The sequence below is a fragment of the Caballeronia arvi genome (genome assembly GCF_001544695.2).
Lineage (GTDB): Bacteria > Pseudomonadota > Gammaproteobacteria > Burkholderiales > Burkholderiaceae > Caballeronia > Caballeronia arvi.
This window is the reverse complement of sequence record NZ_FCOM02000001.1, coordinates 229,290-678,204: the sequence shown is the minus strand read 5'-3', so window position 1 is coordinate 678,204 and position 448,915 is coordinate 229,290. Positions and strand designations below refer to the sequence as shown.

392 protein-coding genes and 1 tRNA gene (1 of these 393 running past the window's edge) are annotated in these 448,915 nt (G+C 64.3%); 213 read left to right on the top strand and 180 right to left on the bottom strand.

The genetic code is table 11. The annotated features are described in order from the left end of the window. The 19 genes from AWB74_RS02960 to AWB74_RS02870 all read left to right on the top strand — a co-directional run. Window positions 1-687: citrate/2-methylcitrate synthase (locus AWB74_RS02960; protein ID WP_327361147.1), on the top strand; the 687-nt coding region annotated here is incomplete at its 5' end. 136 nt (window positions 688-823) lie between these two features. Then, a complete protein-coding gene (locus tag AWB74_RS02955) occupies window positions 824-1,021 on the top strand; it encodes a type II toxin-antitoxin system VapB family antitoxin (protein WP_061145309.1) in 198 nt (65 codons plus the stop codon). Beyond that, window positions 1,018-1,389: a type II toxin-antitoxin system VapC family toxin gene (locus AWB74_RS02950; protein ID WP_061145210.1), complete on the top strand. Its 372-nt coding sequence runs from the start codon at window positions 1,018-1,020 to the stop codon at window positions 1,387-1,389. Before AWB74_RS02955 ends, AWB74_RS02950 begins: the two co-directional genes overlap by 4 nt. Before the next feature lie 196 nt (window positions 1,390-1,585). After that, entirely contained in the window at window positions 1,586-2,995 is a 1,410-nt protein-coding gene (gene leuC / locus AWB74_RS02945) for a 3-isopropylmalate dehydratase large subunit (protein ID WP_061145209.1), read from the top strand. Window positions 2,996-3,019: 24 nt separating this feature from the next. Then, a complete protein-coding gene (gene leuD / locus AWB74_RS02940; protein ID WP_061145208.1) occupies window positions 3,020-3,670 on the top strand; it encodes a 3-isopropylmalate dehydratase small subunit in 651 nt (216 codons plus the stop codon). 16 nt (window positions 3,671-3,686) lie between these two features. Continuing rightward, window positions 3,687-4,754 carry a 3-isopropylmalate dehydrogenase gene (gene leuB / locus AWB74_RS02935; protein ID WP_061145207.1) on the top strand — a complete coding sequence of 356 codons (1,068 nt, stop codon included), beginning with the start codon at window positions 3,687-3,689 and terminating at the stop codon, window positions 4,752-4,754. Between the two features lie 384 nt (window positions 4,755-5,138). Continuing rightward, window positions 5,139-6,260 (top strand): aspartate-semialdehyde dehydrogenase, encoded by a 1,122-nt coding sequence (gene asd / locus AWB74_RS02930; RefSeq protein ID WP_061145206.1) that lies wholly within the window; start codon window positions 5,139-5,141, stop codon window positions 6,258-6,260. 147 nt (window positions 6,261-6,407) lie between these two features. After that, window positions 6,408-8,438 carry a FimV/HubP family polar landmark protein gene (locus AWB74_RS02925; RefSeq protein WP_061145205.1) on the top strand — a complete coding sequence of 677 codons (2,031 nt, stop codon included), beginning with the start codon at window positions 6,408-6,410 and terminating at the stop codon, window positions 8,436-8,438. Between the two features lies 1 nt (window position 8,439). Beyond that, window positions 8,440-9,243 carry a tRNA pseudouridine(38-40) synthase TruA gene (truA, locus tag AWB74_RS02920; RefSeq protein ID WP_061145204.1) on the top strand — a complete coding sequence of 268 codons (804 nt, stop codon included), beginning with the start codon at window positions 8,440-8,442 and terminating at the stop codon, window positions 9,241-9,243. Beyond that, complete coding sequence (locus tag AWB74_RS02915; protein ID WP_061145203.1) at window positions 9,240-9,908, top strand: phosphoribosylanthranilate isomerase; 669 nt, start codon at window positions 9,240-9,242, stop codon at window positions 9,906-9,908. The genes truA and AWB74_RS02915 overlap by 4 nt, the downstream gene beginning before the upstream one ends. A gap of 48 nt (window positions 9,909-9,956) precedes the next feature. Next, entirely contained in the window at window positions 9,957-11,150 is a 1,194-nt protein-coding gene (trpB, locus tag AWB74_RS02910) for a tryptophan synthase subunit beta (protein WP_061145202.1), read from the top strand. A gap of 11 nt (window positions 11,151-11,161) precedes the next feature. Further along, a complete protein-coding gene (locus AWB74_RS02905) occupies window positions 11,162-12,040 on the top strand; it encodes a DNA-methyltransferase (protein WP_061145201.1) in 879 nt (292 codons plus the stop codon). Between the two features lie 74 nt (window positions 12,041-12,114). Beyond that, entirely contained in the window at window positions 12,115-12,918 is an 804-nt protein-coding gene (trpA, locus tag AWB74_RS02900) for a tryptophan synthase subunit alpha (protein ID WP_061145308.1), read from the top strand. A 68-nt stretch (window positions 12,919-12,986) separates the two neighbouring features. Next, on the top strand, window positions 12,987-13,859 hold the full coding sequence (gene accD / locus AWB74_RS02895) for an acetyl-CoA carboxylase, carboxyltransferase subunit beta (RefSeq protein ID WP_061145200.1): 873 nt from the start codon (window positions 12,987-12,989) through the stop codon (window positions 13,857-13,859). A 78-nt stretch (window positions 13,860-13,937) separates the two neighbouring features. Beyond that, window positions 13,938-15,248: a bifunctional tetrahydrofolate synthase/dihydrofolate synthase gene (gene folC / locus AWB74_RS02890; RefSeq protein ID WP_061145199.1), complete on the top strand. Its 1,311-nt coding sequence runs from the start codon at window positions 13,938-13,940 to the stop codon at window positions 15,246-15,248. 28 nt (window positions 15,249-15,276) lie between these two features. Then, a complete protein-coding gene (locus tag AWB74_RS02885) occupies window positions 15,277-16,137 on the top strand; it encodes an SPOR domain-containing protein (protein ID WP_061145198.1) in 861 nt (286 codons plus the stop codon). A 9-nt stretch (window positions 16,138-16,146) separates the two neighbouring features. Further along, window positions 16,147-16,680 carry a CvpA family protein gene (locus tag AWB74_RS02880; RefSeq protein WP_061145197.1) on the top strand — a complete coding sequence of 178 codons (534 nt, stop codon included), beginning with the start codon at window positions 16,147-16,149 and terminating at the stop codon, window positions 16,678-16,680. 143 nt (window positions 16,681-16,823) lie between these two features. Beyond that, the gene (purF, locus tag AWB74_RS02875; RefSeq protein WP_061145196.1) at window positions 16,824-18,371 is read left to right on the top strand and encodes an amidophosphoribosyltransferase; all 1,548 of its coding nucleotides are present in this window, start codon (window positions 16,824-16,826) and stop codon (window positions 18,369-18,371) included. A gap of 91 nt (window positions 18,372-18,462) precedes the next feature. Continuing rightward, the gene (locus tag AWB74_RS02870; RefSeq protein ID WP_061145195.1) at window positions 18,463-19,653 is read left to right on the top strand and encodes an O-succinylhomoserine sulfhydrylase; all 1,191 of its coding nucleotides are present in this window, start codon (window positions 18,463-18,465) and stop codon (window positions 19,651-19,653) included. Here the strand turns inward: AWB74_RS02870 and AWB74_RS02865 are convergent. From AWB74_RS02865 to AWB74_RS02810, 11 genes are all read right to left on the bottom strand, one after another. Then, window positions 19,643-20,407 carry an AraC family transcriptional regulator gene (locus AWB74_RS02865; protein ID WP_061145194.1) on the bottom strand — a complete coding sequence of 255 codons (765 nt, stop codon included), beginning with the start codon at window positions 20,405-20,407 and terminating at the stop codon, window positions 19,643-19,645. The genes AWB74_RS02870 and AWB74_RS02865 overlap by 11 nt on opposite strands. Before the next feature lie 27 nt (window positions 20,408-20,434). Next, window positions 20,435-20,776, bottom strand: a complete 342-nt coding sequence (locus tag AWB74_RS02860) for an FKBP-type peptidyl-prolyl cis-trans isomerase (RefSeq protein WP_061127992.1) — start codon at window positions 20,774-20,776, stop codon at window positions 20,435-20,437. A gap of 79 nt (window positions 20,777-20,855) precedes the next feature. After that, complete coding sequence (locus AWB74_RS02855; RefSeq protein WP_061145193.1) at window positions 20,856-22,268, bottom strand: hypothetical protein; 1,413 nt, start codon at window positions 22,266-22,268, stop codon at window positions 20,856-20,858. A 529-nt stretch (window positions 22,269-22,797) separates the two neighbouring features. Continuing rightward, on the bottom strand, window positions 22,798-25,149 hold the full coding sequence (locus tag AWB74_RS02845; protein WP_087038763.1) for a polysaccharide biosynthesis tyrosine autokinase: 2,352 nt from the start codon (window positions 25,147-25,149) through the stop codon (window positions 22,798-22,800). A gap of 498 nt (window positions 25,150-25,647) precedes the next feature. Beyond that, window positions 25,648-26,742 carry a glycosyl hydrolase gene (locus AWB74_RS02840; protein WP_061145191.1) on the bottom strand — a complete coding sequence of 365 codons (1,095 nt, stop codon included), beginning with the start codon at window positions 26,740-26,742 and terminating at the stop codon, window positions 25,648-25,650. A gap of 30 nt (window positions 26,743-26,772) precedes the next feature. Beyond that, window positions 26,773-27,975 (bottom strand): glycosyltransferase, encoded by a 1,203-nt coding sequence (locus AWB74_RS02835; protein ID WP_061145190.1) that lies wholly within the window; start codon window positions 27,973-27,975, stop codon window positions 26,773-26,775. A gap of 49 nt (window positions 27,976-28,024) precedes the next feature. Next, on the bottom strand, window positions 28,025-29,104 hold the full coding sequence (locus AWB74_RS02830) for a glycosyltransferase family 4 protein (protein WP_061145189.1): 1,080 nt from the start codon (window positions 29,102-29,104) through the stop codon (window positions 28,025-28,027). Between the two features lie 10 nt (window positions 29,105-29,114). Continuing rightward, complete coding sequence (locus AWB74_RS02825; protein WP_061145188.1) at window positions 29,115-30,266, bottom strand: glycosyltransferase; 1,152 nt, start codon at window positions 30,264-30,266, stop codon at window positions 29,115-29,117. A 515-nt stretch (window positions 30,267-30,781) separates the two neighbouring features. Continuing rightward, window positions 30,782-30,970 (bottom strand): hypothetical protein, encoded by a 189-nt coding sequence (locus AWB74_RS02820; protein WP_061145187.1) that lies wholly within the window; start codon window positions 30,968-30,970, stop codon window positions 30,782-30,784. Between the two features lie 156 nt (window positions 30,971-31,126). Next, entirely contained in the window at window positions 31,127-32,404 is a 1,278-nt protein-coding gene (locus AWB74_RS02815; protein ID WP_061145186.1) for a flippase, read from the bottom strand. A 492-nt stretch (window positions 32,405-32,896) separates the two neighbouring features. Further along, entirely contained in the window at window positions 32,897-33,982 is a 1,086-nt protein-coding gene (locus tag AWB74_RS02810; protein ID WP_061145185.1) for a glycosyltransferase family 2 protein, read from the bottom strand. Between the two features lie 136 nt (window positions 33,983-34,118). On the opposite strand from AWB74_RS02810, the gene AWB74_RS46340 reads away from it, so the two are divergent. From AWB74_RS46340 to AWB74_RS02800, 3 genes are all read left to right on the top strand, one after another. Next, complete coding sequence (locus tag AWB74_RS46340) at window positions 34,119-34,286, top strand: hypothetical protein (protein WP_160110225.1); 168 nt, start codon at window positions 34,119-34,121, stop codon at window positions 34,284-34,286. Between the two features lie 332 nt (window positions 34,287-34,618). Then, entirely contained in the window at window positions 34,619-35,743 is a 1,125-nt protein-coding gene (locus tag AWB74_RS02805) for a sensor histidine kinase (RefSeq protein ID WP_235024461.1), read from the top strand. A 61-nt stretch (window positions 35,744-35,804) separates the two neighbouring features. After that, window positions 35,805-37,169 carry a hemolysin family protein gene (locus AWB74_RS02800; RefSeq protein ID WP_061145184.1) on the top strand — a complete coding sequence of 455 codons (1,365 nt, stop codon included), beginning with the start codon at window positions 35,805-35,807 and terminating at the stop codon, window positions 37,167-37,169. 645 nt (window positions 37,170-37,814) lie between these two features. Here AWB74_RS02800 and treY read toward each other — a convergent pair. The 9 genes from treY to AWB74_RS02755 all read right to left on the bottom strand — a co-directional run bounded on the left by treY (window position 37,815) and on the right by AWB74_RS02755 (window position 59,855). Continuing rightward, a complete protein-coding gene (gene treY, locus AWB74_RS02795) occupies window positions 37,815-40,751 on the bottom strand; it encodes a malto-oligosyltrehalose synthase (protein ID WP_061145183.1) in 2,937 nt (978 codons plus the stop codon). Beyond that, the gene (gene malQ, locus AWB74_RS02790; RefSeq protein ID WP_061145182.1) at window positions 40,748-42,955 is read right to left on the bottom strand and encodes a 4-alpha-glucanotransferase; all 2,208 of its coding nucleotides are present in this window, start codon (window positions 42,953-42,955) and stop codon (window positions 40,748-40,750) included. The genes treY and malQ overlap by 4 nt, the downstream gene beginning before the upstream one ends. Beyond that, entirely contained in the window at window positions 42,952-44,850 is a 1,899-nt protein-coding gene (gene treZ / locus AWB74_RS02785; RefSeq protein ID WP_061145181.1) for a malto-oligosyltrehalose trehalohydrolase, read from the bottom strand. Before treZ ends, malQ begins: the two co-directional genes overlap by 4 nt. Window positions 44,851-44,899: 49 nt before the next feature. Next, window positions 44,900-47,125, bottom strand: a complete 2,226-nt coding sequence (glgX, locus tag AWB74_RS02780; RefSeq protein ID WP_061145180.1) for a glycogen debranching protein GlgX — start codon at window positions 47,123-47,125, stop codon at window positions 44,900-44,902. Between the two features lie 706 nt (window positions 47,126-47,831). After that, entirely contained in the window at window positions 47,832-50,057 is a 2,226-nt protein-coding gene (glgB, locus tag AWB74_RS02775) for a 1,4-alpha-glucan branching protein GlgB (protein WP_061145179.1), read from the bottom strand. Next, a complete protein-coding gene (gene treS, locus AWB74_RS02770) occupies window positions 50,044-53,430 on the bottom strand; it encodes a maltose alpha-D-glucosyltransferase (RefSeq protein ID WP_087038761.1) in 3,387 nt (1,128 codons plus the stop codon). The genes glgB and treS overlap by 14 nt, the downstream gene beginning before the upstream one ends. A gap of 60 nt (window positions 53,431-53,490) precedes the next feature. Beyond that, window positions 53,491-56,895, bottom strand: coding sequence for a maltotransferase domain-containing protein (locus tag AWB74_RS02765; protein ID WP_087038807.1), 3,405 nt, complete (start codon window positions 56,893-56,895; stop codon window positions 53,491-53,493). 359 nt (window positions 56,896-57,254) lie between these two features. Beyond that, complete coding sequence (gene glgA / locus AWB74_RS02760; protein ID WP_087038805.1) at window positions 57,255-58,916, bottom strand: glycogen synthase GlgA; 1,662 nt, start codon at window positions 58,914-58,916, stop codon at window positions 57,255-57,257. A 282-nt stretch (window positions 58,917-59,198) separates the two neighbouring features. Beyond that, window positions 59,199-59,855, bottom strand: a complete 657-nt coding sequence (locus AWB74_RS02755) for a DUF1345 domain-containing protein (RefSeq protein ID WP_061145176.1) — start codon at window positions 59,853-59,855, stop codon at window positions 59,199-59,201. Window positions 59,856-60,145: 290 nt separating this feature from the next. Between AWB74_RS02755 and AWB74_RS02750 the strand changes: the two genes are divergently transcribed. Continuing rightward, window positions 60,146-60,883 carry a metallophosphoesterase gene (locus tag AWB74_RS02750; protein WP_061145175.1) on the top strand — a complete coding sequence of 246 codons (738 nt, stop codon included), beginning with the start codon at window positions 60,146-60,148 and terminating at the stop codon, window positions 60,881-60,883. A gap of 93 nt (window positions 60,884-60,976) precedes the next feature. Then, the gene (locus tag AWB74_RS02745) at window positions 60,977-62,296 is read left to right on the top strand and encodes a DNA topoisomerase IB (protein WP_087038758.1); all 1,320 of its coding nucleotides are present in this window, start codon (window positions 60,977-60,979) and stop codon (window positions 62,294-62,296) included. Between the two features lie 37 nt (window positions 62,297-62,333). Here the strand turns inward: AWB74_RS02745 and AWB74_RS02740 are convergent, their stop codons facing one another. From AWB74_RS02740 to AWB74_RS02730, 3 genes are all read right to left on the bottom strand, one after another. Next, the gene (locus AWB74_RS02740; protein ID WP_061145174.1) at window positions 62,334-63,059 is read right to left on the bottom strand and encodes an RES family NAD+ phosphorylase; all 726 of its coding nucleotides are present in this window, start codon (window positions 63,057-63,059) and stop codon (window positions 62,334-62,336) included. Between the two features lie 5 nt (window positions 63,060-63,064). Next, on the bottom strand, window positions 63,065-63,502 hold the full coding sequence (locus AWB74_RS02735; RefSeq protein WP_061145173.1) for an MbcA/ParS/Xre antitoxin family protein: 438 nt from the start codon (window positions 63,500-63,502) through the stop codon (window positions 63,065-63,067). Window positions 63,503-63,595: 93 nt separating this feature from the next. Then, on the bottom strand, window positions 63,596-63,868 hold the full coding sequence (locus AWB74_RS02730; RefSeq protein ID WP_087038756.1) for a DUF2866 domain-containing protein: 273 nt from the start codon (window positions 63,866-63,868) through the stop codon (window positions 63,596-63,598). A gap of 276 nt (window positions 63,869-64,144) precedes the next feature. Here AWB74_RS02730 and AWB74_RS02725 point away from each other — a divergent pair, with 276 nt between their 5' ends. Together AWB74_RS02725 and AWB74_RS02720 are read left to right on the top strand one after the other, a co-directional pair. Further along, window positions 64,145-64,381 carry a hypothetical protein gene (locus AWB74_RS02725; protein ID WP_061145172.1) on the top strand — a complete coding sequence of 79 codons (237 nt, stop codon included), beginning with the start codon at window positions 64,145-64,147 and terminating at the stop codon, window positions 64,379-64,381. Window positions 64,382-64,398: 17 nt separating this feature from the next. Beyond that, window positions 64,399-64,707, top strand: coding sequence for a hypothetical protein (locus tag AWB74_RS02720; protein WP_061145171.1), 309 nt, complete (start codon window positions 64,399-64,401; stop codon window positions 64,705-64,707). A gap of 85 nt (window positions 64,708-64,792) precedes the next feature. Here AWB74_RS02720 and AWB74_RS02715 read toward each other — a convergent pair whose 3' ends face one another. Together AWB74_RS02715 and AWB74_RS02710 are read right to left on the bottom strand one after the other, a co-directional pair. Further along, on the bottom strand, window positions 64,793-64,951 hold the full coding sequence (locus AWB74_RS02715; RefSeq protein ID WP_041731911.1) for a DUF3309 family protein: 159 nt from the start codon (window positions 64,949-64,951) through the stop codon (window positions 64,793-64,795). Window positions 64,952-65,269: 318 nt separating this feature from the next. Then, window positions 65,270-66,853 carry an inorganic phosphate transporter gene (locus tag AWB74_RS02710; protein ID WP_061145302.1) on the bottom strand — a complete coding sequence of 528 codons (1,584 nt, stop codon included), beginning with the start codon at window positions 66,851-66,853 and terminating at the stop codon, window positions 65,270-65,272. A 177-nt stretch (window positions 66,854-67,030) separates the two neighbouring features. On the opposite strand from AWB74_RS02710, the gene AWB74_RS02705 reads away from it, so the two are divergent. After that, on the top strand, window positions 67,031-68,506 hold the full coding sequence (locus tag AWB74_RS02705; RefSeq protein ID WP_061145170.1) for a CHAD domain-containing protein: 1,476 nt from the start codon (window positions 67,031-67,033) through the stop codon (window positions 68,504-68,506). A 39-nt stretch (window positions 68,507-68,545) separates the two neighbouring features. Continuing rightward, on the top strand, window positions 68,546-69,370 hold the full coding sequence (locus AWB74_RS02700; RefSeq protein WP_061145169.1) for a TOBE domain-containing protein: 825 nt from the start codon (window positions 68,546-68,548) through the stop codon (window positions 69,368-69,370). Between the two features lie 34 nt (window positions 69,371-69,404). On the opposite strand, the gene AWB74_RS02695 is transcribed toward AWB74_RS02700, so the two are convergent. Further along, entirely contained in the window at window positions 69,405-70,091 is a 687-nt protein-coding gene (locus AWB74_RS02695) for a phosphatase PAP2 family protein (protein WP_061145168.1), read from the bottom strand. A 333-nt stretch (window positions 70,092-70,424) separates the two neighbouring features. Here AWB74_RS02695 and AWB74_RS02690 point away from each other — a divergent pair, with 333 nt between their 5' ends. Both AWB74_RS02690 and AWB74_RS02685 read left to right on the top strand, forming a co-directional pair. Next, on the top strand, window positions 70,425-71,591 hold the full coding sequence (locus AWB74_RS02690; RefSeq protein ID WP_061145167.1) for an extracellular catalytic domain type 1 short-chain-length polyhydroxyalkanoate depolymerase: 1,167 nt from the start codon (window positions 70,425-70,427) through the stop codon (window positions 71,589-71,591). Between the two features lie 139 nt (window positions 71,592-71,730). Then, on the top strand, window positions 71,731-71,904 hold the full coding sequence (locus tag AWB74_RS02685; RefSeq protein WP_087038754.1) for a DUF3563 family protein: 174 nt from the start codon (window positions 71,731-71,733) through the stop codon (window positions 71,902-71,904). Between the two features lie 118 nt (window positions 71,905-72,022). Here the strand turns inward: AWB74_RS02685 and AWB74_RS02680 are convergent, their stop codons facing one another. From AWB74_RS02680 to AWB74_RS02665, 4 genes are all read right to left on the bottom strand, one after another. Then, on the bottom strand, window positions 72,023-72,484 hold the full coding sequence (locus AWB74_RS02680; protein ID WP_061145166.1) for a MarR family winged helix-turn-helix transcriptional regulator: 462 nt from the start codon (window positions 72,482-72,484) through the stop codon (window positions 72,023-72,025). Between the two features lie 114 nt (window positions 72,485-72,598). Then, window positions 72,599-73,420 carry a BPSS1780 family membrane protein gene (locus AWB74_RS02675; protein WP_061145165.1) on the bottom strand — a complete coding sequence of 274 codons (822 nt, stop codon included), beginning with the start codon at window positions 73,418-73,420 and terminating at the stop codon, window positions 72,599-72,601. 7 nt (window positions 73,421-73,427) lie between these two features. Further along, complete coding sequence (locus AWB74_RS02670; RefSeq protein WP_061145164.1) at window positions 73,428-74,396, bottom strand: homoserine kinase; 969 nt, start codon at window positions 74,394-74,396, stop codon at window positions 73,428-73,430. 116 nt (window positions 74,397-74,512) lie between these two features. Beyond that, entirely contained in the window at window positions 74,513-74,923 is a 411-nt protein-coding gene (locus AWB74_RS02665; protein WP_061145163.1) for a hypothetical protein, read from the bottom strand. 231 nt (window positions 74,924-75,154) lie between these two features. Here AWB74_RS02665 and AWB74_RS02660 point away from each other — a divergent pair, with 231 nt between their 5' ends. Beyond that, window positions 75,155-76,681, top strand: coding sequence for an AMP nucleosidase (locus AWB74_RS02660; protein WP_061127111.1), 1,527 nt, complete (start codon window positions 75,155-75,157; stop codon window positions 76,679-76,681). A gap of 55 nt (window positions 76,682-76,736) precedes the next feature. Here AWB74_RS02660 and AWB74_RS02655 read toward each other — a convergent pair whose 3' ends face one another. After that, complete coding sequence (locus tag AWB74_RS02655; protein ID WP_061145162.1) at window positions 76,737-77,486, bottom strand: LOG family protein; 750 nt, start codon at window positions 77,484-77,486, stop codon at window positions 76,737-76,739. 1 nt (window position 77,487) lies between these two features. Here AWB74_RS02655 and polA point away from each other — a divergent pair, with 1 nt between their 5' ends. The 3 genes from polA (at window position 77,488) to AWB74_RS02640 (ending at window position 82,819) form a co-directional block, all read left to right on the top strand. Next, the gene (gene polA, locus AWB74_RS02650) at window positions 77,488-80,226 is read left to right on the top strand and encodes a DNA polymerase I (RefSeq protein WP_061145161.1); all 2,739 of its coding nucleotides are present in this window, start codon (window positions 77,488-77,490) and stop codon (window positions 80,224-80,226) included. Window positions 80,227-80,386: 160 nt separating this feature from the next. Beyond that, complete coding sequence (locus tag AWB74_RS02645) at window positions 80,387-81,751, top strand: NAD(P)/FAD-dependent oxidoreductase (protein WP_061145160.1); 1,365 nt, start codon at window positions 80,387-80,389, stop codon at window positions 81,749-81,751. A gap of 192 nt (window positions 81,752-81,943) precedes the next feature. Then, window positions 81,944-82,819, top strand: coding sequence for a dienelactone hydrolase family protein (locus tag AWB74_RS02640; protein WP_061145159.1), 876 nt, complete (start codon window positions 81,944-81,946; stop codon window positions 82,817-82,819). A 7-nt stretch (window positions 82,820-82,826) separates the two neighbouring features. Here AWB74_RS02640 and AWB74_RS02635 read toward each other — a convergent pair whose 3' ends face one another. Both AWB74_RS02635 and AWB74_RS02630 read right to left on the bottom strand, forming a co-directional pair. Continuing rightward, the gene (locus tag AWB74_RS02635; protein ID WP_061145158.1) at window positions 82,827-83,696 is read right to left on the bottom strand and encodes a sulfurtransferase; all 870 of its coding nucleotides are present in this window, start codon (window positions 83,694-83,696) and stop codon (window positions 82,827-82,829) included. A gap of 106 nt (window positions 83,697-83,802) precedes the next feature. Beyond that, the gene (locus tag AWB74_RS02630; RefSeq protein ID WP_061145157.1) at window positions 83,803-84,909 is read right to left on the bottom strand and encodes an aromatic ring-hydroxylating oxygenase subunit alpha; all 1,107 of its coding nucleotides are present in this window, start codon (window positions 84,907-84,909) and stop codon (window positions 83,803-83,805) included. Between the two features lie 312 nt (window positions 84,910-85,221). Here AWB74_RS02630 and AWB74_RS02625 point away from each other — a divergent pair, with 312 nt between their 5' ends. The 4 genes from AWB74_RS02625 to folE2 all read left to right on the top strand — a co-directional run bounded on the left by AWB74_RS02625 (window position 85,222) and on the right by folE2 (window position 89,401). Continuing rightward, entirely contained in the window at window positions 85,222-85,557 is a 336-nt protein-coding gene (locus AWB74_RS02625) for an exodeoxyribonuclease VII small subunit (protein WP_061145156.1), read from the top strand. Beyond that, the gene (locus tag AWB74_RS02620; RefSeq protein ID WP_061145155.1) at window positions 85,554-86,441 is read left to right on the top strand and encodes a polyprenyl synthetase family protein; all 888 of its coding nucleotides are present in this window, start codon (window positions 85,554-85,556) and stop codon (window positions 86,439-86,441) included. The genes AWB74_RS02625 and AWB74_RS02620 overlap by 4 nt, the downstream gene beginning before the upstream one ends. Window positions 86,442-86,534: 93 nt before the next feature. Then, window positions 86,535-88,451, top strand: coding sequence for a 1-deoxy-D-xylulose-5-phosphate synthase (dxs, locus tag AWB74_RS02615; protein WP_061145154.1), 1,917 nt, complete (start codon window positions 86,535-86,537; stop codon window positions 88,449-88,451). 143 nt (window positions 88,452-88,594) lie between these two features. Continuing rightward, window positions 88,595-89,401, top strand: a complete 807-nt coding sequence (folE2, locus tag AWB74_RS02610; protein WP_061145301.1) for a GTP cyclohydrolase FolE2 — start codon at window positions 88,595-88,597, stop codon at window positions 89,399-89,401. A 6-nt stretch (window positions 89,402-89,407) separates the two neighbouring features. On the opposite strand, the gene AWB74_RS02605 is transcribed toward folE2, so the two are convergent. Then, window positions 89,408-90,325, bottom strand: coding sequence for a LysR substrate-binding domain-containing protein (locus tag AWB74_RS02605; protein ID WP_061145153.1), 918 nt, complete (start codon window positions 90,323-90,325; stop codon window positions 89,408-89,410). Between the two features lie 92 nt (window positions 90,326-90,417). On the opposite strand from AWB74_RS02605, the gene AWB74_RS02600 reads away from it, so the two are divergent. After that, window positions 90,418-91,650: an MFS transporter gene (locus AWB74_RS02600; RefSeq protein ID WP_407642383.1), complete on the top strand. Its 1,233-nt coding sequence runs from the start codon at window positions 90,418-90,420 to the stop codon at window positions 91,648-91,650. A gap of 36 nt (window positions 91,651-91,686) precedes the next feature. Continuing rightward, window positions 91,687-92,313: a glutathione S-transferase family protein gene (locus AWB74_RS02595; protein ID WP_061145152.1), complete on the top strand. Its 627-nt coding sequence runs from the start codon at window positions 91,687-91,689 to the stop codon at window positions 92,311-92,313. A 3-nt stretch (window positions 92,314-92,316) separates the two neighbouring features. On the opposite strand, the gene tsaD is transcribed toward AWB74_RS02595, so the two are convergent. Continuing rightward, window positions 92,317-93,342, bottom strand: coding sequence for a tRNA (adenosine(37)-N6)-threonylcarbamoyltransferase complex transferase subunit TsaD (gene tsaD / locus AWB74_RS02590; RefSeq protein WP_061145151.1), 1,026 nt, complete (start codon window positions 93,340-93,342; stop codon window positions 92,317-92,319). Window positions 93,343-93,417: 75 nt separating this feature from the next. Here tsaD and AWB74_RS02585 point away from each other — a divergent pair, with 75 nt between their 5' ends. The 5 genes from AWB74_RS02585 to AWB74_RS02565 all read left to right on the top strand — a co-directional run bounded on the left by AWB74_RS02585 (window position 93,418) and on the right by AWB74_RS02565 (window position 99,881). Continuing rightward, window positions 93,418-94,644 (top strand): BaiN/RdsA family NAD(P)/FAD-dependent oxidoreductase, encoded by a 1,227-nt coding sequence (locus tag AWB74_RS02585; RefSeq protein WP_061145150.1) that lies wholly within the window; start codon window positions 93,418-93,420, stop codon window positions 94,642-94,644. 212 nt (window positions 94,645-94,856) lie between these two features. Next, window positions 94,857-95,303 (top strand): GatB/YqeY domain-containing protein, encoded by a 447-nt coding sequence (locus AWB74_RS02580; RefSeq protein ID WP_061145149.1) that lies wholly within the window; start codon window positions 94,857-94,859, stop codon window positions 95,301-95,303. A gap of 20 nt (window positions 95,304-95,323) precedes the next feature. Further along, complete coding sequence (gene dnaG / locus AWB74_RS02575; protein ID WP_061145148.1) at window positions 95,324-97,201, top strand: DNA primase; 1,878 nt, start codon at window positions 95,324-95,326, stop codon at window positions 97,199-97,201. Window positions 97,202-97,620: 419 nt separating this feature from the next. Then, window positions 97,621-99,678, top strand: a complete 2,058-nt coding sequence (rpoD, locus tag AWB74_RS02570) for an RNA polymerase sigma factor RpoD (RefSeq protein ID WP_087038752.1) — start codon at window positions 97,621-97,623, stop codon at window positions 99,676-99,678. A 126-nt stretch (window positions 99,679-99,804) separates the two neighbouring features. Continuing rightward, a tRNA-Ile gene (locus tag AWB74_RS02565) sits at window positions 99,805-99,881 on the top strand. A gap of 35 nt (window positions 99,882-99,916) precedes the next feature. Here the strand turns inward: AWB74_RS02565 and AWB74_RS02560 are convergent. Both AWB74_RS02560 and AWB74_RS02555 read right to left on the bottom strand, forming a co-directional pair. After that, entirely contained in the window at window positions 99,917-100,870 is a 954-nt protein-coding gene (locus AWB74_RS02560; RefSeq protein ID WP_143749136.1) for a M23 family metallopeptidase, read from the bottom strand. Window positions 100,871-101,030: 160 nt separating this feature from the next. Then, window positions 101,031-101,777 (bottom strand): hypothetical protein, encoded by a 747-nt coding sequence (locus AWB74_RS02555; protein ID WP_235024460.1) that lies wholly within the window; start codon window positions 101,775-101,777, stop codon window positions 101,031-101,033. On the opposite strand from AWB74_RS02555, the gene AWB74_RS47145 reads away from it, so the two are divergent. Continuing rightward, window positions 101,776-101,964, top strand: a complete 189-nt coding sequence (locus AWB74_RS47145; protein WP_235024459.1) for a hypothetical protein — start codon at window positions 101,776-101,778, stop codon at window positions 101,962-101,964. The two genes, AWB74_RS02555 and AWB74_RS47145, sit on opposite strands and share 2 nt — an antisense overlap. Before the next feature lie 134 nt (window positions 101,965-102,098). On the opposite strand, the gene AWB74_RS02550 is transcribed toward AWB74_RS47145, so the two are convergent. After that, on the bottom strand, window positions 102,099-102,437 hold the full coding sequence (locus AWB74_RS02550) for a zinc ribbon domain-containing protein YjdM (protein ID WP_061145297.1): 339 nt from the start codon (window positions 102,435-102,437) through the stop codon (window positions 102,099-102,101). Between the two features lie 217 nt (window positions 102,438-102,654). Between AWB74_RS02550 and AWB74_RS02545 the strand changes: the two genes are divergently transcribed. Then, window positions 102,655-104,106 (top strand): aldehyde dehydrogenase family protein, encoded by a 1,452-nt coding sequence (locus AWB74_RS02545; protein ID WP_061145146.1) that lies wholly within the window; start codon window positions 102,655-102,657, stop codon window positions 104,104-104,106. A 96-nt stretch (window positions 104,107-104,202) separates the two neighbouring features. Here AWB74_RS02545 and AWB74_RS02540 read toward each other — a convergent pair whose 3' ends face one another. Beyond that, window positions 104,203-104,541, bottom strand: coding sequence for a hypothetical protein (locus tag AWB74_RS02540; protein WP_061145145.1), 339 nt, complete (start codon window positions 104,539-104,541; stop codon window positions 104,203-104,205). 97 nt (window positions 104,542-104,638) lie between these two features. After that, entirely contained in the window at window positions 104,639-105,583 is a 945-nt protein-coding gene (locus AWB74_RS02535) for a LysR family transcriptional regulator (RefSeq protein ID WP_061145296.1), read from the bottom strand. A 420-nt stretch (window positions 105,584-106,003) separates the two neighbouring features. Between AWB74_RS02535 and oxlT the strand changes: the two genes are divergently transcribed. From oxlT to AWB74_RS02515, 5 genes are all read left to right on the top strand, one after another. After that, window positions 106,004-107,350, top strand: coding sequence for an oxalate/formate MFS antiporter (gene oxlT / locus AWB74_RS02530; protein WP_061145144.1), 1,347 nt, complete (start codon window positions 106,004-106,006; stop codon window positions 107,348-107,350). A gap of 10 nt (window positions 107,351-107,360) precedes the next feature. Next, complete coding sequence (locus tag AWB74_RS02525; RefSeq protein ID WP_061145143.1) at window positions 107,361-108,299, top strand: LysR family transcriptional regulator; 939 nt, start codon at window positions 107,361-107,363, stop codon at window positions 108,297-108,299. A 161-nt stretch (window positions 108,300-108,460) separates the two neighbouring features. After that, window positions 108,461-109,474 carry a 2-dehydropantoate 2-reductase gene (locus tag AWB74_RS02520; RefSeq protein WP_061145142.1) on the top strand — a complete coding sequence of 338 codons (1,014 nt, stop codon included), beginning with the start codon at window positions 108,461-108,463 and terminating at the stop codon, window positions 109,472-109,474. Window positions 109,475-109,588: 114 nt separating this feature from the next. Continuing rightward, window positions 109,589-109,810 (top strand): hypothetical protein, encoded by a 222-nt coding sequence (locus tag AWB74_RS45495; protein ID WP_143746492.1) that lies wholly within the window; start codon window positions 109,589-109,591, stop codon window positions 109,808-109,810. Next, entirely contained in the window at window positions 109,800-110,531 is a 732-nt protein-coding gene (locus tag AWB74_RS02515; RefSeq protein WP_061145141.1) for a GntR family transcriptional regulator, read from the top strand. The genes AWB74_RS45495 and AWB74_RS02515 overlap by 11 nt, the downstream gene beginning before the upstream one ends. A 72-nt stretch (window positions 110,532-110,603) precedes the next feature. Here the strand turns inward: AWB74_RS02515 and AWB74_RS02510 are convergent, their stop codons facing one another. The 3 genes from AWB74_RS02510 to sucC form a co-directional block, all read right to left on the bottom strand. Next, entirely contained in the window at window positions 110,604-110,951 is a 348-nt protein-coding gene (locus tag AWB74_RS02510; RefSeq protein ID WP_061145140.1) for a hypothetical protein, read from the bottom strand. A gap of 114 nt (window positions 110,952-111,065) precedes the next feature. Then, window positions 111,066-111,941 (bottom strand): succinate--CoA ligase subunit alpha, encoded by an 876-nt coding sequence (sucD, locus tag AWB74_RS02505; protein ID WP_061145139.1) that lies wholly within the window; start codon window positions 111,939-111,941, stop codon window positions 111,066-111,068. Continuing rightward, on the bottom strand, window positions 111,938-113,143 hold the full coding sequence (sucC, locus tag AWB74_RS02500) for an ADP-forming succinate--CoA ligase subunit beta (protein ID WP_061145138.1): 1,206 nt from the start codon (window positions 113,141-113,143) through the stop codon (window positions 111,938-111,940). Before sucC ends, sucD begins: the two co-directional genes overlap by 4 nt. 334 nt (window positions 113,144-113,477) lie before the next feature. On the opposite strand from sucC, the gene AWB74_RS02495 reads away from it, so the two are divergent. From AWB74_RS02495 to AWB74_RS02475, 5 genes are all read left to right on the top strand, one after another. Continuing rightward, a complete protein-coding gene (locus tag AWB74_RS02495; RefSeq protein WP_061145137.1) occupies window positions 113,478-115,244 on the top strand; it encodes a thiamine pyrophosphate-binding protein in 1,767 nt (588 codons plus the stop codon). A 43-nt stretch (window positions 115,245-115,287) separates the two neighbouring features. Further along, on the top strand, window positions 115,288-116,550 hold the full coding sequence (frc, locus tag AWB74_RS02490) for a formyl-CoA transferase (RefSeq protein ID WP_061145136.1): 1,263 nt from the start codon (window positions 115,288-115,290) through the stop codon (window positions 116,548-116,550). An 87-nt stretch (window positions 116,551-116,637) separates the two neighbouring features. Next, window positions 116,638-118,845: an acetate--CoA ligase family protein gene (locus AWB74_RS02485; RefSeq protein ID WP_061145135.1), complete on the top strand. Its 2,208-nt coding sequence runs from the start codon at window positions 116,638-116,640 to the stop codon at window positions 118,843-118,845. 78 nt (window positions 118,846-118,923) lie between these two features. Beyond that, complete coding sequence (locus tag AWB74_RS02480; RefSeq protein ID WP_061145134.1) at window positions 118,924-119,712, top strand: fumarylacetoacetate hydrolase family protein; 789 nt, start codon at window positions 118,924-118,926, stop codon at window positions 119,710-119,712. Further along, the gene (locus tag AWB74_RS02475; protein ID WP_061145133.1) at window positions 119,709-120,386 is read left to right on the top strand and encodes a hypothetical protein; all 678 of its coding nucleotides are present in this window, start codon (window positions 119,709-119,711) and stop codon (window positions 120,384-120,386) included. Before AWB74_RS02480 ends, AWB74_RS02475 begins: the two co-directional genes overlap by 4 nt. A 69-nt stretch (window positions 120,387-120,455) precedes the next feature. Here the strand turns inward: AWB74_RS02475 and AWB74_RS02470 are convergent, their stop codons facing one another. From AWB74_RS02470 to AWB74_RS02460, 3 genes are all read right to left on the bottom strand, one after another. Beyond that, window positions 120,456-120,710, bottom strand: a complete 255-nt coding sequence (locus AWB74_RS02470) for a CsbD family protein (protein ID WP_061145132.1) — start codon at window positions 120,708-120,710, stop codon at window positions 120,456-120,458. A 95-nt stretch (window positions 120,711-120,805) separates the two neighbouring features. After that, entirely contained in the window at window positions 120,806-121,162 is a 357-nt protein-coding gene (locus AWB74_RS02465) for a response regulator (RefSeq protein WP_061145131.1), read from the bottom strand. Then, window positions 121,159-122,670, bottom strand: coding sequence for an ATPase domain-containing protein (locus AWB74_RS02460; RefSeq protein WP_061145130.1), 1,512 nt, complete (start codon window positions 122,668-122,670; stop codon window positions 121,159-121,161). The genes AWB74_RS02465 and AWB74_RS02460 overlap by 4 nt, the downstream gene beginning before the upstream one ends. A gap of 376 nt (window positions 122,671-123,046) precedes the next feature. Here AWB74_RS02460 and AWB74_RS02455 point away from each other — a divergent pair, with 376 nt between their 5' ends. From AWB74_RS02455 to AWB74_RS46335, 3 genes are all read left to right on the top strand, one after another. Then, the gene (locus AWB74_RS02455; RefSeq protein ID WP_061145129.1) at window positions 123,047-123,322 is read left to right on the top strand and encodes a hypothetical protein; all 276 of its coding nucleotides are present in this window, start codon (window positions 123,047-123,049) and stop codon (window positions 123,320-123,322) included. Window positions 123,323-123,432: 110 nt separating this feature from the next. Then, on the top strand, window positions 123,433-124,074 hold the full coding sequence (locus AWB74_RS02450; protein ID WP_061145128.1) for a DUF2968 domain-containing protein: 642 nt from the start codon (window positions 123,433-123,435) through the stop codon (window positions 124,072-124,074). A 461-nt stretch (window positions 124,075-124,535) separates the two neighbouring features. Then, window positions 124,536-124,988 (top strand): OmpA family protein, encoded by a 453-nt coding sequence (locus AWB74_RS46335; protein ID WP_160110224.1) that lies wholly within the window; start codon window positions 124,536-124,538, stop codon window positions 124,986-124,988. Window positions 124,989-125,071: 83 nt separating this feature from the next. On the opposite strand, the gene AWB74_RS02440 is transcribed toward AWB74_RS46335, so the two are convergent. From AWB74_RS02440 to AWB74_RS02430, 3 genes are read right to left on the bottom strand one after another with little or no spacing between them, the layout of a single operon-like run. Next, entirely contained in the window at window positions 125,072-125,587 is a 516-nt protein-coding gene (locus AWB74_RS02440; protein WP_061145126.1) for a methylated-DNA--[protein]-cysteine S-methyltransferase, read from the bottom strand. Between the two features lie 46 nt (window positions 125,588-125,633). Then, the gene (locus AWB74_RS02435) at window positions 125,634-125,894 is read right to left on the bottom strand and encodes a hypothetical protein (protein WP_061126758.1); all 261 of its coding nucleotides are present in this window, start codon (window positions 125,892-125,894) and stop codon (window positions 125,634-125,636) included. Next, a complete protein-coding gene (locus AWB74_RS02430; RefSeq protein ID WP_061145295.1) occupies window positions 125,887-126,645 on the bottom strand; it encodes a DNA/RNA non-specific endonuclease in 759 nt (252 codons plus the stop codon). Before AWB74_RS02430 ends, AWB74_RS02435 begins: the two co-directional genes overlap by 8 nt. A 224-nt stretch (window positions 126,646-126,869) precedes the next feature. On the opposite strand from AWB74_RS02430, the gene AWB74_RS02425 reads away from it, so the two are divergent. Next, the gene (locus AWB74_RS02425) at window positions 126,870-127,877 is read left to right on the top strand and encodes an alpha/beta fold hydrolase (RefSeq protein WP_235024466.1); all 1,008 of its coding nucleotides are present in this window, start codon (window positions 126,870-126,872) and stop codon (window positions 127,875-127,877) included. Here AWB74_RS02425 and AWB74_RS02420 read toward each other — a convergent pair. Further along, a complete protein-coding gene (locus tag AWB74_RS02420; RefSeq protein WP_061145293.1) occupies window positions 127,866-129,197 on the bottom strand; it encodes an MATE family efflux transporter in 1,332 nt (443 codons plus the stop codon). The genes AWB74_RS02425 and AWB74_RS02420 overlap by 12 nt on opposite strands. A gap of 93 nt (window positions 129,198-129,290) precedes the next feature. On the opposite strand from AWB74_RS02420, the gene AWB74_RS02415 reads away from it, so the two are divergent. Next, a complete protein-coding gene (locus tag AWB74_RS02415) occupies window positions 129,291-129,611 on the top strand; it encodes a YnfA family protein (protein ID WP_061145292.1) in 321 nt (106 codons plus the stop codon). A gap of 13 nt (window positions 129,612-129,624) precedes the next feature. Here the strand turns inward: AWB74_RS02415 and AWB74_RS02410 are convergent, their stop codons facing one another. Then, the gene (locus tag AWB74_RS02410) at window positions 129,625-130,647 is read right to left on the bottom strand and encodes a DUF2891 domain-containing protein (RefSeq protein WP_061145125.1); all 1,023 of its coding nucleotides are present in this window, start codon (window positions 130,645-130,647) and stop codon (window positions 129,625-129,627) included. A 329-nt stretch (window positions 130,648-130,976) separates the two neighbouring features. On the opposite strand from AWB74_RS02410, the gene AWB74_RS02405 reads away from it, so the two are divergent. Continuing rightward, a complete protein-coding gene (locus AWB74_RS02405; protein WP_061145124.1) occupies window positions 130,977-132,272 on the top strand; it encodes an MFS family transporter in 1,296 nt (431 codons plus the stop codon). 218 nt (window positions 132,273-132,490) lie between these two features. Continuing rightward, window positions 132,491-133,162, top strand: a complete 672-nt coding sequence (locus tag AWB74_RS02400) for a hypothetical protein (RefSeq protein WP_061145291.1) — start codon at window positions 132,491-132,493, stop codon at window positions 133,160-133,162. Here the strand turns inward: AWB74_RS02400 and AWB74_RS46815 are convergent, their stop codons facing one another. Together AWB74_RS46815 and AWB74_RS02395 are read right to left on the bottom strand one after the other, a co-directional pair. Next, the gene (locus tag AWB74_RS46815) at window positions 133,163-133,324 is read right to left on the bottom strand and encodes a hypothetical protein (RefSeq protein WP_200821912.1); all 162 of its coding nucleotides are present in this window, start codon (window positions 133,322-133,324) and stop codon (window positions 133,163-133,165) included. Window positions 133,325-133,398: 74 nt separating this feature from the next. Continuing rightward, the gene (locus AWB74_RS02395; RefSeq protein WP_061145123.1) at window positions 133,399-134,421 is read right to left on the bottom strand and encodes an AraC family transcriptional regulator; all 1,023 of its coding nucleotides are present in this window, start codon (window positions 134,419-134,421) and stop codon (window positions 133,399-133,401) included. A 171-nt stretch (window positions 134,422-134,592) separates the two neighbouring features. On the opposite strand from AWB74_RS02395, the gene AWB74_RS02390 reads away from it, so the two are divergent. The 4 genes from AWB74_RS02390 to AWB74_RS02375 all read left to right on the top strand — a co-directional run bounded on the left by AWB74_RS02390 (window position 134,593) and on the right by AWB74_RS02375 (window position 139,422). Next, on the top strand, window positions 134,593-135,726 hold the full coding sequence (locus tag AWB74_RS02390) for an acyl-CoA dehydrogenase (protein ID WP_061145290.1): 1,134 nt from the start codon (window positions 134,593-134,595) through the stop codon (window positions 135,724-135,726). A 29-nt stretch (window positions 135,727-135,755) separates the two neighbouring features. Further along, a complete protein-coding gene (locus AWB74_RS02385) occupies window positions 135,756-137,462 on the top strand; it encodes an AMP-binding protein (protein ID WP_061145122.1) in 1,707 nt (568 codons plus the stop codon). A gap of 3 nt (window positions 137,463-137,465) precedes the next feature. Next, window positions 137,466-138,587, top strand: a complete 1,122-nt coding sequence (locus tag AWB74_RS02380) for an enoyl-CoA hydratase/isomerase family protein (RefSeq protein ID WP_061145121.1) — start codon at window positions 137,466-137,468, stop codon at window positions 138,585-138,587. A 109-nt stretch (window positions 138,588-138,696) separates the two neighbouring features. Further along, the gene (locus AWB74_RS02375) at window positions 138,697-139,422 is read left to right on the top strand and encodes a hypothetical protein (RefSeq protein ID WP_061145120.1); all 726 of its coding nucleotides are present in this window, start codon (window positions 138,697-138,699) and stop codon (window positions 139,420-139,422) included. A gap of 81 nt (window positions 139,423-139,503) precedes the next feature. On the opposite strand, the gene AWB74_RS02370 is transcribed toward AWB74_RS02375, so the two are convergent. Together AWB74_RS02370 and ydiK are read right to left on the bottom strand one after the other, a co-directional pair. Beyond that, the gene (locus AWB74_RS02370; RefSeq protein WP_061145119.1) at window positions 139,504-140,040 is read right to left on the bottom strand and encodes a DUF6572 domain-containing protein; all 537 of its coding nucleotides are present in this window, start codon (window positions 140,038-140,040) and stop codon (window positions 139,504-139,506) included. A gap of 191 nt (window positions 140,041-140,231) precedes the next feature. Next, on the bottom strand, window positions 140,232-141,404 hold the full coding sequence (gene ydiK, locus AWB74_RS02365) for an AI-2E family transporter YdiK (protein WP_200821910.1): 1,173 nt from the start codon (window positions 141,402-141,404) through the stop codon (window positions 140,232-140,234). 319 nt (window positions 141,405-141,723) lie between these two features. On the opposite strand from ydiK, the gene AWB74_RS02360 reads away from it, so the two are divergent. From AWB74_RS02360 to AWB74_RS02350, 3 genes are read left to right on the top strand one after another with little or no spacing between them, the layout of a single operon-like run. Beyond that, window positions 141,724-143,463, top strand: coding sequence for a pyrroloquinoline quinone-dependent dehydrogenase (locus tag AWB74_RS02360; RefSeq protein WP_061145118.1), 1,740 nt, complete (start codon window positions 141,724-141,726; stop codon window positions 143,461-143,463). Next, entirely contained in the window at window positions 143,463-144,077 is a 615-nt protein-coding gene (locus AWB74_RS02355) for a c-type cytochrome (RefSeq protein ID WP_061145117.1), read from the top strand. The genes AWB74_RS02360 and AWB74_RS02355 overlap by 1 nt, the downstream gene beginning before the upstream one ends. Further along, window positions 144,074-144,709, top strand: coding sequence for an ankyrin repeat domain-containing protein (locus AWB74_RS02350; RefSeq protein WP_061145116.1), 636 nt, complete (start codon window positions 144,074-144,076; stop codon window positions 144,707-144,709). Before AWB74_RS02355 ends, AWB74_RS02350 begins: the two co-directional genes overlap by 4 nt. Window positions 144,710-144,712: 3 nt before the next feature. Here the strand turns inward: AWB74_RS02350 and AWB74_RS02345 are convergent, their stop codons facing one another. From AWB74_RS02345 to AWB74_RS02315, 7 genes are all read right to left on the bottom strand, one after another. Further along, window positions 144,713-145,861 carry a DUF1501 domain-containing protein gene (locus tag AWB74_RS02345; protein WP_061145115.1) on the bottom strand — a complete coding sequence of 383 codons (1,149 nt, stop codon included), beginning with the start codon at window positions 145,859-145,861 and terminating at the stop codon, window positions 144,713-144,715. 4 nt (window positions 145,862-145,865) lie between these two features. After that, complete coding sequence (locus AWB74_RS02340; RefSeq protein WP_235024458.1) at window positions 145,866-147,275, bottom strand: DUF1800 domain-containing protein; 1,410 nt, start codon at window positions 147,273-147,275, stop codon at window positions 145,866-145,868. Window positions 147,276-147,289: 14 nt separating this feature from the next. After that, the gene (locus tag AWB74_RS02335; RefSeq protein ID WP_061145113.1) at window positions 147,290-147,772 is read right to left on the bottom strand and encodes a periplasmic heavy metal sensor; all 483 of its coding nucleotides are present in this window, start codon (window positions 147,770-147,772) and stop codon (window positions 147,290-147,292) included. Next, entirely contained in the window at window positions 147,769-148,209 is a 441-nt protein-coding gene (locus AWB74_RS02330; RefSeq protein WP_061145112.1) for a hypothetical protein, read from the bottom strand. Before AWB74_RS02330 ends, AWB74_RS02335 begins: the two co-directional genes overlap by 4 nt. Beyond that, window positions 148,206-148,790, bottom strand: coding sequence for an RNA polymerase sigma factor (locus AWB74_RS02325; RefSeq protein ID WP_061145111.1), 585 nt, complete (start codon window positions 148,788-148,790; stop codon window positions 148,206-148,208). Before AWB74_RS02325 ends, AWB74_RS02330 begins: the two co-directional genes overlap by 4 nt. Window positions 148,791-148,946: 156 nt before the next feature. After that, window positions 148,947-149,291 carry a YXWGXW repeat-containing protein gene (locus AWB74_RS02320; protein WP_087038797.1) on the bottom strand — a complete coding sequence of 115 codons (345 nt, stop codon included), beginning with the start codon at window positions 149,289-149,291 and terminating at the stop codon, window positions 148,947-148,949. Between the two features lie 95 nt (window positions 149,292-149,386). After that, window positions 149,387-150,301, bottom strand: a complete 915-nt coding sequence (locus AWB74_RS02315) for a LysR family transcriptional regulator (RefSeq protein WP_061145287.1) — start codon at window positions 150,299-150,301, stop codon at window positions 149,387-149,389. A 106-nt stretch (window positions 150,302-150,407) separates the two neighbouring features. On the opposite strand from AWB74_RS02315, the gene AWB74_RS02310 reads away from it, so the two are divergent. Next, entirely contained in the window at window positions 150,408-151,379 is a 972-nt protein-coding gene (locus AWB74_RS02310) for an alpha/beta fold hydrolase (protein WP_061145110.1), read from the top strand. Window positions 151,380-151,401: 22 nt separating this feature from the next. After that, the gene (locus AWB74_RS02305) at window positions 151,402-152,352 is read left to right on the top strand and encodes a glutathione S-transferase family protein (RefSeq protein ID WP_061145109.1); all 951 of its coding nucleotides are present in this window, start codon (window positions 151,402-151,404) and stop codon (window positions 152,350-152,352) included. Here AWB74_RS02305 and AWB74_RS02300 read toward each other — a convergent pair. Beyond that, window positions 152,340-153,191: a 3-hydroxybutyryl-CoA dehydrogenase gene (locus tag AWB74_RS02300; RefSeq protein ID WP_061145108.1), complete on the bottom strand. Its 852-nt coding sequence runs from the start codon at window positions 153,189-153,191 to the stop codon at window positions 152,340-152,342. The two genes, AWB74_RS02305 and AWB74_RS02300, sit on opposite strands and share 13 nt — an antisense overlap. Before the next feature lie 114 nt (window positions 153,192-153,305). Then, window positions 153,306-153,797 (bottom strand): 2,4'-dihydroxyacetophenone dioxygenase family protein, encoded by a 492-nt coding sequence (locus tag AWB74_RS02295; RefSeq protein WP_061145286.1) that lies wholly within the window; start codon window positions 153,795-153,797, stop codon window positions 153,306-153,308. Between the two features lie 119 nt (window positions 153,798-153,916). On the opposite strand from AWB74_RS02295, the gene AWB74_RS02290 reads away from it, so the two are divergent. The 6 genes from AWB74_RS02290 (at window position 153,917) to AWB74_RS02265 (ending at window position 158,474) form a co-directional block, all read left to right on the top strand. Further along, window positions 153,917-154,843, top strand: a complete 927-nt coding sequence (locus tag AWB74_RS02290) for an ABC transporter ATP-binding protein (protein WP_061145107.1) — start codon at window positions 153,917-153,919, stop codon at window positions 154,841-154,843. Then, window positions 154,840-155,601, top strand: a complete 762-nt coding sequence (locus AWB74_RS02285; protein WP_061145106.1) for an ABC transporter permease — start codon at window positions 154,840-154,842, stop codon at window positions 155,599-155,601. The genes AWB74_RS02290 and AWB74_RS02285 overlap by 4 nt, the downstream gene beginning before the upstream one ends. A gap of 43 nt (window positions 155,602-155,644) precedes the next feature. After that, window positions 155,645-156,127 carry a peptide-methionine (R)-S-oxide reductase MsrB gene (msrB, locus tag AWB74_RS02280; protein WP_061145105.1) on the top strand — a complete coding sequence of 161 codons (483 nt, stop codon included), beginning with the start codon at window positions 155,645-155,647 and terminating at the stop codon, window positions 156,125-156,127. 36 nt (window positions 156,128-156,163) lie between these two features. Then, the gene (locus AWB74_RS02275) at window positions 156,164-156,745 is read left to right on the top strand and encodes a hydrolase (protein WP_061145104.1); all 582 of its coding nucleotides are present in this window, start codon (window positions 156,164-156,166) and stop codon (window positions 156,743-156,745) included. A 61-nt stretch (window positions 156,746-156,806) separates the two neighbouring features. Then, window positions 156,807-157,853: a patatin-like phospholipase family protein gene (locus tag AWB74_RS02270; protein ID WP_061145103.1), complete on the top strand. Its 1,047-nt coding sequence runs from the start codon at window positions 156,807-156,809 to the stop codon at window positions 157,851-157,853. Window positions 157,854-157,964: 111 nt separating this feature from the next. Next, a complete protein-coding gene (locus AWB74_RS02265; protein WP_143749135.1) occupies window positions 157,965-158,474 on the top strand; it encodes a hypothetical protein in 510 nt (169 codons plus the stop codon). 201 nt (window positions 158,475-158,675) lie between these two features. Here the strand turns inward: AWB74_RS02265 and AWB74_RS02260 are convergent, their stop codons facing one another. Then, window positions 158,676-159,839, bottom strand: coding sequence for a metallophosphoesterase (locus AWB74_RS02260; protein WP_061145101.1), 1,164 nt, complete (start codon window positions 159,837-159,839; stop codon window positions 158,676-158,678). A 259-nt stretch (window positions 159,840-160,098) separates the two neighbouring features. Between AWB74_RS02260 and AWB74_RS02255 the strand changes: the two genes are divergently transcribed. After that, window positions 160,099-160,707 carry a hypothetical protein gene (locus AWB74_RS02255; protein ID WP_327361100.1) on the top strand — a complete coding sequence of 203 codons (609 nt, stop codon included), beginning with the start codon at window positions 160,099-160,101 and terminating at the stop codon, window positions 160,705-160,707. A 67-nt stretch (window positions 160,708-160,774) separates the two neighbouring features. Here AWB74_RS02255 and AWB74_RS02250 read toward each other — a convergent pair whose 3' ends face one another. Continuing rightward, window positions 160,775-162,235: an NAD-dependent succinate-semialdehyde dehydrogenase gene (locus tag AWB74_RS02250; RefSeq protein ID WP_061145100.1), complete on the bottom strand. Its 1,461-nt coding sequence runs from the start codon at window positions 162,233-162,235 to the stop codon at window positions 160,775-160,777. A gap of 665 nt (window positions 162,236-162,900) precedes the next feature. Then, the gene (gabT, locus tag AWB74_RS02245) at window positions 162,901-164,184 is read right to left on the bottom strand and encodes a 4-aminobutyrate--2-oxoglutarate transaminase (protein WP_061145284.1); all 1,284 of its coding nucleotides are present in this window, start codon (window positions 164,182-164,184) and stop codon (window positions 162,901-162,903) included. 136 nt (window positions 164,185-164,320) lie between these two features. Between gabT and pdxR (AWB74_RS02240) the strand changes: the two genes are divergently transcribed. Both pdxR (AWB74_RS02240) and AWB74_RS02235 read left to right on the top strand, forming a co-directional pair. Further along, entirely contained in the window at window positions 164,321-165,808 is a 1,488-nt protein-coding gene (gene pdxR, locus AWB74_RS02240; RefSeq protein ID WP_061145099.1) for a MocR-like pyridoxine biosynthesis transcription factor PdxR, read from the top strand. Window positions 165,809-165,910: 102 nt separating this feature from the next. Next, window positions 165,911-167,107, top strand: a complete 1,197-nt coding sequence (locus tag AWB74_RS02235; RefSeq protein WP_061145098.1) for a M20 aminoacylase family protein — start codon at window positions 165,911-165,913, stop codon at window positions 167,105-167,107. 9 nt (window positions 167,108-167,116) lie between these two features. Here AWB74_RS02235 and AWB74_RS02230 read toward each other — a convergent pair whose 3' ends face one another. The 5 genes from AWB74_RS02230 to AWB74_RS02215 form a co-directional block, all read right to left on the bottom strand. Next, the gene (locus tag AWB74_RS02230; protein ID WP_061145097.1) at window positions 167,117-168,658 is read right to left on the bottom strand and encodes a methyl-accepting chemotaxis protein; all 1,542 of its coding nucleotides are present in this window, start codon (window positions 168,656-168,658) and stop codon (window positions 167,117-167,119) included. 142 nt (window positions 168,659-168,800) lie between these two features. Then, complete coding sequence (locus tag AWB74_RS46810) at window positions 168,801-168,962, bottom strand: hypothetical protein (protein ID WP_200821909.1); 162 nt, start codon at window positions 168,960-168,962, stop codon at window positions 168,801-168,803. A gap of 42 nt (window positions 168,963-169,004) precedes the next feature. Beyond that, a complete protein-coding gene (locus AWB74_RS02225; RefSeq protein ID WP_061145096.1) occupies window positions 169,005-169,598 on the bottom strand; it encodes a glycosyltransferase family 9 protein in 594 nt (197 codons plus the stop codon). A 329-nt stretch (window positions 169,599-169,927) separates the two neighbouring features. Further along, window positions 169,928-170,422, bottom strand: a complete 495-nt coding sequence (locus AWB74_RS02220; protein ID WP_061145283.1) for a hypothetical protein — start codon at window positions 170,420-170,422, stop codon at window positions 169,928-169,930. A gap of 139 nt (window positions 170,423-170,561) precedes the next feature. Continuing rightward, on the bottom strand, window positions 170,562-172,061 hold the full coding sequence (locus AWB74_RS02215) for a UdgX family uracil-DNA binding protein (protein ID WP_061145095.1): 1,500 nt from the start codon (window positions 172,059-172,061) through the stop codon (window positions 170,562-170,564). A gap of 208 nt (window positions 172,062-172,269) precedes the next feature. Between AWB74_RS02215 and AWB74_RS02210 the strand changes: the two genes are divergently transcribed. Continuing rightward, window positions 172,270-172,980, top strand: coding sequence for a glycosyltransferase (locus AWB74_RS02210; protein ID WP_061145094.1), 711 nt, complete (start codon window positions 172,270-172,272; stop codon window positions 172,978-172,980). Between the two features lie 15 nt (window positions 172,981-172,995). Here the strand turns inward: AWB74_RS02210 and AWB74_RS02205 are convergent, their stop codons facing one another. From AWB74_RS02205 to AWB74_RS02195, 3 genes are read right to left on the bottom strand one after another with little or no spacing between them, the layout of a single operon-like run. Then, window positions 172,996-173,517, bottom strand: coding sequence for an SRPBCC family protein (locus tag AWB74_RS02205; RefSeq protein WP_061145093.1), 522 nt, complete (start codon window positions 173,515-173,517; stop codon window positions 172,996-172,998). Beyond that, the gene (locus tag AWB74_RS02200; RefSeq protein WP_235024457.1) at window positions 173,495-173,899 is read right to left on the bottom strand and encodes an ArsR/SmtB family transcription factor; all 405 of its coding nucleotides are present in this window, start codon (window positions 173,897-173,899) and stop codon (window positions 173,495-173,497) included. The genes AWB74_RS02205 and AWB74_RS02200 overlap by 23 nt, the downstream gene beginning before the upstream one ends. Before the next feature lie 37 nt (window positions 173,900-173,936). Continuing rightward, on the bottom strand, window positions 173,937-174,848 hold the full coding sequence (locus tag AWB74_RS02195; protein WP_061145092.1) for a LysR substrate-binding domain-containing protein: 912 nt from the start codon (window positions 174,846-174,848) through the stop codon (window positions 173,937-173,939). A gap of 107 nt (window positions 174,849-174,955) precedes the next feature. On the opposite strand from AWB74_RS02195, the gene AWB74_RS02190 reads away from it, so the two are divergent. From AWB74_RS02190 to AWB74_RS02170, 5 genes are read left to right on the top strand one after another with little or no spacing between them, the layout of a single operon-like run. Beyond that, window positions 174,956-176,179, top strand: a complete 1,224-nt coding sequence (locus tag AWB74_RS02190) for a CaiB/BaiF CoA transferase family protein (RefSeq protein WP_061145091.1) — start codon at window positions 174,956-174,958, stop codon at window positions 176,177-176,179. Further along, window positions 176,172-177,311 carry an acyl-CoA dehydrogenase family protein gene (locus AWB74_RS02185; protein ID WP_200821908.1) on the top strand — a complete coding sequence of 380 codons (1,140 nt, stop codon included), beginning with the start codon at window positions 176,172-176,174 and terminating at the stop codon, window positions 177,309-177,311. The genes AWB74_RS02190 and AWB74_RS02185 overlap by 8 nt, the downstream gene beginning before the upstream one ends. A gap of 34 nt (window positions 177,312-177,345) precedes the next feature. Further along, entirely contained in the window at window positions 177,346-178,095 is a 750-nt protein-coding gene (locus AWB74_RS02180; RefSeq protein WP_061145090.1) for an electron transfer flavoprotein subunit beta/FixA family protein, read from the top strand. 13 nt (window positions 178,096-178,108) lie between these two features. Next, window positions 178,109-179,041 (top strand): electron transfer flavoprotein subunit alpha/FixB family protein, encoded by a 933-nt coding sequence (locus tag AWB74_RS02175; protein WP_061145089.1) that lies wholly within the window; start codon window positions 178,109-178,111, stop codon window positions 179,039-179,041. 26 nt (window positions 179,042-179,067) lie between these two features. Next, a complete protein-coding gene (locus tag AWB74_RS02170; RefSeq protein WP_061145088.1) occupies window positions 179,068-180,501 on the top strand; it encodes a purine-cytosine permease family protein in 1,434 nt (477 codons plus the stop codon). A gap of 25 nt (window positions 180,502-180,526) precedes the next feature. Here the strand turns inward: AWB74_RS02170 and AWB74_RS02165 are convergent, their stop codons facing one another. The 8 genes from AWB74_RS02165 to AWB74_RS02130 all read right to left on the bottom strand — a co-directional run bounded on the left by AWB74_RS02165 (window position 180,527) and on the right by AWB74_RS02130 (window position 189,027). After that, complete coding sequence (locus tag AWB74_RS02165; protein WP_061145087.1) at window positions 180,527-181,258, bottom strand: maleate cis-trans isomerase family protein; 732 nt, start codon at window positions 181,256-181,258, stop codon at window positions 180,527-180,529. A gap of 11 nt (window positions 181,259-181,269) precedes the next feature. Beyond that, window positions 181,270-182,649: an amidohydrolase family protein gene (locus AWB74_RS02160; RefSeq protein ID WP_407642389.1), complete on the bottom strand. Its 1,380-nt coding sequence runs from the start codon at window positions 182,647-182,649 to the stop codon at window positions 181,270-181,272. A 30-nt stretch (window positions 182,650-182,679) separates the two neighbouring features. Continuing rightward, window positions 182,680-184,020, bottom strand: coding sequence for a nucleobase:cation symporter-2 family protein (locus AWB74_RS02155; protein WP_061145085.1), 1,341 nt, complete (start codon window positions 184,018-184,020; stop codon window positions 182,680-182,682). Between the two features lie 63 nt (window positions 184,021-184,083). Continuing rightward, on the bottom strand, window positions 184,084-185,130 hold the full coding sequence (locus tag AWB74_RS02150) for a CobW family GTP-binding protein (protein WP_061145084.1): 1,047 nt from the start codon (window positions 185,128-185,130) through the stop codon (window positions 184,084-184,086). Window positions 185,131-185,152: 22 nt separating this feature from the next. Then, the gene (locus AWB74_RS02145; protein ID WP_061145083.1) at window positions 185,153-185,725 is read right to left on the bottom strand and encodes a UbiX family flavin prenyltransferase; all 573 of its coding nucleotides are present in this window, start codon (window positions 185,723-185,725) and stop codon (window positions 185,153-185,155) included. Continuing rightward, complete coding sequence (locus AWB74_RS02140; protein WP_061145082.1) at window positions 185,722-187,107, bottom strand: UbiD family decarboxylase; 1,386 nt, start codon at window positions 187,105-187,107, stop codon at window positions 185,722-185,724. Before AWB74_RS02140 ends, AWB74_RS02145 begins: the two co-directional genes overlap by 4 nt. A 55-nt stretch (window positions 187,108-187,162) precedes the next feature. Further along, complete coding sequence (locus AWB74_RS02135) at window positions 187,163-188,095, bottom strand: amidohydrolase family protein (protein ID WP_061145081.1); 933 nt, start codon at window positions 188,093-188,095, stop codon at window positions 187,163-187,165. Continuing rightward, entirely contained in the window at window positions 188,095-189,027 is a 933-nt protein-coding gene (locus AWB74_RS02130; protein WP_061145080.1) for an amidohydrolase family protein, read from the bottom strand. Before AWB74_RS02130 ends, AWB74_RS02135 begins: the two co-directional genes overlap by 1 nt. 245 nt (window positions 189,028-189,272) lie before the next feature. Between AWB74_RS02130 and AWB74_RS02125 the strand changes: the two genes are divergently transcribed. Beyond that, entirely contained in the window at window positions 189,273-190,166 is an 894-nt protein-coding gene (locus AWB74_RS02125) for a LysR substrate-binding domain-containing protein (protein WP_061145079.1), read from the top strand. Here the strand turns inward: AWB74_RS02125 and AWB74_RS02120 are convergent. Then, window positions 190,144-191,049: a LysR substrate-binding domain-containing protein gene (locus AWB74_RS02120; protein ID WP_061145078.1), complete on the bottom strand. Its 906-nt coding sequence runs from the start codon at window positions 191,047-191,049 to the stop codon at window positions 190,144-190,146. The genes AWB74_RS02125 and AWB74_RS02120 overlap by 23 nt on opposite strands. A gap of 103 nt (window positions 191,050-191,152) precedes the next feature. Between AWB74_RS02120 and AWB74_RS02115 the strand changes: the two genes are divergently transcribed. The 3 genes from AWB74_RS02115 to AWB74_RS02105 all read left to right on the top strand — a co-directional run bounded on the left by AWB74_RS02115 (window position 191,153) and on the right by AWB74_RS02105 (window position 195,633). Beyond that, window positions 191,153-191,608, top strand: coding sequence for a (2Fe-2S)-binding protein (locus tag AWB74_RS02115; RefSeq protein WP_061145077.1), 456 nt, complete (start codon window positions 191,153-191,155; stop codon window positions 191,606-191,608). After that, on the top strand, window positions 191,609-193,846 hold the full coding sequence (locus AWB74_RS02110) for a xanthine dehydrogenase family protein molybdopterin-binding subunit (RefSeq protein WP_061145076.1): 2,238 nt from the start codon (window positions 191,609-191,611) through the stop codon (window positions 193,844-193,846). Between the two features lie 140 nt (window positions 193,847-193,986). Next, window positions 193,987-195,633 carry an EAL domain-containing protein gene (locus AWB74_RS02105; protein ID WP_087038747.1) on the top strand — a complete coding sequence of 549 codons (1,647 nt, stop codon included), beginning with the start codon at window positions 193,987-193,989 and terminating at the stop codon, window positions 195,631-195,633. Window positions 195,634-195,674: 41 nt separating this feature from the next. Here the strand turns inward: AWB74_RS02105 and AWB74_RS02100 are convergent, their stop codons facing one another. After that, window positions 195,675-196,454, bottom strand: coding sequence for a hypothetical protein (locus AWB74_RS02100; protein ID WP_061145075.1), 780 nt, complete (start codon window positions 196,452-196,454; stop codon window positions 195,675-195,677). A 232-nt stretch (window positions 196,455-196,686) separates the two neighbouring features. Between AWB74_RS02100 and AWB74_RS02095 the strand changes: the two genes are divergently transcribed. Then, entirely contained in the window at window positions 196,687-198,459 is a 1,773-nt protein-coding gene (locus tag AWB74_RS02095) for an ATP-binding response regulator (RefSeq protein WP_061145074.1), read from the top strand. A gap of 32 nt (window positions 198,460-198,491) precedes the next feature. On the opposite strand, the gene AWB74_RS02090 is transcribed toward AWB74_RS02095, so the two are convergent. From AWB74_RS02090 to tssJ, 8 genes are all read right to left on the bottom strand, one after another. Next, window positions 198,492-199,199: a response regulator transcription factor gene (locus tag AWB74_RS02090; protein WP_061145073.1), complete on the bottom strand. Its 708-nt coding sequence runs from the start codon at window positions 199,197-199,199 to the stop codon at window positions 198,492-198,494. Window positions 199,200-199,235: 36 nt separating this feature from the next. After that, window positions 199,236-201,017 carry a murein transglycosylase A gene (gene mltA, locus AWB74_RS02085; protein WP_061145072.1) on the bottom strand — a complete coding sequence of 594 codons (1,782 nt, stop codon included), beginning with the start codon at window positions 201,015-201,017 and terminating at the stop codon, window positions 199,236-199,238. A gap of 33 nt (window positions 201,018-201,050) precedes the next feature. Next, the gene (locus AWB74_RS02080) at window positions 201,051-202,916 is read right to left on the bottom strand and encodes a serine/threonine-protein kinase (RefSeq protein WP_061145071.1); all 1,866 of its coding nucleotides are present in this window, start codon (window positions 202,914-202,916) and stop codon (window positions 201,051-201,053) included. Continuing rightward, the gene (tagF, locus tag AWB74_RS02075; protein ID WP_061145070.1) at window positions 202,913-203,683 is read right to left on the bottom strand and encodes a type VI secretion system-associated protein TagF; all 771 of its coding nucleotides are present in this window, start codon (window positions 203,681-203,683) and stop codon (window positions 202,913-202,915) included. Before tagF ends, AWB74_RS02080 begins: the two co-directional genes overlap by 4 nt. Then, window positions 203,680-207,309, bottom strand: coding sequence for a type VI secretion system membrane subunit TssM (gene tssM, locus AWB74_RS02070; protein ID WP_061145069.1), 3,630 nt, complete (start codon window positions 207,307-207,309; stop codon window positions 203,680-203,682). Before tssM ends, tagF begins: the two co-directional genes overlap by 4 nt. A gap of 1 nt (window position 207,310) precedes the next feature. Further along, entirely contained in the window at window positions 207,311-208,639 is a 1,329-nt protein-coding gene (locus AWB74_RS02065) for a DotU family type VI secretion system protein (RefSeq protein WP_061145068.1), read from the bottom strand. Between the two features lie 21 nt (window positions 208,640-208,660). Further along, the gene (tssK, locus tag AWB74_RS02060) at window positions 208,661-210,001 is read right to left on the bottom strand and encodes a type VI secretion system baseplate subunit TssK (protein ID WP_061127755.1); all 1,341 of its coding nucleotides are present in this window, start codon (window positions 209,999-210,001) and stop codon (window positions 208,661-208,663) included. Between the two features lie 76 nt (window positions 210,002-210,077). After that, on the bottom strand, window positions 210,078-210,575 hold the full coding sequence (gene tssJ / locus AWB74_RS02055; protein WP_061145067.1) for a type VI secretion system lipoprotein TssJ: 498 nt from the start codon (window positions 210,573-210,575) through the stop codon (window positions 210,078-210,080). Window positions 210,576-210,734: 159 nt separating this feature from the next. On the opposite strand from tssJ, the gene AWB74_RS02050 reads away from it, so the two are divergent. From AWB74_RS02050 to AWB74_RS01985, 14 genes are all read left to right on the top strand, one after another. Further along, window positions 210,735-212,981 (top strand): CHAT domain-containing protein, encoded by a 2,247-nt coding sequence (locus tag AWB74_RS02050; RefSeq protein WP_235024456.1) that lies wholly within the window; start codon window positions 210,735-210,737, stop codon window positions 212,979-212,981. Window positions 212,982-213,019: 38 nt separating this feature from the next. Next, entirely contained in the window at window positions 213,020-214,765 is a 1,746-nt protein-coding gene (locus tag AWB74_RS02045; protein ID WP_087038745.1) for a ShlB/FhaC/HecB family hemolysin secretion/activation protein, read from the top strand. Between the two features lie 32 nt (window positions 214,766-214,797). Then, entirely contained in the window at window positions 214,798-221,031 is a 6,234-nt protein-coding gene (locus tag AWB74_RS02040; protein ID WP_061145066.1) for a two-partner secretion domain-containing protein, read from the top strand. 11 nt (window positions 221,032-221,042) lie between these two features. Continuing rightward, entirely contained in the window at window positions 221,043-222,062 is a 1,020-nt protein-coding gene (gene tssA, locus AWB74_RS02035) for a type VI secretion system protein TssA (RefSeq protein WP_061145065.1), read from the top strand. A 55-nt stretch (window positions 222,063-222,117) separates the two neighbouring features. Further along, window positions 222,118-222,594 carry a DUF6484 domain-containing protein gene (locus tag AWB74_RS02030; protein ID WP_061145064.1) on the top strand — a complete coding sequence of 159 codons (477 nt, stop codon included), beginning with the start codon at window positions 222,118-222,120 and terminating at the stop codon, window positions 222,592-222,594. Between the two features lie 12 nt (window positions 222,595-222,606). After that, window positions 222,607-223,704 (top strand): DUF2169 family type VI secretion system accessory protein, encoded by a 1,098-nt coding sequence (locus AWB74_RS02025; RefSeq protein WP_061145063.1) that lies wholly within the window; start codon window positions 222,607-222,609, stop codon window positions 223,702-223,704. Continuing rightward, window positions 223,701-224,732 (top strand): hypothetical protein, encoded by a 1,032-nt coding sequence (locus tag AWB74_RS02020; protein WP_235024455.1) that lies wholly within the window; start codon window positions 223,701-223,703, stop codon window positions 224,730-224,732. The genes AWB74_RS02025 and AWB74_RS02020 overlap by 4 nt, the downstream gene beginning before the upstream one ends. Next, entirely contained in the window at window positions 224,725-225,921 is a 1,197-nt protein-coding gene (locus AWB74_RS02015) for a PAAR-like domain-containing protein (protein ID WP_061145062.1), read from the top strand. Before AWB74_RS02020 ends, AWB74_RS02015 begins: the two co-directional genes overlap by 8 nt. A 23-nt stretch (window positions 225,922-225,944) precedes the next feature. Continuing rightward, window positions 225,945-226,844, top strand: coding sequence for a hypothetical protein (locus tag AWB74_RS02010; protein WP_143749134.1), 900 nt, complete (start codon window positions 225,945-225,947; stop codon window positions 226,842-226,844). Window positions 226,845-226,855: 11 nt separating this feature from the next. After that, window positions 226,856-228,082, top strand: a complete 1,227-nt coding sequence (locus AWB74_RS02005) for a TIGR02270 family protein (protein ID WP_061145277.1) — start codon at window positions 226,856-226,858, stop codon at window positions 228,080-228,082. 59 nt (window positions 228,083-228,141) lie between these two features. After that, window positions 228,142-228,669, top strand: coding sequence for a type VI secretion system contractile sheath small subunit (tssB, locus tag AWB74_RS02000; RefSeq protein WP_061127752.1), 528 nt, complete (start codon window positions 228,142-228,144; stop codon window positions 228,667-228,669). A gap of 65 nt (window positions 228,670-228,734) precedes the next feature. Continuing rightward, window positions 228,735-230,201, top strand: a complete 1,467-nt coding sequence (gene tssC / locus AWB74_RS01995) for a type VI secretion system contractile sheath large subunit (protein ID WP_407642388.1) — start codon at window positions 228,735-228,737, stop codon at window positions 230,199-230,201. 617 nt (window positions 230,202-230,818) lie between these two features. Continuing rightward, window positions 230,819-231,499 (top strand): PAAR domain-containing protein, encoded by a 681-nt coding sequence (locus AWB74_RS01990; protein WP_087038743.1) that lies wholly within the window; start codon window positions 230,819-230,821, stop codon window positions 231,497-231,499. Next, window positions 231,430-232,188, top strand: a complete 759-nt coding sequence (locus AWB74_RS01985) for a peptidoglycan recognition protein family protein (RefSeq protein ID WP_061145275.1) — start codon at window positions 231,430-231,432, stop codon at window positions 232,186-232,188. The genes AWB74_RS01990 and AWB74_RS01985 overlap by 70 nt, the downstream gene beginning before the upstream one ends. Window positions 232,189-232,817: 629 nt before the next feature. Here AWB74_RS01985 and AWB74_RS01980 read toward each other — a convergent pair. The 7 genes from AWB74_RS01980 to AWB74_RS01950 form a co-directional block, all read right to left on the bottom strand. Next, window positions 232,818-233,606, bottom strand: a complete 789-nt coding sequence (locus AWB74_RS01980; RefSeq protein ID WP_061145060.1) for a PP2C family protein-serine/threonine phosphatase — start codon at window positions 233,604-233,606, stop codon at window positions 232,818-232,820. A 13-nt stretch (window positions 233,607-233,619) separates the two neighbouring features. Further along, a complete protein-coding gene (gene tagH, locus AWB74_RS01975) occupies window positions 233,620-235,005 on the bottom strand; it encodes a type VI secretion system-associated FHA domain protein TagH (protein ID WP_061145059.1) in 1,386 nt (461 codons plus the stop codon). 3 nt (window positions 235,006-235,008) lie between these two features. Then, entirely contained in the window at window positions 235,009-237,642 is a 2,634-nt protein-coding gene (gene tssH, locus AWB74_RS01970) for a type VI secretion system ATPase TssH (protein ID WP_061145058.1), read from the bottom strand. Window positions 237,643-237,715: 73 nt separating this feature from the next. After that, window positions 237,716-238,810, bottom strand: a complete 1,095-nt coding sequence (tssG, locus tag AWB74_RS01965) for a type VI secretion system baseplate subunit TssG (RefSeq protein ID WP_061145057.1) — start codon at window positions 238,808-238,810, stop codon at window positions 237,716-237,718. After that, complete coding sequence (gene tssF / locus AWB74_RS01960) at window positions 238,786-240,672, bottom strand: type VI secretion system baseplate subunit TssF (RefSeq protein ID WP_061145056.1); 1,887 nt, start codon at window positions 240,670-240,672, stop codon at window positions 238,786-238,788. Before tssF ends, tssG begins: the two co-directional genes overlap by 25 nt. 14 nt (window positions 240,673-240,686) lie before the next feature. After that, window positions 240,687-241,193: a type VI secretion system baseplate subunit TssE gene (gene tssE / locus AWB74_RS01955; protein ID WP_061145055.1), complete on the bottom strand. Its 507-nt coding sequence runs from the start codon at window positions 241,191-241,193 to the stop codon at window positions 240,687-240,689. A gap of 29 nt (window positions 241,194-241,222) precedes the next feature. Next, entirely contained in the window at window positions 241,223-241,822 is a 600-nt protein-coding gene (locus AWB74_RS01950) for a type VI secretion system tube protein Hcp (protein ID WP_087038795.1), read from the bottom strand. 164 nt (window positions 241,823-241,986) lie between these two features. On the opposite strand from AWB74_RS01950, the gene AWB74_RS01945 reads away from it, so the two are divergent. Further along, window positions 241,987-242,469, top strand: a complete 483-nt coding sequence (locus AWB74_RS01945) for an Hcp family type VI secretion system effector (RefSeq protein WP_061145273.1) — start codon at window positions 241,987-241,989, stop codon at window positions 242,467-242,469. A 19-nt stretch (window positions 242,470-242,488) separates the two neighbouring features. Next, on the top strand, window positions 242,489-244,843 hold the full coding sequence (locus AWB74_RS01940) for a type VI secretion system Vgr family protein (protein ID WP_061145054.1): 2,355 nt from the start codon (window positions 242,489-242,491) through the stop codon (window positions 244,841-244,843). Window positions 244,844-244,845: 2 nt separating this feature from the next. Here AWB74_RS01940 and AWB74_RS01935 read toward each other — a convergent pair whose 3' ends face one another. The 8 genes from AWB74_RS01935 to AWB74_RS01900 form a co-directional block, all read right to left on the bottom strand. Next, entirely contained in the window at window positions 244,846-247,167 is a 2,322-nt protein-coding gene (locus tag AWB74_RS01935; protein WP_061145053.1) for a M48 family metalloprotease, read from the bottom strand. Window positions 247,168-247,174: 7 nt separating this feature from the next. Next, window positions 247,175-247,660, bottom strand: a complete 486-nt coding sequence (locus tag AWB74_RS01930) for a hypothetical protein (RefSeq protein ID WP_061145052.1) — start codon at window positions 247,658-247,660, stop codon at window positions 247,175-247,177. A 161-nt stretch (window positions 247,661-247,821) separates the two neighbouring features. Next, a complete protein-coding gene (locus tag AWB74_RS01925) occupies window positions 247,822-248,412 on the bottom strand; it encodes a nucleotidyltransferase family protein (RefSeq protein WP_061145272.1) in 591 nt (196 codons plus the stop codon). 115 nt (window positions 248,413-248,527) lie between these two features. After that, on the bottom strand, window positions 248,528-250,750 hold the full coding sequence (locus AWB74_RS01920; protein WP_061145051.1) for a xanthine dehydrogenase family protein molybdopterin-binding subunit: 2,223 nt from the start codon (window positions 250,748-250,750) through the stop codon (window positions 248,528-248,530). After that, window positions 250,747-251,745, bottom strand: a complete 999-nt coding sequence (locus AWB74_RS01915; RefSeq protein ID WP_061145050.1) for an FAD binding domain-containing protein — start codon at window positions 251,743-251,745, stop codon at window positions 250,747-250,749. The genes AWB74_RS01920 and AWB74_RS01915 overlap by 4 nt, the downstream gene beginning before the upstream one ends. A gap of 11 nt (window positions 251,746-251,756) precedes the next feature. Then, window positions 251,757-252,449, bottom strand: coding sequence for a (2Fe-2S)-binding protein (locus AWB74_RS01910; protein WP_061145049.1), 693 nt, complete (start codon window positions 252,447-252,449; stop codon window positions 251,757-251,759). 376 nt (window positions 252,450-252,825) lie between these two features. Then, a complete protein-coding gene (locus AWB74_RS01905) occupies window positions 252,826-253,341 on the bottom strand; it encodes an isochorismatase family protein (protein ID WP_061145048.1) in 516 nt (171 codons plus the stop codon). Between the two features lie 3 nt (window positions 253,342-253,344). Then, window positions 253,345-254,685, bottom strand: coding sequence for a hypothetical protein (locus AWB74_RS01900; protein ID WP_061145271.1), 1,341 nt, complete (start codon window positions 254,683-254,685; stop codon window positions 253,345-253,347). A 62-nt stretch (window positions 254,686-254,747) separates the two neighbouring features. Here AWB74_RS01900 and AWB74_RS01895 point away from each other — a divergent pair, with 62 nt between their 5' ends. From AWB74_RS01895 to AWB74_RS01860, 8 genes are all read left to right on the top strand, one after another. Next, window positions 254,748-255,170 (top strand): GFA family protein, encoded by a 423-nt coding sequence (locus tag AWB74_RS01895; RefSeq protein WP_061145047.1) that lies wholly within the window; start codon window positions 254,748-254,750, stop codon window positions 255,168-255,170. Between the two features lie 236 nt (window positions 255,171-255,406). Next, the gene (locus tag AWB74_RS01890) at window positions 255,407-256,984 is read left to right on the top strand and encodes a S53 family peptidase (protein ID WP_061145046.1); all 1,578 of its coding nucleotides are present in this window, start codon (window positions 255,407-255,409) and stop codon (window positions 256,982-256,984) included. Between the two features lie 57 nt (window positions 256,985-257,041). Continuing rightward, complete coding sequence (locus AWB74_RS01885; protein ID WP_061145045.1) at window positions 257,042-258,736, top strand: S10 family peptidase; 1,695 nt, start codon at window positions 257,042-257,044, stop codon at window positions 258,734-258,736. A gap of 485 nt (window positions 258,737-259,221) precedes the next feature. Then, the gene (katE, locus tag AWB74_RS01880) at window positions 259,222-261,645 is read left to right on the top strand and encodes a catalase HPII (protein WP_407642382.1); all 2,424 of its coding nucleotides are present in this window, start codon (window positions 259,222-259,224) and stop codon (window positions 261,643-261,645) included. Window positions 261,646-261,772: 127 nt separating this feature from the next. Next, complete coding sequence (locus AWB74_RS01875) at window positions 261,773-265,063, top strand: ATP-binding protein (RefSeq protein WP_087038741.1); 3,291 nt, start codon at window positions 261,773-261,775, stop codon at window positions 265,061-265,063. 154 nt (window positions 265,064-265,217) lie between these two features. Next, window positions 265,218-265,751: a hypothetical protein gene (locus AWB74_RS01870; RefSeq protein ID WP_061145269.1), complete on the top strand. Its 534-nt coding sequence runs from the start codon at window positions 265,218-265,220 to the stop codon at window positions 265,749-265,751. 241 nt (window positions 265,752-265,992) lie between these two features. Then, window positions 265,993-266,259, top strand: a complete 267-nt coding sequence (locus AWB74_RS01865) for a hypothetical protein (RefSeq protein WP_061145043.1) — start codon at window positions 265,993-265,995, stop codon at window positions 266,257-266,259. Between the two features lie 143 nt (window positions 266,260-266,402). Beyond that, a complete protein-coding gene (locus AWB74_RS01860; protein WP_061145042.1) occupies window positions 266,403-267,623 on the top strand; it encodes a L,D-transpeptidase in 1,221 nt (406 codons plus the stop codon). A 29-nt stretch (window positions 267,624-267,652) separates the two neighbouring features. Here AWB74_RS01860 and AWB74_RS01855 read toward each other — a convergent pair whose 3' ends face one another. Together AWB74_RS01855 and AWB74_RS01850 are read right to left on the bottom strand one after the other, a co-directional pair. Then, window positions 267,653-268,546, bottom strand: coding sequence for a DMT family transporter (locus AWB74_RS01855; RefSeq protein WP_061145041.1), 894 nt, complete (start codon window positions 268,544-268,546; stop codon window positions 267,653-267,655). A 91-nt stretch (window positions 268,547-268,637) separates the two neighbouring features. Continuing rightward, on the bottom strand, window positions 268,638-268,823 hold the full coding sequence (locus tag AWB74_RS01850; RefSeq protein WP_061145040.1) for a hypothetical protein: 186 nt from the start codon (window positions 268,821-268,823) through the stop codon (window positions 268,638-268,640). A gap of 183 nt (window positions 268,824-269,006) precedes the next feature. On the opposite strand from AWB74_RS01850, the gene AWB74_RS01845 reads away from it, so the two are divergent. From AWB74_RS01845 to AWB74_RS01820, 6 genes are all read left to right on the top strand, one after another. Further along, complete coding sequence (locus AWB74_RS01845) at window positions 269,007-269,762, top strand: DeoR/GlpR family DNA-binding transcription regulator (RefSeq protein WP_061145039.1); 756 nt, start codon at window positions 269,007-269,009, stop codon at window positions 269,760-269,762. A gap of 765 nt (window positions 269,763-270,527) precedes the next feature. Continuing rightward, window positions 270,528-271,601 (top strand): 2-aminoethylphosphonate ABC transporter substrate-binding protein, encoded by a 1,074-nt coding sequence (gene phnS, locus AWB74_RS01840; protein WP_061145038.1) that lies wholly within the window; start codon window positions 270,528-270,530, stop codon window positions 271,599-271,601. A 1-nt stretch (window position 271,602) separates the two neighbouring features. After that, complete coding sequence (gene phnT / locus AWB74_RS01835; protein WP_061145037.1) at window positions 271,603-272,664, top strand: 2-aminoethylphosphonate ABC transport system ATP-binding subunit PhnT; 1,062 nt, start codon at window positions 271,603-271,605, stop codon at window positions 272,662-272,664. Then, window positions 272,642-273,571, top strand: a complete 930-nt coding sequence (phnU, locus tag AWB74_RS01830) for a 2-aminoethylphosphonate ABC transporter permease subunit (RefSeq protein WP_061145036.1) — start codon at window positions 272,642-272,644, stop codon at window positions 273,569-273,571. The genes phnT and phnU overlap by 23 nt, the downstream gene beginning before the upstream one ends. Window position 273,572: 1 nt before the next feature. Next, on the top strand, window positions 273,573-274,382 hold the full coding sequence (gene phnV, locus AWB74_RS01825) for a 2-aminoethylphosphonate ABC transport system, membrane component PhnV (RefSeq protein ID WP_061145035.1): 810 nt from the start codon (window positions 273,573-273,575) through the stop codon (window positions 274,380-274,382). A 255-nt stretch (window positions 274,383-274,637) separates the two neighbouring features. Continuing rightward, the gene (locus AWB74_RS01820) at window positions 274,638-277,091 is read left to right on the top strand and encodes a glycogen/starch/alpha-glucan phosphorylase (RefSeq protein WP_061145268.1); all 2,454 of its coding nucleotides are present in this window, start codon (window positions 274,638-274,640) and stop codon (window positions 277,089-277,091) included. Window positions 277,092-277,112: 21 nt separating this feature from the next. Here the strand turns inward: AWB74_RS01820 and AWB74_RS01815 are convergent, their stop codons facing one another. Continuing rightward, window positions 277,113-277,427, bottom strand: a complete 315-nt coding sequence (locus tag AWB74_RS01815; protein WP_061145034.1) for a hypothetical protein — start codon at window positions 277,425-277,427, stop codon at window positions 277,113-277,115. 109 nt (window positions 277,428-277,536) lie between these two features. Next, entirely contained in the window at window positions 277,537-277,941 is a 405-nt protein-coding gene (locus AWB74_RS01810; protein WP_061145033.1) for a DUF6232 family protein, read from the bottom strand. A 245-nt stretch (window positions 277,942-278,186) separates the two neighbouring features. Between AWB74_RS01810 and AWB74_RS01805 the strand changes: the two genes are divergently transcribed. From AWB74_RS01805 to AWB74_RS01780, 6 genes are all read left to right on the top strand, one after another. After that, entirely contained in the window at window positions 278,187-278,537 is a 351-nt protein-coding gene (locus AWB74_RS01805) for a DUF6152 family protein (RefSeq protein WP_061145032.1), read from the top strand. A gap of 6 nt (window positions 278,538-278,543) precedes the next feature. Then, window positions 278,544-279,035 (top strand): hypothetical protein, encoded by a 492-nt coding sequence (locus AWB74_RS01800; RefSeq protein WP_061145031.1) that lies wholly within the window; start codon window positions 278,544-278,546, stop codon window positions 279,033-279,035. Window positions 279,036-279,147: 112 nt separating this feature from the next. Continuing rightward, window positions 279,148-279,453: an ArsR/SmtB family transcription factor gene (locus tag AWB74_RS01795; protein ID WP_061128312.1), complete on the top strand. Its 306-nt coding sequence runs from the start codon at window positions 279,148-279,150 to the stop codon at window positions 279,451-279,453. Between the two features lie 57 nt (window positions 279,454-279,510). Beyond that, window positions 279,511-280,572 (top strand): alkene reductase, encoded by a 1,062-nt coding sequence (locus AWB74_RS01790; RefSeq protein ID WP_061145030.1) that lies wholly within the window; start codon window positions 279,511-279,513, stop codon window positions 280,570-280,572. A 258-nt stretch (window positions 280,573-280,830) separates the two neighbouring features. Further along, window positions 280,831-282,522 (top strand): aspartate-alanine antiporter, encoded by a 1,692-nt coding sequence (gene aspT / locus AWB74_RS01785; protein WP_061145029.1) that lies wholly within the window; start codon window positions 280,831-280,833, stop codon window positions 282,520-282,522. Window positions 282,523-282,571: 49 nt separating this feature from the next. Next, window positions 282,572-284,221, top strand: a complete 1,650-nt coding sequence (locus AWB74_RS01780; RefSeq protein ID WP_061145028.1) for a bifunctional aspartate transaminase/aspartate 4-decarboxylase — start codon at window positions 282,572-282,574, stop codon at window positions 284,219-284,221. Between the two features lie 70 nt (window positions 284,222-284,291). Here AWB74_RS01780 and AWB74_RS01775 read toward each other — a convergent pair whose 3' ends face one another. Then, window positions 284,292-285,488 (bottom strand): porin, encoded by a 1,197-nt coding sequence (locus tag AWB74_RS01775; protein WP_061145027.1) that lies wholly within the window; start codon window positions 285,486-285,488, stop codon window positions 284,292-284,294. Window positions 285,489-285,732: 244 nt separating this feature from the next. On the opposite strand from AWB74_RS01775, the gene AWB74_RS01770 reads away from it, so the two are divergent. Beyond that, window positions 285,733-286,116, top strand: a complete 384-nt coding sequence (locus AWB74_RS01770; protein ID WP_235024454.1) for a nuclear transport factor 2 family protein — start codon at window positions 285,733-285,735, stop codon at window positions 286,114-286,116. Window positions 286,117-286,126: 10 nt separating this feature from the next. On the opposite strand, the gene AWB74_RS01765 is transcribed toward AWB74_RS01770, so the two are convergent. From AWB74_RS01765 to AWB74_RS01755, 3 genes are all read right to left on the bottom strand, one after another. Beyond that, the gene (locus AWB74_RS01765) at window positions 286,127-287,242 is read right to left on the bottom strand and encodes a succinylglutamate desuccinylase/aspartoacylase family protein (protein WP_061145025.1); all 1,116 of its coding nucleotides are present in this window, start codon (window positions 287,240-287,242) and stop codon (window positions 286,127-286,129) included. A gap of 204 nt (window positions 287,243-287,446) precedes the next feature. Continuing rightward, a complete protein-coding gene (locus AWB74_RS01760) occupies window positions 287,447-288,241 on the bottom strand; it encodes an ABC transporter substrate-binding protein (protein ID WP_061145024.1) in 795 nt (264 codons plus the stop codon). A 205-nt stretch (window positions 288,242-288,446) separates the two neighbouring features. Beyond that, the gene (locus AWB74_RS01755; RefSeq protein ID WP_200821907.1) at window positions 288,447-289,973 is read right to left on the bottom strand and encodes an MDR family MFS transporter; all 1,527 of its coding nucleotides are present in this window, start codon (window positions 289,971-289,973) and stop codon (window positions 288,447-288,449) included. Window positions 289,974-290,103: 130 nt separating this feature from the next. On the opposite strand from AWB74_RS01755, the gene AWB74_RS01750 reads away from it, so the two are divergent. From AWB74_RS01750 to AWB74_RS01740, 3 genes are all read left to right on the top strand, one after another. Next, complete coding sequence (locus AWB74_RS01750) at window positions 290,104-290,781, top strand: TetR/AcrR family transcriptional regulator (protein WP_061145023.1); 678 nt, start codon at window positions 290,104-290,106, stop codon at window positions 290,779-290,781. 199 nt (window positions 290,782-290,980) lie between these two features. After that, a complete protein-coding gene (locus tag AWB74_RS01745) occupies window positions 290,981-292,426 on the top strand; it encodes an NAD-dependent succinate-semialdehyde dehydrogenase (RefSeq protein WP_061145022.1) in 1,446 nt (481 codons plus the stop codon). Between the two features lie 155 nt (window positions 292,427-292,581). Then, complete coding sequence (locus AWB74_RS01740) at window positions 292,582-293,478, top strand: ferritin-like domain-containing protein (RefSeq protein ID WP_061145021.1); 897 nt, start codon at window positions 292,582-292,584, stop codon at window positions 293,476-293,478. Here the strand turns inward: AWB74_RS01740 and AWB74_RS01735 are convergent. Beyond that, window positions 293,468-294,199, bottom strand: a complete 732-nt coding sequence (locus tag AWB74_RS01735) for a TetR/AcrR family transcriptional regulator (protein ID WP_061145020.1) — start codon at window positions 294,197-294,199, stop codon at window positions 293,468-293,470. The genes AWB74_RS01740 and AWB74_RS01735 overlap by 11 nt on opposite strands. A 164-nt stretch (window positions 294,200-294,363) precedes the next feature. Between AWB74_RS01735 and AWB74_RS01730 the strand changes: the two genes are divergently transcribed. From AWB74_RS01730 to AWB74_RS01720, 3 genes are read left to right on the top strand one after another with little or no spacing between them, the layout of a single operon-like run. Next, on the top strand, window positions 294,364-295,545 hold the full coding sequence (locus tag AWB74_RS01730; RefSeq protein WP_061145019.1) for an isovaleryl-CoA dehydrogenase: 1,182 nt from the start codon (window positions 294,364-294,366) through the stop codon (window positions 295,543-295,545). A gap of 10 nt (window positions 295,546-295,555) precedes the next feature. Then, entirely contained in the window at window positions 295,556-297,163 is a 1,608-nt protein-coding gene (locus tag AWB74_RS01725) for a carboxyl transferase domain-containing protein (protein ID WP_061145018.1), read from the top strand. A 4-nt stretch (window positions 297,164-297,167) separates the two neighbouring features. Continuing rightward, window positions 297,168-299,165 (top strand): acetyl-CoA carboxylase biotin carboxylase subunit, encoded by a 1,998-nt coding sequence (locus AWB74_RS01720; protein ID WP_061145017.1) that lies wholly within the window; start codon window positions 297,168-297,170, stop codon window positions 299,163-299,165. On the opposite strand, the gene AWB74_RS01715 is transcribed toward AWB74_RS01720, so the two are convergent. Continuing rightward, window positions 299,162-299,686, bottom strand: a complete 525-nt coding sequence (locus tag AWB74_RS01715; protein WP_061145016.1) for an OmpA family protein — start codon at window positions 299,684-299,686, stop codon at window positions 299,162-299,164. The two genes, AWB74_RS01720 and AWB74_RS01715, sit on opposite strands and share 4 nt — an antisense overlap. 175 nt (window positions 299,687-299,861) lie before the next feature. Between AWB74_RS01715 and AWB74_RS01710 the strand changes: the two genes are divergently transcribed. Further along, complete coding sequence (locus AWB74_RS01710) at window positions 299,862-300,950, top strand: AI-2E family transporter (RefSeq protein WP_061145015.1); 1,089 nt, start codon at window positions 299,862-299,864, stop codon at window positions 300,948-300,950. A 12-nt stretch (window positions 300,951-300,962) separates the two neighbouring features. On the opposite strand, the gene AWB74_RS01705 is transcribed toward AWB74_RS01710, so the two are convergent. The 3 genes from AWB74_RS01705 to pcaH form a co-directional block, all read right to left on the bottom strand. Beyond that, window positions 300,963-301,268 (bottom strand): DUF2288 domain-containing protein, encoded by a 306-nt coding sequence (locus tag AWB74_RS01705; RefSeq protein ID WP_061145014.1) that lies wholly within the window; start codon window positions 301,266-301,268, stop codon window positions 300,963-300,965. A gap of 88 nt (window positions 301,269-301,356) precedes the next feature. Continuing rightward, window positions 301,357-301,965: a protocatechuate 3,4-dioxygenase subunit alpha gene (gene pcaG / locus AWB74_RS01700; protein ID WP_061145013.1), complete on the bottom strand. Its 609-nt coding sequence runs from the start codon at window positions 301,963-301,965 to the stop codon at window positions 301,357-301,359. 6 nt (window positions 301,966-301,971) lie between these two features. Continuing rightward, window positions 301,972-302,673 carry a protocatechuate 3,4-dioxygenase subunit beta gene (gene pcaH / locus AWB74_RS01695; protein WP_061145012.1) on the bottom strand — a complete coding sequence of 234 codons (702 nt, stop codon included), beginning with the start codon at window positions 302,671-302,673 and terminating at the stop codon, window positions 301,972-301,974. Window positions 302,674-302,788: 115 nt separating this feature from the next. Between pcaH and pcaQ the strand changes: the two genes are divergently transcribed. Next, window positions 302,789-303,727 carry a pca operon transcription factor PcaQ gene (gene pcaQ / locus AWB74_RS01690; RefSeq protein WP_061145011.1) on the top strand — a complete coding sequence of 313 codons (939 nt, stop codon included), beginning with the start codon at window positions 302,789-302,791 and terminating at the stop codon, window positions 303,725-303,727. Between the two features lie 225 nt (window positions 303,728-303,952). Then, a complete protein-coding gene (locus AWB74_RS01685) occupies window positions 303,953-304,309 on the top strand; it encodes a response regulator (RefSeq protein ID WP_235024453.1) in 357 nt (118 codons plus the stop codon). Between the two features lie 7 nt (window positions 304,310-304,316). Here the strand turns inward: AWB74_RS01685 and AWB74_RS01680 are convergent, their stop codons facing one another. Beyond that, the gene (locus AWB74_RS01680; RefSeq protein ID WP_061145266.1) at window positions 304,317-305,030 is read right to left on the bottom strand and encodes a lysophospholipid acyltransferase family protein; all 714 of its coding nucleotides are present in this window, start codon (window positions 305,028-305,030) and stop codon (window positions 304,317-304,319) included. Window positions 305,031-305,177: 147 nt separating this feature from the next. Here AWB74_RS01680 and pip point away from each other — a divergent pair, with 147 nt between their 5' ends. Continuing rightward, entirely contained in the window at window positions 305,178-306,158 is a 981-nt protein-coding gene (gene pip / locus AWB74_RS01675) for a prolyl aminopeptidase (protein WP_061145009.1), read from the top strand. A 4-nt stretch (window positions 306,159-306,162) separates the two neighbouring features. On the opposite strand, the gene AWB74_RS01670 is transcribed toward pip, so the two are convergent. Beyond that, on the bottom strand, window positions 306,163-307,467 hold the full coding sequence (locus AWB74_RS01670) for an EAL domain-containing protein (RefSeq protein ID WP_061145008.1): 1,305 nt from the start codon (window positions 307,465-307,467) through the stop codon (window positions 306,163-306,165). Between the two features lie 245 nt (window positions 307,468-307,712). Between AWB74_RS01670 and AWB74_RS01665 the strand changes: the two genes are divergently transcribed. The 4 genes from AWB74_RS01665 to AWB74_RS01650 all read left to right on the top strand — a co-directional run bounded on the left by AWB74_RS01665 (window position 307,713) and on the right by AWB74_RS01650 (window position 313,918). Beyond that, window positions 307,713-308,135, top strand: a complete 423-nt coding sequence (locus tag AWB74_RS01665) for a hypothetical protein (protein ID WP_061123351.1) — start codon at window positions 307,713-307,715, stop codon at window positions 308,133-308,135. 552 nt (window positions 308,136-308,687) lie between these two features. After that, on the top strand, window positions 308,688-309,464 hold the full coding sequence (locus AWB74_RS01660) for an N-acyl amino acid synthase FeeM domain-containing protein (RefSeq protein WP_061145007.1): 777 nt from the start codon (window positions 308,688-308,690) through the stop codon (window positions 309,462-309,464). Window positions 309,465-309,618: 154 nt separating this feature from the next. Next, entirely contained in the window at window positions 309,619-312,588 is a 2,970-nt protein-coding gene (locus tag AWB74_RS01655; RefSeq protein WP_061145006.1) for a putative bifunctional diguanylate cyclase/phosphodiesterase, read from the top strand. Between the two features lie 109 nt (window positions 312,589-312,697). After that, window positions 312,698-313,918: an ROK family transcriptional regulator gene (locus tag AWB74_RS01650; RefSeq protein ID WP_061145265.1), complete on the top strand. Its 1,221-nt coding sequence runs from the start codon at window positions 312,698-312,700 to the stop codon at window positions 313,916-313,918. A 1-nt stretch (window position 313,919) separates the two neighbouring features. Here the strand turns inward: AWB74_RS01650 and AWB74_RS01645 are convergent, their stop codons facing one another. Beyond that, the gene (locus AWB74_RS01645) at window positions 313,920-314,546 is read right to left on the bottom strand and encodes a LysE family translocator (RefSeq protein ID WP_061145005.1); all 627 of its coding nucleotides are present in this window, start codon (window positions 314,544-314,546) and stop codon (window positions 313,920-313,922) included. A 130-nt stretch (window positions 314,547-314,676) separates the two neighbouring features. On the opposite strand from AWB74_RS01645, the gene AWB74_RS01640 reads away from it, so the two are divergent. Continuing rightward, complete coding sequence (locus AWB74_RS01640; RefSeq protein WP_061145004.1) at window positions 314,677-315,141, top strand: Lrp/AsnC family transcriptional regulator; 465 nt, start codon at window positions 314,677-314,679, stop codon at window positions 315,139-315,141. A gap of 108 nt (window positions 315,142-315,249) precedes the next feature. Here AWB74_RS01640 and AWB74_RS01635 read toward each other — a convergent pair whose 3' ends face one another. Continuing rightward, window positions 315,250-315,504, bottom strand: a complete 255-nt coding sequence (locus tag AWB74_RS01635) for a GlsB/YeaQ/YmgE family stress response membrane protein (protein ID WP_061145003.1) — start codon at window positions 315,502-315,504, stop codon at window positions 315,250-315,252. Between the two features lie 208 nt (window positions 315,505-315,712). Between AWB74_RS01635 and AWB74_RS01630 the strand changes: the two genes are divergently transcribed. Further along, window positions 315,713-316,210 carry a hypothetical protein gene (locus AWB74_RS01630; RefSeq protein ID WP_061145002.1) on the top strand — a complete coding sequence of 166 codons (498 nt, stop codon included), beginning with the start codon at window positions 315,713-315,715 and terminating at the stop codon, window positions 316,208-316,210. A gap of 100 nt (window positions 316,211-316,310) precedes the next feature. On the opposite strand, the gene AWB74_RS01625 is transcribed toward AWB74_RS01630, so the two are convergent. Both AWB74_RS01625 and AWB74_RS01620 read right to left on the bottom strand, forming a co-directional pair. Then, window positions 316,311-318,110 (bottom strand): OmpA family protein, encoded by a 1,800-nt coding sequence (locus AWB74_RS01625; protein ID WP_061145001.1) that lies wholly within the window; start codon window positions 318,108-318,110, stop codon window positions 316,311-316,313. A 130-nt stretch (window positions 318,111-318,240) separates the two neighbouring features. Then, window positions 318,241-318,477 carry a hypothetical protein gene (locus tag AWB74_RS01620; RefSeq protein ID WP_061145000.1) on the bottom strand — a complete coding sequence of 79 codons (237 nt, stop codon included), beginning with the start codon at window positions 318,475-318,477 and terminating at the stop codon, window positions 318,241-318,243. A 151-nt stretch (window positions 318,478-318,628) separates the two neighbouring features. Between AWB74_RS01620 and AWB74_RS01615 the strand changes: the two genes are divergently transcribed. Further along, entirely contained in the window at window positions 318,629-318,925 is a 297-nt protein-coding gene (locus tag AWB74_RS01615; protein WP_061144999.1) for a YciI-like protein, read from the top strand. 14 nt (window positions 318,926-318,939) lie between these two features. Here AWB74_RS01615 and AWB74_RS01610 read toward each other — a convergent pair whose 3' ends face one another. Continuing rightward, window positions 318,940-319,932 carry a LysR family transcriptional regulator gene (locus AWB74_RS01610; protein WP_061145264.1) on the bottom strand — a complete coding sequence of 331 codons (993 nt, stop codon included), beginning with the start codon at window positions 319,930-319,932 and terminating at the stop codon, window positions 318,940-318,942. Between the two features lie 189 nt (window positions 319,933-320,121). Next, the gene (locus AWB74_RS01605; protein WP_061144998.1) at window positions 320,122-321,387 is read right to left on the bottom strand and encodes a mechanosensitive ion channel family protein; all 1,266 of its coding nucleotides are present in this window, start codon (window positions 321,385-321,387) and stop codon (window positions 320,122-320,124) included. A 176-nt stretch (window positions 321,388-321,563) separates the two neighbouring features. Here AWB74_RS01605 and AWB74_RS01600 point away from each other — a divergent pair, with 176 nt between their 5' ends. The 16 genes from AWB74_RS01600 to AWB74_RS01525 all read left to right on the top strand — a co-directional run bounded on the left by AWB74_RS01600 (window position 321,564) and on the right by AWB74_RS01525 (window position 337,362). Continuing rightward, a complete protein-coding gene (locus AWB74_RS01600) occupies window positions 321,564-322,538 on the top strand; it encodes a MurR/RpiR family transcriptional regulator (protein ID WP_061144997.1) in 975 nt (324 codons plus the stop codon). Further along, the gene (locus AWB74_RS01595; protein ID WP_061144996.1) at window positions 322,535-323,500 is read left to right on the top strand and encodes an isoaspartyl peptidase/L-asparaginase family protein; all 966 of its coding nucleotides are present in this window, start codon (window positions 322,535-322,537) and stop codon (window positions 323,498-323,500) included. Before AWB74_RS01600 ends, AWB74_RS01595 begins: the two co-directional genes overlap by 4 nt. Then, window positions 323,497-325,395, top strand: coding sequence for a dipeptide ABC transporter ATP-binding protein (locus tag AWB74_RS01590; protein WP_061144995.1), 1,899 nt, complete (start codon window positions 323,497-323,499; stop codon window positions 325,393-325,395). Before AWB74_RS01595 ends, AWB74_RS01590 begins: the two co-directional genes overlap by 4 nt. Window positions 325,396-325,442: 47 nt before the next feature. After that, entirely contained in the window at window positions 325,443-326,996 is a 1,554-nt protein-coding gene (gene gsiB, locus AWB74_RS01585; protein WP_061144994.1) for a glutathione ABC transporter substrate-binding protein GsiB, read from the top strand. A 46-nt stretch (window positions 326,997-327,042) separates the two neighbouring features. Then, window positions 327,043-327,963, top strand: a complete 921-nt coding sequence (gene gsiC / locus AWB74_RS01580) for a glutathione ABC transporter permease GsiC (RefSeq protein ID WP_061144993.1) — start codon at window positions 327,043-327,045, stop codon at window positions 327,961-327,963. Between the two features lie 7 nt (window positions 327,964-327,970). Beyond that, window positions 327,971-328,861: a glutathione ABC transporter permease GsiD gene (gsiD, locus tag AWB74_RS01575; protein WP_061144992.1), complete on the top strand. Its 891-nt coding sequence runs from the start codon at window positions 327,971-327,973 to the stop codon at window positions 328,859-328,861. Then, window positions 328,858-329,850: a P1 family peptidase gene (locus AWB74_RS01570; protein ID WP_061144991.1), complete on the top strand. Its 993-nt coding sequence runs from the start codon at window positions 328,858-328,860 to the stop codon at window positions 329,848-329,850. Before gsiD ends, AWB74_RS01570 begins: the two co-directional genes overlap by 4 nt. After that, window positions 329,847-330,668 (top strand): M55 family metallopeptidase, encoded by an 822-nt coding sequence (locus tag AWB74_RS01565; RefSeq protein ID WP_061144990.1) that lies wholly within the window; start codon window positions 329,847-329,849, stop codon window positions 330,666-330,668. Before AWB74_RS01570 ends, AWB74_RS01565 begins: the two co-directional genes overlap by 4 nt. 89 nt (window positions 330,669-330,757) lie before the next feature. Continuing rightward, window positions 330,758-330,976, top strand: coding sequence for a hypothetical protein (locus AWB74_RS01560; protein WP_061145263.1), 219 nt, complete (start codon window positions 330,758-330,760; stop codon window positions 330,974-330,976). Between the two features lie 32 nt (window positions 330,977-331,008). Further along, window positions 331,009-331,386: a fluoride efflux transporter CrcB gene (gene crcB / locus AWB74_RS01555; protein ID WP_061144989.1), complete on the top strand. Its 378-nt coding sequence runs from the start codon at window positions 331,009-331,011 to the stop codon at window positions 331,384-331,386. 127 nt (window positions 331,387-331,513) lie between these two features. Next, complete coding sequence (locus AWB74_RS01550) at window positions 331,514-331,993, top strand: GNAT family N-acetyltransferase (protein WP_061144988.1); 480 nt, start codon at window positions 331,514-331,516, stop codon at window positions 331,991-331,993. Window positions 331,994-332,116: 123 nt separating this feature from the next. Then, window positions 332,117-333,646, top strand: a complete 1,530-nt coding sequence (gene hutH, locus AWB74_RS01545) for a histidine ammonia-lyase (RefSeq protein ID WP_087038738.1) — start codon at window positions 332,117-332,119, stop codon at window positions 333,644-333,646. Next, the gene (gene hutC, locus AWB74_RS01540; protein ID WP_061144987.1) at window positions 333,643-334,338 is read left to right on the top strand and encodes a histidine utilization repressor; all 696 of its coding nucleotides are present in this window, start codon (window positions 333,643-333,645) and stop codon (window positions 334,336-334,338) included. Before hutH ends, hutC begins: the two co-directional genes overlap by 4 nt. Window positions 334,339-334,524: 186 nt before the next feature. Next, on the top strand, window positions 334,525-335,916 hold the full coding sequence (locus AWB74_RS01535) for a formimidoylglutamate deiminase (protein ID WP_061144986.1): 1,392 nt from the start codon (window positions 334,525-334,527) through the stop codon (window positions 335,914-335,916). An 8-nt stretch (window positions 335,917-335,924) separates the two neighbouring features. Beyond that, entirely contained in the window at window positions 335,925-336,728 is an 804-nt protein-coding gene (gene hutG / locus AWB74_RS01530) for an N-formylglutamate deformylase (protein WP_061144985.1), read from the top strand. 310 nt (window positions 336,729-337,038) lie between these two features. Continuing rightward, the gene (locus AWB74_RS01525) at window positions 337,039-337,362 is read left to right on the top strand and encodes a DUF4148 domain-containing protein (RefSeq protein ID WP_061145261.1); all 324 of its coding nucleotides are present in this window, start codon (window positions 337,039-337,041) and stop codon (window positions 337,360-337,362) included. Window positions 337,363-337,557: 195 nt separating this feature from the next. On the opposite strand, the gene AWB74_RS01520 is transcribed toward AWB74_RS01525, so the two are convergent. Beyond that, the gene (locus AWB74_RS01520) at window positions 337,558-338,262 is read right to left on the bottom strand and encodes a TetR/AcrR family transcriptional regulator (protein WP_235024452.1); all 705 of its coding nucleotides are present in this window, start codon (window positions 338,260-338,262) and stop codon (window positions 337,558-337,560) included. Between the two features lie 375 nt (window positions 338,263-338,637). Here AWB74_RS01520 and AWB74_RS01515 point away from each other — a divergent pair, with 375 nt between their 5' ends. The 8 genes from AWB74_RS01515 to AWB74_RS45485 all read left to right on the top strand — a co-directional run bounded on the left by AWB74_RS01515 (window position 338,638) and on the right by AWB74_RS45485 (window position 347,788). After that, window positions 338,638-339,918 carry a Zn-dependent hydrolase gene (locus tag AWB74_RS01515; protein WP_061144984.1) on the top strand — a complete coding sequence of 427 codons (1,281 nt, stop codon included), beginning with the start codon at window positions 338,638-338,640 and terminating at the stop codon, window positions 339,916-339,918. An 87-nt stretch (window positions 339,919-340,005) separates the two neighbouring features. Further along, complete coding sequence (locus AWB74_RS01510; RefSeq protein ID WP_061144983.1) at window positions 340,006-341,340, top strand: NAD(P)-dependent oxidoreductase; 1,335 nt, start codon at window positions 340,006-340,008, stop codon at window positions 341,338-341,340. A gap of 20 nt (window positions 341,341-341,360) precedes the next feature. Beyond that, window positions 341,361-342,647, top strand: a complete 1,287-nt coding sequence (preA, locus tag AWB74_RS01505; protein WP_061144982.1) for an NAD-dependent dihydropyrimidine dehydrogenase subunit PreA — start codon at window positions 341,361-341,363, stop codon at window positions 342,645-342,647. A gap of 26 nt (window positions 342,648-342,673) precedes the next feature. Then, window positions 342,674-344,161: an NCS1 family nucleobase:cation symporter-1 gene (locus AWB74_RS01500; RefSeq protein ID WP_061144981.1), complete on the top strand. Its 1,488-nt coding sequence runs from the start codon at window positions 342,674-342,676 to the stop codon at window positions 344,159-344,161. 719 nt (window positions 344,162-344,880) lie between these two features. Beyond that, window positions 344,881-346,344 (top strand): dihydropyrimidinase, encoded by a 1,464-nt coding sequence (gene hydA / locus AWB74_RS01495; protein ID WP_061144980.1) that lies wholly within the window; start codon window positions 344,881-344,883, stop codon window positions 346,342-346,344. A gap of 125 nt (window positions 346,345-346,469) precedes the next feature. Then, window positions 346,470-347,240, top strand: coding sequence for a CDP-diacylglycerol diphosphatase (locus tag AWB74_RS01490; protein ID WP_061145259.1), 771 nt, complete (start codon window positions 346,470-346,472; stop codon window positions 347,238-347,240). 106 nt (window positions 347,241-347,346) lie between these two features. Further along, window positions 347,347-347,625: a BrnT family toxin gene (locus AWB74_RS01485; protein ID WP_061144979.1), complete on the top strand. Its 279-nt coding sequence runs from the start codon at window positions 347,347-347,349 to the stop codon at window positions 347,623-347,625. Next, window positions 347,606-347,788 (top strand): hypothetical protein, encoded by a 183-nt coding sequence (locus AWB74_RS45485; protein WP_143749132.1) that lies wholly within the window; start codon window positions 347,606-347,608, stop codon window positions 347,786-347,788. Before AWB74_RS01485 ends, AWB74_RS45485 begins: the two co-directional genes overlap by 20 nt. A 4-nt stretch (window positions 347,789-347,792) precedes the next feature. Here AWB74_RS45485 and AWB74_RS01480 read toward each other — a convergent pair whose 3' ends face one another. The 3 genes from AWB74_RS01480 to AWB74_RS01470 form a co-directional block, all read right to left on the bottom strand. Next, window positions 347,793-348,125, bottom strand: a complete 333-nt coding sequence (locus tag AWB74_RS01480; protein ID WP_061144978.1) for a hypothetical protein — start codon at window positions 348,123-348,125, stop codon at window positions 347,793-347,795. A gap of 93 nt (window positions 348,126-348,218) precedes the next feature. Next, on the bottom strand, window positions 348,219-349,460 hold the full coding sequence (locus AWB74_RS01475) for an aspartate carbamoyltransferase (protein WP_061145258.1): 1,242 nt from the start codon (window positions 349,458-349,460) through the stop codon (window positions 348,219-348,221). 69 nt (window positions 349,461-349,529) lie between these two features. Further along, window positions 349,530-349,949, bottom strand: a complete 420-nt coding sequence (locus AWB74_RS01470; RefSeq protein ID WP_061145257.1) for a secondary thiamine-phosphate synthase enzyme YjbQ — start codon at window positions 349,947-349,949, stop codon at window positions 349,530-349,532. Between the two features lie 142 nt (window positions 349,950-350,091). Between AWB74_RS01470 and AWB74_RS01465 the strand changes: the two genes are divergently transcribed. From AWB74_RS01465 to AWB74_RS01455, 3 genes are all read left to right on the top strand, one after another. Next, the gene (locus tag AWB74_RS01465) at window positions 350,092-350,571 is read left to right on the top strand and encodes a hypothetical protein (protein ID WP_061144977.1); all 480 of its coding nucleotides are present in this window, start codon (window positions 350,092-350,094) and stop codon (window positions 350,569-350,571) included. Between the two features lie 74 nt (window positions 350,572-350,645). Then, entirely contained in the window at window positions 350,646-352,040 is a 1,395-nt protein-coding gene (locus tag AWB74_RS01460; RefSeq protein ID WP_061144976.1) for an NfeD family protein, read from the top strand. A 25-nt stretch (window positions 352,041-352,065) separates the two neighbouring features. Next, window positions 352,066-352,836 (top strand): slipin family protein, encoded by a 771-nt coding sequence (locus AWB74_RS01455; RefSeq protein ID WP_061144975.1) that lies wholly within the window; start codon window positions 352,066-352,068, stop codon window positions 352,834-352,836. Here the strand turns inward: AWB74_RS01455 and AWB74_RS01450 are convergent. Beyond that, window positions 352,833-353,369, bottom strand: a complete 537-nt coding sequence (locus AWB74_RS01450) for a carboxymuconolactone decarboxylase family protein (RefSeq protein ID WP_061144974.1) — start codon at window positions 353,367-353,369, stop codon at window positions 352,833-352,835. The two genes, AWB74_RS01455 and AWB74_RS01450, sit on opposite strands and share 4 nt — an antisense overlap. Window positions 353,370-353,551: 182 nt before the next feature. Here AWB74_RS01450 and AWB74_RS01445 point away from each other — a divergent pair, with 182 nt between their 5' ends. The 5 genes from AWB74_RS01445 (at window position 353,552) to AWB74_RS01425 (ending at window position 359,271) form a co-directional block, all read left to right on the top strand. After that, on the top strand, window positions 353,552-354,493 hold the full coding sequence (locus tag AWB74_RS01445) for a LysR family transcriptional regulator (RefSeq protein ID WP_061144973.1): 942 nt from the start codon (window positions 353,552-353,554) through the stop codon (window positions 354,491-354,493). Between the two features lie 173 nt (window positions 354,494-354,666). After that, on the top strand, window positions 354,667-355,758 hold the full coding sequence (locus tag AWB74_RS01440; RefSeq protein WP_061144972.1) for an HlyD family secretion protein: 1,092 nt from the start codon (window positions 354,667-354,669) through the stop codon (window positions 355,756-355,758). Window positions 355,759-355,768: 10 nt separating this feature from the next. Next, entirely contained in the window at window positions 355,769-357,343 is a 1,575-nt protein-coding gene (locus tag AWB74_RS01435; RefSeq protein WP_061144971.1) for a DHA2 family efflux MFS transporter permease subunit, read from the top strand. A 27-nt stretch (window positions 357,344-357,370) separates the two neighbouring features. Next, on the top strand, window positions 357,371-358,825 hold the full coding sequence (locus AWB74_RS01430; RefSeq protein WP_061144970.1) for an efflux transporter outer membrane subunit: 1,455 nt from the start codon (window positions 357,371-357,373) through the stop codon (window positions 358,823-358,825). Then, window positions 358,822-359,271: a PaaI family thioesterase gene (locus AWB74_RS01425; protein WP_061144969.1), complete on the top strand. Its 450-nt coding sequence runs from the start codon at window positions 358,822-358,824 to the stop codon at window positions 359,269-359,271. The genes AWB74_RS01430 and AWB74_RS01425 overlap by 4 nt, the downstream gene beginning before the upstream one ends. 42 nt (window positions 359,272-359,313) lie before the next feature. Here AWB74_RS01425 and AWB74_RS01420 read toward each other — a convergent pair whose 3' ends face one another. Further along, window positions 359,314-360,642 (bottom strand): aspartate aminotransferase family protein, encoded by a 1,329-nt coding sequence (locus AWB74_RS01420; RefSeq protein WP_061145256.1) that lies wholly within the window; start codon window positions 360,640-360,642, stop codon window positions 359,314-359,316. A 154-nt stretch (window positions 360,643-360,796) separates the two neighbouring features. On the opposite strand from AWB74_RS01420, the gene AWB74_RS01415 reads away from it, so the two are divergent. Then, window positions 360,797-362,212 carry an aminotransferase-like domain-containing protein gene (locus AWB74_RS01415; protein WP_061144968.1) on the top strand — a complete coding sequence of 472 codons (1,416 nt, stop codon included), beginning with the start codon at window positions 360,797-360,799 and terminating at the stop codon, window positions 362,210-362,212. Window positions 362,213-362,261: 49 nt separating this feature from the next. Here AWB74_RS01415 and AWB74_RS01410 read toward each other — a convergent pair whose 3' ends face one another. From AWB74_RS01410 to AWB74_RS01380, 7 genes are all read right to left on the bottom strand, one after another. Next, entirely contained in the window at window positions 362,262-362,522 is a 261-nt protein-coding gene (locus AWB74_RS01410; RefSeq protein ID WP_061145255.1) for a hypothetical protein, read from the bottom strand. Between the two features lie 219 nt (window positions 362,523-362,741). Then, window positions 362,742-363,413, bottom strand: coding sequence for an H-NS histone family protein (locus tag AWB74_RS01405; protein ID WP_061144967.1), 672 nt, complete (start codon window positions 363,411-363,413; stop codon window positions 362,742-362,744). 30 nt (window positions 363,414-363,443) lie between these two features. Continuing rightward, window positions 363,444-364,223: an ABC transporter substrate-binding protein gene (locus AWB74_RS01400; protein WP_061123399.1), complete on the bottom strand. Its 780-nt coding sequence runs from the start codon at window positions 364,221-364,223 to the stop codon at window positions 363,444-363,446. Between the two features lie 137 nt (window positions 364,224-364,360). Further along, the gene (locus AWB74_RS01395; protein WP_061144966.1) at window positions 364,361-364,765 is read right to left on the bottom strand and encodes an Hsp20/alpha crystallin family protein; all 405 of its coding nucleotides are present in this window, start codon (window positions 364,763-364,765) and stop codon (window positions 364,361-364,363) included. Between the two features lie 13 nt (window positions 364,766-364,778). After that, entirely contained in the window at window positions 364,779-365,213 is a 435-nt protein-coding gene (locus AWB74_RS01390; RefSeq protein ID WP_061144965.1) for an Hsp20/alpha crystallin family protein, read from the bottom strand. A 199-nt stretch (window positions 365,214-365,412) separates the two neighbouring features. Beyond that, complete coding sequence (locus AWB74_RS01385) at window positions 365,413-365,772, bottom strand: DUF934 domain-containing protein (RefSeq protein ID WP_061144964.1); 360 nt, start codon at window positions 365,770-365,772, stop codon at window positions 365,413-365,415. After that, window positions 365,769-367,532, bottom strand: a complete 1,764-nt coding sequence (locus AWB74_RS01380) for a nitrite/sulfite reductase (protein WP_061144963.1) — start codon at window positions 367,530-367,532, stop codon at window positions 365,769-365,771. The genes AWB74_RS01385 and AWB74_RS01380 overlap by 4 nt, the downstream gene beginning before the upstream one ends. Window positions 367,533-367,725: 193 nt before the next feature. Here AWB74_RS01380 and AWB74_RS01375 point away from each other — a divergent pair, with 193 nt between their 5' ends. Next, window positions 367,726-367,914, top strand: coding sequence for a DUF2970 domain-containing protein (locus tag AWB74_RS01375; RefSeq protein WP_061144962.1), 189 nt, complete (start codon window positions 367,726-367,728; stop codon window positions 367,912-367,914). A 70-nt stretch (window positions 367,915-367,984) separates the two neighbouring features. After that, window positions 367,985-368,968 carry a 2-dehydropantoate 2-reductase gene (locus AWB74_RS01370; protein WP_061145254.1) on the top strand — a complete coding sequence of 328 codons (984 nt, stop codon included), beginning with the start codon at window positions 367,985-367,987 and terminating at the stop codon, window positions 368,966-368,968. Between the two features lie 7 nt (window positions 368,969-368,975). Here the strand turns inward: AWB74_RS01370 and AWB74_RS01365 are convergent, their stop codons facing one another. After that, window positions 368,976-370,181 carry an NAD(P)/FAD-dependent oxidoreductase gene (locus AWB74_RS01365; protein ID WP_061144961.1) on the bottom strand — a complete coding sequence of 402 codons (1,206 nt, stop codon included), beginning with the start codon at window positions 370,179-370,181 and terminating at the stop codon, window positions 368,976-368,978. Between the two features lie 252 nt (window positions 370,182-370,433). On the opposite strand from AWB74_RS01365, the gene AWB74_RS01360 reads away from it, so the two are divergent. Next, the gene (locus AWB74_RS01360; protein WP_061144960.1) at window positions 370,434-370,814 is read left to right on the top strand and encodes a nucleotide pyrophosphohydrolase; all 381 of its coding nucleotides are present in this window, start codon (window positions 370,434-370,436) and stop codon (window positions 370,812-370,814) included. Between the two features lie 48 nt (window positions 370,815-370,862). Continuing rightward, window positions 370,863-372,044, top strand: coding sequence for an acyl-CoA dehydrogenase family protein (locus tag AWB74_RS01355; RefSeq protein ID WP_061144959.1), 1,182 nt, complete (start codon window positions 370,863-370,865; stop codon window positions 372,042-372,044). Window positions 372,045-372,055: 11 nt separating this feature from the next. Here the strand turns inward: AWB74_RS01355 and AWB74_RS01350 are convergent, their stop codons facing one another. Beyond that, complete coding sequence (locus tag AWB74_RS01350) at window positions 372,056-372,307, bottom strand: DUF4148 domain-containing protein (protein ID WP_061144958.1); 252 nt, start codon at window positions 372,305-372,307, stop codon at window positions 372,056-372,058. 267 nt (window positions 372,308-372,574) lie between these two features. Here AWB74_RS01350 and AWB74_RS01345 point away from each other — a divergent pair, with 267 nt between their 5' ends. From AWB74_RS01345 to AWB74_RS01325, 5 genes are all read left to right on the top strand, one after another. After that, window positions 372,575-373,612, top strand: a complete 1,038-nt coding sequence (locus AWB74_RS01345) for a M14 family zinc carboxypeptidase (protein ID WP_061144957.1) — start codon at window positions 372,575-372,577, stop codon at window positions 373,610-373,612. Further along, window positions 373,609-374,427 carry an alpha/beta fold hydrolase gene (locus AWB74_RS01340; RefSeq protein WP_061144956.1) on the top strand — a complete coding sequence of 273 codons (819 nt, stop codon included), beginning with the start codon at window positions 373,609-373,611 and terminating at the stop codon, window positions 374,425-374,427. Before AWB74_RS01345 ends, AWB74_RS01340 begins: the two co-directional genes overlap by 4 nt. Beyond that, complete coding sequence (locus AWB74_RS01335) at window positions 374,424-374,930, top strand: cupin domain-containing protein (RefSeq protein WP_061144955.1); 507 nt, start codon at window positions 374,424-374,426, stop codon at window positions 374,928-374,930. Before AWB74_RS01340 ends, AWB74_RS01335 begins: the two co-directional genes overlap by 4 nt. Window positions 374,931-375,212: 282 nt before the next feature. Further along, the gene (locus AWB74_RS01330; RefSeq protein ID WP_061144954.1) at window positions 375,213-375,452 is read left to right on the top strand and encodes a DUF3622 domain-containing protein; all 240 of its coding nucleotides are present in this window, start codon (window positions 375,213-375,215) and stop codon (window positions 375,450-375,452) included. A gap of 139 nt (window positions 375,453-375,591) precedes the next feature. Continuing rightward, on the top strand, window positions 375,592-376,485 hold the full coding sequence (locus AWB74_RS01325; protein ID WP_061144953.1) for a GNAT family N-acetyltransferase: 894 nt from the start codon (window positions 375,592-375,594) through the stop codon (window positions 376,483-376,485). Window positions 376,486-376,502: 17 nt separating this feature from the next. Here the strand turns inward: AWB74_RS01325 and AWB74_RS01320 are convergent, their stop codons facing one another. Next, window positions 376,503-376,697 (bottom strand): DUF1059 domain-containing protein, encoded by a 195-nt coding sequence (locus tag AWB74_RS01320; protein WP_061123414.1) that lies wholly within the window; start codon window positions 376,695-376,697, stop codon window positions 376,503-376,505. Between the two features lie 124 nt (window positions 376,698-376,821). Between AWB74_RS01320 and nthA the strand changes: the two genes are divergently transcribed. The 3 genes from nthA to AWB74_RS01305 are packed head-to-tail and all read left to right on the top strand — an operon-like array spanning window position 376,822 to window position 378,960. Next, window positions 376,822-377,481 carry a nitrile hydratase subunit alpha gene (gene nthA / locus AWB74_RS01315; RefSeq protein WP_061145253.1) on the top strand — a complete coding sequence of 220 codons (660 nt, stop codon included), beginning with the start codon at window positions 376,822-376,824 and terminating at the stop codon, window positions 377,479-377,481. Next, window positions 377,478-378,152 (top strand): nitrile hydratase subunit beta, encoded by a 675-nt coding sequence (gene nthB, locus AWB74_RS01310; protein WP_061144952.1) that lies wholly within the window; start codon window positions 377,478-377,480, stop codon window positions 378,150-378,152. The genes nthA and nthB overlap by 4 nt, the downstream gene beginning before the upstream one ends. A 1-nt stretch (window position 378,153) precedes the next feature. Continuing rightward, entirely contained in the window at window positions 378,154-378,960 is an 807-nt protein-coding gene (locus AWB74_RS01305) for a nitrile hydratase accessory protein (protein WP_061145252.1), read from the top strand. On the opposite strand, the gene AWB74_RS46805 is transcribed toward AWB74_RS01305, so the two are convergent. Further along, window positions 378,951-379,310, bottom strand: coding sequence for a hypothetical protein (locus AWB74_RS46805; protein ID WP_200821915.1), 360 nt, complete (start codon window positions 379,308-379,310; stop codon window positions 378,951-378,953). The two genes, AWB74_RS01305 and AWB74_RS46805, sit on opposite strands and share 10 nt — an antisense overlap. Between AWB74_RS46805 and AWB74_RS01300 the strand changes: the two genes are divergently transcribed. Together AWB74_RS01300 and AWB74_RS01295 are read left to right on the top strand one after the other, a co-directional pair. After that, complete coding sequence (locus tag AWB74_RS01300) at window positions 379,194-388,694, top strand: hemagglutinin repeat-containing protein (RefSeq protein ID WP_087038781.1); 9,501 nt, start codon at window positions 379,194-379,196, stop codon at window positions 388,692-388,694. The two genes, AWB74_RS46805 and AWB74_RS01300, sit on opposite strands and share 117 nt — an antisense overlap. Then, window positions 388,691-388,918 carry a hypothetical protein gene (locus tag AWB74_RS01295; RefSeq protein WP_061144950.1) on the top strand — a complete coding sequence of 76 codons (228 nt, stop codon included), beginning with the start codon at window positions 388,691-388,693 and terminating at the stop codon, window positions 388,916-388,918. Before AWB74_RS01300 ends, AWB74_RS01295 begins: the two co-directional genes overlap by 4 nt. Window positions 388,919-388,970: 52 nt before the next feature. Here AWB74_RS01295 and AWB74_RS01290 read toward each other — a convergent pair whose 3' ends face one another. Together AWB74_RS01290 and AWB74_RS45480 are read right to left on the bottom strand one after the other, a co-directional pair. Beyond that, window positions 388,971-389,174 (bottom strand): SymE family type I addiction module toxin, encoded by a 204-nt coding sequence (locus AWB74_RS01290; RefSeq protein ID WP_235024451.1) that lies wholly within the window; start codon window positions 389,172-389,174, stop codon window positions 388,971-388,973. Between the two features lie 117 nt (window positions 389,175-389,291). Beyond that, window positions 389,292-389,591: a helix-turn-helix domain-containing protein gene (locus AWB74_RS45480; protein ID WP_061144949.1), complete on the bottom strand. Its 300-nt coding sequence runs from the start codon at window positions 389,589-389,591 to the stop codon at window positions 389,292-389,294. Between the two features lie 266 nt (window positions 389,592-389,857). Between AWB74_RS45480 and AWB74_RS01275 the strand changes: the two genes are divergently transcribed. The 3 genes from AWB74_RS01275 (at window position 389,858) to AWB74_RS01270 (ending at window position 391,264) form a co-directional block, all read left to right on the top strand. Continuing rightward, window positions 389,858-390,187 (top strand): DUF2489 domain-containing protein, encoded by a 330-nt coding sequence (locus AWB74_RS01275; RefSeq protein WP_061144948.1) that lies wholly within the window; start codon window positions 389,858-389,860, stop codon window positions 390,185-390,187. A gap of 90 nt (window positions 390,188-390,277) precedes the next feature. Continuing rightward, window positions 390,278-390,451, top strand: a complete 174-nt coding sequence (locus AWB74_RS46330; protein ID WP_160110223.1) for a hypothetical protein — start codon at window positions 390,278-390,280, stop codon at window positions 390,449-390,451. A gap of 114 nt (window positions 390,452-390,565) precedes the next feature. After that, a complete protein-coding gene (locus AWB74_RS01270) occupies window positions 390,566-391,264 on the top strand; it encodes a 4'-phosphopantetheinyl transferase family protein (RefSeq protein WP_061144947.1) in 699 nt (232 codons plus the stop codon). A 16-nt stretch (window positions 391,265-391,280) separates the two neighbouring features. On the opposite strand, the gene AWB74_RS01265 is transcribed toward AWB74_RS01270, so the two are convergent. After that, the gene (locus tag AWB74_RS01265) at window positions 391,281-391,787 is read right to left on the bottom strand and encodes a M48 metallopeptidase family protein (protein WP_061145251.1); all 507 of its coding nucleotides are present in this window, start codon (window positions 391,785-391,787) and stop codon (window positions 391,281-391,283) included. A gap of 258 nt (window positions 391,788-392,045) precedes the next feature. Between AWB74_RS01265 and AWB74_RS01260 the strand changes: the two genes are divergently transcribed. Both AWB74_RS01260 and AWB74_RS01255 read left to right on the top strand, forming a co-directional pair. Then, window positions 392,046-392,561: a metal-dependent hydrolase gene (locus tag AWB74_RS01260; RefSeq protein WP_061144946.1), complete on the top strand. Its 516-nt coding sequence runs from the start codon at window positions 392,046-392,048 to the stop codon at window positions 392,559-392,561. A gap of 27 nt (window positions 392,562-392,588) precedes the next feature. Next, window positions 392,589-393,083, top strand: a complete 495-nt coding sequence (locus AWB74_RS01255) for an LEA type 2 family protein (RefSeq protein ID WP_061144945.1) — start codon at window positions 392,589-392,591, stop codon at window positions 393,081-393,083. On the opposite strand, the gene AWB74_RS01250 is transcribed toward AWB74_RS01255, so the two are convergent. After that, window positions 393,080-393,493, bottom strand: coding sequence for a cupin domain-containing protein (locus tag AWB74_RS01250; protein ID WP_061145250.1), 414 nt, complete (start codon window positions 393,491-393,493; stop codon window positions 393,080-393,082). The genes AWB74_RS01255 and AWB74_RS01250 overlap by 4 nt on opposite strands. 224 nt (window positions 393,494-393,717) lie before the next feature. Between AWB74_RS01250 and AWB74_RS01245 the strand changes: the two genes are divergently transcribed. Both AWB74_RS01245 and AWB74_RS01240 read left to right on the top strand, forming a co-directional pair. Then, window positions 393,718-398,583 carry an NAD-glutamate dehydrogenase gene (locus AWB74_RS01245; protein WP_061144944.1) on the top strand — a complete coding sequence of 1,622 codons (4,866 nt, stop codon included), beginning with the start codon at window positions 393,718-393,720 and terminating at the stop codon, window positions 398,581-398,583. A 402-nt stretch (window positions 398,584-398,985) separates the two neighbouring features. Further along, entirely contained in the window at window positions 398,986-400,374 is a 1,389-nt protein-coding gene (locus tag AWB74_RS01240) for an FAD-binding oxidoreductase (protein WP_061144943.1), read from the top strand. A gap of 51 nt (window positions 400,375-400,425) precedes the next feature. Here the strand turns inward: AWB74_RS01240 and AWB74_RS01235 are convergent, their stop codons facing one another. The 3 genes from AWB74_RS01235 to AWB74_RS01225 all read right to left on the bottom strand — a co-directional run bounded on the left by AWB74_RS01235 (window position 400,426) and on the right by AWB74_RS01225 (window position 404,645). After that, a complete protein-coding gene (locus AWB74_RS01235) occupies window positions 400,426-400,782 on the bottom strand; it encodes a host attachment protein (RefSeq protein ID WP_061145249.1) in 357 nt (118 codons plus the stop codon). A 123-nt stretch (window positions 400,783-400,905) separates the two neighbouring features. Next, a complete protein-coding gene (locus AWB74_RS01230) occupies window positions 400,906-402,402 on the bottom strand; it encodes an acetyl-CoA hydrolase/transferase family protein (RefSeq protein ID WP_061145248.1) in 1,497 nt (498 codons plus the stop codon). Window positions 402,403-402,650: 248 nt separating this feature from the next. Then, complete coding sequence (locus tag AWB74_RS01225; RefSeq protein ID WP_087038777.1) at window positions 402,651-404,645, bottom strand: FUSC family protein; 1,995 nt, start codon at window positions 404,643-404,645, stop codon at window positions 402,651-402,653. Between the two features lie 154 nt (window positions 404,646-404,799). On the opposite strand from AWB74_RS01225, the gene AWB74_RS01220 reads away from it, so the two are divergent. Next, window positions 404,800-405,759 carry a LysR family transcriptional regulator gene (locus AWB74_RS01220; protein WP_061144941.1) on the top strand — a complete coding sequence of 320 codons (960 nt, stop codon included), beginning with the start codon at window positions 404,800-404,802 and terminating at the stop codon, window positions 405,757-405,759. Window position 405,760: 1 nt separating this feature from the next. Here the strand turns inward: AWB74_RS01220 and AWB74_RS01215 are convergent, their stop codons facing one another. The 12 genes from AWB74_RS01215 to AWB74_RS45475 all read right to left on the bottom strand — a co-directional run bounded on the left by AWB74_RS01215 (window position 405,761) and on the right by AWB74_RS45475 (window position 423,925). Next, a complete protein-coding gene (locus AWB74_RS01215) occupies window positions 405,761-406,444 on the bottom strand; it encodes a Fe2+-dependent dioxygenase (protein ID WP_061144940.1) in 684 nt (227 codons plus the stop codon). Between the two features lie 53 nt (window positions 406,445-406,497). Then, window positions 406,498-408,762 carry a TonB-dependent receptor gene (locus AWB74_RS01210; protein ID WP_061144939.1) on the bottom strand — a complete coding sequence of 755 codons (2,265 nt, stop codon included), beginning with the start codon at window positions 408,760-408,762 and terminating at the stop codon, window positions 406,498-406,500. Between the two features lie 442 nt (window positions 408,763-409,204). Further along, complete coding sequence (locus AWB74_RS01205; RefSeq protein ID WP_061145247.1) at window positions 409,205-410,158, bottom strand: LysR family transcriptional regulator; 954 nt, start codon at window positions 410,156-410,158, stop codon at window positions 409,205-409,207. Window positions 410,159-410,219: 61 nt separating this feature from the next. Next, a complete protein-coding gene (locus AWB74_RS01200) occupies window positions 410,220-414,797 on the bottom strand; it encodes a cellulose synthase subunit BcsC-related outer membrane protein (protein ID WP_061144938.1) in 4,578 nt (1,525 codons plus the stop codon). After that, the gene (gene bcsZ / locus AWB74_RS01195) at window positions 414,791-415,942 is read right to left on the bottom strand and encodes a cellulose synthase complex periplasmic endoglucanase BcsZ (protein ID WP_061144937.1); all 1,152 of its coding nucleotides are present in this window, start codon (window positions 415,940-415,942) and stop codon (window positions 414,791-414,793) included. Before bcsZ ends, AWB74_RS01200 begins: the two co-directional genes overlap by 7 nt. 1 nt (window position 415,943) lies before the next feature. Continuing rightward, entirely contained in the window at window positions 415,944-418,439 is a 2,496-nt protein-coding gene (bcsB, locus tag AWB74_RS01190) for a cellulose biosynthesis cyclic di-GMP-binding regulatory protein BcsB (protein ID WP_096032005.1), read from the bottom strand. After that, the gene (bcsA, locus tag AWB74_RS01185) at window positions 418,439-420,655 is read right to left on the bottom strand and encodes a UDP-forming cellulose synthase catalytic subunit (RefSeq protein ID WP_061144936.1); all 2,217 of its coding nucleotides are present in this window, start codon (window positions 420,653-420,655) and stop codon (window positions 418,439-418,441) included. The genes bcsB and bcsA overlap by 1 nt, the downstream gene beginning before the upstream one ends. Continuing rightward, window positions 420,652-421,437, bottom strand: a complete 786-nt coding sequence (bcsQ, locus tag AWB74_RS01180; RefSeq protein ID WP_061144935.1) for a cellulose biosynthesis protein BcsQ — start codon at window positions 421,435-421,437, stop codon at window positions 420,652-420,654. Before bcsQ ends, bcsA begins: the two co-directional genes overlap by 4 nt. Next, window positions 421,434-422,195 carry a cellulose biosynthesis protein BcsP gene (gene bcsP, locus AWB74_RS01175; protein ID WP_061144934.1) on the bottom strand — a complete coding sequence of 254 codons (762 nt, stop codon included), beginning with the start codon at window positions 422,193-422,195 and terminating at the stop codon, window positions 421,434-421,436. Before bcsP ends, bcsQ begins: the two co-directional genes overlap by 4 nt. Window positions 422,196-422,316: 121 nt before the next feature. Continuing rightward, window positions 422,317-422,772: a cellulose biosynthesis protein BcsD gene (bcsD, locus tag AWB74_RS01170; protein ID WP_061144933.1), complete on the bottom strand. Its 456-nt coding sequence runs from the start codon at window positions 422,770-422,772 to the stop codon at window positions 422,317-422,319. Between the two features lie 494 nt (window positions 422,773-423,266). Next, window positions 423,267-423,464 carry a hypothetical protein gene (locus AWB74_RS01165; protein ID WP_061144932.1) on the bottom strand — a complete coding sequence of 66 codons (198 nt, stop codon included), beginning with the start codon at window positions 423,462-423,464 and terminating at the stop codon, window positions 423,267-423,269. 2 nt (window positions 423,465-423,466) lie between these two features. Next, a complete protein-coding gene (locus AWB74_RS45475; RefSeq protein ID WP_143749131.1) occupies window positions 423,467-423,925 on the bottom strand; it encodes a hypothetical protein in 459 nt (152 codons plus the stop codon). On the opposite strand from AWB74_RS45475, the gene AWB74_RS01160 reads away from it, so the two are divergent. Then, complete coding sequence (locus AWB74_RS01160; RefSeq protein WP_061144931.1) at window positions 423,906-424,520, top strand: NAD(P)-dependent oxidoreductase; 615 nt, start codon at window positions 423,906-423,908, stop codon at window positions 424,518-424,520. The two genes, AWB74_RS45475 and AWB74_RS01160, sit on opposite strands and share 20 nt — an antisense overlap. A 67-nt stretch (window positions 424,521-424,587) precedes the next feature. Here the strand turns inward: AWB74_RS01160 and AWB74_RS01155 are convergent, their stop codons facing one another. The 5 genes from AWB74_RS01155 to AWB74_RS01135 form a co-directional block, all read right to left on the bottom strand. After that, window positions 424,588-425,052 carry a DUF3331 domain-containing protein gene (locus tag AWB74_RS01155; protein ID WP_235024450.1) on the bottom strand — a complete coding sequence of 155 codons (465 nt, stop codon included), beginning with the start codon at window positions 425,050-425,052 and terminating at the stop codon, window positions 424,588-424,590. Window positions 425,053-425,636: 584 nt separating this feature from the next. Continuing rightward, on the bottom strand, window positions 425,637-426,476 hold the full coding sequence (locus AWB74_RS01150) for an ABC transporter permease (RefSeq protein ID WP_061144929.1): 840 nt from the start codon (window positions 426,474-426,476) through the stop codon (window positions 425,637-425,639). 6 nt (window positions 426,477-426,482) lie between these two features. Then, window positions 426,483-427,754 (bottom strand): ABC transporter permease, encoded by a 1,272-nt coding sequence (locus AWB74_RS01145; RefSeq protein WP_061145245.1) that lies wholly within the window; start codon window positions 427,752-427,754, stop codon window positions 426,483-426,485. Window positions 427,755-427,818: 64 nt separating this feature from the next. Continuing rightward, the gene (locus AWB74_RS01140; RefSeq protein ID WP_061144928.1) at window positions 427,819-428,853 is read right to left on the bottom strand and encodes an ABC transporter substrate-binding protein; all 1,035 of its coding nucleotides are present in this window, start codon (window positions 428,851-428,853) and stop codon (window positions 427,819-427,821) included. Between the two features lie 69 nt (window positions 428,854-428,922). After that, window positions 428,923-430,047 (bottom strand): ABC transporter ATP-binding protein, encoded by a 1,125-nt coding sequence (locus tag AWB74_RS01135; protein WP_061144927.1) that lies wholly within the window; start codon window positions 430,045-430,047, stop codon window positions 428,923-428,925. A 175-nt stretch (window positions 430,048-430,222) separates the two neighbouring features. Between AWB74_RS01135 and pdxR (AWB74_RS01130) the strand changes: the two genes are divergently transcribed. Next, on the top strand, window positions 430,223-431,716 hold the full coding sequence (gene pdxR / locus AWB74_RS01130) for a MocR-like pyridoxine biosynthesis transcription factor PdxR (protein WP_061144926.1): 1,494 nt from the start codon (window positions 430,223-430,225) through the stop codon (window positions 431,714-431,716). A 172-nt stretch (window positions 431,717-431,888) separates the two neighbouring features. On the opposite strand, the gene AWB74_RS01125 is transcribed toward pdxR (AWB74_RS01130), so the two are convergent. Beyond that, window positions 431,889-432,473 (bottom strand): TetR/AcrR family transcriptional regulator, encoded by a 585-nt coding sequence (locus AWB74_RS01125; RefSeq protein WP_061144925.1) that lies wholly within the window; start codon window positions 432,471-432,473, stop codon window positions 431,889-431,891. An 88-nt stretch (window positions 432,474-432,561) separates the two neighbouring features. Here AWB74_RS01125 and AWB74_RS01120 point away from each other — a divergent pair, with 88 nt between their 5' ends. Beyond that, window positions 432,562-433,029, top strand: a complete 468-nt coding sequence (locus AWB74_RS01120) for a nuclear transport factor 2 family protein (RefSeq protein WP_061144924.1) — start codon at window positions 432,562-432,564, stop codon at window positions 433,027-433,029. A gap of 27 nt (window positions 433,030-433,056) precedes the next feature. On the opposite strand, the gene AWB74_RS01115 is transcribed toward AWB74_RS01120, so the two are convergent. Beyond that, a complete protein-coding gene (locus tag AWB74_RS01115) occupies window positions 433,057-433,236 on the bottom strand; it encodes a CsbD family protein (protein ID WP_061145244.1) in 180 nt (59 codons plus the stop codon). A gap of 61 nt (window positions 433,237-433,297) precedes the next feature. After that, window positions 433,298-434,320, bottom strand: a complete 1,023-nt coding sequence (locus tag AWB74_RS01110; RefSeq protein ID WP_061144923.1) for a transporter — start codon at window positions 434,318-434,320, stop codon at window positions 433,298-433,300. Window positions 434,321-434,585: 265 nt separating this feature from the next. On the opposite strand from AWB74_RS01110, the gene AWB74_RS01105 reads away from it, so the two are divergent. The 3 genes from AWB74_RS01105 (at window position 434,586) to AWB74_RS01095 (ending at window position 436,007) form a co-directional block, all read left to right on the top strand. Continuing rightward, window positions 434,586-434,927, top strand: coding sequence for a hypothetical protein (locus AWB74_RS01105; protein WP_061145243.1), 342 nt, complete (start codon window positions 434,586-434,588; stop codon window positions 434,925-434,927). Window positions 434,928-434,992: 65 nt separating this feature from the next. Continuing rightward, window positions 434,993-435,424, top strand: a complete 432-nt coding sequence (locus tag AWB74_RS01100; protein WP_061144922.1) for a response regulator — start codon at window positions 434,993-434,995, stop codon at window positions 435,422-435,424. 307 nt (window positions 435,425-435,731) lie between these two features. Next, entirely contained in the window at window positions 435,732-436,007 is a 276-nt protein-coding gene (locus tag AWB74_RS01095) for a hypothetical protein (RefSeq protein WP_061144921.1), read from the top strand. Window positions 436,008-436,115: 108 nt separating this feature from the next. Here the strand turns inward: AWB74_RS01095 and AWB74_RS01090 are convergent, their stop codons facing one another. Then, window positions 436,116-437,075 carry a chemotaxis protein gene (locus tag AWB74_RS01090; RefSeq protein WP_061144920.1) on the bottom strand — a complete coding sequence of 320 codons (960 nt, stop codon included), beginning with the start codon at window positions 437,073-437,075 and terminating at the stop codon, window positions 436,116-436,118. Between the two features lie 307 nt (window positions 437,076-437,382). Between AWB74_RS01090 and AWB74_RS01085 the strand changes: the two genes are divergently transcribed. From AWB74_RS01085 to AWB74_RS01075, 3 genes are all read left to right on the top strand, one after another. After that, entirely contained in the window at window positions 437,383-437,823 is a 441-nt protein-coding gene (locus AWB74_RS01085; RefSeq protein WP_061144919.1) for a CBS domain-containing protein, read from the top strand. A gap of 141 nt (window positions 437,824-437,964) precedes the next feature. Then, window positions 437,965-438,969: a diacylglycerol/lipid kinase family protein gene (locus AWB74_RS01080; protein WP_087038773.1), complete on the top strand. Its 1,005-nt coding sequence runs from the start codon at window positions 437,965-437,967 to the stop codon at window positions 438,967-438,969. After that, the gene (locus AWB74_RS01075) at window positions 438,966-439,811 is read left to right on the top strand and encodes a metallophosphoesterase family protein (protein WP_061144918.1); all 846 of its coding nucleotides are present in this window, start codon (window positions 438,966-438,968) and stop codon (window positions 439,809-439,811) included. Before AWB74_RS01080 ends, AWB74_RS01075 begins: the two co-directional genes overlap by 4 nt. Here AWB74_RS01075 and AWB74_RS01070 read toward each other — a convergent pair. Continuing rightward, a complete protein-coding gene (locus AWB74_RS01070; RefSeq protein WP_061144917.1) occupies window positions 439,795-440,190 on the bottom strand; it encodes a PPC domain-containing DNA-binding protein in 396 nt (131 codons plus the stop codon). The genes AWB74_RS01075 and AWB74_RS01070 overlap by 17 nt on opposite strands. 101 nt (window positions 440,191-440,291) lie before the next feature. Here AWB74_RS01070 and AWB74_RS01065 point away from each other — a divergent pair, with 101 nt between their 5' ends. Further along, window positions 440,292-440,681 (top strand): MAPEG family protein, encoded by a 390-nt coding sequence (locus AWB74_RS01065; protein ID WP_061144916.1) that lies wholly within the window; start codon window positions 440,292-440,294, stop codon window positions 440,679-440,681. A gap of 16 nt (window positions 440,682-440,697) precedes the next feature. Continuing rightward, window positions 440,698-441,372, top strand: coding sequence for an alpha/beta hydrolase (locus tag AWB74_RS01060; RefSeq protein WP_061144915.1), 675 nt, complete (start codon window positions 440,698-440,700; stop codon window positions 441,370-441,372). On the opposite strand, the gene AWB74_RS01055 is transcribed toward AWB74_RS01060, so the two are convergent. From AWB74_RS01055 to AWB74_RS01040, 5 genes are all read right to left on the bottom strand, one after another. Next, entirely contained in the window at window positions 441,361-442,326 is a 966-nt protein-coding gene (locus AWB74_RS01055) for a nucleoside hydrolase (protein ID WP_061145240.1), read from the bottom strand. The two genes, AWB74_RS01060 and AWB74_RS01055, sit on opposite strands and share 12 nt — an antisense overlap. Further along, window positions 442,323-444,335: a hybrid sensor histidine kinase/response regulator gene (locus tag AWB74_RS01050; RefSeq protein WP_061145241.1), complete on the bottom strand. Its 2,013-nt coding sequence runs from the start codon at window positions 444,333-444,335 to the stop codon at window positions 442,323-442,325. The genes AWB74_RS01055 and AWB74_RS01050 overlap by 4 nt, the downstream gene beginning before the upstream one ends. A gap of 247 nt (window positions 444,336-444,582) precedes the next feature. Further along, window positions 444,583-444,741 carry a hypothetical protein gene (locus AWB74_RS46325; protein WP_157696177.1) on the bottom strand — a complete coding sequence of 53 codons (159 nt, stop codon included), beginning with the start codon at window positions 444,739-444,741 and terminating at the stop codon, window positions 444,583-444,585. Between the two features lie 158 nt (window positions 444,742-444,899). Further along, window positions 444,900-447,698, bottom strand: a complete 2,799-nt coding sequence (locus tag AWB74_RS01045) for an Hsp70 family protein (RefSeq protein WP_061144914.1) — start codon at window positions 447,696-447,698, stop codon at window positions 444,900-444,902. Beyond that, on the bottom strand, window positions 447,699-448,915 hold the 3' portion of the coding sequence (locus tag AWB74_RS01040; RefSeq protein WP_200821906.1) for an Hsp70 family protein. Its footprint extends 670 nt past the window's final position; the window shows 1,217 of its 1,887 coding nt (coding positions 671-1,887); its start codon lies beyond the right edge, outside the window; its stop codon occupies window positions 447,699-447,701.

Here is a 448,915-nt window from a genome sequence, read left to right as displayed (position 1 = left end):
ATGTTCTCGAACCCGTGCGAAGAGTACAAGGTCAACGACGTGCTCGTGCGCGCGCTCGACCGCATCCTGATCCTGCACGCGGACCATGAGCAGAACGCGTCGACGTCGACGGTGCGTCTCGCAGGTTCGTCGGGTGCGAATCCGTTCGCGTGTATCGCGGCGGGCATTGCGTGTCTGTGGGGTCCGGCGCACGGCGGCGCGAACGAAGCCGCGCTGAACATGCTGGAAGAGATCGGCTCGGTCGACAACATCGCCGAGTTCATCAAGCAAGTGAAGGACAAGAACTCGGGCGTGAAGCTGATGGGCTTCGGTCACCGTGTGTACAAGAACTACGACCCGCGCGCGAAGCTGATGCGTGAGACGTGCCACGAAGTGCTGAACGAACTCGGCCTGCACGACGACCCGCTCTTCAAGCTCGCGATGGAACTCGAAAAGATCGCGCTGGAAGACGAATACTTCGTGTCGCGCAAGCTGTATCCGAACGTCGATTTCTATTCGGGCATCGTGCAGCGCGCGCTGGGCATTCCGACGTCGATGTTCACGTGCATCTTCGCGATGGCGCGCACGGTCGGCTGGATTGCGCAGTGGAACGAGATGATTGCCGATCCGGAGCAGAAGATCGGCCGTCCGCGTCAGTTGTTCATCGGTCAGACGCCGCGTGAAGTGAAGCCGCTGGCGAAGCGATAAGCGGTTTAGAAGGTTCAGTGCTTGAGGGGCCCCGGCGAGTGATCGCCGGGGCTTTTTGCTTTCCGGCTGGTCCTGCCAATGGCACGAATATTCGCATCAAACGATGCTATAATAAATGCCTAAAAAGGAGGATGCCATGCGAACCACGATCGCACTTGACGACGATTTACTCGAAAAAGCTCAGGCCTACACGGGCTTGATGGAGAAATCTGCGCTCGTTCGCGAAGCGTTGAAAGCATTAGTGCAGCGCGAAGCCGCGCGCAGACTTGCCAACCTAGGCGGTAGTCAGCCGGGTATCGAAGGCGCACCGCGTCGTCGGCGGGAGGACGAATGATTCTTGTCGACACGTCGATCTGGATCGATCACATCAATGCCTCCGAGCCGTTGCTGGCGCAACTGCTAGGCGAGGAGCGCGTCCTGGCGCATCCGTTCGTGATCGGCGAAATCTCGCTTGGGAGTCTTCGTGATCGCCAAAGCGTGCTCGGCGCACTGAGAGACTTACCCAGTGCGCCTGTCGCGACGCCTGACGAAATCTTTTTCCTCATCGAGCGTGAGCGCTTGTTCAATCGCGGGATCGGCTACGTCGATACTTCGCTTCTCGCGTCTGCCCGTCTGCAACCAGGCATTCAAATCTGGACGCGCGACAAGCGTCTGAAAAACGTCGCCGACGAACTTGGCCTCGTGGCGAAGTTGGAGCACTAGCCCTGTGCGGGTTCGGTGATTCCGCGGCCAATTGACGGGTACTACCCATCCGGGTACCACGACCACTACGATAACCCACTGTTTTTAATGGGTTTTTACCCGCATCCTAGTACCCGCGCCGCACGCGAAAGTGGCATAATCGTCCAACAAGCCGTACAACGACCCTTCCCCGCAGTCCCACACGAAAGCGCTCATCATGGCTCAGACTCTCTACGACAAATTGTGGAACACACACGTGATCCACACGGAAGAGGACGGTACCTCGATCCTCTACATCGACCGTCACCTGCTGCATGAAGTGACGAGCCCGCAGGCCTTCGAAGGCCTGAAGCTGGCCGAGCGCCCGGTGTGGCGCATCAGCGCGAATCTGGCGGTGTCCGACCACAACGTGCCGACCACCGACCGTTCGCACGGCATTGCCGATCCGGTGTCGAAGCTGCAAGTCGATACGCTCGATGCCAACTGCGATAGCTTCGGCATCACGCAATTCAAGATGAACGACCTGCGCCAGGGCATCGTGCACATCATCGGGCCGGAGCAGGGCGCCACGCTGCCCGGCATGACCATCGTCTGCGGCGACTCGCACACGTCCACGCACGGCGCGTTCGGCGCGCTCGCGCACGGCATCGGCACGTCGGAAGTGGAGCACGTGCTGGCCACGCAAACGCTCTTGCAGAAGAAGAGCAAGAACATGCTCGTGAAGGTCGAAGGCCCGCTGCCGCGCGGCTGCACGGCGAAAGACATCGTGCTCGCGATCATCGGCAAGATCGGCACTGCGGGCGGCACCGGCTACGCGATCGAATTCGGCGGCTCGACCATCCGCGCGCTGTCGATGGAAGGCCGCATGACCGTCTGCAACATGGCGATCGAAGCGGGCGCGCGCGCCGGCATGGTCGCTGTCGACGACACGACGATCAACTATCTGAAGGACCGTCCGTACTCGCCGCAGGGCGTCGAGTGGAATCAGGCGGTCGAGTACTGGCGTCAGTTCAGGTCGGATGACGGCGCGCAGTTCGATCGCGTCGTCGAGATCAACGCGGCCGAGATCGTGCCGCAAGTGACGTGGGGCACGTCGCCGGAAATGGTCACGTCGATCGACGGCCGCGTGCCCGATCCCGAGAAGGAAAAGGACCCCGTCAAGCGCGACGCGATCGAGCGCGCGCTCAGCTACATGGCGCTCACGCCGAATACGCCGATCGAATCGATCCAGCCGGACAAGATTTTCATCGGCTCATGCACGAATGCGCGCATCGAAGATTTGCGTGCGGCGGCGTATGTCGTGAAGTCGCTCGGCAAGCGCGTCGCATCGAACATTCGTCTTGCGATGGTCGTGCCGGGCTCGGGTCTCGTGAAGGCGCAAGCCGAGCGCGAAGGTCTGGACAAGATTTTCACGAACGCCGGTTTTGAATGGCGCGAGCCGGGCTGCTCCATGTGCCTCGCGATGAACGCCGACCGCCTGGAACCGGGCGAACGCTGCGCATCGACGTCGAACCGCAACTTCGAAGGCCGTCAGGGCGCGGGCGGACGCACGCACCTCGTGAGCCCGGCAATGGCCGCAGCCGCCGCGATCGAAGGCCATTTCGTCGACGTGCGCAAGCTCGCTTAATCGACCGGGACACTGAGAAAGATCATGGAAAAATTCACCGTACATAGCGGCCTCGTCGCGCCGCTCGATCGCGAAAACGTCGACACGGACGCGATCATCCCGAAGCAGTTCCTCAAGTCGATCAAGCGCACCGGTTTCGGCCCGAATGCGTTCGACGAATGGCGTTACCTCGATGTCGGCCAGCCTGGCCAGGACAACAGCAAGCGTCCGCTGAATCCGGATTTCGTGCTGAATCAGCCGCGCTATCAAGGCGCGTCCGTTCTGCTCGCGCGCAAGAACTTCGGTTGCGGCAGCTCGCGCGAGCACGCGCCGTGGGCGCTGGATCAGTACGGCTTTCGCGCGATCATCGCGCCGAGCTTTGCGGATATCTTCTATAACAACTGCTTCAAGAACGGCCTCTTGCCGGTCGCGCTGACCGAGCAGCAAGTCGACAAGCTCTTCAACGAGACGTATGCGTTCGTCGGGTTCCAGCTGACGATCGATCTCGAAGCGCAAGTCGTGCGCACCGGCGACGGCACCGAGTACGCGTTCGAAGTGCCGGGCTTCCGCAAATACTGTTTGCTGAACGGCTTCGACGATATCGGCCTCACGCTGCGTCACGCGGACAAGATCAAGGCGTTCGAAGCGGAGCGCCTCGCGAAGCAGCCGTGGTTGAATAACCGCCTGATCGGATAAATCAAAGGAAGACACGATGAAAATTGCAGTGCTCCCCGGCGACGGGATCGGTCCGGAAATCATGGCCGAAGCGGTCAAGGTGCTGAATGCGCTCGGCGAGAAGTTCGAGCTGGAAGAAGCGCCTGTCGGTGGCGCGGGTTATGAGGCGCAAGGCCATCCGCTGCCCGAATCGACCCTGAAGCTCGCGAAGGAAGCCGACGCGATTCTCTTCGGCGCCGTCGGCGACTGGAAGTACGACAAGCTCGAGCGCGCGCTGCGTCCGGAACAGGCGATTCTCGGTCTGCGCAAGCACCTGCAACTCTTCGCGAACTTCCGTCCGGCGATCTGCTATCCGCAACTGACGGGCGCGTCGTCGCTGAAGCCGGAGATCGTGTCGGGTCTCGACATCCTCATCGTCCGCGAGCTGAACGGTGACATCTATTTCGGTGCGCCGCGCGGTCTGCGCGATGCGCCGGACGGTCCGTTCGAAGGCGCGAAGGAAGGCTTCGACACGATGCGCTACTCCGAGCCCGAAGTGCGCCGCATCGCGCACGTCGCGTTTCAGGCGGCGCAGAAGCGCCAGAAGAAGCTGACGAGCGTCGACAAGGCGAACGTGCTCGAAACGTCGCAACTGTGGCGCGACACGATGATCGACGTCGCGAAGGAATATGCGGACGTCGAGCTGTCGCACATGTACGTCGACAACGCCGCGATGCAACTCGTGAAAGCGCCGAAAGCGTTCGACGTCGTCGTGACCGGCAACATGTTCGGCGACATCCTGTCCGACGAAGCCGCGATGCTCACCGGCTCCATCGGCATGCTGCCGTCGGCGTCGCTCGACAAGAACAACAAGGGCCTGTACGAGCCTTCGCACGGTTCCGCGCCGGATATCGCGGGCAAGGGCGTCGCCAATCCGCTCGCGACCATCCTCTCCGCCGCGATGATGCTGCGCTACTCGCTCGGCAAGACGGAGCAGGCCGACCGCATCGAAAGCGCGGTGAAGAAGGTGCTGGAGCAAGGCTACCGCACCGGCGATATCGCAACGACGGACGGCAAGGTCGTCGGCACGAAGGAAATGGGCGATGCGGTGCTGAAGGCGCTGTAAGCGCCGGAACGACGATCGGCCGTTCGAAGCAATAAAGCGGCCGATCCTCTCTTTTTGCCGATGTTCATGCACGATCCACCCGATTTTCATACGCATGCCGCAGGCGCGTAACGAAAACATCGGGTTATCGTGTATATTCTTTTGTCATGGCGAAGAACTCTCAATTCTCTCTGGATTCCATCGGAAACGGCTCAAACGCCGTCGCGACGGAACTCGCCATCGGCACGCGCATCGACGCAATTAAACGCGTCGTGAAAACGCGCATTACGAAAATTTCCGCCAAAACGATCACGATTCGCTGATCGTCCGTCGTGTCCGAGCGTCTTCCCCGCGCGGCCACGCCGGGTAAAGATGCGGGGAAGTGTCCACTGTCAAAGGTTAGTCATGAACGTAGGTCTCGTTGGTTGGCGCGGTATGGTCGGCAGCGTCCTGATGCAACGCATGCAGCAGGAAGGCGATTTCGACTTGATCGAACCGGTGTTTTTCAGCACCAGCAATGCGGGCGGCAACGCGCCGTCGTTCGCTAAAAACGAGACGAAGCTCAAAGACGCGACGAGCATCGACGACCTGAAGAAGTGCGACGCCATTATCACGTGTCAGGGCGGCGACTACACCAACGAGGTGTATCCGAAGCTGCGCGCGGCGGGCTGGAAGGGCTACTGGATCGACGCGGCCTCGGCGCTGCGCATGAAGGACGACGCCGTCATCATCCTCGATCCCGTCAACCTGAACGTCATCAAGGATTCGCTCGTCAAGGGCGGCCGCGACTTCATCGGCGGCAATTGCACGGTCAGCCTCATGCTGATGGCGCTCGGCGGGCTGTTCCGCGAGAACCTCGTCGAATGGACGACCGCGATGACCTATCAGGCCGCCTCCGGCGCGGGCGCGCAGAACATGCGCGAACTGCTTCAGCAAATGGGCGTGCTCTACGGTTCGGCGAAGGAAGATCTGGCCGATCCGTCTTCGGCGATTCTCGACATCGACCGCCGCGTGCTCGCCGCAATGAACGGCGAGCGCATGCCCGTCGACAATTTCGGCGTGCCGCTCGCAGGCTCGCTGATTCCGTGGATCGACAAGGATCTCGGCAACGGCATGTCGAAGGAAGAGTGGAAGGGCGGCGCGGAAACCAACAAGATTCTCGGCAAGCCGGCGATGGGCACGCCGGGCTCGATTCCCGTCGACGGCCTCTGCGTGCGTATCGGCGCGATGCGCTGCCACTCGCAGGCGCTCACCATCAAGCTCACGAAGGACGTGCCGCTGGACGAAGTGGACGGCATCCTCGCATCGGCGAACGACTGGGTGAAGGTCGTGCCGAACGAGCGCGAAGCATCGATTCGCGATCTGTCGCCCGCAGTCGTCACGGGTACGCTGACGGTGCCGGTCGGACGTCTGCGCAAGCTGGCGATGGGCGGCGAGTATCTGTCGGCGTTCACGGTCGGCGATCAACTGTTGTGGGGTGCGGCCGAACCGCTGCGCCGCATGCTGCGCATTCTGCTCGACAAGTAAAGTAAACTACGCGCCTGGAAGCGCGTGTCATGCCCGAAAGCGCCGCGTTTCCGCGGCGCTTTTTGTTTTTGTGCCTTTTGTTGCAAAACCGTCCTCATCCGACGGTTTTGGCCGTATGTTTCAATTTTTGCCGCACCCGGAGCCTCAATGATCCAACGACCTCGCCGGTCCCGCTTTTCGTCATCGCGTGCGGCGCTCGCCGCGACAGGTTTCGCCGTATGCGCGGCGTTCTGGGCGAATCCCGGCGATGCGCTCGCCCAGGCCAGCGATCCGGCGGCTCCCGCGGCGAGCAAACAAATTTACGCGGTCAAGCCGGGGCAATCGCTTAGCGATATCGCCGGCGAACTCACCGGATCGAAGGATCGCGATGTTCGCGCGCGCGCGGCGCGTGCGCTCTTCGACGCCAATCCGAACGCGTTCGGCAGTCACGATATCAACAAGCTGAAGCTCGGCGCGATGCTCATCGTGCCGCCTGATCTGGGCGGCGCAGCGGCGCCTTCCGCTCCCGCGGCGCAACCCAGTACGCCGGCCCCGACCGAAGCGCCTGCGGCTGCCGCGCCAGCGTCCGAGAGCGCGATGGAGGGAACATCGGCGGCTTCGGCCGTCGAACCGCAGGCGAGCGCGCCGGAAAACGTCGCGTCCGCGCCGGAGCCGCAGCCTGTAGCCGAACCCGCATCGGAGGTGCCGGCGAGCGCGCCTGCTCCAGCGGCGGCCAGCGGCAGCGGCGTGGTGCCGGCCACCATTGGTCTGGCACCGGTTGTCATCGCAATCGTAGTCGCGCTGATCGGCATCTTGCTGCTCCGGAAGCGGCGCAACAAGCGGCGTACGGTCAAAGCCGAAGACGCCGATCGCGCGCCGCGGACGTTCGCAAGCCTCGAAGAAGCTCAGGCCGACGCCGACAGGCGCAACGAAGCGATGCGCAAGGCGCGCGCGGCTGCGGCAGCGGGCGGCGCTGCCGCTCTTCAGGGCGAAGCCGTTGCGCGCGGTCAGGCGGAGCCAGATGCAGAAAGCGCGGACGCATCCCGGGCACGCGCGACTTCCTCCGAAGGCGAACCGCCACCGGCGGCCGAAACGAAGCCCGTCGAGCCGCTCACGCCCGCTGCGCCGGCTGCGCGGCATGCCGCCTTCGTTCCGCCATCGCCCGGAGCGCAGGTCAGCGGGGCCGAATTGCAGGAGCCGCACGAGCAGCACGCTCGCGAGATCGCCGCGCGTGAGGCGGCCCGGCGCGAGGCCGAAAAATGGGAGAGCGAGGAGCGCGAAGCCGCAGCGCGTCAGGCTGCGGCGCGTGAAGCCGAAGAGCATGAGATCCGCGCGCGCGAAGCTGCCGCGCGCGAGGCGCTTGCGCGAGATCTGGCCGCGCGTGAAGCCGGACAGCGCGAAGCCGAGATGCGTCAGGTGACCGAGCGCGAGGAGCTGGCGCGCGAGGCAGCCGCACGCGAAATCATCGCGCGCGAGGCTGAACTGCGCGAACTCCAGACGCGCGCTGCCGAAGAGCAAGCCGCTGAACAGCGCGCCGCCGAGCAGCGCGACATCGAGGAGCAAGCGGCGCGCGAAGCCGAAAAGTCGGGCGTCGCGCCGGACGAAGAACCCGTGGCGCCGCATCGTTTCCCGATGCCGAAATTTCCGCAGGACGCGATTCAGGCGCTGGGTTCGCTCGAAATGGAGCTGCCGCCGCGCATGGAGTTGACGATCAAGCCACCGGCCATTTCGGAACCCGCGACGCCGCCGCAGGACACGCGTCCAGCAGCGCTGGAGCCGCCGCCGGCAGCAATCCAGCCGATCGGACACGTTCCATTCGTCCCGCACGTTCCGCAGCCCTTCGTCCGCCCCGAAGACGCGATGAATTCGCAGTCGCAAAGCCAGTCGGTCGCAGCGCAGATCGAAGCGGGCACCGCTGGCGCGGCGTCGGTTGCCGGGCTCGGCGCGACGCGCTTCGGGCCGCTCAGTCTCGATTTCGATCGCGGGCAGGCGTCGAACGCAACCGAGCCGCTACCTGCGCTGACGCGGGCGCAACTGGCGACGATCGCACGCAACAAGCTCGAACTGGCGGCCGAATATATCGAATTGGGCGATCTTTCCGGTGCGCGGACCTTGCTCCAGGAAGTCATCGAATCGAACGATCGGGCGACGCGCCAGCAGGCCGCCACGCTTCTGTCGACGCTCGCTCCGCATTCCTGAGATGCGGCTTGCTTTAGGCATTCAGTACGACGGCTCGGCGTTTTGCGGCTGGCAGTCGCAGCCGCACGGCAAGACCGTGCAGAACGAGCTGGAGCGTGCACTCGCCGAGTTCGCGCAGACGCCGCTCGCCACCGTGGTCGCCGGCCGCACGGATACGGGCGTGCATGGCATCGGCCAGGTCGTCCATTTCGATACCGATCTCGACCGCACCGATTTTTCGTGGGTGCGCGGCACGAACGCATTCCTGCCGGAGACGGTCGCGGTGCAGTGGGCGAAGCCGATGCCCGACGATTTCCACGCGCGCTTCGCGGCCTTCGAACGGACTTATTTTTACGTTCTGTACGTCAATCCGGTGCGTTCACCCATGCTGGCGAAACGCGCGGGCTGGGTGCACACGCCCCTCAACGTCGATGCGATGCGCGATTCCGTCGCGTGCCTTATCGGCGAGCACGATTTCTCGTCATTCCGCGCCGCTGATTGCCAGTCGAAGACGCCCGTGAAGCACGTCTATCAGATCGACATTCGCGAGCAGGGTGACTTCATTCACTTCCGGTTTCGCGCCAATGCGTTTCTGCATCACATGGTGCGCAATCTGATGGGATGCTTCGTCGCGATCGGACGCGGCCGTCATCCCGCGTCGTGGATGGCCGACGTCCTCGCCGCTCGCGACCGCCGCGCCGCCGCGCCGACCTTCATGCCCGACGGGCTGTATCTGGCCGGGGTCGGTTATCCTGAACACTTCGCGGTGCCGCCGCCGCACATCGCCAGCATGCCTTGGAGCGCAATCTGGGCAGAGCCGAAATGATCGAAAAAGATTTGCATCGCACCCGCATCAAACTGTGCGGACTGTCGCGCGTCGAGGACGTGCAGCACGCCGTGGCGCTGGGCGCCGACGCCGTGGGCTTCGTGTTTTATCCTCCGAGCCCGCGCTCGGTGAGCGTCGCGCAGGCCGTTGAACTGGCGCGTCATGTGCCGCCGCTCGTGTCGGCGGTCGGCCTCTTCGTCAACGCGACGCCCGAGTGGATCCGCGAAGTCACATCGAACGTCCCGCTGTCGCTGCTGCAATTTCATGGCGATGAAACGCCCGAACGATGCGAAGAACTGGCCGCAATTGCGGGTTTATCCTATTGGCGCGCACTGCGAATTGGGGCTGATGCGTCAACAAGCCATTTGATAGAATCGTCTCTTGAATTCAAGGCCGCAGGCGGCATTCTGCTCGACGCACTCGTCGAGGGCTTCGGCGGCGGTGGAAAGGTATTCGATTGGTCACTTATCCCAACAGATCTCGGGCATCGGGCCGTTTTGAGTGGTGGGTTGAACGCGCAAAACGTCAGTGAAGCCATTCGGCGCGTGCGCCCGTACGCGGTCGATGTCTCGAGCGGCATCGAAGTGCCGGGCGCCAAGGGCGTGAAGGATCCCGCCCGAATGGCGGCGTTCGTGCGCGCGGTGCGCGCCGCGGACGCCGGATGATTCGAACGTGAGCCCGCTAGCGGCTCGCGTAACCGAGAGAGTGACGCAATGTACAACTTGCCAGACGAAAGAGGCCACTTCGGCCAGTATGGAGGCGTGTTCGTCTCCGAAACGCTCATCCACGCGCTCGATGAATTGCGCGTCGCGTATGAAGCGGCACAAAAAGATCCTGAGTTCCAGGCCGAATACGAGTACGAGCTGAAGCATTACGTCGGCCGTCCTTCGCCCATTTATCACGCAAAGCGCTGGAGCGAAATGCTCGGCGGCGCGCAGCTTTATCTGAAGCGCGAGGATCTGAATCACACCGGCGCGCACAAGGTGAACAACGTGATCGGCCAGGCGCTGCTCGCCCGCAAGATGGGCAAGCCGCGTGTCATCGCCGAAACGGGCGCGGGTCAGCATGGCGTCGCGACCGCGACCATCGCCGCGCGCTTCGGCATGGAGTGCGTCGTCTACATGGGCGCGGAGGACGTGCGGCGTCAGGCGGCGAACGTCTATCGCATGAAACTGCTGGGCGCGACGGTCGTGCCGGTCGAATCCGGATCGAAGACGCTCAAGGATGCGCTCAATGAGGCCATGCGCGACTGGGTGACGAACGTCGAAAACACGTTCTACATTATCGGCACGGTGGCGGGTCCGCATCCTTATCCGATGATGGTGCGCGACTTCCAGCGCGTGATCGGTGACGAATGTCGCGTGCAAATGCCCGAAATGGCTGGCCGGCAGCCGGATGCGGTGATCGCTTGCGTCGGCGGCGGATCGAACGCGATGGGCATCTTTTATCCGTATATCGACGATAAAGACGTCAGGTTAATCGGCGTCGAAGCGGCAGGCGACGGCATCGATACGGGCCGCCACGCGGCCTCGCTGATGGGCGGGAGCCCAGGCGTGCTGCACGGCAACCGCACGTATCTGCTGCAGGACGCGGACGGCCAGATCATCGAGACGCATTCGGTGTCGGCGGGCCTCGACTATCCGGGCGTCGGTCCCGAGCACGCGTGGTTGAAAGACGCGGGTCGCGCGGAGTACGTCGGCATCACGGATGAGGAGGCCCTCAAGGCTTTCCACGACTGCTGTCGCATCGAGGGCATCATCCCGGCGCTCGAATCGAGCCACGCGCTTGCTTACGGCGCAAAGCTCGCAAAGACGCTACCGCGCGACAAGGTGCTGCTCGTCAATCTGTCGGGCCGCGGCGACAAGGACATGCATACGGTCGCCGAGCGATCGGGCATCCAGTTCTAAGCCACTAGCCGATGCGCACGATCATCGACGAACCGTTGTCCGCCGGCGCTCTCCAGGGCGCCGGCAGCGACATCCGTAACCGCGATTTTCTGGCCGATGCCGAAAACATTCCCGACGCGTCGATCGATCTGATCGTCGTGGACCCGCCCTATGGCCTGGGCAAGGATTACGGGAACGACTCGGACATGCTGTCCGGCGACGCTTTTCTGGAGTGGACGTTTCGCTGGCTCGATCTGGCGATCCCCAAGCTCAAGTCCAGCGGTTCGCTGTACATTTTTTGCACGTGGCAATATTCGCCCGAACTGTTCGTGTTCCTGAAACGCCGTCTTTTGATGATCAACGAGATCGTCTGGGACCGGCGCGTACCGAGCATGGGCGGAACGACGCGCAAATTTACGTCAGTGCATGACAACATCGGCTATTTCGCGGTATCGAAGGATTACTACTTCGATCTCGATCCGGTGCGCATCCCCTACGACGCAGAGACGAAAAAGGCGCGTTCGCGCAAGATTTTCGAAGGCAGCAAGTGGCTCGAGCTCGGCTATAACCCGAAGGATGTCTGGTCCGTGTCGCGTCTGCACAGGCAGCACGCGGAGCGAGTCGATCATCCGACGCAGAAGCCGCTCGAAATCGTCGAACGCATGGTGCTGGCGAGTTGTCCGCCGGGCGGCCGCGTGCTGGACCCGTTCATGGGCAGCGGCACGACGGGTGTCGCATGTGCGCGTCACGGCCGGCAGTTCACGGGTTACGAGATCAACGCGGACTACTGCGCGATCGCTGAAGCCCGGATCGCCGAGGCGCGGGCCGCGAAACTCGCCCCGCAGACCCCGGAACGCACGCGTCGCAAGACGCTAATGGCGGCCGACGCCACGGCGCAAACTGCCGAATAAAGCCTTTTTCGTTGCTGATCGCGTCAGATGCGTGCGAAAGCATCGGCGCCAACGAATCCGAAGCGAGAAATCTCATGTCCCGTATCAAGAACACTTTTGCGGCATTGACCGCGCAGGGCAGGAAAGGGCTGATCCCGTTCATCACGGCGGGCGACCCGAATCCGGAACAGACCGTCGAGTTCATGCACGCGCTGGCCAAGGGCGGCGCGGATGTCATCGAACTCGGTGTGCCGTTTTCCGATCCGATGGCCGATGGCCCCGTCATTCAGCGCTCGTCGGAGCGGGCGCTCGCACGCGGCGTGACGCTCAAGAGCGTGCTGGCCGATGTCGCGCGCTTCCGCGAAACCGACGACAAGACGCCCGTCGTGCTGATGGGCTACGCGAATCCGATCGAGCGCATGGGCGCCGACGCCTTCGCGAAAGCCGCGAAGGAAGCGGGCGTCGATGGCGTGCTGGTCGTCGATTACCCGCCCGAGGAAGCCGAAGACTTCGGCGCGGCGATGCGGGCCGCAGGCATCGATCCGATCTTCCTGCTCGCGCCGACTTCCACGGACGATCGCATCGCGGCGGTCGGCAAGATCGCGAGCGGCTACGTCTATTACGTATCGCTGAAAGGCGTGACCGGCGCGGCAAATCTGGACGTTTCCAGCATCGCGAGTAAAATCCCGGCCATCAAGTCGCACGTGCCCCTGCCGGTCGGCGTCGGTTTCGGCATTCGCGACGCTCAAACCGCACGTGCCGTCGCCGATGTCGCGGACGCCGTGGTCATCGGCAGCCGCCTCGTGCAATTGCTCGAGGACGCGAAGCCGGACGCCGCGGCCGCGTCGCTGACGAGCTTCATCGCCGAAATTCGTCAGGCGCTCGACGCCGCACAGTAAAATACGCGCCGCCGCGGGCCGCTCGATTTTGAGCGCCGCGCGGCGCCCCGATCAGTCAAGGAAAAACGATGAGCTGGCTCGACAAACTGCTGCCGCCCAAGATCAAGCAAACGGATCCCAAAAGCCGCAAGGGCATTCCCGAAGGGCTGTGGGTGAAGTGCCCGGCGTGCGAGGCAGTGCTGTATCGCAACGACGTCGAGGCGAACCTGCACGTTTGCCCGAAGTGCAGCCATCACATGCGCATCGGCGCGCGCGAGCGGCTCGATCGCCTGCTCGATCCGGAAGGCCGTTACGAGATCGGCCAGGAAGTCGTGCCGGTCGACGCGCTCAAGTTCAAGGACAGCCGCAAGTATCCGGACCGCATCAAGGAAGCGATGGAGGATACCGACGAGACCGACGCGATGGTCGTCATGGGCGGCGCGATCCATACCATTCCGTGCGTGGTCGCGTGCTTCGAATTCTCGTTCATGGGCGGCTCGATGGGCTCGGTCGTCGGCGAGCGCTTCGTGCGCGGCGCGCGCAACGCGCTGGAACAGAACGTGCCGTTCATCTGCTTCACGGCGTCGGGCGGCGCGCGCATGCAGGAGAGCCTGCTTTCGCTGATGCAGATGGCCAAGACCACGGCGCTCCTGACGCGGTTGTCGGACGCGAAGCTGCCGTTCATCTCCGTGCTGACCGATCCGACGATGGGCGGCGTCTCCGCGAGTTTCGCCTTCCTCGGCGATGTCGTGATCGCCGAGCCGAAAGCGCTGATCGGCTTCGCAGGCCCGCGCGTGATCGAGCAGACCGTGCGCGAAAAGTTGCCCGAGGGTTTCCAGCGCGCAGAATTCCTGATGCAAAAGGGCGCGGTCGATATGATCGTGGATCGCCGCAAGATGCGCGAAGAAATCGCCCAGTTGATGGCTTTGATGACGCGGCAGCCGGCGGATTCCGTCGCCTGAGTATCCGCTACGCAGCGCCGCGCCGCGCGTGAACCCCGCGAGGTTCCGCGCGGCGCTTTTGCTTTCTTGATCTCGAAAATGAACACTTTCCCCACTCTCGACGCCTGGCTTGCCCATCTGGAAGCGGCGCACCCGGTCGGCATCGACATGGGCCTCACGCGCATCGGGCGCGTGAAGGACGCACTGGGCCTCTCGTTCGCATGCCCGGTGATCACGGTCGGCGGCACGAACGGCAAAGGCTCGACGTGCGCGATCATCGAAACGATTCTGCTGCGCGCGGGTTATCGCGTCGGTTGCCATACGTCACCGCATCTGCTGTCGTTCAACGAGCGTGCGCGCATCGACGGCGCAGAAGCGACCGACGCCGATCTGCTCGAGCACTTCGAAGCCGTGGAAAAGGCGCGCGCAAGCCTTGCAGAGCCGGTTTCGCTGACTTACTTCGAATTCACGACGCTGGCGATCCTGCATCTCTTCGCGTCGCGCGGACTAGATGCGGTCATTCTCGAGGTGGGGCTCGGCGGGCGGCTCGACGCCGTCAATATCGTCGATACGGATTGCGCGGTTATCACGAGCATCGATATCGACCATACGGACTATCTCGGCGATACGCGCGAGAAAATCGGTTTCGAAAAGGCGGGCATCTTCCGCGCGGGCAAGCCCGCGATTTGCGGCGATCCGTCCGCGCCGCAAAGCCTGATCGATCACGCCGAAGCGATCGGCGCGGACCTGTGGCTCGTCGGGCGCGATTTCCGCTATGAGGCGCAACCGGGCAACGAGCGGCAGCAATGGAGCTATATTGGGCGCGAGCAGCGGCGCTCGGCGCTGGCGTATCCGGCGCTGCGCGGCGCGAATCAGCTGATCAACACGTCGGCGGCGCTGGCGGCGCTCGAAGCGCTGCGCGATCGTCTGCCGGTATCGGCGCAGGACATTCGTCTCGGGCTGGCGAATGTGGAACTGGCGGGGCGCTTCCAGGTGCTGCCGGGCAAGCCGCAGATCATCCTGGACGTGGCGCACAATCCTCACGCTGCGGCGGTTTTGGCGCAAAATCTCGGCAACATGGGCTATTTTCCGTACACCTACGCGGTGTTCGGCGCGATGAGCGACAAGGACATCGAAGGCGTCGTGAAGCATCTGAAAAGCGAGATCGACCATTGGAACGTAACGGCATTGCCGACGCCACGTGCGGCCTCGGCGGAGCATCTGGAACACGCGTTGCGCGAGTCCGGTGTCAACGACGGCCCCGATAGCAGCGTTTCTCGCTTCGAAACGCCTGCGGCAGCTTTTCAAGATGCGTTAAGCCGGGCGTCTGAAAATGATAGAATTTTGGTTTTCGGCAGTTTCTACACGGTAGCCGGCGTGATGGCTTACCGCAAATCGCAGCATCACTGAGACGGGCGGCCGTCAGCACCAAGCGTACATGGGACTCTTTTCGTTCGGCAAGAAAGACGACTCCGGTCGCGACGCACAATCCGATTCCTCGCGCGGCTCGCGTCACACCGTCCGCACGGAGCGCCGCACGCGCAGAACCGACCGAAGCGAGCGCCCCGCCGCCGACGCGATGATGCTCGATCCCACGCTTCCCGAGAAACAGCGCGCGCGCCGCAGGCTCGTCGGCGCGATCGCGCTCGTGCTGGCCGCCGTCATCGTCCTGCCGATGGTGCTGGATTCGCGCCCGAAGCCCGTCACCGACGATATTTCCATCGACATTCCGAACCGTCCGTCGCCCGCCGCGAAGCAGTCGCGCGACACGACCGACGCTGACTCGCAAGCCGGCGTCGCGCATGAAGCGCCGGCGGCCGCATCGGGCAATGTCGCCGCGGGCGTGACGCAGCCTCAGCCCGCCGCTCCAGCAGCGACGGCGCAGGCGAAGCCCGAACCGAAAGAACAACCCAAGCCCGAAGCGAAGCCTTCGGCCTCGAAGCCCACCGCTGTCGCGAGCCAGAACGCGAAGCCGCAGGCCGCCGAACCCTCCGAAGAAGCGAACGCGAACGCCGCGGCACATGCAGCGGCGGGCGCTGCGAACACGCCGTCATCGCCGGCCGGCAGCCGCTTCGTGCTGCAGATCGGCCAGTTCGACGACGAAACCGCCGCGCAGAACTGGGTCAACAAGTTGAAGTCCGCGGGCGTGCCCGCATATCTCGAACATCGCAAGCAGTCCGACGGCGGAACCAAGTCGCTGTTGCGCGCCGGCCCGTTCCCGGATCGCGCGTCCGCGCAGGCGGCGCTCGTGAAAGTGCGTCAGGCCGGCCTGGGCGGCGGCACGCGAGCATCGAACTAAGCAGATTCGATGTTCACCGCTTTCGACTATGCCGTGATGGCCGTGATCGGCTTGTCCGCACTGCGCGGCATGTGGCGCGGCCTGCTGGCCGAAGCGTTCGGTCTCGTCGGCTGGGTTGTCGCCATCCTGATCGCCGGGCGCTTCGTCGGGCTCGTCGTGCCCTATATTCCGGCGACGTGGCCGGGCGGCGCGCTCACGCAGTGGCTGGTGGCGTTCGTGATCGTGGTCGCGGCGGTGCTGCTGGTGTCGAGCGTGCTGTCGTCGCTCCTGACGCGCATCACGGAAGTCACCGGGCTGCGCGGCGTGGACCGTTCGCTGGGCCTGCTGTTCGGCCTCGTCAGAGGGGCTATATTGGTAGTGATTCTGGTCGCCCTGGCTGGCTTGACCGAACTGCCGGAAAAGGATTTTTGGCGCAATGCGCTGCTGCGGCCGATGGCCGAGCAAGGCGTGCGCGAACTGAAACCGCTGCTCCCCGATACGCTCGCCGCGTACGTGCACGTCGCTCCTGAACCGAGCGCATTGGCGCCAGGCGCCGCACAATAGACAAACGGCCGGCTACACGAGGAACCCGCGACGGCTCGAAGACGTTTCGCCCCGGCCTCTTTTCGGCCGAATTTCGAGAGAAGCGCCCCTCAGAGCCGGGCAACGCCTTGTCTACCTGTTTCGACTCTTTGAAGGACCATGCCATGTGCGGCATCGTAGGTGTAGTTTCCCAAAGTCCCGTCAATCAGCTGATCTATGACAGCCTGCTCCTGCTCCAGCATCGCGGACAGGACGCGGCCGGCATCGCCACGGCGGACGGCAACAACTTCCACATGCACAAGGCCAACGGCATGGTGCGCGACGTGTTCCGCACGCGCAACATGCGCAGCCTGCCGGGCAACGTCGGTATCGGCCAGGTGCGCTATCCGACCGCCGGTTCAGCATCGAGCGAAGAAGAAGCGCAGCCGTTCTACGTGAACGCGCCGTTCGGCATCATCCTCGCGCATAACGGCAACCTCACGAACTGGATGCAGCTGAAGGACGAGATGTTCCGCATCGACCGCCGGCACATCAACACCGCATCCGACACCGAAGTGCTGCTCAACGTGTTCGCGCATGAACTGCAGCTCGCGAGCTCGGGTCTGCAACTCGATGCCGCCGCGCTGTGGAAGGCGGTCACGGGCGTGCATCGCCGTGTGAAGGGCTCATACGCGATCGTCTCGCTGATCGCGGGCTACGGCCTCGTAGCCTTCCGCGATCCGTTCGGCATTCGCCCGCTCGTGCTGGGCAAGATGGAAACCGCGACGGGCGTCGAGTGGATGGTGGCGTCGGAATCGGTGGCGATCGAAGGGATCGGTTTCGAGTTCGTGCGCGACGTCGAACCGGGCGAGGCGATTTTCATCGACGCCGAAGGCAATCTGCACAACCACCAATGCGCGGACAAGCCGGCGCTCAATCCCTGCATCTTCGAACTCGTGTATCTCGCGCGTCCGGACTCGTGCCTCGACGGCGTGCCGGTCTACAACGCGCGCCTGCGCATGGGCGACTATCTCGCCGAAAAGATCAAGCGCGTGTTGCCCGACGTGCCGATCGACGTCGTGATGCCGATTCCCGATTCGTCGCGCCCGGCCGCGATGCAGGTCGCGGCGAAGCTCGGCGTGGAGTATCGCGAAGGCTTCTTCAAGAATCGCTACGTGGGCCGCACCTTCATCATGCCGGGTCAGGCGGTGCGTAAGAAATCGGTGCGCCAGAAGCTGAACGCGATGGCCATCGAGTTCAAGGGCAAGAACGTGCTAATCGTCGACGATTCGATCGTGCGCGGCACGACCTCGCATGAAATCGTGCAGATGGCCCGCGATGCAGGCGCGAACAAGGTGATTTTCGCGTCCGCCGCGCCGCCGGTGAAGTTCCCGAACGTGTACGGCATCGACATGCCGACGCGCGGCGAACTCGTCGCGCATGGCCGCAGCGATGAAGAAGTGGCGCGCATGATCGGCGCGGACTATCTCGTCTATCAGGACGTCGAAGACCTGAAGAGCGCGATCCGCGACATCAATCCGAACCTGCACGAATTCGAGGCCTCGTGCTTCGACGGCAACTACATCACCGGCGATGTGACGACCGATTATCTCGATCGCATCGAGACCGCGCGTCTCGCGCCGCAATCGCAGTCGGATCGCGATGCGGCGAGCGAAGCGCAGGAAGGCGGTATGACGCGTTCGCAATTGCATCTGCAGCTATCGGTCGAGTAAATCTTCGGCGCTTCCTGAAAGCCCGCTTCGTCTGCAAGGACCAAGCGGGCTTTTTTGCGTCGCGAGCCTGAAACACAAGGGAGAAAAGAACATGGACGACAACCTGAGCTTCGATACGCTCGCCGTGCGCGCCGGCACCTTGCGCAGCGAATTCAATGAGCATGCCGAAGCATTGTTCCTCACGTCGAGCTTCTGCTTTTCGAGCGCCGCCGAAGCCGCCGAGCGCTTCAGGAACGCGGAAGAGGCATACACGTATTCGCGCTTCACCAATCCCACCGTCACGATGTTCCAGAACCGTCTCGCCGCGCTCGAAGGCGGCGAAGCGTGCATGGCGACGGCATCGGGCATGTCGGCGATATTGTCGGTCGTGATGGCGTCGATGCAGCAGGGCGATCACATCGTCAGTTCGAAGAGCCTGTTCGGCTCGACGATCGGCATGTTCACGACGATCTTCCCGAAGTTCGGCATCACGACGACGTTCGTCGATCCGACGATGCCCGACGAATGGCAGGCGGCCGTGAAGCCCGAGACGAAGATGTTCTTCTTGGAGACGCCGTCGAATCCGTTGACGGAGATCGCCGATATCGAAGCGATCGGTCGGATTGCGAAGCAGAACGGCGCGCTCTTCGTCGTCGATAACTGTTTCTGCAGCCCCGCGCTACAGCAGCCGTTGAAACTCGGCGCGGACGTCGTCATGCATTCGGCAACGAAGTTTCTCGATGGTCAGGGCCGCGTGCTCGGCGGCGCGCTCGTCGGCACGAAGCGCTTCATCATGGAGACGGTCTTTCCGTTCGTGCGCAGCGCCGGCCCGACGATGTCCGCGTTCAATGCATGGGTGTTGCTGAAGGGCATAGAGACGCTTGCGCTGCGCGTCGGGAAGCAGTCGGCGAACGCGCTCGAGATTGCGCGCTGGCTCGAAGCGCATCCTGCGGTGAATCGCGTGTTCTATCCGGGGCTCGAATCGCATCCGCAACACGCGATTGCGATGAAGCAGCAAAAGGCGGGCGGCGCGATCGTATCGTTCGAACTGAAGGGCGGCACGCAGGAGGAGCAGCGCGCGAACGCATGGCGCGTGATCGATGGCACGAAGCTGTGCTCGATCACCGGCAATCTCGGCGACACGCGCACGACAATCACGCATCCTTCGACGACGACGCATGGCCGTCTCGCACCCGAAGTGCGCGAAGCGGCAGGCATACGCGAAGGCTTGATTCGTCTTGCCGTCGGGCTGGAAGATCCCGAAGACATTCGCGCCGACCTGGCGCGCGGGCTCAACGCCTGAAGCCGCCGCTGCGCCATTGCCCCGGCGCGATGCCGAAGCGCTTCGAGAACGCATGCGTGAACGCGCTTTGATCGGCGAAGCCGATATCGAGCGCAATATCGGTGAGGGTTGCGCGCGGATCGGCGAGCAGCGTGAGCGCGGTATCGAGCCGCAAGCGATGCAGATAGCGATGCGGCGTCTCGCCGAACGCTTCGTTGAAGAGCTGATGAAAGCGGCGCATGCCGAAGCCGCAATGCGCGGCGAGATCGGCGATACGCAGCGGCTCCGACAGATGCAGACGCAGCCACCGGTCGATGCGCGCGAAGTCGAGACCGCGCATCGCATCGACGGCGTCGTCCGTGTCGTGCATCAGCGCGCCGCACAGATGTGCGGCGACTTGCCATGCGAAGCGATGAGTCAGGTGCGGATCGTCGGCATGCGTGCGCCGCGCGACATCGGCGACGAGCTGCGTAACGCGCGGATCGATATGAATGGCGCGCGCCCGCTCGAAATAGCGCTCGGGCACAGCGACGGACGCCGCCGGCAGATCGAGCACGAGCTGGCGATTGTCGCCCTCCGCCCAATAGTCGTGACGCGCGCCCGCCGGAATGATCCACGCACCGCTGCAATCGATGCGCGCGCCGTTGCCATCGACGGCCATTTCCATCGAGCCGTCGAGGCCCAGCACGATCTGATGAAAGTCGTGCACGTCCGACGCCTGCGCCGTTTCATAACGGCGCAGCGACACGGCAGGACGATGCAGCGGCGCGCTCATGCAGGCAAGGCTCGGACGTTCAGACGCTCAGACGTCCAGCAGTTCCACTTCGAACACGAGCGTCGCGTTCGGCGGAATCACGCCGCCTGCGCCGCGCGCGCCGTAGCCGAGTTGCGGCGGAATCGTGAGACGGCGCACGCCGCCCACTTTCATACCCTGAACGCCTTCGTCCCAGCCCTTGATGACCATGCCGCCGCCGAGCACGAAGGCGAACGGGTCGTTGCGGTCCTTGCTCGAATCGAATTTCTGGCCGTCCGTGAGCCAGCCCGTGTAATGCACGCTGACCGTTTTGCCTGCGACGGCTTCGGCGCCATCGCCAACGGTGACGTCTTCGTACTTGAGACCGGAATCGGTCGTGACAATCGACATGGTTGCTCCCTGGTTGATCGAAAGCGTCATTGTAGAACGATGCAGGGAAGCGGCGGGGCGTGCCGATGTCGACGTGACCTCACAGATGACGCCCATGCGCACCGAAGCGCGAGCCGATGCGCGTCCCGATCTCCGGCCGTACATGCCTGCCGATCGCCGTGCCGATCGACGCGCCGTCCTGCGGTCCCTGCATCGCGGCGGCGGCGGCCGTGTCGCCGACTTGCTGCCGCGCGAGCTTCAACGCACGCACGCGCACGTAAGCCATCGCGACCAGCGTCCACGGCGCGAGATACGCGAACTCGGGCACGGAGACCATCATCATCGTCCAGGTCGCCACGCAGCACTGGCGCAGCGCCATGCCGCGCGGGTCCCAGTCGAGCTTGAATGCGGGAAAGAGCATCAGTCCGCTGATGAACAGCGTGCCGACGACGCCCGTATTGACTAGCAGCGTCGAGAAGAGGTCAGTCGAGCGGACGTAGCCGAAGCCGATGCCGAAGAGCTGATTGAGCGGCGCCGCGTGGAACCACAGGCGCATCGAATCGAGGAACAGCAGCATGCGGCCCGAGCCGGACTCGTTCTTTTGCTCGAGCTTGTCCAGCACCATCTGCTGGAAGAGATCGACGATGTAGTCCTGCAGAAGATACGCGATCACGCATAGCACGAAGAGGCCGATCAGCGCCTTGACCGGATTGATGCCGAGCTTGCGCATGCGGATGAGCGAGTACACCGCATAGCCGATCAGCACCGTCGAGGACGTGCTCATGAGGAGCGAAAGGGCGATGACCCAAACAGGCCAGCGCAGGCGCGAGGTCGCGTTGAAATAAATCCAGAACGGGAAGATGGACATCGCGTACATCGACGGCTCGCCGGTCAGAGCTTTCAGCCGCTGGATCGGAAAGCCCTTGATATCGATCTGCTGGAACGAGCTGCCGTTCACGGTGCCGTCCGAGCGCACGATGCCTTTGCCGAACTGATCGCCGAACGCGCGGTTCGAGATGAAGTCGCCCGGTTGCCCCGTCACGATGTAGTACGCCACTTCGAACATGCCATAGAGCGCGAACAGCGTGACGGCCGCGAGAAGCCACTGGTCCCACGTCGGCTTGTAGTAGTGGTACACGTACGCCGCATACAGCACGACCGCCGCTACATACGCCGACTGCGTGAACATGCTCTTGCGCATGAGGAACGTGAAGGGGTCCTTGTCGTCGACGAGCACGATCTTGCTGAAGTCGGGATCGAAGGGCGCCATCACGTCCGCGAACTGCGAGGTGCAGAACATGATCACCCACACGACGATTGCCGCGAACACGAAATGCATCCAGTTCTTGCGCGCGCGGCCGCCGAACAGCAGCACGAGCGGCACGGAGAGGAAGCACATCAGATAGCCGATCGTCGTGCCCTGAATCGATGGCATGACGAGAAACGACGTCACCGGCATCGCGAAGGCCCAGATTCTGTAGTAGAGGTCGGTCAGCGCCGCTTTTTCTTTCATCGTCGAAGGTTGAATGCGCCCGGTCGAGGCCGGGCTGTCGGTCGTTATCGGTATGGGATCGCGCCAGGACGAAGCAAACACTACGCCTGCCGGCCCGCGAGGCCCGTATAGCGCTGAATGAAAGGCTCAACGCGAAATGAAGGTGCGCGCATCGAATCCCGGTTCGCCGAGATAGACGTAGCCGCCGATCGCGAGCAGCGCGAGTATGACGACCACGACCGCTCTCACGGGCGCGCGCGCCAGCTTCCGCGGGCGCCGATAAGCGCAATGCGGACACACGGAGCATTGCGCCGCCAGTTGTCTGCGGCAGCGCGGGCATTGCACGAGCCGATGTCTGAAGGAAAAGCGTCCGCTCATATGCGTCTCTTTCCTCGATCCGGTTGCGGCGAAGTGCGCCGAAGTCCCGTGATGCATCCTGGCGAAACGAAGATGCATGCCGACCCGCACCAGCGTTACAACGTTGAACGCCGCGTGACGTGCACGCGGCGCGATTCATCGGAACAGTGCGCGCATCGGTGCGCGCACGACGTCAATTCATCGACTTGAACGTGCTCGTATAAGCCGCCGCATAACCGTAGCTGCGGCGATTGCTCGGGCGTCGCGGAATCGCGTTGAAGACCGAGCCGACGAGCCTGCCGCCCGCGCGCTGCACCTTCTTCACGGTTTCCTCGATCTCTTCCTCGCTCTGGATGCCCGAACGCAGCACGAGCACCGTTGAGCCCGCATCGCTCGCGACGATCGCCGCATCGGTCACGACAAGGAACGGCGGCGTATCCAACAGCACCAGATCGAACTGATCGCTCATGCGCGCCAGCATGTTGCGAAAGCCCGGCATCATCAGAAGCTCTGACGGATTCTCCGGATATACGCCGCACGAGATGAACGAGAGGCCCGGCACGCCGACATAGCGGATCGCGTCGCCCAGCGCCATTTCGCCCTTCAGCACTTCGGAGAGACCGCCCGGATTCGACTGCTTGAAGAACGATGCGATGTGGCCGCGCCGCATGTCGCCATCGATCAGAAGCACGCGCAGACCGATCTCCGCGAGCAGCACCGACAGATTCGCCGCGACGAAGCTCTTGCCCGCCGAAGGAATCGGGCCTGTCAGCATCACGATATTGTTCGGCGCATTGGCGAGATCGCGATACAGCTCCGTGCGGACCGCGCGCAGCGCTTCGATCGCCGGATCGTGCGGATAACGCGTCGCGAGCACGCGCGCATCGCGATCGGTGTCGGCGACGTGCGGCATCGCGAATGCGTCATGCTCCGGCAGCTCGATGTGAGGCAGCGCTCTCGGCGCACCGCCGCTCTCTGCGCCGGAGTAGGTGAGCGGCGCATGCTCCACCGGGGACACGGCAATCTCGTGATCGAGCATAGCCTGCTGGCGGCTATAGAGCACTTCACCGAGCACGGGCACCGAGAGACGGCGCTCGACGAACATCGGATCGGTGACGCCGATCATCGCGTGGCGACGCAGGAAAATGAAGAACGTGCCGATGAAAAAGCCAAGACCCGTACCCGCGACGATCACGAGCGACTTGTTCGGCTTCACCGGACGATACGGGCGCAGCGCGTTATCGACGATATGTGCGCCGCCGCTCGTGCTCGCACGGCGCACGGAGAGTTCCTGCGCCTTGTTCACCATGCCCATGTAGATGGTTTCCGCGACGCGCGCGTCACGTGTGAGCGTCGCGCTCTGGCGCTCGGATGCGGGCATGCTGTCGAAGCGCTGCTGAATCTGCTTGTTCGATGCTTCGAGCTCGGCGATCTGCTGATCGAGATTGACCACTTGCGGGCTGCTGGGCTGGAAGCGCTGCAGGGCTTGCGTGCGTTGCAGCTTCAGCGTCGCGAGTTGCTGCATCGACACGATGCTGCCTTGCAGATAAGCCTGCGCTTCGGGGATCGGCTGCACCGACTGCGACTTCGCGCGGAATGCGCTGAGGTTGCCTTCCGCCGTCTTCAGGTCGCGTTCGAGCCGCGGCAATTCTCCGCGAATGAATTCGAGCGTCTTCGTGTCATTCGCCTGACGCGCCTGCACCGCGGCGGTCAGATACGCCTGGCCGAGCGCGTTCGCGACATCGGCGGTGAGCGCGGGATCGTCGGCGTTGAAGGTGATCTGTACGACGCCCGTGTCCTTCGCGGACTCGGCGACCTTCATCGTATTCTTCATGAGCGCGATGGCGTCGAGCGTGTTCAGGCGCGTCACGTCGAAGTGCACGCCCGGATGACCGGTCGCGCCATTTACGAGGATGGACACGCCGTTCGCCGTGGCCGGTCGGCCGATCGTGCCACGCAGGATCATCTCGCCGTCGGGGTCGCGCAGCTCGTACTGGTTGTTGTCGAGCAGAACGAGATCGAGCTTCTGGTCTTCGAGCGCGGGCGGCACATCGAGCCGGCCGAGCTGAAGTTGCTCGCCGCCCCATCCGTATGCATCGAGGCCGAACCATGCAGGCGCGAGGTGCCCCTTCTTCGCGAACACCTCCGCGATCTGGCCGAGCACGGGGAACGTTTTGGGCTTGACCTTGATGTCGAAGTGGAACTGCTTGACGACGGGCTCGAGCACCGAGCGGCTCTGCATCACGGAGATTTCCGCGGGCGCGAGCTGATTGACCGTCGGTAGCGACTGCCCCATCTGCATCTGGCTTTGCGGCGCGATGCCGAGCGCGTTCGGATCGGGAGGATCCACGCGAACGACCACGTCCGACGAATAAATGGGCCTGGCAAGAAATGCATACGCGGTCGCAAGCGCGGCCGCGATTCCTATGAACAGGAAGAGCATGCCAAGGTGATCGCGCAGGAGCCTGAGCATGTCGCTCGCGGTGAATTCACCGTCGTCCTTGCCTGGGCGCGAAGGTCCGTTGTTCACATAGAGGGTGTTCAAAGGCGCCGTCCTCAGTTCGATAAATTGAGCGTTGTGTCCGGGCTGCGATAAAGCAGAGTGCCCGCGCGGCATGTCCGCGCTACGTCTCATGTGTTGTTGATGCGGCGCATGGCCGGCGGAGCTTCCAGACTAAAGACGCGAGAGGCTTTCGAAAAAACGAGCGAAGTGCACGATGCTTCGAGGTCGCAAGACGGAGCGCGTCGGCTCGTCGGAGTGCGATCTATCTCTGAAGCACACTCCGTGCCTCGGAACCGCGTCTGTTGGATTCGGCAGATGAAACTCGCGAATCCCGTTCGAGTCGCTTGTCATCAAACGATACGATACGCCTGGAAAAAATAGCGTCAAACCTATCTTCCGGTCGCGAAGTGCTTGCGTCTGTTAAGTACCGAACGTTCGAGGACCGGAAAGTGCCGGAACGCCGCTTGCGGAACACTCTTTTCGCGCGATAATCATCGGTTTCGTACGCGCTATTTTCGTCGTACAAATTCATTTGGTGTCTTATGGCATCGGGTTCGCCTTGATGAAATCGCGCACCGTATCGAAGCGCCCCTTGCGGGTTTTACCGTCGTCATTGATTACGCCGTAGTTGCCATCGCCGCCATAGCGCTGGTCGTCGTATAGCTCGTACAGCGTCACGTTCTGGATGTTGTAAGTCTTCGCCAGCGAGACGAATCCTTTCAACGCTTCCTTGCCGACGAGATAGCCCGCCGGGTCCGCATGATCCGGCCGCACGCCGTACTCCGTGATCCAGATGGGCTTGCCATAGCTGTCGCGCAGGCGTTCAAGCACGTTGGCCTTCTTGTCGCCCGCCGCGGTGATCGAGCCCATGTTCGAATACCAGTGCCATGCGGTGATGTCCCATTGCGGAATCGGATGGCCCTTCGTGCCGTCGGGCTGCGTACCGGCATACAGCATGTCGGTGAAGCCGTAATGAAGCCAGCTGAACGATGTCAGCAGGATCTTCGCGTCGGGATTCGCTTCGCGTATGCCCTTGATCAAGCCGAGGATCGAGCCGCGCGCCTTCATGAACATCGCGTTGTCGTAGTCCTTCGGATGTTCGCCGCTGCGGTCCGAACCAAGTATCGTCCAGTTGTCGTACTCGTTGCCAACTTGATAGTAAGTGACGAGGCCTTTGAGCACGCGTCCGGCGGTCTTGCCGAGCGCATAGCCGCGTTCGAAGGTTTCCTGCTCGTTCGCGCGCTTCTGCGGTTCGAAAGGCGTGACGAGCGCAAGTACGCCGATGCACTGCTTCGCCGCCGCGCGCGCGAAATCCGCGACCATGTTGGCGCTTTCCTCATTCGATACATCTTGCGCGTACATCGTGACACCGAGGTCGCGCAGTTGTGAAATCTGCAAGTCGTAACCACTCATGCGATACGCGCCGCGATGCTCCAGATGTCCCGCGATGCCATAGAACACGCTCGCCGATCCTTTGGCGCAAGCAATCTTCGGCGTCGCACTCGTCGCGTCAGTTTTCGACGTGGACGAACCGCTGCTGTGATATGCGTCGGATGTGCCACTGCGCGCGAAGATCAACACGGAGGCGCACAGCAGCGCGCCAAAGACGGATAGTGCGGCCAACCAGGTTCGCATCGATGTTCGGCCCCGTGAAAGTGCGCGCCGTTACTTCGCCAGCACGTCGGAATGTTGATGGGTCGCGCCCGCACCCGCGCCGCGCGCTCCGCCTGCGCCGCCCGCATGCAGCAGGACGTTCTGTGCCTGCGCATCAAAGACTTCGCGCGAGAAGCGGCGTCGGAACTCGCCGGCCAGCGCGGCAAGCGGAACATCGCGCGCCGCGAAGATGCGCTCGACGAACGCCTCGTGGTCGTGCGCGGGAAACAGCATCGCGTCCGGCAGATACGAATCGAGCCCCGACACGCGCGATACGACGATAGGCCGTTGCGCAAGCACCGCTTCGATCATCACGAGCGGCACGCCTTCATACGCGGAAGGCAAGACGAGCGCATCGCTCGCGACGATGTAAGGCAGCACGTCCTTCTTCGGACCGACCATGCGCACGCACGCGGACAACGTCGGGCTCGCATCGATCATGTCCTGCAGACGCGCGGCGTCCGGCCCTTCGCCGACGATCAGCACGAGCGTACGTGCGAATGCATCGGCGTGACGTTCGATCGCCTGCATCAGGAAGTCCTGGCGCTTCTGCTGAAAGTTCAGCCGTCCGACATGCGCGATGATCGTCGTGCCGTCGTCGGGCAGGCCGAGCGCGGCGCGCGCCGCATTCTTCGTGAGCGTCGAGCGGCTGAAGCGATCGTCGACGTAATTCTCGAGGATCATCGTGCGTGCGTTGGGCGCGAGCCGGTTCAGCTTGCTGCACAGATGATCGTTCAACGTCACATACTCGTGCGGCACCCGATACAGCGCGCGCTTGATGAGCCACTTGATCTTGCCGGAGCGGCTGGCGTTGACCGGCGCTTCATCGACGAGCGGCAGATAGCTCACCGTCCTGGTGCGCGCCTGACGCGCGGCGAGGAGGCCCGCGATGCCCGAGGCGATCGTGCCTTGCGCGATCAGCACTTTGTTCAGCCGCAGCGTGCGCAATGTCGCCGCGGTCGCGCGAACCATGCGCAACAGCGTAAAGACGTTGCCATCTATCGATTCGGCTGTGTAGGAAAGACCGATCGTGCCGACTTTCGGATGCGCGCTCGCCAGATCGCTTACATAACGGTACAGCGGCTCGTTCGCCGTCGGCACGAGGATGTGCAAAGCCTCGACGTGCGCGCACTCGACGAGCGCGAGCATGAAGCGCTTGAGCATTTCTTCGTGACCGCCGTTGATACCCGAGTCGCAGTAGATTCCCAACTTCACCAATTTCCCCCTTTCTGCGCCCGGCGGTGCACCTGTCGCGACGCGCGCTTCACGCCTTGTCGATGAACTGCATGAGCAGTCGTGCGCTTTCGGTCCAGCGGAAACGCTCGGCGTGCGCGAGGCCGCGCCGTTTGAGATCCTCGCTCAGTTCAGGCGAGTCGAGCAGCTGGCGCAACTTGCGCGAAATATCTTCGACCGAAAACGGGTCGCAATAGACCGATGCATCGCCACACGTCTCCGGCAGCGCCGCTGCGCGGCCGACGAGCGTCGGACAGCCGTTGCGCATCGCTTCGAGCGGCGGAATTCCGAAACCTTCGTAAATCGAAGGATAGAGGAAGCACGCCGCATGTTGATAGAGTGCTTTAAGTTTTTCGTCGCTCACATAGCCCGCCTGCTTGATGTTAGGCGCGTTCGACAGATCATGCGCCTTGCCGAAGACGGTGGCATTCTTCATACCGACGATCACGAGATCGATCGACGGATCGTTCAGGCGCATGAATGCTTCCACGAGACGCTTGAAGTTCTTCGTCGGATTCATGCTGCTCACGGCGAGCACGTAGCGATTCTTCGTGAGCCCGAGCTCGTCGATCACCGACACGTCCGGCGCGATGTGATCGAGATGGTCCGCGGCGAGCGGCACTACGCCGATGCGTTCTGCCGGCACGCCGACATGGTGCGCAAGCCGGTCGCGCGAGAACACCGAATTGGTCAGCACGCAGCTCGACGTGCGCGCGAGAATCCAGAACATCACGTGATACCACGTGCGGAATTTCCACGAGAAATGCGCGGGCGTATCGAACACCGCGGCGTCGTGCATATAGATGATCTGGTTCGGCCGAAAGATCGAGCCCGAGTTGGAGAGATTCACGATGCGCGAGCGACCGGCGAAGAGCGGCAACACGATCTGCTCCCAGAACACACCCTTGCCGAAGCCGAGTTCCACGGTCTCGACGCCTTGCACGGGATCCAGTCCGCTTTGCGGCGGAACCGCGAGCGTCACGCGCGCGCCTTGCGGCAACTTCACGAGTGCGGCGACGAGTTCTCTCGCGACGCGCTGCACCCCGGTGGTCTTCTGGCTCGTGAATCGGCCGTTATAAACGAACTTGCTGGTGGCGACGGAAGTGTCCATGTGCAGGGCGTCAGAACTGTGAATCGGAACTGGTTTCATACGAGGCGACCTCATTCGCGCCGAATTCGCGCGTGGGCTTGTCGGAGCCGAACTGATACATGGAGAGCCATTGACGGAAGATCGCGTCCATCGAAAAGCGCTTGCTGGCCGATGCTCTCGCCGCGGCGCCCATGCGCGCGCGCAATGCAGGCTCGTCGCGCAAAATCGCGATGCACTTCGCCATCTCTTCCTCGCTCGATGCGACGAAGCCCGTCAGGCCGTGCTGCACGACATCGCGATTGCCGACCACATCCGTGACGACGGCCGGAATGCCAGCGACCTGCGCTTCGATCAGTGCGATAGGCATGCCTTCCCAACGCGATGTCTGAACATAGATATCCATTTCGGACGTCAGTTCGAGCGCGCGATCGCGCGTGACCCAGCCGCTGCACGACACGGCGCCCGAGGGCGTTCCTGCGGGCAACTCTCGTTCATCGCCGCCGATCCACACGAAGCGCACGGAAGGACTATGTAACGCGGCCGCGAGCTTGACGAAGGCTTCGTGATTCTTTTGAAACATCGCGCGTCCGCTCATGCCGATGACGATCTCATCGCCGCTCTTCTCCATCCGCGGCGGAATCTCCGCCACGTTCACGCCGTTCTCGATCATGCGGGCCTGTCGCGCGCGCATCTTCGTTTCGATCTCGACGAGCTCGCTCTTCGAGCATGCGACGATGGTGCCGCCAAGACGCGCCGCGATGCGCTCGAAGCTCAGATAAGCGAACTGCTTCGCAGCCGAGACATCGCGGCGCAGGAAGGCGAGACCATGCGGCGAGTAGAACACGCGCGCACGCGGCGCTGCGATGCGCGCGGCGGCGCGTCCCAGCACGCCAGCCTTCGACGAGTGAAGATGGATCACCGATGGATCGCACTCCTTGAGCTTGCGGATCAAGTCCCGCAGACCTGTCAGGTCGTGCTTCACGCTCACTTCACGAACCATGTTCACGTAGGCCAGCTTGACCGCCGGATGAAAGAGCCTCGCGAAATCGCCGGGCGTTTCCTGCCGAATCGAATGAAGGATCGTTACCCCGACGCCAGCGGCCGCGGCACGGTTCGAAAGCTGGGTCAGCATGGATAGCACACCGCCGCCAAAAGCTTCGGTGATATGGACTATCTCTTTCATATTTGACTCTTCGAATAGCGTCGTGCCGAACGCCCGCGGCTACACGCAATGAGAAGGAATGGCCTGATTGTTATTAGGTAAATGACATGTCACTTTTAAGTACGAGGTACGTATGCGAGGTGGAGCGCGCGCGGCCACCTTGAAAGGAAACGCATACAGAACCGGGATGCGCGTGTCGCAGTACTAATCGAGCGTTATAGGATGCGGTCGGGAAGTACACACGGGATCCGGCATAGCAATGCGCGTTCCTTGCGACAAACGCAACGAACGGCCCCGTCAAGCTCGAATTCAGCCTGGATTTACCTGATGCGAGCACCCGAATGGGTCAACGTGACCGAGACAGGCGCAGCGAGGTTGGTCTTGGCGAAGATTGTTCTGCGTCACGCCGATGCTATGCGCTCGAGCCAGGTAAAAACGGCTTCTCTGCGGCGGGACGTCAAGTGGAACTATCGATCGGGTTTCGAGCGTCCAAGGACTGCTTGGGGTACCTCACTCCGCGCTCGAAGGAAGAGTCATTACTGTGCAGACGAATATGGATTTTCCGCGATCATTTCCGATGCATTCTGCTGAGCAATAGCGGCTTCACAAATCTGCAGAACTATTTGCAGATCCTTGAGCGGGACTGCGACGGACTGCATGCGCAGGCTTTCGGCCTGATCCACCAGCTTCTGTACGTGTTCAATTGACGTTTCTTCTGTTTCCATCACAAGGCTCTCTTAATTAAACACTGTTCGTACCAATACGATATCGGCTCGAACTGCATTGGTCCGTTCGTTGAGTCACATACTTAAATGCAACTTTGTAGTAGGGCGCAAGTCGAACACGCCCAGTGCAGCTTGGAAGTGCAAAGGCGGGTACGGCTACGTCGTCGTTCCTGAACCTGCGCCTTCGGCGATCGGGCGCTTCAACAGCGGCACACCTTGCAGATACAGCGTGAAGGCCATCGCCGCAGCGATGAATGTCTCGACGATCAGCACCGTCGCCGCCGCTCCTTGCTCGCCGAAGAGCTTGACGAGCACGGCGAGGACGCCGAAGTTCACTACGGCAGATGCCATCAGCACGCGGCTGAATTGCGACCTCATGCCGAGCGGAAGCATCGTCTGAACACCGAAGAGATCCGAGAGTCCGGCCATCAACGGCACGAACGCCATCCATCGCAACACCTCTACGGTAGGCAAGAACTTCGGTCCATACAAGAGTTTTACTGCAAGCGGAGCGCCGAAGAAGATGCATACCGAGATCAGCGACACGATCACGCCCTGCACGACGAACATCTTGCGCAAGAACGCGAAGGCATCGTCCCTGGCGTGATGCATGAGAAAGCTCACGCGTGGATAAGCCGCCGTCTTCAACGGTTGAAGCATATTCAATGCCGCGCGGATCAGCTTGTCCGCCGCTGCGAAATAGCCGGCCGCAACGTTGCCCGCAATGAACGTAAGCAGCACGATGTTGCTCGACGCATAGATATCGACGATGGACGTTGCGATGAACACGCTCCAGCCGTCCTTCAGACGACTGACGATAGTCTTGAACGACACGCGCACGAAGTCGAGCTCGCGCCGAAAGTACAAATACGTGCAAATTGCGATGCCCGAGAGCAGCGGCACCAACGCGTTGACGGCCATCGCGATAAGGAGATCGTCGTGCTCGCGCACGAAGAGATACATCGCAGGAATGCTGAGCGCGCGTCCGATGAATACGAGCACGCTCAACATGCCGAGATCTTCGATGCCCTGGAAATACCATGTTGGAATCAGCATGGCGCCGACTGCCTGGCCATAACCGACGAGCAGGAGAGAGCGATTCTCCTCCAGATACGGCACGACGGACGTCAGCGCGAGTACCACGACGAATCCCGCGAGCGCGAGCATGGCTTGCGTAAGGATGGTTTCCCAAAACTCCTTTGAGCGCAGCTCGCGGTTGTCGCGATTGATCGAAATCTTCGGCGTGGCCGTCAGCGAAAAGCTGTAGTTCGTGATCGAGATGAAGTAGGCCGTGAAGGCCAGGCCGAATGCAAGTCGTCCATATTCGCCCGGACCGAGCACGCGCGCGAGCCACGGTACCGTCAGGAGCGGTGCGAGGTATGTCGATACCTGCAACGTCATCAGAATCGTGAAGTTCTTTCGGAATGAAGCCATTGAACGGTTTTTCCCTGCTTTAGCGCAGCGTGATCTTGATGACTATGACGCAAGATTGCGAACCGTGCAGGTTCGCTGATTGAGTGGGCCTTTGCCAGACAACACAGGGAGCGGATAGTTTCGCTCGTGTGTCTCGCCGTCGATGCGGCATGCGGCCAAAGTGGTCTGCGCGCCCATGCGTTGGCCTGGCGTCGGGTGCGCGTGTGTCGAACGGAATGCGCCGGTTCCGGACCCGCCGATGTCTGTCCGGAGAATGCGCAAACGTTATCGCAAATGTTATTTAACAAAAGAAAAGCGTATTCATCAGTGGGTTTGCCCACGCAAGGGTTCAACCGAGCGTTGATCGTTCGATTGAAAACTACTCAAAGTGCTGGTAGGCATCGGTGCGCTCATGAAACTGACCGCGCCGCCATCTTTCGCGGTTGCCCCGCATCGCAGCGATTCGTTAGCGGCGAATGCTTAGCGAAATCCTTAAGGCGGCTCATGAATTTCTTAGTCATTGTTGACACTTGCGTGAGGACGCCCGCGTACATTGCCTGAAGAATGCGTGCGCGCTGCCACGGGCGGACGCAACTCGCGGCCGAGCGCGCGCTTGATCAGGCGCTTGGCCTGAAACCAGCGGCGATCGATGACTATCTTCCGGTGAAAGCGCAGTTCCTTCGGCGTATCGGTGCGGGGCGCGGCGAAGTCGCGATAGTGTGCGGCGGTGGCCTCGATCGTTCGCATCGATTCCGCGAATGCGCGAGTATCCACGCGCGCGGCCTGAAAGCACGCATACGAGAAGACCTTGTGGAACATCGCGAGCCAGAAGGGGTCCAGCGCGCCGCCGGTGCAGCGCTCCATCGTTTCTTCTGCGCAGGTCGCGAGCGACATCACCGTGTAAGGCGTTGCCTTCGTGGTGATGCTGCCTGCGCGGCGCCGATAGAAATAGAGATCGTCGGCGAGACGGAAGAGAGAGTTCGCGCGCGCATAGACGCGCGGAATCGCGGCGGCGTCTTCGTAGACGCGGCCCGTCGGAAATTCGATGCCGTTCCACAGTTCGCGCTTATAGACACGCGCGACCGGAAACACCTGATACACGCGCGCGAAGTCGAGCAACGCATCGAGATCGCATGCGCGATGACCGACCGTCGACGGATCGATCAGCGTGACCTTGTCGATCACCTTGCCGTCCGAATTGATGATGCCCACGTTGAACTCGATGATGTCCGCCGTATTGGCGTCGAGAAGCGGCATGATCTTCGCGGTGAAATCCGCCGACCAGACATCGTCCGAATCGAGAAAGCCGATATACGGCGACGTCGCTTCGGCGATCGCGCGATTACGTGCCGCAGACACGCCACGGTTTTCCTGATGGATCACGCGCATATTGCGGGCGCGGCCGCTACGTTGAATGTCGAGTATGCGTTCGAGCGTGTGGTCGGTCGAGCCATCGTCGATGACGATCAGTTCGATTTCATCGGCGCGCGGTTGCGAGAGCGCGGATTCCAGCGATGCGGTGATGAAGTGTTCGACGTTGTACGCAGGGATGATCACCGAGAGAAGGGTTTCAGGTTTGCCTTGATGGGCGTGAGTCATAGTGCTGATGTCACTCATAGAGTTTGGCATGAAGCCCAGCGTAGCCGGGACGGCTCATGTGCGCCGTATGCCCGATGTGCTGACTCCAATTGGAAAGCTATTGGCAGCGCCAGGCCGCAAAGGTTCGGCCTGACGCATGAATTTGGATCGCGGCGCTATTCTGGAAGCTCGCGCCGCAAAAGTCGTTGTCAACAGAAAAATAAAATCGACAGCGCTCTTTGCTTTGAAAATCTTCATGACGAAGATGAGGGCCGTACATGGCAGGGCTATTAAAACAGCAAACACGGTTCCTGCGGCTTTTTAAGCCCTGTAAAAAAGGTAACTGAATTTATTTTGCTAAGGGATGAAATTCCTTAAACCGAATTAATAGTAATCCGATACTTTCTATGACCGTGCAAATGAAGGATCGATATGCGCACGGACGCGAAATGTGCACTCGCACGCAAATTGCTGATCCGGCATGGCGAGGCGGCCGGCGCACCGTGGCCGCATGCGGGGTAGGCGCTCACATATAATGACCTGCAAGGATTCATATGCGGCGTATATTCCTCAGGGCATACGCGCTGTGCAGCGTCGGCGCATCCGCCTCTCCGGGACATCGAACCTCAACACCGTTATACGCAAGGATCCATGATCGTGACAACGTCCTTTTCCAGTACGGTCGAACCGGAAGGCGACAAGTCCTTCGATGCGGCCGTCGCGGGAAACGACGGCGTGCTGGTGCTCGACAGCGCTCAGCGCTGCCTTTCGGCCGACGCCGTCCTCGCTCATCTCTTCGATCTCGAACCCGCCGCGCTCGAAGGCCGCGTACTCGCCGATACCGCGTTGCCCCGGCCGCTCACCGCCGTGCTCGCCGAGGCCGCGGATGCAGCGCTCGCCGGCAACGGCACGCGTCGCGCGCAAGTGACGATCGGCGATGAAGGCGCGGCGCGCGCCTTTTCGGTCATCGCGCTGCCCGGCCCGGATTGCGTCACGCTGATCGTGTCGCCTTCGAGCGCGTCGGGCGACGGGCAGCACGACGCCGCGGACCGCATCGCGCATCTGCGAGCCGAGGCCGCGCTCTTCATGCGCGATCACGTGTTGTCGGTCGTGTCGCACGATCTGCGCGGCCCGTTGAATGCGATCCATAGCTGGGGCTATGTGCTCGAACGCAAAGTCGACGCCAACGATCCCGCAGCGCAGCGCGCACTCGCCGGCATTCGTTCGGGCGTCGAACAACAGGTGAAGCTGATCGAGCAATCCGTCGATACGACGCGCGCGGAAACCAAGGCGTTGTCGGTTGCGCTCGCGCCTGTGGCGTTGCGGCCGCTATTGGAGAAGAGCGCATCGCTCGCGCGTGCCGGCGTTGCGCGCGCTCGAGACGTGAGCATCGAAATCGAATCGCCGCTTGCGGAAGAGCAACTCGAAGGCGATGCCGAGCGTCTGTTGCAGGCGATCTGGCTGATGCTGGCGTTCGCCGCCGAAGCGAGTCCGGGCGGCGCGACGGTGCATGCGTCGAGCAACATCGAGGGCAGCATGTGGCGCACGGACGTGCGTTTCACGGCATCGGCACAAGCGTTGAACGATACGTCGTCGCCGCACGTGCTCGAAGCGTTCGCGCGCCGCCAGGCGCTGGAGCCGCGCGAAGGCGGGCGCATTGCGTGGGGCCTGGCGCTGGCGAAGCGCGTGTCCGAGGCGCACGGCGGTGCGTTCGAGCACAGCGATATCGCGGACAATGCAGAGGTCACGTTGTCGGTGCGCGTTCCGGTCGCTGGGATGTAAATTGACTTTCGAAGACCTGTCGCCCATATACTGACGCTTTCCACTTCCGAAGAGAGTTGCTTTGGCTCAGGTTGTCGCGCTGATCGGCGCATTGTTGCTCGTCGCGTTGAATGGTTTCTTCGTCGCGGCGGAGTTCGGGCTCGTCAAGCTGCGGCCCACGCGCGTCAAGGCACTGGCGCGCACCAACGGCCTGCCGGGCCGTCTGCTCGCGAAGGTGCACGGGCAGCTCGACGCTTACCTGTCCGCCTGCCAGCTCGGCATCACGCTGGCGTCCCTCGGGCTTGGCTGGATCGGCGAGCCGGCTTTCGCCACGCTGCTGCATCCGTTGTTTTCGCTCTTCGGCGTCGAGTCGGAAAAGCTCATCGACTCGATCTCGCTCTTCTTCGCGTTCTCGGTCATTTCGTTTCTGCATATCGTCGTCGGCGAACTGGCGCCGAAGTCATGGGCCATCCGCCGCTCGGAGCAGGTGGGGCTGTGGCTCGCGATGCCGCTCTACGGTTTTTACTGGCTGATGTATCCGTTCATCTGGGTGCTGAATTCGAGCGCGAATTTCGTGCTGCGTCTTTTCGGCATGTCGGGGGATCATGGTCACGACGCGCATTACTCCACCGACGAGCTCAAGCTGATTTTGCGCGGGCGTCATCATGGCGGCGGGTCTGCGTATAACGAGGACGAATGGAACACGATCGCGCATTCGCTCGATTTCAGCCGCATGACGGTGTCGGATCTGATGCGTCCGGCGCACGAGCTCGTCGGCCTGCGTAATGATCTTCCTATGCGCGATAACCTCGCTGTGATTTCGCGGCATCGTTTCTCGCGCTATCCGCTTTTCGCCGATGCATCGGGGGAGCGCGTGATCGGCATGATCCATCTGAAGGACTTGCTGCTTGCCGGCGATGGCGGCGCGCGCGGTTTTCACTTCAGCTTTTCGAAGGATGCCCCCGACAAGATCGACAAGCTATCGCGTCATGTGCGGCCCGTTCAATACGTCGCGCCGAATCTTTCGGCGCTCGAATTGTTTCGACGTTTTCGCAAGGGTGCGCCGCATCTGGCGATCGTCGGGCGCAAGGGCGCGAAGCCGATCGGCTTCATTACGCTGGATAATCTGCTTGGTGCGCTCGTCGGGCAGATTCACGACGAGTTCCGTCAGGGCGATGCGGACTGGTCACGCATGGACGATGGCACGTTGATGGGCAAGGGCAGCTTGCCGGTGGTGTCGCTGGAGCGGGCGCTGGGCATCGATATCGATGAAGGACGTGCGGAGTCGGTCGGCGGCCTCGTGATCAATGCGCTCGGGGATCTGCCCACTGAGGGGCAGAGGGTTGAATTCGATCGATTCGATATCGTTGTCAAGAAGATGAAGGGGCCGAGGATTGTTTTGGTGCGGGTGTATCCTCGCGAGGAGGCGCTTGAGGAAGCGGAATGACTTTTTTTCGCTGGATCCCGAATTGGAGTTGGTTTATTAGCTTCGCCCCTATGCGGGGCGGCAGTCACTTTCTTTGCTGCTGCAAAGAAAGTAACCAAAGAAACAGCCATCCCCAGCCTAAGCACTTCCAGCCGGCCGCGGCACAGAACTAATTTCTTGGTCCGGCAGTAGCGAGTGCCTTCACAAAACTCACCGGGCGTGGATCGCGCACGGTCTGACATATCGCGCCGCACTACTGAGTGGTTCAGCACGAAATAGCTCCAGCCCGCTCCGCGGCCGACCGGTCCATCGGGTTCACGTATGTGCGCGATTCTGCGCGCACAAGCTGGTTTCGCTTGCATACCCCGCGGCAGCGCGTAGCGCTGTGCCGAAGCTATTTCGTGCTGAACCAGCGCACTTAGAGCTATCGGGCGGCAGACCGTGCGCGGTCCACGCCCGATGAGACCTACGAGAACACTCGCTACTCTGGGGGCCATTAGTTCGATCGCCTGTGCCGCGGCCGGCGTGAAGTGCTTAGGCTGGGAAAAGCTGCTTTCTTTGCCTACTTTCTTTGCAGCAGCAAAGAAAGTAGGTGCCGCCCCGCACAGGGGCAATGCTAATAAACCAACGCGAATACGGGATCCGGCGAAAACAAAAAAACAAACCCTAAGGCCGAGGAACCCCTTCCTCCACCAACAACGCCACCGGCATCACCCCCAAAGCATCTCGCAAGAAAAGCATCTCGCCTTCAGCCTTAGGCGCATTGGGACTCACCCAATCAAACAACGCCCGCGAATGCAGCGCCTCCGGCAACACGACAGCCGTCTCCCCCCAACGCTCAGCCTCGACGAGCGGCACATCGCGCCCGATACCCAACAGCGGCTCAGCAAGCCGCGTAGCAATCACGATGGCAAACGCGCTCCCCGCATGCCGCGCATAAGCAATCACATGCCCCGCATGTTCCCCACGCACCTCCAGCGGCACATACTCGCCCTGAGCAAACAACGACTCGCAATGCTTGCGCAAAGCCAAAGCACGCCGCACGAGCGCAAGCTTCACGCGCCCATCGCGCCAATTGGATAACTGTTCCGAAGGCGGCCCCATCTCTTCGACTTCCGCAAGCCACGCCCGGCGCAATTCATAATCGACAGGCCGGCGATTGTCCGGATCGACCAGACTGAAATCCCACAACTCCGTGCCCTGATAAAGATCCGGCACGCCCGGCGACGTCAGCCGCAATAGCGTCTGCTGAAAGCTGTTGATCGCGCCGAGCGGTCCGATACGCGCCACGAACGCCGACAACTCCTGAAGAAAGCCATTGCGCCGCTGCGGCGCGACGATATCGAACAGAAAGTCCCTGCACGCGCTCTCGTACGCTTCGTCGGGTGCGAACCAGCTCGTGCGCAGCTTCGCCTCGCGCAGCGCCTTCAACTGCCACTGCGCCACGCGTTCCGCAAGCGCGTGAACGCCGGTCTCATCATCAGGGGCGAGCGTCGTCGGCCAGCATCCGACGAGCATCTGATAAAGCATCGCCTCCGCTGCCGGCCCCGGTGCCCAATCGTGGCTATCGCTCGTTTCATCATGGCCGCCGCCCGGACCTCGTCGCAACGGGGTGTTCAACGTAGACCATTGCCTGAGCGTCGCGGACCATTCGTCAGGGATCTCGCTCAACGCCGCAATGCGCGCGCGCACGTCTTCTCCACGCTTGTGATCGTGCGTCGCCGTGCAGAGCATCGCGTGCGGGAAGGTCTCGAATCGTTCGCGATTGCACTTGTGAAACTCATCGACGGATAACGCGAACTCGCCGGGGTCCGCACCGACTTCATTGCGCGACACGAGCCGTCCATACCGATAGCACGCCGTATCCTCGACGGCCTTCGCCGCCACCGGCGACGTCAATTGCGAGAACAGCGTCTGCGCCGCGCGGCGCTGCGATCCGCTCGACGACGGCGGATTTTGCCCCGCCTGCGCCTGAGTTCGATCGCGATCACGCTCACGATTGCGTTCGGCAGCGCGATCCCTGCCGCGTTCGCTGCGTTCAGCGCGTTCGGGTTGCGGTGCCTCGTCGGGCAGCTTGTCGCCCAGCCATTGCGCGACCTGATCGAGCACGACATGATCCGCTTTCGCGAGCACCGCGCGCGCGGCGTCGAGCGCGTGCGAGAAGAAGCGTTCGTCCTCGGGGCTACGCACGCCGCCCACCGGATAGATGCGATACACCGGAAACTGCACGACGAGTTCCGCCACCACGCGACGTATCGACGTGAAGGTGAAATCGCGCGTGTTCTGCGCATCGCGGGCAATGCGATGCAGCGCGCGCGTCACGCGATCCAGCTCCGCCGCGAGATTCTCGGCGAGTATCTTGCGGCGCGCGGCGAGCGCTTCGTCGGCGAACGAGGCGCTCTTGCCCGTGATGTCCGCCCACAGCGCAGCGAGCGGCGCCGCACCAGCCGGGTCGTGCAGCAGCGCGCCAACGTCGTTCATGAAGTCGTAGCCGGTCGTGCCGTCGACCTGCCAGTCGCGGCGCAACGGCTCGCCGCGCGCGAGAATTTTCTCGACGACGAAATACGTGCGCCCGTTACCGTGCCGCAACGCCTCGGGCCGCTGGACCGACAGCTCTTCCAGCCGCGCGCGCAGGCGCTGGCAATATTCGCGCGGCTCGGCGAGGCCATCGACATGATCGACGCGCACGCCATCGAGCAGACCTTCGGTGAAGAGCCTGAAGATCAGCGCATGCGATGCCTCGAACACCTCGGGCCGCTCGACGCGCACGCCGCCCAGCGTGCTCACATCGAAGAAGCGCCGCCAGTTCACTTCGTCCGCCGCGGTGCGCCACCACGCGAGCCGGTAATGCTGACGCTCGAGCAGTCGATGCAGCCGGTCGCGGCCCGCGGACGTATCCGGCGAATGCGCGGCGAGAATGGCTTCGATCGCGGCCTGGCCGCCCTCGGTCTGCGCGATAGTGACGAGCGCGGTGCGCGCATCGGCGGCGCGCGGCTGATCGACGGGCTGGGTCGTCAGGCCGGTGAAGCGTTGCGCAAGTTCGGGCGCTTCCTGCAACACGGCGGGGTAATCGACCGGACAGACCGGAAACACATTCGCGTAATACTCGATGACGAAGCGCCCTTCGTCCGCGCGATAGGCAAGCCTGATCTTGCCGCCTTGCAGCTCGTCGCCATAGGGTGCGCCGAGAAACGGTGCGAGCACCTTGCCGCGCAACGCGGGATCGGGCGAATGCCAGTCCACATCGAAAAAGCGCGCATGCGTGGCGTGCCGTCCCCATTCGAGGATGTCCTGCCACCACACGTTCTCCGACCCGCCCACGCCCATGTGATTCGGCACGATATCGACGATGAGGCCCATCTCGTGCGCGCGCAGCTTCTCGACGAAGCGTCGCAGGCCGTCTTCGCCGCCCAGCTCGGGATTGACCTTCGTGGGGTCCACGACGTCATAGCCGTGCGTGGAACCGGCGGTCGCGGTCGTGATCGGCGACACATAGGCGTGACTCACGCCGAGCAGCGCGAAGTAGTCGACGAGCGCGGCGGCATCGTCGAACGTGAAGCCCTTGTGAAGCTGAAGCCTGAGCGTGGAACGCGGTACGGTCATGGTGTTTCGGAGTTCGATGTAGGTTCGTTCGGTTGCCCGGCGCGCTTGCGCGCAGTATCGACGGCGAGCAGGCGATCGGAAAAGGCGTCGTCGAGGAACAGTTCGTCGACTGGGCGGACCAAACGCCTGCGCCAGTTCGGATGCTCGTCGATGGAGCCGGGTAAATTCGGCTGCTCCGCGAGCGCGAGCAGGTCTTCGAGCGGATACGTGACGAGCGGTGCGGGCGTCGCGGCGACGAAGGCCAGCGCCTCATCGACGGGCGCGTTGTCGATATCGGGCGCCTCCACGTCGTCCGGCGCGATGCCCGCATCCTGGAACGCGCGCCACAAATGTTCGCGGTCCTCGCCGCGTTCTTCGAGCGCAACTTCGACCGGGTCGCGTCCATCGGCGCGCGCCATCGTCTGGCCGATCTTCGAGCGCCACACGATGTCCTCGCCGCGCCACCATCCGGTGACGGTCGGCAGGTCGTGCGTGGTCGTCGTCGCCGTGACGCCCGCGTCCCATTCGCGCGGCGGCTTGAAGCCCGGCCCGTCCACCTCCCGCTCGAACCAGAGCACGCGAATACCCAGCAAGCCGTGCTCCTGCAAGCGCTCCGTGAAACCGGGCGGCACCGTGCCGAGATCTTCGCCGACCACGATCGCGCGATGCCGCCACGATTCGAGCGCGATCAGCCGCAGCATGTCGTCGAGCGGATAGCGCAGATACGCGCCGTCCTTCGCGCTTTCGCCTTCGGGCACGAGCCACAGACGCCGCAAGCCGAGAATGTGGTCGATGCGGATGCCGCCCGCGCACTTGAACGCGCAGCGCAGCATGTCGATGAACGCCGCGAAGCCTTGCGTGCGCATCGCGCGCGGCGAGAACGTCGTGAGTCCCCACGATTGCCCGGCCTGATTGAAGAGGTCGGGCGGCGCGCCGACGGACACGCCCGTCAGCATTTCATCGCGATACGACCATGCGTGGCTGCCCGCGCTGTCGCAACCGACCGCGAGATCCGCGACGAGACCGACCGCCATGCCCGCATCGCGCGCGGCGTGCTGCGCGTGCATGAGCCCTTTGGCGGCGAGCCATTGCGCGAAGAGATAGAAGTCGACTTCGCGGCGGTTCGCGTCGGCGAATTCGGTGACTGCATCGCTGCGCGGATCGCGCAAGGCCTCGGGCCAGTTGCGCCAGTGGCCGTCGCCGTTTTCCGCGATCTGCGCGGCCTGCAGCGCTTCGAAGCGCGCGTGATCTTCGAGCGGACGCCCGCCTTCTTCGACGAACGCGGCGAAGTCCTTTGCGAACGGCGAATCGCGGTCGGCGGAAAACGGCTCGAAGAGCGCGCGCAGCACCGCGAGACGCGCCTTCGATGCGCGCGGCCAGTCGATCAGCGTCAGACCTTCGAGTTCGGTGAGCTCATTGGCGACGCCGGCTTTGTCGATTGCCGCTCGCGCGGCCGGCGCGCCGAGCACGGCGGCGGGGTCCACGTGCGCGATGTTGAAAAAGAGCCGCGATGACGGCGAATACGGGCTGAACTTGTTCGGCTCGGCGCTGAACATCGCGTGCATCGGACTGATGGCGACGGCATGGCCGCCGCGTTTGGCCGTCTGCGTCGCAAGCGATGCAAGCGCGGTGAAATCGCCGATGCCGCCATCGCCGTTGCGCCGCAAGCCGTACACCTGCGCCGCGACGCCCCAGAGCGGCGGCGCGTTGCCGGCGTCGTCGCTGAGCGTGCGCCAGGCATCGTCGAGGGTGAAGCAGCGTGCGGGCGCGACCGCCAGCGTCGTGCGATGGTCGTTGATGACGAGCGTGTGATAGCCCGGCTCCGCGATCGGCGAAAGCAGCGCGATCTCGCCCTTCGGCGACGTGAAGCGCCCGTCGATGACCTCGCCGCTTTCCAGTTCGATGCGATAGCGCGCGCCTTGCTTCGCCGCCGACACCGGCAGCGCGATGCCACGATCCACCTCCGCGGTGATGAGCGGCGGCAGCTTGCGGCCGCTCATTTCGGCATCGACGGCGGACAGGCTCTGCTTGATCTGCGTGGCGTTGCCGCATGGCAGGCCGAGCTTGTCGAGCAGGATGCGCAGCGTCGTTTCCGGCACGCGCTGCATGTTCTTGTGCGCGTCCTGCCATTCGATCTCGAAGCCCGCGTGTTCCGCGAGCGTCTCGATGCCGCTGACGGGTCGCGCGGCGTGGGCATCGCCCTTCTTGCTGGTGGCGGCGCTCACGAGGCTTTCCCTTCGGCCGATGCCGGTTCGAAGCGGCGCGCATCGTGCGCGAGCGCATATTCGTTCACTTCGCCGCTGAGCCACGCGAGGAACGTGCGGCCGCCGAGTTCGCCCTTGGCTGCGGTGTCCTGCGCACGCGCTGGCGTCTCGAAGATGATCTTGCCCGGCGGCGTGTCTTTCAGCGCGATGGCCGTATCGCCGAGATTGAGCGCGACGGACAGCGTTTCGCCGTCGCCGAGCTTCCAGCGCGCGACGAGCGCCTTGTCACTGAGCACGTCCGCGCCGAGCGACTTCGCGCCCTTGAGACGCGGCGTGATGAGCTTCGCGCGCACCGTCAATGCCGAGCGATAGAAGTGCAGCCATTCGAGCCGGTCCACTTCGTCCTGCTTGCCGCTGATTCTGGGCGAGGACATCTCGAAGGTCTTCTTGTCGTTCGGATCGGGGATTTGCGCCCGGCGCTTTTCATCGGTGAATGCGGAAAACTTCGCGAATTCCTTGCGACGGCCTTCACGCACCGCATCGGCGAGCTGGTCGTGATAGTCGGTGAAGAACAGGAACGGCTGCTTCGAGCCGTATTGCTCCTCCATGAACAGCAGCGGAATTTGCGGCGACAGGAGCAGCAGACCCGTCGCGGCGAACAACGCTTCGTCGTCGGTCAACGCGCGCAGGCGATCGCCCATCGCGCGGTTGCCGATCTGATCGTGGTTCTGCAGGAACATCACGAAGCGCGTCGGCGGCAGGTGCGCGCTCTTTTCGCCGCGCGGCTTGCCGTCGTGAATCGGCGACGGATCGCCCTGATACGCGAAGCCTTCCTTCAGGATGCGCGCAAGCTTTTCGATAGGTTTGTCGCAATACGCACCGTAGTAGCTTTCGTCTTCGCCCGTCAAAAGAACGTGCAGCGTGTTGTGCGCGTCGTCGTTCCATTGAGCGTCGAAATGCGTTTCCAGCAGGTTCGCCGTGTTGTGCTCGTTCTCCAGCACGAGATGCACGTGACGGCTCGCCTCGACGGAACTGCGCACGCGATGCGCGAGTTCGCGCAGCCATTCGTCGTCGTTGATCGCGTGCACCGCGTCGAGGCGCAGGCCATCGAAACGATATTCGCTGAGCCAGTAAAGCGCATTGTCGAAGAACAGATCGCGCACCTGCGGACGCTCGAAATCGATCGCCGGTCCCCACGGCGTGTGCACGCCTTCGCGGAAAAAAGGCTTCGCATAGGCATGCAGATAGTTGCCGTCCGGGCCGAAGTGGTTATAGACCACATCGAGAAACACCATCAGGCCGAGGCCGTGCGCGGTATCGACGAGTTGCTTCAGCTCTTCGGGGCGGCCATACGACGAGTCGGGCGCGTAGGGCAGCACGCCGTCGTAGCCCCAGTTGCGCGTGCCGGAAAAATCGTTGAGCGGCATCAGCTCGATCGCCGTCACGCCAAGTTGCGCGAGTTCCGGCAGGCGCGCGATGACGCCCGCATAGCCGCCCATCGCGCCGACGTGCAGTTCATAAAGCACGGTCTCTTCCCAGGGACGACCGTGCCAGTTCGTGTGCGTCCATTTGTACGCGCGCGGATCGATGACTTCGCTCGGACCATGTACGTCCTGCGGCTGAAAGCGCGAGGCGGGATCGGGTACGGCAAGCGCTTCATCCAGCCGATAGCGATAGAGCGTGCCCGCGCCGCCATCGGCTTCGGCTTCGAACCAGCCGTCGCCGGTTGCCTGCATGTCGATGAGTTCGGGTGCGCCGCCCGCGCGCTGGATCTCGACCTGCACGGACTCGCGCGATGGCGCCCAGAAGCGGAAGCGAGTGCGCGGATTTTCGCGCACGGCGCCCGTCAGATGAGCGCCGAAAGGAAGGCAATACGCATGATGATGCTTGTGCGGATCGATCGGACGTTCGGACATGATTTCCTGCCTCAATGCTGCGGTTTTCGGCGATGAATTTAGCGGGCGTTCAGTGCGGTATATCGGGTTCGGATGGTCGATGCGGCGTCATCGTGCCGGGATCGGGCGGCAATGCCGTCAGAAGACGCGGCCCCTGATGCGCGCCCGCCATCCAGACCGCTTGCCAGTCGGCCTCGCCGGTGGGCTCGGCCAGCAACACGACGATGCTGTGCGCGGCCACCTCCAGGTCGCTTCCTACGAGCGGCCGTGTCACCGAATCGGGCTCCGCGCTATCGACGAGCACATTCCATTCCAAGTGCGGCGCAGGCGGCGTGAACACGAGCGCTTGCGACGACGCGTTGAACATGAGGAGCAGCACATCGATTTCACCGTCGGTGCCGGGGCCGGCGCGCCGCAGCGTGAGCGCGCGGCCCTCGGGGTCCTGCCATGCTTCGATCGCGAGCGCGTTGCCGCGTTCATCGAACCAGCTCACATCGTAGAGCCCCGGCAGCACTTCGCGGTCGCCGTAAAGGAAGCGCGTTTCGCGCAGCACCGGGTATTTCTTGCGCAGTGCAATAACTCTTGCGACGAACTCGGTCATCACGATGCCTTGCGGACTTTTCGCGGCGTTCCAGTCGAGCCAGGAAATCTCGTTGTCCTGGCAATAGGCGTTGTTGTTGCCTTGTTGCGTGCGGTTGAATTCGTCGCCGGCGAGCAGCATCGGCGTGCCGAGCGAGAGCAGCGTCGTCGCGACCATCGAGCGGGCGAGACGCGCGCGCAATTCGAGGATCGCGGGATCGTCGGTCGGGCCCTCCACGCCCCAGTTCGCGCTGCAATTCTCGTTGTGGCCGTCGTTGTTGCCTTCCTGATTCGCTTCGTTGTGCTTGTGCGAATAGGCGGTGACATCGGCAAGCGTGAAGCCGTCGTGTGACGCGACGAAGTTAACCGATGCCCACGGCTTCCTGAAGCGCCGGTTGAAAAGCTCGGCGGACCCCGTGAGACGCGCGGCGAGATCGGGCCGCATGCCGGAGTCGCCGCGCCAGAAGCGCCGCACGCCATCGCGATACTTGTCGTTCCATTCCGCGAAGCCCGGCGGATGATTGCCGACCTGATAGCCGTCCGGCCCGATGTCCCACGGCTCGGAGATGAGCTTGCGCGTGGAGAGCACGGGGTCCTGGCGGACTGCATCGAAGAAACCGGAGCCCGGATCGAAGCCGTGTCCTTCACGGCCGAGCGTCACGCCGAGATCGAAACGAAAGCCGTCGATATTGAACGCGGTGCACCAGTAGCGCAGCGAGTCCATCACCATTTGCAGCACGCGCGGATGCGACAGGTTGAGTGTATTTCCGCAGCCGGTCTCGTTGATGTAATGGCGCTCGTCGCCGGGAATCAGGCGGTAATAGCTCGCGTTGTCGAGACCGCGCCACGAGACCGTGGGCCCGAGCTCGTTGCCTTCGCAGGTGTGGTTGTAGACGACATCGAGAAACACTTCGATGCCTGCCGCGTGCAACTGGCGCACGGCGATGCGCATCTCGTTGAGCCGATGTGTCGACAGATAGGTCGGCTCCGGCGCGAAGAATGCCGCGGTGTTATAGCCCCAGTAATTCCGCAGACTGCGTTCGACGAGAAAGCGGTCGTTGAGAAACGCGTGCACCGGCAGAAATTCGACGGCGGTGATGCCGAGCTTTTGCAGATGCTCAATGAACCACGGCGACGAGAGTGCTGCGAACGAACCGCGTTCGTGCTGACGGATGTCGTCGCGCATCATCGATGTGCCGCGCACGTGTGTTTCGTAGACGATCGTTTCGCCCCAGGGCGTGTCGGGGCGCACGTCGCGGGACCAGTCGAAGGCGTCGTCGGTGACGATGCACTTGGGCATGGCGGGTGCGGAGTCGCGGCGGTCCATCGACATGTCGAGGCGATTCGAATGCACGCGATACCCGAAGAGCGCGTCGGACCATCGCCAGGGACCGACGAGCTTCTTTGCGTAGGGATCAAGAAGGAGCTTGTGCGGATTGAAGCGATGCCCGTGTTGCGGCTGATACGCGCCGTGCGCGCGAAAGCCGTAGACCGTGCCGGGGTGTGCTCCGGGCAGGTAGCCGTGCCAGATTTCGTCGGTGCATTCCGGCAGGTCGAAGCGCATGAGCTCTTTGCGGCCGGTGCTGTCGAAGAGACACACCTCGATGCGGTGTGCGTTCGATGAGAACACCGCGAAGTTGACGCCCAGACCGTCCCAGTTGGCTCCGAGCGGGTAGGGCGCGCCCGGGAGTAACTTATCGGGGAGTGCATTTGGCATGCGGCCTTTTCCTTTGGTTTTGCCTTGCGGGTTTTTTTGCTTTCGCTTTCGCCGGATCCCGTAATCGTGTCGGTTTATTAGCACTGCCCCTCCCCGGGGCGGGGGTAACTTTCTTTGCTGCTGCAAAGAAAGTCACCAAAGAAAGCAGCTTTTTCGACCCAGAGTGCCTCACACCGGCCGCGGCACAGACGATTGACCTAATGGCCCCAGAGTAGCGAGTGCCTTCGAAGGCCTAACCGGGCTTGGACCGCGCACGGTCTGCCACGTCGCGCCGCATAACACACTGGTTCAGCACCAAATAGCTTCGGCCCGCTTCGCGGCCGACGGGAAGGGCGGGTCTGCATGCGCTTCCTTCCTAACGTCTTCTTCTCACTGCAAGCGCCCGCCTACCGCTGGTTTCCCTTGCGAACCTTTCGGCAGCGCGTAGCGCTGTGCCGGCGCTATTTCGTGCTGAACCAGTGTTCTTGAATCTATGGCTTGTCAGACCGTGCGCGATCCAAGCCCGGTTCAACCATGGGGGCACTCGCTACTCTGGGTTCCATTCAGCCAATCGCCTGTGCCGCGGCCGGCATGAAGCACTTTGGATGGGAAAAGCTGCTTTCTTTGGTGACTTTCTTTGCAGCAGCAAAGAAAGTTACCCCCGCCCCGGGGAGGGGCAACGCCAATAAACCAACACCAATACGGGATCCGGCGCCAAAAAAGAACCCTAATCAGCACGCAAAACAATCGTAGCCAACGGCGGCAGCGTCAACGCAGCTGACTGCCCCCTCCCATGACTAGGATAGTCATCCGTATGAATAACGCCTCCATTCCCCATATTCGACCCGCCGTAAATCGAAGCATCGGAATTGAAAACCTCACACCAGCGCCCACGATGCGGCAACCCGATCCGATAAGCCAGCCGCGGCACCGGCGTCAAATTGCAGACCACAACGACCTCACGCCCTTCGGCATCCGTACGCCGATACGCATACACGCTGTTCGCGTTGTCATCGCCGACGATCCACTCGAACCCTCGCGCATCGCTATCGAGCTTATGCAACGCCGGCTCGCTCGCATACAGATGATTCAGATCGCGCACGAGCTTCTGCAAGCCGCCATGCAGTGAATCATCGAGCAAATGCCAGTGCGGCGATTCATCGTGATTGAACTCCGCGAACTGCCCGAACTCGCCGCCCATGAACAGAAGCTTCTTGCCCGGATGCGTCCACATGAAACCAAAATACGCGCGCAGATTGGCGAACTTCTGCCACCGGTCGCCCGGCATCTTGTTGATCAACGACCCTTTGCCATGCACGACTTCATCATGTGACAGAGGCAGCACGAAACGCTCGGAATACGCATACACCATCCCGAACGTATAGAGATGATGGTGATACTGCCGATAAACCGGATCCTCCTGCATGTAATGCAGCGTGTCGTGCATCCAGCCCATGTTCCACTTGAAGTCGAAGCCCAAGCCGCCGTTCTCGACAGGCGCCGTCACACCTGGCCACGCCGTCGATTCTTCGGCGACCGTGATCGCGCCGGGAATCTGCCGCACTTCATGATTCAGACGCTTGAGGAACGCAATCGATTCGAGATTCTCGCGCCCGCCATGGATGTTCGGCACCCACTCGCCCGCCTTGCGCGAATAGTCGCGATACAGCATCGACGCGACCGCATCGACACGCAGTCCATCGATGTGATAGCGCTTCAGCCACGCCAGCCCCGATGCGATCAGGAACGCGCTCACCTCGTTGCGGCCGAGGTTGTAGATCATCGTGTTCCAGTCCTGGTGATAGCCCTCGCGCGGGTCCGCATGCTCGTAAAGCGGCGTGCCGTCGAACTGCACGAGGCCGTGCGCGTCGTTCGGGAAGTGCGCCGGCACCCAGTCGATGATCACGCCCAGGCCCGCCTCGTGCGCGCGGTTCACGAACTCCGCGAACTGCTCCGGCGTGCCGAAGCGCGCGGACGGCGAGAATTGCCCGAGCGGCTGATATCCCCACGAACCACCGAACGGATGTTCGGCGATCGGCATGAATTCGAGGTGCGTGAAGCCCATGCCCTTCGCGTACGGAATCAGGCGCTCCGCAAGCTCGTGCCAGTTCATGCCGCGGTTTGCCTCTTCAGGCACGCGCAGCCACGATTCGGCATGCGCCTCGTAAATCGTGATCGGCGATTGCGGCGTCTGCTTGCCGCCGCGCGTCGTCATCCATTCGGCATCGGTCCAGGCGTAGTGATCGATCGCATCGGCATCCGCGACGACCGATGCCGTCGATGGCGGCTTTTCGCTCTGCATCGCGCAGGGATCGGCTTTCAGCGGCAGCGTGTGCCCGTCGCGCGTGACGATCTCGTACTTGTAGCGCGTGCCCGCGCCGATGCCCGGAATGAACAGCTCCCATACGCCCGCGCCGTGCCGCAGGCGCATCGGATGACGCCGGCCATCCCACGTGTTGAAGTCACCGACCACCGACACGCGCCGCGCGTTCGGCGCCCATACCGCGAAGCGCACGCCCGCGACGTCGCCATGCGTGACCGGCCGCGAACCCAGGCATTCGAGCACCGCATACGGGTCCGCCTGCGAAAGGCGCGCGAGCCATTCGTCGGTGAGAACGGGGCCGAACGAATACGTGTCGTGCGTTTCCTGCGGCGTGCCGTGCCAGTCGACCTGCAGCCGATACGCCGCCGGCCTTTCGACGAAGCCCGCATAGAGACCCGCGTCGTGGATGCGCGCGAGCGTGCCGAGGTGCTCGCCGTTGCCCGCCTCCGCGACGCTCACCGACGATGCGCCCGGCAGAAACACGCGCACGACATGGCCGAGATCGGTCTGATGCAGGCCGAGCATCGAGAACGGATCGGGATGCCGGGCCTCGACGAGTGCGTCGATGTCCAGCGGATTGAGACCGTGCGCCGGATTCCTGGTATCCGCCGGATCGCTACGATTGTTCATGGTGGGTTCCATCCGGTTTGTCCTTGGTTGCTCCGAACACGGGCCGCGTGCCGGGCGCGGGCGGCTCGCCCGTGTCGCCGAGCAAGCGGCTCGCGAGCGACGCGAGGCCCCGCAACGGAAGGCCGATCCAGGTCGGCCGGTTCGCTGCTTCGTAGCGGATTTCGTAAGCGGCCTTTTCGATCAGGAAGAGATCGAGCAACGGTTGAAACGCGTCTTCGGCCGCGATGGTTTCGGGCGACGCTGCGATCGCCGCCATGTACTCCCGCAAGAAGCTCTCCTCGGCGAACGCGCGCAGCCGTTCGAACAGCGCGCGCTTGCGGTCCGCCGCCTGCGCGGGCGCATTCTCCGTCGTCGATTGCGCGGCCGCGCTCGCATACGACAGCGAACGCAAGAGGCCCGCGACATCGCGCAACGGGCTCGTCTTCCTGCGGCGCTCGTCGAGCGCGCGCGCCGGCTCGCCTTCGAAGTCGATCAGATAGGCGTCGCCTTGCGCCATCAACACCTGGCCGAGATGGAAGTCGCCGTGGATGCGGATGCGCAGCGCATCGGCACTGGGCCCGACGAGCTGCTTCACCGCATCGATCAGCATGTCGCGCCGGTCGAGCAGGCTTTGCGCGAGGAAACGCTCGTGCTCGCCGAATTCGCCGATCTTCTGCGCGAGGATATCGAGCGCGGAGCCGAGCAGCGTCAGCGTGCCGTCGATCCAGCCCTTCACGTCTTCGGGCGATGCGCGCTGCGGCGAGAAGGCCTCGTCTTCCGTCGGCGATGCGAGCGCCACGTGCAATTCGCCCAGCCGCTTGCCGATGACGCCCGCGATGTTGCCGTAGCCCTGGAAGCCTTCGGCCTGGGCATCGCGTTCGTGCTGATGCTCGTCGGGTTCGACCGCGACCGCGAGTTCATCGACGGTGCGGCGCAGATAATCGAGCGCGTAGTTCCACGCATCGCCCTGATTGTCGATGTAGCCCTGCAGGATGATGAGCGTATGCGGCACGCCTGCCGGATCGACACGCACGACTTCGCCGAACAACGGGCCGGTGTTCGCATAGCCGAGCCGCGTCAGATAACGGCTCATCTCCGCTTCGGGATGAATGCCGCCGACGACGCGCCGCACGAGCTTCAGCACGATCTTGTCCGCGATCACGAGCGAGCTGTTGCTCTGCTCGGCCGCGAGCCAGCGGATCTCGGGCGGATCGGCGGGATAGAAGTTGAGCTCGTTCAGACGCTCGGTCGGAATGAAGCGAATCTCGCTCTTCTGCACGGTCGGCACGACGGCGCGTTCCTTCAGCTTGCGCAACACGCCGAAGGTGAATTGCGGCACCGAGAACGCATCGGTGAGATGCCCGATGTTGCGGTTGCGCCGCACGCGCGCCAACGCGAGCTGCATGTAGAGCGGCGAGGTCGTCTCCGTGCCCCACGCGATGGAAAGCGGCAGCACGTAGCGTTCGCAATGATCGCCGACATCGGCTTCGATTTCGGTGAACGCGAAGCCCGCGCCGTCGATGGTCGTCAACGCGGCGAGGCGCACCGCATGCAGCTTCTGATCCTTCGATGCGAACCAGCGGCGCTTGCTCAGGTAATTCGGCAGCACTTCCGATTCGAGCAGGCGCACGTTCTCGGGCGTCGGTCCGGTCTGACCCGCGCGGATCACCATCGTCACGAATTCGGGCAATTGCTCCGAAGGCGCCTGCGCCCACGCGGGCCGCATGTTGCCGGGGCAAAGCTGGAACCACAGGAAGCCGTAGGGCGGGAACGTCAGGAGATACGTGAGCTTGCCGATGGCCGGAAAGGGCGAATCGGCGGTCATTTCGAGCGGCACCGAGTTTTCAAATTCCGACAGATCGAGCTCCACCGCCTGCGGCGCACGCGAGAGATTCGCGACGCAGAGAATCGGCGGTTCGCCTTCGAGCTCGCGCACATACGCGAGGATCTTGCGATTTGCGGGCCGCAAAAAGCGGATCGTGCCGCGCCCGAACGCGTGGGCCGAGCGGCGCACGGCGAGCATCTTGCGCGTCCAGTTGAGCAGCGAATGCGGATCGCGGCTCTGCGATTCGACGTTCACCGCGTCATAGCCATAGAGCGAGCCCATCACGGGCGGCAACACGAGCTGTTCCGGATCGGCGCGCGAGAAACCGCCATTGCGGTCCGACGACCATTGCATCGGCGTACGCACGCCATCGCGATCGCCCAAGTGGATGTTATCGCCCATGCCGAGTTCGTCGCCGTAGTAGATGACAGGCGTGCCCGGCATCGACAGCAGCAGCGAATTGATCAGTTCGATGCGGCGGCGGTCGCGCTCCATCAGCGGCGCGAGGCGCCGGCGAATGCCCAGGTTCAGGCGCGCGCGGCGATCGCTCGCATAGGTGTTCCACAGGTAATCGCGCTCGGAATCCGTGACCATTTCGAGCGTGAGTTCATCGTGATTGCGCAGGAAGATCGCCCATTGATTCGTTTCGGCGAGATCGGGCGTCTGCCGCATGATGTCGGTGATCGGGAAGCGGTCCTCGCTCGCAATCGACATATAGATGCGCGGCATCAGCGGGAAGTGGAACGCCATGTGGCATTCGTCTTCGTCGCCGAAATATTCCTTCACGTCTTCCGGCCACTGATTCGCTTCCGCGAGCAGCATGCGGTTCGGATACTCCGCGTCGATGGTCGCGCGGATCTTCTTCAGAATGTCGTGCGTCTCGGGCAGATTCTCGTTGTTCGTGCCTTCGCGTTCGACGAGATACGGCACCGCATCCAGCCGCAGCCCGTCGATGCCCATGTCGAGCCAGAAGCGCATCACCGAAAGCACTTCCTTCAGGACGGCGGGATTGTCGAAGTTCAGATCCGGCTGGTGCGAATAGAAGCGATGCCAGTAGTATTGACCCGCGACCGGATCGTGCGTCCAGTTCGAAGGCTCCGTATCGATGAAGATGATTCGCGTCTCTTCGTACTTCTTGTCCGTATCGGACCACACGTAATAGTTGCGATGCGCCGAGCCCGGCTTCGCATTCCGCGCACGCTGAAACCACGGATGCTGGTCCGACGTGTGATTGATGACGAGCTCGGTGATCACGCGTATGCCGCGCGCGTGCGCTTCCTGAATGAAGCGTTTCACGTCCGCGATCGTGCCGTAGTCCGGATGCACGTTGCGGTAATCGGCGATGTCATAGCCGTCGTCGCGGCGCGGCGACGGATAGAACGGCAGCAGCCAGATCGCATCGACGCCCAGTTCCGCGATGTAGTCGAGCTTCGCGAGCAGGCCGGGAAAATCGCCGATGCCGTCGTTGTTCGCATCGAAGAAAGACTTGATGTGAACCTGATAGATGATCGCGTCCTTGTACCAGAGCCGATCGTCGCTGAGAATCGACGCCTTCTTGTTGCGCTTCACCCTTGTATCCACGGTTTCGCTCCAATGTTCCTGGTGTGCTTTATTTAGTATGCCGACGAATCACGCCTCGTTCTCGGGATGCGGCTTCGGCAAGCCCCATGTCGGTGAAATGCGCCAGATCGCGAACGGCAGCGAATGCGGATCGAGCCGTACGTGCTGACGCCGTCCGCGCCATTCGAAGCGTTCGCCCGTCACCTGATCCTCGACCGCGACGGCGTCCCATTCATGCACGCCCCAGCGCTCGAGGGTCTGCCACGGCAAGTCGATATCCGCGCCTTGCTCGTTGAACGGATCGAGATTGATCGCGACCAGCACGACGTTGTCGCGCGAGGCGTTCGCCTTCTCGAAGAACAGGATGTGATCGTTATGCGCGGGCAGGAAGTTCACGCCGAGATGCGTCTGCAATGCGGGATTGGCGCGTCGAATGCGATTCAACGCCGTGATCTCCGTCACGATGTTGCCGGGCCGGTTCCAGTCCCACGCCTTCAGCTCGTACTTCTCGGAGTCCAGATACTCTTCGCTGTTCGGCAGCGCGGCCGACTCGCAGAGCTCGAAGCCGCTATACACGCCCCATAGCCCCGACAACGTCGCCGCCAAGGCCGCGCGAATCACGAAGCCCGGACGCCCCGAGCTTTGCAGAAAGCGCGGATTGATGTCCGGCGTGTTCACGAAGAAGTTCGGGCGGAAGAATTCCTTCGCGTCGGTCTGCGTGAGATCGTGCATGTACTCTTGAAAATCGCGCTTGCTTTCGCGCCACGTGAAGTACGTGTATGACTGCGAAAAGCCGAGCTTCGCGAGACGATTCATCACGCGAGGCCGCGTGAATGCTTCGGAGAGAAAGATCACGTCGGGATGGCGCGCGCGCACGTCGCCGATCGCCCATTCCCAGAACGGGAACGGCTTCGTATGCGGATTGTCGACGCGGAAGATGCGCACGCCCGCCGCGATCCAGTGCAGGAACACGTCGCGCAATGCGACCCATAAATCCGGCTTCGCGTCCTGTGCGTAGAAGTCCGGATTCACGATGTCCTGATACTTCTTCGGCGGATTTTCCGCGTAACGCAGCGTGCCGTCGGGACGCCATGCGAACCACGTCGGATGCTCCTTCAGCCACGGATGATCCGGCGAGCATTGCACTGCGAAGTCGAGCGCGATTTCGAGGCCATGCTCGTGCGCGGCGTCGAGCATGCGCCTGAAGTCATCGAAATTGCCGAGCTCCGGATGCAGCGCATCGTGGCCGCCCTCCTTGCCGCCGATCGCATACGGGCTGCCGACATCGCCCGGCTGCGCGGTCAGCGTGTTGTTCTTGCCCTTGCGGTTCGCGACGCCGATCGGATGGATCGGCGGGAAGTACAGCACGTCGAAGCCCATCTCGCGGATGCGCGGCATCTTGCCGATCACATCGATGAACGTGCCGTGACGATTCACGTCGTCGCTCATGGAGCGCGGGAAGATCTCGTACCAGCTCGCGAAGCGCGCGGCGGCGCGTTCCGAATCGATGCGATACACGACCGGATCGCGCGACAGGAACGGGCGATGCCGTGCCGCCGCGACGGCCTTCGCGGTCGCGGGCGCGAGCACGAGTTCGAGCTTGCGCGCGTCCTCGGCTTTCGTGAATTCCTTGACGATCTTTTCGAGCGGCTTGCTGTCGGCATCGGCGTCGTCGGCGGTTTTCACTTCGGCGAGGATCAGCGCGAACAGATGCTTCGCTTCCTCGACTTCGAGCTCGACCGTCTGGTTCGCCTTCAGCTTCTTCTGCATGTGATCGACGAGCGACGCGTAGTCGTCGCGCCACGCCATCACGACGAACTCGTGACGGCCCACGCGTTCGAGCGGGATGCGCGTGCTCCACAGATCGAGGCCGGCGGGCTGCACGGCGCGCATCGGCGCTTCGTGCCACCCGGTTTCGTCGGCGGCGCGCCATTGGACCGAAGCCGCGATCTTGTCGTGGCCTTCGGCGAAGATCGCCGCCTGAATCTCGACGGCCTCGCCGACGATGCGCTTCGCCGGAAAGCGTCCGTGATCGACCGAAGGCGTCACGCTTTCGATCGACACGCGCGGCGCCGTGATCGCATCGGCGACGGCTTTCTTGTCGGCGGCCTTCGCGCCGCGCTTCACTTGCGGTTGCGCGAGCAGGATGTACGGCTCGGCTTCCGCGCGGAAAAGCCGCACCTCGCCCGCCTTCAGCGTGAATGGCGCGAGCCGTTCGGCCTTGCCCATCGCATCGTCGATGAGCGCAAAACGCGTGTAGTTGCCCGGCACCGATTCGAGCAGATGCAGCGTATCGACATGCACCGGCGCGACGAGATCGGGATTGACGATCGCAAGCACCGCGTTTTCGCTGTGACGCAGATCGCCGCCGTCCGCGCGGATGAGCGCCGCGTAGGGCGTGCCCGCGCCCGTCAGCGCGCGCAGTTCGCCGACGCTCGCGAGCGTGCCGATATTGCGCTGCAGGTCGTTCGCGCGCCGGATGCGCGCCGTGAGATCGATGCGCTTCTCGTTCTTCGCGCGCTCGTATTCGGCGGCGACGCCGTATTGCGGCGACATCGGCAGGCCGACGCCGTATTCGAAACCCATCGGCACCAGGAGGCCGGTGCCGAGCGCGGCGGCGGTGTCGAGCGCGCGCGTGTAGGCGCGTTCGACGAGCGCGGTGTCGCTCGTGTCCGACAGATCGCTGATGAGCCGCGCGCCGAACGGATCTTCCGGGAACGCGATCGGCGAGGCGATGCGCTTGAGTGCCGCATGCTCGTCGAAGAGCCATGCGCTCCTGAAGTCCCACCAGCGTGTCGATGTGAACACGGCGTCGAACGCGGCATCGGCGAGACCATGCAGATCATGCCGCGTGACGCCGACGGTCCATGCGAGCCAGCGTGTCTCGGGATGCCTCTCGCGCACCGCCGCGCCGAGCCTGCGCCACACGTGCGCGGGCACCGCGTGCGGCGCATCGAAGCGAAAGCCGCCGACGCCCGCATCGGCGAGCACGCTCAGCTCACGCGCCCACCATTCGGTCAGATGATGCGCGGCCTCGCCATCGGCGAAATTCGCCCACGCGACGTCGCGCTGACGCGGCGGCTTGCGCGGATCGAGCCGCGCGTCCGCGCTCTCGAAAGGCTGGAACCAGTGCTTGTTGTCCTGATAGAGGCCGCCTTCGGCGCTCACGCGGTCGATGACGATATCGACGAGCAGCGTGAGCTTGTGCTTCTTCGCCGCGTCGGCGAGCTTGCGCAGGCCATCGGATGCGTTGCCGCCGGAGTCGAAGACGGGATGCAGCCGGTGATGATCCGCGACGGCTTCGCGATGCCCGTTGCTGCCGGGCACGAACGGCGAGCCGATCAGGACGTGATCGAAGCCGAGGCCGGCCGCATGCTCGAACTGGGCGGGCCAGTTCGCGAGCGGTCCGACGAGCAGAGGGTCGATGAAGTAGATACGTGGCGCATACGCATGATGAGCTTGATGGTTTTCCATCGTTCGTCTTTTCCAGAGTCGTCCTGCGGTGGCGGGGATGCGGGCAGCGATCGCGATCACGCTCACGGGCCAAACTGGCTGAAGAGCCGGTTCGCACGTGAGGGAGCACGCGCGGACTTCAGGCGGAACTCAGATTACACCCGGGCGCCGTTCGAATCATCGGCGCCTGCCTGGCCGCATTTCGCGATGCACCGTGCATCGAGCGCTGCTTCGCGCTCCGGTGGGCGCCGCGGTCCCCAAGTGAATTTCCCTCGGGCGCCGCACGGGGCGAGGCAGCACGTTACGTGCCGCGCCCGGCGAGTGCCCGGCTCTCTCGTCTTCATCAAGGCAATACTATGGAGCAACTGAGGCGGTCATGCTCAGGCAGTGCGCACAAGCGTGTGCGCATCCCGGCCGCGCGCGGGCAGCGGCATGGGTGCCTGCATGACGTCGGGCACGCGGCGCACGCGCAGAGCGGTGCGGCTCGGACGCGCGTCGGTGAGGCCGACGTACAGTGCGACCATCTTCGTCACCGCTTCGTTCCATCCGAAGTCGCATGACATCGCGTTGCGCTGCAGCGCGCGCCAGACTTGCGGACGCATGTACGCATCGATCGCACGGCTCGCGGCGTCGACGATATCGTCGATCCGTTCGCCGTCGAAGAGAAAGCCGGTGGGCACGCTCGCGTCGTGCCGCACGGGCCTCGACAGGATCGGCATGTCGTGCGTGCCGTCGCGCAGCATCATCGACGGACGCAATACGTCATGGACGACACGATCCGCATCTTGCGCCGCGTCGACGATGGTATCGGCGAGGCCGCCCACGCGCGACGCGACCGGTAGCGTGCCGTAGCGCATCGCGTACATCTGCGTGAGGCCGCACGGCTCGAAGCGGCTCGCGTGCAGAAGAATGTCCGCGCCGGCGTGCAGGGCATGCGCGCGGCGCTCGTCATAGCCGATATGCACGCCCACGCGATCGGGCCACGCCTGCGCGAGCTTCCTGAAGCCTGCCTCGATATACCCTTCGCCCTTGCCGATCACCGCCAGTTGCAGGCGCGGATGTTTTTGCAGCAGACGCGGCAGCGCATCGAGCACGACATCGGCGAGCTTCTGCCCGGTCATGCGGCTGCCGATCGCCATGAGCGGCGCGAACGGATCGACGGGCAGGCCGAATCGTCGTTGCAGCGCGCGCTTGCAGGCGTGCTTGCCGCGCATGTCGTCGAACGAATAGTTGCGTTCGATGAGCGGATCGGCGGCGGGATTCCACGTCGATTCATCGATGCCGTTGACGACGCCCGACAGCTTGTCGGCGCAACTTTGCAGCACGCCTTCCATCAGATGGCCGAAGCGCGGCGTGAGGATTTCGCGCGCATAGGTTTCGGAGACGGTCGTGATGCGATCGGCGTGTACGATGCCCGCTTTCATCAGACTCAACGCGCCATAGAATTCGATGCTCTTCGGATCGCTGAACGCATGCACGAGCCACTTCTCGGGCACGCCGAGCGACGCACCAAGCGAGAGCGCGTAGTTGCCCTGGAATGCGAGATTGTGGATCGTGAAGACGCTCTTCGCGTGCACGCCGGCATGCTTCATCAGGAGCGGCGTGAGGCCCGTATGCCAGTCGTGCGCATGAACGATGTCCGGCTTCTTCACGCCGCGCACGCCTTGCGCGATCCTGACGGCGGCGGCCGAAAGCGTCGCGAAGCGGATCGCGTTGTCCGTATAGTCGCGGCCTTGCGCGTCCTGATACAGACCGGTGCGCGCAAAGAGCGCGTCGCAGCGCAGCAGCAGCACGGGCGTGCCGGTGCCGGGCATGCGGCCGCGTAACAGCGTCGCATCGCCGCCGGGCAGGCCGTTGAGCGTGCCGACCTTACTCAGCCCTTCCGCCTGGGCGACTGCATTCGGATACGCGGGAAGCAGAATCGTTGCATCGACGCCGGCTTCGCGCAGCGCGACGGCGTAGGCGCTGACCATATCGCCGAGTCCGCCGGTCTTGGCGAGCGGGAAGGCTTCGGAGGCGACCAGCAAAACGTTCAAAGGCAAAATGAGGCTCCTGTGGAGGCGGGAACGCGCGGGCGGAAAACCGCGCATGCGAGCGCTGATCGGGATTTCGTCTGAATGGGCTGGCGCATTGCAGCAATCGACGTGCCACTGGCCGCAAAATGTGTGCGCAGCAGCACATTCACTTCCTCGCACGGCGTGAAAGGGACGGCGTGCGAACACGAAATGGCACGGACGTGCCGCGTGTAAAACTGACAGCGGCGCGCGCCGCGTTTTTACACGGCGTAAATCATGAGCTTATGGAGCGCGCGTGACAGCGTCGTTTCAGCCGCCGAGCATGCTCGCGGCAATGTTGATGGAGAGGCCGAGCACGGCGAGATTGAAGAAGAACGACATCACCGCTTGCGCGAGCGCGGTGCGGCGCGCGGACGTCGAACCGAGCGCGATATCGGCGGTCTGCGACGCGACCGCGATCGTGAAGGAGAAATAGAGGAAGTCCCAGTAATCGGGCTTCAGATGTTTGTCGGGAAAGCGGAGCGCGGGAGCGCTGTCCGGCGACTGATAGTAGTGCCGCGCGTAGTGCAGCGTGAACATCGTCGGGATCAGGAACCAGGCGCCGAGCATCGTCGCGGCGGTCAGCAGATAGTTCGGCAAGGCTCTCGTACCCAGACTCTTCGCCGCCGAGAGTTCGACGACGATCGCGACGATGCTCGCGATCGCCGCGACGCTCACGACCATCAGCACGGTCGCTGCGTTTTCGTCCTCGCGCTCGGCGAGCGCCTGCACGTCGCTCTGGCGCGCGGTCGCCATCTTGAGCCAGATCAGCGCGAGATAGAGCCACACCGCCGCATCCCAGCCGATCAGCGCGCGCGCCGTCGGCCGCACGTGCGCAGGAACCAAGGCAGCGACGACGCAACCAATCAGCAGGCCGATCAGGGCGCGCGGCCGGCTGCGCAGGACGGGCGGGAGGAAATGCTTCATTTCGTTCTTGTCCGCATGAGAGGCTCTCGCTCGATGCTCGCGATTATTGCTGTTCAGCCTTTCAGCAAGCTGAGGAGCGCGCATGTCGACGCTCATGCCGCCATTCGGCGGCGCGGCTGTATGCGATCGTGCAAAAAATGCGTGTCTCCACGCGCGCGATCAGCAGCTTTTACTCACGAGGCGATTGTGCGGGTAACGCATCTGTAACGAGTGTTTGTACGGCTCTCCGACCGCGTGCAAAAGCGATTTAGCCCGCACACTCTGTCATTGAGCCGCGCTATCATCGACGGATGGACGATCCTACCTTTCCTATCGTATGCAGGCATCCCGCCAATGACATCGGCCGCGACTTCGTGGTCGGCGATCTGCATGGTTGCGTCGATGCGCTGCGCTATCTGCTGCACGAAATCGGCTTCGATGCGGAGCGGGATCGTCTGTTCTCCGTCGGCGATCTCGTCGATCGCGGCGCGGATTCGCTCGCGGCGGTCGATCTCATCGACAAGCCGTGGTTCTATCCCGTGCTCGGCAATCACGAGGATGCGCTGATGTCGGTCGCGTCCGGCGCGATGCGGCGGCAGTCGTGGTACGCGATCGGCGGCATCTGGGCCGATATGCTCACCGACGACGAGCTCGCCGCGCTCGCCGTGCGGCTCGAGAAGCTGCCGCTCGTGCGCATCGTCGGCGAGGGCGCGCGGCGCTTCAACGTGCTGCACGCGGAGTTCTTCGGCAGCGACGCCGATCTCGACGCCGCCGAATTCTCGGAGGACGCGCGCAGTCAGATCCTGTGGGGCCGCGGTCTCGCGCTCGGCCACGCGGACCCGTCGCGGCAGATCGGCTTGTCGACCACCTATTGCGGCCATACGCCGATGAAGACCGTGAGGCAGATCGGCTCGCAGGTTTTCATCGATACGGCTGCGTTCGCGCCGGAAGGGCGGCTCACGATCGTCCAGGCCGGCACCGACGAGCGCTGGTCCGTCAAGGAGCGCTGGGCCGCATCGGAAGGCGCGGCGACACTCACGCTGCCCTGATCCGACGCCGTGCCCGCGCGTGCCGAAACATCCGGCACGCACGTTGCTCGATGCTTTGCCATCGGATCGAAAGCAGATCGGGCGAGGCGCACCGTGGCGAGAACAGAAAAGGACAGCGAGACAGGCGGCGGGGCCGGCGACAATGTCGCAGGCGGCGCGCAAGGTTGCCCCGAAGACTTGCCGCCGGGCTTGCGCTACATGGACGATTCGCGGCGCGGCTACACGCGCGAGTGGATCGACGGCGCGTTCGCGTACTTCAACACGCAGGGCAAGCGGATCGACGACGAAGCCGAGATTCGCCGCATCAACGCGCTCGCGATTCCGCCCGCCTACACGGCGGTGTGGATTTGCCCCGACCCGCGCGGCCATCTGCAGGCGACCGGACGCGATGCGCGCGGGCGCAAGCAGTATCGCTATCACCCGAAATGGCGCGAAACGCGCGACGCCGACAAGTACGAGCGCATGCTCGCGTTTTCCGCGGTGCTGCCGAAGCTGCGTGCCCGCGTCGCACGCGATCTGTCGCTCGACGGCATGCCGCGCGACAAGGTGCTCGCCACCGTCGTGCGTCTTCTCGACACGACGTTGATCCGCGTCGGCAGCGAAGAGTACGCGCGCGAAAACCGCTCGTACGGGCTGACAACGCTCCGGAAACGTCATCTGAAGGTATCGGCGGGAACGCTGAGGTTCCGATTCCGCGGCAAGAGCGGCATCGAGCACGATGTCGCCGTGAGCGACGCACGGGTCGCGCGCATCGTCAAACGCTGCATGGATCTGCCGGGCCAGGATCTGTTCCAGTATCTCGATGCGGACGGCGAGCGGCATGCCGTGAGTTCGTCCGACATCAACGATTATCTGCGCGAGATCACCGGCGCGGATTTCACGGCGAAGGACTATCGGACGTGGGCGGGCAGCGTGTTCGCGCTCGCGGCGCTCAGGAAGCTCGAATGGGAGACGGTGACGGAAGCGCGCAAGCACATCGTCTGCACGATCAAGGACGTCGCGCAACTGCTGCGCAACACGCCGGCGGTGTGCCGCAAATGCTATGTGCATCCTGCCGTGATCGAGGCGTTCGAGGCGGGTGAACTCGCGCAAGCGCTGCCCGCGTCGCGCCGCAACGGCCTCAAGACCGACGAAGCCGCGCTGGCGATCTTCCTCGAAAAGGATGCGAAGCGGCGCACACGCGAGGCGGCGCGCAAGAACCGCAAGAGCGCCGCGGCGAGCGACGCGCGCCTCACCAGGCTGCTCACGGAATCGAGCCGCAAAGCGCGCGCGGGCGCCTTGAAGGGAAGCGGCAAGAGCGCGGCGGCTCAGGCACTGGATCACGTCGCGAAGAAGCCGGCGGGAAAGGCCGCGCGCCCGGCGTCGAAGAAGCTCGCGCGCACGCGCACGGAAACGGCGGTCGCGATCGGCTGAACGGCGGTTGAAATCAGCGATTGAAACGTTTGCCTGCTCAGCCGACCTGATTCAGCTCGAACACATAATCGATCGCCTCGCCGTTCCAGTTGTACTCGAGATACGCGGCGTGACGGCAATCGCGCAGCATCGTCGTGCGCAGTGCGGCGAGACAGTCGCCTTGCGGATCGCGCACCGACGGGTACACGATGCCCGGCGCGCCCGCTGCGCGCACCGCGCGTCCGAGCGCCTTGCCCGGGCCGTAGTCGTCCGGCGCGAAAATGCGCGGATCGAGTCCCGCCTGCGCGATCGCATCGCCACGTAAATCCACCACCTCGCCGTGCGCCATCACCGTATAGAGACGCATCTGCTGACGCAGCGGCGCTTCGTTCGTCGCGGCGAGAAAGAGGCCGGCGTGATAGCGCGTTTCCGCAATGGCCGTCTGACGCTCGCGGCCGCAATAGAACACGCCGTAGCTGCCGTCGGAGAAACGGCTGCCGTTCGGGTTCAGATGCGTGAACGCGGCCATGATCGGCCCGCAGCCCGGCCCGAAGCAACGTTCGTCGGGCGGCACGAGATCCAGTTCGCCGACTTCGGTGCGCAGGCGGTCGTTGGTCATCGCTTCGAGCGCGTAGAGCGCTTCGAAATCCTGCGGCGCCGCCACGCGGTCGAAGAGATTGACGGCCGGAAAACGCGTGGGAATCACGCGATAGGCGGGCGACCAGTCGAGCAGACCGTGCGGCCACTGTTCGCGCCAGTTCGATGTGTCCTTGCTGAATGCCATCCCCATCACGCCCAGCCGCCTCGCATTGCGTCGAGATACTGGCGCACGGCGACGAGGTCGCTGATGTTACCCGCCAGCAGCCGATCGAGCGCCGGACGTCCGCCGAAGGGCGGCGCCGAGTTGGGGCGGCGGACCCAGGTGTCGGCGGCTTTGGGATCGGGCAGAAGGATTTGCAGCGCCTTGTAGATGCCGAGAATCAGCGAGAGGCGCTCCAGGGTGTCACGCGTGAGCCGCGCGGAGGCGGGTTCCTGCTTCCACTTGAAGTACGTGGACCGGCCCGGCGAACCGAGCAGCGTGATCTGGTCTTCGGTGGAAAGGTCCCAATCCTGGGTGATACGGAAGAACGCGCGCAGGCCGGCGGCGGACAGATCGCTCGAATCCAGCGCCGGCTGCGGCACCGGATGGCCGGCCGATGCGTGCGCGGCGCGTGCGGCGTTAGACATGTCGTTAAGTCTCCAAAGGAACTTGTTCCGTATATTAGTCCACATTTGGATTAAAGCAAGCATGTCATGCGCGTTCGTGCTCGCAGCGCCGGATCAATCGTCGTCGTCGGAGGGACCGTAGCGGCGGCCCGGCACGTGGGAACGCAACGCGTCGGCGATCTGGGACGCGGTGCAATCGGCGGGGAGGACGCGGCGCTGCACGCGCGCATCGTTCTTCATTACCCATTCGACCATTCGATAGGGCGGTCCCCACGGTGGCTCGACCGGCAGGGAAAGACGGCACTCGCGCAGGGTGAGCGCATACTGCTTTCGCAGCGTCGGTGCGAGATTGGCAGGGCGTCGACGCGCGGTGGTGTTGGCGGACATGGCGCATTCCTCACGTTGGGGCTCGGCCGTCCGGTGCGGACGGCGGCAAAGGAGCCGGATCGCAAGGCGAGTGTGTCCCCGGAGAATTAAACGCGACTTAACTGTCGGGGGCGGCGCGAAAGGCGCGGCGAAATGTCGCCGCACATGGCGTAAGACGAAGCCCGCGCATCGGGTCAAGACGCGCTTCGGCATTTTCACCACGCCGCCCGACGTCTGTTTGCCGCGGCGGCGGCTTACTGTATATTCGTACAGCTTGTCTGCAACAGGAGCTTGCCGATGAACCCACGCAACGAACCGCTCGCACGCGCGCCCGAAGCTGCCGCACTCGAACGTTTCATGCGCGCGACGCGCGCGGTCAACGCCGCGTTCGACGCCACGCGAGGCGAGCACGGCCTGGAGCAGGACGGGCAGTCCGTCGCGCGTTCGCTCGAGCGCCTCGACGCCGCGTTGCGCGAACTGGAAACATCCGAGCAGTCGCTCGACGCCATCCTCTCGCGCAAAGCGGGCCACTAACCGTTGGAGCGAATCTCTTGAAGCGCGTTTTCCTGATCGTCGTTCTTCTGATCGGCTCGTCGTCGCTTTTTGCGGCCGAGCGTTATTCGGAAGTCTGGAATCCTCCCGAAGCACAGGCCGTCAAGGGCAAGAGCAAGCCGCACGCGTCCACGCAGACTGCGGCCAAGAAAAAGCGCAAGAGCGCGACGGCGGTGAAACAGGTCGCCGACAAGGCCGCCATGGAACAACCGCCGGCCTCGGCGCGTCCGAAGGCGTCGTCGCGCAAACAGACGGAGCCCGTCATTCCGCGTAAGATCGAGCCGAACGGGCAGGTGATGCGGGTCTGAATCCGCGCGAAGCAGCAACAACGAAAAAGGGGCGCTCAACGGGAGCGCCCCTTTTTCTTTTACGGCCGAACGCAGCCGCACAGTGTCACAACCGACCCATCAGCAGCAGCACGATCACCACGACCAGCACGATGCCGACGATCCCGCTCGGCCCATAGCCCCAGCTGCGGCTGTGAGGCCACGAAGGAATAGCGCCGATCAAGAGCAGGATCAGGATGATCAGCAGAATGGTTCCGATCGTCATTCGACTTCTCCTTATTCAAATGATCGCGTGAACGATCGGCGCCCGGCGCGGCCTCCCAACTGCCATCGGCAGTCATACGCCGGGGGACGGCGGTTCATGGCCGCCGGCACGATCAGTCGTGCAATCGACGGCATGAATGAAGCAATGGCTGTGCCATTGAGCCAGAAAGTCCGCGGGGCAAGGCGCGCGACGTCATCGCGACGTAAGTGCGCGAGGGGTCGATTGTCGAAAAGGAGAGGCGAAACGAGGCGGCTTGAGCAAAACTTGCACGGCGCGGATTGGATTTCTCCGCGCCGTGTCGCGACGGCAGAACGCGGCTCAGAAAATTCCGCGGAACACCCAGAACAGCAGACCCGCGAGCACGATCGACACCGGCAGCGTCAGAATCCAGGCGAGCGCCAGGCTGCGCACCGTGCGCCATTGCAGGCCGGAGCCATTCGCGGCCATCGTCCCCGCAACGCCCGATGACAGCACATGCGTCGTCGAGACCGGCAGGCCGTAGGCATCGGCGGCGCCGATGGTCAGCATCGCGACGAGCTCCGCCGATGCGCCTTGTCCATACGTCAGATGCGTCTTGCCGATGCGCTCGCCGACCGTCACGACGATGCGCTTCCAGCCGACCATCGTGCCCAGGCCCAGTGCGACCGCGACGGCCACTTTCACCCACGTCGGGATGAACTTGGTCGCGTGATCGAGCTGCTTCTTGTAGTTGTTGATGACGGCGTCATCGTCCGAGGAAAACGCGGGCGCCTTCTGCTTCTCCATGATGCGCAGCGCTTCCGACGCGATGTACATCTCGTTGCGCACGTTCTTCACGGTGCCCTGCGGCACGGCGGAAATCGTGTCGTGCGGGCGAATTTCTGTATCGATCGAATCGACCAGGCTCTTCAGCGACGCAACCGTGTCCGGCGCGAGCGTCTTCGTCTGCACGTACTTCTCGACCTGCGCGCGCGCATCGGGCGCGGGCTGCGCGCCATTGCTGTAGCGCTGGAGCGCCTCGGAGGCGCTGTGGCTGACCGCGAGGAAAGTCTGCGTCTCGCCCGGCGTCACGGCCTTGTTGAGCGCGTAGGCGGTCGGCACCGTGCCGATCAGGATCAGCATGATGAGGCCCATGCCTTTTTGGCCGTCGTTGGAGCCGTGCGCGAACGACACGCCCGTGCACGTGAGGATCAGCAGGCAGCGGATCCAGAACGGCGGCGGCGTGTTCTTCTCGGGCTCCTTGTAGAGCGCCGGCACGCGCACGACGAGCTTCAGCACGTACAGCAAAAAGGCCGCGGCGATAAAGCCGACGAGCGGCGAGAACAGCAGCGACTTGCCGACCGACGTCGCCTGGCTCCAGTCGACGCCCGACGTGCCGTTGGTCCCGTGCAGCATCTGGTTCATGAGGCCGACGCCGATCACCGAGCCGATCAGCGTATGGGAGCTCGAAGAGGGCAGGCCGAGCGCCCAGGTGCCCAGGTTCCAGATGATCGCCGCGATCAGGAGCGCGAAGACCATCGCGAAGCCCTGCGAACTCCCGACACCGATGATCAGTTCCACGGGCAGCAGTTGCAGGATGCCGAACGCGACCGCGCCGCTCGAGATCAGCACGCCGATGAAATTCCATGCGCCCGACCAGACGACCGCGAGATTTGGCGTCAAAGAGTGCGTGTAAATTACCGTTGCGACGGCGTTGGCCGTGTCATGGAATCCGTTGACGAATTCGAAGCCGAGCGCGATCAGGAGCGCGATGCCGAGCAGGACGTACGGAAACACCGACGACTCGCGCACCGGCGCGAGGTCATCGAGCAAATGCATGACGCAGTAGATGGCGCCTGCCGCGATGACGAGCAGAAACACCAGCAGCGCATAGCGCTGCCCGGGCGAGCGGCCTTGCGATTGGGGAAAGACAACTTGGTTCATGTCGCGTCCTTGGGGCTGTTCCAGCGCGGGCGTATTGGAAGTTGAAAAAGCAGACGAGAAGCGTTTCGCAAACACAAATGGCCATGTTTCCCGCCGCGTGTGTCGATTTCATGAATCGGCTGAGAGAAGCTTTTCGTATGAATTGACGGGCGGCGCGAGACCGCGCGAGGAGACTTCATGACGGTGTGGATCGAAGTGGCGCTGCAGTCGCATCGTTCGGATGACGGATCGATCGGCGCGCTCGCAGGGCTCGTGCAGCGCGTCGCCGTGTTCGCGGACGTGACGCCCGTCAGCACGCGCTTCGGCACGCGGGACATCGCGCTGAAGACGCCCGGATCGCGGCTGTCGGTCGAGACGCTCGAAGGCGCGCGCACGCTGTGCGCCGTGCAGGAGGAAAGCCCGTCGATGCCCGCTTTCACGCGCTATCGGACCTTCGCGCGGCCTGCGGGTGACGATGTGGCGGCGTCGCTGATCGAGTTCTCGCAGGCCGACGACGCGTTGTGCGTACCGCTTGCGAAGGCGCATCGGAATATCGGGCCGAATCCCGAGCCCGAGCCCGAGCGCGAGATCGAACGCATCGAATGGCGCATCGACGCGGGCGGCGCGGACATACTCGTGACGCTCGAAACATCGGCGGAGGCGTTGCCGACGCTGCGGCTCGCGGCGCCATCGGTGAACGGCGCGCTCGACGCCGTGTTCAGTCTCGCCCGCGAAGTGGTGGACGCTGCCCCGTTCTTCATCGCGCCGGCCGAAGCGCATGAAGCGCAGACGGAGGCCGTGCGTGCCGCGAGACTCGATTTGCCGCGCACAGCGACGCGCCGCGAGGCGTTTGTCGCGATCGCGGCATCGGTGGCCGGGCAGTGGTTCGGCAACGCGGCTGCTTCCGGCGCGGCGCTGGGCGACGAGCACGTGCATCAGTTGCGCGTCGCGCAGCGGCGGCTGAAGACACTGCTGAAGCTCTTTCGCGGCTACGTCGACGATGACTGGAACACGCGCATCGCGCCCGATCTGAAGTGGCTCGGCGACCTCCTCGCCGATGCGCGCGACTGGGATGTCTTCACCGACAAGACCCTGCCCGCCTACGCCGCATCCGACGACAGCGCCGGGCGCTGGCAGAACCTCATCGCCGCCGCGGACGCGAAACGCAGCGACGCGCGAGAACGGGTGCGTGACGCGCTCGCGTCGAAGCGCTACGCTCGACTCACGCTCGCGTTCGTCGAATGGCTCGCGCGTTTCGCGTCGCTGGAAGACGCGTCGCCGACGCGCTTCGTGACTTATGCCGAGAAGCGCATCCGCAAGGATTACCAGCGCATCGCGCGCGTGCCCGATCTCGCCACGCTTGACCCGCACGAGCGGCATCGCGTGCGCATCCACGCGAAAAGGCTGCGGTATGCGCTCGAATTCTTCCGTTCGGTGACGTCGCGGCGCACGCGCGAGGAGACGGCGAGACTGCTCGGCGAACTGCAAGGCGTGCTCGGCGAAGCAAACGATGCGGCCGTCGCCGCCGACAGGCTCGCGTCCATGCCCGAGGCCAGCGATTATCAGCGCGGCTTCGCGCGGGCATGGGGCGCGGCTTCGGCGCCACGGGACGCTCAGGAAGGCGAACGGCTGCTTCGGGCGATGCACCGTCCGCGCATCGAGTCATCGATATAATGTGACACATTGTTTCAGCAAGTCCCCACAAGGTAATACATGACCAAAAAAGCACCGCGAAAGGTGCGCGATACGCTGGAACTCGGCGGCTCCGTGTGGCTGAAGAGCGGCACGGAGACCCTCGGCGGCGCGGCACGCATCGCGCTTCTGGCCGCGATTCGCGATTCGGGCTCGATTACCGCGGCGGCGAAGGCCGTCGGCATGAGTTACAAGGCCGCGTGGGACGCGGTCGATACGATGAACAACCTCGCCGGCCAGACGCTCGTCATGAGCGCGACGGGCGGCCGCGGCGGTGGCGGCACGACGCTCACGCCCGCCGCGCTGCGTCTCATCGACACGTATTGCGCGGTGGAACGCGAGCATCGGAAGTTTTTGGAACGGGCGGGCGCGGCCATCGAAGGCTTCGCCCATGACTGGCAATTGATCGGGAGACTAGGAATGAAAACAAGCGCACGCAATCAGCTCGCCGGCAAGGTGACGAAAATCACGCGCGGTGCGGTCAACGATGAAATCGAACTCGGCTTGCCGGGCGGTCAGGCGATCGTCGCGGTCGTCACGCACGAAAGCACGCAGGCGCTCGGCCTGAAGGAAGGCAGCGATGCCTTCGCGCTCATCAAGGCATCGTGGGTCATGCTGATGGAAGACACGAACGCGAAGCTTTCGGCGCGCAATCAGTTGCGCGGCACGGTCGCCAGCGTGACGAAGGGCGCGGTGAATGCCGAAGTGACGCTGACGCTCGACGGCGGCACGACCGTTACTGCGATCATCACTAATCAGAGCGCCGACACGCTCGGCCTCGCGCAGGGTCAGAAGGCCGTGGCGGTGATCAAGGCATCGAGCGTGATCATCGGCGTGAACGACTAATCTACTGACGCATGCAACGCGAGCGGCTGCCGAGTCAGGCGGCCGCTCGCAGGGCCGGTAGAAGTTCGGTGCGGCGATCCGGCGCGCGATAGCTCTTCGCCTTCCAGCTCGCCCGCACGTACGGGCGTTCGTGGCCCGACAGCCCGAGCGCGATTTCAGTGATCCAGTGCTGCGTCGGCACTGGCACGCCATGCAAGGCCACGACGACCGCGGCGAGACTCGCGGCGACGGGCGCCGGCGAGAGCTTGCCCGACTCGGCACGCCACGCGATGCACACGAACGCGAGCGCCACCACCGCGCCGAGCGCGCAGCCCGCGATCACTTCCGACACCGAGTGCGCATCGAGCACGACGCGCGACGCGCCCACCCACACGCCCAGCAACAGGCCGATCGCGACGCCACCGGCGCGTATCGCGCCGCGCGCGGGCAGGAGCGCGACGAAGATCGCAACCGGAAGCACCGCCGTGGACATCAGCGCATGTCCGCTGATGCCGGTGAAATCCAGATGACGCACGCCGATTCCCCAGCCGATGAACGCGATCTTGCTCAACGCGACGAGGCCGCTTGCCGCGCCGAGCAGCGCGAGCCACGCGCCGGCGTACTTCCAGCGGTAGCCTACCGCAAGCCATGCAGCGACGATGAGCGCCACGGGTCCCATGACGCCGACGCTGCCGAGGGCGGTAACGGAAATCCAGGCGGATACGGGCAAATCCACATTCATGGTTGTTCTTGGGAATAAGGGTTGCTGCGGCGCGGCAGTCACCGGGGCAAAAGAGGGGTTGTCTGAAGCACTCAAGACATGTCGCCGCGAATTCTTCGCAGTATAACGCGTGGGAACATACTGAATTATGCGACATTGCCTAAACAATTTTGATCGTTACATCGCGTAACTTTCATTTAAATTTGATTTCTTCGTCGAAACGATCGCATCTCATCTCGATTTGTGAGGTTGGCAGATACGTCGTCCGGCGGTTTTGGTGTTATTGTGCAATGCACCATCCGGCGCGGTTTTTAGTCGCGCCATTTGATTGCATATTTGTAGAGGACCCAGCCGATGTCGAAAAGCCTTACCAAGCTCTGGTTGCGCGGCTTGAGACGCCTTGTCGCCGGCCAAGTGGAAGCGATTCGTGCACCCAAGCCCCGAGCAGCCGCCAAGCCCGCGCGCCCAAAGACCGCCAAGCCGAAACTGAAGTCGAACGCCGCCGCGAAGGCGGCGGGTGCGCCCCGCGCCGGCGCGAGCGCGCGTCCGGCGATGCGCGAGTCGCGCGTGCGTCCGCGTGCGTCCGCCTGGGCGCGCGGGAAATGGGCGCGGTCGTTCCACTCGGCGCCGCCAACGTCTGGCCGCTTCGTCAATCACATGTCCTACGCGCTTTATTTGCCGCCGAAGACGGACTTCGAGCCGATGCCGCTCGTGGTGATGCTGCACGGATGCAAGCAGAACGCCGACGAATTCGCGCAAGGCACGCGCATCAACCTGCTGGCGGACCGATACGGATTCGCCGTGCTGTATCCGGAGCAGTCGAAGCATGACCATGCGCATCGTTGCTGGCGCTGGTACGACGATTCGGGCGGCGGAGGCGGCGGCGAGGCCGCGTCGGTCGTGTCGCTGGTGAACGCAATGGTCGAGCAGCACGACCTCGACGGCGAACGGGTGTATCTCGCGGGCATGTCCGCGGGGGCGGGACTCGCGGCGCTGCTCGCCGTGCGCTATCCCCACGTGTTCGCCGCTGTCGGCGTGCATTCGGGCGTGGTCTTCGGCGAGGCGCGCTCGGCCATCGGCGCGATGGACGTGATGCGTCGCGGCAGCCGTAGCGATCCCGTCGCGTTGATCGACGCCGCGGTCGATGTCCGCGACTATCCGGGCATGCCGGCCATCATCGTGCATGGGGAACTGGATTCGGTCGTCTCGGCCGTCAATGCCGAGCAGCTGACCAGGCAGTTCCTGCGGCTCAATGGCTTCATCGACGCGGCGGGCAATCGCCGCGCGGGCGAGGCGCGCGAGGAGGCGCATCCGGACGGCGTCGTGACGGACTACGTCAAGAGCGGACGGCGCGTCGTGAAGACGTCGATCGTGCGCGGCCTCGGCCATTCATGGGCCGGAGGCGACGATACCGTCGCGTTTCACTCGTCGAAGGGACCGGATTCGTCGGCGGTGATGTGGGAGTTTTTCAAGTTCCAGCGGCGCCCGAGCGCGGCGGCGCGCGACGCGTACGTGGCGTGAGCACGTTCCGTCGTGTTTCGAGTGTTGCAATTAAGTCTTTTGCATCAGCGTTTTAGGGATTTTGGACTGGCGTTGCATAAGGGATTACCCTATAATCATCTTCATAGGTAGTAACCCCAGTATTCAAGCGAGGCCCACCATGTTCCTGCTCAGCCGCATTTTTCTGTTCCTTACCAAATCCGCCGACCAGCGTGATCGCGAACGCGACGACGCCTATCTCGCCGAAGCCACGGATATCTACGATCTCGAATATCGTATGAAGAAACTGGACAAGCGGGCAACGGTTCGTCATCCGTCGTGGATGTCGCACTAAGCTATAGCGCGGACGACGCTCCGGCTCGGTCGGAGATGCAGGTGCTCAAATGCCAGCCTTTTGGGGCTGGCATTTTGTTTTCGGCTTGCGCCTTGAAGGAGCGTCGCACATGTCGACGTCAGCTATCGCTGTATGCGTTCAGCGAAGTGCGTAAGCGAGCGAGATCGCCGCGCAAGCGCAGCATCGCGTCGATATCGGAGCCGGACGCGCAGTAAATTTCGGCGGGTACGCCTCGCGCGGATTGCTTCAGCGCGCGGCCCGCGTGTGTGAGCCGGATATAAACCTGACGCTCGTCCTCGACGCCGCGAACGCGCTCGACATAGCCCTGTGCTTCCAGACGCTTCAGGAGCGGCGTCATCGTCGCCGAGTCGAGCGAAAGGCGCGCGGCGATTTCCTTGACGGTCAGATCGTCGGCTTCCCAGAGCACGAGCATCGCCAGATATTGCGGATACGTCAGCCCGAGTTTTTCCAGCAGCGGCTTGTAGGCCTTCGTCATCGCGAGCGATGTCGAGTAGAGCGCAAAGCACAGTTGCTGATCGAGTTCGAGCGGGAACACGGGCAAGGCGTCGGGCGAAGTCATGGCGAAGCGCGGCGGGAAGGCCGAGGCGGCCGATGCCGTTAGTGTACGAGCAACGCTCCGCGCACGAACGATCGCCCCGCCCTTCCGTGCTGGTGAGCAGGACGCGGCATGCGGTCAGGCGTTGGGCGTGCCGGTGGCGTCGGGAATGTCCGGCGAGTCGGGCGACTGCACGCCGAAGCAGCCGCGATAGGTTGCGTAGAACGAACAATACAACGCGGTCGTCACGATGATGGACGCCGGCATCAGCACCGCCAGCGCCATTTCCTGGCCTGCGCCGAGCGCCTGCATCAGCGCGGTCAGGCCGAACGACACAGCGAGCGCAATGACGATCCACAGCACGCCGTAATAGATGAACGCGCCGCGATTGCGCCAGCACGACACGAGGCTGAAGAACAGCGCCTTCGCGGGCGGCACCTCGTGCCACGCGACGAGAATCGGCGCGAACCAGAAGAGCATCGCGACCGGGATATAGCACGCCATCGCGACGAGCACCGCGAGCGGGCTGAAGCTCGCCGCGACGGTTTCCGGATCGCCGGTCGGGCCACTGCCCATCATGATGCTGAGCAGCGTGCCGCCGTCCATGAGCGCCGACGCCGCGAAGATCACCGCCATCGCGATGACGTACAGCGCGCCCAGCGCGAGCAGCCTGCGCGCGACGACGCTGCCGTACGAGCGGAAGCCATCGACGAGAATGGTCGGCCAGACGGGCTTGCCCGCAATCGTGTTGCGGCACGCCGCCATAAAGCCGACCGCGACGCCCGGAATGAACAGGAGCGGCAGAACCGGGCCGACGAGCGGCACGCGCGAGATCAGCGTCATCACGAACAGATAGGCGAAGAACACCGTGAGGAACGCAAACGGGTTGCGGCGGAACAGCCAGATGCCCTGACGGAACCACACGTAGCCGGTTTTGGCGGGGACTTCGATCAGTCGCATGTTGCTGTTATCGGTTGGCGGGAGAAGCGGATTTGACGCGTTCGCGCAGAATGCGTTCGAAATGGCCGGGATCGTGCGCTTTGAGCATCTGTGCTTCGCGCGGACGATGAAAGTCGAAGAGGCGTGACACCCAGAAGCGCATCGCGCCGGCGCGCAGCATGTCGTTCCAGTGACGCTCTTCGGCGGGCGTGAACGGGCGCACCGTCTGATACGCGCGCAGCATCGCATCCACGCGCGCGGGATCGAGCACGCCCGTCGCGAGATCGATGCACCAGTCGTTCACCGTCACGGCGACATCGAACAGCCATTTGTCGACGCCTGCGAAGTAGAAGTCGAAGAAGCCGCCCAGACGCGCATGCTCGCGGCCGTGCGCAAACAACACGTTGTCGCGGAACAGATCGCAGTGACACGGGCCATCGGGCAGCGACGCGTAATCCGCCGAGCCGAAAAACTCAGCCTGATGCGCGAGTTCCCCTTCGAACAGCATGCGTTGCTCGTGGCTCAGAAATTCGACGATCGACGGCGCCTTCTCCTGCCACCACGCGAGGCTGCGCAGATTCGGCTGATGCTGCGTGAAATCGCGGCCCGCGAGATGCAGACGCGCGAGCATCTGCCCGACTTCGATGCAGTGCGCGGGCGTCGGCGCGAGCTCGGGCGCGCCTTCGAGCTTCGTCACGATGGACGCGGGCTTGCCGTGCAGCAGGCCGAAGAGCGAGCCGTCGCGGCGGGGCATCGGATCGGGCACCGGCACGCGATGCGAGGCCAGATGGCGCATCAGATCGAGATAGAACGGGAGTTGCGTGGCGCTCAGATTTTCGAAGATCGTGAGCACGTACTCGCCGTGCGTCGTCGTGAGAAAGAAGTTGCTGTTCTCGATGCCCGACTGGATGCCGCGAAATTCGACGACATCGCCGAGATCGTAGTCTTGCAGCCAGTCGCCGAGCTCGGCGTTGGTGACGGGAGTGAAAACGGCCATGCGGGAAACGTCGTTGAGGTTGGACGGCCAGGAGCGGCCTGTGAACGGTAGCGCCGGGCAAAGAAGCCACGGCGCCGCGACCCGCTCGGCAAGAGCGGGTCCGTAGCGATACGGGATCAGTAGTGCAGGTTGATGGACGGCAGGCGCGTGCTTGCCTTGCCGTTGTCGCGCACTTGCGGCGAGGTATCGGCAGGGGCGCTCATCTGATAGCGCGTGCCGAAATTCGAACGCACGTCGATTTCCACTGGCTTGCCCTTGTCGCGAAACTCGGTGATTTCGGTGCCATTGGTGCTCAGTTCGTGATAGCTCGGCGTGCGCGGCGGCGAGATTTCCACTTTCGAACTGACATTCGCGGGCGGGCGGTTGATGGCTTTCAGGTCGGGAAGGCCCGCGGCCTCTTCCGGCGACATTTTCTGGGCCGCCGGTTGCGGCGCCGGTTGAGCGGCTTGCTGCGCCGGCTGCGCGAATGCGCCGAAGCTTGCGACGGCGAGGACTGCCGCGGCGGCGGCGCAAAGGTGCGGCTTCATGATGTTTCTCCAGGCGATGGCCGGATTCTAACAAAACGGTTGCTGACTGAGCGGCGTGCGCAAGGCCAACGCCTTATTTTGCGCTGCTTTCGCGAAGTTTGAGTTCGAAAAACAAAAAGGTGTTGCGAGGTGTGATCCCACGCACTCACGCGAAGAGGGACTTCATGGTTCGCGCATTCTTCCGTGTTAATGTCGATTCGTTACGAGGGCATCGACGAAAGACACAAGATCATGACAAACGACCGGACCCAAAGCACACAAGGCACACCTGCCAACGATTTCCCGACTGAATCCTTCGAAGACCCGGCCGCCGCCGTCACGCGTCTTTCGGCGATCTATGAAGCGAATACCGCGTTTCTGCGCGATGCCTTCGCGCGTTATCGCCGCAACGAGCAGTTCACGCATCGCGTGCGCGCGTGCTATCCGTTCGTGCGCGTGCGCACCGAATGGAATACGCAGATCGACTCGCGGCGTTCGTATGGTTTCGTCGCGGGCCCCGGCATTTACGAAACGACGCTCACGCGCCCCGATCTTTTCGGCGATTACTATCGCGAGCAATTGCGGCTGCTCACGAAGAATCATCACGTGGGCCTTGAAGTGGGTGTCTCCGCGCATCCCATTCCGATTCACTTCGCATTCGCCGAAGGCATTCATCTCGAAGGCGATCTCGATCGCGATCGTCTGCTCGCGATGCGCAATATCTTCGATACGCCCGATCTCGCGCTGCTCGACGATCGCATCGTCAATGGCACGTATGAGCCGGGGCCGGGCGAGCCGCATCCGCTCGCGCTCTTCACGGCGGCGCGCGTGGATTTTTCGCTGCATCGGCTGAGGCACTACACGGCGACATCGCCGACGCATTTTCAGAACTACGTGCTGTACACGAACTATCAGTTCTACATCGACGAGTTCGTGAAGCTCGGCCGCAAGATGATGTCGCGTGCCGACGATGAGGAAACGCGCGCGTATCGCTGCGAGTATTCGTCGTTCGTCGAACCGGGCGATGTCGTCACATACAACGCCAACCTCGGCGAGCAGCCGGAAGAGGGCACGCCGCCCGCGCGTCTGCCGCAGATGCCCGCGTATCACCTGAAGCGTGCGGACGGCAGCGGCATCACGATGGTGAATATCGGCGTGGGGCCGTCGAACGCGAAGACGATCACGGATCACATCGCGGTGCTGCGTCCGCATGCGTGGATCATGCTCGGGCACTGCGCGGGCTTGCGCAACACGCAGCGTCTGGGCGATTACGTGCTGGCTCACGGCTATGTGCGCGAGGATCACGTGCTCGACGACGATCTGCCGTTATGGGTGCCGGTGCCTGCGCTCGCGGAAGTGCAGGTCGCGCTGGAGCGCGCGGTCGCGCAGGTTACGAGGCTCGAAGGCGTCGAACTGAAGCGCGTGATGCGCACGGGCACCGTGGCGAGCGTCGATAACCGCAACTGGGAACTGCGCGATCATCGTGAGCCGGTGCGGCGTCTGTCGCAGAGCCGTGCGGTGGCGCTGGATATGGAGAGCGCGACGATCGCCGCGAACGGGTTCCGTTTTCGCGTGCCGTATGGAACGCTGCTATGCGTCTCCGATAAACCGCTGCATGGCGAACTGAAGCTGCCCGGAATGGCCGATCAGTTTTATCGCGCGCAAGTGGATCAGCATTTGCAGATCGGCGTGAAAGCGATGGAACTGCTACGGATGAACGGCTTGTCGAAGCTGCATAGCCGGAAGCTGAGGAGCTTTGCGGAGGTGGCGTTTCAGTGATTGGTCGATGCTGAAACGAAGCGGGCGGCTCCAAAGGCCGCCCGCTCTTAACCGATCACAGATAGAACATCCGATCCTCATCCGACTTGCTTTCCGCCGGCTGCTCGACTGCTTCCTCACGATCCTCATAGAAGCGCAGCACGGCCTCGAGCACCTGATCCGGATCGTCGATCACTTGCATCAGATTCAGATCCTTCGGGCTGATCACGCCGTTGGTCAGCAGCGTATTCTGGAACCAGTCAAGCAGCCCGGCCCAGAACTCGGCGCCCACGAGAACGATCGGCACGTGACGCGACTTCTTCGTCTGAATGAGCGTCAGCACTTCGGCGAGTTCATCCAGCGTGCCGAAGCCGCCTGGCATCACGACGACTGCGTCCGAGTTCTTCACGAACGTGACCTTGCGCGTGAAGAAGTGACGGAAGCGCAGCGAGATATCCTGCCACTGATTGCCGGATTGCTCGTGCGGCAATTCGATATTGAGGCCGACCGAAGGCGACTTGCCCGCATGCGCGCCCTTGTTTGCCGCTTCCATGATGCCCGGGCCGCCGCCTGAAATGACGGCGAAGCCCGCATCGGAGAATTTCTGCGCGATTTCGATCGTGCGCTGGTAATACGGCGACTCCGGTTTCAGACGCGCCGAACCATAGATGCTGATGGCAGGGCGGATCTCCGAGAGGTACTCGGTCGCCTCGATAAACTCTGCCATAATCGTGAACATCTGCCACGATGCGCGAGCCTTCTTGGCCGTCGCGCGCTCTTGATCTGCGAGCGAACGCAGACTCGGAATCACTTTTCTCTTGTTCATAATGCCTGAAGAACTAAGTCTTGAAGGTAAGACCCTGCTATTGGTCGACGGTTCTAGTTACTTGTACCGGGCCTATCACGCGATGCCTGACCTGCGAGGCCCCGACGGCGGGCCCACCGGCGCTCTGTATGGAATGATCAACATGCTGCGGCGCCTGCGGCGCGAAATCAATGCAGAGTATAGCGCGTGCGTATTTGATGCCAAAGGCAAGACGTTCCGCGACGACTGGTACGCCGAATACAAAGCCAACCGGCCCTCGATGCCGGAAGACCTTTCCAAACAGATCGAACCCATTCACGTCGCCGTTCGCGCGCTCGGCTGGCCGCTCGTGATGATCGAGGGCGTCGAAGCGGACGACGTCATCGGCACGCTCGCGGTCGCTGCCGAGAAGCGCGGCATGAAGGTGATCGTGTCGACGGGCGACAAGGATCTGGCTCAGCTCGTGACGGATCATGTCACCCTCATCAATACGATGACCAACGAAACCCTCGACCGCGCCGGCGTGCTCACGAAGTTCGGCGTGCCGCCGGAGCGCATCGTCGACTATCTGTCGCTCATCGGCGATACCGTCGACAACGTGCCGGGCGTCGAGAAGTGCGGACCGAAGACCGCGCTCAAATGGCTCACGCAATACGACACCCTTGATGGCATCGTAGAACACGCAAGCGAGATCAAAGGTGCGGTAGGAGACAATCTGCGCAAGGCTCTGGACTTCCTGCCGATGGCGAAAAAGCTCGTCACGGTACACACGGAATGCGATCTCGCCACGCAGATCGAGTCGATCGACAGCACGCTCGCGACGCGTCCCGAATCGCGCGAGGAGTTGCGCGATGTGTTCCTGCGTCACGGCTTCAAGACATGGCTGCGCGAAATCGAAATTGCGGATGCCGTCGAAGGTCCGACCGACACGCCGCCCGCCGAAGTCACCGAAATCGAGCATCACTACGAGACGGTGCAGACGTGGGAGCAGTTCGATGCGTGGCTCAAGCGGATAAACGAAGCGGAGATCACGTCGTTCGACAGCGAGACCACGTCGCTCGATCCGATGACCGCGCAGATCGTCGGCATGTCGATCGCAACGGAGCCGGGGCACGCGGCTTATATTCCGGTCGCGCATCGCGGGCCGGACGCGCCCGAGCAATTGCCGCGCGATGAAGTGCTCGCGAAGCTCAAGCCGTGGCTCGAAGATGCATCGAAAAAGAAGGTCGGCCAGCATCTGAAGTACGACGAACAGGTGCTCGCGAACTATGGCATCGAAATGCGCGGCGTCGAGCACGACACGCTGCTGCAATCGTACGTGCTGGAATCGCATCGCCCGCACGACATGGACAACCTCGCGTTGCGTCATCTCGGCGTGAAGACGATCAAGTACGAAGACGTCGCGGGCAAGGGTGCGTCGCAGATCGGTTTCGATGAAGTGCCGCTCGACAAAGCCGCGGCCTACGCGGCCGAGGATGCCGATATCACGCTGCGTCTGCATCAGGCGCTCTATCCGCAAGTGGCGCAAGAGGAAGGCTTGCTGCGCGTATATCGCGACATCGAGATGCCCACGTCGCGCGTGCTGCGCAAGATGGAACGCAACGGAGTCCTGATCGATCGCCAGAGACTCGATACGCAAAGCAACGAGATCGCGAAGCGTCTCATCGACTTGCAGGCGCAAGCGTATGAGCTCGCGGGCGGCGAATTCAATCTCGGATCGCCGAAGCAGATCGGCCAGATCTTCTTCGAGAAGCTGCAATTGCCGGTCGTGAAAAAGACGCCGAGCGGCGCGCCTTCCACCGACGAAGAAGTGCTGCAAAAGCTCGCCGAAGATTTTCCGCTGCCGAAGGTGCTGCTCGAGCATCGCGGGCTGTCGAAGCTGAAGTCCACCTACACGGACAAGCTGCCGCGCATGGTGAATACGTCGACGGGGCGCGTGCATACGAACTATGCGCAAGCGGTCGCGGTCACGGGACGCCTGTCGTCGAACGAGCCGAACCTGCAAAACATTCCCGTGCGCACGGGCGAAGGGCGGCGCATTCGCGAAGCGTTCATCGCGTCGCCGGGCAGCAAGATCGTATCGGCGGATTATTCGCAGATCGAACTGCGCATCATGGCGCATATTTCCGGCGACGAATCGCTGATGCGCGCGTTCACGCAAGGCGAAGACGTGCATCGTGCGACGGCGTCGGAAGTGTTCAGCGTCACGCCGCTCGAAGTCGACAACGATCAGCGGCGCATCGCGAAGGTCATCAACTTCGGTCTGATTTACGGCATGAGTTCGTTCGGGCTCGCGTCGAATCTCGGCATTACGCGCGACGCTGCGAAGCTTTATATCGACCGATACTTCGCGCGTTATCCGGGCGTGGCCGCGTACATGGAGAACACGCGTGTCAGCGCGAAGATGAATGGCTTCGTCGAGACCGTGTTCGGCCGGCGTCTGTGGCTGCCCGAGATCAACGGCGGCAGCGGGCCGCGTCGTCAGGCCGCCGAGCGCGCCGCGATCAACGCGCCGATGCAGGGCACCGCGGCCGATCTCATCAAGCTCTCGATGATCGCCGTGCAGGACTGGCTCGAAGCATCGGGTATCGGTGCGAAGATGATCATGCAGGTGCACGACGAACTCGTGCTCGAAGTCCCTGAAGAGGCGCTTCCCGAGGTCAGGAAGCGCTTACCTGAACTGATGTGCGGCGTCGCGAAGCTGAAGGTGCCGCTCATCGCGGAAGTGGGCGTCGGCAATAACTGGGAAGAAGCACACTGAGAGCGCACTGAAATTTTTTGCGCAAGGCATATGCGGCGCATGTCGCGTATGCCCTACATGTCGGTGACGCGCTTGTGACTGTCATCGAAGCTACGCACAATGGGTCAGACGAGGCAGGGAAACAAGACAGTCGATCGAATAAAAGCACAGGGAGAGTTCCATGCATCGCTTCATCATCGTGGGCGGAGGGGCAGGCGGTCTCGAACTGGCGACGCGTCTCGGCGACCGATTCGGCTCGACGGACGAAAAGACGCCACCCAAAGCACAGGTCACGCTCATCGACCGCAACCCGACGCATATCTGGAAGCCGCTCCTGCATGAAGTCGCGGCAGGCAGCATGGACCCGTTCACGCAGGAACTCGAATACGCGGCGCAGGCCTTGTGGCATGGCTTCGAATTCCAGCAGGGCGAACTCGTCGGGCTCAATCGCGCGAAGAAAACCATCACGGTCGGCCCGCTGCGCGACGAGCATGCGGGGGAACTCTTGCCCGAGCGCGAGCTGGAATACGACACGCTCATCGTCGCGATCGGCAGCACGACGCATTTCTTCGGCGTCGAAGGCGCGCAGCAAAATTCGATCGCGCTCGATACGGTCGGTCAGGCGGAGCTCTTCCGCAAACGCCTGATCGCGGCCTGCATGCGCGCCGAGCACTTCGCGCCCGAGCCAGTCGCGGCGGGCGTGGACGATGCCGAGGACGAGCCGGGCGTCGATCCGGTGCCGCGCATTCAGGTGGCGATCGTCGGCGCGGGCGCGACGGGCGTCGAATTGTCGGCGGAATTGCGCAACACCGCGCAGGTGCTGTCCGCATACGGCCTGCACAAGCTCGATCCGAAGCACGATATCGGCATCGTGCTGATCGAAGCGGGTCCGCGCATCCTGCCGGCGCTGCAGGAGCGCGTGTCCATCGCGACCGCGGAACTGCTCACCAAGCTCGGCGTGAAGCTGATGACGAGCGAAACCGTCGCGCAGGTGTCGCGCGATTCGATCCACACGGCCAGCGGCAAGATGATCCGCGCGGACCTGACGGTCTGGGCGGCCGGTATCAAGGCGCCCGCGATTCTCACCAATCTCGACGGCTTGCCGACCAACCGCCTCGGCCAGCTCACCGTGCGCCGCACGCTGCAGACCGAAATCGACGACAACGTCTTCGCGCTCGGCGATTGCGCCGCGTGTCCGTGGCCCGGCAACGAGCGCAACGTGCCGCCACGCGCGCAGGCGGCGCATCAGCAGGCGAGCTTTCTGTTCAAGTCGTTCGAGCGGATGTTGCAGGGTAAGCCGCTGCCCGAATATACCTATCGCGATTTCGGCTCACTGGTGTCGCTCGGGCATTACAGCGCGGTCGGCAATCTCATGGGCGGGCTGATCGGCGGCAACATGCTGATCGAAGGGCTCTTCGCGCGCTTCATGTACATGTCGCTGTACCGGTTGCACGTGGCCGCGCTGCACGGCTATGCGCGCATGGTGCTCGATACCGTCGCGCATTGGCTGCGCCGCTCCACCGCGCCCCGCGTGAAGTTGCACTGACGTGGAATAGATCGGCTGCGCCGTTCGTTCAAAGCTGTTTAGAATGGGCGGCGCGCTTGATTCAAGGCGCGCGTTCATCGTCGTGCAGCGCCGCGCAGCGCGCAGCCTTGAGCTCGCCGCGCGGTTTCGAGGACCCACGCCGCCGCACTTCACAGCAAAAATGACGCGACGGCCCTGCCGCGGAGCCATCCAATGCTAGACCCTGAAGTCGACCGCCTCATTCCGCACGTCCCGTTCGACCGACGCACCTTCATCAAGGCAACTATCGGCACCGGTTTCGCAGCCGCGGTGCTGCCCGTGTCCGCCCAGACCATCCATACCGATACGAACGGCCTCGAAGCCGGCGAGATCGGCATTCGCGGCGCGGACGGCACGCTCGTGCCGGCGTATCGCGCCCAGCCGAAGGGCAAGACGCATTTGCCGGTCGTCATCGTGGTCCATGAGATTTTCGGGGTCCACGAGCATATCGCCGACGTGTGCCGGCGCTTCGCGAAACAAGGCTATCTGGCGATCGCGCCGGAGCTTTTCACGCGTCAGGGCGATCCGAAGGCGTATCCGTCGATGCAGCAGTTGAACGAGCAGGTCGTATCGAAAGTGCCGGATTCGCAGGTGCTCTCCGACATCGATCAGGCGATCAAATGGGCCGGCGAGCACGGCGGCGATCCGAAGCGCGCAGGCATCGTCGGATTCTGCTGGGGCGGGCGCATCTCGTGGCTGTATGCGGAGCACAACCCGAATCTCAAGGCGGCAGTCGCGTTTTACGGGCGGCTCGTCGGCAACAAGACGGAGATGACGCCGAACAATCCGCTCGACCTCGCAAGCCAGCTCAAGGTGCCGGTGCTCGGCCTCTATGGCCGACAGGATCAGAGCATCCCGCAGGACACCCTCGAGCAGATGAAACAGGCGCTCGCGAACGATCCGCCGCCCGCAAAGGACTCGCAGTTCGTCGTGTACGACGATGCGGGGCACGCGTTCTTTGCGGATTACCGCCCGAGCTACCGCAAGGCGGACGCCGAGGACGGCTGGAAGCGCGCGCTCGCGTGGTTCCGCGAGCACGGCGTCAAGTAACCCGGCCTCACGGATTCGGGCCAGTCGCGACAGGACGGCCCGGATCGGCGCTCCACTCGCTCCACGATCCCGGATAAAGCGCGGCGCCGTGCAGGCCGGCGATCTCCATCGCGAGGACGTTGTGGCAGGCCGTCACGCCCGAGCCGCATTGCAGGACGATGCGGTCAGCCGGTGTCGTGCCGACCAGCGCGCCAAAGGCTTCGCGCAGTTCGTGCGCGGTCTTGAAGCGGCCTTCCTGCGTGAGGTTGTTCTTGAAGAAGTGATTGAGCGCGCCGGGAATATGTCCGCCGACGGGGTCGATCGTCTCATTCTCGCCGCGATAGCGATCGGCGGCGCGCGCATCGATCAGCAGATGATCGCGCGTGCCGATGCTGCGTTCGATCGCCTGAGCGTCGATGGTCACCTGCAGCGGCGCGCCCACCTTGAACGTGCCTTGCGTTTTGGGCGGCACGGCCGTGTCGAGCGCATGGCCCGCGGCTTCCCATGCCTGCAGGCCGCCGTCGAGCAGCGCGACGGAATCGTGCCCGAGCCAGCGCAACAGCCACCACGCGCGCGCCGCGTACATGCCGCCGTGCGCGTCGTAGGCGACGACCTGCTGGCCTTCGTTCAGGCCGAAACTCGCGAGCTTCGCGACGAGCGCCGCGCGCTCAGGCAACGGATGCCGCCCGTTCGTGCCCGTTTTGGCGCCGGACAGATCGCGATCCAGATGAAGATAGTGCGCGCCGGGAATATGCCCTTGCCCGTAAGCCGCTTCGCCCGAATCGGGCGCGCCCAGATCGAAGCGGCAATCGAAGACGAGGATGCTGCCGGGCGCGGCGGCGAGCCGTTCGGCGAGGTTCGTCGCCGAGATGAGCGTGGTGTAGTGAGTGTGCGGCATGACGGCTCCTGAGCGGCGCTGATGTGCGAGGGCTTGAACCGTTAGTCTAAACAAAAAGGCGGGCCCGAAAGCCCGCCTTTTCGCAACACTGGCCGAACGGCCTATGTCAGATCGCGCCGAGTTGATGCCGCAGAAACTCGTGGAAATGCTGCATGCCGGATTCCATCGGGCTCTGATACGGCCCGACCTGGTTCTCGCCACGCGACATCAGCGCGCGACGGCCCGCGTCCATGCGCTCGGCGATTTCATCGTCCTCACGCGCGGTTTCCATGTATGCGGCGCGTTCCGCCTCGATGAATTCACGCTCGAACAGCGCGATTTCCTCGGGGTAATAGAACTCGACGATGTTCGTCGTCTTTTGCGTTCCCTGCGGAATGAGCCACGACACGATCAGCACGTGCGGATACCACTCGATCATCAGACCGGGGTAGTAGACCATCCAGATGGCACCGAACTCGGGCGGCGCGCCGTTGCGAAAGCGCAGGACTTCGTCGTGCCACTTGCGGTACGTCGGGCTGCCCGGCTTCTCGAGATTCTTGTGGACGCCGACGGTCTGCACGCTGTACCAGTCGCCGAATTCCCACTCGAGGTTGTCGCACGAGACGAAGCTGCCGAGTCCCGGATGGAACGGCGCGACGTGGTAATCCTCAAGATAGACCTCGATGAAGGTCTTCCAGTTGTAGTTGCACTCGTGCACTTCGACGTGATCGAACATGAAGCCCGAAAAGTCGAAGTGGCGCGCGGTGCCAAGCCTCGCGAGATCAGCGGCGACGTTGCGGCCCTCCGATTCGAACAGCAGGCCTTGCCAGTTCTGCAGCGGCGTCTTGCCGAGGTTCAGGCAGGGCTTGTCCGCGAAATGCGGCGCGCCGAGCAGCTGACCGTCGAGATCGTAGGTCCAGCGATGCAGCGGGCAGACGATGTTGTCGGCACTGCCGCGGCCGTTGAGCATGATCGCCTGGCGATGGCGGCAGACATTCGACAACAGTTCGATATTGCTCTGCTGATTACGAACGAGCACGCGCCCTTCGCCCTCGCCCGGAAGCGCGAAATAGTTTCCCGCTTCGGGCACCATGAGTTCGTGCCCGATGTAGCGTGGACCTTGCTTGAAAAGTGTGTCGAGTTCGCGCATAAGAAGCGCTTCGTCAAAGTAAGCCGTGACTGGCAGCTGACTGTGAATGGCGTTCAGCTGCAATGCATTGCTCAGATTGGACATTCCCACTCCCGATGAAAACGTGAAAGCAGTGAACAACCCAACCATCGAAGATTCGATTTAGGGAGCCCGCGATTATACCGAATTTCGCCACAGAGGGGCGCTTAAGGTCTTGATTTGGGTATAAATTGTCGCGAGAGTTCCTCGCAACGGCCCCGAAAACGAACGCGGAGGACACGATGCCGCAAGGATTGGCGGAGAATGCGACAACGCAGTGTTAGCCGTTCCGGATAGACCGGATGCAGGTCGAAAATTTGGCTTTTGCCGTAGAATGTGCGACTTGGTTCCAAAAATTCAATTGCACATCCACGATTCATGGCGAAGACCGCTGCCCAGGAAACAGACGAGAAATCCGGCGCTGACGTAGAGAGCGCAGACGCCGCGCAGCTTCCACAGAACTACGAGGCGGCGCTGGCCGAACTCGAATCGCTCGTTGCGCGCATGGAAGAGGGCGCGTTGAGTCTCGAGGAATCGCTCGCGGCATATCGCCGCGGCGCAGCGCTTGTGGGCTTTTGCCAACAGCAGCTCGAAAAAGTCGAGCAGCAGGTGCGCGTTCTCGACGGCGAGACGCTCAAGCCGCTGCCCGCCGAGGTAAAGCGTGCGACCCAGAGTGCGGGAACCGGAAACGACAACGGGGACGACGACCTATGACCTTCGAACAATGGATGCGCGCGACGCTCGACCGCGTCGAGACGGCACTCGAACACACGCTTCCGCGCACGGACATCGCGCCCGCGCGCCTGCACGAGGCCATGCGCTATGCCGTGCTGGGCGGCGGCAAGCGGGTGAGACCGCTGCTGGTCCACGCGGCGGGCGAGCTGACCGGCGCGAGCGCGCATGCTGTGGAAGCAGCGAGCGCGGCGCTCGAGATGATTCACGTCTATTCGCTGGTGCATGACGACATGCCCGCCATGGACGACGACGCACTGCGCCGGGGTAAGCCCACGGTACACATCCAATATGACGAAGCGACGGCACTGCTCGTCGGCGACGCGCTGCAATCGCAGGCGTTCGTCGCGCTGACCGCCGAAGGCAATGGCCTGAACGATGCCCAGCAAGCCGCGCTCGTGCGCGAACTGGCGGTCGCGAGCGGCTCGCTCGGCATGGCGGGCGGGCAGGCCATCGACCTGGAAAGCGTCGGGCGCAAGCTGTCGCGGCCCGAACTCGAAACGATGCATCGCAAGAAGACGGGCGCGCTGCTGCGCGCGTCGGTGCGCATGGGCGCGCTCGCGGGCGCGCATCCTGGCGCGGATGCGCTGGCGTCGCTGGATCAGTATGCTGCCGCAATCGGCCTCGCGTTTCAGGTCGTCGACGACATTCTGGACGTCACCGCCGACTCCGCCACGCTCGGCAAGACCGCCGGCAAAGATGCGCAGCACGACAAGCCCACTTATGTATCGATCATCGGGCTCGACGCGTCGCGCGAACTCGCCGCGCAGCTCGGCCGCGACGCGCACGCCGCGATCGAGCCGTTCGGCGCACGCGGCCAGCGCCTGGCGGAGCTCGCCGATCTGGTTGTGAACCGGGTGAATTGATTGTTGAACGCGTGACAAAGCCCACGGCGCGATCGCTTTGATGAAACAATCGCGCCGAACGAATCACGCCAGTTTTCCTAAAATGGGACGACGATGTACGACTTGCTGAAAACCATCGACGATCCGGCCGATCTCCGCGCCCTCGATCGTCGCCAACTGCAACCGCTGGCCGACGAGCTGCGAGCCTATGTGCTCGACAGCGTGTCCCAGACGGGCGGCCATCTGTCGTCCAATCTGGGCACGGTGGAGCTGACGATCGCGTTGCACTATGTGTTCGATACGCCTAATGACCGCATCGTCTGGGATGTCGGCCATCAGACGTATCCACACAAGATACTCACCGGCCGACGCGATCAGATGCCGGGCCTGCGCCAACTGGGCGGGATATCCGGCTTCCCGCGCCGCAGCGAATCCGAATACGACACCTTCGGCACCGCGCATTCGAGCACGTCGATTTCGGCGGCGCTCGGCATGGCGATCGCCAACAAGCTGCAGGGCGACAACCGCTTTTCGATCGCCGTGATCGGCGACGGCGCGATGACCGCGGGCATGGCCTTCGAGGCGATGAACAACGCAGGCGTCGCCGACGACGTGCCGCTGCTCGTGATCCTCAACGACAACGACATGTCGATCTCGCCGCCGGTCGGTGCGCTGAATCGCCATCTCGCGCGTCTGATGTCGGGCCGTTTCTACGCCGCCGCGCGCGCGGGCGTCGAACGCGTGCTGCGCCATGCGCCGCCCGTGCTCGATCTCGCACGCAAGCTCGAGGAGCACGCGAAGGGCATGATCGTGCCGGCCACGCTCTTCGAAGAGTTCGGCTTCAACTACATCGGGCCGATCGACGGTCACGATCTCGACTCGCTGATCCCGACGCTGCAGAACATCAAGGAACTGCGCGGTCCGCAATTCCTGCACGTCGTCACGAAGAAAGGCCAGGGCTACAAGCTCGCCGAGGCCGATCCGGTGCTCTATCACGGTCCCGGCAAGTTCAATCCGGCCGAAGGCATCAAGCCCGCGGCGACGCCTGCGAAGAAGACCTACACGCAAGTGTTCGGTGAATGGCTGTGCGACGCCGCGGCGCTTGACTCGCGCGTGGTCGGCATCACGCCGGCAATGCGTGAAGGCTCGGGCATGGTGGAGTTCGAGAAGCGCTTTCCGGATCGTTATTTCGATGTCGGCATCGCCGAGCAACACGCGGTTACATTCGCGGGCGGGCTCGCGGCGGATGGCATGAAGCCCGTCGTCGCCATTTACTCGACGTTCCTGCAACGCGCGTATGACCAGTTGATCCACGACGTCGCACTGCAGAATCTGCCGGTGGTATTCGCGATCGACCGCGCGGGGCTCGTCGGCGCGGATGGCGCGACGCACGCCGGCAACTACGATCTCGCGTTCCTGCGCTGCATTCCGAACATGACGGTGATGACCGCGTCGGACGAAAACGAGTGCCGCCAGATGCTCTACACGGCGCTGCAGCAGCCGAATCCGACCGCTGTGCGCTATCCGCGCGGCGCGGGCACGGGCGTCGCGACCGTCAAGCAGATGACCGCGATTCCCGTCGGCAAGGGCGAAATTCGCCGTGAGTCGTCGCAGAAACTCGGCTCGGGCAAGCGCATCGCGATTTGCGCGTTTGGCACGATGGTCGCGCCGTCGGTCGCCGCCGGGGAAGAGCTGGATCTGACCGTCGCCAACATGCGCTTCGTGAAACCGGTCGACGCCGATCTGCTGCGCGAACTCGCCGCGACGCACGACGCCATCGTGACGATCGAAGAAGGCGCGATCATGGGCGGCGCGGGCTCCGCGTGCGTCGAAGCGCTGCTGGCGAGCGGCGTCATCAAGCCGGTGCTGCAACTCGGTTTGCCCGACGTCTTTATCGACCATGGCGATCCCGCCAAGCTGCTGTCGAGCGTGGGCCTCGACGCGGCCGGTATCGTCCGCTCGATTCGCGAGCGCTTTCTCGACGCCGTCGAAAGCGCGCACGCAGGCAAGCTGACGAAGCGCGTCGCCTGACGCATCGCTTCGAACGGCGCGCTCGGGGCGCGCCGTGCATCAACGCTTTGGCACACGGCGCGGACTTTCATCCGCGCCGTGTGCGCTTCAACGTTTCGAACCGCCCGCGTTTCTCCGACGCGCGGCGCATAAGGACAAACAAAATGAATCAGATGAATCCCGCCTTCGTGATGCCCGACGTCCAGAGCACGCCCGACACGCGCCAGATCGCGATTCAGCGCGTGGGTGTCAAAGGCGTGCGGCATCCGTTGTCGGTGGTGACGCAAAGCGGCGTCAAGCCGAGCGTCGGTGTGTGGAATCTCGACGTGCATCTGCCCGCCGATCAGAAGGGCACGCACATGTCGCGCTTCGTCGCGCTGCTGGAGGAGAATCGCCATCCGCTCGATCAGCACGCGCTGCGCGGTTTGCTCGCCGTGATGTTGTCGAAGCTCGAAGCGCATTCGGGGCGCATCGAAGTCACGCTGCCGTATTTCGTGATGAAGACGGCGCCGATTTCCGGCGTGCAGAGCCTGCTGGACTACGAAGTGACGTTCATCGCACAGCGGCGCGACGGCGAAACGAGCATGTCGATGAAAGTGCTCGTGCCGGTGACAAGCCTGTGCCCGTGCTCGAAGCAGATCTCGCAGTACGGCGCGCATAACCAGCGCTCGCACGTGACGATCACGGCCGAAGTCGCCGATGACATCGCGGTCGAGGAGCTGATCCGTATCGCGGAAGAAGAAGCGTCGTGCGAACTGTGGGGTTTGCTGAAGCGTCCCGACGAAAAGTTCGTGACCGAGCGCGCATATGAAAATCCGAAGTTCGTCGAAGACCTCGTGCGCGATGTCGCGACGCGCCTGAACGCGGATCAGCGCATCGTCGCGTACGTGCTCGAAGCGGAGAACTTCGAGTCGATCCACAATCACAGCGCGTACGCGGTGATCGAGCGGGACAAGCGCCGCGACGCGTAAGTCTTTTCAGGCGAGCGCCGTTTCCGACGAAACGTGCGTCTCCCGCACCGAAGCCACGACCAGCGACGCCAGCCGCTCGACGGGCGGCGATGCGCTTCCCGCAGCGCGATGCAACGCGAGCGGAATCGAAGGCAACGCGGGCAGGCCGAATTCGCTCGCGTCGATCGCGCGCACGGTTGCCGGCAATCCGTAGCTCGTCCGCACCGTCACACCCAGACCCGCCGCGGCCGCCGCCCACAATCCCGACAGACTCGGGCTCGTGAACGCCACGCGCCATTTGATGCCCGCGCGGTCGAGCGCCGCGGCCGCCGCGCTGTTGAAAAGACACGGACGATCGAACGCGATGAGCGGCAAGGGCTCGTCGGCGTCGAAGTGCCACGGAACCGCCGATGACGCGATCCAGCGCATGCGCGGCGCGGCGATCGGCTCGGCGATCATCGCGGCGTTGCTGTCGCCGGTGACGCTCGTCGCGCCCCAGGCGAGCGCGAGATCGAGCTGCCCCGAATCGATGCGCTCCAGCAACTCCGTATTGCGTCCGACGCGCGCCTCGATCCGCACCTTCGGATGCGCCCGCGCGAACCGGCCGAGCACGTCCGGCAACACCACTTCGCCGAAGTCTTCCTGCAAGCCGAGCCGGATCCAGCCCTCCAGATCGACGCCGCGAATCGCCGCCGAGGCTTCATCGTTCAGATCGACGAGACGCCGTGCATAGGCGAGCATCACCTCGCCCGCGTCGGTGAGCGCGAGTCCGCGCCCGGATTTGCGAAACAGCACCGCGCCCGCCTGTTCTTCCAGCTTGCGCAGTTGGGCGCTCACCGCCGACGTCGAGCGTCCGACGCGGTCCGCCGCCTTCGCGAAGCTGCCCAGATCCATCCCCGCCACGAAGCTGCGCAGCACCGCGAGATCGAAAGTCGTCTGACTCATGGCAATCGTCCTGATTTTCCGAATGATCGATGAAAAACTTTGCGATTTTCAGGACGATGCTAAGCCTGCAAACTGCGTGAAGTCAATCCTATATGGACCGCATGATGGCCACTTCTCTCATAAAGGGTGTTCCCGAATTCGGCGTCGGGCATCGCTGGAAAGTGCTCGGCGTCGGCGTGGCGGCCAACGCCAGCTTTTCGGCCGCGGCGGCGGGCATCCCGACCACCGGTGTGTGGATGCGCAGCGGCTATCACCTGAGCAACGGCGAACTCGGGCTCGTGCTGGGCGCGCTGGGGCTCGGGATCGCGATATCGGAGCTACCGTGGGGCGTATTGACGGATCGCTGGGGCGATCGTCCCGTTTTGCTGACCGGTCTGCTATCGACTGCTGCTGTGCTCGTCGCGATGAGTCTTTTCGCGGTGCCATCGTCGGCCACGCTCGCCTGGCTCGTCTTTGCGATGTGCGCGCTCGGTGTGCTGGGCGGCAGCGTGAACGGATCGAGCGGACGCGCGGTGATGGCGTGGTTCGCCGAAGGCGAGCGCGGTCTCGCGATGAGCATCCGGCAAACCGCGGTGCCGCTCGGCGGCGGCATCGGCGCGGCGTTGCTGCCGTGGCTGGCGTCGTCGCATGGCTTCGCGGCGGTCTTCGGCGCGCTCGCGGCGATGTGCGCGGTGTCCGGCGCGTTCGCATGGCGCTGGCTGCGCGAGCCACCGGACGCGACGCATCGCGCGGCGGCGCACAAGGGCCCCGCGCCGCTCACGAACGTGCTGGTCTGGCGCGTCGTGCTCGGCATCGGCATCCTGTGCGTGCCGCAGATCGCGGTGGTGACCTTCGCGACCGTATTCCTGCACGATGCCGGCCATTTCGGCGTGACGGAGATCAGCGCGACGATGGGCGCGATCCAGCTCGGCGCGATGGCGATGCGCGTCTGGAGCGGCCGTCACACGGACCGGCACGGCAATCGGCGCGCGTATCTGAGGATGTCGGTGATCGTGGCGTCGGCATCGTTCGTCGCGCTGGCGGCGGCGATCGCGATGGGCGCCGCGCACACGCCGTTGCTGCTCGCGGCCATGCTCGTCTTCGCGGGCATCTGCGTCTCGGCGTGGCACGGCGTCGCGTACACGGAACTGGCGACGCTCGCAGGCACGCAACGCGCCGGCACCGCGCTTGGCATGGGAAACACGGCCGCGTTCGCCAGTTTCTTCTTGACGCCGCTCGTCCTGCCGCACGTGCTCGCGGCCAGTTCGTGGGCGATCGTGTGGCTGGCTGCAGGCGTGTGCGCGTCGTTCGCGTTCTGGTTGTTCCCGGAGCCCGCGCGACCTTAAACTGGCCGTCCTGCAAACGACCACGCGGAGCGCAACGTGATCCTCATCGGCCAATACGATTCACCGTTCGTGCGGCGCATCGCCATCGCGCTGAAGCTCTACGGCATGGCCTACGAACATCGCCCGTGGTCGACCTTCGGCGATGCCGACAAGATCGCGCCCTACAACCCGCTTTGCCGCGTGCCGACGCTCGTGCTCGATTCGGGCGATGCGCTCATCGAAAGCACGATGATTCTCGACTATCTAGACGAACAGGCCGGTGACGCCCGCGCGATGGTCGCATCGGGCGGGCCGCAGCGGTGGCAGGCACTGAAGGTGTGCGCGCTCGCGACGGGTCTCGCCGACAAGGCCGTCGCGCTCGTCTACGAACGCGTGATGCATCGGGAGAAGTCGCAGACGTGGCTCGATCGCTGCACGGGGCAGGTGGAGCGTGTGCTGAATGCGCTGGAAGCCGATCGTGCCCCGCGCGCGACGCCTTACTGGTTCGGCGATTCGATCGGCCACGCGGATATCGCGGTGGCGTGTGCGCTGCGCTTTGCGCGCGAGGCGCATCCGGAGATTTTTACATCGACGCGCTGGCCGACATTGATCGGCCACAGCGACCGGTGCGAAGGGCTGCCGGTCTTCAAAGCCATCGTGCAGCCGTTCAGCCCTCCGCGATAAAAATCAGGCGCGCGCGAGCGACGTGAGATCCCAGCGCGGCTTCACGGTGAACGCGTAATCGCGCACGGCCTGCTCCGGCCAGCGCGAAAGCCGCAGCGCGCCCGCGAGCGCGATCATCGCGCCGTTGTCGGTGCAGAGCGACAAGTCGGGGTAATGCACATCGAAGCGCCGCTTCTGCGCCGCCGCCGACAGCGCCTCGCGCAACTGCCGGTTCGCGCCGACGCCGCCCGCCACGACGAGCCGCTTCAGGCCCGTCTTCTTCAGCGCGGCCAGCGATTTGGCGACGAGCACATCCACGGCCGCGTCGACGAAACCGCGCGCGAGATCCGCTTTCGCCTGTTCGCAGACGTTGTCGAACTTGCGGCTCTGCGTGAGCACAGCGGTTTTCAGGCCGCTGAAACTGAAATCGAGATCGCCGGAATGAAGCATCGGGCGCGGCAGCGTGACTGCACCGGGCGTGCCGAATTCCGCGAGCCGCGACACTTCCGGTCCGCCCGGATAGCCGAGGCCGAGCAGCTTCGCGGTTTTGTCGAAGGCTTCGCCGGCGGCATCGTCGAGGGTTTCGCCGAGAGTCTCGTAGACGCCGACATCGGTCACGCGCATCAACTGCGTGTGTCCGCCCGACACGAGCAGCGCGACGAACGGAAACGGCGGCGGTTCATCGACGAGCAGCGGCGACAGCAAATGCCCTTCGAGATGATGGATGCCGACGGTCGGCTTGTCCCAGGCCATCGCGAGCGAATTGGCGATGCTCGCGCCCACCAGCAGCGCGCCCGCGAGGCCCGGTCCCTGCGTGAACGCGATGGCGTCGATGTCGGCGCGCTCGGCGCCGGATTTCGCGAGCACTTCCTCGAGCAGCGGCAGCGCGCGGCGGATGTGATCGCGCGAAGCCAGCTCCGGCACGACGCCGCCGTAATCGCGATGCATCGCGATCTGCGAGTGAAGGGCGTGCGAAAGCAGGCCGCGCTCGGTGTCGTAGAGCGCGAGGCCGGTTTCGTCGCAGGAGCTTTCGATGCCTAGAACTAGCATGGGCGTGATGCGCTGGAGGGAACAGAAAAGTATAGCAGCGGCGGTCAAAGCGCGTCCCGCGGGTAGAATGCCCGCATGGAATCTTTCGATATCGCCGTCATCGGCGCGGGCGCGGCCGGCATGATGTCCGCGGCCGTGGCCGCGCAATCCGGGCGCCGCGTCGTGCTCATCGACCACGCCGAACGCCTCGCCGAGAAAATCCGCATCTCCGGCGGCGGGCGCTGCAACTTCACCAACATCAACGCGCAGCCGGCCAATTTTCTGTCGGCGAACCCGCATTTCTGCCGCTCCGCGCTCGCGCGCTACACGCCGCGCGATTTTCTCGCGCTGCTCAAGCAATATCGCGTGAAATGGCACGAGAAGCACAAGGGCCAGCTCTTCTGCGACGACTCCAGCGAAACGATCATCGACCTGCTGAAAAGCGAGTGCGATGCGGGCGGCGTCGCGTGGCGGCGTCCGGTCGTCGTGCACGATATCCGTCACGACGGCGCGCGTTTCGCGCTCGACACGACTGCGGGCGCGATCGGCGCGGCGGCGCTCGTGATCGCGACGGGCGGCCTGTCCATTCCGAAGATCGGTGCGACGGACTTCGGCTATCGCGTCGCGAAGCAGTTCGGCCACAAGCTCATCGATACGCGTCCCGCGCTCGTGCCGCTGACGTTCACGTCAGCCGACTGGGCGCCGTTCGCCGCGCTGTCGGGGCTTTCGCTGCCGGTGCGCATCGGCACGGGCAAAGGTAAAACGCGCGGCGAGTTCGATGAAGACCTGCTGCTCACGCATCGCGGTGTGTCGGGCCCGGGCGTGCTGCAGATATCGAGCTACTGGAACACGTCGGAGCCGATTCACGTCGACCTGCTTCCCGATGCCGACGCCACCGAAATGCTCATCGAAGCCAAAGCGGGCGCGAAAAAGCAGATCGGCAATTTTCTGGCCGAGCACGTCCCCGCGCGGCTCGCGCACGCATGGCTGGAAGCGCAGCGCGTGCCCGTCGATGCGCGCCTCGCCGATCTGCCCGACCGCACCTTGCGCGCGCTCGGCGCGTCGCTGTCGGACTGGACGCTCACGCCGAGCGGCACCGAAGGGTATCGCAAGGCGGAGGTCACGCGCGGCGGCGTCGACACGCGCGAGCTTTCGTCCGCAACGATGATGAGCGAGCGCATCGCCGGCCTTTATTTCATCGGCGAAGCGGTCGATGTCACCGGCTGGCTCGGCGGCTATAACTTCCAGTGGGCGTGGGCATCGGGCGTCGCGTCGGGCAAGGCCGCCGCTGAGTTCGCACGCAGCGCCGCAACGGCCGCGTAAGTGTCGGGCGCGGGGTTTTGGCGAGCCTCGGAAAGCCGACCCGTTTGCTATACTCGGACGGTCATCGGAGGATTCTCTCCGCTCTGGCTGGCGCTCTGAAAACGTCCTGCTAAATCCCGCTTGAGGAGGCGTTCCCAAGCGGGTTTTTGCTTTCGCGGGATGGTCGCGCGCGCAGCCGGAATCCAAACTTTCGCAATTGCACCGGGTGAACAATGAGCCTCAAAGACCAGATCAGCGACGACATGAAGACTGCGATGCGCGCGAAGGAGACCGAGCGCCTCGGCACGATTCGCCTGCTGCTCGCGGCAATCAAGCAACGTGAAGTCGACGATCGCATCACGCTCGACGACGCGGGCATCACCGGTGTCATCGACAAGATGATCAAGCAGCGCAAGGATTCGATCAGCCAGTTCGAAGCCGCGGGCCGCACCGATCTCGCCGACAAGGAAAAGGCGGAGCTGGCGGTGTTGTCGGCGTACATGCCCGAACAGCTTTCCGCCGATGCGATCGCCGCCGAAGTTCAGGCCGCCATCGCCGCGACGGGCGCCGCCGGCCCGCAGGACATGGGCAAGGTCATGGGCGTGCTGAAGCCGAAGCTCGCGGGCAAGGCCGACATGACCGCCGTCTCCGCGCAGGTGAAGGCCGCACTCGCCAAGTGACTTGCGCAGCAGACTGACCGGTGATCCCGCACGCATTCCTGCAGGACTTGCTCAACCGCGTCGATATCGTCGACGTGGTGGGCCGCTACGTCCAGTTGAAAAAGGGCGGCGCGAACTTCATGGGCCTCTGTCCGTTTCATAACGAGAAGAGCCCGTCGTTCACGGTCAGCCCGACCAAGCAGTTCTATCACTGCTTCGGCTGCGGCGCGCACGGCACCGCAATCGGCTTTCTGATGGAGCACACCGGACTCACGTTTCCGGAGGCCGTGAAAGACCTCGCGCAAGGCGCCGGATTGACGGTGCCGCAGGAGCCGTCATCGTTCAATCGTGGCGGTGGCAGTGACTACGCGCCGAGCAAGGCGGTCAGCGTCGCGCTGACGGACGTAATGCAGACGGCGTGCGATTTTTATCGCAAGCAACTGCGCGGCGCGCCGAACGCCATCGCTTATCTGAAAAAGCGCGGGCTGACCGGCGAGATCGCTGCGCGCTTCGGCCTCGGCTACGCGCCGGACGGCTGGCAGAATCTCGAAGCTGCATTTCCCGATTATCGCGATGAAAACCTGGTGGAATCCGGGCTCGTGATCGTCAGCGAGAAAACCGATTCGCAGGGTCAGGCGCGGCGCTACGACCGCTTCCGCGAACGCGTGATGTTCCCGATTCGCAACGTGAAAGGCAACGTGATCGGCTTCGGCGGACGCGTGCTCGACGGCGGCGAGCCAAAGTATCTGAACTCGCCGGAAACGCCGTTGTTCAGCAAGGGCAGCGAACTATACGGATTGTTCGAAGCGCGGCTTGCGATTCGCGAACTGGGCTACGTGCTCGTCGTCGAAGGCTATATGGATGTCGTCGCGCTCGCGCAGCTTGGTTTCGCGAACGGCGTCGCAACGCTCGGCACGGCCTGCACGCCGGTTCATGTGCAAAAGCTGTTTCGACAGACCGATACCGTGGTCTTCAGTTTCGACGGCGATTCGGCCGGCCGCCGCGCGGCGCGGCGCGCGCTGGAGGCCGCGCTGCCGCACGCGGCGGACAATCGCACGATCAAGTTCCTCTTCCTGCCGAAAGAGCACGATCCTGACAGCTACGTGCGCGAGTTCGGCACCGACGGATTTGGCGAGCAGGTCGATCGTGCAATGCCGCTGTCGCAATTCCTGCTGAACGAGGTGTTGAACGACAAGGAACTGGAGCAGCCCGAAGGCCGCGCGAAAGCGCTCTTCGACGCGAAACCGCTGCTTCAGGCGCTGCCCGCGAACGCGCTGCGGGTCCAGATTCTGCATATGCTCGCGGACCGGCTCGACACGCCGTTCACCGAGATCGCCGCGCTGTGCGACATTGATTCGCGTGCGGCCGCCGTCGCGCGCGCGAACGTGCCGAAGAGCGAGCGCCGTCGCGTAACGGGCCAGGAACAGCGTGCGCTGCGCAATCTGGTGATGTATCCGGGCATCGCGGGTTCGCTCGATCAGGACAGCGAACGCACCCTCGTCACGATGACCGAGCACGGCGAGCTTTTCAGCGAGGTGATCGGTCACGCGCGCGAACTCGGCGGCGAAGCGGAGTTTCAGATGCTTTCGGACGTCTTGAGAAATGCAGCAAATGCGCCCACGTACGAAGATATCTTCCAGGAAATTCTCGCCTATGATGAAAACGTTCGCGATTTGCTGATGCGCGACCCGTCCGACGAGGGTGCGGCGCAGCGGGTCGAGGAACAACGACGCCTGCTCGCGGAGGAATTGCAGGCGACGGTCGTCAAGCTGCGTCATGACAGTTATCGGGCGCGGCTGGATCAGCTGGCCCGGCAGTCGAGCCTGTCCGCGGAAGAGGTCGCTGAGTTCTCGGATCTGTCAGCGAAAGTGGCGCAGATCAAGGCGGGGCGGGGCGCGAACCCGGAAGCGGGAAGATGAGAATGCTATAATCAAAAGTTCAAACCGAACTGCTTTTTGTCAACTGTTTGAGGGTTTTTACTAACTTTTAGCGGCAGATGCAGGGCGGGCGTCGAGCAATTGGCAAAGAGCATTTGACGTTGTATCGCGGTAAGAGCAAGAGGCGGAATAGAAGCGGAAGAAGGGCAATGGCGTGCTTGGCTGGCTTCGTGGGACGTACCGCATAAATCACACGAAAGGGCCGGATAAGCACGCCGACGAACAGACGGGCGCAAGGGAAGCGGCTGCCATTGAAGGTAGGGCGAAGAGACGAATCACACTCGTTCGATCCGCGATGGCGCCCCGGGCAGGGCACGCAGGACGAAGCAGCGTGCGCGTATTGGGTATTCACGGTTCCATCGGCTGTTGTCCAGCAGCCGCGAGTCGAGACTAGAGCCGGTATGGCGAACTCCATGACGAAAAAGCTGAACGATGTATCCGTCGAAGACGACGCAGTGCAAAACGCAGAGTCTGGCGCCGCTCCGGCGGCGAAGGTCGAAAAGGCCAGGGCCCGCGACCGCCGCGCGAAGGAAAAAGCGCTTCTGAAGGACGCGTTCTCGTCGAGCGCGCCCGGCACCGTCGAGGAACTCGAGGAGCGGCGCGGCAAGCTGCGTGCGCTCATCAAACTCGGCAAGGAGCGCGGCTTCCTCACCTACGGCGAGATCAACGATCACCTTCCGGACAACTTCACGGAAACCGAGGCGATCGAAGGCATCATCAGCACGTTCAATGACATGGGCGTGGCGGTGTACGAGCAGGCGCCCGATGCCGAAACCCTTCTTCTGAACGACAACGCGCCGAACGCCTCTTCCGACGATGAAGTCGAGGAAGAAGCCGAAGTCGCGCTCTCCACCGTCGATTCCGAATTCGGCCGCACGACCGACCCGGTGCGCATGTACATGCGCGAGATGGGCACGGTCGAACTGCTGACGCGCGAAGGCGAAATCGAGATTGCGAAGCGCATCGAAGATGGCCTGAAGCACATGGTCATGGCGATCTCCGCGTGCCCGACGACCATCGCGGACATTCTCGCGATGGCCGAGCGTGTGCAGAACGAGGAAGTGCGCGTCGATGAGCTCGTCGACGGCCTGATCGATCCGAACGCGCAGGACACGGACGGTTTCTCGGAGCAGGAAGCCGAGGCGATCGAATCGGAAGACGAGGAAACCGAGGAAGAGGGCGACGCGGAAGAGGAAGAAGAGGACGACGGCAGCGCGCAAGCCAGCGCCAACGCGGCGCAGCTCGAAGCACTCAAGCTCCAGTCGCTCGAGAAGTTCGCTCTCATCAGCGAATGGTTTGAAAAGATGCGCCGCGCCTACGAAAAGGAAGGCTACAAGTCGAAGGCTTATTTGAAGGCGCAGGAAGCCATCCAGACCGAGCTTATGAACATCCGCTTCACCGCGCGCACCGTAGAGCGCCTGTGCGACACGCTGCGTGCGCAGGTCGACGAGGTGCGTCAGGTCGAGCGGCAGATTCTGCATACCGTCGTCGACAAGTGCGGCATGCCGCGCGCGGAATTCATCACGCGCTTCCCCGGCAGCGAAACGGACCTCGAATGGTCCGACAAGGTCGTCGCGGAAGGTCACGACTACAGCGCGGTGCTGGAGCGCAACATCCCGGCGATTCGCGAACAGCAGCAGCGTCTTCTGGACTTGCAGGCGCGCGTCGTGTTGCCGCTGAAGGATCTGAAGGAGACCAACCGTCAGATGGCGGCGGGCGAGCTGAAGGCGCGCCAGGCGAAGCGTGAAATGACCGAGGCGAATCTGCGTCTCGTGATTTCCATCGCAAAGAAGTACACGAACCGCGGCTTGCAGTTCCTCGATCTCATTCAGGAGGGCAACATCGGCCTGATGAAGGCGGTGGACAAGTTCGAATATCGTCGCGGCTACAAGTTTTCGACCTACGCGACGTGGTGGATTCGTCAGGCCATCACGCGGTCGATCGCGGACCAGGCGCGCACGATCCGCATTCCGGTTCACATGATCGAGACGATCAACAAGATGAACCGCATCTCGCGGCAGATTCTGCAGGAGACCGGCCTCGAACCGGATCCGGCGACGCTCGCCGAGAAGATGGAGATGCCGGAGGACAAGATCCGCAAGATCATGAAGATCGCGAAGGAGCCGATCTCCATGGAAACACCGATCGGCGACGACGACGATTCGCATCTCGGCGATTTCATCGAGGATACGAACACGGTTGCGCCTTCCGATGCCGCGCTGCATGCCTCGATGCGGGACGTCGTGAAAGACGTGCTCGACTCGCTGACGCCGCGCGAGGCGAAGGTGTTGCGGATGCGCTTTGGCATCGAGATGAGCACGGACCACACGCTGGAAGAGGTCGGCAAGCAGTTCGACGTGACGCGTGAGCGGATCAGGCAGATCGAGGCAAAGGCGCTCCGCAAGTTGCGTCATCCGAGCCGGTCGGACAAGCTCAAGTCGTTCCTCGAAGGCAACTGACGGGACTTGTTTTGAGAGGCGTAGTGAGGCAAACTCGCTACCCTTCGAGAGACGCCCAGCGCAATGTTCGGATGTGACAGAAAGCGCCGATAGCGGCGCTTTCTTTTTGCCCTTCCTCTTCTCAAAGGGCCGGAAGCTTAACTGGTATAAGCTGTCGACTCATAATCGACCGATAGAGGGTTCGAGTCCCTCCCGGCCCACCAAATATTCCTTCCTAAAAGCCGCTGGCCGTTTCGCTTTACGCGGCGGAGGCGCCCGCAAATAGCGCGAGATAGTCGGCGGGGTTGACTGGCCGGTCATTCACGCGTACCTCGAAATGCAGGTGCGGGCCCGTCGAGCGGCCGGTCGATCCAACTTCGGCGATGGACTCGCCTGGCTTCACCGTCTGCCCGACGCGTACCTCGATCTTCGATGCATGAGCATAGCGCGTGATAACGCCATGTCCGTGATCGATCTCGACGGCGTTGCCATAACCGGGCATCGGACCGGCCCGGATCACGCGACCGCCGGCGGCCGCGAGGATAGGGGTTCCCGTTGGGGCGGACAGGTCCAACCCTGGGTGAAAACTCAGGTGATGCGTGAATGGGTCGAGGCGGTTGCCAAACAATGAACTGGTGCGCCCGAATGCGACCGGACGGCGGCCCGGGAAGGCATCCAAGGCTGCCTCGCGCTGCGCCACATCCTGCTCGAGCGCAGAAAGCGTAGTCGAGAGGCAGTCGAGCTCGGCGCGGGGGATTTGCGGATTCGAATATGCAGAGGACGCCTGGCAAGGCCGGGGCGGTAGCTCGGGGCCGCCCGCGGCGTCGTCACCGGACGCGCGCGCTGATGCCACCTTGCCCGTTGCGGACGCGCGTGTCGCTCGTGCGCGCAGACGTTGGTCGAACGCGCTGAGGGTATCGACTTGCGCGGCGAGCCGCTCAATGCGAGCATCGAGCGAGGCGTTCGCGGCGTGCAGGCGCGCCAGCTCGCTTGCCGTGAGCGGGGAGGTCGTGGGAGCCCGTGCAGGCTCGCGATGGACGAGCGGCGCCGGCGTACTCTTATGCCCGACCGCGACACCGGCGTGCCCGACCGCAACACCGGCCGCCAGCGCAAGCAGGACCGCCGAGCACGCCGTGCTGACGATGCTGCGCAGCGCGCCGCGCCGCATCACGATGTACGGATCGTTTCTTTTGCACGAGATACCTGAACCCAATCTGACCTCCCAGCAACCCAGTGTCGTTTTTGAGATGGTAGGGGTGCGGCAAATCTCGGCCTATCGGACAGATCGGATAAATTCAGGATAGCGTCGCCGGTCTCGTATCGCCGTGCGCCAGGTCTTTGACAGGCGAGGACGTACGCCTCGCCATTTGGAATTACTGCGTCAGAGCGGCGACTTCGCGTTGTGCGATGAAATCGGCGGCAATACGGTTGTAAGCCGCAGGCATTACGTCATGGATGTCGCCAGCGCTTTCGAACTCGCCGTAGCAGATCGTGCCGTTGTAGTCGACATAGACGCTATTGCTCGCAGCCTTCAAATAGCGATAACCGCCCATCGATTCAATCGAGCCGCCGGACGAGGCTTGCGCTTGTTCCAGCGACTTCCAGCCAGACGACCCCGCCGATGCAAGATTCACCCAGATATGCGTCGTCACGACGGTATTCGGATTCTGATAAATCTGCGCGCCTTGCGGCATGGGAGACGTGTCGCCGTTCAGCAGTGCGTAGAGGCGATTTGTGCTGGGCCCCCGGTCCTGGCGGATCACGTCAGCGAGCGCTTGCCCCGACACGTCCTGCTGCTTGATCGTGACGCGATAGAGCGGTGTCGACATACCCTGCATCCCGATCTCGTAACCCTGCGAAAGCTTCTGGAAGATCTTCGAGTTCGTTCCGAGATCGGTGTAAGGCGTAGTTCGCGACGTAAACGCACCTTCAGATGTGATGTACGCCTGATCGACGTACCGCTGCGTGTAATCGCCCGCAACGGCGGCAGTAGCGGCGCTTACATTCGCGTCGGCGTCAGCGTTGACGAAGAACGACGTCCGCCCGGTCGCGACCACCTTGCCGCCGGTAGGCCCGGTGTTCGCGTCGAACTGGTAATAGCCCGAGCCGCTGTCCTTCATGAATATGCTGTTGAAGAAGCTGGCATTGGCGGACTCGCCGGCGTTGGAACTGCCGTTCGACGCGTTCGAATCGCCCTTGGATGCCTCGGAACTGGTCGATGCACCGTCGCTCGAGTTGCTGCCGCCGCCGCCGCAAGCGGAGAGCGTCACACCAAGAGCGAGGGCGATGATCGTTGCGATGGTCTGAGCTCGTTGTTTTGTTATGTCGCGCATGGGTTTCTTCAGATCGAAAAAACCAGCGATTTTCAATGAGCTGACAACACGCAGGAAGTGCGAAAAATCCTAATCGGCAAAGCCCTGAGGCAAACTGCGCCTCTGCATTCACGCTTTCTTGACGAATTCCGACTTCAAACTCATTGCGCCGAAGCCATCGATCTTGCAGTCGATATCGTGATCGCCGTCGACCAGGCGGATATTCTTTACCTTGGTCCCCATCTTGATCACGCCGCCCGAGCCTTTCAGTTTCAGGTCTTTGATGACCGTGACCGTATCGCCGTCCTGCAGGATGTTTCCGGCGCTGTCGCGATACACCTTGGCCTCCGGTTCAGCGGTCGCCGTGGTGCTCGTCCATTCGTGAGCGCAATCCGGGCAAATGAAAAGGTTGCCGTCCGTATAGGTGAATTCGGAGCGGCAGTTCGGGCAAGGGGGCAAAACGCTCATGAGTACTCCAGGCTGCTTGTGATGCATCGAAAGGCCGGCAGTATAGCGCCATGCGAGGCCGTTGTAATTTCTACATTCGAAATGGAGCGTGCAAGGATCCGCGTCGTTATATCCGTCCATACATTCCGCTGTATGCAAACGATAAAAATGTTTTGCTTTCATGGATGCTTCTTCTGCCCCAACATGAAGTGATTCGTAAAAGCACATGGAGCGAGACATGGAAAGCACTGCGGACTTGAAGCGCTACGAGTTACTGATCAACGGCGAGTTCGTCCCGCCGAGCGGCGGCGATTACTCGACGAACCTCGACCCGGCGACTGAAGGCCCCATCGCCCGCGTTGCACAGGGCACATCCGCCGACGTCGACCGTGCCGTGCAGGCAGCGCGTGCCGCGCTCAAGCCGTGGAACGCGATCCGCGCCGCCGAGCGCGGCCGTATCCTCATGAAGCTGGCTGAACTGCTGCGCGAAAATCAGGAAGAACTCGCGGCGCTGGAAAGTCTCGATGCGGGCAAACCGATCTCGGGCGTGCAGCGCCAGGACGTGCCCGCCGCCATCGATACGCTCGCGTACTACGCCGGCTGGTGCGACAAGATCAACGGCCAGGTCGTGCCCGCGCGCCCCGACGCACTGACCTACACGGTGCGCGAGCCGGTCGGCGTCGTCGCGGCGATCGTGCCGTGGAATTTCCCGCTGATGATCGGCATGTGGAAGATCGCGCCCGCGCTCGCGTGCGGCTGCACGCTGATCGTGAAACCCGCCGAAATCACGCCGCTCTCCGCGCTGATGGTCGGACGGCTCGCGCTCGAAGCGGGCGTGCCGCCGGGCGTGCTCAACATCGTCACGGGCAAAGGCTCGGTCGTCGGCGACTCTCTCGTTGCGCATCCGGGCGTCGACAAGGTGACGTTCACCGGTTCGCCGTCCGTCGGGCGCGGCATCCTGCAAGGCGCGGCGGGCAACTTCAAACGCGTCACGCTGGAACTCGGCGGCAAGTCCGCGAACGTGATCTTCGCGGACGCCAATATAGATAGTGCAGTGCGCGCCGCCGCGTCGGGCATCTTCTTCAATGCGGGCCAGGTTTGCTCGGCAGGTTCACGCGTGCTCGTGCAACGCGCCGTCTATGATGACGTCGTCGAACGGCTCGCCCAGCGTGCCCAGACCATCAAGCTCGGCGATCCGTCCAAGCGCGAAACCAACATGGGACCGCTCATCTCCGCCAAGCAGATGAAAAGCGTGCTCGATTACGTGGATATCGGTAAGGGCGAGGGTGCGTCGCTGGTGACGGGCGGGCGTCGATCCGGCGAGCGCGGCTATTTCGTCGAGCCGACCGTGTTCGCGAACGTCGAACACGAGATGCGCATTTCTCAGGAAGAGATCTTCGGGCCGGTCGCCAGCGTGATTCCCTTCGACGACGAGGCGGACGCACTGCGCATCGCCAATGGCACCGCGTACAGCCTCGCCGCGGGCGTGTGGAGCGCGGATATCGGCCGCGTGCATCGCATGGCGGCGGAACTGAAGGCGGGTACCGTCTGGGTGAACACCTACGGCTTCACCGATGTGCGGCTGCCGTGGGGCGGCGGCGGCGATTCGGGATTCGGCCGCGAACATGGCGATGTCGCCATCGAGAACTTCACCGAGCCGAAGGCCGTCTGGGTCGCGCTCGCGCCCTGAGTCTCAGGTTTCGCCGCGGGCAACCGCGGCGAATCGCAGGAACGCAAAAGGGCGGTCCGGATTTCCCGGACCGCCCCATCGATACGACCAAATCCGTCAGACGCGCGCCGTTTCCTGATTGCGCGCTCGCCAAAGCCGCGCCCGCTGCGTGCTGTCTTCATATTGGACAGTGTTTTGCCGGCACGCTTCGATCGTCGAATTCTTGCGTTCGACGATCGCCTGACACAGAAACTCGGCGCTATACGCCTTCAACAGATGCGGACATTGCGTCTCGATGTATTGCGCGATTTTTCCGTAATCGCTGTCCGCCGACGCGAGCGAGCGATACGTTTGCGGATCCCAACGGAACATCAGGTCGAGCTCTTCGAAAGCGGTGTTGAACGCGCAGACTTGTGCCTGAACTTCGCGGTCATCGGTGTGCGTTGCATGGGTCATGATCGTCTCCTGTATGGCCGTGGGGCTTGAATGCAGGATAGAAAACACGAACCATATACGACAGTTAAACTTTTTTCGCTTATCTATTCAGAAAGCTTTATGCGTTCGGCTTGCCCGTCGTCGCGACGATCTGCGTGATCGCTTCGATCTGCGCGGCGCCTTCCTCGACAAGGAATTGCTTGAATGCGAGCGCGACCGGCGGCAGGCGCTTGTTATGCCGATGCACGACGAACCAGTTGAGCATCACGGGAAAACCCTCGATATCCAGCACCGACAGCTTGCCCACCTGCAGTTCCATGCTGATCGTATGCGCGGAAAGAAAGCTCAGACCCATGCCCGCGATCACGGCCTGCTTGATCGTCTCGGTGCTGGTGATTTCCATCGCGACATTGAGGTTGCCGAGCCGACCGGCGAAACCTTCTTCCATCGAATTCCAGGTGTCCGAGCCGCGCTCACGGACGATGAACGGCTCGTCGGCGAGTGCTTCGAGCGGTACGTTTCTGCGCCCGACCAACGGATGATCCGGCGGCGCCACGATGACGTACGGATGGGGCGCAAAAGAAACGTTGACGGTGTCCATATCGCGCGGCGGACGCACCATCACGGCGAGGTCGGTGAGATTGTCGGAAAGCTGATGGAGCAACTCTTCGCGATTGTGCACCGCGAGATTGAGGCGCACGTCGGTATTACGCTGGGTGAAAGCGGCCAGCAGCCTTGGAAAGAAGTAGTCGCCCGCGCTGATCACCGCGACGTTCAGCGTCCCGCCTGAAATGCCCTTGAGCCGTGCCATCGCGTCGTCGGCTTCGCGAAACTGCTCGAGGATCGCGCGGCTGTAATGGAGCATCTCGTTCCCGGCGGGCGTGAGATAGATTTTTTTTCCTAATTGCTCAAATAAGGGCAAACCGGCATGCTCCTCCAACTGCTTGACCTGGGTCGAGACCGCAGGTTGCGTGAGGTAGAGCTCTTCGGCGGCGCGGGAAAAGCTCAACCGGCGGGCGACGGTCTCGAAGATCTTCAGTTGACGCAGGGTGGCGTTGCGCAGCACGGCGATCCTTGATCCATTCACGATAGCTAATTTATACAATAACTTTTTCTAACTTTCCTTAATCGTTTTTCTCCCCCACGATGCTTTCACGTCCTCGCCAGTTGTAAGGCGGACGGCATCGCCCCGCAGCACACGAAGCCTGCAAAGGCCGCATAACCATCCGGACTTCATTGGGAATCGCTTGAAATGATTCTTCGATCGCCTGACGCGGATGCTTGCCAGATGTGCGAATCGATCGCCCACCTCCAATTACGCGGAACGCGCGACCTGCGCAATACCCGCGACCGGCGGCCTCACGCCCACGCCGTCTGGACCGAGCACTTCCCCTGACCGACCGCTCGCCGCCGACGCAATGCGCCGGTTCCTCGCAGCACATCAAGCGCCGAACGAGCGCTGAGACACATAACGGAGACAGACATGGCAAGCGCAGACACGGTTGTGTCCGGGCAATCGCACGGGCGTCACCACAACAGATGGCTTCAACTGACGATCGGCATCCTATGTATGGGCCTCGTCGCCAACCTGCAGTACGCATGGACCCTGTTCGTGGTTCCAATGGATGCGAAACATCATTGGGGCCAGGCGGCGATTCAAACGGCCTTCACCATCTTCATCGTCACTGAAACATGGCTCGTGCCCGTCGAGGGCTGGCTCGTCGACAAGTTCGGCCCACGGCCGGTTGTCATCGGCGGCTCGATTTGCGCGGCGCTCGGCTGGATCATCGATGCGCACGCGACGAGTCTCGTCCATCTCTACATCGGCGCGGTGGTTGCGGGCATCGGCGCGGGCTGCGTGTATGGCACGTGCGTCGGCACGGCGCTCAAGTGGTTCCCGGACAAGCGCGGTCTCGCGGCGGGACTGACCGCGGCGGGCTTCGGCGCGGGCGCGGCCGTCACCGTGATTCCGATCTCGAGGATGATTCAGAGCGCCGGCTACGAGCACGCGTTCATGTTCTTCGGCATCCTGCAGGGCGTGTGCATCTTCCTGCTCGCGCTGATGCTGGTGCGCCCGAATCCGCCGGCGAACATCGTACCGGCCAAGCGTATCGTCGCGACGAAGGTCGACTACACGACCAAACAGATGGTGCGAGCGCCGATCTTCTGGGTGCTGTATCTGATGTTCGTGTTCGTCGCGGCGGGCGGCGTGATCGCGACCGCGCAGTTCGGGCCGATCGCGAAGGAATACGGCTTCGCGAAGATGCCGGTGAACGTGCTGGGCGTGACGCTGCCGCTGCTGGCGATGACGCTGTCCATCGACAATCTGTGCAACGGCTTCACGCGTCCGCTGTGCGGCTTCATCTCCGACAAGATCGGCCGCGAGAACACGATGTTCATCATCTTTCTCGGCGAAGGTATCGCGCTGCTCGGGCTGATGGAGTTCGGACATAACCCGTATCTCTTCATGCTGTTCGCGGCGATGACCTTCCTCTGCTGGGGCGAAATCTTCTCGATCTTCCCCGCGACCTGCGCCGATACCTTCGGCAGCAAGTACGCCGCCGCCAACGCCGGCACGCTATACACGGCGAAGGGCACGGCGTCGATGCTGGTGCCGCTCGCTTCGGTGCTCGCGTCGATCGGCTCGTGGAACGCGGTGTTCATCACGGCGGCGGTGACGTCGATCGCGGCGGGCCTGTGCGCGAAGTTCGTCCTCGCGCCGATGCGCAAGCGCTGGATCGAGAACACGGTCGCGGAAACATCGGCGGAGTCCTCGGTGAACGCGTCGTTCCAGACGGGTTGGGACGCATCGCGCAACACGGTCCAGTAAGGCGCGACGCATGACGCGCGAACAGCCTCCATCGCTCAGCGTATCGCTGCATCAGTTGAGGCTGTTCGTCACGCTCGCACGGCATCGCAGCTTCACGCGGGCGGGCGACGAATTCGGCATCACGCAATCGGCGGTCAGCCGCAGCATCCGCGAACTCGAAGATGAAATCGCGCTGCGGCTTTTCGATCGGACCACGCGCCAGGTTGCGCTCACCGACACCGGCCGCAAGCTGCTCGCGCGCATTGCGCCACTGGTCGAAGAACTGGAAGCGACGCTGCGGCCGCGCGCGCAGGAGGGCGGCGAGCCGGGCGTCGTGAATCTCGCCAGCAGTTGCGTTCTGACGGCGAGCGTGCTGCCCGCGATGCTCGCATCGTGCCGCGAGTGTCTGCCGGACGTCACGGTTGTCGTGATGGACCGGCCGCAGAACGCGGTGCTGCAACTCGTGCGCTCGGGCGAGGCGGAATTGGGCGTGGTCATTGCGCCCGAGAACCTCGACGAACTCGCCGCCGAGCCCCTTTTCGCCGATGGACTCGCGGCGGTCGTCGGCGCGTCGCATCGGTTGAGCGCGGTATCGTGCATCGACTGGCAGCAGTTGCGCGGCACGCCGCTCCTACTTCTCGACGACGACACCGGCAGCCTCGGCGCCATCGAAGCCGCGCTCGCGTTGCACGGCGTAACCGGCGCGGTGCGCCAGCGGCTCACGCAGCCGGCCGCAGTCGCGCGCATGGCCGAAGCGGGCCTGGGCGTCGGCATCTTGCCGATGCACGCGCGCGCCGCCTGCGACAGCGCGCAAACCTGCTTCATCCCACTCGCGCCCGACGTGTCGCGCACGATCATGCTCGTGCGGCGCAAGAACCGCGCATTGCGCGCGAGCGCGGCGAACCTCTGGTCACACTTCGTCGCGCGCTCGTCGCATACTCTTGGCGTGGGTCAGGCCGTCGAAGCCTGACCGGCGCGTTTTCCCCATCTTCGTAAACCCGCAGCGCGCCGTTGCGCATGCGGGTTTTCGCTCGTCCGCGAGCGCACGATTCGCCTTGTTCTTGCTCAATACGGAATGTAGTATCTTGTATATCAGAAGGCTATCAAGCTACAACCCTCAGGAGACGAACCATGAAAATCTGCGTGTACGGCGCCGGCGCGATCGGCGGCTATATGGGTGCGCAACTGGCGCGCGCCGGTGCGGACGTCAGTTTCGTCGCGCGCGGGCCGCATCTCGCGGCGATGCAGGCGAACGGCGTCAAGCTGCGGATCGATGGCGAGGAGCACACCGTCAAGGTCCGCTGTACCAATAATCCGGCCGAGCTCGGCCCGCAGGATTTCGTGATCATCGCGTTGAAAGCGCATTCGATTCCCGCCGTCGTCGACCTGATTCCGCCGCTGCTCGGACCGGAAACGGCGATCGTCACCGCCGTCAATGGCCTGCCTTACTGGTATTTCTACAAGCACGGCGGCGAGCTCGAGAACACCAAATTGCAGAGCGTCGATCCGGGCGGCCGTCAGTGGGACGTGTTTGGGCCGGAACGCGCGATCGGCTGCGTGCTGCTGCCCGCGGCCGAGATCGCGGAACCGGGCGTCATCGAGCATCACTACGGCAAGAAATTCCCGATCGGCGAGCCGAGCGGTGAGATCACGCCGCGTCTTCAGGCACTGCACGACATGATGGCGAAGGCCGACATGGAAGCGCCGATGCGCGACAACATCCGCGACGAAATCTGGCTCAAGCTCTGGGGCAACCTGTGCTTCAACCCGATCAGCGCGCTGACCGGCGCGACGCTGGACATCCTGACGAGCGATCCGGGCACGCGCGCGCTCTCCAAGGCGATGATGCTGGAGGCGAAAGCCATTGGCGACAAGATCGGAGTGAACTTCCGTGTCGACGTGGAGCGGCGCATCAACGGCGCGGGCGCGGTCGGTGCACACAAGACCTCGATGCTGATGGACTGCGAGGCCAATCGCCCGATGGAAATCGATCCGCTGATGACGGTCGTGCAGGAAATCGGCCGCCTCGTGCACGTCGAGACGCCGATGCTCGATGCGGTTCTCGCATTGATCAAGCTGCGCGAAGGGGTGAATCAGGGCACGGCCAAGGCATTGCCGCTCCCGCAATCCCAAAAAGCCGCCTAAACTGCAGACAAAGGCACCAGCGTTGTTTCTGATATACAAGATGCAAAATATGTTGCGCGCTGTTGCGATGCAACATATAATGAGGGCTCTTGAGTGATTTAACCGGAGCCTGAAATGAGCATCGCCCTGTTGGTTGTCGTCGGATTCGCGCTGGTTGCCGTTGGTGTGGGTGTTACGTTTATGATTGCGTCGTCGGTGCCGCAGAGCATGCTGCAGCGCGCACAGAATCACGGTCGCTTCGCTGGTCTCGCGGCGGACGATCAGAACGGCGGTTCGGGCAAGCGTGTCGACGCTCGCCGTCCGCACTTGGGAAATCAAGCCATCAATGCCATCTGATACTCAATCCGTAGAACGGCCGGAAGTTCGCACGTCGGGACTCACGCTGTCGCTGGAACCGATCAATGCAACGGTTTCGCTGCGTGACCAGGCGTACGCAAAGCTGCGACAGGCGATCGCCGAGGCGGACATCTACCGCTCGCGGGAGGAGATTCGTCTCGACGAGAAAGAACTGACCGAAGCGCTCGGCGTGTCGCGTACGCCGATCCGCGAGGCCATGACGCTGCTGGAGCAGGAAGGTTTTCTGCGCACGGTTCCACGCCGCGGCGTCTATATCCTGCGCAAGACCAAGCGCGAGATTGTCGAGATGATCCATATGTGGGCGGCGCTGGAGAGCATGGCGGCGCGGCTCGCGACGCAGCGCGCATCGGACGAGGAAATCGCCCAGTTGCGCCACATGTTCGACAATTTCCGGGACACGACGCCCGCCGAGCATATCGACGAGTATTCGGAAGCGAATATCGCGTTCCATTCCGCCATCGTGCGGCTGGCGAAGTCGGAAATCATCTTCGACACGATCAAGAACATCTTCGTGCACGTGCGCGCCATCCGTAAGATGACGATCTCGCAGAGCGACCGGGCGTCGCGCTCGATCGTCGATCACATGCGGATCATCGAGGCGCTGGAGAAGCGCGACACGGAGCTGGTCGAGCGGCTCGTCAAGCAGCATTCGCTCGATCTGGCGGCGTTCGTCGAGGCGAACTGCGACTTTCTGGATTGAGTGTTATCGGGTGGGAAGAGGAAAGGCCGCGCCGGTATTTGCCGCGCGGCCTTTCTTATTTGCAGCATGGCCTCAGTCGCGCGCGCAGTCGAGCTGCTGGGATTGCATCGGCATCTGCGATCCCTTGTCGTCGGACTGTTGCGTGACCTGTGAACTGCCATCGGGCAAGACCGCGATCGAACCGCTGCGCTGCGGCGTCGTGCCCGCTAATCCCTGCGGGCCTTGCGCGCCCTGAAGCCGGCAACGGACCGGACTCTCGGCCGGCGAAGGCGGGTTCTTGATATTGGCAGCCGCGCTGCCATTGAAATGCGAAGAAGCGGAGTCGCCGCCGAAGGACGGAGAGAGCGACTGAGCCAGCGTCTGTTCGATGCAAACGGCCAGCGTCAGCGCCGCGACGGCGAAGTAGAAGAAACGGATCATGAGGCGCAACTGTCAGGCTTGGAAAACCTTGCAGTCTACGATGCGCCCACACTGGAACTGTCAAAGAGTGTGGCTAGCGAGGCGGCCAGAGGCGCCGCCTCGCGAGTTTGCCGCTCAGCGACGCATCGCGCGCACCATCGTTTCGCCGAGCGCGGCGGGCGAATCGGCGACGTGAATGCCCGCCGACTTCATCGCGTCGATCTTCGCGGAAGCCGTTCCCGAGCCGCCCGAGATGATCGCGCCCGCGTGACCCATGCGGCGTCCCGGCGGCGCGGTCGTTCCCGCGATGAAGCCGACGACCGGCTTGTGCGTCTTCGCGTCCTTCAGGAACTGCGCCGCGTCTTCCTCCGCCGACCCGCCGATTTCGCCGATCATGATGATGCCTTCGGTCGCGTCGTCTTCCAGGAAGAGCGACAGGCAGTCGATGAAGTTCGTCCCGTTCACCGGGTCGCCGCCGATGCCGATGCACGTCGTCTGCCCGAGCCCCGCAGCGGTCGTCTGCGCGACGGCTTCATACGTGAGCGTGCCGGAGCGCGACACGACCCCGATCTTGCCCGGCCTATGGATGTGCCCCGGCATGATGCCGATCTTGCATTGCCCCGGCGTGATGACGCCCGGACAGTTCGGCCCGACGAGCCGGCTCGTCGAGCCGGAAAGCGCGCGCTTCACGCGCAGCATGTCCAGCACCGGGATGCCTTCGGTGATGCAGACGATGAACGGCACTTCGGCGTCGATGGCTTCGAGAATCGCATCGGCGGCGAAGGGCGGCGGCACGTAGATGACGGACGCGTCGGCGCCGGTCTTCGCGACCGCATCGGCGACGGTATCGAACACCGGCAGGTCCAGATGCGTCGTGCCGCCTTTGCCCGGCGTCACGCCGCCGACCATGCGCGTGCCGTACGCGATCGCCTGCTCCGAGTGAAACGTGCCTTGCGCGCCGGTGAAGCCCTGGCAAATCACTTTCGTGTCTTTATTGATTAGCACGCTCATTTGGCGGTTCCTCCTTGGGCGACGGCGGTGACGATCTTGTCGGCGGCATCGGCGAGATTTTCGGCGGGAATGATGGCGAGGCCGGACGCGCGCAGGATTTCGCGGCCCGCATCGACGTTCGTGCCGGCGAGGCGCACGACGAGCGGCACGCGCAGATCGACTTCGCGCGCCGCGGCGACGACGCCTTGCGCGATCACGTCGCAGCGCATGATGCCGCCGAAGATATTGACGAGAATCCCCTGTACTTTCGGATCGCGCAGGATCAGCTTGAACGCGGTCGCGACGCGCTCTTGCGTCGCGCCGCCACCGACATCGAGGAAGTTCGCGGGCTCGCCGCCGTAGAGCTTGATGATGTCCATCGTGGCCATTGCGAGGCCGGCGCCGTTCACCATGCAGCCGATGTTGCCGTCGAGCTTCACATAATTGAGGCCGTGCTTCGCCGCTTCGATTTCGGCGGCATCTTCTTCGTCCTCGTCGCGCAGTTTCTCGATATCCGCATGACGATAGAGCGCGTTGTCGTCGAAATTGAGCTTGGCGTCGAGCGCCATCACGTCGCCGGAGCCGGTCACGACGAGCGGATTCACTTCGACGATGGACGCGTCCAGATCGACGAACGCCTGATACAGCGCCGTGATGAATTTCGACGCCGCCTTGATCTGATTACCGGTGAGCCCGAGTCCGAACGCGATCTGTCGCGTGTGGAAAGGCTGCAAGCCGGTGGCCGGGTCGATCGCGACCTTGAGAATCTTCTCCGGCGTGCGATGCGCGACTTCCTCGATCTCCATGCCGCCCTCGGTCGACGCCATCAGCGTGATGCGCGACGTGGCGCGATCGACCAGCATGCCGAGATACAGTTCGCGCGCGATATCGCAGCCTTCCTCGATATAGAGACGCTTCACTTCCTTGCCCGCCGGCCCGGTTTGCTTCGTCACGAGCACCGAGGCGAGCATTTTTCGGGCGTTCTCGCGCACTTCATCGACCGACTTCACGACCCGCACGCCGCCCTTGCCGTCGGGATCGTTGGCGAAGCGCCCGGCACCGCGGCCGCCCGCGTGAATCTGCGATTTCACGACCCAGACCGGGCCGCCCAGCGCAGTGGCCGCATCGGCGGCTTCCCGCGCGGAAAAGGCGACGCGGCCCTCCGGAACCGCGACGCCGTACTTTCGCAGCAGCGCCTTCGCCTGATATTCGTGGATGTTCATTGCGTCTCCTAATGTCCTCTGATGGGAATGGGCGCGACCACAAAAACGCGTCATCGGTGGCGCGCTGAAATACTGTATATCACATTTCACGGAGCGCAAATAAATTTTGTCGGCGCCTCGTCCGAGGAGCACAGATTTGATGCGTCGCAACGTCGAAAATTCGCAAATCGAGATGGGAAGGGCGTCTCAGAGAATCTTGCGCTGCATCACAGGGTTTTTTCCGAGCGGGATACAGTTGACTAATACTGTGTGTGGAATATTGTATATCACAGCAACCGGGACGCAGCGCGACGTCCACGGGATCGCACACCACCCAATCGAGGAGGAGACAACAATGTCCGAAGTCGTCAGCAGCCGCCCTGAAGTCGCTCCAGCCACCACTACCGCCGATGACACGCTGAAGCAGAAAACCCGCGGCGCGGGCGTCGTCTCGGGCGGCCATCTGGTCGCTCGTGCTTTGAAGAACGAAGGCGTCGACACCATTTTCACGCTGTGCGGCGGCCACATCATCGATATCTATGACGGTTGCGTCGACGAAGGCATCCGCATCATCGACGTGCGCCACGAGCAGGTTGCCGCTCACGCCGCCGACGGCTATGCGCGTCAGACCGGCAAGCTCGGCTGCGTCGTCACGACGGCCGGACCCGGCTGCACGAATGCGGTGACGGGCGTCGCCACGGCGTTCCGTTCGGAAAGCCCGATCATCCATATCGGCGGACAGGGCGCGCTGACCCAGCACAAGATGGGTTCGCTGCAAGACCTGCCGCACGTCGACATGATGGCGCCGATCACCAAGTTCGCCGCGACCGTGCCGAGCACCGAGCGCGTCGCCGACATGATTTCGATGGCCGCCCGCGAAGCGTTCAACGGCGCGCCCGGCCCGGCCTATCTTGAAATTCCGCGCGACGTGCTCGACCGTGAAATCGACGTCACCAAGGCCGTGATTCCGCAGCCGGGCCGTTATCGCGCATCGACGAAATCGGTCGGCGATCCGGCCTCGATCGAGCAGCTCGCCGATCTGCTGGTGAACTCCGAGCGCCCCGCGATTCTCTACGGCCAGCAAGTCTGGACGGCGCGCGGCCACGAGGAAGCCATCGCACTGCTGCGCGGCCTCGACATTCCCGGCTACTTCAACGGCGCGAGCCGCGGCCTGTTGCCGCCGGGCGACCCGCATCACTTCGACCGCACGCGCTCGCAGGCTTTCGCGAAGGCGGATCTGATCGTGATCGTCGGCACGCCGTTCGATTTCCGCATGGGCTACGGCAAGCGCATCAGCAAGGATCTGAAGCTGGTCCAGATCGACATGGATTACCGCACGGTCGGCAAGAACCGCGATATCGATCTCGGTCTGGTCGGCGATCCGGGCGCGATTCTCGGCGCGGCATTGCAGGCGGCGAGCGGGCGTCTCAAGAACGACAAGCGTCAGGCGCGCCAGGCATGGATGCGCGAACTCTCGGCGCTCGAGGAAACCGCGACTGCCAAGCTGATGCCGCTCTTCACGTCCGATGCGAGCCCGATCCATCCGTACCGCGTCGCGCACGAGATCAACCAGTTCCTGTCGGACGACACCATCTATATCGGCGACGGCGGCGATGTCGTGACGATTTCGGCGCAGGCCGTGCGTCCGCGCCGTCCGGGCCAGTGGATGGACCCGGGCGCGCTCGGATCGCTCGGCGTCGGCACGGGCTTCGCGATTGCTGCGGGATTGGCGAATCCGGAGAAAGAAGTACTCTGTTATTACGGCGACGGCGCGTTCTCCATGACGTCCTTCGACATGGAAACCGCGAACCGCTTCGGTGTGCCATATATCGCGGTCATCGGCAACAACTCGGCGATGAACCAGATTCGCTACGGCCAACTCGCGAAGTACGGCGAAGAGCGCGGCAACGTCGGTAACCTGCTGTCGGATGTGCCGTATGGCCGCTTCGCCGAAATGCTCGGCGGCTACGGCGAGGAAGTGCGCGAGGCGTCAAAGATCGCGGGTGCGCTGCAACGCGCGCGCGAGTCGATCGCGAAGACGGGCAAGAGCGCAGTCATCAACATCTGGGTCGATCCGACTGTCTACGCGCCGGGCACGATGGCGCAGACGATGTACAAATAAATGTGAACCTATAAACGTCGTAAGAGATTTGGGAGACAAAGCCATGACGGTGAACACTTCTGGCAAGGCGCTGGACGGCGTGCGCATCCTGGACTTCACGCACGTCCAGTCCGGGCCGACCTGCACGCAGCTGCTCGCGTGGTTCGGCGCGGACGTCATCAAGGTGGAGCGCGCAGGCGCGGGCGACATCACGCGGGAGCAACTGCGTGATATTCCCGACGCCGACAGCCTCTACTTCACGATGCTCAACCACAACAAGCGTTCGATCACCATCGATACGAAGAATCCCGAAGGCAAGAAGGTGCTCGAGACGCTCGTCAAGAAGTGCGACGTGCTCGTCGAGAACTTCGCGCCGGGCGCGCTCGATCGCATGGGCTTCACGTGGGAGCGCATCCAGGAGCTGAATCCGAGGATGATCGTCGCTTCCGTGAAGGGTTTCGGCCCGGGACCGTACGAGGATTGCAAGGTCTACGAGAACGTCGCGCAATGTGCGGGCGGCGCGGCCTCGACGACCGGCTTCGACGACGGCCCGCCCACAGTGACCGGCGCGCAGATCGGCGATACGGGCACGGGCCTGCATCTCGCACTCGGCATCGTCACGGCGTTGTATCAGCGCAATACGAGCGGACGCGGCCAGAAAGTGCTCGCGGCGATGCAGGACGGTGTGCTGAACCTTTGCCGCGTGAAGCTGCGCGATCAGCAGCGGCTCGAGCGCACCGGCGTGATGAAGGAATATCCGCAGTACCCGAACGGCACGTTCGGCGAAGCGGTGCCGCGCGCGGGCAATGCGTCGGGCGGCGGCCAGCCGGGCTGGATCCTGAAGTGCAAGGGCTGGGAGACGGACCCGAACGCGTACATCTACTTCATCACGCAGGCGCCGGTGTGGGGCGAGATCTGCAAGGTGATCGGCCGCGAGGAATGGATCGATCATCCGGACTACAAGACGCCGAACGCGCGCCTGCCGCATCTGAAGGACATTTTTGCGGAGATCGAACGCTGGACGATGTCGAAGACCAAGTTCCAGGCGATGGAAATCCTCAACAAGCACGACATTCCGTGCGGCCCGATCCTGTCGATGAAGGAGATCGCCGAAGAGCCGTCGCTGCGTAAGACCGGCACGGTGGTGGAAGTGGATCATCCGGTGCGCGGCAAGTACCTCACGGTCGGCAATCCGATCAAATTGTCCGACAGTCCGACCGACGTCGTTCGCTCGCCGCTGCTCGGCGAACACACCGATGAAGTCATGGCCGAACTCGGCTACACGCCCGACCAGGTCGCCACGTTGAAGAGCCTCGGCGCGATCTGATTCTTACCTTCTGAACGCTTGTCCGCCGCCGCCTCGAACGAGGCGGCGCGGGCCCCTGCACGCCCAAATATACGGAGACACGTCCAAATGAACAGCACGGTTGTCCAGGAACGCAGCGAAGCAGCCAACTCATCCACGCAGACGGCGCAAGTCGTGCCGCTGCATGCGCCCGACGCGAAACGCCGTGTCGCAGAAATCTTCGATCGCGTGAAGGCAGAAGGCCGCACGTCGCTCACCGCGCCCGAAGGCAAACTCGTCTGCGATGCGTACGGCATCGCGGTGCCGCAGGAAGGCGTGGCGAAATCGGCGGACGATGCCGCGAAGCTTGCATCGTTCATCGGCTATCCGGTCGTGTTGAAGATCGTATCGCCGGAAATCCTGCACAAGACGGAAGCGGGCGGCGTGCTCGTCGGCGTGAAGAATGAAGCCGATGTCCGCGCGGGCTTCGACACGATCATCTCGAACGCGAAGAAGTACGACCCGAACGCGACGCTCGTCGGCGTGCAGGTACAGCAGATGGTCGGCGCGGGTCAGGAAGTGATCATCGGCGCGGTGACGGACCCGTCGTTCGGCAAGCTGATCGCGTTCGGTCTCGGCGGCGTGCTCGTCGAAGTGCTGAAGGACGTGACGTTCCGCCTGGCGCCGGTCACGCGCGACGAAGCCGCATCGATGCTCGACGGCATCCAGGCCGCCGAAGTGCTGCGCGGTGTGCGCGGCGCGGAACCGGTGAATCGCGAGGCGCTCATCACGCTGATCGAGCGCGTGTCGCGTCTCGTCGACGACTTCCCGCACATCTCCGAGATGGACCTGAACCCGGTCTTCGCGAGCCCTGGCGGCGCGGTCGCGGCGGACGTGCGCATCGTGATGGACTTCGCGCCGGCCGAACCGCGCTATCGCCCGACGCAGGAGCAGATCGTCGCGCAGATGAACCGCATCATGAAGCCCGATGCGGTCGCGGTGATCGGCGCGTCGAACGAAGACGGCAAGATCGGCAACTCGGTGATGAAGAACCTCATCAACGGCGGCTATCAGGGCGCGATCTATCCGATCCACCCGAAAGCCGACGAGATCATGGGCCGCAAGGCGTACAAGAGCGTGAAGGACGTGCCCGGCGTCATCGACGTGGCGGTCTTCGCGATTCCGGCGAAGTTCGTCGCGCAGGCTCTGGTGGAAGTGGGCGAAAAGAAGATTCCGGGCGCGGTGCTGATTCCGTCCGGTTTCGCGGAGACGGGCAATCACGAAGGCCAGGACGAGATCGTCAAGATCGCGCGTCAGTACGATATCCGCATGATGGGCCCGAACATCTACGGCTTCTACTACACGCCGAAGAACCTGTGCGCGACGTTCTGCACGCCGTACGACGTGAAGGGCAAGGCGGCGCTGTCGTCGCAATCGGGCGGCATCGGCATGGCGATCATCGGCTTTTCGCGCTCGGCGAAGATGGGCGTTTCCGCGATCGTCGGTCTCGGCAACAAGAGCGATATCGATGAAGACGATCTGCTCACGTTCTTCGAACAGGACGACAACACCGAGATCATCGCGCAGCACTGCGAGGATCTGAAGGATGGCCGCTCGTTCGCCGAAGCCGCAAAGCGCGTGTCGAAGAAGAAGCCGGTCGTCGTGCTGAAGGCAGGTCGCACGAGCCTCGGCGCGCGCGCGGCGAGCTCGCACACTGGCGCGCTCGCGGGCAACGACAAGATCTACGAGGACGTGTTCCAGCAATGCGGCGTGATCCGCGCACGCTCTTTGCGCGATCTGCTCGAATACGCGCGCGGCATTCCGAAGCTGCCGACGCCGAAGGGCGAGAACGTCGTCATCATCACGGGCGCGGGCGGCTCGGGCGTGCTCTTGTCGGATGCGTGCGTGGACAACGGTCTCTCGCTGATGACGATGCCCGACGATCTCGATGCCGCATTCCGCAAGTTCATTCCGCCGTTCGGCGCCGCGGGCAATCCGGTCGACATCACGGGCGGCGAGCCGCCGTCGACGTACAAGAACACGATCCGCTTAGGTCTCGAAGACGATCGCATCCATTCGATCATTCTCGGCTACTGGCACACGATCATCACGCCGCCGATGGTCTTCGCGAAACTCGTGATCGAAGTGAAGGAGGAGATGAAGGCGCTCGGCATCGAGAAGCCGATCGTGGCGTCGCTCGCGGGCGATGTCCAGGTCGAGGAAGCGGCGGAATACCTGTACGAACACGGTGTCCCGGCCTACGCTTATTCGACGGAGCTGCCGGTCGCGGTGCTCGGCGCGAAGTACAAGTGGGCGCGCGGCGCGGGTCAGATCTGATCTGATTCTGGAAGGAGGAGGGGACAGAAAGCGCGGGCCACGCATGCCCGCGCTTCATCCATCACAAGGGAGACACCTGTGACACACTGGATTCGTTTTCGCGACGCCGATGGCAGCATTGGCTTCGGCACGCTCGATCAGCACTCGGGCCGCGTCGTGCAGCACGACGGCGCGATGTTCGACCGCCCGCGCCCGACCGACATCACCTTCGCCGTGGACGACCTGACGCTGCTCGCGCCGTGTCAGCCGAGCAAGGTCATCGCGCTGTGGAACAACTACTACGCGCTGTCGCAGAAGCTGGACAAAGCGCCGCCGCAGCATCCGCTGTTTCTCATCAAGCCGCCGATGTCGGTGATAGGGCCGAACGAGTCGATACGCCGGCCGAAGAGCTATCAAGGCAAGATCGCGTACGAAGGCGAGCTGGGCATCGTGATCGGCAAGACGGTGAGCGGCGCGTCGGTCGAAGAGGCCGAGGCGGCGATCTTCGGCTACACCTGCGTCAACGACGTCACTGCGATCGAACTATTGCAGGAAGATCCCAACTTCGCGCAATGGTGCCGCTCGAAAGGCTTCGACACGTTCACGTGTCTCGGGCCCGCGATCGTCACGCCGGGCAATGGCTTCGACTGGCGCGCGGCGAGTGTCGTCACGACGCTCGAAGGCGTCGAGCGCCAGAACTATCCGCTCGACGACATGATCTTCTCGCCCGCCGAGCAAGTGAGCCTGCTGTCGCAGGACATGACGCTCGTTCCCGGCGATGTCATCGCGTGCGGCACGTCGATCGGCGTCGGCTCGATCAAGGACGGCTCGCGCGTGGATGTGTCGATCGCGGGGATTGGCACGCTGTCGAACGTGCTCGAAGCATGATCGGGGATGCGCTCTCGGGCATGCTCTGCGTGCTCGCGGCGTTGTCGGCGGGGGCGTCGTTGCGCGTCGGCGCGAACCGTTCGCTGTGGGTCGCCGGCGCGATCGCCGTCGTGGTCTGCGCGGTGAGCGGCGGGGCGGGCGCGGTCGCGCTTTCACTCGCCGCTGTCGCGGGATTCGCAGGGTTTCGGCTCAACCGGGGCGCGCCGAGTGCGTCCACGCAGGCATTGCTTGCAACGCTCGCGTTCGTCGTGTGGCTGCTGCCAGAGTCGAATGATGGTGCTTATGCAGTGACGGCGGGCGGCGCGATGGCGGCGCTGGGCTATCTGCTTTGCGCCCGCTTCCTTCGCGAAAGCGCGAATCCGCAAGCACTGCATCTCGCCTGCGCTGGCGCGTGCGCGGCGCTCGCGTATGTAATCGGCGCGCAACCCGGCGCGCTCGCCGTGGTGCCCACGCTCGCGCTTCTGGCGCTCATCGGCGCGCATTTGTCGCTTGCCGTCGGTGGCAATGTCAGCGCGCCGTTCGCGGGCCTCATGGCCGGCGTGGCGTCATGCGGTCTCGCCATCGCGGCCGCGATGGCCGGCGCGCATGGCGCGCTCGCCGTGACGGCGGCCGTGCTCGCCATCGGATGTGCGCAGTCGGCGGCGCTCGTCGGCATCGTGCGCGAAGTGCGGTAAACGACAAAGCCGGCGCGATCGTCACGCCGGCTTTGTCATCGATACATCAGACGTGACGCGCGATCGGCATCAACGATCGCGATTCCACAACGCGCCGAGCACGAAGCCGACTGCCGCCGCGATCAGTACACCCTGAATCGGCTGGCTCGCGACGGCCAGGCGCACGTTATCGACGGTCTGTCCATAGCTTTGCTGCAAGTTTCCATACGCCTGCCGCACCTTGCCTTCGACTTGCGTGCCTTCATCGCCCGTCAGCGCGCCGACCGCGTCCTGCACCTTGCCGACGACGCGCTGCGCCGCGCCTTCCACTTGATCCTGCACCATAGGTGCCTCCCTTTCGGTTGAGCGGTTTCTCGTGAGTCCTTCAGAGTCCGGTTTCGCCGGAACGCACCTGTACAGCACGTCGCGTGCCCAGTGGGTCAGGCCGGGCCGATCAGGCCTTTGACCGCGTCGAGCAGTTCGTCGATGGAAAGCGGCTTGCGCCGGAATTGCGCGTGCGGATGCTCAAGCACCGGCGCGTGGGCCGCCGCGCTCATCAGGATCACCGGCACCGCGCCGAGCCCGTCGCTCGCGGCGAGCTGGCGGATCAGCTGGACACCGTCCATGTGCGGCATCATCCAGTCGGTGATGACGAGCGTGGGCGGATTCGAGCGCGCGGTGTCGAGCGCCGTGCGCCCGTTGGATGCGGTCACGACCTCGTAGCCCTCCATTTCGAGCACGAGCCGCCACGTGGTCAGAATGTCGAATTCATCGTCGACGACGAGGATCTTTTTCATGCGCGCGCGCCGGGATCCGCCACCGAGAGCGCGGGCGTCGTCGACGGTTGCCCGGACAACAGACCTGTCGCGCCGATGAAGCCCTCGCTGATATGCAGGCCGCGCGCATCGATCGTGAGCCGGCGGATCGCGGGATCGTGCGGGCCCTCGCGCTGCTTCACGATCGACATCATGCGATAGAGCGAGGAGTTCGCCTCCACGTAGCGCATGAGCACGATGTTCTCGGTCAGCGCGGACGCGCGCAGCGTCGCGGGCAACGCGGCGTCGCCGTAGAGCGGCAGCTCCTCGGTGAGAAGCGTCGTCACGCCCGCATCGCGCAGGCGGTGCGTGAGCGCGTTCAGGAAGAGCCCGAAGCGCTCCGTGCGATTCGCGGACTGATGAAATCCGTCGATGCCGTCCACCACGAGGCGCGACGCGTTCGTATTCCGGACCGCGTTCATCAGCTCGACGGCGAGTTCGTCGATCGCCAGTTCGACGGCCGGATGCCAGTGAATCGACAGGCGTCCTTCCGTCACGGCCGGGGCGAGATCGATACCGACCGAGCGCGCTTTCGCGAGGAGCCGCTCGGGCGACTCGTAAAGCCCGAAGTACACGCAGCGCTCGCCGCGTTCGACGCCCGCCTGCAGAAACTTGAGCGACAGCAGCGTCTTGCCGATGCCCGACGGCCCGATCAGCGTGGTTGTCGAGCCGCGCACGACGCCGCCGCCGAGCATCTGATCGAAATCGGGAAAGCCGAAGGCGAGCTTGCTGCTGAAGTCGGGCACGCCTCCGGCACTGGCAGGCGTCGCCTCGATGCGCGGGAAGGTCACGAGACCTTCTCCGGTGATCCTGAAAAAATGCTTGCCGAGCAGATGATCGCGGGCGCGCAGCTTGTGGACTTCGATTTCGCGGGCGCGCCGCATGCCCGTGTTGTAGCGGTTCAGCTCGATGAGCCCGTCGACGAGCGTGTGCTCGGGATGCGGCTCGTTGCCGGACAGCGGCGCGAGGATCAGCGTCGTGCAGCGGGCGGCGCTCACGAACGCGGACAGTTCGTGGATGAACTGCGACAGTTCGAGCTCCGTCGAGCTGAATTCGCGCGCGCTGCGAAAACCGTCGATGACCATGAAGCGCGGCCGGCTCGACTTGATGGTCGACGCGATCAGCGCGAGAAAACCGGACAGGCCGTCGCGCATCAGCTCGTGATAGCCGGAGACGAAGAGCATCCGGTCGGAGATCGCGTCGGCGTCGTAGAACGAGAGCGCCTTGAGATGAGACAGCAATTTGGTGTGCGATTCGGCGATCAGCGTGATGTACAGCACCATGTCGCCCTGAGCGACGCGGTGAAAGCCGATCTGCGAGGAAAGGATCGTCTTGCCTGCGCCCGCCATCCCTTCGATCAGATACAGGCCGCCTTCGACGAGGCCGCCGCCCAGAATGTCATCCAGACCTGTGACGCCGGTCGTGACGTTGCCGTCCATGGCGGCGGGCTGCCTGGGTTGATCGGTCGGAAGATTGTCGTCTTGAGTCATGGCATTTTCGTTTTTACTTGGGCGTTGCTGCATTTTTGCGAAGGCGCATTATGGCTGACTCCCGGCAAGCTGTGGCTGCATGTCATCCCTTTCCGCGTGTGCCTTATCGCGCGTGGCGCCTTCGCGCACCGTCGCTGCGAGATTCGCGGGCATGCCGGAACTGTCACGCTGCAGAGTGAATGTTTCTGGTTCGCATTTTTCACGCCTGATCTTGCGCAATGCTTAGGCGGGTTGCGTGGAAACAGGGAATCTTTGAGAACCTTCTCATGGGCAAGTGACGCGAAGGCTGTTGGAATAGCGAGCTATGTCGTAGCCGCGTGTTGCTTTCGGCGGCTCCTTTCCGGCGCTCGAGCGCCCTTCTGATCGTTCCCTAGCCATGTTTCGTTCACACCCGATTTCGGGCGCTTTCGCGCTCGTCGCCTGCCTTTTTTCTTTTTTTGCCGTCAGCGCCGGTACGGTACACGCCGTCGAGCCGCCGCCCGACGCGCGCATTCTGTCGGCCGCGCCGTTCGTCTATCAGGGCGACCGCGAGATTTTCTCGCGCATGAGCGTCGAGCCGTCTGACGCGCGTATCTTCAGGCCGCAGCAACCGTTGCGCAGCGCCGGCGAGCCGCACCTGAACGAGCGTCTGAAGCGCCAGTCAATGATTTGATTCCACGCAATTCCGAATTTCGAATAGCGCTTTGAATCGCCTAGCATTAACGGCTTGGTAACACCATAATCCTTTCCGGGCGATGTGGTTTATCGTGACGGAAAATCGCAATGAAACGCCTGGTAATTGCGAATATCGCGCTGATCTTGTCCGGTCTTGCTGGCCCGCTCGTGCAGGCGCTGGCGGCCGGCGATATGCGCGCGGACGCATCGTCGAATATGCCGGAGGGCGCGGCGGCGAGGAATAGTGATGTCGCGGAACTCGAGCATCTGATTGCCGCCGGGAAAATTACCGAATTGCGCAAGAGTTTCAATGGCAGCTACGGCGCGAGTCTTTCGTATTTTCCCGAGCAGATGACTTATTACGCCGCACTGTTTCAGCAAAGCACGATCTGGCGCGTCTTCAAAACGCAAAATGACGGGCGTGCCGAAGCGGTGTATTTCGATTTCGCCAAGACCTCCATGACGCTCGCCGATGCGGAAATCAAGCGCATCAAGCTCGAAGCCGAAAAAGCCTATGCCGACAGGCAGATTGCGGTTCAGCAGGAGCGCGCCGGCCGGCTGCAAGCGGATCTCGATATAGCGCGCGCGCAGCAGGGCCAGGTGACGAGCTATCAGCAGGAACAGCAGAATGCGGTCCGCGAACTGCGAACCGAGCAGGCGGCCGCGCAGGCGCAGCTTCGCGCGCTGCAACTACGCGTGCAGGAACTTCAGAAACAGGCCGATGGCGATCTTCCCGCTCCTGCCAAATAGAGGCTTTGCGATGCATTCGGCGGACGCTTAAATTTGGGAGTTGTCCGCTTAAGACGCGACGACCCGCGCGCTACAATCGCGCAACTTTTTGGATGGCTTGACGAGCAATGAACACATCCGAAACCGATCCACGAATCTGCCTGCCTCTTTCAGGAATGAATCCGAGCCTGAAAATGAGGCGCGCGCTCGGCGCGCACCGCGCTTTGGAATTGACCTGCATGAACATCAAGATGATCACGAAAACCCTCGCCGTTGGTCTTACCGCTGTTGCAGTGCTTGCGGGCTGTTCCACGACGACCGGGCCGGCTTTCAATATCCGCGAAATTCAAATGTCGAACGGGCAAAAGGCATTTCGCGCTGAATGCTTTGGGATTTTCGAAAGTGGCAGCGCATGTATGACCGCCGCTCAGAAAATGTGCGGCAGCAAGAACGTCGCTTTGCTTCAGACCTCAGCGGGGACGATGGCACCGAGCGACCCGCGCGACGTGATTTTCACGTGTGATACGCCGGCGCAACCTGCACCGGTGACGCCGCCGCCCGCGCCGCAGCCGGCGCCGGCGGCGCCCGCACCACGCAAGGTCGTGCTGGATGAGAAGACGAACTTCGCGTTCGACAGCGCCGCACTGACGCCCACAGCGAAGGACGTTCTGGACAAGCTCGTCGGAGAATCGCAGGGCACGAAGTTCGCGTCGGTCACCGTCGAGGGATACACGGATTCGACCGGTCCGGATGCGTATAACGTCAATCTGTCCCAGCGTCGTGCGCAAGCCGTTCTCGACTATCTGAAGGGTCATGGCCTTGACGCCGCCAACTTCTCGGCGAAGGGTTTTGGCAAGTCGAACCCGATCGCATCGAACGCGACAAGCGAAGGCCGCGCTGAAAACCGTCGCGTGGAAGTGACGCTCACGCCGTAATAGCCGCCGCACCGCATCAACGAAAAAAGCCCGCGAACCGGAAGGTTCGCGGGCTTTTTGTTTTTGCACTGAATGTGCGTACCTCAGAAGAGCGCGAGTTGTTCACGCCCCGGCCCGCCTTCCAGCGTGAGCAAGTGCCGCTTGCGCTCCACGCCGCCCGCATAGCCGGTGAGTTCTCCATCGACGCCGATCACGCGATGACACGGCACGATGATCGCGACAGGATTGCGCCCGTTCGCGCCGCCGACGGCTCGGGATGCGCCCGCGGGCAAACCGAGCCGGCGCGCGAGATCGCCGTAGGTCCAGGCATCGCCGAAAGGAATCTGCCGGAGCGCGTTCCACACCTGCTGCTGAAAAGTCGTGCCGCCGAGCCGCAGCGCGATCGAAAATTCCGTGCGCGCGCCTGCGAAGTATTCGTCGATCTGCTCACGCGCTTCGACGATCACGCGCGAGCGGGGCGCCGTGTCGGACAGCGTCGGCTCGGACAGGCCGTCAGGAAAGTGTTTCTGGCCGACAAAGAAGAGCCCCGTCAGACAGTCGTTCTCGGCGCGATACAGAATGTGCCCGAGCGGGCTCGGGCCGACATGGCATTCGATCACTTCGCTTCTCCGCACGGCCTACACAACGGAACCATTGTAGGGCGCGTCAGATGAACGGGTTGTCGGCTGTACCGGACGGCGCGCTCGGCTCGTCGGGCAGCTTCGCGGGCAGCGACGCGTCGTTTTGCAACGCGTCGACGATCGCGCCGAGCGCCTTGTGCAGTGCGAGCGCGTTCGCGAGACCGGCCTTGTCGCGCGTGATCGTCAGATCGCCGCTAACCGACAGGCGCTTCACGCCGTTCTCGATGTTGATCGCGTCACCCGCGATGTTCATCACATCCGTATCGTTGGCAAAGGGTTTAAACACCGCGCAATCCTCCAATTCGTTTGTCTTTCAGTCCGTCCGGAATGCCGGGAAACGTGAGGCCGCTCATCGTTTCGAGCTCGCGCACGGTTTTCATCGTGTACGTGTTCGTCGGTGTATTTTCGACGATCACCGCGAACGCGACCTGACGCTGCGGCAAATAGACGACCTTGTACAACTGCGTCGGCACGAACACGCGCGATTCGCCGATCGTCTGCAACTGACGCCCCGAAAAAAGCGGTCCGGTGACGACATAGGCTTCGCCCGATTCTTCCGTGAGCCTGCGCACCGCTTCTTCGATGCGCGACCAGATGCGCCGGTTGTTCGACGGGTCCTGCGGTACGATATTCGCGAGCGAGAATGATTCGGCCATGCCTTTCTTGCTTGCGCGATCGCCCGCGGGGCTCATATGGCCGCGGTCGTAGCCGCTCTTCTTGTAGTCGGCGAGCTGTGCGCTATCACCGGACGGCAGACGCTTGTCGACGAAAAAGCGATTGGTGCGCGTGTTGCTCTTCGCTTCATCGACACTCTGTGAGGTCAGATGTTCCGCCGACCAGAGCGGTCCTTTCGTGATGCCGGAGTGAAGCAGCGCGAAGTCGGAATAGCAGATTTCCTGCGTCGCCGCGCGCATCTTCGAATTGGCGACGACCGGCGCGCGGCCGTTCGGGCTGAACTGCGGGCAGTCGCTCGCGAATGCGCCGGCACTCACGAAGCCGATGAGCGCGGCGGCGAATGCCTTGATACGGAATTGCATGCGTTGGAATCCGGGCTGAATGCGATGCATGAAAGTGCGCGCCGCGTTGCATCCTTGCGCGGCGCGCGGGGCCGTGAAGTATAAGCGCTGAAAACCACGCGCGGCACGCAAACGCGCATGAAATACAGGCGCGCTAGAATGCCTCGGCCCGTCGTCATTTCAAAATCAAAATGAATCCAGCGCGCAGCAAGTCCGTCGTTCGATCCCTGATGTCGTGTCTCGCGATGCTCTTCGCCTTGCACGCGCATGCCGATGAACCCGCGCCGTTGCCGGGCAACGACGGCCCCGCGTACGGCCCCGAACTGCAGGGCTTCGACTATCCGTATCCGGTCGCGCGCTTCTCGCTCACATCGCAACGTCAGGTCGTGCGCATGGCGTATATGGATGTGCATCCGCTGCATCCGAACGGCCGCACCGCCGTGCTTCTGCACGGCAAGAACTTCTGCTCGGCGACATGGAAGCAGACCATCGGAACCTTGAGCGATGCGGGCTATCGCGTGATCGCGCCGGATCAAATCGGCTTTTGCAAGTCGACGAAACCCGAGCGCTATCAGTACAGCTTCCAGCAGCTCGCGCGCAACACGCATGCGTTGCTCGCGGCGCTCGGCGTGTCGAAGGCGACGCTCATCGCGCATTCGACGGGCGGCATGCTCGCCGTGCGCTACGCGCTCATGTACCCGCGCGAGACCGAGCAGCTCGTGCTCGTCAATCCGATCGGACTCGAAGACTGGAAGGCGAAGGGCGTGCCGTCGATTTCGATCGACGACTGGTATGCGCGCGAGCTGAAAACCAGCGCCGACGGCATTCGCCGCTACGAGACGAACACGTATTACTCGGGCCAGTGGCGCGCCGATTACGAGCCGTGGGTGCAGATGCTCGCGGGCATGTATCGCGGGCCGGGCAAAGACATCGTCGCGTGGAATTCGGCGCTGCTGTACGACATGATTTACACGCAGCCCGTCGTCTACGAATTCGATCAGCTGAAAACGCCGACGCTGCTGCTCATCGGCGGCAAGGACAACACGGCGATCGGCAAGGACTTCGCACCGCCGGAAATCCGCCCGACGCTCGGCCGCTATCCCGATCTCGCGAAGCTGGCGAAGGAGCGCATCGAGGGCGCGAAGCTCGTCGAGTTTCCGGAACTCGGGCACGCGCCGCAGATGCAGGATCCGGCGGCATTTCATAAGGCGTTGTTGGATGGCCTCGCCGCGTTGAAGCCGCTATCGAACTGACCCGGCGCACGCCGCGCGCTCGATCGCGGGCACCTGAACCGCCAGCGTGATGCCGCGCGCCACCATGAAAATGGTGAGCGCGAGCCACAGTCCGTGATTGCCGAGCGATCCGGCGAGCGCCCACGCCGCGAAGAGAAAGACCGCGAGCGAAACGGCCATCGCTTTCATCAGTTCGTGCGTGCGTGTCGCGCCGATGAACACGCCGTCGAGCTGAAAGCCCGCGACGGACGCGAGCGGCAATATCGCGGCCCACGGCAAAAAGCGCAGCGCTTCATGCCGCACGACGGCCTGATCCGTCAGCGCGCCGATGATCCATCCGCCGCTCACCCAATAGACGATCGAAAAGCCTGCCGCGCCGATCGCCGACCAGAGCATTGTCACTTTCACGGCCTGACGGAACGCATGGCGGTCGCGCGCGCCGGCCGCCGCGCCGACGAGCGCTTCCGCTGCGTGCGCGAAGCCGTCGAGCCCGTAGGACATGAACGTCTGGAAGTTCAGCAGGACGGCGTTCGCAGCGAGAACGGCATCGCCCTGACGCGCGCCGAGATGCGCGAACCAGCCGTACGACCCGAGCAGACAGATCGTGCGGATGAAAATGTCGCGATTGATCGCGACGAGCCGGCGCATCGCGTGGGCATCGAACAGTGCGCGCGGCGCGAGCGGTGGCAGGCCGCGCGGACGGCCGTGCCACAGTATCGCGAGGCCGAGCGCGAAGCCGCAGAAATCCGCGAACGCAGTCGCCGCGCCAATACCTGCAATGCCCCAGCCGATCCGATACACGAACAACAGCACCGCGACGATGTTCACCAGATTGATGAAAATCTGCGTGACGAGCGCGAGCCGCACGCGCTGGCAGCCGAGCAGATACCCCAGCACGACATAGTTGCCGAGCGCGAATGGCGCGGCCCAGATGCGCGCGTGGCAGTATGCGCTCGCGGTGTCCTGCACGGCCGCGCTGCCGCCCAGCGCAACGAGCGCATAACGAATCACCGGCACCTGCAGTGCGAGTACGGCTGTGCCGATCGCGAGCGCGAGCAGCATCGCGCGCAGCACGCTCGCGCGCAACGCGTCGTCATCGCGCGCGCCGAACGCCTGCGCGACGAGCCCCGTCGTGCCCATGCGCAGGAAGCCGAAGCCCCAGAACACGAAGCTGAACACGAGCCCGCCGAGCGCGACGCCGCCCAGATACTGCGGCCCGTCGAGATGACCGGCGACGGCCGTATCGACGGCGCCGAGAATCGGCTGCGTGAGATTGGCGAGCACGATCGGAAACGCGAGCGTCAGCACGCGCTTGTGCCAGTGCATGGGGACTGCATTCATTTGATCTTGTGAGGTGGTCTGCAAAAGCAAGCGCGTCATTGTCCCAGACCACGCGCGCCGCGCCATGCCGCACGAACGCCGATAATGCGCGTCATGAAAACATTTGCGCTCTATGTCGTCACGGCCATCGCCGAGATCGCCGGCTGCTATTTCCCTTATCGATGGCTCAAGGCGGGCGGCTCGCCGTGGCTCATCGTGCCGGGCGCGCTGTCGCTCGCGCTGTTCGCGTGGCTGCTGACGCTGCACGATACCGCCGCGGGGCGCATCTATGCGGCGTACGGCGGCGTGTATATCGGAGTGGCGATCGCGTGGCTGTGGGCCGTCGACCGCATCAGGCCGACGGCGTGGGATCTCACGGGCGCGGCGATCGCGCTCATCGGCATGGGCGTGATCGCGTTTCAGCCGCGCGTCTGACGCGATTCCGGCTTCATGCTTCGAGCGCGAGCAGCGCGAACGTCGCGAGCCAGTGCTCGCCCATGTAATCGCCCGCGACATGCGCGATTCCCGAAGCCAGATGTTCGCCGGCGCTGGTTTCGAGCACCGCGATGCGCGCATCGCCGGCCGGCAGCGCCCGCGCGATCGTGCGCTGGCACCACGCGCGGCTGAGGTTCAGTCCGTCGAGATGCGCGAGCTTGCCGTCGCTGCGGTCGGTGACGGTCGCGGGCGTGAAGAGCGTCGCGGGCTCGCGCGCCGCGATACGCGGCAGGAACCGGTCGAACCAGCCGACGAAACCGTCGCCCGGCAGCACGTGGCGCATCAGCACCGCTTCCATCAGCGACGGCGACAGGAATTCGTCGCCCGCCGGCTCCCACGCCTGGCAGCCTTCGTCCTTCCCGAACCAGCGCAGCGCCGTCTCGCTCAGCAGGCGCTCGAAGTCCGCGTTCCGCGCGACGCGCGCATAGCCGATCGCCAGCGTCAGCGCGAACGCCATGTTGAAGTGCGTGCCGACGCGCAGCGGATACGTCGATTTCGGCAGGAATTCCTCGAAGCGCGCGACGAAGGCATCGGCGAGCGGCTGGAGCGTGCGGGCCCAGCGCGCGCCTGCGTCGGACTGCATCGAGCGAAGCTGACCCGCGAGCGCGAGCAGCCACGCCCAGCCGTAGGGCCGCTCGAAACCGCGCGCGGCGGGGCGCTGCAGATAGGCGACTTCGGCCGCGACGTTCGCATCGGTGAAATGCGCGTCGATCACCGCGCGGCTACGCTCTGCCTCGGGCAAGCCGGGAAAGCGGTCGTAAAGGCGCGCGATCAGCCAGTAGCCGTGCACGCAGGAATGCCAGTCGAAGCTGCCATAGAAGATCGGATGCAGCGCGCGCGGGCTTTGCACGTCGGCTTCGCCCGCCATTACGTGATCGAGCTTGTTCGGATATTCGCGCGTCAGGTGGCCGAGCGCGACCTGCGCGAACTTCGACGCGAGCGCGGCGTCTAGCGTGATCGGTTGATGCGGATTCATACGGTCCTCGTCGATGCGAATCGTGATCCCGAGACTTTATCGATAAATAGTCGGCGAAATCTCGACTAAGGGTAATTACTTAGCACGACTGCGACCGGGGCGCACCACAAGCCTGCAAACCGCAGTGGAATGCTGTAACGACAGGCCTGAGCGAGCGCCGGACGCCATCGCCGCAAAACGGCCGGCACGAAATTTCGCATGCCACGAGCGCGCGCTCTCTGCCGAACCGTCGTATAAACTTGCGCCCGAACGCCGCCAAGAGCGCTCGCACCGGGGTCACGAGCCCCGGCAAACGCCATCCAGACAGTGACCAAGAGCCCAGAAACAACATGACCGACATTCACGCTTATTCCCCCGAGGACACCCGGCGCCGCGTTTTCGCTATCGTCGGCGCCTCGTCGGGCAACCTCGTCGAGTGGTTCGATTTCTATATCTACTCGTTCCTCGCGCTGTATTTTTCGGCGGCGTTTTTTCCGGGCGGCAATCCGACCGTGCAACTCCTGAACACAGCGGGGGTGTTCGCGGCAGGCTTCCTGATGCGCCCGATCGGCGGCTGGCTGTTCGGCCGCATCGCCGACAAGCACGGCCGCCGCAACGCGATGATGATCTCCGTCCTGATGATGTGCGGCGGCTCGCTCGTCATCACCTTCCTGCCGACCTACGCGTCGATCGGCGCGTGGGCGCCGTTCCTGCTGCTGATCGCGCGCCTGTTCCAGGGTTTGTCGGTGGGCGGCGAATACGGCACGAGCGCGACCTACATGAGTGAAGTCGCGCTGCGCGGACGTCGCGGCTTCTTCGCGTCCTTCCAGTACGTGACGCTGATCGGCGGGCAGCTCGCCGCGCTTCTCGTGCTCGTGGTCCTGCAACTGTTCCTGTCGACGGAAGAGCTGAAGGCGTGGGGCTGGCGCGTTCCGTTCTTCATCGGCGCGTGCGCGGCGCTGGTTTCCCTGTATCTGCGTCGTTCGCTCGACGAAACCTCGACCGCCGAAACGCGCGATCGCAAGGAAGCGGGCACGCTCAAGGGCCTGCTGCAGCACAAGGGCGCGTTCATGACCGTGGTCGGTTTCACGGCGGGCGGCTCGCTGATTTTCTACACCTTCACGACCTACATGCAGAAGTACCTGGTCAACACGGCCGGCATGCACGCAAAGACCGCCAGCAACGTGATGACCGCCGCGCTCTTCGTCTATATGCTGTTGCAGCCGTTGTTCGGAGCGTTGTCGGACCGCATCGGGCGCCGTGCGTCGATGCTCTGGTTCGGCGGCCTCGCGACGATCTGCACGGTGCCGCTGCTGCACGCGCTCTCCACCGTGACGAGCCCGGTCATGGCCTTCGTGCTGGTGGTCGCGGCGCTCGCGATCGTGAGCTTCTACACGTCGATCAGCGGTCTCATCAAGGCGGAAATGTTCCCGCCGGAAGTGCGCGCGCTGGGCGTCGGCCTCTCGTATGCGGTCGCCAATGCGGTGTTCGGCGGCTCGGCGGAATTCGTCGCCCTGAAGCTGAAGTCGATCGGCAGCGAATCCACGTTCTTCTGGTACGTGACGCTGATGTGCGCGATCTCGCTGATCGTCTCCTGGCGCATGCTCGATCCGAGCAAGGAAGGCTATCTGCGCAACGAGCCCTGAATTGGCTGGCGGCGTGCGGATGACGGCGACACGGCCGCCGTCCGCATCCCTTGCCGATGAAGGTAGTATGGTGTTTTATGCGGTATGTAGGCGACGCACCGGCCACGGTGCACGATCACACGAGAGAAGCGCGGGAACCGGATATGCATGCGCGCGCAGCCGCCGCGCGCAACGCCGGTGCGCACATTCGGGCGCGTCGGTCTGCGTGGAGCCAGTTCATGGAAGATTTCGACGAAACGCTGTTTCTTGTCTGGCGAGCCAACCTGAACGTTCTGGTCGGCTCGCCGGGAGGCGCTGGACGCCTCGCGCGCATGATGAACTTCTCGCCGACGTTCATGAAGCTCATCGTCGCCGGTCAGCGCGACTTCAATGAGGAGTTCGTGCGCGGCATCGAGCTCGTCACGGGCCTGCCGCCGCACTGGATGGACGAACGCCGCGACAGCGACGAAGTCCCGCCCGACGTGCAGCGCGCGATGGACGAAGAAACGCCGATGGCCGTGTTTCGCGGCACGGCCCATCCTGCGCCGAAGCGCTCGGTGCTGCGCGGCCCGGAGCCGCTGCTTTCGCAAACCGAGGCGACGCGCCGCGTCGCCGATCTCGCCCAGCAACAGGCCGAACTGAACCGCCGCGAGTTGCTCTTCCGTAAGAATCGCGAATTGCTGTCGCAGGATTTGCGCCGCATGGAGCGTCAGCTCGGGCTGCTGCAGGTCGAAGGCATGCAGCCGAAAGTCGATGACCTGCTCGCCTCGGATCGCATGAGCGAAGCGGCGAAGGCCGATCTGACCGGTCGTCTCGAACAGATCGACAAGCACGTGAAGCTGTTACATCAGCATGTCGAGAAACTGGTGGCGCTGCTGTCGAGCCCGGACGAGCCCGAACTAGGCGAATGATTACTTCTTCTTGACGTCCTTCAAGGGTTCGCGCTCGGGATGCACTGCAATCGGATCGCTCGCGGGGAAGGTCTCTTCCAGCGCTTCATCGAGCAAATCCTCTTCGTTCTGCGCATGCGGCTCAGCCTGCTTCGAACGTTCCTCTCGGTTGGCTTTCTTCATGGTGCGCTCCGTGATGCGAAGTCAACGAATCATCATCGTCGATTCAATATAGCAGTCCCGGGAAACGCGCGCAGTCAGCCCTCGCGACGGTAATCGGCGGGGCGCACGCCCGTCCACTTTCGAAAAGCCCGCCGGAATGCGCTCGGTTCCGCGAAGCCGAGCGCATCGGCGATCTGCGGAATCGTTTCCTGCGTGTGCGCGAGGCGCGCGATCGCGAGATCGCGTCTCAGCGCGTCCTTGATCGTCTGATACGTCAGCCCTTCCTGCTTGAGGCGCCGCCGCAGCGTCGCCTCCGCCATGTTCAGCGCCGCCGCGATGTTCTCGGCTTCGGGCCAGTCCGTCGGCGCGGTCTGCTTCAGGCGCGCCTTGATGCGCGCCGCGAGCGAATCCGGATTGCGATATTTCACGATGAAGTTCGCCGGCGCGTCGCGCAGGAAGCGCCTGAGCGTCGTGCCCGTCTGCACGACCGGCAGCGCCGCGCAGTCGGCCGATAAATCGACGAACGAGCGCGGCGCGTGAAAGCGCAGGTCGTCGCAGAACATGAGCCGGTATTCGTCGCTCGCCTGCGGTTCCGGACAGCGCAGATGCGCCGCGAGCACCGGAATGCGCCGCCCGACCAGCCAGCACAACAACCCATACACGAGGATGAAGCCGGTCGCGTAGGCGAACATCGTTTTGGGCGTGGCTTTGTCGTCGAGCCAGATGCGCACGCGCTTGTCGTCGATGTCGGGCGTGAAGGTCAGATCGTCGAGCACGAGGCGCAGGAAGTTCGCGATGCGCGCGAGCGCCTGCGCGCCGTCGCGTGCGGAGAGCGCCGCATGACACAGGAGCACGAAGCTGCCGCGGCGCATCGGGTGCGCGTCCTGGCCGAAGAACTCGTCGTCGAGCGCATCGGCGGTGGCGTTCCACAGCTTGCCGTATTGCACCGGCGACACGCGTGCGCGCGGCGAATCGAGTGTCGCCGGCGCGATGCCCGCGGCGGCCAGCAAGCCCTCGCGCGCGACGCCGCGGGCCTCGGCGCAGTGCAGCGCGGCTTCGACGAGACTGACCGAAATCGAGTCGCGCTCGATGTTGCGTCCGTGAGTTGGGGTTGTCACTAGGTGGCCAAAGCGCTCAGTTAGCGTGATCGTTTTGGGCATCGGCTAATGTCCGGCGATTGCCTAGACTCGTGCCCAGACGGCCCATCCGCCCGTCCGATGGCGGCGAGAAAGTGTATCCGATCGATGCCCGGAAGCCGCCACAACTCAATCACCTGAAATCGAAACATGATCGACGCTTTCCTCACCGAAGAGCAGCGCATGATCCGCGACGCGGCTCGCCAGTTCGCCACCGAAGTGCTCGCGCCGAACGCGGGCCAGTGGGACAAGGACTGCGCCATACCCGACGCCGTCGTGAAGCAGCTCGGCGAGCTCGGCCTGCTCGGCATGATCGTGCCCGCCGAACTCGGCGGCACGTTCAGCGACTACACCGCCTACGCGCTCGCGATGGAAGAAATCGCTGCCGGCTGCGCGTCCTGCGCGACGCTGATGAGCGTGCACAACTCCGTCGGCTGCGGGCCGATCCTCGCGTACGGCAGCGACGCGCAAAAGGCCGAATGGCTGCCGAAGCTCGCGAGCGGCGAGATCATCGGCGCGTTCTGTCTGACCGAGCCGCAGGCAGGCTCCGAGGCGAACAACCTGCGCGTGCGCGCCGTCGAAAAAGACGGCACGTGGGTGCTTTCGGGCAGCAAGCAGTTCGTGACCAACGGCAAGCGCGCGGGCGTGGCGATCGTTTTCGCGGTCACCGATCCGGAGCAGGGCAAGCGCGGCATCTCGGCGTTCATCGTGCCGACGAATACGCCCGGCTTCAACGTCGGCGCGCCGGAGCACAAGCTCGGCATCCGCGCCTCCGACACCTGTCCGATCACCTTCGACGATTGTGCGATTCCCGCCGCGAACCTGCTCGGCAAGCGCGGCGAGGGCCTGAAGATCGCGTTGTCGAATCTGGAAGGCGGGCGCATCGGCATTGCGGCGCAGGCGCTCGGCATCGCGCGCGCGGCTTTCGATGCATCGCGCGCGTATGCGAAGGAGCGCGTGCAGTTCGGCAAGCCGATCCAGGAGCATCAGTCGGTCGCGAACATGCTCGCCGACATGCAGACGCAAATCAACGCCGCGCGCCTTTTGATCCATCACGCGGCACGTATGCGCACGGAAGGCGTGCCGTGTTTGTCGGAGGCGTCGCAGGCGAAGCTGTATGCATCGGAAATGGCAGAGCGCGTATGTTCCGATGCGATCCAGATTCACGGCGGCTACGGCTACTTGCAGGACTATCCGGTGGAGCGTCACTATCGCGATGCGCGCATCACGCAGATTTATGAAGGCACGAGCGAAGTGCAACGGATGGTGATCGCGCGCAACGTTTGACCGGTACACAAAAACGATACGGAGACGCAATGAATCGAGCCCAGGCATTCATCGAAGCACGAGATTTTCTGTTTGCGCATCGCACGGATTACGACACCGCGTATCGCGAGTTCGAGTGGCCAGTGCTCGATCGCTTCAACTGGGCGCTCGATTATTTCGATCCGATGGCGCGCGGCAACGATGCGCCCGCGCTGCATATCGTGAACGAAAGCGGCGACGAGACGCGTCTCTCGTTCGCGCAGATGAGCGAGCGTTCCGCGCGCGTCGCGAATCATTTGCGCGCGCTGAACGTGCGGCGCGGCGAGCGCATTCTGCTGATGCTGCCGAATCGCGTCGAGCTATGGGAAACGATGCTCGCCGCGATGAAGCTCGGCGCCATCGTCCTGCCCGCGACGACGCAGCTCGCGAACGCGGACTTGCGCGACCGCATCGCGCTCGGCGGCGTGCAACATGTGATCGTCGATGCAGCGGAGACGCAGAAGTTCGATGGTATCGACGTGCCCGGCCTGCGCATCGCGGTGGGCGACGAGAAAGAAGGCTGGCTTGCCTACGAAGCCGCTTATGAGGCATCGTCGGAATTTAATTCGGATGCCGAAACGAACGCGAACGATCCGTATCTGCTGTACTTCACATCGGGCACGACGTCGAAGCCGAAGCTGGTCGCGCATACGCATCAGAGCTATCCGGTCGGCCATTTGTCGACGATGTACTGGATCGGCCTGCAACCCGGCGACGTGCACTGGAACATCAGCTCGCCCGGCTGGGCGAAGCACGCGTGGAGCTGCTTCTTCGCGCCGTGGAATGCGCAGGCGTGCGTGTTCATCTACAACTTCAGCCGCTTCGACGCGGCGCGCACGCTCGATGCGCTCGTGAAGCACGAAGTCACCACGCTGTGCGCGCCGCCGACCGTGTGGCGCATGCTCGTGCAGGAGCCGCTCGCGTCGTATGACGTGAAGCTGCGCGAGATCGTCGGCGCGGGCGAGCCGCTGAATCCCGAGATCATCGAGCGCGTGCAGGCCGCGTGGGGCTTGTCGATCCGCGACGGCTACGGGCAGACCGAAACCACCGCGCAGATCGCCAACACGCCGGGCCAGCGGCTCGTGCCGGGTTCGATGGGCCGTCCGTTGCCGGGTTACCGAGTGGCGTTGCTCGACCCGGACGGAAACGCTGCGGAGGAGGGCGAGATCGCGCTCGTGCTCGATCCGCCGCCGCTCGGCCTGATGACCGGATACGCCGGCAATCCGAAGGCCACCGAAAACGCGATGCGCGGCGGTTTCTATCGCACCTCCGACGTGGCGGCGCGCGGCGCGGACGGTTACTTCGTCTATGTCGGCCGCGCAGACGACGTGTTCAAGTCGTCGGATTACCGGTTGAGCCCGTTCGAGCTGGAGAGCGTGCTGATCGAACACGATGCGATCGCGGAAGCGGCTGTCGTGCCGAGCCCCGATCCGCTGCGTCTTTCGGTGCCGAAGGCGTTCGTCACGCTGCGTCACGGCTACACCATCGGACCGGAGCTCGCGAAGAGCGTGTTCGCGTTCTCGCGCGAGCGGCTCGCGCCGTACAAGCGCATCCGCCGGCTGGAATTCGCGGAATTGCCGAAGACGATTTCCGGCAAGATCCGCCGCGTCGATCTGCGCAGGCAGGAAGCGGCGCGCACGGAAGCCGGCGCGCGCGGCGAGTTCGAGTTCTGGGAAGAGGATTTTCCGGAGCTGCGTCAAACGAGCAAGGCGGACTGACGCATGAGCACGCAAGGACTGTTGCGCGCCGCGCCGGAAGTCGGCTTCGAAATCGTCAATCGCGTGGCGATCGTCACGCTCGACCGGCCGCATGCGATGAATGCGCTGTCGCACGACATGATCGCGCTGCTCGCCGATTGTTTCGCCACCTGCGCCGAGGACGATGCCATCCTCGCGGTCGTTTTACGCGGCGCCGGGGACAAAGCATTTTGTGCAGGCGGCGACGTGCGCAAGCTGTATCACACCGCGCGCAACGATCCGCATCACGCGACGCCGTGGCTGAAATTTTTCATCGACGAATATAGGCTCGATTACACGATTCATCGTTTCGCGAAGCCGGTCATCGCGCTGATGGACGGCATCGTAATGGGCGGCGGCATGGGGCTCGCGCAAGGCGCGGCGCTGCGCATCGCGACGGAGCGCACGCGCATGGCGATGCCCGAAACGCGCATCGGACTCCTGCCGGATGTCGGCGCGACGCACTTCCTGCGCGCGCTGCCGCGCGATCTCGCGCTGTACGTCGGCCTGACCGGGGCGAGTCTGTCGGGCGCGGATGCGAAGCGCATCGGGCTCGCCGATGAATGCGTACCGTCGACATGGCTGCGCGGCTTCATCGAGCGTCTCGAAACGGTGCGCTGGAACGACGCGCAAGATGCAATGACGCAGTTGAAGCGCGTGTTCGTGCCGAGCGCGAATATCGAGCGCCACGCGCCGCTCGACGAACTCCGCGCGCAGATCAGGCGTCATTTCACCGCGTGCGCGACGGGCGGCGCGGAACGCATCGCGGCGTCGCTCGCCGCCGATGCGGACAACGAATGGTCGCACGCGACGCTCGCCACGCTCCAAAGCCATTCGCCGACGATGCTCGAGGTGACGTATCACGCGCTCCTGCGCGGCCGTCAGATGTCCCTTGCGGATTGCTTTCGCACGGAGCTGGGCGTCGTGTATCGCGCGATCGACGACGGCGATTTCGTCGAAGGCGTGCGTGCGCTCATTATCGACAAAGATCAGCGGCCTCGTTTCGCGCCGACGACGCTCGCCGAAGTGCGCGCCGAGCGCGTGCAGCACTTTCTCTCATCTCCGTGGCGTAAAGAGATGCATCCGCTCGCGGACCTGTGCGCATAATCTCCAGACGCAATTCGCAAGCAAATGTTTCCGCGGCGAACTGCATGAATGTCCGGCGGGTCGAAGCTGGCTCACCGATCATCGGACAATTCAAGAGGAGGAACCGACCATGCCGAACCGTACAACACCGGGTCGTACGTCACATCGGGCGCTTCTGTCGGCCGGCATCGCATTCGCGCTGATCGCACCGGCCGCGTCTTACGCGCAGATCAATCTTCAGCAATTCGGTTTCGGCAGCGGCAAGTCCGAAGCCGCCGCCGGTGCGAACGGCGCAGCGCAGCCTTCGGCGCTGTCGTCGCTCGTGCAGAACTATCTCGGCGCGAACCAGCAAGTGCTGTCGGGGCAATCGAGCCTCGCATCGGCGATGGGCATGTCGAGTGTCGCGAGCCAGGCGCAATCGGCGGCGGGCCTGTTGTCGGGCGCATCGGGCGGAAGCGGCGTGCCGAGCACGAGCGTGTTGTCGCAACTCGGCGGCACGCAGCAGAGCGTATCGCAATCGTTGATGCAGGCAATGACCAGCGGATCGGCCACGCCGCCGACTGCCGCGAGCAAGAAGACCTTCACCGAAGGCCTCGCGTCGCTCGGGCAAGGCGTGAAGCAGTACGCCGGCCTGCAATCGGATCTCGGCTCGGTGTCGAATTCGATGAACATGTCGTCGCTGCTGCAAGCCGGCTCGAACCCGGCGACCGCGCAGGCTGCGACCTATATCGCGCAATCCGCGCCGGGTCAGTTGCAGTCGCTCGTGCAGACGCTCACGCAAGCGGTGCAATACGCAAAGACCAACGGCATTTCCGTGCCGTCCATCGCGACTTCGGCGTTGACCGGCGCGAAGTGATGTGACGCGCAAAACAAAAGCGGCGTGGCTCACATTCGAGCCACACCGCTTTTTTTTGTTTGCTGCGGGGTCATGCGTTCGTCAGCCGGCCGCCTGGCGCATCGCCAGGCGCCTTAGTAAAGGGAGTGCTTGCCTCCGGCGCGACTCGGGGGACAACGGCGGGAGATACGAGATATCGGTGACGTCGGCAAGTTGAGCGTGCGGATCGGCATCGAGCACTTCCAGCGCGGGCGGCTCGACCGGCTCGGCTTCGACATGCTCGGGTTTTTCGACCGCGATGCCGAGCGAAGGACGCACGTCTACACCGCGGGCACGCGTGGTGTATCCGGCATCGGCCAATAAGCGTTCGCGCGATTTCCAGAATTCGCGCGCAGAGGAAGGCATGGAATGCGTCGACACATATTCGATCACGATCTCATAACCGCGAACTTTCGGATAATTCAACAGTAACTTGCCGGAGCGAATATAACGAATGTAGCGGTCGACTTTTTTCGTGAGCAAATCCTGGTGTTCTCGTTCATCGCGCCAGTCGAGCTCGTCGAAGAGCCCGACATATACGCGCTTGAAGAGAATGTTCACTCCGATGTAATCGATGGCGTCCACGTCGCGCAAAGACATGGTCAATCCCCTGCGCCCTGAATCGGGCAAGTATCAAAGGTTTGTATTGTAGCGGACCTTCACCGCCCGATTATCGTGAAACACGCTATTTAATCGGAGAAAATCTCATTTTCGTAAGAATCCGAATTATCGAATTAAGCGCAATCTGATTGCCGCAAACAATTGCGACAAAATACGAATCTATTTATCAATCACGTCCGTCTCCGCGATGCATCCGCGAGATCCGCAGCCGACGTGGCTTTGGCGACTTCCTCGTTACTCATCGCTTCGACTTGCGGCAGCGGCGGCTGCTCGTTGACCCACGCATTCAGGATCGTCGATGTGACCGCGAGAATCACGGGACCGATGAACAATCCGACTATTCCGAACGCGAACATGCCGCCGAGCACGCCGGAGAGAATCAGCAGCATCGAAAGATTCACGCCGCGCTTGATGAGGATCGGGCGCAGGAAGTTGTCGAGCATGGCGATCATGATCGACCACACGAGCAGCAGCGATCCGGCGATGTGCGCGTCGTGCCAGAAGAGATAGGCCACACCGCCGAGGAGCGGCAGCAGCGGGCCGATCTGTGCGAGACACAGCATCAGCATGACGGCCGTGATGATGCCCGCTGCCGGCACGCCCGCGAGCGCGAGCCCGATGCCGCCGAGCGCCGACTGCGTGACCGCCGTCACGACGATGCCGAGCGCCACCGCGCGAATCGCGAGGCCGGCGAGCTTCACGGCTTCCGCGCCGCGCTGCGCGGCGATGCGCGTCGCGAAGCGCACGATGAAGCGTCCCGCCGCCTCGCCGTTCATATACAGAATGCCGGAGATGACGATGGTGATGAGCATGTGCATCACGAACACGCCGACGACGGCGGCATGAGAAAGCATCCAGCGCGCCGCGATCGTCACATACGGTTCCAGCTTCGCGAGCAGGCCGCCGGGGCCCGCGTCCGAGAGCGTCTGCCATTCCTTCGAAATGCGCGCGCCCGCGAGCGGCACATCGTGCACCCAGTTCGGCGGCGGCGGCAGCGCATAGCTCGGCAGGCTCTTGATGGCGGCCATGATGTCGGCGCCGTGCACCGCGAGCGTCGAGATCGCCGAATAGAGCGGCAGCACGATGACGATCAGCAGAATGAGCAGCATCACGGTGGTCGCGATCCAGCGGCGGTTGCCGCAGCGCCGCTGCACGGCGAGCATGAGCGGCCAGGTCGCGACGACGATCGTCGTTGCCCAGATGAGACCCGGCAGGAACGGGCGCAGCACGTAGAGGCTGCCGACCGTGAGCGCGGTCAGGATCGTGATGACGAGCAGGATGCGGGCGATATCCACCGGCTGGCGGGGATTCGGATTCGGCTGCCCGTTGGAGAGGATTGGCATGGTGCGTCCGGATGAAATTGATGGTCGATGCCGCGCGATGGGAAACTTAAAGCGACGACGCGCAACGAGCGATGAACAACAAGCCGCTTCCGGCGTGACGGACGCAATGATAACGGCACCCAATCCATACTACTAAAAATCGTCGCGCGCCTGCCCATGAAATACCCTTCGTCGCATGCGTGGCGCATCGAACGAAGCCTTCGATGTTTGCTGGAAATGCGTTATTAAATTGCCTATTCTTTTTGCGGATACAGAAGAGAGCAGGCCATGCTCCGCCGTGTGCCTCGAGGACGATACAAGAACGATTTGGGAGACTGTCATGGCCGGTTTTTCCCGCACTTCGCTCGTTCCGCTCATTGTTGCCTTCGGTGCTTTCGCGATCGTGACATCGCCCGGAATTCAGGCCGCCGACGAAGTCCAGAACGTCAACACGACGCAAGCCGCGCCGGTTCCATCGACGTTGCGGCCGATCTCGCAGCAGCAGCTCGACGGCGCCGCGGGCGACAGCGCGTCGTGGCTGCACTCGAACGGCTCGTATGCCGAAACGCGCTACGCACCCGCGACGCAGATCAACACGTCGAACGTGGCGAAGCTCAAGCCCGCGTTCATCTTCCAGACAGCGGTCATGGAGTCGATGGAAACCGCGCCGATCGTCTCGAACGGCGTGATGTTCCTCACCACCTCGTACAACCACGTCTATGCGATCGACGCGGTCACGGGCAAGGAGTTCTGGCATTACAAGCACAAGATGGGTCCGGTCACGACCTTCTGCTGCGGGCCGAACAATCGCGGCGTCGCGATTTCGGGCAACCGGCTCTTCATGGGCACACTCGATTCGAAGCTCGTCGCGCTCGATGCGAAGACCGGCAACGTGCTCTGGTCGACGCAGATCGCCGATCCGGAAGAGGGCTATTCGGAAACGATGGCGCCGGTCGTCGTCGAGGATAAGGTGCTGATCGGCACGAACGGCGGCGAGTACGGCATACGCGGCTTCGTGAAGGCGTTCGATGCGAACTCGGGCCAGTTGCTGTGGACTTTCTACACGATTCCCGACACGGGCAGCGAAGGCGTATGGGCCGAGAACGATGCCGTCGGCCGCAACATGAAGCGCGATATCGCCGCGGAGAAGAAGACGCTCGCGGACAAGGGCACGGATTTCACGAAGACGCTCGGCGGCGGCGTGTGGATGGCGCCCGCGATCGATCGTCAGACGCGCACGGTGTATTTCGTGGTCGGCAATCCGTCGCCGGATCTCTATGGCGCGATCCGCCCCGGCGACAATCTTTACACCGATTCGCTCGTCGCGATCGAGCTCGATACCGGCAAGTACAAGTGGCACTACCAATACATCGCGCACGACGTGTGGGATCTCGATGCGGCGAGCCCGCCGATTCTCGTCGACGTGAAGGACAAGAACGGGCAGATGATTCCCGGCATCCTCCACGGCGGCAAGACGGGCTTCGTGTACGTGCACGACCGCCGCGACGGGAAAATCATCCGCATTTCCGACGCGATGATTCCGCAGGAAGGCGTCTGGACCCTGCCGACGCCCACCGGCGCGCGCATGCTGCCGGGCGCGAACGGCGGCGTCGAGTGGTCGCCGATGGCGTTCAGTCCGAAGACGCGCATGGCCTACGCGGCGAACCTGCATCAGCCGATGACCTATCAGGTCGAAGAAGTGGCGTATCCCGGCGGCAAGCTGTGGCTCGGCGGCGCGTTCAAGGTGATTCCGTCGGAGCAGCAGTGGGGCAGGCTCGTCGCAGTGAATGTCGACACCGGCAAGATCGCGTGGGGCTTCAAGACGGAGCAGCCGCTGATCGGCGGCGTGCTCGCGACCGCGGGCGGGCTCGTGTTCAACGGCGAAGCCAACGGGCTCTTCCGCGCCTTCGACGCCGCCAACGGCCGCAAGCTCTGGGAGTTCCAGTGCGGCGCGGGCGTCAATGCGCCGGCGGTGTCGTACATGGTGAACGGCAAGCAGTACATCGCGGTCGCGGCGGGCGGCAACACGCAGATCGACGCCAAGCGTGGCAACAGTGTGCTCGTGTTCGCGCTGCCTTGATGAAGACGCGCGCGATCCGTGTGCGTATCTGGCTCGTCTACGCGCTGTGGATCATCGCGTGCCTGCTGTTGTCGCTGCCTTCGTTATCCCGCGCCGCCGACGCGGCCGCCGCCGCAGCAGCGAAGGCGGCCATCTGCACGTCGTGTCACGGGCTCGGCGGCAACTCGACGACGGGCGAGTATCCGTCGCTCGCGGGGCAGACGTCGCGTTATCTCTATCTGCAACTGCGCGATTTCAAGGCGGGCCGCCGCAGCGACCCGCGCATGTCGCCGATGGCCGAGAATCTCACGCCCGACGACATGCACGTGCTCGCGGATTACTTCGCCGCGCAAAAGCCGATCGCCACCGATTTCAAGGCGGACCCAATCAAGGTCGAGGCGGGCAGGAAGAAGTCCGAAGAGATTCTCTGCACGATGTGCCATCTCGGCGGCTTCTCGGGGCAGAACGAGATTCCGCGCGTCGCGGGGCAGCAGTATCCGTATATCGTCAAGCAGTTGCAGGACTTCCGCGACAAGAAGCGCACGAACGACGCGGGCAACATGACGAGCGTATCGAAGAACCTGACGGACGCGGATATCGAGAACCTCGCGAACTACATCGCGAATCTGCAATGAAAGCGCTCGTCCTGTCGATGATGCTGGTCTGCGCGGCCGCCCAAGCCGACTCTGACACCTACACGCTCAACGAACGATTGCTCTCCGCGACGCGCGCGGGCGATCAGGCGGACGTCACGCGCCTGATCGACGAAGGCGCGGCGATCGACGCACGCAACCGCATCGGCGACACGCCGCTCATCAGCGCGTGCAAGAAAGGCCTGACGCCGATGGCGCGCATGCTGATCGAGCGGGGCGCGAACGTGAACCGGGCGGACGTGCAGGGCATCACGCCGCTGATGGCCGCCGCCTTTGACGGCAACGACGAAATCGCCGCGCTCCTGATCGCGCATCATGCCGATGCCGCCGCGGCCGACCGCATCGGCAAGACCGCGATCGAGTATGCAGCCGGGCGCGGGCACACGGCGATCGTGCAGCGTTTGCTCGATGCCGGCGTCGATGTGAATGCGGCGTATCGGAATCACCTCACGGCGCTGATGTGGGCGGCGGGCTACGATCAGGAAGCCACCGCATCGATGCTGCTTGCACGCGGCGCGCGACGCGATCTGCGCGACGACCGCGGCATGACGGCGAAGGACATCGCCGAGCAGACCGGTTCCACGCATGTCGCGGCGCTGCTGTCGAAGGGATGAACGTCAAGTTCTCAGAATTCGTTGTCCCAACCGTTGCGCGCTGCCATCCGGAAAGAGCGCCGCGCGCGCTTGCTGCGGATCGATGCCGAAGGTCTCGCCCGCCGCGCTCGCGATGACCGCATCGAGCCCGATCGTCGGCTTCAAATCGCGCGCCTGATACAGCGATGCCGCCGCGAGTCCCGGCCAGTCCGCGAGCACGCGTCCGCCCGCCACCGCGCCGCCGACGATCATCGCCGCCGACGCCGTGCCGTGATCCGTGCCGCCCGTGCCATTCGCCGCCGCCGTGCGGCCGAACTCGGTCGCGACCAGCACCGTCGTGTTCGCCCAGTGAACGCCCAGGCCATCGCGCAGGGCGGCGAGCATCGTGTCGAGCGCCTTCAGTTGCGTGGCGAGACGCGGATTCTGCGCGCTGTGCGTGTCCCAGCCGCCGGTTTCGATCATCGCGATGCGCGGGCCATCGGGCTTGCTCAGGAAGCTCGCCGCGAGCTTGCCGAGGCTCGCCGGATTCTGGCGCGCGCCCGCATCGGCGGCGAGACCGCGCGCCTGCATCGCGGCATCCCATAACGGATGAAGCTGCGCATCGCCCGCGTAGAGCTGCGACACGCGCGCGATGAGATCGTCCGGCGCCTGCGGCAGCGACGACGGCGCATACGACGTCACTTCCGCGCGGCCGCGCAGCGCGAGCGGCACGGTCGGCGCGAACGCGATGGCATCGGTGCGCGGCGCGGGCAGCATCGCTAGCAGGCGGTTCATCCAGCCGTCCTTCAGCCGATACGGCGCGGCGCCGCCGGTTTCGAGCACGTTCTGGCCGTCGAAGTGCGAGCGCTCGCGATACGGCGACGCCACCGCGTGCACGAACAGCGCCTCCTTGTCGCGATACATCTGCGCGGTCGCCGCGAGCGACGGATGCAGCGCGAAGGTGCCGTCGAGCTTCGTCGCGGTCGATGCGTCGATCGCGAGCGGTCCGCGCAACGTCGCATAAGCGGGATCGCCATACGGCACGACGATGTTCAGCCCGTCGGCCGCGCCGCGCTGGATCACGAACACGAAGCGGCGGTCGGTTTCGGCGGAAGCGAACACGAACTGCGGCGCGACGAGCATCGCGCCGGCGCCCGCGCCCGCGCACCACAAGAATTTGCGACGCGTCAGCATGGTTTCATCTCCTCAGAAAATCGGGCGATACGAGCAACAACGCAAGTGCGGTCGGCGCGGTGTCGGCGCGTGACACGGCATTCGCGGTTGCGTCGGACAGCGAGCCGGGAAGCAGTTGCGGACCGAGCGCGCGGGCGTCGAGCGTGTCGCCTGCGGATTGAGCAAAACGCGCGGCGAAGCGCTGCGCCAGCTCGACGCGGCGCACGAGCGCATCGGGCGCGGCCCAGCTCGCGGCGATATCGTCATACCCGGCGGGCGAGCCGGGACGCCAGACTTGCTGGCCCAGTTGCGTCAGAAGTGGCGCCGCGCGCATGCCTTGCAGATCGCGGCGGCCGAGTCCGCGCAGCGATGAAATCGTCCAGTCCCACGGCGTCTTGAACTTGGCGGGCGCGTTCGTCCACGCTTCGGGCGCATCGATGAGCGCGCGATACACCGAAGGCAGATCGCCGCCGCTATCGCTGAAAACATCCGCGAGCTTGTCGACGAGCGCAGGCGGTGGCGTATCCGCGACGAAGTGGCGCGCGAGCTTTTCCGCGATGTGATGCGCGGTTGCGCGCGCGTTGGCCAGATCGTGCAGCACGGCGAGCGGCTGGGCTTCGCCCGCTTGCGCGTATTGTTTGCCCATCACGGTGCGCGCGCCTGGTTCGTGCAGACGCGCGCGGAACACGAACTGGCCGGGCGGCGCGGGATCGTTGGCATTGTTCGCCGCTTTCGGCGTCATCGCGCCGAGGCTCCAGCCGGTGAGCGCGCGCGCGAATTCGGTTACGTCGGTCTGCGTGTAGCCGCTGCGCACGCCGAGCGTATGCAGTTCCATGATTTCGCGCGCGAGGTTTTCGTTGAGGCCGCGCTTCGCGTTCGGATCGCGCATCGCGGCGCGCGTGGCGGCCGGGCTGTCGGGACCGACGGAGCGCGGCTGATCCAGAAAAATCTGCATCGCGGGATGCCGCTCGACCGCGACCAGCATGTCCTCGAAGCGCCCGAGCACGTGCGGGCGGATCGCCTCGTTTTCGAACGATCCAGCCAGCATCGCGACGGGCGGCTTGTCGATCGATACGGCGAAGTGGTTCGCCCAGAAATGCACGAGGCGTTCGATGAACGGTGTGTCCGTCGTCAGCGCGCTCGTCACGCGGGCATCGACGGCATCGCGGTACACGTCGCGAAGCTGCTCGCGATATAGCATGCGGGCGGCGGGCTTGTCGGCGTCGCTGGCGTCGCGCAGCGCCCGCTGGCGTTCGGCGAACTGCGCGGCGAGCGCGGCGCTCGACGGCTGGCCGCTCAGCGCGGGCGGCATCGGCCGATACGTGCTCTGGCGCGGGTCGGCCTGTTGCGCGAGCCAGCCGCGCGGATCGGCGGGGAGCAGCTCGCCCGGCCGCGCGCCGAGCCCGAATCGGTTCAACGCGATGGCGATGGTCATGATGTGCTCCACTGTCATTGCTGCGGACGTTCATCGGCGGGCACCGCGCGCAGCGGGCCGTACCGTTCCATCGCGCCAACGAGCTTGAGCCGCTCTTGCGGCGTCAGCGTCGACGCGAAATCCGCGACCGTGCCTTCGATGCGCGCGCGCAATGCGACATCGGCTTCGCGCGTGCGGGCGAGGGCGTCGTCGAGCGCGCGGCGATCGAAGTCTTGCGCCGCGAGCCGATGCGCGAGATCGATGCGTCCGTCGCGCGCATCGCGGATCAGCGGCAGGCTTTCGCGCCGCGTCTTGCGCAAGGCGTCGCGCAACTGGCGCTGGCGTTCCGGCGAAAGATCCGCCGCCGCGAAGCGAATGCCGCGTTGTTGCGCGGCTTCCGTGCGCTGATGCGCGAACGGTCCCGACAGCCAGTACGCGCCGCCCGCGATCGCGCCGAGCAGAAACACGTTCAGCACGAGCGACACCGCTGCGAGCGTCTTCAGCGTGCGTGGATTCATTGATCGCTCCAGTCCGAAGAGGCGCCGCCGAAGGCCGTGCCCGACCACGACTGCTCGAAGACGCCGAAGTGCGCGTTATCCATCGACGCCGGCGCGGGCGCGAGCAGCGAAACCAGCAGCGCGCCCACCGCGACGCCCGCCGCGCCCGCGCCGACGAAGCCCACGCCCGAGAACCAGATGCGCGGACGCCGCCAGAACGCGCGCGGCGGGCGCGTCGGCGCGGATTCGATGATGCGTCGCGCGAGTTCCGCGCCCGGCGCCGCGATGGCGTGCGCGTCGAGCAGGCCGTCGAGCGCGCGGGCATCGGCGAGGGCGGCGAGCGCTTCTTCGTCGCCGGCATTCACGAGGGCGAGCGCCGCGTCGCGTTCATGCTCAGGCCAGCGGTCCGGCGACGCGCCGTATGCCTCGGTGATGTGGCGAAATCGTTCGGGTGTCATCGATGTTCCTTCGGAGCGTCATCGTCATCGCCCGGCCTGGCGAGATCCGCGAGCGCGGTTTTCAGATTGCGGCGCGCACGCGCCAGCAGGCTTTCGAGCGCCTCGACGCTCACGCCCATCAGTGCCGCCGCTTCCGCGTTCGGCAGGTCCTGGTAGTACTGCAGGACGAGCGCCTCGCGTTGCCGCGCGGGCAGCGTCGCGAGCGCCGCCTGGATGCGCGCGCTCGCGTGGGTCGTGGCGAGACGCTCGTCGGGCAAGGGCGCGAGATCGGCTGCTTCGGGAAGATCGTCCGACGACGTCGTCTCCCGATGACGGCGCAGGCGGTCGTAACACAGATTGAGCGTCACGCGATGCAGCCAGGTATCGAAGCGCGCGGAGCCGGAGCGCCACTTCGGCGCGATGTTCCAGATGCGCAGAAACGCTTCCTGGGCCACGTCGTCGGCCTCGTCCCGATCGCCGAGCATGCGCGCGGCGAGCGTGACGATGCGCGGGAGCTTCTTCGCGACGATCTCGCGGATGGCTCCCGGTTCCCGATTGCCGACGCGGGCAATGAGCGCGGTATCCGGATCTTCTTCGTTCAAAGTGGTGTCGGGTTTCGTTGCGCATGTCGGACTGCGCGGGCGCTCTTCAGTAAACGACGACCGGCCCGCGATAGTAGACAGGATGCGCCGGATACACCACGCATCCGGCGACCGTCACGGCGATGAGCGCCGCCGCGAGCAGGGCTTTCAGCCGGTTCATGCCCAGTGCCCCTCGACCCAGCGCCAGTTCGGCCCGCGCTGCACCCAATGTCCCGGAATCCAGCGATAGCCCGCGCGCACCGGCCGCCAGTGGCCCGGCGCCCAGACATAGCCGCCGTGCGTCCAGCGCCAGTGGCCCGGATCCCACGCGTAACCCGAGCGCGGCGGCGGCGGTGGCTCGACGCGCATCGGCGGCGGCGCGGACGGCGCGATGATGACGGCCTGTGCGCTGGCCGGCGTGCTGTGCAGTGCCGCGAACGACACCGCGATGACCGGCGCGAATACCGCGGCCGAAAGCGCCGCCGACAATGCCGCGCGCAGCGGCGTGCAAGTTTTCTTCATGTTCTCTCCCGTCGATTTCTGATTGCGACGAGAACTTGAACGTGGCGGCGTGCGGTATTCCGTCGCTTGCCGCGCGACGACTTTGTAACGAGCCATTACGCCGATATCGTCAGTCCATCGACGAGACGTTTCGCGAGGCGCGGCTGCCGTAACTGCTCGATCCACCATTGCAGCGCGCGGCCTTCGTGATCGCCGCGCCACGCGACGTACAGCACATTCGGCTCGCGCGGATCGGCGGTTTCCTTTTCGATGAGTTCGCCGCGCGCAAGCAGCGCGTCCACGCGATGACGCGGCACCCAGCCCGTGCCGAGCCCTTGCCGCTGCGCGAGGATTTTTGCGCGCATCGTCGGCACGGCGAGCGCGGCCTGGCCGCCGAGCACGCCGTACGCCCGTCCCGCCGAACGCGACGAATCCGCGACGACGACCGCCCGATGCGCCGCGATCTGCTCGCGTTTGAGCGGCCCGTTCACGCCAGCGAGCGGATGACGCGGCGACACCGCGAAGGTCCATTGCATGACGCCGAGCTCGAACCAGCGCAGGCCGGGAATCGCGGGCGGCTCGTTGGTCGCGCCGACGATCAGGTCCGCGCGGCCGTCGCGCAGGGCTTCCCAGGTACCGGAAAGGACTTCGTGCGTGATGCGCAGCGCGACGCCGGAATCGAGCGCATCGAACGCCTGCACGACCGGCAACAGCGTTTCGAATTCGAGGATTTCATCGCAGACGATCCACAGCCGGTCTTCCCAGCCGCTCGCGATCTGCTTCACGCGCTGCGTGAGCCGCGACACGTCGAGCATGAGGCGCGCGGCTTCGTCGGCGAGCAGGTGGCCGGCGGGCGTCAGCTGCAGGCGATAGCGGCGCCGGTCGAAGAGCAGCGCGTCGAAGCGCGTTTCGAGTTGCCGCGCGGCATGCGAGATCGTCGACGGCGCCTTGCCGAGCCGCGCCGCCGCGCGCGACAGGCTGCCGGTTTCGCGGATCGCGTCGAGCAGCGAGAGTTCTTCCTCTGACAACATGTTCGACTCCATCGAACGAGTTCATCGTCCGGATCGTACGGCAAAGCGGGTGCGGCGGTCCAACATGAGTCATCGGGTCAAACCCAACCTTCGACGGAGCTGAACGATGAACACCTTCCTGCACACGATTCGCCGCGCCGCGGGCGTGCTGCTTGCCGCCGCCGCGCTGCAACCGACCGCGCATGCCGCGAACACGCCGCCCGCGCCGCAACCGATCGCCGCCACGAGCGCGATCCGGTCGCACACGATCGAGGCGAACGGCGTCGAGCTTCACTATCTCCAGGCCGGTCACGGCGACGCGACGCCCGTCGTGCTGCTGCACGGCTACACGGAAACGAGCCACATGTGGCAACCGCTGATGACGCGTCTCGCGGGCGAGCGCGTCGTGATCGCGCCGGACCTGCCGGGCGCCGGCGGCTCGGCGATGCCCGCTTCCGGCTACGACAAGAAGACGATGGCGCAAGACATCCACGCGATGGTGCGCGCGCTCGGGTATCGCAAGGTGAAGCTGGTCGGGCACGACATCGGGCTGATGGTCGCGTATGCGTACGCGGCGCAGTATCCCGACGAAGTCGAAAGCATCGTGCTGATGGACGCCTTCCTGCCCGGCGTCGGCGACTGGCAAAAGGTCTGGCTCCTGCGCGACAAATGGCACTTCAACTTCTACGGCGCGACGCCCGAACAACTCGTGCGCGGCCGCGAGCGCACCTACTTCGAGCATTTCTGGAACGACTTCGCCGCCGATCCCGCGCATTCGGTGAGCGAAGCGGATCGCCGCTACTATTCGGCGCAGTACGCGCGCAACGGCCGCATGCGCGCGGGGTTCGAGTATTTCCACACGTTCACGCAAGATGCAGACGATTTCGCCGCGTTCGCCAGAACGCCGTTGCCGATGCCGATGCTGGTTCTGGCCGGCGAGCGCGCGTCGGGCACGTTTCTGATCGATCAGGCAAAGCTCGTCGCGACGAACGTGCAGGGCGTGGTCGTGCCGGGCGCGGGACACTGGCTGATGGAGGAAGCGCCGGATGCGACGATGGCGCAACTCGTGCACTTCATCGATGCGACTTCGTCCAACTGAAAACCATCAAAGGAGAACTGAAATGGGACTGCTCGTCGACGGGCAATGGCAGGACAAGTGGTACGACACGTCATCCACCGGCGGGCGCTTCGTGCGCAAGGACGCCGCGTTCCGTAACCGGGTGACGGCGGACGGCGAAGGCGGCTTCAAGGCCGAGGCGGGGCGTTATCACCTTTACGTGAGCCTCGCGTGCCCGTGGGCGCATCGCACGCTCATCATGCGAGCGCTGAAGGGACTGGAAGCGATGATCGACGTCTCGGTCGTGAATTGGCTGATGCTGGAAAACGGCTGGACCTTCGACGACGGCCCCGGCGTCGTGCCCGACACGGTCAACGGCGCGCGCTGGCTGCATCAGGTCTACACCGCCGCCGACCCGCACTACACCGGCCGCGTGACTGTGCCGATCCTGTGGGACAAGGCGCGCGGGACGATCGTGAACAACGAGTCGTCGGAGATCATTCGCATGCTGAATTCGGCGTTCGATGGCATCGGCGCGAAACCGGGCGATTACTATCCGCGCGAGCTGCGCGAAGAGATCGACGCGCTCAACACGCGCATCTACGACACGCTCAACAACGGCGTCTACAAGGCGGGATTCGCGACCACGCAAGCCGCCTACGAGGAAGCGATACTGCCGCTCTTCGATACGCTCGATGTGTTGGAACAACGGCTGGACACGCGCCGCTATCTGACTGGCGAGCGCTTCACGGAAGCCGATATCCGCCTCTTCACGACGCTCGTGCGCTTCGACGCGGTGTATGTCGGCCACTTCAAGTGCAACCTGCGGCGCATTGCGGACTATCCGAATCTCTCGAAGTACCTGCGCGAGATCTACCGGATGCCGGGCGTCGCCGCGACGGTGAACTTCGACCACATCAAGCGGCATTACTACGAGAGTCATCGCACGATCAATCCGCCGGGCATCGTGCCCGCCGGACCGGTGCTCGATTTCGCTGCGGATCAGTCGTACTGATAGACGCCGCGCTTCGTCTTGCGTCCGAGCCGCCCCGCCGCGACGAGCTCGCGCAGCAGCGGGCACGCGCGGTACTTCGAATCGCCGAAGTCCTTGAGGAACACGTCCATCACCGAGAGACACACGTCGAGGCCGATCAGGTCCGCGAGCGCGAGCGGGCCGATCGGATGATTCGCGCCGAGCTTCATGCCTGCGTCGATTTCTTCCGCGCTCGCGACGCCTTCATAGAGCACGTAGAACGCTTCGTTGATCATCGGCACGAGAATGCGGTTGACGACGAAGCCCGGCGAATTGCGCACGCCGATCGGCGATTTGCCGAGCTTCTCGGTCAGCTCGCGCACGGCGGCGGCGGTTTCATCGCTCGTCTGCACGCCGCGGATCACTTCGACGAGCGGCAACAGCGGCACCGGATTGAAGAAATGCATGCCGATGAAACGCTCGGGCGTCGCGATCATCGCGGCGAGCGCGGTGATCGAAATCGACGACGTGTTCGACGCGATGATCGCATCCGGCCGCGCCGCGTCTTCGATCTGCTTCAGGATGCGGTTCTTGAGCTCGGCGTTCTCTGTGGCCGCTTCGATCACGATATCGGCAACGGTGAGACGCGCGTAATCGGTCGAGGTTTCGATGCGCTTCAATGCCGCATCGCGCGCGGAGGCGTCCAACTTGTCCTTCGACACGAGCCGCTCCAGGCTGCCCGTAAGCGTGGCGATGCCCTTTGCGAGCGCGGCGTCGGTGACGTCGATCAGCACCACGCTGAAGCCCGCGACGGCCGCGACCTGCGCGATGCCGTTGCCCATGGTTCCCGCACCGACGATGCCGACGGTCTGAATCTTCATGCTCTGCTCCTCCTTGATCTGCGCCGGCGTGAGGCGCCGGCAAACCGGAAATGTTCGAATGCGCGCGAAGGCGCTCTCAGGGAACGATTCTAACCAGCGATGCAGGCCACGACGTTACCCGAAAGCCGTCAAATCTTTCAACGCAATGCCGTTTGCATGACAGAAGGCAGCGTATCGGTCCCAGCCGCTCTTCCAGTTTTCGGCCGCGAGCACCTGGCCGCTGTCGTTCACGAAAAGCAGTTCGCCCTGAATGATGTTGAGCGTGACGATGTCCGCGCCGTCCGCATCGGAATCGGCGTCGGACGGCAGCGCTTCGGGCGTGTGGCTCGATCCCGCAGTCTCGTACACGATGCTCCCCGGCTCCGCGATCCACTCGTGCTCGCGATACTTCCAGCGCCCCTCGACGGTGTAGACGATTACCGTCCCTGTATGCCGATGCCGCGGCATCTGGCCTTTGGCCGGCGCCTTCATCAGCGCGATGACTTCGCCGCGCACCGGGTCGAGCTTGAAATACTTGACGAGCACACGCTCGCTGTAGGGCGTGAACGGCACCCACGGCAGGTCGGCGTCGTTGAGGCAGGCGGTCTGGATCTGTTCGAACAGCATGATGTCGGCTCCTTGCATTCAGCAGTGCATTGTAGGCAGCGCGGCGCGCGTCCACCATTGGCCGAACGGACGACCCCGCCGGCCGAGCCGGATCGCGCGGTATCTGCTATCGTCCCGCCATGCCAACCATCATCACCGTTTCCAATCTGTCCAAGACCTACGGGTCGGGCTTCCGCGCGCTTCGGGACGTGAATCTCGAGATCCGGCGCGGCGAAATTTTCGCGCTGCTCGGCCCGAACGGGGCGGGCAAGACGACGCTCATCAGCACCGTGTGCGGCATCGTGAATCCGAGCGAGGGCAAGGTCACCGTCGCCGGTCACGATATCGTCACCGACTATCGCGCCGCGCGCGCGATGATCGGCCTCGTGCCGCAGGAGCTCACCACCGACGCCTTCGAGACCGTCTGGGCGACCGTGTCGTTCAGTCGCGGCCTGTTCGGGCGGCCGAAGAATCCGGCGTACGTCGAGAAAGTGCTGAAGTCGCTGTCGCTGTGGGCGAAGAAAGACAACAAGATCATGACGCTGTCGGGCGGCATGAAGCGGCGCGTGCTGATCGCGAAAGCGCTCGCGCACGAGCCCGAAATCCTCTTTCTCGACGAGCCCACCGCGGGCGTCGATGTCGAACTGCGCCGCGACATGTGGGACCTCGTGCGCGAGTTGCAGAGCAACGGCGTGACCATCATCCTGACGACGCACTACATCGAGGAAGCGGAGGAGATGGCGGACCGCATCGGCGTGATCAACCGCGGCGAGATCGTGCTCGTCGAGGAAAAGCGCGAGCTCATGCGCAAGCTCGGGCAGAAGAAGCTCACGCTGCAGCTCGAACAGCCGCTCGCCGAGATTCCCGCGCCGCTCGCGCCTTACGCCCTCGCGCGCTCGGCGGACGGCGGCGAGCTCACGTACACGTACGACGCGCACGACGAACCGGGCCGCATCATCGCGCTCTTGCGCCATGTCGATGAAGCCGGCGTGCGTTTCAAGGATCTGCAAACGACGCAAAGCTCGCTCGAAGACATCTTCGTGAGCCTCGTCAGGGAAGCCAAATGAATCTATATGCCGTTCGCGCGATCTACCGTTTCGAGATGGCGCGCGCCGGACGCACGCTGATGCAGAGCATCGTGTCGCCGGTCATTTCCACGTCGCTTTATTTCGTCGTGTTCGGCGCTGCCATCGGCTCGCGCATTCCGGAAGTCGACGGCATCAGTTACGGCGCGTTCATCGTGCCCGGTCTCGTGATGTTGTCGCTGCTCACGCAAAGCATCGCCAATGCGTCTTTCGGCATTTATTTTCCGAAGTTCACCGGCACGATCTACGAATTGCTGTCCGCGCCGGTGTCGTACTTCGAGCTCGTCCTGAGCTACGTGGGCGCGGCCGCGACCAAATCCGTCATTCTCGGGCTGATCATTCTTCTGACGGCAGGACTGTTCGTGCCGCTCAGAATCGATCATCCCGTGTGGATGATCGTATTTTTGCTGCTGACTTCCGTGACGTTCAGCCTGCTCGGGTTCATCATCGGCATCTGGGCGGACGGCTTCGAGAAGCTGCAGATCATTCCGCTCTTGATCGTCACGCCGCTCACGTTTCTCGGCGGCAGCTTCTATTCGATCAATATCCTGCCGCCGTTCTGGAAGACCGTGGCGCTGTTCAATCCGGTCGTCTATCTGATCAGCGGCTTTCGCTGGAGCTTTTACGGGCTTGCCGATGTCGAAGTCGGCGTGAGCCTCGGCATGACGCTGGTGTTTCTGGCGGTATTCGTCGGGATCGTCGCGTGGATCTTCAGGACGGGATACCGGCTCAAAACCTAGAGCGGCGCGCGGCACGGCGGCCGGGCATGAGGGCGTTCATCGGATGAAAATCATGAAACGCACGAAGCGCAATTTCCTCGGTGTGATGGCGGCGGCGTTCACGGGCGGCGCGGGTTCATCGGCGCCCGCCCGATCGTACGAAATCGACCATAGCAGCGCGGACTGGCGACGGCGTCTGTCGTCGGAGCAATATCGCGTGCTCAGGCGCGGCGGCACCGAGCCGCCGTTCGCGAGCCCGCTGCTCAAGGAAGACCGCGACGGCAACTACGCGTGCGCCGGATGCGGCCTCGCATTGTTCTCGTCGGCGACGAAATTCGACAGCCGCACCGGCTGGCCGAGTTTCTGGAGGCCGCTCGACGGCGCCGTCGCGATGCACGCGGAAGCGACCGGCCACATGCGCAACGAGGTGCATTGCCGGCGGTGCGGCGGCCATCTTGGCCATGTCTTCGACGACGGTCCGAAGCCAACCGGCCTGCGCTACTGCATGAACGGCGTGGCGCTCGAGTTCCTTCCGGACGAAGCGTGACACCGCGCACCCATCCACCTTTCTTCGGGCTTTCCCATGAACGCATCCCAACTCGTGCTCGATGCCGCGAAGACCGCGCTCGTGCTGATCGATTTGCAGAAGGGCATCGCCGCGTTGCCCGTGCAGCCTCACGCCGCGGCGAACGTGCTCGCCAACGCGCGTGCGCTCGCCGAGCGTTTCCGCGCGCTCGGCGCACCGGTCGTGCTCGTGAAAGTCGCGTTCCCGAACGCGCCGGGCGGCCTGCGCCCGATCACCGACGCGGGGCAGGCGCAGGAAGCGCCCGAGCCCGCGGGCTGGAGCGAACTGTGCGCGGAGCTGGACGTGCAGGCATCGGACATCGTCGTCACCAAGCGGCAGTGGGGCGCATTCCACGGCACCGATCTCGATTCCCATCTGCGCCGGCGCGGCATCGATACGATCGTGCTGGGCGGCATCGCGACGGCCATCGGCGTGGATACCACTGCGCGCGGCGCGCACGAGCGCGGCTATCAGCAGATTTTCGTCGAAGACGCGATGAGCGATCTGCACGCCGATACGCACGAATCGACGTGCCGTTACATTTTTCCGCGCATTGGCCGGCTCCGTTCGACGCAACAGGTGCTGGCGGCGCTGGCATAGCGGCGCGCGTCGCCTATGCTGTAGCGTACGTCCGATATCGACGGACGAATGAGGTGCGGTGATGGCGGCCATTCCGAAGGTAGCGATCGCGTGTCAGGGCGGCGGAAGCCATGCGGCGTTCGCCGCGGGCGTGCTCGACCGGCTGTTGAGCGACGCATGCTTCAGCCGCTTCGAGCTTGTCGCGCTGTCCGGAACCTCCGGCGGCGCGATGTGCAGCGCACTCGCGTGGGCAGGCTTGCTGCTCGGCGGCCCCGCCGACGCCCGAAAGCGCCTCGCCGCTTTCTGGAAGGATCTGGAGGCGCGCGAGGGGCCGGATATCGTCGCCAACGCGCTCGGCACCTGGTACGCGCGCTTGCCCGTCAATGCGGAGATCAGCCCGTATCTGTATCCGCCGATCGCCGAGGAGCGCCTGCGCGAGCTGCTCGACAAGCATCTGCCGTTCGCGTCGCTACCCGCCGCGCCTGAGCAACGCGCGAAGCCCACGCTTCTCGTCGGCGCGACCGATGTGCGCACGGGCGATCGCGTGATCTTCCCCGGCGACAGGCTCGATCAGGATCAGCTGGTGGCATCGGCTGCGGTGCCGCCGCTGTATCGCGCGGTCGCGGCCGACGGGCGCATGTGCTGGGACGGCCTCTTCAGCAGCAATCCGCCGGTGCGCGAGTTTACCGATTTCGCGATCGACATGCGCCCCGACGAAATCTGGGTCGTGCAGATCAATCCGCAGCATCGCGAGGAACTGCCCGAATCGATGAACGAGATCATCGACCGGCGCAACGAGTTGTCCGGCAATCTCGCGCTTGGACAGGAGCTCTACTTCACGACACGCGTGAACGAATGGCTGAAGGCCGACGCATCGCTCGCGCAGCGCTATAAGCCGATCAAGGTTCGCGTCGTGCAGATGCATCTCGACGCGAAGGATTATCCCGGGCCGCTCGACTATGCATCGAAACTCGATCGCAATCCCGCGCTCTTGCATGCGCTGATCCGCAAGGGCCGCGAGCGCGCCGAATGGTTCTTCGATGCGCGCTCCGACTGGCCGAGAGAAGGCACTGCTCCGCACCGGAGCGTCTATGCGACGACGCCCGCGGCGGTATCGGCGAAGGCGTAGCCCAGTCCGTCTGGCACAAAATTTCGCGCTGCCATTGTGGGACGGATGGGCGATTCACCGGCACAATCTCTTGTTTGGCCTGAAAAGCGGCACATGACGAAGGAGAAAATCATGAACACAAGAACACTCGGATTCATTTTTGCAGCTTTGCTGATCGCGCTGCAGGGTGGGCCTGCGATGGCGGAACAAGCAGCATCGAACATCGAAGGACTCATGGTCGTGCAGGTCATCGGCGAGGTGAAAGCGGTCGATCCAAGCGCGCATCGCGTCACGGTCGTGAACGCACAAGGCGTCGCGACGCAAGTGAACGTGAGCCCCGATATGCAGGACCTCGACAAGCTGCCGCTCGGCACGCGCATCAAGAGTTCCGTGCTGCAGCCCGTCACGCTGACACCGATCGGGCATGCCAAGCTTCAGCAGGCCGTGCCCGGCGACAAGCGTTTCGTGGCGCAAGTGGCGAGCGTCGACACCGCAACGGGCGTCGTCATGCTCAAGGATGCGGACAGCCTGCCCATCGAAGTGCGCGCGCGCGATGCGCGGCAGGCGGGCACGCTCGCAAGCGGCGCGACTGTCAGGGTCGATGTGGTGAACAACCGCGCGAAACCGGCACAAAAGAAGTAATGAACGGCGGCGCGCTTTAAGAAAGTTCTAGTGGTCCCGTTATTTCGGTTCCCTTAACTTTGCATCACTCGCTGGCGGGACCCCGCCTGCCACGTCGAGAGCGTCCGTTCATCCCCGTGTCCGGGCGCAGCGCTTATCCCCGAGCGCCGGACGCGCGTCGCACCCGCGGCGCGCGTCCCTTTTTTCGTGTTGTCACCAGCGTCATGCCGGCGTCGACGGCACCAGCCGAACCCGCGTGATCTCGGACGGCGCGCCCAGGCGTTTCGGTGGTCCCCAATAGCCGGTGCCGCGGCTCGTGTAGACCCACAGCCCGTTCACCTTCACGAGCCCCGCGACGAAGGGCTGCTGCAAGCGCACGAAGAAATTCCACGGCAGAAACTGGCCGCCGTGCGTGTGCCCTGAAAGCTGCAAGGTAAAGCCCGCTTCGGCGGCCGCAGTGGCGCTGCGCGGCTGATGCGCGAGCAGCACGCGCACGGCGGCGTCGTCGGGCGCGCCGCTGATCGCCTTGGCGGGATCGCTGCGATGCGCGGGATCGAAACTGCCCGCGCTGTAATCCGTCACGCCCGCAACCACGGCCTGCGCGCCGTCGTGGTTCAGCACGACGTGCTGATTGAGCAGCACGTTCAGCCCCAGGCGGCGGAATTCGGCGATCCACTTGTCCGCGCCCGAGTAATACTCGTGATTCCCGGTGACGAGAAACGCGCCGTGCCGCGCGGACAGACCGGCGAGCGGGCGCGTGTGGTCGGCCAGATTCGGCACGCTGCCATCGACGACATCGCCCGTCACCGCGATCAGATCCGGTTCCAGCCCGTTCACCGCCGCGACGATGCGCTCCACATAGTGACGCTTGATCGTCGGGCCGACGTGAATATCGCTGATCTGCACGATGGTGAAACCGTGGAGCGCGGCGGGCAGATCGTCGATGGGCACGTCGACGCTCACGACCGGCGCGCGCCGGCGCGCGTTGTAGAAGCCGATCGCGGAGAAGAGCACGGCGAGCATCGGCACCGCCAGCGCGCTATATGCGACGAGTGCCGGTGAACCGACAGGCGCGCCGCGCAGCCAGTCGACGAGATGCACGAAGAAGAGCATCACGTCGCGCGCAAAGGTCAGGAGAAGCAGCGAGGAGAAAAAGCCGAGTGCGGTGAGCCCGAACCATGCGAGCCGATCGGCAAGCGCTTGCGGTTCGATCTGACGCGCCGCCATGCCGAGCGGAATGAGGATCACCGACGCCGCGAGCAAGGCCGCCGCCAGCACCTTGAGCGGCATGCCGACGGGCGCGGCCGGGATGAGCCGCACGCCGACGTAGATGTGAAACAGAATGCCGATGCCGATAAAGCGGAGAAAGAAAGCCGAGCGTCGCATAGCGCCCCTGAGAGATCGAAGAAGCGGCAAAAAGGCGCATGACGGACGGCAGCGCCGGAGCCAGAGCCGATTCTACCCGCTTGAAAAACTCGCCGCCTTCGGCGCACCGCTGCGCCGCATTCCCTCAATTGCAAAAAATTGCGCACGCTTTGGACTTTCACCGGTGCAGGGCGGTATAAATCCTCCGTTTAATTCCTGTAATCGCATTGTCAGTCTCAAAGACATTAGCAATGCAAAACTCGAGAAGAGGAGTAGGCGCATGAACATGAAGTTGCGTGCAATTTCGATCCTGGCGATGACCGCAATCGCAGCATCGGCGGGTGCCGCATTCGCACAGACCGATTCGCTCGCGAAGACGGCCGAGCAAGTGACGATGGCGGAAAACCCGATTCATCTCCAGTCGACGATCGTGGGCATCGATTCGGCCAACCGCGTGCTGATGCTGCGAGATCAGAGCGGCGACGTGATGCTGCCGGTCGTCAAGGAAGTCAAGAATTTCGACAACCTGAAGGTCGGCGACGTCGTGGACGTGTATTACAAGAACGCGCTGCTGATGGACATCAGCAAGGCGACGGGCGACAAGACCGATCGCGCGCGCGTCGACACGACCATGGTCGCACCTGCGTCGGGCGCGAACGTCGTTGCCGGCTTCGATGCGGTGCGCAAGGTCGAAGTGCTTGCTACCGTCGTGAGCGTCGACGCGGCGAAGCGCACGATCACGCTGCGCGGCCCGCAGAACACCGTGAAGCTCGACATCGCGAAGAACCTCGACGTAAGCAAGTTGAAGAAGGGCGACAACGTTCACGCCGTGTTCGTGTCGGCGCTGGCGGTTCAGGTGACGCCGCCCGCGGCGACGGCTTCGAACTGAGACGCGCGGTTGTCGTAAGTCGAAAGGCCCCGGCATGTCGAATGCCGGGGCCTTTCCAATTATGCGATCACACCGCCATGCAGAGATATTTGATGACGACGTAATCGTCGATGCCGTAGTGCGAGCCTTCGCGGCCGAGGCCCGATTGCTTCACGCCGCCGAACGGCGCCACTTCGTTGGAGATCAGCCCGGTGTTGATGCCGACCATGCCGTATTCGAGCGCTTCGGCCACGCGCCAGATGCGGCCGATGTCGCGGCTATAGAAGTAAGCGGCGAGGCCGAACTCGGTGTCGTTGGCGAGGCGTACGACTTCATCGTCGGATGAGAACTTGAAGAGCGGCGCGAGCGGGCCGAAGGTTTCTTCCTTCGCCACTTTCATGTCGGGCGTGACGTCTGTCAGCACGGTCGGCTCGAAGAAGCCGTGACCGAGCGTGTGACGCTTGCCGCCCGACGCGAGCGACGCGCCTTTCGCGAGCGCATCGTCGATATGCGACTCGACCTTCTTCACGGCCGCTTCGTTGATGAGCGGTCCGAGCGACACGCCGCTTTCGGTGCCGCGTCCGACCTTGAGCTGCCCGACCGCCGCCGCCATCTTTTGCGCGAAGGCGTCGTACACGCGCTCATGCACGTAGAAGCGGTTCGTGCAGACGCAGGTCTGTCCGCTGTTGCGATATTTCGATGCGATCGCGCCTTCCACGGCGGCGTCGAGATCGGCGTCGTCGAACACGATGAACGGCGCGTTGCCGCCGAGTTCCAGCGTCACCTTCTTGACCGTCGGCGCGCTTTGCGCCATCAGCAGGCGGCCGACCGCGGTCGAGCCGGTGAATGACAGCTTGCGCACGATCGGATTGCTCGTCATTTCGCCGCCGATCGCTTTCGGATCGCCGGTCAGGACGCTGAGCACGCCCTTCGGAATGCCGGCGCGCTCGGCGAGCACGGCGAGCGCGAATGCGGAGAAGGGCGTTGCTTCGGCGGGCTTCACGACGATCGGGCAGCCGGCCGCGAGCGCCGGCCCGACTTTGCGCGTGATCATCGCGGCGGGGAAGTTCCACGGCGTGATCGCCGCGCAGACCCCGATCGGCTCCTTCGTCACGACGATGCGTTTGTCGGCGGCGGGCGACGCGAGCGTATCGCCGGCGACGCGCTTGCCTTCCTCCGCGAACCATTCGATGAACGACGCGGCGTAGGCGATTTCACCTTTTGCTTCGGCGAGCGGCTTGCCTTGCTCGGTGGTGAGGATGAGCGCGAGATCGTCGGCGTTTTCGGTCATCAGGTCGAACCAGCGGCGCAGGATGGCGGCGCGTTCCTTTGCCGTCTTTTGGCGCCAGGCGGGCCAGGCGGCGTTGGCCGCATCGATGGCGCGTTTGGTTTCGTTCGCACCCATGTGGGGGACCGGGCCGAGGGATTCGCCGTTCGATGGGTCGATGACTTCGAAGGTGCTTCCATCGTCGGATTGTTGCCATTCACCTGCGATGAAGGCGGCGTGGCGTAGCAGCGTCGGGTCTTTCAGGTTCATTTCTGTTTGCATTCCTCTGATTTCGGGTTTCTTTTTGCCGGATCCCGTATTCGTGTTGGTTAATTAGCTTTGCCCCTGTGCGGGGCGGCAGTCACTTTCTTTGCTGCTGCAAAGAAAGTAACCAAAGAAAGCAGCTCTCCCCAGCCTAAGCACTTCATACCGGCCGCGGCACAGAACTACTCTCGTGGTCCGGCAGTAGCGAGTGCCCTCAAAGGTCGTACCGGGCTTGGATCGCGCACGGTCCGCCACATCGCACCGCACTACTGACTGGTTCAGCACCTGATAGCTCCAGCCCGCTTCGCGGCCGTCCGGTCAATCAGGTTTGCGTGAGCACACGTATTAGCCCACGCCCACTGTTGGTTTCCCTTGCGTACCCGGCGGCAGCGCGCAGCGCTGTGCCGAAGCTATTTTGTGCTGAACCAGTATTCGTTGGGTACTAGCTTGTCAGACCGTGTGCGGTCCACGCCCGGCACAACAATGGGAACACTCGCTACTCTGGGTTCCATTCAGCCAATCGCCTGTGCCGGGGCCGGTGTGAAGCACTCTGGGTCGAAAAGCTGCTTTCTTTGGTGACTTTCTTTGCAGCAGCAAAGAAAGTTACCCCCGCCCCGGGGAGGGGCAACGCTAATAGACCGACATCAAAACAGGACTCCACGACAAACAGCCAACCAACAAAATCAAGCCGCCACAGCGACGGCTTCCGTCATAACTTCTTCAAGAATCCCAAGCGCCTCATCGAAAACCGCCTCTTGAATGGTGAGCGGAAACAGGAACCGAACCACATTCGAATACACACCGCAAACCAGCAAAAGCAACCCGCGCTCGAGCGCCCGCGTCTGCACGAGCTTGGCGAACGCAGCATCGGCATCATGCGACCCAGGCTTGCAGAACTCGACCGCGATCATCGCGCCAGGCCCGCGCACATCGGCGATCTGCGGCACATTGGTCTTGAGCGCCCGCAGCTTCGCCTTGAGCTTGTCACCCAAAACCACCGCACGCTCGCAGAGCTTCTCTTCGTCGATGATGTCGAGCACCGCGTGCGCCGCCGCCACCGAAAGCGGATTGCCCGCATACGTGCCACCGAGACCGCCCGGCGCGGCCGCATCCATGATGTCCGCACGTCCGACGACACCCGACAGCGGCATGCCGCCCGCCAGCGACTTCGCAATCGTCATCAGATCCGGCACGACGTCGTAATGCTCCATCGCGAACAGCTTGCCGGTGCGCGCGAAGCCGGTCTGCACTTCATCGGCGATGAGCAGAATGCCGTGCTCGTCGCAGATCTTGCGCAGGCCGCGCACGAACTCGACAGGCGCGGGATTGAAACCGCCTTCGCCCTGCACGGGTTCGAAGATGATCGCCGCCACGCGCGCAGGTTCGATGTCCGCCTTGAACAGATGGGCGATCGCGCGCAGCGATTCGTCCACCGACACGCCATGCAGCGGATTCGGAAACGGCGCGTGATACACGTCCGACGGGAACGGCCCGAAGCCGATCTTGTACGGCGCGACCTTGCCGGTCAGCGCCATGCCCATCAGCGTGCGGCCATGAAAGCCGCCCGTGAAGGCGATCACGCCCGGACGGCCCGTCGCGGCGCGCGCGATCTTCACCGCGTTCTCGACGGCCTCCGCGCCCGTCGTGAAGAACGCCGTCTTGTTCGGATACCGGGACGGCGCGCGCGCGCCGATCCTTTCCGCGAGCGACACATACGACTCGTACGGCACGATCTGATACGCGGTGTGCGTGAAGCAGTCGAGCTGCGCGCGGATCGCTTCGACGATCTTCGGATGACGATGCCCCGTGTTGCACACCGCGATGCCCGCCGCGAAATCGATGAAGCGCCGTCCCTCGACGTCCCACAGTTCGGCGTTCTCGGCGCGCGCCGCGTAAAAATCGCACATCACGCCGACGCCGCGCGGGGTTGCGGCGTTCTTGCGGGCTTGCAGGGCGGCGTTCTTCAGGGTCGTGGTCACGGCGGGAATCTCCTTGGCGCGGTGTCGATGAGGTCAATACGGCTGAATCGAATCAGTAACGACTATAGTAAGATTTGGCCCGCAAGATCAGATCCATTTGGATAAATATATAGGAGCCAATCCGATGTCCACACGCGCAAGCGTGCTTTCCGACTGGCTTGCGCAGCGCATCGACCGCGGCAACGGCCAGCCGATCTACCGCCAGTTGCATAGGCTTTTGCAGCAGGCGATCCTCACGCGCGAACTCGCGGCCGGCGCGAAAGTGCCGTCGTCGCGGCTGCTCGCGGCGGAGCTCGGCATCGGGCGCAACACGGTGACGCAGGTGTACGAGCAACTGGCGCTCGAAGGCTACGTGTCGTCGGCGACGGGGCGCGGCACGTTCGTCGCGGACAGCGCACCCGACGACATCCTCTTCGACGACGCACCTTCGGACGCCGGCACGCGCTCCGCCGCGCAATCGACGCTTTCCGCGCGCGGGACGCGGCTGATCGCGGGCGCGGGCGTCTCGAAACGCCAGGGCGGCGCGTTCATGCCGGGCGTGCCCGACGTGTCGCGGTTTCCGTCGCGCGTATGGAACCGGCTGCACGCGAAATACTGGCGCAAGCCGCTCCCCGATCTGCTGACCTACGCGCCCGGCGGCGGCCACGCGGGTCTGCGCCACGCGCTCGCCGACTATCTGCGCACGTCGCGTTCGGTGCGCTGCACGCCGGAACAGATCGTCGTGACGACGGGCATTCATCAGTCGATCGATCTCGCCGCGCGCCTGCTCGCGGATTCCGGCGACACGATCTGGACCGAAGACCCGTGCTACTGGGGCGTGCGCAGCGTGCTGCAGGTTTCCGGACTCGATCTGAAGGCGATTCCCGTCGACGCCGAAGGCATCGCGCCGGCGCCCGCCGATCTCGCCGCGCCGCCGAAGCTGATGCTCGTCACGCCATCGCATCAATATCCGCTCGGCATGGTGATGAGCCTCGCGCGCCGCCGCATGCTGCTCGAATACGCGCGGCAGCATCGCTGCTGGATCATCGAGGACGACTACGACAGCGAATACCGCTACGGCAGCCGGCCGCTCGCATCGCTGCAGGGCATGGACACGGCCGGGCAGGTGATCTATGTCGGCAGCTTCGGCAAGACGCTGTTTCCCGGGCTGCGCATCGGCTATGTCGTGGTGCCGGAGACGCTCGCGGAGAGCTTCGCCACGGCGAGCGCCGAGCTGTATCGCGAAGGGCAGTTGTTGCAACAGGCGGTGCTCGCGGAGTTCATCGGCGAGGGGCATTTCACGTCGCACATCCGGCGCATGCGCGCGCTCTACAGCCAGCGGCGCGACACGATGCTCGCGACGATCGCGCAACGCTACGGCGACACGCTCGCGATCGCTGGCGGCGATGCCGGGCTGCATCTCGTGCTGAAACTGCCAAAACACGTCGACGATCGCGCGCTCGCCGCCGCCGCGCTCGCGGAGGACATCGTCGTGCGGCCGCTGTCGGGTTATTACGCGCATCGGCCGGACGCGGAATCCGGCTTGCTGATCGGTTACGCGTGCGTGCCGGACGAGGACATCGCCCCGGCTTTCGCGAAACTGGCCGATGTGATCGACCGCTTTTTGCGCTGATTTCGCCTGAATAGTCGAAAAATTTGCGCCAACACTGGAAACGAGCGCGCATGTGGAGGATCATGTGCGCCGTTTTCCTTGTACCGCATCGAGGTTTTTTCCATGACGACAGCTTCATCCGGCCGACACTTCACCGTCATCGCCGATCTCTCCGACGACGCGCCCGCGCTGCGCGAGATTCGCCACGACATCCACCGTCATCCGGAGCTCTCGTACGAGGAGACGCGCACCGCGGCGCTCGTCGCCGAGCGGCTGGAAGAATGGGGCTGGACGGTGGCGCGCGGCGTCGGCGGCACGGGCGTCGTCGGCACGTTGAAAGCGGGCGACGGTGCGAAGAGCATCGGCCTGCGCGCCGACATGGACGCGCTGCCGATCATCGAGCAGAGCGGCAAGCCCTGGGCGAGCGAGACGCACGGCAAGATGCACGCGTGCGGTCACGACGGCCACACGACGATGCTGCTCGGCGCCGCGCGACAGCTCGCGCGCACGCGCCGCTTCAACGGCACGGTGCATCTGTACTTTCAACCGGCGGAAGAGCACGGCGTGCCGAGCGGCGCGCAGAAGATGATCGAGGAAGGTCTGTTCGAGCGCTTTCATTGCGACGCCGTGTTCGGCGTGCACAACCATCCGGGCGCGCAGCCGGGCACATTCCTGTTCCGCAAGGGGCCGTTCATGGCTGCGGGCGATCAGGTCTCGATCGTGGTCGAAGGCGTCGGCGGGCATGCGGCGCGTCCGCATCTGTCCGTCGATCCGGTGGTCGTCACGGCGAGCATCGTGATGGCGCTGCAGACGATCGTCGCGCGCAACGTCGATCCGGCGCAGCCGGCCGTCGTCACCGTCGGCTCGATGCACGCGGGCACGGTCAACAACGTCATTCCGAACCGCGCGACGCTCGAGCTTTCGGTGCGCTCGTTCAGCCCGCAGGTGCGCGAGCTGCTGAAGCGCCGCATCACGGAACTGGTGGAAGCGCAGGCCGCGAGTTATGGCGCGAAGGCGACCGTCAAGTATCTGGAAGGCTATCCGGTCGTCGTGAATTCGGACGCGGAAACGGAGTTCGCGATTCAGGTGGCGCGCGAACTGGTGGGCGATGAGAACGTCGTCGCGCAGGCGGATCTGCTGATGGGCAGCGAGGATTTCGCGTTCATGCTGCAGGAACGGCCGGGCTCGTTCCTGCGCATCGGCAACGGCGCGGGCGAGGACGGCTGCATGGTCCACAACCCGCATTACGATTTCAACGACAAGAATCTGCCGGTCGGGGCGGCTTACTGGGCGCGGCTGGTGGAGCGGTTCCTCGCCTGACCGGAAGCATCACGCTGGCAACCTGAAACTCCCGATCGCCTCGCGCAGCACATCGACCTGATCCTTCAGCGAATGCGCGGCGGCGGCGGCCTCTTCGACGAGCGCGGCGTTCTGCTGCGTCACCTGATCCATCTCGACGACCGCGCGGTTCACCTGCTCGATGCCCGCGCTCTGCTCGCGCGACGCGTGGCTGATTTCGTCGAGAATCTCGTTCACGCGACGCACCGACTGCACGATCTCGGTCATCGTCGCGCCCGCGTTCGACACGAGCGATGCGCCTTGGCCGACCGTCTGCGTCGACGTCTCGATGAGCGCCTTGATTTCCTTCGCCGCCGTCGCCGAGCGCTGTGCGAGGCTGCGCACTTCGGCTGCGACGACCGCGAAACCGCGTCCCTGTTCGCCGGCACGCGCCGCCTCGACAGCCGCGTTCAAAGCAAGAATGTTCGTCTGGAACGCGATGCCGTCGATCACGCCGATGATGTCGCCGATCTGCTGCGAGCTCGCGGTGATGCGCGTCATGGTGTCGATCACGTCATCGACGACGCCGCTGCCGCGCGTCGCCACGTCCGCCGCCTGTTCCGCGAGACGCGCCGCCTGCGCCGCGCTTTCGGCGTTGTTCTTTACGTTCGCGGTCATCTGGTCCATGCTCGACGCGGTCTGCACGAGCGCCGCGGCCTGTTCCTCCGTGCGCTGCGACAAATCCGTATTGCCCGCCGCGATCTCCGAAGCGCCGACGTTGATGTTCTCAGTGCCGTTGCGCACCCGCGAAACCGTCTCGACGAGACCGCGCTGCATCACACTCAACGCATGCAGAAGGCTGGTCGTATCGTCCGGATGGACATCCACGGTGGTCGTCAGATCGCCGCGCGCGATGCGATGCGCCGCGCCGACCGCGAGCTCCAGCTCGCCGCCGAGATTGCGCCTGATGCTGCGCAGGACGATCAGCATCGCCGCCGTCGCGATGCCGCCGAGCAGCGCCGTGATCGCGAGCCAGCGCAGCGCGCTCGCATAGAACGCGCTCTGCACGTCGTCCATGTACATGCCGGTGACGAGATACCAGTCCCACTGCGCGAAACGCTGCGAATACGACATCTTGCCGACTGGCTTGTCGCTGCCGGGCTTCGGCCACAGATAGTTGACGAAGCCGCCGCCGGGCTGATCGCCGGCCTTCACGATATCGACGAACAGGTGATTGCCCGCCGGGTCCGTGTAGCCCGACAGATCCTGCCCGTTCATGCCGGACTTGATCGGGTGCATCACCATCTTCGGATGCGAGTCGTTGATGGAGAGATAGCCGTCCGTCCCGTAACGGATCGCGCCGACCGCTTCGAGCGCGCGCTTCTTCGCTTCTTCTTCGGTGAGCGTCTTGTTCGCCGCGAGCGCCGCATAGTGCGCGGTGATCGCGTGCGCCTCGTTGACGAGGGTCTTCAACTGCTCCTTGCGGTCGTCGATCATCGACGTCCGGTTCTGCCACGCGCCGATGATGCCGATTGCGATCAAGCCGATCCACAGCACGGCGATCATCGAGCCGAGCTTCCTGTTCAACGTCATTCTGTTCATATTGCGCCCGTCGCCTCTTTGCGTTGTCTGTCCTCGTGCGACGGCGCACGCCGCCGCATGCCCGCTTTACGGCAGGCGGCGCGGCGCATGTAGGGCGGGAATTCCCGTAGGAGGGCGCGGGTGAAGCTTCACATCAAAGGTGGCGGATCGGATCCTTGTCGGGCGGCGCATCGGGATGCGTCGGCTCGTCCGGGCGATGCCCCGGCGAATTCGGCAAGAACGGATCGGATTCCGGATCGCGGTTCGGGTCCGCGATGGGGTCCGGAATGGGCGTGGTCTGCATATCGAATTTCATGATGTCCCCCGGAAGGTGGATCGGCGCCGCGTTGGTTCGCCGCTACGCCGATTCGTGCGCCGCCGGCATGTGCAGCGTGAAGGGCTCGCCCGGATGCGCGTCGCCAGTTTTCGAGAGCGCGGCGCGGGCGCGGGCGGCGATCGCGTCGCTGCCGGTGTCGCGCGGATGCTCGTCGAGCACGATGTGCGGCGTGCCGAGCGCGCGGGCCGTGGCGACGGGCGAGGACGCGGCGGCGTCGTCGGACACGAGCAGGCGCGCGTTGGCGATCAGTTGCGGCAACGTGCGCGGTGCGACCGTGCCCGCGAGAAAGAGCGCGGCCGTCTGCATCGCGCCGAGGACGCCGGCGGTGCGCTCGGGATCGGGCGCGTCGCCGACGATCGCGATCTGCCAGCCGTCTGCGGCGAGCTGGTCGGCGACATCGGCGTAACGCTCGGCGGGCCACGCGGGTGCATCGCGATGGCTGCCCGGATGGATCAGCACGAGGCGCTCGCGCTCGATGCCGTGGAACGCGGCGAGCTCGTCGTAATCGGCATCGGGCGGCGGGCCAGCGTTCGCGGACGGCATGACGCTCGGCTCGTCGGGGACGAGCGCGGGCGCGAGCTCGTCGCTCAGGGTGGAAAGGGGAGTGGCTCGCATCCTGGCTCCTGCAAGTGGCGTGGCCTCGTTTCGATGTCCGCGAATTCGCGGGGGCCGGGCGGTTGGCAAGCACCTGGCGTGCCCGCGTCGTCGACAGCGCGCTCTGCGAGGCTGCGCGTGCGCCGCAGAGACAGATTGCATCCCGCACCGTGACAGTTTGAACGTCGATGACGGCATTTGTCACGGTATCTGTCACGTATTGAAGGTGTCGCGACGGCGCTCGTCAAGGCGCGGCGATTTTCAGTGCCGATGTAAAAAAACCGCCGCCTCGCGATGGCGAGGCGGCGGCTCGAATGTGCGGATCGCGCGAGGCGCGAGGCGCGGGGCGCTCAGGTTTCCGTGTTGCCGTCGTCGGCGGGCAGGGTTTTCGGCGTGAACGCTTCGGCGCGGCGGCGGATGCCGTCGACTTCGCCGGTCACGAAGGTGCGCTGGTCGGCGGCGAGCGCTTCCTGATACGACACACCTTCCGGCACGCGATGCAGCAGCGCGCGCAATTCGCCTTGCGTGGTCTGCTCGACCGGCTCGTAGTCGTACAGGCCGAGTTCGAGTTCGGCACGCTCGTGCAGGATGAACAGGCACGACGCGAACACCGCGACGCCGAGCACTTCCTGCACGCCGAAGCGGAATTCATGCGGAACCGGCGAGAACGGCAGCCACGCGATCAGCGCCGCGCCCGCGAGCGCCAGCGCGATCGTCGCTTTGAGCAGCAGTTGCAGGCGCGCGATGATGCGCTCGCGTTCGGTCTTCAGCTGCCCAGCCGATTTCGGCACGAGCGCAGTGAGGGATTGTTGACGGCGGAGTTCTTCGAGCGGGAGAGCGGCCATGAGGTTGTCGTCGGGACCATCGGTGAGCGCCAGGCGGCGCGACACCGGTATAACGCGCGGCTTACAGGAACGTTGACGGCGCTTTCGACTTGTTTCGCCCTGTTGCTTCCTGTTGCATTTGGCCTTTTTTCCGACGCTTTTATCGCGTGCGGTCCCTGACCGGCGTGCGGATGGTCGCGATGCCGTCCGCGATCTGCTGCGCGAAAACGAGCGCCTCGACGATCGTGCCGAAGACTTCCGCGCGTATTTTGTCGTCGGTCAGGCGCATCAGATACGACGGGTGATAGGTCGGCACGATGATGTGCCCCTTGTGCTCGATGGTCTTGCCGAGATACTCGGACAGCGCCGTGCGATGCCCCGTGAGCGCCTTCAGCGCCGTTGCGCCGAGCGCGACGACCACTTTCGGCGCGATGCGCTTCAGTTCTTCCTCGAGCCAGAAGCGGCAGGCCTCGCGCTCGCGCTGCGCGGGCGCGAGATGCGCGCGCTCCTCGCCGTGCGCTTCCCATTTGAAGTGCTTCACCGCGTTGGTCAGATACAGCGATTCGCGCGACAGCGCGGCCTCGGTGAGCACTTCGTCGAGCAGCGCGCCCGCCGTGCCGACGAACGGCTTGCCCTCGCGGTCTTCCTGATCGCCCGGCTGCTCGCCGACCAGCATCACGCGCGCATTAGCGGGGCCGACGCCCGGCACGGCCTGCGTCGCGTTGCGCCAGAGCGCGCAGCGCTTGCACGCGTCGAGCGACGGCGGTTCCGTGAGCAGCGTGCCTTTGATCGGCTCCAGATCCGTGTTGATGGCCACTTCCATCTCGGGCGGCACGTTGCGCGGATGACGGTCGCGCCGCGCATACGGATCGGCGCGGGAGATCAGCGCTGGATCGGTGCGCGCGTTCTCCGGGCTTTTCCAGTAGCGCACCGGCATGTGCGACGCCATTTCGGCCGCGTTCTCCTGCGCCGGCGCGAAGGTGCTCTCGTAGTAAGCGAGCCAGAGCGCCTCGATGGCGTCGCCGCTCACCGCCTCGCCGCTCATCGCGGTGTCGCCGAAATCCATCGGCTTTTCTTCCGGCTCGCTCGTGCGGTCCACGCGCAGGAGCGCGCCGTCCCAGAAGGCGGCGCCGTGCGGCGTGGCGATCATCCACGTGGCGTTGCCCATGCGCGTGGCGAAGTGCAGCGCGGCGTGCTCCAGCAGGTCGTGCACCGGCTCGAACCAGCTGATGAACTCGGGCGGCCCGAGCGACGAGTCACGATGCCGGAAGCGCAGCACCTTGCGCATCTCGCGCTCTTCGGCTTCGACCGTTTCGATCATCCGGTGCAGCCGCAGACCGTCCGCATCCTGCGGCGACGCGATTGCCCGATCGCCCTGCGTCCAGCGCCACAGCGCCTTGTAGAGGAACGGCCAGCGGTCCGGCGCGCGATAGCACGCCGCCGTTTCGAGCATGGCGAGGAATTCGCGCGCGATCTTGACCGGCTTTTTCGCGTTCGGGTCCACCGAGCCGGGCGGGGGCGGAACGATGGAACCGAACACCGTTGCCGATGCATCGGTTTCTCGCCAGAACACGTCTTCCGGCCGCACGCCTTCCTCGAGCAGATTGCGCGCTTCGGTACGCCAGGCAGCAAACGACGGATCGAGGATGACGCTTTTCATCGGAGAAGAGAATCAGAAAAGTACTGTATATCCATACAGTAATTCTAGCGATGTCCGTTGCTTTCGGGCAATTATTTGGAGACGGTCGTGCCCTTTTATGCGGCGTCGATGCGAAAAACGATGGGAACGGTCATTGCTGAAATCGATCCATCGCGGCCGCCGATTGCCTTGTCGAGGGCGGCCGGACAACATCGAACCCGGAGCCGACATGCTTGCGATCGTCATCCCTGCCCACAACGAAGCCGCGCATATCGGCGCGTGCGTGGCGGCTGCGCGCCACGCCGCGAATCATCATCAATTGCTCGGAGAAGAGGCGCGCGTGATCGTCGTGCTCGATAGCTGCACCGACGAGACCGGCGTCATTGCGCGAACGCTCGGCGCGGATGTGACGTGCGTCGACGCGCGCAATGTCGGCATGGCGCGCGCGCACGGGGCCGAGCGGGCGCTGGCGCTGGGCGCACGCTGGCTCGCGTTCACCGACGCCGATACGACCGTCGCGGAAGACTGGCTCGTGCGCCAGCTCGACTGCTGCGCGGACGCGGTGTGCGGCGTGATCGGCGTGCATGACTGGACGCCGCATGTCGGCGCGGTGCGCGAGCACTTCGGACGGACTTATACCGATGCGGACGGGCATCGGCATATTCATGGCGCGAATCTGGGTGTGTCGGCGCAAGCGTATGTGCGCGCGGGCGGATTCCCGCCGCTGGAATCGAGCGAGGATGTGGCGCTCGTCGAGGCGCTCGTCGCGAGCGGTGCGCGCATCGAGTGGAGCGCGTCGCCGCGCGTGGTGACGAGCGCGCGAACGGATTTTCGGGCGAAGAAGGGATTCGGCGCGACGCTGCTCGAAGTCAGTAAGCGCTATCTGCCGATCGGCGCCGACGCCGCCGAATCATCGACTATGGCGGTGATTGCGGCGTGACGCCTCAGTTGGTCATCATGTCCGTGCCGCGCCTGAGCCGCGGGCAAGAAGGAATTCGTCCAGTTGCTCGAACGTCTCGGGCATCGCCTCGTCCATGCCCTCGATGGCGACGTCGAGCGCTTCCTTCGACGGATAGAGCTCGCGCATCACCAGCAGCGTCTTGCCGTCTTTTTCCTCGAAGGTCACCGTCGTGACGGCGCCATCGTCGCTTTCCTCGTTGGTCCAGACGAGGCGGGCGTTCGGCACCACTTCGAGATACCTGCCGAAGAACGCCAGGGGCGCCGCGGCCTTCGGGTGAGCGAACTCCAGGCGATAGCTGCCGCCGACACGAACATCCTGTTCGCAGGAAAGCAGCGTCGCGCCGCTCGACTTCGGCACCCACCACTGCCTGAACAGCTCGGGCGTGGTCCACGCTTCGAACACGAGCCGCGGCGGGGCGTCGAAGATTCGCGTGATGACCAGTTCGCGCTCGGACTTCCGTTCCGATGTCGTGCGGTGGCTCGTGCGGGCGGGCTCATTCTCTTTTCTTGCGACCATCACGTTGCTCCTTGCGTTTGAGTTCCTCGATGACCGTGTCCAGCGCGTCGAAGCGCGCGGCCCACATCTGGCGATAGTTTTCGATCCAGGCCGACTCTTCCTCGAGACGGCGCGAGCCAAGCCTGCAGGTCCGCACGCGTCCCACTTTCTCCGTGGTAACGAGCTCCGCCCGCTCCAGTATGCCGATGTGCTTTTTCATGCCCGTGAGGGTCATGTGGAACCGTTCGGCGAGGTCCGTGACCGACGCGTCGGCGCGCATCAACTGCTCCAGCACGCCGCGCCGGGTGGGGTCCGACAGCGCGGCGAACGAGGCGTCGAAACGAGCTTGTTGAGAATACTGAGCCATTTGGTTCAGTATTGCACGCGCATCGGCGGCAGGCAAGGGGACGCAGCGCTCGCGCGTTGCCCGAATTCCCGCCTCAACGTCTCGTGCGCGCCCGCGTCGACTCGGCGACTGCATCGCGCACACACGCCGACATCCATTCCGACGCGCGCATGCGCGCCGCACTCGCGGGTCTCGCGATCACCAGCGGCTGAATCACCGTCGATTCCTGAATCGGGCACTCGACCACGAGCGGCGATTGCGTCGCCGCCGGGCTTTGCGTGATCAGCAGCGACACGCCGAGCCCGCTCGCGACCATCGCGCGAACCAGTTCGATCGACGCGGCCCGATAGCGGACGTTCGGCGACAAGCCGCACTGCCAGAACGGCGTCATCAGGAAATCGCGGCTCTGCGGCAGGTCGATCAGAATGAACGGCTCCGCCGCGAGATCGCGCAGCGAGACGGCGCGCTTGCGCTTCGCGAGGCGCGAGCCTGCCGGCACGAGCCCGTACGGCCGCAGTTCGGCGAGGCATTCCCGCTCGATGTCGTCGGGCAGGCCCACGTCGTACATCAGCGCGAAGTCGATCTGTCGCTTGCGCAGCCACGTCTCGAGTTGCGGCAAATCCCCTTCGACGAAGCGCACCGACAGCCGCGGATGACGTTCGCGTGCAAGCTCCAGCGCGCGCGGCAGATACACCGGCGCGATGGTGCGAAAGACGCCGATCTGCACTTCGCCGCCATCTTCTTCGCCGATGTCGTCGGTCGCAAACGCCGATGCCGACGCCAGCAGTTGCCGCGCCTCCGCCAGCTTGCGCTCGCCGAAATGCGTGAGCGTCATGCGCGTGCCCGCGCCGCGCGTGAACAGCGGATCGTCGAACAGGGTTTCGAGTTCGCGGATCGCCACCGAGATCGACGGCTGCGACACGTTGAGCTGATTCGCCGCCGCAGTCGTGCTGCCCAGCTCGGCGGCCGCGACGAAATAGCGTAGCAACCTCAGCGAGAGAGCCATACGAAAATCCTATAGCCGTTAATTTATTCCGATATTTTATCTAATTGCCCAGCGCGCACAGAATCGACTCATCGGCCGATTTGGCCTGCTCTTCAGGAGACGATGCCGTGACTGTGTCCAGGCTGCCGCTCGACGGCATACGCGTGATCGATTTTTCCCGGGTGCTCGCGGGGCCGCTGTGTTCGGCGCTGCTCGGCGATCTCGGCGCCGACGTCATCAAGATCGAGCCGCCCGGCGGCGACGACTATCGCGCGATCGGTCCGTTCGCGCACGGCGAGAGCGGCCTATTCGGCGCGATGAACCGCAACAAGCGCAGCATCGTCATCGACCTGAAAACGGCGGACGGGCAGACGCTCGCGCAATCGCTGTGCGCGCAGGCGGACGTGGTCGTCGAAAACTTTCGCCCGGGTGTCGCCGCGCGCCTGGGCATCGGCTACGAGACCTTGTCGGCGCGACATCCGGCGCTCGTTTATGCGAGCGTGTCGGGCTTCGGACAGACCGGTCCCGAGTCGCGCCGCCCCGCCTACGACATCATCCTGCAGGCGCTGTGCGGGCTGATGGACGCCACCGGCGCACCTGATGGCGAGCCGACGCTGGTCGGCGATTCCGTGTCGGACGTCGTGAGCGGCATCTTCGCGTCGTGGGGCGTGCTGGCCGCGCTCGTCGCGCGCGATCGCACCGGCCGCGGCACGCACGTCGACGTGTCGATGTTCGACGCCACGCTGAACCTGACCGCCGGCCTCGTCGCGCGCTATGCGGCGACGGGCGTCGCGCAGTCGCGAGTCGGCAATCGTCATGCGACCTCCGCGCCGTTCGGCGCGTATCAGGCCGCGGACGGGCACTTCGTCGTCGCGGTGCTCAACAACAAGCTGTTCGCCGGGCTCGCCGACGCGATCGGACAGCCCGAGCTCGCCGCCGATCCGCGTTTCGCGAGCGACGCGTCGCGCTGTGCGCACGAAGCCGGACTGCGCGCGTGCATCGAACGATGGGCAGCGACGCGCACCGTCGCCGACGTCAATGCGGATCTGAGCGCAGCGGGCATTCCGGTCGCGCCGATCCAGAGCATCCGGCAGGCGCTCGACAGCGAGCACGCCCGAACGCGCGGCCTGCTCGTCGATGCCGCCGCCGCCGATGGCTCGACGGTGCGGCTGCCGGCCCAGCCGCTCAAGTTTTCCGCCTATCCGAATATGCGCACGACGCGCGCGCCGCGTCTCGGCGAACACACCTCGACGGTCCTCGAAGAGGTGCTCGGTCTCGACGCGGCAACCATCGCAGCTTTTGCGGCACAGGGCGTCATCGCCGAATCCATTCAGGAGAACGATCTTGTATAAGCGACTGGGCGTCAGCGACGCCGACCTCGAAATCGCGGACGCGATCGGCCGTTTCGCGCAGGCCGAACTCGCGCCGCATGCGGCGCAGATCGACCGCGAAGAAATCCCGACGACGCGCTGTGTGCGCGCGCTCGCCGAACTCGGCGTCATGGGCATGAACCTGCCCGAGCGCTGGCAGGGCGTCGGCGCGTCGCCGGCGGCGATCATCCTCGCGCTTGCCGAAATCGCGAAGGCGTGCGCGGCCACGTCGTCGATGATCGGCGCGCACTATCTCGCGACCGACTCGATTCTCATCGGCGGCTCGGATGCACTGCGCGACCGCTATCTGCCCGATGCCGCGACGGGCGTGAAGCTCGGCGCATTCGCGCTGACGGAACCGCAGGCCGGCTCCAATCCGGCGGGCATGACGACGCAAGCCCTGCGCGACGGCGACAGCTATCACATTCGCGGCGTCAAGCATTTCATCTCCAACGCGGACGCGGCACAGTTCATCGTCGTCTATGCGAAGACGTCGGCCGATAAAGGCACGCGCGGCATCAGCGCGTTCGTGGTCGACCGCGACACGCCGGGCGTGACCGTCTCGCCGCCGGAAAAGCTGATGGGCATTCACGGCGCGCCGGCGCACGAAGTCGCGCTCGACTGCGTCGTGCCCGCGGCGAACCGGCTCGGCGATGAAGGCAGCGGCTTTCGCACCGCGATGAAAGTGCTCGACAACAGCCGCCTCGACGTCGCGGCGACGAGTCTCGGCATCGCCGAAGCGGCGTTCGGCGATGCGGTCGAATGGGCGAAGCAGCGCCACGTCGGCGGCGAGCCGCTCGCGCACAAGCAAGGCCTGCAATGGACTTTCGCCGACATGAAGACGCGCCTCGAAGCCGCGTGGCTGCTGACGCTTCAGGCCGCCGCGCGGCGCGGCGCGGGCGAGCCGTTCACCGAGCTGGCGTCGATGGCCAAGCTCTATGCGTCGGAAATGGTGGCGTTCGTCACCGACGCCGCCTTGCAGGTTCACGGCGGCTACGGCTTCACGCGCGAGATGCGCATCGAGCGCCTGGTGCGCGATGCGCGAATTCTGCGGATCTACGAGGGATCGTCGGAGATCCAGCGCACGGTCATCGCGCGTTCGCTGTTCGCATGACGCGCATCGGCATTCGAAACAAGGAGACGAATCGATGAAGATTCTGGTGGCAGTCAAGCGCGTCGCCGACGCGAATGTGAAAGTGGGCGTGAAGTCCGATCAGTCGGGCGTGGACCTCGCGAACGTGAAGATGTCGGTGAATCCGTTCGATGAGATCGCCGTGGAAGCCGCGGTGCGCCTGAAGGAAGCCGGTGTCGCGACGGAAGTGATCGCCGTGAGCTGTGGCGTCGGGGAGGCGCGGGACACGCTGCGCACCGCGCTCGCGATGGGCGCGGACCGCGCGATTCTGGTCGAGTCGGATGCGGAACTGCAACCGCTCGCCGTCGCGAAACTGCTGTGGGCTGTCGCGGACAGGGAAACGCCGCAACTCATCGTGCTCGGCAAGCAGGCCATCGACGACGATTCGAATCAGACCGGCCAGATGCTCGCCGCGCTCGCCGGCCTGCCGCAAGCGACGTTCGCTTCGAGCATCTCGATCGCGGATGGCCACGCGACCGTCTCACGCGAAATCGACGGCGGCGCCGAGACGCTGTCGCTGACACTGCCCGCCGTCATCACGGCCGATCTGCGTCTGAACGAGCCGCGCTACGTCACGTTGCCGAACCTCATGAAAGCGAAGAAGAAGCCGCTCGACACGATCCGGCCGGACGAGCTCGGCGTCGATGTGACGCCGCGTTTGCAGACGCTGAAAGTCAGCGAGCCGCCCAGACGCGCCGCCGGCGTGAAGCTGCCCGACGTGCAGGCGCTGATCGGCAAGCTCAAGACCGAAGCCAGGGTTCTTTGAAGGAGACAGGGAAATGACGATTCTGATCATCGCGCAACACGACTGTGATTCGGTCGACGCGGCGACGCTCAAAACCATCGGCGCCGCGCAGAAGATCGGCGCCGACATTCATGTGCTGATCGCGGGTCACGGCGCGCAGCGCGCGGCGGATGCGGCGGCGAAGATCGCGGGCGTGTCGAACGTGCTGCTCGCCGATGCTCCGCAGCTCGAAGCCGGCCTCGCGGAGAACGTCGAGGCAACGGTGCTGCCGCTCGCGTCGCGCTACACGCACATCCTCGCGCCGGCGACGGCTTTCGGCAAGAACGTGATGCCGCGCATCGCCGCGAAGCTCGACGTCGCGCAGATCAGCGACATTACCGCCGTCGTCAGCGACGACACCTTCGAGCGCCCGGTCTACGCGGGCAACGCGATCGCGACCGTGCGCTCGGCGGATCGCATCAAGGTCGTCACCGTGCGCGCCACGAGCTTCGACGCGGTGTCAGCCGTTGGCGGCAGCGCGCCGGTGGAACGCATCGCGGCCGCGCCCGATTCCGGCCTGTCGCGTTTCGTGAGCCGCGACGCGACGAAGCTCGACCGCCCCGAGCTCACGAACGCGAGCATCGTCGTGTCGGGCGGGCGCGGTCTCGGCAGCGGCGAAAACTACGCGAAGGTGCTCGCGCCGCTCGCCGACAAGCTCGGCGCGGCGCTGGGCGCATCGCGCGCCGCCGTCGATGCGGGCTTCGTGCCGAACGATTACCAGGTCGGACAGACCGGCAAGATCGTCGCGCCCCGGTTGTATGTGGCCGTCGGGATTTCAGGGGCGATCCAGCATCTGGCCGGCATGAAGGACTCGAAGGTAATCGTCGCGATCAATAAGGATTCCGAAGCACCTATTTTCGGCATCGCCGATTACGGCATCGTCGGCGATCTGCACGAGATCGTTCCGGCGTTCATCGACGCAATCTGAATCTGAATCCCGCTCAGGAGACGAGCATGGAACGTAACACCACGATTTCCGCCGGCAATGCAACGCTCATCGAGCGCCGCTCGATCGACTACATTCCCGACGCCGAGCGTCACGGCAATCTCTTCAGCCAGTTCACGCTGTGGTTCGGCGCGAATCTGCAGGTCACGGCGGTCGTCGTCGGCGCGCTCGCAGTCGTGCTCGGCGGCGATGTGTTCTGGTCGCTGATCGGGCTGCTCATCGGCCAGGTGCTCGGCGGCGCGGTAATGGCGTTGCACGGCGCGCAAGGACCGCAGCTCGGCCTGCCGCAGATGATCTCGAGCCGCGTGCAGTTCGGCGTGTACGGCGCAATCATTCCGCTCGTGCTCGTCTGCGTGATGTATATCGGCTTTTCCGCGGGCGGCACGGTGCTCGCGGGACAGGCCATCGGCGAGTTGCTGCACACGGACAACACGACATCGATCCTGATCTTCGCGGCGCTGGTCGTGCTGCTCACCGCGCTCGGTTATCGCATCATTCACGCGATGGGCCGCGTGTCGAGCATCGTCGGCACGCTCGCGTTCCTGTATCTGTTCGCGAGCCTGCTGCACGGGCATGCGCTCGACACGCTGCTCGCCAACCGGCACTTCACCGTCGCTTCCTTCCTGCTCGCGGTCTCGCTGTCGGCGTCGTGGCAGATCGCGTACGGGCCGTATGTCGCGGATTATTCGCGCTATCTGCCGAAGTCGACCTCCGCGCTCAAGACCTTCTTCGCGGTCTTCAGCGGCACGGTGATCGGCGCGCAAGTGTCGATGACCTTCGGCGTGCTGGCCGCCGCGCTCGCCGGCGAGCGCTTTTCAGGGCACGAGGTCGGGTTCATCGTCGGGCTCGGCGCGAGCGGCGCGATTGCCGCCGTGCTCTATTTCACGATCGCGCTCGGCAAGCTGACGATCACCACGCTCAACGCATACGGCAGCGTGATGTCGGTTGCGGCCATCGTCACCGGCTTCGGCGGACAGCGCGAGATTTCCGCGCGCACGCGGCTCGTCTTCGTGCTGCTGAGCGTGGCGGCGTCGAGCGCACTCGCGCTGCTGGGACAGCACTCGTTCCTCAAGGCCTTCTCTTCGTTCCTGCTGTTCCTGCTCGTGTTCTTCACGCCGTGGAGCGCGATCAATCTCGTCGACTACTACTGGGTCACGCGCGAACGCTACGACGTGCCGGCGCTGTTCGATGTCAACGGCCGCTACGGTCGATGGAACATCGCCGGCATCACGGTCTATGCGCTCGGCGTGCTCGTGCAGATGCCGTTCGTTGCAACGGGCTTCTACACCGGTCCGTGGGTCGATGCGCTCGGCGGCGTGGACGTGTCGTGGATCGTCGGTATCGTCGTGCCGGGCCTGCTGTACTACGTCGTGTCGCGGCTTGCGAAATCGACTACGCCGGACAGGCTCATCGTGCCCACCGCGATGACCGACGCCGATTGAAGAATCGCTGTCGGCATCTGAAGCGTCAGCGAGTCATCGAGAAAATACTGCCCCAGCCCGAGAGCGGCGTCATATCCACGTCGAGCATGCGCAGCGCTTTCCACACGACGGTCGCCACCGTGTCGTAGGCGGGAATATCGGTCGCGGCTTCGAACGGGCGCGCGAGATGCGCCGCGTGCAGATTCGTGCAGAACGTTGTCACCGCGTCGGGACGGGCGAACGCGGTTTCGCGCATCATGTCCGTGAGCAGCGTGTCGGGCACTTCAGCGAAGCTGAAATTCTCGCGCAGACCCAGGTGGCGTTCCGCGACGCATTCGATGCCCAGTCTCTCGTAGTTGCGCATGATGCGCTCCTGGACATCGTCGATATAAGGTGAGACGAGCGCGAGACGCTTGACGCCCGTGCTGGCGAGAAGTTCGTTCAGCGCGAGCACCGATGTCGTGGCGGGAATGCCCGTGGCTTCCGTCAACTGACGGCACAGCGCTTCGTCGCGCTCGAAACCGAGCCATCCCGCCGACGTGCCGCTCCAGCCGATCACGTCCACGCGCGCATCGGCCAGTTGGCGGGCGGCGTCCAGAATGCGGCTCACGTCGAACTGGCCGAGCGCCTGTTGCGTCAGACTGATCTCCGTCACCGTAAAGCGCGCGAAGTGCGCGCTGGCATTCGGCAACGCACTCAGCATGGCCGAGGTGACCGGTTCGAGCGCCGTGTTGGACGAAGGCGTGAGAATGCCGAGTCTGATTCGTTTCGTTCGCATGTTTGCGTTCCTCAATCGGCGAGCAGGCGCTTCACGCCTTCGGCGGCCTGATGGCGAAGCGCGGCGAGATCGAGACCGGGGATCACGCCGTCATCGACCACCACGCGGCCGTTCACGATGTTGTAGCGCACGCGCGCGGGCTCGCCCGCCGTCACCGGCGCGACCGCGAGATCGTGGAAGCCGTAAAAGCGCGGATCGTCGATGTCGTACAGCACGAGGTCCGCGGCCTTGCCCGCTTCGAGTGTGCCGAGCGCATCGAGACCGAGCACGCCCGCGCCGCCCGCGGTGCCCCAGTGGATGATCTCCTCCACCGTGGTCGCCGACGCGCCCTGTGCCGCGCGATGCACGAGCCACGCGAAGTGCGCTTCGTGGGTCATGCTGCCCGATTCGTTCGATGCGACGCCGTCCACCGCGAGCGACATCGGCACGCCTGCCGCGGCCATCCGCGGCGCGGGCGCGATGCCGCTGCCGAGCCGCGCGTTGCTCACGGGACAGTGCGAGCAGCCGCTGCCCGTTTCGGCGAGCATCGCGATCTCGCTCGGCTCCAGATGGACGAGATGGGCGAACCACACGTCCGGTCCGAGCCATTCGTGTTCGGCGACGAACTCGACGGGCAGCTTGTCGAAGCGTTCCCGGCAGAAATCGACATAGCGCCTCGTCTCCGACAGATGCGTGTGCATGCGCAAACCCATGCGCCGCGCCGCGCGCGCGATCTCGGGCAGCAGTTCGGGCGGCAGCGAGAAGGTCGGGGTCGTTGGCGCGACCACGACGCGGCGCATCGATGCCGCGCGCGGATCGTGATAGCGCGCCTTCAGGCGCTCGATATCGGCCAGCATCTGATCGAGTGTCTCGGGCTTCAGCGCGACCTTCGAGAAGCCCGGATGATCGCCCGCCGCCTGCAGCGCGCCGCCACGGCACAGCACGAAGCGCAGGCCGAACGACGCGGCTTCGTCGAATAGCAGATCGCCGGTTTCGGTCGTGCCGTCCGCATGATAGAGATAGTGATGATCCGCGCAGGTCGTCACGCCGGACAAGAGCAGTTCCGCCATGCCGAGGCGTGCGGCGACGCGCGCGAGCTCCGACGTGAAGCGCGCGAGGCGCGGATACGGCACCGCGGCGAGCCATTCCTGCAAGTCCGCGTTGATGCCGGACGGCACCGCCTTGAGCAGGTTCTGGAACAGGTGATGATGCGTGTTCACCCATCCCGGATAGACGACGCACGAGCGCGCATCGATGACGCGTTCGTCGGCGCGTGCTTCGAGGTTCGGCGCGATGGTGTGGATCATGCCGTCGCGGATGCGGATATCGACTTGGCCCAGACGCGCGGCGTCGCCCCTCGATCCGTTCATCACCGCGACGGGATTTTTGATAAGCAATGCTTCAGTTTGCATGTTCACGATCGGTTGTCCTGGGGTTGCGTTTCACTCGCGCACCATGCTGTGCGCCGGCACGGCGTCTTCCTCGTGCGCGCCGTTCAATACTGCGTTCAGCACGACCGACACGAGGCACGCGAGCACCACGCCGCTGTGCACGAAGGGCTGCGTCCAGTCGGGCATCTGCCGGAAGACCTGCGGCGCCATGACGGGAATGAGCGCGGTCGCGATGGTGAAGCCGACGATCAGCACGTTGTAGCGATTGCGCTCGAAGTCCACTTTCGCCAGCGTCTGCACGCCGGCCGCGACCACGACGCCGAACATCGCGATGCCCGCGCCGCCGAGCGCCGCCGCCGGGGTCGACGCGACCACCGCGCCGATCTTCGGCACGAGCGCGACCACGCACATGAGCACGCCGCTCACCGCGACGACCCAGCGGCTGCGCACGCCGGTGAGAATCACGAGGCCGACGTTCTCCATGAACGCGATGAACGGGAACGCGGCGAACATGCCGGCGATCGCGCTCGCAAGGCCATTCGCGCGCATGCCGCGCACGGCGTCCTCCTCGCTGATGTTCTTGTCGACGATATCGCCGATAGCGACGAACAGCCCCATCGACTCGACCATCTGCACCACCATCACGACGATCATCGTCATGACCGGCACGATGGAGAACACCGGCATGCCGAAGTGGAAGGGCAACGGCATCGTGAACCACGGCGCCTGCGCGACGTTCGCGAAGTCGCCCATGCCGAGCGCGCAGGCGAGCACGCTGCCCGCGACGAGACCGATCAGCACGGAAAGATTGCGCAGGAACGCGTTGGCGAAGCGGTTGACGGCCAGGATCACGAGCGCAACGAACAGCGCGACGCAGAGAAAGGGCAGCGCGCCGAAGCGCTGTTGTGCGTGCTCGCCGCCGCCCGCCCATTGATACGCGACGGGAAAGAGCTGCAGCCCGATCACGGTGACGATGCAGCCCGTGACGACCGGCGGAAAGAAGCGTCGCAGGCGTCCGACGATCGGCGCGGCGAACATCGTGAAGAGGCCCGCCCCGATCACCGCGCCGCACACGCCCGCGAAGCCGACGCCCGGACTCAGGCCGATGGCGATCACCGGCCCCACGCTGCTGAATGCGACGCCCTGCAGAATCGGCAGGCGCACGCCGAACTTCCAGATGCCGACCGTTTGCAATACCGTCGAAATGCCCGAGCAGAAAAGCGCCGTGCTGATGAGCACGGTGGTGTCGGCCGGCGACATCTTCAGCGCCGACGCGACGATGAGCGGAACGGCAATCGCGCCGATATACGCGACCAGCATGTGCTGCAGGCCGAGCGTGATCATCTGCCGTTTCGGCAGGACGCGGTCGACCGGGTGTTTCTCGGTGTTCATCACGTGTCTCCTGATTATCTCTGTCCGCCGGCGCGTCGCTGTGCGCGCCGGACGCATCGCTCGTCAGGCCGCGACCGGCACGGCGAGACAGGCATGAAAGCGCGCGTTGAGCGCGGCACGGTCCAGCTCGCGTCCGATGAACACGATGCGGCTCGAACGCGGCTCGCTGCCCCACGCCTGCGCCGCCTTGAGTTCAATGATGTCGTGCACGCCCTGCAAGACATAGCGGTACGGCTGGCCTTTCACGGCGAAGATGCCCTTCATGCGGAAGAGCTTCGTCGCGTCGGATGCGCGCAGTTCGGCGAGCCATGTGTGCAGCGCGCCGAGATCGATGTCCGCGTTCACTTCGATGCCGACCGAAGAGACGCTCTCATCGTGACGATGATCGTCGTGGTGGTGATCGTCTTGATGATCGTGGTCGTGGTCCTCGTCGGCCTCGACGAGTTGCTGCGCAAACTCGTTGGCGCCTACGCCGAGAATCCTGTGCAGATCGATTTGCGCATACGTCGATTCGACGATCTCCGCCGTCGCATTGAGTGTGCGAAGCCGCTCTTTCAACGATGCGATCTGCTCCGGCGTGACGAGATCCACCTTGTTGATGACGACGCGATCCGCGCACACGATCTGATCGACCGCCTGGTTGTCGCGGCCGTCGAGCACGAGATCGTCGAGATGAGCGGCGATATGTTTCGCATCGACCATCGTCACGACGGCGTCGAGCGACACGCGCTGCGCGATGGGATCGTCGATGAAGAAGGTTTGCGCGACGGGATACGGGTCGGCGAGCCCGCTCGTCTCCACGATGATGTGATCGAGCCGTTCGGGCCGCTCGACCAGCATGCGCACGATGCGCACGAGATCCTCGCGCACCGCGCCGACGCAGCACACGCAGCCGTTGGTCATCTCGTAGATCTCTTCGGTGGATTCGAGCACGAGGCCGCCGTCGATGCCGACTTCGCCGAACTCGTTTTCGATCACCGCGATCTTGTGGCCGTGCTTCTCCTTAAGAATGTAGTTGAGCAGCGTAGTTTTTCCGGCGCCCAGAAAGCCCGTCAACACCGTGACCGGAATCTTGTCGAACGCGTTGTGAGTCGTGTGAATGTGAGTCATCGCTTCGTCTCCTTCTAGTGGGTCATGCTTCGTGTTCTTTCCAGCGCGTGACAGCGCCGCAATCGAGTCCGAACAGATCGAGTACGCGGCCGAGCGTGTGATCGATCATCGCGTCGAGCGAGGCGGGCCGCGCATAGAAGGCGGGCACCGGCGGCGCGACGATGCCGCCCATTTCAGTGACAGCGGTCATGTTGCGCAGATGCGCCAGCGTGTAAGGCGTCTCGCGTGCGAGCAGCACGAGCGGACGGCGTTCTTTAAGCGTGACATCGGCGGCGCGCGAGAGCAGGGTCGACGAGAGGCCGCTTGCGATCTCCGCGAGCGTCTTCATCGAGCAGGGCGCGACGATCATCCCGAGCGTGCGGAACGAGCCGCTCGAGATGGCGGCAGCCATGTCGTCCGCGCGATACGTGACGCTCGCGAGCGCGCTGACATCCGCGAGCTTGTGTTCGGTCTCGTGCGACATCGTCAAGAGCGCGCTGCGCGATACGGTCAGATGCGTTTCGATGTCGAGTTCGCGTAGCATTTCCAGCAGGCGCACGCCGTACACGAAGCCCGATGCGCCGCTGATGCCGACCGCGATGCGCCGCGTGCTCATCGTCCGGCTCCGTTCAGTATTTCCGTCGCGCGCCGTGCCGCCTCGTCGCCGATGCGCGCGCGTGTGCCGTCGAACGTCGCGCCGCGCGTCGCGTCGATACCCATGCGCGACGTCGTGCCGTTCGCGGACGAAGACGGATCGAGCGGACTGCCCGGCAATCCGTCGACGATGAACACATCCTCGCGCGGCTGCGCATGCGCGGCCATCGCCCATAACACTTGCGAGTCGTCGGTGATGTCGATGTCGCTGTCCACCGCGACCACATGCTTGAGGTACGGATCCCAGCCGAGCAGAGCGAGCATGATCTGCCGCGCTTCGCCGTCGCGTGCCTGGTTCAGCGCGACGTAGCAATGAAAATGCGTGCCCGAGTTCGGATAGTGCAGGGCGGTGACCGAAGGAAACCGCGCCTTCAGTTTTTCGCTCATTTCGGCTTCGCGCGGCAGGCGCGCGAGCGTCAGATGCTCGGCATACGGACCGCCGACGACATCGACGAGCCAGGCGTCGCGGCGGCGCATCATCGTATCGACGCGCAGCACGTTGTTGGTCGAGCGGTCCGACGAATAGCCGGTGAATTCGCCGAACGGGCCTTCTTCGGCGCGCGCATCCGGATCGATCGTGCCTTCCAGCACGAACTCGGCCGCGGCCGGCACGCCGATGCCATGACGCGGCGTGCGCACCAGTTCCAGCGGCGCGCCGAAGAGTCCGCCCGCAATCGCGCGCTCGTCGACGCCGAAGGGCACGCGCGCCGCCGCCGCGAGCATGAACAACGGATGCGCGCCGATGACCATCGCGACCTTCAGCGTGTCGCCGCGCGCCTTCGCCGCCTGCAGCATGCGCCACGTATGGCCGCGCGAATGCAGGCTCGTCGCGAGGGCATTGCGTGCATGGCGCATCGAACGGTGATAGCTGAGATTGGCGATGCCCGTCACCGGATCTTCCGCGACGATCACCGCGTTCGTCACATAAGGGCCGCGATCCGTGTCGAAGTGGCGGATCATCGGCAGTTGCGCGAGATCGACGCAATCGCCTTCGATGACTTCATCGAGCACGGGGCCGCTCGAAACATAGAGAGGCGTGAGCGGCGCATTCGCGCGCTGCTGATACGCGTCGAATAGTCCGCTCGCGTTCACGTCGAACAGACGCGCGATGCGTTCGCGTGAGGCAAAGAAGTTCGTCGCGAGCGGCACGCCGATACCGTCGACGTTTTCGCAGACGAGCATCGGATGCTGTCCGCGCCCGGCGAGCTGCGCGACGATCGCGGTGACGTCCTGATCGGCGGATACGGGATCGCGCAGCGTCAGCACATCGTGCGGATATCGTTCGCGGTATGCGTCCGCGAAGCAATGAAAGTCCTGCGTGGCGCGCAAGAGGTTATCGGCCATCGTGAACTCCGTTTGAGAGAAGCGAGGGCGCGTGGACGACCGCGCCCGCGTGAGGTCAGGCAGGTTGCGCGACGTCGTCGCTCTTCACGTAGGTCGCCTTCAGCCGCTTCTCCGCTTCGGCGAGATCCTTCGGCGGTTTCGTCGGTTCGATGCCGACCAGCCGCGCGATGTTGTTGCCCATGTAATCCTCGAGACCGTCTTCATCGAGATCCATGCCTTGCGGCGCGGGGCCGCACAGCATTTCGAGCTCGCGCAGCCACATGCCCGGTTCGTTGGGCGGCGAATCCGTGCCGAACACGATCTTGTTGCGCGGCAGCTCGCGCGCAAACTCGACGATGCGCGACTGATAGCACCAGCCCGATTCGCAATACACGTTGGGCGTGTCCATCGCCATCCAGAAGGCTTCGAACGAGTAATTGCCGCCCGTCTGAATCCCGAAGTGACCGATGATGAAGTTCACCATCGGGAACTCGCGGATGATCGGATAGAACTGCGTCGGAATCGTGTACGGCCCGTCGCCGGTATGGATCAGCACGACGACGCCCAGCTCCGCGCACTTCTTCATCGCCGGACGCAGCCAGTCGAGCGCGCGATCCGGCCGGTAGCCGTGCATGTTCGCGTGCAGCTTGAGCATCTTGAAGCCGTACTCCTTCACGTGGAATTCGAGTTCGGCCGCGCCGTTCTCCGGACCCCAGCGCGGGTTGTACGTGAAGTTGCCGATGAAGCGGTCCGGATACTTCTGCGTCAGCTCCGCGATATACGCCATGTAATCGCGAATGCCTTCGCGGCCGCGCCGGTTGCCGTCGCGATAGCCGGTATTGCCGGGCGGCGGCTGGATGAAGCCCATGTCGATGCGGCGCGGCTTGCCGTTGATGATGTACGGTCCGTCCATCATCTTCAGAAGACGCTCGCCGGTGAAAGGCTCGCCCGTATGACGCCAGGCTTCGTCGACGAGATTGGTCGGATGCAGATGGGTATCGATGATCATCAACGGGCTCCTGCGTAGTCGGCTTCTTTACATTGATCGAGATAGGCCTGTGCTTCCTGCACGGTCTTCGGCCGCGCGGTCGGCTCGATGCCGAGCATGCGCGCGAGGTTGTTGCCGAGATAGTCCTCCAGCGTGTCCTCGTCGAGATTGAGACCTTGCGGCGGTTCGTGACACAGCACTTCGAGCAGACGCAGCCACATGCCGGGCTCGTTGGGCGGCGTGTCGGAACCATAGAGAATCTTGTGCGTGGGCAGCACCTTCGCGAACTCGACGATGCGCGATTGCAGGCACCAGCTCGATTCGCAATACACGTTGGGCGTGTCGAGCGCCATCTGATACGGCTCGAAGCAATACACGCCGCCGGTCTGCACGCCGAAGTGCGCCATGATGAACGGCACCGACGGAAACTCGCGAATCAGCGGATACCATTCGCTCGGGATGCTGTACGGGCCGTCGCCGGTGTGCAGCTTCACGATCAGTCCGAGGTCCGCGCATTTGCGCAGCGCGGGACGCAGCCAGTCGAGCGCGCGGTCAGGACGATACGCGTGCATGTTGGCCTGCAACTGCACCATCCTGAAGCCATGCTCCTTCGCATAGAACTCGATCGCATCGGCGCCGTTCTCGGGACCGCAGCGCGGGTTATAGACGAAACACCCGAGCAGGCGGTCGGGATACTTCTGCGTCAGCTCGACGGTGTAGGCCATGTAGTCGTCGATCGACTCGCGGCCGGAGCGCACGCCGTCGGTCCACGTATAGATGGTGTTGCCTTGCGGCGGCTGAATGAAGGCCTTGTCGATGCGGCGCGGCTTGCCGTTGATGATGTACGGCCCGTCCATCACCTCGATGAGGCGCTCGCCCGAAAAGGGCTCGCCGTCATGGCGCCAGGCGAGGTCGACGAGATTGGTCGGATAACAGCTTGTGTCGATGATCATTGTTCTCGATCTCCTTGAGGGGAACTGGCATGTCCAGTTGCCGGATCGCGGGCAGGCGCATCGATGGAACGAAAGCCCTTGCAGGCTTGCCCCATGCGGCCTTTTGCAAGACGCCATGGCAACGCGTCTTCCCCTCGCCGGCATCGAGTGTCACACTGATGTGCACTGCTGCTTGCGATGCAGTCTCACAAGTAACGGGCGCTCTGTACAATATTTTTTGACCACGATCTTGATACGTTGACGATATGGACATGCGGCTCTTGCGGTACTTCGCGGTGCTTGCCGACGAACTGCATTTCGGCCGCGCAGCCGCGCGGCTGCACATTTCGCAGCCTCCGCTGAGCCAGCAGATCCGCATCCTCGAAGAGGAGATGGGCACGGCGCTCTTCCTGCGCTCACAGCATCGTGTCGAACTGACCGAGGCAGGGAAAACACTGAAGGGACAGGCGCCGCTGATCTTCGCGCAGTTCGAGCGCGCGATCGATCTCACGCGTTGCGCGGGGCGCGGCGAAGTGGGACGTCTGGAGATCGGCGTCATCAGCTCGGCGATGGTCGAGCCGATTCCGCGCACGCTCGGCGTGTTCGCGCGCAGGCATCCGCAAGTGCGCTGGACGCTGCATGAAATGACGCCCGCCGCGCAGATTCAGGCGTTGAAAGAGCGCCGGCTCGACGTGTGTTTCTTTCGCGTGTCGCACGACGATCCGGAGATCGGCAGCGAAGTCGTGTTCCGCGAATCCGCGGTCGTGGCGTTGCCGCTCGCACATCCGTGCGCATCGCGCGATGAGGTCGAGTTGCGCGAACTCCAGGCGGAGCGTTTTCTTTCGTTCGGACTATTGGAGTCGCAGCTCGCGCGCTTTCTGCGCGAGTGCTGTGTCGAAGCGGGTTTCACGCCGCGCATCGAGCAGGAAGTCGTGGAACTGCATACGCTGCTGTGCCTCGTGCGCGAAGGACTCGGCGTCGCGCTGGTGCCTTCGTCGGCGCAGCAGTTGTCGGGTGGCGGCGTCGCGTTCGTGCCGCTTGCCGCGCCATCGCCCGAAGTGTCGCTGCATGCGCGGTATCGTGCAGAAACGCCGTCTCCGGTGCTCGCCCGGTTTCTCGAAACCGTGCGCGAAGTGGCTATGGCCGATCGGCCGGACTGACCGTGCGCGCAACGAGCTCGCGGATCGCGTCGACGAGCGGCGCCACGCGCGCCGCTTTGTCTTGCGGCCAGACGGCATAGAGGTTGTAGTGCGTCGGAATCTCCACTTTCGTGAGCTCGATCAGCCTGCCGTCGCGTCGCGCATCGGCGGCGAGCAGGCCGCACGCGAGTCCCGCGCCCACGCCCGCGCTCGCCGCCGCGATCAGTCCCGCCGCGTTGTCGAAGACGGCGATCGCTTCGGGCTCGGCCGGGGGCAGGCCGGCGGCGTCGAGCCACGGAATCCATGAGCGCTTCGTGTAGCCGAGCAAGGGAAGGCCGAACACCTGTTCCGGCGTGAGCGGCGCGTCGAGCCCGCGCGCCTTCAGAAGCTCGGGCGAACCCACGACGGTCAGTCGGTCGCCGCAGATCAGCGCGTTTTCGAAGCCGTCCCATTCGCCATAGCCGTAGCGCAGCGCGAGATCCACGCGTTCGAACGCGCTGCGATCATGGCGTGGCGCGGACAACAGCGTCAGCGACGTGCCCGTCAGTCCATCGAGCAAGGCGGGCAGCCGCGCGACGAGCCAGCTTTGCGCGAGCTCCGGATCGACATCGAGGGTGATCGACTGCTTCACCGCGCGCTCTTTCACGAACGACAAGGCGCGGTCGATCTGCTCGAAGCCATCGGCAAGCTGATTGGCGAACAGCGCGCCCGCGTCGGTCAGCACGACGCGCGCGCCTTCCCGTACGAACAACGGCTGCCCGACGAAATCCTCCAGCGTGCGGATCTGCTGGCTGATCGCGCTGTGCGTGAGCGACAACTGGCGCGCCGCGCTCGAAAAGCTGCCGGCGCGCGCGGCCTGCAGAAAAGCCTGCATCGACTGGATCGAAGGGTAGCGCTTCAGCATGGGTGTTAGCCGGGCTTACGGATGATGGAAGAAATCGTCGCTGGCGCGGTGCGCGGCGGCTTTCGATAATGCCCGCAGGCACGACGACATCAGGAGACAGCGCATGATCGAGATCATCGTCAACGACACGCGGCACCCGCTCGACAATGTACCGGAAGACATGCCCCTGTTGTGGGTGCTGCGCGACCGGATCGGTCTGACCGGGACTAAGTTCGGCTGCGGCGGCGGCTTCTGCGGCGCGTGCACGGTGCATCTGGACGGCGAGGCGGTGCGCGCCTGCCTGTTGCCGATCGCGGCCGTCGCGGGCAGGCGCATCACGACGATAGAAGGCTTGTCGAAGGACGGCACGCATCCGTTGCAGCGTGCGTGGGTCGCCGAAGACGTGCCGCAGTGCGGCTACTGTCAGTCGGGGCAATTGATGCAGGCGGCTGCGTTCCTGAAGGGCCGGGCATCCGTGAGCGATGACGAGATCACCGCGGCGATGTCGGGCAATATCTGCCGCTGCGGCACGTATGCGCGGATTCGAAAAGCCATCCGTCGCGCGGCATCGGAGGCCTGAATGCACATCGACGATCAGGCCTTCACGAATGCGCACGGCGCCGCGCGGCGTCGTTTCATCGCGCAGAGCTCGGCGTTGCTGGCGTCGGGGCTGGCAATCGGATTTCAGTTACCCGAGGCCCTCGCGAAATCCGCCGGCGCGACCGGCGAAACACGTCCGCAAAAGGGCGAATTCGAACCCAACGCATGGGTCCGTGTGCTGCCCGACGATACGATCAAGCTCGTCGTCCACAAGCACGATTCGGGCACCGGCACGCGCACCGCACTGGCGGCGGTGGTCGCCGAGGAACTCGATGTCGATCCGTTCCGCATCGACGTGATCACGCCCGAGAATCCTTTCTACGCGGACTATATTCATCCGTTGTGGAAGGTGTTTTCGACGGGCGGAAGCACGAGCGTGTCGCTCGAATACGATCGGCTGCGGCATGCGGGCGCGACCGCGCGCGCCATGCTGATAGCGGCGGCCGCGCAACAGTGGAAGGTGGCGCCGTCCGCCTGCTCGACCGACAACGGCTTCGTGATCGACAAGACGAGCGGCGCGCGCGCGAGTTATGGATCGCTCGCGGTGATCGCGGCGAGTCTGCCCGCGCCGAAGGACGTGCCGTTGAAAGATCCGTCGCAGTTCAAATACATCGGCAAGCTGCGCAAGAAGCGCGGCGCCGCGCAGAAGACGACGGGCGCGTTTCAGTACAGCATCGACGTGCACTTGCCCGGCATGCTGGTGGCCGTCGTCACGCGCGCGCCCGTGATCGATGCGCGGGTGCGCAGCGTCGATGCAAAAGCCGCGCTGGCGGTCCCCGGCGTGCGCCGCGTGCTGCCGATACCGGGCCGTCCCGATGTGCTCGGCGGCAATCAGGCGGGCGTCGCCGTCATCGCCGACGACTACTGGTCCGCGCACAAGGGACAGGCTGCGCTGCATGTCGAATGGGAAGACAGTCCGTTCGAGAACTTCGATAGCCGCGACCTCTCGGCGCGACAGGCCGCCTGGCTCGACGACCCCGAAGCGCGCGTCGTTCCGACCGTGAAGAACGGCGATGCCGCGTCGATCCTCAGGCGCGGCCCGCGTCTGATCGAGGCTTCCTATTCGATGCCGTACAAGGCGCAGAATCCGCTCGAACCCATCAATGTGACGGCGTGGGCGAAGGATGGCGGCATCGAGTATTGGGGCGGATTGCAGGTGCCGTCGACGGTGCAGGAGGCGGCCGAAGTCATCGGCCATATTCCGGCGGATCGCGTCGTGCTGCACGAGCTCGTGTCGGGCGGCAGCTTCGGGGCGCGCGAATCGAAATACTGGCTGTTCGAAGTGACCTGGCTCGCGCTGCAAACCGGCAAGCCCATCAAGCTGATGAACAGCCGCGAAGACGAGATGCGCGCGCTTTTCTATCACTCGGCGAGCCATCATCGCGGACGTGCCGTGCTCGATGCGCGCGGCAATCTGTCCGCGCTGGAGCTGCGCGCCGTGATGCCGGCGTCGCCGGAGCAATGGGAACCGGGCTATTTCGACCGGCCCGATCGCATGGATTACAGCACCACGGAAGCGATCAGCAAGTATGAGTTCGCGTATGGCGCGCCGCATGTCGATATCGGCTGGGTGCGTCACGAGACGGGCGTGCCGACCGGCTGGTATCGCGCCGTGAGCTATATCCCGAACGTGTTCGCGGTCGAGTCGTTCATGGACGAAGCGGCGCATGCGGGACATCGCGATCCCGTCGATTTTCGCATCGCGCACATGAAGGATGCGCGCCATGCCGCCGTGCTGCGCGACGCCGCCGCGCGCGCCGGATGGGGCAAGCCGATGCCGCATGGCACCGCGCTCGGCGTCGCGACGAATCGGGCCTATGGCAGCTATATCGCGGTGATTGCGCGCGTGGCGCGCCGCAAGGACGGCATCGTGATCGAGAAGCTGACGTGCGTCGCCGATTGCGGGCTGGCAGTGTCGCCGGGTGGCGTCGAGGAGCAGCTCTACGGCGGGCTCATGTGGGGTCTCGGACATGCGCTGGCCGATCGCATCGAGATTCGCCACGGACGGGTTCAGCAGACGAACTTCGATTCGTATCGCGTGATGCGCATGAGTGATTTGCCCGAGATCGATATCGTCATCGTGCAGGGCGATCCGGCGAAACCCGGCGGCGTCGGCGAATTGTCGAGCCCTTCGGTGGCGCCAGCGGTTGCAAATGCGGTGTTCAGGCTGAGCGGCAAGCGGCTGCGCGAAACGCCGTTCGATTTGCGATCCGTCTAGCGGGGCACGCATTTCGGCTGGGGCTTGCGCGAGGCCGATTGAAAACGAGGCGGGAAGGACTATTCTCTAGTCTGACGTTCGGCATCCCGGACGCATTTCACCCGCCGTTCGTTCCCAGCCGCGCACATACGAGCTTCGCAATGATCAAGCGCATCACGCTGATTTCGGCTTCGATTGCTCTTGGGTGTCTCGCCACCATCGGCCCGGTTCTCACCAGCATCTACATCGCGGACAGGGACGTTGAAATGCGGGATCGCGCCGAGCTGGGCGACCTTGCAGACAAGGCCGTCATGCGCACGGAGCTCGTCACGTATCAGGCGTTTGCGGCCCTCTCCGATCTGGGCCGGGAACCGGGCGCACCGTGCTCACCCCCGAACCTGGAACAGGCGGCGCGCGTCGTGTACAACTATCGGTACATCCAGGATGCGGGCGCATACGGCGATGGCCGCTATCTCTGCTCACCGCTGCTCGGCGACGTACGCACCAGGGATTTGTCGCTGCCTCCGCCGGACTACCGCAGCAATGACGGCTACCTCGTGTGGTTCCAGCGCAAGAGCCCTCTGAGCGACGTACGCAAGGACATCCTGATCGGCCGCAATGGCTATTACGTTTCGATCGATCCCAATTCCTACGTCGATCTCGTCGATCCGGCCAGACGGCCCATCGCGGCGATTCAGACCACGACGGGAAGGCTGCTGGCTGTCTCGCCGGGAGCGGACCCGGACGAGATGCTCGACGCATGGAAGCAGGGCGGCAAGGTGAAGAACGACCAGTGGAATTACGCGGTCGCACGATCCGCGACTAGGCCGCTCGCGGTGGTCGTCAAGTCTGCGCGCAGCAGCGTCGCGGGCGACTGGCCCAAGGTCCTGGCCGCGTGGCTTTCGATCGGCGTCGTGGCAGGCGCAGCGCTTGGCTGGCTGGCATACAGGCGCGTCACGCGACAGTTGTCGTTTCCCGCGACGCTCGAATGGGCCATCTCACGACGCAAGATCGATGTGGTCTACCAGCCAATCGTCCGGCTCGTCGATGAACAATGTATCGGCGTGGAAGCGCTCGTGCGCTGGACTTTGAATGGACGTTCCATATCACCGGAAGTGTTCGTGCGGGTCGCCGAAGAAAACCGTCTCATCCAGCCTTTGACCGATCTCGTGCTCGAGAAAAGCATCGCGGAGCTGGGTCGCCTGCTGGTCGCGAATCCATCGTTCTATGTCTCGATCAACGTGAGTTGCGACGATCTGCGTACCTTGCGCTTCCTGAACCTGCTCAGGGCGTCGCTCGAGGGAACCGGGATTACGCCCGCCCAGATACGGGTCGAAGCGACCGAACGCAGCTTCATGAACGTGGACGCTACGCGCGGTGTGATTGCCGCCTTCAGGGCAGCAGGGCATCCCGTATATATCGATGACTTCGGAACGGGCTATTCGAGTCTTTCGTACCTGCAAACATTTGAGGTCGACGTGCTGAAGATCGACAAATCGTTTGTCGACACGATCGTGCAGGACGCTGCGTCCAGCGTCGTCGCGCCGCACATCATCGCGATGGCGCATGAACTGGGCGTGGAAATCGTCGCCGAAGGTGTGGAGTCACGCGCGCAGGCGGCGTGGCTCCTGAACAAGGGTGTGCAGTATGCACAGGGCTGGTATTACGCAAAGGCGATGTCCGCGAGTGAGCTCGTCTTATGGCTCACGAAGAGTCGAGTCCCGCGCGAGGCCGATGGTCGTATCCACGACCGTCTCGTCGTCGATGCCATCGGCACACGTCAGCACGATTCGCGCTCGCAAGGCTGAGGTCTGCGCCGTGCCTTGCTCACGCTCAATGTCGCTCAATGTCACCCGTGCGTCTCCGATGAAAACATCGTCTGACTCGATTCGACCGCAAGCAGATTCAGCACGAGCAGAATCGCGGCCTGATTTTCCGCGCTGATCGGGATGCCGAGCACGCCGCCGATCCATCGGCCGATCTTCGTCGCGGCGAAGTCCGCGCTTTGCGCCGATTTCTTCAACGTGACGCCGAGCCGGACCGCGCGATAGTGGTACGAAGGAATGTGATGCCGCGTCGCGATCCCGAACAGGCCGCCTTTACCGCCCGAGCACCAGCCAAGGGTACCCGCGAGCACGAGTTGCTCGTACTTGTCGAGATCGTCGATGAAGGCTCGCGCGAGACGTCGCACACGCGCTTCGTCGAGACCGTATTGCATCAGCACGGATTCGACCGGATCGTCGACGGCATGCGCGTGCGCATCGACTTGCTGGACGATGCCGTCGAGCTCCATCGACACGTCGCGCTGATAGCTCGCGCTGCGCAGGCAATCGATCAGAAAGCGCCTGAAATACGTGCATACGGCATAGCCGCTCGATGGCGCGCTCTGCTCGCTCGCGTGCGATTCGCCGTGTCCCGGTTCGAGCCGCAGCACTTTCGAATAAATGAATTGCGCGACGAGTTCCTCCTTGTCCTCCTTGAGCGATTGCAGCTCGGGCGGGTGATAGCTGCGCAATGCGCCTTTCACGAGCTTGTAGATGGACGCCATTTCGTCCTGCGACAGTTGCGTGCGCCTGCGCCACAGATCCGTGAGCATCGAAGGCGCGCCCGTCTCGCAGACGGGATTCATCGTTAAGGTCTCCACGTTGTCAATCCCCTCGAATAGGTGGCAACGTCATGAGTATGGTTTTCTCCTATGGAACGACCAATATGGAATTAGTCATATCCGTTGACTAAACTTTTGGGTAAACCGGTCAAGCAGGCGACCCGGAATCGCACGGCGAACACGCCATCGCTGATTCACAACGTCCGCCCGATGCCTGACGTCACCCGAAGCAATCAACGCAAAAAGGGGATGACAGATGCATGGCGATCGTGAGCATGGCGAGATCGACGAGGATCTCGCAAGCGCGCTCTACGCGGCGGACCCCGTATCCTTCATTGCGCACGCGTGTTCCATTGCGGTTCTCGGCGCATCCTGTCTTCCAGACACGCATTCAGGGCGGCCCCTGTTCTGGTGCGTCGTCTTCTATGGGATTGCGAACTGTTTCGCGATCTGTCTCTGGGGTTGGCGGTGGCGCGATCCGCTTCGGTTCGACGCCCGGCGCTGGATCCGTCTGCACGCGCTGAGAAATGTGCTGCTGCATGCAGCGCCCGGCATCGCGATCTGCTTCGCGTTCCGAAGCGAATCCGCCGCGTTCGTCTCCACGCAAACGGTCCTGCTCGTGACGCTGGCCGCGCTCGCCTATGTGTCGAACGGGCTGAATCTGCTCAATTTGTCGGGCGCGGTGCTGACATTGCTTCTGCCCTTGACCGCGATCAGCCTGCTATGGCCCGATGACGGCCGCTTCGAACTGGGCGTCGTGCTGGCGGTGTTCGTCGTCGTCGTGCATGTGTTCGGATCGCAATATCGCGGGCTGTTTCGCGGCATCGTCGCGGCGCGCGTGCATCAGGAGCGCCAGGCGCAAACCATCGCGGTCCAGAAAAGCGTGATCGAGGAAGCAAGCCTTGCGAAGACACGCTTCTTCGCGGCCGCGAGTCATGATCTGCGTCAACCGCTGCACGCGATCGGACTGCTCGCGCAGGCCTTGAGCGACAACCGCGCGAGCGCGCAGGAACGCGATGAGTCCGCGCAGCACATCATCGCCAATGTCGAGGCGCTGAATCAGCTCTTCAATCAGGTGCTCGATCTCGCGCGCATCGAAAGCGGCGTGACGCAGGTCATACCGCAGCATTTCCGGCTGGCGGAGCTGCTCGCGCGCATCGATCGGCAATTCCGGCCCGCCGCCGCAGCGAAAGGGCTGGCGCTGCGCATCGCGCCGACGGAATGTATCGCGTTCACCGACCCGGTGCTGCTCGAACGCGTGATCGGCAATCTGGTGTCGAACGCCGTGCGCTACACGGAGCGCGGCTCGATCTGGATCGGCGTGCGGCACGGCGACACCGTTCGCTGCCATGTCGAAGTGCGCGATTCGGGCATCGGCATCGAGCCGCACGAGCATGCGCTCGTTTTCGAGGACTTCTATCAGGCGCCGCTGCCGCAATATGCCGCGCGTCAGGGCCACGGACTCGGACTCGCGACGGTGCGCCGTCTCACGCGTCTGCTCGGCGGGGAACCGGTACTGCGTTCCGGTCCTGGCCGCGGCACGACCATCCGCGTGCCGGTCCGGCTCGGCGATGCGAGCCTCGTGACGTCGAGTCTGTGCGCGCCGTTATCGATTGGCGGATGTATCGAAGGGCGCCGCGTGCTGTGTGTCGACGACGATCCTGCGAACCTCGACGCACTCGGCGCGCTGCTCGCGCGCTGGGGCTGCATCGTGCGCGGCTGCCGCGACGAGCTCGCCGCGGTGCGTGCGATTTCCGACGGCTTCGTCCCCGATGCGCTCTTGTGCGATTACCAGCTCGATCGCCACGGGACCGGCGCCGAGGTGCTTCAGGCGGTGCGCGAGGCGTTGCGGCGGCGTGGGCACGGCGAGCCGGCGAGCGTGGTGATCACGGGCGACATGACGTCGCCCGGACTCGCGGCGCTCGCAGCCGAAGGCGTGCCGATCCTCCACAAGCCCGTCACGCCGACGCGCCTGCGCCGCACGCTCGATGCGCTGCTGCAGCCGCGCGGACAGGACGAGGCGGCGTGACCGGCGGCATCGACGTTATCGGCGCGCATCGTTCAAAGCGTGCGCCCGCTTTGCAGCCAGCCGTTGATGAGCGCGATGGCCGACGACCGGTTGTGCACGCCGAGCGCCCGGAAAATCACCGAAAGATGCACTTTCACCGTGCCCTCGGCCACTTGCAGCTCGCGCGCGATCATCTTGTTCGTGCAGCCGCGATGCACGAGCCGCATGATTTCGCGCTGCCGCGGCGAGAGATTTTCCATCAGATGCAGATGATGCGGCGCGAGTGCGGCGGCCGACGCATGCGTGACCGGGCGGGGGCGCTCGGCGGCGCTCTGGCGGGCGAGCCGCGAGGGCGTCGGATCGATGAGACTCAGCGCTTCGATCGGCACATACGCGCCGCCCGACAGCACGAGCTCGATCGCCTTGACCATCACGTTGGCGGGCTCGCGCTTCGGCACGAAACCGAGCGCGCCGGCGGCGAGCACGGCGCGCATCTCATCGACCGATTCTTCCGCCGACAACACCACGAGCGGCAGCGCGGGGTTCGCCTTCAGCAGCGCCGTCAGCGACGACGCGCTCGCCATGCCGGACATATGCAGATCGACGATCGCGAGATCGTGATTCGCTTCCGGCCGCGCGGCGGCGGCGAGCGTTTCCCAGTTGTCGGCTTCGTCGAACTGCGCGTCGGGATCGATTCCACGCAATAGCGACTTGACGGCCTGGCGGATCAGTTCGTGGTCATCGGCGACGAGAAACCTCATGTGCTCTCCCGCTAGGGTGCGTTCAGCGCTCGCATGTCATTGGGTATCGTCGACGCACAGGTCCGGATCGCTCACGACGCAATCGGCGCTCGGGACCATCGGACCGCCTCGCACGCGCACGCCGCTTTCTTTCGCGGAAATCCGGAGTCCTTTGGGCAGCAGCACCCACATTTGCGCGGGCTGCTTCATCCGGCTCGCCTGCTGTTGCGCATGCGGCCCGGTGCCGAAAAAGTAATCGGCGCGCACGGCGCCGCGTATCGCGCCGCCCGCGTCCTGCGCCATCAGAAGACGCGTGACGGACGCGCCCGCGCCCTCGCTCGCGTCGATGAAAACCGGCGCGCCGAGCGGCGTCGTGCGCGGATCGATGGCCGCCGAGCGTCCCGCCGAAAGCGGCACGCCGAGTGCGCCGATGGGACCGGCGGGCGAATCGGGAATCATGCGGAAGAACACATAACTCGGGTCCGATGCAGCGTAGGTGTAGCTGATCGGCGGCGCGCCCGCGAGCGATGGCGCTGCGGTTTTTGCCTCGGAGACGGTTCCGGCAGCCGTCGCAGCCGGCGCCGATGGCGCACTCACGCGCGCCGGACGCACGGCGGCGCTCTTCGCGAGAGTGAAACCGCGCAGAAGCTGCGATTCCGGCGCGGAGTCGGCATCGCCGTGCGCGCTCGCGGGAGGCGGGTCCTGCGCGCCACGCAGCAATGAGGACTGGGGCGCGTCGTCGGAAGCGTCGCCGCCGGCATTGTTTTGAGTGATCCGAGTGCTCACGGTGCCTTCTTCAAGGTCGATCTCGACGCCCCGCACCAAAATTTTGCGACCCTTCGTTCCCGCGCTGGCGACGGGCGGGTTGAACGCAAAACCGTTCTGCTCCGCATAGGCCAGCCGGATGACGGTCTTGCCGTCCGGCAACACGATCTTTCCGGCACCCTGCAACTGCATAGAATAGAGCATCGCGGGGTCTTCCACATAGGCGAGCACGGGCGCCTTGCTCAAACCGCGCTCGATCTCCGCGCGCGAGTAGTAGGGCACGATATTCGCGCCTTCGCGGCGCAATCGCAGCTTCTTGTCGCGGATGTCCGGCACCGTATCGCCGACGCGCAGCGTGTAGGTCTTGCCGCTCATCGAAACGGTCGACAGCGGCACGACGTTGCGGCCTTCGATGCGCGCCGGAACCGGCGTGCCGCGTGCGCCGGGCGGCAGACGCCGCGCGTCGAGAAACAGCAGGTCGGTCGGCACGCCGTAGACGGGATAGACAAACGGCGGACGCCGCTCGCGGCTGCCTTTCAGAATCGGCTCGTAATAGCCCGTCAGCACGCCGCGCGCGGATTTGTCGACGTTGCGTATCTGGTAGACCGTGAAGTTGTCCTCAAAAAACCGCCGGATGGCGGCGCTGCTGGCTGGATCGACATTGCGCGACGCGGCGCACGGCGCGGCCCATCCCGGCTTGCCGCCCAGCACGCCGCAACTGCGCCGGAACGCGTCCCAGGATTCGGCGACGTTGTCCGCGCCCCAGCCGGGCAGGCTCGAAAACGGCACGGGCGTATAGAGCGCGTTCTTGGTCGCGAAAGCCGTCGCGCTGCCGCCGATCGTTGCCGACGGGCTCGCCGGCAACGGATTCGCGATGCCCGGTTCGGCGCCCGTCGCGCTGACCATGCGGGCGTCGTCATCGGCCGGTCGGGATGTCGCCGCAGCGGATACGTCGTCCTGCGCGACGGGCGTGTGCGGCGCGCCCGCGCATCCGGCGAGCGTCACGGCCACGAAAGCGGAAAGTGCGGCGCGCTCGCCGCGGGTGATCGACAGCGGCTTCGTTCGTGTTGCCATGATGCCCTCGTCTTGCGACCGCGTTGCATTGCGCTATCTAGACGAACGGACGACGTCGATTTTGAACGCCGCCGCGCCATACGCGACGGGGCACGAAGGCGCCTTGTCGCCGCACGACGGCACGCCCGCGAACGGCGACACGCTCAGCGTGCGCTGCGCCGCCGCCGCGTGCTGCGCGTCGGGCGAGAGACTGGCGAAGACGGCATCGTGCACGAGATCGAGCGCGGGAAAGTCGCGCGGCGCCGCCGATACGATCGCGATGAAATGGTTCTCGCCGACCGGCTCGCCCGCCTGCATCGGCCAGTTCGGGCGCGGCAGCACCAGACGCTTCTTTTTGCCGATGCGGTTATCGCGATCGAGCGCATTCGGAAACAGTTGCAAGTACTGATTCGCCGGATCGACGACGAACACATAGACGTAGCCCTCGCGATTGCTCGTGAGCGCGAAACGCAGCAAATCCTTGTCGACGACGGCGCGCGCCAGAGGCACTTCCACCTCGACATGGAACGACGGATCGGCGAGCGAAACGATGCGCGCGAACTCGCCGTCGGGCGTGAACGGCGGCAATGCGGGCGGCGGCGCGGACGGCGGAGCCACGACCGCCGAAGCAACCGATGCCGGTGTTTCAGCCACGGACGCCAGGACCGGCGCACTCGCGGCGCGCTCGCCCGCAGGCGCAGGCGCATGCGAGGCGAAGCGCGGCGCGAACCAGCCGAGCGTGGCCGCCGCCGCAAGCACGCACGCCACGCCGAGCGTCCAGCCAATGCGCCTGCGCCCCGCCGACGCGCCCGCGCGAGTCTTGACGTGCGATTCCGGCGCATCGTCGAGCGAGATGCCGAGTTCCGCCGCGAACTGCCGGTCCGTCTGCGGCCGATGCGCGGGCGACACCGCGAGCGCATGATCGATCGCCTTCAGAAAGCGATCCGAATAGCGGCCCGCCGCCAGTTTCGCGAGCGGCTGATAGCTGTCCTTCACCACGCGCCCGACCGACGGCGGCGGCGTCTTGCCGGTCACCGCGAAATACACGAGCGCGGCGAGCGCGTAGTGATCCGTCCACGGCCCTTGCCGCATCGACGGCACTTCGGCGTATTGCTCGATCGGCGCATAGCCCGGCTTGAGGATGACCGTGAGCGCCTGCGTCATGTCGCCGATCACGCGCCGCGCCGCGCCGAAATCGAGCAGCACCGGCCGATGACTGCCTTCCAGCAAGATGATGTTGTCCGGCGCGATATCGCGATGGAAGCAGTCGGACGCGTGCAGCACCGCGAGCGCATCGATGAGCGGCGTGAGCAGCGCGCGCAGCCAGGCTTCGTCGGGCGGCTTCTTCATCGCGTGCAGCGCTTCTTTGAGCGTCACGCCCTTGTAGTAGGGCATCGCCATGTAGGCGGTGCCGTTGGCTTCCCAGAATCGATACACCTTCACGAGCGACTGATGATCGAAGCGCGCGAGCAGCCGCGCCTCGTCGTTGATGAAGCTCTTGAGGCCGGCGCGGAACATCGGCTCGTAGCGCTCGGACTTGACCTGAACCTGCGTCACGCCGACGCGCGATGCGAGCGCCGCCGGCATGTACTCCTTCACCGCGACATAGCGATCGAGCGAGGTATCGAACGCCAGATAGACGATGCCGAAGCCGCCTTCGCCGATCAGCCGCACGATCTCGAATTCGCCGAGGCGCGTGCCGGGCGGCAGGACGGTGTGCATCGGCGCGGTGTCGGGCGCGCTCATGCCCGCCATCGCCGCCATCGCCGATGAAGGCACGCGCGCGCCGCCGCCGACGATCACCGTCTTGTCTTCGTCGCCGACATCGCCCGGATTCTTTTCGGTCTTGCCGCTGTTGCCGGTCGTGCTGCCGCCGGTCGTGCTGCCGTCCCCGCCCGGAAGCCTGCCCGTCGCATTCATGATCCGCAGTCCCGCAGCAGGGTGGTGAAGAGCGCCGTGTCGGGCAGGCCGTACACGGGCCAGATGGTGAACGGGCGCGGCGTCGAATCCCGCGCTTCCGCGGCATCGTCCCCTTCGTTCGCGCCGTTCGAGTCTGGCGGCGTCTGCGCCGATGTCCACATGCTCATGCCGTAGACCTCCGTCTGCCAGACCGGCGCAAGCGTGCGGGCGAGCGCGTCGGGCAGCGCCGCGGCCGACTGCACGATCCACGGCTCCTGGAGCACCGCGGCGCGCGTGCCGGCGCGCACGGGCTGCGGCACCGGCAGCGTCGCGAGCTGCGCGTCGAGCCGCTCGATGCTGTGATCGAAATCGAGCGCGGCGAGCGCCACGCCTTCGATCGCCGCCAACCATCGCCAGAGCGCCGCGACTTCGCCGCCCGTCGATGGCGCCGCGGGCATCGACGCCGCGATCGTCAACGGAAAATGCCGCCCGACACGATCCACCGACGCCATCACGACGCCCGTCCAGCACGCGCCGAGCGTCGGTGCGATCGCGCCCGGCATCGCGAAAAAGCGCCACACCGGGCACGTGAGATAGAGCGCCAGCCATTCGTCGCCGAGCGCGAGCTGCGTTTCGGCGACGCGCTGCGCGAGCCACGCGTCCCACGGCGCGACGAACGCGTCGGAGAGCCTTCGCGCCGCGAAATCGCCGAGCGAGGGCAGCTTGCCGTACCAGCCCGCGATCGCTGCGCCGTCGTCCGCCAGGGCGTCGTCTCCCGCATCGCTCATAGCCGCTCCGGACAGGAGAACGCGCGCAGATCGGCGAGCCGGAACGGATTCTCGACGCTGTTCGCCGTCACTTCGAAGCGCGTCTTGCGCCCTTCGACATCGAACGTGACGATGAAGCGCTCGGGCTGTTCGGTCGGCTGCACGTCGAGCCGGTCGAACATGCGAAAGAGCGCCCACGGGCCTTCGAACACGAGATTGCGCGCGCCGCTCGTCGGCGGCGGCGTCAGTTGCAGGCTCACGCGTTGCGAGCCGCGCGTGCCGGGCCACTGGATCGCGGTGGCGATCTGCGGGCCGTGCGCGTAGGTGAGCACCTGCCCGTCGACATCGAGCGTGAAGGAGAGAATCGTCGGGTCCATGTCGAGCGGCTTGAACTGCAACGCGAGCGCGGGCGCCTTGCCGCCGCCGCGAAAGAACACGCCGCGGATCGTCGCCGCGCGCTCGAACTGCGCGAGCCCGGCCGGGCTGATCTGCGACGCCGACGCATCCGATTTCTTGAACGCCCACGGTTTCGCCGAGACATCGACGTCGGGCGCCAGGTTCTTCTGGAAGAAATCGTCGAACTTGCCGCCCGGCGCGAACAGCGTGCCGAAATCCTCGGGCAGCACGTCGCGCCCGGAATTCGGATCGAACGGATAGCGCCCGCTCACCGCGCGATTGCAGAACGACGAGATCGACTCCTTCAGATCCGCCGACAGATTCACGCGCCGCGCCTGCTGCGCCTGCCCCGCGCCCTGGCTGCCGAGATCGAGCAGCGCGGTGCGGATCGGCTCGGGCATGCGCGGCGCGAGCGCGCGCAGCTTCGCCGGCGCGTCCGATGGCGGCGGCGCGGTCTTCTGCTGCAAGGCTTCGTCGGTGGCGCTGAGATACGTGTAGACGTCGTTGATGACGGCGAGCGTCTGCGTGATCGGCGCAGGCTGCCCCGCGCCCGGACTCGTGACGAGCGCGCGCAGGCCGGTAAAACGGTCATCGACGATGCTCTCGAGCTGCGCGCCCGGCGCGACCGTCGCGATTTGCGTCGGATCGGAGCCGCGGATCACCTTCAGCAGCCTTTCGCGCGCCGCGCCGATCTTGTCGTTGGCGCGATCGACGACGGTCGTTTCGCCTTCGGGCTTCGCGCCGAGCGTCGTTTCGCGCGACGCCGCCTTCGACAGCGCGGCGAGCGGCGAATCGGGCGCGGAAAGAATGCGCGCGATCTGCGTCGATTGCGACAGCGAGTCCGCGTGCACGATGCGGATATCGTTGAGGAATTCCGTCCAGATGCGCGCGTAGTCCTGCAAATAAAGCAGCCGCACGTCTTCGGTGAGGCGCTGCATCGCGGCTGGATCGCCGCGCGGCAACCCGCTCTGATCGCGGATGCCGAGCACCCACGGCTCTTCGGCGGCGAGCTGCGCGGCGGTTTCATCGACGGCTTTCAGGAACGCCTTGTGATAGCCGTCGAACGAATAAAGCCCCGGCACGCCGCGCGTGAGCGGCGCGCCGCTCGAACGCGTGAAGACGAGCGATGCGTTCGGCCCGCCCGCATGCGCGACGGTGAACTCCGGATAATCCGCGCCGACGCCTTGCTGCTTCACGCGCCCATACACGCGCTGCGCGAGCGTGCTCGCGGCGAGCATGCCGCGCAGATGCGCGACGAGCCGCTCGTCGAACGGCAGATTCGGATGCACGACGCCGCGCGCCAACAGCGCATCGAGGTGCCGGCTAAGCGCGGCGCGTTCCTCGTTGCCGACTTCGCGCGGCAGCGACCGGTCCCAGTCGGTGAGAATCCACGCCTTGAGCGCATCGGCATCCTGATGATCGGGCTGGTTCAGCATCAGATACGCCTTGAGCGCTTCATACGCATAGCCGGCATTCGCGGGACTCGCGCTGCGCGCCTGTTCCTCGATGCGCGCCGCGAGCTTCGGCAGGAACAGATCGGTCAGCAGGCGCTCGTAAGCGCCCGTCGCGCCGGCGTCGAGCTTCGCGCCTTGCCACAGGCCAAACTGCATCGCGATCGGCGGATGCGCGGCATCGACCTGCGGCGTCGATGCGAGATGGCGCACCGCCGACAAGAGCGGCAGGAGCGCGACGAGCTGCGTGCCCGCCGCCGTTGTCCCCGCCACCGCCTGCTTCGCCGCGCGCGCGCTCTGGTCGACGTTCGCGACATACGCGCGGTTGCGCAGATAGCTCGTGCTCCAGAGCGCGAGCACGCCGACCGTCACGGCCGCGATCGCCGCATAGGCGCACAGCCGCCACAGATGACGCCTGCGCGCCCATTGCAGATTCGATCCGGCGAGCCCTTGTTCCGCGAACACGACTTGCGTCAACAGCCGCTCGATGAAGTAACTGCGCCCGCTCGACGGACGCGGCGGCGGCACGCCGCGCTCCATGCCCAACGCGCGCGCAAGCGAGCCGAGCACGCGATCGATCGGCGTGCCTTCCTGCGTGCCGCTCGTGAAGTAGACGCCGCGCAGAAGCGGCATGTCCTCGTGCTTCGACTGCACGAAGGTCGCGCGCAACGCGTCGGCGAGCAACGGCCGGATCGCCGCGAATTGCTGCGGAAAACCCATGATCGCCGCGCGCTGCGCAAGTCCGCTCTCGGCGTTCAGGCGATCCGGCAGACGCGCGACCAGACGCGCTTCGAGCGCGTCCAGCTCGGCGTCGACGCGCGCGCGGAATTCCGCATCGCTGAGCGGGTGCTTCGGATCGAAAGGGAAGGTGAAACCGAAGATCTGCGCGCGCTCTTCTTTCGGCATGTCAGCGAAAAACTCCGTGAATCCCGCGAGCAGATCCGTTTTCGTGATGAGCACATAGACCGGAAAGCGCGTGCCGAACGCCTTCGTCAATTCGCGCATGCGCGCGCGCAAGGTGGATGCCGTCTCGTCCGTGCTCGCGGGCGTCGCGGCGAGCAGATCGGGGACGGCGAGCGTCAGTAGCACGCCGTTGATCGGCTGGCGCGGGCGCGTCTTCTTCAGCAGCGCGAGAAAGCCTTGCCACGCGGTCTGATCGGTGTCGCGGTCGCTTTCCTGCGTCGTATAGCGCCCGGCGGTGTCGATGAGCACGGCTTCGTCGGTGAACCACCAGTCGCAATTGCGCGTGCCGCCGACGCCGCGAATCCGGTCGGTGCCGAAACGCTCGGCGAGCGGAAAGCGCAGGCCCGAATGCACGAGCGCGGTGGTCTTGCCCGCGCCCGGCGCGCCGATGAACATGTACCACGGCAACTGATACAGATATTGCCGGCCGGACATCGTGACCCAGTCGCGCCAGCCGGGCTTTCTGCCCGACGCCGTGAGGCGCGCATCGCGCAGCACGGCGAGCGCTTCGTCGAAACGCTTGCCGAGGGTCGCGACTTCGGCTTCGCCGGCGGTCTGCGGCGCGGCCTCGCGGCGCGGCGCGTCGACGGTCGCGGCAAGTCCCGCCGACAGCGCCGCCTGCGTGCGCCGCGCACGCCACGCGACCCAGATTCGCCGCAACACGAGCAGCAGCACGACACAGCCGATCGCGACGAAGCGCGCCGTCGCCGATTCGAGCGGATAGGTGCGCGCGAACGACACGAGCGGCCCGGCGATCCAGATCGCGCCCGAAACCAGCAGCAAGCCGACGATCAGCAGCAGCACCGGATGAAACAGGATCGAGAAGAGCTTCTTCATGTCAGCTTCCCGGCTTCGCGAACAGCGTCACCTCGACACGGCGATTGCGCGCGCGGCCGGCGGGCGAATCGTTCGGTGCGACGGGATCGGCGTCGCCTTTGCCTTCGGCTTTCAGGCGCTCGGGCGCGACGCTCGCGGCGAGCAGATCGCGCACGTTCGCCGCGCGTTCCTGCGACAACTCCCAGTTCGACGGAAAGCGTGCCGAGCGGATCGGACGGTCGTCGGTGTGGCCGGTGACGAGCACGTTGCCCGGCACGGCCTTGAGCGCCGCCGCGATGCGCCCGATCAGCGGCTTCGTTTGTTCGGCGACATCGGCGCTGCCGGGTCGAAAGACGTTGTCGCCATGCAGCGTGACGACGGAGCGGTCGACGCGGTCATCGACGGCGACGAGGCCATCGCGGATTTCCTGCGCGAGAAATTCCGCGAGACGCGGCCGCGCCGCCTGCGTGACGACGAGCGGCCGCTGCGCGCCCGCGCGGATCGACGCGAGCGTATCGAACGCCGGGTCGGATGCGCGGCCGAGCTGGAAGCTCATCGCGAGCCAGGCGGCTGCGAGCAGCAACAGCGCGAACGCGCCGACGACCCAGACCGGCAGCACGTCGGTCGTGCGCCGCCGCGCCGTCGGCACGCCTTGCCAGTGCGGCGACAGCGCGCGCTCGGGCTCGCTGCGCTCCTTGCGGATCAGCTGATACAGCCGCGCGCGGATCGCGTCGAGTGTCTGCCGGCCTTGCGCGGCCACGCGATAGCGTCCCTCGAAGCCGAGCGCGAGCACCATGTTCGCCAGTTCCAGCAGATGCAGATGCTGCGCGGGCTTCTGCGCGAGCCGCGCGAGCAACTGAAAGACTTTCTCGCCACCCCACGCTTCGTTGTGAAACGTGACGAGCAGGCTTTGCCGCGCCCAGACGCCCGCGCCCCACGGCGTGCCGGAAGCGGCTTCGTCGAGCATCGTGCAGACGATGTAGCGCGCCGCCGTCACCTGTTCCGACGCGATGCCGTTCGCGCGCGCCTCGTCCTCGAAGCGGCGCACGCCCGCCGCGAGCGAGTCGCGCAGCGCGGCGGGATCGGCGCAGGCGCTCATCGTGCGGATGCGCGGCGCGAGCTGCAACAGCGGGGCGCACGCCGCGACCAGCGGATTGACCGCGCCGCCGCCCGCGAAGGCCGTGTCGAATGCCCGCTGACCGGAACCGGCCGACGCCGCCGTTGCACCCGACGCCGCATACGCGCCTTCCGTGCTGCCGCTGCCCGCGCTGCGACGCCGCGCGCCGGGATTGGGCTTGATCATCGTCTGATCGGATTCGAAGCCTGCGAAGGGATCGTCGTCGTGCGCCATGGTGTCCGATGACCTCGCTCTTCAATGACGGATCGCCCAGAATTCGAGTTCGAGCGCGGGAAAGTCGCCGGCGATATACATCGCCAGATTGCCGGTCTGCTCCAATTCCTTCCACAGCTCGCCGCCGCGATCCAGTTCGAAGTACGAAAAGCCCGCGTGAAACGGAATCTGGCGCGGCGCGACCGGCATCGCGCGCAGCCCGATGCCCGGCAGCGCGAGATTGACGAGATCGCGCAGCTTTTCGGCGGGCGCGATCTTCACCTGTGTGGGAAAGCGCGTGCGCAGCGTTTCGCCGGGCATCTGCGCGTTCGCGGCGAGCACGAAGCCCGCGCTCTTCACGAGCGCCAGATCGTCGATGCGGGCGACGCGCACGCCGGGCTTGCGGCTTTGCAATTCGATGGCGACGGCATCCGGTTCGCGCACGATGCCGATGAGCTGCCGCACGTCGCGCATGAGCGGCTCGAACGACGTGGCGACATCGTCGTGGCGATACGGCGGATACGCGAGCACTCGGCGGCGCTCGTCGAACGCGGCGAGATCGCCGGCGAGCGCGAGCGTCGTCTGATAGAGCCGTTCGGGATGCAGAAGCGGCACTTGCAGCAGATGCGCGTACTGCGGCTCGAAGCGGTTGAGCGTTTGCAGCAGCAGAAAATCCGCGATTTCCGCGACGCCGCCGCGCCCCGGATTCGCAAGCCGGCTCGCGAGCCGGTCCGCATGCTGATGCACGAGGCCGGCCAGCTCCTGCGCGTAGCCGAAGAGGCGCGGATCGGCGTGCGCGTGGAGCATCGGCGGGATGTATCCGGGATCGAGCAGCACGCGATTGTCAGCGCGGCGTTCGAGCACGCGCGCGAGGCCGATGGTCGCGAAGGCGTCGGTGGCGTCGCGCGCGAGCATCAGGCGCAGGTTCGGCGCGCCGACGCGAATCTGCGCGACGCGATCGGTGCTCGTCGTCACATCGGCGACGGAGGTGTCGGTCGTGCGAAAGCGCAGGCCGTCGATGCGGCTGTCCGTGTTGCCGTCGGCATCGAATTCCTTGGCGCCCGCGCGCGCGAGCGGCAGCGCCAGCAGCACGATTTCATCGCGCGTGCCGGCGGGGATGTCGAGCGGCGGCGGCGCGGGCGCATCGTCGGGAAAGGAGAACGCGGTGCCGTCCGGCAGCACGCCGAACGCCGACGCGAGCGCGATCTTGCCGAGCCCGAGCGCGATTTCGTCGAGCATCACGGCAGCCCAGCCCCACGACCACGCCTCGGTCGCGCGCGCATGCGAGCGCACGAGATGCTCGATGAAGCGGTCGTGCTGCTGAAAATGCTGGGGTTCGAGGAACAGCCCCTCGGACCAGATCATGCGTTGATGCCAGGTCATGGTGCCTCGCGTGGCGCGTGGGCTCGATGCTCAGAGAACGATTCAGCGCGGCGGATTTGCAAACCGCCGTGCGATTTCACTTCTTCTTTCCCGATGGCGGCGCAGGCTGCGCGGCGATCGATACATCGGCGGCATCGATGCGCACGGTCATCAGCGTCGTCTGATTCGGCGGCACGGGCGCGCTCGCGCGCCAGCGCGATCGTTCGATATCGCGATACGCCGCCACGACCGCGACGAACTTCGTGCCCGGCTGCACGGTCTGCTCGACGCTGCGGCTGTCGCCCGGCTTCAGCATGAATTCGTTCTTCGCGTTGAGATCGCCGCCGAGGGTTGCCTGCTCCTTGCCGTAGAGCGTGAAGAAATCGGCGCTGTCGAAGGCGGCGGTCGACTTCAGTTCGTACACGCGCACGACGACCGGGGACGGACGGCCTGCGTGATCGGGATTGACGCCATCGAGCGCATTCACGCTGATGCGCACGATGGTCGGCGCGGGCGGCGGTGGCGACTTGCACGCGCCGATGGCGAACGCGCAGAGCAGCATCGCGCACAGGCGCAGGGGACGTGATGTGTCCATCATCGGATCGTGGATTGAGTGTGACTTCGGACACAGCAACAGACGAACGAAGCCGCCGCGCTTTTCAAAACGGTCGAGGTGTTTCGTCTAGTGAGGGCACCGCGCCGGGCGATATCCGGTTGCGCCGGTGCGAGGCGACGGTCTTCGAGGAGCGCATTCGTGAAACCGATCGAGCGGATCGCGCCGGCCCGTATTGCGGCCGGTGCTGCGGCCGGTGCTCGCGTGCCGGCGGGCGACGCGGCCAGGCGGCTTTGCACGGCGCTCGCGTTGCTGGCGGCGCTTGGCGCTGCTGCACCCGATGCGCGCGGACAAGGCGCGCCGGGTGTACGCACCGCGCCGAACGTGCAAAAGACACCCGCCACGCCAGGCGACGAAGCCCCGACGCCCGCCGCGCGTCAGGCCGAAGCCCGCGTGCGCGATGCCGAAACCATCGCGACCTTGTCGCAGGAAGGGCGGCTTCTGCTCGCGCGCGATCAGGTCAAGCTCGACGGCTACGCGTACTGCAGCATGTCGGTGGCGGCGGCGGAGCGCGGCGATTTCCGGCAGAGCATCGAGGCGGCGTCGCGGGCGCTCGTCGTCGCGCGTCAGACGGACAACGCGAACCTCGCCGCGTTGTCGCGCCGCGATCTGGCGATCGCCTACAGCTACGCCGGCGATCTCGACGACGCCGAACGCTACGCGAAAGAAGCCATCGCCGCGGGCGCAAAAAATCCCGAACAGGTGCTCGCGCCCGCGCACAAGGTGCTCGGCGACATCGCGGCGCGGCGTGGCGACCCGGCGGGCGCGCTCGTCGAATATCGCGCGGCGCTGGCGGTCGCATCGGAAAGATATAAGCCAATGGTCCTGCTCTCGATCACCAACGCGCAGATCGCGACCGGCGACGCGGCCGGCGCGCGCGCCACGTTCGGTCAGACGAGCGGCGTGCAGGAAACCTTGCTCGCGCCGCTGTACAAGCGCATCGAAGGCAATCTGCTGCTCGCGGAGAACAAGCCGCAGGCGGCGCTCGAAGCCTTCACCGCGAGCGCGACGAAAGACGGCACCGACGCGAGCTACGACAATCTGTGGGCGCACGAAGGCATGGGCCGCGCGTATCTCGCGCTCGGCGATCGCCAGAAGGCACGCGCAGCCTGGCTCGCCGCGCTCGACGATTCCGAAACCATCCGCGCGCGCTTTCGCAGCGACGAGTTCAAGACCGGTCTTTTCTCCGATACGCAGACGGTCTTCGAGGAAACGATCGCGCTCGTCGTCGAGGACGGCGACTACGCGCTCGCCTGGACCCTCTCCGAAAAAAGCCGCAGCCGCGCGCTGCTCGATGTCGTGCGCAACCGCCTCGCGACGAACGTCGACGAAACGCAGTTGAACGGCCGCGCGCTCTCGCTCGACGACGTGAAGAGCGCGCTGAATCCCGGCGAGGCGATCGTCGAATATCACGGTCTGCCCGACAGGATGATCGCGTGGGTCGTGCGCCGCGACGGCATTCAGGGCTTCACGCTGCCGATTCCCCGCAAGGAGATGACGCTCGCCGTCGGCGACTTCCGCACGTCGATCATCCGCGGCCGTCCGCAGGCGCTCACCTACGGCGCGAAGCTCGACGCGCTGCTGATCCAGCCGCTCGGACTGCGTGCGAACGAGCGGCTCGTCGTCGTGCCGAACGGTGCGCTGCACTACATGCCGTTTCAGGCGCTCAGGAATGCGCAGGGATTTCTGATTCAGCGGCACGCGCTCGCGCTCGCGCCATCGGCGAGCATCGCGGTGCAGCTCGTGCGGCGGCAGCAGCGCATCGCGAGCAATCTCGTCGCGTTCGGCAATCCGCGCATTTCGCCGGAGTTCGATCTGCCGGGCGCCGAAGCCGAAGTCCGCGCGATCGGGCCGCTGTTCGCGCAGCGCGAGACCTTCGTGCAGGGCGAGGTCACGCGCAAGGCCTTCAGCGACAACGCGCCGGAAGGACGCATCGTCCATGTGGCGACGCACGCGCAGGCCGACACCATCGATCCCTTGCATTCGCGCGTGCTGCTCGCGCCCGCGAAGCAGCCCGCCGACGGCCCCGATCCGCTGCTCGCGCAGGACATCTACAACCTGAAGTTCGATTCCGTCGCGCTCGTCACGTTGTCGGCGTGCGAAACGGCGCTCGGGCGCATCGAGCGCGGTGACGAAATCATGGGCTTCACGCGCGCGTTCTTCTACGCGGGCGCGTCTGCGCTGCTCGTGTCGATGTGGCCCGTCGCCGACGAATCGACCGCGCTCACGATGCGCACGTTCTACGGCTCGCTCACGAAGGGCGAGGAAGCCATCGACGCGATGCGCGACGCCCAACTCGCCGTGCTCGCCAACAGCCGCTTCGCGCATCCGTTCTACTGGGCGCCGTTCGATCTGATGGGCAACTGGCGGCTCTCGGTCGCGCGCTGACGCGATCATCGACGGGGATTGCAGAAGTGAACCACGCCATGAAATCCGAATCCTGTTCCTCGCGTTCGAAAGCGAAGGCGCGTCCGCGGCATCTGGCGCGCGCGGCCGGCGTGGGCCTCGTCTGCGGCAGCGCGCTGACCGCGTGGGCGCAGCAAGTGCCGATGCCCGGCACGGCGCAGGTTCCGAGCGCCGGCACGCTGCTCAACGAGCAGCCGCGTCCGTCGACCGCCGCGCCGCCGCCGGGCGGTGCGAACGCGCTGCCCGCGCCGCCCGCCGCGCCGACGGAAGTGCCCGAAGGCAAGAAATTCGTATTGCGAAGCATCCATCTCGCGGGCAACGAAACGCTGTCGACCGACATGCTCCTGCCGCTCGTCGCCGACAAGATCGGCCAGGAAGTGTCGATCAACGATCTGAACGCGATGAGCGCGCGCATCGCGCAGGCGTATCGCGAGCGCGGCTTTCCGCTCGCGCAGGTCGTGATTCCGCCGCAGGACGTCACCCAGGGCGATGTCACCTTCACCGTGCTCGAAGGCAAGATCGGCCGCGTCCGTCTGACGATGGCGCCCGGCGCGCCCATCAAGGAATCGATGGTGCGCGCGCGGCTCGCCGCGATCGAGCCGGGCAAGCCGCTCAGGCAGAGCGAGCTCGAGCGCACGATGCTGCTGCTGTCGGACTTGCCGGGCATCCGCGTCACGTCGGCGCTGGAAACCGGCGGCACGCCCGGCACCGTCGATCTGAGCGTGACCGTCGAGCCCGTGCGCCGCTGGAACTTCGCCGTATCCGCCGACGACTATGGCGCCGCGCCCGCCGGACGCTGGCGGCTCGGCGCGGTCGGGCGGCTCGCGTCGCCGTTCGGCATCGGCGACAACCTCGACATCAATCTGCTCGCCGCCGAGCGTGCCGACACCGTGTACGGGCGCATCGGTTACGACGCGCCCGTGGACGCGAGCGGCACGCGCGTCGGCATCGCGTATTCGCATCTGTACTACTACCTCGGCGAGCAGTTTTCGGCGCTCAACGCGCACGGCGATGCGGATGTCGTCACCGCGTCGGTGTCGCATCCGCTGATCCGCTCGCGCAGCCAGAACCTGCTGTTGCGCGGCGCGCTGGAATATCGCTCGCTGACCGACAAGATCGACGCCGTGAGCTTCGACAATCCGCAAAAGCTGTACGTGGCGAGCGTCGGGCTGTCGTACGAAAGCCGCGACAGTTTTCTCGGCGGCGGCTTCAACAGCGCGGACGTCCAACTCGCGTTCGCGCATCTGAACATCGACTCGGCCCTCGCGGAGGCGATCGACCAGGGTCCGTTCGGACGTCACACGCAAGGCAACAGCGTGCGCCTGACGATGCAGGCGAACCGGCTGAACGCGATCACCCGCAACACGAGCTTTTTCGTGGGCGTGTCGGGGCAATGGGCGAACCAGAACCTCGACAGTTCCTCGCGCATCACGCTCGGCGGGCCGCGCGCGGTGCGCGCTTATTCGCCGTCCGAATCGGTCGTCGACGAAGGGCTGATCGCCACCGCCCAGCTCCGTTACACGGTGATTCCGTCGCTGACGCTGTCGACGTTCTTCGATATCGGCGTCGGCCGCTACAACGCGCGCTCGATTCCGGGGCAAGGCGCGAACACCGTCACGCGCAGCGGTGCGGGCATCGGCGCGTTCTGGACGGGGCCGTACGGCATCACCGTCGATGCGAGCGTCGCCTGGCGACTGACGCGCCCCGACACGACCGGCGACGACAAGGTTCCGCGCGTGTACGTCCAGGTCTCCAAATCGTTCTAGCGCAAGCGGATCGGCAATCAAAGGAGTTCGCCATGAGCGACATCACTGGCCTTCGGACCCGCAAGCATCGCCGGGCGTGGGACCGCGCGATCCGCCGTTTCGCGAGGCGCGCCGCGCGTCACGCGGGCGCCGATCTCAAGGCGACCGCGCTCTTGCCGCTGCTCGTTTTCGTCGCGGCGCCGGGCGCGTTTGCGCTGCCCGTCGGCGAGCAGGTTCAGAGCGGCAACGTGACGATCAACCGGCCGAACACGAGTTCGATGACGATCAATCAGGGCTCGCAGAAAGGCATCGTCAACTGGAACGGGTTCTCGATCGCGGGCAACGAGCGCGTCGATATTTCGCAGCCGTCGGCGCAGGCGGTGCTGCTCAACCGTGTGGTCGGCAGCGACGCGAGCCGCATCGCCGGGCAGCTCAATGCCAACGGCCGAGTGTTTCTCGTGAATCCGGCGGGCGTGGTGTTCGCGCCCGGCGCGTCCGTGAACGTGGGATCGCTCGTCGCGTCGACGCTCGGCATCACGAACGACGAATTCCTCGCCGGGAAGTATCACTTCAATCAGAACGGGGCGCCGAATGCGAAGGTGTCGATCGAGAAAGGCGCGAACATCACGGCGTCGTCGGGCGGCGCGGTCGCGCTGCTGGGCGCGCAGGTCGACAACAGCGGCTACGTGAGCGCGACGCTCGGCAAGATCGCGATCGGCGCGGGCAGCGACATCACGCTCGATTTCGCCGGCGACGGCCTCACGATGCTGAAGGTGAACAAGGATGTCGCGAACGCGCTCATCAGCAACTCGGGCACGGTCCAGGCCGACGACGGGCAGATCGTGATGTCGGTGCGCGCCGCCGACGAAGCCACGGCGAGCGTGCTCAACCAGACCGGCACGGTGCGCGCGAGAAGCATCGAGACGCGCAACGGGCGCATCGTGCTCGATGGCGGCGCGACGGGCGTCACGGAAATCGGCGGCACGCTCGACGCCACCGCGCCCGGCTCAGGCGCGGGCGGGCATATCGACGTGACGGGCTATCACGTGGCGGTGAACGACGGCGCGCGCATCGACGCGAGCGGCGCGCAGGGCGGCGGGCGCGTGCGCGTGGGCGGCGGCGCGGCGGGGAAGGAAAGCGATATCCGCAATGCGGACGCCGTCTGGATGGGACCGGGCGCCCAGGCGCGAGCCGATGCGCTCGTGAACGGCGACGGCGGCAACGTCGTGTTCTTCGGCACGCAGGCCGCGCGCGTCTACGGCAAGGTGACGGCGCGGGGCGGCGCGAACGGCGGCAATGGCGGGCTGATCGAGACATCGGCGCTTCATCTCGACGTGCCGGGCGACAACATCGACGCGAGCGCCCCACACGGCGCGGGCGGGACGTGGCTGCTGGACCCGTTCAACGTGATCATCACCGACAGCAACCAGGACGAAAATCCCACCCGCGACTTCACCGCGACGGCTGACGATACGCAAATCGGGGCGCAGGCGATCAACGCCCAGTTGAACAGCGGCGTCAACGTGACCGTCAGCACGGGCACCTCGGGGACGCAGGCGGGCAATATCACGCTGCAAGGGCCGATCGCGAAGACATCCGGCAGCAGCGCGACGCTCACGCTGAACGCCGCAGGATCGATCATCGCGCAGCGCGTCGAAGGCGCCTCCGCCAATGCGGAGATCGTCGCGTTCACGAACACGAGTGCGGCCCCGACGGGGCAGCTCAATGTCATGCTCAACGCCAATACGGCCGGACTGACGGACGGCACCGCGATCATTTCCCTCGGCGGCACGTCGGCTTTGCCGATGAACATCTTCAGCAACGGCGGATTCATTACGATCGGCGTGCCGCAGCAGGCGAATGGCATCGCGCCGGCCGTCGTGCTCGCCAACGCAATCATCGATTCACGCGCGATGAACTTCACGCCGCCGCCGCCGCCCGTCATCGGCATTCGCGCGGCGCTGCTGGATTTGAGCCCGCGCAGGGTGTTTTCGCCGCTAAGCCGCACGTTGCAGACGGTCGTGCCGAACGCCGCCGCCACCGCCCAGAGCGGCGCAATCACCCTCAACGGCAACGGACCGGCGACGAACCCGGCCGCGGGTCGCGCCAGCGTCGGCGTCGCGATCGGCAGCGGCTCCGAGATCGCGGCGACATCGGGCGCGGTCACGCTGACGGGCACCGGCACGACGGGCGGCGTGTCGCTCGGCGCGGTGACCGTCTCGACGGCGGGAAACATCTCGATCGACGGGACGGCATCGGCGGGGCGGGGCGTCGATATCGGCGCGGCCGCCGGCGCCGCGCTCGAATCGACGGACGGCGCGGTCACGCTCACCGGCCGCGGCACGACCGGCGGCGTGGTCCTGAACACGGCGGACGTCACTGCGTTCAGCGGCGTATCGGTCAGCGGCACGGCGTCGGCGGGCGTGGGCGTCAGCATGACCGGAGGCGGGGCACCGAGCATCGTGAACGTGTCGTCCGGGCCGCTCGCGATCAACGGCACCGGCACGGCGGGCGGGGTGTCGATGGAGACGATGCGCCTGTTCTCGCTCGGCGACCTGACGATCACCGGGACGTCGGCGGCGGGCGTGGGCGTCGCGCTGTCGAACACGAACGCCGAATCGAACACCGGCTCGGTGACGGTCCGGGGCAGCGGCGGCGCGGGCGGCGTACGGACGCAATTCGGCAGCTTGTCGTCGGACGAGGGCGGCGTGAGCCTCGACGGCACGTCGCTCGCCTCGGGCGGGAGCGCACGCGCCGACGGCGTCTCGATGAGCCAGACGCCGATCGATGCGTCCGGAGCCATCACGATACGCGGCCTCGCCGCGCTGCAAGGGCCGCTCGGCGCGGGCGTGACGATTCTGTCGGCGGCGGAAGGCACGTTGAGGCTGAGTTCCGGTACGCCGGGCATCCGGATCGAAGGCAGCGGCAACGGTTACTCGGGCGTGGCGATCGGCAACGATGTCCCGGCCGGAACCGCGCGGACCGTGTTTTTCAACTCGGACGTCGCCCCCGCGTTCACGCCGCCGCTGACGATTCTCGGCACGACCAACGGCGCGGCCGTGCCCGGTGGATCGGCTGCGGCGGGCGTGAGCATCGCCAATGCGCTTCTCAATGGCTCGGACGTGACGCTCGCCGGCTCGGTGTCCGGCACGTCGGCGGCGCACGGGCTCGATATCCAGGAGTCCACTGTGACCGCGACGCGCACGCTCGGCTTGCGCGCATCGAACCTCAGTCCGACGACGTCGTCGATTCAGGTCGGCGGCGTTACTACGGCGCTCGGCGTCCCCGCGGGCACGCTCCTGCTCGCGCCGGGCATGGTGACGCCGGGTGCGTCGTTCACCGTCGCCGCCGACGATGCCGCGCCGATCAACATCGGCGTTCCCGGCGTGTCGGGGCCGGGATATACGCTCGATACCGCTTTCGGCGGGCGCTTCGCCGCGGGCGTCGCCAATGTGTACATCGGTTCGGCGAGCCACACGGGGCGCATCGCGCTCGGCACCGTGTGCGCCGCTGCGCGATGCGCGAGCGTGCTGCCCGGCATCAGCGGCGAACTGTCGATTGCGAACGCGGGCGCGGGCAGCCAGGGGATCGCGTTGTCGGGTGTTGCGGGCATGAACCGGCTGATGCTCGATTCCGCGGGCGCGTCCAGCGAAGGCGCGGCCGGCATCCAGACGAACCAGCTGCTGCTCTCCGGACCGGGCCGCTTCACGCTCACGAGCGCGGCGAACGCGATCGGGCAGGTCTCGTTCGCCGGCACGGGCGACACGTCGGTGACAGGTCTCGGGCAGATCGTCGTCGCGCCGCTCGCCGGCAACGTATTCGACGCGCGCGGCAACGCGCTCGCGCCGGTTTCGACAGTCGGCGGGGCGTCGACGCTGACCGGCGATCTCACGCTGACGGCAAGCGCGAACGGCAACGCGGGCACCGGCACGATCACGACCGCCATGCCGATACAAAGCGCCGCCACGCGCGGGACCACGCTCACGATGCGCGCCGCCGATACGGTGTCGATCGGTTACGGCATCACATCGGTATCGGCGCCGTTGAATATCGTCGCGGATGCGGTGAGGCAGGTGATCGTGAGCGGTGCGAACGGGTTGCGCATCGCGATCCGGACCAACGGCGGCAACGTGACGCTCGGCACGCAGGGCGGCGGCGCGACGGGCTTCGACGGCGCGTCGGTGACGCTGCGCCTTGCCGACATCGACACGCGCATCGGCGCGCCGGCCGGTGCGCCCGCCGCCACGGGCGGCGTCGTGACGATCCACGGCGTCGCGCAGCCGCCGATTCCCGGCAACGGGGACGGAGCCGGACCGCTCGCAATCGCACCGTTCGGCGTCGAGCTGGACGGCGCGTCGATTACGAGCGGCAGCGGGCGCATCGAACTGATGGGGCAAAGCCTGAACCCGGCGGTCAATCCCGGCGATGGCCTCGTGCTGCGCAACGCGTCGCGGCTCGCGAGCGGCGCGGGCGGCATCGATGTGTACGGCGCGGGCAGCGGGCCGGGCTCGGCAGGCGTCGCGCTGCTCGATGGATCGACGATCACGAGCGCGGGCGGCGCAATCGACATTCGCGGCGCGAACGTGGGCGCGGGCGCAGGCGCAGAGCCGTCCTCGCCTGCTTTCGGCGTGGCGCTGCTGAACGGCTCGATCGACGCAAGCGCGCCGGGCGGTGCAGTATCGATCGCCGGTTCGACCACCACGGCCGACGCGGGCATTGCGTATGGCGCGGTGCCGCTGCCGGTCAACGCGGGACGTGTCACCGGACCGTTTTCGATCACGACCGGCCCGCAAGGCACGATCACGCTGCGTGCGTCGAACGACGGAACGGCCACGAGTCTCGTCGGACGCAGCGGGGTGGGATCGATTTCGACGCCTGGCGGCTCGTTGTTCGTGTCGCCGGCGACCGTTGATCCGGCGACGTTCGGCGTCGCGCAAGCCAACGCCGTGCCGATCACGCTGTTCGGCGCGGCCGCGACGCACGGCCTGTCCATCGACGCCGCCACGTATCAAACCTTCTCGACCGGCATTCGGACGCTCGCGCTCGGTTCGTCGACGCAAACCGGGCGCATCGTTGTCGAAGGTCCGTGCGCGGGTGGGGCCAGTTGCGCCACGCGGCCCGCCGTCGCGACGAGCCTCACGCTCCAGAACACCGGCGCGGGCAGCGCGGGCATCGATCTGCCGTCGGGTCTCGCGCTGCCCGGCAAGACGCTCGCGCTCGCGTCGGCGGGTCCCGTGACCGACCCGGGCGGCATTCAGGCGCAAACGCTGTTGCTCGCGGGCGGCGGCGATTTCGATCTCGCCGACGCGGGCAACGACGTCAAAACGCTCGCGCTTGCCGGCGCGCACGACGTGAAGTTTTCGACGCCGGGCAGCTTCACGATCGGCACAGCGAGCGCGAACGGCCTCGACGGCGCGACGGGCGCGCTCACGACCATCGGCGGCACGCGGCCGTTCGTGACCGGCAATCTGACCGCGATCTCGCAGAACGGCGCGATCGCGCTCGGCACGCCCGCCGCGCCCTCGCAGTTGAGCGCGGGCGGCAGCATCGATCTCGTGATGCAGAACGCCGTCTTCGATAACGCGTCGGGCGGCACGCTCGCCGCGGGCAACGTATGGCGCGTGTGGGCGAAGACGCGCGACGGCGAGAACCGCAACGGCATCGATCCGGGCGGCACGCTGCCGAATTTTTACGGCTGTCTCTACGGTGGCGTCTGTAGCTGGAACGGGCAGCCGTCGCAGAACGTCGTGCCCGCGGACGGCAACCACTTCATCTACGCCGACCGGCCGACGGCGACGATCACCATCGGCAATCAGACGCGCGGCGAAGGTTCACCGAATGCGCCGTTCGGTTTCGATATCAGCGGGCTGCTCGGCGGCGACCAACCCGGCTCGGCGATCCTCGTCACGCGTCCGCCCGGTTCGTCCGCGACGCCGATCTCGCTGGCGGGCGCGTATTCGATCGACGGCACGTTCTCGTCGCCGGTCGGCTACAACATCGTCGTCGTGCCGGGGACGTTGACGGTCACGCCGCTCCAGCTTCAGGGCGCGGTCTTCAATCGCACCGGACTGCAGCCGCTGTTCACGGCGCAGGAGCAGACGTTCGTCTACGAGAGCAACACCGGTGCGGTGAACATCTGCGTCGGCACGAACGAGCCGATTCTCGCGTTGCAACAGCCCGAAGGAGGCGCGGATACGCTCGCGGCGGAATGGAAGCGCGTGCGTTCGCGGCCGAATCTGAACAATTGCCTCGTCGTGAACGGGCAGCACGGCTGCGGCGAATTCTGAGCGGAGCCGCGATGATCGACGTCGAACCGCTTCTCGCGCCGACCGAATCGATGCCGCCCGCGGGCATCGATCTGGAATACGACGGCGATTTCCTGGCGTTCGAAACGCTCGCGCGCGGTGACCCGGACCGCCAATTCCGCGGTCCTCCGGAACCGCCGCCGTGGGACGTCCTGCTGGAGCAGGGCGAGGCGCTGCTCGCGCGATCGAAGGATGTGCGCGTCGCGATCACATGGACGCGTGCGGCGTCGCACGTGCACGGGCTCGCGGGTTTCGTCGCGGGCGCGCGGCTTCTGGGCGGTCTTATCGAGCGATATTGGGACGGCCTTTATCCTTCGCTCGATCCCGGCGATGAGAACGACGCCGTGTTGCGCATCAACGCGCTCGCGCCGCTCGCCGATGCCTACACGCCGTTCGCCGAAGCCGAAACGCTGCTGCACGATCTGCGCGAGTGCGAAGTCTGCCGCGTGCATGGCGAGCGGCTGACGGTGCGCGACATGCTCGTCGCGCAAGGCCGGCTCGCGGCGCAGGAAGGCGCGGCGGCCGTGACGTTGCCGCGTGTCGAAGGCGTGCTCGCGGATGCAATCGCGCAAGAGCCCGGCCTTCTCGCTGATGGCATCGACTTGCAGACCGCTGTTCAGGCGCTCGCGGCGTGCGTGACGGACAAGCTCGGCGAGCAGCGCGTGCCGTCGATGAACGCGCTCACGATGACGGCGCGCCACGTCGCCGCGCAGTTTCGCGCGGTCGCGCCGGCGTCGGGCGAGGACCCGGCCGAAGTTGCGAAACCGGTCGATGATCCGCCGCCACATCGCGCGATTGCGCGTCCCGGCGAAATCGCGACGCGCGAAGATGCGCTCGCCGCGCTCGATGCCGTGTGCGCGTTTCTCGAGCGGACCGAGCCGACGAATCCCGCGCCGCTTTTGATTCGCCGCGCGCGCGGGCTGATGGGCAAGGACTTTCTCGCGGTGATGCAGGATCTCGCGCCCGACAGCCTCGCGCAGATTCATCTGATCGCGGGCACGCGGCCGGAGTGAGCGCTTGAAATTTCCGCTGCATTGTTCGTCTATCGGAGAGGAAAAGGAGCGTGCGATGAGCGGACGGGACTTTCTTCAACCTTTACCGATGCCACCGACGACCGCGATCGATGGCGTGCGCATCGGCGAGCTGATCGGATTCAGCGGCGACGGCGCGTGTCCGCTCGTCGTCTATCCGGGGCAGGGCGGTTCGGCGGCGCTGCCCGCCCGCACGATTCCGGACGTGCGCGGCGCGCATATCGGCTGCGAAGTGCTGTTGATGTTCGATGGCGGCGATCCGGCGCGGCCTGTGATCATCGGCTGCGTGCGGGCGGAGCGCGCGTGGCCGCTCGACGAAACGCCCGCGCAAGTTGAAGCCGATGCCGACGGCGCGCGCCTCGTCGTGACGGCGAAAGAGGAAATCGTCTTTCGATGCGGGCAGGCGAGCATCACGCTCACGAAGGCCGGCAAGGTCCTGATACGCGGGACGTACGTGTCGAGCCGCTCGACGGGCGTGAACCGCATCAAGGGCGGATCGGTGCAGCTCAATTGATCGTCGACGAAGATGGAACTGGTCAACGCCACCCGCATGATCGCGGGCTACACGATGGGCACGGAGCCGAGCGGGCGCGAGTCGCTCGTCGTGGTGGTCAAGGGCACGTTCCGGCTGCCCGCGCCGGGCGAAGCGGTGCGTCTCGCCGACGAGCAATTGCCGCTCGTCATGGCCGACACTTTCACCGGGCAGCCGGGTTTTTCCGCGCCGTATCACGAAGTGGACTTCGCGCCGCACAAGCCGCGCTGCGACGTGCTGTTGCTCGGCAGCGCGCACGCGCCGGGCGGAAGGCCCGCGACGCGCGTGCCGGTCGGCTTGCGCGTGGGCGGCATGACGAAGCAGTTCGCGGTGGTCGGCGATCGCGTGTGGCAGGCGGGCGCGGGGCGCATCGAGCCGAGCGCGCCGGTGCCGTTCGTGACGAAGCCGATTACTTACGATGTCGCGTTCGGCGGCGTCGATCAGGAGCACGAAGATCCGATGCAGCATGCTGCGTTCATGGCCAATCCGGTCGGGCGCGGGTTTCGCCGGCATTTGCGCCGCGATTGGGTCGACGGGCGTTGGCTGCCGAATACGGAAGAACTGAACCGGCCGGTGACGCGGCCCGACGAGGCGTATCGGCCGATGTCGTTCGGCGTGCTCGGGCGCGGCTGGGAGGCGCGGTATCGCTACGCGGGCACGTATGACGATGAGTGGATCGACAAGCACTTTCCGTTTCTGCCGCCGGATTTCGACGAGCGCTATTACCAGGCTGCGCCGGAGGATCAGCAGTTGCCGATGCCCGTCGGCGGCGCGGAAGTCACGCTGATCAATCTGACGGCGGACGGCAAGCGCAGTTTCACGTTGCCGGATTTCGAGGCGCCGGTGCTGGTGGTGCCGAAGCATGGTGAGCCGGAGGATTATCGGGCGGGCGTGGATACGATCGTGTTCGAACCGGAACTGGAACGGTTCACGATGAGCTGGCGGGTGCGAAGGCCGTTGAAGAAGAACATGTTCGAGATCGCGCGGGTGCTGGTGGGGAGGAAGGGGCGGGAGTGGTGGCAGCAGAAGGGCGTCGTTGCGTTTCCGATTCCGGTCATCATGGTGCCGATGGGCGCGAGCGAGGCGACATGATGAACGATCGGGCGATCGCCATTCTGAATACGGGGCTTGTGACGAGCGTGGGATTGTCCGCGCCGGCGTCGTGCGCGGCGATTCGGGCGAAGATCAGTAATCCGACGGAGACGCGGTTCATCGGTTCGGATGGCGAGTGGATCATGGCGCATCAAGTGCAGTTGCAGAAGCCGTGGAGGGGACGCACGAAGCTCACGAAGATGGCCGCCATGGCGATCAAGGAGTGCCTCGCGGGCCTGGAGCGAGACGAGTGGGCGCAAATCCCCCTACTGCTATGCGTGGCGGAAGGCGGCAGGCCAGGAAGAATCGACGGGCTGGACGATTTGCTGTTCGAAGAGATTGCGCAAGAGCTAAGCGCGGATTTTCACGCGGAGTCGGCCGTGTTCGCACACGGGCGGGTGAGCGCCGCCATCGCGCTGGAGCGCGCGCGGTCCATGCTGTCCGATAGTGTGCCCCGTGTGCTGATCGCAGCAGCAGACAGTCTGCTTGGCTGGCCGACCCTGAGTGTCTATCAGAGGCAGGGGCGCTTGCTAGGCGCCGAAAACTCGAACGGATTCATCGCTGGCGAGGGTGCCGGAGCGTTGCTGGTCGGCCTCGATAACGGCGAGGATCGGCCGCTGTGCATCGGCATTGGCTTCGGGACGGAGCGGGCCGCCATCGATTCGGACAAGCCGCTGCGTGGTGACGGCCTCACCTTCGCAATCAAAGCTGCGCTCACAGATGCCGGATGCGCACTGCACGAACTTGACTTCCGCGTGACGGATTTGTCCGGCGAGCAATACTACTTCAAGGAAGCGTCCATCGCGCTCAGCAGGTCGTTGCGCGCACACAAGGAGAGCCTTCCGCTGTGGCATCCCGCCGAATGCTGCGGAGAAGGCGGCGCGATCGCGGGTCCCGTGTGCGTGGCGGTCGCGGGGCGCGCCATGCCGACGGGATATGCGCCCGGCCCGGCTGCGTTGCTTCACTTCTCCGCCGACGACGGCGCGCGCGCTGCCCTGGTCATGAACGGCGGGCGGGCTCATGGCTGATCCCGTGTTCGCCAACTCGCAGCAGGTTTCCGGTAAGTCGATGAACGGAAAGTCGATCTGCGAGTTTCCCGACGTGTGCTTCACGCCGCCGCAAACACCGGCGACGCCGCCGGGCGTGCCGCTGCCGTATCCGAACACGGCGATGGCGAGCGACACCACCGACGGCTCGACTTCGGTCAAGATGGGCGGCGAGCAGATCATGCTGAAGAACCGCTCGTCATTCAAGCAGAGCACGGGCGACGAGGCGGGATCGGCGCCCAACAAGGGGATGATGACCGGCTCGAACCGCGGCAAGGCGTATTTCATCGCATGGTCGATGGACGTGCTGATCGAAGGCGAGAATGCGGTGCGGAACCTGGACCTGACGACGCACAACCATGCGTCGGTAGGCTCCACCGGAGCCGCTCCTGTTCCTCACGTCGCGGCTACGCAACTCAAGGCGTTCAAGGACTGCGACAAGGATGCGGACAAAGTCGACCAGGCCTGCGGCAAGGATGGCAAGCCGCCATGTCCCGGCACGCTGGCAACGTCGATCCGGACACGCTCCGGGCAGATAAAGAAGGCGTTCAAGCCCGCAACCAAGCAAAGTGCAGATAACTTCCGTCCGCAGAGCGAACAGGGCAGGGAGGCCACGAAAGTCGCGGAGTCCGACGACGGCGCTTGTACTCGTGCATTGCGATGTCTGCTGCGGCCCTACTCGAAAGGGGAAAACCCCGACGGCGTTTCACGCTGCTGCCCCGGACAGACGGGACATCACATTCCACCTTGGTCGACGACGAAGTCCATCGGCAACCCGCCATTCAGCCAGGGGGCGGCACTGTGCGTTTGTCTCGAAGGCTCGAACCACTCGGTTGGATCGCATGGCAAACATCACCACGGCATCAACTTCCTGCTGGAGCAGCTTTCTGAAGCGAAGAAGCTGTTTGTGAAGGCCAAGACCGGAGACACAACGACGTTTTCAGCGCCTATGGAGGAGCATGTCAAGGTCGCCGCGGCCGTAACGGAGGCGCAGAACGATTGCAAGAAGGAGTGCATCGAGCAGCAACTCCGGCAGAAGTTCGGTGAAGATGCACTGAAAAAAAACGCCACGCACGATGCCAGCCATACCGGCGGCCTGCAGCATGGACTGGTCGATTCGGCCGATAGGGCCGCGCTCAACTCCGCCGCCGGACTTCCTCCACCCGTCTGATAACTTACGCTTGACGGACAATCATGGACATGACCATCTGGCGGGCCCATAGCGCCTGCGCTTTCAGCAAGGAGCCGCAGCATTTGCTATGCGCTGTCGAACATATCGATACCGCGGAAGCGGGGCAGAACAACTCAGCCTTCTACATGTTTCATCAGGGCCATTGGTATGCCTACGCATTGTCTCCGGACTGGAGTGCAATTGCGCTGGCGGCAGTGGACGACTCTTCCGAAGGCCTATGGCTGGTCGTGGGCGTTAGCCCCGCTGGTGAGGTCTGGGAGATGCACCCGCTCCTCGTGCAGGAGACTTACTCGCGCATCCCGGATCAACTGGGCATCACCAACCTCGCGAGCATCGAAGGAAACATCTACGCCTGCGGCATGGGCCGCATCTCATTGCGTCGCGAAAAACGCGACCAATGGACTGAAATCAGCGCGCCTTGGCCGGACATCGACGAAGGCGTGATCGGATTCACCGCCATGGCCGGTCTCACGGCTTCGCTGGTCTACGCCGTCGGCTGGCAAGGCGAAATCTGGACGCGATCCGACGAGCGGTGGGATCGCGAAGTCACGCCCGGCAACGCGAATCTCAATGCCGTGGCCATCGCGCCGGACGGCACCGTGTACAGCGTAGGAGATCGCGGCGCGATGTTCAGAGGACGAAAAGGTGCCTGGGATGTCGTCGACACGGGCATCGGGCTGAATCTCATGGATGTCTGCGTTCACGCGGGCGATGTGTTCGCGTGCACGGATTTTTCCGTGTATCGCCTGACGAGCGACGGATTCGTCAACGATATTCCAGGCGACGCCCCCGACCGTCCCGCAACGTGCCTGAAGCTTGTGCCGACATCGACCGCGTTGTATTCGGTCGGACCGTCCGACGTATTTGTGCGTTCGGGCGGCGTGTGGTCGCGCATGGCTTGACCGGTGCTGCGATGAACGCGCGAACGGGCTCGATCCCCCCCATCCTCCACCAACACCTCGAAGACGCCGCCTGTCTCCGCAACACCCGCACGTATCTCGTCCGCGCGCCGCACGTCAAACTGAAACACCTCGCGCGTCTCGACGAACGCATCGCTGCGCACCTCGACGGCATCGCAGTTGCAGGCCGCATCGGTGCGCAGATGTCGATGCAGGCGCTCGAGCGCACAGGCAAAGGCGAGCTCTTCACCGCCGCGATCGGCTGCATCGAAGCGCGTTCCGAAAAGACGCTGCTGCAACTCATCGCGCTCGCGGAAGCCGTGCCCGCCGCGCGATCCGGCCTGCATTCCGCGTTCGGCTGGGTCTCCGCGAGCCATCTGCAAGACACCGTCGGCGGTTTGCTCGCCAGCGACGATCCCGCCGCGCAGCTCACCGGCCTCGCCGCCTGCGCGCAGCATCGCGTGGATCCGAAACGCTTTCTCGACACGGCCATCGCCTCGGAAACTCCCTCCGTGCGCGCCCGCGCGCTGCAATGCGCGGGCGAAACCGGCCGCGTCGATCTGCTCGCGTCCTGCATCGCGCATCTCGACGACGACGCCGCGTGCCGCCTGCGCGCCGCGCGATCCGCGCTGCTGCTCGGCGACCGGAACGCATCGCTCGACGTTCTGCGCGAACTCGCACCGATAGATGCCGCCAGCGCCTTGCCGCCAGCCGATGTCCGCGCGCTCCTTGAGACCATCGCTGCGAAGCCGGACAACAAGCGCCTCCTGATCCGCGCGATCGGTCACGCGGGCGATCCGCATTACATCGGCTGGCTGATCGGACTCATGTCGGACGACGTGTTCGCGCGCATCGCCGGCGAAAGCTTCAGCTCCATCACCGGCGCGGACCTCGCGTGGCTCGATCTGGATCGCAAGCCGCCCGAGCGTATTCCGGCCGGTCCGACCGACGACCCGAACGACGCCGACATCGCCATGGACGAAGACGACGGCGCGCCGTGGCCCGACGCCGACAAGATCGCGCACTGGTGGCAGACGAACGCGGCGCGCTTCGAAAGCGGCCGGCGCTATCTGTGCGGCGCGCCGCCGTCGAAGGCGCACTGCATCGACGTGCTGAAAGACGGTTATCAACGTCAGCGCATGGCCGCCGCGCGTCACCTTTGCCTGCTCGAACCGGGCACGGCGCTGTTCAACTGCGCGGCGCCCGCGTGGCGCCAGCAGCGCAATCTCGATGCGCTTTAAATCCACGCACGGCTGAATCGTCTTCAAAGCGTGGCTCACGCTCACGCGAAGGAGACGTCATGGCAACCAGCAGTCAGAAGTTCATCGGCCGCAATCGCGCGCCGCGCGTGCAAATCGAATACGACGTCGAGACCTACGGCAGCGAGAAGAAAATTCAGCTTCCGTTCGTGATGGGCGTCATGGCCGATCTCTCCGGCAAGCCCGCCGAAGCGCTGCCGCCCGTCGATCAGCGCAAGTTCCAGGAAATCGACATCGACAATTTCGACAGCCGCATGAAGGCGATGCATCCGCGCGTCGCGTTTCAGGTGCCCAACAAGCTGACGGGCGACGGCAATCTGAGCGTCGATATTACGTTCGAAACGATGGACGATTTCTCGCCCGCGGCCGTCGCGCGCAAGGTCGATGCGCTCGCGAAGCTGCTCGAAGCGCGCACGCAGCTCGCCAATCTCGTCATCTTCATGGACGGCAAGAACGGCGCCGAAGAACTGATCGCGCGCGTGCTCGACGATCCCGCGCTGCTCAAGACGCTCGCCACGGTCACGCCACCCGCCGCCGACGGTGCCGCCGCGCCCGCCGCCGCCGAATGAGTGCCGAAAAGGAAACGACCATGTCCGACATTCCGCAATCCTCATCGCCAGAATCCCAGTCCGCCATGCAAGGCGCGACGCTCGAAGGCGACGAGCTCTCCGCGCTTCTGAATCGCGAGTTCCGCCCGAAGAGCGACGAAGCCCGCACCGCCGTGCAGACGGCCGTGCAGACGCTCGCGCAGCAAGCGCTCTCGCAGACCCAGATCATTTCCGGCGACGCGATCCGCTCGATTCAGGCGATGATCGCCGAGATCGACGCCAAGCTCACCGAGCAGGTCAACGAAGTCATGCATCATCAGGACTTCCAGAAGCTTGAAGGTTCGTGGCGCGGGCTGCACTATCTCATCAACAACACCGAAACCGACGAGATGCTCAAGATTCGCGTGATGAACATCTCGAAGAAGGATCTCGGCAAGACGCTGAAGCGCTTCAAGGGCATCGCGTGGGACCAGAGCCCGCTCTTCAAGCAGATTTACGAGCACGAGTACGGCCAGCTGGGCGGCGAGCCGTTCGGCGCATTCGTCGGCGACTACTACTTCAATCAGACGCCGCCGGATGTCGAACTGCTCGGCGAGATGTCGAAGATCTCCGCCGCGGCGCACGCGCCGTTCATCGCGGCCGCCGATCCGAGCCTGTTGCAAATGGATTCGTGGCAGGAACTCGCTAATCCGCGCGATCTCACCAAAATATTCGGGACACCGGAATATGCGAGCTGGCGTTCGCTGCGCGCATCGGAAGATTCGCGCTACGTCGGGCTCGCGATGCCGCGCTTTCTCGCGCGCGTGCCGTACGGCGCGAAAACCGAGCCCGTCGATGAATTCGACTTCGAGGAAGACACCGGCTCCGCCGATCACACCAAGTACACGTGGGCGAACTCCGCGTATGCGATGGCCGTGAACATCAACCGCTCGTTCAAGCTCTATAGCTGGTGCTCGAGGATTCGCGGCGTGGAATCGGGCGGCGCGGTCGAAGGCCTGCCGGTGCACAGCTTTCCGACCGACGATGGCGGCGTCGACATGAAATGCCCCACCGAGATCGCCATTTCCGACCGGCGTGAAGCAGAACTCGCGAAGAACGGCTTCATGCCGCTGATTCATCGCAAGAACTCGGATTTTGCGGCGTTCATCGGCGCGCAGTCGCTGCAAAAGCCGTTCGAGTACGAAGACCCGGACGCCACCGCCAACGCAGCGCTCGCCGCGCGCCTGCCGTATCTGTTCGCGTGCAACCGCTTCGCGCACTATCTGAAGTGCATCGTGCGCGACAAGATCGGCACGTTCAAGGAACGCTCCGACATGGAGATCTGGTTGAACAAGTGGATTACCCAGTACGTCGATGGCGATCCGGCCAACTCGTCCGAGCACACCAAGGCGCAAAAGCCGCTCGCCGCCGCCGAAGTCAAGGTGCAGGAAGTGCCGGGCGCGCCGGGCTATTACACGTCGCAATTCTTTCTGCGTCCGCACTATCAACTGGAAGGCCTGACGGTGTCGCTTCGGCTCGTGTCGCGGTTGCCGTCGGCGAAGCAGGCGGCCTGAAGTTCCTTTATCGACGACGATGCCCGCGACGCTTCAGGTTCCGGGCATTAGGGTCTGTTCACATATAAAACATCCATGCGAACGCCCGAAATCGGCCGTCCCCAAGGGGATTACCTTCGGGGCACAGTGCAAGGAGCGCTGCGCGCCGTTTGCCGCCCCCAAACGAGCGACGTGCGACGCCGCACTGTGGCCGATTTCGGGCATTCCCCTGGATTAAATTTTCTAGTCAGGAGTTGCCCCGTAAAGGGCCGCTCGCGGCGTCATGCTCCTTGCGAATACCGACGTATTAGCTTCGTCGCATTCCTTGCGATCGGCCCTTTACGGGTCTAACGCTTCGCTCGCATTGCGCGAGCGTGCGGGTTAATACGTCTACAGGCTGCAAATCCTGTCCCAGCACAACCACGCGCTGGACTTCGCAGAATAGACAGAACCCCGTACATCGGATTCTACGGTAGCGTGAAAATTTGTCGATTTCGATGCCTGTCTATTGGTATTCGGTTGCGTGTTTCCGCAGCCTTCGTATGCTGATCTCTCACCGATCCGGTGAGCATTCCCATGCAGGAGCCGAGATAGATGCTAAAAATCATGCATAACGAAGCAAATAGCGGAGGCTGCCTATGATGCGCCGAATTGCCGTCGTCGGAGACAAGCTCGATAACGACGGAGAGGTTTGCTCTTACGAAGGACCGCAATTTCTCGTTCACGGGCATCAGGCCGCGCTAATAGGCGGTGCGGCTTACTGCCCCGTCTGTAAAACGATCGGATACATCGCCAAGGATGGCGGGCCGCGTCGTATGAATTTCTTCATGAGCGAGATTGCAGCGCATGACGACGTAGTCGTGTGCGGTTGCTCAGAGCATCCGCGCATCTTCGCCACGCTTGCTGGAGAAGCTTGGTACGACGACATGGCCGAGAGCCTTGGAGTCATCAAGTCGCAAAGTGCAGCCAATTCGGGCAACTCAGCGGCAACCACAGAGCCTGCCAAACAGGCGGGCAGTGAGGGCAAGCATACGAGTTGGTTCTATGTGCAGGACAGCGTGACTGGGGAGCCGCTACGGAATCAAGATTATGTTGCGCGCGTAGCGAGTGTCGAACAAAGCGGTAAAACGGACGCAAACGGCTACGCAAAAATTGAAACAGATGGGGTGAGTACCGTCGATATGCACGTCACTTTCTCGGCACCCAAACGCCAACTTAATCCCGGAAGAGCAGCCATAAGCATATGGACATGGATTACAAGATCGAACATTGGACGTCGAGTTGTTCGGCCGTGGGAAGTCGTAAGGATGATGCTATAACCATCTCTGTGAATAATCGTGCCGCGACTCGGCAGGCGATTATTAATGCTCTGTCAAGAAAGGGCTACAAGCTGATTGAGCGATCGGATTGGCACGCAAAGCCGCCGAGAGGAGCCTTGCGGGAAAGTCAGTGGGATTACAGGGATATCGTCCTGCACCACGCCGGTCGCAGTTATTCCTGTGGCGCGCCTTCCATTGATGAAATGCAGCGCCTGCAAGCAGAGGACATGGGCAGAAGCCCGCCATTTGATGATGCGGGATACCACTATGCGATTTCATGCCAAGGTGAGATTTATGAGGCTCGTGATATCAGATTTATCGGCGAGCACATAGATAAAGGCAACACGGGGAAAATCGGGGTCGTTTTCTTGTCGGATTTTGTTCAGGCGGGCGAGGCATACGAGCAAGAATATAAAGGGCTGTCCTTCTTCGATAAAGTAAAAAATCTGAAGGACATTGCAACTGATCAAGTTGTCATGCGTCACGACAAGCCAACTCCGCCTCAAATAAGAGCGGTAGAAATCCTCTGTGAAACCTTGAAGGAATTTTTTAATATCACCTACTTAGGTGGACACAGAGAGTATCAGCGGTTGAGTAGCGGCAGAGGACGAGCTTGTCCAGGTAAACTCGGCATGGAGATTGTGCAATTGCTTCGTACCCGACTTGCACTACATTCTCCGGGGAAGTGAAATAGATAACCCGATGGAATCGTTCAGTATGTAAAGGCGCGAGCCGAGGCGCGATTGGAGCATTTCACAGCGCTTCTGCCGCGATGTGCCAACGGAGGCCGGTATCGCGCCGGCTTCCTTTTCGACATACTCAAACCAACGCCAATCGCCATCAACAGTCCAATCTAGACGAACCGGATCACTCCATATATCCCCACGCTCCGTAGAGAAGTAGTTCTCTTCAATATAGTTGAACCAGTCTTCAGTACATGGCGTGGCAGACGGAGGTGAACGGATATGTGTCGTAATTATGAGATAGCCGAGCAAGAGAGCTACCGTCATTCCGAACCATGCCCTATATCGAAGTTGCACGTTACTATTTCCAAAGTAAATCGACGGCAGTACTGTAGCATGACAATTTGAGTTAATTCGGAGTACATGGCACTCGTAGCATCGCGCGCGTTACATGCCGGACTCGTGAGCGAAACCGTGAGCTACGACCGAGAAAGCCATGACGATTCTCATGGCTGCGTCCATCAGGCGCCGTTCAAATGCGCCGCCCACGCTTCCATCAGCGGGCGGCGCTGCTCAAGCAAGCCGGTTCGGTGATAGCCCGCTTCGACCCCTTCACGGGGCAACGCCTGCACGTTTTATATGTGAACAGACCCTAGCATCACAGTAGTCTGCGATGCATCACCGATCCACACAGCGCTCGCCGTGAAGTTGTCGTGATTCGGGCGCGCGGCTTCGCGCAGTTGCGACACCATCAGATCGAGCCATTCGGCGGGCGTTCGCGCGCGCCCGATAGCATCGATCATCATGGATTCGTCGAGATATTCCCAGAAGCCGTCGGTGCACAGGAGAAAGGCGTCGCCATCGGCGATGGCGAACGGTTCGTCCGATGCCGCGATCGACAGATCGTCCGCCGTGCCGAGCGCCGAGAACAAGACGTTGCGGCGCGGATGATGACGCACGTCGCGGGAATCGAGCAGATTCGCGTCGATCATGCTCTGCACGAGGCTGTGATCCTGCGTCTGCACGACGGTCGCGCCGCGCCGGAAACAGTAAAGGCGCGTGTCGCCGCAATGCGCCCACGCCGCGACGCCCGCCGCTTCGTCGATGCCGAGCAGCACGGCCGTCGAGCGCATCTGCGCGAGCTCGCGATCGTGTTCCTGCGCATCGATGATGGCGTCGTTGGCGCGCAAGAGCACGCGCAGCAGATTCGGCCCGGTCAGCGCGACGCCCGCCAGCGCGACGCGCGTGAGTTCCGCGAGCACAGTATCGACGGCGATGCGCGACGCCGCATCGCCGCCGCCGTGACCGCCCGCGCCATCGGCGACGACGCTCGCAAAAAGCGCCGCGTGCCGCCATTGCCCGAGCGCGTCCTCGTTGCGCGACCGGCCGCCCACTTCGCTCACGCTCGCGGTTTGCAGTTGCATGTCGTGTCTCTCGTTACGAGCGTTCGCGCCGTTTCAGCTCGTCGATCTGCGCCTCGTAAGCGGCGACGAACGCGCGGCCGAACAGCGTGTGGAAATCCTCGGTGGCTTCGCGCGAAAGCTGCCCGTACATCTCGATGAACAAGTCCCAGCAGCGCGCGCGGCGGGAGAGGCCGGGCAGGAAGCCGTCAAGCAAGGAGCGTCCGGACAGGCGCGTCTCGATGCGCTGCGGCTCGAAGCGCTCGAACACGCCGTCGAGCGCGGCGCGCATGCCCGCGACCATGCCGACCTGATGCGCGCGCAAGTCGGCGTAGGCGTCCCCGAACGCGACGGCGGGCGCCATGAAACCGCGCATTTGCGGATTGAGCAGATGCATGAGCGCCGCTTCCACGTTCGGCGAAAACTTGAGCGGATTGTTGTCCGATGCCTCGATCATCGTCGCGCCGGTGCGCATCTCGCGCTTGAGCGCGGCGCGCGCGGCGAGCAGTTCGAGCGTGCCGCGCGAAGCCTCGCGCAAGACTTCACCGATGAGCTGCATCAGCGCCGGCGTGAGCGCCTCGATGCGCACGCCGTGCGTGTTCAGGCCGCGCAGGAAAGCATCGACGAGCGCGCGGTCATCGGCGGGCGCTGTCGGCGAAGGCGCGGGCTTCGGCGTCGGAGCCGATTGCGGACGCGGCGGCGTGAACGCACTGTGCAGTTCCGAACCCGCGTCGGAGCGCGTCGCGGGTGACGCGGCGGGGCGCGCGGCGCCGGTGAGACTCGCGAACGGATCGGCATCGTGGGCCGTGTTCGGCTGCGTCAGCGGTGCGATCAGTGGATCAACGAGCGAATCCGGTTCCAAAGAAGCCGACGCGCCCGGCGCGAGATCGAACAATTCGTCGATGGAGCGTCTGGACGCCGGATCGTCGAAGCCGAAGTCGAAGTCTTCGGTACGGACTGGAGCACGCTGGTGCGCAGGCTTCGGCGCGGCCAGGATGTCGTCGGCTTCGAAATCGTCTTGCGGCTTCGAAGCGGCGGGCGCTTCATCGAACAAACCGGAGAACGGATCGTCGTCGGACGAGGCCTTGTTTGCGCTGACCGTATCGTCGGCGGCGTCCACATAGGCGCGCAGCTGATAACCGCCGATCTGCACTTCGTCGCCGTGCGCGAGCGTCACTTCCTGACCGGGATCGAGCGGCGCGCCGTTGACGAGCGCCGGGTTGCTGCCGCGATCGATCAGGAGATAACACCCGTCGCGCCACACGATCTGCACGTGCAGCCGCGACACGGTGCGCTCGGCGTCGTCGAGCACGAGCCGGTTCGACACCGCGCGTCCGATCGTGCCGCCATCGGTATCGAAAGTCGCCGTCAGCGGCACGCGCGGCGGCTGTCCGTTGTGAAGCGTCACCGTGAGCGTGAGCATGGTTCAGTCGAACGCGTAGACGAATTCGCCCGCGCTCGCCGACAGCCGGATGCGCGCGAGCGCGCCGCCTTCGGTGAGACGCGTCAGATATTCCGTCGATATGCGCGGCAGCACGGTGTTCGTGAGCAGCGCGTCGATCACGCGTCCGCCCGATTCGCTCTCCGTGCAGCGCGAGACGATGAGCCGCACGGCGTCGTCGTCGTAATCGAACGGAATGCCGTGATTGTCCGCGACGCGCCGCCGGATGCGCTCGAGTTGCAGGCGCACGATGGCGGCCATCATCGCGTCGGAGAGCGGGTAGTACGGCACCGTGACGAGGCGGCCGAGCAGCGCGGCGGGAAACACGTCGAGCAGCGGCCGGCGCAACGCGCGCGCGAGTTCGTCGGGCGCGGGCGCGCTGGCGGCATCGCGGCACATCGACATGATGATGTCCGAGCCGACATTCGACGTCAGCAGGATGATCGTGTTCTTGAAGTCGATATAGCGGCCTTCGCCGTCTTCCATCCAGCCCTTGTCGAAGACCTGAAAGAAGATTTCGTGCACGTCCGGATGCGCTTTCTCGACTTCATCGAGCAGTACGACGCTGTAGGGGCGGCGGCGCACGGCTTCGGTCAGGATGCCGCCTTCGCCGTAACCGACATAACCGGGCGGCGCGCCCTTCAGCGTCGAGACGGTGTGCGCTTCCTGAAACTCGCTCATGTTGATGGTGATGACGTTCTGCTCGCCGCCGTAAAGTGTTTCGGCGAGCGCGAGCGCGGTTTCCGTCTTGCCGACGCCCGATGTGCCCGCGAGCAGGAACACGCCGATCGGCTTGTCGGGATTGTCGAGCCGCGCGCGCGACGTCTGGATGCGCTTCGCGATCATCTCGAGCGCGTGGCGCTGGCCGATCACGCGTCGATCGAGCGCGTCGGCGAGATGCAGCACGGTGTCGAGCTCGTTTTTCAGCATCCGGCCGACGGGAATGCCCGTCCAGTCCGCGACGACGCCCGCGATCACGCCCGCATCGACGCTCGGCAGAATCAGCGGCGCGTCGCCTTGCAACGCGGCGAGACCCGCTTTCAGTTCGGCGAGGCGCGCGAGGCGTTCATCGCGCGATGGCGTATCGACGGCTTCGCCTGCTTCGCGCAGCGACGCGCGCAAGCTCAGCAATTCGTCGACCACGCCTTTCTCTTCGTTCCAGCGCGCCTCCAGCCCGCCGAGCGCATCGTGTTCACGGGCGAGCGCGGCGGCGACATCGTCCGCGCGCGTGCCGGTATCGACGCCCGCATTCGCTTCCCGCGCGACGATCTGCGCTTCCACGTCGAGCGCTTCGATGCGGCGGCGGCAGTCGTCGACCTGCGCGGGCGTCGCGTGCTGGCTGACGGCGACGCGCGCGCATGCGGTGTCCAGCAACGACACGGCCTTGTCGGGCAACTGCCGCGCCGGAATATAGCGATGCGACAGCCGCACGGCCGCCTCGATCGCCTCGTCGAGCAACTGCACGCGATGATGCCCTTCGAGCACCGCCGCGACGCCGCGCAGCATGCGCACGGCCTTGCCTTCGTCCGGTTCCTGCACCTGCACGACCTGGAAGCGCCGCGTGAGCGCCGGGTCTTTTTCGATGTGCCGCTTGTATTCGGCCCACGTCGTGGCGCCGATCGTGCGCAGATCGCCGCGCGCGAGCGCCGGTTTCAGCAGATTGGCTGCGTCGCCGGTGCCCGCCGCGCCGCCCGCGCCGACGAGCGTATGCACTTCGTCGATGAACAGAATCACCGGCTTCGGGCTCGCCTGCACTTCCTCGACGACCTGCCGCAGACGCTGCTCGAACTCGCCTTTCATGCTCGCGCCCGCCTGCAGGAGCCCGAGATCGAGCGACAGCAGCGCGACTTCGCGCAAGGGCGGCGGCACGTCGCCGCGCACGAGACGCTGCGCGAAGCCTTCGACGACCGCCGTCTTGCCGACGCCCGCTTCGCCCGTCAGAAGCGGATTGTTCTGCCGCCGCCGCATCAGAATGTCGATGAGCTGGCGGATTTCGTCGTCGCGGCCAGTGACGGGATCGAGCGCGTTCCTGCGCGCTTTATCAGTGAGATCGGTTGCGTATTTGCGCAGCGCATCCTGACCGCCGAGCGCTGCGGGCGCGGGTTCCGGATCGGCCGCGGCTTGCGGTGCGGCCTCCGTTTCCTCGACCGAATCCGCGACGATACGCGCGAAGTTGTCCGACAGGTCTTCCGGCTTGATGCGCTCGAACTGCTTCGATATGCCGATCAGCACATGCCGCAGCCGCTGCGTCTTCAGCATGCCGACGAGCAGATGGCCGGTGCGCACTTTCGTCGCGCCGAACAGCAGCGTGCCGTAGACCCAGCCGCGCTCGATGGCATCGCCGATGTGCTCGGATATATCCGAGATCGATGTCGCGCCGCGCGGCAGGCGATCGAGCGACGCGGTCAGTTCGCGCGCGAGCGCGGCCGCATCGACGCCGTAATGCGCGACGATGCGCTGCCAGTCGGAGTTCGGCGTCTCCAGAATCAGCATGATCCAGTGCGCGAGCTCGACATAGGGATTGCCGCGCATCTTGCAGTAGACCGTCGCGCTTTCGACGGTCTTGTAGCCGAGCCTGTCCAGCTTGCCGAACAGCGCGACACGACTGATTTCCGCCATCGCGTTTTCTCCTTAGGAGCCTCCATCCGATAAGACGGCGCAGCGGCGGGGATTTTGCAAGGCGGCGTGCTGGTTATCGACAATGCGCGTCGGCGTCGAGCGCGAGATCGGCGCAATCGGCGTGTCGCGCGGCGAGACCGAGCCACGCCGAAAGCCCGAGCCTTCCGTAGCGGCCGATCTGCGCGGTCGGCACGTCGTCGGCGGCGAGCACGAGTTGCGCGTCCCACGCGAGCTCGCCGTTCAGATGCTGCCGAACCACGGCGACGAGCGTCGGCAGCGCGTCGCCGCCCGGCAGCAGCGATTCGAACTGCGCGAGCGACAGCGGCCCGATCGCGAGCCGGAACGCGTGCTGACGATCCCACACGGCGCGGCCGAGCACGGCGCCGCGTCCGAGTTGCGCGAGGCTCGGCGCATGAGCGGACGCATCGCCCGAAAAGCGCGCCGATCGATGACGCAGCGCGGTGCGTTCATCGCGTTGCAGCGTCATCCAGTGCCCGCGATACGGCTCGACGCGCACCGGCACGCGCAACAGCGCGCCCGCGATGGCTTCAAGCGCGTCGGCGGGGCGCGTCTGCATGTTCAGCAGGCCGGCGAAATGCAGCTTCGCGTGATCCGAAACCGCATCGCGATGACGGCTCGCTTCATCCGCGATGCCGATCAGTGCGCCCGCGTAGAACGCGAAGCGATCGTCGTCCGGACGATCCAGCCCGTTGACCGGCCGCCCCTGCGCCCACACGCGATAAAACAGCAGCAGCAAACGATGCAGCAGCGCATCGAGCAGCCGCGCGAACGCCGTGTCGCCGTGATGCAGCGCGCGTTCGCGGGCGAAATCCGTCAGATGCAGCGGCAGCGGGCCATTCGGGCCGAGATAGCCGAAAAAGCGCTGTTCGAGACGCGGCGCGCGGGCGTCGGGATCGCGGTCGAGCGCGGCGAGCGGCGCGGGCGCGAAGGCGAGCGAGACGTCTTGCGCGAGTCGAATCGGCTCGTCGGCGGGACGCGCGCCGCAGCCCAGACGCGGCAAGTGAGGCGTCAGCGCCTCGACGTGACGCATCACGCAATAGAAATCGTGCCGATGCGGCTCAGCGGCGACTGCGTCGAACAGATCGACGAGCGCACGCGCAGGCTCGGGCAGCGCCGCCGCGCTCAGAAGATCGCTCTCGTGCCGCATCGCGGTGACAGCCGCAGGATTTCGCCGCGCGCGCTGGTGCGCAGCACGGTCTGCACGAACGCGTTGATCGACACGTAGCGCGCGAAGAAGCGGTCGAGCACGCTGCCGAACAGCCACGCGCTGCCGCCCTGAAAGGCGAGATCGTCGACGAGTACGTCGATCAGCAGGCCGCGCCCGAACGCGATCGGGCCGGGCATCGGCAGACGGCGCACGACGCCTTGCGCATCGACGGACACGACGCCCGCGACCTGCGCCTTGCCGGCCTGATCGGCGTCCGGAACGTGCAACATCAGCAGCGCGCGCAACGCGGCGGCGGCTTCGCGCGGGCCGTTACCCATCGACAAATAATGCAGCGACAACTGATCGATCAGCCGCCAGCTTCGCGCCGCATCGAGGTTCGCGGGCGCGGGCCGCGACGGGCCGCTCACGCACCGGACGTGGCTCACGGGCGCGGCGATGTCGAGCGAGAAATCGTTGCCCGTCGCGCTCGGCGGCATCATCAGCGGCAAATCGCGGTTGGTGCAGAGCGTCGCGAACGTCAGTTGCCGCAGCGAGCCGCGATACGGCGCGGCGGTCGGATCGACGATCGACACATACGTCTCGCTGCCGATGTATTCGGTGCGCGCGCCGCTCTTGCGCCGCCCGGCGGGCACGACGCGCGGCTCGCGCTCGGTCGTGAAATACGCGGCGTCGCGGGGCCGGTCCGACAGAAAATCCGCGTAGAACGGATGAAAAATCTGCTCGGTGTCGTCGCTCGCGCCATAGCCCGACACGGCGGTCACCGAATGCACTTCGAAGTCGAGCGGATGCGTGCGATCCGGCACGACATGAAAGCGCGCGGCGGCTTCCGTCACCAGCGCGCGGTCGGCGCGTTTCGGGAAGAGATTGATCGCGGGCACGCAGTCGAGCAGCACGTTGCTCGTCGTGACGACGCGCTCCAGCGACGCATCGCCGTTGGCGAGCAGGAACGTCAGCTCGATTTCGCGCGACACGAACGACGACAGGACATCCGCGAGACCGGCGACGCGCGCGAAGCGAAAGCGCTCGGGCAGCGCGAAATATTCGTGCAGCAGCCGATAACCCTGAAACGCGTTCGGCGTGACGGGCAACAGCGCTTCGCGATCGCTGAAACCCGCGGGCCCGACGGCATCGCCGGGCAACGCGGCGAGCGCGCGGCTCGGCCGCTCGGGCGTCGACACGACGACGGCGAGTGTGCCCGCCATCACGAGTTCGTACAGACGATACGCGGTCTCGTCGGCGCCCGCGAAATAGACGTTCAGCGCGTCGAGACGCAATGCGTCGAACGACAAACCTTCGGGCGTCGAAAGACGGATGCGCAGCGCACCCTTCACGCGATGCGCGAGCGCCTGCGTCGCGGGCAGCGCGGCGAGCGGCAAGTCCTGCATCTGCGCGACATAGCGCGCTTCGGCGAGTTCGATCGGCCAGAGCGTGAGATCGGCGCCGGTGCGGAATTCGCACGGCGTCGTGTGCGCGCTCGCCGCCGTCCGGCCGATGAGCGCCGTGCCGCGCGGCACCGTGAAGCCTTCGGCGAGATTCGGATTCGCGAGATCGGGCGCGAGCTGCGCGATCAGCATCGACGGCGTCGGACAGGCGGCCTGCGGCAACACGACGTGCGTGAGTTGCTGCGTGAAGCGCGGAAACTCCTCCTCGATCTTCAACTGCACGCGCGCGGCAAGAAACGCCGTGCCTTCGAGCAGGCGTTCGACATACGGATCGGCGACATCGATGCCGCTCATGCCGAGGCGCGCCGCAATCTTCGGAAACTGCTGCGCGAATTCCGCGCCCATTTCCCGCAGATGCGCGAGCTCGGTGTTGTAGTGACGCAGAAGGCGCGGGTCCATGAGCGTGATCGTCGTCAGCGGGGCAGTTCCATCACGGTGATGCCGCCTTCTTCCAGATCGATTTCCGTGCGCAGCGCGAATTCCAGCGGCACCGGCTGCGCCCACAACAGGCCGCGAATCACGAGCGCGATCTGGTTGTGCATGTCGAGCACGGAGCGGTCGAGCACGGGCTCGATTTCCAGCGTCGACGGATCGATGCGCGGCTCGAAACGCTCGATCGCCTGGCGGATCGCCTGTTCGAGCAAGACCGTGTCGATCGTCGATGCGAAGCGCCCCGACAGGCACGGCAAGCCGTAATTGAGCACCGACGCGAACGCGTGCGGAAAGCCGTCCTCCGAAATCGCGCCGCCGAGATTCGTCGTGTTGAAGAGCCACGAGACGTCGCGCAGCACGGCCGCGCGCAACCCGCGATGCGTCATGAAGCGCTCGCCGGCGGGATCGGTGCGCGCGGCGGGATCGTCGTCGATCAGGCGATCGAGCAGCGTGGGCTGGAGGCGGTCGGCGGCGCTGGGCTCGTTCATCGGCTCGTGGTTTCGGCCAGGTCGCGCGGCTAGGTCACGCGGCGCGTGGAAACATCGAGCGCGAACGTCACGTCCGCGCCGCGGCTGCCGGTTTCGGTCTGCGGCGCGCAGGTCATCGTGATTTGCTGCGCCGACAGCTCGAACACCTCGCACGGCCGCGCAAAGCGCGCGCTCGTGTAGATGTGATAGTTGCGGATATAGGCTTGCTCCAGCTTCATCGACAGATATTCGATCTGCACGCCGTGATCCGTGCCCGCTGACTTGAAGCAGCGGATGTGCGCGAGCGCGAGCAATTCCGCCTGCGCGCACAGCCGCGCGAGCACGGGCGACGCCGAATCCACCGATTTGATGACGCCGAGCGCCGTCACGCGCATGTCGTTGGCGTTGAGCGCAGCGGCGAGCGGCGCGGCGTCGTAGCCTTGCGCCCAGCGCCAGCCGTGGATCTGCATCGGCGTGTCCCAGTCGCCGCGCTTTTTCGCTTCGCCCTTGACCGGCGTGTTGCTGCGCTTGGGCACGACATGCAGAAACATGTCGTCGGATTCGGCGAGCGCGAGCAGATCGAACTGGCGCAGGGCGTCGATCGTGAGAATGCTTTCCGGGTGCGGCTCGCGCAGTTCTTGGCTTGGCATCGTGCTGATCCGTTGTACGGCGTATCGCAGATAAGACGGTGCGCGCTGCGCGATTTTGAAGTTCAAAAACCGGCGGCACGATTCGTTTAACCAGTGGATTGCATGCGCGTGGCGCAACGCCACGCATCGCATGGCAACGAATGCCGATCACGACGGAGGATCACATGGCTACGACCGACTGCTATCTGAAGATCGATGGAATCGACGGCGAGTCGAAGCACAAGGGGGCGGAAGGACAGATCGAGGTGATGAGCTTCACTTGGGGCGTGACGAACGCCAGCAATCCGATGACGGGTAGCGGCAGCGGCATCGGCAAGGCGTGTCCGGGTGTCTTCCAGTTCGTGCATCAATACGACAAGTCCGCGCCCACGCTCAAGAAGAACTGCGCGAGCGGCAAGCACATGGCAAGCGCGAAGCTCACCGTCAGCAAGGCGGGCGAAGGGCAGAAGGAATTCCTCACCGTCACGATGAAGCAGGTCACCGTCACGCAGGTGGCGCTGAAATGCGTGCCGAACGGGCATCCTGAGCAGACCGTCGATCTGAGTTACGCGGACATCGAATTCGAGTACAAGCCGCAGGACGACAAGGGTGCGCTGGGCGGCGCCGTGAAGTTCGGCTGGGACGTGCGCAGCACGGAAGTGCGCTGATCGGAACGACGGTGCGCCAATGGCCAACGATGCCGCCGCGCAAAGCCCGCTCGTCAGCGTCGATACGCCGCTCGGCGACGATCTGCGCATCCTGGGCGTGCGCGCGAGCGCGGAGCTCGGGCGCATGCCACGCGTCGAACTGACGCTCGTGTCGAAGCGCGCGGACCTCGACTTCGGCCGCATTCTGGGCAAGCACGTCAAAGTCTCGCTCAGCGTGCCGAAGGCGAAGCCGCGCGTGTTCGGCGGCTACGTGGTCGGCTTTCGGCAGACGGGCATGCGCGGACGGCTGCATGTCTACGAAGCGGTGGTGCGGCCGTGGCTGTGGCTGCTCGCGCGGCGCACGAACTGCCGCATCTTTCAGAACAAGACGGTCGAAGAGATCGTGAAGGCCGTGTTCGCCGATCCGGTCTACAAAGGTCTCGAATTCGGCGAAATCAAGTGGAAGGCGAGCACGCGCGCGCATCCGCCGCGTGAGTACTGCGTGCAGTATCGCGAATCGGATTTCAACTTCGTGAGCCGTCTGATCGAAGACGAAGGCATCTACTACTGGTTTCAGGACAAGGACGGCAAGGAATCGCTGATCCTGACCGACACGCTCGCCGCGCACGAAAGCGTCGCGGGTTGCGAATCGCTGCCGTATGGCGCGGTGATGGCCGCCGCGCCCGATATCGAATATGTGAGCGAGTGGCGCACGCATCACGCGATCGAAACGCGCAACTGGCTGCTCACCGATTACGACTTCAAGCATCCGTCGCGGCCGCTGCAAAAGCAGGCGATGAAGCACATGCAGGGCTTCGACGCGTTTTCCGGGCTGGAACATTTCGATTATCCCGGCGGCTATGTCGAAGCCGATCACGGCGAGAGCCGCGCGAAAGCACGCGCGGAAGAGTGGCGCGTGGAAGGCAGCGTGCCCGACGATCCCGACATCAACTGGCATCAGGTCGAAGCGCGCACCAACAGCCGCAGCGTGCGCGCGGGCGCGCTCATCAAGCTGACGCGGCATCCGCGCGCGGATCAGAACGCGCAGTATCTCGTCACGCGCACGCGTTATGAGATCGAGCTTGCCGATTACGAAGCCTTCGACGGCGCGCAGGCGAATCGCTGCGAATGCTGGTTTTCCGCGATCGACGCGAAGCAGGCCTTCGCGCCCGCACGCAGCGCGCGCAAGCCGTTCGTGCAGGGGCCGCAGACGGCGGTCGTCGTAGGCCCCGGCGGCGACGAAATCTACACGGATCAATACGGCCGCGTGAAAGTGCAGTTCTTCTGGGACCGCCAGGGCAAGCGCGACGAAAACAGTTCGTGCTGGATTCGCGTGTCGCAGCCATGGGCGGGCAAGGGCTGGGGCGCGGTCGCGATTCCGCGCATGGGCCAGGAAGTGATCGTCGATTTTCTGGAAGGCGATCCCGACCGGCCGATCATCACGGGCCGCGTGTACAACGCCGAGCAGATGCCGCCGTACGACTTGCCGGCGAACATGACGCAATCGGGCATCAAGAGCCGGTCGAGCAAGGGCGGCAGCGGCGCGAACTGCAACGAGCTGCGCTTCGAGGACAAGAAGGGCGCGGAGCAGGTGCTGATTCACGCGGAAAAAAATCAGGATATCGAAGTCGAGAACGACGAGACGCATTGGGTCGGGCGCGATCGGAAGAAGAATATCGATCACGACGAGACGACCGTCGTCAAACATGACCGCACGGAAACGGTCGGGAACAACGAGAAGATCGAAGTGGTCGTCAATCGCGACGAGAAAGTCGGCAACAACGAGACGATCGCGATCGTCGCGAATCGCACGGAAACGGTCGGCGGGCACGAGAACATTACGATCGACAAGACGCGCACGATCCTCGTCAAGATGATGGAAACCGCGAGCGTGCTGTTGCAGCGGACGCATCTGGTGGGCCTCAACGAGACGATCACGGTCGGTCTCGCGCAGGAAATCGCGATCGGCGCGTATCAACTGGTGAAGATCGTCGCGTATCAGAAAGTGAGCGTGGGCGCGGATCAGACCATCGACGTCACCGGAAATCAGAAGACCACCGTCGGCGGCGATCAGACGCTCGGCGTCACCGGCGCGCAAACCGTGACCGTCGGCAAGGACATGGGCGAGACGATCGACGGCGCGCAATCGAGCACGGTCAAGAAGGCGCGCACGACATCGATCACCGAAGACGATACTTTGACGGTTGGCAAGAATCTCAAGGTCAGCGCGGCCGACTCGATCTCGCTCGTCACCGGCGATGCGAGCATCACGATGAAGAAAGACGGCACGATTCAGATCAAGGGCAAGGACATCACGGTCACGGGCAGCGGCAAGATCAACGTCAAAGCCGACAGCGACATCGTGATGAAGGGTTCGAAGATCCTGCAGAACTGAGCTCAGATCACGTCGCTCAGCGACTTGATCCATCCCGCGATGACGATGAAGCCGAGCGCGGCCATCGCGATCTTCCGCGACACCGATAAACCCGCGTATGCGTCCGACACTTTGCGCAACTTCCCGGCGAGCGCGCCGATCATCGAAGCGGGAAGCGCGGCCATCGACGCGACGCAGAGATAGAGCAGCACCGACGTCATGCTGGACTCGAACGTCGATTGCGCGTTCAGATCGATGGTCACCAGTCCGCCGACGCTCATCACCGCGCCCGCGACCGAACCGGCGCACAAGCCGTAGAGCGCGTTGAACGCGCCGCGCCGCGACGCCGCGATCAGCGCCGCCAGCGCCGCCGTCAGCGCGATCGCCATGACGAGCGCGAAGCCGCTGTCGCCCGCGCGGTGCGCGACGCGCAGCAGCACGGCAAACGTCGCGTAAATCGCGTCTTCGATGTCGCGCGGCAGGAATCGGCGAAACCGCAGCAATTCGATCCAGAGACAGAACGCCAGCCCGGCGATGACGCCCGTCGACAGCGCGCGGCTCGCGCAAAAATCCGCAAGACGCAACGATAAATCGGCGCGCGGTGCGTCGTCGAGAAAGACCCACGCGGACGGCGCACGATCGCGGCGCGCGCGGCGAAACCATCGCGACGACCACGGAAAGAGCCATGCCCCGAACGCGGCGATGACCATCGGCGGCGCGATCATCACGAGCGACGTGTAGAACGTCTGATGCGGCCCGAGCGTCACGATCGACGTCGACGCGAACGTGCCCCACGCGAACATGCCCGCGACGCCCGCGACGGATACCGCGCGCGTCAGCCTGAGCACGAAAAGCGGCGAGCGGTTCGTCACGGCGACGCCGGTCCATGCGGCCGCCGAACGCGCGATCCAGTCGCAGATCAGCCAGCATCCGATGGCCGCGAGCACGAGCGCGATCGCGTGGACTTCGACGAGCGTGATGACGTTATCGGCGGACATGCGCGGCTGCGTCGCGCCGCCCCAGAGCAGTCCCGCGCCGAGCAGCATCTGATTCGCGAAGTAGCCGAGCGCGAAGAGGGCGCCCGCCGCCGCCGTGCCTTTCACCGGATCGCGGCCGTTCAGCACGGCCGCGTACGCGCCGCGCCAGATGCCGGTGGCGAGCGCGCCGATCGCAAAGATCATGACGACGAGCGGCGTCACGACCGACGCGATAATCGTCACGCGCAAGACCGCCGCTTGCGGATCGCCGGGCACGAGACCGAGCACGAGACCGTTCATCGTTTCGATGACGACGCCCGCGCCGAATCCGATGCCGAGCGCGTCCCACTTGCCGAGGCGAAAGAGCGGCGTGGTATCGGCGAGCGCGGCGCGACGTGCATCGCCGCGCGGATGCAGGCTCAGAAACGCACGCGGTCCGTGCGGCGCGGCCGCGCTCGTGCGCGCGAGCGCGCGATCGACGTGAACGGGCGAGCCGTCCCATTGCGACGCCTGCACGTCGGCGAAAAACTCGCGCACGCGCAGCACCGACGCGCCCGAAAGGAGCACGAGCGCGCTCCACACCACGGTTTTCGCGAGCAGCAGAACGGTGTCGTGCAACGCGAGCCCGCTGAACAGATTGACGCCGAGCAAGGGAACGACACTGACGATGACGAACGCGAGACACGCGGCGATCGTCATGAAGGTTTTGTCGATGTCGCGATTCCGGATGTGCGCCAGTTCGTGAAGGACGATCGCGCGAAACGCGGCGCGATCGGCGTAGAAGTAGTTCGCGACGAACGCCCCGGAGAGCGCGACGTAATACGCGCGGCGGCGTCCGAAGGTCACCGGCAGGCCGGTCGCGAGCGGATTCCAGACAAAGGCGGGCGGCGGGCTGAGCCGCGCTTCGTCGCAGAGGGCGATGAGGGCATCGAAGAGACCGGGCGGATCGTCCCTCGCGACGGGCACGAGCCGTTGCGACTTCAGCTTCCACGCGGGAAAGCACCAGTAGGCGATGCCGGCGACCGCGAGCGTCGCGACGATTCCCGCGATTTTCCACGCCGTTTGCGGTCTGAGCAGCGCCATGCAGTGCGCGAATTGCGGCGCAAACTGCCCGCGCAGCTCGGATGCGGACAGCACATCCTGCGTGAGCAGGCGTGGATCGAAAACGCCCGCGAATACGTCCGACGAGCACGCGGCCAGCGTTTCGGTCGCTTCGACGTGGAGGCTTTCCCAGAAGTGTCCGTAGAACTGGATGCTCACGCATACGATCAGCACGATCAGCAGATCGAACCGCAACGCGATATCGGACGGAAACGGCAACGGATTCAGCCGCGGGCGGCGCGTGTCCGAAGCGACGGATTGCAGCACGATGCGCTCACTTCTTCGGCAGGACGAATTGCGCGACGACGGCGTCGGCGAGGCGCTGCGTCTGAGCGTGATCGAGACGCAGGCGCTTGCCGGCCGCGATCACATGGCGATGGACTTCGCCCAGTTGTTCCGTGTTGAGCGCAGGCGCGGCGTCGGGTCTGGTTTCGGATTCGCCGCGCCGGAACATCTTCCTGACGAGCGCCGACACTTCTTCGCCGACGGCGGTTTCCGTCGCCTTGAGCGCGATGCCGCCGAGCATCGGCATGATTTCCGACACGACCTGAAGCACGAGCGGCGTGAACAGGATCGAGAAGGCGTCGGCGCCGAAGCCGAGCGCGGCGTCGCGATTCTTCGATGCCTTCATCGCGGCGGCCGGATCGGCGAACCAGGCCGCGCTCGCCGCCGTGAAAAGAGGCAATTCCTGCGGCGCGATTTGCGTCAGGACGTGGCGTGAGATTTCCCGGATCAGATCGTGTTCGGCGGCTGGGTCCATGATCTTCGGAACGCGTGATGTCGGCTTGAAACTTAGGTTTCGGCCAGCGCGATGTCAAAAGGAAATTGTTCGAAAGTGAGGACGAAACGGTGCGCCCGGTTGTGAACCGATACGGCCGGCACTTCTCGTCGAAGCGTGCGCTGGCGCACGGTTCGCCTTCCTTACCGCTCCACCGTGAGATCGCCCGGGAGATCGATATCGCGCAGCACGTTCGGATCGTCGACATCGACGATGGATGGCGCGTGCGTCGAGAAGATGCCGCGCGCGCCCGCATCGCCGTCGAGCGCGGCGAGCGCCTCGCGATGTACGATGCCGAAACCCGCCGGATGCCCGCGCGTGCCGCGATAAAACGGCGCCACGAGCGCCTGGCCCGCGTCGAGCGCACGCGCGACGGCTTCGTACGTCGCGGGCTCGATCCACGGCATGTCGCCCAGGGCGACGAGCCAGCCATCGGATTCCGACGTGGCGCACACGGCGGCGGCGAGCGTCGCGCCCATGCCGCGCCCGGCATCGGCGCAGAAGATGACGCTGCAGCCGGCTTCGTTGAGCACGTCGGCGAGCTTTTCGGCGCCGGGCCGCACGACCGCGAACACGTCTGCGCACACCGCGAGCAGCCTGCGCGCCGACTGAAACACGACCGGCGTGCCGTCGGGCAGGGTGGCGAGCAGTTTGTTGCGATGCCCGGACGGGTCGAAGCGGGTGCCCAGACCCGCCGCCAGCAGGATGCCGGTGGCGTTCGACGCATAGCTCATCGCGGCGCTTCCTGTGAGGATGGAACCGGAATTGTGCGGCGCATCGAAGCACGCCGCAAGCATAAAAAATCCGCGCGGCGCGTACGAAAAACGCGCCGTGCGGACCGTTTTCACGTCATGTCATCGTCGGCGGCAACACCTTGTCGAGGGTGATCGGCAGATCGCGCACGCGCACGCCCGTCGCGTGATACACCGCATTGCCGAGCGCGCCCGCCACGCCGGTAATCCCGATTTCGCCGATCCCGCGCGCGCCGAGCGGATTGATGTGCGGATCGGGCTGATCGACGAACGCGATATCCAGCCTGCCGATATCCGCGTTCACCGGTACGTGATACTCCGCGAGATTCGCGTTGGTGTATCGGCCGTAGCGCGCATCCATTTCGCTCTTTTCGAACAGCGCCGAGCCGACGCCCCACACGATGCCGCCCATCAACTGGCTGTGCGCGGTCTTCGCGTTGAGCAGCGTGCCGACGTCGTACACCGCGACGATGCGCGGCACGCGAATCACGCCGAGATCGGCATCGACGTGCACTTCCGCGAACACTGCGCCGAACGAGTGAAACGCGTACTGCTTTTTCTCGTCGCCGGGGCGCGTGGTGGCGAAGGTTTCGATCGCACGCCCGCCGTTGCGCGCGATGATCGCCGCGGCGGGATCGCGCTTGTCCGGATTCGATACGCTCACGACCCAGCCGTTGCTGACGATCACGTCGTCGCCGGGCACGCCAAAGAGCGGCGATCCGCGATCGGCGAGCGCCATCGAGATCAACTGGTCGCGCGCCTGCAGGCAGCAGGCACGCACCGCCGGCGACACGCTCGCCGCCGATTGCGAGCCGCCCGACACCGGCGCCTTCGGCAGCGACGAATCGCCGAGCGCGAAACGCACGTAATCGAGCGGAAAACCGAGCGCATCGGCGGCGACCTGCGTCATGATCGTGTACGTGCCGGTGCCGAGATCCTGCGTGCCGGAGGCGACCATCGCGGTGCCGTCGGGCAGGATGCGCGCAACCGCCGACGCCTCGCTGCGGTTTGCCGGATACGTCGCCGTGCCGACGCCCCAGCCGATCAGCGTATTGCCTTCGCGCATCGAGCGCGGCGCCGCATTGCGCTTCGACCAGCCGAACGTTTCCGCGCCGCGGCTATAGCACTCGAGCAGCGCCTTCTCCGACCACGGCTTCTTCTCCTGCGGCTCCATGTTCGCGTGATTTTTGATGCGAAACGCGAGCGGGTCCATCTTCAGTTGATACGCCATTTCGTCCATCGCGGTTTCGAGCGCGAACGAGCCGCTCGTCTCGCCGGGCGCGCGCATGAACGTCGGCGTGCCAATGTCCAGTTTCACGAGCTTGTGCGACGTCGACTGGTTCGGCACCGCGTACATCATCCGCGTGACGATGGCCGAGCTTTCGGTCCAGTCTTCGAAGGTCGAGGTCGTCGAGATGACGTCGTGACGCATGCCGGTCATGATGCCGTCGTCGCGCGCGCTGATCTGGATGCGCTGCTCGGTGAACGGCCGGTTGCCGATCATGCCGAACATCTGCGGACGTTCGAGCACGAGCTTCACGGGGCGTCCCGTCTGCTTCGACGCCATCGCCGCCAGCACGACGTGCGACCACGCCGAGCCCTTGCAGCCGAAGCCGCCGCCGACGAACGGGCAGATCACGCGCACGTCGCTCTCCGAGATGCCGAAGAATTTCGCGACCGCGCTCTTCGCGCCGGAGACGCCTTGCGTCGCGTCGTAGAGCGTGAGCTTCGGGCCGTCCCAGCGGGCAAGCGTCGCGTGCGGCTCCATCGGATTGTGATGCTCGTAAGGCGTCGTGTAGACCGCGTTCAGACGCGTCGGGCCTTGTTTCAGACCGGCGTCGACGTCGCCGCGCTTCGTCGTGATCGCGCGGCCCATCATCTTTTCCGGCTGATACGCGGAAGCCTTCGCGCGCTCGAAATCGGCATTCGGCATCGCGGCGTCGTAGCGCACGTCGACGTGGCGTGCCGCATCCTGCGCATGTTCCAGTGAATCGGCGACGACCACCGCGACCGGCTCGTTGCTATAGCGCACTTCGTTCGTCTGCAGGAGCGTGAGCTTGCGCACGGCGGGCGGCTGCGCGTCGGGGATGCCGTTGTTCGGCAGGCGCATCGCATTCTGGTACGTCATCACGAGCAGCACGCCGGGCATCGATTGCGACCGGCTCGTGTCGATCGACGCGATGCGGCCCTTCGCGACCGTGCTGGTGACGAGCACCGCGTGCGCGAGCTTCGCGTCGGTGTTGTCGGCCGAATAGCGCGCCTGGCCGGTGACTTTCAGCACGCCGTCGGTGCGATCGAGCGGTTTTCCGATGACACTCATGCGACACCTCCGGCCTGCTGTGCTTGTGATACCGCGCGCACGATCGCGCGTTGAGCGAGCGTCACCTTGAACGCGTTGTCGCGCTGCGCCTGTGCGCCCTGCACGGCGAGCGCGGCGGCGGTTTGCAGCGACAGCTTGTCGAGCGATGTGCCGACGAGCGCGCGTTCGGTCGCGCTCGCGCGCCACGGCTTGTGCGCGACGCCGCCCAGCGCGATGCGCGCGCTTTTCACCGTGCTGCCGTCCATCTGCAACGCGGCCGCGACGGACACGAGCGCGAACGCATAGCTCGCGCGGTCCCGCACTTTCAGATACTTCGAATGTGCGGCGAAGAGCGGCGGCGGCAGATCGACCGAAGTAATCAGCTCGCCCGCCTGCAAGGTCGTGTCGAGATCGGGCCGGTCTCCCGGCAGCCGATGGAACTCCGCGAACGGAATCGCGCGTTCGCCGTTCGGGCCGGTGACGCGCACGACGGCATCGAGCGCCGCGAGCGCCACGCTCATGTCGGACGGATTCGTCGCGATGCATTGCGGGCTCGCGCCGAGAATCGCGTGCATGCGGTTATTGCCGCCGATCGCCGCGCAGCCGCTGCCCGGCGCGCGCTTGTTGCATTGAGGAAAGCCGGTGTCGTAGAAATACGGGCAACGCGTGCGCTGCATCAGATTGCCGCCGACGGTCGCCATGTTGCGCAATTGCGCCGATGCGCCTGCGAGCAGCGCCTGCGAGAGCAGCGGATAACGCTCGCGCACCCACGCGTGATTCGCCGCGTCGCTGTTGCGCACGAGCGCGCCGAGTCGCAGGCCGCCATCGGGCAGAGCGGTGATGCCGTTCAAGGCATCGATATGCGTGATGTCGACGAGCTTCATCGGCCGCATCACGCCGCCTTTCATCAGGTCTAGCAGATTCGTGCCGCCGCCGATGAACATCGTGCCCGGCTGGGCCGCCGCCGCGAGCGCCGCGCCGATGTCAGGCGCGCGCTGATAGGAAATCGCGTCCATGTGCGTCTCCTTCAGGCGTTGCCCGACGCGACGGCTTTCACCGCCGCGACGATGTTCGGATACGCGCCGCAGCGGCAGATGTTGCCGCTCATGCGCTCACGGATTTCATCGTCGGAGAGTTGCGGGGGGCGCGCGCGCACGTCGGCCGTGACCGCGCTGGCATCACCCGCCCGGTATTCGGCGATGAGCGCGGTCGCCGAGCACAACTGCCCCGGCGTACAGTAGCCGCACTGAAAGGCGTCCTTTTCGATGAACGCCTTCTGAATCGGCGCGAGCGTGTCGCCATCGGGGGCGAGGCCTTCGACGGTCGTGACGGATTCGCCGTCGTGCATCACCGCGAGCGTCAGACACGAATTGATGCGCCGGCCCGACACGATCACCGTGCACGCGCCGCACTGACCGCGGTCGCAGCCTTTCTTCGTGCCGGTGAGGCCGGCGTATTCGCGCAGGGCGTCGAGCAGCGTCGTGCGCGCCTCGACTTGCAACTCGTACGGATGGCCGTTGATGGTGAGCCTGACGGGCATCATCGGCGCGGCGGCGGGCGGTGGCGCTACCGCCGGTGTCGCGGCGGACTGCTGCTGCGCATGGGCGAGCGGCGCGGCGGTGACGGCGGCGGCCGCCGCGGCCGATTGCAGGAAGCGCCGGCGCGACGGCTTTTGCGCCGCGTCGCTGGCGTCGGGGGAATGGGTATCGGCTGGGGACATGGCGATGGGGTGCTCCTCGCTCGTTCGGATGGACGCCGGCGGGCTCCAGTCTTCATGGGCATATGCTCGCGGCCGATTGCGACGGATCGGGCGGAGCGCCGATGCTCGAGTCTCGGGATGGCGCGTTGGGGCAGGCTCGCGACAGTTCGGCAACTGTAAGGAAACCGAACGTTCGTCGACCCGCAACCGGAAATGCGTAGCAAGTCCGATGCCATGCGGCGGCGACGGGCAGTGGAAGGTCATCGCACGGATCACGCGGGTAAATGCTGCATCAGAGCGTAATTCCAGCGTGTCACCGCTCGGGATCACATGGCAGTTTTGCCCGGAATCTTCGCGCGAGGCAACTAACCGTCCCGTCGCGAAGCGCGCCCAGAATTCATTTGATCAGCGCGAGCGCTTCCCTGAAGCGCGGATGCCGATAACTCCCGAGCCAGCCGAAAATCGCCGTCTCGACGGTCGTCAGTTTCGCGCCGTCCTGCCGTGCGCGTTCGAGCGCGATCGCGCGATCGGCGGCACGGCGCGATCCGACCGCATCGGCAATCAACTCCACGCGATAACCGAGCCGCAGCAATCCGAGCACGGTCAACAGCACGCACACATGCGCTTCCGCGCCGGCCACCCAGAGCGTGGCGGGCGCGGGCGGCAGCGCATCGACGAAAGCCGCTTCGAGCGTCGCGTCGAACGTATGCTTTTCGATGATGCTCGCGCCGCGAATAGGCGCGAGAAGTGAATCCGCAGTGCTGCCGAGCCCGCGCGAATTCTGCTCTGTGACGACGACTGGCACATCGAGCAGATGCGCCGCGCGCAGCAGCGTGCCGACGCGCTCGCCGAGCCGCTCGCCGTCGTCGAGATGCGCCAAGAGGCGCGCCTGCATATCGATGACGACGAGCATGGCTTACGCCTCGCTTTCCATGATCCGGTCGATGAGCCGCGCGTTTTCGCCCGCCGAGCCGATGCCCGCGTGCTTCGCCATCGGCACGAAGAAGTGCGTCGCGATCGGCAGCTTCGAGCGTTCCAGCCAGCTCGTCAGATGCGCGGCGAGACGCTTTGCCGGCGTTCTCAGCTCCTCGCGCAGCACGCCGGGCAGTTTCTCGAAGTGACGCATGTCTGTCTGATAAGGCTCGGGCGCGACGCACAGCGCGTTCGGCCGTCCATCGACATCGACGGGAAGACGCTCCAGCGCCTGATGCAGCAGCGCAACGCCCAAGCCTTCGCCGCGCCACGGCTTGCGCACTTCCCACAGGCTGATGTAGATCACGCGATGCGCGTTGAACACCTCGCACAGCTTCTCGGGCCCGAGCGCCTCGGTTGCGGCGAGCGCGAGCGACAGCATTTCGCCGGAGTAAGTGTCGAGCGTATAGACGAGATCGGCGCTGCTCGTGAGCGGCGGCACTTTGACGAGCTGCAGCCGCACCGCTGCCGCGACGATGTCGCTGCCCGCTTCGTGAAACACGGCGAACGCGGTGCCGAGTCGCTCGTCGTCGACTTGCGGATACTCGTGACGGTAGGTCATCGTAAAGAGAAACGGCCCGATCTTCTCGCGATAGGCGAGCGGTCGGTCGACATCGTAATCGTCGACACCGTCCAGGCCGTAAGGATCGTAATCGCGCTTCTCGCGCCGCTCGCCGTTCTCCGCGGCCGCGGCGAGCGCCGCGAGCGGACGGCGCGATTCGGGCACGAGATCTTCCGGCAAGCCTTCCCACGAAAGGCGCAGGAACTCGCGCCCGCCGCGGTAGTGCGTTTCGAAGAGCGACAGCACCGGCTCGCCCGCGACCGGGTCGAGGATGCGTTGTGCGCATTCGTAGGCGCGCTCGAGCAGTTGATCCGCCTCAGCGGGATCGGGTGAGAGGTGCGGCTCGCTGCCCTGCGGCGCGGCGGGCAAGCCTCTTGCGACCCGTTGCTTGTGCGCCAGTTCGAGCCATTCGTCGGCGGCGCGTTCGGCGATGAAACCCGCCGCGATGCGATAGCCTGTCAGCACGATCGACTGGCCGGTGCGCCCGAGCGGAAACGTGAACTCGTCGGACATGATGTCGTCGACGGTGGCGTTGTGGAAGGTTTCACGCGGCAGGTTGGCGTTCGCCGCCGCATCGAAGCGGTCGTGCGACAGCACGTGGGCGACGAGGTCGGTCGCGGCCGGGCCGAACTCCGAGCCGACGCCGGGCAGTAGTTTCAGAAGGGACAAGGTACTCGGGGTGTGCTGAGTGCTCGTGGTGCCGGTGGTGCTCGATGTGCTCATGAGTGCCATCTCCGATCGTGAAGGGTTATCGTAACAAACCGCCGTATATACGGGAGCAATCGATGAACGTTCAAAAGGACGAAGAGTTGGCGACTACGGTTCATGAAGGCGGATGCGCCTGCGGCGCGTTTCGCTTTCGCGCGACGGGCAAGCCCATACGCGCCTGCGTGTGCCATTGCATGACGTGCCGGCAGGTGCACGGCTCCGCCTTCGGAGCTTATGCGATTTACGCGCGCGGCGACGTGATGATGAGCGGCAGCCTGTCGACGTGGCGCAGTTCCGACGACGGGCGGCGGCACTTCTGCCCGGTGTGCGGCTCGGTCGCGTACATGGAGTTCACGACGCGCGACGAAGTCGATCTGCCCATCGGCGCATTCGACGAAACCGGCCTCTTCGAGCCGGAATACGAACTCTGGTGCAAGCATCGCGAGCCGTGGCTGCCGAAGGGCGCGCGTCCGGAATACGACGAAGAGCGCGCGCACTAGGCGCTTCAGCGAAAGGAAAAGAGACATCGCCGTGAAGACCGGGACAGCTTCTGTCTCGCCGGAACTGCATCATCGGGTCAACGGTCCGAGCAATTGCATTCGCGCCCGGAAAATAAGACGATAAGCGACATGCGCTGCGTGAAACGAACATGCGGCGAACATGCGCGCCGGATGCGCGAACGAGCGGCAGGATCGGGAACCTTTGAATTGCATGGCCAACGAGGAGCATCGATACCATGACGAAGCAACCGGTCAGCGGCAGCAGCGACAAGATTCATCCCGAAGGCGCGCAATGCATCGGCGACTGCGATCCATCCGAGCAGATCGAAGTCATCGTGATGTTGCGGCGCAAGGACGAAGCGGGCTTCAAACAGATGATGACGCGCATCGACGCCGGCGAGGCGTCCGGCCAAGCCGTGTCCCGCGAGGAATTCGACAAGCGCTTCACCGCCTCGGCCGAAGACATCGACAAGGTCAAGGCCTTCGCCAGGCAATACGGCCTCACGGTCGTGCGCGCGGAAACCGAGACGCGCAGCGTCGTGCTGAAGGGCGCCATCGAGCAGTTCCAGAAGGCTTTCGACGTCAAGCTGGAACGCTTTCAACATCACAACATCGGCGAATATCGCGGGCGCACCGGGCCGGTCAGCGTGCCTGACGAAATGCACGACGCCGTCACCGCCGTGCTCGGCCTCGACAGCAAGCCGCAGGCGCGTCCGCATTTCCGTTTCCGTCCGCCGTTCAGGCCGGCGCGCGGCATGACGCCCGCGTCGTTCACGCCGGTCGATCTCGCGAAACTCTACGACTTCCCGGATGGCGACGGCGCCGGCCAGTGCATCGCGATCATCGAGCTGGGCGGCGGCTATCGCGACAGCGATCTCTCCGCGTATTTCAAGAAGCTCGGCGTGAAGGCGCCGAACGTGGTGTCGGTCGGCGTGGACGGCGGCAAGAACGCGCCCACGGGCAACCCGAACGGCCCGGACGGCGAAGTGACGCTCGATATCGAGATCGCGGGGGCCATCGCGCCGGGCGCGCGCATCGCGGTGTATTTCGCGCCGAACAGCGACGCCGGTTTCGTCGACGCCGTGAATCGCGCGCTGCACGATGCCGCCAACAAGCCGTCGGTGATATCGATCAGCTGGGGCGGCCCGGAAGCGAACTGGTCATCGCAGTCGATGAGCGCCTTCAACGACGTGCTGCAAAGCGCGGCCGCGCTCGGCGTGACGGTCTGCGCGGCGTCGGGCGACAGCGGCTCGACCGATGGCGTCGGTGACGGCGCGGATCACGTCGACTTTCCCGCGTCGAGCCCGTACGTGCTCGGCTGCGGCGGCACGAGCCTCGCGGCATCGGGCACGGGCATCACGAAGGAAGTCGTCTGGAACGACGGCGATCAGGGCGGCGCGGGCGGCGGCGGCGTGTCGGGCACCTTTGCGCTGCCGGTCTGGCAGAAGGGGCTGTCGGTGACGAAGAACGGCCGGCACACTGCGCTTGCGAAGCGCGGCGTGCCCGATGTGTCGGCCGATGCGTCGCCGCAAACCGGCTACGACGTGCTGATCGACGGCGAGGATACGGTCGTCGGCGGCACGAGCGCGGTCGCGCCGCTGTGGGCTGCGCTGATCGCGCGCATCAACGCGCTCAACGCGTCGCCCGCGGGCTTCGTCAATCCGACGCTCTATAAGGCGCAGACGGCGTTTCGCGACATCACGGAAGGCAACAACGGCAGCTTCTCGGCGGCGGACGGCTGGGACGCGTGCACCGGCATGGGCAGCCCCGATGGCGGGAAGATCGCGGCGGCGCTCAAGCCCGCAAAGAGTTGAGCAGGATGTAGCACCACAGTGAACAACAACCACGACGACGATTCTGGAGCGACGACGATGAACTCCGATCCACTGGTAGCGAGCGACAAGCCTTCGAACGCGGATGAAACGGCGATGGCCGCCGCCGCGAAGAAAGCGCCGAAGAAGACCACGACGGCGAAGAAGGACCAGCCGTATTTCGATCCGGTCGCGTACGGCAACGGCCCCGACGATTCCGTCGCGGCCACCGAGGCCGATGAAAACGCGGCGATCACCCATCACAGCGTGACGATAGGCGGCGCGAAGATCGCCTATACGGCGACGGTCGGCCATCTCGTGACCGTCGATCCGAGCAGTTCGAAGCCGGACGCGAAGATGTTCTATGTCGCGTTCACGAAGGATGGCGCGAAGGAGGAGACGCGCCCGCTCACGTTCTTCTATAACGGCGGGCCGGGCTCGTCGTCGGTGTTCGTGCTGCTCGGCTCCTTTGCTCCCCGCCGCATCAAGACCGCGATGCCGAGCTTCACGCCGCCCGCGCCGTATCAGATGGAAGACAACCCCGACAGCCTGCTCGATCGCAGCGATCTGATCTTCATCAATCCGGTCGGCACGGGTTATTCCGCCGCGATTGCGCCGAACAAGAACCGCGATTTCTGGGGCGTCGATCAGGACGCGGGCTCGATCGCGCAGTTCATCAAGCGCTATCTGACGAAGAACAACCGCTGGAATTCGCCGAAGTTTCTGTTCGGCGAGTCGTACGGCACGGCGCGCAGTTGCGTGCTCGCGTACAAGCTGCATGAGGACGGCATCGATCTGAACGGCGTCACGCTGCAATCGTCGATTCTCGATTATGCGCAGGCGGGCAATCCGGTCGGCGCGTTGCCGACCGCGGCGGCCGACGCGTGGTATCACAAGAAGCTCGGCGTGCATCCGACGCCGACGAATCTGGTGACTTTCGCGGAAGAGGTCGCGGAGTTCGCGCGCACGGATTATCTGAACGCGCTGCGCAAATTCCCGCAGACGGACGACGATGTGGTCGAGAAACTGTCCGAATACACGGGCATCGACAAGGCGACGCTGCTCGCGTGGAGTCTCGATATTGCGGCTTACGACAGCCGCGGCAATTCGCTGTTTCTGACGACGCTGTTGAAATCGAAGGGCGAATCGCTCGGCGCTTACGATGGCCGCGTGACGGCGATTTCGTCGGGCATCGCGGGCAAGATCGATCCGAATTCAGGCAGCAACGATCCGACGATGACCGCAGTGAGCGGCGTCTACACGACGATGTGGAACAGCTATCTGAACGAGCAGTTGAAGTTCACGTCGACATCGTCGTTTACGGATTTGAACGATCAGGCGTTCCTCAACTGGGATTTCAAGCATACCGATCCGACCGGCGAGCAGAAGGGCGTTGATTCGAAGGGCAACGTCATCCTTTACACGGCGGGCGATCTCGCTGCGGTGATGGCGTTGAATATCGATCTGAAGGTGCTGTCGGCGAACGGCATGTATGACTTCGTGACGCCGTTCTATCAGACGATCATCGATTTGCAGCAGATGCCGTTGATCGACAAGACGGTGAGATTGAATTTGTCGGCGACGTTTTATCCGTCGGGGCATATGGTTTATCTCGATGGCGGATCGAGGACGCAACTCAAGGCGGATCTCGCGAAGATGTACGACGAGGCGACGGCGAATCATGCGGCGCTGGGGCGGATCATTGCCTTGCAGAAAGTTACTGCGGGGAAGTTGGGGGCATTGTCACCGCAGTGAGGTTTTTGCCCTGCGCGGGCGGGTTTGGTTTGGGTTAGGTTTATTCGGTCCGCTCGCGCTTCTATGGAATCCTGTTTTCATGTCGGTTTATTAGCATTGCCCCTCCCTGGGGCAGGGGTAACTTTCTTTGCTGCTGCAAAGAAAGTCACCAAAGAAAGCAGCTTTTTCGACCCAGAGTGCCTCACGCCGGCCGCGGCACAGGCGATTGGCTGAATGGAACCCAGAGTAGCGAGTGTTTTCACAAAACTCGCGGGGCTTGGATCGCGCACGGTCTGACACATCGCACCACATAACAAACTGGTTCAGCACCATTTAGCTCCAGCCCGCTTCGCGGCCGACCGGTTAAGCGGGTCTGCGTGCGTGCGCGATTCTGCTATGCCTCTATCGCGATGCATTTGCCGCTCGTCGGTTTCCCTTGCATACCCTGCGGCAGCGCGTAGCGCTGTGCCGGAGCCATTTTGTGCTGAACCAGCACGCTCAAGGTTATGGCGAGTCAGACCGTGCGCGGTCCACGTCGCAATAGACCTTCGAGGACACTCGCTACTCCGGGGGCCATTAGGTCAATCGCCTGTGCCGCGGCCGGTGTGAGGCGCTTTGGATGGGGAAAGCTGCTTTCTTTGGTGACTTTCTTTGCAGCAGCAAAGAAAGTTACCCCCGCCCCGGGGAGGGGCAGTGCTAATAAACCGACACGATTACGGGATCCAGCAAAAAAGCGAAAAAACCGGGAACACCAATTGCGCCGAGGTGGAGCAAAACCCACCAAACCCCCGGAGCCCTCCACAATGGCAACAAAAAAGCAGCAACCCGCCAGCGGCGTCGCCCGCACGCCATCCCACAGCAACGACAACAAAAAAACCGAAGCCCTCGAAACCTTCCGCTCCGACGCCACGAATCAAGCCCTGACCACCAACCAGGGCGTAAAAATCGCCGATAACCAGAACACGCTACGCGCCGGCGAACGCGGCCCCTCGCTTCTCGAAGACTTCATCATGCGTGAAAAAATCACGCACTTCGACCACGAGCGAATCCCCGAACGCATCGTGCATGCGCGAGGTTCCGCCGCCCACGGCGTCTTCAAGGTGTACGAATCGCAAGCCGATCTCACCAAGGCCGCATTCCTGCAAGACCCGTCGAAGGAAACGCCCGTTTATGTCCGCTTTTCCACCGTGCAAGGCTCGCGCGGCTCCGCGGATACCGTGCGCGACGTGCGCGGCTTCGCCGTCAAGTTCTACACGGATGAAGGCAACTTCGATCTCGTCGGCAACAACATGCCCGTGTTCTTCATCCAGGACGCAATCAAGTTCCCCGACTTCGTCCACGCCGTGAAACCCGAGCCGCACAACGAAATGCCCCAGGGCGGGTCCGCGCACGACACCTTCTGGGACTTCGTCTCGCTCGTGCCCGAATCCGCGCACATGGTCCTCTGGACAATGTCCGACCGCGCCATTCCCAAAAGCCTCCGCACGATGGAAGGCTTCGGCATCCACACGTTCCGCTTCATCAACGCACAAGGCAAAGGGCGCTTCGTGAAATTCCACTGGCGGCCGACCATCGGCTCGGCGTCGCTGCTGTGGGACGAAGCGCAAAAGCTCGCGGGCAAGGACTCGGATTATCATCGCCGAGATCTGTGGGAAGCGATCGACAACGGCGACTATCCGGCATGGGAACTCGGCGTGCAGATCGTCGAGGAAGAGGACGAACACAAGTTCGACTTCGATCTGCTCGATCCCACCAAGATCATTCCCGAAGAACTCGTGCCGCTCAAGATGATCGGCAAGCTCACGCTGAATCGCAATCCCGATAACTTCTTCGCCGAAACCGAGCAGGTCGCGTTCTGTCCGGGGCATATCGTGCCGGGCATCGACTTCACGAACGATCCGCTGCTGCAAGGCCGGCTCTTTTCCTATACCGATACGCAGATCAGCCGTCTCGGCGGCCCAAACTTCCACGAGATTCCGATCAACCGGCCGCTCGCGCCGCTGCACAACGGCCAGCGCGACGCGATGCATCGCCAGACGATCGACAAAGGCCAGGCGTCCTACGAGCCGAATTCGATCGACGGCGGCTGGCCGAAGGAAACCGATCCGGCCGCATCGGGCGGCGGCTTCGAAAGCTACACGCAGCGCGTCGAAGGTTCGAAAATCCGCGTGCGCAGCCCGTCCTTCGCCGATCACTACTCGCAGGCGACGCTCTTCTGGAACAGCATGACCGAGCCGGAAAAGGAACACATCGTCGGGGCCTATTCGTTCGAACTCTCCAAGGTGGAGCGCAAGAACATCCGCGAGCGCCAGCTCGGCATTCTCGCCAATATCGATGCAACGCTCGCCGCGCGCGTCGCCGACAATCTCGGGCTGCCCGCGCCGAAGCAGAACGCCAGCGCGGAAGAGCTCGGCAAATCGTCGGTGCAGGATTCGCCCGCGCTGTCGATCGTCGCGAAGGCGAAGCCCTCCGTGAAGACGCGCAAGGTCGCGATTCTCGCCGCGAAGGGCGCCGACGCCGCGAGCATCAAGGCCGTCAAGGATGCGCTCGCGGCCGAGGGCGCGCACGCCAAGGTCATCGCGCCGACGCTCGGCTCGCCCGCACAAGGTGTCGAGGCCGACGCGACGATTCTCGCCATGCCGTCGATCATGTTCGACGGCGTGATCGTCGCGGGCGGGCAGGAAAGCGCGAAGACGCTCGCCGAATCCGGCGATGCGCGCCACTTCGTGCTGGAAGCGTTCAAGCATCTGAAGGCGATCGGCGCGATCGGCGACGGCGAGGATCTGCTCGCGGCCACGCATCTGCCGAACGGCGAGGAAGGCGTCGTCGTCGGCAGCGACACCGCGCAGGTGATGAAGAGCTTCATCGAAGCGATGAGCAAGCATCGCGTCTGGTCGCGCGAGCAAAAGGCGAAGTCGGTGCCCGCCTGAGCCGCCCGGTATCGCGCGGCGCGTTTCGCGGCGTGCAACGACGCGCGCCTTCGTGTCACGCGCCGCGGATTCACGCGCCGGAGTGTTTTTGAGACACTAGCCGCACCGCCCGACCCGGGAGTGCGGCTTGCTCATTCACTTGCTCAGTTGCCTGCTGGATCACGCACGACGCCTGTTACGCATCGGCGGCGCATGCGGCCTGTTCCTCGTCGCGTGCGTCGCGGCGCCGGGCGCGTTCGCCGGGGAGCGCATCGTGATCGGCGCGGTGCCGGGCATGGTGCCGCCGCTCGACATGGCCGACAGCGTGAACCACTGCTCCGCCGGGACGGGCCTGCCGCGCGGCATCTCCGCCGATGTCACCGACGCGATCGCTCCCGGCCTCGGCCTCGATCCGCAGTGGCGCTTCTTTCCGAATCGCGCCGCGATGATCGATGCCCTGGCGCATGGCGACATCGACATGGCGACGGGCGCGACCGGCGCGGACCCGCACGCGGCGCTCGCCTTGAGCCGTCCGTACATGCCGTCGAGAGCGGTGTATGTCGAGCCGATCGAGAAGCACGCGCCGACGCACCGGCTCGCGTACGTCGACGCGCAGAGTTCGCCGGCGCGGCTCAGAGGCGCGTACCCGTCGCTGACACCGGTGGCGTATCCGAATCTGATCGGCGCATTGCTCGCCGTGTCGCTCGGCGACGCCGACGCGTTCGTCGGCGACATGATCGCCACGGGTTATGCGATCTCGCATTTCGATCTGCCGAACCTGACCGTCACCGGCCTGACGTCCGGCGGCGAAGGCGGCTACAGTTTCGCCTTCGCTGCCGGCAAGCCGCGTTCCGACGCGTTGCGCGCGCGCGTGGACGAAGCGCTCGGCGCATTGCCGCCGTCATTCCCGCTGGTCGAGCGCGCGCGCTGGAATCCCGGTACGAGCGCGATCACGCTGATGCAGCCGCTCACGCTCACGCCCGAGGAAGCCGCATGGGTGCGCGCGCATCCCGTCGTGCATTACTCGATGCTCGCGCAAACCGCGCCCGTGATGTTCCGCGATTCGCGCGGGCAACCCGCGGGTATCGGCGTCGATATGCTCGGCGCGATCTCGCGCATGACCGGCCTGCGCTTTGAGGCGCGCGTGCATTCGTCGGCCGCGCGCATGTACGACGATCTGAAGAGCGGCGTGTCGTCGATCGTGCCTTACAGCCTCGGCAGCCTGTCGCCCGTGCCCGGCGCCGAAGCTACCGTGCCGGTGGGCGAGGGCATCGTCGCGATCGTGACGGCCGCGGGCCACCCGCGTCTGCGCGATGCCGCAGCGCTCGCGGGCAAACGTGTCGCGCTGCCGGCGGCTTCGGCGATGCGCAATTTCGTGCGCGAGGGCGTCGGGAATGCGGCGGCTGTGCGTTTCGTCGATACGCGCTCGGTCGACGGGCAATTCAGCGCCGTCGCGAAGGGCGAGGCCGATGCGACCGTCGTCGATATGGGCTTCGCGAATTACGCCGTCGGCAATCTCTATCGCGGCGTGCTCGTCGTGAGCGGCGTGCTGTCGACGCAGCCGGTGCCGCACGGCATGCTCGTCACATCGGGCGAGCCGGTGCTCGTCGGCCTCATGAATCGCGCGATCACGCACTTGCCGCCTACCGAACGCGAGACGATCCGCGCGCGCTGGAAGCTCTCGGAGCATCCCGAAATGCAGTGGGAGCGCCGCCGTCCGCAAGTCGAGATCGGCACGCTGCTCGGCATCGCACTCGCGCTCGCGCTGGCGGGCTGGGCGCTGACGCTGCGCGTGCAGGTCGTGCGCCGGATCGCCGCCGAGAACGCGATGCGCGCCGCCAAGGAGGAAGCCGAAACGGCGAACCGCGCGAAATCGACCTTCCTCGCGACGATGAGCCACGAAATCCGCACGCCGATGAACGCCGTACTGGGCCTCATCGAAATGGAGCTGCGCGCGCCCGGCGAGCGCGCCGCGACCGAACGCGCGCTCTCGACCGCGCATCGCGCCGCGCGCGATCTGCTCGGCATGATCGACGATCTTCTCGATGTCGCGAAAATCGAGGCCGAGCGGCTCGTGCTCGCGCCCGCGCCGCTCGAACTCGAAACGTGGATCGCGGGCGTCGCGGCGATTTACGAGCCCGCCGCGCGCGCGAAGGGCGTCGCGCTCGTCACGAAGCGCGTCGTCGATGCCGATGGTCCGGCCTGGATTCTCGCCGATGGCCAGCGGCTGCGGCAGATCGTCGGCAATCTGCTCTCGAACGCGATCAAGTTCACCGATCACGGCGCGGTCACGCTCGAATACGGCGTCGCGCCGCCGCGCGAGGGGACGCGTGCGGTGACGCTCGCGGTGGCCGACACGGGCATCGGCATTCCGCCCGAGAAACAGGCGCTGCTGTTCACGCCGTTCGTGCAGGCGCACGATGGCCGCGCGCGCAGTGTCGGCGGCACGGGTCTCGGACTCACGATCAGCAAGCGCCTCGTCACGATGATGGGCGGCGTGATCGAGCTGTCGAGCGAGGCTGGGCGCGGCACGCGCTTCACGGTGCGCATCGATTTTCCGGAAGCCGATGCCGAAGCGCACACCGCCGATGCGCGCCCGGCGCCGGCGAGCGCGCCCGCCGAATCGCTCGCGGGCCTTTCCGTGCTCGTCGTCGACGATCATCCGGCGAACCGCATCGTGCTCGATGGCCAGATCAGGCTGCTCGGCGGAGTCGCGCAACTGGCCGTCGACGGCAAGAGCGCGCTCGCACGCTGGCGCGCCGGGCCGCGCGCGTTCGACGTGATCCTCACGGACTGCTCGATGCCCGAGATGAGCGGCGAGGAACTGGCGCGTGCGATCCGCGACGACGAGGCGAACGACGCATCGAACGACGCATCGCGGCGCGCCGTGCCGATCATTGGCCTGACGGCGAACGCGCAGCCCGAGGCGGCGATGCGCGCGGTCGCATCGGGGATGACCGCGTGCCTCGTGAAACCGCTCGGTCTCGACGAGCTGCGCGAGGCGCTCTTCGCCGCGACGCGCGGCGCTCGCGTGTCGGACGTGGCATCCAGGCCGCGCGCAGACACGTCGGAAGCCGAAGAGCCGCTGTTCGACCGCGCATTGCTTGCCGCTTTCGGTGATCAGGCGGGTGCGCTCGTCGATACGTTGAGGGCCGCCAACGCCCAGGACCGCGCCGACGCCCACGCCGCATTCGACGACTGCGACCACGCGCGGCTGCGCGATATCGGGCATCGCATGAAAGGCGCGGCGGCCGTGATCGGCGCTTTGCCTTTCATGCGCACGTGCGTCGCGTTGCAGGGCGACTGCGAACGCGCCGTCGACGAGGATCGCAACGGCGAGGACGATACGCGCATCGCGGCGTCGTTCGCGGCGTTCGTCGCGGCGGAGCGCGCGCTCGATGCCGCACTCGACGCCGCCGTCGCGGGCCGGGTTGCCTGAATTCCTGCTCATCCGATGCACCGCGCATGACGTGCTTCAAGAGTCACGCGCAACTCTTCGCGTGCAGCGCGCCTTTCGTGTGTTTTAATTGAACCTCCGATCATCTCGAAAATATGCGGCGCTCCGCGACCGCAATGGATGGCGCACAAAAGGCATGAGTCGAAGGGATACCGGGTTCACCGAGGAACCGAAGCCAGGCGCGGGCCGCGCCGGCCGGGCCGCGCGCGCGGTGCTGGCGTGTTGCTGCGGGATGTTGGCGTTCACGCCTGGCGTGCCGCATGCGCAGCGCGCCGAATGGCTCGATGCGCGCGTCACGCAGACGAGCATCGTCGATACGATCTGCGTGCCGGGTTATGTGGACCGCGTGCTGCCGTCCTTCGAGATTCAGATGCGCCAGAAGGAGCGGCTCCTCAAGCAGCGCAGCATCGATGCTTCGTTCGCGTCGGAATATGCACTCGATCACCGCATGCCGATCCTGCTCGGCGGCTCGCCCAATTCCCCCGCCAATCTCGATCTGCGCCGCTGGGAAGGGCGCTCGGGGCAGCGCCGCAAGGAGCGGCTCGCCGTGTACCTGAAACGCTGCGTCTGCACGGGCGACATGACGCTCAAGGATGCGCAGACCGCGATCGCGGGCGACTGGGCGAATCGCTACCCGAATCTGTCGAGCATGTCATGCAGCGGGCTGTGAGATTGATTTAATGCATCCGTCCGATTTAGAACATCTATTGAAAAAGACGGAATGTCGCAGCACGCCCGCGGTCTGCAGGATTAGTATGGAGCTATCTCGAAATTGGCCGTGGAGTCCTCATGATGTTCGCTTATGTGTCCCTTTTCGTCCTTGGCACGTTGGGCACGCTTGCGGCCCGCGCGATCGTGAAGCAGCGGCCGCAGCCCGTGCCTGTGCGGATACGCGCAAGAAGGTGACCGCCATGAACCTGCTCGTCTGGAATCTTCCCCCGCGCTGTGCCGCGCGCGACGTGCGGCGCTTTCTCGAGCATGAGCTCGGTCATTTTGCGAGCGATATCGAGGTCTATGGCGCGGGCACCGCCGACGCCTACGCCACCGCGAAGCTCGCGACCGATGTGCCTTACATCGGCGAGGCGATCGCGCAGAAGCTATGTCATCAGCGTTTTCGCGACGAACCTTTGCGCGCCCGCGCCTCCGCTTCCGGCGACGCATCCATCCGCCTGCATTGATGCCGCGGGCGTGCGACGCCCGGAATGAACTTTGCTGATTCTCCCCTGACGAACGTTATGTAGCGGCGAAGCCGGTGCCTCGTGCGCACCGGCTTTTTTGTCGATGCGTCCGCTGACAGAAGGCAAAGGGATCATTCATATCGATGCAGCAGGCAGCAAAGAACAAGACGCCATCCGGCGCACGGTTTCTCGCAGGCGTGGCGGCAGGTGCGCTCCTTTCGATCACGGTGGCGGCTCAAGCGCAGCAGGCGGCCTCGGGCGCATCGGGGACGGTCGCGCAGGGACGCGTGACGGCGATGCCCGTCGCGCCCACGGTGCCCGCCGCGCCCGCTCCACCGATGCCGCAGAGCGCTAGCATTCCCCACGGCGCGGGCGCGCCCGAACGCGGGCTGCCGGCGATGCCCGTGCCGATGCCCGCGCAGCCGGCGCCGGGCGCGTCGGCGGCGAGTGCGGCAGAGGAGGCGTCGGCGGCATCGGCTGCGTCTGCGGCGAGTGCCGCCAGTGCCGCGAGCGCGGCATCGGAAGCGCAGGCGCCCGAGGTGCCCTTGCCGCCGGAGCCGCCCGAGCCCAACGTCGCACAGCGCACCGGCATGCCGCCGGACGGCGCATACGCGATGCGCCAGGTCTTCGCCAAAGAGGTCGACCGACGGCTCACCGTGCCCGCCGCGGACCAGCAGGCTTACGGCCGTCTGCTGCAACGTACGCTCGACGAAGACGGTCACGGCGATCTCTCCGATGAATTCATCGTGATGGTCGATCGCAGCGCGAACGTGCAGGCGATCTTCGTCTACTTCCGCGCGAAGCCGGGCGATGCGTGGTCGATGATCGGCGCCTCGCCGGTTTCGACCGGCCGACCGGGCAGCTACGACCATTTCGTCACGCCGGCCGGCGTGTTCCAGCATGTGCCGGGCAACATGGACTTCCGCGCCGAGGGCACGCTCAACGAGTTCAACATCCGCGGCTATGGCGCGCGCGACATGCGCATCTACGATTTCGGCTGGGCCGATGGCGAACGCGGCTGGGGCAAGGGCGGCAAATCGCCGATGCGCTTCCAGATGCACGCCACCGATCCCGAGAAACTTGAGCCGTTGCTCGGCATGCGGCATTCGAAGGGCTGCGTGCGTATCCCGTCGACGCTCAACGTGTTCTTCGATCATCACGGCATTCTCGATGCGCAATACGAGGCGCGCGCAGCCGAAGGCGAGTCGATGTGGGTGCTGAAGGCCACGCGCAAGACGACGCCGTGGGCGGGGCACTATCTCGTCGTCGTCGATACGGGCAGGAAGGCGCGGCCCGCGTGGTCGCCCGGTCCGGGCAAGGCGGCGCGCCAGCACATTCCCGCGGGCGCGAACATGGTCGATTGAGCGCGCAGCGGTGAACGGTGAGCCGCGAGCTACTTCGAGCGCGCGAGCAGCACACCCGCGAGCGCGACGGCGAAGCCCGCCAGTTGCACGCCATCGAGCGTTTCGCCGAACGCGAGATAGCTTTCGAGCGCGGCGAGCGGCGGCGCGAGAAAGAGCAGGGCGGTCGCGCGCGATGCGTCGCCGCGCCGGACCATCCATACGAGCAGCGTCGTCGCGACGCCCGAGAGCATCGCGATGCCCCATGCGAGCGAGAGCCACGTCGTCGCCGATGGAATGAAGCGATGTTCCCCGAGCGCCAGCACGAGCACGAGCGCGACGATCGCCGCGCCCGCGTTTTGCCATGCGCTCGCGCTGCGGATATCGGCGCGCGCGAGCGAGGTCTTCTGATACAGCGTGCCTGCGGTGATCGCGAAGACGGCGAGCACCGCGATCGTGACGACGAGCCATTGCGGCGCGTGTCCCGCCGATGCCTGCGCGATGTTCGCCGCGTGCGCGCCGCTCGCAGCGATTTTCGGCGCGAGCACGAGCGCGACGCCGGCGAGGCCGAGCACGAGACCGCCCCAGGCGCGTGGCGAGAGCCGTTCCCCGAACAGCCGTGCGGCGACGGCGGCGGTCAGAAGCGGTTGCAGCGCGCCGAGCAGCGCCATGATGCCTGCGCCCAGTCCTTGCGCGACGGCCCAGTAACCCGCGCCGAGATAGACGCCTTGCAGAAGCGCGCCGGCGATGAGATGCCGGCCGATGTCGCGCCCTTTCGGCCAGGGCGCGCGCGTGATCGCGGCGATGGCGAGAAATAGCAGCGTCGTGCCGGAAAAGCGCGCGAGCAGATACAGATTCGGGTCGACGTAAGGCGTGATCGCCCGTGCGACGATGAAGCCCGTCGACCAGAGAAACACGAAGACGGGCGCGGCGAGAATCGAAACCATGTGAGGCATGCGGCAAGACGAGATGCCGAAGTATCGGTCCGGCGGGATGCGCGCGTCTTGTCTAACCGTGCACTCGCCCGACGCGTGAGCGTCATTCGATCGCGAAGGTATCGAGCGGCTGATTGGCGCGCGCCTCGCCTTCGAAGCGCCGCGAAAGTTGCGCGTGCAGGCGCTTCGCTTCGTCGAGCGTGAGATCGATCCAGAAGGGATCGCCCGCCGCGTCGTTCAGGCGCTCGGGCGGAAACTGAATTTCGATGACCACGCCCTTCTTGTACATCGGATGCCTCGTTCGTTGCTCGTGCGAAGCGCCAGAGTCTAGCCGACGCACGCGCGTCGATTGCGTATCCAGCGGAAAGAATGCATTGCGCGAGGCGGCTTGACGAACGCGCCTGCCAAAGAAATGCCACACAAGGCCGCTAAACTCCACGCGCCGCCTCGCTTCTTTTCCCTTGATCCAACCATGCTTGCCGAACAACGTCATCAGTACATCCTCACCGAACTGGACAAGCATGGCGCGCTCGCGGTCGCCGATCTGGTGCGCGCGCTGTCGGTGTCGCGCGAGACGGTGCGGCGCGATCTGAACACGCTTGCCGGACGCGGCCTCGTGACGACGACGCATGGCGGCGCGCTGTCGGTCGATCGGCGCGAGCCGCACGTCGATGTCCGCGAGGCAGAGAATGCGGCGGCCAAGCATGCGATCGGATTGCGCGCGGCGGCGTTCGTGCCGGATGGGGCGTCGTTGATCATCGATTCGGGGAGCACCACGCAGGCGGTGGCGCGTGCGCTTGCGGAGCGGCATCGGCTGACGGTTTATACGAACGACTGGCGTATCGCGATGTTGCTGGCGCGGCGTAATGGCAATTGCGTGAGCTTGCTGGGTGGCGAGATTGCGGATCTCGAGGATGCGACTTTCGGGCTGGATACGATCCAGCAGCTTTCGCAGTATCACGTGGATTTTGCTTTCGTCGGGGCGGGGGGCATTACCGATGATGCGCATCTCACGGATTATTCGCGGCTTGCCGCCGAAGTGCGGGGGAGGATGATTGCTTCTGCTGACTGTGCTGTGGTTGTGGCTGATGGCTCGAAGTTTGGGCTGGTTACGCCGGTCAGGATTCGTGGGTTTGAGTTGGTGCGGTATCTTGTTACCGAAGCCTTGCCTGATAGGGTGATCAGGCGGTCTCTCTTTGCTCGGGGCGTGGAGTTGGTGGTTTGCTGATGTTTTATATGGAATCCTGAATTCGTGTTGGTTTATTTGCACTGCCCCTCCCCGGGGCGGGGGTAACTTTCTTTGCTGCTGCAAAGAAAGTCACCAAAGAAAGCAGCTCTTCGACCCAGAGTGCCTCACGCCGGCCGCGGCACAGGCGATTGGCTGAATGGCCCCCGGAGTAGCGAGTGCCCTCGAAGGTCTTATCGGGCTTGGATCGCGCACGGTCTGACACATCGCGCCGTGCTACTGACTGGTTCAGCACGAAATAGCTCCAGCCCGCTTCGCGGCCGACCGGTCAAGCGGGTTTGCGCGTGCTTTCTTGCTGCATGTATTCCTCGTTGGTTTCCCTTGCATACCCTTCGGCAGCGCGTAGCGCTGTGCCGACGCAATTTTGTGCTGAACCAGCACCTTTGACGTTCTCGGGCGGCAGACCGTGCGCGGTCCAAGCCGCGTGAGTTTTGTGGGGGCACTCGCTACTGCCGGACCACGAAAGTAGTTCTGTGCCGCGGCCGGTATGAAGTGCTTAGGCTGGGGATAGCTGTTTCTTTGGTTACTTTCTATACAGCAGCAAAGAAAGTGACTGCCGCCCCGCATAGGGGCAGAGCAAATAGACCAACACGATTACGGGATCCATCGAAAAAATAACCCCTTGGCAAAATGTGCAAAAACGTGGCGCCCCGTGGCGCCCTTCACGTCGATGTCACAGATCTCTGCAATATTTCGGGTCGAAGGTCGCGACCGACCTTCCAAACACCCCCGACACGAGAGACCACCATGACCCGCGATTTTCGCTTCGCGCGCAACGTGCTGCCGGCGTTCGCCGCCGCTTTCACCGTGCTTGCCGCGATGCCCGTGCACGCCGCCGACGCCGTCGTCCTGTACACCGCCGACGGCCTCGAGAATCTCTACAAGGACGTGCTTCCCGCATTCGAAAAGAAGGAAGGCGTGAAGGTCAATATCGTCACGGCAGGAAGCGGTGAAGTGGTGAACCGCGCAACCGTCGAGAAGGATTCGCCCAAGGCCGACGTGCTGGTCACGCTGCCGCCGTTTATCCAGCAGGCACAACAAGGCGGCCTGCTGCAGCCGTATCAGAGCGTGAACTACAAGAACGTGCCCGCGATCGCGAAGGAAAAAGACGGCGCATGGGCCACGTTCGTGAACAACTACTTCTCGTTTGCGATCAATCCCGAAGTCACGAAGACCGCACCGAAGACCTTCGCCGATCTCCTGCATCCGAACTACTCGGGCAAGATCGCATACTCGAATCCGGCCACCGCGGGCGATGGCATGGCCGTCATCATCCTCACCTCCGCGCTGATGGGCGAAGATCAGGCGTTCAGCTACCTCAAGAACCTCGAGCAGCACGCCAAGTTCCACACGAAGGGCACCGGCTATCTCGACGTGCTGCTCTCGCGTAACGAGATCGCCTTCGCGAACGGTGACCTGCAAATGGATCTCGACGACGCCGCGAACGGCGGCCTGTCGATCAAGCCGCTCTTCCTCTCCCACAAGGCAGGCGAAGCACCGACCACGTTCCAGCTGCCGTATGCGATCGGTCTCATCAAGAGCGGTCCGAATCAGGCAGCAGGCAAGAAGCTGATCGACTATCTGATGTCGTCGGACGTGCAGGCGAAAGTGCCGGACATCTACGGCATTCCGGGCCGCACCGACGTGCCGCTCGCAGGCAAGAACGGCGACGCCGTCAAGCAGGCGATCGCGGGCGTGAAGCTCATCCCGGTGGACTGGAACGAAGTCATGCAGAAGAAGGCCGGCTGGACCGAGCGCTGGAAAACCGAAGTGATCGGCAACTCCGGCAAGCAGACCGAACTCGCCAAGCCGAAGTCGTAACGTGAGCGCAATTCCCAAAGAAGCGTTCGGCGTCGATGAGACGTCGGGCGTGCATATCGATCGTCTCACGGTGCGCTTCGGCGCGCGTACCGTGCTCGACGATCTCTCGCTTCGCATCGAACGCGGCGAGTTCCTGACGGTGCTCGGCCGAAGCGGCTGCGGCAAGACCACGCTGCTGCGCTTCATCGCAGGCTTCGTGAAGGCCGACGCGCTCGCGGGCAATCTGACGATCGCCGGCCGCGATCTCACGCACGTGCCGCCGCATCAGCGCAATCTCGGGCTGCTGTTTCAAAGCTATGCGCTCTTTCCGCATCTGTCCGTGTTCGACAACGTCGCGTTCGGCCTGCGCGCACGCAAGCTGAAAGCAAGCGAAATCACACGGCGCGTCGCGGATGCGCTCAAGCTCGTGCAACTCTCCGATGCCGGTCACGTCATGCCCGCGCAGCTTTCCGGCGGCATGCAGCAGCGCGTCGCACTGGCGCGCGCGCTCGTCATCGAGCCGGATGTGCTGCTGCTCGACGAACCGCTTTCCGCACTCGATGCCAATCTGCGCGCATCCGTGCGCAGCGAACTGAAGGCGCTGCATGAGCGTCTGCCGAATCTGACGATCGTGTGCGTCACGCACGATCAGGACGATGCGCTCGTGCTGTCCGATCGCACGCTGTTGATGCGCGATGGCCGCATCGCGCAACTCGGCGCGCCGCGCGAACTGTACGACGCGCCCAACGATGCGTTCGTCGCGCGCTATCTCGGCGCGGCGAATCTGTTGCCGCCGCGCGTGGTGTATCCCGTCGGCGATGCGCGTCACGATGAGCGCGATCGTCTCGCGTGCATCCGTCCGGAGCGCTTCACGATTCACCCGCTCGGCGACGGTCCGTTGCATGGCACGATCGCGTCCGTGGAATGGTATGGCGCGGCGCTCTCCATTTCCGTCGCGCTCGATGCCTTGCCTGGCGAGCCAGTTCTCGTGACCGCGCAACGCGGCCACGCGCGCATGCCCGACAAAGGCGCGCGCGTTTCACTTCGCTTCGAGGCTGACGATGTCGTCCTTGTTCGTCCCTGACAGCGTCGCGCGCGACCAAGGCGGCATCAGCGACGCCGATCTCTCCGCCCAATTCGCCGCGCATGCCGCACAGGCGCAGCGCCGCGAGCGCAAGCAGCAATGGCATCTGCTGTTCATTCTCGTGTTCGTGCTCGGGCCGCTCGTCGTGTATCCGCTCGCGCGGCTCGTGATGCTGAGCGTGACGGGACCGAACGGCTTCTCGCTGCACGCGTACACCGCTTTCTTCGGCAATCCCGAAACGCGCGGCATGATCGGCACGACGCTCTGCATTCTGTTCGCGAGCGCGAGCATCGCTTCCTTGCTCGGCGTCGCGCTCGCGTCGATGCTGTTTTTCCGGCCATTCGCGGGCGCACGGCTGCTCACGCGCTTTCTGGAGTTGTTCGTCGCGTTTCCTTCGTTTCTGGTCGCGTTCACGCTGATCTTTCTGTATGGCTCGCAAGGCTCGGTGAGTATCGGCTTGCAGCGGATATTTTCGCTCGATGCAGCGCCGCTCGATTTCCTCTTCGGCATCGGCGGCGTGATTCTCGCGGAAGTCGTGTTCTATGCGCCGTTCGTCGTGCGTCCGACGCTGGCTTCGTATGCGACGCTCGACATGCGTCTCGTCGAAGCGGCGAAGAGCCTCGGCGCCGATGGCTGGATGGTCGCGACGAAGGTCGTGCTGCCGCTCGCGTGGCCGGGCATCGCGGCGGGCACGATCCTGTGCTTTCTGCTCACGCTGAACGAGTTCGGCATTCTGCTCGTGCTCGGCAGCGCGCATCTCATCACGCTGCCGATCGCGATCTATAGCGCCGCGACCGTCGATCTCGATCTGCCGACCGCGGCGGCGGGATCGGTCGTGATGCTGCTGATGTCGCTATCGCTTTATGCGCTGTACCGGCGCGTCAATCGACGTTCGGGAGGGCGCTGACATGCAACTCATCGCCGCCGCATTCAGGCCGCAGGCGCTGTTGCGTCATGCGCTCACCGCGTTCGTCGCACTGGTCTGCTTCTGGCTGTTCGTGTTGCCGGTCGTCGTGGTCGCGCTGTCGAGCGTGGCATCGCACTGGTCGGGCACGATCCTGCCCGATGGCTTCAGCACGCGCTGGTTCGCACGCCTTTCCTCCAGCGATCTCGATGCCGTCACGACGAGTCTCGAAGTGGGCTTGGGCGTCGCCTTTCTCGGCACCGCGCTCGGATTGTGGCTCGCGCTGGCGCTGGAAGGACGCGACCGGCGCGGTCTCGGCGCGCTCGTCGATGCCGTCGCGATGATGGGCAGCGGCGTGCCGAGCGTCGTGCTCGGCCTCGCGGTGCTGATCGCGTATCACAAGCGTCCGCTCGATCTGTCCGGCTCGGCCGCGATCGTCGTGCTCGTGCAGCTCGCGCTCGTCTTGCCGTTCTGCTATCGCTGCGCCGCGGCTGCGCTGCGTCCCGAACTCACGACGCTGCGCGAAGCCGCCGCGAGTCTCGGCGCGCCGCCGCGCATGGTGCTCGCACGCGTGGTGCTGCCGCAACTGGTGCCGGCGATACGCGCGAGCCTCGCGCTCGGCTTCGCGCTGTCGCTCGGCGAACTCGGTGCGACGCTGACGGTCTATCCGCCCGGCTTCGCGACGGTGCCGATCGTCGTCGTGGGGCAGGTCAATCGCGGCTACTATCTGCCGGCGTCCGCGCTGTCGCTCATTCTGCTGGGCGTTTCGCTCGCCGCGCTTCTGCTGATCGCCGCTCGCGCACCGCGCCGCTGAATCGCACGCAAACGATCAGGATGGCGAATCAAAAATCGCTTCATGACAAGAGGCCCGCCGTTGCAAAGAGCAATTCGCGGGCCTCGTCCGTTTCGGCCTCGTCATACCAAAAAAAATAAAACTGGCGTAACCTGCACGTTCAGACACGGCCGCACCCGCGTGACCGGAGGGGCAGGCGCCGAAATGGGGCGTTCGATTTGAACTCCGGGCATGCTTTCGCGGTCGTTGCATATGTTGCAAAAACCGGAGGTATCGATGACATCCGTCGACCTGGAATTCGACCAGCTCAATAGCACCGTCGATGCGCTCAGGCGCTCCATCTCGAACCGCCTGATGTATGGCGTCGGCAAGGATTCTGTCACCGCGCAGCCGCGCGACTGGCTGCATGCCGTCGAACTGGCGGTACGCGACCGTCTCGTCGCGCGCTGGATGCGCACCACGCGGCTCCAATACGAACAGGACGTGAAACGCGTCTATTACCTGTCGATGGAGTTTCTCATCGGCAGGACGTTCACCAATGCGCTGCTCGCACTAGGCATCCACGACGAAGTGCGCGACGCGCTCGCGGGCCTCGGCGTCGATCTTGCGGTGCTGGAGGATCTGGAGCCGGACGCAGCGCTCGGCAACGGCGGCCTCGGGCGGCTCGCGGCCTGCTTCCTCGATTCGATGGCGACCGTCGGCGTGCCCGGCTTCGGCTACGGTATTCGCTACGAATACGGCATGTTCCGGCAGACCATCGTCGACGGCAATCAGGTCGAGATGCCCGATTACTGGCTGCGCGCGGGCAATCCGTGGGAGTTTCCGCGGCCCGAGGTCGTGTACACCGTGCACTTCGGCGGCCGCACGGTGCAGCATGACGACCGCACCGACTGGATCGACACCGAGCACGTCAACGCGATGGCCTACGACACGGTCATCCCCGGCTTCGCGACGACCGCGACCAACACGCTGCGTCTGTGGTCCGCGCGCGCGACCGACGAGTTCGACCTGTCCGCATTCAATCAGGGCGACTATCGCCGCGCGGTGGAGGCGAAGAACACGTCCGAGCACGTGTCGCGCCTGCTGTATCCGGATGACTCGACGCAGGCGGGGCGCGAACTGCGTCTGCGCCAGGAATACTTCTTCGTCTCCGCGACGATGCAGGATCTGATCCGCCGCTATCAGCGCACGCATACGCACTTCGGGCGGCTGGCCGAAAAGGTCGCGGTGCATCTGAATGACACGCATCCCGTGCTCGCCATTCCGGAACTGATGCGTCTTCTCGTCGACCGGCATCATCTGCCGTGGGACAAGGCGTGGAAGCTCGTGCAGCAGATGTTCTCCTACACGAACCACACGCTGATGCCCGAAGCGCTCGAAACCTGGGACGTCGAGATGCTCGCGCGTTTGCTGCCGCGGCATCTGGAGATCATCTTCGAGATCAACGCGCAGTTTCTGAAGCAGGTGACCGAGAAGTTCGGACGCGACGTCGAACTGATCCGCCGCATCTCGCTCGTCGATGAGTACGGCCAGCGCCGCGTGCGCATGGCCCATCTCGCGATCGTCGCGTGCCACACGGTCAACGGCGTGTCGAAGCTGCATTCGCAACTGATGGTGCAGAACATCTTCTCCGACTTCGCGCGCATGTATCCGGAGCGCTTCACCAACGTGACGAACGGCATCACGCCGCGCCGCTGGCTGGCGCAGGCGAGTCCGTCGCTGTCTTCGATGATCGACAAGCGGCTCGGGCCGCGCTGGCGCACCGATCTCTTCGAACTGGGCCGACTGCGCGAATGGCGCGACGACCCCGAGTTCCGCAAGGCGTTTCACGACGCGAAGTTCGCCAACAAGCTGCGGCTCGTGGAGCGCGCGAAACGCGACGCCAACGCGATCATCAATCCCGAGGCGCTGTTCGATCTTCAGGTGAAGCGTATCCACGAATACAAGCGGCAACTGCTCAACATCCTGTACGTGATCGTGCGCTACAACCGCATCCGCGAGAATCCGGAGCAGGACTGGACGCCACGCGTCGTGATGTTCGCGGGCAAGGCGGCTTCGGCGTACAAGATGGCGAAGAACATCATCAAGCTCATCAACGATGTGTCGAAGAAGATCAATTCCGATCCGCTCGTCGGCGACCGGCTGAAGGTCGGCTTCATTCCGAACTACGGCGTTTCAGTGGCAGAACTGATCATTCCGGCGGCGGATCTGTCGGAGCAGATTTCGATGGCCGGCACCGAAGCGTCGGGCACCGGCAACATGAAGCTCGCGTTGAACGGCGCGCTGACCATCGGCACGCTCGATGGCGCGAACATCGAAATCTGCGATGCCGTCGGGCGCGAGAATATCTTCATCTTCGGCAACACGACCGACGAGATCGAGTCGCTGCGGGCGGCGGGGTATCGGCCGCGGCAGATCTACGAAGAGAACGCGGAGCTGAAGCTCGCGCTCGACCAGATCCGCCTTGGTCATTTCTCGCCGGAAGAGCCGCATCGCTTCTACGACATCTTCCATACGCTCGTGGACTGGGGCGATCACTACATGGTGCTCGCCGACTTCGACAGCTTCGACAAGACGCAAAGCGAAGTCGATCTCAAGTTCCGCGACAAGGACGCGTGGACGCGAAGCGCGATCGAGAATGTCGCGGGCATGGGCATCTTCTCGTCGGATCGCACGATCGCGGAGTACGCGCGCGATATCTGGCACGTCGAAACCTTGCAGGTGACGTGAGGCTCGTAGCGCCCGAAGCCGTCAGCGCCGCGTGATGCGAATCACGCGGCCGAGCGTCGCGTTGGGAAACCACGCCGTGAGCTTGCCGATCACCGCGTTCGCGTCGACGTCGTCCGTTTCGACATAGAGCGTCGTGCAGTCATGACGGCGGTTCGTCGCGACGACATGCGCGCGCACGTCCGCACCGAAAGCGTGCGCGAGCATCTCGCGCGCGGGCGCGGAGTTCAGACCGGGAACGGTCAGGTCGAAGGCAAGGCAGTGACGCGCTGCGCGGCGGCGCGGGGAGCCGCCGTTGAACGCATGGGGAATGACGGGCAGACCGGATGTGCGGTACATCGATGAAAGCCGCCGATAGCGGCTCGAAGTGGCAACGAATCCACTCTAGCGCCGCCCGCCTAAACACCGCGATAAAGTCGCGCGCGGCGTTATCAACGCGCCGTAAAGATCACGCTTGCGGCTTGGACGCCGCGCCTGCCGCGTGTTTCGCGACCGCATCGCCGACGAGCGTGGCCACTTTGTCGGCGAATTCCTGATCCTTCGTGATGAGCACTTCGCGCTCGCCATCGGGCGTCGCGACCATCAGCTGATAGATCACGTCCTGCGTGATCCATGTGAGGTAGCCCACCACGATGATCATTACGCCGATGACCAGCGCCGCGCCCGAACCCGTGACGATGCCCGCGACGAGCCCCGCGAGCCCGATCAGCGCGATGATGACCGGCAACGGCTTCTGGCGCGGAATCATCACGACGCGTGCGGCGCGCAGCTCGCGCAGCGGAATCATCTGGCCCGATGCCGACAGGCCGGCGCGCGACAGCGTGACGCCGCGTTCGTTGAAAGGAGTATCCATGAGGTTGCTTGCTCTTCGTTACGGCCGATGAAACCGGGGAGCGTACCAGACAGGGCGACCGAAGGCAGCGTCCGGCGACGCACGCGACGCGGCTGCGCCATTTCGTCGCTGACAGACATTCGCTCGGCCAGACTTTTTCTTTCAATTTGCTTGCGCAGCCGCGCCGCGACTTCCTATAGTGAAGCCGATGCGGCCGGCATTCGCATGTGGACGAAGCGCCTTGCCGCAGATCTACAGGGGATCACATGCGCATCAGATCATGGCTCTTGAGCGTCAGCGTGAGTTTGGTTGCGGCCGGCGCGTGGGCGCATCATGGCTGGAGTTCGTACGATGCCGCCAAGGTGGTGAAGATCGAGGCGCCGCTCTCGGACGTGCGCTATCGGAATCCGCACGTGGAGGTCGGCGTGGACTATCAGGGCGCGCGCTGGAATGTCATTCTGGCGCCGATCAGCCGGATGGAATCGCGCGGACTGCCGGCGAGCACGCTGCCTGCCGGGAAGGTCGTCACGATCGAGGGCTACCCGCGCTCCGACGGCACGCACGAGTTGCGCGCCGAACGCATCACGGTCGACGACAAGACCGTCGAGTTGCGCTAGCCGGCGATGGACATCGCGGGGTTCGCGGCGGCACTGGCGGCGTCGATCGAAGGTTCGCCGCTCGCGACATGGGTGCGGGCGTCGGCCTTTGCCTATCCGCTCGTCAATCTGATTCACCTGCTCGGGCTGACGCTGCTGATCGGTCCGATCGGCCTGCTCGATCTGCGTCTGCTGGGTTTCGGCCGCCGGTTCGCAATCGCCGATGTCTCCGAGGCGCTGACGCCCTGGGCGATCGCGGGTCTCGTGCTGCTGATCGGAAGCGGCGTGCTGCTCTTCAGCGCGGACGCATCGCCGTTGCATCGCAATCCGCTGCTGCAGGTGAAGCTCGCCTGCATTCTGCTCGGGCTGGCGAACGCGCTGGCGTTCCGCCGGATCTGGTCACGCCGGCTGGCCGACTGGGACCGGCATCCGCCGCTTTCCGGGCGCGTTCAGGCCTTCCTTTCGCTGATGCTGTGGCCGATGGCCGCTAGCCTCGGGCGCCTGCTCGCTTACAAGTAGGCGAGCAGCCATGCGGCGGATCGCGAATTTTCGATTTGCATATCGTAAATTTACGATATATACTTCGCTCCAAGACGATTCGGAAGGCTAGTGCTTCCCGTCCGTCAGACGCATGAGCAACGAAATGGACATCGACGCAATTCACAAAGCCCTCGCCAACCCTCTTCGCCGCGAAATTCTCGAATGGCTGAAGGAGCCCGAACGGCATTTCCCCAGCCAGGAATTGCCGCACGTGCATGGTGTCTGCGCGGGTCAGATCGATGACCGCTGCGGCATGTCGCAGTCGACCGTTTCCGCGCATCTCGCGACCTTGCACAAAGCGGGGCTCGTCACCACGAAGCGCGTTGGACAGTGGGTGTTCTTCAAGCGCGACGAAGCGGTCATTCAGGCGTTTCGCGATTCCATCGGGAATCTCTGAGCATCTGACATGCCGCACGGTGATGAACCGCTTTCAATTTCATTAGGATTACTTTTCATGTCGACACTCTTCGATCCGCTCAAGGTTGGCGCACTCACACTCAAGAACCGCATCATCATGGCGCCGCTCACGCGTCAGCGCGCGGGCGTGGAGCGCGTGCCCAATGCGCTCATGGCGCAGTACTACGCGGACCGCGCAGCGGCGGGTTTGATTCTCAGCGAAGCGACTTCGGTGACGCCGCAAGGCGTCGGCTATGCCGATACGCCGGGCATCTGGTCCGACGAGCAGGTGCAAGGCTGGAAGCTCGTGACGAAGGCCGTGCACGATGCGGGCGGCAAGATCTTCCTGCAACTGTGGCACGTGGGCCGCGTCTCCGATCCGGTGTTCCTCGACGGCGAACTGCCGGTCGCGCCGAGCGCGATCGCGGCGGGCGGGCACGTGAGTCTCGTGCGTCCGCAGCGTCCGTTCGTGACGCCGCGCGCGCTCGAGCTCGATGAAATCGCCGGCGTGGTCGCGGCCTTCCGCAAGGGCGCGGAGAACGCGAAGCGCGCGGGTTTCGACGGCGTCGAAGTGCACGGTGCGAACGGCTATCTGCTCGACCAGTTCCTGCAGGACAGCACCAACAAGCGCACGGATGCTTACGGCGGCCCGATCGAGAATCGTGCGCGCCTGCTGCTCGAAATCGTCGACGAAGCCATCGATGTCTGGGGCGCGGATCGTGTCGGCGTGCATCTCGCGCCGCGCGCCGATTCGCACACGATGGGCGACAGCGATCGCGCCGCCACCTTCGGTTATGTCGTGCGTGAGCTCGGCAAGCGGAAGATCGCGTTCATCGCGGCGCGCGAGCGTGAAGACGCGGACAGTCTCGGGCCGCAGTTGAAGAAGGCGTTCGGCGGTGTGTATATCGCCAACGAAGGCTTCTCGAAGGAAAGCGCCGAAGCGATCATCGCGCGCGGCGATGCGGACGCGGTCGCGTGGGGCAAGCCGTTCATCGCGAACGCGGATCTCGTGCGCCGCTTCGAACTCGACGCACCGCTCAACGACTGGGATACGTCGACGTTCTATGCACCGGGCGCGGAAGGCTACACGGATTATCCGTTGCTCGAAACGGCGGAGTAACGCGTTTCGCAGTCTGCGTTCGTATGTGAAGCAGCGGCTTTGAGCCGCTGCTTTTTTTTTGGTGTTTTTGTTTGCACCGGAAAAGCTTCGGTCTGGGTCGCCGATATAATCGTCCGACGAAAACAGCCCCGCAGCGGTGCATCGAATATCGATGCTTCCATCATCATGACCGGCGGGGAACGATGTCAATGACGAGCCAATACGGGCGCCCCTGACTTTTCGGGAGGATGCGAGGCTCGTGCCGCAAAAGGAATCCCTATGTCATGGTTTGCAGGAATATTACGTAGTTATCCTGAAATTGCTATTTTTCTGTCGCTGGGGATCGGTTACTGGGTCGGCGCAAAGAGCTTTCGTGGTTTCAGCCTTGGCGCGGTAACGGCGACGCTGCTCGCGGCCATCGCGATCGGCCAGTTCGGCATCACCATCTCGCCAAACGTCAAATCGGTCTTCTTTCTGATGTTCCTGTTCGCCGTGGGTTACGGCGTCGGCCCGCAGTTCGTGCGCGGCATCGCGAAGGACGGGTTGCCGCAGGCCCTCTTTTCGGTCATCCAATGCGTGTTGTGTCTCGCGGCGCCTTATGCCGCCGCGAAGATCGCGGGTTTCGACGTCGGCTCGGCGGCCGGCCTGTTCGCCGGCTCGCAGACGATCTCGGCATCGATGGGCCTCGCGACCGACGCCATCAACCGTCTCGGCCTTCCGCCCGGGCAGGGAAAGGCGCTGCTCGACGCAATGCCGACCGCCTACGCCGTGACCTATATCTTCGGGACGATCGGGTCCGCGCTGATTCTCGCGATGCTCGGACCACGGCTGCTCAAGATCGATCTCGTCGCAGCTTGTAAAGAGTACGAGGCGACGCTCGGCGGCGGAGGCGAATCCGCCGGCGGGAACCAGGCGTGGCATCAATTCGAACTGCGCGCATATCGCGTGGCCGAGCACGGGCGCGCGAGCGGCATGTCGGTCGCGCAGATCGAGGCACTCGAGCCGGCCGGCGCGCGGCTATTCATCGAGCGCATCCGGCGCGGGAACATCATTCAGGAAGCAAAGATCGACGACGTGCTGCAGCCCGGCGATGTCATCGCGGTGTCCGGGCGGCGCGAACTGCTCGTCGATCTGCTCGGCGGCGGCGCGGCCGAAGTGGACGACGCGGAGTTGCTCGCGGTGCCGTTCGAAGGTGTCGATGTCTACGTGACCAGCAAGGACGTTCACGGCAAGACACTGCAGGAACTCGCGCACCTGCCCGCTTCGCGCGGGGTGTTTCTTCGCAAGATCAAGCGCGGTGCGACCGAGACGCAAATCCCGATCTTGCCGAACACGAAGCTTTATCGCGGCGACACGCTCACGCTTTTCGGCCGCACGCAGGACACATCGGCGGCCGCGAAGGGTCTCGGCGTGCTCGATCGGCCGACCGATGCCGCCGACATGGCTTTCGTCGGCTTCGCGATCACGCTGGGCGCGCTGGTCGGCGCACTCGTGTTGCACGTCGGTGCAATTCCGATCACGTTGTCCACGGCAGGCGGTGCGCTGATCGCAGGCATCGTATTCGGCTGGCTGCGCGCGATTCATCCGACCTTCGGCCGCATTCCGTCGCCGACGATCTGGTTCATGAACTCCGTCGGACTGAACGTCTTCATCGCCGTGGTGGGCATATCGGCGGGGCCGGGCTTCGTCGCGGGCTTGCAAAAGCTCGGCGCGAGTCTCTTTCTGTGGGGCATTTTCGCGTCGGCGGCGCCCCTCATCATCGGCATGTTCATCGCGAAATACGTCTTCAGATTCCATCCCGCGATCCTGCTCGGCATCTGCGCGGGCGCACGCACGACGACCGCCGCGCTCGGCATGATCTGCGATGCGGCGAAGAGCCAGGTGCCAGGCCTCGGCTACACGGTCAGCTATGCGGTGGGCAATACGCTGCTCACGATCTGGGGAATGGTCATCGTGATGTTGCTCACATGACGTCTTTCTCTTGTTGGTTGGATCAATTCATCAATTCTTGAGGTGTTGGATGGCAAAGTCGACTCAATCAGGCTCCGGGGATCGCGCCGGCATGGCGTCGCTCAGTCCGTTTGAACTGAAGGACGAACTTATCAAGGCTGCGGGAGGCGGGGCGGTCGAGCGCCCGGCCAACCTTTCGATGCTCAACGCGGGGCGCGGCAACCCGAACTTCCTCGCGACGATTCCGCGGCACGGCTTCTGGCAACTCGGCCTGTTCGCGATGCGTGAGTCGGAGCGCTCGTTTGCGTACATGCCCGAAGGCGTCGGCGGCTTTCCGATGCGCGAAGGGCTGGAAGAACGCTTCGAGATTTTCGCGCGCGAGAACAAGGGCGTGCCGGGCATCTCGTTTCTTCTTGGCGCCGTTTCCTATGTGCGCGACCAACTCGGTCTGAACGCCGGCGACTTTCTCTATGAAATGTGCGAAGGCATTCTCGGGTCGAACTATCCCGTGCCGGACCGCATGCTGAAGCTCTCGGAGCAGATCGTCGCACAATATCTGCGGCGCGAGATGATCGGCAAGCATCCGTTCGTCGGCGATTTCGATGTCTTCGCGGTCGAAGGCGGCACAGCGGCGATGACATACATCTTCAACACGCTGCGCGAGAACTTCCTCATCAGCGCGGGCGACACCATCGCGCTCGGCACGCCGATCTTCACGCCGTACATCGAAATTCCTCGCCTGAACGACTACAAGTTGAATGTGGTCAATCTCGAGGCGGATGTCGCGAACGGCTGGCAATTCTCCAAGCAGGAACTCGACAAGCTGCGCGATCCGAAAGTGAAAGCGTTCTTTCTCGTGAACCCGAGCAATCCGCCGTCCGTGAAGATGGATACGAAGAGCCTCGAGTACATTGCGGAGATCGTGAAGGAGCGGCCCGATCTGATCATTCTGACGGACGATGTCTACGGCACCTTCGCCGACGATTTCGTTTCGCTTTTTGCGCTATGCCCGCAGAACACGATCCTCGTCTATTCGTATTCGAAGTATTTCGGTGCGACGGGCTGGCGTCTCGGTGCCATCGCGACGCATCGGGAAAACGTGCTCGACAAGCAACTCGCCGCGCTTTCGAAGGAGAAGAGAGCGCAGCTTCACACACGTTACGAGTCGATCACGACGGAGCCCGACAAGCTCAAGTTCATCGACCGCCTCGTGGCGGACAGCCGTACGGTCGCGCTGAATCACACGGCGGGCTTGTCGACGCCCCAGCAGGTGCAGATGGCGCTCTTCTCGCTCTTCTCACTGATGGACACGCCCGACGCATATAAGAATGCGTTGAAGCGTCTCATCCGAAGCCGCAAACAGGCGCTCTATCGCGAAATTGGGATTGCGCCCGAGGTCAAAGACGAAAACGAGGTCGATTACTACGCGATCCTCGACATGGAATATCTCGGCGAGCGCAGACACGGCCGCGAACTGGTCGACTGGATCCTCGAGAACACCGAGGCCTCCGAGATGCTCTTCAGACTCGCGAAGGAGGCGCGCGTTGTGCTGCTGCCGGGCCGCGGCTTCGGCACGCAGCACCCGTCGGGGCGCGTGTCGCTCGCAAATCTGAACGAGAGCGACTACGTGCAGATCGGACGGGCAATCCGCAAGCTCATGGACGAATATATCGAGCGTTACAACAAGGCCACGGGCAAGAAGTCCGGCACGGCGAAGTGAAAGCCGTGAGGTAAAAAAAATCGGGCCGCTCATGCGGCCCGATTCACGACTGCTGGATGAAACGCGATGCTTAGAACTTGTGGCGGATGCCGACGCGGAACGCGAGCTGGTTGTTCTCGCCCAGGCCCGAGGTGCCGAAGTAGCTCGACGACGACGAACCGATCGAAGCCTGATTCTGCACGCCGTTGTTCGAGCCCGACGCCTTCTGATAGACCGCCAGCGCGTACACGTCGGTGCGCTTGCTCAACGCGTAGTCGAAGCTCGCGTCGATCTGGTGCCAGTGGCCCGAGAAGTTGTCGTACAGGTCCATGTACGTGTAGCCGAGGCCTGCCGTCATCGCGCTCGTGATCGCGTACTTGCCGCCGATATCGAACGCGTTGATGCGCGAGCTCGCTCCGACGATCGGCTCGAAGCGCGTGTTCGTCCACAGACCGAAGATCGTCGCCGCGCCGATCGTGTAGTTCGCGCCGATGCCGAAGCTGCGCAGATCCTTCGCGTTGTTCGTCGTGCCGGTCAGGTTGAGGTTGGCGACCGTCGAGCTGAACGCCGGCGTCGCGGCCGTCGGGAAGCGGATGTCCGTGTACGCGGCGCCGATGCCGAGCGGGCCGGCCTTGTAGTTCAGGCCGAAGCTGTAGGCGCGCGACGAACCTTGCGTCGTCGTGGTGCCGACCGTCGTGTTCGGCGTGCCCGCGAATCCGCCAGCCGTGTTCGAGAAGCCGTACATCGCACCGAACGTGAGGCCGTAGAAATTCGCGCTCGTGAACTTCACCGCGTTGTTGATACGGCTCGACGTCAGCTGGTCGAAGTCGTTCATGTGATACGCGTAGTTGCCCGCGACGGTCTGACCGCCGATCGAGTAGTTCGAGCCGAGGAAGTCGGTGTTGAAGCTGTACTGACGACCGAACGTCAGTGAGCCGACGTTGTTCTGCGTGAGACCGACATACGCCTGACGGCCGAATTCCGCGCCGCCCTGGCCGAGCGCGCCGGTGCCGCTGTTGAAGCCGTTCTCCAACGTGAAGATCGCCTTCAGGCCGCCGCCGAGGTCTTCGACGCCTTTCAGGCCCCAGCGGCTGCCTTGCGCGACACCGTCGTCGTACTTGACGAGGGAGTCGCCGGCGCGCGTCGGGCTGGTCGAGCTGTTGTTGACGTAGCTGATACCGGCGTCGATGATGCCGTACAGCGTGACGCTGCTCTGCGCGTGGGCGGACGTGGCTGCGAGGACGCTGAATGCGGCGAGCGCGGCGGTCGCCAAGAGATTCTTCTTCAAAACAAGCTCCGTGAGTTGGTTCGCGGTGTGGTGTCGACGGTGTCTGCGTGTTCGCGCTCTGACGGCGCGTGGTGCGACGGGCGCAAATGTAGCGATTGCCGAAGAAAGAAATGTGACAGCGCTTTCAACCGGCTTGCGTTGTATCGCGCGAACAACAGCGCTGGCGAAAGCCGGTCAGATGTGCGTGAGTGCGGCACGACGCGCGCACGGTATGCTTGCGGTTCGATGACACGCGAGCGAAATCATGGATCGAACAAGCATGGACGAACAGGGAATCCGCGAACTGGAGGAGCGCCTGAAAAAGGCGATGCTGGCATCGGATGTCGACGCGCTCGATGCGTTATTGGCCGACGACCTGAGTTTCGTGGATGCAACCGGCAAGGTCTGGACGAAAGCCGACGATCTGAACGGCCATCGCTACGGCATGCAGCGCATCGAGAAGCTGGATGTGGAAGAGCAGAGCGTGCGCGTGTATGGCAGCTTCGCTGTGACGGTGACGCGCGTGGCGCTCTCGGGGACGTTCGCGGGCGCCCCGTTCGCGGGCAGCTTGCGCTACACGCGAACCTGGGGCGAGATCAGCGGAACGTGGCGCGTAGTCGCCGCGCAATGCGGCCTCGCGCCTTTCTAGAAACGCGTTCTCAGGCGGACAGCAGCGAACCCGTGCGATAAGCCTTCGCACCCGCGATGCGCGCCACTTCCAGCCCGGCGGTCGCGAAACGCGTGATGTGCCGCGCGTACATCACGCCCGAGGTCGTGCATTTGAGCGTGGTGACCACATCCGTGAGCGGATCGACGATATCGGCGATCGGCGTGCCTGCTTCGATGAACGCGCCCACTTCCGCCCGGAACACGAGCACGCCCGACGCCGGCGCCACGATCGGCTCGGCGCCCGCGAGCGGCGTCGCGGGGAAGGCGAGCGGCGGCTGCTCGGGCACGGGCGCATCGATCACGCCGCGGTGAATCAGATAGTTGACGATCGCTTGCGCGTCTTTATCGGCGAGCTCGTAGGACACGTCGTGCTGGCTGCGCAACTCGACCGTGACCGAAATGCCGCCGTTCGGAATCGGAAAGCGCTCGCTGTAACGCTGGCGCAAGTCCGACCAGCAGAAGCTGTGAATCTCGTCGAACGGATTGCCGACCGAATTCAGCGCGAGCAGCGACGCCTTCGCGTCGAGATAGCGCGCGAGGGGCTCCACTTCGTCCCAGATTTCCGGGTTCGTGTAGAGATGCAGCGCGGCGTCGAGATCGCAATGCAGGTCGAGCACGACATCGGCGTCGAAGGAGAGTTTTTGCAGCGCGAGGCGTTGCGATTCGAGCTCTGTGTGCGGCGTCTGCTCGCCGAGCGCTTCCTGCATCGCGGCGCGCACAGCGAGCTTGTTGGCGTCGGCGTCCTTGCCGAGGCGCGCCTCGATGCGCGGCGCGATCAGCGCGGCGAGATCGTAGAAATTGCGGTTGAAGTTGTGACCGCTATTCGTCTCGAAGCGGCCCATCAACGTGCCGTGCAGATGCTGCGAAAGGCCGATCGGGTTCGGCACCGGCACGATCACCACTTCGCCACGCAGCTTGCCCGCCGCTTCAAATTCGGCGAGATGACGCCGCAGGCGCCACGCGACGAGCATGCCGGGCAGCTCGTCCGCGTGCAGCGAGGACTGGATATAGATCTTCTGGCCGCCGCCGGGGCCGTAGTGAAAGCTGGTGATGTTGCGGGAAGTGCCGAGCGTCGGCGAGATCAGGGGATGGGTTCTGGTTTGCATAGTGGTCGCGCGCAGGCGAGTGCGCCGGTCTTGCCTCGGAAAATTACTTCGCGCCGCGGTGTCTCCTTCCGTCGGCGCTGTCTCGAACGCTCGATCTTAGCGGAAATCAGCCGTCGAAACCGCTGTCCGAAAAGGAAACGGGCTCCGCGCCTTGAAGCGCGGAGCCCGTTTTCGTCAGCCTTTCAGTCGATCAGACTGTCGGACTTAGCCGCCGTACACGTCGAAGTCGAAGTACTTCTTCTCGATCTTCTTGTAGGTGCCGTCCTTGATGATGTCGGCGATTGCCTTGTCGATCTTCGCCTTCAGGTCGGTGTCTTCCTTGCGCAGACCGATGCCCGCGCCGTTGCCGAGCGTCTTCGGATCGTCGATGTTCTGACCGGCGAAATCGAAGCCCGCGCCGCGCGGCGTCTTCAGGAAGCCGAGTTCGGCCTGCACCGCGTCCTGCAGCGCCGCGTCGAGACGGCCCGAGATCAGGTCGGCGTAGACCTGGTCCTGGTTCTGATACGGCGTGACCGTCACGCCCTTCGCCGCCCAGTAGGTCTTCGCGTAGGTTTCCTGGATCGTGCCCTGCTCGACGCCCACGTTCTTGCCCTTCAGGCTGTCAGCCGTCGGCAGGATGTTGCTGCCTTTTTTCGCGACGAGGCGCGTCGGCGTGTTGAAGAGCTTGCTCGAGAAGGCGATCTGCTCGGCGCGCTGCGGGGTCATCGACATCGACGAAAGCACGCCGTCGAACTTCTTCGCCTTGAGCGCGGGGATCATGCCGTCGAAGTCGTTTTCGATCCACACGCACTTGGCCTTCAGACGCGAGCAGATTTCGTTGCCGAGATCGATGTCGAAACCGACCAGCTTGCCGTCGGAACCTTTCGATTCGAACGGCGGATAGCTTGCATCGACGCCGAAGCGGATCGTCGAATAGTCCTTCGCTTGCGCCGCCGTGACGGCGGTGAGCGACGTGGCGGCGAGGAGGGACATCGTGAGTGCCGCGAGCAGTTTCTTCACTGTTTTAACTCCAGAGGATGGTCAGTTCGGCCCGGAAGGTCTCGTATCCGGACGTCCGGCGCGTCGTTGGACGCCGGAGCATGAATATCCGGCGGATCGTGTCCGCCCGGAATCGGCAGAAGGTTACCAAGCCAAAATAGTTCGGCAGCTAGTAAAAGCCCCGATAGCAGGGGCTTTAGAAGTTTTCCTCGCTTAGGCGCGGATTTCAGCGCGTGCGCAACGGGTGATCCTTGAGGAACCACGACAGCCCGAACGCGATGAGCGCGATGCACGCCGCGACGAGATAAACCGTGTGCATCGAGCCCGCGAACGCATGCAGATAGTCGTCGTGCAGCGCGGGCGGCAGATGCGCCACCGCCTGCGGCCCGAGCGATTGCGGCAATTCCGTGCCCGGCGGAATGAGCGCTTCGAGGCGCGAGCGCAAGCTGTTTGAAAAGATCGCGCCGAAGGCCGCCACGCCGACCGATCCGCCGATCGAGCGAAAGAGCGTTGCGCTGGAGGTCGCCACGCCCATCAGCCGGAATTCGACGACGTTCTGCACCGCGAGCACGAGCACCTGCATTACCATGCCGAGCCCGAGGCCGAGCAGCGCCATGTAGATGTTCATCGTCCAGAGCGGCGTGTCGAGGCTCAGTGTGGAGAGCAGCAGCATCGCGACGGTGACGAGCGCCGTGCCCGCGATCGGAAAGAAGCGATACTTGCCGATCTTGCTGATGACGCGCCCGCTCACGATCGACGACAGCAGCACGCCGCCCATCATCGGCGTGATCTGCAGGCCGGCGCCGGAAGGCGTCGAGCCCTTCACGACCTGCAGATAGAGCGGCAGGAACGTGACCGCGCCGAACAGCGCACAGCCGACGATGAAGCCGATCAGCCCCGCGAGCACGAAGGTGCGCTCTTTGAAAAGCGAGAGCGGCATGATCGGCTCGGCGGCGAGTCGTTCCTCGTAGACGAAACCGCCGAGACACACGAGGCCGAGCAGCAGCGTGCCCCAGAGCTGCGGCGAGGTCCACGGCAGGATCGTGCCGCCTTCGCTCGTGAAGAGAATGATGCAGGTCAGCGCGGCGGCGAGAAAGCCTGCGCCCATAAAGTCGACGCGATGATTCACGTGCGCGGTATGCGGCTTGAACACGAGCTGGATCACGGCGAGCGCGATCAGCCCGAGCGGCAGGTTGATATAGAAAATCCAGCGCCACGACAGATGCTCGACGAGAAAGCCGCCGAGCAGCGGGCCGACGACGGTCGCGAGGCCGTACACGCCGCCGAACAGTCCCTGGAAGCGGCCGCGTTCGGCGGGCGGGATGACATCGGCGATGGCGGCCATCGTGATGACCATGAGCCCGCCGCCGCCCAGGCCTTGCAGCGCGCGCAGCACGATCAGTTGCGTCATGTTCTGCGCGACGCCGCAGAGGATCGAGCCGACGAGAAAAATCAAGATCGACGCCTGGAGCACGACCTTGCGGCCGAACTGATCGCCGAACTTGCCGTAGAGCGGCACGACGATGGTCGAACTGAGCAGATAGGACGTGACGACCCACGAGAGATTTTCGAGCCCGCCGAGATCGCCGACGATGGTCGGCAGCGCGGTCGACACGATGGTCTGATCGAGCGCGCCGAGCAGCATCACGAGCAGGAGCGCGGTGAACAGCAGCCGGATGGGCGGCTTCGAATCCACGGCGGTTTCGACGGACGGGTCCGCGCCCGCGATGGCGGTTTGATGCAAAGATGTCATATTGGATGAATGAATTTGGACGGCGCTTCACGAATCCGCGACGGGCGAGCACCCGGCAAATCAGGCGGATTGTAATTAATTAACGTGGAAGTTAATATAGACGACGAGTGAATTTTCGTCAAATCGAGCTATGGCTAACGATGTGCTGGACCGCGGCGCGGACGCCGCGCCGCAGAAAAAGGCAGGCCGCCGGCCCGGGCGGCCCAGCGGGGCGCACGGCGAGCAGGCGCGTGCGCAATTGCTGGATATCGCGCTCGAACTGTTCGCGCGGCAGGGCATCGGCGAAACGACGCTCGGCGCGATCGCGCGCGAGGCGGGCGTCACCCCGGCGATGGTTCACTACTACTTCAAGACGCGCGACCAGTTGCTCGACATGCTGATCGACGAACGGCTCGTCCCGCTGCGCATCGAACTCGCGCGCGTATTCAACGATCCGCATTCGGAGCCCGTCGATACCTTGCGCGCTTTCGTCGAAACGCTCGTCGCGACGGTCGAAAAATGTCCGTGGTTCGCGGCGCTGTGGGTGCGCGAGATGATCAGCGAGGGCGGCCTCCTGCGTCAGCGCATGGCCGAGCGCTTCGGCGACGAGCACAAGGACCGCGCGATCGAGCGCATCGCGGGCTGGCAGAAGGAGGGCAAGCTCAATCCGGCGCTGGAGCCGTCGCTCGTGTTCGCGTCGCTGTTCGGGCTGACGGTGTTCCCGCTCGCGACCACGCGCTGGCGTGCCGTAGGAGACCGCGCGATCAGCTCGGAGCAGCTTGCCCGGCACGTCGTCGCGTTGCTGATGAACGGCATCCAGCCGTACTGAATGCGGCTCACCGGCTCATCCAGTTCAAGCGAGCCGGGGCGATAAGAGGCAAGATGATGGGTTCCGGCGGCGCGTCTGCGCTTTCACGAGTCATCGCGCCGCCCGACATTTCCGTAAGCTGCGCCACGCGTGCGCGCGCTCTTTTGCGTGCGGCGCCGGCGACGCGGATCATGCAATCGATTTTTCTCGGAGGTCGTACATGGCAAGTGCAGGATACACGGACACACGTCTTTTCATCGATGGCGAATGGTGTGACGCCAAGTCCGGCGAAACGATCAACGTCGTGAGCCCCGCGACGGGCGATGTCATCGGCAAGGTCGCGAAGGCAGGCACGACCGATCTGGAGCGCGCGGTCAAGGCGTCGCGGCAGGGCTTCGCGACCTGGCGCAAGTTCACTGCAATCGAACGCGCCAACAAGATGCGCAAGGCCGCCGGGCTGATCCGCGAGCGCGCGGACACCATCGCGCGGCTGATGACGCAGGAGCAGGGCAAGCCGCTCGCCGAGGCGCGCGTCGAGGTCAATTCGGCCGCGGACATCATCGAGTGGTTCGCCGATGAAGGGCGCCGCGTCTATGGCCGGATCGTGCCGCCGCGCAATGTCAACGCGCAGCAAATCGTCGTCAAGGAGCCGATCGGCCCCGTGGCCGCCTTCACGCCGTGGAATTTTCCGGTGAATCAGGTCGTGCGCAAGCTGTGCGCGTCGCTCGCGACCGGCTGTTCGTTCATCGTGAAGGCGCCCGAAGAAACGCCGGCGTCGCCCGCCGAGCTGATCCGCGCATTCGCCGACGCGGGCGTGCCGAAGGGCGTCGTGCAACTCGTCTATGGCGATCCGCCGCAGATCTCGGAGTTCCTGATCGCGCATCCGGATATCCGCAAGGTGACGTTCACCGGTTCGACCGCCATCGGCAAACAGCTTGCGGCGCTCGCCGGCCAGCACATGAAGCGCGCGACGATGGAACTGGGCGGCCACGCGCCGGTGATCGTCGCGGAGGACGCGGACGTCGAGCTGGCCGTGAAGGCATCGGGCGCGGCGAAATTCCGCAACGCGGGCCAGGTCTGCATCTCGCCGACGCGCTTTCTCGTGCACAACAGCCTGAAGCGGGACTTCATCGCGGCGCTCGTGAAGCACGCGGAAAGCCTGAAAGTAGGCGACGGTCTCGCGGACGGCACGACGCTCGGGCCGCTCGCCAACGCCCGGCGCATCACGGCGATGAACAGCGTCATCGAGAACGCGCGCAAGACGGGCGCGACCATCGCGACGGGCGGCGAGCGCATCGGCACGGCGGGCAACTTCTTCGCGCCTACGGTGATCACCGATGTTTCGCTCGAAGCCGACGTGTTCAATGCGGAGCCGTTCGGACCGGTCGCCGCGGTGCGCGGTTTCGACGCCCTCGAAGACGCGATCGCGGAAGCGAATCGTCTGCCGTACGGTCTCGCCGGCTACGCATTCACGCGTTCGTTCAAGAACGTGCATCTGCTCACCAATCAACTCGAAGTGGGCATGTTGTGGATCAACCAGCCGGCCACGCCGTGGCCCGAGATGCCGTTTGGCGGCGTGAAGGACTCGGGTTACGGTTCCGAAGGCGGACCGGAGGCGCTGGAGCCGTATCTGGTGTCGAAATCGGTCACCGTGATGGCGGTCTGATGCAAGAGCCCCGGTTTCGACCGGGGCTTTTTTTCGCGGGCGGTAAGCGTGTTTGAATCTCACGTCACGCAAAGAACCGCGCGCGACCGCTGCGAATCGACGTTCTGTATGCCAGAATCCGCAGAACGTACCCAATCGGCGGCCAATATTCGAATATGTCCGATACGCTCAACACAGTCGAAGCAGATCATGCGATGCGCAACTGGACGTACCGGTCGGCGGGGAAGATTCCGATCGGTTCTGACCTTCACAAGCGCATGTTCTGCGAGATGTTGCTGACGACGCACAACCCATACAAGCCTGCCGTCATCGACTGGCCGAAGCTCGATCCGGCCGCATTGAAGCGCGTGACATCACTGCCGATCTGGGATATCGCCGTGCAGACGGAAGGACGCGCATCGATTCGCGTCGCGACTTACGCGGCGAGCATCGGCGATCCGCAGTTGCGCGAAGCGCTGCGCATGAACGGCGGCGAAGAGGCGCGCCACAAGGTGGTGCTGTCGAAGCTCGTCGAGGCGTATGGCATCGAACTCGCCCTGGAGCCGCCGTATCCCGCTCCCGCCGATGCGCTGCGCGCGTGGATGCTGACGGGCTACAGCGAGTGCATCGACAGTTTCTTCGCGTTCGGCCTTTTCGAAGCGGCGCGGCAGTCGGGCTACTTTCCCGAGGCGCTCGTCGAGACCTTCGAGCCGGTCATTCAGGAAGAAGCGCGGCACATTCTCTTTTTCGCGAACTGGGTGGCGTGGTATCGGCACAGCCTGCCGTGGTACCGCAAACCGTGGTTTTTCGCGAAGACCGCGAGCGTGTGGTTCTCGCTGATCCGCGATCGCGTTTCGCTCGCGCGCGGCTTCGACAAGAGCGGCGCGGCGCAGGACGCGAATTTCCCGGCCAATGTGGGCGATTCCGTGGCGGGCAACGTGTCGGTGCGCGCGTTGATCGAACTGTGTCTCACCGAAAACGACCGGCGCATGGGCGGCTATGACGCGCGCCTGCTGCGTCCCGTCACCGTGCCGAAGCTCGCGCGTTTCGCGCTGCGCTTCATCAAGCCGTAGGTTTCTCGCGCGCGGCGCTCGCTTCGTAGCGCCGCGACGCTTCCTCGATGTCCTGGCGGAATTGCGTGAGCGCGGCTAGCTTCACGTCGGGCGGCTGCAATGCGGCCCACAACACTTCCACCAACTCGTTCGCCGTTGTCTCGATCTGAGTCTGACTCAGCCGGCGCTTCGCGAGCGTCGCGTCCCAGAGGACGTGCTCCATCGGTCCGAAGACGAGCGAGCGCAAGAGGCGCAGCGGCATGTCGTTGCGCACGTGGCCGACCGCCTGGCCGCGCGCCAGCACGTCCATCAGCGGCGCGGTGTAGCGGCGCTGATATTCCGTGAGCGTATCGGAGAGATCGTGCTGCTTCGTGCGGCCTTCCGACAAAACCAGCGCGCACAGCCCCGTGCCGTTCGTCAGCATGAGCCGCATGTGCGTTCTGACGATGAACGCGAACTGCTGGCGCACCGAGCCGTCGCGCGGCAGGCCGGTTTCGAAGGCGTCGATGATTTCGTCGTACCAATCTGCGATCACGCGTGCGCAGAGTTCGCGCTTGCCGCTGAAATAGCTGAATACTGTCGCTTCCGAAATGCCCGCGCGCTGCGCGATCTCGGCGCTGGTCGCGGCGTCGTAGCCTTTTTCGGCGAAGACGTCGCGGCCCGCCTGCAGTATGTCTTTCACGCGCTGCTGCGATTTGACGCCCGCTGGCGTGCGGCGGCTGGTGCTGGTTTGCGTGGACATGGCGGCAATGCGTCGGAAAATAAATGTGAGCGTAGCTCAAAAACCTATTGACGGCTAGCCGATTTGAGCGTGAAATTGCCCCATTCCGTGGTTTGCTGCCCTGTGTGAGTAAAGCTCAGTTTTCAGGGCGCGCCAAAAACATCGTATCTGGAGGAGACGACCCCATGAGCACCGTACCCGGCCTGAATTTCGCGTTGGGCGAAGACATCGACATGCTGCGCGATTCGCTCGCCAACTTCGCGTCGAAGGAAATTGCGCCGCGCGCGGGCGAAATCGATCACACCGACCAGTTCCCGATGGACCTGTGGAAGAAGCTCGGCGATCTCGGCGTGCTCGGCATGACCGTCTCCGAGGAATACGGCGGCGCGAACATGGGCTACACCGCACACATGGTCGCGATGGAAGAGATTTCGCGCGCGTCGGCGTCGGTGGGTCTGTCGTATGGCGCGCATTCGAATCTGTGCGTGAACCAGATTCATCGTAACGGCACGGAAGCGCAGAAGCAGAAGTATCTGCCGAAGCTCGTGTCCGGCGAACATATCGGCGCACTCGCGATGAGCGAGCCAAACGCGGGATCGGATGTCGTCAGCATGAAGCTGCGCGCCGAAGAAAAGGGTGATCACTACGTGCTCAACGGCACGAAGATGTGGATCACCAACGGCCCGGACTGCGACACGCTCGTCGTCTATGCGAAGACGGATATCGAAGCGGGGCCGCGCGGCATTACGGCATTCATCGTCGAGAAGGGCATGAAGGGTTTTTCCGTCGCGCAGAAGCTCGACAAGCTCGGCATGCGCGGCTCGCATACCGGCGAGCTCGTGTTCGAGAACGTCGAAGTGCCGAAGGAAAACATCCTCGGCGCGCTGCACGGCGGCACGAAAGTGCTGATGAGCGGCCTCGACTACGAGCGCGCCGTGCTCGCGGGCGGCCCGACCGGCATCATGCTCGCGTGCATGGATTCGGTCGTGCCGTATATCCACGATCGCAAGCAGTTCGGCCAGGCGATCGGCGAATTCCAGCTCATTCAGGGCAAGGTCGCCGACATGTATTCGACGCTGCAGGCGTGCCGCGCGTATCTCTACGCGGTGGGCCGTCAGCTCGATACGCTCGGCTCGGGCCATGTCCGCCAGGTGCGCAAGGACTGTGCGGGCGTCATTCTCTACACCGCCGAAAAAGCCACGTGGATGGCCGGCGAAGCAATCCAGATTCTCGGCGGCAACGGCTACATCAACGAATATCCGGTCGGCCGCCTGTGGCGCGACGCGAAGCTCTATGAGATCGGCGCGGGCACGAGCGAAATCCGCCGCATGCTGATCGGCCGCGAACTGTTCGCCGAAACGGCTTGAGGGCGCACTCATGGCGATCATCGAATCGAAACTGAATCCGCGCGGCGAGGAATTCCGCACCAATGCGGCGGCGCTCGACGCGCTCGTCGCAGACCTGAAAGAGAAAGTCGCGAAGATCGCGGAAGGCGGCGGGCAGGCCGCGCGCGACAAGCACGTCTCGCGCAACAAGCTGCTGCCGCGCGATCGCATCGCGCAATTGCTCGATCCGGGCACGCCGTTTCTCGAACTGTCGCAACTCGCCGCATACGGCATGTACAACGACGACGCGCCGGGCGCGGGCATCATCACCGGAATCGGGCGCATCGCGGGGCAGGAGTGCGTGGTCGTCTGCAACGACGCGACCGTGAAAGGCGGCACGTACTATCCCGTCACCGTGAAGAAGCATTTGCGCGCGCAGGAAATCGCGGAGCAAAACCGTCTGCCGTGCGTCTATCTGGTCGATTCGGGCGGTGCGAACCTGCCGAATCAGGACGACGTGTTTCCCGACCGCGATCACTTCGGCCGCATCTTCTACAACCAGGCCAACATGTCGGCGCAGGGCATCGCGCAGATCGCCGTTGTGATGGGTTCGTGCACCGCGGGCGGCGCGTATGTCCCGGCGATGAGCGATGAATCGATCATCGTGAAGAACCAAGGCACGATCTTTCTCGGCGGCCCGCCGCTCGTGAAAGCTGCCACGGGCGAAGAAGTCAGCGCCGAAGATCTCGGCGGCGGCGACGTGCATACGCGTCTCTCAGGCGTCGCCGATCATCTCGCGCAAAACGACGCGCACGCGCTCGGCATTGCGCGCAGCATCGTCGGCAATCTGAATCGCGTGAAGACGCCTTCGGTTGCGTTGAAGGAACCGCTGCCGCCGCGTCACGATCCGGCGAGCGTGTACGGCGTGATTCCGGTCGATACACGCAAGCCCTTCGATGTGCGCGAAGTCATCGCGCGCATCGTCGACGATTCCGCCTTCGACGAATTCAAGGCGCGCTACGGCACGACGCTCGTCTGCGGCTTCGCGCATATCTGGGGACATCCGGTCGGCATCGTCGCGAACAACGGCATTCTGTTTTCCGAGTCGGCGCTGAAGGGTGCGCATTTCATCGAACTGTGCGCGCAGCGCAAGATTCCGCTCGTGTTCCTGCAGAACATCACGGGCTTCATGGTCGGGCGCAAGTACGAGAACGAAGGCATCGCGCGCAACGGCGCAAAGATGGTGACGGCCGTCGCGACCGCGAAGGTGCCGAAGTTCACGGTGATCATCGGCGGCTCGTTCGGTGCGGGCAACTATGGTATGTGCGGCCGCGCCTATTCGCCGCGTTTCCTTTGGATGTGGCCGAACGCGCGCATCTCGGTGATGGGCGGCGAGCAGGCCGCGTCCGTGCTCGCGACCGTGCGGCGCGACGGCATTGAGAAGAAGGGCGGCTCGTGGTCGAGCGAAGAAGAGGAAGCGTTCAAGGCGCCGATCCGCGATCAATATGAGGCGCAAGGGCATCCGTATTACGCGAGCGCGCGCCTCTGGGACGACGGCGTAATCGACCCCGCGCAGACGCGCGACGTTTTGGGCCTTGGATTGGCAGCGACGATGAACGCTCCGATTGAAGAAACACGCTTCGGCGTCTTCAGGATGTAACGCCATGTTCAACAAAATACTCATAGCGAACCGCGGCGAAATCGCATGCCGCGTGGCGGCGACGGCGAAGCGCCTGAATGTCGGCAGCGTCGCCATCTATTCCGATGCCGATGCGAAAGCCAAGCACGTCGATGTCTGCGACGAAGCGGTGCACGTCGGCGGCTCGGCGGCGTCGGAAAGTTATCTGCGTATCGAGCGCATCGTCGAGGCGGCGAAGCGCACCGGCGCGCAGGCGATTCATCCGGGCTACGGCTTTCTGTCGGAGAACGAAGATTTCGCCAACGCGTGCGGGAAAGCGGGCATCACCTTCATCGGGCCGCCGGTCGAAGCGATCAGCGCGATGGGCTCCAAAGCCGCCGCGAAGGCGCTGATGCAATCCGCGTCCGTGCCGCTCGTGCCGGGCTATCACGGCGACGATCAGGACGCTGCGCTGCTTCAGCGCGAAGCCGACCGCATCGGTTATCCCGTGCTGCTGAAGGCGAGCGCGGGCGGCGGCGGCAAGGGCATGCGCGTCGTCGAGAAGAGCGAGGACTTCGCGGCTGCGCTGGCGTCGTGCAAGCGCGAGGCGGCATCGAGCTTCGGCAACGATCGCGTGCTGATCGAAAAGTACTTGCTGCGTCCGCGTCACGTCGAAGTGCAGGTTTTCGCCGACAAGCACGGCAACGCGGTCTATCTCTTCGATCGCGATTGCTCCGTGCAGCGCCGCCATCAGAAGGTGCTGGAAGAAGCGCCCGCTCCGGGCCTGAATGATGAAACCCGCCGCGCGATGGGCGAAGCCGCGGTCGCGGCGGCGCGCGCGGTGAATTACGTCGGTGCGGGCACGGTCGAGTTCATCATGACGCAGGACGGCCAGTTCTACTTCATGGAGATGAACACGCGCCTGCAAGTCGAGCATCCGGTGACGGAGATGGTCACGGGCCTCGATCTCGTCGAATGGCAACTACGCGTGGCGGCGGGCGAGCCGCTGCCGCTGAAGCAGGACGAACTGAAGGTGCACGGCCACGCGATCGAGGCGCGCATCTACGCGGAAAATCCGTCGCGCGGCTTTCTGCCGTCGACGGGCACGCTCAAGCATCTGCGCGTGCCGCACGCGGTGGAGTTTTCGATCGATGGCGACGTGCGCGTCGACAGCGGCGTGCGTCAGGGCGATTCGATCACGCCGTTCTACGATCCGATGATCGCGAAGCTGATCGTGCATGGCCGCGACCGTCGCGACGCGTTGGCGCGCATGGCGCGTGCGCTGGCCGAGTGCGAGATCGTCGGGCTCTCGACGAACGTCGAGTTCCTTCAGCGCATCGTGAAGAGCGAGCCGTTTTCATCGGGCGATCTCGACACCGGGCTGATCGAGCGGCATCACGATGCGTTGTTCGCGCCGTCGGGCGTTTCGCGCAAGAGCGCGCTTGCGCTTGCATGTGCGGCGTTGCTCACGCGCGAAGGCGGCGAGGCGCATGGCCAGTCGCCTTGGGATGCGCTCTCGCACTGGCGCATGTCGGGCGGCTACAGCCAGGATTTGAACTGGCGCGCGCTCGACACGGACGAAACGCTGAAGGTCGTGTTCACGAAGAACGGCGAGAAGCGGCTCACGCTGAACGATGAAAGCGCGCGTTTCGGCTGGTCGCACAGCGGCGCGACGTCGTTCGCGGTGCAGCTCGACGATGCGCTGATCAAAGGCCACGTCTTCACCGACGGCGATGTCTTCCACGTCTTTCACGAAGGCGCGGCGTTCCAGTTCGAGTGGCAGAACCTGATGGCCCACGCGGGCGACGCCGAGCACGAAGGACGACTCACCGCGCCGATGCCGGGCAAGGTGATCGCGGTGCTCGTGGAGACGGGCGCGTCCGTCGAAAAGGGCGCGCCGCTGATGGTGATGGAAGCGATGAAGATGGAGCACACGATCGTGGCTCCGGCCACGGGCAAGATCGGCGAGATTCTGTTCGAAGTCGGCGATCAGGTCGCCGACGGCTCGCAGTTGCTCGTGCTCGAGGTCGAACAGGCGGGCTAACGCTTCACCTTGGCGGGCGCGCCGAGCAGCGTATCTTCGCTCTCGGCGCGCACGAGAATTTCCACGCGCCGGTTCGATGCGCGGCCGGCTTGCGTGTCGTTGCTCGCGATGGGCCGCAGATACCCCATGCCCTGTGTCGTGATGCGCGCGGCAGGCACGCCGCGCGTGATCAGCGCCTTCGCGACGGCGTCCGCCCGCGCCGCGGATAGCGCGCGGTTATAGGCGAGCGAGCCCTGGTTGTCGGTGTGGCCTTCGATCAGAATGGGCCGCATGCTGCGCTTCAACACCTCGGCGGCGCGATCGAGCATCGGCGAATCGCTGGCGCGGATGGTCGATTCGTCGATGTCGAAGAGCGCTGCTTCGGGCAGTCGCATCTCCACGCCGCCCTTGACCGGCAACATCGTGATGCCGTATTGCGCGTTCAACCGCTCTTCCTTCGCGCGATTGAGGCCGCTCGAGCATGCCGCGAGCAACATCATCGTGAGGCATGCGGTCGCTGCCCGTGAAGCTTTCTCCGTCATTGCATATCTCTGCGTCGATACCGAGCCTCGATTATAGGGACCGCGAAACGACTCCAATTGTAAAGATGGTTGTCTGACTGCGCGCTCGAGTGGAATGATTCGTGCGTGATTACAATGCTGGCGAACGTTTCCTGTTTGCAGTCATCGATCATCACGAACTCGAGCTCACGCACCCATGCAGATCCAGCCGCGCAACAACACGACACCAGACGCGTCCGAGCGCACGCGCAAGATGCAGCGCACGGCTTCCGCGGCGCTCTATGTCGTGCTCGTGCTGGTCGCGCTCTACACGGCGCGCACGTTCATCCCGGCGGTCGTGTGGGCGAGCGTGATCGCGATTGCGCTGTGGCCCGCGTTTTCCTGGCTCGAACGCCGGCCCGTATTCAGACGCCACCACAACCTGCTCGCGGTCTCGTTGACCGTGGCGATCGGCCTGCTCTTCGTCGTGCCGTTTTTCATCGTCGCGGCGCAGACGGTGCAGGAAGCGCACGAGATGCTCCACTGGTTCCACGAAGTGCTGCGCACCGGCATTCCGGTGCCCGCGTTCATCGAACACCTGCCAATGGGCGCGCAACAAGTTGCGCGCTGGTGGCAGGAGAATCTCGCGACGCCGCTCGAGTCTTCGCCTGCGGTGAAAGGTCTGCATAGCTCGACGGTCGTCGCGATGACGCGGCATTTCGGCGGACGCGTGGCGCATGCGCTCGTCATTTTCGGCTTCATGCTGATGACGCTGTTCTTCGTCTTTCTGGCGGGCTCGCGGCTCGGCGAGCAACTACTGGCGGGTTCGCGCCGCGCGTTCGGCGCGGATGGCGCGGCAATCGTGCGGCGCATGGCCGAGTCGGTGCGCAGCACGGTGGTGGGGCTCGTCGTCGTCGGACTGGGCGAGGGCGCGTTGCTCGGCATCGCCTACGCGATAACGGGCGTGCCGCACGCGACCCTGCTCGGCATGCTGACGGCGGTCGCGGCGATGCTGCCGTTCTGCGCGCCGCTCGTGTTTCTCGGCGCGGCGCTGTGGCTGCTCGCGCAAGGTTCGATGATCGCGGCGGCGTGCGTTGCCGCGTTCGGGATAATCGTCGTGTTCGTGGCCGAGCATTTCGTGCGGCCGGTGCTGATCGGCGGATCGGCGCGCTTGCCGTTCCTGCTCGTGCTATTCGGCATTCTCGGCGGCGCGGAGACGTTCGGGCTCATCGGGCTGTTCATCGGCCCGGCGCTGATGACGATTCTCGTCGTGTTGTGGACCGACTACGTGGTGGACCGGAGCTAGCGACGAGCCGATTCAGCCGCGCTCCTGCACGCAGACCCACGGCGATGTGACGACCGCCCACAATTCCGGATCGCGCGCGGCGAGATCGGTGGCGGTCTCGGCCTGCATGCGCTCGATCAGTCCGGCAGAAAGCCATTGCGAGACTTGCCGCGTGTCGTCGTTGGCGAGGGCTTCCGCGACGCTCACGAGATCCAGATCGCCCTTCACCCAGATGAGCTTGCCTTGCGCGAAAAAGCGCTCCAGTTCGGACCAGCCGATCTGGGCGGTTTCACTGAGGAGCTTGACGTAGAGCGGGCTGGGCGTGGAAGCGTCGGACATGAGAAAGAGGCGAGAAAAGAACGAAAGGCGTCCGACACTATAGCGCAGTGCCGGACGCCTTCGTTTCATGCAACGACAGCGCGAGACGTTACAGATCGAAGAAAACCGTCTCGTTTGGGCCGCGCAGATGGATGTCGAAGCGATAGATGCTGCCCGACGAATCCGGCTTCACCGACGCACCCGCCTCGCGCTTCGCGATCAGCGTATGACGGCGCTCGGCCGGCACGCTTTGCAGCACGGTGTCCTTGGCATTGGCTTCGGTTTCGTCCTCGAAATAGATGCGCGTGTACGCATGCAGCAGCATGCCGCGCATCAGCACGATGACATCGAGATGGGGCGCGGAATCGTCGGCGGTTGCGCCCGGCTTCACCGTATCGACGATGAAGCGCAGTTTCGGGTCCGTGCCCGTGCCCACGCGGGCGAAGCCGCGAAAGCCCGATTCGCGCGCTTCCTGCACGCTCTGCACGTAGCGGCCGTTGGCATCGGCCTGGGCGACTTCGATCAGCGCGTCGTTGACGGGCTTGCCTTCCGCGTCGAACACGTTGCCGACGACGGCGATATGCTCGCCCGGCACTTCACGGTCCGCCGCCGATGCGGTGAAGAGGCTCTTAAGGTCGAAGTTGTATTGCTCGGGAACCAGGCCGTAAGCGAAGTACGGTCCGACGGTCTGCGAAGGGGTCTGTTTCAGCGTGGTCATGTTCGGTTACTCCGTCGGCGTTTGGTCCGGGCCGCGCAGCACGATGTCGAATTCGTAGCCGAGCGCGTAGTTTTCCTGCGTCGTGTCGATCGAGAAGGCCGAAACGAGACGCTTGCGCGACTGCTCGGGAATGCCCTGATAGATCGGATCGAGGTCGAGCAGCGGATCGCCGGGGAAGTACATCTGCGTGACGAGACGCGAGCCGAAGTATTCGCCGAAGAGCGAGAAGTGGATATGCTGCGGACGCCACGCGTTCGGGTGATTGCCCCACGGATACGCGCCCGGCTTGATCGTCATGAAGCGATAGCGGCCTTCGTCGTCGGTCAGGCAGCGGCCCGCGCCTAGAAAGTTCGGGTCGAGCGGGGCGTCGTGCTGATCCGCCTTGTGCACGTAACGGCCCGCGGCGTTCGCCTGCCACACTTCCACGAGCGTGTTGCGCACCGGGCGGCCGCCTTCGTCGAGCACGCGGCCCGTCACGATGATGCGTTCGCCGAGCGGCTCGCCATTCTTGGCGGCGTTGCGGGTGAGATCGTTGTCGAGCACGCCCAGATCTTCAGCACCGTAGACCGGCACGCGTCGGTTGCGCAGGTTTTCCTTCAGCGGAATAAGCGGCAAGCCTGGGCTGCGCAGGACCGACGACTTGTAACCCGGCGACAGATACGGCGGATGGGATTCCCAATCACGCGGTGTGAGGATCGGTGAAGTCATGTCGACTGTCTCCTGTAATTGTGGGAGTTGAATAGGAAGTTTCTGACGACTACTTTATATAACGCCGCAAGTTATGGAAAATGATGTTTTGTGCCTTCTTGCATAACGGAACGTCATGGATACTGACTTCACCAACACGCGCGTCAAGTTCCGACATCTGCAGTGTTTTCTGGCTGTCACGCAGCTCGGCAGCGTGCAGCGCGCCGCCGACAGCCTGTCGATTACGCAGCCCGCGGTATCGAAGACGATCGGCGAACTCGAATCCATTCTAGGCGTGCGTTTGTTCGAGCGCGGGCGGCGCGGCGCGGTGCCGACGCGCGAAGGCCGCCTGTTCGCGCCGCACGCGAGCGCCTGCGTCGCGTCGCTGCGGGAGGGCGTGGATATGCTGCTGCGCGAGCGCGGCGACGTGCCGGGGACCATCGCGATCGGCATCTTGCCGACGGTCGCGCCCGTGCTGCTTTCGCCCGCGCTCACGTCGTTCCGGCAGCAATGGCCGGCGGTGTCGCTGTCCGTGCTGACGGATTCGAACGCGCTCTTGCTGGAGAAGCTGAAGGCGGGCGATGTCGATCTCGTCGTCGGACGGCTGTCGGAGCCGGAAGCGATGCACGGCCTCTCGTTCGAGCAGATCTATCGCGAGCCGCTGGCGGTGGTCGTGCGCCGCGAGCATCCGCTGACGCTCGAGACGCCGCTCACGCCCGCGCTGCTCGCGCGCTTCGTGATCGTCGTGCCGCCGTTCGGCACGCTCATCCGTCAGTCGGCGGAAAGCGTGCTCACCGCGTTCGGCGCGCATGCGCTGACGGCGCTCGTCGAGACCTTGTCGGTGTCGCTCGGGCGCTCGCTTGCGATGAACAACGACGCCGTGTGGTTCGTGCCGGCCGGCGCGGTCGAGCAGGACATCGGCCTTGGGCTGCTCGCCGCGTTGCCGATGCCCTTCGCGGGCACCGACGAGCCCATCGGCCTGATTCGCCGCAACGACGCAGCGCGCACGCCGGTGGAGGAAACGCTCGTCGATGCGCTGCGCGAAGCGGGCCGCTCGCGCGCCGGACGCAAATGACCGGGTGGCACGAGCGGCGCGCAAGTTGCTGAAGCAGCATTTACCGCGCAGATTCCGCGCGAAAGAAATATTATGACGAAAGGGAGCGAGCGAACGAAGTGACTGCAACAAACGCGCTCAGCAGTGGTCACATAAAACATTGCCCGCCGCCCTCGCGCCGCTTTGTCCGTTCCGCACAGGCCCTCTGCCGCAGCACCCGAACATGTTCGCAAGATGAAGACCGTATTGCTCGTCGACGACGACCGCGCCACCATCGAAGCCTGGACCCTCTGCATGCAGGGCGAGGATTGCAATGTCCTGTGCGCGTTTGACGGCAACGGAGCCTTGACGATATTGGGCGAGCAGCGGGTGGACATCGTCGTATCCGACTGGATGATGCCGGGGCTCGGCGGCGCGCTGCTCTGCCAGACGATGAAGAACGACGCGGCGCTCGCGCACATTCCTTTCCTGATGATTTCAGGGCACCCGAATCCACCCGCGTTCGTCAGCTACGACGGCTATTTGCGCAAGCCCGTCGATATGGGCACGCTGATCGCCGCGGTGAACCGCTTGTGCGCGGCGAAGAAACGGCCCCTTTACTGACCGGCCGCTAGCGCAGCTCCGCGAGCGCCTCGTCCATCTGCGACTGCGCCATGCGGTTCAACTCCTGCGGAATCTCGCAATCGAGCGGCAAACAGGACGTGACGATCACACGGATATGGCCGCCCCGATCCGGCCAGCCCTTCGCCGGCCACACCTTGCCCGCGTCATGCACGACGGGCACGACCGGCACTTTCGTCGCGCAGGCAAGGCGCACGCCGCCCGAAGCGAGTTTGAGCGGCGCATCGTGCGCGACGCGCGTGCCTTCGGGAAAGATCACCACGGAATCGCCTTTCTTCAGCCGCGCCGCGCACTCGCGCGTCACGGCGGCATGCGCCTGACGGATCGAGCCGCGATCGAGACTCACCATGTCGAGTCCGCGCAGCACCCAGCCGAAGAACGGAATGTTCATGAGTTCGTGCTTGAACACGAAGCTGATGCGGCGCGGAAAGAGCGCCATGAACGACAGCGTCTCCCACGTCGATTCGTGCCGCGACAGGATAATGCACGGGCCATCCGGCAAATGCTCCAGTCCTTCAATCGAGCATGTGACGCCGGTGATGACGCGCATCATCGCGACCATCGCGCGGCACCAGAGCCTCGCGAGCCGGTAACGCCCGTTGCGGCCGACGAACGGAAACAGCGGCAGGATCAGAATCGACCAGACGATGCCGCTGCCTAACAAATACGTTGCAAAGAGCCACTTGACGAGAGTACGGCGCATCATTTCGACGGATGAAGGGAAGGCGCCAGCATAACGTATCGCGCAACACGCGCCGGATTGCGCCGGGCGCGTCGCGCGTCATGCGGTGTCATCGATCGGATGCAACAATGGACGCAACTCTACGTAAACACGCAAGGATGAAGCGCAATGGAAACTGAGACGCCGGTGCAGTTCGACGAAGGCATGCTCGACGTGGGCGACGGTCACTCGATCTACTGGCGCGCCCAGGGCCCGCGCGACGCGCCCGTGATGCTCGTCGTGCACGGCGGCCCCGGCGGCGCGATGAACGTGAAGTGGGCCGAGGTGCTGGAAGAGGGCAAGTGGCGCGTCGTGTTTTTCGATCAACGCGGCTGCGGCAAGTCCACGCCGTTCGGCAAGCTGGAGGCGAACGGCATCGATGCGCTCGTCGGCGACATGGAAAAGCTGCGCGTCACGTTGAACATCGAACGATGGGCGATTTTCGGCGGCTCGTGGGGCACGACGCTCGGTCTCGCGTATGGCGTTGCGCATCCGGAGCGATGTCTCGGCTTTCTGCTGCGTGGCGTGTTTCTCGCGCGGCGCGAGGACATCGACTGGTTCCTGTGGGACGTGCGCCGCGTGTTCCCGGAGGCGCATCGCGCGTTTCTCGATGCGATCGAGGCCGCGTGCGGCAAGCGGCCTTCGAACGCGCAAGAGATATTGCAGATGACGGAGGCGCCGCTCGCGCGTTTCGACGAAGCCGGCACGCGGCTCGCGCGCGCGTGGACGCAGTACGAGACGACGCTGTCGGTCGTCAACAAGCCGGAGAAGGAGCCTGCCGACGAAGAGAAGCGCCCGAGCGCGGAAGCGAACGCCGCGGCGATTTCGATGGCGCTGCTCGAACGTCACTACATGGCCAACGAACTGCCGCCGAAGCCGCCGCTTTTGCCGCTCGTCGCGCGCATCGCGCATCTGCCGTGCCGGATCGTGCATGGCCGCTTCGACATGGTGTGTCCGGCGGATCAGGCGCTCGATCTCGCCGCGCGCTGGCCCGGCGCGGAACTGGCCGTCGTGAACGCGGCGGGGCACTGGACGTTCGAGCCGGGCAATCTCGCGGCGTTGCGCGCGGGCGCGGCGGCGCTCGCGAAGGCGATCGCAGAAGCACAGTAGGCGCTCAGAAAATCGTCGGGGCCGCTTCGATCAGTTTGCGCCAGTCGAGATCCGCACCGATCACGACCGGCTTCCCGGCGCGCTGCGTCGCGATCGTGAGCGTCATGCACAGCGACGTGCCCGTCACGGAAAGATATGGCGCGGTCGTGATCACCTGCTGCGGCCTGGCGAGCGCATCGACGAAATACGAGCGATTGTCCCAGCGCCCGGTCGATGGGTCGGCGATCGGCGCGAAACGTTCGCTCGGCGCTTTCGCGGCGACGCCCGCGAGACCCGGCATGCACTCGCGGCCGCCCTGATCGAGAAAGAAGCAACTGAGCGTGCTGGGGAGCGCGAGGAGCTCGGCGCACGCGGCTTCGGCCGTCGCGCCGGAAGCGAAGCGCCGCGCCGCCTGCGTGAGTCCCGACCGATACGGCAGCAGAAGCAGGTCGCCCGCGAGCCGCTCGGTGCGGCGCATTTGAGCGAGCGCATCGAACACGTCTTCGAAGAGCGGTGTCGCGACGCCGCGTTGGGCGAGCTCTTCCGACGGCATGCCGAACAGATAACCCTGCACGAAATCCACGTTCGAGCGCGCGGCGAGCATCAGATCGTCGCCGGTCTCGATGCCTTCCGCGACCACGAACATGCCCGACTCGTGCAGGAGATCGACGAGCTTCGGCATCAATGCGTCGCGCATGTGGGCGCTTTTCATACGCACGAGACTGCGGTCGAGCTTCACGATGTCGGGCCTGACCGTCAGCAGCCGGTCGATATTGGAATGCCCCGCGCCGAAATCGTCGACGGCGACGAGAAAGCCCTGCGCGCGAAATGCACGCGTCGCGCGCGAGAGTTCCGCGACATCGGTGCCGCCGGATTCGAGCACTTCGATCACGATGCGCTCGGGCGCGAGGCCGGCCGCGCGCGTCGCCGCGGCGAGCCGCACGGCATAGCCGGGATCGGTGAAGGTGGCGGGATTGATATTGAGGAACAGCCAGTGCGCGGCCGGCAAGACCGCCGCCGCGTTGCGCAGATGCGTGCGGTGGCTCATGCGGTCGAGTTCGGTGAGCGTGCCCGCGACGATCGCCCGGCCAAACAGATCGAACGGACCGACGAGCGCGCCGCCGCCGCCCGCGTCGCCGCGCAGCAGCGCCTCGTAGCCCACTTCGCGCTGATGCGGCAGGCTGTAGATCGGTTGCAGATGCGTGCGCAGCGCGATGCCGTCGACGATCTCCTCGTGTCCGGTCAGCACGTTCACGCCACGGTGGCGCACGCCGGACGCGCGGCGCGCGAAGTCGGCGTACGGGAAGCGCGCGCCGGCAGACGCACGCACGGGCGGGCACACAGGTCGATGAACGGCACGGCGGTCACGCGTTTCGATGGGAATGAGCGCAATATCGGCCGTTCGTGCGCGAACTTGAGCGCCGAAGTCGTCCGCAAGTCCAGACCGGCGGGACGTATCCGGTTTGCCGCGCGCGCCCGCGCGACCTATCTTTGTTGATGCGATGCTACGATCCGGTGCAACTTAAGCCGGGCGGTGCTCGTCGAAAGTCGCAACGAACCAATCGAGAGAGATAGATGGCGCAACAGAAAACCAATCCCAAACTCGAGCAGGCGCTGACGCGCGGCGATCTCGCGATCCGTCAGGCCAACTCGGGCCGCGCCACGGCGGTGCTGCGCGCGCTCGGCAAGATGATCGTCGAGGCGTCCGCGACGATCGGCGTCGAGGCGCATGTCGTCATTCATGACGGCGACAAGATCTACGATCCCGCCGACGGCGTATGGCCGCAGCAATTGCTCATATCGCTCGACGGTCCCGTCGAGGAAAACGATCCGGACGAGATTCGCACGATCACGCTGCTCGCCGATACGCCGGCCACGATATTCCGCTGCGAATGGCAACGTGCCGATGGCAATATCGGGCGACAGGAAGGCCGCCCGCTCGCGATGGTCGCTTTCATTACCGATGTCGATATTCCCTGGCTCGACGAAGACGACTGATTTTTCTAATTCGTTTTAGCGGTTTTCACACTGTCGACATGATTATGTCGTGATAGATGCGGGCGTTTTCTTTCGAGGAACGTCCGCTTTTTCATTTGCCATTCTCCTCCGCCGGGAATCCCAAACTGTGCGATTTCCCTGTTTCGCAGATTCTATGAAACAAAAGTGTAAGCAAACGTTACCGCGCCCCGTTTTTTAAGTGTTTTCGAGCGTTTACGCGATGCTCCGCGACGGTTCGACGAACGCTATGCTCCCACTTGCCTCTCGCGTCAATAGGTGGCTGCTCGCCCTCGTTTCTTCCTCTGATTCGGGCTCGCATATTTCTGTACGGCATATGCATATATTGGTTTGCAGCGGCTACGCGGCGATTGGCTCGCCGATTAGAAGCTTTCTTCAATAGTTTTAGCCTGAAATTTGCTCGGAAACAGCGGCAAGCGCGCACCCCGTTATTTGACTTCGTGAGAGGCTCGATTCGCCCGTGCACGGGACCAACCAAATAAACGTCCCCACATGAGGCACTTTCCAATCGCCAAGAAAAAATGGGGTTTACAAATGGAACGTCTCAACCTTGCCAACAGCACCGCCGCTAACCAAACCGAACCGGCGGTTCGCCCGACTCTCACGATCGTGCCCGCGCTTCAGAAATCCGAGCGCATGCCGTTTACTATTCGTATCGTCCGGGACGATGCAGGGCTGCAAAAGGCCGTGAGCATCCGACGTTCGGCCTATGGGCGGCATCTGCCCGAATTCGCCGAATCGATGACCATCGAGCCTTCCGACCGCGATCGCGGCACGGCTGTGTTGCTGGCGGAATCCAAGCTCGACGGCGCGCCGCTCGGGACCATGCGCATCCAGACCAATGCGTATGGGCCGCTCGCAGTCGAGCAGTCGGTGCGTCTGCCCGATCATCTGGCGACGGGGCGGCTGGCGGAAGCGACGCGGCTCGGCGTGGCGGGCGGCATGGTGGGACGGGTGGTGAAAGTGGCGCTGTGCAAGGCGCTGTGGATGTTCTGCGAAATGCACGGGATCGACTACATGGTGATCACGGCGCGTACGCCGCTCGATCGGGAGTATGAGGCGATGCTCTTCAAGGATGTATTCGGCGTGAATGAATTCCTGCCGATGACGCACGTCGGCGGCCTGCCGCATCGCGTCCTGGCGAAGGATGTCGCGGCGGCGCGCCAGCGCTGGGAAGAAGCGCGTCATCCGCTTTTCAACTACATGGTGCATACGCATCACCCGGATATCGATTTGCATTCTGTAGATTTATCTTTTGACTGGGAACCGGTACGATGCCCGGAGGCTCCGCTGATGGCTTACGGCAGATAAAAAGGCATGATCGTATTTAGAAAGGTGTTAGCGAAATAACCGGACCACGGAGCGGTCCGGTTGGCCAAAAGCGGCGGCGCGCGGGAGTTTTCGAGCTCCGCCGCCGCCCGCGCCGCGCATATCGCGCCGGGCGCAAACGGGGGTTTTTCCAGGTATGGCGTCGGTTATTCCAGCTTCCTTATCGAGATTCAGACGCACGGGCTCGTGGATCGACGACGCGCTGTACGCGGTCGCCGTTTACGCCGTGCCCGTTCTGATTTTGCTCGGTACGATCGCGACGCTCTATTTCCTGCCGCGCCAATACGAAACGCGCGGCGCCGTTCCTCTCCAATTGCGCGTGATCGCCGATCACGCGGGCGTCATGGGCCCCGCCGATGCGCGCGCCGCGCTGCAAGGCGCCGCGTCCGTTTCCCGATACAGCACGCATCTTTCCGAAAAGCCGGTCTGGTTCGCCTTTACGACGCCCAGCATGAGCGCGAATTCGTCGACGGTCGTCGAATTACCGTCGCGCCACGCGCAAACGCTTGCCTGCTGGAACGCGGACACGCTCGCGCCGCTCGGCCAGGCGGATCGCGAAGGCGTGAGCGGCGAGATGCGCGCGGTGAAAGCGGGTTTCTCGATTCAGGTCGGCCGGTTGAAGCAAGCCGAAAACATTCTCTGCCGGGGCACGTTTTCCGGTCCCGCCCAGATCAACGCCTACGCATGGGAATGGCAGGGCCTGCGCAACGCGTCGCTCGACTTTCAGGAAAGCTCGGGCCTGATCGCGGGCGGTCTGCTCACGCTCGCGGTGTTCGTCTTCGTCACGGCGCTCATCAATCACGAGTGGACCTATGTGATTTTCGCGGTATGGCTCGTCGGCAATCTGCGCCTGTGCGCGAACGCGATGGGCTGGGACATGCAATGGCTCGGCCGCGTGTTGCCGTCGGATTTCATGCAGCCGTTGCGGCAGTTCACTTTCGCCGCCTATTACCTGCTGACGGCCGCGCTCTTTCAGCAGCTCTTCCGGCGCGAGTTGCGCGTGGTCGGTTACCGATGGCTGCTGCGCGTCATTCAATATGTCGGCATCGTGCTGCTGGCCGCGGCGCTTGCGCTGCCGTATGAGTTCTTCATCCCGGTGCTGTGGGTCATCGCCGGTTTCGGCATCTGCGTGCTGCTGTTCTTCCTCGCGCGGCTCGTGTGGATGGCGCGCTCGCGCACGGTGCTCTGGTATGTCGCGTCGCTCGGCGTCGTGCTGTTCTCCACGTTCTCCGAGGTGCTCGGGGCGGCGTTCGGGCTGAAGGTGCTCGTGGGCGGCGTGAATACGGTGATGGCCGCGCTGTCGTCGAGCATGATGGCTGCTTTCGCGATCGCCGAGCAGATGCGTGCCGAACGCGATTTCCGCCGTCAGGCGCAGATGGAGTTGCGCAATACCTACGAAGTCACGCCGATCGGACTCTTCACGCTCGATGCCGATGGCCACTTCGTGCGCGCCAATCCCGCGTTGCGCGCCATGCTCGATCTGCAAAAGACCGACTACAAGGTGCGGCACTGGAACGACTACTTCGAGGCGGGCGCGTGGGGCGCGTTGCAGGCGCTGGCGTCGAAGGGCAGCGACGGCGAACTCGAAATGGGCGGCTCGCCCGAGCGCGGCACCGGCGAGCGTCGTTATCTGCTGAAGGCGATCCGCTCGAACGGCTGGATCGAAGGTTCGCTCCAGGACACGACTGAGCGCTCGAAGGCCGTCGAGCGCCTGCGCTTTCTCGCGGAGCACGATCCGCTGACCGGCTCGCTGAACCGGCGCGGCATCGAGAAGGCGATCTCCGTGCAAAGCGAAGAGTCGCTGCCGTGGGCGCTGGCGTATGTCGATCTCGACCGCTTCAAGCTCGTCAACGATCTGTTCGGCCATCGCAGCGGCGACGAAGTGCTGCGCCAGGTCGCGGCGCGAACGCGTGCGCACTTCGCGCGCAGTTATCCGGTCGGGCGCATCGGCGGCGACGAGTTCGTCTGCGTGATGCACGACACGTCGATCGAAGACGCCATCGCGCAATGTCGCGAGCTGATCGCGATTCTTTCGGATGCGCCGTATCAGGTCGGCAATCGCGCGTTTCAGGTGAAGGCGTCGATCGGCCTCGTCGAATGCTCGCAGGGCGTGCGCGTGCAGGACGCGCTCTCGCACGCGGATCGCGCGTGCCGCGAAGCGAAGAAGGTCGCGCACACGCATCTGGTCACGTATCGCAAGGGCGCGGCCGCGTTCGAGGAGCGCGCGGAGGAACTGAAACTCGTCGAAACGCTTGGGCGCAATCGACTGCCGCCGGGTCTATTCCTCGTGATGCAGCCGATCATGTCGCTGTCGGCGCCGACCGAATCGCTCAATTTCGAAGTGCTGCTGCGCATGCGCTCGCCCGACGGCGCGACGCTGCCCGCGGGCAAGGTGATCGTCGCGGCGGAGGAATCGGGCAACATCGCCGCGATCGACCGCTGGGTCATCTCGACGCTGCTCGATTGGATCGAGGTCCATCAGCAGCAACTCGGCAACACGCAGTTCATCTGCGTGAATCTCTCGGGCGGCTCGCTCAATGACGAGCAGTTCATGGAGGACATCTTCGCGCTCTTCGCGCGCTATCAGTCGATCGTGCATTACCTGTGTCTGGAAATCACGGAGAGCGTCGCGCTGCACGATCTGGAGAACACGCAGCGCTTCATTTCGCGCGTGCACGACATGGGCGGCAAGATCGCGCTCGACGATTTCGGTGCCGGCTATACATCGTTCAAGTATCTGAAGGCCTTGTCCGCCGATGCCCTCAAGATCGACGGCGAATTCGTGCGTTCGATGTGTGCGCATCCGGCGGATATCGCGATCGTCGAGGCGATCGTCGCGCTCGCGCGCAATCTCGGCATGCGCAGCGTCGCGGAGTGGGTCGAGGACATCGATACGCTGCGCGCGTTGCAGGAGATCGGCGTCGACTACGTGCAGGGTTTCCTCGTCGCGCGGCCGCAGGACAGCTCGGCGATTCTCGCGGCGAGCTCGGCCGCGAGCTTCGTGAAAGACCCGGAAGTGATGAGCTTCGTCGAATGCCTGTCGGAGCCGGTTCAGGCCACCGTGTTCGACTACGAGTGGCACGCGCGCGCGTCCGGCACGCACTGAACCGCTCGAAGACCCGCTTGCTAAAATCGGCGTAACAGATTCAAGCGAACGGGGACCAACAATATGAATCATGTCCGGCACGCCCGCCGGCGCCGCGAGGCTCGCGCCGATGTCTGAGCGGCCCGCGCGCAAAGCCTCGATGCATTCCGTCGGCTCCAACCAGCTCGGCATGCGCCAGTTCAACGAACGCATCGTCCTGCAGGCGATCCGGCTGCACGGCGCACTGCCGAAGGCCGATGTCGCGCGCCTCACGCGTCTTTCCATGCAGACCGTTTCGCTGATCGTCGATCATCTGATCGACGACGGATTGCTGCAAAAAGATGCGCGCACGCGGGTGAAAGGACGCATCGGCCAGCCGTCGGTGCCGATATCGCTGCGTGCGGACGGCGCGTTTTCCATCGGCGTGAAAGTGGGGCGGCGCAGTCTCGACGTGCTGTCGATGGACTTTGCCGGCAGCGTGCGCACGCGCGAGACGCTGGAGTATGCGTATCCCGATCCGCACACGCTCTTTCCCGCGCTGGAGGAGCGGCTCGCGCGCGTGGTCGCCGCGCTCGGCGATGACGCGCCGAAGATCGCGGGCATCGGCGTGGCCGCGCCGTTGTGGCTCGGCGGCTGGCGCGATTTCTTCGATACGCCGCCCGACGCGCTCGCCGCCTGGAACGACATCGACATCCGCGATCGCATTCAGTCGATGACCGCGCTTCCCGTCGAATTCGCCAAGGACACGACGGCCGCATGCGCCGCCGAGCTCGTGATGGGCCAGGGGCGCGGGCTGCGCAACTTCCTTTACGTGTTCATCGGGACGTTCATCGGCGGCGGGTTGGTCATCGACGGCAGATTGCACGCCGGGCCGAGCGGCAACGCAGGCGCGATCGGCTCGTTTCCCCTCTTCGACGGCAAGACGCGGCGCGCCGGGCAACTGCTCAATACGGCGTCGGTGTATGTGCTTGAGAAGGCGTTCGCCGCCGCGGGTGCGCCGTCTGCGGCGGCACATGACGAGCGTGCGTGGTCGCCCGAGTTGCGCGGGCTATCGGAAACCTGGATGCGCGAGACCTGTCCGGCGATCGCGACGGGCATCGCATCGTCGGCCGCATTGCTCGATCTCGAAGCTGTGGTGATCGACGGTGAAATCGACCGCGCTTTGCTGCGCGAAGTCATCCGCCGCACCGGCGACGAACTCGCCGGCTTCGACTGGCAAGGCATGACGCGACCGCGTCTGGTCGAAGGGCAGATCGGCCCCGACGCGCGCGCGATGGGCGGTGCGATTCTGCCGCTCTACGCGCATTTCGCGCCGAAGCACGAACTGTTTCTCAAACCACTCGAAGCCTGAATCAGTCCAGCGACAGCCGCGCGGCGAACGCGAGCAGCGCGGCGGAGAAGGTCCAGCGCTGAACGGTCTGCGCTTTGGGATGACGGCGCAGCCAGCCGGAAATGCGCACCGCGCCTGCCGCGAGCGTGAGGTCGAACATGACGCCGACCACGACCAGCACCACGCCCAGTTCCACGACCTGCGACCAGACCGGCCCCGCCTCCGGACGCACGAACTGCGGTAGCAGCACGGAACAGAAAAGCAGCGCCTTTGGATTGAGAATGCTGCTCAGAATGCCTTTTGCGTACGCGGAGCGCAGCGTGGATGCGGCGGCCTGGCCGGGCGTCGCTTCGAGTCCGAAGGCAGGCGAACGAAAAATCTGAATCGCGACATAAGACAGATACAGGCCGCCCGCGATGCGTACGCCGTCATAGAGCCACGGCGCGCTGCGCAGGAGCGCGGCAACGCCGAGCGCCGAGAGGGTCACGTGCGTCGCGCGCGCCGTGGCGAGTCCGGCGGCGACCGCAAGTCCATGCCGAAAACCGCGCGTGCCGCTCGTCTGCAGCACGAGCGCCATGTCCGGTCCCGGCAGCGCATAGACCACCGCGAGCGCGCCAATGAAAACCCAGAGCAGATGCGCCGAAACCATGATGAACTCCTGTTTGTGAAGGCTTCATCGTGCCACTTCGGATGAGGCGGTTTATGGCCTTTTGCGGCGGGTATATCGTTTGAATTGACGCTTTCCACTAGAATCGGTTGAGATGAAAGGGGAAAACGTCATGGCCGAACTCGACCGTATCGATCGCGCGATGCTCGCCGCGCTCCAGCAGGACGGCCGTATGCCCGTCGCGAAACTCGCCGAACGCGTCGGACTGAGTGAGACACCGTGTGCGCGCAGGCTCAAGCGCCTCGAAAGCGATGGCTACATCGACGGCTATCGCGCGTTGCTGTCACGGAAGGCGCTCGAACTGGGCGTCGTCGCGTTCGCGCAGGTGCGCTTCAGTGTGCACGACCGCGCGCTGTCGGACCGCTTCGAACGTGAGATTCAGGGCATTGCGCGCATCGTGTCGTGTCACAACGTCTCGGGCACGGCGGATTATCTGCTTCAGATCGTCGCGCGCGATCTCGACGAATACGGCGTCTTCATGCGCGACGTGCTGCGGACTTTGCCAGGCGTCACGGCAGTCGAATCGATGTTGTCTTTGCGCGAAGTGAAGCGCGACGGCGGCTTGCCGTTGCCGTGATTATTGCGAGCGCGTCTTTCGAAAACGTCTCCACATAAAAAGACGCCTCGTCCGAAATCGACGAGGCGTCTTGCCTGAACCCGAAACGAGAAATGTTCGGGCGCGGCGTTACGAACTGCGCTTGCGGATCATGCCCCAGACGACGAGCAGGATGATCGCGCCGATGACCGAAGCGATCCACCCGGCCGGTTGCCCGGGCTGATACCAGCCCATCGCGCGACCGACGTAGCCCGCGATCAGTGAGCCAGCGATACCGAGCACGATGGTCATGATCCAGCCCATGCTGTCGTCGCCCGGCTTGATGGCGCGTGCGATGAGACCGACGACGAGTCCGACGATCAAAGTACCGATGAATGCAAGCATGCGGATGCTCCTTGACTGAGTTTTACGGCTTCTTGACTGCGTTGCAGATGGATTCCGGATGGTCCCGGTACCTTCAAATTAGCACGGCGTCATGCATTTGGGTATGACACTGGCCGTTCGGCCTATCCCTTAAGCACGAACGATGCCCCGCGCCTTCCCAAGGTAGAATTCGTCGCATTGCTTCAATGGCTGCTCGCACCGCAACGATATGACCGACTCAGATTTCACCCCCACCGACGACGCGATTCATGAGGACCGCCTCTGGCGCGACGACGGCTGGACCGCTCGCGTGATCAAGAACGAAGACGACGACGGCTGGGCCGTCGAGATGATTCAAACGGGCGAGGCCGAGCCTGCGCTCGTCGGTCCGTGGACGATGGGCCGCGACAAGAAGAATCCGAAACCGCTCGATGCCAACGCGTTTCGAACGCTCGTCAAGACGGCGTCGGAGGTGTTGCGCCGACACGAGCAGCAGCGTCACGCGATGCTGCACAAGAACGTCACCATCGACGTGCGTGGCGAGGAGATGACGGTCACGCTGGAGATCGTTCCCGATGAGGACGATCCCTACGCCGATCTCAAGGCCTTCGATGCGTACGGCGCGCAACTGGCCCACGTGCGCGTCTCTCCCGCATTCAAGCTCAGCAAGGCCAGCGCGGAACGCTGGGCCGAGAACGACTTCGCCAAGCCGGGCTCGGACGGCTGAACGACGCTGAAGCGCGCGCGGGCAAACGAAAAACAAACGAAAACGCCGTCGCGTTTTGGCGCGACGGCGTTGCAAGAGATAACGAGCGACGGTTCGGCGTTCAGCCCTTCTTCACGACGAACTCGATCCTGCGATTCGCGAAACGTCCGCTCGCGGTTTCGTTGTCGGCGACCGGATTGGCGTCGCCGTAACCTGCCGCCGTGAGCGATTGCGGCGGAACGCCGTTCTTCACCAGGAAGCCACGGACAGCCTGAGCCCGTTCCTTCGATACTTCGAGCTTCGCCGGTGCTGCGCCCAACGCATCCGAATAGCCCGCGATTTCCAGATTCACCATCGAACCTTTGGCCGCGCAGTTTTTGAGCAACTGCGCCGTCTCGCCGAGCGTGGCGAATGCGCTTTCCGGTACCTGCGCACTCGAACGCGCGAAATTCACGACCTGGAGGTCGAGCACTCTCGACAGCTTGTTGCCGGAGCAGGGCGCCTCTGTCGCGAGCAGGCTCTTCATCGCGCTGCGAAAGGATTGCGTCGCGGTGGCGACCGCGCCATCCACGTCGAACGCTGCGACCTGGAACATGCCGCCGAGCGTGCTCTTCAACCGATCCGCCCAGCCAAGCTTCGCGTTCGCGGCCGCGCCGCTCAGTTCGACTTTCGAGCCGCTCACCTTGACTTCGGCGCCGGGCACGGCCATCAGCGGGAAGAAATCATTCAGACGCGAAAGCCAGGTTGCCGGGCGCGTTTCGGGAACGACTGCAACGTTCGCGGTATAGGCCTTACCGAATTTAGCCGTCAATGCGTCGAGCAGGTGCTTCTTCTCGGCTTCCGTGCCGACCGTCGCGTCGATGGAAGGAGCGCCCGCCGCGTTGACGTTGAACAGCAGTTGCGCATCTTTCCAGGAGGCGGCCGTGGCCTTTGGCGCGGGGGCTGTCTCGGCCAATGTTGCCGTTGCTGTCGTTGCGATGGGCGTATCCGCGATGGCGGAGGCGGCGACCGGTGCGTCGACCACGGGCTGCGTGGCCGGCGCCGACACGTCCGCGACTTGCGGCGCGGCCGGAGCGGCGCTCAGATCGACGCTGTCGCTTTTCGTGAAGCCGCGATAGTAGACCAGCGCAAGAATCAGGGCCAACACCGCGAACAACACCCAGACCCACTTGTTCGAACGCTTCGGCGCGGGCTTGCGTACCGGTGCGCGCAGCGGAGGCGGAGGGGGCGGTGCGGGCTTCGCGACAGGCGCGGGTTGCGCAGCGGCCGGTGCGACAGGCTCCGGGGCGGCCGCTACCGCGACCTCGCCATCGACGCGTTGCTCCAAGCTCGATGCGACCGTGTCGAGACGCGGTGCGATGCAACTGGTGAAGCCTTCGGTGTTGCCGACGCCGATCGCTGTCGCGACCGCGTTCGACATCGACGAATTGATCTCGCCGATCTGCTCGCGCAACAGCTTCGGCACGTGTGGCAAGGCCCACTGTGCGAGCAGGAAGTGTCGCTTCAGGATGCCGAACAGTATCGCTGCGACGATGCCTGCGAGCGCCGAGGTGGCTTGCGTGGGAACGCCGGTTTCGGCGGAGACGGCGTCGGTCAGCGCATCGACACGCTGGCCCGTTGCGAGCGCGGCGAGCAAATGGCCATTGGTTTCGAGCTGTTTGAGTCCGCCGGTGGTCGCGATCAGCTTGGGGAGCTGGTCGGCGACATAGGCGTTCGTCTCCGGCTGCATGATGACGGAGTACACCGACTGCGCGCCGGGTACGAGCGTCGCCCGGTCCATCAGCGATGCCACGAGTCCGGGCGCGATGCGTGCCGCGACTTGCCGGACGATTTGCCCGGGTATGCCGAACTGTTGCGACAGCTGTTCCGCGATGTTTTCAGAGATCGCGGAATTGACCGCCTGGACGAGATTGATGCTCATCGACTGTCTTTCCTTTCTACATGGACGCTCAACGCAAGCGTGCGGCGCATTCTATATGCACAGCTATCCTAAAAAGATTTGTGCAAACTTCTTTACGAAAATGGTGCGCTGATGCGACTGTGCGTCTCTTTCAGCGTGCGCGCGGATTCAATTCGGAGAAAAACTTGAGCATGCGCTTGCAGGCGATACCGAGCCATGACGGCTCGGCGGGCGCGGCTTCATTGCTGTTCACCGAGAGCGCGACGAGCGACATCATGGAGTGGGAACGAATCAGCGTGCGGTACGATGCGTCGAGGGGCGACGTCCATGCGCACGTGCGGCAATCGTGCTTCGTGCACGTGTTGCAGGGAGGTTGATCGCGGTTCATGGCAGAGTCCTTTTCCAGTACCCGCACATGATGTTCGATAAGCTTTCGTAAGGCGATCAGAGGGTTCCGATTGAACTCTTGGTTTCTGTCTCGGAATTAGGACAAACTAGGCAGATAAGCCGGGCACTGTTGCACCGAAAAGGAGAAGGCGATGCACTACCTGTTGATTTACGAGCTACGTTCAGACTATCTGGAGCGCCGCGCGCAATTTCGCGACGCGCATCTCGCCCTGGCGTGGGCGGCTGTCGAACGGGGCGAGATCGTGCTCGCCGGCGCGCTCGACGCACCCGCTGACCGCGCGATGCTGCTGTTCCACAGCGATTCGCCCGCCGCGGCGGAAGACTTCGCGAAGCACGATCCTTACGTGACGAACGGGCTGGTCGAGCGCTGGGAAGTGCGCAAGTGGAACACGGTCGTGGGCGCGAGCGCCGCCACGCCCGTGCGATAGCCACAGCGCGAATATCACGCGTCGGCGGTTGCTTCCTCTGGACGATCGCGGCGCGTGGAACCGCGACGCTGCGCCGAGCGATACAGGCTCGTGAGCGTATCGTCGATTTGTTGCGTGCGGTCGAACAGTGCTGCGAGCCAGTCGACGAACGCCGAGACGCGCGGCGTCGCCTGGCGGCTCTTCAGAAACGCGACCGAAACCTTCAGCGGCGGCGATTTCCACTGCGGCAGCACTTCGAGCAATTGTCCCGAGCGCAGATAAGACTGCGCTGCGATACGCAGCGGCTGAATCAGCCCGAGCCCTTCGATGCCGCACGCCAGGTACGCATGCTCGTCGGCGACCTGCACGAAACCGCGCATCTTCATCGTGACGGGCTCGCCGTCCACATCGAAATCGAAATCGGCGGGGCGGCCGCTCTTCGCCGACAGACAATTCACCGCGACATGCTGCGCGAGCTCGTCGAGCCTCTGCGGCGTGCCGTGCTTGTCGAGATAGGCAGGGCTCGCGCACGTCACCTGTTCGAGCACGCCGAGCCGCCGCGCGATCAGCCCCGAGTCGGGCAATTCACCGAGCTGCACGCTGCAGTCGACCCCTTCGCCGACGAGATCGACATTGCGGTTGCCGATGCCGATCGACAGCTCGATCTGCGGATAGCGCGCGTGAAATTCCGGCAGCGCGGGCACGACGATGGAAGTCGCGACGGTGTCCGGCATTTCGACGCGCAGCCGTCCGCGCAGGCGCTCTTCGCCCGCGCCGAAACCGGATTCGAGTTCGTCGATGTCGGCGAGGATTTGCGCGCAGCGTTCGTAATAGGCGGCGCCATCGACGGTGAGATTCAGGCGCCGCGTCGTGCGTGCGAGCAATTGCACGCCGACGAGCGCTTCGAGTTGTTGCACGGTCGTCGAAACACTTGCGCGCGGCATGCCGAGCGACTCGGCCGCACGCGTGAAACTGTTCGTATCGACGACACGCGTGAAGACACGCATGGCATGGACGCGATCGATCACGTTGAGTTTTCCTTTTATGACGATTGAATGGCGATGCGCAAGAAAAAACGACGCCACCGCGGCTATGAAGCTGCGGAAAACGGGCGCATCGGCGATGGTTAGATCGTACGGACGGGAAGCGTCAACGTGAATACACAAAACTGGAGGATTCTTGCCTGATTCTTTGCGGCGCGCTTGTGGCGAGGTGAATCAGAGCATCGGCATTTCACCGCGCAGACGGCCCGCGAAGCCGGTCATGTCCGCACCCGAAGGCGATTGATAAAGCCGCAGGCCCATCTCCGGAAGGATCGACAGCAGATGATCGAAGACGTCGCCCTGAATGCGTTCGTATTGCGTCCACGCGGTCGTCGCGGTGAAGCAGTAGACCTCGACCGGAATGCCCTGCGATTCGGGCTCCAGCATGCGGACCATCATCGCCATGTCCTGACGGATTTCCGGATGCCGCTGCAGATACGCGAGCCCGTACGCGCGAAACGTGCCGATATTCGTGAGCCGCCGCCGGTTCGCAGGCTCGTTCGCGAGTTCGCCGAGATTGCGGTTCGCCTGTTCCACTTCCGTCTGCTTCTGCTCCAGATAATCGTGCAGCAGGCGAAAGCGTTTCAGTCGCGCGGTCTCTTCGTCAGTGAGAAAGCGCACGCATTGCGCGTCGAGCCGCAGGGTGCGCTTGATGCGCCGACCGCCCGATTCGAACATATGCCGATAGTTGCGATAGCTCTCCGAAAAGAGCTTGTAGGTCGGCACGGTCGTCACGGTGTTGTCCCAGTTCTGCACCTTGACCGTATGCAGCGCGATGTCCTTCACGAAGCCATCGGCGGCGGCTTGCGGCATTTCGATCCAGTCGCCGATGCGCAGCATGTCGTTCGATGTCAACTGCGTGCTCGCCACCAGCGACAACAACGTGTCCTTGAACACGAGCAGCAGCACGGCGGAGAGCGCCCCGAGCCCGGAGAGCATCCAGAGCGGCGAGCGGTCGATGAGAATCGAGAGCACCAGCACGCCGCACACGAGCGCGAGCGCGAGCTTGCCGATCTGAATATAGCCCTTGATCGAGCGCGTCTGCGCTTCCTTGCTTTCCGCATAGACGTCCTGCCACGCGGAGAGTGCGCTGCCGGCCGCGAAGAACACGCAGATCCATGCGCCGGCATGCGCGACGCGTTCGATGAACGTGGCCCAGTGACCGATGCGCGGCACGTCGCCGATGCCGAGCGCGACTGTCGCGAAGGGCACCGCGTACCAGAGCCGGTGATAAGCGCGGCGCTTGATGAATGCGCGATCCCATTTCGCATGTCCGGCGAGCACGAGCAAACGATGCGCGATGCCCAGCACGATCCGCGCGACCACCCATTGCACGAACAGCGCGATCAGCGCGAGCGCGATGAAGCCCGCGACCAGTTGCGCCCACGGATGAGCGGCGAGTTGCTGCGGCAGCGGATCGGGAAGGAAGTCGAAATTCATACTTGTTGATGAGAGCAGGGCGGTGCGCCCGGTATTGTGCATGAACGGTGCATCGGAATCTGCTGACTTGCACGTCTTATCGAAAACCCGAGTTCGATGAAAATGAATTTTTTTCGGCGGGCTTTTCGAGTAAATATACTTTCATCGCCACTCTGGCAACGTCAGCAGAGCGTTTCATGTCCCGTTCCTTATCGGTTCATGCGCCGGCGAGCGCAGACGATCTGATCGCGGCGCGCATCGCCGCGGCCATGCCGACGCTCACGCCGATCCATCGGCGCATGGGTGCGTTCGTGCTGGCCAACCTGTTCCGCTCGGCGACGATGCGCATCGACGAGCTGGCGGGCGCAGTGGGCGCGTCGGTCGCGACGGCGAACCGGTTTGCGCGCGCGCTCGGCTTTTCCGGCTATCCGGCATTTCGCGAGGCGCTCGTGCGCGGCTTCGAGGCGACCATCGCGCCGGTCGAGCGGCTGCGCACCGCGCTCGAATCGCCGGCGAGCGGCGCGGAAGTCTTCGATGCCTCGCTCGCGCAGGCCGCTGCGAATGTGCGTCTGGCCCAGACATCCGTCGATGGTGCGCGGGCCGAGGCGATCATCGACGCCATCCTTGCCGCGCCACGCGTCTTCGTGATCGGTTATGGCGCGAGCGCGTTTCTCTCCGGGCTGATGGAGCACGGGCTCACGCCGTATTGCGCCAATGTGCAGTCGCTCGCGCTGATGGGCGGGCCGTCGCACGCGGCGCGCCGGCTTTTCACGGCAGCGCGTGGAGACGTGCTCATCGCGATCGCGTTTCCGCGTTATGTCGACGACACCATCGTGCTCGCGCGGCTCGCCCGCGATCATGGTTTGCGCGTCGTCGCGCTGACCGACAGCGCCACGTCGCCCCTCGCGCAAGTCGCGGACCTCGTGCTCGCGATCCGCGCTGAACGCAGGCTCGCGGCGAACTGCGACACGGCGGTGCTCGCGGTCATCGAAGCACTGTGCGATGCCGTCGCGCATCGCGCGAAGCGATCGGTCGAGGCGGCGTCGGGGTTGACCGAATTTGTGCTGCCGTGGCTCGTTGCACCGTCGCTTTCACGAGAGCCGCATGCCGTGCACGCCAGGCGCCGCACACACGCGAAAAGACCCATTCACACGGAACCGCGCGAATCATGAAGGCCACACCAGTCATTGCGATCCACGGCGGCGCGGGCACGATCCTGCGCCAGGCCATGAACGCCGAAGCCGAAGCGCGTTATCACGCAGCGCTCACGGATATCCTGCGTGCAGGCGAACGCATTCTCGCCGATGGCGGCAGCGCGCTCGACGCCGTCACCGAAGCGGTGCGTCTGCTCGAAGACTGTCCGCTCTTCAACGCGGGCCACGGGGCGGTGTTCACCGCGGCCGGCACGCACGAACTCGACGCCTCCGTGATGGACGGCGCGACACTAGAAGCCGGCGCCATCAGTTGCGTGACGCGCGTGAAAAACCCGGTGCTCGCCGCGCGCCGCGTGCTCGACGTGAGCGATCACGTGATGTTCACCGCTGCGGGCGCGGAAGCGTTTGCAGAGGCGCAAGGCCTCGAATTCGTCGATCCGTCGTACTTCTACACGGAGGCGCGTCATCAGCAATGGATGAAGGCGCGCGGCACATCGGGCACGATGCTCGATCACGACGCGATGACCAAATTCGCGTCCGATAACGATCTCATCGATCCCGACAAGAAGTTCGGCACGGTCGGCGCGGTCGCGTTCGACGCGCACGGCCATGTGGCGGCGGCGACGTCGACGGGCGGCATCACCAACAAGCAGGCGGGCCGCGTCGGCGATGCGCCTTTGATCGGCGCGGGCTGCTACGCGAACGACGCCACCTGCGCCGTATCGACCACCGGGACGGGTGAAATGTTCATGCGCATGCTCGCGGCCTACGACGTATCAGCGCAGATGGAATATCGCGGCGTGTCGCTCGAAGACGCATCGAACGATGTCGTGATGAACAAGCTGCCGCGTATCGAAGGACGCGGCGGTCTCGTCGCCGTCGATGCGAAGGGCAACGTCGTGCTGCCGTTCAATACGGAAGGCATGTATCGCGGCTTTGCGCGCGTGGGCGAGACGCCTTTTACAGCGATCTATCGATGACGACACTGACCTTGCCCGATGCCCGCGTGATCGATGTGCGCGATCTGTCGGTCTCGTTCCGCTCGCGCTCTCGCACGATCGAAGCCGTGCGCAACATATCGTTCACCGTGGATCGTGGCGAGACGCTCGCGATCGTCGGTGAGTCGGGCTCGGGCAAGTCGGTCACATCGCTCGCGCTGATGCGTCTCGTCGAGCATGGCGGCGGTCAGATCGTCGCGGGCAGCATCGCGTTTCGCGGGCGCAACGGCCGCGTGCTGGATCTTGCGAAAGCGTCATCGGCGACCATGCGCGGCGTGCGCGGCGCCGATATAGCGATGATTTTCCAGGAACCGATGACATCGCTCAATCCGGTGTTCACGGTCGGCGATCAGATCGCGGAAGCCATCGCGCTGCATCAGGGCAAGAGCCATTCCGAAGCGCGCAACGAAGCGCTGCATCTGCTCGATCTCGTGCGCATTCCCGAAGCGAAGCGCGTATTCGCGCGTTATCCGCATCAGTTGTCGGGCGGCATGCGCCAGCGCGTGATGATCGCGATGGCGCTTTCATGCAAACCCGCCCTGCTGATCGCCGACGAGCCGACCACCGCGCTCGACGTCACGATTCAGGCGCAGATCCTGCAACTCGTTCGCGGCCTTCAGGACGAGATGAACATGGGCGTGATCTTCATCACGCACGACATGGGCGTGGTCGCGGAAGTGGCGGATCGCGTGCTCGTGATGTATCGCGGCGAGAAGGTGGAGGAAGCGCCATCGGACACGCTGTTCCACGCGCCGCGGCACGCTTATACGAAGGCGCTGCTCGCCGCCGTGCCGACGCTCGGCGCGATGCGCGGCACCGACCGTCCCGCGAAATTCCCGATCCTCGAAGTCGAGCCGGTGAACACTGCACCCGACGATGCGAGCGCGTTGCGGCCATCGGAAGCGGTCGAGAAGGAAAAGCAGCCGGCCGTCGATGAAACCGTGCAGCCGATCCTGCGCGTGCGCGATCTCGTCACGCGCTTTCCGGTCAAGAGCGGCCTGTTCGGGCGCACGACGGCGGCCGTGCATGCGGTCGAGCGCGTGAGCTTCGAACTGCGTCCGGGCGAAACGCTCGCGCTCGTCGGCGAATCGGGCTGCGGCAAGTCGACGACGGGACGCTCGCTGTTGAGGCTCGTCGAGAGCCAGAGCGGGTCCATCGAATTCGACGGGCGCGACATCAGCAAGCTCGAAGGCCACGCGCTGCAAACCCTGCGGCGCAATATCCAGTTCATCTTTCAGGACCCGTTCGCGTCGCTCAATCCGCGCCTGACGGTCGGCTTTTCGGTGATGGAGCCGCTGCTCGTGCATGGCGTCGCGAGCGGGAAGGAAGCGCAGGCGCGCGTCGACTGGCTGCTCGAAAAAGTCGGCCTGCCGCCGGAGGCCGCGCAGCGTTATCCGCATGAATTCTCGGGCGGTCAGCGGCAGCGCATCGCGATTGCACGGGCGCTCGCGCTGAACCCGAAAGTCGTGATCGCCGACGAATCCGTCTCCGCGCTCGATGTTTCCGTGCGCGCGCAGATCGTCAATCTGATGCTCGATCTGCAGCGCGAACTCGGCGTCGCGTATCTCTTCATCTCGCACGACATGGCGGTCGTGGAGCGCGTGAGTCATCGCGTGGCGGTGATGTATCTCGGGCAGATCGTCGAGATCGGGCCGCGCGCGGCCGTGTTCGAGGCGCCGCGTCATCCGTACACAAGGAAATTGATGAGCGCGGTGCCGGTCGCCGATCCGTCACGCCGGCACGCCAAACGCATGCTCGCCGCCGACGAAATACCGAGCCCGATCCGCAAGCTCGGCGATGAGCCCATCGTCGCAAAACTGGTTGCCGTCGGACCGGATCATTACGTTGCCGAGCATCACGTCGGCGGCGCTTACTGAAAGTAACTGAGAGCACCTCGAAAAGCACTTCAACAAGGAGTCCAACGATGCCGACTTTTCAATTGCGCGCGATGTTCGCAGCAAGCGCGTTCGCCACACTGACCGCCCTCGCGCCCGTCGCCGCGCATGCGCAAAGCACCGCCGTGATGGCCGTCGCCTCGACCTTCACGACGATGGATCCGTACGACGCCAACGACACGCTCTCGCAAGCGGTCGCGAAGTCGTTCTATCAGGGCCTTTTCGGCTTCGACAAGGACATGAAGATCCAGAACGTGCTCGCGACGAGCTACGAAGCGAGTCCCGATGCGAAGGTGTACACGATCAAGCTGCGCCAGGGCGTGAAGTTTCACGACGGCACCGACTTCAACGCGGACGCCGTGAAAGCCGTGTTCGACCGCGTGACGAATCCGGACAACAAGCTCAAGCGCTACAACCTCTTCAACAAGATCGAGAAGACCGAAGTGATCGATCCGTACACGGTGAAGATCACGCTGAAGATTCCGTTCTCGGCGTTCATCAACGTGCTCGCGCATCCGTCGGCGGTGATGATCTCGCCGACCGCGCTGCAAAAGTACGGCAAGGAGATCGCGTTTCATCCGGTCGGCACGGGGCCGTTCGAGTTCGTCGAATGGAAGCAGACCGACGACCTGAAGGTGAAGAAGTTCGCGGGCTACTGGAAGAAGGGCTTGCCGAAGATCGACATGATCGACTGGAAGCCGGTCGTCGATAACAACACGCGCGCCGCGCTCATGAAGACGGGCGAGGCGGACTTCGCGTTCTCGGTTCCGTTCGAGCAGGCCGATTCGCTCAAGTCGAGCCCGAAGGTCGATCTGATCGCGGCGCCGTCGATCATTCAGCGCTACGTCAGCATGAACACGCTGCAAAAGCCCTTCGACAACCCAAAGGTGCGCGAGGCGATGAACTACGCGATCAACAAGGAAGCGCTCGTCAAGGTCGCGTTCGCGGGTTATGCCGTGCCGGCCGAAGGCGTCGTGCCGCCAGGCGTCGATTACGCGACGCCGAAGCTCGGCCCCTGGAAATACGATCCCGCGAAGGCTCGCGAACTGCTGAAGGAAGCGGGCTATCCGAACGGCTTCGAAACCGTGCTGTGGTCGGGCTATAACCACACGACCGCGCAGAAGATCATCCAGTTCGTGCAGCAGCAGCTTTCGCAAGTGGGCGTGAAGGCATCGGTCGAAGCGCTCGAAGCGGGGCAGCGCGTGCAGCGCATCGAGAGCGCGCCCGATCCGAAGACCGCGCCGGTGCGCATGCTCTACATCGGCTGGTCGTCGTCGACGGGCGAAGCGGACTGGGCGATCTCGCCGCTGCTCGGCGGCTCGTCATCGTTCCCGCCGAAGCTCTTCAACACGGCGTACTACAAGAACGATCAGGTCGATGAAGACTTGCAGAAGGCGCTCGCGACGACCGACCGCAGCGAGAAAGCGAAGCTCTACACCGATGCGCAAAAACGCATCTGGGCCGATGCGCCGTGGATCTTTCTCGTCACGGAAAAGGTCGTGTATGCGCGCAGCAAGCGTCTGTCCGGCGCGTACGTGATGCCCGACGGCTCGTTCAGCTTCGACGAGATCGCGATCAAGTGATGAACCGGCCGGGCCCGCGCGGCCCGGCCACAATCGACCGGACACGATGCTCAATTTCATCGCCAAACGCTTGTTAGGCTTGCTGCCGACGCTCTTCATCGTCGCGGTACTGGTGTTCTTCTTCGTGCACATGTTGCCGGGCGATCCGGCGCGACTCGCGGCGGGCGCGGAAGCCGACGAAGCGACCGTCGCCCTCGTGCGCGCCGATCTCGGCCTGGACAAGCCGCTACCGCAGCAACTGGTGGGCTTCTTCGGCAAGATCGCGCATTTCGACTTCGGCATGTCGACGCGCAGCAAGCGGCCCGTATCGACGGAAATCGCCGAGCGTTTCATGCCTACGTTGTGGCTCACGATCGCGAGCATGGTGTGGGCGGTGATCTTCGGGATGGCGATCGGCATCGTGTCGGCGGTATGGCGCAATCGCTGGCCGGATCGCCTGGGCATGACGCTCGCGGTGTCGGGCATCTCGTTTCCGGCCTTCGCGCTTGGGATGCTGCTGATGGAAATTTTCTCGGTGAAGCTCGGCTGGCTGCCCATCGTCGGCGATGGCTCGTGGCAAAGCTATGTGCTGCCGTCGCTCACGCTGGGCGCGGCGGTCGCGGCGGTGATGGCGCGCTTCACGCGCGCGTCGTTCGTCGAGGTGCTCGGCGAGGATTTCGTGCGCACCGCGCGCGCGAAGGGCGTGCATGAACCGATGGTCATCGTGAAGCATTGCCTGCGCAACGCGATGATTCCCGTCGTCACGATGATGGGTCTGCAGTTCGGCTTTCTGCTCGGCGGCTCGATCGTCGTCGAGAAGGTGTTCAACTGGCCGGGCCTCGGGCGCCTGCTCGTCGATGCGGTCGAAATGCGCGACTATCCGGTGATTCAGGCGGAAGTGCTGCTGTTCTCGCTGGAGTTCATCGTGATCAATCTGGTCGTGGACGTGCTGTACGCGATCATCAATCCGACCATCCGATTCAAGTGAGAACCCGATGAGCGCAACAGCCGAAACGCCTGTCGCCGCCGCGCAGGAAATCCGCACGCCGTGGACCGAATTCTGGCGCAAGTTCAAACGGCAGCATGTCGCAATGGTCGCGGCCGGCTTCGTGCTGCTGCTGATCGTGATCGCGATCGTCGCGCCGTATATCGCGCCTTACGATCCGGAGAATTATTTCGATTACGACGCGCTCAACGCCGGTCCTTCCGCCGCGCACTGGTTCGGCGTCGATTCGCTGGGACGCGACATTCTGAGCCGCATACTCGTCGGCAGCCGCATTTCGTTGTCGGCGGGTCTGCTCTCGGTCGTGATCGGCGCGGTGATCGGCACGTTCTTCGGCCTGCTCGCCGGTTACTACGAAGGCTGGTGGGATCGCATCGTGATGCGCATCGCCGACGTGCTGTTCGCGTTCCCCGGCATTCTGCTCGCGATCGGCGTGGTCGCGATTCTCGGCAACGGTATGGTGAACGTCGTGTGCGCGGTCGCGATCTTCAGCATTCCCGCGTTCGCGCGGCTCGTGCGCGGCAATACGCTCGCGCTGAAACACCTCACGTATATCGAGGCGGCGAAGAGCATCGGCGCATCGGACTGGACGATACTCGCGCGGCACATTCTGCCGGGCACGATATCGTCGGTGGTCGTGTACTTCACGATGCGCATCGGCACGTCGATCATCACGGCGGCGAGTCTCTCGTTCCTCGGGCTCGGCGCGCAGCCGCCCACGCCCGAGTGGGGCGCGATGCTCAACGAAGCACGCGCCGACATGGCGATGGCGCCGCACGTCGCGATCTTCCCGAGCCTCGCGATCTTCTTGACGGTGCTCGCGTTCAATCTGCTCGGCGACGGCCTGCGCGACGCACTCGATCCGAAGCTCGACCGGCCATGATGCGCGACGATCCGGGCTCGATCGCCGATGTGAGCGGCGTGACCGTCGGTCACTGCACGCTTGCGCAAGGCGCGATTCAAACCGGCGTGACGGTCGTGCGTCCGCACCCGGGCGATGTATATCGCAACAAGGTGCCGGCCGCGGCATGCGTGATCAACGGCTTCGGCAAGAGCGTCGGACTCGTTCAGATCGATGAACTCGGCGTGCTCGAAACGCCGATCGCGCTGACCAACACGTTCGGCGTCGGCACGGTGGCGAATGCGCAGATTCGCGCGGCTATCGCGGCTAACCCGCGCATCGGACGCGAAGAGCCGAGCGTGAATCCGCTCGTGTTCGAGTGCAACGACGGCTATCTCAACGACATGCAGGCGTTCGCCGTCGACGAAGCGCACTACGCGAGCGCGCTCGATGCTTGCAGCGCGGATTTCGCACGCGGCGCGGTGGGCGCGGGACGCGGCATGTCGTGCTTCGAGTTGAAGGGCGGCATCGGTTCGGCTTCGCGCACTGCGCGCATCGGCGAACATGCTTACACGACCGGCGCGCTCGTGCTCGCGAACTTCGGACGCTTGTCGCAACTGATCATCGCGGGCGAAGCGGTCGGACGGAGACTGCAAGGCGAAGCGCACGCGAAGCCCGAGCAAGGCTCGATCATCATGCTGATCGCAACCGATGCGCCGCTCGACGCGCGTCAACTGCGCCGCCTCGCGATGCGCGCCGCGGCCGGTCTCGCGCGCACGGGCTCGGTTTACGGTCACGGCAGCGGCGATATCGCGCTGGCCTTCACGACCGCGTACACGGCGCCGCACGATGCGGACTTCATCGCGCTGCCGCTGCTCATCAACGACGCGCGGCTCGATCCGCTGTTTCAGGCCGCCGCCGACAGCGTCGAGCAGGCGATCCTCGATGCGCTCTTCAGCGCCGAAACGGTCGCCGGCCGCGACGGCCACAGGCGCGTTTCGCTTAACGAAGCATTGAAGACACGAACATGAAAGTGCTGATCTCGGTGGATATCGAAGGCATCGCGGGCGTGTTCCATCCGGAGCAGACGCGGCCGGGCAACGTCGAGTACGAACACGCGCGCCGCTGGATGACGCACGAGGCGAACGCAGCCGCACAAGGCGCGTTCGATGGCGGCGCGTCGCAGGTGTGGATCAACGATTCGCACGGCGGCTTTCGTAATCTGATGCCCGATCTGCTCGATCAGCGCGCGCGCCTCGTGCTCGGCAAGCCGCGAACGCTCGGCATGATGGCGGGGCTGGAGGCATCGCCGGAAGTGGTGTTCATGATCGGCTATCACGCGCGCGCGCAAAGCCGCGGCATTCTCGCGCATACGATCAACAGCGCCGCGTTCGCGCGTGTTTCGCTCGATGGCGACGAGGTCGGTGAGGCCGGACTCTACGGCAGGCTCGCGGAGGAACACGGCGCGTGCGTCGCGCTGCTGACCGGCGACGACGTGTTCGGTGCCGAAACGCTGCCCGCATTTCCCGGCGCGCGTTTTCTCTGCGTGAAGACCGCGCACGGCTATTCGAGCGGCGTGACGGAAACACCGGCGGCCGCGTGCGAAGCGATCCGGCTCGCCGCGCGCGAGACGATCGAGGGCGCGTCATCGGGCCATGCGCGGCGTCCGGCGCGCACGGAGCATCGATGCGAATTGCGCGCGCAAACCACCGCGTTCGCCGATCTCTTCTGCCAGTGGCCGACGCTCGAACGCATCGATGCGGTGACGCTCGCTTTCGACGCGCCTTCGGTCGAACACACTGTGCGAATACTCAATTGCCTGTCGGCAATGTCCTTCATGATACGGTGAGAGTTTGAACCACGCGCTTTGAGTATCGTTAGAATGGAGCTACTCGCAAGGCTGGCTCTGGTTTTGACGTGTTTTTGCAGACGACGCTCATGCACACTGTGAAGCTCGAACACAACGATGACGAGGTCCTCGACCCCGCCGATCCGCAACTCGTCGTGCGCGGCTCGCTTTTCATCGACGGCCATGACGCCGGCTGCTGGGAAGCGCGGCGCGACGGCACGTGGGCGGCGCATGTGCGGCACCGGGACGGCTGGATCGTCGAGCCGAGCCGCGGTGCGCTGATCGACCGGCTCGCCCGCGAGGCTTAACGAAGTTAATTTCGAACGATTTCACACATTTCATGTATCTGTCGATCATCGCCGTTGGGCTCGGCGGCGGACTGGGATCGCTGCTCAGATGGGTCCTCGGTCTGCGTCTGAATGCGATATTTCCGAATCTGCCGCTCGGCACGTTCGCGGCGAACGTCATCGCGGGTTACATCATCGGCGTGGCGGTCGCCTTTTTCGCACGCTTTCCTGATATTTCGATCGAATGGCGGCTCTTCATCATCACCGGGCTGATGGGCGGGCTGTCCACCTTTTCGACGTTTTCTTCCGAAGTGGTTGCGCATCTCGAGCAAGGGCGGCTCGGCTGGGCGCTCGCGGAGATCGCGATCCACGTCGGCGCGTCGCTTCTGATGACCGCGCTCGGCATCGCGACGGTCGCGGTGGTTTCCTGAAGAGCGAACCGGCGGCGCGTCTATCCAATTTCAGCGTCTTTCCACAGATTTTTTCCCGCGTTTTTAACGCTAGACCCTCGCTGCTTTTGCAGCGGTTTTTTCTTTTGACAGTAACGAAGGTGATGAAATGCCAGGGCTGCCGCTCATCGAAGTCAGACCGTATCGTGCCAAGGATCTCGACGGTGTGATCGATCTGTTCCAACGCGCCGTTCGCGAAACGGCTTCGGCCGACTATAACGAAGCGCAGATCGAAGCCTGGGCGCAAGCCGACCGCGACGAATGGGAGCTCGCGCGCGTGAGCCGCCCGACGTGGGTCGGTCTCGTCGACGGCGAGCTCGCCGGTTTCGCCGATCTTGCAAAGAACGGTCTGATCGACATGATGTTCGTCGATCCGCAGCACCAGCGCAAAAGCGTCGCGACATCCCTGCTCGCACGCATCGAGGCCGAAGCGGAGGAACTCGGCCTGACCACGCTGCACACCTACTCGAGCGTCACGGGGCGGCCGTTCTTCGAATATTGCGGCTTCACGATGCTGCTCGCGCGCGCGGTCATCGTGCGTGAACAGCGCTTCGTCCAGTTCGTGATGGAAAAGGTGCTGGAATCGTAAAATCTGTATAGACAAGAATCTTCGATTCATCCGGGCGGTCCTAGTGATTATCCCGGATATCCCCTTGTTTCGTCCTTCTTGCCCGTTTAGACTTGAGTCTAACTTGTATAGACAGGACGAATCATGATCAAGCTCACGCCCGGAAAGCTGACTCTGCCGCAACTGCGCCGCATCGCGCGAGGTTCGGACACGCTCGAACTCGATCCCGCCAGCTTCGATGCGATCGACGCCAGCGCGCGCGCCGTCGCCGCGATCGCCGCGAAGGGCGATCCCGCTTACGGCATCAATACGGGCTTCGGACGGCTCGCCAACACGCACATTCCGGCTGACCAGCTCGAACTGCTGCAGAAGAATCTGGTGCTGTCGCATGCGGTGGGCGTTGGTGAACCGATGTCGCGTCCGGTCGTGCGGCTTTTGATGGCGCTCAAGCTGTCGAGCCTCGGGCGCGGTCATTCGGGCATCCGCCGCGAAGTCATCGACGCGCTCATCACGCTTTTCAATGCCGACGTGCTGCCGGTCATCCCGGTCAAGGGCTCGGTCGGCGCATCGGGCGATCTCGCGCCACTCGCGCATATGTCGACGGTGCTGCTCGGCCTGGGCGACGTCACGATTCGCGGCGAACGCGCAAGCGCGCTCGACGGCCTGACGGTCGCGGGCCTCAAGCCGCTCACGCTGCAGGCGAAGGAAGGGCTCGCGTTGCTGAACGGCACGCAGGCGTCGGCGGCGCTGGCGCTGTACAACCTGTTCGCGATCGAAGATCTGTTCCGCACCGGGCTCGTCGCGGGCGCGCTGTCGGTGGATGCGGCGGCGGGCTCGGTCGTCCCGTTCGATGCGCGCATCCACGAGCTGCGCGGGCATCGCGGGCAGATGGAGGCGGCCGGCGCGTATCGCACGCTGCTGAAGGGCTCGGGCATCAACCTGTCGCACGCGGATTGCGACAAGGTTCAGGACCCGTACAGCCTGCGCTGCCAGCCGCAGGTGATGGGCGCGTGTCTCGACCAGATGCGCCACGCGGCTGAAGTCCTGCTGATCGAATCGAACGCCGTGTCCGACAATCCGCTGATCTTCCCCGACACCGGCGAAGTGTTGTCGGGCGGCAACTTCCACGCGGAGCCGGTCGCATTCGCCGCCGACAATCTCGCGCTTGCCGCAGCCGAAATCGGCGCGCTGGCGGAACGCCGCATCGCGCTTCTGATCGATGCGACGCTCTCCGGCCTGCCGCCTTTCCTCGTGCGCGACGGCGGCGTGAACTCCGGCTTCATGATCGCGCATGTGACGGCGGCCGCGCTCGCATCGGAGAACAAGACGCTCGCGCATCCGGCATCGGTCGATTCGCTGCCGACGTCCGCGAATCAGGAAGATCACGTCTCGATGGCGACCTTCGCCGCGCGCAAGCTCGGCGACATCGCCAGCAACACGGCCAATATTCTCGCGATCGAGCTGCTCGCGGCGGCGCAGGGCGTCGATCTGCGCGCGCCGCATCAGACCAGCGCGCCCTTGCTCGAAGTGATGAAGACGCTGCGCGCGCACGTCCCGCACTACGATCTGGACCGCTACTTCGCGCCGGACATCGCCTCGATCGCGAAGCTCGTGCAGGACGGCGTGATCGGGCAGCACAGTCCGCTCGCGTTCGCGTCGGAAGAGCCTGTATGAACACGCCCGCGTATCAGGAGATCAAGGATTACATTCTCCGGCGCATTCATATAGGCGAGTGGAAGGAGGGCGATCAGGTGCCCTCCGAGAACGAGCTCGCGCGCGAATTCAAGGTCGCGCGCATGACCGTGAACCGCGCGTTGCGCGAGCTGACCGCCGATCAGGTGCTCACGCGCGTGCAGGGCGCGGGCACGTTTGTCGCGCAGCCGAAATACGCGTCGACGCTCGTCGAGATTCGCAGTATTTCCGATGAAATCGTCGCGCGCGGGCACGTGTATCGTGCGCAGGTGTTGCATCTCGGCGCATCGATCGTCGATGAAACGCTCGCCGCCGAAATGCATCTTACGGTCGGCAGCCCGGTGTTTCATTCGCGCGTGCTGCACTTCGAAAACGACGAGCCGGTGCAGATGGAAGAGCGCTACGTGAATCCCGCGCTCGCACCGGAATACGCGCGCCAGGATTTCACGACGATCACGCCGAACCAGTACCTGATGTCCGCCGCGCCGTTGCAGCGCGTCGAGTACCGGATCGAGGCGGCGGTGCCGGCGGCGGAGATCCGTCAGGCGCTCGCGATGAAGGAGCACGAGCCGTGTCTGATGCTGCATCGGCGCACGTGGTCGCGCGATGCGGTCGCCTCGGTCGCGAATCTCTGGCATCCGGGCGATCGTTATCAATTCACCGGACATTTCTAATCGCATGATGATTCGCGCGACGGGGCGGTCCGGCGCGCTTCATGCTCTTCGTTTTCAGTGCGCGTAGCCGGATCGATATCAAGCCCGACGACGGCACGCGCCATACGCTCGAAGCAGGGCGACAGGTTGTAAAAACGGCGAACGGCTCGTAAAGCAGCCGCGCATCGATAAAAGAAGGGGACGGACATGAACGCTGAGAATCGCGCATTCTTTGCGGATCACGCGCGCCTCGCCGACGGCTGGCGGCGCGACGTGCTTCTCGAATGGGACGAAGGCGGCACCCTCGTGCGTGTCGCGCCGGGCAGCGCGGCGCCGGCGGGCGTCGAACGGGCAAAGGGGCCGGTCGTGCCCGGCATGCCGAACCTGCACTCGCACGCGTTCCAGCGCGCGATGGCGGGCCTCACCGAATATCGCGCGAGCGTCGCCGATACCTTCTGGAGCTGGCGCGATCTCATGTATCGCTTCGCCGCGCGCATCGGTCCCGAATCGCTCGCGGATATCGCGCACTGGCTCTACATCGAGATGCTGAAGGCGGGCTATACGTCGGTGTGCGAATTTCATTACGTGCATCACGCACCCGATGGCTCGCCTTACGCGAACCGCGCGGAACTCGCCGAACGCGTCGTCGATGCGGCCGAGCGCGCGGGCATCGGCATCACGATGTTGCCGGTGCTGTACGAATACAGCGGCTTCAACAAGAGCGCGCCGCGCGACGATCAGCGCCGCTTCCTGAATACGCCCGACACGCTGCTCGCACTCATCGACACGCTCGCTGCCGCGCGGCCCGAAAACGGCGCGCGGCGGTACGGCGTCGCGCCGCATTCGCTGCGGGCGGTCGCGGGCGAATCGCTCGCGGCGCTGCTCGAAGGGCTCAAAGGGCACTTCGGTCATGCGCCGGTGCATATCCACGTCGCGGAGCAGGTCGCCGAAGTGGAGGCGTGCGTCGCGGCGACGGGGCATCGTCCGGTGGAATGGCTGCTCGAACGCTTCAATGTCGACGAGCGCTGGTGCCTCGTGCACGCGACACACATCGACGCGAACGAGTGCGCGCGACTCGCTGCGAGCGGCGCGGTCGCGGGCCTGTGTCTGACGACCGAGGCGAATCTCGGCGACGGCGTGTTTCCGTCGCGCGATTACCTCGATGCGGGCGGGCGCATCGGTATTGGCTCGGATAGTCATGTCGGCGTCGACTGGCGCTCGGAGCTGCGTCTGCTCGAATACGGCCAACGCCTGTGCCGACGCCAGCGCAACGTGCTTGCATCGACGACGCAGAGCCGTCCCGCTGAGCGTCTTTTCGACGCTGCGCTCGACGGCGGCGCGCACGCGACCGGACGGCCCGTCGGCGCGCTCGCGTCGGGCTTGCGCGCGGACTGGCTGGTGCTCGACGACGCGCATCCCGGTATCGGCGGGCACGCGCCCGACACGTGGCTGTCGAGCGCGGTGTTCTGCGAACATGGCGACACGCCGATCCGCGATGTCTTCGTGTCGGGCCGCAAGGTGATCGATGCGCGCCGTCATGCGCACGAAGACGAAGCGCTCGCACGTTATCGCGACGCATTGCGCGGCTTGCTGGGCTGAGGTCATCCATGAACGATTCTTCGATCTTCACGCTCGAACGCGGCAGTGCGCCGCTCTTGATTTCGATTCCGCATCGCGGCACGCAGATTCCCTGCGCGCTTGCCGACGAGATGACGCCCATCGCGAAACGCACCGAAGATTGCGACTGGCATCTGGAAAAGCTGTATGCGTTCGCGCGCGGCCTGGGCGCGTCGATGCTGACGCCGACCTACGCGCGATATGTCATCGATCTGAACCGTCCGCCCGACGACGCCAGTCTCTATCCCGGCCGCGACACGACGGGGCTGTGTCCCACCGACACCTTCGACAAGGCGCCGCTCTACAAGCCGGGCCACGAGCCGTCGCGCGAGCAGATCGATGCGCGCCGCGCGATGTACTGGCAGCCTTATCACGATGCGCTCATCGGCGAGCTCGAAGCGCTGCGGCAGGCGCATGGCCGCGTGCTGCTCTGGGAAGCGCATTCGATCCGCTCGGTCGTGCCGCGCTTTTTCGATGGCCGTCTGACCGATTTCAACTTCGGCACCGCGGACGGAGCGTCGGCGGCGCCGGGGCTGGCCGAGCATCTCGCGCGAATCGTCGAGCGCGACGGGCGCTATTCGACGGTCGCGAACGGACGCTTCAAGGGCGGCTATATCACGCGGCGCTACGGCAGGCCCGAAGACGGCATCCACGCGGTTCAACTGGAGCTGACGCAGAGCAGCTACATGGAAGAATCGTCGCCGTTCGCTTACGACGAGGCGCGGGCCAATCGGGTCCAGCCGCTATTGCGCGAACTGTTGACGGCCGCGCTCGCTTTCGTGACGACAGCCTAGACGCTGGCGCGGAAGTGGCGATTGGCTGACGCAGCCGCAATGACGGTTTGCGCTGCAATCGATTACTCACGCCTGCGTATTGGAAATAGCTGAATAAAAACAATGCATTAAAAGAGAAGTGCGCTTCCTACGCGCTGCATGCAGCGAAATGCATTGTTGCGAATTCAACAATTAAGTTTCGTGCGAATTGGGGTTTCCCCTAGGTCGTCCGCCTCCTACACTGTCTTCAAGCGAAACGAAATCAGAAACTACTTAAAAAGCTTCCGATTCGGTTTCGATTTCAAAACAAGACTACTGGAGGTTCATCATGATCAAGGCATTCGTTCCCGCACTCGTCATCGCCACCGCTCTTGCCGCGCCGACTTTCGCGTTCGCACAAAGCAACGCGCCGGTGACGCGCGCTCAAGTCCGCGCTGAACTGGTTCAGCTCGAAAAGGCCGGCTACAACCCGTCGGAAGATCGCGTCAACTATCCGCAAAACCTTCAGGCTGCTCAAGCGCGTGTGAATGCTGAAAACGGTGGTTCGGCTTACGGTCCTTCGACCGCGGGCACTTCGCAATCGGGCGCTGTCGCGCCGGTCGCACGCGCCAACGTGTCGATGTCGGATCGCAATTCGGTGTACTTCGGTCACTGATCGAAGGCTAGTGGTGGCAGTAGAAGTACCGGGTAGTAGCGGTTGCAGTAGATGTCAGAAAGAGCAGTACTTGCGAGAAAAGCAGTAGCAGTACCGCAGTTGGCAATACGGCAGTACGCAGTGAGTTGCAGGCAGTAGGCAGTAGGCAATGAGCAGTAAAGCGAACGCCGGCCGCTATCGAAGCGGCCGGCGTTTTTATTGCGCGTGCTCTTTCTCTTCGACGCGCGCCGAGACCGCACCGCACGCGCGAATCACGAGGCGCACGACCTCCTCCGTCTGTTCATCGAACGCCTTGCGCGTCAGCGCGCGCTTGCCTTTGAGCGCACGGATTTGCGCATCGAAATCGGCGTAGTGCTGCGTGATCGCCCAGATCATGAACATGAACGTGTCCGCCTCGACAGGCGCGAGCAGGCCGCGCGCGACCCAGCTTTCGATGACCGTCACGCGCGTGTCGAGCCACGGTTTCACGCGCTCGTTGAGAATGTCCTGCATGTGATGCGCGCCGTGGATGATCTCGCTCGCCCACACCTTCGAGCCGAGCGGCCTGCGCCGCGATAACGCCATCTTCGCGCGCACATAGCCGCCGATCGCTTCGACGGGATCGTCGCTGCATTCGAAGGTATCCGCCGCGCGATGCCAGTCTTCGAACAGGTCTTCGAGCACGCGGCGATAGAGCGCGAGCTTCGTCGGGAAGTAGTAATGCAGATTGGCCTTCGGCAGGCCGGCGCGCTCTGCGATCATCGCCGTGCTCGCGCCTTCCAGTCCCTTCTCCGCGAAGACTTCTTCGGCGCACGCGAGCAAATGCGCTTCGTTGCTCTCGCGAATCTGCGCCTTGCGCCGCCGCAGAGGTGGCGCGTTCTCGTTTCCGGTGATGCCGTCAGCCGCGTCGTCGTGTCTCATCGTCGAATTTTTGTGCCGTATGTGCCGCATCGTGCCTGATTCACGCCGCCGATGCACGCGGCGCTGCATCGCGACGTAAAAGCCGTGGAATCCAATGCCCGCCGATGCTGCATCGCAATGGCACGCTAATCGCTTTATGTTCTCCGTGTTTGCCCGCGCACGAAAGACGTTGATTTGCTTATTTTAATCGGCTACAACCTGTCCAACCGGACAGGATTTAACAAGCGCTCGCAGCGGCCGAAGAAGCGCGTCGTTCGCATCATTCATCGCATTACAGAATCGTGCACCGCGCGCGTGCAGCATCGCACTGCAAGCGCCCGGCGTGCACGAAACGAAGTCACTCACATACGAAGTCGATCGTAAGGAGCGAGGCGAATGAACGTTGTAACGGATGCAATCAGAGAGGCTGGTCTCGATACGTCCATCAAGGTGAATGGTCAGCGTCTATGGGACAGCCTGATGACGATGGCCAAAATCGGCGCGACGCCGAAGGGCGGCGTCTGCCGTCTCGCACTCACGGACCTCGATAAGGAAGGTCGCGATCTCATCGTCGGCTGGGCGAAGGAAGCGGGCTGCACGGTGAGCGTCGATCAGATGGGCAACGTGTTCATGCGGCGCGCGGGTCGCAATCCCGATGCGCTGCCCGTGATGACCGGCTCGCACGCCGATTCGCAGCCCACGGGCGGACGCTTCGACGGCATTTACGGCGTGCTCGGCGGACTCGAAGTGATTCGCACGCTCAACGACCGCGGCATCGAAACGGAGCATCCGATCGAAGTCGTCATCTGGACCAACGAGGAAGGCTCGCGCTTTGCGCCCGCGATGGTGGCATCGGGCGTGTTCGCGGGCGTGTTCTCGCTCGAATACGGCCTGTCGCGCAAGGATGTCGATGGCAAGACGATCGGCGACGAACTGAAGCGCATCGGCTATGCGGGCGATGTGCCGTGCGGCGGCCGCAAGCTGCATGCGGCGTTCGAACTGCACATCGAGCAAGGGCCGATTCTCGAGGCCGAGGACAAGACGATCGGCGTCGTCACCGATGCGCAAGGCCAGCGCTGGTACGAAATCACACTGACCGGCCAGGAAGCGCACGCAGGCCCCACGCCCATGCCGCGCCGCAAGGATGCGCTGCTGGGCGCGGCGCGCGTCGTGGACCTGGTGAACCGCATCGGCCTCGACCATGCGCCGCTCGCGTGCGCGACGGTCGGCATGATGCAGGTGCATCCGAACTCGCGCAACGTGATTCCGGGGCGCGTGTTCTTCACCGTCGATTTCCGTCATCCCGACGATGCCGTGCTCGCGCGCATGGACGCCGCGTTGCGCGAAGGCGTCGAGCGCATTGCGGGCGAGATCGGCTTGTCGACCGAGCTCGAACAGATCTTCTACTACGAGCCCGTGAGGTTCGATGCGGCGTGCGTGAAGTCCGTGCGCGCGGCGGCGCAGCGCTTCGGCTATTCGCATCGCGACATGGTGTCGGGTGCGGGTCACGACGCGTGCTATCTCGCGCAGGTCGCGCCGACATCGATGGTCTTCGTGCCTTGCGTCGACGGCATCAGCCATAACGAAATCGAAGACGCCACCGAAGCGTGGATCGAAGCGGGTGCGAACGTGCTCCTGCACGCGATGCTGGAGCGCGCGTCGGAACCGGCTTCGTAAGCGGAATTCTTTCTTTCTCGTATTCCCGCCGTCCGCGTTTTCACGCGCGGACGGAAGGCACCCCCACGCCTGAAAAAAGGAACGCGCATGACCATAAAAGCAATCGGCGATATCGCGAGCCATCGCCTCACGCAGGAACAGCTCGCCTGCGAATTCTCGGACGTCGCGCCTCTGCTCGACGCCACCGCAGCCGCCGCTGCTGCGAGCCGCTGTCACTATTGCTACGACGCGCCGTGCGTGCAGGCGTGTCCGACGCAGATCGATATTCCCGGCTTCATCCGCAAGATCGGCAACGGCAATCTGAAGGGCGCCGCCGTCGATATTCTTTCGGCGAATCCGCTTGGCGGCATGTGCGCGCGCGTGTGTCCGACCGAGATTCTTTGCGAAGGGAGTTGCGTGCGCAATCATCCGGGCGATGAGCCCGTGAAGATCGGCGCGCTGCAGCGTCACGCAACCGATCATGCGATGGCGAAGGGCGAGCCTTTGTTCAAGCGCGCGCCCGAGACCGGAAGGCGGATTGCGATCATCGGCGCGGGACCGGCGGGATTGGCTTGCGCATATCGGCTGGCTTTGGCCGGCCATCGCGCAGTGATATTCGATGCGCGCGCGAAGCCCGGCGGTCTCAACGAATATGGCATCGCGGCGTACAAGACCGTCGAGGATTATGCGCAGCGCGAGATCGAATGGCTTTATTCGATCGGCGGCATCGAGATCAAAACGAATCAGGCACTCGGCCGCGACTTCACGCTCGACGAAGTGCGCAAGCAATACGACGCGGTGTTCATCGCGTTCGGGCTCGCGGGCGTGCGTGAACTGGCGCTCGAAGGCGAATCGCTCGATGGCGTGATGAACGCGGTCGATTTCATCGAACGCGTGCGTCAGGCCGATGACCTCGCGAGCGTGCCGGTCGGGCGGCGCGTCGTCGTGATCGGCGGCGGCAATACGGCCGTCGATGCGTGCGTGCAGGCCGCCAAGCTCGGCGCGACGAACGTGACGATGGTCTATCGGCGCGGCGTGGAAAACATGAGCGCGACGTGGGCCGAGCGCGAGTTCGCGCAGACCAATCGTGTGACGCTCGTTACGTATGCGAAGCCCGTGCGTCTGATCGGCGATAACGGTCACATTACTGGCGTCGAGTTCGAACGCAACGATGAGCGCTTCGTCATCGATGCGGACATGGTGCTGAAGGCGATCGGTCAGACGCTCGTGCCGGTCGGCATCGACAAGGAGCTGTTGACGCTCGATGGCGGGCGCATCGTCACCGATGAAAACCGTCAGACGACGCTTGCGAAAGTGTGGGCCGGTGGCGATTGCGCGACCCACGAAGGACTCGATCTCACCGTGCAGGCCGTGCAGGATGGCAAGCTCGCGGCGGCGTCCATCGACGCATCGTTCGAGCTGACTGCGATCAAAGCCGCCTGACCGACAAGGAGAAAAACGACATGGCCGATCTGACTTGCAATATCGCCGGCATTACATCGCCGAACCCTTTCTGGCTCGCGTCCGCGCCGCCGACCGACAAGGCGTACAACGTCAACCGCGCGTTCGAGGCGGGCTGGGGCGGCGTCGTGTGGAAGACGCTCGGGCTCGATCCGCACGTCGTCAACGTGAGCTCGCGCTATGGCGCGGTGCAATGGAACGGACAGCGCATCGCGGGGCTGAACAACATCGAGTTGATTACGGATCGTCCGCTCGACGTGAACCTGCGCGAAATCGAACAGGTGAAGCGCGACTGGCCGGACCGCGCGCTGATCGTTTCGTTGATGGTCCCGTGCAACGAAAAAGACTGGAAATGGATTCTCACGCAAGTGGAAGACACTGGCGCGGATGCCGTCGAACTGAATTTCGGCTGTCCGCATGGCATGAGCGAGCGTGGCATGGGCGCGGCCGTTGGACAGGTGCCGGAATATGTCGAGATGGTCACGCGCTGGGTGAAGGAAGGCACGAAGCTACCGTGCCTCGTGAAGCTGACGCCCAATATCAGCGATATCCGCATGGGCTCGCGCGCCGCGTTCAACGGCGGCGCGGACGGCGTGTCGCTCATCAACACGATCAATTCGATCGTCGCGGTAGATCTCGACCAGATGGCGCCGATGCCGAGCGTCGATGGCAAAGGCACGCACGGCGGCTATTGCGGCCCGGCGGTGAAGCCGATCGCGCTCAACATGGTCGCCGAGATCGCGCGCGATCCCGAGACGCCGAACCTGCCGATCTCGGGCATCGGTGGCATCTCTTCATGGCGCGACGCCGCCGAGTTCATGGTGCTCGGCGCGGGCAGCGTGCAGGTGTGCACGGCGGCGATGCACTACGGCTTTCGCATCGTGTCCGATCTCGCCGATGGCCTCTCGAACTGGATGGACGAAAAGGGCTACGCGACGCTCGACGATATCCGCGGCCGCGCTGTGCCGAACGTCACGGACTGGAAGTACCTCAATCTCAAGTACGACATCAAGGCGCGCATCGATCAGGACAAGTGCATCAAGTGCGGGCTGTGTCATATCGCGTGCGAGGACACGTCGCATCAGGCGATCCTGAAGGAGAAGGATGGCAAGCGTCATTTCGAAGTGGTCGATGCGGAATGTGTCGGCTGCAATCTGTGCATGCATGTGTGCCCGGTCGAGCAGTGCATCACGATGGAACGCGTCGATGCGGGCGAGTACGCGAACTGGACCACGCATCCGAACAATCCCGCGCGCGTCGATGCGCAAGAGCCCGCGAAAGCGGCATGAGTGCGTAGCCAACCGGAGTGCCATCCATGAAGCAGACAGCGCACGATGTCGAGTCCAGCAGTCTCTATAACGATGACCTCGCGCCGACCGGCCCGGCGCAACGCACGTGGAAGTGGTATCACTTCGCGGCGCTCTGGGTCGGCATGGTGATGAACATCGCGTCGTACATGCTGGCCGCGGGACTCACCGACCAGGGCATGTCGCCGTGGCAGGCGGTGATGACGGTGCTGCTCGGCAACGTGATCGTGCTCGTGCCGATGCTGCTCATCGGTCATGCGGGCGCGAAGCACGGCATTCCGTATGCGGTGCTCGTGCGTTCGTCGTTCGGCACGCAGGGCGCGAAGCTGCCGGCGTTGTTGCGTGCGATCGTCGCATGCGGCTGGTACGGCATTCAGACGTGGCTTGGCGGCAGCGCGATCTATACGCTCCTGAATATCCTCACCGGCAATGCGTTGCATGGCGCGGCGCTGCCACTGCTCGATATTTCAATAGGGCAACTCGCGTGTTTTCTCGTGTTCTGGGCGTTGCAGCTCTACTTCATCTGGCACGGCACGGATTCGATCCGCTGGCTCGAAAGCTGGTCCGCGCCGATCAAGGTCGTGATGTGCGTCGCGCTCGTCTGGTGGGCGACGACGAAGGCGGGCGGCATCGGCTCGATGCTTTCGGCGCCGTCGCAATTTGTTGCGGGCGGCAAGAAGGAAGGGCTGTTCTGGGCGACGTTCTGGCCCGGTCTAACCGCGATGGTCGGCTTCTGGGCGACGCTCGCGCTCAACATTCCCGACTTCACGCGCTTCGCCCGTTCGCAGCGTGACCAGATGATCGGGCAGTCGATAGGCCTGCCGGTGCCGATGGCCTTGCTTTCCGTGATTTCGGTCGTCGTGACGTCGGCGACTGTCGTTATCTATGGCAAGGCGATCTGGGACCCGATCGATCTCACTAGCCGTATGACGGGTATCGGTGTTGGCGTCGCGCTTTTGATTCTCACGCTCGATACGATGTGCTGCAATCTCGCTGCCAATCTCGTTGGGCCTGCTTATGATTTCTCGAGCCTTTGGCCGAAGGGCATTTCGTATCGCGCGGGCGGCATGATTACCGCGACGATCGCCATCGTCATGATGCCGTGGAAGATTCTCGCGACCACGCAGGGGTATATCTTTACGTGGCTCGTCGGGTATTCGGCCCTGCTCGGGCCGGTCGCGGGGATCATGATGGTGGATTACTTTTTTATTCGCGGGACGCGGCTGGATCATCGGGAGCTTTTTGCCGAAGACGGCGAGTATTCGTATAGCGGTGGGTGGAATGTTGCGGCTGTCGTTGCGTTGTTGATCGGCGTAGTGCCGAATTTGCCGGGGTTTTTGCATACGGCGTTTCCTTCTTCTTTTCCTGGTGTGTTGGGGTTCTTTAACACGCTTTACACCTATGCGTGGTTTGTTGGCCTCGTGTTGGCCGCCGTCGTTTATGGGTCTTGGATGAAATTACGTGGTAGCCCTCGGGCGGGGGTTTTGAGTGCTTGAAGTGGGTTTCGGATTGGGTTTGGGTTTTGGTTTCGGGGAATCCTGTTTTCGTGTCGGTTTATTAGCATTGCCCCTCCCCGGGGCGGGGTAACTTTCTTTGCTGCTGCAAAGAAAGTCACCAAAGAAAGCAGCTATCCCCAGCCTAAGCACTTCACACCGGCCGCGGCACAGGCGATTGGCTGAATGGAACCCGGAGTAGCGAGTGTTCCCATTGTTGTGCCGGGCGTGGATCGCGCACGGTCTGACGAGCCATAACTTCAAGGGCGCTGGTTCAGCACGAAATAGCTTCGGCACAGCGCCTACGCGCTGCCGCCGGGTCTGCAAGGGAAACCAACGAGGAACGAATGCAGTGAGATAGAGGCGAGCAAACCCGATGTACCGGACGGCCGCGAAGCGGGCTGGAGCTATCTGGTGCTGAACCAGTGTGTTATGCGGTGCGACGAGACAGACCGTGCGCGATCCAAGCCCGGTGAGGCCTACGAGGGCACTCGCTACTTTGGGGGCCATTAGGTCAATCGCCTGTGCCGCGGCCGGCGTGAGGCACTTTGGATGGGGATAGCTGCTTTCTTTGGTGACTTTCTTTGCAGCAGCAAAGAAAGTTACCCCCGCCCCGGGGAGGGGCAGTGCCAATAGACCGACGTGAAATCAGGATTCCACAGAAGCGCAGCAAGCAAGCAAACAAACAAGCCAAACCACAACCCCCCGTGAGGAACCCCAACATGCCAACCTTACTCCGCGGCGGCACGATCATCGACGCTGACCGCACCTACCGCGCCGACGTGCTCTGCGCCGACCCACAAGCCGGCGGCACCATCCTTGCCATCGGCACCAACATCGAAACGCCATCGGATACAAAAACCATCGACGCCGGCGGCCAGTACATCATGCCTGGCGGCATCGATCCGCACACTCACATGGAACTGCCCTTCATGGGCACCACCGCCAGCGACGACTTCTACACCGGCACCGCAGCGGGCCTCTCAGGCGGCACGACGAGCATCATCGACTTCGTGATCCCGAGCCCGAAGCAGCCCTTGATGGACGCATTCAAAGAGTGGCGCGGCTGGGCGGAAAAGGCTTCGTCCGATTACGGCTTTCACGTCGCAGTGACGTGGTGGGACGAGTCCGTGCATCGCGACATGGGCCTGCTCGTCCACGAACACGGGGTGTCGAGCTTCAAGCACTTCATGGCCTACAAAAACGCCATCATGGCCGACGACGAAGTGCTCGTGAACAGCTTCACGCGCTCGCTCGAACTCGGCGCGCTGCCGACCGTGCACGCGGAAAATGGCGAGCTCGTCTTCCAGTTGCAGAAGCAACTGCTCGCAAAAGGCTTCACGGGACCGGAGGCGCATCCGCTCTCGCGTCCGCCTGAAGTGGAAGGGGAGGCGGCCAATCGCGCGATCCGCATCGCGCAGGTGCTCGGTGTGCCGATCTACATCGTGCACGTGTCGGCGAAAGATGCCGTCGATGTCATCGCGAAGGCGCGCAACGACGGTCTGCGCGTGTTCGGCGAAGTGCTGCCGGGCCATCTCGTGATCGATGAATCGGTGTATCGCGATCCCGACTGGACACGCGCCGCCGCGCACGTGATGAGCCCGCCGTTTCGCACGAGCGAACATCGCGAGGCGTTGTGGCGCGGCCTGCAGTCAGGGCAACTCCATACGACGGCGACCGATCATTGCGTGTTCTGCGCATCGCAAAAAGCGATGGGCCGCGAAGACTTCACCCGAATCCCGAACGGCTGCGGCGGCGTGGAAGATCGTATGTCGGTGCTGTGGCATCACGGCGTGAACATGGGCCGTCTCACGCCGAACGAGTTCGTGCGCGTGACGTCGACGAATGCCGCGCAGATCTTCAATCTTTATCCGCGAAAGGGCGCGGTGCAGGTGGGCGCGGATGCGGACCTCGTCGTGTGGGACCCGGCTGCGACGCGCACGATTTCCGTGAAGACGCATCATCAGAAAGTGGACTTCAATGTCTTCGAGGGCATGACGGTGCAGGGCGTCGCGACGCACACGCTCACGCGCGGCGCGCTCGCATGGGCGAACGGCGATCTGCGCGCGGAACGTGGCGCGGGGCAGTATCTGAAGCGCCCGCCGAACGCGTCCTACTTCGAGGCGGCGCGCGTCGCGAACAAGCTGAAGGAACCGCATCCGGTGAATCGCGCCGAATCGGCCTGATTCGCGTCCGACGGCCAAGCCTCGCGCGCAGTCAGCCGCGGGCTTGGCCGCGTTTCGGAGCGCTTTCACGCGCTTGCAAGCATAATCCGGCAGGCTGTTGACTTTTGCGCCGCCGGATCATGCCGATGAAAATCAAAACCACGAAGAAACGCCGCTTCCTCGCCGCGCTTGGCGCGCTTTTTCTGCCGCTCGCGTGTGCGGCCAACCCGAATGCGCTGTGGGAGATCGTCCACGACTACTGCGAGCCCGCCGCCGAGGGCGCGCACGTTCAGCAGAAGTGCGCCGACGTGAATCTGGCGGGCGGCTATGCGGTGCTGAAGGATATCGTCGGCATCGCGCAGTATCTGCTGATTCCGACCACGCGCGTGAGCGGCATCGAAAGCCCTGAATTGCTCGATCCGAACGCGCCGAACTACTTCCGCGACGCATGGAACGCGCGAGGCTACGTGAACCGTGCGCTGCATCGGACGCTGCCGCGCGATGAGACGTCGCTCGCCATAAATTCGGCGAGCGGGCGCACGCAGAATCAACTGCATATTCATATCGATTGCCTCGCGCACGATGTCGCGCAGACGCTTCGCGAAGTGGGGCCAACGATCGGCACGACCTGGGCGCCGCTGCCGGTGCGTCTGCGCGGTCACGTTTACAGCGCAATGCGTATCGACGACGCCGATCTCGCGCATACCGACCCCTTCAAGCTGGTTGCGCCCTACGCCGCGAGCCGCGGTCAGACGATGGGTGAACAGACTCTGTTTCTCGCAGGCGCTACACGCAGCGACGGGGCGCCGGCGTTCTTTCTCCTCAACGATCATGTGCAGCCGGGCAACTGGGCATCGTCGGAAGAGCTTCAGGATCACACGTGCTCGCTGGCCGATCGGTCTATAGAAAAGCCGTGACGGTTGCAGAAGAATGAAGTGACGCAATTGATTCGGAATGCGGATTAATGAGATCGCATTTCGGAATTTCGCGCCTTGTCACTTCATCTTCTGGGAACCACAATGAATGCACTTCGACATCACGTTTGACCCGTTGAAGGACGCGATCAATCGTCTTCAGCATGGCGTTTCGCTTGATCTTGCGAGTGAGATCGTTTGGCAAGAGGTCGTGTTGGAAGTGGACGATCGTCGCGATTATGGAGAGGTTCGCGAAGTCGGCGTAATGCCAATTCGTGGACGCATGTTCTGCGTGGTGTTCACGTGGAGAAACAGTGCGAGGCGCATCATCAGCCTGCGCCGCGCAAACAAAAGAGAGATGCGTAAATATGAATCGTCAAACGTTTAACGGGCTCATTCTTCCCACTGACGAGGAGGATGAAGAAATCAACCGCGGAATTGCGCTGGATCCCGACACCTACGAGCTTACCGAGGAAGACTTCAAACGGATGAAACCCTTCGAAGTCTATGAGCGAGAGCGGCTAGAGAAACTTAAACCTCCCGCAGCATGAACTGTCAGCCCGCGTCGCGTGTGATGACCCTATGTGCAAATACGCGCGGCGCGATTCCTTCCACGCGCGCTTCGGGCAGCACGCGCTTCAACGTCCGCAGGGTAAATGCAAGGTCCTCGCTGGCCGTATCGAACTCGAGTCGCAGTTCGCATCCCTCGCGCTGCGCCTGACTCACATAAATGCCGAGCGGCGAATGAAACAGCGCGCGTATGCGTTCCCTTGACGCCTCGCTGTCGGTGAAACGCGCCAGCGCCAGAATGCGCACGCGCTGGCATGCGCCGAAACCTTCATCGTGTAATTTTCTGCGGCTGGCAGCCCATGCAAGCGACATATCCATGACCGTTGCTCCATCTGTTTTTCTTGTCTAGAAGCATAGGCCGGCTTTCATCAACGTCACGCCAAGAAATAAGCGCGACGTGTAAAAAACGTATCAATCGAAGCCGTGAAATACGGCATCGTCCGGGCCGATCGAGGCGGGCGACTTCCACGCTGCGTCGCGCATCGAATGGCGAACCTGATGCTCGACGCCCAGCAGCACCGCGAAAATCGCCATGCGCACCGCGATGCCGTTGTCCGTCTGGCGGAAGATCGCGAGACGCGAATCGTGGTTCAGGTCGGTCGCAAGATCGTTCGCGCCGGGGCGACTGTCGCGCGGCAACGGATGCATGATGAGCGTGTCGCGGCCGCACACGTCGTCGACGAGCGCCTGGTTGATCTGGAAATCCGGCGTGTAACCTTCGATCGACTCATCGGCGAAACGCTCTTTCTGAATGCGCGTGGCGTACACAACGTCCGCGCCGGCGAGACCCGCGCGCAGGTCGCTCGTCTGTTCGATCACGTGATCGCCGCGCGCGATCCGCTCGATGATATGCGCCGGCATCTCCAGCGAACGCGGCGACACGAGCGTGAACTTGAGCCCCTTGTACTGTGAGAGCAACTTCGCGAGCGAATGCACGGTGCGGCCGTATTTGAGATCGCCGACCATCGCGATATGCGCGCCATCGACGATCTTCCCGAGACGCGAGAACTCGCGCTGAATCGTGTATAGATCGAGCAGCGCCTGGCTTGGATGCTCGCCGGGGCCGTCGCCGGCATTGATGACGGGAATGTTCGTCGCGCGCGCGAATTCGGCGACCGAGCCTTGCTCCGGATGCCGCACGACGATCGCGTCGGCATAGCCGCTGATCACGCGGCTCGTGTCGTAGATCGACTCGCCCTTGGCCATCGACGAAAAGGTGAAACCGGTCGTGTCGCACACCGATCCGCCGAGCCGCGCGAAAGCCGCGCCGAAACTCACGCGGGTGCGAGTGCTGGCTTCGAAGAACAGATTGGCGAGCACGGCGCCTTCGAGCACGCGCGTGATCTTCTTGCGCCGCGCGATGGGCTGCATCATGTCGGCCGTCCGGAACAGCGCCTCGGCCGATTCGCGCGAAAACTGGTCGATCGACAGCAGTTGCGGCCGGCCTTCGAAATCGATTGCGGGATATGCGCTTTGCGTATACGTGCCGTTTTCCGGCATGCCCGAAAGAATCTCGCCGACGTAGCGCGCGGCGATTTCCGGCATCGCGCGCGATTCCGGCGATTCGTCCGGCAGCAGCCACGTATCGAGCGCCCGCCGCGACACGCCGATGCGCGACGCGAATACATCGCGGGTCATGTTCAGACGCCGCATGGCATCGCGAAGAATGGTCTGCTGGCTCACTGGCGCCGCTCCTGAAATATACGCGGCGCGTATACTAGGTCACTCGCCGATCAGATGCAAGACGAGTTCGCGCTGCTGTGACGCCGTCCGATGCTCGAACACGTAAATGCCCTGCCACGTGCCGAGCACCATCCGGCCGGCTTCAACCGGAATCGAAAGCTGGACGGTCGTCAGCGCGGTGCGCAGGTGCGCGGGCATGTCGTCGGGGCCTTCGGTGTCGTGCACGTAACGGCCGGGCGCTTCCGGCGCGACCGACTCGAAATAGCGCTCGAGATCGGCGCGTACATCGGGGTCGGCGTTCTCCTGAATCAGCAGCGATGCCGACGTATGCCGGCAAAAGAGCGTGAGCAGGCCGGTGCGGATATTTTGAAGATCGATCCAGTGATCGATCTCGGGAGTGACTTCGTGCAGGCCGCGCGAGCCTGTCGCGACCGTCAGATGGTGGAGTGCCTGTTTCATGTCGGTCTCGGTCTCGGTCTCGGTCTCGGTTCCGGGAAAAGTGGGCGCCGCTTTCATGAGTTTACCGGCTTCCCCGCACGCTGAACCGTTACGGTTCGATGAACTATCCTGTCTGGACGATGTTCGACGAAAGGCGCGCGCGATGACCGAAAGGCTTTCGATAACAAGATCCACCGCCGTGATCGTCATCGCGGTCTCGTTCGCGGCCCACGCCGACGATACGCGCGAAAACCGCGGCAACGATCCTTTCCTGCACGTATCGAGCGCCATTGCCGATTGCCCCGCGCCGCGCGGTCCGTTCGAAACCGCGCAGGAATGGCTCGACGAAGCGCATTACCGCATCGAGCGCGGCAATAGCTGCTGGATCGCGGGCCGCTGCCGGCTGTCGAACAGCTACGAGTACGACAAGGAAATCGCGCAAAGCGTGACGCGGCGGCTCAATTCGCTGAACGCGTCGCTGCAATGGCGCGAGAAAACGAGCCTGTGGCTGACGCTGCAACGCCGCTTCATCTATCTCGACGGCTGCATCTCGCGCGATTTCGACAAGGCGCGCTTCGTGTCATCGCTCGGCGAGACGGCCGATGTCGAAAAGGTCATCGACCGCACGACGCGGCGGCCGTGAGCCCGTAATTGGCCTAAGCTGAAAGAGAGACCGAACACGAGGAACCGCGGCGTGCGCGCTGGCGGTTTTCGCCGATGAGAACGAACCTCGCTGACTGGCTGTGGCTTTGCGCCCGATGCGTGCTGTTGCTGATGGCCTGCGCATTCACGCCGATGAGCGCCGCCGCAGCCGCAACCGCAGCCGCGACGGCGCCCGTCGTCGTGATTCCGCTGAAGGGCGCGATCGGCCCGGCGAGCGCGGATTTCGTCGTGCGCTCGCTCGCCCGCGCCGCCGTCGAGCACGCGCAGCTCGCCGTGCTCGAACTCGACACCCCCGGCGGACTCGATCTCTCGATGCGCTCGATCATCCAGGCGATGCTCGCATCGCCGGTGCCGGTGGCCGTGTTCATCGCGCCGAGCGGTGCGCGCGCCGCGAGCGCCGGCACCTACATCACCTACGCGAGCCACATCGCGGCGATGGCGCCCGGCACGAATATCGGCGCGGCATCGCCGGTGCAACTCGGGATCGGCGGCGGTGCGGATCGCGAGGGCAAGTCCGCGTCGGGCTCCGACGCACAATCGACCGAAACCCGCAAGCAGATGCAGGACGCCGCCGCTTATATCCGCGGCCTCGCGCAACTGCGCGGACGCAACGTGCAATGGGCCGAGCGCGCGGTACGCGAAGCGGTCGCGCTGTCGGCGACGGAAGCGCTGGAGCAGAAAGTCATCGACCTGACCGCCACCGACGTGCCCGATCTCCTAGCCAAACTCGACGGCCGCCACGTTACGACGGCGAGCGGCGCGCACGTGCTCGCGACAAAAAACGCGCCGCTCGTCGTGCTGCAACCCGACTGGCGCAGCCGCTTTCTCGCGACCATCACGGACCCGAGCGTCGCGCTCATCCTGATGATGATCGGCATGTACGGCCTCTTCTTCGAATTCGCCAATCCCGGCATGGTGCTGCCGGGCGTCGCGGGCGCGATCTGCCTGCTCGTCGGATTATTCGCGCTGCAACTCCTGCCGATCAATTTCGTCGGACTGGGATTGATCGTGCTGGGCCTGGGCTTTCTCGTCGCGGAAATGTTTCTGCCGACGTTCGGCTCGCTCGGCATCGGCGGAGTCATCGCGTTCGCGATCGGCGCGCTCATGCTGATCGATACCGATGTGCCGGGCTTCGGCGTGCCTGTCGGCGTCGTCATCGGGCTCGCGCTTTTCACTGCGCTGTTCGTGTTCACCGTGTCGGGCGTCGCGTTGAAGGCGCGCAAGCGTCCTGTCGTGAGCGGCAGCGAAGCGATGCTCGGCAGCATTGGCGTGATGTTGGCGCACGAGAACATCGGCGACAGCGCCTGGGCGCGCGTGCGGGGCGAGCGGTGGCGCGTGCAGGCGGCCGCGCCGCGGGCGTTGCCGCAGGAAGGCGCGCGCGTGCGCGTGCTGTCGCGTCACGGACTGACGCTGACCGTCGAGCCGATTGACGAAGCGCGAGACTCCTGAACACATCCACAACGAGGCTTGAAAAATGGGGCTTACTTTTGGTTTCAGCGGCATTCTGATCGCGCTCGTCATCTTCATCGTGGCGTCGGCGGTGCGCATCTTTCGTGAGTACGAACGTGGCGTTGTGTTCATGCTCGGGCGCTTCTGGAAAGTGAAGGGGCCGGGGCTCGTGCTCATCATTCCAATCGTGCAGCAGGTCGTGCGCATGGACTTGCGCACCGTCGTGTTCGACGTGCCGCCGCAGGACGTCATCACGCGCGACAACGTATCGGTGAAGGTGAATGCGGTCGTGTATTTTCGCGTCGTCGATCCGGAGAGGGCCGTGATTCAGGTCGCGCGCTTTCTCGAAGCGACGAGCCAGCTTTCGCAAACCACGTTGCGCGCGATCCTCGGCAAGCACGAACTCGACGAACTGCTTTCCGAGCGCGAACGCCTGAACAGCGACATCCAGCGCGTGCTCGATTCGCAAACCGATGCGTGGGGCATCAAGGTATCGAACGTGGAGATCAAGGACGTCGATATCAACGAGACGATGATCCGCGCGATCGCCCGCCAGGCCGAAGCGGAGCGCGAGCGGCGCGCGAAGATCATCCATGCCGAAGGGGAGCTGCAGGCGTCCGAGAAGCTGCTGCAGGCGGCGCAGATGCTCTCGCAGCAACCACAGGCGATGCAGTTGCGCTATCTGCAAACGCTGACGACGATCGCCGGCGACAAGAACTCGACGATCGTCTTTCCGGTGCCGGTCGATATCGTGAGCACCGTCATCGACCGGATCGTCAAAGGTCCGAAGGCTTAAACGAGCTTCGGAAAATCGATCGTCGTGTCGTTCACGCGGTTCACGAGGTTCGTGAAGTTGATGACGCTCATCGCGAACAGCGTGTCGATGACCTGCGCTTCCGAGTAGCCCGCTTCGCGCACTTCATTCAGACGCGCCGCGTCGACGGTGCCGGTCGTGCTCGTGACGTGCCGCACGAAGCGCACGAGCGCGTCGCGCTTCGCATTGCCGGTCGCTTCGCCCGCGCGGATCTGCTGCGTTTCCTGTTGCGAGAGCCCGACCATCTTGCCTACGAGCGTATGCGCGGCGGCACAGTAATCACAGCCCACCAGTTCGCTCACGGCAAGCTTGATCGCTTCGACGTCGGCCTTGTCGAGGCTGCTCTTCGCCAGGATCGCGTCGCCGTTGAGCGCGGCGCCGAGCGCGGCGGGGCTATGCGTGCCGATGGTCGCATACGCGTTCGGCACCTTGCCCGCAGCCTTCTTGAGGGCCGCGAAAAGATCGGCAGTGACACCCGTGGCTTCGTTGACGTTGATCTGGGAAAGACGTGACATGGTGTGCTCCTTGGTTCGGTGGTTAGCCATCTCGCTGGCATGGGTTGAACTTTAGGCGCGTGCGTCTTTCGCGTGAATGCTCGCGCGGCTCGTAAAACCGCGCGATCGTCTCATCGTGCGAATGCGGCGGCTTCGTGCCATCATCGGGACTTCCCGCACGTATCGCGCGATATGAAACGCACATGGACTATCTGACGAGCCTGAAGGTGTTCTGCACGGTGGTCGAAGCGAAGAGCTTCTCGCGTGCGGCCGACATACTCGGCTTGTCGCCGCCGGTCGTATCGCGCGCGATCGCGGGGCTCGAAACGCGGCTCGGCAGCCGGCTCTTCAATCGCACGACGCGGCAAATCTCGCTCACCGAAACCGCCGAGCGCTTCTTTGCCGATTGCTCGCGCGTGCTCGACGACCTTCAGGCGATGGAAGAGCGCGCGTCGCATCGCGCGAGCGAAGCGACGGGCCTCCTGCGGCTCGTCGCGCACACGACCGCGATGACGAGCCGCTACACGCCGCTCGTCGCGAGCTTCCGGCGCGCGCATCCGCACGTCGGGCTCGATATCACGCTGACCGAGCGGCCCGTCGATCTCGTCGGCGAAGGCTATGATCTCGCGCTCGTGCTGCCGTTCATGCTGTCCACCGATACGGCCGTCACACGTCTGCTCGAAACGATTCCGCTCGTGCTGGTCGCTAGTCCCGCGTATCTCGCGCAGCATCCCGCGCCGCGCCATCCATCCGAACTCGTCGATCATCAGTTCGTACCGATGTCGCCGTCGATCCGCAAGCCGGTGCTGACGTTTCGCATCGGCGGCGAGGAGGTTCGCGTGCCGGTGAATCACGATATCTCGTCGAACAGCGCGGTGTTCAATCGCGACATGGTGCTGCAAGGCTTCGGCATCGGCGTGCTGCCGGCGGCGCTCGTCGAACGCGAAATCGCGGAAGGGCGGCTGGTGACGCTGCTCGACGCTTACGAGCGCGTCGATGCGGCGATCGAGATCCGTATCGCCTACAGCTCGCGCGCGCTGTTGCCGGCAAAAGTGCGCGCGTTCGTCGAACACGCGGTGCGTTTTTGTGCCGATGAGCGTGCCACGCTCGACGAGTCGGCGCTCGCCGCGACGCAGCAAAATTGAGCCAAAGCCTTATTCCGCAAGGCCGAGCGCGATTCTTTCCGTCAGCGTTATTCTCTCGTGTGCGTCGTGACGGTTGACTTGGTGTATATGCACAACTAGTCTTCCGGGCTATGACGGGCAGAGAAAGACGCCCTTTTTCCAATTTTATATGTGCATATGCACTTTAAACGCAAATGACGACTCCTACGACGGAAATGCCATCGGTGGCGGCGCCGGCTCTCACGAGGCCGGCGCGACGGATTCCCTGGATGCTGCTCTCGCTCGGGCTGGTCGGGCTCGTGGTGATCGCCGCGGCGACGTACTGGGCGCTCGTGCTGCGCTTCGTGCAAACCACCGACGACGCTTATATCGGCGGCGACGTCACCGTGCTCGCGCCGAAGGTCAACGGCTTCGTCACCGATGTGCTCGTGCAGGACAACCAGCCCGTGAAGGCGGGCCAAGTGTTGATCCGCCTCGACGCGCGCGACTATGACGCGCGTCTCGCGCAAGCGAACGCGGAAGTGTCGAGCGCGCGCGCGGCGGTGGCCGAGTGGCAGGCGAAGGATGCGTTGCAGGCCGCCGTCATCAATCAGCAGCAGGCGGAAGTGCGCGCGTCGTCGGCGGAACTCACGCGCAGCGGCCAGGACCGCGTGCGTTATCGCGAACTCGTGAAGGACGACGCGGTGTCGAACCAGATCGTCGAACGCGCGGACGCGGACTACACGAAAGCGCAGGCGGCGGTGGATCGCAGCGGCGCGTCGCTCGTCGCGGCGAAACGCCAGCTGAGCGTGATCGAAGCGCAGATCGCGGATGCGCAGGCGCGCGTCGCGACCGCCGAAGCCGCGCGTCGCGTCGCGGAGCTGAACGTCGAATACACGACGATCCGCTCGCCCGTCGATGGCTACGTCGGCAATCGCACGGCGCGCGTGGGCGTGCTTGCGAACGTCGGCACGTCGCTCTTGACGATCATCCCGTCGACGGGACTCTGGATCGATGCGAACTTCAAGGAAGATCAGCTGAAGAAGATGCGCGCCGGCGACGAAGCCGATGTCGAGCTCGATGCGTCGAGCGTGCCGCTCACGGGCCACGTCGAAAGTCTCGCGCCCGCGACCGGCGCGACCTTCAGCGTGCTGCCCGCCGAGAACGCGACAGGCAACTTCACGAAGATCGTGCAGCGCGTGCCCGTGCGCATTCGCCTCGATGTACCGAAGGGCATGGAATCGGTGCTGCGTCCCGGTCTTTCCGCGACGGTCAAGGTTCATCTGCGCAAGCAGGCGAACGGCTGAGGAGCGCGCCATGACGCACACCATTCCCTCCGATCCGTCGACGCAGCCGATCAGACAACGCGTCTTCGCTTTCGCGCTGATGTGCCTCGGCTTCTTCATGGCGACGCTCGATATCCAGATCGTCGCGTCGTCGCTGAAGGATATCGGCGGCGGCTTGTCCGCGAGCCAGGACGAGTTGTCCTGGGTGCAGACCTCGTATCTGATCGCGGAAATCCTCGTCATTCCGATGTCGGGCTGGCTCTCGAAAGTAATGTCGACGCGCTGGCTCTTCGTCGCGTCGGCGGTCGGCTTCACGATCACGAGCATGCTGTGCGGCATGGCGTGGGACATCAATTCGATGATCCTATTTCGCGGCCTGCAAGGCGCGCTCGGCGCCGCGATGATTCCGACGGTGTTCACGACGGCCTTCGTGCTCTTTCCCGGCAAGCAGCGCCTTATCGCATCGACGACGATCGGCGCGCTGGCGTCGCTCGCGCCCGCGGTCGGCCCGGTCATCGGCGGATGGATCACCGATCAATGGTCGTGGCACTGGCTGTTCTATCTGAACGTGGTGCCCGGTCTCGTCGTCGCGGTGCTCGTGCCGAAGTATGTGCATATCGACGAACCGAACGTTTCGCTGCTGAAGAAGGGCGACTATCTCGGCATCGCGCTGATGTCGGGATTTCTCGGCTGTCTGGAATACGTGCTCGAAGAAGGGCCGCGCAAGAACTGGTTCGGCGATGACGCGATCATCGCGTGTGCATGGATCTCCGCGACCTGCGGCTTTCTCTTTCTCGTGCATGCGTTCACGGCGAAAGACCCGGTCGTCGACCTGCGCGCACTCGCGGTGCGCAACTTCGCGATCGGCAGTCTGCTGTCGTTCGTGACGGGCATCGGCATTTTCGTGTCGGTGTATCTGACGCCCGTGTTCCTTGCTCGCGTGCGCGGTTTCGATTCGCTGCATACGGGTCTCGCGCTGCTATCCGTCGGCTGCTTTCAGCTGCTTTCCATCGGCTTCTATGGCGTCGCGTCGCGCTTCATCGACATGCGCGTGCTGCTCGCCTTCGGTCTCCTTTGCTTCGGCGCGGGCTGTTACTTCTATACACCGCTGACGCACGACTGGGGCTGGCAGCAATTCCTTCTGCCGCAGGCACTGCGCGGCATCGGCCAGCAATTCGCGGTGCCGCCCATCGTGACGATGGCGCTCGGTTCGCTGCCGCCGTCGCGGCTCAAATCGGCGAGCGGTCTGTTCAATCTGATGCGCAATCTCGGCGGCGCGATCGGCATTGCGGTCAGCGCGACGATGCTCAACGATCGCCTGAACCTGCATTACCTGCGCCTGAACGAGAACGTGACGATCGGCCGTCCGGTCATCGACGATCTGCTATCGCGCAGCTCCGCGCATCTCGCGTCCGTCGCGGGCGATGCGCTCGATGCGTCGCAAGCGGGACTCGCATCGCTGCATGCGCTGGTGATGCGCGAAGCGCTCGTGCTCACCTTCGCCGATTGCTTTTACGTGCTCGCACTGTGTTTCCTGTTCGGCCTCGTGACGGTGATGTTTGCGAAACCGATCACGAGCGCGCCGCCTTCGTCCGATGCGCATTGAACCGGGCCTTATCTGGATGCTTCGATCATGAAGAAACTGCTTGTCGAAATACTGTCGTGTCTGACGCTCGCCGCGTGCGCGGTGCAGCCCGCCACACACGCCGATCTGCCCACGAAGGTGAACGCAACGGCGCCCGCGGACTGGAGCGTCGATGCGCCGAAACAGGCCGCCGATCCCACCGCGTGGTGGAATCAGTTCAACGATCCGGTGATGCATGAACTGGTCGCGTCGGTGCTGAACGACAACCTCGACGTGCAGGCCGCCGTCGAGCGCGTGAAGCAGGCGCAGGCGCTCACGACGCAACGCCGCGCCGCGCTCTTGCCGCAACTCGATGTCGGCGCGGGCGGGTCGTACTCGCGTCAGAACACGCCGCCGCCGCTCGGCTATGTGAAGCAGGCGGGCATCGGCCTCAATCTGAGCTGGACGCCCGATGTATTCGGCGGCGAGCGTCTGGAACTGCTGGCGTCGCAGGCGCAGCTCGTCGGTCGTGAACATGCGGCGGATCAGATCAGGCTCGCGCTCGCGGCGAACACGGCTGGCGCGTATATCGATCTGCGCTGGGCGCAAGCCGAACTGAAGATCCTGCAAGACAACCAGGCGATTCGCGAGCGCGCGTTGAAGCTCACGCAGCGCCGTCTGCAATACGGTCTGTCGACGCAACTTGATGTCGCGCGTGCGCAGAATCAGTTGAGCGATCTGCTGTCGCGCATCCCGCGCACGCAGGCGACGATTCAGCATCAGCTAAGCCTGATCGCGGTGTATTCGGGCCGCACGCCTGAGTCCGTCGACAAGCTGATGCTCGCGAACGCTGGCCCCGCGCCGGTGATTCCGGTGCCGGCGAACGGCGCGCCGCAGATGTTGCCATCGGACGCATTGCTGCGCCGCCCGGACGTGCTCGTCGCGTACGCGACGGTGCAGCAGCGCGCGGCGGAAGTGGGCGTCGCGCGGGCGGAGCGCTATCCGAAGTTCTCGCTGCGTCTATCCGATGGCCTGCTCGCATCGTCGTATCTCGGCTTGCCGACGTTGACCGACAACCTCTTTTCGGCGGCGCTCAACGCGACGAGCCCGATCTTCAACGCGGGGCGCATCACGGCGGAGATCGAGCAGAACGAGAGCAGGATGCGCGAGTCGGAACTGCATCTGCATCAGACGATGCTCGAAGCGCTGAAGGACGTCGAGGACACGCGCAGCGATCTCGTCAGCACGACCGAATCGGCGGCGCGTCTGACCGATGCACTCGCCGCGTCCGGCCAGTCGCTCACGCTGTCGACGCAGTTGTACAAGGGCGGCGCGGCCAGCTTTCTCGATGTGCTCGACGCGCAGCAATCCTACTTGCGCGACGCCGACGCGTTGAATCAATCGAAGCGTGAACACGCACTCGCGGCGGTGGCGCTGTATCGCTCGCTGGGCGGCGGATGGAGCGTGACCGGCGATGACGGCGTCATCGAGACCGCGAGCGCAAAAACGGAGACGACGAAATGAGCATGGTCGAAGAAACGGCCGCGGGCTTCGATGGTCTTTCGCAACTGCGCAAGCTGATCGCCTGCAAGCGCAGGCCGGGCATCATGGTGTCGCTGGATCTGGAGTTCGTCGAAGTCGAAGCGGGCAGGGCAGTGTTCGCGGGCGTGCCCGGCGATCACGCGTATAACCCGATCGGCACCGTGCACGGCGGCTATGCGGCGACGCTGCTCGATTCCGCGTGCGGCTGCGCGGTGCATTCGTGCCTGACTGCGACGCAAGCCTATACGACGCTCGAACTGAAGGTCGCATATCACAAGGCGGTCACGCGCGATTCGGGGATGCTGCGCGCGGAAGGGCGCGTGCTGTCGATAGGACGTCGCGCCGCGTTCGCCGAAGCGACGTTGAAGGACGCGAGCGGCCGACTGTTCGCATCGGCGACATCGACCCTGCTCGTCATGGAGCGATAGAAAGCCCGACTCCTCACGGCGAGGAACCGGGCTGTACACGCCTTATTTCACGCTTTCCAGCGCCTTGCGCACCGTGCCGAAGAGCTGATCGATCTGATCGTCCTCGATGATGAGCGGCGGCGAGAACGCGAGGATATCGGCGGTATAACGAATGAGCACGCCCGCTTCGAAGCACTTGACGAACACTTCATACGCGCGCGCGCCCGGCGCGCCTTCGCGCGGCTCCAGCTCGATGCCCGCCACGAGCCCCAGATTGCGGATGTCCTTCACGAACGGCGCATCGCGCAGTGCGTGAGCGGCGCTTTCGAACTTCGCGGCCTTCGATGCCGCGCGATCGAACAGTTTGTCGCGCGTGTACAGATCCAGCGTTGCGATGGTCGCGGCGCACGCGACCGGATGCGCCGAGTAGGTATAGCCGTGGAACAGTTCGATGGCGTTGGCCGCGCCCGCATTGACGATGGTGTCGTGCACGTTGCGATGCGCGGCGACGGCGCCCATCGGAATGGTCGCGTTGTTGATCGCCTTGGCCATCGTGATGAGATCGGGCGTCACGCCGAAGTACTCGCTCGCCGTGGCCTTGCCGAGACGGCCGAAACCGGTGATCACTTCATCGAAAATCAGCAGAATGCCGTGCTTTGTGCAGATGTCGCGCAGCTTCTGCAGATAGTCCTTAGGCGGCACGAGCACGCCCGTGGAGCCTGCGAGCGGCTCCACGATCACGGCAGCGATCGTCGACGCATCGTGCAGCGCGACGATGCGCTCCAGATCGTCGGCGAGATGGTCGCCCCATGCGGGCTGGCCCTTCGTAAATGCGTTGTGCGCGAGGTCGTGCGTATGCGGCAGATGATCGACCGATGGCAACAGCGCGCCCGAGAACGTCTTGCGATTCGGCGCGATGCCGCCGACCGAAATGCCGCCGAAGCCGACGCCGTGATAGCCCCGCTCGCGGCCGATGAGGCGTGTGCGCTGACCTTCGCCGCGCGCGCGGTGATAGGCGAGCGCGATCTTCAGCGCCGTATCCACCGATTCCGAACCCGAGTTCGTGAAGAAGATGCGGTCGAGTCCTTCGGGCATGAGCCCGGCCACTTTGGTCGCCGCTTCGAACGCGACCGGGTGGCCCATCTGGAAGGTCGGCGCGAAATCGAGCGTGGACAGCGCCTTCTGCACCGCGTCGACGATCTCGTCACGGCAATGGCCCGCGTTCACGCACCAGAGGCCCGCCGTGCCGTCGAGCACTTCGCGGCCATCGGTCGAGCGGTAGTACATGCCTTTCGCGCTTTCGAGCATGCGGGGCGCGGCCTTGAACTGGCGATTGGCGGTGAAGGGCATCCAGAACGACGAAAGGTCGTCGATGACGGGGCGTGCATTCATGCGTGTCTCCTCTTCGGAAAGTTCGGTCACTGCACTGTATGCCTCGGCAAAATAGCGCGGCATAGACAGTTGCTTCACTGCGTTGCCAACTGTGCTGGCAAAATGTCGCAAACTGTATTGGTCGATGGGCGGTTGCCGCGCTATCCTCGAATCCATGATCGAACTCAAGCTGGAGCGCGGCTCGCGTCAGGCGCCGACGCTCGTCGAACAACTGGTGCGCGCGTTCGCCACGGCGATCGGGGAGCAGACGCTGCGTGCGGGCGCGCTGCTGCCATCGGTGCGGCGTCTCGCCGAGGCCGAAGACCTGAGCACGTTCACGGTGACGGAAGCGTATGGCCGGCTCGTGTCGATGGGTCTCGTCACCGCGCGGCGCGGCTCGGGTTATCGCGTGGCCGTGCGCGGGCAGAGCGAGCGCGTGCGGGCGGTCGTTTGGCAGCCGCCGAGCCTCACCGCGACCTGGCTTTTATCGGACGTATTCGCCGATCACTCCGTGCCGATCAAATCCGGTTGCGGCTGGCTGCCCAACGAATGGGTCAACGAAAGCGGGCTGCAGCATGCGCTGCGCGCGGTAAGCCGCGTGCCGGCGGCGCGCATCGCGGATTACGGGCATCCGTACGGCTTCGCGCCGCTGCGCGAGCGGATCGCCGAGCAACTGGATCGCCACGGCCTGCCCGTCGATGCCGCGTCCAACGTACTGCTGACATCGGGCGCGACGCAGGCGCTCGATCTCATCGTGCGCACGCTATTGCGTTCCGGCGATGCGGTCGTCGTCGAAGATCCGGGGTACTGCAATCTGCTGCAGATTCTGCGGCTCGCCGGGCTCGAAGTACATGGCGTGCCGCGCACCGTCGCGGGCATCGATACCGAGGTATTCGAGCGCATCGTGATCGAGCATCGGCCGAAAGCGGTGTTTCTCAACACGACCCTGCAGAACCCGACGGGCGCGACCTTCGGCATGGCGTCGGCGTTTCGTCTGATGCAGATCGCGGAGCGGCACGGCCTGTGGGTCGTCGAGGACGATGTGACCCGCGAGCTCGCGCCGCCCGGCGCGCCCTTGCTCGCGGCGATGGAAGGCTTGAGCCGCGTGCTGTACGTCGGTGGTTTTGCGAAGACGATCACGCCGGCGCTGCGCTGCGGCTATGTCGTCGCGGAGCGCGATGTGTTGCGCGAGCTGGCGCGCACGAAGATGGCCGTGGGGCTGACATCGTCGGAGGCGACGGAGCGCATCGTCGAGAAAGTGCTGACGGAAGGGCGCTACGCGCGGCACGTCGAACTGGTCGTGGAGAAGCTGAAAGATGCGCATGCGCTCGTCGAGGACCGCATGGATGCGCTGGGCGTCGCGTTGTTCCGGCGTCCGCGCGCGGGACTCTTCGTGTGGGGCGAATTGCCGATCGATCCCGCCGAAGGAAGTGCCGTCGCGACACGCGCATTGCAGCACGGCATATGGCTCGCACCGGGTTCGTATTTTCGGCCGAACGATGCGCCGAGCGCATCTTTTCGATTCAATGTCCCTTATTCAGTGGACGATGCGCTCTGGAGTTTTTTGGAAAAAACGATAAAAGGTTTCTAAAAAGAAGATACGGCGAAACGAATCGCCGTATCCGCGAAACCGAATAACTTTATTGCGCGACTTGCGAAGAAGCAGAAACCGAAACCTGTCCGCGCTGATTTTGCGCCGTGCGTTCCGTATTGCCGAAATCCCCGCGTCCTTGCGCGGCCTCTTCGGCGGCGAAGGTTTGCGCGCTGACGCCATGTTGTGATGCCGGTGCGCCGACATCGGGACGATAATGCGGCGCCGGGCCATAGCCGCTCGCAAATGCAGAACCGGCAAATACAGAACTCAATGCAATGGCAAAGCCCACTACGAGTCGCTTGTTCACAGAGTGCTCCAATGGAATATGAGGAGATGCAGTTGTCCGATGCAAAGCAACCGCAATCGGAAAGCGCGTCGTTCGATTCGAAACGCTCCCGACATGTGAACGCAGTGTAGAAGGCATTCGCCGCTTTTTAATCGCGCGAAAAGCCAATTGAGTTTTCGTCGATCTCAAACAATGGGATGACGCCGCGTGTCGGAATGATTCATTCACGCGGCGCTTCATTCATGCGGATGCGCCGTTGCTTGTCGGTGGCGTCGGTGCCTCCGACGCGCTGGCGTTCGCTTGCTCGGGCACGGGTGTAGGCGTGGAACTCGCCGCGGCTTCGACGGCCTTTTTCCGGGGCGCGCTGCGCTTTGCCGCCTTGACTGCCGGTTTGGCCGCGACCGATTTCTTGGCGGCAGGCGCCGCGACCTTCTTCTTCGCTGCGCTTACACCCGTTGGCGATGTCTTGCCTTTCTTCGCGGCCACGCTGGAAGACTTCTTCGCCGGCGCTTTTTTGGCGGCTGCCTTGGGCTTGCCCGGAGTCTCGCTGCCTTCGCCATCGATCAGAAACTTGCTCCGATCCTTCACGTTCGCGATCCACGCAGGTGGCCGCGCCCAGCCGCTCCACGTCTCGCCCGTCTTCGGATTGCGATACTTCGCGGGCAGCTTGCCTTTCTTCGCGAGCTTGGTCATCGCTTCATGACGGCCCGCGGGTGCAGGAAGGGCGACGCGTGGTTTCGCTGCGGCTTTGGTTTTCTTGCCGTGCCGGTCGATATCCGCAGTGGTGAGGCCGTGCCGTTCCATCATCGCGCGGATATCGTCGAGCACGGCTTGCGCGCGCTGGGCGATCAGATGTTCCGCCTGCGCCTGGAGCTTCTTCAACTTGGCTTGTATCTGCTTGAGCGTGGCCATCGCGGTCTCCTTGCGTTATTGAAGGCGCTATTACTCGCCGTAGATGTCGAAGTCGAAATACTTCTGCTCGATGCGCTTGTAGGTGCCGTCCTTGATCATCGCGGCGATGGCGCCGTCGAGCTTCTCTTTGAGATCGGTATCTTCCTTGCGCAAGCCGATTGCGGTGCCGGGTCCGAAGATCGCGCTGTCTTCGAGTGCGCCGCCCGCGAAGCCGTAAGGCTTGCCGCGCGGCGTGTCGAGGAAGCCGCGTTCGGCTTGCACGGCGTTTTGCAGCGAAGCGTCGAGACGGCCCGTCAGCAGATCGGCATAGACCTGATCCTGATCCGCGTAGGACACGACCTTCACGCCCTTCGCGCCCCAATGCACCTTCGCATAGGTTTCCTGCATCGAGCCCTGCTCGACGCCGACCGTCTTGCCCGCCAGAGATTCCGCCGTCGGCTGGATGCTCGAATCGTGTTTCGCGACGAGGCGCGTGGGCACGTGGAAGAGCTTGCTGGAGAACGCAATCTGCTTGACGCGCGCGGGCGTCATCGACATCGTGGAAAGCACACCGTCGAACTTGCGCGATTTGAGGCCCGGAATCATGCCGTCGAATGCGTTTTCGACCCACACGCACTTTGCGTTGAGGCGTCGGCACAGCTCATTGCCGACATCGATGTCGAAGCCGACCAGCGTGCCGTCGGGTGCTTTCGATTCGAAAGGCGGATAGCTCGCATCGACGCCAAAGCGGATCGTCGACCATTCCTTCGCATGCGCCCCGATCGATACGGTCAGCATCGAGCCCAACAACACCGTCAACAGCCTCTTCACGATAGTCCCTTCTTCTTTGAGTTTATAAATGTAGACGGCATGCACCGTCGTTGTCGATTATAGAGGCGCGATTCGGGCGCAATGAAAAAGGCCGCGAATAAATCGCGGCCCTTGGAGTTGAAACGATGTTCTGAATGTTATCCCGCGCGCACTTCGACGCGGCGCGGACGCGCTTCCTCGCGACGCGGAATCGTGAGCTTCAGCACGCCGTTCGTGAGGTTGGCGTCGATCTTCGAGGTGTCGAAGTCGTCGCTGACCGTGAAGGCGCGTGCGAAACGCGGCGCGCGCAGTTCTGCGTGATGCACGCGCACGGCGCCTTGCACCGGCAGTTGCGCTTCCGCTTCGATGGTGAGGCGCGCGTCGTGCACCTTCACGTCGAGCTTCTCGCGCGGTACGCCGGGCAGATCGGCCCATAGGGTGATGCCGTGGCTATCCTCGACGATATCGACCGCGGGCGTCACCGTGGCGCGGCGCGACGTGTCTTCGCTTTTGCGCGCTGCTTCGTTCGTGTTTTGCGGGGCGATTTGCGTGTTGTCGGTCATGATGAATTCCCTCTTACTGAATGGTGATCGCGCGCGGCTTCGATGCTTCGCGCTTGCCGATGGTGATGGACAGCGTGCCGTTTTCATAGCGCGCTTCGACCTTGTCGGTGTCGGCATTCTGCGGCAGTTCGATCACGCGGCGGAAGCTGCCCGTGAAGCGCTCTTTCGCATAGGTGCGCGCGCCTTCGACATTGCCTTGCGCACGGCGCTCGCCGCTGATGGTGAGCGTGCCTTTATCGACATTGACATCGAGCGACGAAGGCTCGACGCCCGGTGCGAATGCGACGATATGAATCTCGTCATCCGTGCTGCCGATATTCAGACGAGGGAAAGCATCGGCGCGGCTCGAACGAATGCTCGAAGGAAGATTCCCGAAGAGCGAGGACACCTGCCGCTGCATACGGTCCAGCTCCGAGAAAACGTCGCCGCCAAAATAAAAGTCACTCATGGTCAGTCTCCGATAGTGCGGCCCGCGAGGCCGGCAGCAGGAAGTTCAAACGACAGCGGGTTCTCGCTGCCTCTGCATCCAAGGTAGGTGCGAGAGCTATCGTTTCAATATCGGAGCGCTATGTTTTATTTTTTTCCGGTGGCTCTTGAAAGTTATCGAAGCGCGCTTATATCGGTTCGAATGCGCGCTTCTTAGCACCTCAGTGCGATGCCAGATCGCCCTGGTAAAAGCCCGCGAAACGCGCGAACTGTCGTTCGGCATCGTCAGCGTCCAGGCCTTCCTTGAGCACTGCGCTCGAAAATCCCGTTCGCTCCATCTGCACGAGCTGATCGATCAGCACGTCGCCCGTCGCGCGCAAATCGCCTTTGAAGCCGAGCCGGCGGCGCAGCAGATAAGCCTGGCTATATGCGCGGCCATCGGTGAAATGCGGGAAATGAAGTTCGATGCGATCGAGTTCCTTCAGGCGATCTTTCAGCGTGAGCGGATCGTCGTCGTTGGCAAGGCTTGTTACGCGTTCGTTCGTATCCGCGTCGTGATCGGCTTTCGTGAGAATCTTCATGCCGATACCTCCTCGTTCACGCGCACCGCATTCGCGGATGTCTTGAACGGCGCCAGTCCCACACGCCGCACCGTGTCGATGAAACGTTCGTCATGTTCGCGCGTGTCGCGATACGTCGTCAGAATCGCTTCGATCGCATCGGGCACTTCGGCCGCGCTGAACGACGGTCCGATCACCTTGCCCGGCTGCGGCGCGCCGCTTGCCGCGCTGCCGTCCGATCCGCCGAGCGTGATCTGATACCACTCGCGTCCGTCCTTGTCGACGCCGAGCACGCCGATATGCCCGCTGTGATGATGCCCGCACGAATTGATGCAGCCGCTGATATGCAGATCGATTTCACCGATGTCGTCGAGTTCGTCGAGATCCTGATAGCGCTCGGTGATGGCCTGCGCGACCGGCAGCGAACGCGCATTGGCGAGCGCGCAGAAGTCGCCGCCGGGGCACGCGATCATGTCGGTGAGAAGCTGCACGTTCGCGCTCGCGAAGCCCGCTTCGCGCGCCGCCTGCCATAGCGCGAAGAGCTCGTTTGCGCGCACCCAGGGCAGCACGACGTTTTGCGTATGCGTGACGCGCGCTTCGCCCGCCGAGAACCGGTCGGCGAGATCCGCGACGATATCGAGTTGATCCGCGGTCGCATCGCCGGGCGATTGCAGGAGACGCTTGAAGGACAGCGTCACGATGCGCAGTGCGGGGTCTTTGTGCTGCGCGACATTGCGTTGCAGCCAGCGCGCGAAGAGGGGATGCTTACTAGCGTCGGCTTCGGCTTCATCGACGCCTGCATGCGACGTTTTCAACGCAGGCGGCACGAACGACGCGCGCACGCGCTCGAGTTCTTCCTGTGAGATGAGATGCGGCGCGCCGTCATGCTCGACGATCTGCCGGAATTCCTCGTCGACGTCATCGATATAGCGCTGGCCTTCGGCCTTCACCAGGATCTTGATGCGCGCCTTGTACTTGTTGTCGCGACGTCCGTAGCGGTTGTACACGCGCACGATCGCCTCGATGTAGTTCATGATGTGCTGCCACGGCAAGAACTCCCGCATCAACGTGGCGATGACGGGCGTGCGCCCCATCCCGCCGCCCGCGCTCACGCGAAAGCCCAGTTCGCCGTTTTCATTGCGCAGGAGTTGCAGGCCGACGTCATGCCATGCGGTCGCCGCGCGGTCTTCGCTCGCGCCCGTGATCGCGATCTTGAACTTGCGCGGCAGGAACGCGAACTCGGGATGCAACGTCGTCCATTGCCGCATGATTTCGGCGAAGGGACGTGGATCGGCGACTTCATCGGGCGCGACGCCCGCGCGTTCATCGCAGGAAATATTGCGGATGCAGTTGCCGCTCGTCTGAATGCCGTGCATGTCGACGGTGGCGAGCAAGTCCATCACGTCTGCGGATTTGTCTAACGGAATCCAGTTGAATTGGACGTTGGTGCGCGTGGTGAAGTGCGCGCAGTGAGTCGGCAGCCGTTCGGTGCCGAGCTTGCCCTGCGCCGCGCTCGCAACGCGATAGACCTCCGGATGGGGATCGTCGTATTCACGGGCGATGCGCGCGAGCACGCGCAACTGCGCGCTCGACAACTCGCCATAGGGAACTGCGACGCGCAGCATCGGCGCATGGCGCTGCACGTACCAGCCGTTCTGCAGGCGCAGCGGGCGGAATGCGTCTTCGCTCAGGCGGCCGTCCCGCCAGCGTTCCAGCTGATCGCGGAATTGCGCGGCGCGGCTCTTCACGAAAGATTTGTCGAACTCGGTGTATCGGTACATGATGCGGCGGCGTGGCAAAGGAAGGGCCAACGATAGGGCGCGAGGCGGTACGAGAACAAGCAGCAGTTGCGATGAATTTCATGGGAGCAGTGCGCCTCGCGCCGGAATCTGCTTCCGTCGAATACGCCGCAACTGCTGCTGTTTTTCGCACGGGGCGTGACGCATCATGAATCCGTGAACAAAGGAGCCGCTCATGGAACTCTTGAAGATGATGCGCATCGTGCTATGGAGCTTTTTCGGCGTGCGCAAGCGCGCGTCGCACAACGCCGACTTCGCGCAGGTGAAGCTGCCGCTCTTGCCGGTCATCGCCGTGATGCTCGCGGCCGCGTTCGGGCTCACGCTGCTGACGGTCGCGAAGTTAGCCACGGGCATCGCGCACTGAAACGGCAGCGCGCGCCGCGTCCCGCTCTTACAATGGCGGTCGGATGATTGCCACGAGCGAGGATCGGACGATGAAAGTAGGCATCTATGGCGCGGGCGCCATCGGCGGATGGATCGGCGTGAAGCTCGCGCAGGCAGGTTGCGATGTGAGCGTGGTCGCACGCGGCGCGACGCTCGATGCGTTGAAGAAAGACGGTCTGCGCCTCGTCGAAAAAGACGCGACGCATACGGTGAAAGTCGCGGCGAGCGACAATGCCGCCGATCTCGGCGTGCAGGATCTCGTCGTCGTGGCGGTGAAGGCGCCGGCGATGGAATCCGTCGCCGCGCAAATCGCGCCGCTGCTATCGCGCGACACCGTTGTGCTGACCGCGATGAACGGCGTGCCCTGGTGGTTCTGCGACGGCCTCGGCGAGGCCTTCGCGGGCAAGCGTCTGTCGTCGGTCGATCCGCACGGCGCGATCGCTGCGGCAATTCCCAGCGCGCAGACGGTTGGCTGCGTCGTGCATGCGAGCTGCTTCGTCGAAGCGCCGGGCGTGATTCGTCATCATCTGGGCAAGGGCCTGATTCTCGGCGAAGCCACCGGCGCGCCGAACGCTCGCACGGAATCGCTCGTCACGCTTTTTTCGATGGCGGGCTTCGACGTCACGCTCTCTCAGCAGATTCAGCGCGACGTCTGGTTCAAGCTGTGGGGCAACATGACGATGAACCCCATCAGCGCAATCACCGGCGCGACCACCGACCGCATTCTCAGCGACGATCTCGTGCGCGGCTTCGTGACCCATGTGATGCTGGAAGCGAAGGAAATCGGCGCGCGCTTCGGCATTCCCATCGAGCAGGACCCGGAGGACCGCCACGCCGTGACGCTCAAGCTCGGCGCGATGAAAACGTCGATGCTTCAGGACGTGCAGGCCGGCAAGGCGGTCGAGCTCGATGCGCTCGTCGCGTCGGTGCGCGAGCTCGGCGCGATGACCGGCGTGCCAACGCCGTTCACCGATGCCTTGCTCGGCCTCGCGCGCCTGCACGCGCGCACGCTGGGGCTTTATCCGGCGGGTTGAATCGCCTTCATGCGACGACGATACGCAGCGGGTCCGCAGCCGCGAACGCTTCGGCCCGCTTCGCGCTCGGCGGATAAATCCACTCGGTGTTGATGCGCGTCTTCAGCGCTTTCGCTTCCGCGCCCGCCATCTTCACTTCACGTTCCCAGCCTTCGGTATAGACCGCGCCCCACGGGCCGAGGTCGAGACACGTCACGTATTTCGGCTGGCTGTAGGGAATCGGCGCTTCCCCGAGCAAATCCGCCGCGACGTTGTGGCCCGCCGAGCGGCCGAGGTTCATCGCGTGCTGGCAGGACATCATCGCGTGGTTGCCTTCGTCGTCGGTGGCGGCGTAGGCGACATCGCCTGTCGCATAGACCGTGTCGACGCCCAGCACGCGCAGATTGCGATCCACATGCAGGCGGCCGACCGCATCGCGTTCGGCGGGAATCTGCGCGGTCAGCGCGCTCGCGCGCACGCCCGCGGTCCAGATCACCGTGCTTGCTTCGATCCGCGAGCCGTCGGACGTGGTGAGGCCGTTCGCATCGACTGATGTCACCGCCGTGCCGAGCCGCCATTGCACGCCGAGCGATTCGAGCGCTTCGACGATGACCGGACGTGGACCGGCGCCGAGGTCCGGCCCGATCTCCGCATTGCGCTCGACGATGATCACGCGCACATCCGCATTTCCGCCCAGCGCCGCGCGCAGACGGGCGGGCATTTCCGCAGCCGTTTCGATCCCCGTGAATCCGCCGCCCGCGACCACGACCGTGTTGCGCGCGGGCGTATCGGGCTGCGTCGCGAGTTGCTTGATATGCGCTTCGAGCGCGGCGGCTTCGTCGACCTGATCGACGCTGAACGCATGTTCTGCAAGCCCCGGAATCTGCGGACGGAACAGGCGGCTGCCCGTCGCCAGAACGAGACGGTCGTAGTCCAGCGTCGAGCGCGAGCCGTTCGCGCCGACGACGTCGACCTTGCTGCGCGCGACGTCGATGCGTTCCACCGTGCCCTGAATGAAACCAACGCCCGTGGAAGCGAAGATATCCAGCAACGGCGCTTTCATGCCCGCGGCGTTTTTCTCGTAGAGACGCGGACGCACGTGCAGATGCGGCTCAGGCGCGATCAGCAAGACTTCGATATCCGTCCTGCCGTGCTGATCGATGAGGCGCGCGGCGGAAAGGGCGCTCCACATGCCGGCGAAGCCGGCCCCGATTACCAGAATGCGCTTGGACATTTCGATGCTCCTTGGGATTCGATGTTGGGTTTGCTCGACAGACGGTTCTGCGCCGTCATCGATTAACTGCGATTCTATGAGTCGTAGATATGGAGCGCAAGAGATTTGGCCGACATCACATATTTTGTCTCGAATTCGCGGGTTAGGAGCGCAAAGCAGTGCAACTGAGACACAGCGAAGCGTAGTTGATGTGCATCGTCAATCATCGCGCTAAGCTAGGCGGTGCACGCAACGAAACATCAGAGGAAGCGCATGGAGCAACAGAACCAGCAGGAAGGCGCCAGCGAGCTCGTCCAGATGCGCGACATGCTGCGCGAGTTCGTTCGCGAGCGTGACTGGAGCCGGTTTCACTCGCCGAAGAATCTGGCGGCGGCGCTGTCGGTCGAGGCGAGCGAATTGCTCGAACCGTTCACGTGGCTCGTCAGCGGCGACAAAACCGAGCTCGACGAAGCCAAACTGCGCGCGATCCGTCACGAGATGGCGGACGTGCTCGCGTATCTCGTGATGCTCGCCGATGCGCTCGATGTCGATCTGCATCGCGCGCTCATCGAAAAGATGGCGCTGAACCGGTCGAAGTACCCGGCGCACAAAGTGAAAGGCGACGCGCGTAAATACACCGAGTACGACGAGTAAGCGAGCGAGAACGGTTAAGCTTGCCGTTCGTTCCCAGGAGGATTGCCGATGGACTTTTCGCTCTCGCCGGAGTTGACCGATTTGCAGGCGCGCGTGCGCGCTTTCATCGCCGATGAAATCGTGCCGCTCGAACGCGATCCGCGTTGCACGCCGCACGGCCCGAATGAAGCGCTGCGCGCCGAACTGATCGCGAAAGGCCGCAAGGCGGGGCTGTTGTCGAGCCACGTATCGCCGGCGTCCGGCGGCCTCGGTCTGAATCATGTCGCGAAGGCCATTCTGTTCGAGGAGGCGGGTTATTCGCCGCTCGGTCCGGTCGCGCTGAATATCGCCGCACCGGACGAGGGAAACATGCATCTGCTCGAAGCGATTGCCACGCCAGAGCAGAAGGAACGCTGGCTGCGTCCGCTCGCGGCGGGCGCGATCCGCTCGTGCTTCTGCATGACCGAGCCGCCACCGGGCGCGGGCGCCGATCCCGCGATGCTGCAAACCATCGCCGTGCAGGACGGCGACGAATACGTCATCGACGGCCGCAAATGGTTCATCACGGGCGCGGAAGGCGCGGCGGTCGCGATCATCATGGCGAAGTTCGCCGACGGCCCCGCGACGATGTTTCTCGCGGACATGTCGAGCTCCGGCATCGTGATCGAACGCGCAATGGATTCGCTCGATACATGCTTTCCGGGCGGCCACGGTGTGGTGCGCTTCGAAGGCTTGCGGGTGCCGAAAGAGAATGTTCTGGGCGAGCCGGGCGAAGGATTCCGCTATGCGCAGGTGCGGCTATCGCCCGCGCGTCTCACGCACTGCATGCGCTGGCTCGGCGCCGCTCGACGCGCCCACGATGTCGCGACGGCTCACGCGCGGCAGCGTCACGCGTTCGGCAAGGCGTTGGGCGAGCATGAAGGCGTCGGCTTCATGCTCGCGGACAACGAAATGGACCTGCACGTGACGCGTCTCGCCATCTGGCACTGCGCGTGGGTGCTCGATCAGGGCGTGCTCGGCAAGCACGAGTCGAGCATCGCGAAGGTGGTGTCGTCGGAGGCGCTATGGCGCGTCGTCGACCGCTCGGTGCAGGTGCTGGGCGGTCAGGGCGTCACGCATGAAACCGTCGTCGCGCGGATTTTCGCGGACATGCGCGCGTTCCGGATCTACGACGGTCCGTCGGAAGTGCATCGCTGGAGCATTGCACGGCGCATCCTGCGCGGGCCGAAGCCGCGCGCGGAATCCGCCTGACGAATGCCGCGTTATTGCACCGTGGTGTTTCCCTGCGCCTGACGTTGCGCGATGATGCGGCTCGCGCGCATCGCGTTGTCGGGATAGTTGAGCCAGTCGTTGGGATCGTAGCCGACCGAGCGCCACAGCAGGAATTCCTGCCGGACCTGCGCGCGCGTTTTCGGCGCGTTCGGATCGCTCGTCTGCGTCTGCGTTTGTGCGAATGCGGAAGCCGCGCAGCACAGAGCCAGCGCGCCGAGAACGATGCGGGAGAGAGATGTCATGACATTACCTCATACCGTGCAGCACGGTCATTTGATTCTAGGTGACAGAACGCGAAAGAGCAGGGGACGTTTGCTTGTGCATCGCACAGCGCATTCCCGCTTCGTGTGCGTGACATTCAATATGATGTGTACTGACGATGCGGCCTATACTCGATGGTTTCGGGCGGGGCGTTCCGGTGCAGCAGAACCAATGGCCTGAGATAACAACGAAAAGTAAACAACGAAAAATAAACAACGAAAAGAAATACACGATAAACAGGCGCAGTCATGAGCACGTCGAGCGTTGCCGTCACGAGCAGTTTTCCGGAAATGGATGAACTGAAAGCGATTCGCGTCGCGGGCGGCGCGCGTTTCACGTGGCGCACGATCAGCGAAGTGCGCGTGCGGCAACATACGTTTCCGCTTCTGAGCGCATCGATCGGCTCGGACGATCCGCAGGCACCCGCCATCGGTTTCTTCGGCGGCGTTCATGGTCTCGAATGTATAGGCACACAACTCGTGCTCGAATACATGCGCGCGCTGCTGCGCCGCCTCGAATGGGACGACACGCTGCATCACCAGTTGCGCGCGATCCGGCTCATCTTCATGCCGATCGTCAATCCCGGCGGCATGTTCGCACGCACGCGCGCGAATCCGAACGGCGTCGATCTGATGCGCAATGCGCCGCAAAGCGCCGAAGGGCGCGTGCCGTTTCTCGCGGGCGGCCAGCGTATCGGGCCGTGGCTGCCGTGGTATCGCGGCGCCGCCGATGGCCGCATGGAAGTGGAGAGCGCGGCGCTGCTGTCGCTCGTCGAAGAACAGTTGATGTCGCGGCCGCTCAGCTTCGCGCTCGATTGTCATTCGGGTTTCGGCTGGGATGACAGCATCTGGTTTCCCTACGCGCGCACCGAGCGGCAAATGGCGCATCTGCCAGAAATGTTTTTGCTGAAGACGATGTTCGAAGAGTCGTATCCGCATCACGGCTACGCGTTCGAGCCTCAAAGTCATCAATACCTGTTGCATGGCGACTTATGGGACTTCGCGTATGACCGCTCGCGCGCGCCCAACATCTTTCTGCCGATGACGCTCGAACTCGGCTCGTGGCGCTGGATCCGCAAGAATCCGATGCAAATGTTTTCGCGGCTCGGTATCTTCAATCCGATCAAGGCGCATCGCACGCGGCGGGTGTTGCGGCGTCATCCGAACTTCTTCGATTTCCTCACGCGCGCCGCGTTCTCGTCGCGCCGCTGGCTGCCGGGCGGCGAATTCCGCGACGAAGTCATGCGACGCGCGCGCGAACACTGGCAGCGCACGGGCGTGTCATGAGCCAGTGGATTCTGTTGCGCGGGCTCACGCGGGAAGCGCGTCACTGGGGCGCGTTCGAGGCCGCGCTCGGCGCGCACGGGCTCGTCGGCGCGGGCGAGCGCGCGGTGTACATCGATCTGCCGGGCAATGGCGCGGAACATGCGCAAGCCACGCCGCATTCCGTCTTCGCGATGATGGATCTCGTGCGCGCACGCGTCGCCGCGACGAACGCGCGCCTGCCGTGCCGCGTCATCGCGATGTCGCTCGGCGCGATGGTCGCGACCGCATGGGCGCAACGGCATCCCGGCGAGATCGAACGGCTCGTGCTGATCAACACGAGCATACGGCCGTTCGCGCGCCTGCACGAGCGCCTGCGTCCCGCGTCCTGGCCGACGCTCGTGCATATCGCGATGGACTGGTCGCGGCCCGAGCGATGCGAAGCGTCGATTCATCGTCTGACGTGCAATCGTGGCAATACGTTCGACGCGGACATCGCGCAATGGTCGCAACTGCGGCGCACGCATGGCGCGAGCGCGGCGAACGCGTTGCGGCAACTTACCGCGGCTGCGCGCTTTCGCGCGGCACGCGATGCGCCGGCGTGCCCGGTGCTGCTACTTGCGTCGGCGGCGGACCGGCTCGTCGATCCGACATGCTCGGTGCGCGTCGCGAAACAATGGCGCGCTTCGCATGCGGTGCATCCGTGGGCCGGCCACGATCTGCCGCACGACGATGCGGACTGGACGTGTCGAACCATCGCCGCATGGCTGGACGAACATCGAACAAAATCGGGCGCGTGCGACACGCGGACAACTCAACACTATCTGAGCGGAACATGAAACCACCGATCATCAATCTCGATACGCTGCAACCGCAACCGCTGCCACCCGAATTCGCACCGACGGGCGACGCCGCCGAACGCTTTGCGCCGCGCATCGCGCGTATCGGCGGCATGGTCGGCGCGAAGAAGCTCGGCTATAGCCTCATCGTGCTCGAACCGGGCAAGCGGGCGTTTCCGTTTCATCATCATCGCGTGAACGAAGAGATGTTCTTCGTCGTCGAAGGCGAGGGCGAGGTGCGCATCGGCAGTCAGACGCATGCGATCCGCGCGGGCGATATCATCGCGTGTCCGCCGGGCGATGCCGGAACGGCGCATCAGATCATCAACACGGGCACGCAGACGCTGCGCTATCTTGCGATCAGCACGATGCAATCGCCCGAAGTCGTCGAGTATCCCGATACCGGCCGCCAGGCCGTGCTCGTCGTCGATGAACCGGGTGTCAAAGGCTTGCGCGCCGTCTTCCGCGCCAGCGATTCGCTCGGTTACTGGGACGGCGAATGAAGCGGGCACCAACATGACGGATAACCGTCATTGCCGACATCTCCCGCTTTGTTGCACGTAACGGTCACGACTTTATTGTTAATTCTTGTTAGCCACGTGCCATCGACGCCACGTATAGGGAAACCTCGTGTTGCAACGCAGCATCGCATTGCGTATGCTGTTTCTGGGGAGCGGCACGTCCGCTTCGAAGCACGACACGAACAATCAAACGCCGGTAAGCAGGAGCGTTTCATTGGGCGGGGCCGGTAAGCGTTACGGGCGTCCGCTCGAAGGAGCCGCAATATGGAACTGAGCACATCGTCGAAACCGACGCTGCATGTCTTCCAGCAGGAAGGCGGGTGGCATTGGGGCATCACCGTCGAACGCCAGGCAGGAGGCGGGATGAAGGTCGTCGCGTATAGCGACGAAGGCTTCGATTCCGAGGAAGAAGCGCGCGAGGACGGCGAGCACGTCCTGCGCTCGGAAGACTGGCGCTCGCGTCAAAGCTTCAGCCGCAGCGAGCGGCGACAGGGTTATTCCTGATCGGGGCGGCACGCGCTCGCCTCGATATTCTCCTGCCGTTCCGCATTCTTTCCGTTGTTCCCAATCCTCGCTGCATCTTTCCCCTGCACTGAAAACGCGCGACACTGAACGCACCTTCGTTTCGACCGAGGCGCCCGACATGTCGTCCGTTCCTTGTCCCGCTCGCGCCACACCCGACGACCTGCGCTTTGCCGTGCGCCGCATGACGTCGGGCGATGCCGACGTCGCCCTCGGCTGGGCCGCGACCGAAGGCTGGAACCCCGGCCTCGACGATGCCCGCTCGTTCTTCGCCGCCGATCCGCATGGCTTTTTCGTCGGCACATGGGACGGCGCGCCGATCGGCTGCATCTCGGCGGTCGCATACGGCGATGCGTTCGGCTTCATCGGTCTCTATATCGTCAGCCCGGAATGGCGCGGCAAGGGCTTTGGCATGCGCCTGTGGAACGAGGGCATGACCTATCTCGGCGCGCGCAATATCGGGCTCGATGGCGTGCTCGCGCAGCAGCCGAACTATCGGAAATCGGGTTTCGTGCTGGCGTATCGCAACGTGCGTTACGAAGGCGTCGCGTCGGCGGATGACGAGCCCGTCGATGGCGTGACCGTCGCCGATGCGCTAAGCGTTCCCTTCGAACGGCTGCTCGACTACGACACGCGCATGTTCGCGTGCGAGCGCGTCGCGTTTCTGCGCGCGTGGCTGGCGCAGCCGCAGGAGCACGCACAGGCGTGCATCGCGCTCGACGGCGACAGCGTGCGCGGCCTTGCCGTGATCCGCCGCTGCGGGACAGGCCACAAGATCGGTCCGCTTTTCGCCGACGATCTGCCGACGGCGCGCGCGCTGTATCGTGCGCTGGTCGCGGGCGTGCCGGGCGATGCGGTGTTCCTCGACGTGCCGGAAAGCAATCCCGCGGCGGTCGCGCTGGCCGTCGAACATGACATGCAGAGCGTCTTCGAAACGGCGCGCATGTACACGCGAGCGGCGCCCGACGTGCCGCTTGCGCAGGTTTTCGGCGTGACGAGTTTCGAGCTCGGCTGACGTCTCGAAGGCCGCAGTCAGGCAGGCGGCGCGCCGTCGTGGAACATCGTCTTCAGTTGCGCGCGCAACTCGGGCGAGTCGGTGTGCCGATGCACGCTCATCGCGTGCTGCACGGCCGCTTCCATCAGCTCGTCTTCGGTGTCGGCGGAAAGAACGACGCTGCAATTCACATCGCTCGGGCATTCGCGGCAATCTATGTACTTGCGCGTCATGGCTTCCTCCTCGCATGAGACGCTGATCCCAGTATAGGCGGCGGGGAGGCACGCATGACCGGTGTTTGCACGCTCGGGCCCGCTCCGGTAACGTGTGACGTCTGTGCCACTCGCGAGCCTGCTCATGAGCCACGAACATCCGCATCACCACGAACACGATCACACCCACGATCACGCCGGCAGTGCACTGCCGGAGATGGATCTGCGCGTGCGCGCGCTCGAGTCGCTGCTGGTCGAGAAGGGTTATATCGATCCCCAGGCGCTCGACGTTTTCATCGAAACTTACGAGCACAAGGTCGGGCCGCGCAACGGCGCGCGCGTGGTCGCGAAGGCGTGGCGCGATCCCGCGTATCGCGCGTGGCTGTTCGACGACGCCACCGCCGCCATCGCATCGCTCGGCTTCACCGGACGGCAAGGTGAGCACATGGTCGCGCTGGAAAACACAGAGGACGTGCATAACATGGTCGTCTGCACGCTGTGCTCGTGCTATCCGTGGTCGGTGCTCGGCCTGCCGCCCGTCTGGTACAAGTCGGCGCCGTATCGCTCGCGCGCGGTCATCGATCCGCGCGGCGTGCTGAAGGATTTCGGCATTGAGTTGCCGGAACACGTCGAGCTGCGCGTGTGGGATTCGACCGCCGAAGTGCGCTATCTCGTCATACCGATGCGTCCCGCTGATACCGATCATCTCGACGAAGACGCGCTCGCGAATCTCGTCACGCGCGATTCGATGATCGGCACGGGCCTCGCGCTCGCGCCATCGCAGACGGCGGGAGCATCGGCATGAATGCGGCGCACGACATGGGCGGCATGCAGGCGTTCGGTCCAGTCGAGATCGATGCGTGCGACGCGCCGGGCGCATCGCCGTTTCACGCGGACTGGGAGCGGCGCGTGCTGGCCCTCACGCTCGCGATGGGCGCGACGGGCCAATGGAACATCGACACGTCGCGGGCGGCGCGCGAAAGTCTGCCGCCCGCGCAATATCTCGTCAGCAGCTATTACGAAATCTGGTTCGCGGGCCTGAAGAAACTGCTCATCGCGAAAGGGCTCGCAAATGCCGATGAAATCGCGAGCGGCCACGCGCAGTTGGCCGCGAAGCCGAACGTGCGCGTGATGAAGGCGGCCGACGTGAGCGCGGCGCTTTTGCGCGGCGCGCCGGTCGATCGTCCGACGACATCGCCCGCGCGCTTTGTCATCGGCGATGAAGTCCGCACGAAGCTGATGAATCCGCCGACGCATACGCGTTTGCCGCGCTATTGCCGGGGCAAGCGCGGGCGTATCGTCGCGGTGCGCGGCACGCATGTTTATCCCGATGAGAACGCGCTCGGCCACGGCGAGCATCCGCACTGGCTCTACACCGTGCGTTTCGATGCGACCGAACTGTGGGGGCCGGACACGACGGCGTCTTCAGTGTGCGTTGATTGCTGGGAGCCTTATCTCGATGCTGCGCGCGCGTGACATGACTTCCGACGAACCGAAGCTGCATGCACTGCGCGCCGCGCTGCCCGAACTGCCTTTTGACGACGACGGCCCCGTGTTTCGCGCGCCCTGGGAAGCGCAGGTATTCGCGATGACGCTCGCGTTGCACGAGCGCGGCGTCTTCACGTGGAAGGAATGGGCGCACGCGCTGAGCATCGCGATCGCCGACGCGCAGGCATCCGGCGACCCCGATCACGGCGATACCTACTACGCGCACTGGCTGAGCGCGCTGGAGCGCCTCAGCGCGGAGAAGGGCTGCGTGAGCGAGGCTATGCTCGCGCACCGGCGCGTCGAGTGGGACGAGGCCGCGCGCAGTACGCCGCACGGCCAGCCGATCGTGCTTCGGCACCGACACGACTTGACCGCCGCGACGCTCGATGCGTATCGCGCGGCGATCTATCGGATCGATGGCGTCGATGGACGGCCGGACATCGACATGAAAGTCGGCGTCGCGAATGCGGCGGTCGTGTCCTTGCTCGCGCACCGCGAAGTGGCGAGCGCGGTGTTCGTCACGGCGTTCAATCCGTTCGGCGAGGTGCTCGCACCTGACGAGAACGCGCGGCGACTGCGTAGTCTGGTCGAATATGTCGGGGCGTTGGGACTGCGCGCATTGCCGGGCGCAGGCGTCGATCCGATGAATGTCTGGATTGCCGAAGCGAGCCTTTTCGTGCTCGGCGCAACGCCCGACACCGCCGATGTGCTCATGACCGCGTTCGCGCAAAACGCCGTGGTGTATGTCGACCGCGCGGGAGTGCCGCGGCTGTTGCTGCATCCGGATCATCGCTGAAAGGACCGCACACGGTCGCGTTTTTCCGTGATCTGGATGATTAGTGATGCATATCGATCGTGGCGTATGTCATTCGCACGCCGCCGCTTTTGGCATTTTTCATTGACCCGAAGCCCTTTGCGTTCCAATTTCGGAATATTCCGACGCTTACCAATCGTTACCGCATCCGAAAATTCCCTGCTCTCCGGCACAGCATGCCGACGAAGTGGTCGTGCAATTTTCAAAATCAGGTAATGAACAAGAATTTCTATAAATTGGTCTTCAGCCGTGTGCGCAACATGCTTATCGCCGTGGCTGATTTTGCGATCGCTCAGGGCGGCGGTGCTGCACGCGGAGCGCGTCGGGCACATGGCGCACTTTCCATCTCGAATTTCTCGACGGCAGTGAGCGTATTGGCGTGGATCGCCATGCTGCTGCTCCGAACCGCCTCGACGTTTGCCGTTGCACAGATCGTCGCCGCGCCCGGTTCCGGCGCCAAAGTGATTCAGACGCAAAACGGATTGCCGCAAGTCGATATCGCCCGTCCGTCCGGTGCTGGCGTATCCGTGAACACTTATTCACAATTCGACGTCCAGCGTCAGGGCGCGATCCTGAATAACTCACCCACCATCACGCAAACGCAACAGGCCGGTTACATCAATGGCAACGCGAACCTGACGCCGGGTCAGGAAGCACGGGTGATTGTGAATCAGGTGATGTCGAATTCACCGTCGCAATTGCGCGGATATCTGGAAGTGGCGGGGCCTCGCTCGGAAGTCATCATCGCGAATCCGAACGGCCTGGTTGTCGATGGCGGTGGTTTCATCAACACGTCGCGTGCGATTCTCACCACGGGAACGCCGAACTTCGGGCCGAACGGCAGTCTCGCCGGATTCTCGGTCAATGGCGGCAACATCACCGTGCAGGGCGCGGGCCTCAACGCGACGAACGTCGATCAGGTCGACCTGCTTGCGCGCGCGATTCAGGTGAATGCCGCCGTCTACGCCAAGAGCCTCAACGTTATCGCGGGCGTAAATAGTATCGACCACGATTCGCTCGACGCGAAGCCTGTCGCCGGCAATGGTCCCGCGCCTTCTGCCGCGATCGACGTCAGCCAACTCGGCGGAATGTATGCGAATCGCATCTTCCTGTCGTCGAACGAATATGGCGTCGGGGTCTCCACCAGGGGCGTGCTCGCGGCGCAAGCCGGCGACCTGACGCTCCAATCCAACGGCCAGCTCGTGCTCGCGGGCACGACCAACGCTTCGGGTTCGATCAGCGCATCGGCGCGCGATGGCATCACGAACAGCGGCACGACCTACGCGCAACGCGACGTCATTGCGACGAGTTCGGGCGCGTTGACGAACACGGGCGTGCTGGCCGCGCAGAACAATACGACGGTCAACGCAGGCAGCGTCGCGTCGGCGGGCACGCTCGGCGCGGGCGTGAACAGCGATGGCACGATCGCCAATACGGGCGAGCTCAATGTGCTGTCGAGCGGCGCGGTGTCGGCAACCGGGCGCAACGAAGGCGGCGGCAATACGACGATTCAGGGTACGTCGGTCAATCTTGCGGGCAGCAATACATCGGCCAACGGCACGTTGTCGCTCGATGCGACGAGCGGCGACATGAACCTGTCGGGCGCAAGCACGACGGCAGGTGGCGCGCTTGCCGCGAACGCGACCGGCACGCTCACGAACGATCAGGGCAAGGCATCGAGCGGCGGGGCGATGCATATCAACGCGGGCAATGTTTCGAACGCGAACGGCCAACTGGTTTCACAGTCGACGCTCGATGTGAACACGCGCGGCACGTTGAACAACCGCGGCGGCACGATGCAGGCCGCGGGTCGCGAGAGCATCCAGGCGAGCTCGCTCGACAACACGAGCGGACGCGTCGTGTCGCTCAATGCGGACGGTCTGAATGTCACGACGACCGGCGCGCTGGTGAACGGCGCGGGCGGCACCATCGGTACGAATGGGGCGCTCGGCGTGGCGGCGAGCACGCTGTCGAACCAAGGACAACTGACGGCGGCAGGCGATGCCACGGTGCGCGCGCAGCGCATCGATAACCACGCGGGTAGCATTACCGCAGGCGGCGCGCTCAACGCAACGTCGAGCGGTGCGCTCGATAACACGTCCGGCACGCTGTCAGGCGCGACGACGACGGTATCGGCAGCGTCCATCGACAACACGAATGGCGACATCAACGGCGATACGCTCGCGGTTTCGACGCCCGGCGCGCTCGTCAATCGCGGCGGCAAGCTCACGCAGTACGGTGCGAACGATCAGACGATCATCGCGGGCGGCGCGCTCGATAACACGGGCGGCGCCATCGCATCGAACGCCAACAATCTGAACGTGCGCGCGCAAAGCATCACGAACGACAGCGGCTCGATGCAGCACGCCGGCACGGGCGCGCTGGTGGTCGACTCGAAGGGTGTGCTGTCGAACGCAGCCGGGCAGATCGTCACCAATGGCGCGCTCGCGCTTCAGGCGGCGCTCGCGCTCTCCAACGCGCGAGGCACGATCCAGGCGGCACGACGCGCGGACATCAGCAGCGCATCGCTCGATAACACCGGCGGGCGCATCGTGTCGCTCAACGCGGACGGCTTGAGCGTCACGACGACGGGTGCCGTGCTGAACGGCGCGGGCGGCACCATCGGCACGAACGGCGCGCTCGATCTGAACGCTGCCACACTCGCCAATCAAGGCGGGCTCAATGCGGCTGGCAACGCGACCGTCAACGCGCAGCGCATCGACAATCACGCGGGCAGCATCACCGCAGGCGGCGCGCTCACTGCAACGACGCCGGGCGCGCTCGACAATACCGGCGGTACGCTGTCGGGCGCGGTCACGACCGTTTCAGGCGCGTCGATCGACAACACGAACGGCGACATCGAAGGCGACGCGCTCGCGGTCTCGACGCCGGGCGATCTGGTCAATCGCGGCGGCAAGATCACGCAGTACGGTGCAAGCGATCAAACGATTCATGCAGGCGGCGTGCTCGACAGCACCGGCGGAGCGATTACGTCGAACGCCAATAGTCTGAAGCTCGAAGCGCAAAGCGTGACGAACGACAGCGGCAAAATCCAGCACGCCGGTTCCGGCACGCTGGCGCTGAACGCGACGGCGGCAATCTCGAACGCGGCGGGCAACGTGCAGACCAACGGCGCGCTCGTCGTTGATGGCGCGAGCCTGGACAACACGTCGGGCACGCTGCTGGCGATGCAGGCGGCGCAGGTGAATGCGGCGTCGGGCATCGCGAACCGGGGCGGCTCGGTCTATGGCGGCGACGGTCTGAGCGTCGCAACACAAGGCGATATCGACAACACGGGCGGCTCGGCGCAAACCGCGGGCGATCTGTCCATTAGCGCAGGCGGCACGCTCACCAACGCGCAAGGCACCGTCAGTGCCAACGGCACGCACGGCACGACGAACGTCACGGCCGCGCGCATCGATAACACTGGCGGCAAGCTGACCAACGCGGGCGATGGCGCCACGACGGTCGCCGCATCGGATGTGACGAATACCGGCGGCACGCTCGGCGGCAACGGCGATGTCACGGTGAACGCGCAGACGCTGGAGAACGATGCGGGCGCGAACCTCGTGGCGGGCGGCGCAGCGAACCTGAACATCGCGCAAAGCGTGAACAACGCGGGCGGTACGCTCTTCGGCGGGACGGCGCTCAATGTCGGTCAGGCGAGTGCGACGGTCATCAACGACGGTGGCGCGATCCTCGGCGGGCTTGACGTGTCTAGCAATGTCGCCTCGCTCTCGAACGCGAACGGCTCGATCCGCGCCAATCGCGACGTGAGCGTGAGCGGCGTCGTGTCCGGCGACGGCGCGATGATCGCGGGGCGCAATCTCGGGCTCGCGGTGATCGGCGACTATACGAACGACGCCGCGAATAACTTGCACGCCGACGGCGATATGAGTCTGAGCGCCACCGGCACGCTCACCAACACGGGTACGCTCGGCGCCGGCGGCGCATTGACGGTTGGCGCGCAGGATGTTGTCAATGCCGCGAGCGGCGACATCAACTCGTCGAACACGACCGTCAACGCAGCGAACGTGCTCAGCAACGCCGGGCGCATCGAAGGCGATACGGTGAGCACGCACAGCGCAACGCTCGCCAACACCGGGACGATCATCGGCAACGATGTCGAGTTGAACGCCAACGACATTCAGAACACCGGCGCGGCCGCGGCGATCGCGGGCGCGAACAGCGTGCATCTGTACGCGGCCAATTCGGTGACGAACGCGGACGGGGCGCTCATCTACAGCCTGGGCGATCTGCAAATCGCCAAAGACGGCACGCGCGATGCGTCGGGCATGCTCGCGAATCAAACGAACACGCTCATCAACAGCGCGGCGACCATCGAGGCGGGCGGCGATATCGATATCGCGGCGCGTTCAGTGCAAAACCTTCGCACGGGCGTGGTCACAGAAGCCGGCACGCCCCAGGATGCGGGGTCGACCACGCTGACCTTGTGGACTGCGGGCTTGTCCGGAGACGAACTTGCGACGTATCACAGCAGCGCATTCCCGCAATGGAACTGGAGCAACGGCGCCATTTCCGATCAGACGGTGCACGGTCTGGCGCAACCCATTACCGTGACGGTGCCGAAGGATCAGGTGACGAACGTCGATGCGAGCGCGCAGACGTTTTCATTGACCGTGCCTGTGGAAGACACCACGCAGCGCCGTGTCATCGACCCGAAGACCGGCCTGCCGACGCTTCAGCAGACTAGCCGTGTGGTCACCAATAACCCGACACAGTGGTACAACAGCCTCACCGACAACGGCGACGGCACGGTGTCGATCACGTTCTGGCCGGACTTCGATCCAAACACGCAGATGCGCCCGGACGCGGACCAGGTGCGCTGGGACATCGACAACCACGACTACGTGGAGATGTCGCGCACGACGCAGACCACGACCACGACCGACCGGGTGGTGAGCGCGGGCAATGCCGCGACGATTCAGGCGCAAGGCGCGATCCGCATGAACGCGGATGGCGGGAGTATCGATAACGATATGTCGACGATGGCCGCGGGCGGCGATTTGGTGCGTCGGGCGACGGGCGGTAGCATCAGCGATACCGGCGTGGTGTTGCAGCAGAAGATCGATCAGACGACGAGCTCGATCTACTACTGGCACCAGAAGTCCGGCGGCAGCAGCGATACGACCGAACCCCGACTGGACGGCAAATTCGACGGCATCACGTCGACGACGACCACGGTCGATGCGCTGCCGGCGATCGCATCGTCGAATCAGAATGTGCAGACGAACGCGGCGAGCATCAGCATCAACTCGATCGATCGGCAAGGACAGACCGTGATCGGGTCGGGCGTGACAGGCGGCAGCGCCGACGGCACGCAAACCGGCATGATCGCCGGTCAGGGCGGCACGGCGTCGGGCGTCGACGGCCATCAGGCGCAGGCCGTGAGCGGCCAATCGAGCGCGCCGCAAACGGTGGGCGGCGCCACGGGCGGCATCCCGAACCTGAAGCTGCCGGTCAACGGCCTGTACACGTACAACAGCGCGCCGGGCGCGACGTATCTGATCGCCACCAATCCACGTCTGACGCAATACGCGCAGTTCATCAGCAGCGACTACATGCTCAAGGCGCTGGACCTGGACCCGTCGAAGACCATCAAGCGGCTGGGCGACGGGGTGTATGAGCAACAACTCATTCGCAATCAGATCACGCAACTGACGGGCCGTACGTTTCTCAACGGCTATACCGATGCGATGGACGAGTACACCGCGCTGATGAACAACGGCGTGGCCTTTGCGAAGCGATTCGATCTGACGCCGGGCGTGGCGCTCACGCCTGCGCAGATGCAGCAGTTGACCACCGATATGGTGTGGCTCGTCGAGCAGGACGTGACCTTGCCCGATGGTTCGCATCAAACGGTTCTCGTGCCGACCGTGTATCTGGCGCAAGCAAATGCGGTGGATCTGACACACAGCGGCGCGCTGGTCGCCGGTAACAACGTGAACCTGAACGCGAGCGGCAACGTGACCAACAGCGGCCATGTGACGAGCAATCTGGCGACGACGATCATCGGCAATAACATCGTCAATAGCGGCGTGATCGGCAGCGGCGGCATGACGACGGTGACCGCGGTGCAGGACGTGCGCAACACGAGCGGGCGCATCGGCGGTAGCGATGTGCTGGTGCAGGCGGGGCGCGATGTCATCAACGAGACGCGCACGTATGGCGTGTCGACGTCGTTCACGGATCGTTCGTTCTCGGGCGTCACGACGGGCACGGGTGTGGATGCCATTGGCACGATCTCGGCGACGGACCGGGCGAGGATCATCGCGGGCCGTGACGTGAATTTCGCGGGTGCGCTGGCGCAATCGGAGGGCGATCTTGGCATTGCGGCGGGGCGCGATCTGAACGTTGGCACGACGACGCTGACGTCCACCAAGGACTCGTCGGGACATGGCGGACAGGACTTCCGGCACGATACGGTGACGCAGGAGCTCGGCAGCGCGATCGTCGCCGGCGGCAAGGCGATGACGCTGTCCGGGCGCGACACCACGCTGACTGGCTCGACCCTCTCGGCCGGTGGCGATGCGGGGATGATCGCGGGCGGCGATCTGACGGTCACGGCGTCGAAGAATACGCGCACGTACAGCGAGCAGTCGTTGAGCAACAGCCAGAGTCAGCACGCCAATTCGAGCTACGACGAGCAGGTGAACGGTTCGAGCGTGAGCGCGGGCGGTAATGTGACCTTGGCCGCGGGTCAGCACGGCAGCGGCAATCTCGTGGTCCTCGGCTCGGAGGTGAGCGCCGACAAGGGCGAGGTCGCGCTGATCTCGACGGGCGATGTGACGATCGGCAGCGTGAGCGAAACGCATGATGCGCAGGGCTGGTCGCATAGCGAGAGTTCGGGCGCCCTGTCGAAGACTACGACGAACGACACGAGCAGCTCGCATCAGGTCATCGCTCAAGGTTCGACCGTTTCGGGCGATACGGTGACAGGCTCAGCGGGCCGAGACATGACGATCTCCGGTTCGACGGTCGCGGCGACGCACGATGTGTCGCTGGAGGCGGGAAATAACCTCCGTATCGACGCCACGCAGGACACGAGCGAGTCGAGTCACTTCCACGAAGAGAGGAAGACGGGCCTGGGATCGTCGGGCGGTGTCGGTATCTCGTATGGCACGGTCGATACCAAAGACACGATCAACGACGCGGACAGGACCGCTCGCGGCAGCCTGATCGGTAGCACGTCGGGCAACGTGACGATGCAGGCGGGTAACACGCTGCATGTGACGGGATCGGACATCGTTGCTGCAGGCAACGTGACGGGCACGGGTGCAGACGTCGTCATCGATGCTTCGCAGACCGATCGTCATCACGACGAGACGCACGAGACGCATAGTTCGGGCGTGACGCTCGCGATCAAATCCTCGGTGATCGATGCGATTCAGACGGCCAGCCAGCAGGCGCGGGCGGCCGAAAGCGGTTCGGGCAATGCACGGGTGGATACGTTGCACACGCTCGCTGCGGCCGGCAGCCTCATCAACGGTGCGAGTCCGATGATGCAAGGTCAGGGGCCGGATGCGAAGATCGAGCTGAGCGTGGGTTCATCGAGCAGCAAGTCGACCTTCACGGAGGACAGCACGCAGCGCAACGGCTCGAACATCACCGCGGGCGGCACGGCGGCGTTCGTCGCGACGGGCAATGGCACGCCGGGCAGCGGGAGCGTGACGATCGCGGGATCGAACGTGAATGCAAGCGATGTGATACTCGCCGCGAAGAATCAGGTCAATTTGGTGAGCTCGGCGGATACGGACAGCACGCGCAGCACGAACGAATCGAGCAGCGGCAGTATTGGCGTGTCGTATGGCACGCAGGGCTTTGGGATCTCGGCGTCGGGCAGCCGTGCGCACGGCAACGCGAATTCGGACTCGGCAGCGCAGAACAATACGCACATCAAGGGCTCGGAGAGCGTGAGCATCGTGTCGGGCGGCGACACGAACATCAAAGGCGCGACGGTGGATGGCGGGAAGGTGTCGGCGCTGATCGGTGGCGATTTGAACATCGAATCGATTCAGGACACGAGCCACAGTGTGGCGCATCAGGAGAGTCAGAGTGCGGGGGTGAGCATCAGTCAGGGCGGAGGCAGTGCGAGCTTCAGTTCGCAGAACGGGAATGCGTCGGGCGACTATGCGGGTGTGGAGGAACAGTCGGGGATTCGTGCAGGAAAAGGCGGGTTCGATATCAACGTGAAGGGGAATACGGATCTGAAGGGCGCGTATATCGCGAGTGATGCGGATGCGTCGAAAAACAGCCTGACGACCGGGACGTTGACGTTCAGTGATATCGCGAATGCGTCGAGCTACGACGCGAGCAGCAGCGGTTTCAGTGCGGGCGGCTCGATGGGTGCGTCGGACAGTGCGAAGGCCAACGGGGTGACGTCGCTCTCCAACGGCGGAGGCATCTCGCCGATGCTGCCGCAAAACGAGAGCGGCAACGAGACGGCGAGCACGAGGAGCGGGATCAGTGCGGGCACGATCACGATTACGGACGGCGCGAATCAGAAGCAGGATATTGCGAGTCTGAATCGGGATACGACGGACCTTAACGGGACGGTGAGCAAGCTGCCGGATCTGAACAATCTGTTGAATCAGCAGGCGAGCACGCAGCAGGCGGCGGCGATCGTTGCGCAGACGGTGGCCACGCAGATTGGGAATTATGCGGATTCGAAGTTCAAGGAGACGAGCGATCCGCGCTGGGATACCGGAGGTTCATTCCGGATTGCGATGCACATTGCGGGCGGTGCGGCCGTAGCGGGGCTGGGTGGTGGCAATGTTGCAGGGGGTGCAGCCGGAGCTGGGGTGTCGGCCGCTGCTGCGGGTTATGTGAACGACGTCAGCAACGCAATTACCGGCGCGAGTCCGACGGGTAACGCGGACGCGGATCGTGCGTTGGGGAACATTCTTGGCAACGTGTTGGCGACAGGTGCGGGTGCATTGGCAGGTGGATCGTCAGGCGCGGCGACGGGATCGGCGGCGAACCTGTATAACGACCAGGTGCATTGCACGAATGTAGGGGGGTGCAAGGGCAGTCAGGGCACGCTGGTCGATCGGGCAATTAATGGTGTAGTCGATTGGGTCAAAGACACGTACAACGACCCGGTTGGCGACGTCAAACGCTGGGTCAGTCAGGCAACAGGGCAGATGAACGCCGATGCTCAGGCGAAGGCTTCGGAGCGTCCTTCTGATCTGATTGCGCAAGGCACGGCGAATGGTATCCAAACCGTGATTGGCGCGAAGGGTGGAGAACCGCCGATGGCGAATCCGGGGACGGTGCTGGCGGATTCTACGGCGGGTGCGGTGCCGAAGAAGCCGAATGTGCCCAGTAATGCGATTCTGAATAATGGGAATGACGATCAGTCGTTCGGCGGAAAGAGCATTAACGATCTGTCAGACGCAGCGAAAATGCCAGACTCGTCCGATAGGTCGGGCGAGTTGAGTGCTGCGGGACGAGGATTGCAGAAACACGGAAGTCGAGAGGACAGTGCATTCCCTCCTGCAAAAGGCAATCCGGCTGCTATCAACGAGCAAGGACAAAAGATCGTGAATGAAATTCTGAATGACCCCGGACGCACTGTTGAACAATCGAACCGTGGACGTTACGGAGATGTCATTGATGTCCGAGCCTCTGACGGACGCGGGGTTCGATACGGGGCAGACGGAAAGTTTATTGGTTTCTTGGAGCCGAACAAATGAAATCGCTGAAAGCACAGATTGCGAGTGTGACGGATAGAGAAAATCTCATCTACGAAATCTGGCACGAGAGCAGACAGGTTGCAGAAATATCGAAGGAGCCAGGTCGAGATTATGAGATCGAGATCTATCCGGCGGCTAACAATGGCGCATGGCACTTCGATCTGCACGAATTCAAGGCCATGCTGGAAGATGGAGTCAAAGAATTAGCAAGTAACCCGCAGTAAGTTAAAACAACAAACCCAGCCATCGGCTGGGTTCGTTGTTTGTGGGTGTTGGTCAGGCAGGCGTAATGATGAGCTTGCCGTGTTGGACTTCGACTCTCACTTGCTGTCCGGCTTCAAATCCTGCCTGTTCGAGCCACCGTCCGGCGAGCCTGATCCACGGATAGAGCGGCGGCGGTGTCTTGTTTGGGCGCAGCGAGAAAGGCCGCTCGCGCTCGGCTTCTTGGATCTTGATGTATCGCTCGTGTTGAGCGGTCAATGCTTTTAAGATTGGCGTCAGCCATAGTCAACTCCTTGAGTGAGTTGGTTGTGGTCAGCGGGCCGAGAGTGTTGGTAGCACTCTCGGCCCGCGCTTCGTTTACGCGGTACTTCTCCTTCAGTTACTCATGACGCGGTTGACCTTGGCGCGCTTGACGAGACTGTCCATCAAGATGACGAGGGCTTGCTGATCCTCGTCGGGCAAGGCATCCACTTCCTTTAGCAGCGCGTGCAACTTGGGGTTATGCACGGTGGGTTCGCTGGCTGCGACCGCACGCCCGGAAAGTTCATCAAGAGTCACGTTGAGCGCATCGGCAAGCTTGATGAGGGTATCGAGGTCCGGCGACGGTGCGGCTTCCAGTTGGCGCGTTGACTCGGACGGAAAAGCGAATGCTGTAAATGGCCTTAACCTCAACAAGTCACTGGCGAGTCAGCAACAGCTTTCTGATTTGGCGACAGGAAAGGGCATCAGTATTGCAGGCGGCAGTACAGGTGTTCCTTTGCGTGATGTTCCGCGGTTAGTGTCGGAATATGGTGGTCAGCCCGGCGACTGGAGTAAAGTCAGTAGTTCGAGTTATACCGCTGCAGATGGCACGCAGTATGAGATTCATGCGTATCGGAATGCTGTGACTGGCCAAGTTGTGGAACCCAAATCTATCCCCAAGAATTGAGTATCTAGGCAAGATGAACGAGGAAGAAATCTTGGCGCGTCAGCGACTAGTCACCGTTGCTCAGGCTATGTTGGATGGCGATCTGTCGTTTCTTGAGGGGGCGGCGCAAGTGCTGGCCATGAGGGGAGTATTGAGCAGACTTGGTGACCGTGATCCTGATCTCGACGTCTTCGTGGTTATCCGATCAGAAACGGATCATCTACCACTCAAGGAACAGCGATCGCAGTGGTCGGCGGAGGCACTTGCACGTTTGGAGCCTGAGTTCAAGCAAAGCGAAGAATGGGCAAGTTCATTTGCGCCACAGGCATGTAAAAACTTGATTGAGCGTTTTAAGACCTGCTAGTCCATACAACAAACCCAGCCTTCGCGCTGGGTTTGTTGTATGTGGGGTTGATCAGGCAACATCAATTCGATCGATCGCCAGGGACAGACCGTGATCGGCTCGGCTGTGACCGGCGGCAGCGCCGACGGCACGCGAAAGGGCATGATCGCTGGTCAGGGCGGCACGAGGCAGGGCATCGACGGCAGTCAGGCGCAGGCAGTGAGCCGCCAGTCGAGCGCACCTCAAACGCGCTGCGCGGCGCAACGGGCGGCATTCCGAACATGAAGCTGCCGATGACCGGCCTGTACACGTACAACACCGCTCCGGCCGCGCCGTATCTGATTGCCCCCGGTGTATATTCATTCCCCTCTGCCCACGCGGTGGCACAGTGCGCCCCAAATGACTGAACCGATCCTCCCGTTCGACATACACCCGATCCCGCTCCCCGCCGACGCCCCCGCCGCCGTGCGCGTCTGGCTGGTCGAACTGGACCTGACAACGCCAATCGACGGCGCGCCCTATGCGGCGCTCGCCGATAGCGAACGCGCACGCGCCGCGCGTTTCCTGCGCCACGCGGACGCCGTCCGCTTCGCCACGATGCGTTGCACGCTACGTCATCTGCTGGCCGTCGAGACGAACGGCGATGCCGCAAGCCTCGTGCTGAACGCCAACGAAAAGGGCAGGCCGTTTCTCGCGCAGCCGAACGCGCCGGATTTCAACGTCTCGCATTCGGGCGCTTACGGACTGATCGCAATATCGCGGACAAGGCGCGTGGGTGTCGATATCGAGGAAGCGCCGCCGTCATACCAATGGCGCGAACTCGCACCCGCCGTGCTCGCCGACACCGACCGCAGCGAAATCGAAGCGATGCCCGAAGCCGCCCGCATCGGCGGATTCTTCGACTGCTGGACGGCGAAAGAAGCGGTATTGAAGGCGCACGGCGACGGCATCGGCGGCGGAGCGATCACGCTGACCGGTTTTTCGGTACTGCCGCGCGATGGCAAGCGCTACACGGTCACGCGAACAGCCGGCGCATTCGACGCCGTTTCGCTCCCAGCGCCTCCCGGTTACGCCGCCGCGCTCGCGTGGTCATTTTGATGCAGCGCAACGACGATCACGCCGCCTTCGTGCGCAGCAGATCGCGATGCGTGAGATAGAGCCGAAGATCGAATTCGATCTGATGGTAGCCCGGCTGCATCAGCTCGCAGAGCCGATAAAACGCCTTGTTGTGATCGCTCTCCTTCAGATGCGCGAGTTCATGCACGACGATCATCCGAAGGAACTCCGGCGCCGTGTCCTTGAAAAGCGACGCAATGCGGATTTCCTTTTTCGCCTTGAGCTTCGCGCCCTGCACGCGCGAAATCGCCGTATGCAGGCCGAGCGCATGACGCAGAACGTCGAGCTTGCTGTCGTAGAAGACCTTGTCGATGGCAGGCGCCACGCGCAGGAATTCCTGCTTCAGGTCTGAGCAATAGTCGTAGAGCGCGCGGTCGGACTGCACCGCGTGTTTGCTCGGATAGCGCGCGTCGAGATACGCGCCCAGTTGTTGCTGAGCGATCAATCGGCGCACCTTGTCCTGTAGCGTGTTCGGGTAGGCGCTCAGGTATTTCAGGTGTTGCATGACGGCGAGTTTCAAAGGAATACGTTTCAATGCCTGAATGCGCAGGCGGGCGTGGGGCGCATGGAAAAGCGTCCGCAGCGTGAATTGCGCAGCAATCTAGGAAACATTTTAGTCAACGGCGCGCCACCTCGCCGCCGTTGTGATCACAACCGTGTTTCTCCGGGCGCAATTCCGTAAGTTTATGTTTCAGCCCGGCCCCGATTGCGGGCGCCGTGCGAACATGCGCGCTTTCTGGCAAGGGCGACAAGGGCGGCTTTCATGGCATCGAGCAAGGCGCATCACGCGACCGGATGGGCGGCCGGCATCATCGCGGCGGCGGTCGTCACGCATCCGGTCACATCGGCGCACGTGGATCTGCTCGCCGGCGTGCTCGCGCTGCTCGCGGGTGTGGCCGGCGCCACCGCGCCGGACTGGCTCGAAGTCGCGTGGTGGACGCGGGCACGCCGGCTGTGGATCACACATCGCACGCTCACGCACTGGGGCATCGGCTGGACCGCGCTGCTCGCGCTTTCGTATCACTTTCTCGGGCGGCATCCCTTGGCGCCGGTCGCGTTCGGCTTCGCATGCGGCGGCCTCATGCATCTTCTTGCGGACTGGCCGAATCCGCTCGGCGTGCCGTGGATCGCGTCGCGTCATTCGCTCAATCTGTGGACGAGCGGGCATTGCGACCTCATCATCGTGGCGGGAGCGTGGGGTGCGGCGCTTTTCGTCGTCGACGATGTCTGGTTTCATCATGCCTATGGCCGCATGCTGCTGAACGCGCTGCGCATCTAGCTCGACATCGCGAGGAGTTCCGTACTCATGCAATCACATCAATCGAAGCGTCGTTTCGTCCTGTTCTTCGCCGCACTCTTTACGATGCTCGCGCTCAACGGCTGCGCGGGCTTCTTCAACCGCGACGCGATGCGCGTGACGGTCGCGGGCATCGAGCCGCTCGAAGGCCAGGGTCTGGAGATGCGCTTCGTAGTGAAGCTGCGCGTGCAGAATCCGAACGACGCGCCGATCGACTTCGATGGCGTCGCACTCGATCTCGACCTCAACGGCCGCCCGTTCGCGAGCGGCGTGAGCGATCAGCGCGGCTCGGTGCCGCGTTTCGGCGAAGCGGTCGTGTCCGTGCCGGTGACGGTATCGGCGTTTTCGGTCGCGCGCCAGGCGTTCGGCTTCGCGACCGGCGACACCGTCAACAAAGTGTCGTACGCCGTGCGCGGCAAGCTCGCGGGCGGCATGCTCGGCGGCGCGCGTTTCTCCGACACAGGCTACGTCGATTTGCCGATGGGCGGCGCGACCGGCTACTAAACCCGCGACGCTTCCGCCGGATCGTACGGAATCACGCGGTCGGCCTCGTTGGCGTCGTTGCGCGCGATCACGGCGCGGGCCGGTTCCGTCGCGCTCAGATTGACCGGCTGATGCGGCACGCCGGGCGGAATGAAGACGAAGTCGCCCGGCTCGTTGATGACCGATTCCGCGAGTCCCGCCCCATAGCGCGTCTCGATGCGTCCTTCCAGAATATAGATGCCCGTTTCGTAGCCGACGTGGATGTGCGGCTCGGCCTGCCCGCCCGGCGGCACGACGACGAGATGCATCGACAGGCCGCGCGTACCCGCCGTCTGAGCCGACAACCCGATGAAATACGGCAGACGCTGAACCGCCGCCGCGATCTCCTGCTGCGGCCGCACGGTGACGACCCTCTGTTCCGTTTCCTGCATGGCGTTCTCCTGTCGGACGTCCATCGACAATAGCCGATCGCGCGTGTCGCGCAAAGGTCACGCGGCGCGGCTACCTTACATCGACATGCGATCGACATGCGCGCACCGCCGTTGTGCAGGTGCACATGCCCGACGCGCGGCCAAATGCCCTGTCCGGCGCATAATCTCCCTGTTTCGAAGAGCGTTCCGCAACCGCATCGCAACCGAAGGCATCGGAGGACACCATGCTGGTCAAGAACGAAGCGCGGGTCGAACACCTCATCAACGATCTCCTCGAATTCGCGCGAGGACGTCTGCCGGAAGCGACCTTCAAGGTCATCGAGCCGCTTCTTCGCTATTACTACGAGCAGGTCGACGTCGAAGATATCGCGAGCCGCGATGTCGCCGATCTCTACGGCGCCGCGATGGCGCACTGGCAGACGGCGCAGAAGTTCGCGGGCGGGCGCGAGGTGCTGCGGGTCTACAACCCGAATCTGGAGCAGCACGGCTGGCATTCGGATCACACGGTCGTCGAAATCGTCAACGACGACATGCCGTTTCTCGTCGATTCCGTGACGATGGAACTGAACCGCTTAGGGCTGGCGCTGCATTCGGCGATCCATCCGGTGTTTCGCGTGTGGCGCGCAAGCAAGGGCGCGCATGCGGGCGAGATCGAGCGCATCGGTCAGGGGCACGCCGAGGCGGGCGACGGCAACTCCGAGCTCGAATCCTTCATCCATTTCGAAGTGGACCGCTGCAGCGACGGCGAACGTCTCGATGAAGTGCGCGAGAACATCGCGCGCGTGCTCGGCGACGTGCGCGCGGCGGTCGAAGACTGGCCCAAGGTCACCGACGCGGCGCGCATCGCGATCGGCGATCTGAAAATGCGCGACACGACGCCCGACGGCATCGAGTCCCGCGCGTTCCTCGAATGGATGGTCGCGGACCACTTCACGTTCCTCGGCTGCCGCGATTACGAACTCGTCGAGCACGAAGGCGGCTTCGCGCTGCGCGGCGTGCCGGGTTCGGGTCTGGGCATTCTGCGCGAGACCTTGCGCGCGCCTTCCGCCGGCGACGTGACACCGCTGCCGCCGGGCGCGGCCGCGATCATCGAGGGCGCGGCGCCCATCTTTCTGACAAAAGCGAATTCGCGCGCGACGGTGCATCGGCCGGGCTATCTCGACTACGTCGGTGTGAAGCGCACGTCGCCGGACGGCAAGGTGATCGGTGAGCGGCGCTTTCTCGGCCTGTACACGTCGACCGCGTATCTCGTGCCGACCTCCGAGATTCCGATCGTGCGGCGCAAGTGCGCGAACATCGTGCGGCGCGCGGGCTTTCTGGAGAAGGGGCATCTGGCGAAGTCGCTCATCTCGGTGCTGGAGCAGTATCCGCGCGACGAGCTTTTTCAGGCCGATGAAGACGCGCTCTTCGAAATCGCGCTCGGCGTGCTGCGTTTGCAGGAACATCAACGCACGCGGCTTTTCGTGCGGCGCGACCGCTTCGACCGCTTCGTGTCGTGCCTCGTGTTCGTGCCGCGCGACAAGTTCAACACCGACCTGCGCCGCCGCATCAGCAAAGTGCTGATGGAAGCGTTCAACGGCAAGAGCATCGAGTTCACGCCGCTGCTTTCCGAGTCGCCGCTCGCGCGCATTCATATCGTGGTGCGCGCGGATCGCGGCGCGATGCCCGAAGTCGATACGCGCGAGCTCGAAACGCGCATCGTGCAGGTCGCGCGCCGCTGGCAGGACGATCTCGCCGATGCGCTCATCGACAGTCACGGCGAGGAAGCGGGCAACCGTCTCCTGCAGCGTTACGCGGATTCGTTCCCGGCGGGCTATCGCGAGGACTATCCGGCGCGCACGGCGGTGCGCGACATCGAACTGATCGAGGCGACGCACACGCGGCCGGGCGGTTTGTCGATGAGTCTCTATCGGCCGATCGAAGCGGGCAGACGCGCGTTCCGCTTCAAGGTGTATCGCGCGGGCGATCCGATCGCGTTGTCACACAGCCTGCCGATGCTCGAACATCTCGGCGTGCGCGTCGATGAAGAGCGGCCGTATCTGATCGAGCCGACGGGCGCGCCGAACGCGTGGATTCACGATTTCGGGCTCGAGTTGCAGGACGATGTCGAGTTCGATATCGACCGCGTGAAGCCGCTCTTCGAGAACGCATTCGCGGCCGTGTGGTCGGGCGAAATCGAGAACGACGACTTCAACCGTCTCGTGCTGCGCGCGCAGTTCGGCTCGCGCGACGTGACGATCATGCGCGCGTACGCGAAGTATCTGCGGCAAGTGGGATCGACCTTCAGCGATGCGTATATCGAACGCGCGCTGATCGGCAATCCGCAGATCGCGAAAAAGCTGCTGCAGCTTTTCATGGTGCGCTTCGATCCGGCTCGCGGCGGCTCGGCGCAGGATCGGGAGCAGACGGCCGAACGCGTGCTCGCTGATATCGAAGCGGCGCTCGATCAGGTGCCCAATCTCGACGAAGACCGCATCCTGCGCCAGTTCCTCGGCGTCATCACGGCGACCGTGCGCACGAACCACTTTCATCGCGATGCAGGCGGCCAGCCGCGTCCGTATGTGTCGTTCAAGCTCGATCCGTCGAAGGTGCCGGGCCTGCCCGAGCCCAAGCCGATGTTCGAGATCTGGGTCTACGCGCCGCGCGTCGAGGGCGTGCACCTGCGCGGCGGGCGCGTCGCGCGCGGCGGGCTGCGCTGGTCGGATCGTCGTGAGGATTTCCGCACCGAAGTGCTTGGTCTGATGAAGGCGCAGATGGTCAAGAACACGGTGATCGTGCCGGTCGGATCGAAGGGCGGCTTCGTCGTGAAGAATCCGCCGCCGGTGACCGATCGTGAGGCGTTTCTCGCGGAAGGCGTCGCGTGCTATCAAATGTTCCTGCGCGGCCTGCTCGATGTGACCGACAACCGCACGGCCGATGGCATCGTGCCGCCGCCCGATGTCGTGCGTCACGATCCGGACGATCCGTATCTCGTCGTTGCCGCCGACAAGGGCACGGCCACGTTCTCCGACTACGCGAACGCCATCTCTCAGGAATACGGCTTCTGGCTCGACGACGCGTTCGCGTCCGGCGGCTCGGTCGGCTACGACCACAAGAAGATGGGCATCACGGCGCGCGGCGCGTGGGAATCGGTAAAGCGCCATTTCCGCGAGATGAACTTCGATACTCAGACGACGGATTTCACCGTGGTCGGTGTCGGCGACATGTCCGGCGACGTGTTCGGCAACGGCATGCTGCTGTCGCGCCATATCAGGCTGATCGCAGCGTTCGATCACCGGCATGTGTTTCTCGATCCGACGCCCGATACGGCGGCCAGCTTCGAGGAACGCGCGCGCCTGTTCGCGCTGCCGCGCTCCAGCTGGGCCGATTACGACGCCTCGCTGATCTCGACGGGCGGCGGCGTCTATCCGCGCACGGCGAAGTCCATTCCGATCTCGCCGCAGGTGCAGGCGGCGCTCGGCATCAGCGCTTCGGTGCTCGCACCGAACGAGCTGATCCGCGCGATTCTGCTCGCCGAAGCGGATCTGCTGTACAACGGCGGCGTGGGCACGTATGTGAAGTCGAGCGCGGAGACGCATCTGCAGGTCGGCGACCGCACCAACGACGCCGTGCGTGTGAACGGCGCGGAGCTGCGCGTGAAAGTGGTCGCGGAAGGCGGCAATCTCGGCCTGACGCAACTCGGGCGCATCGAGTTCGCGCAGCATGGCGGGCGCATCAACACGGATGCGATCGACAACTCCGCGGGCGTCGATTGCTCGGATCACGAAGTCAATATCAAGATTCTGCTCGGACTCGTCGTCGCGGATGGCGAGATGACCGAGAAGCAGCGCAACGCGCTGCTCGCCGAGATGACCGATGAAGTCGGCCTGCTCGTGCTGAAGGACAACTACGCGCAGACGCAGGCGCTGTCGATCGCGAAGCGCCACGAGGCCGAAACGCTCGATGCCGAAGCGCGCATGATGCGCTACCTCGAACGCGCGGGGCGTCTGAAGCGCCGCATCGAATTCTTGCCGAACGACGATGACATCGCCGAGCGCGCGGCGGCGAAGTCGGGGCTCACGTCGCCGGAGCGCGCGGTGCTGCTCGCCTACGGCAAGATGTGGCTGTACGACGAACTGCTCGAATCGGATGTGCCGGAGGATGCGCTCGTCGCCGACATGCTGCCCGATTATTTCCCGAAGCCCTTGCAGCAACGCTACAGCGAGACGATGCAGCGCCATCCGCTGAAGCGCGAAATCCTCGCGACGCATCTGACCAATGCGCTCGTGAATCGCGTGGGCTGCACGTTCGTGCATCGTCTGATGGAAGAGACCGATGGGCGCCCGAGCGATATCGTGCGCGCGGCGCTGATGTCGCGCGATGTCTTCGATCTCGACGATCTCTGGCGCAGCATCGACGGGCTCGACAATATCGTCGCGGACGAAGTGCAGGCGCGCATGTTCGTCGAAGTCGTGCGTCTGCTCGACGATACGTCGCTGTGGTTCCTGCGCCATCTGAAGCACAACGGCACCGGCACGGCCGAGGCGCGGGGTCTGCTCGCGCGCTGCCGCGAGGCGGCGCAACGGCTCGCGCCGCAATTGCCGGCGTTGCTGCCCGCGACGCAGCTCGACGCGTGGTATGCGCGCCGGCGCGAACTGGAAGATGCGGGCGTCGAAAGCGGTCTCGCGGCGCGGGTGGCAAGCGGCGAAATCGCGACCGCGGTGCTCGACAGCGCAGAAGTGGCGGCGTGCTCGGAGCGCAGTCTGGAGCTCGTCGCGAGCGTGTACTTCGGCATCGGCACCTTGCTCGACTATCGCGGCATCGCCGAACGGGCAATGGCACTGCCGATCTCGACGCACTGGGATCTGCTCGCGCGTGCCGCGGCGCTGGAAGAACTGGCGCGGTTGAAGCGCGCGCTGACGGTGAGCGCGCTCGAGCAATCCCGCGGCATCGATTCGGCGGATGTGATCGTCGAAAGTTGGCGCGCGAAGCGGGAGGCGGCGCTCGACCGGTATACGCGCCTTCTCGCCGAGTTGCGCGCGAGCGGCGGTGCGAGCTTGTCGATGCTGCTGGTCGTCGTGCGGGAAATGGCGGTGCTGGAGCGGGCCTGACGCGAACGAACCGAATCAAACCAAACCCGAAACGCGCCGCTCCCTCGGCGCGTTTTTTTAAGCCGTGATTTCCTTAAATCACGGACATTAAATCAGGAATACCAATGAACGAATGAAGCACTCAATGCGATAACACCGCAATCGGAAACTTTGTCCGATACATGCTAGATCCGGTGCACGATTTGACTGCCCAACCTCTTTACATTGCGTAAACCGCGGCATTAAATCACTGAGCGGACCGAAGCGTCCGCTCGTCGCAATTCTTCCCCGTCATCGCGGTCCCCTGTGTGCATCCGATCAAATCGCCACGCGTGATCCGACGACGGGCTCCTTGCGCTTTCGCCGTACCATCTGGCAGGGTCGGGCACGTCGCAGCGCTTCATTCAGCAGCGAGGTCTCACAATGAGCAAGATTTCAGGCGAAGCGATCGATACCCTCAAGGCGTCGGTGAGAGGCAAGATCATCTCACCGTCGGACACCGACTACGACGAAGCACGCAAGGTCTGGAACGCGACCATCGACCGGCGTCCGGCGCTCATCGTGCGCTGCGCAGGCGCCGCCGATGTCATCGCCGCACTCGCGTTCGCACGCGGCAACGGCATGCTGGTATCGATTCGCGGCGGCTCCCATAACATCGCGGGCAGCGCGGTCAGCGACGACGCATTGATGATCGATCTCTCCGCGATGAAATCCGTGCGCGTCGATCCCGAAGCGAAGCGCGCGTACGTCGAACCCGGCGCGCTGCTTTCCGATTTCGATCACGAAGCGCAGGCGTTCGGCCTCGCAACGCCGCTCGGCATCAATTCGACCACAGGCGTCGCGGGTCTCACGCTCGGCGGCGGCTTCGGCTGGATCAGCCGCAAGTTCGGCGTGACCGTCGACAATCTCGTCGCAGCGGAAATCGTCACGGCGGACGGCCAATGGCGGCGTGTGAGCGCGGAGAGCGAACCGGATCTCTTCTGGGCATTGCGCGGCGGCGGCGGCAACTTCGGCGTCGTCACGCTGTTCGAATATCAGCTGCATGAAGTCGGGCCGCAAATCTATGGCGGCCTCGTCGTGTTTCCGCTGGAGCAGGCAGACCAGGTGCTGCCGAAGTATCGCGAGTTCGTCGCGCAGAGTCCCGACGAGCTGACCGTGTGGGCCGTGCTGCGCCTCGCGCCGCCGCTGCCGTTCCTGCCCGAAGACGCGCATGGCAAGCCGGTCGTCGTGCTCGCGAGCTGCTATGTCGGGCCGGTCGAGAACGGCGAGAAGGCGCTCGCGCCGGTGCGCAGCTTCGGCACACCCTACGGCGAGCATCTCGGGGCGATGCCCTTCGCCGCATGGCAGAAGGCGTTCGATCCGCTGCTCACGCCCGGCGAGCGCAACTACTGGAAGTCGCATAACTTCGCGAGCCTCAACGACGAAACGTTCGATATCCTGACGAATGCAGTGAAGTCGCTTCCGTCGACGCAGTGCGAAGTCTTCATCGGCGCGATGGGCGGGCAGACGAACCGTGTGCCCGTCGATGCAACCGCGTACGCGAATCGCGATTCCATCTATACGATCAACATTCACGGCCGCTGGAGCGATGCCGCCGACGACGAGAAATGCACGAAGTGGGCGCGCGACATGTTCGCCGCGATGACGCCGCACGCCATCGGAAGCGTCTATGTGAACTTCATGACGGGTGAGGAAGGCGATCGGGTGAAGGCGGCGTATGGCCCGAACTACGAGCGGCTCGCCGAAGTGAAGCGTCGCTACGATCCGGACAATCTGTTCCGCAGCAATCAGAACATCATGCCCGCGGCGTAGTGTGCGGCGCGCCGTTTCTCGCGGGGGAAGCGGCGCGCTTTCAAGAATGATTCAGGGCCGGTCGAGATGACGGCCGAGATCGCGCGTGTCCATGTTCGACACGTCGTTGTCGACTTCTTCATAGACGAGCTTGCGTGTTTCACTGCTGAGATGCTGGCGCAGCACGCCGAGAAACTTTGGTTCGACGGCAAGACGCAAGCGATCGAATCGTGATTGCGCGCGGCTGCGTTCGAGAAAATCGGCTACGGTTCGAGCGAACTTCTCGCGATCCTTGTCCGCCGTATCCGCCGCACGCGGCGCCGGGTTCCTGAGGTCCTCGACCTGCCGCAGATCCAGCTTCAATCCGTGCGTCTCGAAGATGCGCGCGCGGCTGCCGTCGGCGGCAAGAACCCAGGTGATGGCGGTCATGGTGCTCCTCCTGTTCGCCAGCCCAAGCGGGCTCCCGCCATTGTGCGCCCGATTGCCGCGAAGCGGCTTCGTTCGCGCGCGCCATTCGCTATTGCGATGCAGCATGGCGCGTGCGAGAGCGCTTCAGGGCAGCATCGAACCGGTGGCGGCAAAGCGCGTGTGGAACGAAAACGCCTGATCCAGACGATGCGGCGTGTGCCCGCCGAGCGCTGCTGCATCGCGGTAATAGTCGCGCAAGAGATCGCGATACAGCGGATGCGCGCAGTTCTGAATCACGCTCATCGCGCGTTCACGCGGCGCGAGGCCCGTGAGATTCGCGAGCCCGCGCTCGGTCACGACAATATCGACATCGTGCTCGTTGTGATCGCAATGCGGCACCATCGGCACGATGCTCGAAATGCGGCCGTCCTTTGCGACGGACTTCGTCGCGAACACCGCGTAGGCGGCATTGCGCGCGAAATCGCCCGAGCCGCCGATGCCGTTCATCATGTGCGTGCCGCCGACATGCGTCGAATTCACGTTGCCGTAGATGTCGGCTTCGAGCGCCGTATTGATCGCGATGAGACCGAGGCGGCGAATCACCTCGGGATGATTGCTCACTTCCTGCGGCCGCAGCACGAGGCGGTCGCGATAGCGCTCGATCTCGCTGAACACCTTTTCTTGCCGTTGCGCGGACAGCGTAATCGACGCGCCCGATGCGAACATCGCCTTGCCGGAATCGAGCAGATCGAAGGTTGAGTCCTGAAGCACTTCGGAATAGATCGTCAGCGCTTCGAACGGCGACGCCGCGAATCCCGACAGCACCGCGTTCGCAATCGTGCCGATGCCGGCCTGCAAGGGCGGCAACTGCTTGGGTAAGCGCCCACGCGATACTTCGTGCTGAAAGAACTCGATCAGATGACCGGCGATGAGCGCGGTGTCGTGATCTGCTGGCAAGACGGTCGACGCGCTGTCCGGCGTATTCGTGATGACGATCGCGGCAATCTTATCGATGGGAATCTCGATCGACGCCGCGCCGATCCTGTCGTGCGGCCCGACGATCGGGAGCGGGTCGCGCTGTGGCCGGCGCTCTGGAATCCAGATGTCGTGCAAGCCTTCGAGCGCCGCCGGCTGCGCGAGATTGATCTCGACGATCACGCGTTCGGCGAGGATCGCGAAGCTCGCGGAATTGCCGACCGATGTGGTCGGCACGATACCGCCCGTCTCGGTGATCGCCGCCGCTTCGATGATCGCGAGATCGAGCTTGCCGAGCCGGTTCGCGCGCAGCAGTTCGACGGTCTCGGACAGGTGTTGATCGACGAACATCACGTCGCCGCGATTGATCGCGCGGCGCAAGGTCGTATCGACCTGAAACGGCAGGCGGCGTGCGAGCGCGCCCGCTTCGGTGAGAAGGCGATCGGTGTCATGTCCGAGCGATGCGCCCGTCATGAGCGTGATGCGCAGCGGTTCGTTCTCCTCGCGTGCGCGGCGCGCGATTTCGAGCGGCACGGCCTTCGCGTCGCCGGCGCGCGTGAAGCCGCTCATACCGACGATCATGCCGTCGCGCACGAGTTGCGCCGCAGCCGCGGCAGAAGTGATTTTTCCGCGCAAGGCGGCATAGCGAATACGGTCTTCGTACATCGACATCTCCACGAACTTCCTTCGATCCAGTCGGGCGGCGATTATAGGTAGCGCGTATCGCCTGATGAGCCGCAAGGTGCAAGACATTGTTCCAATGCCGCGCAACGTTGCGCTTTATCTACTTCGATGCGTTGTATGGCTCGATACGCTGCGACATTTGAGCGCGTCGTTACGACTATAAGTCGCGCATCGGCGCGGATAAATCGCCGCGCCAGGAAGGCACATTTGCAGATCGGCGAAAGATGCGTTCAGCGATGACGCGCATCGAAAGGCGCATCGGGATCGACGAGCGCGCTGCGCACGACATGCAGGTACGCGAGCACGCGTCGAACGTCGTGACCTTCATCGAGCATGCTTTCCGCGACGATGATCGACGCCACCACCGACGAGATCGCGCGGCGCAGCGTCCCGCTGTCCGGCTGTCGAAACAGCACGGCGATATCACGCAAAACGCGTGCAAACGATGTGCTCCACGCGATGCGCAGGGCATCGGGAAAGCGCTGCACGTTCAACGTTCTCGCTTCGTGACGCAGATCGATCATCGCCTGTCCGACTTCGAGCGTGACGAGCATCCACGAAAGCGCATGACGATGTTCGCGCGAGCGCCGCACGAGCAAGCCGCGCAACTGCGACATCAGATCGTGCGTGCCCGAATGAAAGCGCTCGCCGAGTCCCGCGAGCTTGCCTTCGCAGGCGAGCGCGGCCATCGCGCGCAGTTGCGCGAGCGTCCTGCCGACGAGCCATTGCGTGCGCGGCGGCACGACGACCGCGCACGCAATGGCCGCGGCCAGCATCGCGACGATAATCGCGAGGCCGTTGTTCAGCAGAAGGTCCGGATCGTAGACGATGCGGTTGTCGGGCGCAGCGAGCAGACAGAAGAACACGCAAAAGCCGATGCCGTAGCCGGCGGAAGCGGGGCGCATCGCGAGGAACGCGCCTGCGGCAAGCGGTGGCGCGAGCATCGCGCACAGGAGCGTGAAGCCGTCGATCGCCGGGTAGACGTGGCACAGAAACAGATAACCCGTGACGATCGCGATGGCAGCGCCCATCGTCATCTGCGCGATGAACTTCGACGGCCGCGCCGATGCCGACGACAACCCGCACGCGAGCGTCGCGCCGATCACGGCATGACCGCCGCTCGGCCACGCGGTGACGATCCAGAACCACGCGGTCGCGGCGATCACGATGCCCGTTCGCACGAAGGTCGCCGCGATCACGAAGCGACTGGTCTTCGCTTCATAACGCGAAGCCATGCGTTCGTTCGACGGCTCGCCGATCGATATCGACACATAGCGGAGCGTATCGTCGACGAAGCGATACAGCAGTTCCGCCGATGTCGTGAAGTCGAGGCGCGTCGCTAACGTCGCCTTGTATTCGCGGAGATGCACGTCGAGCGCATCGTGCTCGAAGATGCGCGCGAGTTCTTCGAGGAAAGGTGCAAGCGCATCGCGTGCGATGGACGCGCGCTTCATCGATTGATCGAGCGCATGCAAGCGCGCGCAGGCATCCATGAACGCGCTGTTCAGTCCCGCGAGCCCGCGATGCCCGGACCGCATCGCGGGCGACTCGTACGCTGCGAAGCCGCGCGTCGCTTCGAAGCCGACGATCTCATCGACGAAATCGGCGAAACGGCGCTCACGCGCAATGCGCGAAAGACGCCCGCGCAGCACGTCCGCGGCGAACGAAGCGAAACGCGCCTGACGCCGTGCGAGCGTTTGCGCGAGCGTCGCGCTGGCGTGACGCGGAAACACGAGGGCGCTCACGACGCTCGAGCACACGATGCCGAGCATGACCTCCGCGCCACGCGAGAGCGTCGCGATCAGCAGTCCATTGGGATCGGTGACGGCGGGAATGCCGATCAACGCAGCCGTGTAGCCGGCGAGCACGAAGCCATACCAGCGGAACTGTCGATGACGCACCGCGAGCGCGATGCAAGCCGCGACCCATGCCGTGAGCGCGAGCACATAGAGCTCGGTCTGCTGCACGAACACGGCGCCCAGCACGAGCGCGGCCAGCATGCCCAGCGCCGTGCCCGCGAACCGATAGACGCTCTTCGCGAGCACCATGCCGGCGAACGGCTGCATCAGCACGAAGGTCGTCGTCATCGCGACGCGCGGCTGCGGCAGCTCGAAGCGCATCGCAATACCCATCGCGATGAAGGCGGCGAAGAGCGTCTTCGCGAGATGCAGCCACGCGAGGCCATCGGTGGCGAGCCAGTCCTGAATCGAATCGCGCGTCGACAAGCGCACTTCCGGTCGTTCATGAAAGGCGCCGATTGTAGGCAAGACATTTCGCCGGATTAATGTGCGAATCCGGGAACATTCTTTCCTGATTCAACAACAATCGGCCCCATGGGAAGGCGGACAATAGCGTTTCCCCAGGCAATATGACGGTTCGATGGATACCCTACAGAACATGCGGGTCTTTACCCGCGTGATCGAAGCCGGCAGCTTCACGGCTGCGGCTCAGTCGATGAACTCGACGACCGGTGCGATGTCGCGCGCCGTCTCAGAACTCGAAGGCCATTTGCGCACGCGCCTGATGAACCGCTCGACGCGGCGTCTCGCGTTGACATCGGCGGGCGAGCGTTATCTGAAGCGCGTGCGGCAGATTCTCGCCGATATCGACGGAGCGGAAGAAGAAGCGAGCTGCGCGCACGAGCATCCGTCGGGCACGCTGCGCATGTTCAGCTTCGCGAGCGTGGGCCAGCATTACATCCTGCCGGCCATCGCACGATATCGCGCGTCGCATCCCGATGTGAAAGTCGAACTGACGCTGTCGCAACGCATGCCCGATCTCTTCGAAGGCAGCAGCGATGTCGCCGTGGTGTCGGCGAGCGCGTTGTCGGATTCGGAAGTGATCTCGCACAATCTTGGCGCGACCTTCAGCATCTTGTGCGCATCGCCGGAATATATCCGTTCGCGCGGCGCGCCCGATGTGCCCGCCGATCTCGCGCAGCACGATTGCCTCACCTTGCAGACGCCCGCGTTTCCCGCGCGCGAATGGACCCTCGAAGGCCCCGATGGACGCGAGACCTTGCAGATCAGCGGGCCGGTGCAGGTGAACATCGCGGAATCGCTGGTGGTGGCGATTCGCGAAGGCATGGGCATCGGCATGTTGCCGCTCTATGCGGCGATCGAGGGCTTGCGCAACGGCTCGCTCGTGCGCGTGCTGCCGCGCCATACCTTGCAGCGCACGAATCTCTACGCGCTTTATGCGTCGCGCAAGTTCGTCGATGCGAAAACGCGCACGTGGGTGGAGTTTCTGCGCGCGCATCTGCCGGATGTGATCGCGCGCGATGAAGCCCTGCTTGCCGAAGTGGACGCGAAGCGCGCGAACGTGCTGCGCGCCGCGTGAATCACGTATCGCTCCACATGCGCAACAGGTTGTGATAGCAGCCGACCAGCGAGCGCTTCGCGGCTTCGTCGCCGTTGGTGGCGTTGAGGCGCTGGATCGAGTTGTCGAGATCGAAGAGCAGCGCACGTTGTCCATCGTCGCGCACGAGGCTTTGCGCCCAGAAAAAGCTCGACACGCGCGCGCCGCGCGTGACGGGCCGCACCTGATGCAGGCTCGTCGCCGGATAGACGATCGCATGTCCCGCCGGCAGCTTCACTTCCTGCACGCCGTAGGTATCTTCGATGATGAGCTCGCCGCCGTCGTACTCTTCGGGCGGCGTGAGAAACAGCGTGACGGATACATCGGTACGCACGCGCGCGCCATGACCGGGCACGATGCGAATCGCACCATCGACATGACTGCCGAAATGCATGCCGCCTTCATAACGATTGAATAGCGGCGGATACACGCGATTGGGCAGCACCGCGCTGATGAAAAGGGGATGACGCTCCAGCGCGCCGACGATCGCATCGCCCATTTCGAGCGCGATCGGCGAGCCTTCCGCGATCTGCATGTTGCGCTTGACCGGCGCGCCCTGATAGCCGGCGGTCGCGCGGCCATCGACCCATGATTCGCTTGCTTCGAGACGCGCGCGCATCGCGGCGGCGTCTTCGGGGGAGAGCACGTTCGGTATCGAGAGGATCATTTTTATCAGCTCGGCTCACGCGCGCCGCACTTCACGGCGCGCGTGCGCTCATATCAATGGAAGCGGTAATTCAACGTCGCGAGGAACGTGCGGCCGAGGCCCGGCACCGCGCGCCCGCCGTCCGACGGAATCAGCGCGTCGTAGTACTTCTTGTCCGTCATGTTCAGCACGTTGAACTGGATATCGTAGCTTTTCTGATGATACGCGGCCATCACGTCCCAGCGCACGTAGCCGCCCACTTCCACCAGATTGTTGTTCGCCGCATAGCGCGACGACACATACGACGGCCCGCCGCCGATCTGCCATTGAGGCGTGAAGTCGTAGGTCGTCCAGAACGTGAGCATGTGCTTCGGCGTGTTGGCGGGCACGTTGCCCTGCGTGCCGTCGAAGGCCTTCAGGATGGTGCCGTCCATGTACGTGTAGCCGCCGAACATCTGCCACTGCTTCGTGATGTGGCCCGCGACGCCCAACTGATAGCCACGCACGCGGATATCGCCGTCGAGAGAGTAGGTGCCGTCCGAGGCCAGCGTGCGCGCATTCGTCTTTTCGATGCTGAAAAGCGATTGCGTGACCGACAGCCCGCCGTTCAGCAGATCCCATTTCGAACCGATTTCATACGACTTGTTGTGCTCGGGCGGCAGGTTCTGCTGGCCGTTCGTCAGCGTGAGCGCTTCGAGCGACGGATCGAACGACGTGCCATACGACACGTAATACGACTGCCAGTCGGCCGGCTGCCACACGAGGCCGGTTCGCACGCTCGTGAAGAAGTTGGTCTGCGTCGCGTAGCCCGGCGCGTTGATCGAGTTGTTGATTGCCGCCTCGTAGCGGTCCCAGCGCACGCCGCCGATCCACTTCCAGTGCTCGCCGATCGAGATCGTGTCGTTCAAATACAGGCCGATGTCGTTCGCGCTCGATTCCGCGAGATTGGTCGCCACTTCGCGATAGTTCGACGGACGCGGCACATACGGCGGATTGACGAGCGGGACGATCGCGAGCGTGTTCGACGGCAGGCCCGGCGTCGTCGCGGTGAAGGTCTGGTTGCTATACGTTTCGTGACTCAGATCGACGCCCGCGAGCACATCGTGCTTCAGGAAGCCGGTCGCGAACTTGCCCTGCAAATCGGTCGTGTTGTAGACCGAGTGATCGTTGATGTTGCGGTCCTTGCCCTGCAGCCGCACGAAGAGCGACGTGAGCGGCAGCGTCGTGTAGTTGCCGTTCGAAAGCGCGGGCGACGTGCCGAGCGGCCCCGTCAGCACGGCGGCGGCGTTGGTCGCGCGCGCCTCGGTGCTGTAGTGGCTGAACTGCGTCTGGTTGCGCAGCGTGAACATGTCGTTGAAGCGATGCTCGATGCGCGCATTCACCGTCTGCACGTCCTGGATCGTGCGGTCATCGGTGAAGCCGTAGAAGGTCTTCGTATCGACGGGCGCCGGGTGGCCGTTCAACGGCGGAATGCCGTAGTCGGGCTGATCGCGGTTGTGCTGGATCAGCGCGGACAGCGTCACCTGCGTCGGCGTGCCGATGCCGAATTTCACTTCGGGCGCGACGCCGTAATCCTTGTTGTGCATCTCGTCGCGCGTCGAGCCGAGCGACTGGCCGAACGCGTTGACGCGGAATGCGGCGGTATCCGTCAGCGGCTGGTTGATGTCGACCGTCGTGCGATAGCGGTCGTGCGTGCCCGCCTGCAGGGAGACATCGGCGCGCGGCTTCATGTTCGGCTGCTTGCTGACCTGATTGATGACGCCGCCCGTCGAGCCGCGCCCGAAGTACAGCGACGACGGGCCGTACAGCACGTCGATCGATTCGAGGTTGAACGTATCGCGGTAATACTGGCCGCGATCGCGGAAGCCGTCGAGATAGATATCCGTGCGCGCCGAGAAGCCGCGCAGGTTGATGTTGTTGCCGATCTGGCCGCCTTCCGCCGCGCCGAGCGTCACGCCCGGCACGTTGCGCAGTGCATCGGAGAACGAGCTCACCGCCTGCGATTGCAGCACCGCCTTCGGCACCACGACGACCGCCTGCGGAATGTCGCGCAGCGCGGTCGGCACCTTAGCGCCGACGCTCGAAACGTCCGCCTGGAAATCGGGCGCGTCGGCCTGGCCTGTCACTCTGACGGCGGGCAGGGCGGCGGTTTCGGGTGCGGTGGCGGTAGCGTTGTCGGCGGGAGCGGCCTGTGCGACTTGCTGTGCGGGCGGAGAATTCTGCGGTGCGGATTGCGCGGATTGTGCTGCTTGAGGTGCCGTCTGGGCATAGAGCGGCGTGGCCACGGGAACCGCGGCAATAGTCATCAATGCCGCGGCGAGCGGCTTCTTCCTCAACATGTCGTTTCCCTGATACTTGTTAGTGAATTCCGAATCGGCAGCGAAGCGGGTTTTCGCTGCCGATGTGATCGAACAGAAATGAAAGCGGAGCGGGCGACGTCGTCGAGAACCGGCGGCGGCGCCCTGGAAGCGCCCGGTGTTCGCAGCGCGCCTGATTGGGTCAGCCTGTCGCCGCGATTGATTAAATGCGAATCAGTATCATTACATGTTGCAACAAATATTTGGAAATAAACGTCACAAAAGTCGGGTCTTTTTGCCGGACTTCGTGACGTCGGCGCAACGTAAGATTTGTAATGAATGCCGATGCGGCGCGATGAAATCGGCCGCTCGGCCTTGCGCGACAAGGGTCTTGGGCTGATGTGTCACTATCGACGCTTTGATGCGGGGAAATTACGGACAAAAAGTGGCGGATGAGAATTTCGCCGTTTGCGCCGGGCGCGTCTCAGAATCCTGCGATGCCGGATGTCACGAGCGCGTACGGTCCGCTCGTCAGTTGCTCTTTGAGGAAGTCGATACAGACGCGGATCTTCGCGGAATGCGACGAGCGTGCCGACGTCACCGCCCACACGTCCGCACGCTGGCGGTACGCGGGCAGCACCGGCACGAGCGTGCCGTTCTGCAGACTGGACGCGACGTCCCAGATGGAACCCATCACGATGCCGAAGCCTTGCTCGGCCCATTGCCGCACGATGTCGCTATGGTTCGACGCGACCGGTCCCGTCACTTTCACGCTTTCCTCGCCGTTTGGGCCGGCGAGACGCCAGACACCGAAGCGCTGATCGCGTCCGCGAAAGGGCAGGCAGTCGTGCTGCGCGAGCTCGGCGAGCGTCTTCGGCGTGCCGCGCCGTTCGAGATAGGCGGGCGCGGCGGCGAGCACGCGAAAGCTCTCGACGATCTTGTGCGCGATCAGATGCGGCTCCTGCACTTCACCGACGCGTATGTCGATATCGAAGTTCTCGCCGACGAGATCGACGCGCCGGTCGAGCAGCTCAAGCCAGATTTCGAGTCCCGGATGACGCCGCCGCAGCAGCACGAGCGCGGGCGACACGTGCTCGCGCCCGAGCCGCAGACTCGTGCCGATGCGCAGGACGCCGCGCGGATCGTCGAGGCCGGCGAAGGCATCGGCCATGCCCTGTACGTCGTCCAGAATCTTTTGCGCCCACTGGAAGGCCGCTTCGCCGTCGCTCGTGATCGAGACGCGGCGCGTCGTGCGCATGAAGAGTTTCACGCCGAGCGCCGTTTCCAGCATCGCGATGCGCTTGCTCACATGCGCCGGCGAGATGCCGGTCTCGGTGGCGGCGGCGATGAAGCTGGACCGCCGCGCGACGATGCAGAAGAGCTGCAGGTCGCGCAGGAACTGATCGTTGTTCGCGAGGAGCGCGCCGGGCGTTTTCATCATGCGGCTGATCGTGCGCGCACGCACGCCTCGCCGCAAGCGAAACGCGCGTGCGGAAACATCAGTTCGACATCGACAGATACGGTGAGCTGAACGCCTGCGGCGGGAACACCGGCTGCGCGCCAGCCTGACGCGTGAAGCTGTAGCGCACGTACACAGCGGCGAGCCATTCGCGATACTGATACGCGTTGCCGAACGATGCCGTCGCGCCGAACGCGAGTTGCGGCGCGAGCTGGTATTCGCCCGTCGCGCTGAGCGAGTACGACACGCCCGTCTTGCTCTGGCCGGGATAGACCGCGCCCGCGTCCGGCGTGGCGCCGGAGGAGGCGGCGCGTGCCTGATACGTCGAGTTCGTCGGGAAGTAGTTCGACTCGTCCTGCCGGTAATGCTGCACGCCGATCGAGCCCTTCAGGTCGTACGTGAAGAGCCCCGAGCGTCCCGTGTACTCGACCGGAAAGTTCAGAATCACGTACTGCTGCGGGCTGAAGTAGCCGCCTTGTCCGTAGGTGAAGTACGAGAGGTTCTTGTCGTAGTGCATCAGCGTGGTGTTCGCGCCGATCGTGAGCGTCTGGTCCGCATCCTTGATGATGCGCGTATAGATGCCGCCGCCGCCCTTCACCGCGTTGTTGGTCGCGACATTCTTGCCGTCGAGGAACTGGTACGCCGCGTTCACATAGACGCCGCTCGTGCTGTCGTCCCAGGCGAAGTCGGCGCGCGCGCCCGTCGATGTGACGCCGCCCCATTCGAGGCCCGCGCCCGCGTCGCGCGTGCCGGCGTAGGACAGCAGGCTGTCGGTGACGGCGCGGCGCGCGATGGCGAGCGAGTACGACACCTTGTCGGTGATCGCGTTCTGATACTGCAACCCGCCGACGACATTGGTTTCGCGAAAGCCGAGCGGCGTGGTGCCGACATCGCCCTTGAAATTGCGATTCTCATAGCCGACCGCGAGGCCGACGCCCGTCGCCGTCTGCGAGCCGTAGTTGTTCGTCGGCGGAGTGGCGACCGCGCCCAGCCCGGAGCCGAAGCGCGCGAGCGTGTTCTGCGTGCTGGCCGCCGTGCCGGCATCGAGCGTGACGGGCGTCGCGCGCACGATCACGTGCCCGTTGCCCGCCTTGATGCGGCCTTCGACGGGCGCTTCGATATCGGTGAGATTCGAGAGGCCGTCTTCGCCATCGCGGCTGCGGAAGATGAGGCCGCCGGAGATCGTGCTCGCCTGCTCGCGATTGATTTGCGCGAGTTCCTCCGCGACGCCCGCCGTCTGCGAATTCGCGACCGGCGCGGGAACACCGCCCGCGCTCATCGTCGCGGCGCTGGCGGCGCGCTGCGAAGGCTGCGCCTGCGACGGGTAATACGGCTGCGCATAGCCCGCGGGCGGCTGCGGAATGTACGGCTGCTGCGCGTATTGCGGCGGCGCGTACTGTTGCGGCTGCGGGTAATAGGGCTGCTGGCCGTAGGGCGCTTGCGCGTACTGCTGCGGGGGCGCGCCGTACGCGTAGGGATCGGCGGGAGGGACGGGACGAGCGGCCGTGCCTTTGCGCGACGATGCCTGTTTCTTCGTGCTGGCGGCAGGCGGCGGCGCGTAGGCATTCGACTGCGCATCGCGCGCGCCGGGCGACATCGGCCACGGCGCTGCATACGGGTCTTGCGCGGCGTAGGGCTGCTGCTGCGGATACGGCTGTTGCTGCGGATACCCTTGCTGCTGTTGATACGCCTGCTGCGGATACGCCGGTTGTTGATACTGCTGCTGCGGATAAGGCTGATATCCCTGCGCCGGATAAGCACCCGACGCGCCCGCATCCTGTCCCGGATAGGGCTGCAGCGGCGCGCCCGATTGCCCCGATCCATACGTGTCCGGGCCATATCCGCCGCTCGCGGCCGGACGTGGCGCAGGCTGCGGCGCGGGAGCGTTATAGGGCACCGTGTAGGGCGCGGGCTGAGGAGGCGGCAGATAGGTCGGCACGGGCTGCGAATAACTTTGGGGAAGGGCCTGACGATAAGACGCGCCCGATGCGAGCGCCGGGTTCGACGCCGTATCGACGGCTGTCTTGCCTTCGAACGGATTGGTGCCGGGCAGCGGATTCGAGCCGATACGGCTCATCGCGGTTTCCCAGCCCGGCGGGACATTGCCGCGCGTCTGACCCGGCGCGGCTGCCTGCACCGGCGTATTGGCGGCGACGAGCGAGCGTTGCAGGAACTGTGCCGCGAGATCGAGCTTGCCCTGCGCGCGATACATCCGGCCGATCGCGGCGAGCACGCCCGGATCGTTCGGGGCGGCGCGATACGCCTCGTTCGCGTAGGACTCGGCGAGCCTGAAATCGCGCGTGCCGCTCGCGGCCGACATCGCTGCCGTCTGCAGGCCGACATCGTCGGGACGGCGCGACAGCGCATTCCGATAACACGTGAGCGCGCTGCGGTCATCGCCCGCCGACGTGTACATGCGGCCGAGCGCCGCCTGCAGATCGGCGTTGTCGGGCATGGCGGCGAGCCACGGCGCGATCACGTCATAGGCCGCGGCGAGATCGCCCGTTCTGCGCACGGCATCCGCACGCGCGACCACGATGCCCACGTTCAGATTGTTGAAGTCGGCGCGCTGCTGCGTCGTGAGCGGCATCGACTGGAGGCGGCGCATGACGGAGCCGAGCTCGGCTTCCTGCTGCGTCGCCGACAGAATGCCCGCGTATTGCAGCAGCAGACCGGTGTCGTTCGGCGCATTGGCGATCGCGCCGCGCACGAGCGCCAACGCCCGCGCCGGATCGCCCGCCTTCACATACGCCGATGCGATCGCGCCCGTCAGTTCCGCATTGCCGGCTGCGACCGGCTCGGCGCGGCGCAGGATCGCGACCGCCTGCTGGCGCTGGCCCGCGGCGGCGGCGCGCGTCGCGAGTTCGGCCTGTTGCTGCACCCAGAGACGATGCTGCAATGCCGTCATCGCGTTCGTGCGCTGCGCGGCCGGAATCCGGTCGAGTTGCGCGAGTCCCGCGGACCAGTCCTGTGTTTCGGCGGAAAGCAGCGCGCTCGCGTAGAGCGCATCGGTCATGTCGGGATGCGTGGCGACGAGGCCGTCCATCATGCTGCGCGCATTGCCGACCGCGCCCTGACGCACGTAGATGCGCGCGAGATCGAGCCGAAGCCACGGATCGTCGGGATTGTTGAGCAGCGCGTCTTCGAAGAGACTGCGCGCCGTGCCCAGATCGCCGCGCGCTTCGGCGGCGCGCGCCTGGGCCGCCTGCGCTTCGCCGCGCAGCTTGTTGATGCCGCCGGCCTTCGCCTGCTGCTCCGTGTTCAGGCGATTGGCGAATTCGAGCGCCTCGTCGCCGCGTCCCTGTGCGGCGAGCGCGCCGACGAGCCCGCGGATCGCATCGGGATTGTCGGCCTGACGGCGCAGCGCCATGCGATACGCGGCTTCCGCGCCACGCGGATCGCCATTGGCGAGCAGCATTTCGCCGAGCAGCACTTGCGCGGTGACATCGGAGGGATTGGTCGCGATCGCGCGCTCGAACAGCGCCTTCGCCTGCGCGATCTGGCCGTTGCTGCGCGCACCGATCGCATCGCTCGTATAAGTCCAGTAGGTCGCGCTGGTGAGTGCGTCTTTCCAGCGCGCCGGATTGCCGGCCCGCGATGCACGTTCGAGATACGTGCGCGCTTCCGAAAAACGCTCCTGCTTCAGCGCGGCGACGCCCATGCCGCCGAGCGCGTCGGCGTCGTTCGGATCGCCCGCGAGCACCGTCGAAAACTTCGCGCGCGCCGTCACGAGATCGCCGCGATCGAGCGCCGTGAAGCCTTCCGCGACGACGCGCCCGCGCGCATCGACGGCGGCGTCGGCCTGCGAACGTTCGCGGGCGGTCTTGTCCTGCTGCACCATCGAATCGAAGCGCGCTTTCACGGCGGCGTCGTCGGGCGAGACTTGCAGATACGCCTGATAAAGCGGTGCATCCGATGCGCGCGCACCGAGCCACAAGAGCGCCTGACGCCAGCTCTTCTTCGCGTCCGCGCCGACGGAACTGTCGTTCGCCAGCTTCGCGAGCCGCGCGATACCGTCGCGCCGCGTCGTATCGCGATACGTCAGATGTTGCGCATACGCAAGCTGATAGCGCGGATCGTCGGGATACTGCCGTGCGAGTTGTTCGAGCCCGCGGCGCGCTTCGTCCCAGCCTTGCGGCGTCGCGGCGAGCGCCTGGTAATACTCGAGTTGCAGTTGCGGCGTCGCGGGCTTGCCTTCGATCGCGCGCTTGTATTCCTGAACCGCCGACGCGCTTTGTCCGCTTTGCGCGAGACGGCGCGCGTCGTTCACGGTCTGATCGCGCGAGCTGGTTTCGCCGAGACGGCGGCCGAGCTCGTCGATGTTCGGATAATTCGGCGCCACCTGACGCAACTGCGCGAGATACTGCTGCGCGCCGCTGCCGTCCTTGCGGTCGGCGAGCACCATGCCCATGCCGAAGAGCGCATCGGGCTGCTTCGGATTGATGCGCAGCACTTTCTGCCACGCCTGCTCCGCGAGGTCGCCGCGCTTGTGCGACTGCCAGTACTTGCCCTGATCGATGAGCACGGTCAGCGGATCGGTGGCGGCTTGCGCAAAGGCCAATGCGGGCGCGGCGGTCAGCATCGCCGCGATCACGCGCTTTTTCGTCTGGATCAGCATGCGCGTCTCCAGTTCGGCACGAGACGGCCGCTTTCATCGAAGCGATATTTCCCGTCGATGAAACCGCCACCGAAAAGACCGAGCACGCGGTCGTAGTAGACCGGCTCGCGTCCCGCGCCCGGCGGCGCGGTGAGCGCTTCGAGATGCGTTCGCGCGAGGCCGAGACCGTGCTCGTCGTTCAGCGCCTTGAAGTACGGCGCGAGCGCGCCCCAGTAGGACAGCGGACCTTCGCCGGTCGCGGCGCCGGTCGTCACGTTGACTTTCTCCGGCGGAAATCCCGTCTGCGCGACGCTCTGGCGCATGCCGGACAGCGCATCCAGCCACGGCCGCGCGAGCGGATCGCTGCTTGATGCCATGCCGGCCCACAGATAAACGCGGATCGCGTCATAGCTGCCGGTATCGCCGTTCTTCGGATCGACGACGAACTGGCCGCTCCCGCTCGTCTGATACGCGGCCCAATCGGGCGCATAGCCGCGCGGCGACGTGATTTTGATCATCTTCGCGGCGCTCTGCGCGAGCTTCGTCCACGGGCCGTCGGGCATTTCGTGCGCGAGGCCGCGCAGAAGCGGCAGCGGCAGATAGCTCGGATTCAGCCGCGTGACGTCGCCGGTGCGAAAACCTTGCGGACCGGGCAGGAGCATCGGCCCGAGGCCCGGCAGATCGACGATTTCCTGCTTCACGATCTGCGTCGCGAGGGCGTAGGCGAGCTTCGTGTACATCGGCTCCTTCCAGAGACGCCCGGCCTGGAAGAGGTCGTAAGCGATCCACAGATCCGAGTCCGATGCCGAATTCGGGTCCATCACGCCGAACGAGCCGTCCGGTTTTTTGCCCCATTGCCACGCGGGCAGGCGCACGTTGTTCGCATCGAGCTGATTGGCCGACAGATTGCTGCGCGTCCAGTCGAAGAGCCGGTCGAACGTGGCGCGGTCGTTCGCGACGAGCGCGAAGAACATGCCGTAGGACTGGCCTTCGGATGTGGTTTGCTGCGCTTCGGTCGAACGGTCGATCACGCGGCCATCGGCCTGCACGACGCGCTCGACGAAGACGCGGTATGCGGGCCAGTCGCATTGCGGCGCGGCGTGGGCGCCGGCGGCCGCAGCCGCGACGATCGCTCCGGCGAAAAGTTTGGCGGTCTGAACCCGCATATCAATCCCTCAGGCGCCGTGCGGCGATCGCGCGCAGCGTACGGTAGAACAGGGCGGCGATGATGAGCGCGGCGAGCACGCCGGCCAGCACCAGCAAAATGGGATGCGACGACAGCGCCCAGCGCATGTAGTGCATCGGCGACAGATGACCGACGTAATACGCATCGCCGTTCGACGTGACCGTCACAGTGCGGCCGTGAATCACGGCCATCGCGCCTTGAATCGACGGCAGCAGGTCGTTGTCGAGCAGCGCGGCGGAGAGATCGGCGTCGGACTGGCCCGCCGCGCTGATGAGCGCGACCGCGCTGCGGCCGCTCTTCAGCGGCGACTCGAAGCCGGTCAGGAGCGCATCGCCGTTGGAACTCACGAGCGACAGATCCGCGCGCGCCGGCGAGCGTTCCGGGCCTTGCTCGCCGTGCCACCAGTCGACGACCTTGAACGCGACATCGGAAAGCTGGAAGGTGCGTGCGTCGCCATCGCCGGAGAAGGGCATGCTCTTCGCCCAGCGCTGCAGGAGCGGCTGGCGTCCGGGCGAGCCGAGAATCAGCAGATCCTTGTCGGCGAAGCGGTCGACATCGTTCGCGCTCGTCACGGTGACGCCCGTCACCGGATAACCCGTCGATGCGCCCATGCGGCCCATTTCCAGCAGATACAGGCTGTAATCGGCCGAGTTGGGCTCGTTCGGCAGCACCACCGCCGTCTGCGAAAGATCGGCCATGCGCGTGAACGGGAAGCCGCCGTTGGCGAACGCGGCCAGATCGGGCAGCGCCATGTAATGCGGAAAACCGGAGAGATCGATGGTCGAATTCGGATCGATCGCGCCGACGACGTTATCCAGCACGCGTCCCTGGCATTCGCCGGTCTTCGGGATGTCGTAGTAGAAGTGCAGGCGCAGTTGTGCACGCGGCGTGATGAGCAGCGGCGGCAGATAAATCTCGCGGCGCGCGGCGACGGTCTTGTCCGGCAGCACGCGGCTGAAGTACGTGCCGAGATCGAACGTCGAGGTCGATACCGCCGGAATCCGCAGCGACTGCACGAAGCCGTCGTTCACGCTGATATTGAGCGACGAGCGGTCCGGCGCGGGGCGCACGGTGTAGCGATAGCCGAGGTCGATCGGCACGCCCTTCGTCTGCCACATGAAGAGATCGGGCGGCACGCGCAGGTTCACGCGCACGGCGTCGGCATCGTAGCCGTGGGCGCTCAGGTCGCGCGCTTCCGCCAGTTCGCCGAAGCGCACGGGGCGGTCGGTCGGCAACCAGTTCGGCGCGTCGTACGGGCGGCGCGGCTGCAGGTCGTTGAACTGCGTGATCGTCGCGCTCGTGCCGGAGAGCGTGTTCTGTCCGACGCCGAGCGCCTTCGCCGCGATCTTCAGCTCGTTCTCGTCGCGGCCGAGCACGAGCAGGATGCGTCCGCGCGCGTTGGCATCGCGTTCGACGACGGCGATCGTCGGTCCGGAAACCGGCGGAATGTCGACACCCGCGACCTTGGCATCGCCGATGGCGAACACGACGGCATTGCCCGAGAGCGGCACGTTGTCGGTCTGCGCCGGGAAGATCGCGCCGCGATAGCCCGCGAGCGAGCCGAAATACGACGCGACCATGCCGGCCGCTTCGAGCGCAGGCAGACTCGGCTTGCCCGCGAACACGAAGGGCAGTTCGAGGCGGCGCACGTCGCGGCGGTCGAAGAACGGCTGCGGCAGCGCGGCGAGATCGGGTTTGTTTGCGATCGACGCATACGTGAGATCGAGCGAGCTCGCGTTGCTGACGGTCGCCCACAACGTCGAGTTCGACGGGTCCTCGCACTGCTGCGTGTAATGCCCGATCAACTGAACGTTGAGGTGATTGAACTCGGTGATGAAGCGCGGATCGATCGCGACATCGCGTGCGACCAGCATGCCGGCCTGATCGCGCGGCACGGGCAGCGTCGCGGCCACTTCGCCGTTGATGAGCACCTTCAATTGCGAGATCGACGGCAACAGCGACGGCGAATAGCTGTAGATCAGATGCAGGATCGCGCCGGTCACGACTTCGTCGCCGCGCACCGAGAACGCGATGCCGTTCTGGCCGTCGGTGCCGCGCAGTTGCAGCGGATCGAGCGCGCCGTAATCGGCGAAGGTCAGCGTCTGACGGCGGCCGCCCGGAACCAGCGTGCCGGGATCGGCGGTGGTCGGAATGCGCGACGTGAGCGGCTTGTCGGGCTTGCCGGAAAACGCGGGCACCGGCATCGCGAGCGTCGGCTGGCCGATGGTCGCCGCGTTGTACACGACGGCCGGACTCGGCGCGGGCACGGTGCCGACGCCAGTGGCCTGCTGCGTGCCACCCGCGGCTGCATTGGCTTCGGCCGTGGCGGCCGCCGCGATGGAAGCGAACGGCGCCGCGAGTGCGGTCTGCAAGGCCACGAAGACGGCCAGTGCACGCGCAAAAGGTCTTTCGCAAAAACGCGGCGCGCGCTCGCCCGTTTCGTTTTCAACGCTCAACTTCGACATACCCATGCCCATTATTGGTCTTTGGTTTTCAGCTTCTTCACATCGACTGGGCGCTTGTTCATCCAGGTACGAAGGTCGCTGTACAAATGCTCGAACAAACCGGCGATGCCGCGCGTGCCCACCAGCAGCACATGCGACAGGCCGCGCAACGGCGTATCCGGGCGGCGTCCCTCGGACCAGCCGGTCCAGGCGTCGGCGCGCGCGAAAGTGGTCTTCACGAAGTCGTATTCCTGCTCACGCGTGAGCGTCGAGAAACGCAGCCCGACACGCCCCGGTTCCGTATAACCGACGGTCGCCGGGAATGCGTACTCCTCGTCGCCGCGAAAGAGCGATACGGTGACGCGTTCGTGCATCGGCACTTCTATCTTGTTCGGCAGCGCGACGCCCACGCCGCCTTCCGAGTAGTCGATCGTTTCGCACGCGAGCGTGCGGCCGGTCGAGAACTTGAGCATGACGGGCATCTTCATCGTCACGCGATGCGTCGCGCGCACCTGACGCCGCTCGCTCGCCGCCGCCACCGACGCGCCCAGAATCAGCATGTTGTAGACCGTCCAGCAGAGATTCAGGATGGTCGTGTTCACTTCGCTGCGGACATGCCAGTACATGACGATATGCACGATGCCCGCCACGAAGCCGAGCAGATTCAGCAGCAGCAGGAACAGATAGGGACGCGAGATATACCAGTCGAAGTAATCCTTCGCGATCTGGCCGCCCTTGGCCGTCACGTTGAACTTGCCGAGCTTCGGATTGATGACGGCGAGCAGCGTCGGCGCGGTGATGTACGACGCGAGCACCGATTCATACACTTCGGCCCAGAACGAATGGCGGAAGCTGCGCTGCATGCGCGAATTGGTGATGCTCGCGTGCATCATGTGCGGCAGCGCGAAGATCGCGATGGTGCTCGCCGCCGCTTCGATCACGTGCGCGCCGAAGAAGAGATAGGACAAAGGCGCGGTCAGGAACACGAGACGCGGCACGCCGTAGAAGAAGTGCAGCATGCCGTTCAGATAGCACAGCCGCTGGCCGATCTTGAGGCCCTTGCCGGTGAGCGGATTGTCGATGCGGAAAATCTGCGTCATGCCGCGCGCCCAGCGGATGCGCTGCCCGATATGCCCCGAAAGACTTTCGGTCGCGAGACCCGCCGCTTGCGGAATCGCGAGATACGCAGTCGTATAGCCGAGCCGATGCAGCTTGAGCGCCGTATGCGCGTCTTCGGTCACGGTTTCGACCGCGATGCCGCCGATCTCTTCCACCATTGAGCGGCGCAGCACGGCGCACGAGCCGCAGAAGAACGTCGCGTTCCAGAGATCGTTGCCGTCCTGCACGAGACCGTAGAACAGCTCGCCTTCGTTCGGCACCTTGCGAAACGTGCCGAGATTGCGCTCGAACGGATCGGGCGAGAAGAAGTGGTGCGGCGTCTGCAGCATCGACAGCAGCTTGTCGCGCAGGAACCAGCCGAGGCAGATCTGCAGGAAGGAACGCGTCGGAATGTGGTCACAGTCGAAGATCGCGAGGAATTCGCCCTTCGTGATCTTCAGCGCCTCGTTGATGTTGCCCGCCTTCGCGTGACGGTTGTGCGTGCGGATCGTCCAGTTGACGCCCACTTCCTCGCAGAAGGTCTTGAACTCGGGGCGGCGGCCATCGTCGAGAACGTGGATCGCGAGCTTGTCGGCGGGATAGTCGAGCGCGAGCGCGGCGTAGATCGTCGGCTTCACGACCGAAAGCGGCTCGTTGTACGTCGGAATGAAGACATCGACGGTCGGCCACTGGCTGCGGTCGACGGGCAATGGCAGCGGCTTGCGCTTGAGCGGCCACGCGGTTTGGAAGTAGCCGAGCAGCAGCACGAGCGCCGCGTAGACTTCGGCGGCGACCAGCAACAGGCCCCACGCGGCGTCGAGCGGGCGTTCCCAGTACGTCGTTTCGGTGAGACGCCAGAACATGTAGCGGCCCGACGCAGCCACCGACAGCATGATCATCACGAGCGTCGCGTACTGGCCTTGCAGACGGCGAAAGCCGAGCGCGCAGACGAAGCAGATCGTCGCGAACGCGAGCTGCTGACCGAACGCGAGCGGCACCGTGACGACGAAATACAGCGCGAACAGGGCGAAGACCGTGAGCAGCACCACGACGATCCGGCTGCCCCAGATTCCTGCATCGACGAAACGTTCGAGCCGCGAAGTCGCGACGCTCACCTCGGTTTCCGGCGACGGAATCTTGGCGGAACTCATGCGAGCTTCCTCGAAACGGCGATCGCGTCGATGGCGGAAAGCAGCCAGTCGCCGCACGCGCGCAGATCGGCGGCGGCTTGCGAAAGCGGGTCGTAATGGATCAGCGTCGTGTCGCAGGCGAGCGATTCGGACACGCCTTCGTCCTGATGGATCACGCCGGGGAACATCTTCGCGCCGAGCATGTTGCGCAGCACCTTGAGCACGTCCTTGCTCAACTGGCGCGACTGATCGACCTGATTCACGACATAACCCTGACCCGCGAAGTCCTGACGCGGCGCGGCGTAGGCATCGACCATGCGCTCCATGCCGGGAATCGCGGCGTAGGACGCGGCGTCGGCCAGTACCACGTTCAGCGCGAAGTTCGCCGCCGTGAGCGCGGTGCGGGTGTAGACGGACGAGCCCGGCGGCGTGTCGACGATCACGATGTCGTTGGCGTCGAGCGCGAGCGATTCGAGCGAATGCGCGAGCCACGCGGGATCGCTGTCGACGAGCGCCTCGAAGCGGCGGCGATCGTCCTCGGTCACGGCGCCGTAGGGCAGCACGGTGACGCCGTCGACGCCATCGAACATGACCGTCTGCCACGGATCGCGGCTGAGCGTTGCGCGTGAGATGCCGTCGATGCTGTCGAGCGGAATGCCGAAGTGCAGGCGCAGCGCGTTCTGCGGATCGAGATCGAGCACGATCACGCGGCGATTGCGCGCGGCGAGCACCGAGGCGAGATTGGCGGCGAGCGTCGTCTTGCCGACACCGCCTTTCGCGGAAACTACCGTGATGACTTTCATGAGCGTGGGAGGCGGCCCGCGCGCGCGGCGTGGTCTGCGTTTGCCTGCGTGTTCGTGGGTTTGTTGGCTGGGCGGTCGGCGTGGCGCAGACGCTCGAACATGGCGTTGAGCGAATCCGCGGGCGCGCTCGTCGCGTGCTGGGCTTGCGGGTTGAAGAGCTTGCCGAGGATCGACTGCGGCGCAGCAGGCACCGGCTCCGGTGCGCGCGTTGCCGGCGGCACTTGAACGGGCGCGCGACGGGCGAGAAAATTCGATCCGAAGGTCGATGCCGGTTGCGAGGCTTCCGGCTGGGTTGCGTTGGTTACGTTCGCGACCGGCGCCTGAACCGGCGGCACGCTGGCGGCGGGCGCGATCGCCGAATCCGGAATCGTTCCGCTTTCTTCCGACGCCGATTCGCCCATCACCGAAAAGCGCAACGCGCTCAGCGATTCCGCGGCCGGCGGATTGACGGGCGGAATCGTCCGGCGATGCGGCCGCATGAAAAGCTGCTGCTTGCCGCGATGGATCGGCGTCGGGGTTTGTTGCGTGCTGGCCAGCTCGCCCGGCGTTTCATGCGAATGCGGGCGTGCCGCGTTCGGTTGCACGTCGCGGCGCGGCGCGATCTCGGGAATCGCGGGCTGCGCGAAGTCGAGCGTCGCAAGCAGCGGCCAGCGGGTGCGCGCCGACTTGGCCTCGTTTTCCCGGCCGATTTCCTGGTAATCGCCTGCATTGCCGCCGAAATGATCGAACAGCTTCTCGATGTCGCGCGAAGTATTCATGGTGACGCTTCCTCGTCGTACCTTTCCTGATGCCTGGCCGGCTACTGCCTGTTCTGATCCGCCCGTCCGGGCGGTCGATGCCGCCGCGTCGAGGCGGCGGTCGTGTGTGCTGAAGCTGCTGTCAGGCCGCGACGCGCGCGAGCCTGAATTCGATGGCCGCGTCGTCGCCGAACTCGCTCGCCTGCCGGATCGCGAGACCTTGCGCGCCGAGCGCGGCGAGCCACTGCTGATACGCGCCTTCGAGGAACGCGGGCGTCCACGCGAGCGCGCTTTCGCCGAAAGCGGGCAGCGGCGCGCAGTAATGCACGATGCTCAAATAGTCGCGTTCGTCCGAGAGTTCGACGAAGCCCCAGTCGGTGTCGCGCCACAGCGTGTTGAGCGCATCGGCGAGCGCCGACGTCGAATCGCAGGGCGGCAGGGGACGGGCTTGCGCGAAGCGGCTGCCCACGCGATGCATCAGCTGACGCAGTTCGTTGCGCCCGATCTGCGCTTCGAACTCGTCTGCAAGCGCGGCCAGCAGGCCACGCCATTGCTTGGAAATCTGGCTGTCCAACAGGTAATCGAAAATAGCGGCCATGTTTTTTCGTTCGGCAGGGCGTGAGCCACAGCGCGTGGTTGATCGGTCTTGTTTACGTCCTCGCCGGGAATCCCTTGAGCCCGCGAGCATTGATCCGGACGTTTGTCCAGGCGCTATTACACGTCTGAACTTACTTCAATGTCATTGTTTTCGCCAGTGGAAAGACTAGCAGTGGATTTTTTGTCGGATCGGGCGAAAAGGAAGCCACAGACGGCTCATTTCAGGCGTTCGGCGCTCGTTCGCATGGACGAAATGTCGACACGCTGATTCGATCCCGATGGGCGAGGGCGGGCGGGCTGCCCCTTGGCGGCGGCAGTGTCATCTCGTTAATCTGCCCAGCCGGCGGGCAAATGCTCTGATTCATACGGATTGACTTCGGGCGGAATAACTTACTTGCCGTTTGCCAATCGTCGATTCGTCGTACTTGAAAAAGGCGTCGAAGGGCGAAAAAAAAAGCGCCCCGAATGGGGCGCTTCGCATGGGATTTCGAACGCTTACGGATTCGCGCGTACTGCGTCGCGAACTGCGTCCATCACGATGCCGTAATTGAGCGGGATGTCCAGCGAATCGGAGTAGCCGGGTTGATCGGCCGAATCCTTGGGGACAGCGCGAACCGGAATCGGCTCGTAGGCGGTTTCGCCTGCCGGATTTTCGCGTCCTTCGATGGCACCCTGCAATTGCGGATTCTTCACGGTTAACTCCTTCCGGTAATGGAGCGGCGAGGAACTGCAATATAAACCAATGTCATGACATTTTGGCGAACTTCGATTTGGAAACTCGCTTCGAGACTGCTGCGGGCGGCGCGCCGGTGATCGCCGCTGTCGCGCGTTTCGAAAGAGCGCGGGGCCTCTAGTTTAACGGCGACATACGTTTTCGAAAGCGCGTTTCGGTTATGACAATGGTGTGTCGATATACCGCCAGCCGCGCGAAATCGGCCCGGAAATTGCATGACCATAGGCTTGCTACGTATGCTTTTAATAATGGCCGCGCGCCGGCCGATTCTCGGATCTCCGTATTCATCGGAAAAAACTAGATCCGAAAGGGCGATTGCGCGCGGTTTATTTCCCTTATGATGAACCGGCCGGTCGGGCGATGCCGGTGCGAACGCCGTTAAAAAGAATGGAGAACCAGCAATGAGCAAAATCGCGATCATTGGCGCGACGGGCAATGTCGGCAGCCGTCTGATGGAAGAAGCGTTGCGGCGCGGACACACGATCACCGCGATCGCGCGCGACACATCCGGGCTCGCGGAGCGCGAGGGCGTCAGCGCGCTAAGCGTCGACGTGCTCGATCCTGAGGCGCTCGCGGCCGCCATCGCCGGGCACGATGCGGTGTTCAGCGCGACGCGCTTCGCCACGGTTTCCGAGAGCGCGATCGTCGAACCGATGAAGCGCGCGGGCGTGCGGCGGCTGCTGGTGGTCGGCGGCGCTGGCAGCCTGTACGTCGCGCCGGGTCGTCGCGTACTCGACTTGCCGGACTTTCCCGACGCGTACAAGCCGGAGGCCACGGCGGGCGCCGCGTTCCTCGACGCGCTGCGCCGCGAGCGCGACATCGACTGGACTTTCATTTCGCCTTCAGCCGAATTCGTGCCGGGCGCACGCACGCAGCGATTCCGGCTCGGCGTGGACGAGTTGCTCGTCGACGGCAGCGGCCGCAGCTGGATCTCGTTCGAAGATTACGCGATCGCCTTCCTCGACGAGTTCGAGCGCGACGCCCACGTCAGGCAGCGGATCACGATCGGATACTGAGCGCGAAGCGGCACGCCCGGCATCGGAACCGATTCCGGGCGCGTCGTCGCTTCGCTTGCGCGGACTGTCAGCCGTGCACGTCCGCTTCCACTTCCTCGCTGCTCTGAGGCATCGCAGCGGCGAGGATCATCGCGGAGGCGTTCTGCGGCTTCGGATCGCGCTGCGAAGGCCGATAGACCTGATCGCCGCGATGTATCGGCATCCCCGAGAGTGAGCACACGCCCTCGGCCGTTGCCGTGGTCGCGCGCCAGCCCTGATAACCGTAATGGCACGTTCCGGGATCGGACCAGTAGACGAGCGCCGTCGCGCTGCTCGGACGCTCGATCACGCGCACGACGGCTTGCGGGAAGGGCACGCGATCGTCGGAATGCGGGTGCGTGCGGTTCCAGTCGCGCGTCAGGCGCTCGAGAAACGCGCTTTCGGCGCGCGCGGTTTTCTGGGAAGGGGCAGTGCGGGCGATATCCTTCGGCATCGCCTCGAGCTGGTGAACCGTCTGTGACCACGGGTCCGCTCTTTTCGAAAAAGCTGTCATGGCATTGTTCCAGGCTTTGACTCGACCTAGAACGTACGCCATTAAGCACATTCCGATAAATACTGCATCAGTGAATACACTATCCCGTTGTTACGAATAATCGGCTTGGCGTCTTTGGGAGCCTTACGTGGCGGGCCTGTAGCGCCGTGCGCGGCCCCAAGTGCTTGCTTTACTGGCGGGCGTTCCAGGCGGTTCGAAGGGTTAATGTCGGACCGAAAGCGATGCCCTCTACGTACGGTTCGTTTCGCACGAAAGGGTTATCGGACTCACCATTAACAACCGAGTGCGCCAGGCAGCCTCTCGACGCACACGATGGTCCCACTCGAAGCCCCGTCTGACATGGCTGGAACCGGTCCGGGCACCCGACCGCGGCCGCATTCCAAACCATCTCCGAGCGATAGAAAGGCGTACGCGGACTCGCGCCCGCATCGCCACGACGGAAAGGCAAGCCGAGTGTCGCGTGTGCACGCAAGAATCGACACGAAATAACCGCGTCGGCGCCCTCGATGCGGACGGTGGCCCTATGCAGAGCCCCGCCGGACAAGCCTTTGACCCGATCCGGGCACCCGCCCGCGGTCCATCTCTTACCCCGCTACCGCACGCGCCGCCGCGCGGCCACGCAGCCATTCCAGCGCCAACAGCAAGCTCGTCGAAAACACGATGAGGATCGTCGCGAGCGCGGCGATCGTCGGGCTGATGTTTTCGCGAATGCCGGTAAACATCTGCCGCGGCAATGTCGTCTGATCGGCGCCAGCGAGAAAGAGGGTGACCACGACTTCATCGAACGAGGTGGCGAACGCGAACAGCGCGCCCGAAATCACGCCCGGCGCGATGACCGGCAGCGTCACGCGAAAGAAAGTCGTAAGCGGGCTCGCACCGAGCGACTGGCTCGCACGCACGAGGTTGTAATTGAAGTTCTGCAGCGTCGCGCCGACAGTCGTCACGACGAACGGCACGCCGAGCGCAGCATGCGCAAGAATCAGCCCGAAATAGGTATTCGCAATCCCGAGCGGCGCAAAAAACAGATACATGCCGACGCCGACGACGATCACGGGCACGATCATCGGCGAAATGAGCACGGCCATCAGCGCGCTTTTGCCGATGAAGTTGGCCTTCGTCAGCCCGACCGCGGCGAGCGTGCCGAGGATCGTTGCGACGATGGTTGCAGAAGGCGCAACGATGAAGCTGTTCTTTGCCGCCATGCGCCATTCCTGCGACATGACGAGGTTGTGATACCAGCGCATCGACCAGCCCGGAATCGGGTAGACGAGGAACGTGCTCGACGAGAACGAGAGCGGCACGATCGCGAGCACCGGCAGGATCAGATACAGGAGCGTCAGCACGCAAAGAATGCGCAACGCGAAATACCAGATGCGCTCGATGCCCGACGTATGCGGCGCGAACAGCGGTTTGGCGAGTTTCATATTCCGTTACCCCAGGCTCACGTTCGCGCGCGTAAAGCGTCCGTAGACCACATACAGCAGCAACGTGGCGGCGAGCAGCAGCGCGCCGAGCGCACAAGCCATGCCCCAGTTGATCGTCACGTTGGTGAAGTAGGCGATGTAATAGCTGACCATCTGATCGTTCGGCCCGCCGAGCAGCGCCGGCGTGATGTAGTACCCGATCGCGAGAATGAACACGAGCAGCACGCCCGCGCCGATGCCCGGATAGGTCTGCGGCACATACACGCGCCAGAACGCGGCGAACGGATGGCTGCCGAGCGACACGGCCGCGCGCTGATACGTCGGCGGCACGGATTTCATCACGCTGTAGAGCGGCAGGATCATGAACGGCAGCAGGATGTGCGTCATCGAGATATAGACGCCCACGCGGTTGAACAGCAGCGCGAGCGGCGAGCCGATCAGCCCCGCGCCGATCAGCGCCGTGTTCACGAGCCCTTCGCTCTGCAACAGCACGATCCACGCGGCGACGCGCACCAGAATCGAGGTCCAGAACGGGATCAGCACGAGCACCATCACGAGATTGGCGCGGCGTTCGGGCAGCGTCGAAATCCAGTAGGCGAGCGGATAGCCGAGCAAGAGCGCGAACAGCGTCACGCCCACGCCGATCACGAACGTGCGGGAGAAAACGTTCAGATAGATGGACTGATCCGGACCGGCATGGACGATATTGCCGAAGCCGTCCTGCTTGTGATCGAGCGACGCGAGGATGTAGAACGGCGAATAACGGCCCGCGTTCTTCGCGATCGCTTGCCAATAGGCGGGATCGTTCCAGCGGTCGTCGATCTCGAGAATCTTCGCCTTGATTTGCGCCGCGGGCAGCGGCTTGCCGTCGTCGCCCGTCATCGGCATTGCGCGCGCGGTTTTCGCGACGAGCGAGCGGTAGCCCGGGATTTCGGTGTTCAGGCGGCGGGCGAGGGCGCCCATCGATTCGCCTTCCGCCATCGCCGTGAGATCTTGCGCGAGCGCGGCATAAGCTTCGTCCGATGGCGGCGCCTTGCGGTCCCATTTCGCGAGCGCGGCGCCGGTGTGCGGCAGCGCGTTCGCCACTTCGGGATTTTCGATCGCGCGCGTAAGCAGCGCGCCGATCGGCACCACGAAAATCAGAAAAAGAAAAATGGCGAGCGGTGCGATGAGCGCGAGCGCCATCGCGCGCTTTTTCGCATCGGCGATCTTCAGCTCGCGCTTCAGACGCGCGCTCGATTCGCGCGAGTCTTCCGCCGCGATCGTCATGGTGTTCACGCTGGTGTCTCCTTCCTTGCGGTCGCGCTTGTTGAGGAGCGCGACCGTCATCCCTGCAAAGTGCTTACTTCGATGCCCACGCGGTGAAGCGCTGTTCGAGCTCGTCGCCGTGGTCGGTCCAGAACGCCATGTCCTGCAGCACGGCGTTCTTCGCGTTGTCCGGCGAGTTCGGCATGTCGGCCTTGGTCTTCGCGTCGAGGGCGGAGATCGCGGCCTTGTTCACCGGGCCGTACGCGATGTGCTGCGCATAGACTTCCTGCGGCTTCTGCGACACCGAATACGCGATGAACTGCGTCGCCACGTCCTTGTTCGGCGAGCCCTTCGGAATCGCCCAGTAGTCGAGGTCGTAGATACTGCCGTTCCACACGACCTTGAGGTTCTTGCCTTCCTTGCGCGCCGCGTCGATGCGGCCGTTGTAGGCGGTGGACATCACGACGTCGCCCGCGACGAGGAATTGCGGCGGCTGCGCGCCCGCTTCCCACCACTGGATCGACGGCTTGAGCTCGTCGAGCTTCTTGAACGCGCGGTCCGCGCCGGCCTTCGTGCCGAGCACTTTGTAGACGTCCTTCGGCGCGACGCCGTCGGCCATCAGCGCGAATTCGAGGTTGTAGCGCGCGCCCTTGCGCATGCCGCGCTTGCCCGGGAATTTCTTCGTGTCCCAGAAATCGGCCCAGCTCGCCGGGGCGGCCTTGAGCTTGTCGGCGTTGTAGGCGAGCGCGGTCGACCACACGAAGAAGCCGACGCCGCACGTCGCCGGCGATTCGGGCACGAGGTCGGATTTTTTCGCGATCTTCGACCAGTCGAGCTTTTCATAGAGACCTTCGTCGCAGCCGCGGCCGAGATCGCCCGATTCGACTTCGACGACGTCCCAGTTCACGTGCTTCGCTTCGACCATCGCCTTGACCTTGGCCTGCTCGCCGTTGTACTCGACGGCGGTGACCTTGTTCTTGGTCGATTGCTCGAACGGCTGATTGAACGCGACTTTCTGCGCGTCGCCATTCGCGCCGCCGAAATTGACGACGGTGATTTCAGCCGCAACCGACGCCGCCGATACGCATGCGAGCGCGGCCGCCATGGAACACAGTGCGAACTTCTTCATGATGGTTTCCTCTCTTCTTTGACTTGGTTTTGTCAGTGGACCTGCTGCCGATAAAGATGAACGCGTGTTTCAGGCGAATACACGCAGATGCTCGGGCGCGAACTCCAGCGCGACGGGCGCGCCGGGCGTGAAGCCGTCGAGCGCCGCCGTGCCGAGCGGCACCTTGACGAAGCACTCGTCCTGCTCGCGCACGCCGCAGCGCATGCGTACGTGATCGCCGAAATAGATGAGGCTTCTCGCTTCGCCCGCGAGCGCATTGCGTCCGTCGCCGTTTGCGTGACCATTCGCGTGACCATTCGCGTGACCGTTGGCCGCCGTGAGCTTCATGCGCTCGGGCCGGATGCACGCAATGGCCGACGCGCCCGGTTGCGCCTTCGCGACGTTGAGACCGGACAGCCGCGTGCCGTCGGCAAGGCGGATCGCACAGTAATCGCCGTGTGCATCTTCGATGGTGCCGCGCAGCCGGTTGCTGTCGCCGATGAAGTTCGCGACGAATTCGTTGCAAGGCGCTTCGTAGAGGTGATCGACGGTGTCGAGCTGCTGCACGATGCCCTTGTCGAACACCGCGACGCGGTCGGACATGGTGAGCGCTTCGCCCTGATCGTGTGTCACGTACACGAAGGTGACGCCGAGCTTCTCGTGCAGCGCCTTGAGCTCGATCTGCATGTGCTCGCGCAATTGCTTGTCGAGTGCGCCGAGCGGCTCGTCCATCAGCACGAGCTTCGGTTCGAAGACGAGCGCGCGGGCGAGCGCAATGCGCTGCTGCTGACCGCCCGAAAGCTGCGCCGGATAACGCTTCGCGAAGCTTTCCATGCGCACCATCTTGAGCGCGTCGTTCACACGGTGCGCGCGTTCTTCGGCAGACATCTTGCGTACTGTCAGCGGGTATTCCACGTTTTGCTGCACCGACAGATGCGGAAACAGCGCGTAGTTCTGGAACACCATGCCGATATCGCGCTTATGCGGCGGCACCTTGTTGAGCAGCTTGCCGTCGAGCCAGATCTCGCCGCCGGTCGGGAACTCGAAGCCCGCGAGCATCATCAGGCAGGTCGTCTTGCCCGAGCCCGACGGCCCGAGCAGCGTGAGGAATTCGCCCTGATAGATGTCGAGATCGAGCGATTTGACGACGAGCGTTTCCCCGTCGTAAGTCTTTCGCACGCCGCGAAAGCTGACGATCACCTGATCGGATTTCATCTTCCGTGTCTCCTTCGGAAAACTCTTGATACTTCCGAGAGTCTCCGCGGACGCTCGGAAATTTTTTCCACTGATTGGGCTAACTATATCCCGATAGGGTTCTAGAATGTGGAACCATTTCAATATTCAGAATGGAGCCACTCTATTCGGGTGGTCCGTCGCGCTGGAGCGTTTCATGGATACCATCATCCTTGCCGACTGGCTGAGTACGCGGCTCGATCGCACGGCCGCGGAGCCGATGTACCGGCAAGTGCTGGAACTGATGCAGCAGGCCATTCTGACGAGCCAGCTCGCGCCGGGCACGAAGCTGCCGAGCTCGCGCACGCTCGCGATCGATCTCGGAATCGCGCGCAATACCGTGCTGCACGTCTACGACCAGCTCACGGCCGAAGGCTATGTGGTGTCGACCACCGGCAGCGGCACTTATGTCGCCGACACCGCGCCCCGCGACGGCGCCGCCAGGCAGGCGAAAGTCGAAGAGACGAAGACGCCGTGCATGATTTCGCGCCGCGGCGAGCGCCTGATCGCGCAGGCGGGCGTGTCGCCGAAACAGTGGGGCGCGTTCATGCCCGGCGTGCCGGATGTCGCCGAATTTCCGGCGCGCACCTGGAGCCGCCTGCAGGCACGGCTCTGGAAGCGCGCGAGCCCCGATCTGCTCACGTATGCACCCGGCAGCGGTTATCGGCCGTTGCGCCGCGCGTTGTCGGATTACCTGCGCGTCGCGCGCTCGGTGAAGTGCCAGCCGGATCAGATCATCATCACGACGGGGATTCATCAGTCGATCGACCTTACGGTGCGTCTGCTCACCGATTTCGGCGACCGCGCGTGGGTCGAGGAGCCGTGCTACTGGGGCGTGCGCAGCGTGCTGCAATCATCGGGCTTGACGCTCGTGCCCGTTCCCGTCGACGAAGAGGGGCTCAATCCGGCCGCGCGCGACATGGCCGAGCCGCCGCGCATCGCGCTGGTGACGCCGTCGCATCAATATCCGCTCGGCATGGTGATGAGTCTCGCGCGACGCCGCGCGCTGCTGGAATTCGCGCGCCAGCACAAGGTGTGGATCATCGAGGACGATTACGACAGCGAATTCCGCTACGGCAGCCGGCCGCTGTCATCGCTGCAAGGTCTCGACGACGCCGGACAGGTCATCTATGTGGGCAGTCTCGGCAAGATGCTGTATCCCGGCTTGCGCATGGGCTATATGGTCGTGCCCGAACATCTCGTCGACACGTTTCGCATCGGTGTGGCGGAGCTTTATCGCGAAGGACAGTTGATGCAGCAGGCCGTGCTGACCGAGTTCATTCTCGACGGGCATCTCACATCGCACGTGCGGCGCATGCGTGGGCTGTATGGCGAGCGCCGCGAATTGCTGATCAATGCGATTCGCACGCGCTTCGGCGATGCGCTCGCTGTGCGGGGCGACGAAGCCGGTTTGCACTTCGTTCTGGAACTGCCTCCTTTTGCCGATGACCGCGCAGTCGCCGCCGACGCGCTCGCCGCGAACGTCGTGACTCGGCCGCTGGTCAACTACTACATGGATCGCAACAACGCGCGGCCGGGATTGATGCTCGGTTACGCGTGCGTGCCGAACGACGAGATCGCGCCCAATTTCGCGAAGCTCGCCGATGTGATCGAACGTGCGCTCTTACCTGCAGCTGAGCCTCAGGCGTAAAGCCAATCTGTCGATTCAATCGGGACGATTGAAATCCTCGATTTCACTTGTGGACATTTATGTCGCACTCTTAAGTTCCCTCTCGGGTTGTGTCCTCCCCGGCTCAACCTTTTGCACCGGCCTCGCGCCGGTGCCTTCTTTTGTGCGCCAGCAAGAAGCGCGTGTTTCACATCTATCGAGGTTCCGCCGCGCCGCGCTTGATGGCCCGCACCACGCGCGCCAGCGCCTTCAACGCGTCGGCGGGCGAATCCGCGAATTGCGCCGCGACGATCGCGCCATCCACTGCCAGCGCGAGCGCCTGCGCATCCGCCTTCGCAGTGCGCGACGCCGGCATGAGCGTGCGGATCGCCGCGGTCATGTCGCGTTTGTGACGCCGCGAGATGTCGACCGCCTGCGGCAGCGTCGCGCCGACTTCCACAACCGAATTGATGAACGCGCAACCGCGATAGTTCTCGTTGCCGAACCATTCCGCGAGCGCGGGTACGAGCGCGTTGAGCGTGCCGCCGTGGCGCGTCAGCGCATCGCGGAACCACGTCATCCAGTTATCGTGACGGAAGTCGAGAAATGCGATGATCAGATCGTCCTTGCTCGGAAAATATCGATAGAACGTTTTCTTCGCGACACCCGATTCGGCGATCACGCGATCGACGCCCGTGGCGCGGATGCCGTCGCGATAGAAAAGCTCGTGAGCGGTATGCAGGATACGGGCGTCCGGCGCGGGGTCCGCGGCATCGGAAAGTGCATTAGAGGTAATCATCCGGTAGATTGTAGACAGGTTCGTCTACCTGCGCTAGAGTGCGTCCGGTAGACAGACCTGTCTACCATTTCACTCGAAGAGGACACTCATGGAATCCAAGCCGCCGTTCCCGCCGTTCGATGAAGAATCCGCCACGCTCAAAGTCCGTCTTGCCGAAGATGCATGGAACACGCGCGAACCCGAACGCGTATCGCTCGCCTATAGCGTGGACACGCGGTGGCGCAATCGCGCGGAGTTCGCGAACGGGCGCGAGGAAGTGGTCGCGTTTCTCCGGCGCAAATGGGCGCGCGAGCTCGACTATCGGCTGATCAAGGAGCTATGGGCGTACAAGGAAAACCGCATCGCCGTACGTTTCGCCTATGAATGGCACGACGATGCTGGCAACTGGTATCGCAGTTTCGGCAACGAAAACTGGCAATTCAACGAAGCAGGGTTGATGACGCATCGGCATGCTTCGATCAACGATCTGCCGATCAAGGAAGCAGACCGCAAATATCACTGGCCGCTCGGCCGCCGGCCCGACGACCATCCGAGCCTGAGCGACCTGGGGTTCTGACGCGATCTCATTCCAACGATGCAGCGGTTATTTCTTCACGCGCCTGACGGCGTCGGCTGCCGCGCCGAGTTTCGCCTGCATCTTGCCCGCCATTTTCTCAGCCGTGCCGCGGATTTGCGTGCCACGGCTGCCGGTGGCCTTGCCGACGGCTTCGCGCACGATGCCTTTCATCTGGCGCGCCGTGCCTTCGATACGGTTCTTGTCCATGGTGTCCTCCGGGAGGTTATGAACCTGCTTGGACGATCGCATCGGGCGTGCCTGATTCATGCTACATATCGCGCCGGCGGCGGAATGCCCACCATCCGGCGAGCGCGGTGAAGGTGGCGACGATCACAACGAGCAGCCAGAAACCGTGATGATTTTCCGCGAACGGAATACCGCCTACGTTCATGCCGAAAAAGCCCGCGACGATGTTGATCGGCAGCGCGAGAACGGTCACGAGCGTCAGCGTGAACAGCGTGCGGTTGCTTTGCTCGCCGAGACGCGTCGAGACTTCTTCCTGCAGCAGCTTGATGCGTTCGACGAGTCCCGCGAGATCGTTGAGCACGAGCGAAAACTCTTCGGTCGCATCGCGCAGATCCTGAATGTCCTGCGAATGCAGCCAGCGCGGCGGCCGCGCCAGCAGCCGGAACACCGAACCGGGCTCGGGCGCGAGCAGGCGCTGCAGCCGCACGAGCACGCGCCGCAGGCCGCCGAGATCGGTGCGCATCGTGGCGCCGCGCATCGAGAGAAAGCGATCCTCGATGCCGTCGACCTCGACGCTCGTGCGCCGCACGATATGCACGAGCAGATCGGCCTGATCGCGCAGCAGATGCGCGAGCAGTTCGGCGGGCGAGCGGAACAGTTCGCCGCGCTTGACCGACTCGCGCAGCGAATCGACGGAACGCAAAGGCTTCAGACGCGCCGTCACGATCAGCTTCTGATGCGTGTACACCCACAGCGTCGCGATCTCCGAGGGCGTGAGCTCGAAGTTGAACATCACGTCGTTGATGACGGCGAAGAGCGCGCCTTCCTGATGCTCGAGGCGCGTCGAGTGCGAGCCCTCGTTGAGCGTGTCGAAGAACGCATCGGGCAGATCGAGGCGGCCGCGCATCCAGCGCTCGCACGAGCTGTTCGCGAGGTCGAAGTGCAGCCAGACGAATTCCTTGGACGTGTCGTCGCGCGCGAGCCATTGACTCGCGGCTTCGGCGTCGATCGGCTCGCCGGGATGATCGACATGAAAGCGATAGCCGCAGACGAGGCCGGAGAAATCAGAGCCGTAGGGCGGTCTTTGCAGGGTAGCGGGATTCATGCGGGCATTCTGTTGGCATTCTGGTAGATCGGCATATCCGCGGACGGCGCGAGGGCCGATACTCCGGACATTCGCGCGCCACGCGCTAGTGTGCCATCGGTCGCGCCCCGAATCGCGATCGTAACGCGTGAACGGGATTGAAACGATGGACCGGAACGCAGCGCCGCGCGCAAATATGACTGTCATATTGTCGGCGTATCATCGCGCCACGCAAGACGGGCGCACAGCGCCCGCGCAGGCTCGGCGCCAACATGGGGAGAAGGCAGTGGAAGACCGTGACGATCTGGATGGAGCGACGCAAACCACGGCGGGAGGGCTCATCCGGCTCACGTCGGTGATCGCCGGGCTCGCCCGCGAAGGCGCGATCGATACGCGCTTCGGCGCGAAGCTTTTCAAGCGGCTCGACAAGGAAGCGCGGCGCGTGACCATCGGCGCCGTGCCGCTCGACGAGGCGGAGCAGGCGGCGCTCGTCGGCGCGCTCGGCGAACTCGATCTCGCGTTGCGCCAGCGCGACGCGGCATCGCTCGTCGAAGCGAATGCGCGCCTGCGCGAGAGCGAAGGGGCGTCGGCGAAGCGCCGCAAGAGCAAGAAAGACAGCGACGCCTGAACGCGCGGGCAGCGAGCGGGCGCGAAACGTGCTGCGGTGCGAGCATGTGCTCTCGTCCAATGCCCATGTCCGTCAATCTGCATTCCCCTCATTGCGCGCTGTGGACGAACCGTAGCGTCGACGTCGATCACGAACAGTGGCGCATCCTCATCGTCGACGACAACGCCGATAGTGCCGAAGCACTATCGGCTGCGCTCGACTCCGACGGCTGCGACACGCGCGTCGCCTTGTCAGGCGTCGATGCGCTGCATGCGATCGATGTCTGGGTGCCGCATGTCGTCATCCTCGACATCACGATGCCCGAGCACGACGGCTACGCGACCGCGCGTGTGCTGCGGAGAATCGGCCGCACACGCGACGCGGTGATCATCGCGTTCACGGCGCTCGGCGAGGACATCGTGCGGAAAGAGGGCCTTCATTCGGGATTCGACGGCTACTGCCAGAAAGGCAATCCACCTACTGCGCTCGTCGGTCTGATCGGACGTCTTGTCCATTGAGCGTACGCATACCGTCCGAGAAACGCATGGGCGTTCGCTAAATAATTGTTCCGCCCCCGCAAAACGAACCACACCCGCCGATCGCGCGGCGCGTCCCCCAAAGCCTTCCCCAACAAGCCAAAGCAGAAAATAAGCACGATCGTGCAGCCAGCGATTGTTGGCCCACGACGAAAAGTGAATTGAAATTTATGGAGATAAAAAAGCAATAGTAGGGGTATACACTGCGCTTCATCGACGTAGCAGACAGTTTCTCGCAATACCGCTGCGGCGCTTTCTGATTGAACGTCAACCGTCTTTGGAGCACACCATGAAACGCAACCTTCTCGCTACTCTCCTGATCGCCGCTTCCGCCACGCTCGCCGCACCCGCTTTCGCGAGCGGCTACGGTCCGGCTCCGTCCTACCGTCCGGCTGTCGGCGCGCCGTCGTCGCAGCAAGGCCCGAGCGCACAGACGTTCGCCGCCGAAGAAAACGCCCACGCGGTGAACACGACCGCATTCGGCGGTTCGCGTGACAGCGTTGCTCAATCGGGCAGCCGCACGCAATCCGCCAACAAGTCGCAATCGGTCTTCTTCGGTCAATAACCGGTTCGGCTTGCCCGGCTCATCCGCCGGGCGCATCGGCTGAAAGATTGCTTCGGCGTCCGCTGGCACAGACTCAAAAGGTCCGTGTCACCGGGCGCCGATCGTTTTTCAGGCGGCGTGCGCAAGCGCGCCGCGCATCACGTTCGCGAGCTCCGACGCCTCGAACTTCGACACATACGCATTCGCCCCGACCTTGCGCACATGCTGCTCGTTCGCCGATCCCGACAACGACGAGTGAATCACGACCGGAATGTGCATCAGCCCCGTTTCCGCCTTGATGCGGCGCGTGAGCGTGAAGCCATCCATTTCGGGCATTTCCAGGTCCGTGAGCACGAGCGCGATGTGATCCGCGACTTCGGTGCCTTCTTTCTGCGCTTTCTTCAGCGCCGACTCCAGCACGTCCCACGCTTCTTGACCGGTCTTGGTCATCACGAAAGGCACGCCCATCGCGGTCAGACTTTGTTCGATGAGCGCCCGCGCGACGCCCGAATCGTCCGCCGCGAGCACCCGCGCGCCCGGCTTTAGTTGCAGGCGGCCGGTGTTCGCCTCGGTGATGTCGGCTTCCCGCGAAGGCAGCACGTCGCGCACGATGCGCTCGACATCGAGCACCTGCGCGAGACGCGAACCGTCGACGTTGCCGTCCAGACGCGCGAAGCTCGTTACGGTCTTGCCGCCCGAGTGCGATTCCGCCGAGAGCACCTGATTCCATTCGAGCCGCACGATATCGTCGACTTCTTCGACCGCGAAGCCTTGCGTCGTGCGGGCGAATTCGGTGACGAGCAGAATCTTCGGACCGTTCTTCGGCCGGCAACCGGTGATGCGCGCGAGATCGATCACGGGAATGATCTGCCCGCGGATATCCGCGACGCCCAGAATCTCTTCGTTCGATCCGGCGACCGCCGTGATCGTCGGCATGGCGAGAATTTCGCGCACCTTGAAGACGTTGATGCCGTAGAGTTCCCGCTGCTCCGAGCCCGGCGCCTCGCCGAGCCTGAACAGGAGCAACTCGAACATGTTGCTGCCCGCGAGCCGCACGCGCTGCTCGATATCCTGTTGTGAACTGCTCACCTCGTTCTCCCTCTAAGCGGTGCGTCGCGCCGCGTTGCTTTGGTGTATTGCTGACTTGAGCGATGACTTTCCGCCGAATGCCTGATTAGCGGCATTTATCGGCGAAACTGAAGGCGTGCAGAATGACGTGAGCTTGACGAAACGCGGCGTGTGCCGCACTTGCGCGCGGCGCCGTTGATCTATACTTTTTTCGAATGGTCGGGTTAATGCCGATGAAGGCATCGGGCGCGAGGCCTTACGCTCGACGCTGCAGCACAACCCGTCGCCCAGGCGCAACAACGTTTCCCGCATACAACGGAGGCGCTCGATGGCAACAGTCGCACAGGTACTGAACTCGAAACCCGACCAGACGGTCTTTACCGTTCCCGCCACGGCGTCGGTCTTCGATGCAATCAAGCTGATGGCCGACAAGCATATCGGCGCGGTGATCGTCACCGAGGGCGACGAGATCGTGGGCATCATGACCGAGCGCGACTATGCGCGCAAAGTCGTGCTGATGGACCGCGCGTCGAAACAGACGCCCGTGCGCGACATCATGACCTCGCACGTGCGCTACGTGCGCCCCGATCAAACCACCGACGACTGCATGGCGCTCATGACCGACAAGCGCATGCGCCACCTGCCGGTGATCGACGACGGCAAGCTCGTCGGCATGATCTCCATCGGCGATCTGGTGAAGAACATCATCTCCGAGCAGCAGTTCACCATCCAGCAACTGGAGTACTACATTCGCGGCGAGCACACGTAAGCCTCGGCGAGGCATGCGGCGTCCGGCTGGCGTTCTTGACGTTCTGATTGTAAGCATTTCGTTATAATCGGCAGGCCCGTGTACGCGCACGGGCCCGGCCCGGCGTGTGTCCGCACGCGGGCAACCGATGGAGCGCCGCCGATGACTCCGACCGCCACATCCGCTGCATTCGCCTCAGCCGCCGAAACCGGACGGACGCTCGCCGCCGACGCGCCGTTCTTCATCGTGATGAACGCGGGCTCGGGCCGCCGCCAGTCCGACGCGACGCGCACCGTGCTCGAGCGCGAGCTCGGCGCGGCGGGCCGGCGCTTCGATCTGCGTATCGTTGACGATCCGCGCAGGCTCGCGAGCGTCGCGCGCGACGCGGCCGCGGCGGCATGCGCGCAGGAAGGCGTGCTCGTCGGTGCGGGCGGCGACGGCACTTTGTGCGCCGTCGCGCAGGCCGCGCACGAGGCGGGCTGCCCGTTCGCGGTGCTGCCGCGCGGCACGTTCAACTATTTCAGCCGCGATCACGGCATTCCCGCCGATCCCGAACAATCGACGAAGCTTCTGCTCGACGCGCGCGCCTGGCCGGTGCAAGTGGGCTTCGTCAACGAGCGCATGTTTCTCGTCAACGCGAGTCTCGGGCTTTATCCTCGATTGCTTGAAGACCGCGAAATCTACAAGCGGCAATTCGGCCGCAGCCGGCTCGTCGCGCTGTGGTCGGCGTTGTCCACGCTGCTGAAGCCGCATCGGCATTTGCGCCTTCATATCGAGCACGAGGGCAGCACGACCGAGATTCGCTCGTCGACGCTCTTCGTCGGCAACAACCGGCTGCAGATGGAGCAGATCGGCATGCCGGACGAGGCGCGCGCGCTGGAACGGGGTTTGCTCGTGGCGATTGCGCCGCGTCCGGTGGGACGCCTCATGCATCTGTGGCTGTCGCTGCATGGCGCGGCGGGACGGCTGTCCGATTCGGATCACGTCGTGAGCTTCACGTTCGGGCGCATCACGGTGATGCATCCGTCGAAGAAGCGGAAAAGGATCAAGATCGCGACCGATGGCGAGATTGCGAGGCTGCCCATGCCGCTAGAATTCCGCGTTTCCGACAAGCCGCTTCTCCTGCTCAAGCCCGAGCCGGCGGTGGCGGAAGCCAATCGCTCATGATTGTGTTGCTGCAGATTTCCGATACACACTTCGGCACCGAACGCCCGCAGGTCGTCGCGGCGCTGTTGCGTCTCGCCGAAGCGCTCGCGCCCGATCTCGTCGTGCTCTCGGGCGATATCACGCAGCGCGCGCGCAGGTCCCAGTTTGCGGCGGCGCGGGCCTTCGTCGATGCGCTCGGCGCGACGCCCGCGCTCGTCGTTCCCGGCAATCACGACATTCCGCTTTTCAATCCGCTCGCGCGGCTTTGCTATCCGTACGCGAATCATCAGCGCGTGTTCGGCCCGGATCTGGAGCCGTCGTTCGAATCGCCGGAAATGCTGGTGCTCGGCGTGAACACGACACGGGCGTATCGCCACAAAAACGGCGAAGTATCGATGCAGCAGATCAGGTGCATCGCCGCGCGTCTGGAGACGGCGAGCGCGGCGCAATTGCGCGTGGTGATCACGCATCAGCCGGTGGCCGTCACGCGTGCGCAGGACGAGAAGAACCTGCTGCACGGCCGCGAGCGCGCGGTGCAGCGCTGGGCGCGCGCGGGCGCGGATCTGATTCTCGGCGGCCATATTCATCTTCCTTACGTACTGCCGCTGCACGATACCTACGCGGGCCTCGCGCGCCGCATGTGGGCGGTGCAGGCAGGCACGGCGCTGTCGTCGCGCACGCGCGGGACCATCGACAATTCGGTGAACGTGATCCGCCATGACGCGCATGCGGGCGGCGCGCGGCAAACCACGGTCGAGCGCTGGGATTTTTCGGAGACGAGCGGGGCGTTCGAACAGATCGCGCGGCACGAGCTGGCGCTCGACGGCGCCACGCCGCCCGTGGCCGTCACGTTGCCCGGATGACGAGTTCGGCGAAGCCCGTGGCGGCGTCGTGCTCACGCGTGTAACGCTCGCCGGGCAGATTCACGACGATGATTTCCGCCGTCGTGCGCACGATGCAGCCCGGCGCGACGTGACCGCCGATGACGCGGCCGTCGGCATCGGCGACGCTCATATGCAGATGCGGCCCTTGCGCGGACAATGTGCCCGCGAGCGTCAGGATTTCGAGGTCGCCGCGCAGCTCGGATGCCTCGTCGCGGCCCGCGTAGCGAATCTGCGCGACGCTCAGGCTGCCGACGCCCTGAAGCACGTAAGCCGCGGAAAGGCCGCGCGCACGGAAAGCGTGATCGAGCGCGGCGCGCAGATCGTCGCCGGGTGAGAGGCGCAGGGTGATCGCAAGCATGGAATAAGGGCGGGAGACGGATTGTCCAAAGACTACACGCTCACGGCGCGTGGTGGCATCATGGGCGCGGCCCGACGAGTGCAACGTTTCATGGAGATACCATGAGTTTCGAACTGACGATGCTGGCCTGGACGCTCGTGCTCGCGCTGGTGCAAGTGTTGCTGCCAGCCGTGGTGCGCAATCGCGAAGTCGGCCTCAAATATCAGGCCGGTCCGCGCGATGCCGCTACGGCGCCGCCCAGCAGGCTCTCCGGCCGGCTGATGCGCGCGCAGGCCAATCTGTTCGAGACGCTGCCGATTTTTGCCATCGCGGTGCTGATCGTGCATGTGGCGGGACGCGAAAACGCGCTCACGCATGCCGGCGCGCTGACGTATTTCGTCGCGCGCCTCGTGTACGTGCCGCTTTACGCGGCGGGCGTGCCGTTCGTGCGCTCGCTCGTGTGGCTGGCCTCGGTCGTCGGCATCGTGCAGATTCTCGTTCCCATCATCTGACAAGGAGTGACGGGCAATGACCGATCAACCTTCGACCGTCGAGATCGAAACCGCGCCGAATCCCGAATTCGCCGTGATCCTGATGCACGGCCTCGGCGCCGACGCCAACGACTTCGTGCCGCTCGTGCCCGAATTGCGTCTCGCGGATGCGCCCGCCATCCGCTTCGTGTTTCCGAACGCGCCCGAGATCGCCGTCACGGCGAACAACGGCTACGTGATGCGCGCGTGGTACGACATTCTGTCCTTCGAGGGCATCAACCGGCGCGTGGACGAGGCGGGCATTCAGGCTTCGGTGGTGCGCGTGCGTGCGCTCATCGCTGAGCAGAACGCGCGCGGCATTCCCAGCGAGCGCATTTTCATCGCGGGTTTTTCGCAGGGCGGCGCGATGACGTATCACGCGGGCCTCACGCATCCGGAGAAGCTCGCGGGGCTGATCGTGCTGTCGGGCTACATTCCGTCCGAAGGGCTCGTCGATGAATCGCTCTCCGACGCGAATCGCTCGATTTCGATCTTCGCCGCGCACGGCACGGTCGACGATGTGCTCAACGTGAGCCTCGGCGAGCAGGCGGTGGAGTTCGCGCGTCAGCAGGGCTGCGATGTCGAATGGCACGCGTATCCGATGCCGCATTCGGTGTGCATGGAGGAAGTCGAGGCGCTGCGCGACTGGCTCGGCGCGCGCTTAGCTCGTTAACGTTCGCGCGAATAAATCGAGCACAGCGTCCGCATCCACGCCGATGCACGCATCGCAGGCCGGCCGCGTGTCCCAGTCGGGTGCGGGCGTGTCCGTGCGCATCGACGCGGGCTTTTGTATCGTGAGGCCCGCCGCGATGCCATCGGTCAGCACGCGCACCGGGCCGCTGCGCGTCGTGTAAAGCTCGCGCGCGACGACGAACGCCGCCGCCGAGTAGTCGTGCGCGTAGATGCCCCGGCTCATGCCGTCGTTTGCATGGAAACGCTCGTAAAAGCGCGACACGTCCCACACGAAGCGGCCCGCATCGCCCGCGCGGTCGCGCAGCGAGGCCAGAAACGCGGTCGTCATCACGGTTTCGTGCGTGACGTCGAGTCCGACGATCGACACTTTCCACGGCGCGCCGAAGACGATATCGGCGGCGTCAGGGTCGGCGTGCATGTTCGCTTCGGCGGCGGGCGTCGCGTTGCCGAGCGTGCCGTTGATGCCGAACGCGCCGCCCATCACGACGACTTCGCGCACGAGCGCCGCGATGTCCGGCGCTTCCTGCAAGGCGAGCGCGAGATTGGTCATCGGCCCGACCGCGAGCAGGGTGATTTCACCGGGATGCGCCCGCACCGCGTCGATCATGAAGCGATGCGCCGCGCGACCGTCTTCGGGCTTGTCGACATGGCCGATCCGCTCGATATCGCCGAGCGCGTCGTGGCCGTGGATGTGCGAAATCGGCTCCGGCGCCGGGCACTTCAACGGCGCCGCCGCGCCGCGCGCGACCGGCACGTGCGGCGCGAAGCGCGACGCGAGATAGCGCGCGTTTTTCGACGTCGTGTCGATATCGGCATTGCCGAACACGCTCGTGATGCCCACGAGCTCGATCGCCGGATGTCGCGCCAGAAACACGAGCGCGATGGCGTCGTCGATACCGGGATCGGTGTCGTAGATGATGCGGTGCTTCGTCATGCCGTCGCCACCGCGCACTCTCCCGCGATCAGCGTCACCATTTCGCGCCGCAATTCGGCAGGGCTCACGGGCTTCGACAGCACGTCGTGGTCGCACGCGAGCGGCACGATCGTCGCGGACGGCTCGCCCGTCACAACGAGGCAAGGGCAGGGTCGCCCGAGCTTGCGCGCGCTCAGCATGGCGACTTCGCGCGCGGTCTTGAAGTCGCGCAGCCGGTAATCGGTGATGATCAGATCGGGGAAGCGCTCGATGGTCGCGAGAATCTCCTCGTATTCCTCGAAGGTCGCGGCGGAGTCGTAGAGCACGCCCCATTGCGAAAGCAGCGCTTCGGTGGATGCGCGCACGAGGCCGTCGTCCTCCACGAGCAGCACGTAGCGCCCGCTGAGTTGCGCAGCCTCGGCCGCTTCCGAACGCGCGGGCGCGCGGCCGGACGGCTGATCCAGCGACGGCCCGCACAGCGGCATTTCCAGCGAAAAGCGCGAGCCGCGCCCTTCGGTGGATTTGAGCTCGATGCGGTGCTGATCCAGCATCGATATCACCGCATTGACGATCGACAGCCCCAACCCGAGGCCCTTGTCGCGATCCTGCTCGGGATTGTCGACCTGAAAGAACGGCTGGAAGATCGCGTCGAAATAATCGGCCGGAATGCCGATGCCGTTATCCAGCACGTCGATGCGCGCGCGCGTTGGCGAGCGCACTACGCCGATGATCACCGTCGGCTTCGACGCCTTGCTCGTGTCCGCGTACTTGATGCCGTTCGACACGAGATTGGCGACCGCGCGACCGAGCCAGTGCGCGTCGCTCCTCACGCAGACGACTTCCTCCTTCGGCAGTCGCAGCCGCAATTCGACGCCGCGGCTCGACGCGAACGGGCGCAACTGCTCGGCCGCTTCCTCGACGATGCCGCGCACGTCGAACACGTGATAACGCGGCACGACGCGCCCCGATTCCAGCCGCGACAGATCGAGCACGGCGTTCAGCAGGCGCGCGAGGATCACGGACGAGCGTCCGCATTCGTTGATGAGCCGCTCGGCCTGATCGAACTCGCCGTTGCGGATGGCTTCGGCGGCGGCCTGCAGGAACAGGTTGAGCGCGTGCATCGGCTGGCGCAGATCGTGGGTCGCGGCGGCGAGAAAGTTGGACTTGTCGCGGCTCGCGGTCTGCGCGGCGATCATCTGCTGCTCGCGCAGCGCGAGGAGCGCGTTGGTTTTGTTCTCCTGATCCTTCTTCGACACTTCCAGTTCGCGGTTCTTGCGGCCGAGCGAGACATTCGCGGTGCGCAGCTCGTCGTTGAGCGACGCGAGCGCGCGCTCCGAGCTATAGCGTTCGCGCGACACGCGTTCGGCGTGCGTGCAGACGCCGTGCCCCACGACCACGACGTTGAACATATAGAAGAGGCCGGCGAAGAAGTCTTCCGTGTTCAGCAGATGAAAACCCGTCTGCACGACGATGATCGATCCCAGCGTGATGATCCCGGCCGTCAGCGCGACGCGCGAGCGCAGGTAGAAGAAGCTGAACTGGAAGAACAGCGCGAGACACAGCCCGATGAAATGCTGCGTGTAGTTATAGGGCGCGGGCGTGATCGCCACCAGCGCGAGGATCAGGCACAGGAGGCCGTAGATGCCCGTGAGAATGATGCGCTGCGAGCTCGCGTGCGAGCGGAACGACGGCCGCAGCACCAGCACGCCGACGAAAAACAGCAGCGCGATGCCCGCGAAGCGCACGGCGAGGATGGTCGGAAGGCGCGAATCGAGCGCCTGATTGCCGCGCGCGAAGCTGAAATCCCACCAGAGAAAGCATGTCCAGATGGCGAGCGCGAGCAGCGTCGATGCGCGCCGGAACGCGCAGAAGCGCTGGCTGTGGTCTTCGAGAAACTGCGCTTCCAGCGCGGCGTCGGAGAACGGCGCCGGAATCGAGAGATTGCGCACCAGGCTCGTGCCGGCCTCACGGGCGGCCGCGAACAGAATCCCTGGGGTGCGTGCACCGGCGGCGCGTTGGGGTACGGCCATCTTCATGCTCGCTTGCGGATACGGGATATCTACTTTAGGCCAATGCGGTCATACCAATACGCCTTTTTTTAGCAATCCGCCGTTAAAGCCGGAAATTATTGCGTCTATTCGGCGTGTTTCCGGCGACAGGCGGCGAGGCGGGAGGGGGAAGGGAAGGAAGCCGAACGGCGAGCGTCTCGTATTCGCTCGCCGCTTCGAAGGACAGCCATTTCGAATGCCCCCCGCGCGATGACGAGGGCAGCCTTGCTCAGGATTTCGGTTTGGCCTTGGTGGTGCGCTTCGTGACCTGCATTTCCTTCGCGCCTGCAGCCTTCGCGGGCGATGCCTTGCTGCCGGCCGTTTTCTTGCGGCTCGACATTTCCGTTTCAGCGGGTTGGCTCGCTTGAGCCTTGCGTGGGGATGGCATGCTGACCTCCTTCAGTGCGTGTCCATATGGACACACTGATAACCATAGGATGCAGCCAGCCCGTATTCAAGACGCGTGCGGCCTGCCCGCAACGCATCGGCCGTAAAAACTTCTGAGAGCGAAGCATTTCGATGAAATGTCGATGCATGTCGACGCCTTCAGCCGATGAGCTTCAGCCCCGCCGGCAGCGTTTCGCCGAACACGCGGCCGACGTCCGCGCGATCGAGTTCGACAGTCTCGCGCACCATCGCGGTCCACGCCGCTGCCGCGCCCATCGTTTCCAGGCGCTGGACCACGGCGGCGCGCGCATCGTCGGGCAGGTCGCGCGAGCGGTCGCCGGTCATGCGGGCGATCTGCACGGCGGCGAACGCGGCGGGATCGATCTTTTTCCAGTCGAGCGCGAGGATCGCATCGAGCCAGGCGACGGCGATATCCGGCGGCACGACACCGTGCGCGCTGCCGTAGAAGGGCGCACGCGCGCCGATACGCCCGAGCGCCCACCAGCTCTGCACGCTCTCGGAAGGCTTTTTGAGGCGCGTGAGCAGCCACTCGCCGACCTCGATCTTGCGTTCGACCGGCACGCGCTCCAGCGACGCCGCGAGCCGCACCATGTCTTCGTAGCCCGCGCGCGCCGCGCCCGCGGCCTTGCGATAGCGGCTGGTTCCCGGCGGCTGGAGCACGAAAGCCATGTCGTCCAGAAGCCGCAACTGCGCCGCTTCGGGCAGGCCGCCCGCCGCGCGGCGCCAGAGCGTCCACCATTCGGACCAGATCTGGCTTTCGCTGCTGTACTGGATGCCCTGATCGAAGAGCGTCCACAACTGCTCGACGCGCCATTCGTCGAGCGGATGACCGAAGCCCGGCCGCATGCAGTAGCCCGCGAGATTGAGCCACAGGCGCTCGTGATCGGCGCTGCGGCGGCGTTTCTTCGCGCGTTCGAACAGCGCGCCGAACAGCTCGCGCAAGAGCGCGATGTCCCATGTATCGCGCGCGCCGAGCGTCTGTTCGAGCTGCGCGCGCAGGCGTTTGACTTCCTTCGGGCCGACGTCGTGCGACTTCGCGCCGAACGTGCGGTCGATCAGTTCGATGGCCTTCGGCAGCGCCGGATGCGTTTCAGGCACGGCGTCGTCGCTGTCGGGCGCTTCGCGACGCAACTGGAACTCCAGCAGCCAGCGCTGCTTCGGATCGTCGACGGCGATGCAATGCATTTCCAGCGTGCCGATTTCCGTCAGCGACGTCGTCAGTTGCACGGGCGTTTCGCGGGCTTTGCCCTTGTCGGCGGCGCGTGGATCGACGACCGTCGCGATCGGCGGCAAGCGGACGAAATCGCCCGATGCCGCCGCGAGGTCCGCGAGTTCGCCCGCCTTGTACGCGGTCTCCGCGACCGATGACGCCAGGTGAAAGCGCACCGGCGCGCCGAGCGTGAGCGCGAAAGTGCGGTCCGCGAGATGGATCGCCTGGCCTTCTTCGGTGCCGCGCGGCAGCACGCAGACGCCGCGCGTCGCGTTCACATCGTCTTCGAGCAGCAGGAAGAAGCTGCGCGCCGAGCCGCCGCCGATCTTCGGCGCTTGGCCCGCGCGCGCGAGCGCATAGGCGACCGCGCCGCGCGCGACAGCGACATCGGGATTACCGTTCGCGAGCACGTTGACGGCTTCGCCGCGCCATCCGGACAACGTATCGGCGATGCGGCGCGCGAGCGGGGCGGCGCGAAACACGCCGCCGTTCAGCAGCAAGGTGTCCGGAATGGCGAGCGTATCGGCGTTCGCGTCGAGCGCTTTTCTCGCCTCGCCCGCGTGCTGGCCGAGAAACGCCGCGATATGCCGGGTGATGGCCGCATCGCTTGCATAAGGCAGCCCGAATTCGACGATGCCGCCACGCGCGCGCGTCGGCCGGTCGCTCGCGGACACCATCGGAAAGAAGCCTTCGACGATGATCTGCTCGATTTCGTCGCGCCTGACATCGGTCGAGCGCGCGCCGCCAATGAGCTTCGACCCCGCGCCGAGCAGCGTGATCGACGTGGAGGCGGGCGCATTTTCGCCGAGCAGTTGCTCCTTCGCGGTGCGGCAGCGCTCGACCAGTTGCGACAGACGCGCGGCGGACAGGCGCGTATCGCCGTCCGCGAGCCGCTTTTCGACGAGATGCGCGAGCGCGAGGTCCATGTTGTCGCCGCCGAGCATCAGATGGTTGCCCACGCCGATGCGCGTCAGTTCGGGCTCGCCGTCCTTCATCGCCACTTGAATGAGCGTGAGGTCGGTCGTGCCGCCGCCGACATCGACGATCAGCACGAGGCGCGTCGCGGCGAGCTCACGCCCAAGCGTCGCGCGATGATGAAACAGCCAGTCGTAAAACGCGGCCTGCGGTTCCTCGAGCAGCCGCAGCGTTTCGAGTCCCGCCATGCGCGCCGCTTCGAGCGTGAGGGCGCGCGCGCCTTCGTCGAAGGAAGCGGGCACGGTCAGCACGACGTCCTGCGCGTCCAGCGGCGCGTCCGGAAAGCGCTCGTTCCACGCGGCGTGCACGTGCGCCAGATAGCTCGCGCTGGCGATCACGGGCGAGATTTTTTCGACGTCGTCGCCCGCGCCCCACGGGAGAATCGGCGCGAGACGATCGACGGCCGCATGCGACAACCAGCTCTTCGCGCTCGACACGAGCCGTCCGGGCACCTGCGCGCCCAGCGTCCGCGCGAACCGGCCGATGACGGCGGGCGCTTCCATCTCGCCCCACGGCAGTTGCAGATCTTCGGATTTCAGTTCGCCCGGCGCGAAGTGATAGCGCAACGACGGCAAAAGCGGCAGCGCAGCGACCTCGCCCGCGCCGACGAGCTGCTCGATCTCGAACACGCGGATATCGTTCGAGCCGGTTTCCGCATAAGCGACGACGGTATTGCTCGTCCCCAGATCGATGCCGACGCTGTACCGCGCGCCCGCCGCCTCGCTTGATGCCTTCTTCTTGCGGGTGGACACTTACAGGCCCATGCCCTGATCCGCACTGACGCCGCCGCGCACGTCGAATTCGACCTTCCAGCGCTCGGACGAGCCGCGCGGAATCGCTTCGAGTTCGAGCGTGCCCGCTTCGGTCACGCGCGCGTGCAGCTTGACGGGCACGACTTCGCCCGGCGTGCGGCCTTCGGGCGGCAGCGATGCCTCGATCTCTTCGAGCTCCTGCAATTCGTCCGGCTGCCAGTATTCGAGCAGCGTGCCGACCTGATCCTGACGCCGCACCGACGAGCCGAAGAAGCGGAAATGCACCGGCTCGCCGACGACGAGCCCGAATTCCTGCGCGGGCAAGGGGGCGTCGGTGCCTTCTTCCATGCCGAACGGCGCGACGCACAGCGCCTGCACGGGCGGCTCCAGTCCGGGGACGGCGGGCATCGCCGATTCGACCGCGACGTAGTACGCGCGCGCCGTGCCGCCGCGGATACGCACGCCCTTGCCGCGCCGCACGTAGCCGTAATAGGCCGCGCCGCGCGCGACGGCGAGATCGAGATCCGCGCCTTCGAGCAGGCGCGCGGGCGGCGCGTTCTCGGCGGCGAGCCATGCGTTCAGCGTCGTCATCACGCGCTCGACGAGCAGCGGCGACTTGAACACGCCGCCGTTGAACAGCACGACGGTCGGATGCAGCAGCGTCGCGCCTTGCGGTGCCTGATGCTGAAGCCCTTCGACTTCCGCGAGCGCATTCACCTGACGCCCAAGGAACGCGGCGAGATGGCGCGTGACGGCGGCATCCTGCGCGTACGGCAGACCGAGTTGCGTCAGGCCGACGCGGGCGCGTGAAACCGGCCGCGCCGCGGCATCGACTTGCGGGAAAAAGCCTTCGAGCAGAATCTGCGTGAGCTCCGCGCGCGTGAGTTCGGTGCGCAGCGACCCGCCGATCAGCTTCGAGCCACGGCTCGGCACGACGAGCGGCACGGCGTCGGCGGACGGATCGGAGAGCAGCGTTTCCTTGGCCGAACGGCACGCGTAGGTGAGCGCGCGCAACTGCCACGGATCGGGCTGCGTGCCGGCCGCGGCGAGCTTGCGCGCGACGGTGTGCGCGAGCGCGAGATCCATGTTGTCGCCGCCGAGCAGGATATGCTCGCCGACCGCGACGCGATGCAGCTCCAGATTCCCTTCGCGCTCGACGACCGCGATCAGCGACAAGTCGGTCGTGCCCCCGCCGACATCGACGACGAGAATCACAT

Coding starts and splice junctions, on each gene's coding strand:
- AWB74_RS02955 (WP_061145309.1), top strand. CDS start 824: ATGCGAACCACGATCGCACTTGACGACGATTTACTCGAAAAAGCTCAG.
- AWB74_RS02950 (WP_061145210.1), top strand. CDS start 1,018: ATGATTCTTGTCGACACGTCGATCTGGATCGATCACATCAATGCCTCC.
- leuC (WP_061145209.1), top strand. CDS start 1,586: ATGGCTCAGACTCTCTACGACAAATTGTGGAACACACACGTGATCCAC.
- leuD (WP_061145208.1), top strand. CDS start 3,020: ATGGAAAAATTCACCGTACATAGCGGCCTCGTCGCGCCGCTCGATCGC.
- leuB (WP_061145207.1), top strand. CDS start 3,687: ATGAAAATTGCAGTGCTCCCCGGCGACGGGATCGGTCCGGAAATCATG.
- asd (WP_061145206.1), top strand. CDS start 5,139: ATGAACGTAGGTCTCGTTGGTTGGCGCGGTATGGTCGGCAGCGTCCTG.
- AWB74_RS02925 (WP_061145205.1), top strand. CDS start 6,408: ATGATCCAACGACCTCGCCGGTCCCGCTTTTCGTCATCGCGTGCGGCG.
- truA (WP_061145204.1), top strand. CDS start 8,440: ATGCGGCTTGCTTTAGGCATTCAGTACGACGGCTCGGCGTTTTGCGGC.
- AWB74_RS02915 (WP_061145203.1), top strand. CDS start 9,240: ATGATCGAAAAAGATTTGCATCGCACCCGCATCAAACTGTGCGGACTG.
- trpB (WP_061145202.1), top strand. CDS start 9,957: ATGTACAACTTGCCAGACGAAAGAGGCCACTTCGGCCAGTATGGAGGC.
- AWB74_RS02905 (WP_061145201.1), top strand. CDS start 11,162: ATGCGCACGATCATCGACGAACCGTTGTCCGCCGGCGCTCTCCAGGGC.
- trpA (WP_061145308.1), top strand. CDS start 12,115: ATGTCCCGTATCAAGAACACTTTTGCGGCATTGACCGCGCAGGGCAGG.
- accD (WP_061145200.1), top strand. CDS start 12,987: ATGAGCTGGCTCGACAAACTGCTGCCGCCCAAGATCAAGCAAACGGAT.
- folC (WP_061145199.1), top strand. CDS start 13,938: ATGAACACTTTCCCCACTCTCGACGCCTGGCTTGCCCATCTGGAAGCG.
- AWB74_RS02885 (WP_061145198.1), top strand. CDS start 15,277: ATGGGACTCTTTTCGTTCGGCAAGAAAGACGACTCCGGTCGCGACGCA.
- AWB74_RS02880 (WP_061145197.1), top strand. CDS start 16,147: ATGTTCACCGCTTTCGACTATGCCGTGATGGCCGTGATCGGCTTGTCC.
- purF (WP_061145196.1), top strand. CDS start 16,824: ATGTGCGGCATCGTAGGTGTAGTTTCCCAAAGTCCCGTCAATCAGCTG.
- AWB74_RS02870 (WP_061145195.1), top strand. CDS start 18,463: ATGGACGACAACCTGAGCTTCGATACGCTCGCCGTGCGCGCCGGCACC.
- AWB74_RS02865 (WP_061145194.1), bottom strand. CDS start 20,407: ATGAGCGCGCCGCTGCATCGTCCTGCCGTGTCGCTGCGCCGTTATGAA.
- AWB74_RS02860 (WP_061127992.1), bottom strand. CDS start 20,776: ATGTCGATTGTCACGACCGATTCCGGTCTCAAGTACGAAGACGTCACC.
- AWB74_RS02855 (WP_061145193.1), bottom strand. CDS start 22,268: ATGAAAGAAAAAGCGGCGCTGACCGACCTCTACTACAGAATCTGGGCC.
- AWB74_RS02840 (WP_061145191.1), bottom strand. CDS start 26,742: ATGCGAACCTGGTTGGCCGCACTATCCGTCTTTGGCGCGCTGCTGTGC.
- AWB74_RS02830 (WP_061145189.1), bottom strand. CDS start 29,104: ATGGACACTTCCGTCGCCACCAGCAAGTTCGTTTATAACGGCCGATTC.
- AWB74_RS02825 (WP_061145188.1), bottom strand. CDS start 30,266: ATGAAAGAGATAGTCCATATCACCGAAGCTTTTGGCGGCGGTGTGCTA.
- AWB74_RS02820 (WP_061145187.1), bottom strand. CDS start 30,970: ATGGAAACAGAAGAAACGTCAATTGAACACGTACAGAAGCTGGTGGAT.
- AWB74_RS02815 (WP_061145186.1), bottom strand. CDS start 32,404: ATGGCTTCATTCCGAAAGAACTTCACGATTCTGATGACGTTGCAGGTA.
- AWB74_RS02810 (WP_061145185.1), bottom strand. CDS start 33,982: ATGACTCACGCCCATCAAGGCAAACCTGAAACCCTTCTCTCGGTGATC.
- AWB74_RS46340 (WP_160110225.1), top strand. CDS start 34,119: ATGAATTTGGATCGCGGCGCTATTCTGGAAGCTCGCGCCGCAAAAGTC.
- treY (WP_061145183.1), bottom strand. CDS start 40,751: ATGACCGTACCGCGTTCCACGCTCAGGCTTCAGCTTCACAAGGGCTTC.
- treZ (WP_061145181.1), bottom strand. CDS start 44,850: ATGTCCGAACGTCCGATCGATCCGCACAAGCATCATCATGCGTATTGC.
- glgX (WP_061145180.1), bottom strand. CDS start 47,125: ATGCCAAATGCACTCCCCGATAAGTTACTCCCGGGCGCGCCCTACCCG.
- glgB (WP_061145179.1), bottom strand. CDS start 50,057: ATGAACAATCGTAGCGATCCGGCGGATACCAGGAATCCGGCGCACGGT.
- AWB74_RS02765 (WP_087038807.1), bottom strand. CDS start 56,895: ATGGAAAACCATCAAGCTCATCATGCGTATGCGCCACGTATCTACTTC.
- AWB74_RS02755 (WP_061145176.1), bottom strand. CDS start 59,855: ATGAAGCATTTCCTCCCGCCCGTCCTGCGCAGCCGGCCGCGCGCCCTG.
- AWB74_RS02750 (WP_061145175.1), top strand. CDS start 60,146: ATGGACGATCCTACCTTTCCTATCGTATGCAGGCATCCCGCCAATGAC.
- AWB74_RS02740 (WP_061145174.1), bottom strand. CDS start 63,059: ATGGCATTCAGCAAGGACACATCGAACTGGCGCGAACAGTGGCCGCAC.
- AWB74_RS02735 (WP_061145173.1), bottom strand. CDS start 63,502: ATGTCTAACGCCGCACGCGCCGCGCACGCATCGGCCGGCCATCCGGTG.
- AWB74_RS02730 (WP_087038756.1), bottom strand. CDS start 63,868: ATGTCCGCCAACACCACCGCGCGTCGACGCCCTGCCAATCTCGCACCG.
- AWB74_RS02725 (WP_061145172.1), top strand. CDS start 64,145: ATGAACCCACGCAACGAACCGCTCGCACGCGCGCCCGAAGCTGCCGCA.
- AWB74_RS02715 (WP_041731911.1), bottom strand. CDS start 64,951: ATGACGATCGGAACCATTCTGCTGATCATCCTGATCCTGCTCTTGATC.
- AWB74_RS02710 (WP_061145302.1), bottom strand. CDS start 66,853: ATGAACCAAGTTGTCTTTCCCCAATCGCAAGGCCGCTCGCCCGGGCAG.
- AWB74_RS02705 (WP_061145170.1), top strand. CDS start 67,031: ATGACGGTGTGGATCGAAGTGGCGCTGCAGTCGCATCGTTCGGATGAC.
- AWB74_RS02700 (WP_061145169.1), top strand. CDS start 68,546: ATGACCAAAAAAGCACCGCGAAAGGTGCGCGATACGCTGGAACTCGGC.
- AWB74_RS02695 (WP_061145168.1), bottom strand. CDS start 70,091: ATGAATGTGGATTTGCCCGTATCCGCCTGGATTTCCGTTACCGCCCTC.
- AWB74_RS02690 (WP_061145167.1), top strand. CDS start 70,425: ATGTCGAAAAGCCTTACCAAGCTCTGGTTGCGCGGCTTGAGACGCCTT.
- AWB74_RS02685 (WP_087038754.1), top strand. CDS start 71,731: ATGTTCCTGCTCAGCCGCATTTTTCTGTTCCTTACCAAATCCGCCGAC.
- AWB74_RS02680 (WP_061145166.1), bottom strand. CDS start 72,484: ATGACTTCGCCCGACGCCTTGCCCGTGTTCCCGCTCGAACTCGATCAG.
- AWB74_RS02675 (WP_061145165.1), bottom strand. CDS start 73,420: ATGCGACTGATCGAAGTCCCCGCCAAAACCGGCTACGTGTGGTTCCGT.
- AWB74_RS02670 (WP_061145164.1), bottom strand. CDS start 74,396: ATGGCCGTTTTCACTCCCGTCACCAACGCCGAGCTCGGCGACTGGCTG.
- AWB74_RS02665 (WP_061145163.1), bottom strand. CDS start 74,923: ATGAAGCCGCACCTTTGCGCCGCCGCCGCGGCAGTCCTCGCCGTCGCA.
- AWB74_RS02660 (WP_061127111.1), top strand. CDS start 75,155: ATGACAAACGACCGGACCCAAAGCACACAAGGCACACCTGCCAACGAT.
- AWB74_RS02655 (WP_061145162.1), bottom strand. CDS start 77,486: ATGAACAAGAGAAAAGTGATTCCGAGTCTGCGTTCGCTCGCAGATCAA.
- polA (WP_061145161.1), top strand. CDS start 77,488: ATGCCTGAAGAACTAAGTCTTGAAGGTAAGACCCTGCTATTGGTCGAC.
- AWB74_RS02645 (WP_061145160.1), top strand. CDS start 80,387: ATGCATCGCTTCATCATCGTGGGCGGAGGGGCAGGCGGTCTCGAACTG.
- AWB74_RS02640 (WP_061145159.1), top strand. CDS start 81,944: ATGCTAGACCCTGAAGTCGACCGCCTCATTCCGCACGTCCCGTTCGAC.
- AWB74_RS02635 (WP_061145158.1), bottom strand. CDS start 83,696: ATGCCGCACACTCACTACACCACGCTCATCTCGGCGACGAACCTCGCC.
- AWB74_RS02630 (WP_061145157.1), bottom strand. CDS start 84,909: ATGTCCAATCTGAGCAATGCATTGCAGCTGAACGCCATTCACAGTCAG.
- AWB74_RS02625 (WP_061145156.1), top strand. CDS start 85,222: ATGGCGAAGACCGCTGCCCAGGAAACAGACGAGAAATCCGGCGCTGAC.
- AWB74_RS02620 (WP_061145155.1), top strand. CDS start 85,554: ATGACCTTCGAACAATGGATGCGCGCGACGCTCGACCGCGTCGAGACG.
- dxs (WP_061145154.1), top strand. CDS start 86,535: ATGTACGACTTGCTGAAAACCATCGACGATCCGGCCGATCTCCGCGCC.
- folE2 (WP_061145301.1), top strand. CDS start 88,595: ATGAATCAGATGAATCCCGCCTTCGTGATGCCCGACGTCCAGAGCACG.
- AWB74_RS02605 (WP_061145153.1), bottom strand. CDS start 90,325: ATGAGTCAGACGACTTTCGATCTCGCGGTGCTGCGCAGCTTCGTGGCG.
- AWB74_RS02600 (WP_407642383.1), top strand. CDS start 90,418: ATGGACCGCATGATGGCCACTTCTCTCATAAAGGGTGTTCCCGAATTC.
- tsaD (WP_061145151.1), bottom strand. CDS start 93,342: ATGCTAGTTCTAGGCATCGAAAGCTCCTGCGACGAAACCGGCCTCGCG.
- AWB74_RS02585 (WP_061145150.1), top strand. CDS start 93,418: ATGGAATCTTTCGATATCGCCGTCATCGGCGCGGGCGCGGCCGGCATG.
- AWB74_RS02580 (WP_061145149.1), top strand. CDS start 94,857: ATGAGCCTCAAAGACCAGATCAGCGACGACATGAAGACTGCGATGCGC.
- rpoD (WP_087038752.1), top strand. CDS start 97,621: ATGGCGAACTCCATGACGAAAAAGCTGAACGATGTATCCGTCGAAGAC.
- AWB74_RS47145 (WP_235024459.1), top strand. CDS start 101,776: ATGAATATGCTGTTGAAGAAGCTGGCATTGGCGGACTCGCCGGCGTTG.
- AWB74_RS02555 (WP_235024460.1), bottom strand. CDS start 101,777: ATGAAGGACAGCGGCTCGGGCTATTACCAGTTCGACGCGAACACCGGG.
- AWB74_RS02550 (WP_061145297.1), bottom strand. CDS start 102,437: ATGAGCGTTTTGCCCCCTTGCCCGAACTGCCGCTCCGAATTCACCTAT.
- AWB74_RS02545 (WP_061145146.1), top strand. CDS start 102,655: ATGGAAAGCACTGCGGACTTGAAGCGCTACGAGTTACTGATCAACGGC.
- AWB74_RS02540 (WP_061145145.1), bottom strand. CDS start 104,541: ATGACCCATGCAACGCACACCGATGACCGCGAAGTTCAGGCACAAGTC.
- oxlT (WP_061145144.1), top strand. CDS start 106,004: ATGGCAAGCGCAGACACGGTTGTGTCCGGGCAATCGCACGGGCGTCAC.
- AWB74_RS02525 (WP_061145143.1), top strand. CDS start 107,361: ATGACGCGCGAACAGCCTCCATCGCTCAGCGTATCGCTGCATCAGTTG.
- AWB74_RS02520 (WP_061145142.1), top strand. CDS start 108,461: ATGAAAATCTGCGTGTACGGCGCCGGCGCGATCGGCGGCTATATGGGT.
- AWB74_RS45495 (WP_143746492.1), top strand. CDS start 109,589: ATGAGCATCGCCCTGTTGGTTGTCGTCGGATTCGCGCTGGTTGCCGTT.
- AWB74_RS02515 (WP_061145141.1), top strand. CDS start 109,800: ATGCCATCTGATACTCAATCCGTAGAACGGCCGGAAGTTCGCACGTCG.
- AWB74_RS02510 (WP_061145140.1), bottom strand. CDS start 110,951: ATGATCCGTTTCTTCTACTTCGCCGTCGCGGCGCTGACGCTGGCCGTT.
- sucD (WP_061145139.1), bottom strand. CDS start 111,941: ATGAGCGTGCTAATCAATAAAGACACGAAAGTGATTTGCCAGGGCTTC.
- sucC (WP_061145138.1), bottom strand. CDS start 113,143: ATGAACATCCACGAATATCAGGCGAAGGCGCTGCTGCGAAAGTACGGC.
- AWB74_RS02495 (WP_061145137.1), top strand. CDS start 113,478: ATGTCCGAAGTCGTCAGCAGCCGCCCTGAAGTCGCTCCAGCCACCACT.
- frc (WP_061145136.1), top strand. CDS start 115,288: ATGACGGTGAACACTTCTGGCAAGGCGCTGGACGGCGTGCGCATCCTG.
- AWB74_RS02485 (WP_061145135.1), top strand. CDS start 116,638: ATGAACAGCACGGTTGTCCAGGAACGCAGCGAAGCAGCCAACTCATCC.
- AWB74_RS02475 (WP_061145133.1), top strand. CDS start 119,709: ATGATCGGGGATGCGCTCTCGGGCATGCTCTGCGTGCTCGCGGCGTTG.
- AWB74_RS02470 (WP_061145132.1), bottom strand. CDS start 120,710: ATGGTGCAGGATCAAGTGGAAGGCGCGGCGCAGCGCGTCGTCGGCAAG.
- AWB74_RS02465 (WP_061145131.1), bottom strand. CDS start 121,162: ATGAAAAAGATCCTCGTCGTCGACGATGAATTCGACATTCTGACCACG.
- AWB74_RS02460 (WP_061145130.1), bottom strand. CDS start 122,670: ATGACTCAAGACGACAATCTTCCGACCGATCAACCCAGGCAGCCCGCC.
- AWB74_RS02455 (WP_061145129.1), top strand. CDS start 123,047: ATGTTTCGTTCACACCCGATTTCGGGCGCTTTCGCGCTCGTCGCCTGC.
- AWB74_RS02450 (WP_061145128.1), top strand. CDS start 123,433: ATGAAACGCCTGGTAATTGCGAATATCGCGCTGATCTTGTCCGGTCTT.
- AWB74_RS46335 (WP_160110224.1), top strand. CDS start 124,536: ATGGCACCGAGCGACCCGCGCGACGTGATTTTCACGTGTGATACGCCG.
- AWB74_RS02430 (WP_061145295.1), bottom strand. CDS start 126,645: ATGCAATTCCGTATCAAGGCATTCGCCGCCGCGCTCATCGGCTTCGTG.
- AWB74_RS02425 (WP_235024466.1), top strand. CDS start 126,870: ATGCTCTTCGCCTTGCACGCGCATGCCGATGAACCCGCGCCGTTGCCG.
- AWB74_RS02420 (WP_061145293.1), bottom strand. CDS start 129,197: ATGAATGCAGTCCCCATGCACTGGCACAAGCGCGTGCTGACGCTCGCG.
- AWB74_RS02415 (WP_061145292.1), top strand. CDS start 129,291: ATGAAAACATTTGCGCTCTATGTCGTCACGGCCATCGCCGAGATCGCC.
- AWB74_RS02410 (WP_061145125.1), bottom strand. CDS start 130,647: ATGAATCCGCATCAACCGATCACGCTAGACGCCGCGCTCGCGTCGAAG.
- AWB74_RS02405 (WP_061145124.1), top strand. CDS start 130,977: ATGACCGACATTCACGCTTATTCCCCCGAGGACACCCGGCGCCGCGTT.
- AWB74_RS02400 (WP_061145291.1), top strand. CDS start 132,491: ATGGAAGATTTCGACGAAACGCTGTTTCTTGTCTGGCGAGCCAACCTG.
- AWB74_RS46815 (WP_200821912.1), bottom strand. CDS start 133,324: ATGAAGAAAGCCAACCGAGAGGAACGTTCGAAGCAGGCTGAGCCGCAT.
- AWB74_RS02385 (WP_061145122.1), top strand. CDS start 135,756: ATGAATCGAGCCCAGGCATTCATCGAAGCACGAGATTTTCTGTTTGCG.
- AWB74_RS02380 (WP_061145121.1), top strand. CDS start 137,466: ATGAGCACGCAAGGACTGTTGCGCGCCGCGCCGGAAGTCGGCTTCGAA.
- AWB74_RS02375 (WP_061145120.1), top strand. CDS start 138,697: ATGCCGAACCGTACAACACCGGGTCGTACGTCACATCGGGCGCTTCTG.
- AWB74_RS02370 (WP_061145119.1), bottom strand. CDS start 140,040: ATGTCTTTGCGCGACGTGGACGCCATCGATTACATCGGAGTGAACATT.
- ydiK (WP_200821910.1), bottom strand. CDS start 141,404: ATGCCAATCCTCTCCAACGGGCAGCCGAATCCGAATCCCCGCCAGCCG.
- AWB74_RS02360 (WP_061145118.1), top strand. CDS start 141,724: ATGGCCGGTTTTTCCCGCACTTCGCTCGTTCCGCTCATTGTTGCCTTC.
- AWB74_RS02355 (WP_061145117.1), top strand. CDS start 143,463: ATGAAGACGCGCGCGATCCGTGTGCGTATCTGGCTCGTCTACGCGCTG.
- AWB74_RS02350 (WP_061145116.1), top strand. CDS start 144,074: ATGAAAGCGCTCGTCCTGTCGATGATGCTGGTCTGCGCGGCCGCCCAA.
- AWB74_RS02345 (WP_061145115.1), bottom strand. CDS start 145,861: ATGCTGACGCGTCGCAAATTCTTGTGGTGCGCGGGCGCGGGCGCCGGC.
- AWB74_RS02340 (WP_235024458.1), bottom strand. CDS start 147,275: ATGACCATCGCCATCGCGTTGAACCGATTCGGGCTCGGCGCGCGGCCG.
- AWB74_RS02335 (WP_061145113.1), bottom strand. CDS start 147,772: ATGAATCCACGCACGCTGAAGACGCTCGCAGCGGTGTCGCTCGTGCTG.
- AWB74_RS02330 (WP_061145112.1), bottom strand. CDS start 148,209: ATGACACCCGAACGATTTCGCCACATCACCGAGGCATACGGCGCGTCG.
- AWB74_RS02320 (WP_087038797.1), bottom strand. CDS start 149,291: ATGAAGAAAACTTGCACGCCGCTGCGCGCGGCATTGTCGGCGGCGCTT.
- AWB74_RS02315 (WP_061145287.1), bottom strand. CDS start 150,301: ATGTTGTCAGAGGAAGAACTCTCGCTGCTCGACGCGATCCGCGAAACC.
- AWB74_RS02310 (WP_061145110.1), top strand. CDS start 150,408: ATGAACACCTTCCTGCACACGATTCGCCGCGCCGCGGGCGTGCTGCTT.
- AWB74_RS02305 (WP_061145109.1), top strand. CDS start 151,402: ATGGGACTGCTCGTCGACGGGCAATGGCAGGACAAGTGGTACGACACG.
- AWB74_RS02300 (WP_061145108.1), bottom strand. CDS start 153,191: ATGAAGATTCAGACCGTCGGCATCGTCGGTGCGGGAACCATGGGCAAC.
- AWB74_RS02295 (WP_061145286.1), bottom strand. CDS start 153,797: ATGCTGTTCGAACAGATCCAGACCGCCTGCCTCAACGACGCCGACCTG.
- AWB74_RS02290 (WP_061145107.1), top strand. CDS start 153,917: ATGCCAACCATCATCACCGTTTCCAATCTGTCCAAGACCTACGGGTCG.
- AWB74_RS02285 (WP_061145106.1), top strand. CDS start 154,840: ATGAATCTATATGCCGTTCGCGCGATCTACCGTTTCGAGATGGCGCGC.
- msrB (WP_061145105.1), top strand. CDS start 155,645: ATGAAAATCATGAAACGCACGAAGCGCAATTTCCTCGGTGTGATGGCG.
- AWB74_RS02275 (WP_061145104.1), top strand. CDS start 156,164: ATGAACGCATCCCAACTCGTGCTCGATGCCGCGAAGACCGCGCTCGTG.
- AWB74_RS02270 (WP_061145103.1), top strand. CDS start 156,807: ATGGCGGCCATTCCGAAGGTAGCGATCGCGTGTCAGGGCGGCGGAAGC.
- AWB74_RS02265 (WP_143749135.1), top strand. CDS start 157,965: ATGAACACAAGAACACTCGGATTCATTTTTGCAGCTTTGCTGATCGCG.
- AWB74_RS02260 (WP_061145101.1), bottom strand. CDS start 159,839: ATGCGACGCTCGGCTTTCTTTCTCCGCTTTATCGGCATCGGCATTCTG.
- AWB74_RS02255 (WP_327361100.1), top strand. CDS start 160,099: ATGAACATGAAGTTGCGTGCAATTTCGATCCTGGCGATGACCGCAATC.
- AWB74_RS02250 (WP_061145100.1), bottom strand. CDS start 162,235: ATGCAAACAGAAATGAACCTGAAAGACCCGACGCTGCTACGCCACGCC.
- pdxR (WP_061145099.1), top strand. CDS start 164,321: ATGTCCACACGCGCAAGCGTGCTTTCCGACTGGCTTGCGCAGCGCATC.
- AWB74_RS02235 (WP_061145098.1), top strand. CDS start 165,911: ATGACGACAGCTTCATCCGGCCGACACTTCACCGTCATCGCCGATCTC.
- AWB74_RS02230 (WP_061145097.1), bottom strand. CDS start 168,658: ATGACGTTGAACAGGAAGCTCGGCTCGATGATCGCCGTGCTGTGGATC.
- AWB74_RS46810 (WP_200821909.1), bottom strand. CDS start 168,962: ATGAAATTCGATATGCAGACCACGCCCATTCCGGACCCCATCGCGGAC.
- AWB74_RS02225 (WP_061145096.1), bottom strand. CDS start 169,598: ATGCGAGCCACTCCCCTTTCCACCCTGAGCGACGAGCTCGCGCCCGCG.
- AWB74_RS02220 (WP_061145283.1), bottom strand. CDS start 170,422: ATGGCCGCTCTCCCGCTCGAAGAACTCCGCCGTCAACAATCCCTCACT.
- AWB74_RS02215 (WP_061145095.1), bottom strand. CDS start 172,061: ATGAAAAGCGTCATCCTCGATCCGTCGTTTGCTGCCTGGCGTACCGAA.
- AWB74_RS02210 (WP_061145094.1), top strand. CDS start 172,270: ATGCTTGCGATCGTCATCCCTGCCCACAACGAAGCCGCGCATATCGGC.
- AWB74_RS02205 (WP_061145093.1), bottom strand. CDS start 173,517: ATGGTCGCAAGAAAAGAGAATGAGCCCGCCCGCACGAGCCACCGCACG.
- AWB74_RS02195 (WP_061145092.1), bottom strand. CDS start 174,848: ATGGCTCTCTCGCTGAGGTTGCTACGCTATTTCGTCGCGGCCGCCGAG.
- AWB74_RS02180 (WP_061145090.1), top strand. CDS start 177,346: ATGAAGATTCTGGTGGCAGTCAAGCGCGTCGCCGACGCGAATGTGAAA.
- AWB74_RS02175 (WP_061145089.1), top strand. CDS start 178,109: ATGACGATTCTGATCATCGCGCAACACGACTGTGATTCGGTCGACGCG.
- AWB74_RS02170 (WP_061145088.1), top strand. CDS start 179,068: ATGGAACGTAACACCACGATTTCCGCCGGCAATGCAACGCTCATCGAG.
- AWB74_RS02165 (WP_061145087.1), bottom strand. CDS start 181,258: ATGCGAACGAAACGAATCAGACTCGGCATTCTCACGCCTTCGTCCAAC.
- AWB74_RS02160 (WP_407642389.1), bottom strand. CDS start 182,649: ATGCAAACTGAAGCATTGCTTATCAAAAATCCCGTCGCGGTGATGAAC.
- AWB74_RS02155 (WP_061145085.1), bottom strand. CDS start 184,020: ATGAACACCGAGAAACACCCGGTCGACCGCGTCCTGCCGAAACGGCAG.
- AWB74_RS02150 (WP_061145084.1), bottom strand. CDS start 185,130: ATGACTCACATTCACACGACTCACAACGCGTTCGACAAGATTCCGGTC.
- AWB74_RS02145 (WP_061145083.1), bottom strand. CDS start 185,725: ATGAGCACGCGGCGCATCGCGGTCGGCATCAGCGGCGCATCGGGCTTC.
- AWB74_RS02140 (WP_061145082.1), bottom strand. CDS start 187,107: ATGGCCGATAACCTCTTGCGCGCCACGCAGGACTTTCATTGCTTCGCG.
- AWB74_RS02135 (WP_061145081.1), bottom strand. CDS start 188,095: ATGATCATCGATACCCATCTGCATCCGACCAATCTCGTCGACGAAGCC.
- AWB74_RS02130 (WP_061145080.1), bottom strand. CDS start 189,027: ATGATCATCGACACAAGCTGTTATCCGACCAATCTCGTCGACCTCGCC.
- AWB74_RS02125 (WP_061145079.1), top strand. CDS start 189,273: ATGGACATGCGGCTCTTGCGGTACTTCGCGGTGCTTGCCGACGAACTG.
- AWB74_RS02120 (WP_061145078.1), bottom strand. CDS start 191,049: ATGCTGAAGCGCTACCCTTCGATCCAGTCGATGCAGGCTTTTCTGCAG.
- AWB74_RS02115 (WP_061145077.1), top strand. CDS start 191,153: ATGATCGAGATCATCGTCAACGACACGCGGCACCCGCTCGACAATGTA.
- AWB74_RS02110 (WP_061145076.1), top strand. CDS start 191,609: ATGCACATCGACGATCAGGCCTTCACGAATGCGCACGGCGCCGCGCGG.
- AWB74_RS02105 (WP_087038747.1), top strand. CDS start 193,987: ATGATCAAGCGCATCACGCTGATTTCGGCTTCGATTGCTCTTGGGTGT.
- AWB74_RS02100 (WP_061145075.1), bottom strand. CDS start 196,454: ATGAATCCCGTCTGCGAGACGGGCGCGCCTTCGATGCTCACGGATCTG.
- AWB74_RS02095 (WP_061145074.1), top strand. CDS start 196,687: ATGCATGGCGATCGTGAGCATGGCGAGATCGACGAGGATCTCGCAAGC.
- AWB74_RS02090 (WP_061145073.1), bottom strand. CDS start 199,199: ATGAGGTTTCTCGTCGCCGATGACCACGAACTGATCCGCCAGGCCGTC.
- mltA (WP_061145072.1), bottom strand. CDS start 201,017: ATGGCAACACGAACGAAGCCGCTGTCGATCACCCGCGGCGAGCGCGCC.
- AWB74_RS02080 (WP_061145071.1), bottom strand. CDS start 202,916: ATGAATGCGACGGGCAGGCTTCCGGGCGGGGACGGCAGCACGACCGGC.
- tagF (WP_061145070.1), bottom strand. CDS start 203,683: ATGAGCGATGCGGGAGACGACGCCCTGGCGGACGACGGCGCAGCGATC.
- tssM (WP_061145069.1), bottom strand. CDS start 207,309: ATGAAGAAGCTCTTCTCGATCCTGTTTCATCCGGTGCTGCTGCTGATC.
- AWB74_RS02065 (WP_061145068.1), bottom strand. CDS start 208,639: ATGGCGCACGACGACGATCCCTTCGCAGGCTTCGAATCCGATCAGACG.
- tssK (WP_061127755.1), bottom strand. CDS start 210,001: ATGACCTGGCATCAACGCATGATCTGGTCCGAGGGGCTGTTCCTCGAA.
- tssJ (WP_061145067.1), bottom strand. CDS start 210,575: ATGGACACATCACGTCCCCTGCGCCTGTGCGCGATGCTGCTCTGCGCG.
- AWB74_RS02045 (WP_087038745.1), top strand. CDS start 213,020: ATGAAATCCGAATCCTGTTCCTCGCGTTCGAAAGCGAAGGCGCGTCCG.
- AWB74_RS02040 (WP_061145066.1), top strand. CDS start 214,798: ATGAGCGACATCACTGGCCTTCGGACCCGCAAGCATCGCCGGGCGTGG.
- tssA (WP_061145065.1), top strand. CDS start 221,043: ATGATCGACGTCGAACCGCTTCTCGCGCCGACCGAATCGATGCCGCCC.
- AWB74_RS02030 (WP_061145064.1), top strand. CDS start 222,118: ATGAGCGGACGGGACTTTCTTCAACCTTTACCGATGCCACCGACGACC.
- AWB74_RS02025 (WP_061145063.1), top strand. CDS start 222,607: ATGGAACTGGTCAACGCCACCCGCATGATCGCGGGCTACACGATGGGC.
- AWB74_RS02020 (WP_235024455.1), top strand. CDS start 223,701: ATGATGAACGATCGGGCGATCGCCATTCTGAATACGGGGCTTGTGACG.
- AWB74_RS02015 (WP_061145062.1), top strand. CDS start 224,725: ATGGCTGATCCCGTGTTCGCCAACTCGCAGCAGGTTTCCGGTAAGTCG.
- AWB74_RS02010 (WP_143749134.1), top strand. CDS start 225,945: ATGGACATGACCATCTGGCGGGCCCATAGCGCCTGCGCTTTCAGCAAG.
- AWB74_RS02005 (WP_061145277.1), top strand. CDS start 226,856: ATGAACGCGCGAACGGGCTCGATCCCCCCCATCCTCCACCAACACCTC.
- tssB (WP_061127752.1), top strand. CDS start 228,142: ATGGCAACCAGCAGTCAGAAGTTCATCGGCCGCAATCGCGCGCCGCGC.
- tssC (WP_407642388.1), top strand. CDS start 228,735: ATGCAAGGCGCGACGCTCGAAGGCGACGAGCTCTCCGCGCTTCTGAAT.
- AWB74_RS01990 (WP_087038743.1), top strand. CDS start 230,819: ATGATGCGCCGAATTGCCGTCGTCGGAGACAAGCTCGATAACGACGGA.
- AWB74_RS01985 (WP_061145275.1), top strand. CDS start 231,430: ATGGATTACAAGATCGAACATTGGACGTCGAGTTGTTCGGCCGTGGGA.
- AWB74_RS01980 (WP_061145060.1), bottom strand. CDS start 233,606: ATGCAACTGCAAACCGCGAGCGTGAGCGAAGTGGGCGGCCGGTCGCGC.
- tagH (WP_061145059.1), bottom strand. CDS start 235,005: ATGCTCACGCTCACGGTGACGCTTCACAACGGACAGCCGCCGCGCGTG.
- tssH (WP_061145058.1), bottom strand. CDS start 237,642: ATGGCGGAAATCAGTCGTGTCGCGCTGTTCGGCAAGCTGGACAGGCTC.
- tssG (WP_061145057.1), bottom strand. CDS start 238,810: ATGCGGCACGAGAGCGATCTTCTGAGCGCGGCGGCGCTGCCCGAGCCT.
- tssF (WP_061145056.1), bottom strand. CDS start 240,672: ATGGACCCGCGCCTTCTGCGTCACTACAACACCGAGCTCGCGCATCTG.
- tssE (WP_061145055.1), bottom strand. CDS start 241,193: ATGAACGAGCCCAGCGCCGCCGACCGCCTCCAGCCCACGCTGCTCGAT.
- AWB74_RS01950 (WP_087038795.1), bottom strand. CDS start 241,822: ATGCCAAGCCAAGAACTGCGCGAGCCGCACCCGGAAAGCATTCTCACG.
- AWB74_RS01945 (WP_061145273.1), top strand. CDS start 241,987: ATGGCTACGACCGACTGCTATCTGAAGATCGATGGAATCGACGGCGAG.
- AWB74_RS01940 (WP_061145054.1), top strand. CDS start 242,489: ATGGCCAACGATGCCGCCGCGCAAAGCCCGCTCGTCAGCGTCGATACG.
- AWB74_RS01930 (WP_061145052.1), bottom strand. CDS start 247,660: ATGGACCCAGCCGCCGAACACGATCTGATCCGGGAAATCTCACGCCAC.
- AWB74_RS01925 (WP_061145272.1), bottom strand. CDS start 248,412: ATGAGCTATGCGTCGAACGCCACCGGCATCCTGCTGGCGGCGGGTCTG.
- AWB74_RS01920 (WP_061145051.1), bottom strand. CDS start 250,750: ATGAGTGTCATCGGAAAACCGCTCGATCGCACCGACGGCGTGCTGAAA.
- AWB74_RS01915 (WP_061145050.1), bottom strand. CDS start 251,745: ATGGACGCGATTTCCTATCAGCGCGCGCCTGACATCGGCGCGGCGCTC.
- AWB74_RS01910 (WP_061145049.1), bottom strand. CDS start 252,449: ATGTCCCCAGCCGATACCCATTCCCCCGACGCCAGCGACGCGGCGCAA.
- AWB74_RS01905 (WP_061145048.1), bottom strand. CDS start 253,341: ATGCTCGTCGTCATCGATATGCAGGCGCGCCTCTTGGCGCATCTCGAC.
- AWB74_RS01900 (WP_061145271.1), bottom strand. CDS start 254,685: ATGAGCACATCGAGCACCACCGGCACCACGAGCACTCAGCACACCCCG.
- AWB74_RS01895 (WP_061145047.1), top strand. CDS start 254,748: ATGAACGTTCAAAAGGACGAAGAGTTGGCGACTACGGTTCATGAAGGC.
- AWB74_RS01890 (WP_061145046.1), top strand. CDS start 255,407: ATGACGAAGCAACCGGTCAGCGGCAGCAGCGACAAGATTCATCCCGAA.
- AWB74_RS01885 (WP_061145045.1), top strand. CDS start 257,042: ATGAACTCCGATCCACTGGTAGCGAGCGACAAGCCTTCGAACGCGGAT.
- katE (WP_407642382.1), top strand. CDS start 259,222: ATGGCGAGTCAGACCGTGCGCGGTCCACGTCGCAATAGACCTTCGAGG.
- AWB74_RS01870 (WP_061145269.1), top strand. CDS start 265,218: ATGAGTCGAAGGGATACCGGGTTCACCGAGGAACCGAAGCCAGGCGCG.
- AWB74_RS01865 (WP_061145043.1), top strand. CDS start 265,993: ATGAACCTGCTCGTCTGGAATCTTCCCCCGCGCTGTGCCGCGCGCGAC.
- AWB74_RS01860 (WP_061145042.1), top strand. CDS start 266,403: ATGCAGCAGGCAGCAAAGAACAAGACGCCATCCGGCGCACGGTTTCTC.
- AWB74_RS01855 (WP_061145041.1), bottom strand. CDS start 268,546: ATGGTTTCGATTCTCGCCGCGCCCGTCTTCGTGTTTCTCTGGTCGACG.
- AWB74_RS01850 (WP_061145040.1), bottom strand. CDS start 268,823: ATGTACAAGAAGGGCGTGGTCATCGAAATTCAGTTTCCGCCCGAGCGC.
- AWB74_RS01845 (WP_061145039.1), top strand. CDS start 269,007: ATGCTTGCCGAACAACGTCATCAGTACATCCTCACCGAACTGGACAAG.
- phnS (WP_061145038.1), top strand. CDS start 270,528: ATGACCCGCGATTTTCGCTTCGCGCGCAACGTGCTGCCGGCGTTCGCC.
- phnU (WP_061145036.1), top strand. CDS start 272,642: ATGTCGTCCTTGTTCGTCCCTGACAGCGTCGCGCGCGACCAAGGCGGC.
- phnV (WP_061145035.1), top strand. CDS start 273,573: ATGCAACTCATCGCCGCCGCATTCAGGCCGCAGGCGCTGTTGCGTCAT.
- AWB74_RS01820 (WP_061145268.1), top strand. CDS start 274,638: ATGACATCCGTCGACCTGGAATTCGACCAGCTCAATAGCACCGTCGAT.
- AWB74_RS01815 (WP_061145034.1), bottom strand. CDS start 277,427: ATGTACCGCACATCCGGTCTGCCCGTCATTCCCCATGCGTTCAACGGC.
- AWB74_RS01810 (WP_061145033.1), bottom strand. CDS start 277,941: ATGGATACTCCTTTCAACGAACGCGGCGTCACGCTGTCGCGCGCCGGC.
- AWB74_RS01805 (WP_061145032.1), top strand. CDS start 278,187: ATGCGCATCAGATCATGGCTCTTGAGCGTCAGCGTGAGTTTGGTTGCG.
- AWB74_RS01800 (WP_061145031.1), top strand. CDS start 278,544: ATGGACATCGCGGGGTTCGCGGCGGCACTGGCGGCGTCGATCGAAGGT.
- AWB74_RS01795 (WP_061128312.1), top strand. CDS start 279,148: ATGAGCAACGAAATGGACATCGACGCAATTCACAAAGCCCTCGCCAAC.
- AWB74_RS01790 (WP_061145030.1), top strand. CDS start 279,511: ATGTCGACACTCTTCGATCCGCTCAAGGTTGGCGCACTCACACTCAAG.
- aspT (WP_061145029.1), top strand. CDS start 280,831: ATGTCATGGTTTGCAGGAATATTACGTAGTTATCCTGAAATTGCTATT.
- AWB74_RS01780 (WP_061145028.1), top strand. CDS start 282,572: ATGGCAAAGTCGACTCAATCAGGCTCCGGGGATCGCGCCGGCATGGCG.
- AWB74_RS01770 (WP_235024454.1), top strand. CDS start 285,733: ATGGATCGAACAAGCATGGACGAACAGGGAATCCGCGAACTGGAGGAG.
- AWB74_RS01765 (WP_061145025.1), bottom strand. CDS start 287,242: ATGCAAACCAGAACCCATCCCCTGATCTCGCCGACGCTCGGCACTTCC.
- AWB74_RS01755 (WP_200821907.1), bottom strand. CDS start 289,973: ATGACATCTTTGCATCAAACCGCCATCGCGGGCGCGGACCCGTCCGTC.
- AWB74_RS01750 (WP_061145023.1), top strand. CDS start 290,104: ATGGCTAACGATGTGCTGGACCGCGGCGCGGACGCCGCGCCGCAGAAA.
- AWB74_RS01745 (WP_061145022.1), top strand. CDS start 290,981: ATGGCAAGTGCAGGATACACGGACACACGTCTTTTCATCGATGGCGAA.
- AWB74_RS01740 (WP_061145021.1), top strand. CDS start 292,582: ATGTCCGATACGCTCAACACAGTCGAAGCAGATCATGCGATGCGCAAC.
- AWB74_RS01735 (WP_061145020.1), bottom strand. CDS start 294,199: ATGTCCACGCAAACCAGCACCAGCCGCCGCACGCCAGCGGGCGTCAAA.
- AWB74_RS01730 (WP_061145019.1), top strand. CDS start 294,364: ATGAGCACCGTACCCGGCCTGAATTTCGCGTTGGGCGAAGACATCGAC.
- AWB74_RS01725 (WP_061145018.1), top strand. CDS start 295,556: ATGGCGATCATCGAATCGAAACTGAATCCGCGCGGCGAGGAATTCCGC.
- AWB74_RS01720 (WP_061145017.1), top strand. CDS start 297,168: ATGTTCAACAAAATACTCATAGCGAACCGCGGCGAAATCGCATGCCGC.
- AWB74_RS01715 (WP_061145016.1), bottom strand. CDS start 299,686: ATGACGGAGAAAGCTTCACGGGCAGCGACCGCATGCCTCACGATGATG.
- AWB74_RS01710 (WP_061145015.1), top strand. CDS start 299,862: ATGCAGATCCAGCCGCGCAACAACACGACACCAGACGCGTCCGAGCGC.
- AWB74_RS01705 (WP_061145014.1), bottom strand. CDS start 301,268: ATGTCCGACGCTTCCACGCCCAGCCCGCTCTACGTCAAGCTCCTCAGT.
- pcaG (WP_061145013.1), bottom strand. CDS start 301,965: ATGACCACGCTGAAACAGACCCCTTCGCAGACCGTCGGACCGTACTTC.
- pcaH (WP_061145012.1), bottom strand. CDS start 302,673: ATGACTTCACCGATCCTCACACCGCGTGATTGGGAATCCCATCCGCCG.
- pcaQ (WP_061145011.1), top strand. CDS start 302,789: ATGGATACTGACTTCACCAACACGCGCGTCAAGTTCCGACATCTGCAG.
- AWB74_RS01680 (WP_061145266.1), bottom strand. CDS start 305,030: ATGCGCCGTACTCTCGTCAAGTGGCTCTTTGCAACGTATTTGTTAGGC.
- pip (WP_061145009.1), top strand. CDS start 305,178: ATGGAAACTGAGACGCCGGTGCAGTTCGACGAAGGCATGCTCGACGTG.
- AWB74_RS01665 (WP_061123351.1), top strand. CDS start 307,713: ATGGCGCAACAGAAAACCAATCCCAAACTCGAGCAGGCGCTGACGCGC.
- AWB74_RS01660 (WP_061145007.1), top strand. CDS start 308,688: ATGGAACGTCTCAACCTTGCCAACAGCACCGCCGCTAACCAAACCGAA.
- AWB74_RS01655 (WP_061145006.1), top strand. CDS start 309,619: ATGGCGTCGGTTATTCCAGCTTCCTTATCGAGATTCAGACGCACGGGC.
- AWB74_RS01650 (WP_061145265.1), top strand. CDS start 312,698: ATGTCTGAGCGGCCCGCGCGCAAAGCCTCGATGCATTCCGTCGGCTCC.
- AWB74_RS01645 (WP_061145005.1), bottom strand. CDS start 314,546: ATGGTTTCGGCGCATCTGCTCTGGGTTTTCATTGGCGCGCTCGCGGTG.
- AWB74_RS01640 (WP_061145004.1), top strand. CDS start 314,677: ATGGCCGAACTCGACCGTATCGATCGCGCGATGCTCGCCGCGCTCCAG.
- AWB74_RS01635 (WP_061145003.1), bottom strand. CDS start 315,504: ATGCTTGCATTCATCGGTACTTTGATCGTCGGACTCGTCGTCGGTCTC.
- AWB74_RS01630 (WP_061145002.1), top strand. CDS start 315,713: ATGACCGACTCAGATTTCACCCCCACCGACGACGCGATTCATGAGGAC.
- AWB74_RS01625 (WP_061145001.1), bottom strand. CDS start 318,110: ATGAGCATCAATCTCGTCCAGGCGGTCAATTCCGCGATCTCTGAAAAC.
- AWB74_RS01620 (WP_061145000.1), bottom strand. CDS start 318,477: ATGAACCGCGATCAACCTCCCTGCAACACGTGCACGAAGCACGATTGC.
- AWB74_RS01615 (WP_061144999.1), top strand. CDS start 318,629: ATGCACTACCTGTTGATTTACGAGCTACGTTCAGACTATCTGGAGCGC.
- AWB74_RS01605 (WP_061144998.1), bottom strand. CDS start 321,387: ATGAATTTCGACTTCCTTCCCGATCCGCTGCCGCAGCAACTCGCCGCT.
- AWB74_RS01600 (WP_061144997.1), top strand. CDS start 321,564: ATGTCCCGTTCCTTATCGGTTCATGCGCCGGCGAGCGCAGACGATCTG.
- AWB74_RS01595 (WP_061144996.1), top strand. CDS start 322,535: ATGAAGGCCACACCAGTCATTGCGATCCACGGCGGCGCGGGCACGATC.
- AWB74_RS01590 (WP_061144995.1), top strand. CDS start 323,497: ATGACGACACTGACCTTGCCCGATGCCCGCGTGATCGATGTGCGCGAT.
- gsiB (WP_061144994.1), top strand. CDS start 325,443: ATGCCGACTTTTCAATTGCGCGCGATGTTCGCAGCAAGCGCGTTCGCC.
- gsiC (WP_061144993.1), top strand. CDS start 327,043: ATGCTCAATTTCATCGCCAAACGCTTGTTAGGCTTGCTGCCGACGCTC.
- gsiD (WP_061144992.1), top strand. CDS start 327,971: ATGAGCGCAACAGCCGAAACGCCTGTCGCCGCCGCGCAGGAAATCCGC.
- AWB74_RS01570 (WP_061144991.1), top strand. CDS start 328,858: ATGATGCGCGACGATCCGGGCTCGATCGCCGATGTGAGCGGCGTGACC.
- AWB74_RS01565 (WP_061144990.1), top strand. CDS start 329,847: ATGAAAGTGCTGATCTCGGTGGATATCGAAGGCATCGCGGGCGTGTTC.
- AWB74_RS01560 (WP_061145263.1), top strand. CDS start 330,758: ATGCACACTGTGAAGCTCGAACACAACGATGACGAGGTCCTCGACCCC.
- crcB (WP_061144989.1), top strand. CDS start 331,009: ATGTATCTGTCGATCATCGCCGTTGGGCTCGGCGGCGGACTGGGATCG.
- AWB74_RS01550 (WP_061144988.1), top strand. CDS start 331,514: ATGCCAGGGCTGCCGCTCATCGAAGTCAGACCGTATCGTGCCAAGGAT.
- hutH (WP_087038738.1), top strand. CDS start 332,117: ATGATCAAGCTCACGCCCGGAAAGCTGACTCTGCCGCAACTGCGCCGC.
- hutC (WP_061144987.1), top strand. CDS start 333,643: ATGAACACGCCCGCGTATCAGGAGATCAAGGATTACATTCTCCGGCGC.
- AWB74_RS01535 (WP_061144986.1), top strand. CDS start 334,525: ATGAACGCTGAGAATCGCGCATTCTTTGCGGATCACGCGCGCCTCGCC.
- hutG (WP_061144985.1), top strand. CDS start 335,925: ATGAACGATTCTTCGATCTTCACGCTCGAACGCGGCAGTGCGCCGCTC.
- AWB74_RS01520 (WP_235024452.1), bottom strand. CDS start 338,262: ATGAGACACGACGACGCGGCTGACGGCATCACCGGAAACGAGAACGCG.
- AWB74_RS01515 (WP_061144984.1), top strand. CDS start 338,638: ATGAACGTTGTAACGGATGCAATCAGAGAGGCTGGTCTCGATACGTCC.
- AWB74_RS01510 (WP_061144983.1), top strand. CDS start 340,006: ATGACCATAAAAGCAATCGGCGATATCGCGAGCCATCGCCTCACGCAG.
- preA (WP_061144982.1), top strand. CDS start 341,361: ATGGCCGATCTGACTTGCAATATCGCCGGCATTACATCGCCGAACCCT.
- AWB74_RS01500 (WP_061144981.1), top strand. CDS start 342,674: ATGAAGCAGACAGCGCACGATGTCGAGTCCAGCAGTCTCTATAACGAT.
- hydA (WP_061144980.1), top strand. CDS start 344,881: ATGCCAACCTTACTCCGCGGCGGCACGATCATCGACGCTGACCGCACC.
- AWB74_RS01490 (WP_061145259.1), top strand. CDS start 346,470: ATGAAAATCAAAACCACGAAGAAACGCCGCTTCCTCGCCGCGCTTGGC.
- AWB74_RS01485 (WP_061144979.1), top strand. CDS start 347,347: ATGCACTTCGACATCACGTTTGACCCGTTGAAGGACGCGATCAATCGT.
- AWB74_RS45485 (WP_143749132.1), top strand. CDS start 347,606: ATGAATCGTCAAACGTTTAACGGGCTCATTCTTCCCACTGACGAGGAG.
- AWB74_RS01480 (WP_061144978.1), bottom strand. CDS start 348,125: ATGGATATGTCGCTTGCATGGGCTGCCAGCCGCAGAAAATTACACGAT.
- AWB74_RS01475 (WP_061145258.1), bottom strand. CDS start 349,460: ATGCGGCGTCTGAACATGACCCGCGATGTATTCGCGTCGCGCATCGGC.
- AWB74_RS01470 (WP_061145257.1), bottom strand. CDS start 349,949: ATGAAACAGGCACTCCACCATCTGACGGTCGCGACAGGCTCGCGCGGC.
- AWB74_RS01465 (WP_061144977.1), top strand. CDS start 350,092: ATGACCGAAAGGCTTTCGATAACAAGATCCACCGCCGTGATCGTCATC.
- AWB74_RS01460 (WP_061144976.1), top strand. CDS start 350,646: ATGAGAACGAACCTCGCTGACTGGCTGTGGCTTTGCGCCCGATGCGTG.
- AWB74_RS01455 (WP_061144975.1), top strand. CDS start 352,066: ATGGGGCTTACTTTTGGTTTCAGCGGCATTCTGATCGCGCTCGTCATC.
- AWB74_RS01450 (WP_061144974.1), bottom strand. CDS start 353,369: ATGTCACGTCTTTCCCAGATCAACGTCAACGAAGCCACGGGTGTCACT.
- AWB74_RS01445 (WP_061144973.1), top strand. CDS start 353,552: ATGGACTATCTGACGAGCCTGAAGGTGTTCTGCACGGTGGTCGAAGCG.
- AWB74_RS01440 (WP_061144972.1), top strand. CDS start 354,667: ATGACGACTCCTACGACGGAAATGCCATCGGTGGCGGCGCCGGCTCTC.
- AWB74_RS01435 (WP_061144971.1), top strand. CDS start 355,769: ATGACGCACACCATTCCCTCCGATCCGTCGACGCAGCCGATCAGACAA.
- AWB74_RS01430 (WP_061144970.1), top strand. CDS start 357,371: ATGAAGAAACTGCTTGTCGAAATACTGTCGTGTCTGACGCTCGCCGCG.
- AWB74_RS01425 (WP_061144969.1), top strand. CDS start 358,822: ATGAGCATGGTCGAAGAAACGGCCGCGGGCTTCGATGGTCTTTCGCAA.
- AWB74_RS01420 (WP_061145256.1), bottom strand. CDS start 360,642: ATGAATGCACGCCCCGTCATCGACGACCTTTCGTCGTTCTGGATGCCC.
- AWB74_RS01415 (WP_061144968.1), top strand. CDS start 360,797: ATGATCGAACTCAAGCTGGAGCGCGGCTCGCGTCAGGCGCCGACGCTC.
- AWB74_RS01405 (WP_061144967.1), bottom strand. CDS start 363,413: ATGGCCACGCTCAAGCAGATACAAGCCAAGTTGAAGAAGCTCCAGGCG.
- AWB74_RS01395 (WP_061144966.1), bottom strand. CDS start 364,765: ATGACCGACAACACGCAAATCGCCCCGCAAAACACGAACGAAGCAGCG.
- AWB74_RS01390 (WP_061144965.1), bottom strand. CDS start 365,213: ATGAGTGACTTTTATTTTGGCGGCGACGTTTTCTCGGAGCTGGACCGT.
- AWB74_RS01385 (WP_061144964.1), bottom strand. CDS start 365,772: ATGAAGATTCTCACGAAAGCCGATCACGACGCGGATACGAACGAACGC.
- AWB74_RS01380 (WP_061144963.1), bottom strand. CDS start 367,532: ATGTACCGATACACCGAGTTCGACAAATCTTTCGTGAAGAGCCGCGCC.
- AWB74_RS01375 (WP_061144962.1), top strand. CDS start 367,726: ATGGAACTCTTGAAGATGATGCGCATCGTGCTATGGAGCTTTTTCGGC.
- AWB74_RS01370 (WP_061145254.1), top strand. CDS start 367,985: ATGAAAGTAGGCATCTATGGCGCGGGCGCCATCGGCGGATGGATCGGC.
- AWB74_RS01365 (WP_061144961.1), bottom strand. CDS start 370,181: ATGTCCAAGCGCATTCTGGTAATCGGGGCCGGCTTCGCCGGCATGTGG.
- AWB74_RS01360 (WP_061144960.1), top strand. CDS start 370,434: ATGGAGCAACAGAACCAGCAGGAAGGCGCCAGCGAGCTCGTCCAGATG.
- AWB74_RS01355 (WP_061144959.1), top strand. CDS start 370,863: ATGGACTTTTCGCTCTCGCCGGAGTTGACCGATTTGCAGGCGCGCGTG.
- AWB74_RS01350 (WP_061144958.1), bottom strand. CDS start 372,307: ATGACATCTCTCTCCCGCATCGTTCTCGGCGCGCTGGCTCTGTGCTGC.
- AWB74_RS01345 (WP_061144957.1), top strand. CDS start 372,575: ATGAGCACGTCGAGCGTTGCCGTCACGAGCAGTTTTCCGGAAATGGAT.
- AWB74_RS01340 (WP_061144956.1), top strand. CDS start 373,609: ATGAGCCAGTGGATTCTGTTGCGCGGGCTCACGCGGGAAGCGCGTCAC.
- AWB74_RS01335 (WP_061144955.1), top strand. CDS start 374,424: ATGAAACCACCGATCATCAATCTCGATACGCTGCAACCGCAACCGCTG.
- AWB74_RS01330 (WP_061144954.1), top strand. CDS start 375,213: ATGGAACTGAGCACATCGTCGAAACCGACGCTGCATGTCTTCCAGCAG.
- AWB74_RS01325 (WP_061144953.1), top strand. CDS start 375,592: ATGTCGTCCGTTCCTTGTCCCGCTCGCGCCACACCCGACGACCTGCGC.
- AWB74_RS01320 (WP_061123414.1), bottom strand. CDS start 376,697: ATGACGCGCAAGTACATAGATTGCCGCGAATGCCCGAGCGATGTGAAT.
- nthA (WP_061145253.1), top strand. CDS start 376,822: ATGAGCCACGAACATCCGCATCACCACGAACACGATCACACCCACGAT.
- nthB (WP_061144952.1), top strand. CDS start 377,478: ATGAATGCGGCGCACGACATGGGCGGCATGCAGGCGTTCGGTCCAGTC.
- AWB74_RS01305 (WP_061145252.1), top strand. CDS start 378,154: ATGACTTCCGACGAACCGAAGCTGCATGCACTGCGCGCCGCGCTGCCC.
- AWB74_RS01300 (WP_087038781.1), top strand. CDS start 379,194: ATGAACAAGAATTTCTATAAATTGGTCTTCAGCCGTGTGCGCAACATG.
- AWB74_RS46805 (WP_200821915.1), bottom strand. CDS start 379,310: ATGTGCCCGACGCGCTCCGCGTGCAGCACCGCCGCCCTGAGCGATCGC.
- AWB74_RS01295 (WP_061144950.1), top strand. CDS start 388,691: ATGAAATCGCTGAAAGCACAGATTGCGAGTGTGACGGATAGAGAAAAT.
- AWB74_RS01275 (WP_061144948.1), top strand. CDS start 389,858: ATGAACGAGGAAGAAATCTTGGCGCGTCAGCGACTAGTCACCGTTGCT.
- AWB74_RS01270 (WP_061144947.1), top strand. CDS start 390,566: ATGACTGAACCGATCCTCCCGTTCGACATACACCCGATCCCGCTCCCC.
- AWB74_RS01265 (WP_061145251.1), bottom strand. CDS start 391,787: ATGCAACACCTGAAATACCTGAGCGCCTACCCGAACACGCTACAGGAC.
- AWB74_RS01260 (WP_061144946.1), top strand. CDS start 392,046: ATGGCATCGAGCAAGGCGCATCACGCGACCGGATGGGCGGCCGGCATC.
- AWB74_RS01255 (WP_061144945.1), top strand. CDS start 392,589: ATGCAATCACATCAATCGAAGCGTCGTTTCGTCCTGTTCTTCGCCGCA.
- AWB74_RS01250 (WP_061145250.1), bottom strand. CDS start 393,493: ATGCAGGAAACGGAACAGAGGGTCGTCACCGTGCGGCCGCAGCAGGAG.
- AWB74_RS01245 (WP_061144944.1), top strand. CDS start 393,718: ATGCTGGTCAAGAACGAAGCGCGGGTCGAACACCTCATCAACGATCTC.
- AWB74_RS01240 (WP_061144943.1), top strand. CDS start 398,986: ATGAGCAAGATTTCAGGCGAAGCGATCGATACCCTCAAGGCGTCGGTG.
- AWB74_RS01235 (WP_061145249.1), bottom strand. CDS start 400,782: ATGACCGCCATCACCTGGGTTCTTGCCGCCGACGGCAGCCGCGCGCGC.
- AWB74_RS01230 (WP_061145248.1), bottom strand. CDS start 402,402: ATGTACGAAGACCGTATTCGCTATGCCGCCTTGCGCGGAAAAATCACT.
- AWB74_RS01220 (WP_061144941.1), top strand. CDS start 404,800: ATGGATACCCTACAGAACATGCGGGTCTTTACCCGCGTGATCGAAGCC.
- AWB74_RS01215 (WP_061144940.1), bottom strand. CDS start 406,444: ATGATCCTCTCGATACCGAACGTGCTCTCCCCCGAAGACGCCGCCGCG.
- AWB74_RS01210 (WP_061144939.1), bottom strand. CDS start 408,762: ATGTTGAGGAAGAAGCCGCTCGCCGCGGCATTGATGACTATTGCCGCG.
- AWB74_RS01205 (WP_061145247.1), bottom strand. CDS start 410,158: ATGAAAACGCCCGGCGCGCTCCTCGCGAACAACGATCAGTTCCTGCGC.
- AWB74_RS01200 (WP_061144938.1), bottom strand. CDS start 414,797: ATGCTGATCCAGACGAAAAAGCGCGTGATCGCGGCGATGCTGACCGCC.
- bcsZ (WP_061144937.1), bottom strand. CDS start 415,942: ATGCGGGTTCAGACCGCCAAACTTTTCGCCGGAGCGATCGTCGCGGCT.
- bcsB (WP_096032005.1), bottom strand. CDS start 418,439: ATGGGCATGGGTATGTCGAAGTTGAGCGTTGAAAACGAAACGGGCGAG.
- bcsA (WP_061144936.1), bottom strand. CDS start 420,655: ATGAGTTCCGCCAAGATTCCGTCGCCGGAAACCGAGGTGAGCGTCGCG.
- bcsQ (WP_061144935.1), bottom strand. CDS start 421,437: ATGAAAGTCATCACGGTAGTTTCCGCGAAAGGCGGTGTCGGCAAGACG.
- bcsP (WP_061144934.1), bottom strand. CDS start 422,195: ATGAATACTTCGCGCGACATCGAGAAGCTGTTCGATCATTTCGGCGGC.
- bcsD (WP_061144933.1), bottom strand. CDS start 422,772: ATGGCCGCTATTTTCGATTACCTGTTGGACAGCCAGATTTCCAAGCAA.
- AWB74_RS01160 (WP_061144931.1), top strand. CDS start 423,906: ATGAGCAAAATCGCGATCATTGGCGCGACGGGCAATGTCGGCAGCCGT.
- AWB74_RS45475 (WP_143749131.1), bottom strand. CDS start 423,925: ATGATCGCGATTTTGCTCATTGCTGGTTCTCCATTCTTTTTAACGGCG.
- AWB74_RS01155 (WP_235024450.1), bottom strand. CDS start 425,052: ATGACAGCTTTTTCGAAAAGAGCGGACCCGTGGTCACAGACGGTTCAC.
- AWB74_RS01150 (WP_061144929.1), bottom strand. CDS start 426,476: ATGAAACTCGCCAAACCGCTGTTCGCGCCGCATACGTCGGGCATCGAG.
- AWB74_RS01140 (WP_061144928.1), bottom strand. CDS start 428,853: ATGAAGAAGTTCGCACTGTGTTCCATGGCGGCCGCGCTCGCATGCGTA.
- AWB74_RS01135 (WP_061144927.1), bottom strand. CDS start 430,047: ATGAAATCCGATCAGGTGATCGTCAGCTTTCGCGGCGTGCGAAAGACT.
- pdxR (WP_061144926.1), top strand. CDS start 430,223: ATGGATACCATCATCCTTGCCGACTGGCTGAGTACGCGGCTCGATCGC.
- AWB74_RS01125 (WP_061144925.1), bottom strand. CDS start 432,473: ATGATTACCTCTAATGCACTTTCCGATGCCGCGGACCCCGCGCCGGAC.
- AWB74_RS01120 (WP_061144924.1), top strand. CDS start 432,562: ATGGAATCCAAGCCGCCGTTCCCGCCGTTCGATGAAGAATCCGCCACG.
- AWB74_RS01115 (WP_061145244.1), bottom strand. CDS start 433,236: ATGGACAAGAACCGTATCGAAGGCACGGCGCGCCAGATGAAAGGCATC.
- AWB74_RS01110 (WP_061144923.1), bottom strand. CDS start 434,320: ATGAATCCCGCTACCCTGCAAAGACCGCCCTACGGCTCTGATTTCTCC.
- AWB74_RS01100 (WP_061144922.1), top strand. CDS start 434,993: ATGTCCGTCAATCTGCATTCCCCTCATTGCGCGCTGTGGACGAACCGT.
- AWB74_RS01095 (WP_061144921.1), top strand. CDS start 435,732: ATGAAACGCAACCTTCTCGCTACTCTCCTGATCGCCGCTTCCGCCACG.
- AWB74_RS01085 (WP_061144919.1), top strand. CDS start 437,383: ATGGCAACAGTCGCACAGGTACTGAACTCGAAACCCGACCAGACGGTC.
- AWB74_RS01080 (WP_087038773.1), top strand. CDS start 437,965: ATGACTCCGACCGCCACATCCGCTGCATTCGCCTCAGCCGCCGAAACC.
- AWB74_RS01075 (WP_061144918.1), top strand. CDS start 438,966: ATGATTGTGTTGCTGCAGATTTCCGATACACACTTCGGCACCGAACGC.
- AWB74_RS01070 (WP_061144917.1), bottom strand. CDS start 440,190: ATGCTTGCGATCACCCTGCGCCTCTCACCCGGCGACGATCTGCGCGCC.
- AWB74_RS01065 (WP_061144916.1), top strand. CDS start 440,292: ATGAGTTTCGAACTGACGATGCTGGCCTGGACGCTCGTGCTCGCGCTG.
- AWB74_RS01060 (WP_061144915.1), top strand. CDS start 440,698: ATGACCGATCAACCTTCGACCGTCGAGATCGAAACCGCGCCGAATCCC.
- AWB74_RS01055 (WP_061145240.1), bottom strand. CDS start 442,326: ATGACGAAGCACCGCATCATCTACGACACCGATCCCGGTATCGACGAC.
- AWB74_RS01050 (WP_061145241.1), bottom strand. CDS start 444,335: ATGGCCGTACCCCAACGCGCCGCCGGTGCACGCACCCCAGGGATTCTG.
- AWB74_RS46325 (WP_157696177.1), bottom strand. CDS start 444,741: ATGCCATCCCCACGCAAGGCTCAAGCGAGCCAACCCGCTGAAACGGAA.